General features: G+C 67.5%; 393 protein-coding genes, 3 tRNA genes and 5 pseudogenes. 189 read left to right on the top strand and 212 right to left on the bottom strand.

Annotation, left to right across the window (positions count from 1 at the left end; translation table 11 throughout):
* Window positions 1-109 precede the first annotated feature (109 nt).
* From CHB73_RS06705 to CHB73_RS06720, 5 genes are all read right to left on the bottom strand, one after another.
* Entirely contained in the window at window positions 110-1990 is a 1881-nt protein-coding gene (locus CHB73_RS06705; RefSeq protein WP_089273440.1) for a carbamoyltransferase family protein, read from the bottom strand.
* A gap of 9 nt (window positions 1991-1999) precedes the next feature.
* Complete coding sequence (locus tag CHB73_RS16740; RefSeq protein WP_179216939.1) at window positions 2000-2149, bottom strand: DUF5989 family protein; 150 nt, start codon at window positions 2147-2149, stop codon at window positions 2000-2002.
* A gap of 9 nt (window positions 2150-2158) precedes the next feature.
* A complete protein-coding gene (locus CHB73_RS06710) occupies window positions 2159-2569 on the bottom strand; it encodes an SxtJ family membrane protein (protein WP_089273442.1) in 411 nt (136 codons plus the stop codon).
* Between the two features lie 148 nt (window positions 2570-2717).
* Window positions 2718-3941, bottom strand: a complete 1224-nt coding sequence (locus CHB73_RS06715; RefSeq protein WP_089273444.1) for an alpha/beta hydrolase family esterase — start codon at window positions 3939-3941, stop codon at window positions 2718-2720.
* A 2-nt stretch (window positions 3942-3943) separates the two neighbouring features.
* Complete coding sequence (locus tag CHB73_RS06720) at window positions 3944-4768, bottom strand: protein-L-isoaspartate O-methyltransferase family protein (RefSeq protein WP_218819364.1); 825 nt, start codon at window positions 4766-4768, stop codon at window positions 3944-3946.
* Between the two features lie 257 nt (window positions 4769-5025).
* Between CHB73_RS06720 and CHB73_RS06725 the strand changes: the two genes are divergently transcribed.
* On the top strand, window positions 5026-5538 hold the full coding sequence (locus tag CHB73_RS06725; protein WP_089273448.1) for an acyl-CoA thioesterase: 513 nt from the start codon (window positions 5026-5028) through the stop codon (window positions 5536-5538).
* A gap of 473 nt (window positions 5539-6011) precedes the next feature.
* Here CHB73_RS06725 and CHB73_RS06730 read toward each other — a convergent pair whose 3' ends face one another.
* Window positions 6012-6509, bottom strand: coding sequence for an RlpA-like double-psi beta-barrel domain-containing protein (locus CHB73_RS06730; RefSeq protein WP_089273450.1), 498 nt, complete (start codon window positions 6507-6509; stop codon window positions 6012-6014).
* A 265-nt stretch (window positions 6510-6774) separates the two neighbouring features.
* On the opposite strand from CHB73_RS06730, the gene CHB73_RS06735 reads away from it, so the two are divergent.
* The 4 genes from CHB73_RS06735 to CHB73_RS06750 all read left to right on the top strand — a co-directional run bounded on the left by CHB73_RS06735 (window position 6775) and on the right by CHB73_RS06750 (window position 11139).
* A complete protein-coding gene (locus tag CHB73_RS06735; RefSeq protein WP_235641537.1) occupies window positions 6775-9291 on the top strand; it encodes a heavy metal translocating P-type ATPase in 2517 nt (838 codons plus the stop codon).
* A gap of 10 nt (window positions 9292-9301) precedes the next feature.
* Window positions 9302-9502 carry a heavy-metal-associated domain-containing protein gene (locus CHB73_RS06740; RefSeq protein WP_089273452.1) on the top strand — a complete coding sequence of 67 codons (201 nt, stop codon included), beginning with the start codon at window positions 9302-9304 and terminating at the stop codon, window positions 9500-9502.
* A gap of 78 nt (window positions 9503-9580) precedes the next feature.
* Window positions 9581-10543, top strand: a complete 963-nt coding sequence (locus tag CHB73_RS06745; protein ID WP_089273454.1) for a DNA cytosine methyltransferase — start codon at window positions 9581-9583, stop codon at window positions 10541-10543.
* Entirely contained in the window at window positions 10540-11139 is a 600-nt protein-coding gene (locus tag CHB73_RS06750; protein ID WP_218819366.1) for an HNH endonuclease, read from the top strand. The genes CHB73_RS06745 and CHB73_RS06750 overlap by 4 nt, the downstream gene beginning before the upstream one ends.
* 23 nt (window positions 11140-11162) lie before the next feature.
* Here CHB73_RS06750 and CHB73_RS06755 read toward each other — a convergent pair whose 3' ends face one another.
* Window positions 11163-12041, bottom strand: coding sequence for a tRNA (adenine-N1)-methyltransferase (locus tag CHB73_RS06755; protein ID WP_089273456.1), 879 nt, complete (start codon window positions 12039-12041; stop codon window positions 11163-11165).
* A 120-nt stretch (window positions 12042-12161) separates the two neighbouring features.
* On the opposite strand from CHB73_RS06755, the gene CHB73_RS06760 reads away from it, so the two are divergent.
* The 3 genes from CHB73_RS06760 (at window position 12162) to CHB73_RS06770 (ending at window position 15937) form a co-directional block, all read left to right on the top strand.
* Window positions 12162-13166 (top strand): radical SAM protein, encoded by a 1005-nt coding sequence (locus CHB73_RS06760; protein ID WP_089273458.1) that lies wholly within the window; start codon window positions 12162-12164, stop codon window positions 13164-13166.
* A 660-nt stretch (window positions 13167-13826) separates the two neighbouring features.
* Complete coding sequence (locus CHB73_RS06765; protein ID WP_089274185.1) at window positions 13827-15269, top strand: Rne/Rng family ribonuclease; 1443 nt, start codon at window positions 13827-13829, stop codon at window positions 15267-15269.
* Window positions 15270-15322: 53 nt separating this feature from the next.
* The gene (locus tag CHB73_RS06770) at window positions 15323-15937 is read left to right on the top strand and encodes an epoxyqueuosine reductase QueH (protein WP_235641538.1); all 615 of its coding nucleotides are present in this window, start codon (window positions 15323-15325) and stop codon (window positions 15935-15937) included.
* A 59-nt stretch (window positions 15938-15996) separates the two neighbouring features.
* Here CHB73_RS06770 and CHB73_RS06775 read toward each other — a convergent pair whose 3' ends face one another.
* The 10 genes from CHB73_RS06775 to CHB73_RS06820 form a co-directional block, all read right to left on the bottom strand.
* Window positions 15997-17049 (bottom strand): nucleotidyltransferase family protein, encoded by a 1053-nt coding sequence (locus CHB73_RS06775; protein WP_089273460.1) that lies wholly within the window; start codon window positions 17047-17049, stop codon window positions 15997-15999.
* A gap of 23 nt (window positions 17050-17072) precedes the next feature.
* Window positions 17073-18257: a UDP-N-acetylglucosamine 2-epimerase gene (neuC, locus tag CHB73_RS06780; protein ID WP_089273462.1), complete on the bottom strand. Its 1185-nt coding sequence runs from the start codon at window positions 18255-18257 to the stop codon at window positions 17073-17075.
* 52 nt (window positions 18258-18309) lie between these two features.
* Entirely contained in the window at window positions 18310-19416 is a 1107-nt protein-coding gene (locus CHB73_RS06785) for an NAD-dependent epimerase/dehydratase family protein (protein WP_089273464.1), read from the bottom strand.
* A 12-nt stretch (window positions 19417-19428) separates the two neighbouring features.
* Entirely contained in the window at window positions 19429-20439 is a 1011-nt protein-coding gene (locus CHB73_RS06790) for an NAD-dependent 4,6-dehydratase LegB (RefSeq protein ID WP_089273466.1), read from the bottom strand.
* 1 nt (window position 20440) lies between these two features.
* Window positions 20441-21490, bottom strand: coding sequence for an N-acetylneuraminate synthase family protein (locus CHB73_RS06795; RefSeq protein ID WP_089273468.1), 1050 nt, complete (start codon window positions 21488-21490; stop codon window positions 20441-20443).
* A gap of 91 nt (window positions 21491-21581) precedes the next feature.
* Window positions 21582-22451 carry a DMT family transporter gene (locus CHB73_RS06800; protein WP_089273470.1) on the bottom strand — a complete coding sequence of 290 codons (870 nt, stop codon included), beginning with the start codon at window positions 22449-22451 and terminating at the stop codon, window positions 21582-21584.
* 3 nt (window positions 22452-22454) lie between these two features.
* Window positions 22455-23246, bottom strand: coding sequence for a DNA/RNA nuclease SfsA (sfsA, locus tag CHB73_RS06805; protein WP_089273472.1), 792 nt, complete (start codon window positions 23244-23246; stop codon window positions 22455-22457).
* Window positions 23239-23862, bottom strand: a complete 624-nt coding sequence (locus CHB73_RS06810; RefSeq protein ID WP_089273474.1) for a VOC family protein — start codon at window positions 23860-23862, stop codon at window positions 23239-23241. Before CHB73_RS06810 ends, sfsA begins: the two co-directional genes overlap by 8 nt.
* A 36-nt stretch (window positions 23863-23898) precedes the next feature.
* The gene (locus CHB73_RS06815; protein ID WP_089273476.1) at window positions 23899-24354 is read right to left on the bottom strand and encodes a hypothetical protein; all 456 of its coding nucleotides are present in this window, start codon (window positions 24352-24354) and stop codon (window positions 23899-23901) included.
* A 206-nt stretch (window positions 24355-24560) separates the two neighbouring features.
* Window positions 24561-24911, bottom strand: a complete 351-nt coding sequence (locus tag CHB73_RS06820; RefSeq protein WP_089273478.1) for a DVU0772 family protein — start codon at window positions 24909-24911, stop codon at window positions 24561-24563.
* 230 nt (window positions 24912-25141) lie between these two features.
* Between CHB73_RS06820 and CHB73_RS06825 the strand changes: the two genes are divergently transcribed.
* From CHB73_RS06825 to CHB73_RS06855, 7 genes are all read left to right on the top strand, one after another.
* Window positions 25142-25648, top strand: a complete 507-nt coding sequence (locus CHB73_RS06825) for a PocR ligand-binding domain-containing protein (protein ID WP_179216940.1) — start codon at window positions 25142-25144, stop codon at window positions 25646-25648.
* Between the two features lie 40 nt (window positions 25649-25688).
* The gene (locus tag CHB73_RS06830) at window positions 25689-27413 is read left to right on the top strand and encodes an FAD-dependent oxidoreductase (protein ID WP_089273483.1); all 1725 of its coding nucleotides are present in this window, start codon (window positions 25689-25691) and stop codon (window positions 27411-27413) included.
* A gap of 36 nt (window positions 27414-27449) precedes the next feature.
* Window positions 27450-27893 (top strand): acyl-CoA thioesterase, encoded by a 444-nt coding sequence (locus CHB73_RS06835; RefSeq protein ID WP_089273485.1) that lies wholly within the window; start codon window positions 27450-27452, stop codon window positions 27891-27893.
* A 43-nt stretch (window positions 27894-27936) separates the two neighbouring features.
* Window positions 27937-28683, top strand: coding sequence for a hypothetical protein (locus CHB73_RS06840; protein ID WP_089273487.1), 747 nt, complete (start codon window positions 27937-27939; stop codon window positions 28681-28683).
* 66 nt (window positions 28684-28749) lie between these two features.
* Complete coding sequence (gene murI, locus CHB73_RS06845; RefSeq protein WP_089273489.1) at window positions 28750-29595, top strand: glutamate racemase; 846 nt, start codon at window positions 28750-28752, stop codon at window positions 29593-29595.
* A gap of 82 nt (window positions 29596-29677) precedes the next feature.
* Complete coding sequence (locus tag CHB73_RS06850; protein ID WP_089273491.1) at window positions 29678-30391, top strand: type 1 glutamine amidotransferase; 714 nt, start codon at window positions 29678-29680, stop codon at window positions 30389-30391.
* A 55-nt stretch (window positions 30392-30446) separates the two neighbouring features.
* A complete protein-coding gene (locus CHB73_RS06855; protein WP_089273493.1) occupies window positions 30447-30734 on the top strand; it encodes a hypothetical protein in 288 nt (95 codons plus the stop codon).
* A gap of 301 nt (window positions 30735-31035) precedes the next feature.
* Here CHB73_RS06855 and CHB73_RS06860 read toward each other — a convergent pair whose 3' ends face one another.
* The 5 genes from CHB73_RS06860 to CHB73_RS06880 form a co-directional block, all read right to left on the bottom strand.
* On the bottom strand, window positions 31036-31899 hold the full coding sequence (locus CHB73_RS06860; protein WP_089273495.1) for a tetratricopeptide repeat protein: 864 nt from the start codon (window positions 31897-31899) through the stop codon (window positions 31036-31038).
* A 57-nt stretch (window positions 31900-31956) separates the two neighbouring features.
* The gene (gene gyrA / locus CHB73_RS06865; protein WP_235641565.1) at window positions 31957-34419 is read right to left on the bottom strand and encodes a DNA gyrase subunit A; all 2463 of its coding nucleotides are present in this window, start codon (window positions 34417-34419) and stop codon (window positions 31957-31959) included.
* A gap of 259 nt (window positions 34420-34678) precedes the next feature.
* Window positions 34679-37126 (bottom strand): DNA topoisomerase (ATP-hydrolyzing) subunit B, encoded by a 2448-nt coding sequence (gyrB, locus tag CHB73_RS06870; RefSeq protein ID WP_089273499.1) that lies wholly within the window; start codon window positions 37124-37126, stop codon window positions 34679-34681.
* On the bottom strand, window positions 37127-38290 hold the full coding sequence (gene dnaN / locus CHB73_RS06875) for a DNA polymerase III subunit beta (RefSeq protein ID WP_089273501.1): 1164 nt from the start codon (window positions 38288-38290) through the stop codon (window positions 37127-37129). It lies immediately after the preceding gene.
* A gap of 142 nt (window positions 38291-38432) precedes the next feature.
* Complete coding sequence (locus tag CHB73_RS06880; RefSeq protein ID WP_089274187.1) at window positions 38433-39767, bottom strand: DnaA ATPase domain-containing protein; 1335 nt, start codon at window positions 39765-39767, stop codon at window positions 38433-38435.
* A gap of 299 nt (window positions 39768-40066) precedes the next feature.
* Between CHB73_RS06880 and CHB73_RS16745 the strand changes: the two genes are divergently transcribed.
* The 6 genes from CHB73_RS16745 to CHB73_RS06905 all read left to right on the top strand — a co-directional run bounded on the left by CHB73_RS16745 (window position 40067) and on the right by CHB73_RS06905 (window position 46544).
* The gene (locus CHB73_RS16745; RefSeq protein ID WP_179216941.1) at window positions 40067-40237 is read left to right on the top strand and encodes a hypothetical protein; all 171 of its coding nucleotides are present in this window, start codon (window positions 40067-40069) and stop codon (window positions 40235-40237) included.
* 32 nt (window positions 40238-40269) lie between these two features.
* Window positions 40270-41442: a homocysteine biosynthesis protein gene (locus CHB73_RS06885; RefSeq protein ID WP_089273503.1), complete on the top strand. Its 1173-nt coding sequence runs from the start codon at window positions 40270-40272 to the stop codon at window positions 41440-41442.
* Window positions 41443-41559: 117 nt separating this feature from the next.
* Window positions 41560-42729: an amidohydrolase family protein gene (locus tag CHB73_RS06890; RefSeq protein WP_179216942.1), complete on the top strand. Its 1170-nt coding sequence runs from the start codon at window positions 41560-41562 to the stop codon at window positions 42727-42729.
* A gap of 70 nt (window positions 42730-42799) precedes the next feature.
* Window positions 42800-43768 carry an aspartate carbamoyltransferase catalytic subunit gene (locus CHB73_RS06895; RefSeq protein WP_089273507.1) on the top strand — a complete coding sequence of 323 codons (969 nt, stop codon included), beginning with the start codon at window positions 42800-42802 and terminating at the stop codon, window positions 43766-43768.
* 10 nt (window positions 43769-43778) lie between these two features.
* Window positions 43779-45125 (top strand): dihydroorotase, encoded by a 1347-nt coding sequence (locus tag CHB73_RS06900; RefSeq protein ID WP_407656602.1) that lies wholly within the window; start codon window positions 43779-43781, stop codon window positions 45123-45125.
* Between the two features lie 87 nt (window positions 45126-45212).
* Complete coding sequence (locus CHB73_RS06905; protein ID WP_089273509.1) at window positions 45213-46544, top strand: HD domain-containing protein; 1332 nt, start codon at window positions 45213-45215, stop codon at window positions 46542-46544.
* An 88-nt stretch (window positions 46545-46632) separates the two neighbouring features.
* Here CHB73_RS06905 and CHB73_RS06910 read toward each other — a convergent pair whose 3' ends face one another.
* The gene (locus tag CHB73_RS06910; protein ID WP_089274189.1) at window positions 46633-47862 is read right to left on the bottom strand and encodes a glycosyltransferase family 4 protein; all 1230 of its coding nucleotides are present in this window, start codon (window positions 47860-47862) and stop codon (window positions 46633-46635) included.
* Between the two features lie 226 nt (window positions 47863-48088).
* Between CHB73_RS06910 and CHB73_RS06915 the strand changes: the two genes are divergently transcribed.
* From CHB73_RS06915 to CHB73_RS06950, 8 genes are all read left to right on the top strand, one after another.
* The gene (locus tag CHB73_RS06915) at window positions 48089-48670 is read left to right on the top strand and encodes a flagellar basal body-associated FliL family protein (protein ID WP_089274190.1); all 582 of its coding nucleotides are present in this window, start codon (window positions 48089-48091) and stop codon (window positions 48668-48670) included.
* A 127-nt stretch (window positions 48671-48797) separates the two neighbouring features.
* Window positions 48798-49328, top strand: coding sequence for a flagellar motor switch protein FliN (fliN, locus tag CHB73_RS06920; RefSeq protein ID WP_089273511.1), 531 nt, complete (start codon window positions 48798-48800; stop codon window positions 49326-49328).
* The gene (gene fliO / locus CHB73_RS17105; RefSeq protein WP_089273513.1) at window positions 49321-49872 is read left to right on the top strand and encodes a flagellar biosynthetic protein FliO; all 552 of its coding nucleotides are present in this window, start codon (window positions 49321-49323) and stop codon (window positions 49870-49872) included. Before fliN ends, fliO begins: the two co-directional genes overlap by 8 nt.
* Window positions 49799-50626, top strand: coding sequence for a flagellar type III secretion system pore protein FliP (gene fliP, locus CHB73_RS06930; protein WP_407656603.1), 828 nt, complete (start codon window positions 49799-49801; stop codon window positions 50624-50626). The genes fliO and fliP overlap by 74 nt, the downstream gene beginning before the upstream one ends.
* 17 nt (window positions 50627-50643) lie before the next feature.
* A complete protein-coding gene (gene fliQ, locus CHB73_RS06935) occupies window positions 50644-50913 on the top strand; it encodes a flagellar biosynthesis protein FliQ (protein WP_089274191.1) in 270 nt (89 codons plus the stop codon).
* A 15-nt stretch (window positions 50914-50928) separates the two neighbouring features.
* Window positions 50929-52605, top strand: coding sequence for an ArnT family glycosyltransferase (locus CHB73_RS06940; protein WP_235641541.1), 1677 nt, complete (start codon window positions 50929-50931; stop codon window positions 52603-52605).
* A gap of 119 nt (window positions 52606-52724) precedes the next feature.
* Entirely contained in the window at window positions 52725-52988 is a 264-nt protein-coding gene (locus CHB73_RS06945) for a helix-turn-helix domain-containing protein (RefSeq protein ID WP_089273519.1), read from the top strand.
* Window positions 52989-53010: 22 nt separating this feature from the next.
* Window positions 53011-53409 carry a hypothetical protein gene (locus CHB73_RS06950; protein ID WP_089273521.1) on the top strand — a complete coding sequence of 133 codons (399 nt, stop codon included), beginning with the start codon at window positions 53011-53013 and terminating at the stop codon, window positions 53407-53409.
* A gap of 90 nt (window positions 53410-53499) precedes the next feature.
* Here CHB73_RS06950 and CHB73_RS06955 read toward each other — a convergent pair whose 3' ends face one another.
* From CHB73_RS06955 to CHB73_RS06965, 3 genes are all read right to left on the bottom strand, one after another.
* The gene (locus CHB73_RS06955; RefSeq protein ID WP_089273523.1) at window positions 53500-54819 is read right to left on the bottom strand and encodes an ATP-dependent 6-phosphofructokinase; all 1320 of its coding nucleotides are present in this window, start codon (window positions 54817-54819) and stop codon (window positions 53500-53502) included.
* A gap of 72 nt (window positions 54820-54891) precedes the next feature.
* On the bottom strand, window positions 54892-55953 hold the full coding sequence (rfaE1, locus tag CHB73_RS06960; RefSeq protein ID WP_327438373.1) for a D-glycero-beta-D-manno-heptose-7-phosphate kinase: 1062 nt from the start codon (window positions 55951-55953) through the stop codon (window positions 54892-54894).
* Window positions 55954-56061: 108 nt separating this feature from the next.
* The gene (locus CHB73_RS06965) at window positions 56062-56979 is read right to left on the bottom strand and encodes a ParB/RepB/Spo0J family partition protein (protein ID WP_089273527.1); all 918 of its coding nucleotides are present in this window, start codon (window positions 56977-56979) and stop codon (window positions 56062-56064) included.
* Window positions 56980-57081: 102 nt separating this feature from the next.
* On the opposite strand from CHB73_RS06965, the gene CHB73_RS06970 reads away from it, so the two are divergent.
* Window positions 57082-57513 (top strand): hypothetical protein, encoded by a 432-nt coding sequence (locus tag CHB73_RS06970; RefSeq protein ID WP_089273529.1) that lies wholly within the window; start codon window positions 57082-57084, stop codon window positions 57511-57513.
* Between the two features lie 9 nt (window positions 57514-57522).
* Here CHB73_RS06970 and CHB73_RS06975 read toward each other — a convergent pair whose 3' ends face one another.
* The 6 genes from CHB73_RS06975 to CHB73_RS07000 form a co-directional block, all read right to left on the bottom strand.
* Window positions 57523-58293: a ParA family protein gene (locus CHB73_RS06975; protein ID WP_089273531.1), complete on the bottom strand. Its 771-nt coding sequence runs from the start codon at window positions 58291-58293 to the stop codon at window positions 57523-57525.
* Between the two features lie 144 nt (window positions 58294-58437).
* Window positions 58438-59445 carry an NAD-dependent epimerase gene (locus tag CHB73_RS06980; protein WP_089273533.1) on the bottom strand — a complete coding sequence of 336 codons (1008 nt, stop codon included), beginning with the start codon at window positions 59443-59445 and terminating at the stop codon, window positions 58438-58440.
* A 69-nt stretch (window positions 59446-59514) separates the two neighbouring features.
* Window positions 59515-59895 carry a hypothetical protein gene (locus tag CHB73_RS06985; protein ID WP_089273535.1) on the bottom strand — a complete coding sequence of 127 codons (381 nt, stop codon included), beginning with the start codon at window positions 59893-59895 and terminating at the stop codon, window positions 59515-59517.
* A gap of 236 nt (window positions 59896-60131) precedes the next feature.
* Window positions 60132-61364 (bottom strand): bifunctional phosphopantothenoylcysteine decarboxylase/phosphopantothenate--cysteine ligase CoaBC, encoded by a 1233-nt coding sequence (gene coaBC, locus CHB73_RS06990; RefSeq protein ID WP_089273537.1) that lies wholly within the window; start codon window positions 61362-61364, stop codon window positions 60132-60134.
* Window positions 61361-61909, bottom strand: a complete 549-nt coding sequence (locus tag CHB73_RS06995; protein WP_089273539.1) for a hypothetical protein — start codon at window positions 61907-61909, stop codon at window positions 61361-61363. The genes coaBC and CHB73_RS06995 overlap by 4 nt, the downstream gene beginning before the upstream one ends.
* 145 nt (window positions 61910-62054) lie before the next feature.
* Entirely contained in the window at window positions 62055-62768 is a 714-nt protein-coding gene (locus CHB73_RS07000; protein ID WP_143337331.1) for a hypothetical protein, read from the bottom strand.
* Window positions 62769-62929: 161 nt separating this feature from the next.
* Here CHB73_RS07000 and queA point away from each other — a divergent pair, with 161 nt between their 5' ends.
* The 6 genes and pseudogenes from queA (at window position 62930) to aroE (ending at window position 67778) form a co-directional block, all read left to right on the top strand.
* Window positions 62930-64069, top strand: coding sequence for a tRNA preQ1(34) S-adenosylmethionine ribosyltransferase-isomerase QueA (queA, locus tag CHB73_RS07005; protein ID WP_089273543.1), 1140 nt, complete (start codon window positions 62930-62932; stop codon window positions 64067-64069).
* Window positions 64070-64124: 55 nt separating this feature from the next.
* Window positions 64125-64358 (top strand): 4Fe-4S binding protein, encoded by a 234-nt coding sequence (locus tag CHB73_RS07010; RefSeq protein WP_089273545.1) that lies wholly within the window; start codon window positions 64125-64127, stop codon window positions 64356-64358.
* 10 nt (window positions 64359-64368) lie between these two features.
* A complete protein-coding gene (locus CHB73_RS07015; RefSeq protein ID WP_089273547.1) occupies window positions 64369-65451 on the top strand; it encodes a 3-methyl-2-oxobutanoate dehydrogenase subunit VorB in 1083 nt (360 codons plus the stop codon).
* Between the two features lies 1 nt (window position 65452).
* Window positions 65453-66280 (top strand): thiamine pyrophosphate-dependent enzyme, encoded by an 828-nt coding sequence (locus CHB73_RS07020; protein WP_089273549.1) that lies wholly within the window; start codon window positions 65453-65455, stop codon window positions 66278-66280.
* Window positions 66280-66813 (top strand): annotated as a pseudogene (locus CHB73_RS07025) (2-oxoacid:acceptor oxidoreductase family protein); the annotation flags it as partial. The gene CHB73_RS07020 and the pseudogene CHB73_RS07025, both read left to right, overlap by 1 nt.
* Before the next feature lie 122 nt (window positions 66814-66935).
* Entirely contained in the window at window positions 66936-67778 is an 843-nt protein-coding gene (gene aroE / locus CHB73_RS07030; protein ID WP_089273553.1) for a shikimate dehydrogenase, read from the top strand.
* 94 nt (window positions 67779-67872) lie between these two features.
* On the opposite strand, the gene CHB73_RS07035 is transcribed toward aroE, so the two are convergent.
* Window positions 67873-70968 carry a hypothetical protein gene (locus tag CHB73_RS07035; RefSeq protein ID WP_235641542.1) on the bottom strand — a complete coding sequence of 1032 codons (3096 nt, stop codon included), beginning with the start codon at window positions 70966-70968 and terminating at the stop codon, window positions 67873-67875.
* Between the two features lie 248 nt (window positions 70969-71216).
* On the opposite strand from CHB73_RS07035, the gene CHB73_RS07040 reads away from it, so the two are divergent.
* Window positions 71217-71459 (top strand): Bbp19 family protein, encoded by a 243-nt coding sequence (locus tag CHB73_RS07040; protein WP_089273555.1) that lies wholly within the window; start codon window positions 71217-71219, stop codon window positions 71457-71459.
* A 46-nt stretch (window positions 71460-71505) separates the two neighbouring features.
* Here the strand turns inward: CHB73_RS07040 and CHB73_RS07045 are convergent, their stop codons facing one another.
* Complete coding sequence (locus CHB73_RS07045) at window positions 71506-71730, bottom strand: hypothetical protein (RefSeq protein ID WP_089273557.1); 225 nt, start codon at window positions 71728-71730, stop codon at window positions 71506-71508.
* 316 nt (window positions 71731-72046) lie between these two features.
* Here CHB73_RS07045 and CHB73_RS07050 point away from each other — a divergent pair, with 316 nt between their 5' ends.
* Window positions 72047-72409: a hypothetical protein gene (locus CHB73_RS07050; RefSeq protein ID WP_089273559.1), complete on the top strand. Its 363-nt coding sequence runs from the start codon at window positions 72047-72049 to the stop codon at window positions 72407-72409.
* Between the two features lie 156 nt (window positions 72410-72565).
* Window positions 72566-73444 (top strand): hypothetical protein, encoded by an 879-nt coding sequence (locus CHB73_RS07055; RefSeq protein ID WP_235641543.1) that lies wholly within the window; start codon window positions 72566-72568, stop codon window positions 73442-73444.
* Window positions 73445-73727: 283 nt separating this feature from the next.
* On the opposite strand, the gene CHB73_RS07060 is transcribed toward CHB73_RS07055, so the two are convergent.
* The 4 genes from CHB73_RS07060 to CHB73_RS07075 all read right to left on the bottom strand — a co-directional run bounded on the left by CHB73_RS07060 (window position 73728) and on the right by CHB73_RS07075 (window position 78628).
* Entirely contained in the window at window positions 73728-74414 is a 687-nt protein-coding gene (locus CHB73_RS07060) for a 3'-5' exonuclease (protein ID WP_235641544.1), read from the bottom strand.
* Window positions 74407-76008, bottom strand: a complete 1602-nt coding sequence (locus CHB73_RS07065; protein ID WP_089273563.1) for a peptide chain release factor 3 — start codon at window positions 76006-76008, stop codon at window positions 74407-74409. Before CHB73_RS07065 ends, CHB73_RS07060 begins: the two co-directional genes overlap by 8 nt.
* Window positions 76009-76236: 228 nt before the next feature.
* Window positions 76237-77562 (bottom strand): L-lactate MFS transporter, encoded by a 1326-nt coding sequence (locus CHB73_RS07070; protein WP_218819368.1) that lies wholly within the window; start codon window positions 77560-77562, stop codon window positions 76237-76239.
* Between the two features lie 172 nt (window positions 77563-77734).
* Window positions 77735-78628 carry a hypothetical protein gene (locus CHB73_RS07075; RefSeq protein WP_089273565.1) on the bottom strand — a complete coding sequence of 298 codons (894 nt, stop codon included), beginning with the start codon at window positions 78626-78628 and terminating at the stop codon, window positions 77735-77737.
* A 461-nt stretch (window positions 78629-79089) separates the two neighbouring features.
* Here CHB73_RS07075 and CHB73_RS07080 point away from each other — a divergent pair, with 461 nt between their 5' ends.
* The 3 genes from CHB73_RS07080 (at window position 79090) to CHB73_RS07090 (ending at window position 84322) form a co-directional block, all read left to right on the top strand.
* Window positions 79090-81756, top strand: coding sequence for a glycosyltransferase (locus CHB73_RS07080; protein ID WP_089273567.1), 2667 nt, complete (start codon window positions 79090-79092; stop codon window positions 81754-81756).
* 281 nt (window positions 81757-82037) lie between these two features.
* On the top strand, window positions 82038-83816 hold the full coding sequence (locus CHB73_RS07085; protein ID WP_179216943.1) for a methyl-accepting chemotaxis protein: 1779 nt from the start codon (window positions 82038-82040) through the stop codon (window positions 83814-83816).
* Window positions 83817-83830: 14 nt separating this feature from the next.
* Window positions 83831-84322 (top strand): chemotaxis protein CheW, encoded by a 492-nt coding sequence (locus CHB73_RS07090; protein WP_089273569.1) that lies wholly within the window; start codon window positions 83831-83833, stop codon window positions 84320-84322.
* A 137-nt stretch (window positions 84323-84459) separates the two neighbouring features.
* Here the strand turns inward: CHB73_RS07090 and CHB73_RS07095 are convergent, their stop codons facing one another.
* Window positions 84460-85896 (bottom strand): hypothetical protein, encoded by a 1437-nt coding sequence (locus tag CHB73_RS07095; protein ID WP_089273571.1) that lies wholly within the window; start codon window positions 85894-85896, stop codon window positions 84460-84462.
* Window positions 85897-86057: 161 nt separating this feature from the next.
* Between CHB73_RS07095 and CHB73_RS07100 the strand changes: the two genes are divergently transcribed.
* From CHB73_RS07100 to CHB73_RS17220, 7 genes are all read left to right on the top strand, one after another.
* Window positions 86058-87605, top strand: a complete 1548-nt coding sequence (locus tag CHB73_RS07100) for a sensor histidine kinase (protein WP_235641545.1) — start codon at window positions 86058-86060, stop codon at window positions 87603-87605.
* 69 nt (window positions 87606-87674) lie between these two features.
* On the top strand, window positions 87675-89102 hold the full coding sequence (locus CHB73_RS07105; RefSeq protein ID WP_089273573.1) for a sigma-54-dependent transcriptional regulator: 1428 nt from the start codon (window positions 87675-87677) through the stop codon (window positions 89100-89102).
* Window positions 89103-89234: 132 nt separating this feature from the next.
* A complete protein-coding gene (locus CHB73_RS07110) occupies window positions 89235-90371 on the top strand; it encodes an efflux RND transporter periplasmic adaptor subunit (protein WP_089273575.1) in 1137 nt (378 codons plus the stop codon).
* Entirely contained in the window at window positions 90372-91229 is an 858-nt protein-coding gene (locus CHB73_RS07115) for an ABC transporter ATP-binding protein (protein ID WP_089273577.1), read from the top strand.
* A gap of 8 nt (window positions 91230-91237) precedes the next feature.
* Entirely contained in the window at window positions 91238-92314 is a 1077-nt protein-coding gene (locus CHB73_RS07120) for an elongator complex protein 3 (protein ID WP_235641546.1), read from the top strand.
* Window positions 92315-92396: 82 nt separating this feature from the next.
* Window positions 92397-94097 carry an arginine--tRNA ligase gene (gene argS / locus CHB73_RS07125; RefSeq protein ID WP_089273579.1) on the top strand — a complete coding sequence of 567 codons (1701 nt, stop codon included), beginning with the start codon at window positions 92397-92399 and terminating at the stop codon, window positions 94095-94097.
* A 35-nt stretch (window positions 94098-94132) separates the two neighbouring features.
* Window positions 94133-94945: an SPOR domain-containing protein gene (locus tag CHB73_RS17220; RefSeq protein WP_089273581.1), complete on the top strand. Its 813-nt coding sequence runs from the start codon at window positions 94133-94135 to the stop codon at window positions 94943-94945.
* Window positions 94946-95080: 135 nt separating this feature from the next.
* Here CHB73_RS17220 and CHB73_RS07135 read toward each other — a convergent pair whose 3' ends face one another.
* Both CHB73_RS07135 and CHB73_RS07140 read right to left on the bottom strand, forming a co-directional pair.
* Window positions 95081-95896, bottom strand: coding sequence for an HD-GYP domain-containing protein (locus CHB73_RS07135; protein ID WP_235641547.1), 816 nt, complete (start codon window positions 95894-95896; stop codon window positions 95081-95083).
* A 168-nt stretch (window positions 95897-96064) separates the two neighbouring features.
* A complete protein-coding gene (locus tag CHB73_RS07140) occupies window positions 96065-97438 on the bottom strand; it encodes a phosphomannomutase/phosphoglucomutase (RefSeq protein ID WP_089273584.1) in 1374 nt (457 codons plus the stop codon).
* Between the two features lie 546 nt (window positions 97439-97984).
* On the opposite strand from CHB73_RS07140, the gene CHB73_RS07145 reads away from it, so the two are divergent.
* The 12 genes and pseudogenes from CHB73_RS07145 to CHB73_RS07200 all read left to right on the top strand — a co-directional run bounded on the left by CHB73_RS07145 (window position 97985) and on the right by CHB73_RS07200 (window position 106620).
* Complete coding sequence (locus CHB73_RS07145; RefSeq protein ID WP_089274199.1) at window positions 97985-98653, top strand: LexA family transcriptional regulator; 669 nt, start codon at window positions 97985-97987, stop codon at window positions 98651-98653.
* A gap of 138 nt (window positions 98654-98791) precedes the next feature.
* Window positions 98792-99403, top strand: coding sequence for a hypothetical protein (locus CHB73_RS07150; protein ID WP_089273586.1), 612 nt, complete (start codon window positions 98792-98794; stop codon window positions 99401-99403).
* Between the two features lie 29 nt (window positions 99404-99432).
* Complete coding sequence (locus CHB73_RS07155; RefSeq protein WP_089273588.1) at window positions 99433-100206, top strand: GGDEF domain-containing protein; 774 nt, start codon at window positions 99433-99435, stop codon at window positions 100204-100206.
* A gap of 153 nt (window positions 100207-100359) precedes the next feature.
* The gene (gene ffh / locus CHB73_RS07160; protein ID WP_089273590.1) at window positions 100360-101919 is read left to right on the top strand and encodes a signal recognition particle protein; all 1560 of its coding nucleotides are present in this window, start codon (window positions 100360-100362) and stop codon (window positions 101917-101919) included.
* 98 nt (window positions 101920-102017) lie between these two features.
* Window positions 102018-102257, top strand: a complete 240-nt coding sequence (gene rpsP / locus CHB73_RS07165; protein ID WP_089273592.1) for a 30S ribosomal protein S16 — start codon at window positions 102018-102020, stop codon at window positions 102255-102257.
* 75 nt (window positions 102258-102332) lie between these two features.
* Window positions 102333-102566 carry a KH domain-containing protein gene (locus CHB73_RS07170; RefSeq protein WP_089273594.1) on the top strand — a complete coding sequence of 78 codons (234 nt, stop codon included), beginning with the start codon at window positions 102333-102335 and terminating at the stop codon, window positions 102564-102566.
* A 4-nt stretch (window positions 102567-102570) separates the two neighbouring features.
* Window positions 102571-103353 (top strand): ribosome maturation factor RimM, encoded by a 783-nt coding sequence (gene rimM, locus CHB73_RS17225; protein ID WP_089273596.1) that lies wholly within the window; start codon window positions 102571-102573, stop codon window positions 103351-103353.
* Window positions 103354-103356: 3 nt separating this feature from the next.
* On the top strand, window positions 103357-104673 hold the full coding sequence (gene trmD / locus CHB73_RS07180; protein WP_089273598.1) for a tRNA (guanosine(37)-N1)-methyltransferase TrmD: 1317 nt from the start codon (window positions 103357-103359) through the stop codon (window positions 104671-104673).
* Between the two features lie 36 nt (window positions 104674-104709).
* Window positions 104710-105060, top strand: a complete 351-nt coding sequence (gene rplS, locus CHB73_RS07185; RefSeq protein WP_089273600.1) for a 50S ribosomal protein L19 — start codon at window positions 104710-104712, stop codon at window positions 105058-105060.
* Window positions 105061-105216: 156 nt separating this feature from the next.
* A pseudogene (locus tag CHB73_RS07190) lies at window positions 105217-105536 on the top strand (DsrE family protein).
* Window positions 105537-105556: 20 nt separating this feature from the next.
* A complete protein-coding gene (locus CHB73_RS07195) occupies window positions 105557-106237 on the top strand; it encodes a ribonuclease HII (RefSeq protein WP_089273602.1) in 681 nt (226 codons plus the stop codon).
* A complete protein-coding gene (locus CHB73_RS07200) occupies window positions 106213-106620 on the top strand; it encodes a YraN family protein (RefSeq protein WP_089273604.1) in 408 nt (135 codons plus the stop codon). Before CHB73_RS07195 ends, CHB73_RS07200 begins: the two co-directional genes overlap by 25 nt.
* Before the next feature lie 845 nt (window positions 106621-107465).
* Here CHB73_RS07200 and CHB73_RS07205 read toward each other — a convergent pair.
* Entirely contained in the window at window positions 107466-108809 is a 1344-nt protein-coding gene (locus tag CHB73_RS07205) for a glutamine synthetase family protein (protein ID WP_089273606.1), read from the bottom strand.
* A gap of 264 nt (window positions 108810-109073) precedes the next feature.
* Here CHB73_RS07205 and mtgA point away from each other — a divergent pair, with 264 nt between their 5' ends.
* Genes mtgA through CHB73_RS07225 form a run of 4 tightly spaced genes read left to right on the top strand, consistent with a single transcriptional unit; the run spans window position 109074 to window position 112695 of the window.
* Window positions 109074-109988, top strand: a complete 915-nt coding sequence (mtgA, locus tag CHB73_RS07210) for a monofunctional biosynthetic peptidoglycan transglycosylase (protein WP_235641549.1) — start codon at window positions 109074-109076, stop codon at window positions 109986-109988.
* Window positions 109989-110005: 17 nt separating this feature from the next.
* Window positions 110006-110449 (top strand): DMT family transporter, encoded by a 444-nt coding sequence (locus tag CHB73_RS07215; protein ID WP_089273608.1) that lies wholly within the window; start codon window positions 110006-110008, stop codon window positions 110447-110449.
* Window positions 110450-110459: 10 nt separating this feature from the next.
* Window positions 110460-111359: a UbiA-like polyprenyltransferase gene (locus CHB73_RS07220; protein WP_089273610.1), complete on the top strand. Its 900-nt coding sequence runs from the start codon at window positions 110460-110462 to the stop codon at window positions 111357-111359.
* A 40-nt stretch (window positions 111360-111399) separates the two neighbouring features.
* Window positions 111400-112695, top strand: a complete 1296-nt coding sequence (locus CHB73_RS07225; protein ID WP_089273612.1) for a mechanosensitive ion channel family protein — start codon at window positions 111400-111402, stop codon at window positions 112693-112695.
* Window positions 112696-112704: 9 nt separating this feature from the next.
* Here CHB73_RS07225 and CHB73_RS07230 read toward each other — a convergent pair whose 3' ends face one another.
* The 12 genes from CHB73_RS07230 to selD form a co-directional block, all read right to left on the bottom strand.
* Window positions 112705-115098 (bottom strand): PAS domain S-box protein, encoded by a 2394-nt coding sequence (locus CHB73_RS07230; protein ID WP_089273614.1) that lies wholly within the window; start codon window positions 115096-115098, stop codon window positions 112705-112707.
* 113 nt (window positions 115099-115211) lie between these two features.
* Window positions 115212-117059, bottom strand: a complete 1848-nt coding sequence (gene metX / locus CHB73_RS07235) for a homoserine O-acetyltransferase MetX (RefSeq protein WP_089273616.1) — start codon at window positions 117057-117059, stop codon at window positions 115212-115214.
* 5 nt (window positions 117060-117064) lie between these two features.
* Window positions 117065-118393: an O-acetylhomoserine aminocarboxypropyltransferase/cysteine synthase family protein gene (locus CHB73_RS07240; protein WP_089273618.1), complete on the bottom strand. Its 1329-nt coding sequence runs from the start codon at window positions 118391-118393 to the stop codon at window positions 117065-117067.
* A 163-nt stretch (window positions 118394-118556) separates the two neighbouring features.
* Window positions 118557-119636 (bottom strand): glycosyltransferase family 9 protein, encoded by a 1080-nt coding sequence (locus CHB73_RS07245; RefSeq protein ID WP_089273620.1) that lies wholly within the window; start codon window positions 119634-119636, stop codon window positions 118557-118559.
* Window positions 119637-120866, bottom strand: a complete 1230-nt coding sequence (locus CHB73_RS07250) for a class I SAM-dependent methyltransferase (protein WP_235641550.1) — start codon at window positions 120864-120866, stop codon at window positions 119637-119639.
* Window positions 120863-121423, bottom strand: coding sequence for a dTDP-4-dehydrorhamnose 3,5-epimerase (rfbC, locus tag CHB73_RS07255; RefSeq protein ID WP_089273624.1), 561 nt, complete (start codon window positions 121421-121423; stop codon window positions 120863-120865). The genes CHB73_RS07250 and rfbC overlap by 4 nt, the downstream gene beginning before the upstream one ends.
* Window positions 121424-121426: 3 nt before the next feature.
* Window positions 121427-122542, bottom strand: coding sequence for a CDP-glucose 4,6-dehydratase (rfbG, locus tag CHB73_RS07260; RefSeq protein WP_089273626.1), 1116 nt, complete (start codon window positions 122540-122542; stop codon window positions 121427-121429).
* A 22-nt stretch (window positions 122543-122564) separates the two neighbouring features.
* Window positions 122565-123353, bottom strand: coding sequence for a glucose-1-phosphate cytidylyltransferase (gene rfbF / locus CHB73_RS07265; RefSeq protein ID WP_089273628.1), 789 nt, complete (start codon window positions 123351-123353; stop codon window positions 122565-122567).
* A gap of 36 nt (window positions 123354-123389) precedes the next feature.
* Complete coding sequence (locus tag CHB73_RS07270) at window positions 123390-124127, bottom strand: cephalosporin hydroxylase family protein (RefSeq protein ID WP_089273630.1); 738 nt, start codon at window positions 124125-124127, stop codon at window positions 123390-123392.
* Window positions 124128-124138: 11 nt separating this feature from the next.
* Entirely contained in the window at window positions 124139-125056 is a 918-nt protein-coding gene (locus CHB73_RS07275; RefSeq protein ID WP_089273632.1) for an NAD-dependent epimerase/dehydratase family protein, read from the bottom strand.
* Window positions 125057-125092: 36 nt separating this feature from the next.
* Window positions 125093-126124: a TIGR00180 family glycosyltransferase gene (locus tag CHB73_RS07280; RefSeq protein WP_089273634.1), complete on the bottom strand. Its 1032-nt coding sequence runs from the start codon at window positions 126122-126124 to the stop codon at window positions 125093-125095.
* 106 nt (window positions 126125-126230) lie between these two features.
* Window positions 126231-127304, bottom strand: coding sequence for a selenide, water dikinase SelD (selD, locus tag CHB73_RS07285; protein WP_089274201.1), 1074 nt, complete (start codon window positions 127302-127304; stop codon window positions 126231-126233).
* A gap of 157 nt (window positions 127305-127461) precedes the next feature.
* Between selD and CHB73_RS07290 the strand changes: the two genes are divergently transcribed.
* Window positions 127462-127665, top strand: a complete 204-nt coding sequence (locus tag CHB73_RS07290; protein WP_089273636.1) for a hypothetical protein — start codon at window positions 127462-127464, stop codon at window positions 127663-127665.
* On the opposite strand, the gene CHB73_RS07295 is transcribed toward CHB73_RS07290, so the two are convergent.
* The gene (locus CHB73_RS07295; protein ID WP_089273638.1) at window positions 127662-128153 is read right to left on the bottom strand and encodes a hypothetical protein; all 492 of its coding nucleotides are present in this window, start codon (window positions 128151-128153) and stop codon (window positions 127662-127664) included. The genes CHB73_RS07290 and CHB73_RS07295 overlap by 4 nt on opposite strands.
* 248 nt (window positions 128154-128401) lie before the next feature.
* On the opposite strand from CHB73_RS07295, the gene CHB73_RS07300 reads away from it, so the two are divergent.
* Entirely contained in the window at window positions 128402-128581 is a 180-nt protein-coding gene (locus CHB73_RS07300) for a hypothetical protein (protein ID WP_089273640.1), read from the top strand.
* 12 nt (window positions 128582-128593) lie between these two features.
* Here the strand turns inward: CHB73_RS07300 and CHB73_RS07305 are convergent, their stop codons facing one another.
* Entirely contained in the window at window positions 128594-129688 is a 1095-nt protein-coding gene (locus tag CHB73_RS07305; protein WP_089273642.1) for a lipid A deacylase LpxR family protein, read from the bottom strand.
* A 132-nt stretch (window positions 129689-129820) separates the two neighbouring features.
* Between CHB73_RS07305 and CHB73_RS07310 the strand changes: the two genes are divergently transcribed.
* On the top strand, window positions 129821-130726 hold the full coding sequence (locus tag CHB73_RS07310) for an alpha/beta fold hydrolase (protein WP_179216944.1): 906 nt from the start codon (window positions 129821-129823) through the stop codon (window positions 130724-130726).
* A 207-nt stretch (window positions 130727-130933) separates the two neighbouring features.
* Here CHB73_RS07310 and CHB73_RS07315 read toward each other — a convergent pair whose 3' ends face one another.
* The 9 genes from CHB73_RS07315 to CHB73_RS07355 form a co-directional block, all read right to left on the bottom strand.
* Window positions 130934-131380, bottom strand: a complete 447-nt coding sequence (locus CHB73_RS07315) for a type IV pilin protein (RefSeq protein ID WP_089273646.1) — start codon at window positions 131378-131380, stop codon at window positions 130934-130936.
* 105 nt (window positions 131381-131485) lie between these two features.
* Window positions 131486-131899: a type II secretion system protein gene (locus CHB73_RS17275; protein ID WP_089273648.1), complete on the bottom strand. Its 414-nt coding sequence runs from the start codon at window positions 131897-131899 to the stop codon at window positions 131486-131488.
* Between the two features lie 163 nt (window positions 131900-132062).
* On the bottom strand, window positions 132063-133304 hold the full coding sequence (locus CHB73_RS07325) for a type II secretion system F family protein (protein ID WP_089273650.1): 1242 nt from the start codon (window positions 133302-133304) through the stop codon (window positions 132063-132065).
* 11 nt (window positions 133305-133315) lie between these two features.
* On the bottom strand, window positions 133316-135031 hold the full coding sequence (locus CHB73_RS07330) for a GspE/PulE family protein (protein WP_089273652.1): 1716 nt from the start codon (window positions 135029-135031) through the stop codon (window positions 133316-133318).
* A 16-nt stretch (window positions 135032-135047) separates the two neighbouring features.
* Complete coding sequence (locus CHB73_RS07335) at window positions 135048-136364, bottom strand: ExeA family protein (RefSeq protein ID WP_089273654.1); 1317 nt, start codon at window positions 136362-136364, stop codon at window positions 135048-135050.
* Window positions 136361-138223: a type IV pilus secretin PilQ gene (gene pilQ / locus CHB73_RS07340; RefSeq protein ID WP_089273656.1), complete on the bottom strand. Its 1863-nt coding sequence runs from the start codon at window positions 138221-138223 to the stop codon at window positions 136361-136363. The genes CHB73_RS07335 and pilQ overlap by 4 nt, the downstream gene beginning before the upstream one ends.
* A complete protein-coding gene (locus CHB73_RS07345; RefSeq protein WP_089273658.1) occupies window positions 138220-138750 on the bottom strand; it encodes a hypothetical protein in 531 nt (176 codons plus the stop codon). Before CHB73_RS07345 ends, pilQ begins: the two co-directional genes overlap by 4 nt.
* A 36-nt stretch (window positions 138751-138786) precedes the next feature.
* Window positions 138787-139341 carry a hypothetical protein gene (locus tag CHB73_RS07350; RefSeq protein ID WP_089273660.1) on the bottom strand — a complete coding sequence of 185 codons (555 nt, stop codon included), beginning with the start codon at window positions 139339-139341 and terminating at the stop codon, window positions 138787-138789.
* A complete protein-coding gene (locus CHB73_RS07355) occupies window positions 139341-141539 on the bottom strand; it encodes a type IV pilus biogenesis protein PilM (protein ID WP_089273662.1) in 2199 nt (732 codons plus the stop codon). Before CHB73_RS07355 ends, CHB73_RS07350 begins: the two co-directional genes overlap by 1 nt.
* A gap of 360 nt (window positions 141540-141899) precedes the next feature.
* On the opposite strand from CHB73_RS07355, the gene CHB73_RS07360 reads away from it, so the two are divergent.
* Both CHB73_RS07360 and CHB73_RS07365 read left to right on the top strand, forming a co-directional pair.
* Window positions 141900-142886: a chemotaxis protein gene (locus tag CHB73_RS07360; RefSeq protein ID WP_089273664.1), complete on the top strand. Its 987-nt coding sequence runs from the start codon at window positions 141900-141902 to the stop codon at window positions 142884-142886.
* Window positions 142887-143036: 150 nt separating this feature from the next.
* Window positions 143037-143996, top strand: a complete 960-nt coding sequence (locus CHB73_RS07365; protein WP_089273666.1) for an L-lactate dehydrogenase — start codon at window positions 143037-143039, stop codon at window positions 143994-143996.
* 87 nt (window positions 143997-144083) lie between these two features.
* Here CHB73_RS07365 and CHB73_RS07370 read toward each other — a convergent pair whose 3' ends face one another.
* Both CHB73_RS07370 and topA read right to left on the bottom strand, forming a co-directional pair.
* Window positions 144084-144800 carry a DUF3313 domain-containing protein gene (locus CHB73_RS07370; protein ID WP_089273668.1) on the bottom strand — a complete coding sequence of 239 codons (717 nt, stop codon included), beginning with the start codon at window positions 144798-144800 and terminating at the stop codon, window positions 144084-144086.
* 98 nt (window positions 144801-144898) lie between these two features.
* Entirely contained in the window at window positions 144899-147364 is a 2466-nt protein-coding gene (topA, locus tag CHB73_RS07375; protein WP_089274202.1) for a type I DNA topoisomerase, read from the bottom strand.
* Between the two features lie 112 nt (window positions 147365-147476).
* Here topA and CHB73_RS07380 point away from each other — a divergent pair, with 112 nt between their 5' ends.
* Together CHB73_RS07380 and CHB73_RS07385 are read left to right on the top strand one after the other, a co-directional pair.
* Window positions 147477-147719, top strand: coding sequence for an AbrB/MazE/SpoVT family DNA-binding domain-containing protein (locus CHB73_RS07380; RefSeq protein ID WP_089273670.1), 243 nt, complete (start codon window positions 147477-147479; stop codon window positions 147717-147719).
* An 11-nt stretch (window positions 147720-147730) separates the two neighbouring features.
* Window positions 147731-148150: a type II toxin-antitoxin system death-on-curing family toxin gene (locus CHB73_RS07385; protein ID WP_089273672.1), complete on the top strand. Its 420-nt coding sequence runs from the start codon at window positions 147731-147733 to the stop codon at window positions 148148-148150.
* Window positions 148151-148239: 89 nt separating this feature from the next.
* Here the strand turns inward: CHB73_RS07385 and CHB73_RS16415 are convergent, their stop codons facing one another.
* The 4 genes from CHB73_RS16415 to CHB73_RS07400 all read right to left on the bottom strand — a co-directional run bounded on the left by CHB73_RS16415 (window position 148240) and on the right by CHB73_RS07400 (window position 151554).
* Window positions 148240-149052: a hypothetical protein gene (locus tag CHB73_RS16415; RefSeq protein WP_143337333.1), complete on the bottom strand. Its 813-nt coding sequence runs from the start codon at window positions 149050-149052 to the stop codon at window positions 148240-148242.
* Window positions 149053-149225: 173 nt separating this feature from the next.
* Entirely contained in the window at window positions 149226-149765 is a 540-nt protein-coding gene (locus CHB73_RS07390) for an Ivy family c-type lysozyme inhibitor (protein WP_089273674.1), read from the bottom strand.
* 168 nt (window positions 149766-149933) lie between these two features.
* The gene (gene ald / locus CHB73_RS07395; RefSeq protein WP_089273676.1) at window positions 149934-151040 is read right to left on the bottom strand and encodes an alanine dehydrogenase; all 1107 of its coding nucleotides are present in this window, start codon (window positions 151038-151040) and stop codon (window positions 149934-149936) included.
* A gap of 31 nt (window positions 151041-151071) precedes the next feature.
* Window positions 151072-151554, bottom strand: coding sequence for an Lrp/AsnC family transcriptional regulator (locus tag CHB73_RS07400; protein WP_089273678.1), 483 nt, complete (start codon window positions 151552-151554; stop codon window positions 151072-151074).
* Between the two features lie 254 nt (window positions 151555-151808).
* Here CHB73_RS07400 and CHB73_RS07405 point away from each other — a divergent pair, with 254 nt between their 5' ends.
* The 3 genes from CHB73_RS07405 (at window position 151809) to CHB73_RS07415 (ending at window position 154901) form a co-directional block, all read left to right on the top strand.
* Complete coding sequence (locus CHB73_RS07405) at window positions 151809-152501, top strand: MerR family transcriptional regulator (protein ID WP_089273680.1); 693 nt, start codon at window positions 151809-151811, stop codon at window positions 152499-152501.
* A gap of 154 nt (window positions 152502-152655) precedes the next feature.
* Window positions 152656-154542 carry a molecular chaperone HtpG gene (htpG, locus tag CHB73_RS07410; protein WP_089273682.1) on the top strand — a complete coding sequence of 629 codons (1887 nt, stop codon included), beginning with the start codon at window positions 152656-152658 and terminating at the stop codon, window positions 154540-154542.
* A gap of 56 nt (window positions 154543-154598) precedes the next feature.
* A complete protein-coding gene (locus CHB73_RS07415) occupies window positions 154599-154901 on the top strand; it encodes a putative quinol monooxygenase (RefSeq protein ID WP_089273684.1) in 303 nt (100 codons plus the stop codon).
* A 77-nt stretch (window positions 154902-154978) separates the two neighbouring features.
* Here the strand turns inward: CHB73_RS07415 and CHB73_RS17230 are convergent, their stop codons facing one another.
* From CHB73_RS17230 to queD, 3 genes are read right to left on the bottom strand one after another with little or no spacing between them, the layout of a single operon-like run.
* Window positions 154979-155731, bottom strand: coding sequence for an RHS repeat domain-containing protein (locus tag CHB73_RS17230; protein WP_143337334.1), 753 nt, complete (start codon window positions 155729-155731; stop codon window positions 154979-154981).
* Window positions 155732-155782: 51 nt separating this feature from the next.
* Window positions 155783-156265 (bottom strand): D-aminoacyl-tRNA deacylase, encoded by a 483-nt coding sequence (gene dtd, locus CHB73_RS07425; RefSeq protein ID WP_089273688.1) that lies wholly within the window; start codon window positions 156263-156265, stop codon window positions 155783-155785.
* 4 nt (window positions 156266-156269) lie between these two features.
* Window positions 156270-156659: a 6-carboxytetrahydropterin synthase QueD gene (queD, locus tag CHB73_RS07430; RefSeq protein WP_089273690.1), complete on the bottom strand. Its 390-nt coding sequence runs from the start codon at window positions 156657-156659 to the stop codon at window positions 156270-156272.
* Window positions 156660-156801: 142 nt separating this feature from the next.
* Here queD and msrB point away from each other — a divergent pair, with 142 nt between their 5' ends.
* Both msrB and CHB73_RS07440 read left to right on the top strand, forming a co-directional pair.
* Window positions 156802-157818 carry a peptide-methionine (R)-S-oxide reductase MsrB gene (msrB, locus tag CHB73_RS07435; RefSeq protein WP_089273692.1) on the top strand — a complete coding sequence of 339 codons (1017 nt, stop codon included), beginning with the start codon at window positions 156802-156804 and terminating at the stop codon, window positions 157816-157818.
* Window positions 157819-157914: 96 nt separating this feature from the next.
* The gene (locus CHB73_RS07440; RefSeq protein ID WP_235641551.1) at window positions 157915-158883 is read left to right on the top strand and encodes a sugar phosphate isomerase/epimerase family protein; all 969 of its coding nucleotides are present in this window, start codon (window positions 157915-157917) and stop codon (window positions 158881-158883) included.
* Between the two features lie 314 nt (window positions 158884-159197).
* On the opposite strand, the gene CHB73_RS07445 is transcribed toward CHB73_RS07440, so the two are convergent.
* On the bottom strand, window positions 159198-161963 hold the full coding sequence (locus tag CHB73_RS07445) for a cobyric acid synthase (protein ID WP_089273694.1): 2766 nt from the start codon (window positions 161961-161963) through the stop codon (window positions 159198-159200).
* A 195-nt stretch (window positions 161964-162158) separates the two neighbouring features.
* Between CHB73_RS07445 and CHB73_RS07450 the strand changes: the two genes are divergently transcribed.
* Window positions 162159-163436 (top strand): MFS transporter, encoded by a 1278-nt coding sequence (locus CHB73_RS07450; protein ID WP_089273696.1) that lies wholly within the window; start codon window positions 162159-162161, stop codon window positions 163434-163436.
* A 67-nt stretch (window positions 163437-163503) separates the two neighbouring features.
* Here CHB73_RS07450 and acs read toward each other — a convergent pair whose 3' ends face one another.
* From acs to ftsE, 5 genes are all read right to left on the bottom strand, one after another.
* Entirely contained in the window at window positions 163504-165492 is a 1989-nt protein-coding gene (gene acs, locus CHB73_RS07455) for an acetate--CoA ligase (protein ID WP_089273698.1), read from the bottom strand.
* Between the two features lie 302 nt (window positions 165493-165794).
* A complete protein-coding gene (locus CHB73_RS07460; RefSeq protein WP_089273700.1) occupies window positions 165795-166427 on the bottom strand; it encodes a FlxA-like family protein in 633 nt (210 codons plus the stop codon).
* A 224-nt stretch (window positions 166428-166651) separates the two neighbouring features.
* The gene (gene ilvD, locus CHB73_RS07465; protein ID WP_089274204.1) at window positions 166652-168322 is read right to left on the bottom strand and encodes a dihydroxy-acid dehydratase; all 1671 of its coding nucleotides are present in this window, start codon (window positions 168320-168322) and stop codon (window positions 166652-166654) included.
* A gap of 65 nt (window positions 168323-168387) precedes the next feature.
* Window positions 168388-169416 (bottom strand): cell division protein FtsX, encoded by a 1029-nt coding sequence (locus CHB73_RS07470; protein ID WP_089273702.1) that lies wholly within the window; start codon window positions 169414-169416, stop codon window positions 168388-168390.
* On the bottom strand, window positions 169413-170129 hold the full coding sequence (gene ftsE, locus CHB73_RS07475) for a cell division ATP-binding protein FtsE (RefSeq protein ID WP_089273704.1): 717 nt from the start codon (window positions 170127-170129) through the stop codon (window positions 169413-169415). The genes CHB73_RS07470 and ftsE overlap by 4 nt, the downstream gene beginning before the upstream one ends.
* 136 nt (window positions 170130-170265) lie before the next feature.
* On the opposite strand from ftsE, the gene CHB73_RS16420 reads away from it, so the two are divergent.
* Window positions 170266-171678 carry a hypothetical protein gene (locus CHB73_RS16420; RefSeq protein ID WP_143337335.1) on the top strand — a complete coding sequence of 471 codons (1413 nt, stop codon included), beginning with the start codon at window positions 170266-170268 and terminating at the stop codon, window positions 171676-171678.
* 137 nt (window positions 171679-171815) lie between these two features.
* Here CHB73_RS16420 and CHB73_RS07485 read toward each other — a convergent pair whose 3' ends face one another.
* The 3 genes from CHB73_RS07485 to CHB73_RS07495 all read right to left on the bottom strand — a co-directional run bounded on the left by CHB73_RS07485 (window position 171816) and on the right by CHB73_RS07495 (window position 177588).
* Complete coding sequence (locus CHB73_RS07485; protein WP_089273708.1) at window positions 171816-172982, bottom strand: BON domain-containing protein; 1167 nt, start codon at window positions 172980-172982, stop codon at window positions 171816-171818.
* Between the two features lie 137 nt (window positions 172983-173119).
* Window positions 173120-176125 (bottom strand): insulinase family protein, encoded by a 3006-nt coding sequence (locus tag CHB73_RS07490; RefSeq protein WP_089273710.1) that lies wholly within the window; start codon window positions 176123-176125, stop codon window positions 173120-173122.
* 110 nt (window positions 176126-176235) lie between these two features.
* Window positions 176236-177588 (bottom strand): sensor domain-containing diguanylate cyclase, encoded by a 1353-nt coding sequence (locus CHB73_RS07495; RefSeq protein ID WP_089273712.1) that lies wholly within the window; start codon window positions 177586-177588, stop codon window positions 176236-176238.
* 240 nt (window positions 177589-177828) lie between these two features.
* On the opposite strand from CHB73_RS07495, the gene CHB73_RS07500 reads away from it, so the two are divergent.
* From CHB73_RS07500 to CHB73_RS07530, 7 genes are all read left to right on the top strand, one after another.
* On the top strand, window positions 177829-178470 hold the full coding sequence (locus tag CHB73_RS07500; protein WP_089273714.1) for a peroxiredoxin: 642 nt from the start codon (window positions 177829-177831) through the stop codon (window positions 178468-178470).
* Between the two features lie 87 nt (window positions 178471-178557).
* A complete protein-coding gene (locus CHB73_RS07505; RefSeq protein ID WP_089273716.1) occupies window positions 178558-179286 on the top strand; it encodes a class I SAM-dependent methyltransferase in 729 nt (242 codons plus the stop codon).
* 110 nt (window positions 179287-179396) lie between these two features.
* Window positions 179397-179693, top strand: coding sequence for a DUF883 family protein (locus CHB73_RS07510; protein WP_089273718.1), 297 nt, complete (start codon window positions 179397-179399; stop codon window positions 179691-179693).
* A gap of 5 nt (window positions 179694-179698) precedes the next feature.
* Window positions 179699-180085 carry a phage holin family protein gene (locus CHB73_RS07515; RefSeq protein WP_089273720.1) on the top strand — a complete coding sequence of 129 codons (387 nt, stop codon included), beginning with the start codon at window positions 179699-179701 and terminating at the stop codon, window positions 180083-180085.
* Window positions 180064-180273 (top strand): hypothetical protein, encoded by a 210-nt coding sequence (locus tag CHB73_RS07520; RefSeq protein ID WP_089273722.1) that lies wholly within the window; start codon window positions 180064-180066, stop codon window positions 180271-180273. Before CHB73_RS07515 ends, CHB73_RS07520 begins: the two co-directional genes overlap by 22 nt.
* Before the next feature lie 159 nt (window positions 180274-180432).
* On the top strand, window positions 180433-180930 hold the full coding sequence (gene greA / locus CHB73_RS07525; protein ID WP_089273724.1) for a transcription elongation factor GreA: 498 nt from the start codon (window positions 180433-180435) through the stop codon (window positions 180928-180930).
* 22 nt (window positions 180931-180952) lie between these two features.
* Complete coding sequence (locus CHB73_RS07530; RefSeq protein WP_089273726.1) at window positions 180953-181993, top strand: polysaccharide deacetylase family protein; 1041 nt, start codon at window positions 180953-180955, stop codon at window positions 181991-181993.
* A gap of 3 nt (window positions 181994-181996) precedes the next feature.
* Here the strand turns inward: CHB73_RS07530 and CHB73_RS07535 are convergent, their stop codons facing one another.
* The 11 genes from CHB73_RS07535 to CHB73_RS07585 all read right to left on the bottom strand — a co-directional run bounded on the left by CHB73_RS07535 (window position 181997) and on the right by CHB73_RS07585 (window position 190641).
* Window positions 181997-182467, bottom strand: coding sequence for a DUF3795 domain-containing protein (locus CHB73_RS07535; RefSeq protein ID WP_089273728.1), 471 nt, complete (start codon window positions 182465-182467; stop codon window positions 181997-181999).
* Window positions 182468-182572: 105 nt separating this feature from the next.
* Complete coding sequence (locus tag CHB73_RS07540) at window positions 182573-183715, bottom strand: sensor histidine kinase (protein ID WP_089273730.1); 1143 nt, start codon at window positions 183713-183715, stop codon at window positions 182573-182575.
* 9 nt (window positions 183716-183724) lie between these two features.
* Window positions 183725-184186, bottom strand: a complete 462-nt coding sequence (locus CHB73_RS07545; RefSeq protein ID WP_089273732.1) for a response regulator — start codon at window positions 184184-184186, stop codon at window positions 183725-183727.
* Window positions 184187-184265: 79 nt separating this feature from the next.
* A complete protein-coding gene (locus CHB73_RS07550; RefSeq protein ID WP_089273734.1) occupies window positions 184266-184553 on the bottom strand; it encodes a hypothetical protein in 288 nt (95 codons plus the stop codon).
* 108 nt (window positions 184554-184661) lie between these two features.
* Window positions 184662-185288, bottom strand: a complete 627-nt coding sequence (locus tag CHB73_RS07555) for a hypothetical protein (RefSeq protein WP_089273736.1) — start codon at window positions 185286-185288, stop codon at window positions 184662-184664.
* A 13-nt stretch (window positions 185289-185301) separates the two neighbouring features.
* A complete protein-coding gene (locus CHB73_RS07560) occupies window positions 185302-185700 on the bottom strand; it encodes a response regulator (protein WP_089273738.1) in 399 nt (132 codons plus the stop codon).
* Window positions 185697-187421, bottom strand: a complete 1725-nt coding sequence (locus tag CHB73_RS07565; protein ID WP_089273740.1) for a sensor histidine kinase — start codon at window positions 187419-187421, stop codon at window positions 185697-185699. The genes CHB73_RS07560 and CHB73_RS07565 overlap by 4 nt, the downstream gene beginning before the upstream one ends.
* Window positions 187414-187800 (bottom strand): NifB/NifX family molybdenum-iron cluster-binding protein, encoded by a 387-nt coding sequence (locus tag CHB73_RS07570; RefSeq protein ID WP_089273742.1) that lies wholly within the window; start codon window positions 187798-187800, stop codon window positions 187414-187416. The genes CHB73_RS07565 and CHB73_RS07570 overlap by 8 nt, the downstream gene beginning before the upstream one ends.
* A gap of 11 nt (window positions 187801-187811) precedes the next feature.
* Window positions 187812-189098 carry a sigma-54 interaction domain-containing protein gene (locus CHB73_RS07575; protein WP_089273744.1) on the bottom strand — a complete coding sequence of 429 codons (1287 nt, stop codon included), beginning with the start codon at window positions 189096-189098 and terminating at the stop codon, window positions 187812-187814.
* 60 nt (window positions 189099-189158) lie between these two features.
* Window positions 189159-189587 (bottom strand): DUF1634 domain-containing protein, encoded by a 429-nt coding sequence (locus CHB73_RS07580; RefSeq protein WP_089273746.1) that lies wholly within the window; start codon window positions 189585-189587, stop codon window positions 189159-189161.
* A gap of 40 nt (window positions 189588-189627) precedes the next feature.
* Entirely contained in the window at window positions 189628-190641 is a 1014-nt protein-coding gene (locus CHB73_RS07585) for a sulfite exporter TauE/SafE family protein (protein ID WP_089273748.1), read from the bottom strand.
* 328 nt (window positions 190642-190969) lie between these two features.
* Between CHB73_RS07585 and CHB73_RS07590 the strand changes: the two genes are divergently transcribed.
* From CHB73_RS07590 to CHB73_RS07655, 14 genes are all read left to right on the top strand, one after another.
* Entirely contained in the window at window positions 190970-192034 is a 1065-nt protein-coding gene (locus CHB73_RS07590) for a sigma-54 interaction domain-containing protein (protein WP_089273750.1), read from the top strand.
* 69 nt (window positions 192035-192103) lie between these two features.
* Complete coding sequence (locus tag CHB73_RS07595) at window positions 192104-192838, top strand: (Fe-S)-binding protein (RefSeq protein WP_089273752.1); 735 nt, start codon at window positions 192104-192106, stop codon at window positions 192836-192838.
* Window positions 192839-194224, top strand: a complete 1386-nt coding sequence (locus CHB73_RS07600) for a LutB/LldF family L-lactate oxidation iron-sulfur protein (RefSeq protein ID WP_235641552.1) — start codon at window positions 192839-192841, stop codon at window positions 194222-194224. It abuts the gene before it with no gap.
* Window positions 194221-194931: a LutC/YkgG family protein gene (locus CHB73_RS07605; RefSeq protein WP_089273754.1), complete on the top strand. Its 711-nt coding sequence runs from the start codon at window positions 194221-194223 to the stop codon at window positions 194929-194931. Before CHB73_RS07600 ends, CHB73_RS07605 begins: the two co-directional genes overlap by 4 nt.
* Before the next feature lie 532 nt (window positions 194932-195463).
* Complete coding sequence (locus CHB73_RS07610; RefSeq protein WP_089273756.1) at window positions 195464-196801, top strand: lipid II flippase MurJ; 1338 nt, start codon at window positions 195464-195466, stop codon at window positions 196799-196801.
* Window positions 196802-196968: 167 nt separating this feature from the next.
* Window positions 196969-198921 carry an asparagine synthase (glutamine-hydrolyzing) gene (gene asnB / locus CHB73_RS07615; protein WP_089273758.1) on the top strand — a complete coding sequence of 651 codons (1953 nt, stop codon included), beginning with the start codon at window positions 196969-196971 and terminating at the stop codon, window positions 198919-198921.
* Window positions 198909-200054, top strand: a complete 1146-nt coding sequence (locus CHB73_RS07620) for a glycosyltransferase (protein ID WP_089273760.1) — start codon at window positions 198909-198911, stop codon at window positions 200052-200054. Before asnB ends, CHB73_RS07620 begins: the two co-directional genes overlap by 13 nt.
* A 276-nt stretch (window positions 200055-200330) precedes the next feature.
* On the top strand, window positions 200331-201749 hold the full coding sequence (locus CHB73_RS07625) for a sigma-54-dependent transcriptional regulator (protein WP_089273762.1): 1419 nt from the start codon (window positions 200331-200333) through the stop codon (window positions 201747-201749).
* A gap of 173 nt (window positions 201750-201922) precedes the next feature.
* Entirely contained in the window at window positions 201923-202288 is a 366-nt protein-coding gene (locus CHB73_RS07630) for a response regulator (protein WP_089273764.1), read from the top strand.
* 22 nt (window positions 202289-202310) lie between these two features.
* A complete protein-coding gene (locus CHB73_RS07635) occupies window positions 202311-205679 on the top strand; it encodes a PAS domain S-box protein (protein WP_089273766.1) in 3369 nt (1122 codons plus the stop codon).
* Complete coding sequence (locus tag CHB73_RS07640) at window positions 205654-206058, top strand: response regulator (RefSeq protein WP_089274206.1); 405 nt, start codon at window positions 205654-205656, stop codon at window positions 206056-206058. Before CHB73_RS07635 ends, CHB73_RS07640 begins: the two co-directional genes overlap by 26 nt.
* 2 nt (window positions 206059-206060) lie before the next feature.
* The gene (locus tag CHB73_RS07645) at window positions 206061-206534 is read left to right on the top strand and encodes a rubredoxin-like domain-containing protein (protein WP_089273768.1); all 474 of its coding nucleotides are present in this window, start codon (window positions 206061-206063) and stop codon (window positions 206532-206534) included.
* 18 nt (window positions 206535-206552) lie between these two features.
* Complete coding sequence (locus tag CHB73_RS07650) at window positions 206553-207371, top strand: hypothetical protein (RefSeq protein ID WP_089273770.1); 819 nt, start codon at window positions 206553-206555, stop codon at window positions 207369-207371.
* Window positions 207364-208806 (top strand): sensor histidine kinase, encoded by a 1443-nt coding sequence (locus CHB73_RS07655; RefSeq protein ID WP_089273772.1) that lies wholly within the window; start codon window positions 207364-207366, stop codon window positions 208804-208806. Before CHB73_RS07650 ends, CHB73_RS07655 begins: the two co-directional genes overlap by 8 nt.
* Window positions 208807-208901: 95 nt before the next feature.
* On the opposite strand, the gene CHB73_RS07660 is transcribed toward CHB73_RS07655, so the two are convergent.
* From CHB73_RS07660 to CHB73_RS07670, 3 genes are read right to left on the bottom strand one after another with little or no spacing between them, the layout of a single operon-like run.
* Entirely contained in the window at window positions 208902-210653 is a 1752-nt protein-coding gene (locus CHB73_RS07660; protein WP_089273774.1) for an aldehyde ferredoxin oxidoreductase N-terminal domain-containing protein, read from the bottom strand.
* Complete coding sequence (locus tag CHB73_RS07665) at window positions 210650-211084, bottom strand: 4Fe-4S binding protein (RefSeq protein ID WP_089273776.1); 435 nt, start codon at window positions 211082-211084, stop codon at window positions 210650-210652. Before CHB73_RS07665 ends, CHB73_RS07660 begins: the two co-directional genes overlap by 4 nt.
* Window positions 211084-213822 carry a bifunctional acetate--CoA ligase family protein/GNAT family N-acetyltransferase gene (locus tag CHB73_RS07670; protein WP_089273778.1) on the bottom strand — a complete coding sequence of 913 codons (2739 nt, stop codon included), beginning with the start codon at window positions 213820-213822 and terminating at the stop codon, window positions 211084-211086. Before CHB73_RS07670 ends, CHB73_RS07665 begins: the two co-directional genes overlap by 1 nt.
* 260 nt (window positions 213823-214082) lie before the next feature.
* On the opposite strand from CHB73_RS07670, the gene CHB73_RS07680 reads away from it, so the two are divergent.
* On the top strand, window positions 214083-214601 hold the full coding sequence (locus tag CHB73_RS07680) for a FlxA-like family protein (RefSeq protein ID WP_179216946.1): 519 nt from the start codon (window positions 214083-214085) through the stop codon (window positions 214599-214601).
* 328 nt (window positions 214602-214929) lie between these two features.
* Here the strand turns inward: CHB73_RS07680 and gltA are convergent, their stop codons facing one another.
* Both gltA and CHB73_RS07690 read right to left on the bottom strand, forming a co-directional pair.
* On the bottom strand, window positions 214930-216387 hold the full coding sequence (gene gltA, locus CHB73_RS07685) for an NADPH-dependent glutamate synthase (protein ID WP_089273784.1): 1458 nt from the start codon (window positions 216385-216387) through the stop codon (window positions 214930-214932).
* Window position 216388: 1 nt separating this feature from the next.
* A complete protein-coding gene (locus CHB73_RS07690; protein WP_089273786.1) occupies window positions 216389-217240 on the bottom strand; it encodes a sulfide/dihydroorotate dehydrogenase-like FAD/NAD-binding protein in 852 nt (283 codons plus the stop codon).
* Between the two features lie 185 nt (window positions 217241-217425).
* Here CHB73_RS07690 and CHB73_RS07695 point away from each other — a divergent pair, with 185 nt between their 5' ends.
* On the top strand, window positions 217426-218607 hold the full coding sequence (locus CHB73_RS07695; protein WP_089273788.1) for a glycosyltransferase: 1182 nt from the start codon (window positions 217426-217428) through the stop codon (window positions 218605-218607).
* Window positions 218608-218676: 69 nt separating this feature from the next.
* On the opposite strand, the gene CHB73_RS07700 is transcribed toward CHB73_RS07695, so the two are convergent.
* Window positions 218677-219387 carry a response regulator gene (locus CHB73_RS07700; protein ID WP_089274207.1) on the bottom strand — a complete coding sequence of 237 codons (711 nt, stop codon included), beginning with the start codon at window positions 219385-219387 and terminating at the stop codon, window positions 218677-218679.
* Between the two features lie 192 nt (window positions 219388-219579).
* Between CHB73_RS07700 and CHB73_RS07705 the strand changes: the two genes are divergently transcribed.
* Window positions 219580-219789 (top strand): hypothetical protein, encoded by a 210-nt coding sequence (locus tag CHB73_RS07705; protein ID WP_089273790.1) that lies wholly within the window; start codon window positions 219580-219582, stop codon window positions 219787-219789.
* A 4-nt stretch (window positions 219790-219793) separates the two neighbouring features.
* Here the strand turns inward: CHB73_RS07705 and CHB73_RS07710 are convergent, their stop codons facing one another.
* The gene (locus tag CHB73_RS07710) at window positions 219794-220483 is read right to left on the bottom strand and encodes a hypothetical protein (RefSeq protein WP_089273792.1); all 690 of its coding nucleotides are present in this window, start codon (window positions 220481-220483) and stop codon (window positions 219794-219796) included.
* A 660-nt stretch (window positions 220484-221143) separates the two neighbouring features.
* On the opposite strand from CHB73_RS07710, the gene CHB73_RS07715 reads away from it, so the two are divergent.
* From CHB73_RS07715 to CHB73_RS07730, 4 genes are all read left to right on the top strand, one after another.
* The gene (locus CHB73_RS07715) at window positions 221144-222616 is read left to right on the top strand and encodes a GNAT family N-acetyltransferase (protein WP_179216947.1); all 1473 of its coding nucleotides are present in this window, start codon (window positions 221144-221146) and stop codon (window positions 222614-222616) included.
* Window positions 222617-223389: 773 nt separating this feature from the next.
* Window positions 223390-223806, top strand: coding sequence for a hypothetical protein (locus tag CHB73_RS07720; RefSeq protein WP_089273796.1), 417 nt, complete (start codon window positions 223390-223392; stop codon window positions 223804-223806).
* Between the two features lie 179 nt (window positions 223807-223985).
* Window positions 223986-224687, top strand: a complete 702-nt coding sequence (locus CHB73_RS07725; protein ID WP_179216948.1) for a nitrite/sulfite reductase domain-containing protein — start codon at window positions 223986-223988, stop codon at window positions 224685-224687.
* A 124-nt stretch (window positions 224688-224811) separates the two neighbouring features.
* Entirely contained in the window at window positions 224812-225213 is a 402-nt protein-coding gene (locus CHB73_RS07730) for a PEGA domain-containing protein (RefSeq protein WP_089273800.1), read from the top strand.
* Window positions 225214-225280: 67 nt separating this feature from the next.
* Here CHB73_RS07730 and CHB73_RS07735 read toward each other — a convergent pair whose 3' ends face one another.
* The 5 genes from CHB73_RS07735 to CHB73_RS07755 all read right to left on the bottom strand — a co-directional run bounded on the left by CHB73_RS07735 (window position 225281) and on the right by CHB73_RS07755 (window position 230321).
* Window positions 225281-225964: a molybdate ABC transporter permease subunit gene (locus tag CHB73_RS07735; RefSeq protein WP_089273802.1), complete on the bottom strand. Its 684-nt coding sequence runs from the start codon at window positions 225962-225964 to the stop codon at window positions 225281-225283.
* Window positions 225965-225968: 4 nt separating this feature from the next.
* Window positions 225969-226685, bottom strand: a complete 717-nt coding sequence (gene modA, locus CHB73_RS07740; RefSeq protein ID WP_089273804.1) for a molybdate ABC transporter substrate-binding protein — start codon at window positions 226683-226685, stop codon at window positions 225969-225971.
* Window positions 226682-227416 carry an ATP-binding cassette domain-containing protein gene (locus CHB73_RS07745; protein ID WP_089273806.1) on the bottom strand — a complete coding sequence of 245 codons (735 nt, stop codon included), beginning with the start codon at window positions 227414-227416 and terminating at the stop codon, window positions 226682-226684. Before CHB73_RS07745 ends, modA (CHB73_RS07740) begins: the two co-directional genes overlap by 4 nt.
* Window positions 227417-227422: 6 nt before the next feature.
* Entirely contained in the window at window positions 227423-228151 is a 729-nt protein-coding gene (locus CHB73_RS07750) for a Rossmann-like domain-containing protein (protein ID WP_089273808.1), read from the bottom strand.
* 379 nt (window positions 228152-228530) lie between these two features.
* The gene (locus CHB73_RS07755) at window positions 228531-230321 is read right to left on the bottom strand and encodes a bifunctional metallophosphatase/5'-nucleotidase (protein WP_179216949.1); all 1791 of its coding nucleotides are present in this window, start codon (window positions 230319-230321) and stop codon (window positions 228531-228533) included.
* 141 nt (window positions 230322-230462) lie between these two features.
* On the opposite strand from CHB73_RS07755, the gene CHB73_RS07760 reads away from it, so the two are divergent.
* Window positions 230463-231968 carry an L-serine ammonia-lyase gene (locus tag CHB73_RS07760; protein WP_089273812.1) on the top strand — a complete coding sequence of 502 codons (1506 nt, stop codon included), beginning with the start codon at window positions 230463-230465 and terminating at the stop codon, window positions 231966-231968.
* A gap of 54 nt (window positions 231969-232022) precedes the next feature.
* On the opposite strand, the gene CHB73_RS07765 is transcribed toward CHB73_RS07760, so the two are convergent.
* The gene (locus CHB73_RS07765; RefSeq protein WP_089273814.1) at window positions 232023-232988 is read right to left on the bottom strand and encodes an alpha/beta fold hydrolase; all 966 of its coding nucleotides are present in this window, start codon (window positions 232986-232988) and stop codon (window positions 232023-232025) included.
* A 291-nt stretch (window positions 232989-233279) separates the two neighbouring features.
* Here CHB73_RS07765 and CHB73_RS07770 point away from each other — a divergent pair, with 291 nt between their 5' ends.
* On the top strand, window positions 233280-233573 hold the full coding sequence (locus CHB73_RS07770; RefSeq protein ID WP_089273816.1) for a hypothetical protein: 294 nt from the start codon (window positions 233280-233282) through the stop codon (window positions 233571-233573).
* A gap of 62 nt (window positions 233574-233635) precedes the next feature.
* Here the strand turns inward: CHB73_RS07770 and CHB73_RS07775 are convergent, their stop codons facing one another.
* Together CHB73_RS07775 and CHB73_RS07780 are read right to left on the bottom strand one after the other, a co-directional pair.
* Window positions 233636-236710 (bottom strand): AAA family ATPase, encoded by a 3075-nt coding sequence (locus CHB73_RS07775; protein WP_089273818.1) that lies wholly within the window; start codon window positions 236708-236710, stop codon window positions 233636-233638.
* Window positions 236707-237912: an exonuclease SbcCD subunit D gene (locus CHB73_RS07780; protein WP_089273820.1), complete on the bottom strand. Its 1206-nt coding sequence runs from the start codon at window positions 237910-237912 to the stop codon at window positions 236707-236709. Before CHB73_RS07780 ends, CHB73_RS07775 begins: the two co-directional genes overlap by 4 nt.
* Window positions 237913-238181: 269 nt before the next feature.
* Here CHB73_RS07780 and yedF point away from each other — a divergent pair, with 269 nt between their 5' ends.
* Together yedF and CHB73_RS07790 are read left to right on the top strand one after the other, a co-directional pair.
* Entirely contained in the window at window positions 238182-238811 is a 630-nt protein-coding gene (gene yedF / locus CHB73_RS07785; RefSeq protein WP_089273822.1) for a sulfurtransferase-like selenium metabolism protein YedF, read from the top strand.
* Window positions 238812-238900: 89 nt separating this feature from the next.
* Window positions 238901-239578 carry a hypothetical protein gene (locus CHB73_RS07790; RefSeq protein ID WP_089273824.1) on the top strand — a complete coding sequence of 226 codons (678 nt, stop codon included), beginning with the start codon at window positions 238901-238903 and terminating at the stop codon, window positions 239576-239578.
* 18 nt (window positions 239579-239596) lie between these two features.
* Here the strand turns inward: CHB73_RS07790 and CHB73_RS07795 are convergent, their stop codons facing one another.
* From CHB73_RS07795 to aroL, 27 genes are all read right to left on the bottom strand, one after another.
* Entirely contained in the window at window positions 239597-239998 is a 402-nt protein-coding gene (locus CHB73_RS07795) for a DUF4150 domain-containing protein (RefSeq protein ID WP_089273826.1), read from the bottom strand.
* A 20-nt stretch (window positions 239999-240018) separates the two neighbouring features.
* Complete coding sequence (locus CHB73_RS07800; protein WP_179216950.1) at window positions 240019-240702, bottom strand: DUF3540 domain-containing protein; 684 nt, start codon at window positions 240700-240702, stop codon at window positions 240019-240021.
* Between the two features lie 22 nt (window positions 240703-240724).
* Complete coding sequence (locus CHB73_RS07805; protein WP_089273830.1) at window positions 240725-241801, bottom strand: pentapeptide repeat-containing protein; 1077 nt, start codon at window positions 241799-241801, stop codon at window positions 240725-240727.
* Complete coding sequence (locus tag CHB73_RS07810; protein ID WP_089273832.1) at window positions 241798-245529, bottom strand: DUF2169 family type VI secretion system accessory protein; 3732 nt, start codon at window positions 245527-245529, stop codon at window positions 241798-241800. The genes CHB73_RS07805 and CHB73_RS07810 overlap by 4 nt, the downstream gene beginning before the upstream one ends.
* Window positions 245529-247862, bottom strand: a complete 2334-nt coding sequence (locus CHB73_RS07815) for a type VI secretion system Vgr family protein (protein ID WP_089273834.1) — start codon at window positions 247860-247862, stop codon at window positions 245529-245531. The genes CHB73_RS07810 and CHB73_RS07815 overlap by 1 nt, the downstream gene beginning before the upstream one ends.
* Window positions 247863-247923: 61 nt before the next feature.
* Window positions 247924-248592 (bottom strand): hypothetical protein, encoded by a 669-nt coding sequence (locus CHB73_RS07820; RefSeq protein WP_089273836.1) that lies wholly within the window; start codon window positions 248590-248592, stop codon window positions 247924-247926.
* Window positions 248589-252158 (bottom strand): type VI secretion protein IcmF/TssM N-terminal domain-containing protein, encoded by a 3570-nt coding sequence (locus CHB73_RS07825; RefSeq protein ID WP_089273838.1) that lies wholly within the window; start codon window positions 252156-252158, stop codon window positions 248589-248591. The genes CHB73_RS07820 and CHB73_RS07825 overlap by 4 nt, the downstream gene beginning before the upstream one ends.
* Window positions 252159-252202: 44 nt before the next feature.
* Entirely contained in the window at window positions 252203-252916 is a 714-nt protein-coding gene (locus CHB73_RS07830; RefSeq protein WP_089273840.1) for a DotU family type IV/VI secretion system protein, read from the bottom strand.
* A gap of 3 nt (window positions 252917-252919) precedes the next feature.
* Complete coding sequence (tssK, locus tag CHB73_RS07835) at window positions 252920-254311, bottom strand: type VI secretion system baseplate subunit TssK (RefSeq protein ID WP_179216951.1); 1392 nt, start codon at window positions 254309-254311, stop codon at window positions 252920-252922.
* Window positions 254311-254865, bottom strand: coding sequence for a type VI secretion lipoprotein TssJ (locus CHB73_RS07840; protein ID WP_179216952.1), 555 nt, complete (start codon window positions 254863-254865; stop codon window positions 254311-254313). Before CHB73_RS07840 ends, tssK begins: the two co-directional genes overlap by 1 nt.
* 129 nt (window positions 254866-254994) lie before the next feature.
* Window positions 254995-255762 carry a hypothetical protein gene (locus CHB73_RS07845; protein ID WP_089273846.1) on the bottom strand — a complete coding sequence of 256 codons (768 nt, stop codon included), beginning with the start codon at window positions 255760-255762 and terminating at the stop codon, window positions 254995-254997.
* Window positions 255759-258413: a type VI secretion system ATPase TssH gene (gene tssH, locus CHB73_RS07850; RefSeq protein WP_089273848.1), complete on the bottom strand. Its 2655-nt coding sequence runs from the start codon at window positions 258411-258413 to the stop codon at window positions 255759-255761. Before tssH ends, CHB73_RS07845 begins: the two co-directional genes overlap by 4 nt.
* On the bottom strand, window positions 258410-259519 hold the full coding sequence (tssG, locus tag CHB73_RS07855) for a type VI secretion system baseplate subunit TssG (protein ID WP_089273850.1): 1110 nt from the start codon (window positions 259517-259519) through the stop codon (window positions 258410-258412). Before tssG ends, tssH begins: the two co-directional genes overlap by 4 nt.
* Window positions 259483-261216, bottom strand: a complete 1734-nt coding sequence (tssF, locus tag CHB73_RS07860; RefSeq protein ID WP_089273852.1) for a type VI secretion system baseplate subunit TssF — start codon at window positions 261214-261216, stop codon at window positions 259483-259485. The genes tssG and tssF overlap by 37 nt, the downstream gene beginning before the upstream one ends.
* A gap of 13 nt (window positions 261217-261229) precedes the next feature.
* Complete coding sequence (gene tssE / locus CHB73_RS07865) at window positions 261230-261646, bottom strand: type VI secretion system baseplate subunit TssE (protein ID WP_089273854.1); 417 nt, start codon at window positions 261644-261646, stop codon at window positions 261230-261232.
* Between the two features lie 70 nt (window positions 261647-261716).
* Entirely contained in the window at window positions 261717-262196 is a 480-nt protein-coding gene (locus CHB73_RS07870) for an Hcp family type VI secretion system effector (protein WP_089273856.1), read from the bottom strand.
* 40 nt (window positions 262197-262236) lie between these two features.
* Window positions 262237-263718: a type VI secretion system contractile sheath large subunit gene (gene tssC / locus CHB73_RS07875; protein ID WP_089273858.1), complete on the bottom strand. Its 1482-nt coding sequence runs from the start codon at window positions 263716-263718 to the stop codon at window positions 262237-262239.
* Between the two features lie 13 nt (window positions 263719-263731).
* On the bottom strand, window positions 263732-264220 hold the full coding sequence (gene tssB, locus CHB73_RS07880; protein WP_089273860.1) for a type VI secretion system contractile sheath small subunit: 489 nt from the start codon (window positions 264218-264220) through the stop codon (window positions 263732-263734).
* 79 nt (window positions 264221-264299) lie between these two features.
* A complete protein-coding gene (tssA, locus tag CHB73_RS07885) occupies window positions 264300-265817 on the bottom strand; it encodes a type VI secretion system protein TssA (protein ID WP_089273862.1) in 1518 nt (505 codons plus the stop codon).
* Window positions 265818-266388: 571 nt separating this feature from the next.
* Window positions 266389-267447, bottom strand: coding sequence for a chorismate synthase (aroC, locus tag CHB73_RS07890; RefSeq protein ID WP_089273864.1), 1059 nt, complete (start codon window positions 267445-267447; stop codon window positions 266389-266391).
* A 14-nt stretch (window positions 267448-267461) separates the two neighbouring features.
* Window positions 267462-268658: an HprK-related kinase B gene (locus CHB73_RS07895; protein WP_089273867.1), complete on the bottom strand. Its 1197-nt coding sequence runs from the start codon at window positions 268656-268658 to the stop codon at window positions 267462-267464.
* The gene (locus tag CHB73_RS07900; RefSeq protein WP_089273869.1) at window positions 268655-269575 is read right to left on the bottom strand and encodes a GAK system ATP-grasp enzyme; all 921 of its coding nucleotides are present in this window, start codon (window positions 269573-269575) and stop codon (window positions 268655-268657) included. Before CHB73_RS07900 ends, CHB73_RS07895 begins: the two co-directional genes overlap by 4 nt.
* An 11-nt stretch (window positions 269576-269586) precedes the next feature.
* A complete protein-coding gene (locus tag CHB73_RS07905; protein ID WP_089273871.1) occupies window positions 269587-271230 on the bottom strand; it encodes a PhoU domain-containing protein in 1644 nt (547 codons plus the stop codon).
* 1 nt (window position 271231) lies between these two features.
* Complete coding sequence (locus CHB73_RS07910; RefSeq protein WP_179216953.1) at window positions 271232-271504, bottom strand: amphi-Trp domain-containing protein; 273 nt, start codon at window positions 271502-271504, stop codon at window positions 271232-271234.
* Window positions 271505-271521: 17 nt separating this feature from the next.
* Window positions 271522-272661: a hypothetical protein gene (locus CHB73_RS07915; RefSeq protein ID WP_089273875.1), complete on the bottom strand. Its 1140-nt coding sequence runs from the start codon at window positions 272659-272661 to the stop codon at window positions 271522-271524.
* A 50-nt stretch (window positions 272662-272711) separates the two neighbouring features.
* Window positions 272712-273356, bottom strand: coding sequence for a GAK system XXXCH domain-containing protein (locus CHB73_RS07920; RefSeq protein WP_089273877.1), 645 nt, complete (start codon window positions 273354-273356; stop codon window positions 272712-272714).
* Between the two features lie 40 nt (window positions 273357-273396).
* Complete coding sequence (gene aroL, locus CHB73_RS07925; protein WP_089273879.1) at window positions 273397-273960, bottom strand: shikimate kinase AroL; 564 nt, start codon at window positions 273958-273960, stop codon at window positions 273397-273399.
* A 180-nt stretch (window positions 273961-274140) separates the two neighbouring features.
* Between aroL and CHB73_RS07930 the strand changes: the two genes are divergently transcribed.
* Both CHB73_RS07930 and CHB73_RS07935 read left to right on the top strand, forming a co-directional pair.
* Entirely contained in the window at window positions 274141-275154 is a 1014-nt protein-coding gene (locus CHB73_RS07930) for a DUF933 domain-containing protein (RefSeq protein WP_089273881.1), read from the top strand.
* A gap of 28 nt (window positions 275155-275182) precedes the next feature.
* On the top strand, window positions 275183-275404 hold the full coding sequence (locus CHB73_RS07935; RefSeq protein ID WP_089273883.1) for a ferredoxin: 222 nt from the start codon (window positions 275183-275185) through the stop codon (window positions 275402-275404).
* Window positions 275405-275453: 49 nt separating this feature from the next.
* Here the strand turns inward: CHB73_RS07935 and CHB73_RS07940 are convergent, their stop codons facing one another.
* Window positions 275454-277196 (bottom strand): glycosyltransferase, encoded by a 1743-nt coding sequence (locus CHB73_RS07940; RefSeq protein ID WP_179216954.1) that lies wholly within the window; start codon window positions 277194-277196, stop codon window positions 275454-275456.
* A 232-nt stretch (window positions 277197-277428) separates the two neighbouring features.
* On the opposite strand from CHB73_RS07940, the gene CHB73_RS07945 reads away from it, so the two are divergent.
* Together CHB73_RS07945 and CHB73_RS07950 are read left to right on the top strand one after the other, a co-directional pair.
* Window positions 277429-277620: a hypothetical protein gene (locus CHB73_RS07945; protein ID WP_089273887.1), complete on the top strand. Its 192-nt coding sequence runs from the start codon at window positions 277429-277431 to the stop codon at window positions 277618-277620.
* 81 nt (window positions 277621-277701) lie between these two features.
* Window positions 277702-277777 (top strand) — tRNA-Phe (locus tag CHB73_RS07950).
* Between the two features lie 94 nt (window positions 277778-277871).
* Here CHB73_RS07950 and CHB73_RS16425 read toward each other — a convergent pair.
* The 5 genes from CHB73_RS16425 to CHB73_RS07970 all read right to left on the bottom strand — a co-directional run bounded on the left by CHB73_RS16425 (window position 277872) and on the right by CHB73_RS07970 (window position 285758).
* Window positions 277872-279935: an ATP-binding protein gene (locus tag CHB73_RS16425; protein WP_143337336.1), complete on the bottom strand. Its 2064-nt coding sequence runs from the start codon at window positions 279933-279935 to the stop codon at window positions 277872-277874.
* A 70-nt stretch (window positions 279936-280005) separates the two neighbouring features.
* The gene (gene hsdR, locus CHB73_RS07955) at window positions 280006-282324 is read right to left on the bottom strand and encodes an EcoAI/FtnUII family type I restriction enzme subunit R (RefSeq protein ID WP_089273889.1); all 2319 of its coding nucleotides are present in this window, start codon (window positions 282322-282324) and stop codon (window positions 280006-280008) included.
* Window positions 282321-283172: a BRO family protein gene (locus tag CHB73_RS07960; RefSeq protein WP_089273891.1), complete on the bottom strand. Its 852-nt coding sequence runs from the start codon at window positions 283170-283172 to the stop codon at window positions 282321-282323. The genes hsdR and CHB73_RS07960 overlap by 4 nt, the downstream gene beginning before the upstream one ends.
* A 10-nt stretch (window positions 283173-283182) precedes the next feature.
* Complete coding sequence (locus tag CHB73_RS07965; RefSeq protein WP_218819371.1) at window positions 283183-284199, bottom strand: restriction endonuclease subunit S; 1017 nt, start codon at window positions 284197-284199, stop codon at window positions 283183-283185.
* Between the two features lie 104 nt (window positions 284200-284303).
* Complete coding sequence (locus tag CHB73_RS07970) at window positions 284304-285758, bottom strand: class I SAM-dependent DNA methyltransferase (protein ID WP_089273895.1); 1455 nt, start codon at window positions 285756-285758, stop codon at window positions 284304-284306.
* A 307-nt stretch (window positions 285759-286065) separates the two neighbouring features.
* Here CHB73_RS07970 and CHB73_RS07975 point away from each other — a divergent pair.
* A pseudogene (locus CHB73_RS07975) lies at window positions 286066-286811 on the top strand (transposase); the annotation flags it as partial.
* A gap of 66 nt (window positions 286812-286877) precedes the next feature.
* Here the strand turns inward: CHB73_RS07975 and CHB73_RS07980 are convergent.
* Together CHB73_RS07980 and CHB73_RS07985 are read right to left on the bottom strand one after the other, a co-directional pair.
* Window positions 286878-287618, bottom strand: a complete 741-nt coding sequence (locus CHB73_RS07980) for an ABC transporter permease (RefSeq protein ID WP_089273897.1) — start codon at window positions 287616-287618, stop codon at window positions 286878-286880.
* Window positions 287615-288466 carry an ABC transporter ATP-binding protein gene (locus tag CHB73_RS07985; RefSeq protein WP_089273899.1) on the bottom strand — a complete coding sequence of 284 codons (852 nt, stop codon included), beginning with the start codon at window positions 288464-288466 and terminating at the stop codon, window positions 287615-287617. The genes CHB73_RS07980 and CHB73_RS07985 overlap by 4 nt, the downstream gene beginning before the upstream one ends.
* 126 nt (window positions 288467-288592) lie before the next feature.
* Here CHB73_RS07985 and CHB73_RS07990 point away from each other — a divergent pair, with 126 nt between their 5' ends.
* From CHB73_RS07990 to CHB73_RS08020, 7 genes are read left to right on the top strand one after another with little or no spacing between them, the layout of a single operon-like run.
* Complete coding sequence (locus tag CHB73_RS07990) at window positions 288593-289663, top strand: ABC transporter substrate-binding protein (RefSeq protein ID WP_089273901.1); 1071 nt, start codon at window positions 288593-288595, stop codon at window positions 289661-289663.
* 2 nt (window positions 289664-289665) lie between these two features.
* Window positions 289666-290685: a FecCD family ABC transporter permease gene (locus CHB73_RS07995; protein WP_235641553.1), complete on the top strand. Its 1020-nt coding sequence runs from the start codon at window positions 289666-289668 to the stop codon at window positions 290683-290685.
* Window positions 290685-291458, top strand: a complete 774-nt coding sequence (locus tag CHB73_RS08000; RefSeq protein ID WP_089273903.1) for an ABC transporter ATP-binding protein — start codon at window positions 290685-290687, stop codon at window positions 291456-291458. Before CHB73_RS07995 ends, CHB73_RS08000 begins: the two co-directional genes overlap by 1 nt.
* 29 nt (window positions 291459-291487) lie before the next feature.
* Window positions 291488-293527 (top strand): TonB-dependent receptor plug domain-containing protein, encoded by a 2040-nt coding sequence (locus CHB73_RS08005; RefSeq protein WP_089273905.1) that lies wholly within the window; start codon window positions 291488-291490, stop codon window positions 293525-293527.
* Between the two features lie 26 nt (window positions 293528-293553).
* Window positions 293554-297495 (top strand): cobaltochelatase subunit CobN, encoded by a 3942-nt coding sequence (gene cobN, locus CHB73_RS08010; RefSeq protein WP_089273907.1) that lies wholly within the window; start codon window positions 293554-293556, stop codon window positions 297493-297495.
* Between the two features lie 19 nt (window positions 297496-297514).
* A complete protein-coding gene (locus CHB73_RS08015) occupies window positions 297515-298549 on the top strand; it encodes an ATP-binding protein (RefSeq protein WP_235641554.1) in 1035 nt (344 codons plus the stop codon).
* Window positions 298539-300653 carry a putative cobaltochelatase gene (locus CHB73_RS08020; RefSeq protein WP_089273909.1) on the top strand — a complete coding sequence of 705 codons (2115 nt, stop codon included), beginning with the start codon at window positions 298539-298541 and terminating at the stop codon, window positions 300651-300653. The genes CHB73_RS08015 and CHB73_RS08020 overlap by 11 nt, the downstream gene beginning before the upstream one ends.
* Before the next feature lie 542 nt (window positions 300654-301195).
* Here CHB73_RS08020 and CHB73_RS08025 read toward each other — a convergent pair.
* The 3 genes from CHB73_RS08025 to CHB73_RS08035 form a co-directional block, all read right to left on the bottom strand.
* Window positions 301196-301272 (bottom strand) — tRNA-Asp (locus CHB73_RS08025).
* Between the two features lie 15 nt (window positions 301273-301287).
* Window positions 301288-301363, bottom strand: a tRNA-Val gene (locus CHB73_RS08030).
* 148 nt (window positions 301364-301511) lie between these two features.
* Window positions 301512-302843: an RsmB/NOP family class I SAM-dependent RNA methyltransferase gene (locus CHB73_RS08035; RefSeq protein ID WP_089273911.1), complete on the bottom strand. Its 1332-nt coding sequence runs from the start codon at window positions 302841-302843 to the stop codon at window positions 301512-301514.
* A 196-nt stretch (window positions 302844-303039) separates the two neighbouring features.
* Here CHB73_RS08035 and CHB73_RS08040 point away from each other — a divergent pair, with 196 nt between their 5' ends.
* The 4 genes from CHB73_RS08040 to CHB73_RS08055 all read left to right on the top strand — a co-directional run bounded on the left by CHB73_RS08040 (window position 303040) and on the right by CHB73_RS08055 (window position 306983).
* Window positions 303040-304734: an FG-GAP repeat domain-containing protein gene (locus CHB73_RS08040; RefSeq protein ID WP_089273913.1), complete on the top strand. Its 1695-nt coding sequence runs from the start codon at window positions 303040-303042 to the stop codon at window positions 304732-304734.
* A gap of 75 nt (window positions 304735-304809) precedes the next feature.
* Window positions 304810-305814 carry a pseudouridine synthase family protein gene (locus CHB73_RS08045; protein WP_089273915.1) on the top strand — a complete coding sequence of 335 codons (1005 nt, stop codon included), beginning with the start codon at window positions 304810-304812 and terminating at the stop codon, window positions 305812-305814.
* Between the two features lie 102 nt (window positions 305815-305916).
* Window positions 305917-306471, top strand: coding sequence for a BON domain-containing protein (locus CHB73_RS08050; RefSeq protein WP_089273918.1), 555 nt, complete (start codon window positions 305917-305919; stop codon window positions 306469-306471).
* 2 nt (window positions 306472-306473) lie between these two features.
* Window positions 306474-306983: a C40 family peptidase gene (locus CHB73_RS08055; RefSeq protein WP_089273920.1), complete on the top strand. Its 510-nt coding sequence runs from the start codon at window positions 306474-306476 to the stop codon at window positions 306981-306983.
* Window positions 306984-307048: 65 nt separating this feature from the next.
* Here CHB73_RS08055 and modA (CHB73_RS08060) read toward each other — a convergent pair whose 3' ends face one another.
* A complete protein-coding gene (gene modA / locus CHB73_RS08060; protein WP_089273922.1) occupies window positions 307049-307810 on the bottom strand; it encodes a molybdate ABC transporter substrate-binding protein in 762 nt (253 codons plus the stop codon).
* Between the two features lie 317 nt (window positions 307811-308127).
* Here modA (CHB73_RS08060) and tsaA point away from each other — a divergent pair, with 317 nt between their 5' ends.
* The 3 genes from tsaA to CHB73_RS08075 all read left to right on the top strand — a co-directional run bounded on the left by tsaA (window position 308128) and on the right by CHB73_RS08075 (window position 309815).
* Window positions 308128-308643: a tRNA (N6-threonylcarbamoyladenosine(37)-N6)-methyltransferase TrmO gene (gene tsaA / locus CHB73_RS08065; protein ID WP_089273924.1), complete on the top strand. Its 516-nt coding sequence runs from the start codon at window positions 308128-308130 to the stop codon at window positions 308641-308643.
* Between the two features lie 9 nt (window positions 308644-308652).
* The gene (locus CHB73_RS08070; protein WP_089273926.1) at window positions 308653-309366 is read left to right on the top strand and encodes an alpha/beta fold hydrolase; all 714 of its coding nucleotides are present in this window, start codon (window positions 308653-308655) and stop codon (window positions 309364-309366) included.
* A gap of 239 nt (window positions 309367-309605) precedes the next feature.
* Complete coding sequence (locus tag CHB73_RS08075) at window positions 309606-309815, top strand: TOBE domain-containing protein (protein ID WP_089273928.1); 210 nt, start codon at window positions 309606-309608, stop codon at window positions 309813-309815.
* Between the two features lie 102 nt (window positions 309816-309917).
* On the opposite strand, the gene CHB73_RS08080 is transcribed toward CHB73_RS08075, so the two are convergent.
* From CHB73_RS08080 to CHB73_RS17235, 10 genes are all read right to left on the bottom strand, one after another.
* A complete protein-coding gene (locus CHB73_RS08080) occupies window positions 309918-310913 on the bottom strand; it encodes an electron transfer flavoprotein subunit alpha/FixB family protein (protein WP_089273930.1) in 996 nt (331 codons plus the stop codon).
* Between the two features lie 22 nt (window positions 310914-310935).
* On the bottom strand, window positions 310936-311739 hold the full coding sequence (locus tag CHB73_RS08085) for an electron transfer flavoprotein subunit beta (protein WP_089273932.1): 804 nt from the start codon (window positions 311737-311739) through the stop codon (window positions 310936-310938).
* A 255-nt stretch (window positions 311740-311994) separates the two neighbouring features.
* Window positions 311995-313881 carry a 4Fe-4S ferredoxin gene (locus CHB73_RS08090; RefSeq protein WP_089273934.1) on the bottom strand — a complete coding sequence of 629 codons (1887 nt, stop codon included), beginning with the start codon at window positions 313879-313881 and terminating at the stop codon, window positions 311995-311997.
* A gap of 113 nt (window positions 313882-313994) precedes the next feature.
* Window positions 313995-314567: a cupin domain-containing protein gene (locus tag CHB73_RS08095; RefSeq protein ID WP_089273936.1), complete on the bottom strand. Its 573-nt coding sequence runs from the start codon at window positions 314565-314567 to the stop codon at window positions 313995-313997.
* Window positions 314564-320134, bottom strand: coding sequence for a PAS domain S-box protein (locus tag CHB73_RS08100; RefSeq protein WP_089273938.1), 5571 nt, complete (start codon window positions 320132-320134; stop codon window positions 314564-314566). Before CHB73_RS08100 ends, CHB73_RS08095 begins: the two co-directional genes overlap by 4 nt.
* Before the next feature lie 107 nt (window positions 320135-320241).
* Window positions 320242-321237: a signal peptide peptidase SppA gene (sppA, locus tag CHB73_RS08105; protein ID WP_179216955.1), complete on the bottom strand. Its 996-nt coding sequence runs from the start codon at window positions 321235-321237 to the stop codon at window positions 320242-320244.
* 29 nt (window positions 321238-321266) lie between these two features.
* Window positions 321267-322049 (bottom strand): adenosylcobinamide-GDP ribazoletransferase, encoded by a 783-nt coding sequence (locus CHB73_RS08110; protein WP_089274210.1) that lies wholly within the window; start codon window positions 322047-322049, stop codon window positions 321267-321269.
* 5 nt (window positions 322050-322054) lie between these two features.
* Window positions 322055-322858, bottom strand: a complete 804-nt coding sequence (locus CHB73_RS08115) for an SAM hydrolase/SAM-dependent halogenase family protein (RefSeq protein ID WP_089273942.1) — start codon at window positions 322856-322858, stop codon at window positions 322055-322057.
* Window positions 322858-323742 (bottom strand): YitT family protein, encoded by an 885-nt coding sequence (locus CHB73_RS08120; protein WP_089273944.1) that lies wholly within the window; start codon window positions 323740-323742, stop codon window positions 322858-322860. Before CHB73_RS08120 ends, CHB73_RS08115 begins: the two co-directional genes overlap by 1 nt.
* 151 nt (window positions 323743-323893) lie before the next feature.
* Complete coding sequence (locus tag CHB73_RS17235) at window positions 323894-324292, bottom strand: hypothetical protein (protein WP_089273946.1); 399 nt, start codon at window positions 324290-324292, stop codon at window positions 323894-323896.
* A 202-nt stretch (window positions 324293-324494) separates the two neighbouring features.
* Here CHB73_RS17235 and purD point away from each other — a divergent pair, with 202 nt between their 5' ends.
* From purD to CHB73_RS08145, 4 genes are all read left to right on the top strand, one after another.
* Window positions 324495-325784: a phosphoribosylamine--glycine ligase gene (gene purD, locus CHB73_RS08130; RefSeq protein ID WP_089273948.1), complete on the top strand. Its 1290-nt coding sequence runs from the start codon at window positions 324495-324497 to the stop codon at window positions 325782-325784.
* Window position 325785: 1 nt separating this feature from the next.
* Window positions 325786-326313 carry a 5-(carboxyamino)imidazole ribonucleotide mutase gene (gene purE / locus CHB73_RS08135; protein ID WP_089273950.1) on the top strand — a complete coding sequence of 176 codons (528 nt, stop codon included), beginning with the start codon at window positions 325786-325788 and terminating at the stop codon, window positions 326311-326313.
* On the top strand, window positions 326310-327320 hold the full coding sequence (moaA, locus tag CHB73_RS08140) for a GTP 3',8-cyclase MoaA (protein ID WP_235641555.1): 1011 nt from the start codon (window positions 326310-326312) through the stop codon (window positions 327318-327320). Before purE ends, moaA begins: the two co-directional genes overlap by 4 nt.
* A 63-nt stretch (window positions 327321-327383) precedes the next feature.
* A complete protein-coding gene (locus tag CHB73_RS08145; RefSeq protein WP_089273952.1) occupies window positions 327384-329003 on the top strand; it encodes a sensor domain-containing diguanylate cyclase in 1620 nt (539 codons plus the stop codon).
* On the opposite strand, the gene CHB73_RS08150 is transcribed toward CHB73_RS08145, so the two are convergent.
* The gene (locus CHB73_RS08150) at window positions 329000-329260 is read right to left on the bottom strand and encodes a hypothetical protein (RefSeq protein WP_089273954.1); all 261 of its coding nucleotides are present in this window, start codon (window positions 329258-329260) and stop codon (window positions 329000-329002) included. The genes CHB73_RS08145 and CHB73_RS08150 overlap by 4 nt on opposite strands.
* Before the next feature lie 290 nt (window positions 329261-329550).
* Here CHB73_RS08150 and CHB73_RS08155 point away from each other — a divergent pair, with 290 nt between their 5' ends.
* Entirely contained in the window at window positions 329551-329946 is a 396-nt protein-coding gene (locus CHB73_RS08155) for a MucR family transcriptional regulator (RefSeq protein WP_089273956.1), read from the top strand.
* 79 nt (window positions 329947-330025) lie between these two features.
* Here CHB73_RS08155 and pstA read toward each other — a convergent pair whose 3' ends face one another.
* From pstA to CHB73_RS08170, 3 genes are all read right to left on the bottom strand, one after another.
* The gene (gene pstA / locus CHB73_RS08160; protein WP_407656608.1) at window positions 330026-330862 is read right to left on the bottom strand and encodes a phosphate ABC transporter permease PstA; all 837 of its coding nucleotides are present in this window, start codon (window positions 330860-330862) and stop codon (window positions 330026-330028) included.
* 118 nt (window positions 330863-330980) lie between these two features.
* Entirely contained in the window at window positions 330981-331871 is an 891-nt protein-coding gene (gene pstC, locus CHB73_RS08165; protein WP_089273958.1) for a phosphate ABC transporter permease subunit PstC, read from the bottom strand.
* A gap of 111 nt (window positions 331872-331982) precedes the next feature.
* Window positions 331983-332822, bottom strand: coding sequence for a PstS family phosphate ABC transporter substrate-binding protein (locus CHB73_RS08170; RefSeq protein ID WP_089273961.1), 840 nt, complete (start codon window positions 332820-332822; stop codon window positions 331983-331985).
* A 160-nt stretch (window positions 332823-332982) separates the two neighbouring features.
* Between CHB73_RS08170 and CHB73_RS08175 the strand changes: the two genes are divergently transcribed.
* From CHB73_RS08175 to era, 3 genes are read left to right on the top strand one after another with little or no spacing between them, the layout of a single operon-like run.
* Window positions 332983-334347, top strand: a complete 1365-nt coding sequence (locus tag CHB73_RS08175) for a protoporphyrinogen/coproporphyrinogen oxidase (protein WP_089273963.1) — start codon at window positions 332983-332985, stop codon at window positions 334345-334347.
* Window positions 334338-335417, top strand: coding sequence for a M24 family metallopeptidase (locus CHB73_RS08180; RefSeq protein WP_235641556.1), 1080 nt, complete (start codon window positions 334338-334340; stop codon window positions 335415-335417). Before CHB73_RS08175 ends, CHB73_RS08180 begins: the two co-directional genes overlap by 10 nt.
* A 12-nt stretch (window positions 335418-335429) precedes the next feature.
* Window positions 335430-336341 (top strand): GTPase Era, encoded by a 912-nt coding sequence (gene era / locus CHB73_RS08185; protein ID WP_089273965.1) that lies wholly within the window; start codon window positions 335430-335432, stop codon window positions 336339-336341.
* 179 nt (window positions 336342-336520) lie between these two features.
* Here the strand turns inward: era and CHB73_RS16755 are convergent, their stop codons facing one another.
* The 5 genes from CHB73_RS16755 to CHB73_RS17375 all read right to left on the bottom strand — a co-directional run bounded on the left by CHB73_RS16755 (window position 336521) and on the right by CHB73_RS17375 (window position 340911).
* Complete coding sequence (locus CHB73_RS16755) at window positions 336521-336715, bottom strand: hypothetical protein (protein ID WP_089273967.1); 195 nt, start codon at window positions 336713-336715, stop codon at window positions 336521-336523.
* 190 nt (window positions 336716-336905) lie between these two features.
* On the bottom strand, window positions 336906-337670 hold the full coding sequence (locus CHB73_RS08195) for an ABC transporter ATP-binding protein (RefSeq protein ID WP_179216956.1): 765 nt from the start codon (window positions 337668-337670) through the stop codon (window positions 336906-336908).
* Complete coding sequence (locus CHB73_RS08200; RefSeq protein WP_089273971.1) at window positions 337667-338482, bottom strand: ABC transporter permease; 816 nt, start codon at window positions 338480-338482, stop codon at window positions 337667-337669. The genes CHB73_RS08195 and CHB73_RS08200 overlap by 4 nt, the downstream gene beginning before the upstream one ends.
* Before the next feature lie 19 nt (window positions 338483-338501).
* The gene (wtpA, locus tag CHB73_RS08205) at window positions 338502-339488 is read right to left on the bottom strand and encodes a tungstate ABC transporter substrate-binding protein WtpA (protein WP_089273973.1); all 987 of its coding nucleotides are present in this window, start codon (window positions 339486-339488) and stop codon (window positions 338502-338504) included.
* An 823-nt stretch (window positions 339489-340311) separates the two neighbouring features.
* Complete coding sequence (locus tag CHB73_RS17375; RefSeq protein ID WP_089273975.1) at window positions 340312-340911, bottom strand: AAA-type ATPase lid domain-containing protein; 600 nt, start codon at window positions 340909-340911, stop codon at window positions 340312-340314.
* Window positions 340912-341395: 484 nt separating this feature from the next.
* Here CHB73_RS17375 and CHB73_RS08215 point away from each other — a divergent pair, with 484 nt between their 5' ends.
* The 9 genes from CHB73_RS08215 (at window position 341396) to CHB73_RS08255 (ending at window position 351100) form a co-directional block, all read left to right on the top strand.
* The gene (locus CHB73_RS08215) at window positions 341396-343642 is read left to right on the top strand and encodes a TonB-dependent receptor (protein ID WP_179216957.1); all 2247 of its coding nucleotides are present in this window, start codon (window positions 341396-341398) and stop codon (window positions 343640-343642) included.
* Between the two features lie 42 nt (window positions 343643-343684).
* A complete protein-coding gene (locus CHB73_RS08220) occupies window positions 343685-344515 on the top strand; it encodes an SAM-dependent methyltransferase (RefSeq protein ID WP_089273980.1) in 831 nt (276 codons plus the stop codon).
* Complete coding sequence (locus tag CHB73_RS08225; protein WP_089273982.1) at window positions 344512-345948, top strand: APC family permease; 1437 nt, start codon at window positions 344512-344514, stop codon at window positions 345946-345948. Before CHB73_RS08220 ends, CHB73_RS08225 begins: the two co-directional genes overlap by 4 nt.
* A 190-nt stretch (window positions 345949-346138) precedes the next feature.
* Window positions 346139-346696 carry a MotA/TolQ/ExbB proton channel family protein gene (locus CHB73_RS08230; RefSeq protein ID WP_179216958.1) on the top strand — a complete coding sequence of 186 codons (558 nt, stop codon included), beginning with the start codon at window positions 346139-346141 and terminating at the stop codon, window positions 346694-346696.
* On the top strand, window positions 346683-347162 hold the full coding sequence (locus tag CHB73_RS08235; RefSeq protein WP_089273986.1) for an ExbD/TolR family protein: 480 nt from the start codon (window positions 346683-346685) through the stop codon (window positions 347160-347162). The genes CHB73_RS08230 and CHB73_RS08235 overlap by 14 nt, the downstream gene beginning before the upstream one ends.
* Window positions 347152-347934, top strand: a complete 783-nt coding sequence (locus tag CHB73_RS08240) for an energy transducer TonB (RefSeq protein ID WP_179216959.1) — start codon at window positions 347152-347154, stop codon at window positions 347932-347934. The genes CHB73_RS08235 and CHB73_RS08240 overlap by 11 nt, the downstream gene beginning before the upstream one ends.
* A 138-nt stretch (window positions 347935-348072) precedes the next feature.
* Entirely contained in the window at window positions 348073-348297 is a 225-nt protein-coding gene (locus CHB73_RS08245; RefSeq protein ID WP_089273990.1) for a FeoA family protein, read from the top strand.
* Window positions 348294-350783, top strand: a complete 2490-nt coding sequence (gene feoB / locus CHB73_RS08250) for a ferrous iron transport protein B (protein WP_089273992.1) — start codon at window positions 348294-348296, stop codon at window positions 350781-350783. Before CHB73_RS08245 ends, feoB begins: the two co-directional genes overlap by 4 nt.
* Complete coding sequence (locus tag CHB73_RS08255) at window positions 350780-351100, top strand: hypothetical protein (protein WP_327438374.1); 321 nt, start codon at window positions 350780-350782, stop codon at window positions 351098-351100. Before feoB ends, CHB73_RS08255 begins: the two co-directional genes overlap by 4 nt.
* Window positions 351101-351484: 384 nt before the next feature.
* Here CHB73_RS08255 and CHB73_RS08260 read toward each other — a convergent pair whose 3' ends face one another.
* The 4 genes from CHB73_RS08260 to CHB73_RS08275 all read right to left on the bottom strand — a co-directional run bounded on the left by CHB73_RS08260 (window position 351485) and on the right by CHB73_RS08275 (window position 359533).
* The gene (locus CHB73_RS08260) at window positions 351485-352381 is read right to left on the bottom strand and encodes a radical SAM protein (protein WP_089273994.1); all 897 of its coding nucleotides are present in this window, start codon (window positions 352379-352381) and stop codon (window positions 351485-351487) included.
* 70 nt (window positions 352382-352451) lie between these two features.
* Window positions 352452-355025, bottom strand: coding sequence for a hypothetical protein (locus tag CHB73_RS08265; RefSeq protein WP_089273996.1), 2574 nt, complete (start codon window positions 355023-355025; stop codon window positions 352452-352454).
* A gap of 109 nt (window positions 355026-355134) precedes the next feature.
* Entirely contained in the window at window positions 355135-357384 is a 2250-nt protein-coding gene (locus CHB73_RS08270; protein WP_179216960.1) for an ATP-binding protein, read from the bottom strand.
* On the bottom strand, window positions 357368-359533 hold the full coding sequence (locus CHB73_RS08275) for an EAL domain-containing response regulator (RefSeq protein WP_089274000.1): 2166 nt from the start codon (window positions 359531-359533) through the stop codon (window positions 357368-357370). The genes CHB73_RS08270 and CHB73_RS08275 overlap by 17 nt, the downstream gene beginning before the upstream one ends.
* 222 nt (window positions 359534-359755) lie before the next feature.
* Between CHB73_RS08275 and CHB73_RS08280 the strand changes: the two genes are divergently transcribed.
* The gene (locus CHB73_RS08280) at window positions 359756-361000 is read left to right on the top strand and encodes an EAL domain-containing protein (protein ID WP_089274002.1); all 1245 of its coding nucleotides are present in this window, start codon (window positions 359756-359758) and stop codon (window positions 360998-361000) included.
* Between the two features lie 336 nt (window positions 361001-361336).
* Here the strand turns inward: CHB73_RS08280 and CHB73_RS08285 are convergent, their stop codons facing one another.
* The 4 genes from CHB73_RS08285 to CHB73_RS08300 form a co-directional block, all read right to left on the bottom strand.
* Window positions 361337-363379: an acyl-CoA dehydrogenase family protein gene (locus CHB73_RS08285; protein ID WP_089274004.1), complete on the bottom strand. Its 2043-nt coding sequence runs from the start codon at window positions 363377-363379 to the stop codon at window positions 361337-361339.
* A gap of 238 nt (window positions 363380-363617) precedes the next feature.
* Window positions 363618-365228, bottom strand: coding sequence for a DNA methyltransferase (locus CHB73_RS17280; RefSeq protein ID WP_089274006.1), 1611 nt, complete (start codon window positions 365226-365228; stop codon window positions 363618-363620).
* A 148-nt stretch (window positions 365229-365376) separates the two neighbouring features.
* Window positions 365377-366531, bottom strand: coding sequence for a glycosyltransferase (locus CHB73_RS08295; RefSeq protein WP_089274008.1), 1155 nt, complete (start codon window positions 366529-366531; stop codon window positions 365377-365379).
* The gene (locus tag CHB73_RS08300) at window positions 366528-368192 is read right to left on the bottom strand and encodes a glycosyltransferase family 4 protein (RefSeq protein WP_089274215.1); all 1665 of its coding nucleotides are present in this window, start codon (window positions 368190-368192) and stop codon (window positions 366528-366530) included. The genes CHB73_RS08295 and CHB73_RS08300 overlap by 4 nt, the downstream gene beginning before the upstream one ends.
* Before the next feature lie 140 nt (window positions 368193-368332).
* Between CHB73_RS08300 and CHB73_RS08305 the strand changes: the two genes are divergently transcribed.
* Complete coding sequence (locus CHB73_RS08305) at window positions 368333-369880, top strand: GGDEF domain-containing protein (protein ID WP_179216961.1); 1548 nt, start codon at window positions 368333-368335, stop codon at window positions 369878-369880.
* Between the two features lie 13 nt (window positions 369881-369893).
* Here the strand turns inward: CHB73_RS08305 and CHB73_RS08310 are convergent, their stop codons facing one another.
* Window positions 369894-370421: a hypothetical protein gene (locus CHB73_RS08310; protein WP_143337338.1), complete on the bottom strand. Its 528-nt coding sequence runs from the start codon at window positions 370419-370421 to the stop codon at window positions 369894-369896.
* A gap of 11 nt (window positions 370422-370432) precedes the next feature.
* Window positions 370433-370822 carry a response regulator gene (locus tag CHB73_RS08315; RefSeq protein ID WP_089274014.1) on the bottom strand — a complete coding sequence of 130 codons (390 nt, stop codon included), beginning with the start codon at window positions 370820-370822 and terminating at the stop codon, window positions 370433-370435.
* A gap of 281 nt (window positions 370823-371103) precedes the next feature.
* On the opposite strand from CHB73_RS08315, the gene CHB73_RS16760 reads away from it, so the two are divergent.
* The 9 genes from CHB73_RS16760 to CHB73_RS08360 all read left to right on the top strand — a co-directional run bounded on the left by CHB73_RS16760 (window position 371104) and on the right by CHB73_RS08360 (window position 379236).
* Complete coding sequence (locus tag CHB73_RS16760) at window positions 371104-372396, top strand: D-alanyl-D-alanine carboxypeptidase (protein ID WP_235641558.1); 1293 nt, start codon at window positions 371104-371106, stop codon at window positions 372394-372396.
* 325 nt (window positions 372397-372721) lie between these two features.
* Complete coding sequence (locus CHB73_RS08325; RefSeq protein WP_143337339.1) at window positions 372722-373186, top strand: hypothetical protein; 465 nt, start codon at window positions 372722-372724, stop codon at window positions 373184-373186.
* Window positions 373174-373647 (top strand): hypothetical protein, encoded by a 474-nt coding sequence (locus CHB73_RS08330; RefSeq protein WP_143337340.1) that lies wholly within the window; start codon window positions 373174-373176, stop codon window positions 373645-373647. The genes CHB73_RS08325 and CHB73_RS08330 overlap by 13 nt, the downstream gene beginning before the upstream one ends.
* A 9-nt stretch (window positions 373648-373656) precedes the next feature.
* Window positions 373657-375783, top strand: coding sequence for a hypothetical protein (locus CHB73_RS08335; RefSeq protein ID WP_089274020.1), 2127 nt, complete (start codon window positions 373657-373659; stop codon window positions 375781-375783).
* A gap of 24 nt (window positions 375784-375807) precedes the next feature.
* Window positions 375808-377646, top strand: a complete 1839-nt coding sequence (locus tag CHB73_RS08340) for a hypothetical protein (RefSeq protein ID WP_089274022.1) — start codon at window positions 375808-375810, stop codon at window positions 377644-377646.
* Window positions 377647-377656: 10 nt separating this feature from the next.
* Complete coding sequence (locus CHB73_RS08345) at window positions 377657-377995, top strand: hypothetical protein (protein WP_089274024.1); 339 nt, start codon at window positions 377657-377659, stop codon at window positions 377993-377995.
* A 16-nt stretch (window positions 377996-378011) separates the two neighbouring features.
* On the top strand, window positions 378012-378395 hold the full coding sequence (locus tag CHB73_RS08350; RefSeq protein ID WP_089274026.1) for a hypothetical protein: 384 nt from the start codon (window positions 378012-378014) through the stop codon (window positions 378393-378395).
* An 11-nt stretch (window positions 378396-378406) separates the two neighbouring features.
* Window positions 378407-378811: a 3TM-type holin gene (locus CHB73_RS08355; RefSeq protein ID WP_089274028.1), complete on the top strand. Its 405-nt coding sequence runs from the start codon at window positions 378407-378409 to the stop codon at window positions 378809-378811.
* A complete protein-coding gene (locus tag CHB73_RS08360) occupies window positions 378808-379236 on the top strand; it encodes a glycoside hydrolase family protein (protein ID WP_089274030.1) in 429 nt (142 codons plus the stop codon). The genes CHB73_RS08355 and CHB73_RS08360 overlap by 4 nt, the downstream gene beginning before the upstream one ends.
* On the opposite strand, the gene CHB73_RS08365 is transcribed toward CHB73_RS08360, so the two are convergent.
* Window positions 379226-380113 (bottom strand): DMT family transporter, encoded by an 888-nt coding sequence (locus CHB73_RS08365; RefSeq protein ID WP_089274032.1) that lies wholly within the window; start codon window positions 380111-380113, stop codon window positions 379226-379228. The two genes, CHB73_RS08360 and CHB73_RS08365, sit on opposite strands and share 11 nt — an antisense overlap.
* A 130-nt stretch (window positions 380114-380243) precedes the next feature.
* Window positions 380244-383141, bottom strand: coding sequence for a DEAD/DEAH box helicase (locus CHB73_RS08370; protein WP_089274034.1), 2898 nt, complete (start codon window positions 383139-383141; stop codon window positions 380244-380246).
* A gap of 211 nt (window positions 383142-383352) precedes the next feature.
* Here CHB73_RS08370 and CHB73_RS08375 point away from each other — a divergent pair, with 211 nt between their 5' ends.
* Entirely contained in the window at window positions 383353-384609 is a 1257-nt protein-coding gene (locus tag CHB73_RS08375) for a [FeFe] hydrogenase, group A (protein WP_089274036.1), read from the top strand.
* Window positions 384610-384637: 28 nt separating this feature from the next.
* The gene (locus tag CHB73_RS08380) at window positions 384638-384994 is read left to right on the top strand and encodes an iron hydrogenase small subunit (RefSeq protein WP_235641559.1); all 357 of its coding nucleotides are present in this window, start codon (window positions 384638-384640) and stop codon (window positions 384992-384994) included.
* Between the two features lie 169 nt (window positions 384995-385163).
* On the opposite strand, the gene CHB73_RS08385 is transcribed toward CHB73_RS08380, so the two are convergent.
* On the bottom strand, window positions 385164-385670 hold the full coding sequence (locus CHB73_RS08385) for a tetratricopeptide repeat protein (protein ID WP_089274038.1): 507 nt from the start codon (window positions 385668-385670) through the stop codon (window positions 385164-385166).
* Between the two features lie 189 nt (window positions 385671-385859).
* On the opposite strand from CHB73_RS08385, the gene CHB73_RS16765 reads away from it, so the two are divergent.
* The 4 genes from CHB73_RS16765 (at window position 385860) to CHB73_RS08400 (ending at window position 391068) form a co-directional block, all read left to right on the top strand.
* A complete protein-coding gene (locus tag CHB73_RS16765) occupies window positions 385860-386138 on the top strand; it encodes a CopG family transcriptional regulator (protein WP_179216963.1) in 279 nt (92 codons plus the stop codon).
* A complete protein-coding gene (locus CHB73_RS08390; protein ID WP_179216964.1) occupies window positions 386135-388189 on the top strand; it encodes a TonB-dependent receptor plug domain-containing protein in 2055 nt (684 codons plus the stop codon). Before CHB73_RS16765 ends, CHB73_RS08390 begins: the two co-directional genes overlap by 4 nt.
* A 31-nt stretch (window positions 388190-388220) precedes the next feature.
* Window positions 388221-389192: a deoxyhypusine synthase family protein gene (locus CHB73_RS08395; RefSeq protein ID WP_089274042.1), complete on the top strand. Its 972-nt coding sequence runs from the start codon at window positions 388221-388223 to the stop codon at window positions 389190-389192.
* Window positions 389193-389370: 178 nt separating this feature from the next.
* Window positions 389371-391068 carry a potassium channel family protein gene (locus CHB73_RS08400; RefSeq protein ID WP_089274044.1) on the top strand — a complete coding sequence of 566 codons (1698 nt, stop codon included), beginning with the start codon at window positions 389371-389373 and terminating at the stop codon, window positions 391066-391068.
* Window positions 391069-391114: 46 nt separating this feature from the next.
* On the opposite strand, the gene CHB73_RS08405 is transcribed toward CHB73_RS08400, so the two are convergent.
* From CHB73_RS08405 to CHB73_RS17335, 6 genes and pseudogenes are all read right to left on the bottom strand, one after another.
* Entirely contained in the window at window positions 391115-392113 is a 999-nt protein-coding gene (locus CHB73_RS08405) for a hypothetical protein (RefSeq protein ID WP_089274046.1), read from the bottom strand.
* A gap of 37 nt (window positions 392114-392150) precedes the next feature.
* Window positions 392151-393149 (bottom strand): tetratricopeptide repeat protein, encoded by a 999-nt coding sequence (locus CHB73_RS08410; RefSeq protein WP_089274047.1) that lies wholly within the window; start codon window positions 393147-393149, stop codon window positions 392151-392153.
* 35 nt (window positions 393150-393184) lie between these two features.
* On the bottom strand, window positions 393185-393559 hold the full coding sequence (locus tag CHB73_RS08415; protein WP_143337342.1) for a zinc-ribbon domain-containing protein: 375 nt from the start codon (window positions 393557-393559) through the stop codon (window positions 393185-393187).
* A gap of 12 nt (window positions 393560-393571) precedes the next feature.
* Window positions 393572-394771: a zinc ribbon domain-containing protein gene (locus CHB73_RS16770; protein WP_179216965.1), complete on the bottom strand. Its 1200-nt coding sequence runs from the start codon at window positions 394769-394771 to the stop codon at window positions 393572-393574.
* 78 nt (window positions 394772-394849) lie between these two features.
* Window positions 394850-395392, bottom strand: coding sequence for a hypothetical protein (locus CHB73_RS17150; protein WP_235641560.1), 543 nt, complete (start codon window positions 395390-395392; stop codon window positions 394850-394852).
* A gap of 3 nt (window positions 395393-395395) precedes the next feature.
* Window positions 395396-395710 (bottom strand): annotated as a pseudogene (locus CHB73_RS17335) (zinc-ribbon domain-containing protein); the annotation flags it as partial.
* Here CHB73_RS17335 and CHB73_RS17155 point away from each other — a divergent pair.
* Window positions 395637-395825 (top strand): hypothetical protein, encoded by a 189-nt coding sequence (locus tag CHB73_RS17155; protein ID WP_235641561.1) that lies wholly within the window; start codon window positions 395637-395639, stop codon window positions 395823-395825. The pseudogene CHB73_RS17335 and the gene CHB73_RS17155 overlap by 74 nt on opposite strands.
* Window positions 395826-395905: 80 nt before the next feature.
* Here CHB73_RS17155 and CHB73_RS17340 read toward each other — a convergent pair.
* A pseudogene (locus CHB73_RS17340) lies at window positions 395906-396070 on the bottom strand (zinc-ribbon domain-containing protein); the annotation flags it as partial.
* A 36-nt stretch (window positions 396071-396106) separates the two neighbouring features.
* Complete coding sequence (locus tag CHB73_RS08430) at window positions 396107-396619, bottom strand: OmpA family protein (protein ID WP_089274055.1); 513 nt, start codon at window positions 396617-396619, stop codon at window positions 396107-396109.
* Window positions 396620-397038: 419 nt separating this feature from the next.
* Here CHB73_RS08430 and mobB point away from each other — a divergent pair, with 419 nt between their 5' ends.
* The 4 genes from mobB (at window position 397039) to CHB73_RS08450 (ending at window position 401021) form a co-directional block, all read left to right on the top strand.
* The gene (gene mobB / locus CHB73_RS08435; RefSeq protein ID WP_089274057.1) at window positions 397039-397740 is read left to right on the top strand and encodes a molybdopterin-guanine dinucleotide biosynthesis protein B; all 702 of its coding nucleotides are present in this window, start codon (window positions 397039-397041) and stop codon (window positions 397738-397740) included.
* Window positions 397733-399019 carry a molybdopterin molybdotransferase MoeA gene (locus CHB73_RS08440; protein WP_235641562.1) on the top strand — a complete coding sequence of 429 codons (1287 nt, stop codon included), beginning with the start codon at window positions 397733-397735 and terminating at the stop codon, window positions 399017-399019. Before mobB ends, CHB73_RS08440 begins: the two co-directional genes overlap by 8 nt.
* A gap of 158 nt (window positions 399020-399177) precedes the next feature.
* Window positions 399178-400035: a 3-methyl-2-oxobutanoate hydroxymethyltransferase gene (gene panB / locus CHB73_RS08445; protein WP_089274059.1), complete on the top strand. Its 858-nt coding sequence runs from the start codon at window positions 399178-399180 to the stop codon at window positions 400033-400035.
* Window positions 400036-400043: 8 nt separating this feature from the next.
* Window positions 400044-401021: a hypothetical protein gene (locus CHB73_RS08450; protein WP_089274061.1), complete on the top strand. Its 978-nt coding sequence runs from the start codon at window positions 400044-400046 to the stop codon at window positions 401019-401021.
* A gap of 24 nt (window positions 401022-401045) precedes the next feature.
* Here CHB73_RS08450 and CHB73_RS08455 read toward each other — a convergent pair whose 3' ends face one another.
* The gene (locus CHB73_RS08455; protein ID WP_089274063.1) at window positions 401046-401615 is read right to left on the bottom strand and encodes a manganese efflux pump MntP; all 570 of its coding nucleotides are present in this window, start codon (window positions 401613-401615) and stop codon (window positions 401046-401048) included.
* 617 nt (window positions 401616-402232) lie between these two features.
* Here CHB73_RS08455 and CHB73_RS16775 point away from each other — a divergent pair.
* The 4 genes from CHB73_RS16775 to CHB73_RS08475 all read left to right on the top strand — a co-directional run bounded on the left by CHB73_RS16775 (window position 402233) and on the right by CHB73_RS08475 (window position 405383).
* Complete coding sequence (locus CHB73_RS16775) at window positions 402233-402463, top strand: hypothetical protein (RefSeq protein WP_179216967.1); 231 nt, start codon at window positions 402233-402235, stop codon at window positions 402461-402463.
* 133 nt (window positions 402464-402596) lie between these two features.
* Window positions 402597-403079 (top strand): hypothetical protein, encoded by a 483-nt coding sequence (locus tag CHB73_RS08465; RefSeq protein ID WP_089274067.1) that lies wholly within the window; start codon window positions 402597-402599, stop codon window positions 403077-403079.
* A 142-nt stretch (window positions 403080-403221) separates the two neighbouring features.
* Window positions 403222-404565, top strand: coding sequence for an alpha/beta fold hydrolase family protein (locus tag CHB73_RS08470; RefSeq protein ID WP_143337343.1), 1344 nt, complete (start codon window positions 403222-403224; stop codon window positions 404563-404565).
* Window positions 404562-405383, top strand: a complete 822-nt coding sequence (locus CHB73_RS08475; RefSeq protein WP_089274071.1) for an MlaA family lipoprotein — start codon at window positions 404562-404564, stop codon at window positions 405381-405383. The genes CHB73_RS08470 and CHB73_RS08475 overlap by 4 nt, the downstream gene beginning before the upstream one ends.
* Here CHB73_RS08475 and CHB73_RS08480 read toward each other — a convergent pair.
* Window positions 405380-406453, bottom strand: coding sequence for a hypothetical protein (locus CHB73_RS08480; protein WP_089274073.1), 1074 nt, complete (start codon window positions 406451-406453; stop codon window positions 405380-405382). The two genes, CHB73_RS08475 and CHB73_RS08480, sit on opposite strands and share 4 nt — an antisense overlap.
* A gap of 149 nt (window positions 406454-406602) precedes the next feature.
* Between CHB73_RS08480 and CHB73_RS08485 the strand changes: the two genes are divergently transcribed.
* Complete coding sequence (locus CHB73_RS08485; RefSeq protein ID WP_179216968.1) at window positions 406603-407619, top strand: PEGA domain-containing protein; 1017 nt, start codon at window positions 406603-406605, stop codon at window positions 407617-407619.
* Window positions 407620-407640: 21 nt separating this feature from the next.
* Here the strand turns inward: CHB73_RS08485 and CHB73_RS08490 are convergent, their stop codons facing one another.
* Entirely contained in the window at window positions 407641-408705 is a 1065-nt protein-coding gene (locus CHB73_RS08490) for a methyltransferase (protein WP_089274077.1), read from the bottom strand.
* Between the two features lie 183 nt (window positions 408706-408888).
* Here CHB73_RS08490 and CHB73_RS08495 point away from each other — a divergent pair, with 183 nt between their 5' ends.
* Together CHB73_RS08495 and CHB73_RS08500 are read left to right on the top strand one after the other, a co-directional pair.
* A complete protein-coding gene (locus CHB73_RS08495; RefSeq protein ID WP_089274079.1) occupies window positions 408889-410814 on the top strand; it encodes a methyl-accepting chemotaxis protein in 1926 nt (641 codons plus the stop codon).
* 143 nt (window positions 410815-410957) lie between these two features.
* On the top strand, window positions 410958-411902 hold the full coding sequence (locus tag CHB73_RS08500; RefSeq protein WP_089274081.1) for a class I SAM-dependent methyltransferase: 945 nt from the start codon (window positions 410958-410960) through the stop codon (window positions 411900-411902).
* Between the two features lie 86 nt (window positions 411903-411988).
* Here the strand turns inward: CHB73_RS08500 and argB are convergent, their stop codons facing one another.
* The 3 genes from argB to CHB73_RS08510 form a co-directional block, all read right to left on the bottom strand.
* Window positions 411989-412840, bottom strand: a complete 852-nt coding sequence (argB, locus tag CHB73_RS08505; protein ID WP_407656609.1) for an acetylglutamate kinase — start codon at window positions 412838-412840, stop codon at window positions 411989-411991.
* Between the two features lie 219 nt (window positions 412841-413059).
* Entirely contained in the window at window positions 413060-413209 is a 150-nt protein-coding gene (locus CHB73_RS16780) for a hypothetical protein (protein WP_179216969.1), read from the bottom strand.
* A gap of 231 nt (window positions 413210-413440) precedes the next feature.
* Entirely contained in the window at window positions 413441-414403 is a 963-nt protein-coding gene (locus tag CHB73_RS08510) for a magnesium transporter CorA family protein (protein WP_179216970.1), read from the bottom strand.
* Between the two features lie 256 nt (window positions 414404-414659).
* On the opposite strand from CHB73_RS08510, the gene CHB73_RS08515 reads away from it, so the two are divergent.
* The 6 genes from CHB73_RS08515 (at window position 414660) to CHB73_RS08545 (ending at window position 425080) form a co-directional block, all read left to right on the top strand.
* Entirely contained in the window at window positions 414660-415151 is a 492-nt protein-coding gene (locus CHB73_RS08515) for an NfeD family protein (RefSeq protein WP_089274085.1), read from the top strand.
* On the top strand, window positions 415151-416158 hold the full coding sequence (locus CHB73_RS08520; RefSeq protein WP_089274087.1) for an SPFH domain-containing protein: 1008 nt from the start codon (window positions 415151-415153) through the stop codon (window positions 416156-416158). Before CHB73_RS08515 ends, CHB73_RS08520 begins: the two co-directional genes overlap by 1 nt.
* 6 nt (window positions 416159-416164) lie before the next feature.
* Window positions 416165-417793 (top strand): DEAD/DEAH box helicase, encoded by a 1629-nt coding sequence (locus CHB73_RS08525; protein ID WP_089274089.1) that lies wholly within the window; start codon window positions 416165-416167, stop codon window positions 417791-417793.
* Window positions 417794-417805: 12 nt separating this feature from the next.
* A complete protein-coding gene (locus CHB73_RS08530) occupies window positions 417806-419131 on the top strand; it encodes a transcription antitermination factor NusB (RefSeq protein ID WP_235641563.1) in 1326 nt (441 codons plus the stop codon).
* Between the two features lie 90 nt (window positions 419132-419221).
* On the top strand, window positions 419222-421462 hold the full coding sequence (locus CHB73_RS08535) for a PAS domain-containing protein (protein ID WP_089274093.1): 2241 nt from the start codon (window positions 419222-419224) through the stop codon (window positions 421460-421462).
* 1359 nt (window positions 421463-422821) lie between these two features.
* Complete coding sequence (locus tag CHB73_RS08545) at window positions 422822-425080, top strand: autotransporter domain-containing protein (protein ID WP_179216971.1); 2259 nt, start codon at window positions 422822-422824, stop codon at window positions 425078-425080.
* 151 nt (window positions 425081-425231) lie between these two features.
* On the opposite strand, the gene CHB73_RS08550 is transcribed toward CHB73_RS08545, so the two are convergent.
* The 8 genes from CHB73_RS08550 to CHB73_RS08585 all read right to left on the bottom strand — a co-directional run bounded on the left by CHB73_RS08550 (window position 425232) and on the right by CHB73_RS08585 (window position 434196).
* Window positions 425232-426011: an NADH-quinone oxidoreductase subunit B family protein gene (locus CHB73_RS08550; RefSeq protein ID WP_089274097.1), complete on the bottom strand. Its 780-nt coding sequence runs from the start codon at window positions 426009-426011 to the stop codon at window positions 425232-425234.
* A 10-nt stretch (window positions 426012-426021) separates the two neighbouring features.
* Entirely contained in the window at window positions 426022-427512 is a 1491-nt protein-coding gene (locus CHB73_RS08555; RefSeq protein WP_089274099.1) for a hydrogenase large subunit, read from the bottom strand.
* A 2-nt stretch (window positions 427513-427514) separates the two neighbouring features.
* Window positions 427515-428966, bottom strand: a complete 1452-nt coding sequence (locus CHB73_RS08560; RefSeq protein WP_089274101.1) for a proton-conducting transporter transmembrane domain-containing protein — start codon at window positions 428964-428966, stop codon at window positions 427515-427517.
* Between the two features lie 6 nt (window positions 428967-428972).
* Window positions 428973-429611, bottom strand: coding sequence for an NADH-quinone oxidoreductase subunit K (locus CHB73_RS08565; protein ID WP_089274103.1), 639 nt, complete (start codon window positions 429609-429611; stop codon window positions 428973-428975).
* Between the two features lie 7 nt (window positions 429612-429618).
* On the bottom strand, window positions 429619-430545 hold the full coding sequence (locus CHB73_RS08570) for a respiratory chain complex I subunit 1 family protein (protein WP_089274105.1): 927 nt from the start codon (window positions 430543-430545) through the stop codon (window positions 429619-429621).
* Window positions 430545-432527, bottom strand: coding sequence for a proton-conducting transporter transmembrane domain-containing protein (locus CHB73_RS08575; RefSeq protein ID WP_089274107.1), 1983 nt, complete (start codon window positions 432525-432527; stop codon window positions 430545-430547). Before CHB73_RS08575 ends, CHB73_RS08570 begins: the two co-directional genes overlap by 1 nt.
* The gene (locus CHB73_RS08580) at window positions 432524-433249 is read right to left on the bottom strand and encodes a PTS sugar transporter subunit IIA (protein ID WP_089274109.1); all 726 of its coding nucleotides are present in this window, start codon (window positions 433247-433249) and stop codon (window positions 432524-432526) included. Before CHB73_RS08580 ends, CHB73_RS08575 begins: the two co-directional genes overlap by 4 nt.
* 212 nt (window positions 433250-433461) lie before the next feature.
* Window positions 433462-434196, bottom strand: coding sequence for a tetratricopeptide repeat protein (locus CHB73_RS08585; protein ID WP_179216972.1), 735 nt, complete (start codon window positions 434194-434196; stop codon window positions 433462-433464).
* Window positions 434197-434320: 124 nt separating this feature from the next.
* Here CHB73_RS08585 and CHB73_RS08590 point away from each other — a divergent pair, with 124 nt between their 5' ends.
* On the top strand, window positions 434321-434680 hold the full coding sequence (locus CHB73_RS08590) for a hypothetical protein (RefSeq protein ID WP_089274113.1): 360 nt from the start codon (window positions 434321-434323) through the stop codon (window positions 434678-434680).
* On the opposite strand, the gene CHB73_RS08595 is transcribed toward CHB73_RS08590, so the two are convergent.
* The gene (locus CHB73_RS08595; protein WP_089274115.1) at window positions 434677-436017 is read right to left on the bottom strand and encodes a response regulator; all 1341 of its coding nucleotides are present in this window, start codon (window positions 436015-436017) and stop codon (window positions 434677-434679) included. The two genes, CHB73_RS08590 and CHB73_RS08595, sit on opposite strands and share 4 nt — an antisense overlap.
* A gap of 288 nt (window positions 436018-436305) precedes the next feature.
* On the opposite strand from CHB73_RS08595, the gene CHB73_RS08600 reads away from it, so the two are divergent.
* Window positions 436306-437277: a flagellin N-terminal helical domain-containing protein gene (locus CHB73_RS08600; RefSeq protein ID WP_089274117.1), complete on the top strand. Its 972-nt coding sequence runs from the start codon at window positions 436306-436308 to the stop codon at window positions 437275-437277.
* A gap of 84 nt (window positions 437278-437361) precedes the next feature.
* Here CHB73_RS08600 and rnc read toward each other — a convergent pair whose 3' ends face one another.
* A complete protein-coding gene (rnc, locus tag CHB73_RS08605; RefSeq protein ID WP_089274220.1) occupies window positions 437362-438081 on the bottom strand; it encodes a ribonuclease III in 720 nt (239 codons plus the stop codon).
* A 13-nt stretch (window positions 438082-438094) separates the two neighbouring features.
* Here rnc and CHB73_RS08610 point away from each other — a divergent pair, with 13 nt between their 5' ends.
* Genes CHB73_RS08610 through CHB73_RS08620 form a run of 3 tightly spaced genes read left to right on the top strand, consistent with a single transcriptional unit; the run spans window position 438095 to window position 441970 of the window.
* Complete coding sequence (locus tag CHB73_RS08610) at window positions 438095-440248, top strand: acetate--CoA ligase family protein (RefSeq protein ID WP_089274119.1); 2154 nt, start codon at window positions 438095-438097, stop codon at window positions 440246-440248.
* A gap of 46 nt (window positions 440249-440294) precedes the next feature.
* Complete coding sequence (locus tag CHB73_RS08615) at window positions 440295-441398, top strand: phosphotransacetylase family protein (protein ID WP_089274121.1); 1104 nt, start codon at window positions 440295-440297, stop codon at window positions 441396-441398.
* Window positions 441399-441436: 38 nt separating this feature from the next.
* Complete coding sequence (locus CHB73_RS08620) at window positions 441437-441970, top strand: DUF3859 domain-containing protein (protein ID WP_089274123.1); 534 nt, start codon at window positions 441437-441439, stop codon at window positions 441968-441970.
* A gap of 14 nt (window positions 441971-441984) precedes the next feature.
* Here CHB73_RS08620 and CHB73_RS08625 read toward each other — a convergent pair whose 3' ends face one another.
* Together CHB73_RS08625 and CHB73_RS08630 are read right to left on the bottom strand one after the other, a co-directional pair.
* Window positions 441985-442263, bottom strand: coding sequence for a hypothetical protein (locus CHB73_RS08625; protein ID WP_235641564.1), 279 nt, complete (start codon window positions 442261-442263; stop codon window positions 441985-441987).
* A gap of 43 nt (window positions 442264-442306) precedes the next feature.
* Complete coding sequence (locus tag CHB73_RS08630; RefSeq protein WP_089274125.1) at window positions 442307-442870, bottom strand: hypothetical protein; 564 nt, start codon at window positions 442868-442870, stop codon at window positions 442307-442309.
* A gap of 243 nt (window positions 442871-443113) precedes the next feature.
* Between CHB73_RS08630 and CHB73_RS08635 the strand changes: the two genes are divergently transcribed.
* Together CHB73_RS08635 and CHB73_RS08640 are read left to right on the top strand one after the other, a co-directional pair.
* Window positions 443114-444196 (top strand): GGDEF domain-containing protein, encoded by a 1083-nt coding sequence (locus CHB73_RS08635; protein WP_179216973.1) that lies wholly within the window; start codon window positions 443114-443116, stop codon window positions 444194-444196.
* Window positions 444197-444275: 79 nt separating this feature from the next.
* A complete protein-coding gene (locus CHB73_RS08640) occupies window positions 444276-446066 on the top strand; it encodes a HAMP domain-containing sensor histidine kinase (protein ID WP_089274129.1) in 1791 nt (596 codons plus the stop codon).
* Window positions 446067-446141: 75 nt separating this feature from the next.
* On the opposite strand, the gene CHB73_RS08645 is transcribed toward CHB73_RS08640, so the two are convergent.
* The 6 genes from CHB73_RS08645 to CHB73_RS08670 form a co-directional block, all read right to left on the bottom strand.
* Window positions 446142-446447 (bottom strand): AzlD family protein, encoded by a 306-nt coding sequence (locus tag CHB73_RS08645; RefSeq protein ID WP_089274131.1) that lies wholly within the window; start codon window positions 446445-446447, stop codon window positions 446142-446144.
* A complete protein-coding gene (locus tag CHB73_RS08650; RefSeq protein ID WP_089274133.1) occupies window positions 446447-447196 on the bottom strand; it encodes an AzlC family ABC transporter permease in 750 nt (249 codons plus the stop codon). Before CHB73_RS08650 ends, CHB73_RS08645 begins: the two co-directional genes overlap by 1 nt.
* A gap of 63 nt (window positions 447197-447259) precedes the next feature.
* Window positions 447260-448096: an AraC family transcriptional regulator gene (locus tag CHB73_RS08655; RefSeq protein ID WP_089274135.1), complete on the bottom strand. Its 837-nt coding sequence runs from the start codon at window positions 448094-448096 to the stop codon at window positions 447260-447262.
* Window positions 448097-448116: 20 nt separating this feature from the next.
* Entirely contained in the window at window positions 448117-449055 is a 939-nt protein-coding gene (sppA, locus tag CHB73_RS08660; protein ID WP_089274137.1) for a signal peptide peptidase SppA, read from the bottom strand.
* Window positions 449033-450766, bottom strand: a complete 1734-nt coding sequence (locus tag CHB73_RS08665) for a 30S ribosomal protein S1 (RefSeq protein WP_089274139.1) — start codon at window positions 450764-450766, stop codon at window positions 449033-449035. Before CHB73_RS08665 ends, sppA (CHB73_RS08660) begins: the two co-directional genes overlap by 23 nt.
* A 307-nt stretch (window positions 450767-451073) precedes the next feature.
* A complete protein-coding gene (locus CHB73_RS08670; RefSeq protein ID WP_179216974.1) occupies window positions 451074-451640 on the bottom strand; it encodes a BON domain-containing protein in 567 nt (188 codons plus the stop codon).
* Window positions 451641-451761: the final 121 nt, after the last annotated feature.

Consider the following 451761-nt stretch of genomic DNA (forward strand, 5'->3'; position numbering starts at 1 on the left):
CCCCCCCTATCCGGGGTTCCAAGGGGCCGGGTAGGCCCCTTGGCCGCCGGAGGCATAAACGAGCACGACATGTTGGCCGCCAGGAGCGTCAACAGGCGCGACGCCAAGGCTAATCCAGTTCGAATTGTCCGCGCCAGTCGGCGGTTTCGCGCCAGGTTGGCTGTTCGGGCTTGAGCAGCAGCCAGTCGCCCAGCACGAGGGCGTCCATTTCGGTACGCATGAAGCAGGCGTAGGCGTCGGCCGGGGTGCAGACGATGGGTTCGCCGCGCACGTTGAAGCTGGTGTTGACGACGACGGGGCAGCCCTGTTCGCGGCGGAAGGTGTCGATGAGGGTCCAGTAGCGCGGGTTTGTCTCGCGCGAGACGGTCTGGATGCGCGCGGAGAAGTCGACGTGTGTGATGGCGGGCAGGCTGGAGCGTTCCACGTACAGGCGCTCGTACATGGGCCGGGTCCAGTAGCCTTCGGGCAGGGGCTTGCGGTGTGCTTCGGCCACCGGGGCCACAAGGAGCATGTAGGGTGAGGCCCCGTCGAGCTCGAAGCATTCGGCGGCGTGTTCGGCGAGGACGGAGGGGGCGAAGGGCCGGAAGCCTTCGCGGTATTTGATTTTGAGGTTGAGCTTCTTCTGCATGTCGCCGTGGCGCGGGTCGCCCAGGATGCTGCGGCCGCCCAGTGCGCGCGGGCCGTATTCCATGCGGCCTTGCAGCCAGCCCACGGCCGCGCCCCCGGCCAGCAGGCGCGAGACCTCGGAGCACAGGGCGTCGAAGTCGTCGAAGCGGTGCGCGGGCGCGCCGAAGCGGCGGCAGCAGCGCGCGATGTCGGAATCGGAGAACTCCGGGCCAAGGTAGGCCCCTTGCATCATGTCGCCGCCGGGTTTGGCGCTGTGGTCCTCGCGCGGCTGGGAAAGGCCGATGTGCCAGGCGGCAAGCGCCGCGCCCAGCGCCCCGCCCGCATCGCCTGCGGCGGGCTGTATCCAGATGTTCTCGAAGGTCTTGCGGCCGAGCAGCTTGCCGTTGGCCACGCAGTTGAGGGCCACGCCCCCGGCCATGACCAGGTTGGCGCAGCCGGTGAGGCCGCGCGCGGTTTCGGCCATGCGGAACACGGCCTCCTCGGTGATCTGCTGTATGGCCAGTGCCAAGTCCATGTATTCCTGGGTGATGTCGGACTCTCCGGCGCGCTGGGGCAAACCCAGGGCGGCCTCGAAGCGGTCGGCCCGGCACATGGTGAGCCCGGTGGCGTAGTCGAAGCAGTCCATGTTCAACAACAGCGAGCCGTCGGGCCTGAGGTCCACCATCTGGTCCAGGATGGCCCGCCTGTAGCGCTCCACGCGCTCGGAGCCCTCTATGCCGTAGGGCGCCAGGCCCATGAGCTTGTACTCGCCGGAGTTGACCTTGAAGCCGCACCAGGCCGTGAGGGCGGAATACAGCAGGCCCAGGGAGTGCGGGAAGTGCAGCTCGCGCAGGATTTCCAACCCGGCCCCGGAGCCCTTGCCAATGGTGGTGGTGGCCCACTCGCCCACGCCGTCGATGGTGAGCACGGCGGCCTCGGCGAAGGGGGAGGGGTAGAAGGCGCTGGCCGCGTGGGACAGGTGGTGCTCCGGGAACAGAAGCTGCGGCGCGCCGGGGCCGAGTTTGGCGAGCTCGTCCTTGAGCATCCTGCGCATGAAGAGCTTCTCGCGGATCCACACGGGCATGGCCGTGAGGAAGCTCCGCAAGCCGCGCGGGGCGAAGGCGTGGTAGGTCTCCAGCAGGCGCTCGAACTTGAGGTAGGGCTTATCGTAGAAGGCCACGGCCTCCAGGTCGGCTATGCCCACCCCGCCTTCGGCCAGGCAGTACTTGGCGGCGTTGTGCGGAAAGGCCGGGTCGTGCTTCTTGCGGGTGAAGCGCTCCTCCTGGGCGGCGGCCACAATGCGCCCGTCCACCAGCAGCACCGCGGCGGAGTCGTGGTAATAGGCGCTGATGCCCAGAATGGCCCGGCGTTGCTGATCTGCCATGGGCTCCGCCTAGAACAGGGTGTAGATGAAGGGCGCGATGGCCGAGCCCGAAGTAAGCACGATGAGCGCGCCGAAGAGCAGCAGCACCAGGATGATTGGGGCCAGCCAGAACTTCTTGCGGACTTTCAGAAAGTCCCAGAGATCGCGGAGAAAATCCATTGAATGCTCCTAGAACGGGGTCTTGAGGTCCGCCGGGGCGAAGGGGCCGCTGCGCGTGTGGAACACCGAACCCTGGCCCTTCTTGAAGTCCCGCAGGCGCAGGGTGTCTTTGCCCATGGCGCGCCGCAGCAATCCCACGGGCGTCAGGACCAGGAAATAGACGAGGCTCAGGATGAGCGTGCTCATGACCGTGCCCAGCACGGCCGAGAGTCCGAACCAGAGCCTGGATGCCGGGCCGAAGGCCATGGGCGCGGTCATGTTGAGCACGAGCAGGGCGGCGGCCAGGGCGAACCAGCCCTGGGTTCCGCGCACCAGGCCGATGATGAGGCAGATGAGGACAAGGGCCATGCCGGTGTCCACGGCGCGGCTTCTGGCGCTGCCTGCGGGCGCGTGGGCGGCGTGCTTCACAAGGTCGATCATGGCGGCTCCGCAAGTGGGTTGCCCGCTTTGGGGCCTTCGCGCTTCGGGCGCGGCTGCGGCGCACAGTGCCAGAGTTCCGGCCCAAGGGCAAGGCCGCCCGGGGACCGCCGGGCTGCGGGGGCGGGCGCCGCCATGCGCCCTTGGCGCCCTACCTGCCTGCGCCTGTGCGTGCGGCTGCGGGCCGGGCCTCACCCGCCCGCTCCTGCCGGGCCGCCGGGTCCGCACGGCGGATGAAATCCAGCAGCACGCCCGTGGCGTCCACCCCGGCAACAGGCAGATCGCAATGGGGGTAGCGCTCGCGCGCGCCTCCGGGCCAGGCATGGCCGCCCCCCTTCACCACCACGAAGCGCACATGGCCGCGCCCGTCGCGTGCGGCGAAGTCCTCCACGCGGAGCCGGGCGCCCTCGCGCACAGCAGGCGAAGCGGTCAAATCCATGCCCTTGGCCCAGAACTCGGCCTGGGCGCGGGCCGGGGAGTCCTCGCACAGGCGGCCCGTGGCCGGACGCCCCGCCGCAAGGCCGAAGCGGGCCACCTGGTCCTGGTCGCCATGGATGACGAGCACGGGCAGGTCGCGCGTCGGGCGCGGCAGGTCGCAGGGCAGCCCCCCGGCCACGGAGCACAGGGACGCGGCCAGGCCGGGGCGCTCCAGCACGAAGCGGCTGGCCAGCATGGCCCCGTTGGAAAACCCGGCAAGGTGGATCCGTGCGGGATCAACGCGAAAGTCCGCCCGCAGGCGCGAGATGAGCGCGGCCACAAAGCCCACGTCGTCCACGCGCCTGTCGCGCGAGTCCCCGCAGCAGGTCCAGGCGTTCCAGGCCTGGCCGCCGCTGCCGCCCAGGCCCTCCGGGAACACCGCCAGAAAGCCCGCCGCCGCCGCGCGCCCGGCAAGGCCCGTCTGGCGCATGGCCTGGGCTGCGGAGCCCCCCGCCCCGTGCAGAAAGATGATCGCCGGGACCAGCCCCCCTGCGCCCGCCTGCCACCCGGCGGGAACCGCCACAACGGCCGCGCGCCGCACGCCCCCGTGCTCCAAGGTCAGCGTGCGCAGGGCGATGCGGCCAGCCCCCTGCCGCCGCGCCACCCGCTCGCGCAGGCTTTCGCCGCTTTCGGCTTCGGCACCCGGCGCACCGGGGACGGCCGGGGCCTGCGGGGCCGTCGGCCCGCGAGACGAACCATCCGCCGCGCCGGACCATGCGCCCGATGTCCTGGACGCGGCCGCGTTCTTGCGCGCGTCCGGCGACTTCGTCACGGACTCGAACACATCCACGGCCATGCCGCCCGGCGAGGCGGACAGGCCAGGGGCGGCAGGCAAAAACGACAGCAAAGCGGCCAGAAGCAGCGCGGCCGCCGCACGGCGCCCTGCCCGGCCAGCCACGGCTAGCCCTTCCCCTGCGCAATGCGCCCGGTCATGGGGATGAAGAACACGCCCATGTCCTTGCGGGAATGCACCCGGCCCGAAGCGTCCTTGGTGAACACGTACAGCACCTGCCCGCGCTTGAAAGGCTGGCCGATGGGCACGATGAGCCGTCCGCCGGGCTTGAGCTGCCGCAAGAGCTCCGGCGAGACATAGCGCGCCACGCAGGTGACCATGATGATGTCGAAACCGCCCTTGACCTCGGGCCAGCCGTAATACCCATCGCCCACGCGGGTATGCACGTTGCCCAGCCCAAGGGGAGAATAGATGCGCGCCACGGCGCTCCCCAGCGGCTTGATGATCTCGATGGAATACACGTCTTGCACGATGCGCGAGAGCAGCGCGCTCTGGAAGCCGGAGCCGGTGCCGATCTCCAGCACCGTCTCCCCCGCCTTGGGCAGCGCCAACTGCGTCATGTACGCCTGGCCCAGATAGTCCGACAGGGCCGAGCCGTAGCCAATGGCCCAGGGTTTGGGATTGGCTTCGTAGGCGTTGGAGGCGAAAGCGCGTCCGGACTGGTAGTTGTAATGGAAGTACTCGCGCGGCAACTCCCGGAAGGCGCGCAACACCTCCGCATCGGCCTTGCCGAAACGGCGCTTCAAATACTGCTCGATGTCCAGCAGGGCCTGGGCCCGCCTGGCCTGCACCTGGGCAAAGCCGCCCTCGTCCAGCCCGGAGGCCCTGCCCGACTGGCGCATGGCCTCCCGATAGGTCCCGAAGCTCCAGGACGTGCCGGGCTTCCAGGCCGATTGCGGCGCGGATGAAGCCTGGGCAAGGCTTCCCGCCATGCCCCCTCCGGCGGCGAAGGCCAAAGCACAACAGGCTACAACAAACACCAATACCATGCGGCGCGGCGTCATCTTCTGCATCAGGCGGCGTTCCTCCCCTTCCGTGTTGCCGCTCCCCCTACCACGGTCACGGCCGAAGTGAAAGCCGCGCCACTTCCCCGCCGCTTGACCACCCGACCCATCCGGCCTACAGCCCACACTGCGAAACCATGACAAGACCATGCCCCGGACCACCCGCACAGCCAAGGAGAATCCCCATGCCGCACGATGCCCTGCCCGGCAAGACCGCCGCCGAGTCCGCCGTCACCATGACCATCCAGGTGCTGCCACACGATGCCAACCCCGCGGGGAACGTCCACGGCGGCGTCATCCTCAAGCACATCGACACCGCCGCAGGCGTCGTCGCCATGCGCCACACGCGCGGGCCCGCCGTCACCGCAAGCATCGACCGCATGGACTTCCTCAAACCCGTCTACGTGGGCGAACTGGTGGTCATCAAGGCCAGCTTGAACCTGGTGGGACGCACCAGCATGGAAATCGGCGTGCGCGTCGAAGCCGAAAACCTGCAAACCGGCGAAATTCGACATACCAACTCAGCCTACCTCACCTTCGTGGCCCTGGACCACGCCGGCAAACCCCGCTCCGCACCACCGCTCATCATCCAAAACGAAACTTCCGAACGCCGACACCGCGAAGCACAACGCCGACGCGAACTGCGCTGGCAGGCCATCCGCGAAGAACGCGAAGCAGAAAACGTCAGGCCTGTGTAGGCCTCCGCCGGGCAGAACGTCGTGCCGGTTGATGCCTCCGGCGGCCAATGTGTTTGTGTTGTGCCTGTTGATGCCTCCGGCGGCCAAGGGGCCTCCCCGGCCCCTTGGAACCCCGGATAAGGTGGGCAATGGCTGTGCGATTCCCGGCCGCCCTTCACGCGGGTCCAGGGGCGCGCAGCCCCTGGCCTGCGGAGCATGAACCGGGCAGATCGTGGTGCCTGTGGATGCCTCCGGCGGCCAAGGGGCCTCCCCGGCCCCTTGGAACCCCGGATAGGGGGGGGACAAGGGATGCGCGGCGCCAAGTGTGCGCCGCCCTGCCCTTTCATCCACGCGGGTCCAGGGGCGCGCAGCCCCTGGCCTGCGGAGCATGAAACAGGCACAGCGTTCAGGCTTGGCCTGCGGAGCATGAAACAGGCACTCCGTTCAGGCTTGACCTGCGGAGCACGAAACAGGCACTGCGCTCAGGCTTAGTTTCAGATGCTCAGCAGCGCGGCGCGGGCGCGGCGCTTGCCGAAGGCTTGCGCCTTCTGGTTGTCGCCGAGGAAGATGTCGACGGCCCTGTCGTGGCGTGCGGCCATGAGGTCGTTGACCTCGAAGATGCCGAGTCCTTCGATGCGCACCTTTTTGCCGAACACCCAGCCCTTGTTGAAGAGGTCGCGGGACACGGCGATGGTGCCGGGGCGCACGTGGCGCATGGATGCGGCGATGTGCGGATCGTCATCGGTTTGCGCCGGGTCGGCGTTGTAGGCTGTGACGGTGACGTGAGACACGGGCAGGGACTGGCTTTCCAGGCGGCGCAGGTATTCCTGGTCCGTAACGATCATTCTGGCGACCTCTGCGCGGTATTCAAAGGGCGCGGAGAGGCTTTTAAGCTCGTTGATTTCGCTGGCCTGTGCGGCCAGGGCGGCCAGGGTGCAGACCAGGGCGGCGGCCAGGGCCGTAAGCACGGCGAGGGTAAGGTGCCGGGTCATGGGTGCCTCCTTTGGAGCCGCCGGGAGCTTGCGCGCTGCGCAGGAGCGGCCCGCAAGGGGCATAGCAAGTATCGGTCCATTTGTCAGCGTTTCTTGACGGGCGGTTCTTGCGGGCTTTGTAGGGGGAGTGTTCTTGGAGCGTGCGCCGTTTTTTTGACGCCGCCGGGGCTTGCGGGCCGTGTCCTGCCGGGGTAGGACTGGAGGTCAGCGGCCGCAAGGCCGCCGATATCCGCAGGTGGGCCGGGGAGGAAACGCGGGAGGTTCAATGGCCCAGGATATCTTGGCTCGGGCGCGCATCAAGGGAATGCACTGCGCGGCCTGTTCGGCGCGTATCGAGCGCCTGCTGCGCGCGCGCGACGGCGTTTCGCGCGCGGACGTGAACCTTGCGGCCGAGAGCCTTGAGGTGGTCTTCGACCCTGAGCGCGACAGCCTTGAATCCATGGGGCAGGCCGTGGCCGATGCCGGATTCGAGGCGCTTTTCGAGCCTGTCTCCGGCGCTGGCGGCCTCGCCACCCTGCACCTGGCCATCACCGGTATGCATTGCGCGGCCTGTTCCGCGCGCATAGAGCGCGTGTTGCGCGCGGCCGACGGCGTCACCGAGGCCACGGTGAACCTGGCCGCGGAGACGGCCACCATCCTGTACGACCCAGGGCTTGCGCGGCCCTCGCAGTTGATGGACCTGGTGCGCGACGCGGGGTTCGGGGCGCAGGCGGCCTCGCGATCGGCCCTGCTCTTCGAGGAGCGCCGCCGCGAGGCCGAGGAGCGTTTGCGTCGGCAAAAACGCGAGCTCATACCCGCCTTCGCCTTCGCCCTGCCGCTTTTGGTCATCTCCATGGGCCACATGATGGGCCTGCATTTGCCCGCCTTTTTGCATCCGGAGACGGCCCCGACGACCTTCGCGCTGGCGCAGCTGTTCCTCACGCTGCCGGTGCTGTTCGCGGGGCGCGGCTTTTATCTCCGCGGGATTCCCGCGTTCTTGCGCAAGGCCCCGAGCATGGACACCCTGGTGGCGGTGGGCACAGGCGCGGCCTTCCTGCACAGCCTGTGGAGCACCGTGCTCATCCTCGCGGGGGACATGCCCGTCCAGCGCGCCCACGACCTCTATTACGAATCCGCGGCGGTGCTTTTGGCCATGATCTCGCTGGGCAAGTACCTGGAGGCCCGCAGCAAGTTCAAGACCACAGGGGCGGTGCGGGCGCTGCTTTCGCTTGCCCCGGACACGGCCACGGTCATCCGCCAGGGGCAGCTTGGCCCGGAGGAGGCGAGGGTGCCCGCAGCCGAGGTGGTTCCCGGCGACACCGTGCTGGTGCGCCCGGGCGAGCGCGTGTCCGTGGACGGGGTTGTGCTCTCCGGCACGGGCGGCGTGGATGAGAGTATGCTCACCGGCGAAAGCCTTCCCGTGTCCAAGGCCCCCGGCGACCGCGTGGCGGCGGGCACGCTCAACGGCGCGGGCGCGCTCACCATCCGGGCGGACAAGACCGGCGAGGACACCATGCTCTCACGCATCGTGGACATGGTGCAGCAGGCGCAGGGCTCCAAGGCGCCCATCGCCAGCCTGGCCGATCGCATCAGCGCGGTGTTCGTGCCCACGGTCATGGCCATTGCCATGGTCTCCGGCCTGGCCTGGCTGCTGGCCGGGGCGGGCTGGGCCTTCTCCCTTAAGATCTTCACGGCGGTGCTGGTCATCGCCTGTCCCTGCGCCATGGGCTTGGCCACGCCCATGTCCATCATGGTGGCCACCGGGCGCGGCGCGCAGCTGGGCGTGCTGGTCAAAAGCGGCGAGGCCCTGCAAGCCGCCAGCCGCGCTGGGGTGGTGGTGTTCGACAAGACCGGCACCCTCACCCACGGCAAGCCGGAACTCGTCGAACTTGCGGTTGCGCCGGGGATGTCGCTGCCGGAGGAACGCCTGCTCACCCTGGCCGCCGCGGCGGAGAGCCGCTCCGAACATCCGCTGGCCCAGGCCGTGCTGCACGCGGCCAGCGAACGCGGCCTCGCCGCGCCCGCGCCGGAGGCCTTCACGGCCCAGCCCGGCCAGGGCATCGAGGCCACGGTGGGCGGCCGCGTGGTGCGCATCGGCAACGCGGGCTTCGGCGGCGCGGCCTTCGCCTCAGGGGAGCTGGGCGAGGCCGTGGCGCGCATGGCGGACCAGGGCGTCACCCCTCTGTGCATGGAGGTGGACGGCCAGCCCGCCGCCATTCTTGGCGTGGCCGATCAGTTGCGGCCCGAGACGCCGGAGGTGCTGGCGCGGCTCAGGCGCCTGGGCCTTCGGCTGATCATGCTCACGGGGGACAACCAGCGCACGGCCCGGGCCATAGCCGCGCGAGCCGGCGTGTCCGAGGTGGTGGCCGGGGTGCTGCCCGACGGCAAGGCCCAGGCCGTGCAGGAGCTGAAGGACGCCGTTTCCGGCACGGGCCGGGCGGTCGTCATGGTGGGCGACGGCATCAACGACGCGCCCGCCCTGGCCGGAGCCGACGTGGGCATGGCCATGGGCTCGGGCATCGACGCGGCCGTGGAAAGCGGCGACATGGTGCTGCTCTCCGGGGGCATCGGCGGGGTGCTCACGGCGCTTGCCCTGTCGCGGGCGGCCATGGCCAACATCCGCGAGAACCTGTTCTGGGCCTTCGCCTTCAACGCCATCGGCATTCCGGTGGCGGCGGGCGTGCTGCACGCCTTTGGCGGGCCGACCCTGAACCCCATGCTCGCAGGCACGGCCATGGGCCTAAGCTCCGTCACCGTGGTGAGCAACGCCCTGCGCCTGCGCTTCTTCAACCCCAAGCACTAGGAGACCCCACATGCCCGCAGTCATCGTCAAAGGCATGAGCTGCCAGCACTGCAGCGCATCCGTGACCAAGGCCCTGGAAGCCCTTCCCGGCGTAAGCAACGTGAACGTGGACCTGCTCTCCGGCACGGCCAGCTACGAGGAGGCCAGCCCCGTGGACCCGGCAGTGGTCAAAAAGGCCATCGAGAAGCTCGGCTTCGAGGTCGTGGGCTAGCGCCGGGGCGCCTTGCCCGCCGGATGTCTTTCCTGTAAGTGGGGTGTAGAACACCCCCCGCTTCTTTTTCGAGGGAACATGCTGCTCACCTCTTTGGAAATCTGCGCCGGCGCCGGCGGCCAAGCCCTTGGACTGGAGCAGGCCGGCTTCGCTCACACGTGCCTTGTGGAAATCGACAAGGCCGCCTGCTCCACGCTGCTGCTCAACAGACCATCGTGGAACGTTTTGGAACAGGATGTGCGCGACTTTTCCGCCACCGGGCTGGATGGCCTGGATCTGCTCGCCGGCGGCGTTCCCTGCCCTCCCTTTTCCAAAGCCGGAAAGCAATTGGGCCACGCGGATGAACGCGACCTGTTCCCGGAAGCTATCCGCCTTGTCCGTGAGTGCCGCCCAAAGGCTGTGATGCTGGAAAACGTGCGCGGACTTCTCGACACCTGCTTCGATGACTACCGCACGGGCCTCATCCGCTCCCTTGCTTCGCTCGGATACACTGCGGATTGGCGGCTTCTGAACGCCTCCGATTTCGGGGTCCCGCAACTGCGGCCACGAGTGGTGTTCGTCGCCTTGCGCAGCGATTTGGCCAGCCATTTCCAGTGGCCCATGCCGACACACGCTCAGGCTCCGAGCGTTGGCGAGGCGCTGCACGACCTTATGGCCGCCAAGGGCTGGCTCGGCGTTGCACGGTGGAGGCAAGCCGCGTGCGACATCGCCCCGACCCTTGTCGGCGGAAGCAAAAAGCATGGAGGCCCGGACCTTGGCCCCACCCGTGCAAAACGCGCCTGGGCGGCCCTCGGCGTCGATGGACACGGCATTGTCGATACGCCTCCCGACTATGACTTTGTCGGAATGCCGAGGCTCACCGTGCGCATGGCCGCACGCATCCAGGGTTTTCCCGACGACTGGCTGTTTTCCGGGAAAAAGACCTCGGCCTACAGACAGGTTGGCAACGCCTTCCCCCCCCCAGTGGCTTGCGCGGTTGGCAAGCGAATCGCCGCAGCCTTGCGCCAGGCCGGGAAAACCACGTTCCGCAAGGCCGGATGATGACCAAACAACACAAGCTCAAAGGCGGCGCACGGGCCCTGCTGCGCGCCCACTTCCTCGCCAACGTCGGCAAGATCATGGATTCCCATGAATTGCGCGCCGTTTCGGGCGACATCTCCGAGTGGGCGCGCAGAGTGCGGGAACTGCGCACGGAGGAAGGCTACCGTATCCTTACGCACAATGACCGCAGCGACCTGAAACCCGGTCAGTACCTGCTGGAAACAGCCAAGCCGCAACCGGCGTTCGAGCGCGCAATATCCAAGGAAACGCGGGCCCTTGTCCTGGACCGCAACGGGTTCACCTGTCAAATGTGCGGGGCCGTGGCCGGAGAGCCGCACCCCTACGATCCGACCCGCAAAACCAGGCTGCACCTAGGCCATATCATAGACAAAAGCATGGGAGGAACAGACGACGCCACGAATCTCCGCGCCATCTGTTCCGTGTGCAACGAAGGTGCGGCCAACCTGACCCTTCCGCGACCCGATTTGCTGAAACTCCTCACGCAGATCAGGCGGGCGACGAGCGCGGATCAACTCGAAGCGCTCAGGTGGCTCATCACCAAATTCCCCAAGCAGACGAGAGAATTCCTCCCGTAAAGCAAAGCCCCGCCCCTGGCGCGCTATTCCACGGCGTCGCCGGGTTCTTCGGCGCTGGCGTCGCCGTCGGTTTCCGGGCCGAACTCCGGGTCGTCCTCCGCGGCCTGGACCTTGGCCGGCCGGGTGAAGGGCGCGGGCTTCTCCATGCACCGGGCAAAGACCAGAAAGCCCGTGTGGGCCACCATGCGGTCCTCGGGGCGCAGGCGGTCGGGAACGGTCTTGTAGCGCCGCACCAAAATCTCCAGGGCCTCAATCTCGGTGAAGGGGCCGTCTTCCAGTCCGCGCAGCAAATCGCTCACCTGGTTGCAGGTGGGAAGCAGGAAGCCGCACATGGCCCCAGGCCGCACGGCGGGCGGGATGTGGTGCAGCACGTCCTGGGGCACGCGCACGTCCAGAAACAGCGCGTCGGCCTCGGTCTGCTCAAACCCGGTTTCCTCGATGTCGGCCAGGTGCTGGGTGACGCGGTGGGAGAGCCCCACGCGGGCCAGGTTCTTGGCGGCGTTCTTGTAGAATTCCTCGCGGCGCTCGTAGGTGTAGACCATGCCGCTATCGCCCACGTAGGTGGCCAGGGCCAGGGTGAGCCCGCCGGAGCCGGTGCCGGTCTCGATGACGCGGCAGCCCGGCGTGATGCCCAATTTGAGCAGCAGGTAGCCGATCTCCTTGGGGTACATGATCTGGGTCTGCCGCTTGACGCCCTTGATGAGTTCGTACACCGTGGGCTTGAGCACGCGGTACGGGTGCCCCAGGTGCGAGCGCACGATGCCGCCAAAGCCCGCCTCCGCGATGTCGCTCATGAGGATGCGGCCGTCGTGGGTGTGGATTTCCTTTGCCGGGTCCAGCACCTGCATGAAGCGCTTGCCCGTGGGGCTGATGACCAGCACGAGCTGTCCGGGTTCGATCATGGATCCTCCGGGCGGTCGCGCGTGGTGGCGCGCCGCCGAAAACGTCGATGCAAGGGGCCTACAGGGCGGGCTGGCCCGCGTCAAGCCGGGAATGCGGCAACCGAGACAAGGGGGTGGAAGATGGAACAGGGCGCCAAGCGGTATGTTTTCGGTCCGGTCATGTCCGGCAGGCTGGGCCGGTCCCTGGGACTGGACCTGCTCGGCTCGCGCATCTGCTCCATGAACTGCGCCTATTGCGAGGCCGGGCCGCTCAAGCGGCTGACGGTCACGCGTGAGCCCTATGTCCCGGCCGAGGCTGTTCTGGACGAACTGCGCGCCTGGGATGAGGAGCGCCGCGACCGGGGCGAGCCCCTGCCGGACGCCGTGACCCTGGGCGGCCTGGGCGAGCCCACCCTCAACTCGGACATGCCGCGCATCATCGCGGGGGCGCGGGCCATTTTGCCCGGTGTGCCCGTGGCCGTGCTGACCAACGCCAGCCTCATGCCCGACCCGGCCGTCCGCGCTGAGCTGGCCCTGGCCGACGCCGTGCTGCCGAGCCTGGACTCCCTTGTGCCGGAGGAGTTCGCCCGAGTGAACCGGGGGCACCGCTCCCTGGATTGCGCGGCCATCGCCGAGGGCATCCTGGCCTTCCGGCGCGAGAGCGCGGCCAGGGTGTATCTGGAGGTGCTGCTGGTGGCGGGCGTCAACGATTCGGACCGCAACCTTGCGCTGCTCAAGGAATTCTGCACGCGCCTGGCCCCGCACCGGGTGGATGTGACGACCCTTTCCCGGCCGGGAACCGAGGACTGGGCCAGGCCCGTGGACCCGGCCACGCTGGCGCGCTGGCGGTCGGAACTGACGCCGCTGGCCGCGAGATCCGGCGAAGCGTCGCCCGGCATCGGCGCGGGGCTTGCGGACACGGCGGAAAAGGGGCAAGAACAGTGCGGGGCCATGTCCATGGTCGAGGCGCGCGCGCGCATCCAGGCATCCCTGGCGCGCAGGCCGCAGACAGCGGCGCAACTTTCCCGCGCGCTTCTTGCCGACCCGGCCCTTGTGGCCCGCGCCCTGGCCGGGCTTGTGGCCGATGGCTTGGCCGTGGAGTCCCGCCGCGAAGGCGCGGAGGTGTACTTCCAGACGCGAGGCTAGGCCCCGCCCGGCGATCACGGCGCGAGCGTTTTGCGCCCCGGACCTGCTGCCGCAGCGTGCGCGCAGGCCGTTTTTCCACACTTTTCCTGCGACCGAGGTTCTTTCATGACCGACTCCCACGACGAGAGCTCTTCCGCCCCGGCGGAAGCGCCCCAGGCCCCTGCGGCCACGGCTTTGTCCGCTTCTCCTTCCCCGACCGACCAGAATGCCGCTCCGCCGCATGGCGAGAACGGCGCGCAGGACGCCGCCGCCGACGGCCAGCCCGCGCCCAAAAAACGTTCGCGCGGCAGGCGCGGCGGCCGTGGCCGCAAGCGCAAGCCCGCCGCTCCGGGCGCAGATGCCGCCCCATCCCCGACGCAGCCCGAAGAAGCGGCCGCGCCCGGCGCACCCCAGAACGCCGCGCCCCGGTCCGAGGCCCAGGCCATAGACGCGGCCTACGGTCTTGCGCCGGAAGCAGGAAGCCCGGTCCAAACGCAACAGCCCGGCCCCGAAGCCGAACCCGCACTGGCCAAGAAACGCTCACGCGGTCGGCGCTCGGGCAAGGCCAAGGCCGAGGCCGAGGCCGAACCGCGCGGAGCCGCCGCCCAGGACGCGGCCGAGGCTGCCGACGAGGCCGCGCCCCCGCAAAAGGGGGCGGAAGGCAAGAAAAAGCCCAAGAAGATGTTCATCGGCGTGCTGCCCGGCGAGCTGGTGGAGGTGGTCCTCACCGAGGACGGGGCCGTGCAGGAATATTACGTGGAGATGCTGCACCAGGCCAAGACCAAGGGCAACATCTACAAGGGCTACATCCACAACGTCGACTCCGCCCTGCAGGCCGCCTTCATCAACTACGGGGCCGAGCGCAACGGGTTTCTGCAAATCGACGAGGTGCACCCGGAGTACTACCAGGGCTCCTATCCGCTCAAAAAGGGCCAGCGCTTCCCCCTCATCCAGAAGGTGCTCCGGCCCGGGCAGGAGGTGCTTGTCCAGGTGGTGAAGGAGCCCACGGGCAAGAAGGGCGCCTTTGTCACCAGCTATCTTTCCTTGCCGGGGCGCTACTTCGTCTACACCCTTGGCCGCGACCAGCAGGGCGTTTCCCGCAAGATCGAGGACGAGAAGGAACGCGAACGCCTCAAGGGCTGCATCGACCAGATCTCCCCGCCAGAGGGCGTGGGACTCATCGTGCGCACGGCGGGCATAGGCCGCGCCAAGACCGAGCTCACCCGCGACTACAAGTACCTGCACCGCCTCTGGGGCGACATCCGGAAAAAGGCCCAGACCGAAAAGGCCCCGGCCCTGGTGTACAAGGAGATGGAGCTCTCCGTGCGGGCCGCGCGCGACTACCTCACCCAGGAGGTCAGCGAGATCTGGGTGGACGACCCCGACACCGCCCAGCAGATACGCGAGTACGTGGCCCTGGCCTTCCCCAAAAGCCCGGACATGGTCAAGGTCCACACCGACCACGACCGCACCCTGTGGGAGCGCTTCGGCCTCACCCGGCAGGTGGAGCAGATCTACTCCCGCGAGGTCACCCTGCCCTCCGGCGGGCGGCTGGTGTTCGACCACACCGAGGCCCTCACCAGCGTGGACATCAACTCCGGCAAGATCGGCGGGGAACAGAGCTTCGCCAAAATGGCCCTGAAGACCAACGCCGAGGCCGCCCAAGAGATCGCCCGGCAGCTGCGCTTGCGCGACATCGGCGGCCAGATCGTCATCGACTTCATCGAAATGAAGGACAACAAGCACCTGCGCGAGGTGGAGAAGATCATGCGCCAGGCCCTCAAGAGCGACCGCGCCCGCACCGACGTGTCCGGCATCTCGCCCTTCGGGCTCATGGAGCTGGTGCGCCAGCGCCTGGGCTCCTCGGCCATCAGCGTCTCCACGGAGCCCTGCCCCTGCTGCGGCGGCACGGGCATCCGCCGCAACCTGGAATGGCAGGCCATGCAGACCATGAAGACCATCCACAGGCTTTTGGGCAAGCCCGGCTGCCCCAGCCCGCTGCAGGTGCATGTGGGCCAGGAGCTGGCCCTCTACATGCTGAACAACAAGCGCGAGCTGCTGACCGCCATGGGCGCCCGCGTGGACGTGCGCGTGGAGATCGTGGTGGACCCCAGACAGCCGTAAGCGCCAAGACCTTGCAGGGGGCGGAAAGGCCCGCCCCTCGCGGAGCCCTTTTCATGCCCGAAAACGCCATGCCCGGCCCATCCGTGGCCGAAAACGCCATTCTGCTGCACGCCTGCTGCGGCCCGTGCAGCATCACCTGCATTCTGCGCCTGCGCGACATGGGCTTTGCGCCCACGCTGTATTCCCACAATCCCAACATCCACCCGCTCATGGAGTATCTGCGCCGCCGCGACGGCCTGCTGGCCGTGGCCCAGCGCCTGGATGTTCCGGTCATCCTGCCGGACCAGGACGACCCGACGCAGGCCGCGCCGGACTCCTGGCTGGCGGCCATGAGCCCCCTTGGCCCGGCCGTGGCCGACATGGCCCGACGCTGCCCCGTGTGCTACGATCTGCGCCTGGCCCACACCGCGCAGGCGGCCAGGGCGCTGGGCTTCCCGCGCTTCAGCTCCACCCTGCTCTACAGCAAGTACCAGAACCACGAGGCCATCATCGCGGCCGGAGAACGCCACGCCGGGCCAGGCCTGGACTTCGTGCCCGAGGACTTCCGCCCCGGCTGGGACGAGGGCATACGCCTGTCGAAGGAATGGGAGATCTACCGCCAGCCCTATTGCGGCTGCCTGCTCTCGGAGCACGACCGCTACCGCAAGAAGGTTCGGCTGCGGGCTTGACCCCTTGAGGCCGACCACCCTGCGGACGCAGGGGACGGCGGCCGACGCCGGGCGGCCAGCTAGCCGAAATGCCGGGAGTAGTCGGTTTGCGCCTGCTCGTAGTCGCCCACGCGGCCGATGTCGATCCAGTACTCGCGCACAGGAAAGGCCAAGGTGGGCGCGCCCTCGGCCACAAGCGTCTCGAAGAGCGCGGGCATGTCAAAGGCCTGGCCGGACGGAATGCGCGCCAAGGCGTCGGGCGAAAGGGCGTAAATGCCCGCGTTGACGAACACCGTCTGGGTGGGCTTCTCCTCTATGCGCACCAGCTTGTGGTCCTCCACATGCACCACCCCGTAGGGAATCTGCGTGGTGTAGGGCCGCACGCACATGGTGGCGGCCGCCCCCTGCGACTCATGGAAGTCCAGCAAATGGGCGAAGTTCACCTTGGTCAAGAGGTCGCCGTTCATCACCAGAAAGGGCCGCTCCATGGGCGGCAGCAGGGTCAGCGCCCCGGCGGTGCCCATGGGCTGGTCCTCGCGCAGGTAGCTGATGGACGCTCCGAAGCGGGAGCCGTCGCCGAAGTGCTCGACCACCTTCTCGGCCATGTAGTTGATGGAGATGTAGAAGGTGCGGAAGCCCTGGGCCACGAAGGTCTCCAGGATGATCTCCAGGATGGGCTTGTCGCCGATGCGCAACAGCGGCTTGGGGCACAGGTCGGTTAGCGGCCGCAGGCGCTGGCCCCTGCCCCCGGCCATGAGCACCACGGCATTGGGCAGCACCTCGCGGGAGAGCAGGTCCATCATGGATTCCAGCCCCACCACCCGGCCCGCCGCGTCCACGATGGGGATCTGCCGCAGCACCTTGGTCTGCATCAAGGAGAGCAGGGCCTCGTGATCGGCCTCGGGCGGGGCCGTGGTGGGCGTGCGGAACATGATGTCCGCCACCGGCCCGGTGAGGGGAACGCCGGAGATGATGGCCCGGCGCACGTCGCCATCGGTGACGGTGCCCAGAAGCCGCCCGGAGGCGTCCACCACCAGGGCGATCTGCATCCGGGTGGAGTCGATGAGGCGCACGGCGTCCATGGCCGGGGTCTCCGGCGCAACGAGCACCTGCTTCCACTTGTCCTTGGGCATGGGCGTCCCTCCGGCCTGGCGCGCTAGTAGGTCATCTTCTTCTGCACCAGGGCGGGGCCGAGCGCAACCGTGGCCAGCACCTGGGCGATGCGCGGCCCGGCGTCGCCGGAGCCGTAGGGGTTCTGCACCGTGGCGCAGTGGGCGCGCCAGGCGTCGTCGTGGATGCCCTTCAGGCAGGCGGCGTAAATCTGGTCCTGGTCGTACTGGGTGTCGATGACGTTGTCCGCGCGCAGGCGGCCCTGCTGGCGCGAGCCGATGTTCACCACCGGGCAGCCGAAGATGGCCGTCTCCTTGATGCCGCTGGAGGAGTTGCCCACGTACACGCCGCGCCCGGCCTTGCCGCAGATGTTCAGCATACCGTGATAGTTGCGCCGCCCCAGGCTCTTGTGGGCCTGCAGGTTGGGCAGGCCCCGGGCCATAAGCGCCTCGATCTCGGCGATGATGGCCTTTCCGCCCGCGTCGTTGTTGGGATAGGTGAGGATGACCTGCACGCCCTCCTCCGCAAGCCTGCGCATGGCCTCCAGGGCCGGGCGCACCTGGGCCGCCGCGGCCTCGAACTCCGTGGTCACGGAGTGCTGGGTGAACACGGCCACCGGCCGCGAAAGGTCCAGGCCGTAGCGGTCGGCCAGCTCCTGCGGCGCGGCGTAGTTGCCCTGGGCGATCAGATCCAGCGCCGGGAAGCCCACGTTGAACACGCGCCAGGGCTCCTCGCCCAGCTTGCGCACGCGCTCGGCGGCCTCCTCGTTGGTGGTGAAGTGCAGGTGCGACAGCTTGGTCATGGCGTGGCGCACACTGTCGTCCAGGGCGCCGCCCTCGGTGATGTCGCCGCCCTCGATGTGCGCGGTGGGAATGCCCATCTGCGTGCCCGCGATGACCGCGGCCAGGCCCTCGAAGCGGTCGGCGTAGACCACCAGGAAATCCGGCTTGAGGGCGTCCAGCCCCTCGGAAAGGCTGACGATGCCCGTGCCGATGGCCTGGGCCGTGGCGGCCAGCGTGTCGTGGCGCATGGTCATCTTCACCTCGGCGTGGATGGCGAAGCCGTCGCGCTCGATCTCGCTCTTGGTGGCCCCGAAGTCCTCGTCCAGGTGCGCCCCGCCAACGAACAGATAGCCGTCCAGGTCCGGGTGGGCGTTGATGGCCTTGATGATGGGGTATTGCAGGCCGTATTCGGCCCGGTTTCCCGTAAAGATGGCGATTGTGCGCTTCATGCTTGTCCTGTGTGGAAGGTGCTGTGGGTGGACCGGCCGCGAGGCCGGGGCGCTACAGGCAGCCGCGCAGGCCCTGGGCCAGCCCGATGCCCGGCCGCCAGCCCGTGAGCGCGGTCAGGCGCGCGTTGTCCAGCACCAGGCTGGAGACCCGCGCCGCCGGGTCCGGCTCCCGCTCCTGCGGAAGGCGGGAAGTATGAAAAAGTTCCGCCGCAAGGTCAAGGAGCGCGCCGATGCGCGTGCCCGCGCCCGTGGACAGGTTGGCCGTAAGGCAGCCGCCTTCCGCCAGGGGGCCGGAAGCCAGGGAGCCGGGAACCAGGGAGCCGGGAACCAGGGCGTTGGCCGCCAGCCCCAGGCACAACAGCCCTTCCGCGGCATCGGCCACGTGCAGAAAATCGCGCACCGGGCTCTCGTCCCACACGCGCAGGGGCTCGCCGCGCCGCACCTGGGCCAGCACGCGGCCCAGCACCGTGTTCTCGCCGCCGCCGGGACCGTAGAGATTAGACAGCCGGGCGATGGCCCCGCGCAGAGGACCGCTGGCGCAGGCCGCGCGGATGAGCCCCTCGGCCTCGATCTTGCCGCGCGCGTACTGCGCCGCGGGCAACAGGGGGTCGTCCTCCCGCGCCGGACGGCCCAGGGCGTCGCCGTACACGATGCCCGTGGACGGGAACACGAAGGCGCAGGCCACGCCGGAAAGCGCTGCGAGCGCCTCGGCCACAAGGTCCACGTTGAGCCGCCGGGCAAGCTCCGGGTTTTTCTGGCAGGCCCCGGCATCGGCCAGGCCCGCCATGTGGAAGAACGCCGCCAGCCCGGCCCGGCCCGCATCCTGCGCCGCCCCAGCGCAATCATAGCCTTCTTCACCCAACGGGGGTCCAGGGGGGAGCCCCCCCTGGCCTGCGGAGCACGATCCCGAGCACCCAGCCAGCCCGGCCCGGCCCTGGCGCAAAAACGCCGCAGCCTGGCCTAGCGCGGCCTCGCCGCCCGCCTCATGCGCATACCCTTCCGGCAGCGCGCCGGGCCAGGGGCGCGTGTCCACGCCCAGCACGCGCGCGCCGGAGTCCAGCAGCAGGCGCACCAGCTCGCGGCCCAGGAACCCGCAGGCACCGAAGACCACGGCGCGGCCGAAGGCGGCGCTTTGGGGCGGGGTGGGGCAGCCGGGCACGCGCTTTTGTCCCTAGATGTTGTAGATGTCGGCCTTGTAGGCCTTGCGGTTCTCGGGATCGGCGAACCACGCGGCCGTCTCGGCCAGGCCCCGGTCGAAGCCGTCCAGCCCGCCGTAGGCCGGGTGCCAGGCGCAAAAGCGCGCGGCCTTGGCGTTGCCCGCGAACAGGCGCTCCACCTCGCTTTTCTCGGGGCGCAGGCGGGCCTCGTCGCACTCGATCTCGATGTCGGCGCCCATGACGTGGGCGATGCGCTTGGCCGTGTCCCCGATGCTGACCTCGAAGCCGCTGCCCACGTTGACGACCTCGCCCACGGCGGCGTCGCTTTGCGCCACGGCGACAAAGCCGCGCGCGGTGTCGGTGACGAAGTTGAAGTCCCGCGTGGGGGTGAGCGCGCCCAGCTTGATGCGCCGCTTGCCCGCCGCGATCTGCGTGATGATGGTGGGGATGACGGCGCGGGCGCTTTGCCTGGGGCCATAGGTGTTGAAGGGCCGGATGACGGCCACGGGCGTGCCGAAGGCGGCGTGGAAGGACAGGGCGATCTGGTCGGCGCCGATCTTGGTGGCCGAATAGGGCGACTGGCCTTGCAGGGGGTGCTCCTCGGTGATGGGCACGAAGCGCGCGGTGCCGTACACCTCGCTGGTGGAGGTGTGGACCACCTTCTGCACATCGAGGTCGCGGGCGGCCTGCACGATGTTCAGGGTGCCGGTGACGTTGGTCTGCACGTAGGTGTCGGGCGAGTGGTAGGAATAGGGGATGGCGATGAGGGCGGCCAGGTGCAGCACCACGTCGCAGCCGCGCATGGCCGTGCGCACGCCGTTCGGGTCGCGGATGTCGCCGGGGAACACGTCCAGGCTCTTTTTCAGCTCCGGCTCGAAGCTGTCCAGCCAGCCCCAGGAGGAGAAGGCGTTGTAGTGCACGAAGGCGCGCACATCCACGCCCTGGCGCAGGAGCATTTCCGTGAGGTGCGAGCCGATGAAGCCGCCCGCGCCGGTGACGAGGATCTTCTTGCCTGTGAGTTCCATGCTAGTCCTTTCCGCCTTCCACCATGTCCCAGGCGAGCTGCGTGTTCGTGTCGATGTCGCGGGCGGCCGCGCGGCCAAGGAGCCCCTCGAAGTGCTCGGCCAGGATCTGCCCGGTGCCGGGCCGCTTGACCCAGAGGTTGGCCTTGGACAAGGCCTCGCCCTTCTTGACGGGCGCGATGGTGACGCAGCTTGCGTAGGCGAAGTCGATGGTCACCTGTTCCTCTGGCAGCACGCCCTTTTCCCCGCCGCGCGCCTTGTGGATGATGGCGCTGCCCTGGATGAGCTGGCGCATCTCCTCCGGGTCCATGGACAGGAACACGTCCGGTCCGGGCCAGCTTTTGTCCGAGGTGAAGTGCCGCTCCAGCATGGAGGCCCCCAGCGCCGCCGCGCCCAGGCAGGGGTAGATGGTCAGGGTGTGGTCGGAGAGGCCCGCCACTGCGTCGGGGAAGGCCTCCATGAGCTGCACCATGGCCCCCAGGCGCACCTTTTCCGGCGGGGTGGGGTACATGCTGGTGGTGTGCATGAGCCCGAAGGGAACCTTGTGCCGCCTCAGGATCTCCACGCTCTTGCGCACGCTGTCCATGCCGTTCATGCCGGTCGAAAGGATGACCGGCTTGCCGAAGCCGGCGATGTGGTCGATGAGCGGGTAATTGTTGCACTCGCCGGAGCCGATCTTGTAGCCGGGCACGCCCATGGACTCCAGGCGGTCGGCCGCGGCGCGGGAAAAGGGCGTGGACAGGTAGATCATGCCCAGGCTCCGCACCAGGTCCATCAGGCGGCGCTCCTCGGCCTCGGAAAGCTGGCAGCGCTCCATGATCTCGTAGATGGATTCCTTGGCGTTGCCCGGAATGACCGTTTTGGCCTGCGGGCTCATCTCGTCCTCCACCACGTGGCACTGGAACTTCACGCACTCGCAGCCCACGGCGTGCGCGTCGCGCACCATGCGTTCGGCCTTGGCGTAGTCGCCCTCGTGGTTGATGCCGATCTCGGCGATGACAAGCGGGGCGTGGTCCGGTCCGATTGCGCGTCCGGCCAGGGTGATTTCGGGCATGGGCTTGCTCCTTTCCTGACTCGCGTCAGCGTGGGCGGACGATAGAGAAAAGGGGGCGAAGAATCAAGACGGAGGCGGTCCTCCGCCGGGGCTACCGCCGCCGCGCGCCCAGGCCGATGCCGACCAGCGTGGCGGCCACGCCCAGAAGCTCGGCCAGTCCGGCGGGCCGGGCGAAGAAGGCCAGGTCCCACACGTAGGCCAGGGCGGGCTGCAACAGCAAAATAAGCCCGGCCAGCGACATGCGCGTATCGCGCAGCCCGCGCGAGATGAGCGCCCAGCCCATGAGCTGAGAGGTGATGCCGTAGCCAGCCATGAGCAGCAGGGGCATTCCGAGGGGCAGCAGCGGGCTTTCCCCGCGCACCAGCAGCACGGGCAGCAGCAGGGCCGCGGTCATCAGCGAGTTGGCCGTCATGACGGCCAGCTGCGAGCCGTCGCCGCACAGGGCCATGCTGCGGCCCAGGGCCAGGATGAACCCGGCATAAAAGAGGCCGGAGAACAGGCCGAAGAGCACGCCCCAATGATAGTCGGCCCCGGCGCTGGCCCAGGCGGGCGCGACGATGGCCAGAAGCCCGCCCATGGCCAGGGCCAGGCCCGCGAAGAAGCGCAGCCCAGGCCGCTCCCCAAGGAACACGATGCCCCAGGCCGCCAGCACGAAGACCTGGAAGTTGCCGAACAGCGTGGACAGCCCAGGCCCGATGTACAGAATGGACAGGTGCCAGCACACCAGATCTCCGGCGAAGAAGCCCGCGCACGCAAGGGACCACCACCAGCCCGCGCGCGGCATGGCCGAAAGCCTGGAGCGCGGCTCGCGGCTGGCAAGGCTGGCCAGATAGAGCCCGACCCCGCCGATGAGCACCCGGTGGAAGGCGGCCGCATCGCCGCCCACGCCGTAGGGCGCGGCCAGCTTCACGAACAGGGGCGAAAAGCTGATGAGCACCGCTCCGAGAACAAGACGCCACATGGCTCAGCCCCCTTCTTCCCGCACGCGCGCGGCCCAGCAGGGGGCCAGGGGCAGGCGTTCGGCCAGATGGACGCCCGCTTGCGTCACCCGCGCGCGCCAGGCCCACAGCTCCACCCCGGCGCGCAGGGCGCGCACCAGCCCGGCGGCGTACTGCGGGTCTATGGCCTCGGCCGGGGCGAAGCAGTCGCCGTCCGGCCGCTGCGTCAGAAAGAACAGCGCTGCCCGGCAGCCCTCGCTCCGCAAACGCACAAGCTCGTCCAGGTGCTTGCGGCCGCGCTCGCTGGCCGCGTCCGGGAACTGGGCCTGGCCGTCCTCCACAAGCGTCACGTTCTTGCACTCCACATAGAGCGGCGGCAGGCCGGGGCCTGTCAAAAGGGCGTCCAGGCGGCTGGCGCCGGTTTTGGCTTCAGGCGCAAAGCCCGTGTAGGCGAGGGCCTCGGGCAGCAGGCGCGCGCGCCAGGCCGCGGCCAGCAGACGGTTGGGGCTCAAGGTGTTCACGCCCACCCAGGCGGGGGGTTCCCCCCTGTGCCCGCCGGGCAGGGCCAGGGCCTCCAGGGTCCATTGGAGCGCGCGCTGCGGCCCTGTTGCCCGCTGCGGCGCAGGCGAGAGCAGGGCCTGGGTTCCGGGGCGCAAAAGCCCCAGCATGGAGCCGGTGTTGTTGGTGTGCGCGCGCAGCTCCGCGCCGGTGTGCGGGTCCACGGTCACGGCGGTGAAGCGTTTTTCGCGGCGCACAAAGGCGGCAACGCGGCAGCCGGGCGGGTAAGGGAGCAGCAGCGCGCCCGAAGCGCTACACATGCCTGGGGCCTTTGCCGCCGCCTGCCCTGCCCTCGGCGGCGGGGTCGCGGCCCACGAGCAGAAGCCCCTCGCCGGGATAGGCGCGGCGGTCTTCCGGCCGGGTGGGTGCGACGGGCTCGGGCCACGCTCCGGGCACGGGCTCGGCCCCCTGCCGGGCCAAGGGCGTGGGCGCGCTGTCGGCCATGACGGGCTGCGCGCGCAGATCCACGCCGGGCGCGGGCACGCTGAACTCCACAGCAATGTTGTTGGGGTCGAAGGAGTACAGCGAGCGGATGAAACCGTGGTCCACCACCTCGGACACCCAGAACCCGGCGGCGTCCAGGCGGTCGCGCAGCTCCCACAGGGCGTTTTCGTCCTCCAGGCCGAAGGAGATGTGGTCGAAGGTGAAGGGGCCGCGCACGGGCGCGCCGTGGTCCTTGTCCGGCCCTGGCTCCACGCCGGGCCATTCGAAGAAGGCGATCATGTCCTGGGCGCTGATCTCGAAAAAGTAGTGCCGCGAGCCGGGGTGGCCCAACCCGGCCACCAGGCGCATCCCCAGCAGGTCGCGCCAGTAGCGGATGGTGGCGTCCATGTCGCCGGTGGCCATGGCCAGGTGATTGATGCCGGTGAAGCGCATGGTGGCCTCCAGGCCGCAGGGGGCGGGCTGCGGCGGCTATTTCGTGACCGTGACCTTGACCTGCTTGAAGATGTCGGGCCTGAGGTTCGGCTCGGGCTTGCGGATCTTGATGACGACATCGCACTCGCCCTCGGCCAGGGCGGTGAAGGTGTACCGCACGCGCCGTCCGTCCTCAAAGGGCTCGATGCCGTCCAGGCGCAGCAGGACGGGATCAAAGGACGTGCCCGCGAACACGTAACCGGAAAGGCCGGGATCGCGCATGTCGAGCGCAAGCAGGCTGCCTGCGGGCACGCGGGCCTCGTGCTGCTGCTCGCCGTCCAGCCGCATCTCCACATTTCCGCTGCCGCCAAGCATCCTGGGCATGTGCGCACAGCCCGCCGCCACAAGCGCCAACGCCAGCGCCGCCAGGGCCAACACGGCGAAACGCCGGGCCAGCGCGCTGACCGGGAATGAACGGAAGGGACGCATCAGAGCGAGGGGGGACGGCGTCATGGCGGCTCCTGAGGGGGTTGGTGTGGTCGCACCGCCTGTGTAGCGCGCGCCGCCCACGGGGGCAAGCCGTGCCCTGGCCCGGGAAAAGAGGTGGGGCCGGTTGCCCGGCCCCGTCTGGCGAGTGGGAGAGGAGGATGCGTTTCGGGGAAGGAAGAGGAGGATAGGGAAAGCGCTGTCCGGGTGTTCGTCTCGGAATGCGCGGAGTCCTACTGTTGGGGGCGCAACTGGGATTCCAGCCAGTGGCGGACGTTCTGGTCGGGCGGATACACGCCCTTAAGCCCGCCGACCGACTGCATGAACTCCCGGGCCAGATCGTCGGGCAGCTCCACTTCGGCCAGTTCCCTGGCTTCCTCGGAATTGCGCCGCACCAGAATGGCCCTGGGCTTGCTGTCCCAGGTGTAGACCACGAAGTAGTTGCTGTAGTCGGCCTTGGACCGCACGGGCTGGTGGTCCGCCCGCCAGGAGTTGTTGCCCCATTCCAGGTACAGGGTCACGGCATCCCAGGGAGTCATGCTCCAGTCGATCTCAAGGTCGCGGTAGGTGTGCAGGCTGGCCATGGTTTCCTCCTTGCGTCTTGATGTGAACAGTAATCTTTCCTGATAAGATGTCAAGGCTTTCACGAGCCATTTTTTTGGGTGCCTCCGCCCGGTTTTTGGAGTAGGCAACGTGCTGCGAAGAAACGCATTGCCGTGTCGCGGCAGAGGTTTGACGCAGGCGTGCGCCTGTGCCAGAACCGGTTCGCGTCCGAGCGCAACACCTGAAACACATCTGCGAGGTTGCCATGGAGATGACGGACATCTTGCCTGCGAAAGAGTGGGCAAAGCTCGAACAAGACATTTACGACCGTTATGGCGTGAGCGCGCACGCACACAACAAGGACGGCGCGCCCTTCACCGGACGCGAGCTGTGGGGCAACCGGCTCTGCCCGGCCCTGCGCAAGATTCCCGGCGCGGGCACGGGCATATGCGCCGTGGTGAACCAGGCCGTCCGCGCCGAGGCCCGGCAGACCGGCAAGAGCGTCATCACCGAGTGTGACGCCGGGTTGATGCTGATCGCCGTGCCGGTGATCGTCGATGGCGAATTTCTCGGAATGCTGGGCGGCTGCGGCGGCCTGTGCGACGGCGCCGAACCCGAGAGCTTCCTTGTGGAGAAGCTTACCGGCATGAGCGAAGAGCAGGTGGCGGAACTCGCCTCGGACATGCGCCGGTATTCCGAAGAGGATGCCCAGGCCATCGCCCGCGACATCGAGGAGCGCGTGGCCGAAGCGGTGCGCGCGTACACTGCCGGGCACTAGCAACCCGCGCCCTCGGCGCGGCACAGGCGGGAGGATACCCATGGGCGGAAACATCGTGGTCATTGGCGGGGTGGCTCTGGGGCCGAAGGCGGCCTGCCGCGCCAAACGGCTCGATCCCGAGGCGCGCGTGGTCATGGTCGACCGCGGCGCACGCATCTCCTACGGAGGCTGCGGCATCCCCTATTTTGTGTCCGGCGATGTGAGCGACGTGGACGAATTGCAGTCCACATCCTTCCACATGCTGCGCGATGTGGCCTTTTTCCGCGACGTAAAGGGCGTGGAGGCCCGGCCGCGCACCGAGGCCCTTTCCATCGACCGCGAAGCCAAAACCGTGCGCGTGCGCAGCCTGGACACCGGGGTCGAGAAAGATCTGCCCTACGACAGGCTGGTGCTGGCCACGGGCAGCAGCCCGCGCATACTGCCCATTCCCGGCGCGGAACTGCCTGGCGTGCGGGCCGTGGCCGACCTGGAGGCCGCCATGGCCATCCGCGAGGGCCTCTCGTCCGGACGCGTGGGCAGCGCGGTTGTGGTGGGCGCGGGCTTCATCGGCCTGGAAATGGCCGTGGCCCTGGCCGACATGTGGGGCATTGAGACCACGGTGGTGGAATACGCGCCCACGGTGCTGCCCACGGTGCTCTCCCCCGTGCTTGCGGCCATGGCCCAGCGCCACATGGAGGAAAAGGGCGTGGCCTTCCGCCTGGGCGCGCAGGCGGCGCGCATTGAGGGCGAAGGCAAGGCCGAGCGCGTGGTGCTGCGGACCGCCGTGGGCGAGGAAACCATCGCAGCCGACCTGGTCATCATGGCCGTGGGCGTTGCCCCAAATTCGGAGCTGGCCCGCGCGGCCGGGCTCGACGTCTCGCCGCGCGGCGGCGTGGTGGTGGACGAGACCCTGCGCACCAGCGACCCGGACATCTTCGCCGGGGGCGACTGCGCGGAGATCAAGAACCTTGTCACCGGGCAGGACTTCTTTTTGCCGCTCGGCTCCCTGGCCAACAGGCAGGGCCGGGTGATCGGCGACAACCTCTGCGGGGGCGATTCACGCTTCCCCGGAGCGGCCGGGGCCTGGTGCGTCAAGCTCTTCGAGCTTTCGGCCTCCGGCGTGGGGCTTACCCTGGACGCCGCGCGCCGCGCCGGGCTCGACGCCGTGGCCGTGCAGGTGAGCCAATTCGACCGGGCGCACTTCTACCCGGACAAGGACTTCATGTTCCTTGAGCTTGTCGCCGAACGCGGCACCCGGCGCGTGCTGGGCGTGCAGGGCGTGTGCTCCCTGGGCGACGCCCTTGTGGGGCGCATCGGCGCGGTGAGCGCGCTTATGCCGCACCGGCCCACGGTGACAGACCTGTCGCTGCTGGAACTGCCCTACTCGCCTCCCTTCAGCTCGGCCATGGACATCGTCAACGTGCTGGGCAACGTGGGCGACAACATCCTCTCCGGCCGCAACGAAAGCATCGACGCCCTGGCCTTCGCGGAGCTCTTCGCCGAGCGGGAAAGCGGCAAGGCGTTCTTCCTGGACTGCCGTGAACAGCCCAACGCCGCGCCGTACCTGGCCAGGTATTTCGGCGAGTGGCACAACATCCCGCAGGGGCAGCTGGCGGGCAGGCTGGACGAGGTGCCGCGCGACCGCACGGTGGTGCTGGTGTGCAACTCCGGCGCGCGCTCCTACGAAGCCTTTGTCACCCTGGCCAAGGCCGGGTTCGACCGCGTGGTCAACGTGGCTGGCGGCATGGCCACAGTGGCCAAGGCCGGGCTCGCCCCGGAAGTGTAAGCAGGCCGCGCCGCGCGGCCGCAAGGAGCATCCCCCGTGCCCAGAATCTTCTCGCAGGACATCGTCGTCGCCAAAACGGACATCGACGTGCAAGGCCATGTGAACAACACCCGCTACGTGGCCTGGATGCAGGACGTCGCCGTGGCCCACAGCGCGGCCCAGGGCTGGCCCATGGACCGTTACGTGCGGGAGGGCGCGGGCTGGGTGGTGCGCCAGCACACCATCACCTATCGCCGCCCCTCGTTTTTGGACGAAACCGTCACGGCCTGCACGTGGATCTCCAGCTTCTCGCCCCGGCAGAGCGCGCGGCGCTACCTGTTCTGGCGCGCGGCCGACCGCGTTGTGCTGGCCGAGGCCGAAACCCAGTGGGTGTTCATCGACCTCGCGACCGGCCGCCCGGCCAAGGTGCCGCAAACCCTGCGCGAGGCCTTCGAGATCGTGGAGGACGAGGCGGAAGTGAAGCGGATGCTGGAGGGGTAGGGGGACAATGGCTTGACCGCATAGCCAAAGGGTGGTGGCTAACGTGACGAATCAGAGGCAAGCTACTGATGAGTTGGAAGAGTTGTATGCGGAACTTAAGGCCTTCATCGACTCCAAGAAGCCGCAGATAATCGCGTCGCCACACTTCGCTCATGTCAACCATGAGGGGAAAAGAATACGGGTGGAAGTAAGCGACGGGGCATTTCTCTCTATTCTCACGTCATCGGTTGAGGTCTACCCTTCTTCATATATTGGGAATGGAGAGGACTTGCCAGGAGAAGGGGAAGTATGGGGCCGACTCTTTGGATTCGTCACGGAAGATCAGGAAGACATCACCTATATAGTCACAGGCGCTTCTGTGATGCAAAATTACGAGTACCGGACGCACAATTCCTGCTGCCCATCTGAGGGTCATGACTTCAAAGTCACCTCCATAACAAATGCAATACCGGGACTTATCTGCCTTGGTAGCTTTCACAGCCATCCGTATCGCTACTCTGACTTCACCACAGACTTTTGTTCTCACTGGTCGCAGACGGATTACGAAAGCACCCTTGCGACGGCGGAACACTACGTTGTCCCTCCTCTGGAATTGATTTTCGCATTGTCTCACCTGAACTCTGCCAAAAAGTACAGACCCAAGACTATGCCCTCCTACCTCGTCAACTATTGCAGAAACTTCAAGTTCGTGCTCAGGGCGTTTGTTCTTAACATGCTTGAGGAGAGTCTAGACGATGTAGATATGCTGCGTTGCACGTTGGCGGGCAAGATTGTGAACCGCTCGGATTGACTCCCGCGCCCTCCCGGTGCACAAATCCCCTCGCGGCCACAGCCGCAAAGGGAGCATGGGTCCGACATGAGTTCCGATTCCTCCGCCAGCACCGCCTCCCTGCCCATCGGGGTCTTCGACTCCGGCGTGGGCGGGCTCACGGTCTTGCGCGCCCTGAAAAACGCCCTGCCCGGCGAGGACTTCCTCTACCTGGGCGACACCGCCCGGCTGCCCTACGGCACCAAGAGCGGCGCAACCGTGGCCCGGTACGCCCTGCAGACCACAAAGGTCCTGGTGGACCAGGGCGTCAAGCTGCTCGTCATCGCCTGCAACACCGCCTCGGCCGTGGCCCTGCCCGGCTTGGCCCAGGCCTACCCGCACATCCCCGTGGTGGGCGTCATAGAGCCCGGCGCCCGCGCCTGCGCCGCACAGGCCCCGCACGGCCGCATCGCCGTCATCGCCACGCGCGGCACCGTGCGCGGCGCGGCCTACCAGACCGCCATCCTGCGCCTGCGGCCGGAGGCCACCATCGCCACCCGCCCGGCCCAGGTCTTCGTGGCCCTGGCCGAGGAAGGCTGGACCGAAGGCCCGGAGGTGGAAGCCGTGGCCGCGCGCTACCTCACCCCGCTCATGGCCGAATTCCCCGGCGGCAAGCCCGATTGCCTGGTGCTTGGCTGCACCCACTTTCCCGTGCTGGCCCAGGCCATCCGCAAAACCCTGCCCGAGGGCGTGTGCCTGGTGGACAGCGCCGAAACCACGGCCGAAAGCGTGGCCGCCGAATTGACGGAGCGGGGCCTGCGCAAGCCCGGCGCGCGCGCGGGCGGCAGCGTGCGCTTCTTCGCCACAGACGACCCCCAGCGCTTCGCCAAGGTGGGCGAAATCTTCCTGGGCGAGCCCCTGGCGCCGGAAGACGTGACCCTCGTGGACCTGTAGGGGGCGCGCAAAGCCTGGACAAGCATCGCGTTCCTGGGGCATTTTCCCGTTGGGCACCCAACCAGAACCCCCAGGAGGGACCATGCTTCGCCTGCATAGCCTTCGCCATGCACGTTTTGAAACAGAAGCCGAAATAGCCGCCTGGGCGCAAGAACGCGGCCACAGCCTCAGCCATACGGACCTCTGGAACGGCGAAACCCCGCCGCATCCGGACAGCTTCGACTTCCTCATCGTCATGGGCGGCCCCATGAACATCTACGAGGAGGACGCCCACCCCTGGCTGGCCATGGAGAAGCGCTTCCTCAAAAGCAGCATCGAGGCCGGAAAGCTGGTACTGGGCGTGTGCCTGGGCGCACAGCTCCTGGCCGAGGCCCTGGGCGGCGCGGTGACGAAAAACGCGCACCGGGAAATCGGCTGGCACACGGTGAGCGCAGGGCCGGACGCTTCAAAAAGCCGTGCGTTCGCCTCGCTGCCGCAAGAATACGCGGCCTTCCACTGGCACGGCGACACCTTCTCCATCCCCCCCGGCGCACAGTGGACCGCCAGAAGCGAGGCCTGCGCCCACCAGGCCTTCAGCGCGCGCAACGACCGCGTGGTGGCCCTGCAGTTCCACCTGGAAACCAACGCCCAAAGCATGGCGGAACTTGCGCGCAACTGCGCCGACGAAATCACCCTGGACCCTGTGAAATGGCCCTATGTGCAGTCCGCAGCGGACATGGCCGCCCGGCCCGAGCGCCTGGCTTCCTTGCGCGGGCTGCTGTTCCGCCTGCTGGACAACATGGCCGCGCCGGTATAGACCCCGGCACCGCGCCGAAGGGGCGCAGACACGCAACACCAAACAAGGGGGAGGCATGGCCGAAACCGTCGAAGAACTCACCATCAGCTACGAAGAGGACGGCGTCGTCGTCACCGAGGAACTGGACAAGGTGGTCCTGTCCAAGGGCGCATGGGCCACCGTGCTTTTCAAGTACCGCTCCTGGGACAAGGCCAAGAACGGGTACGGCCCCGTGGCCTTCACCATCCGCCGCTACCGCAAGCAGAACGGCGAATACAAGCAGCAGAGCAAGTTCACCATCTCCAGCGAAGACCAGGCCCGCAAGATCATCGACGCCCTGAACGGCTGGCTGGACGGCAAATAGCAGCACGCCAGGGGCGCCGCCCCTGGAACCCCGCCGGGTGGCTACGCGCCCCCCGGAGCCCCTGCGCACGCGGCGCGATTCCTGCGGGCAAAACCCCGCAGGAATCGCGCCGTGAGCATGGTCCCTGAACAAAAACCTCGTCGGCGCACCGTCCAGAATCCCCGGCTTTCCCCAGACCGCATTGTCTCCCCTTCACAAAGGGATTCCAAAGGGCTCGCGGCCCTTTTGCGGGGGTGCCGGGGGCAGCGCCCCCTGATTCAGATCAAAAATGGTTTGCTTCGCCCCGGACGTGCGGAGGCGGCTATTTGGCGCTCACGCGGCGGCGCTTCACGTTTGCGCTGCCGGCGTTCTGCATGTCGGCGTCGCCGGGTTGCAGCTTGGCCACGGATGGGCTCTCGTTGTGCTGTCCCAGCCCGGACAGCCGCATGACGATGACTTCCGGATTGGGGTAGCTGTCCTTGATGGACAGAAGCAGTTCCCTGGCCTTGGGCAGGTTGTGCTCCACCTCATACGCCTCGGCCAGCAGGAATGCGCTCATGACCTTGGTTTCCGCCGGGGTTGTTTCCTCGGAGAGCACCTTTTGCAGAATTTCTTTTGCCTTGGCCCAATTCCAGGACAGCGCGTAGGTTTGCGCCAGTTCGTAGCGGGCGCGGGCCCGCACCTCCTGGTCCTCCGCCTGCGCGATGCTCTGGGTCAGCAGGTCCACGGCGAGATCGCTTTTGCCGATGGCCCGGTTGGCCACGGCCATGCGCATCTGCACGTGCACGATTTTTTCGGCGTCGCCGTCCGCCGTATCCAGGCACCGCCCCCAGGCCTCGATCGCTTTTTGCCGCTGGCCGCGCACTTCGTACAGCTCGCCCAGGCGGAACAGCAGCGCCCAATTTTCCTTGGGCCGCGAGCCGTACTCCAGGGTCGCCGTCTCCAGCAGGCTTACCGCCTTGTCCGGATCACCCTTGACCCCGGAGCAGATCTCCACCAGCCGGGTCCAGGCCTCCAGCCTGTGACGGCCGTGCGGGTCGGCTTGCAAATAGCGCTCGTAGGCGGTCTCGGCCTCCAGGAAATAGCCGGAGGCATAGGCCTCGCGCGCAAGGCGCAGGTCCAGGTCCGAGCCGGTGGCCTGCGTGCCCCCGCAGCCCAAGCACAGAGCGGCGAACGCCGCCAGCATCACTGCCGGAAGCGCCGCCGCCCATGATTTCGCAGCTGTGCGCGCCGCGCGCAAGGCTTACTCCTCTGCGCCGGGAGCGTCCTCCACTCCCTCCACGCCTTCGGCCTCCAGGCCGTCCATGGGGTCCAGGCCCTGGCGCTGCACCAGGTCGAACCCGGCCACCACGGTGCCCTCGTCAAGATTGATGAGCTTCACGCCCTGGGTGGCGCGGCCCAGGTTCAGGCTTACCTGGCGCACGGGGAAGCGCACGATCTTGTTGGCCGAGGACAAAATGACCATCTGGTCGGTCTCGGCCACCATCACCGCGCCCACCACCTTGCCGGTCTTGTCGGTCACGCGCATGTTGATGATGCCCATGCCCGAACGCGACTGCGCGCGGTACTGGTCCAGCGGGGTGCGCTTGCCGTAGCCGTTCTCGCTCACGGTAAGGATCTGCTCGCGCTCGGGATCGCCGGTGACCACGCCCGCCACCACACGGTCGCGACCGCGCAGGGCGATGCCCTTGACCCCTTCCGTGGCGCGGCCTGTGGGCCGGACCTCGCCGACCGCGAAACGAATGGCGGTGCCCTGCTCGGTGATGAGCAGAATCTCCGCATCGCCATGCACCCCGCAGACCATCATCAATTCATCCTCTGGCTTGAGGCTGACGGCGCGGATGCCTGTGGAGCGGCTGTTGGCGTACAGCGCCGCGCTGGTGCGCTTGACCATGCCCCGGCGCGTGACGAAGAGGAACTGACGGTCCTCGGCGAACTCGCGCAGGGTCAGCGCCGTGGCGATATTCTCGTCCTTCTCCAGGGGCACCAGGTTGGCGATGTGCGCGCCCTTGGCGTAGCGACCGGCCTCGGGCACCTGGTGGGTTTTAAGCTGGTACATGCGGCCCTGGTTGGTGAAGAGCAGCAGATACTGGTGGTTGCTGGTCAAGAGGAAGGTGTGCACGAAGTCGCCGTCGCTGGTGGACACTCCGGCGATGCCCTTTCCGCCGCGCTTCTGCTGCTGGTAGTGCGAAAGGCTGGTGCGCTTGATGTACCCCCGCCGCGACAGGGTGATGACGCACTCGTCGTCCGGAATGAGGTCCTCGATGGCGATGTCCGCGGCCTCTTCGGTCATGATCTGCGTCTTGCGCGGTGTGGCGTAGCCCTGCTTCATCTCGTTCAATTCGTCGCGGATGACGCCCTTGAGCACGTTTTCGTCGGCCAGCACGCTTTTGAGCCAGGTGATGAGCTTCTCCAGCTCCTTGAGCTCGTCCAGGAGCTTTTCGCGCTCCATGTTGGTGAGCCGCTGCAGGCGCATGTCCAGAATGGCCTGGGCCTGCACTTCCGTAAGGCTGAAACGCTCCATGAGGCCGCTTCTGGCGTCCAGTGCGGTCTTGCTGGCGCGGATGAGGGCCACCACCTCGTCGATGTTGTCCAAGGCGATTTTGAGGCCTTCCAGGATGTGGGCCCGGGCCTCGCTCTTGTCCAGGTCGAAGCGGGTGCGGCGGATGATGACCTCGCGCCGGTGTTCCAGGAAGTGGGCCAGAATCTGCTTGAGGTTCAGCAGCCTGGGCCTGTTGCCCACCACGGCCATCATGTTGATGCCGAAGCTGGTTTCAAGTGGCGTGAACTTGTACAGGGCGTTGATGACGATGTCGGCGATGGCTCCGCGCTTGAGCTCCAGCACGATGCGGATGCCCTTGCGGTCGGATTCGTCGCGCAGGTCGGATACGCCGTCGATCTTCTTGTCGTTGACCAGGGCGGCGATCTTCTCCACCAGGCTCGACTTGTTCAGGGCGTAAGGAATTTCCGTGATGACCACGTTCTCCTTGCCGCCTTTTTTGACCTCTTCCACGTGGACCACGCCGCGCATCCGGATGCTGCCGCGGCCGGTGGTGTAGGCGTCCACAAGGCCCTTGCCCGCGTACACCTGGCCCCCGGTGGGGAAGTCCGGCCCCTTGATGATGGGCAGCAGCTCGCGCGCGGAGCAGTTGGGATTCTCCAGGACGTGGAGCGTGCCGTCGATGAGTTCGCCCAGATTGTGGGGGGGAATGTTGGTGGCCATGCCCACCGCGATGCCCGAACTGCCATTTAAGAGCAGGTTGGGCACCTTGGCCGGCAACACCACGGGTTCTTCGAGCGTGTTGTCGTAGTTGGGGCGGAAGTCCACGGTGTTCTTGTCGATGTCGCCCAAGAACTCGCTGGCCAGCTTGGCCATGCGCACTTCGGTGTAACGCATGGCCGCCGCGGCGTCGCCGTCGATGGAGCCGAAGTTGCCCTGCCCGTCCACCAGCGTGTCGCGCATGGAGAATTCCTGGGCCAGGCGCACCAGGGCGTCGTACACGGCGGAATCGCCGTGCGGGTGGTACTTGCCGATGACGTCGCCGACCACGCGGGCGGACTTCTTGTAGGCGCGGTTGTAGGCGTTGCCGAGCTCGTGCATGGCGAACAGGATGCGCCGGTGCACGGGTTTCAGGCCATCGCGCACATCCGGTATGGCGCGGCCCACGATGACCGAGAGCGAGTACTCCAGGTAGGATTTCTGCATCTCGCGTTCAATGGTGACGTTCTGACTCACGTATGTCCTCCGTCGTATATGGCGGCGGTGCGGGCAGCCGGGGCGAAAACTTCGCCTCTTCCACCGGTTTTCCCCACACCACCAAGGGAGCGCAACGCCCCTGAACCCCCTGCAAGAGGCGGGGGGCATTCACTCCGCAAGTACTTCAACACACTCCAATCATGGCGGGATTCCGAAGAACGCCTGTCCTCCGGCCGCTCAGGGGGCGTCGCCCCCAGGGCTCTACTCCCTAAATATCCAGTTCTTCCACGGTCATGGCGTTGCGTTCAATGAACTCGCGGCGCGGGGTCACGCAGTCGCCCATAAGCTCGCTGAAGATGCGGTCCGCCGCTTCGGCGTCGTCGATCTTGACCTGAAGAAGGGTGCGCTTGTCCGGGTCCATGGTGGTTTCCCACAACTGCTCCGGATTCATTTCGCCCAGACCCTTGTAGCGCTGCACGGTGTAGCCCCTGTGCGACTCCTCGAGCACCGCGTCCAGCAGCGGGAAGAAGCCGTTCACCTTCACGGAAGCGCCTTCGGCGCGGGCAAGGCTGAACTCGTGCCCGCCGCACTGGCTGGACAGGCTTTCGTACATTTCCTGGGCCTTGCGGTAGGTCTTGGAGTTGAAGAACTCCAGCCCCAAGCGCGTGCGGTGCCCGTTGGCGCTGGTGAACACCACGAAACTGCGGCGCTCGGTCTCGTCCTCGCCCTGCTCCACATCCAGATGCACGCCGTACCCCGCATCCACAACGCCGGAAAGCAGTTCCTCCACCGGGGCGGCGGCGAAATCCTCCGGCGCGCGCCGGGGCTGACGCACCAGGGAGATGAACAGCGGTTCCTCGATGCCCATGTGCAGGGCCTCGCGCACGCGGTCCTTGAGCTGCCGGATCTGATCCAGCAAGGCGCGCAATTCCTTGGCGCGGAACACCCTCGGCCCGGCTTCGGCCTCTTGCGCGGTGACGGCAAGATCCCTTTCCGCCTGGGAAAGCAGGAAGGCGTGCAGTTCCTTTTCGTCCTTGATGTACTGCTCGAATTTGCCCTTGTGCGCGCGGAACAGCGGCGGCTGGGCGATGTAAATGAACCCGCGGTCGATGAGCTCGCGGTACTGCCGGAAGAAGAAGGTCAAGAGCAGGGTGCGGATGTGGCTGCCGTCCACGTCGGCGTCGGTCATGATGACGATCTTGTGGTAGCGCAGGCGCTCAAAATCCGGTGTATGCTCGTCATCCAGGCCGTTGCCCGGCACGCCCACGCCCATGGCGGTGATCAGCGCGCGGATTTCCTTGTTGCCAAGCATCTTGTCGTAGCGGGTCTTCTCCACGTTCAGGATCTTGCCGCGCAGGGGCAGAATGGCCTGGATGCGCGGGTTTCGGCCCTGCTTGGCCGAACCGCCTGCGGAATCGCCCTCGACGATGAAGATTTCGGACTCGCCGGGATCCTTGCTCTGACAGTCGGCCAACTTGCCGGGAAGGGCGTTGTCCGAGAGCGCCCCTTTGCGGCGCACCAGGTCGCGGGCCTTTCTGGCGGCCTCTCTCGCGCGCGCCGCGTCCACCACCTTCTCGATGATGGCCTTGGCCTCCTTGGGATTCTCCTCAAGGAAGGTGGTCAGCTTCTCGTACACCAGGCCAGCAACCAGGCCAGCAACTTCGGAGTTGCCGAGCTTGGTCTTGGTCTGGCCCTCGAACTGGGGCATGGGCAGCTTGACGCTGACCACGGCGGTGAGGCCCTCGCGCACGTCGTCGCCCGCCAGCTTCTCCTTGAGCTTCTTGGAAAGCTCGGACTTCTGGATGTAGGTGTTCAGCGCGCGGGTGAGCGCGGTCTTGAAGCCGGCCAGGTGCGTGCCGCCCTCGATGGTGCGGATGTTGTTGGCGAAGGTCTGGACGTTTTCCTTGTAGCCCTGGTTGTACTGCACGGCGATTTCGGTGACCACGGTGCCGTGCTCGCCGGAGTCGCTTTCGCCGATGGCGTAGATCATTTCATGGACAGCGGTCTGCCCCTGGTTCAGATCCTCCACAAAGGAACGGATGCCGCCCTCGAACTTGAAATTATCCTTGTCGCCGGTGCGCTCGTCCAGAAATTCGATCTCGATGCCCCGGTTCAGGTAGGCCAGTTCCTGAAAACGCTTTTTCAGGATGGCGTACTCATACTGATTGGTCTCGAAGATCTCCTCGTCGGGCTTGAAGCGCACCTTTGTGCCGGTGCCGGTGGCCTCGCCAAGCTCGGTCACGGGCCCGGCGGGCACGCCGCGCACGTAGGTCTGCTGGTAGGCGCGGCCGCCGCGCTTCACCGTGGCGGTTAGCGTCTCGGACAGGGCGTTGACCACGCTGACGCCCACACCGTGCAGGCCGCCGGAAACCTTGTAGGCATTGTTGTCGAACTTGCCGCCCGCGTGCAGGATGGTCATGACCACTTCGAGCGCGGTCTTTTTCTCCTTGGGGTGCATGTCCACGGGAATGCCGCGGCCGTTGTCCGACACGGTGACGGAATTGTCCATGTGCAGCGTGACCTTGACCCGGGTGCAGTACCCGGCCATAGCCTCGTCGATGGCGTTGTCCACCACCTCGTACACCAGGTGGTGCAGACCGCGCGCGTCTGTGGAGCCGATGTACATGGCCGGGCGCTTGCGCACGGCGGAAAGGCCTTCAAGGACGGTGATGCTGTCCGCGGTATAGGCGGCGGCGTTCTTTTCCTTCTCGGTCATTTAGGCGTTTTCCTCAGCGTAATAGGTCTCTTCCTGGATCATCATGGGCATGATGATGACGTTGTAATTCTGGTCCTTGTCGCCGGACACGCCGCAGGGCGCCTCGGCGCCGGTCAGAATCAGCGTCACCTCCTGGGAAGCGTAATGCGACAGAATCTCGATGAGGTTCCGTGTGGGGAAGGCGATGCGCTGCAGATCGCCCTGGTAGGTGGCGGCCAGGGGCTCCTGGGCGGTACCCACGTCCTGGCCCTGGCTGTACAGCACAACCTCTCCCGGGCTGAACAGGAAGTAGGTGCAGCGATTGCTGTCGGTGTTGAAGATCAGAATGCGCTCAAGGGTGTCGATGAGCTCCGAGCGGTTCACCGTGAGGCGCGCGGCCGTCGGATCCTTCAGCTTGGAAAGGAAACCCTGATAGTTGGGATACTGGTAGAAGGACAACGGCAGACTAAAGGTCTCGCGCTTGTCCCCGGTGCGCAAAAACAGGCGCTTTTCGCCCATGGCCAACTCAATCTCGTCCGCACCAAGCCATTTCTTCAGCTCGGAAAGATACTTGCGCTGAATGAGCACGCCATCGCGCGGGAGCAGGTTGAAGATGTCGTCGTTGACAAAGGTGAACATGGCGAACTGGTGCCCGTTCAGGCCGCAAACCTCCACGCGCTTGCCCGCAGCGTCCTGCTCCGGCTTGAGGTACAGGCAGGCGATGGCCTCCATGTTGTCCTCTTCGCTGATGCAGAAGCCGATCTTTTCGATGACCTCGTGCAGGAAGTCGCCGCTCCAAAACACGGTCTCGCCTTCGGGGAACGGAGCAAAGGCCTGGAACCACTCCGGTTCGTTGGCGGGCAGCTTGTACTTGCGGCGCCCCTGCTCGATGAGCATGTTCTTGCCTTCTTCATCAACCTTGATCGTGAGCTCTCCCTTGGGCAGATTGCGCACAAGGTCGCAGAAGGCGCGGCCCTGCACCCCAACGCGCCCGGGGGTCATCACCTGGGCGGGATATTCGCCGCAGAATTCGAGACTGGAGTCCGTGGACATGATTTTGAGGCTGCCGTCCTGGGCTTCCAGCCAAATGCTGCGCAGGAAGGCCGCGCCGGTCTTGGCGGGAATGATGCCGGCGGACTTCTGCAGGCCTTCAATGATTTCGTCGCGGTTTACTTTCACAAACATACATATTCTCCTTGATGGCTATTATTAGCCGCGCCCATTTGTTCCAAACCGTGACAACATACTTTTATCTTTACCTTTATTAGGAACATCGGGTGTTGTCTCACAGGAACAGCCTGATGTTTCACGCGTGCTGTGAACGCCCTCATGCCGGTTGCCGACAACGAAGCTTCAAATCTTTCAACAGCTGTTTCATTTCCCTGGTATCTTCTTGCATTTCATGAATTTTCTTTACGCTGTAAATCACTGTGGAGTGGTCTTTGCCGCCAAAGGAGCGCCCCAGCGCCGGGTAGGACAGGCCGAGCATCTGCCGGCACAAGTACATGGCCACCTGCCGGGCCAGGGCGATATTCTGCCGCCTGTCCTCGCCCAGCACATCCTTTTTGCTGACCTGATAATGCTGGCACACCGTGTCGATGACAACATCCACCGTTATTTTGGGTTGGTCGCGTTCCTCGGTGTTGGACAGGATCTGCTCGAAGTCCCTGGCCGAGATGTCGCGCCGGACAAGTTCGCGGAAGGCCAGCAGCTTGATGAGGATGCCGCCCAGTGCACGGAAATTTTGGAAGCGCTGGGCCAGCGTGAGCACCTGTTCTTTGGAGAGCGGCAGCTTCTTGGCCCGCACGCGATCCTGGATGAGGGCCACGCGCACTTCCATGTCCGGCTGCTTGAGGCCGACCACCAAGCCGCCCTCCAGGCGTGAGCGCAGGGCTGGCAGCATGTCCTCCCAGACGCCGATGCGTTCCTGGCAGGTGAAAACCATCTGCTTGCGCGCGTCCTGAAAAATATTGAAGATGACGAGCAGTTCCTGCTGCAGGCGTTCATCTCCGGCCAGCCAGTGGATGTCGTCCACCAGCAGGAAGCGGTGGCGGCACAGGTGCTCGCGCGCGGAGAGCTGGTTCTGCTCCGGGGAAAGCAGGGAGCGCAGTCCTTCCCCCGTGGTCACGAGAATGCTGTCCAAGGGGTGGGTTTTGGCCACCTCGTTGGCGATGGCCTTGAGCAGATGACTTTTCCCCGAGCCCGACTTCCCGCAGATGACGAAGGGATTGAACTGGGCGTTGTCGCTTCTGGCAACCTGCCGGGCGGTCTCCAGCGGAAAGAAATTCTTGGAGTTGGTCAGAAAGCTCTCGAAGCTGTATTGCGCGTCAAAGGGAAAGGCCAGCTTGCGCGGCTGCATGGCGTTGTGCGCCAGGCCAGAGCCGTTGTCGCCGGGCTGGCTGGCGTTCGCCGCCATCTGGCCGCGCCGCGCCGCAGGGGCCAGGTAGCGGATGTCGCAGGGGTGGCCCTGGAAGCGGAACAGTTCGGCCTCGAAACGGTCCTGCATCTTCCCGGCGAACCACTGGGCGAAGTAGCTGTGCGGAAAGGCCACCTGAACCTCGTCTCCGCCCCCGGACATGCGGATGTCCAGGGGATCGAACCAGCGCTTGAGCTCCTGCTCAGTGCAGCTGGCGGACAAATGTTCTCGAAGGGCTTTCTTCACGGCCGGGAACGCCTCGCTTTGGCGGTGCAATTTGTGGATAAACAAAAGGAAAACAGCGGCCCGTGCGGCAGGTCGGGCCGCCTACCCAATCACCCCGCCTCATAGCCCAAAACACAGCCGATGCCAAGTGAATACAAGGCCCCTGCCCCATAAAAAACATTGCCTTCCAATGCGAATTGCGCCATGTTCCCCTGTGCCAAAGCTGTTTTTTTTCCACAGAATGCGGCAAGTTTTCAAGAGTGTTTCAAACGTGTTGGTCCTAGCCGCCCTGGCGGCGGATGACCGGCGGAGACGCAGAAATGGGCGCGGACATTCTTTCCCGTAAAACCGGGCATATCCTGTTCACTGTTGCGGTGGACGGCGAAAGCGTCCGCGGGCGCAAGGCCGTCGCCCTGCCCGCCAGACCCCATGCGGACAAGCGGCGCAAGCCGCCGCGCCACCGCCCGGACCATCTTCTGGACAACGCCTGAAAGTTTCCTGTGGCGCACAGAGCGGAGGAATAATGGCCGGCAAAGCCAGCACAACAAAGACCATCGCCGAGATCAACGAGCGCATCAAGAAGGGCAAGGCCGTGGTGCTTACGGCCGAGGAAATGGTGGAGACCGTTCGGCGTCTGGGCAAGACCAAGGCGGCCAAAGAGGTCGATGTGGTCACCACGGGCACCTTTTCGCCCATGTGCTCCTCGGGTTTGCTGTTCAATTTCGGCCAGGAGCCGCCGCTTATGCGGGCCAGCCAGGTGTGGCTGAACAACGTGCCCTGCCATGGCGGCCTGGCCGCAGTGGACGCCTACCTTGGCGCCACCGAGACCAGCGCCGATGATCCCCTGAACAAGGTGTATCCCGGCCGCTTCGCCTATGGCGGCGGCCATGTCATCGAGGACTTGCTGCGCGGCAAGCCCGTGCGCCTGCGCGCCAGAAGCTACGTCACCGACTGCTACCCCAGGAAGGAGCTGGAAAAGGACGTCACCCTGGCGAGTCTGCCTTTTGCGCAGCTCTTGAATCCCCGCAACTGCTATCAGAATTATAACTGCGCCGTGAATATGAGTGGGCGCACCATCTATACATATATGGGCCCGCTCAAGCCCGGCTGCCGGAACGCCAACTACGCCACAGCGGGCCAGCTTTCGCCCCTGTTCAACGATCCCTACCTGCGCACCATCGGCCTGGGCACGCGAATCTTCATGGGCGGCGGCATCGGCTACGTCATCGGCGCGGGCACCCAGCACAATCCCAAGCCGCCCAGGAACGAGCGCGGTCTGCCGCTCACCGCCGCGGGCACCCTCATGCTCAAGGGCGACCTGAAGCAGATGAACCCGCGCTACGTGCGCGGCCTGTCCCTGGTGGGCTACGGCTGCTCCCTCAACATGGGCGTGGGTATTCCCATTCCCATCCTGGACGAGGACATGGCCTGGTTCACCGGGGTCTCCGACGCCGACATCCAGATGCCCATCAAGGACTACGGCTTCGACTACCCCAACGGCGTGAACCGCGTCATGGGCCACGCCACCTTTGAGGAACTCAAGAGCGGCAGCATCATCGTCAACGAGCGCACGGCCCAGACCGTTCCGGTCACCAGCTACTGCATGTCGCTGGAGATAGCCGAGGAATTGAAGAAATGGATCCAGGAGGGGAAGTTTTTCCTCTCCGAGCCGCAGGACAAGATACCGTCCATGTGATACACGGGGAGGCCGCAAGCCTCCCTTTTTTTGGGCGGCGCGCGCCACGGGTTGCGCAAGACAACCATTGCGCCGCCCGGAAACGCCCGCACACCCCCAGGGATGAGGAACATCGCCATGCCAGAACTGCTCCGCGCCGCGCGCCTGCTGCCCCAATGCCTGGAACTGCCGCCCGTGGTGGACGACGGCGCGGTGGTGGTGGAGGGCCAGGACATTCTTGCGGCGGGGCCTTTTGCGCAGCTTTCGCGCGAGCACGCCGGGCCCGTGCGCGACCTTGGCGACGTAACCCTCGCCCCGGCCACCTTCAACAGCCATGTGCACCTGGAGATGACGCACCTGCTGGGCAAGACCAGCTCCGGCCAGGGCTTCGTGCCCTGGGTGCAAAGCCTGCTGGCCCAGCCGCTGTACGATCTGGACGCGAGCGCCGTGCGCACGGAGCTTATGCGCATGGAGCAGAAGGGCGTGGCCTTCCTGGCGGACATCAGCACCCACAATGCCGCCCGCGTGGGCGACATCCTGTCCGCTTCCGGTTTTGGCTTCGTCTCGTTTGCGGAGGCCATAGGCGCGGCCGTGCCCGGCGATGCGGCGGCGCTTCTGCCCCGCGTGGGCGCGGTGGAGGACTGCGGCCGCGGCGCCATGTCCGTGGCCGGGCACGCCCTGTACAGCACAAGCGGCCCGCTGCTCCAGGCCGCCAAGGGCCTGTGCCGGGAACGCGGCCTGCCCTTCTCCCTGCACCTGGCCGAGCACGCCGACGAGGACCAGATCCTGCTCACGGGCGAGAACGCCTTTCTGGACCTGCTCAAGGCGCGCGGCGTGCTTTCCGGCTACGACGCCCCCGGCGCGCGGCCCGTGCCCCTGGCGCGGGAGCTTGGCCTCATGGATGCGGACACCCTGCTGGTGCACTGCGTCACTGTGGACGGGCAGGACATAGCGGACATCGCGCACAGCGGGGCAACCGTGTGCCTGTGCCCGCGCAGCAACGAACACATCGGCGTTGGACGCGCTCCGGCGCGCGCCCTGCTGGACGCCGGGGTCAACGTGTGCCTGGGCACAGACGGCCTCTGCTCCAACGCCGACCTGGATCCCTACGGCGAAATGGCCTGGCTCATGGAGCGCGATTCCGGTCTGGACCTGCCGGACGCAATGGCGCTCATAACCGTCAACCCCGCCCTGTTTTTCGGGCGGACCATCGCCCAGGCCGCGCGCCTGGGCAGCCTGGCCCCCGGTCGGCTGGCGCGCTTCTCCATAGTGCCCGCCGCCATTCTGGACATCTGGATCCACCGGTAACGACCCGCCCCAGGCCGTTTGCGGCAAGGGGTCACGCCCGGCTTCAGGCCGGGGGAGGAAGGAGCCCCATATGCAATGGAAACACAAGGACCTGCTGGACGTCTCCCAGCTCTCCGAAGGCGAGGTGCGCCACATCCTGGCCACGGCGGCCTATTTTCGGGAGATCAACAGCCGCCCGGTGAAGAAGGTGCCCACCCTCAAGGGCCGCAGCGTGGTGCTGTTCTTCGCCGAGCCCAGCACCCGCACCAAGACCAGTTTCGACATGGCGGGCAAGCGTCTTTCCGCCGACACCTTCGCCCTGGCCAAGAGCGGCTCCAGCCTGGTCAAGGGCGAAACCCTCAAGGACACGGCGCTCACCCTGCAGGCCATGAATCCGGACGGCATCGTCATTCGCCACAGCTCCAGCGGCGCAGCGCAGTTTTTGGCCGAACGCCTGGACTGCAGCGTCATCAACGCGGGCGACGGTCGCCACGCCCACCCCACCCAGGCCCTGCTGGACGCGTTGACCCTTTCCCGGCGCTGGAAGGGCGACTTCGCGGGCAAGACCGTGCTCATCCTGGGCGACATCGCCCACAGCCGCGTGGCGCGCTCCAACGTTCTGCTGCTGACCCTGCTTGGCGCGCGGGTGCGCCTGTGCGGTCCGCGCACCCTGCTCCCGCCCCGGCTCGACGCCTGGCCCGTGGAGGTGTTCAGCGACCTTTCCGCCGCCTGCAAGGGGGCCGACGCCATCATGTGCCTTAGGCTGCAGTTGGAGCGCCAGCAGGCGGGGCTTTTGCCCGGCCTGCGCGAATACGCCCGCACCTTCGGCCTGTCGGAGCGGCACATGGCCGCGGCCGCGCCCGGCTGCTGCGTGCTGCACCCCGGACCCATCAATCGCGGGGTGGAGATCGGCTCCGCCCTGGCGGACAGCGCCGAGAGCCTGATTCTGGAGCAGGTGGAGAACGGCGTGGCCGTGCGCATGGCCCTGCTCTTCCTGTACCTGACACGCAAGAGCCCGGACGCGGCCCAGGTGGCGGCGCAGTCCGGTATGCCCGAATAGGAGGCGCGCCATGTCCGAGAACATGAAGAAGATCGATCTGGCCGTGCGCGGCGCGCTGTGGCTGGGCCCGGTAAAGGCCCAGGGCAAGGCCGGCAAGCCCAGGAAGGGCGGCCAGCTGGTGGATGTGTTTGTGGCCAAGGGCAAAGTTGTGGCCCTGGTTCCGGCGGGCAGCCTGGATCTGCGCGCGGCCAAGGAGATTGACGCGCTGGGCCGCGTGCTGCTGCCAAGCCTCACCGATGCGCACGTGCACCTGCGCGAGCCCGGTCAGGAATACAAGGAGGACATAGCCTCCGGCCTTTGCGCCGCGGCCCATGGCGGCTTCGGCAACATCATGTGCATGGCCAACACCAGCCCGGTGAACGATTCGGCCAGCATCACCGAATTCATGCTGGAGCAGGCCCGGAAAAGCTGGCCCCATGGGCCGCGCCTCTTTCCCATCGGCGCGCTCACCAAGGGCCTCAAGGGCCAGGAACTCGCCCCCATGGCCGAGCTGAAGGACGCGGGCTGCGCCGCCTTTTCCAACGACGGTCGGCCTGTGGAGAGCACGGAGCTGTTTCGCCGCGCCATGGAATACGCCAGCGACCTGGGCCGCGTGGTCATCGACCACTGCGAGGATCCGTACCTGGCCCCGGCGGCGGGCATGAACGAGGGCGAGACCTCCAGCCGCCTGGGGTTGCCCGCCCAGCCCGATGTGGCCGAGGCCGTGCAGGTGGCCCGCGACGTGCTTTTGGCCGAATACCTGGGCGTGCCCGTGCACCTGGCGCACATCTCCTGCGAACGAAGCGTGGCCCTCATCCGCTTCGCGAAGGCGCGCGGGGTGGATGTGACCGCCGAGACCTGCCCCCACTACCTGATCCTTACGGAAACCGAGGCCGAGGGCTTCAGCGCCCTGGCCAAGGTAAGCCCGCCCCTGCGCACCAGGGCGGACGTGGACGCCCTAATTGAGGCCCTGGCCGACGGCGCCGTGGACATGCTGGCCACGGACCACGCCCCCCACGCGGCCCACGAGAAGGAAGTGGAGTTCGACCAGGCCCCCTGCGGCATTTCCGGCCTGGATACGGCCCTTGCCACCACCTGGGAGCTGGTGCGCGCGGGACGGCTGCCCTACGACGCCTTCATCCGCGCCTGGACAACGGCCCCCTGCGCACGCTTCGGCCTGCCCGTGAATGCCTTCAACCCCGGCGACCCGGCGGACTTCCTGCTCTTTGACCAGGACGCGGAGTGGGTTGTGGGACCGGACACCATGAAGAGCCGCAGCGCGAACACCCCGCTTCTGGGCAGGCGGCTGCGGGGCCGCGTGGCGGCCCATTTCCTTGCGGGCAAAATGGTGGTAGGGGGTCTTACGGCGGGCGCGTAGCGCCACGCCCCTGAAACCACGACATAAACGCCCCGGCCCGCGCCGGGGGAGCCGCCCCAGGGGGGGTCGGCCAGGAGCGGAGGAAGAATGCCCCAGCCTTTCAAGGATGCTGTCGGCCTGTGCAAGACCATCATGCGCAACGGCTACGACGCCTACGTCATCAACGCCCGGCTTCAAAAGTCCGTGCTGGCCAAGGGTCCGGCCGAGCTGGCCATGGACATCAGCACCGAGCTGGACTTCGAGGGCCTGAAGCGCCTGTTTCCCAATGTCGAGACCTGCAACGAGACCGGTGTCACGGGGCTCATCCGGCAGGGCGCGGCCACCTTCTATTTCCACCCCGCCTCGGTGGATGATGGCGGCCACCCCGAGGAGTGCGTGGCGCGCCTCACCCCGCGCCTGCTCAAGATATTGCAGGAGCGCGGCGAGATTCCGCTCTCCGCGGCCTGTCCCTACCTGCCCTCGCCGCAGGAACAGGACCACGGCCTGAGCTTCGAGGGCGGCGAAGTGCGCATCTCCGGCTTTCCGGACCAGGCCCTTAAAAAGGACCACCTGCTCGCCGTGCGCGTGCTGCGCTTTGCGGCCAACTACCACCTGCCCATCGAGCCCAACAGTTGGATGGCCATCATCCGGGGCGCGCGCCGCGTGCTGGACTACTGCCCGGCCTCGGACATCATGGACGAGTGGCGCAAGGTGGAGGCCGAGAACATGCACGCCTTCGTGCAGTTGCTCTTCGAGTCCCAGATCCTGCACGGCTTCATTCCCGAAATCGCGGCCCTGGCCCGCGTGAAGCAGATCAAGAATCCCGAGGCCGGGGAAGAGACCGTGCTCGCGCACACCATCGACGTGATGCGCTATTACCCGGAGGTGCTGCCCTACGACTGGTACGGCACCCTGGCCTGCATGTTCCATGATGTGGGCAAGCTGTACACGGCGGAGTATTCGGACGGGCAGTGGAGCTTTTTGCAGCACCACCGCGTGGGCGCCAAGGTTACCCGAAAAATATTGAACCGGCTGCACTTCCCGCCGGAAGACATCGACCTCATCTGCACCCTTGTGCGCGACCACATGCGCCCGCACTTCATGCTTACGGACAAGGGCATCCGCCGCCTCATGGCCATCGACGAGTATCCCCGCATCCTGGAGATGGTCCGCGCGGACATCAAGGCCCGGGACGGCTCCTACCGCGAGTTCAACCACAACCTCAAGATGCTGGAGCGCGGCGACACGCCGGAGGAGGAGCTCGAACCCTTCCTCAACGGCCGCGACATCATGCAGGCCACAGGGCTCAAGCCCGGTCCGGGCGTGGGCATCATCCGCGATGCGCTCTTGAAGGCGCAGATAGCCGGGGACGTGACCAGCGTGGAGGACGCCAAGGCCTTTGTGGTGCGCTACGCCAGGGAGGAACGCCTGGCCAACTAGCCGGGCTTTTTTTCGTCCAGACGTTTTCGGGCGGCCGCGTGTCCTGCGCGGCCGCCTTTTTTTTGCAGATGTTGGAGTCTGTTGTGGTTCAGGGCTTCGGCGACGTTGTGGGCGGCTGGGAAGCGCCGAGCAGCGCCATGTATCCGGCAAGCCCGCGTTCCACGCCATAGCCGTTACGGATGGCGCGTCGGGCGGCCGTGCGCAGGGGGGCGAGTTCCCCGGGCCTCTCCAGGGCTTCGCTGACCCGTTCCACCAGGCCTTGCTGATCGAAGAAGTCGAAGAGCAGGGCGTTGTCCCCGTGGCGCATCACTTCGGCCACCGGTGGCGTGTTCGAGGCCACCAGCAGGCAGCCGCAGCTCATGGCCTCCAGGGCCGACCAGGACAGCACGAAGGGGTAGGTGAGGTACACATGCGCGGCGGACACGCGCAACAGCGCGCGATATGCCGCATAGGGCAGCTGGCCCGTGAAGACTACGCGCGTCATGTCCAGCCGGTCGCCCACCTCGGACAGGAGCTTTTCGCGCCAGTTGGCCGCGCCTTCGGGCTTCCTGCCGTAGCTCACGTTGTCGCCGCCCACGACGACGGTCAGCGCCTGCGGATTTCTCCGCTGGATTTCCGGCAGGGCGCGCAGGAACACGTGGAAGCCGCGATACGGCTCCAGGTGCCTGGCCACGTACGTCACCACAGGGTCGCCGACCTTCAGCACGCGGCCGTCGCGCAGGGTCAGCCGGGCGGCGGGCTCCGGCGACATGGCCGCCGTGTCTATGCCCTCGTGCACCACGCTGATTTTGTCGTGGTAGCGGGCAGGGTGCAGCGATTTCTGCCAGTGTGTGGGCGAAACCCCCGCATCGCAGCGCTCCAGGTTCATCAGGTGCAGCAGATTGCGCGAAGTGAGCGTGGCCAGCGTGTCCAGGCCCACCGCCGCACCCGGCTCAAAGCCCACGTCCGCCCCCTGCGCCCGATAATAGAACTCGAACAGCGACACCAGGCGCGCCTGCGGCAGGGCGTCCTTGACGTACAGCGCCTCGCCCCAGCCGGGATGCGCCAGCACCACATCCGGCCGATATCCCTGTTTCGCCAGCTGCACGAGCCCCTTGGCCACGGCTTCGCCCCGTATGGCCGCGGCGGTGACGGTGTTCAGGTACCTGTGCCCGGCCTTGGGCTCTTTTCGGATTTCGTAGCGTGTCATGGGGATGCCCGGCAGGCCGGGCGCATGGCGCTCCCCCATGGCCCGCACCCGGTGGCCGATGGCGGCCAGCCTGCCGGCCAGGCGCCGGAACTGGCCGGGGAAGTTCTGGTGCAGCATGAGGATGTCCATGTCCGGCTTCGTATACCGCGCCTTGTTTTGTGGCAACAGATCGGGGCGTTCCCCCTGATGCGCCTTTTGATGTTTCTCTTGTCGTTTCTCTTGGCGCGGCCTCTTGGCCTTGCGTTTGGGGCGCTCCAATGGCTATACCTTTCGCGTATGCGGCCGATATGCGTAATGCGACCAAGGCCAACCAGGCCGGAGCGATCCGGCCGCATCGAACAAGGCGGTGATATTCGTGGCGAAGAAGGCAGAAAAGGCTCCGACGGAAGAAGTCGCTCTTGACGACGATGCCCCGAAGAAATCCAAGAAGAAGCTGATCCTCATCATTCTGAGCGTGGTGCTGCTTGGCGTCCTGGGCGCTGGCGGCTTTTTCGGCTACAAGTGGTGGATGGGCAGGCCCGCCGCCCAGGCGGACAACGCCACCGAGCAGAAGACCGAGGACGGGCACGACGCCAAAGCCGCAGAGGGCGGCGAGGGCGGCGCCAAGGAGGAAGGCGCGGCAGGCGGCCATTCCGGCGGCGAGCTGGTGAGCATTCCGCCCCTGCTGGTGAACCTGGCGGAGCCGCAAGGCCGCCGCTACCTCAAGCTTGCGCTGGATATCGAGGTGAAGGACAAGCTGGCTGCGGACGAGTTGAACAAGAACATGTCCAAGGTCAAGGACTCCCTGCTGTTGCTGCTTTCCAGCAAAACCTACGACGATCTTTCCACCCTTGAGAGCAAGATCCTGCTCAAGAAGGAGATCGTGGAGCGGTTGACGCTGGTCATGGGCGAGCAGAAGGTCTTGCGGGTCTACATCACCGAAATCGTCATCCAGTAGCCTTTTGCCAGCGCGCGCAGTTCTGGCCGGTTGCGTCTGCACGGGATTTGCAGTACGTGCCGGAGTGAACCGCGCCCTTGCGTCACCGGGCGCGCGGGACGAACAATCAGCGTGAAGCGAGGTCAGCATGGCGGACGACAAGGACCAGGACAAGCTCGCCGAGGAGTGGGCCAACGCGCTGCTTGAGCAGGAACCCCCGGCCGAAGGCGCGGCGGACGCCGAGCCCAAGAGCTCCGACGAGGCGCTGGCCGACGAATGGGCAAAGGCCCTCGCCACGCAGGAGGCCGACGAAGTCCAGAAGGACAAGGAGCAGACCTTCCTGCGGACCCAGACCCATGAGCCGCAGTTTCCGGACATGACCGCCGAGCACAAGGCCCAGCGTCAGAATCCCGGCACCAAGCGCGACCTGGACTTCATCCTCGACATCCCCCTTGAGGTTTCCGCCGAGCTTGGGCGCACGCGCCTGCTCATCAACGAGCTGCTACAGCTGGGCCAGGGCTCGGTGGTGGAGCTGAACAAGCTGGCCGGCGAGCCCATGGAGATATTCGTCAACGGCAAGCTGGTGGCGCGTGGCGAGGCTGTGGTCATCAACGAGAAATTCGGCATCCGGCTGACGGACATCATCAGCCCCATAGAGAGGGTGAAGCAGCTTGCCTGATCAGCTGTTTTTTGACATCGTGAAGATGGTTGTGGCGCTCGCGTGCATCGTGGGCCTCATCTACGGTGTTGTGTACGTGCTCAAGCGTCTGCTCCCGGGCGCGGGGGCCGCAGGCGGCGAGCGGCTGGGCATACAGGTGCTCACGCAGCTCAATGTCGGGTCCAGGCAGCGCATCGCGGTCATTCGCGTCCAGGACAGGACCCTTGTGGTGGGTGTTACCGAAGGCTCCATCAACACCCTTGCCGAGTTGACCCCGCCCGACGCCGCGGCCAAGAAGGAAGCCGATGATCCCAAAATCTTTTCTGAGCTGCTCTCCTGGCCAAAGGACGGCGCTGGACGCGGCGCGCAGCAGCCTGGAGCTGCGTCCGCCCCTGTCCGGGCCGGCGAGTCAGATGCGGACGCCTTGCGTTTTGACGGGATTTTTGACGAGCATCCGCGCACGGCTACCGCAGGCCGCGACCAGCGGAAGCGTGACAGCGCGGGCGAACCTGACCAAGACGACGGGCCGCCCCTCTTCCCCCCTGGGAAACGCCCTTTGCGCTAGCCTTCCTGTTCTGCTTGCGTTTCTTTTTCTTGCGCTGGCGCCAGCCATTGCCCAGGCCGCTGCACCGTCAGGCCCAAACGCGCCTTCCCTGACCATGAGCCTTTCCGCCGGACAGAGCGAGCCTGAAAAGGTCTCCGTGGCCCTGGAGCTCATGTTCCTGTTCACGGTGCTCGCGGTCGCCCCCAGCATCGTGCTCACCATGACCTCGTACACGCGCATCATCATCGTGTTCCATTTTTTGCGCCAGGCCATGGGAACCCCGCAGATGCCTCCCGCGCAGATCATGGCCTCCCTTGCCCTGTTCATGTCCATCATCATCATGGGGCCGGTGATCAAAAGCGTCAACGAGGAGGCCCTCCAGCCGTACATGGAGGAAAAGATCGGCTTCAAGGAGGCGCTGGACCGCGCCCAGGTGCCCATACGCGCATACCTCTTCAAGCACACGCGCGAGAAGGACCTTTCCATCTTTTATTCCATCTCCAAGGAAGACAGGCCCCTGAACAAGGAGCAGGTGTCCACCATCATGCTGGTGGCCGCCTACACCATCAGCGAGCTCAAAACCGGCTTCTCCATCGGGTTTCTCATCTATATTCCGTTTTTGATCCTGGACATGGTGGTGGCGAGCATCCTGCTCTCCATGGGCATGATGATGCTGCCGCCCGCCACGGTGGCCCTGCCGTTCAAAATCCTGCTGTTCATCCTTGTTGACGGCTGGAGCCTGCTCATCGGCTCGCTGGTCAACTCCTTTGTCTGACGGGGCGCGCCATGGCCATCACACCGGAATTCGTCGTGGGGTTCGCCCGCGAAGCCATGGAGCTGACCCTGGTCATCTGCCTGCCCATGATGGGCGTTGGGCTCGCCGTGGGCATCATCGTGAGCATTTTTCAGGCCGCCACGCAGATTCAGGACTCCACGCTCTCGCTGGTGCCCAAGCTTATCGCCATGTTTGTGGCGCTCATACTCGCCTTTCCCTGGATTATGGACAAGATGATCACCTACACCACAAACCTGTTCCTGAACTTGCCGACCTACATCCGCTGACGATCCGCGCCCGCCTTGCCAAAGTCACCCCCGCGCGCTAGACAGACCCTGCGCAACCCGCGCCAGGATTCCATGATGCAGTGCTCCACCCCCGCAGAACGCCTTTACGACAGCCTCCGCAATGCCCCCGGCCGCTGGATGCTGCTGCTTGTCGCTGTTCCGTTTCTTCTCCGCCTCTGGTTCGTCGGCACCGTCCAGCTGGGCCTTGTGCAGGATGAGGCCCAGTACTGGGACTGGACCCGCCAGTTGCAGCTGACCTATTATTCCAAGGGTCCGCTCATCGCCTGGATCATCAAGGCCTGCACCAGCGTTCTCGGCGACACCGAGCTCGGCGTGCGCATGGGCTCCCTTTTGGGCATGGCGGCCTTCCCCATGCTGGTGTGGTGGCTGGTGGGGCGGGTGTGGCGCCAGCCGGCCATGGCTGTGCTGGCCGTTTTCGTCATCACGGTTTCGCCGTTGTTCCAGGCCTTGGGCATCCTCATGACCACGGACAATCCCTTCGTGCTCTGCTGGATGCTGTCCATGCTGGCCCTGTATGCGGCGTCCTCCCCGGACGATGCGGGCAAGGACCGCGGGCTGTGGCCCTTTGCGCTTTTGGCTTTGGCCTATGGGGTGGGTATTCTCGCCAAATACACCATGCTCGGCCTGGCCGGGCTCGCCGTTGTCCATGGTTTGCTGCTCCAGCGCCGCAACGCCTTGCCGCCGCGCTACTGGCCCCGCCTTTTCCTGGCGCTGGCCTTGGGCGCGTGCCTCGGCTTTTTGCCCACCCTTATCTGGAACATGCAGAACGGCTTTGTCGGCTACAAGCATGTGCTCCACCTTATTGGCGTGTCCGGGCAGGGGGCAAAGACCTTGTTCCGGCTTTCCCGCGTGCCGGAATATGCGGGCGCGCAGTTCGGGTTTGCCCTGCCCTGGTGGTTCTGGCTCATGCTGGTCGCGGGGTGGCGCGCCGGGCGCATCGCCTGGCGAGGCGTCACCGCTTCCGGACAGGGCGGCCTCGATTTCCGGCAGTCGACCTTGCTGGCCGTGTTTTTCTGGCCCATGACGCTGTTTTTTCTGGCCTGGAGCTTCCACACCAAGGTTCTTGCCAACTGGAATACGGTGAGCTTCGTCGCGGGTGCGCTTTTGTGCGCAGCGGAGCTTGACCGGCTGCTGCGCAGCGGCCTTTCCGCGCGCGGCTGGTTCTGGCTCAAGGCAGGTGCTTACGCCAGCGTCGGCTTGATGCTGTTTCTCCACCTGCATCAGCTTTTGCCCATTCCTCCGGGTTTGAACCCGGCCCATCGGCTCAAGGGCTGGGAGGATCTGGGCCGACACATGCGCTCCGTGGCCGACACCCGCTTCGCGGATCCGCAGCGTGTGTTTTTCATGAGCGATGTGTATGACATCACGGCGGAGCTGGCCTTTTATGTGCCCGGACAGCCGCGCGCGTACTGCCTGTGGTGGGACGGGCGGCGCATGAACCAGTACGATCTTTGGGGCGGGCCCAAGGACAAGGAAGGGTGGGACGCCATCCTCGTGCTGCGTGGCGATTCTCCCGGCGTTCCGCCCGTGGCCACGGAAATGTTCGCCGCAGTGGCCGGGCCGTATCGATATGTTGCGTCCTATCGCGGCCAACCCGTGCGGCCGTTCTATTATTACCTCTGCATGGGCTACAAAGGCTTCTGGCCTCGCCGGGACACGGGAGCCTATTAGCCCGCTTTTCTGCCCGTAAACGCCATCCTGGCGAGCTGATTTTTCGACACCGATGTGCATGGATGACATCCGTTGACATTCTTTGACAACGGGTGCATACACATGTACATCAGTGTCCCATGATAGACACTGAAGGTCCCGCGCCGGATGGGGGAGGGTGTCTCCCCAGGCTGCTCACCATACGGGAAGTCGCCGACATCCTTCGCGTCCACAACCGGACTGCCTACAGGCTGGTCAAGGACGGCAGCATAGCCGCAATCCGGGTGGGAACGCAGTGGCGGGTGCCGGAATCGGCCCTGCATGAGTATGTGGCCAGCGGCTGGCGGCACTGGCGGCCGGAACCTGCCCGCAACAAGCCAAGGCAGTGCAAGTTGCCCCTTTGATGTCCACGACCCAGGAGAACGCATGAACCGCACGCCCCAGAACATGTCTCAGCACAACGTTCCTCGCGCCGTCAGCCTGCCCAACGATTTTGGCGCTCCTGTCGGCATTACCGGGATCCTTGTGGCCGAGGACATCCATTTCAGCACAGGAACCGGGCTGTTGACGGTGGAGAAGCTGTACCGCAGCGAGGAAGGCTCGGTCGCCTATGGCGTCATAGCCGCCTCCGGCGAGAGCCGCGAGCGTCGAGCCTATCTGCTGGATGAGCGCGACGGGCATGTCCACGCCGATTGCTGTGGGCGCGCCCTGGAGCTTCCCCTGGACGACATGTACGAGCTGTTGGCCATGGCCCTGCAGGCCGAGGATGCCGCCAGCACCCTGGACGAGCACATGCTGCTGCGTCCCGCGGTGAACGAAGACTAGTCTTTCAGCCCACCTCCAAGAAAACGAAGACGCCCGGCAAAACCGGGCGTCTTTTTTTGCGTGCGCGGCAGGCCTGCGGCAAACGGCTTGTCAGCCCTGCTGTGGCATCTCTTCCTGGCCGGTGGATTCGAGCACGGCGCGCCAGTAGTCGGACGCGGTGTTGAGCTTCTTGCGCTTCATGGTCACCAGTTCCAGGGGCACATGCACGAAGCGCGATTGCAGGCGGCTTACCACCATTCCGGTTCTGCCGGACATGGCCGCGTGCACGGCGTTTTGCCCCAGGAATCCGCAGTACACGCGATCATTGGCGTTGGCGGGCACAGAGCGGATGATGTAGCTCGGGTCGATGAATTTGATGGTGGCTTCCATGGCGCGAGCCTTGAAATGCTCCTTGATGCGCGCGATGAGCAGGGAGCTGATGTCGCAGAGCACCGGGTTGCCCGAGGCGTCTGTGCGGCCGCTGGCTTCGCAGAGGTGCTGGCCTGCGCCTTCGGCCACCACGATGACCGCGTGGTGGCGCGTCGAGAGCCGGTGTTCCAACTGGTCCAGCAGCCCGCCAGGCCCATCCAGGGCAAAGGGGCTTTCCGGAACAAGGACGAAGTTCACTTCCTTGAGGGCGAGCGTGGCCTGGGCTGCGATGAAGCCGGATTCGCGCCCCATGAGCTTGACCACGCCGATGCCGTTGAAGGCGCCGACCGCCTCCACATGGGCGCAGGCGATGGCCTCTGTGGCCTTTTCCACCGCCGTGTCAAAGCCGAAGCTGCGTCCCACGAAGTTGATGTCGTTGTCGATGGTCTTGGGGATGCCGATGACGCTGATGCGCGATTTCCTGGCCTGGATTTCCCGGACGATGTTGGCGGCGGCCTTCATGGTGCCGTCTCCGCCGATCATGAACAGCACGTTGACGTTCATGCGCTCCAGGGCGTCCACGATCTCGTCCGGGGCCTGCGGACCGCGTGAGGAGCCCAGCTCGGTTCCTCCGAACACATGGAAGTTGCTTACGTTCTTAGGCGTAAGCTCAATGATGTCGTGGCCGTACTTCGGGATGAAGCCTTGCAGTCCATAGCGGATGCCGATGACCGAGGCCACGTTGTAGTTGTGGTGCGCGTCCATGACGATGGCGCGGATGACGTCGTTGATGCCGGGGCACAAGCCGCCGCAGGTGACGATGGCGCACTTGACCTTGGAGGAGTCGAAGTACATGGCGCCGCGCGGTCCGGCCTTTTCGAACTTGAAGGGCACGCCCGGCCCGGCGGAAACGTCGGCCTCCTCCTCGGTCAGCCGCAGTTCCAGGGTCTCGTCCTGGCCCACGTAGCGGCCATAGCGCAGGGGAGAGGGGATCTTGGCCGCGCCAAGGGTCTGGATGCTTGTCTCCAACCCTGGAGTTTTTGCGGATGGGGCCTTGGCCATAGGGCGACCTCCATTTCGTTGCAGTTTGTCGAAGTTGCGGCCCCTGGTCCGATGGGGCGCACTCCCATGCAGCTACCCTAAAGAACGCGCTCCGTAAACCGCCCTGGCAGCGAAAGCGGTCTCGTCCATTCCGGGCAGCGTCGCCATCGGCTGTGCCGGGCGCGATTGCACGGCCTGTCGCAGCCCGTCCACGGTGGGCGTGGCCGCGCCCACCTGGCCCACCACGATGCCCGCGGCATGGTTGGCCAGCACGGCCGCGTCCACAAGGGGGGCTCCGGCCGCGAGGGCGAGGGCCAACGTGGCGATCACCGTGTCCCCCGCGCCGGTAACATCGAAGACCGTGCGGGCGAAGGTGGGAATGTGTCGCGCCGAATTCCGGGACTCGAACAGGGCCATGCCCTGGGGGCCAAGGGTGATGAGCAGGTGCTGGCAATCCAGCCGCCGGAACAGGGCCTGACCCACCGTGGCCGGGCCAAGTGGCCAGGAGCAGGGCATGGCCGCTCCCTCGCCCGCTTCCTTGGCGTTGGGGGTCAGAATGTCTACGCCCTGGTAGAGGTCGTAGTTCTGCGGCTTGGGATCCACAAGGATCCGCGGACGCCTGCCATGAGCGCCCTTGAGCGAGCGCAGCGCGTCCATGAGCGGAGCGGTGACAACCCCTTTGCCATAGTCGGAAACGATAATGATGTCGATGTCTTGACTGTGCTCACGCAGGATCTCCAGCAGCTCTCCAACCACGCTCTCCGTGAGCGGATCGGCGTCTTCCCTGTCCACCCTGACGATCTGCTGATTGTTGGCGATGATCCGCGTCTTTCGTGTTGTGCGGCGGCGATCCGCGTGGACAAGCCGGGTTTCGACGGCGCTTTCGCGCAGCAGGGCGTTCAGGCTTTCCCCATCCCGATCGGTGCCGATCACGCCCGCGAGCAGGGCCTGACCACCCATGGCGTTGATGTTGAGCGCCACGTTTCCGGCGCCGCCCAGCACATATTCTTCGCGGATCACCTCAACCACGGGCACCGGGGCCTCTGGCGATATGCGCGACACCTGCCCGAAGGTGTAGTGATCGAGCATCAAATCGCCGATTATCATCACGCGTTTGCCCTGCATCTGGTCCAGCAGTGCATTCATGTCGGTCATGATCATATGCCTTTTACGCAACGGTTATGATGGTGGACGTTCATCCATATTTCCTGGCGCGACAAGCTGTTCTGCCTGATGATGATCTGGTGATTGCCGCGATCACCCTTAAGGCAGGCCAAGGAGCGTGGTGATGCGCTTCAGGTCGGCCTGGGTCTGGTAGTGCAGGGAGAGCACGCCCCGGTCCGGGCCTCCGGAAATCTTGACCGTGCCGCCGAGCACATCGGCCAGTTGGCTTTGCAGGTCGGCCAGGGTCGGGTCTTGGGGCTTCACGCTGCGCTGCCCGCGGGGGGCCTTGCCGCGCGGCTTCTCGGTCCCGTAGAGCTCCTCGGGTTCGGCAAGCCTGCCGTTTTCCTTGTAGAAGCTGGCCTCGGCCTCGGCCTGGCGGACAGAGAGGTTGAAGCCCTTGATGCGGCGGTACACCTCATGCGCTGCTTCCGGATCAACGGACATGATGGCCCGGCCATGCCCGGCCGTGAGCACCCCGGTCTGGATGTCGCCCTGAATATCCTCCGGCAGGTTGAGCAGGCGGAGCGAGTTGGCAAGGGCCGAGCGGCTTTTGCCGACCTGCCGCGCCAGTTCCTCCTGGCTCAGGCCGAAGTCCTTGAGCAACTGCTGGAAGCCTTTGGCCTCTTCAATGGCGTTGAGGTCGGCGCGCTGCAGATTTTCGATGAGCGCGATGGCCAGCGTTTCAAGGTCGGTGAGCACGCGCACCAGCGCGGGGATCTCCGTAAGGCCAGCCATCTTCGAGGCGCGCAGGCGGCGTTCGCCGGCGACCAGCTCATATGGAATGCTTTCCCCGGTCACCGGTCGGACCAGCACCGGTTGGAGCACCCCCTGGGCCTTGATGGAATTGCAGAGATCCTCAAGCGCCTCGGGGTCGAACTCCTTGCGGGGCTGGTGCGGGTTCGGCCTGATGGAGGCGATTGGCAGATGCTTCACCTCGGCCGAATTGACCGATTCCGGCTTGATGCTTCCGAGCAAGGCGTCAAGACCTCGCCCCAACCCACGTTGACCTATGGCCATGGACATCCTCCAGATGCGCGCGCGGCGCCGTGGCCAGACTGGGCTTGCCAGTATGACCGGCGGACACTATAAGGGCTTAACCCGATCAGCGAGGTGCCGCGCATGAGTATACAGTTCGACTCGTTTCAGGAGCTTTACGACGCCGAGGGCCAACCCCTGGGCGCCTTTCTCGGACCCGAGGCCTGGGCCCTTGTGCGGGAAGCCGTGCTTGCCCGCTACGCGCAGCCAGCGCTGCCTCCCGAGGCTTCCGAGCCCCTCCAGGACTGGCGCGACCTTGTCCAGTTCTGGGACTTTAAATACCCTGTGGACCACGATGTGGCCTGCGAGGTTTGCGGCAACAGCACAAGCGCCTGGGAGCTGGACGAGCCCCGCAAGTTCGTGCTCACCGCCGCCAACCTGGGCGGCCTTGTGGCCTTCCGCTGCCTTGGCTGCGGGGCCAAGATACTCAAGCGGCATTTCAAGGACAGCATCAAGGTCGAAACCCGCCCCTTCATCGAGGAGAAGTCTCCCCGGAACCTTGGGCGCGGCAAGTAGCCCGCAACGCTACTCCCGAACCTTGCTCCGCACCACTTCCTGCGCCAGGGCCATGTACGCCTCCGCCCCGCTGGAGCGGATGTCGTAGGTGATCACCGGTTTGCCGAAGCTGGGCGCTTCGGAAAGCCGCACGTTGCGTGGAATGATCACCTCGAACAGGTGCTGGGGCAGGGCTTTGCGCACCTCGTGCTTTACCTGCCAGGACAGCTTGTTCCGCTGGTCGTACATGGTGAGCACCACGCCCAGCACTTTCAACTCCGGGTTCAGGCGCTTCTTGACCAGCTCGTAGGTCATGAGCAGCTGGGAGAGCCCCTCCAGGGCATAATACTCGCACTGCAGCGGCACCAGCAGTTCGCGCGCCGCGCACAGCGCGTTCACGGTCAAGATCCCCAGCGAAGGGGGGCAGTCGATGATGATGAAGTCGTACTCGTCCTCCACCGGGCTCAGCAGGTCGCGCACGTAGTATTCGCGGCCAAGCTTGTCCGCCAGCTCTATCTCCGCGCCGACCAGGTCCTGCGTTCCCGGCAGGAGCGAAAGATAGGGGATGGCCGTGGTGACGATGGACTTGCGGACGTTTTCCGGATCGAACAGCGCCGTATAGATGTTGGCGCGGTCGTCGCCGGGGTAGAACCCCAGCCCGCTGGACGCATTGCCCTGGGGGTCGCAGTCCACCAGGAGCACGCGCTTTTCCATGACGGCAAGCGATGCGCCGAGGTTGACCGCAGTGGTCGTCTTGCCGACACCGCCCTTCTGGTTTGCAACAACAATTCTGCGTGCCACGGGTCCTCCTGGAAAAGCGGGGGATGGGACGTTTCACGTGAAACACTCGCCCGGTGCCGGGTGTTTCACGTGAAACAGGTCACTGAAAGGCAGGATACGGTGCGGGCGAGGCAAAATCAAGGGGCGCAGTGCGCTCGAGATGCGTTAGACCTTGAAATACTCCCTGTACCAGTCCACGAAGCGGGCAATGCCTGTCTCAATGCTGGTGGCGGGCTTGAACCCGACGTCGCGGACCAGGTCATCCACATTGGCTTCCGTTGCGGGAACGTCGCCCATTTGCATGGGTAAAAGTTCCCTGATGGCCTTCTTGCCCAGGCACTCTTCCAGGACCTCGATGTAGCGGGAAAGCTCAACAACGTTGTTGTTGCCGATGTTGTAGAGCCGGTATGGGCCGGGGCTGGTGGCCGGGTCGGGCTTGGCGCCTGACCATTGGGGATTGGGCTCCGCCGTGTGCATGGTCACGCGCACCACGCCTTCGATGATGTCGTCGATGTAGGTGAAGTCCCGGCGCATTTTGCCGTAGTTGAACACCTTGATGGGCTCGCCGGCCAGAATGGCCTTTGTGAACAGGAACAGTGCCATGTCCGGTCGGCCCCAGGGCCCGTACACGGTGAAGAAACGGAGCCCGGTGGTCGGCAGGCCGTACAGGTGGCTGTACGTGTGGGCCATGAGCTCATTGGACTTCTTTGTGGCGGCGTACAGGCTCATGGGGTGGTCCACGTTGTCGTGGACGCTGAGCGGCATGGTGGTGTTCAGCCCGTAGACGGAGCTGGACGAGGCGTAGGCCAGGTGCTCCACTTTGTTGTGGCGGCACCCTTCCAGGATGTTCAGAAACCCGACCACGTTGGAGTCGATGTAGGCGCGCGGGTTTTCGATGCTGTAGCGCACCCCGGCCTGAGCGGCCAGGTTCACCACGTGAGTGAAGCCGTGCTGTGCAAAAAGCTTGGCTACGCCGTCGTTGTCCGCCAAATCCATGCGGACGAACGTGAATTTGGGATCCGGCTTGATCAGTTCCAGGCGGGAGAGCTTGACCTCAACGGAATAGTAGTCGTTCAGATTGTCCAGGCCTACGACCTCGTGCCCCATGGACAGCAGGCGTCGGGACAGGTGAAAGCCGATGAAACCAGCGGCTCCGGTGACAAGTACCTTCATGCGGATGTTCCTTGGTTATGGTTCTGCGCGGTGCGGCGTGTGTATCCGCCCGCGTCGGCGATTGCAAGATCAGGCGAGGCGCAGGGCCTTGGCGCGCGCCAAGGCGATATGCAGCTCGTGAGGCAAAAGCGGGAGCAGGGCGCTTGGATCCGGCAGTTCCAGCAGTTGAACGCGTTTCGCCTCCTCTGGGAACAGGGTGCGCACGCGATCGGCTGGGCCAGGGCCGAAACACAGCACATGGCGAATGCCGAAATGCTCCACCCCTTGGGCAAAGATGTCCGAGGCGAAGCGTGCGCCAGGCTCTGCCCCGCTGGGAAAGCTGATTGGCCAAAACAGCGCCGTGCCAGCGGGCCAGCCGATGTACGCCAACATGGTCTGGAACAGCCTTCGCCGTGCGGGATCTGCCGCGCCGCTCACATCGTCGGCCAGGGCCGCGTACGTGATGATCACGCGGGGGGCGGTGCGGACACGTCCGGCGAGGGTCTTCCACGGTTCCGGCCAGATGGGAGCCTGCGCAAACGGAGCGTGTTCGGTCGTGGCGGCCGGGACGGTCGGGGGGGCGCCAGCATGGCGGTCCTCGGGCTGCGCCGATGGTTGCAGCGGGGCAGACGTCTCGCGCAGGCCACCCGGCACGAGCAAATGCGTCAGCCCGGCATCGGCCCAGGGGCGCAACTGCTCAGGCAGGTCTACAAATGTTGCAAGTGATCCCATATGCGCCAGGCCACTTCTGTTTTGGGAAGTTCGGGCCAATGCTCCACGCGGCCGTTCCTGTCCAAAACCAGCACGGCATTGGTGGGCGCGTCGAAGCCGCTGCCCGGAACGTTCACCTTGTTGGCCACCACGAGGTCCAGCCGCTTTTCCGTCAGCTTGAGGCTCGCCTGTGGCAAAAGGTCGCCTGTTTCTGCGGCAAAGCCGATGAGCGTCTGATGATCGCGCTTGTTCTGGCCAAGGCTGCGCAGGATGTCCGGGTTGGCCTCCAGCTCCATCACCGGGGGGCCGTCCAAGTCGCGCTTTTTGAGCTTGTTGCCAATGCCGCAGGGGGGAGGGACGGGGCGGAAGTCGCAGACCGCCGCGGCGCAGCAGGCCATGTCCGCCTCCGGCCAGAAGTCGTTGGCCGCAGCAAACATTTCGCGCGCGCCGACGACCCGCGTGACGCGTATGGAGGGCGGAAACACAAAGGAACAGGGCCCGGCGACCACATGGACCTGGGCGCCGCGCATCCAGGCGGCCACGGCCAGGCTGGCGCCCATAAGCCCGCTTGACGGGTTGGAAAGATAGCGGATCGCGTCCCAGTATTCGCGCGTGGGGCCAAGGGTGATGAGCACGCGCTTGCCGGCCATGTCCTGTGGCGACAGCGCGCGCAGCGCTTCAGCGAACACCTGCTCCACCGGGGCCATGCGACCCGCGCCGGTATCGCCGCAGGCGACCGAACCGCTGGCCGGGCCGACGCCTATGGCCCCGCGGTCCAGCAGTGTGCGCCAGTTGGCCTGGGTCGCGGGCGCAGCCCACATGGCCGGGTTCATGGCCGGAGCCAAGATCAGCGGGCCGTTGAAGGCCAGCGCCTGGGTGGAAAGCATGTCGTCCGCGATGCCGTTGGCGATTTTGGCCAGGGTGTTGGCCGTGGCCGGGGCGATGACCAACGCCTTTGCGCAGCGGCCGGGGGCGAGGTGTCCGAAGGGATCACGGTCGGGTTCGGCGTGGAACATGTCGGTGTAGACCAGATCGGCCCCTAGGGCGCGGAAGCTTTCCGCCCCGATGAACCGCTGCGCGCTCTGGGTCAGGGTCACGCCTACGCCAAGGTCCGCGGAGGTGAGCAGCCGGAGCAGGTCGAGGCTCTTGTACGCGGCCACGCTGCCTGTGACGCCAAGGTGGACCCTGGCGCCCAGGAAGCAGGGAAAGCGGAGATGGTCAGTGGTCAATTGCTGATGTCCTTTTCGGAAAAGCTGCTCTTTGAGGGGGCGCTTGGGCCGGGAACGCCGCGCGGGTTGCCCGACTTGGCGGAGGTGGAGGCGGAGCCGCTTTTGTATTCAAGGGCAAAAATGGTGGCCTTGGCCTTGAACCCGTCCACGAGCTCGATGATGGCCGCCTTGTTGGTCTTTTCGAAGATCAGGATGCTCTTCTTTGAGCGCACCGCGGACACTTTGCGCCAGCCGTCCTTGATCATGTTGTTCTGGAAGAAGTTCATGAGGTCGTCGAACACGACGCGGCCTTCAAAATTCTGGATGCCGGCCTTGAACTGCTGGGTGTCGAAGGAGAAATCGTCGCCCGCCACGTGTTCCATGGCGTTGGGGACGAGGATGTCGTCAAAAAGATAGTAGTAGTTCGGGGTCTCGTAGGTCTCGGCCTGCGCGCCGCCAGCTGCCGGGCCGGATTCCGTGGTAGCGCGGGCGTTCATGCCGGAGCAGGCCACCAGGCTGGCAGCCAGCGCCACGCCGAGCAGGATGTTCAAGGGTGCGTTCTTCATGGCTGGTTCCTCGGGTGTTGTGAAGTGAGACCGCTGTGGGCCATGTTCGGCATGGTGTATACAATTCCGGCGCAAAGCTCAACGCGGGGCGCTGCGGACGGGCGCGGACACAGGCCCGGGCGGGACTGGAAAGCGGCGCGTCGCCTCAGCCCTGGCGCGCTGCGGCACGGCGCAACAGCGCCTCCAGCCGGTCGCGGTCTTCGCGCAGACGGCGCAGCTCCACCTCCTGGGCAGCCAGCCTGGCCTTGAGGTCGGCGACATCGCTGGTGAGGGTGAGGCTGATTTCTTCGACCACGGCCAGCTTGGGCTCCGTGAGCGACAGGCGTTGCATGACCTTGGCGAGCTGCGCGCTCACATCGGCCTGGTCGCGGCGGGCCATGCGCTTGAGGTTGCGGGCCAGCAGCACAAAGCCGTTTTTGAGCTTGGTGATGTCGGACTGGTGCGTGTCCAGGCTGGTTTTCTGTTCCGCCAGCTTGTCCAGGGCATCGGCAAACTGGGATACGGATTCGGACAGGGCGCGGGACATGGCGTCGGACAGGGCGCTTGAAAGCACGTCGGCCAGATTGCCGGGCAGCTCATGGGCGGCGGCAGGCAGGGCAATGGGGTCCATGGCGGGGCCGACCTCAATGGTGCGCGGGTATTCGCTGCGCAAAATTTCCTCTATTTCCGAGGTGATGCGTCCGTCTGCATACAGGTCGGCGATGCGCTGGAAGATCTGCTCGGAGGCTTCAGGGTAGCGGGTCATGCGGCCCATGCGTCGGCCGGAGAGGAAATCCTTGAACAGCGCCGCGTACCGGCGGGCCGTGGGCGCAGGGATGCCGGTGCGCTTGGCGATATCGCTCAATGCCAGGAGTTCCATGGACCGTGCATACCAGGATCAGGCCGAAGATCAAGGAAAAACAGCCCAGAACCGGCGAATTGGCAGCGATCGCCGCTCGCGCATCATGCAATCACCAGGCAAAAGCCAGCAACAGGGGGGGGGCTTGCCATTGGCACAGGATTGGATACCATCACCACACAATGCGCCATGACACGACCCCCCGCGACGAATCGGACGTTCCCGAGCCCTTTCGCCTGAGCAGCTATGTCTACGAACTGCCCGAGGACAGGATCGCCCGCCGCCCGGCGGAGCGCCGGGACGGATCGCGCCTGCTGTACCTGGACCGCTCTGCCCCGGCGGCGGACCCCAGACAGTTTGCCGAACTGCCGGAGCTCCTTGCCGCCAAGTACCCGCAGGGCGGACTTCTGGTGGCCAACAATTCCCGCGTGTTTCCGGCGCGGGTGTTCGGCCGCAGGGCCACGGGCGGGCGCGTGGAGCTGCTGCTCCTGACCCCTTTGCCGCTGCTTCACGTGAAACCATTGCCGGACGGCCGCCTTTGCGCCGAGGCCGAAGGGCTGGTGCGCACGGCCAAGCGCATGAAAGAGGGCGAGGCGGCGCAGTTTGAAGCGCCGCAAGGCATGGAATTTCAGGTGGTTCTGCTGCAGCGCGGGGAGTATGGGCGCTGCCTGCTGCGCCTGGAGTGGCGCGGCGGAATTGAGGCGATACTCAATGAAATCGGCCACATGCCTTTGCCGCCCTATCTGGAGCGCGAAGACGACGCCGCAGATCGCGAGCGCTACCAGACCACCTACGCCGCAGCGGCCAAGGCGGGCAGCGTGGCCGCGCCCACGGCCGGGCTGCACTTCACGCCAGAGGTGCGCGCGCGCCTGGCGCAGCGGGGCTTCCGCTGGGCCGAGGTGACGCTCTACGTGGGGTACGGCACCTTCAGCCCGGTGCGCGCGGCCGACATCCGCCAGCACAAGATGCACAGCGAATATGTGGAGGTGCCGGACGAGACAGCGGCGACCATCCGCGACGCCAAGGCCTCCGGCCTGCCCGTCATCGCCGTGGGCACCACCAGCGCGCGCAGCCTGGAGGGCATGTTCGCCGCGCGCGGGAGCGTGGAGGCCTTCAGCGGCGAAACGGACATCTACATCCGGCCGGGCGGCGTGTTCAACGTGGTGGACGCGTTGCTGACCAATTTCCATTTGCCAGAATCCAGCCTCCTGATTATGGTTTCGACCCTGGCGGGCCGAGAGCGCATCATGGCCGCCTATGCTGTGGCGCTTGCCCGGGGCTTCCGCTTTTTTTCCTACGGCGACGCCATGCTCATTGTGTGAGCGAGAATCAAAAAAGCCGCGCAGGCCAGGGCTCGCGTGGCGAAAGGGGTGTCCAATGTCCCGCATCACGGTATCCGAGGAGCGCTGCAAGGGTTGCCTGCTGTGCACCCAGGTCTGCCCGGCGGAGATCATCCGGCAGAGCGAGCGCATCAACCAGCACGGCTACAAGGTGGCTGAAGTCCCGGCCGAGGACATGGCCAAATGCACCGGGTGCGCGTCCTGCGCCACCATCTGCCCGGACGTGGCCATAGAGGTCTGGCGCGGCAAGAAGCCGAAAAAGGCAGCCTAGGAGGCGCGGCATGGCAGACAAGAAGGAACGTCTCTTCGTCAAGGGCAACGAGGCCATCGCCATGGGCGCGCTGGCCGCTGGCTGCCGCTGCTTTTTCGGCTATCCCATCACGCCGCAGAACGACATTCCGGAGTTCATGAGCAAGGCCATCGTCGAGGCCGGGGGCGAGTTCGTCCAGGCCGAAAGCGAGGTCGCCGCGGCCAACATGCTCCTTGGCGCTGGCGCCTGCGGCATCCGCGCCATGACCAGCTCCTCCAGCCCGGGCATGAGCCTCAAGCAGGAGGCCATCAGCTACATGGCGGGCAGCGAGGTTCCGGCGGTCATCGTGAACATGAACCGTGGCGGCCCGGGCCTGGGCGACATCGGCCCCAGCCAGGGCGACTACTTCCAGGCCACGCGCGGGGGCGGGCACGGCGACTACCGGCTGCTGGTCCTTGCCCCCTCCAGCGCGCAGGAAGCCTACGACATGACCTTCAATGCCTTTGACCTGGCCTTCGCCTCGCGCAATCCCGTGCTCATCCTGGGCGACGCCATCATCGGCCAGATGAAGGAGCCCATCACCCCGCGCGAGCCCAAGACGGTGGATCCCAACGAGGGCGCGGACTGGCGGCTCATCGGCGCGCCGGTGTCCGGCCCGCAGGCGCGCGACCACCGCATCGTCAAGTCGCTGTTCCTCATGGACGGCGAGTTGGCCGGACAGAACAAAAAGCTGCAGGCCAAGTACGAGGCCTGGAAGAAGCTGGTGGATTTCGAGACCTTCGAGGTCAAGGACGCCGAACTTGTTGTCGTGGCCTACGGGTCCATCGGGCGCATCGCCAAGAACGCCGTGCGCTCCCTGCGGGCCAAGGGCAAGAAGGTGGGGCTGTTCCGCCCCAAGACCGTGTTCCCCTTCCCGGAAAAGGCCCTGGAGAAGCTGGCCAAGGAAGGCAAGCGCTTCCTGACCATCGAGCACAACCTGGGCCAGATGGTGGAGGACGTGCGCCTGTCCGTGCGCAAGTACGCCGACTCCGACCTGTTCTGCGTGTACCCCGGCAACATGCCCAGCCCGGACGACTTCGTGGCGCCCATTCTGCGCGCCCTGGGGAGGAAATAGCATGAAGACCGCACAAGCCCCGGCGCGGACGAACGAGCACGGCGAAGAACTCGTCTTCACCCGGCCCGCGTCCATGGTGGACCGCGCCACCCACTACTGCCCCGGCTGCCACCACGGCATCGCCCACAGGCTGGCGGCAGAGCTCATCGACGAGATGGGCCTGCAGGAGAACACCATCGCGGTGGCCTCCATCGGCTGTTCGGTGTTTTTGTACAACTACATCAACGTCGATTCCGTGGAGGCTCCGCACGGCCGCGCCCCGGCCGTGGCCACCGGCGTCAAGCGCGCCCGGCCCGACAAGTTCGTCTTCACCTACCAGGGCGATGGCGACCTGGCCTCCATCGGCATGGCCGAGATCGTCCACGCGGCCAACCGTGGCGAGCGCATGAGCGTCATCTTCGTCAACAACACGGTGTACGGCATGACCGGCGGGCAGATGGCCCCAACCACGCTCATCGGGCAGAAAACCACCACCTGTCCCGGCGGCCGCTGCAAGGACCGCGAGGGCGCGCCCATCCGCATGAGCGAGATCGTCGCCCAGCTGGGCGGCGTGGCTTTCTGCGCGCGCGGCAGCCTGGATTCGGTCAAGAACATCCGGCAGGCCAAGAAGTTCATGCGCCGCGCCTTCGAGGTGCAGGCCAAGGGCCAGGGCTTCGGCTTCGTGGAGCTTCTCTCCGGCTGCCCCACCAATTGGCGCATGACGCCGCTGGCGGCCAACAAGCGCATCGCCGAGGAAATGATCCCCTACTTCCCGCTGGGCGTGTACCGGGACGTCGAGTCCGACGGCACCTGCGGGCCTATCGCCACCGGCGATGCGGGAGGCAAGTAATGAAGCGCTCCATCGATGTCATCATGGCCGGTTTCGGCGGGCAGGGCGTGCTGTTGATCGGCAACCTGCTGGCCTACGCGGGCATGAAGGAGAAGCTCAACGTCACCTACATCCCGGTCTACGGGGTGGAGATGCGCGGCGGCACCGCCAATTGCACGGTGGTCCTCTCCGAGGAGGAGATCGGCTCGCCCATCATCAACACGCCCAAAAGCCTCATCATCATGAACCGGCCCAGCCTGGACAAGTTCCAGGCCCGGTTGGCCGACGGCGGGCTGCAAGTGGTCAATTCCAGCCTGGTGGACCCGGAGCTTGTGGACACAAGCGGCCGCATCCGCACCGTGCTTGTGCCCGCAAACGAGCTGGCCGAGAAGGTGGGCAACGCCCGGGCCGTGAACACCATCATGCTCGGAGCCTACGTGGCCGCCACCGGCGTGGTGCAGCTGGCCACCGTGGAGCAGAGCCTGGCCGCGGTCATGGCCGCCAAGATCGTGCCGCTCAACGTCACGGCGCTGCGCACCGGGGCGCAGTACGCCCTGGAGCAGCTCAAAGCCCAGGCTCCGAACGGGAAGGCGGCGGCGAAAAAGAGCGCCCCAAAAAAGTCGGCCAAGCCGGTCGCCAAGTCGGCGGCCAAGCCGACAGGGAAGAAGTAGCCCGCGTGAACCCGAACCAGAACACGAAGCCGCAGGGCCAGTACGGCATCATCGGCTGGCCCCTGGGGCACAGCAAGAGCCCGCTCTTGCACAACTGGGGCCTCAAGGAATGCGGCCTGCCCGGCGTGTACGTCCCCTGGCCCACGGAACCGGCCAAGCTCAAAGCCTTTGTGGCCGAGGCCCGCGCCCGCAAGATCCGTGGGGTGAGCGTCACCATTCCGCACAAGCAGGCGGTGATTCCCTTCCTGGACGGGGTCACCGATCGGGCCAAGGCCGTTGGCGCGGTGAATACCCTGTTCTGGCGCGAAGGCAGGCTTTTGGGCGACAACACCGACGTGGCCGGCATCGTGGCCCCGCTGGCCCCGCACAGGGAGGCGCTGGCAAGCGCGCTGGTGTTGGGCGCGGGCGGGGCGGCGCGCGCCGCCTGCTTCGCCTTGAAGGAGCTTGGCGTTGCCGACCTCGCCGTGAGCAACCGCACACAGGCCAAGGCCGAGGCCCTGGCCAGGGACTTCGGCATTGGGGCTGTGCCCTGGGAAGCGCGCACGGCGCGGGCCTGGACGCTTATCGTCAATGCCACGCCCCTTGGCTTGAAGGGCGGCGACGAGGACGCGAGCCCCTGGCCGCAGGACGGCTTCGGCGGGGTCTCGCTGGTGTTCGACATGGTGTACAACCCCGTGCGCACCCGACTCATCCAGGACGCCCAGGCCGCGGGCGTGGCCTGCATCTCTGGCCTGAACATGTTCCTGCACCAGGGTCTGGCGCAGTTTGAGCTGTGGACCGGCAGGAAGCTTGACGAGAAGCGCGCCCGGCAGTTGCTCATGGCCGACATGACCCTGACCGGCGCATAGCGAACCGCAACAGACTCCAACAACAAGGGCGGCCGCGAAATCGGCCGCCCTTGTTTCGAACGCCAGGTCGGCCCTTGAAAAAACGCGTGCGGAACTATGCCGCTTCCGGTGCGGGGGGAGACTCGGGAACCTTGAGTTCAAGCTGCGCGGCCAGGCTCTGGATGTCCTCCAGATACGTGCGGCTGGTGTCCAGGTAGAAGGCCAGGGCCGGGGCGAAGTTCTTGCCCACAAGGCCGTCCAGGAACAGCTGGCTGATCTCGCGTTCGCGCAGCAGCACGTACTGGGAGAGCAGGAAGACCTTGCGCTCCTCCACGCTCATGTCCTGCAGCAAGCCGGTCAAAACCGCGCGCGCGCGCGGTTGGTACATCCAGAAGTACTGCAAGTCCAGTGCGTTGACGATGATGATGTTCTCCAGCCCCTTATGCTCGTAGCTCATGGTGAGCATGAACTGCTTGGGCGACTCAAGCAGGGCCAGCACGTCCTCCTGCGGGAAAAGAAGCTCCAGCTGCTGGAAGGTGTCGAAGAGCTGGTTCAGCTTGGTGCGGTAGTCCCAGGCGCGCAACCGCGCGGCCTGGGCGCGGTCCACAAGTCCCTCTATGAACCCGGCGACGCAGTCGCTGGCGAACTTGGAAATGACGGCGGCCCAGGGCTCCACCATCTGGGCGGCGTCGGCGTGGCCGGATGCGCGCAGCACCAGCACAATGGCGTCGCTGTAGGCCAGGGCCAGTGGAATGGACAACACCGAGCGGAACAGGTTGCCGAAGGCCGAGCCCCTGGGCAGTCCGCGCAGGATGTTGTGGCTCATGATGTAGAGTCCGTTGGCCAGGGCCATGACGGAGTACAGCAGCAGCGGGCTGGTGGCCAGCGTGATGTCCAGGGCGCGGTTCAGCAACAGCGTCTTGATCAGGTAGTCCAGCAGGGGCACCGAGAACCCCGTGTACAAGAGCGAGTCCGCGAGCCTGTCCCAGCTGACCAGGTCGTTCCAGCGCAAGAGCGAGGAGCGCCAGATGCCGCCGGTGGCCAGCACCATTTGGATGATGTTGCGCAGCCCGGTGATGCCGAACCAGATGAAGGCCCCGAAAACGGCCAGCACCCACCAGTCCTTGGTAAGCCCGAAGGTGAGCGCGGCCGGAATGAACCCGGCAAGGATCTTCAGGCCGATCTTGAGGCTGGAGTTGAGGTAGCGCGGATGCGGCCGTTGCTGCGGCCGTGGCGGCGGCGGGGGATCGACGCCGAGGCCGGACTCGGGCCCGTGTTCGCGTTGCACGCCGCCCAGCAGCCAGACGTTGCCGGGCTGGCCCGGGGTCAGCCGATAGGTTTCCGCCAGCCACTCCACCGTGCGCGGGCAGGTGAACCGCTTCACCGGCGGGAAAAGGGCCCCCAGGACGTGCAGCACGCCGCATTCCGGCACGTGGTCGGTGTCCGGAAGTTCGGTGACGCGCTTGTGCGCCGCGGCCTGCACGTCCAGGCGCCGGCTTTGCGGTTCCGTCGTCCGGAGCAGGCGCGTGCGCGTTCGGCCGGGAAGGGTGTCCGCCACCACCATGCCCATGCCGGGGAGACGGCTTGACTGGCCTGTGGAGTCGGTGCCGATGCAGCAGGCCAGCGGCGTCTTGCGGTAGCAGGCGTGCAGGGTGGAGATATCGTAGAGGATTTCGCCGATCTTGTCGCGCACGGATGCGGAAGGAACGGCCTCCATGATTTCCCGGATGAGCTTCTTGAGCTTGATGACGTTGGAGGTGTTGAGCGCGTCCTGCAGGGCGTGGATGCGCTGGCGGTCGATCTCGCGCCCGAGGACGCGGTCCTTCATGTTCACGATCTCCAGGTGGGTGATGGCCCCCCGGCAGTCGTAGAGGATTTCCAGCACCTCCTCCACGCGCAGATTGCCCAGGCTCAAGGTGATGCGCGCTGCGGGGTGGATGTCCTGCAGGCGGCGCGTCAGCTCCGCGGGCGAAAGGCGGAGCATGGCGGGCGCGTCCGGGTCGTCGGTGGGGATGTCCGGGTTGCGCAGGGCGGGGTTGCGCGCGGGCGCAAGATAGCGGTCGATGATTTCGTCCGTATCCAGTTTGCCCAGGCGTTGGATCTGCTGGCGTATTTCGTTTCGTTCCGGCCCGGCGGCGCTGTCCATCTCGTGCCGCAGCTGCGCCGTCTGCCGCTGCAAAAGCGGCAGCAGGGCATCGTGGATGAACTTGCCCAGGTGTTGCAGCGAAGCCTGGCCAGAGCCCACGAAGCGGGTGAAGTCGTCCCGCGACAGGGGGGGCAGGTCCAGGCCGTGCTCCCGGTTCAAGGCCGGGCGGTGCGCCTCGTTGAAGCGGTCGAACACCTTGGACACGTATGCCTGGTGGTACAGCGAGACCTTCCGGGACTCGGCCAGAAAGGCCTGGGTGGCGGGCTGGGCCAGGAAGTCGAGGAACTCCGTGGGTGCATCGAAGCCGCCCGGCGCCCAGATGAGCTTCAGGAAGCGGCTGCGCAGGCGCGGATTGAGCTCGATGCCGATGCGCACCTTGAGTCCCAGGATGCGCGCGGCTTCCAGAAGCTCGGCCGCGGCCTGCCGGGTGACGTGGTTGTAGTAGACCACGGTGAGGCTCTTGATGCCCTTGATCCAGGCGTCGAGCACAAGGTGCGTGGCGGATTTGCGACCCTTGGTGTTGGCGTCGTGCACATGGTCGTCAAAGGCGATCTGGCTTTGGTCTTCCGGCATTTCCAGCAGGTGGTAGCGCGCCAGGTGTCTGCGGATGACGCGCGGCTTGCCGGAGCAGGCCTCGCGAAAGTCGCGGGCGAACATGAGCTGGGTGGGCGTGTCCCCGTGGGCGCGGACCATGTCCTTCATGAGCTGCACCAGCACGCGGCCCGTGTTGGTGCGCAGGCCGTCCTGGGCGGAGCCCAGCACCTCGGCGTGCAGGCCGCGAAGGGCGGACAGGCGGTCCTCGGCCTTGCCCGTTTCCAGCGATCCCAGCAGGTGCACCACGGCATAGGCGATGCGCAGGCCGCGCGTGGCCGCCATTTCCTTGATGCCGTGCGGGTGCATGTAGGGGGCCAGCAGCTTCTTGTGGCTGGGCGCGTCCTCGCGCTCCACCACATCGCACACGATGCGCAGAAGGTCGTAATCCTTGCGGTCGAAATAGGCGCGTCCGGGCCGGGCCTGGTCAAAACCGAAGCCGGGCGAATCGCATGTGTGTTCTTTCAGCCCCATGTGCGCCCCTTGCGGGTTCGCGTGTGTCCAAAGTGGCAAACACAGCGAACGTGAGAGAATTCACAATCTCCGCGGATTATGGAAAAGTCAAGCCGGTAAGGCGGGTTTTGTCATGCGCGGGTCGGCCGAACTGCACCTTGCTCCACTGTGTCAAGTGGGGAAAAACGTCCTTTTCACGGCCAAAAACCGGGAAAAAGCGTCCTGAGCGCGACGACCGTGCTATGCTCGCGCACAAAAGGAGGAGTTCCATGCACCACGAAGGAGAGCTTCTTGCCGCGTGCTATCATGAGGTCTTTGGCGGCCAGGCCGGGCGCAGCGTTCTGGAGGATCTGCAAGCCCGCGCCTTTCACCGGGACAGCAGCTTCAGCCCGGACCCGCAGCGTGCGGCGTTCAACGAAGGACGCCGCAGCCTGCTGCTGCATGTCCTGCGGATGCTCGACGGGCCGCCTTCGGCCCGGGCCCGCGCACAGCAGGGGCTTGGCGAGGCATAAAAAAAGGGGGGCCGAAGCCCCCCCTTCAATCCTGATTCCAGAAGCCTTAGGGCTTCTTCTCCTCGGCCGGGGCGGCCGGGGCGGCGGCGGCGTCAGCGGCCGGGGCGGCAGCGCCGTCAGCGGGCTTGGCCTCGGCGGGAGCGGCCGGAGCGGCGGGAGCCGGGGCGGCGGCGGCGGGCTCGGCGGGCTTCTCTTCGGCCTTCTTCTCACCGCAAGCGGAAACGCCGAAAGCCAGGGCAGCGACGATCATGACAGCAAACAGCTTTTTCATGGACTCTTCCTCTCTATTTGTGGTGGTTCGACACAGAACAGAAATTCCGTCCCCCGTGGACTCCCCCGGGGAGTCCTTGCCCAAGGTCCGCCTGTTGCCGTACGCGGGCCCGAGGTCCGGGAGCGGGGAGACGCAATGCTTCCGTGCACGGCACACCCGCGCACGGCGTCACACCTCTCCCTCACGCCGCACTCATTATACCCGTTGCGTGCGGTTGGCAACAGGAAAAAGGACGTCTTTTCAATCTGGACAGAACGCCATCAGACCAAGTCTGGCGGGGGTTTTGCGTCAATTCAAACAGCATGGAGAGGAGAGCATGGCCATTTGCCTGTCGCAACACGCACATCCTGCGCTGAAAAGCCTTGCGCGACTGCCGCGCCTACGGTTCTTCGAATTGCGCGATCACCATGAAGCCTACGGCGCCGGGGCCTGGGCAGAGCATCCGGACTGCATGGAGCTGCACCTGGAGCTGTTCCGCTTCGGCCCGGCCACGGTGCGGACCATGCGTGCGGATCTCGCAGAGTTCAAGGCCATGGCCCTGGCCTTGGGCAAGCGGCGCATCGTGGGGCTGCGGACCGAGGACGGCATGGCGGTGGACTCCCGCTGGCCCAGGTTCACCAAGCTCTTCGGCTTTACCGGCCAGCGCGTCTTCCAGGCCGCAGAACTCGAGCTGGATTGACGGTCCGTCAAGAGGGAAAAGATGTCTTTTGCGCCGCCAAGAACGGGGCATTTTCATCCAACAGGAAAAGCAGGGCCTATACTTGCGCCAGCCCCACCCGGCGGGCGCTGGGCCGCGCCGGGGCGAAGGCGAAACCACAAGCGCAAGGAGACCATCATGCCTGATGCCCGTATCGAAGAGAGAAGCCGTTCCATGCCGAACCCCGCACTGGCCGCCATGGACGCGGATTGGCGCGAGACCCTGCCCGAGGAGTGGACGGCTCCGGGCCGCGACCTGGCAGGAAAAGAAATCCAGATTCCCCTGCGCAGGCATCCTGCCTTGGCGAAATACGCCAGTAAAAACGAGGCCATCAAGGCGCTGGTGCACGCGCAGCGGCTGCTTGGCAAAAAAGGCGAGGGCGAATCCTCCCTGCTCGGCCTGGCCAAAGACCGGGCGCAGCCTCCCGCCAGCCCGGCCGACTACGACCTGCCCCAATTGGACATGCCCGAGGACTTCCGCATCGACGAGGCCTTGCGCGACGCCTTTCTGGAAAAGGCCCACGAGCTTGGCCTTACCGGCGACCAGGTGGCGGGCCTGTACGCCTGGTTCCTGCCGCTCAACGTCCAGGCCCTGCTGGAACGCCATGAACAAGACAACGACGAGCGCCTGCGCCAGCGCGAAAGCCAGCTCGCCGCCCTGCGCAAGGTGCACGGCGGCGCTGCCCAATCCGTGCTGGGGGCCGCCCGAAAGGCTGTCCTCGCCCTTGGCGGCGGTGAACTCATGGAACGGCTGGAGGCCTGCGGCGCAGCCGACGACGCCCGTGTGGTCCAGGCCTTCGCCCGCGTGGCTCCGCTGGTGAGCGAGACCGGAAAGCGCGCGCGCGACGCCGCCCCCGCGCAGGGCCTTACCCCGCAGCGCCTGCGCGAAATGCTGCGCGACCCGCGCTACCACGATCCCTCGCGCCGCGATCCGGACTTTGTGCGGCAGGTGAGCGAGGGCTTCGACGCCCTGTATCCGGGAACCCGCGGCCAGGAAGGCAGACGCGAAGGCATGTAGGCTCAAGCATCACGCTGGAAAAGAAGGAACCAGGGGCGCCGCCCCTGGAACCCCGCCGGGGGGCTACGCGCCCCCCGGAGCCCCTGCGCATCGTGGCGCGTCCCGCGGGCAAAAGCCCGCGGGACGCGCCACGTGAGCATGGCTCCAAGGACGAGAGCCTCTTCGGCACAGCGTCTAGAGTTCCTGTCTTTTTTGGGCCCCAAACCTCTCCCCGCCGGAACCCTCCACAAAGGGATTTCAGAGGGCCCGCGGCCCTTTGGCGGGGGTGCAGGGGCGGCGCGAGCTACTGCCTGGAGGGGGGATCCCGGTCGATCATGCCCATGTCCGCGAATTTGAGGTACAGTTCGCGGCTGATCCAGGCATCGGTGGCGGCGTAGACGATCTGCTTGGTGGAGAGCGCCTCGCGTGCCCAGTTGGAGCATTGCGCGCCCTTGCTGATGCGCACGCCCAGCAGGTTGGCCGAGAGGTTGCGCAGGCCGTGGGTGGCCATGCCCAGGCGTTTGGCCACCTCGCCCAGGTCCACGAAGCCGCGCTCGGTGAACTCGAAGTGTTCTTTGAGTCCTTTGAGGTCGTCGCGCACGGACACGCCGCTTTTGACGATGTGGCGCGAGGCCAGCAGCTCGGTGAGCACGGCCTTGTCGGCGAGCTTGGGGAGCTGGAAGATGTAGACATCGCGGCTTCCGGCGAGTTGCAGCAGGGCGGGGGGCGGCACCTGCCCCTTCTTGAAGATGGGCCGGGTCTCGGTGTCGAAGCCCAGCAGTTCTTCCTGGTGCAGCACATGCATGGCCTGGTGCAGTTGCCGGTCGCACTCCACCAGGATGATCTTGCCCACGAAGGCGGTAAGGGGGAGCAAGCCGATTTCTTCGGTGGTGAAGGCCCGCTTGTGCTCTTCGGGCATTTCGGCCCCATCGGCGATGGGGGCCAGATGCGAGAGGTCCTGGGGGGGCTTTTTGGGTGCGCGCCTATTCATGTTCGCGGGTGGTGTTGAAGCGTACATCGGGCCATTTCTCCTGGGTGTCCTCCAGCCGCCATTGGCTGGGGGCGAGGTAGGCCAGGTTGTCCTCCGCGTCTTTGGCGAGGGAGGAGTGCATGGCCCGTTCGAAGTCGGCCAGCGTGCGCTTGTCCTCGCAGGAGACGAAGCGCGCGCAGGTGTATTGGACGGGTTCGTACAGGGCGTCCACGCCATACTCGTCCTTGAGCCGGGCCATGATGACATCGAACTGGAGCACGCCCACCGCACCCAGGATGTAGTCATTGCCCATGAGCGGCCGGAACACCTGCACGGCGCCTTCCTCCGCCAGCTGGGCAAGCCCTTTCTGCAGCTGCTTGGCCTTGAGCGGGCTTTTGAGGATGACGCGGCGGAAGTGCTCCGGGGCGAAGCTGGGGATGCCGGTGAACTTCAGCGGCTCCTTTTCGGTGAAGGTGTCGCCGATCTTGATGGTGCCGTGGTTGTGCAGGCCGATGATGTCGCCGGGCCAGGCCTCGTCCACGTTGCTTCTGTCCTGGGCCATGAAGATGGTGGCGTTGGCGATGGTGACGTCTTTGCCGATGCGGTGGTGCCGAAGCTTCATGCCGCGGGTGAAGCGCCCGGAACAGATGCGCAGGAAGGCGATGCGGTCGCGGTGGGCCGGGTCCATGTTCGCCTGGATCTTGAACACCACGCCGGAGAACTCTGGTTCGGTGGGCGCCACCTCTCGGGTGGTGGCGGTGCGGGGCCTGGGGGCCGGGGCCAGGTCAACGAAGGCGTTCAGAAGCTCCTGCACGCCGAAGTTGTTGATGGCGCTTCCGAAGAACACCGGGGTCTGTTTGCCCGCCAGGTAGCGTTCGCGGTCAAAGGGGTAGCCCGCTCCCTCCACCAGCTCCATGTCGCGGCGCAGGTCGTCGGCCTGGGTGCCCAGCAGCTCGTCCAACCTGGGATCGTCCAGGCCCTTGATGACGATGCCTTCCTGGATCTTGCCGCCGTGGGTGGCGGAGAAGAGGTGCAGCTGGTTCTTGAGGATGTTCCAGGTGCCCTTGAAACCCTTGCCCATGCCCACGGGCCAGGTCATGGCCGCGCACTCTATGCCCAGGCTCTCCTCGATGTCGGACAAAAGGTCCAGGGGCTCGCGGCCCTCGCGGTCCATCTTGTTGATGAAGGTGATGATGGGCGTGTCGCGCAGGCGGCACACGTCCATGAGCTTGCGCGTTTGCGTCTCCACGCCCTTGGCCGAGTCGATGACCATGACGGCGGAGTCCACGGCGGTGAGCACGCGGTAGGTGTCCTCGGAGAAGTCCTGGTGGCCCGGGGTGTCCAGCAGGTTCACGGCGAAGTCCTGGTACTCGAACTGCATCACCGAGCTGGTGACGGAGATGCCGCGCTCCCGCTCCATGGCCATCCAGTCGCTGGTGGCGTAGCGGGCGGCCTTGCGCGCCTTCACCGTGCCCGCCATCTGGATGGCGCCGCCGTAGAGGAGCAGCTTTTCGGTCAGTGTCGTCTTGCCCGCGTCCGGGTGGCTGATGATGCCGAAGGTGCGGCGTCGGCCCGCCTCGCGGGCGAGATCCTTGAGAAATTGAGGGTCGGTCACTGGCGCTCCAAAAAAGATGCGGCAAGGCGGGGTGCCAGCCTGGCCGCGTGAAAAATCGGCGCACTTTCCCCCAGATGCGGGCAAAGGTCAAGTGGGCCGGGCGGCCAACCGGAGCTTGGCCCGTCCCAGGCCGCCTCCGGCCCGGTGATCGGGCAGGTCCGGCGGCCATGGGGCGGCCTGTGTTATGGCGTGGCCGATGCGGCCGGGCGGAACGAGTGGTTCGTCACGTCATGCCTTGGTCTGCTCCGGTCGCCTGGTGCAGAGGGTCAGTCCCGCTGCCGCCAGCATCAGCCCGGCGGCGATGTGGCAGGCCAGGGCGTAGCTGCCTGTGGCGTCGGCGATGCGCCCGGCCAGAAGCGGCCCGAACACGCCGCCCACGCCCCAGGCCGTGAACAGGAGGCCGTAGTTCAGCCCGAAGCCGCGCGCGCCCCAGTAGTCGGACACAGTGGCCGGAAACAGCGCCAGGCAGGCCCCGTAGCTGAAGCCCACCACCGCGCTGGCCGCGAAGAACCCGGCCTGGCCCTGCACCGTGGGCAGCACCAGCATGGCCGCCGCTTGGGCCAGGCACACCAGCATGAGGGTGCGCATACGGCCCAGCCTGTCGGAGAGCATTCCCGCCAGCAGGCGGCCCAGAGCGTTGAACACGGCCATGGAGGCCACGAAGAGGAAGCCCGTCTGCACCAGCCCGCCGCTTTGCACGGCCACGATGCGCGCCAGATGCCCGATGACCATGAGCCCGGCCAGGGCGGCGAAAGCGTATTCGGCATAGAGCAGGAAGAAGGCGCGGGAGCGCAGCATGGCGCGCCAGTCGCCGCTTGGGGCGGCCGCCCGGGCGGTTTGGCCCGGGGAACGCCCCGCGGGCGGGTTCACGATGCGGCTGGCCAGGGCCAAGGCCGCCACGGTGAAGGCCGCGCCGAGGATCAGGAAGGAGCGGCCGACCCCGTGGCCTTCCAGCAGGTGCCGGGCCAGGGGCGCGATATACACCGGGGCCAGGCCGAACCCGCTGACCACCAGTCCGGTGATGAGCCCCTTTTTCTCCGGCGGAAACCATTTGATGGCCGCTGGCGTGGCCGCCGCATAGCCCAGGCCGAAACCAGACCCGGCCATGAGCCCGAAGCCGAGCAAGAGCGGCCAGAACACCCCCGGCTGCGCCAGCCCGGCCACCATGAGCCCGGCCCCCGTGAGCAGCGCCCCGGCCATGGCCACCGCGCGCGGCCCGAAGCGGTCCTGCATCCGGCCCGCCGGAACCATCACCAGCGCGAACAGGGCGATGGCCAGCATGTACGGCAGGCTGGCCTCGGTCTTGCTGAGGCCCAGCCCGCCCGCGCCCACCGGTTCGGTGAGCGCCTTGGCGAACACGCTCCAGGCGTACAGCACGCCAAGGGCAAGGTTCAGCCCCAGGCCGCAGAACGCCACCGCCCAGCCCCTGCCCGCGTCCATGGACGCAACGGCCGTCGCATCGGCAAGTACGCCAGCAGGCGTGTTTGCGCAGGCCTCCGCCTCGGCCGTGCAGGCGTGGGGGCGCCCACTCCGGTCCGGTTCCTGATACTCCATCACCATGTCCCTCCTCAGCGTGTCGCGTGTCCCGGCGTGTGGGTGCGCCGCGCGGATGCGGAATCCGTCGCGCGGGCTCCGGGGCTCCTACCCCATGCGTGGGGGGGGGTGGCGGGGGAATCGGTGAAAGGCGCGAAATCGGCTGGCGAGCGGCGGGGGCGTGGGGCGGGGGTCAGCCCGCGCCAAGCAGTCGGCGCATCCCTGGCCCGCGTTCGGCCGGGGGCATACGCAACAAGGCCCGCAGCAGGTCCTGGGCAAAGGCGCACAGGGTGTCCGGGGCGATGGTCCCGGCGTGCTCCGGCTCGGCCAGGGCCTCGAACAGCGCGGCCACCTCGCGCGGGGAGCCGTAGGCGGCCTGAAACTCGGACAGGTTTTCGGCGAACATGTCGGCCAGCGCGGCATCGGTCTTTTCCGGCAATGGCGCGGCCCTGGGCCGCAGGGAGCTTGAGGCCAGCACCAGGGCCAGGGCGCTCTCCAGAGTCTTGCGCGCACCGCCGGGGAGCCGCTCCAGGGCATTGCGGGTAAGCGGACCGCCCGTGGCCGACGCCGGGTGCAAAAGCCCCTGGCAGAGCAGGGCGTCGGTCTCCCGCAGGGTGGTGAGACAGTCCAGCAGGGCCTGGGCCAGCCGTGCGGCGGCCTCGTCGGACGCGTTGGGCAGCCGCGCGAAGGACGCGGCCAGGGCCTCGCCCAGGGCCTCGGCGCGCAGGCGCTGCTCCACCTGGGCGGCCTCGTTGTCCGTCGCGGCGGCAAGCGCCTGGACCAGCCGTGCGCGCAGGGCGTCGGCGCGTTCGGGGTCGGCCTGCGCCAAGGCCCGCAGCAGGCCGTCGGTGCGAAACACGTCAGCGGCGCGCGCGGAGGCTTCTGCCCGGCGCGAGGCCGCGATCCGTTCGGCCAACGGTCCGTGGGCCAGGTAGCCCCCGGCCGCGCCCACAAGCAGAAAGGCGGCCACGGCGAGCAGCGCACGCCGCCCCCGCACGAAGCGCGTGCGCCCCCACCAGGCAACGCCCAGTCCGGCCAGGGCCGCAAGAACCGCCAGCCCCGCCCATGGCAGGAACGAGGAACCCATATCCGCCTCCTGTCAATGCTCTTGCCTTATTTCCGCCAGAGAGGGAAGCGCGCGGGTGCCTGCCCGCCAGGGAGGACGGACGCGCACCGCCGTTTGTGCGCAAAATTTACTCACAAGAAAATGCGTGCTCGTGTAACTTTTTTAAAATCACCTGTGATTCTTTGGTGTTCCAAAGTGGCATGGGCCTTGCTTTAAACGGTGCAGGCGCGTTGCTGCGGGTGCCGAACAGGCTCTTGTGCGCACGGATGGTACACTTTTGCCGTAAGGGGCACGCCGGTTTCGACCGGGCCTGTTGCCTGAAAAAAACGGAAGGCGTAACGGGGTGCCCCGCATCAATTTGGCGCTGTGTGAAGCGGCCGTTGGCCGCTGTTTTTATGGGGTGGGGACAGGGTGTTCTCCGGGCCGCCGCGGCGGCGCAAACGTTCAACTGATGATCGACGCCAACCTGGAGTGGGCGGGCTATGCGCAAGAACGCACTCATCGTGCTCATCGTGTTCGCTGTCAATCTGGGCCTGTGGGCCTGGTTCAACCGTCCCGCGGAGCAGCAGCTTGACTTCACCGGACAGGTGAAGGCCGTGTCCTTCAGCCCCTACCGGGCCGACCAGGACCCGCTGGTCAACAAGTTCCCCACCGCCCAGCAGATCGAGGAGGACATCGTCTTCCTCAAGGGCAAGGCCGGGGCCATCCGCACCTACTCCTCCATGGACGGCATGGAGCAGATCCCCGCACTGGCCGACAAGCACGGAATGCCCGTCATCGCGGGCGCCTGGCTGGACAAGCGCATGAAGCGCAACGAGACCGAAATGGCCGGGCTCATCAAGAACCTGCACGAGCACAAGAACGTCACCCGCGCCATCGTGGGCAACGAATCCATCCTGCGCGGGGACTTCAAGCCCGCGGCGCTGGCAGAATACATCCGCCGCGTGAAGGAGGCCGCCCCCCATGTCCAGGTGAGCACCGCCGAGCCCTGGCACGTGTGGATCAACAATCCCGAGCTGGCCGACAGCGTGGACTTCATCGCCATCCACATCCTGCCCTACTGGGAGCGCGTGCCCGAGGAAAAGGCCATAGAGTGGAGTATGCACCGCTACAACCAGGTGGTGAAGCGCTTCCCGAACAAGCACGTGCTTGTGGCCGAAATCGGCTGGCCGTCGAACGGCGAGCGCTGGGGCAAGGCCAAGGCCTCCATCGCCAACGAGGCCAAGTTCCTGCGCCAGTTCATGAACCTCGCCGTGCAACAGAACATCGACTACTGCGTCATGGAGGCCTTCGACCAGCCCTGGAAGCGCCCGCTTGAGGGCGTGGTGGGCGCGCACTGGGGCATTTGGACCGTGGACCGGGAGAACAAGATCCCCCTTGTCGGCCCCATCCTGGAGGACAGCCTCTGGCCCGTGCAGTGGGGCCTTTCCCTGCTCAGCCTCATTCCCATCGGCTTTTTCCTGTACAAGCGCAAGGACCAGCCCTTCCAGGGCAGGCTCTTCTTCTGCCTGCTCATGCAGACCGTGGTCAGCTCCATGGTCTGGATCGTCTTCACGCCCATCACCGTGGAGTTTCTGCCCGCCGAGACCGCTGCCTGGGCCATTCTGCTGCCCATGCAGATCGGTTTGCTCGCCGTGGTGCTCATCAACGGCTTCGAGATGAGCGAGATGCTGTGGCCTGAAGGCCTGAAGCGCCGCTTCTTCCCCCTGCGCCACGACGCCGACGAGGGCCTGCGCAAGGTGTCCATCCACTTGGCCTGCTGCAAGGAGCCGCCGGCCATGGTCGTGGAGACCCTGAACAGCCTGGCCGCCCTGGACTACCCGGACTTCGAGGTGCTGGTGGTGGACAACAACACCCACGACCCCGCCCTGTGGAAGCCCCTTGAGGAGCACTGCGCCAAGCTCGGTCCCCGCTTCCGCTTCTTCCACCTGGAGGAATGGCCGGGCTACAAGGCGGGCGCGCTCAACTTCGCCCTCAAGAACACCGCCCCGGACGCCCGCATCATCGCCGTGGTGGACTCCGACTACCAGGTGAAGCCCGGCTGGCTCCGGTCCCTCACCCCGTACTTCGACAAGCCGGACGTGGCCATCGTGCAGTCGCCCCAGGACCACCGCGCCTGGGAAGGCGAGCCCTACAAGACCGTGTGCGCCTGGGAGTACGACGGCTTCTTCCGCATCGGCATGGTCCACAGGAACGAGCGCAACGCCATCATCCAGCACGGCACCATGACCATGATCCGCAAGGCCGTCATGGACGAGGTGGGCGGCTGGGGCGAGTGGTGCATCTGCGAGGACGCGGAGCTTGGCCTGCGCGTGTTCGAGCGCGGCTACCAGGCCGTGTACGTGCCCGAAAGCTTCGGCCAGGGCCTCACCCCGGACACCTACGCCGGCTTCAAGAGCCAGCGCTTCCGCTGGGCCTACGGCGCGGTGCAGATCCTCAAGCGCCACTGGCGCCAGCTCATGCCCTGGAACAAGACCACCGGCCTGGACAACGGCCAGAAGTACCACTTCCTCGCGGGCTGGCTGCCCTGGTTCGCCGACGCCACCCAGATCGCCGTGCTCGTGGTGAGCCTGGTCTGGAGCCTGGGGATGCTGGCCCTGCCGCGCTACTTCGGCACGCCGCTCAGCATCTTCCTTCTGCCGCCCCTGGGCGCGTTCCTGTTCAAGCTGTTCCACTTCATGTGGCTCTACAAAACCCGCGTGAAATGCGGCCTGTGGGAGCGCATCGGCGCGGCCGTGGCAGGCCTGGCCCTCACCCATACCATCGCCAAGGCCATTTTCCAGGGCCTTACCACCAAGAACAAGCCCTTCCTGCGCACGCCCAAGTGCGAGGAAAGAAGCGCCGTGGTGCGCGGCCTCATGATGGCCCGCGAGGAACTCTTCGTGCTCGCCGCCCTGTGGGTGGCCGCGGGCGGCGTCATCGCCCGCTACGGCACCGAGAACCCGGACATCGTCACCTGGGCCGTGATCCTTGTGGTGCAGAGCGCGCCCTACCTGGCCGCCCTGTGTCTGTCGCTTTTGTCCGTCATGCCCAACCTCATCCCGGCCATTGCCCGCAAGGCCGCGCCCCAGTGCGGGTGCGAGCTGGCTCCGGCAGCGGCGCAGGCAGCGGGGCTGGCCTCCATCGCCAAGGACCGCGTCAAGAACTGATTCCGGTATCCTCATTCGCAAACACAACACGGGCCAGGGGCGCAACGCCTCTGGCCCGTGTTGTGTTGTGTTTGCACTCCGTGCAAGTGGGCAGTTACCCCTCCCCGGGTTGCGCGCCCCTGTATTCATTTTTTATACATCCCTCTTAAGAGAAGGCGGCATTTCGCCGAATCTGTATTGACAAAGGCTGCAATTTGTAGTCATTACGTTGCTGATATACGTAGTTTTTTTTGCGGTAAAGGCCCCCCCTCTACAACGCTCTACCCCCCATGGAGACGGCAATGAGCAAGCTCAAGACCATGACGAAACTGGTTGGACTCGCATGTATCCTCTCGTTCATGACGGCGGCCCTTGCGCTTTATGCCCTAAGCGGCCTGGGTAAGTTGGCCGATGACGTGGATTTACTGTACTCGAAGGATCTCAAGGGCCTGGACTTGGCCCGCGATATTAATATCAGGGCCTTGCGCCTCATCCGCGACGAAAAGAATCTGATCATCGCCGACAATCAGGAGGATCTGGCCAAGGCCCTGGCTTCCGCAGAGCCCCAGGCCGCCGCCCTCAAGAAGAACCTGGAAGAGATCGACGGCTTTTTCTATCTGCCCGAGGGCAAGGCCCGCCTGATGAAGGCGAAGGCTGCCGTTGAGGACTGGTACAGCGCCCACAATGAGGTCATGAAGTTGGGCAACACCACTGACGCGGCCCAGAGCAGGAAGGCCCAGGAGCTCTCCAACGGCGAGGCCCGTGTCAAGGCGGCAGTGGTGACGAAGCTGCTGGACGATCTGGTGGAGTCGAAGGCCGCCACGGCGAAGTGGACCGCCGAAGAAAGCGCCACGGCGTACGCCAATACGCGGACGGTGGCCATCATCGCCACGCTGGTCTCGATTCTTTTGGGCGTGGGCATAGGTGTTGTCGTTGCGCGCGACACCCTGAAGCAGCTCGGTGACGAGCCCGGCTCCATCTCCACGCTCGCGCTCCGCATCGCCGGGGGCGACCTGGGGGTGCAGTTCGACCCCGGACGGGCGGAAATCGGCGTGTTCGGCGCCATGAAGCAGATGGTCGCCACCCTTAAAGGTAAAATCGCCGAGGCTGAGCAGAAGAGCGCTGAGGCCGCCGAACAGGCCAGACTCGCGGCCATCGCCACTGATGAGGCCCACGAGGCAAAGGCCAAGGCCGAGCGGGCCAAGGCCGAGGGGATGCTCCAGGCCGCCCGGCAGCTTGAGGGCGTAGTCGAGGTGGTGACCTCCGCTTCCGAGGAGCTCTCCGCCCAGATCGAACAATCCAGCCGAGGAGCCGAGGAGCAATCCCAGCGCGTTTCCGAGACCGCCACCGCCATGGAAGAAATGAACGCCACAGTGCTTGAGGTGGCCAAGAACGCCCAGCAGGCGGCGGAGACATCCGACTCGGCGCGCAAGCAGGCGCAGGAAGGGTCCTCCATCGTGGGCAACGTGGTCAGGGGCATCGGCGAGGTGCGCGACCAGTCCCACGCGCTGAAGGCTGATATGGCCAATCTCGGCAAGCAGGCCGAGGCCATCGGGCAGATCATGAACGTCATCTCCGACATCGCCGATCAGACCAACCTGCTTGCGCTCAATGCCGCGATCGAGGCGGCCCGGGCGGGCGACGCGGGCCGAGGCTTCGCCGTGGTGGCCGACGAGGTGCGCAAGCTGGCGGAAAAGACCATGACTGCGACCAAGGAAGTTGGGGAAGCCATCCGCGGCATCCAGGACGGCACCCGCAAGAACATGGAGAACGTTGATCGCTCCGCCGCCACCATAGAGCAGGCCACCGAACTCGCCAGCAGCTCCGGCCAGTCGTTGAAGCAGATTGTGGCCTTGGTGGACAACTCCAGCGACCAGGTGCGCTCCATCGCCACGGCCAGCGAGCAGCAGTCCGCCGCAAGCGAGGAGATCAACCGCAGCGTGGAGCAGGTGGCGACCATCAGCGCGGAGACCGCCCAGGCTATGGGTCAGGCCAACCAGGCAGTGAGCGAGCTGGCCAGGCAGGCCCAGGTGCTGCAGACCCTCATCAACGACATGAAGGCCCAGGGCGCGGCGGCCTAAAGCGGAGGTGCGATATGGAAGAAAAGACCCAAGGTTTCGGGGAAACGCTCCTGCAACTCGTCACGTTCAATATCGGGGACGAGGAGTTCGGCGTCGACATCCTGCGCGTGCAGGAGATCATTCGCTCCATGGATATCACCCGAGTCCCCCAGTCGCCGGCGTTCGTGGACGGGGTCATCAACCTGCGGGGCAAGGTCATTCCCATCATCAGCCTCAGGCGGCGTTTCGGTGTGGATGTCAAAGCCGTGGACAAGCAGACCCGGATTATTGTCGTCGAAATCGTCGGCATGGTGGTGGGCTTCGTGGTGGATGGCGTGTCCGAGGTGCTGCGCATCGACGCCGCCACCGTGGAACCGCCCCCGGCCATCGTGTCGGGCGTTGATGCGGAATACATCAAAGGCGTCGGCAAGCTGGACGACAGGCTGCTTATCCTGCTTGATCTGAACACGCTGCTGTCCGAAGAGGAGCACGGCAGCCTCGGGGCGTCCTGCCAGGCTGCGGCATAGGCGGACCAAGGACGCCGGGACAAAGCCGCCATCGCCAAGGACCGCGTCAAGAACTGATTCCGGTATCCTCATTCGCAACACAACACGGGCCAGGGGCGCAACGCCTCTGGCCCGTTTGCCGTGCCTCGCCCCGCGGCCTAGGGCAGGGCCCTTGCCTGCCGCGGTGCGCCCGGCGCGCAGGGGGTGCGCAGGCGCAGATCCTCCCCCGCGCCAAGAAGCAGGTATTGGGCGGCCTCGCACACGTGGGAGAAGGGGCCTTTTTCCGGCGAATCCTCGTAGCGTTCCTGTCCGGAGACCGCCAGGCGGCGGTAGCGCCAGGCCCCGGCCATGCCCTTGGCGAGCGTGGAACAGCGCGGGGAGAGCGTCAATCCGGGCAGGCCGTCGATGCGGCGCGAAAGCGCGGCGGCCACAACCTCCCGGCGCAGCACGGGGTCGTTGGTGTGCGTCGGCCTGGCGGCAAGGCCGCTGGCGCGCAGGATGTCGTAGGGCGTGCGCTCGTCGGTCTGCGCGCGGGCCATGCCCGCCGGGTCGCCCCATATCTCCGTTGCCAGGCCGGGGTAGCGTGTGCGCAGCAGGTCCAGCAACAGCGCGGCGAAACGGGCGACGCCCATGTTCCGCGTCACCAGTTCGTCCAGGTAGCGCCAGCGGCCGTCGGGCAGGCGCTGGGCCAGGGCGGCGGCCGGGGTCAGGCCGAAGTCCAGGCCGATGAAGAGCGTGAGGCCGGGTGCGGGGTCCAGGACGCGGCGGGCCACGTGCACGGCGTCGTCGAATTCCGGGTACACGGGCATCCCGTCCTCCGCCGAGCCGTAGCGGCCGCAGTAGTACACGCGCACGTGCCGGGGATGCTTGCCCTTCATGCGGCGCAGATAGAAGTCTTTGGGCAGGTGGTCCAGGTTTTCCGCCAGCGGGTTGGGCAGAAAGCGTCCGTTTCGTTCCACGAGGCCGCCGGGCTGGGCGAAGAAGTCCCAGCTGTCGGGGCGCTCCTCCTCGGCCAGGCGGCGCCACCAGTGGTCCGTGTCCGGCGGGTTGGTGTCCAGGATGACGCCCGCCCAGGAGCAGCCGCCCTCGCGGCCGGAGGGAAAACGCTCCACCCGGTCCCCCAGGGCTTCGACGAGGGTGAGGGGCAGCTCCCTCGCCTCGTTGACCCAGGCCCCGGTGAGCTCCAGGGACAGCAGCTTCTTCACGTCGCGCGGCTTGTCCAGGGCGCGGAAGAGGATTTCGGTCCGCAGCCGGGTGCCGTCGGTAAGGGGCAGGTCCAGGCGGTGGGCCATGTCCGAGTGCCCGAACGGTCCGAAGCCGTCTTCCGGAAACCAGGACAGCCAGGTCTTGAGGGTGGTGTCCTTGAGCTCGCGGTAGGTGTTGCGCACAATGGCGAAGCGGGTGCGGCGAAAGCCCGCCGAGTCCGGAGCCTGGGCCACTGCCTTGGCCATCAATTCCACCGAGCAGGCCGAGGACTTGCCCGAGCCCACGGGGCCCATGAGGCCCCGGAACAGCGCGCGGGAGGCCATGAACCGGGCGATTGTGGGCGGCGGCGCGTAACGCAGCCGCAACTGCGGGGGGAGGATGTCGTTCATGGCCGGGAGTGTAGCACGGGCTGCGGCGCGGGGATGAAATGACCCGTCCATTGGCCGCCAAAAGGACGGGATTTGCCGGTTGACACGCTGCGCCGGGGCGCCAGGGTCGCGGCTGACAAGCGCCCGGCCATGGGCTATGGTGCGCGCCGGAGGTGGGAGCATTGAGCACGGCCCTGAAGCGCATCGCCATGAGCGTGCAGCCCTCGCTGCGCGGGCGCGTGTTCGCGCTGCTCGTCGGTCTTACCCTGTGCGCCTGCGCGGGGGCCACGGCCACCTACTGGCTGGCCCAGCACTATCTTTACGCCACGGACGTGCTGCGCCAGGTGAACCTGCGGCAGCAGGTGGCGGCCCTGTCGCTGTCGGAACAGCTTTCCGGCCTGGAGGCCGACGCCCTGGCCGCTCGGCAATCCGACGCCCGCCGGACGGAGTTCGCCGCCCGTGAAACCGCCATCGCCAAGGACGTGCAGCTGCTGCGCGCCAGCGAACCGCTGGAGGCCGGGCTGGAGATCATTGACCGCATGGACGAGGGGGTTCGGCTGCAGTCCGCGGCCCTGCGCGAGCTTGTGGACAGCCAGCCCGGAGAGGGGGCCTTCCTGGTGGCCATTGCGGCCCGGCACAGGCAGACCGCCCAGGACGCGGCGCGCGAATTGTTCGACCTGCACACCCGCGACGCGGATATTGGCGTTTCGGCCATGCGCTCGCTGGCCCGCACGGCGACGACGGCCTCGCTGTTCGTCATACCGGCCGGGGCGGTGCTGGGGATCCTGCTCGGCTGGGTGCTGCTCCGGCAGGTGCTCGGCCCCATCCGCCAGTTGGTGCTGGGCGCGGCCCTTGGCCCCGCACACGCCCACGCGGCCCCCGGCCAGTCCGAACCGTCGGCCGAGCCGGAGGCCCTCCCCCCCGGCCAGTCCGACGAGGTGCGCGCCGTGGGCGAGCTGGTGACCGGCCTCTTGCGCGACGTGGACGAGACCCAGGCCCTGCTCAAGGAATCGCGCGAGCACTTGATGCAGGCCGAGAAGCTGGCCCTGGTGGGCAGGCTGGCGGCCGGTGTGGCCCACAGCGTGCGCAACCCGCTCACCAGCGTCAAGATGCGGCTGTTCTCCCTGGAACGTGGCCTGGACCTCACCCCCGGGCAGAAGGAGGACTTCGAGGTCATCAGCGAGGAGATCCGCCATCTGGACACCATTGTGCGGAACTTCCTGGAGTTTTCGCGTCCGCCCAAGCCCAAGCTCCAGCACATGAGCCCCTCGGACGTGGTGGACATGACGCTGGTGCTCTTGAAGCACCGCCTGGAGACCTACGGCGTGGACGTGCGTCTGAGGCGCGAGCAGCCGCTGCCCGCCCTGGACCTGGATCCGGAGCAGCTCAAGGAGGTGCTGGTGAACCTGGTGCTCAACGCCTGCGACGCCATGGGCGAGAACGGGCGCATCGAGATTTTCGAGCACACGGGCTTCATGGACCCGCTTGGGCGGGTGGCCGTCATCCAGCTTACGGATTCCGGTCCCGGCATCGGTCCGGAGCTGGCGGAGCGCGTGTTTCAGCCCTTTTTCAGCACCAAGGAGGAGGGCACGGGCCTGGGGTTGGCCATCGCCACGCGCATCATGGAGGAGCACGGCGGCTACCTCCACCTGAAGCCTTCCGAGCGCGGCCAGGGCGCGTGCTTCGTCCTGGTGCTGCCCATGCGGGAAAAGGTCTGGCTCAGGTCCTGACCGGCCTCGCCGGGGGGCTTTGAAGCCGCCGCCACGTGAAACCATCGCCGCCGACCGCGGGGAGACGCCATGGCCCAGATCCTGATTGTGGACGACGACGCCCAGCTGCGCCAGAGCTTCGGCAAGATTCTGGAGGGCGAGGGCTTCGAGGTGCGCGCCGCGCCCAGCGGCGAGGCCGGGGTGGACGAAGTGGCCGCCAACCCGCCCGACCTCGTGGTCATGGACGTGCGGATGCCGGGCATGACCGGCATTGAGGCCATGCAGCACATGCGCGCGTCCTGCCCCGGCCTGCCGGTGATCATCATGACCGCCTACGGCGGCACCGAGACCGCCATCGAGGCCACCAAGCTCGGGGCCTTCGACTACATCCTCAAGCCCTTCGACATCCCGGACATCCTCCGGCTCATCGGGCAGGCGCTGAACGCCGGGCGGCTGGCGCGCGCGCGGGTGGCCATAGGGCCGGACGAGGACGGGGACGACGCAAAGGACGACGCGCTGGTGGGGCAAAGCCGCGCCATGCAGGAGGTGTTCAAGGCCATCGGCCGCGCGGCGCCCACGGATGCGCTGGTGCTGGTGCGCGGGGAATCGGGCACGGGCAAGGAGCTGGTGGCCCGCGCGCTCTGGCAGCACAGCGCGCGGGCGGACAAGCCTTTTGTGGTCATCAACTGCGTGGCCATCCCGGAAACCCTGCTTGAAAGCGAGCTTTTCGGCTACGAGAAGGGCGCGTTCACGGGGGCGGGCTCGCGCCGGGTGGGCAAGATCGAACAGGCCCAGCGCGGCACGGTGTTTCTCGACGAGATCGGCGACATGCCCATGAACGTGCAGGCCAAGATGCTGCGCCTGTTGCAGGAAAAGCAGATCGAGCGTCTGGGCGGGCGGGAGACCATTCCCGTGGACGTGCGCATCATCGCCGCCACCAACCGCGACCTGGAGGCCGCCGTGGCCGAGGGCAGGCTGCGCGAGGACCTGTACTACCGGCTCAAGGTGGTGTCCGTGATGCTGCCCCCCCTGCGCGAGCGCACGGGCGATGTGCCGCGCCTGGCCGCGCACTTCCTCTCCCGCCTCTCGCGCGAGATGGACATGCCGAACCCCGGCCTGACCCCGGAGGCCCTGGACGTGCTCTCCGCGCACAGCTGGCCGGGCAACGTGCGCGAGCTGGGCAACGCCGTGCAGAAGGCGCTCATTTTTTCGCGCGGGTGCCCCATAGGGCAGGAGGAAATGCTCCAGGCCATCGGCTCCGGCGCCGCGGCCGTGGCCCCGGAGCGCGGGGACGACCCCCTGCGCGCCTTCATCCGCCGCGCGCTCATGGACAGGGCGGGCGAGAACGCCTTCGAGCACGTGCTCGACGCCGTGGGCCGAAGCGCCATCGCCGAGGCCCTGGAGCTGACCGGCGGCAACCGCACCCGCGCGGCCAAGTTGCTGGGGCTCTCCCGGCCCACGCTCATCGCCAAGATCGAAAAATACGGGCTCAAGGTCGTGACCCAGGTGCGGCGGTAGCGCCGCAACGCCGCGCCCTGCCCTCTTGAACAAGGGTGGGGGATGTGCGTACAAGGGCCGTGGGCTGGGTAACCTGCTCCGTTTCCGGACCAGGGGTGGCCGGAGCGGACCCGCGAGGCGGAAAGAAGGCACATGTCCCGGAAAAAGCTTCTCATCTACGTTGTCGCCGCCCTGGTTGCGGCGGGCGCGGGCTGGTATCTTGTGCACAAGAGCCGCGCCGCCGGGCAGACCAAGGTGCTGGCCACTGCGCACGTGGGCCGCGAGACCGTGAGCCGCGTGCTGGAGGCCACGGGCATCATCAAGGCCCAGGTGGGCGCCAGCGTCAAGATCGGCGCGCGCGCCACGGGAACCATCTCCCGCGTGTACGTGCGCGTGGGCGACGCGGTCAAAAAGGGCCAGGTGGTGGCCGAGATCGACGCCCGCGAGCTGACCGCCCAGCGCGAGGAGGCCGAGGCCCGGCTCAAGCTGGCCGAGGCCAAGGCGAAGTTCACGGGCATCACCCTGCCCCGGCACCAGACCCTCACCCAGCAAGGCCTGCAAGCCCAGAGCGTGCTGGACGAGAGCGAGCAGAACCACCGCGTCGCCAGGGCCGAGGCCGCCGCCGCGCGCGCCGCCCTGCGCACCCTGGACGTGCGCATCTCCTACACCAAGATCGTCAGCCCCATCGACGGTGTGGTCTCCCAGGTCACGGCCCAGGAGGGCGAGACCATCGTGGCCGGGCTGCAGGTGGCCAACCTCGTCACCGTGCTCGACCCCACGCGTCTGGAAATGTGGATCTACGTGGACGAGACCGACGTGGGCCGCGTGCGGCCGGGACTGCCCGTGGAGTTTCGCGTGGACTCGCAGCCGGACAAGGCCTTCACCGGCGCCGTGGACCGCGTGTACCCGGAGCCGGAGATCCGCGACAACATCGTGTACTACAAGGCCCTGGTCACCGTGGACCGCGACCACGCCCTGTCGCTTCGGCCGGAGATGACCACCCAGTGCAGCATCGTGGTGGACACGCGCGAGAACGTGCTCGCCGTGCCCAACCAGGCCCTCAAGTGGGTGGCGGGCAAGCAGACCGTGTTCGTGGTGGACAAGGCCCGGCCCGAGGGCGTGCGCCGCGTGGAGCCCAAGCTGGGCCTGCCCGGTCTGGAGAAGAGCGAGGTGCTTGAAGGCCTTGCCGAAGGCGACGAGGTGGCCACGCAGATTGTGTTGGCCGGGCAGGACAAACCCGCCGAGGCCAAGAAGGCCGCCGATAAGAACGGCGACGGGAAGGCCCGCTAGATGGCCCCTGCCGGGTCTTCCGCCCTTGCCACGGGCCAGCCCGTCGTGGAGCTTTCCGGCATCCGCAAGGTGTTCCGGCAGGTGCTTGCGCCAGAGGCCCGGCCCGGCCTTTTTGCCCGCCTTTGGGGCCGCGCCGCGGGCGGCAGGGACCGGCCGGACGCTCCGGCCGCCGCCGCGCCCGATGTGGCCCAGAACGCCGAGGCCGGAGTGGAGGTGCTCTCCGGCATCGACCTCACCATCCGCGCGGGGGAGTTCGTGGCCCTGCAAGGCACGTCCGGTTCGGGCAAGAGCACGCTTTTGCACCTCATGGGCCTGCTGGATTCGCCCACGTCGGGAACCTACCGCCTGCTGGGGCGCGATGTGTCCCACCTGGCGGACGATGAGCTGTCGCGCCTGCGCAACACCGTGCTCGGCTTCGTGTTCCAGAGCTTCTACCTGGTGCCCTACGCCACGGCCCTGGAGAACGTCATGTTGCCGGGCATGTATTCCGGCCTCTCCCAGGGCGAGCTGCGCTCCCGCGGCCTGGAGCTGCTTGACCGCGTGGGCCTGGCCGACCGTGTGAACTTCAAGCCGGCCAATCTCTCGGGCGGGCAGCAGCAGCGCGTGGCCATGGCGCGCGCCTTGCTCAACAGGCCCCGCCTCATCCTGGCCGACGAGCCCACCGGGCAGTTGGACAGCGCCACCAGCGCCGACATCATGCGCCTGTTCGCCCAGGTGAACGCCACCGGCACCAGCATTGTGCTGGTGACCCACGACGAGGACGTGGCCGCCCAGGCCGGGCGGCTCATCCGCATTGCCGACGGCCGCCTGGTGTCCGACTCCGGCCCTGGCGCGCCTTCGGTTCCGGCCCCGGCGTGAGGCCCGGCGTGCGCTCCTGCCTGAAGGCGCCGGACCAGGAGGGCGGCGGCGGGTGCATCCTGGCCCGCTTTCCCCACCCGGAGCCCCAGCGTCCGCCGAAAAAGGCGCGGCCGCCCGTGCTGCCCGTGTTCCTGCCCTTCGCCGGGTGCCCGGGCCGCTGCGTATTCTGCAACCAGACCGCGCAGACCGGCCAGGCCCCGCGGCCCCTGGACGCGGCCCTGCGCGACCTCGAAGAGGCCCTTTCCCGCCCCGGCCCGCCCGTGGAGCTGGCATTCTACGGCGGCACCTTCACCGCCCTGCCTGAACCGTGGCCCAGGCGCTTTTTGGAGTGCGCCGGGCGGCATCTCGCCACGGGCCGCGTGGCGCGGGTGCGCTGCTCCACCCGTCCGGACGCCGTGGGAGCCGTCACGTTGGCGCAATTGCGGGATTTGGGGCTGTCTTTGGTGGAGTTGGGCGTGCAAAGTTTTGACGACGCGGCCCTTGCGGCCAGCCGACGCGGCTACGATGGGGCCGCGGCTCTGCGCGGCTGCGAGGCTGTGCTCGCCGCCGGGCTTGCCCTTGGCGTGCAGCTGATGCCGGGAATGCCCGGCCAGAGGCCGGAAGCCTTTGCCGCGGACGCGGCGCGCGCTGCCGCGCTGGCCCCGGAGCTGTGCCGTCTGTACCCCTGTCTGGTGCTGGAGGGCACGGAACTGGCCGCGCTGTGGCGCGCCGGGGCCTATGCCCCCTGGCCGCTGGACCGGACCGTGGACGCCCTGGCCGGGGCGCTGGCCGTGTTGTGGCGCGCCGGGGTTCCTGCGGCGCGGGTGGGCCTGGCCGAGGAGCCGGGGCTCCCGGTGCTGGCCGGGCCCAGGCATCCGGCCCTGGGACAGCTGGCGCGCAGCAAGGCCCTTCTGCTCCATGTGCGGGAGCGCCTGGCCGGGCTCTGCGTTCCGGCTCGGACCCTGTGCGCGCCGCGCCGCCTGCAGGGCGAGGTCTTGGGCCACAAGAACGCCCTCGCCGCCGAGTACGCGGCCCTTGGCCTCGACGTGCGCCTGTGGGACGCCGCCGAGCTCGCTCTGCTTGGGCCTGACGCCCCCCTTGCCTGACCCGCCGGGATCCCCCTTGCTCCGGGGCTTTGCGCCGGGGGCGAAATCTGGTAGCGTGCCGCAGCTTTTCGAAGGGGAACACATGAAAGCCAAGCAATATCTCGAAGATGCCCTGCGCGCCGCGCTTACCCGCATGGAACTGCCCTGGCCGGACAAGCTGCTCATCGAGCCCCCGCGCGAGCGCAAGTTCGGCGACTATTCCGCCAACGCCGCCATGCTGCTGGCCGCTGCCGCCAAAAAGAAGCCCCGCGACATCGCCGAGGCCCTGGCCGCGGAACTGCGCGCCGCCGATGCGGACGCCTGTTTCGCACGCATCGAGGTGGCCGGGCCGGGCTTTTTGAACGTCACCTTTGCGCCGGGCTTTTGGCGCACCATTCTGGCCGATGTGCGCGCCGCAGGGCCCGCCTACGGCCAGTCGAACCTGGGCGGCGGCAAGAAGGTGCAGGTGGAATACGTCTCCGCCAACCCCACCGGGCCCCTGCACATCGGCCATGGGCGCGGCGCGGCCTTGGGCGACAGCCTGGCCCGCCTGCTCAGAAAGACCGGGCACCAGGTGTCCTGCGAATACTACATCAATGACGCCGGACGGCAGATGCGCATCCTGGGCGACTCCGTGTGGCTGCGTCTGCGCCAGATAGCCGATCCGTCCATCCCCGACCTGGAGGACTTCTACCGGGGCGACTACATCCGCGACATCGCCGTGCGCGTGCGCCGTGAGAACCCCGGCATCCTCTCCATGCCGGAGAAGGACGCCGTGGACATTTGCTTCCGCGCGGCCGTGGACGAGATTCTGGCCGGAATCAAGAAGGACCTGGCCGACTTCCGCGTGGGGCACGACGTGTGGTTTTCCGAAAAGAGCCTGGTGGACGCCGGGCCCGACGGCGGGCCGAGCAAGGTGGGCGAAGCCTTCGCCGACCTGGCCGCGCGCGGGCTGACCTACGAGAGCGACGGCGCCCTCTGGTTCCGCACCACGGACTTCGGCGACGACAAGGACCGCGTGCTCCGCAAGTCCAGCGGCGAGCTTACCTACTTCGCCTCGGACATCGCCTACCACCATGACAAGTTCAGGCGCGGCTTCGACCGGCTCATCGACATCTGGGGAGCCGACCACCACGGCTACGTGCCGCGGATGCAGGGCGCGGTGACGGCCCTGGGCCGCCAGGGCGCCCTCACCGTGATCCTTGTGCAGTTGGTGAGCCTTTTGAGGGACGGCGAGCAGGTGGCCATGAGCACCCGCGCCGGGCAGTTCGAGACCCTGGCCGACGTGGTGGCCTATGTGGGGGCCGATGCCGCGCGCTTCCTGTTCCTCTCGCGCAAGAGCGATTCGCCCTTGGAGTTCGACCTGGAGCTGGTGCGCAAAAAGAGCATGGACAACCCCGTCTATTATGTGCAGTACGCCCACGCCCGCGTGCACTCCATGCTGGCCAAGGGGCGGGAGGCGGGCATTGTCCCGGCAGCGCCCGGCGAGGAGCGCCTTGCCGCCCTGGACACCGAGGAGGATCTGCAGCTGCTGCGCCTCATGGAGCGTTTCCCCGACGTGGTGGCCCACGCGGCCGAGAACCTGGCCCCCCACGCCGTAAGCGCCTATCTCTCGGAGCTGGCGTCCGCGCTGCATAAGTATTATACGCAGCACCACGTGCTTTCCGCCGGGCCGGATGTGGCCGCCGCGAGGCTCCTGCTGCTTTCCTGCGTGGCGGAGACCCTGGCGGCGGGTCTCGACCTGCTGGGCGTGAGCGCGCCGGAGCGCATGGACCAGGCGGGCGTTGACGAGACCGCCCAGTAGGCGGCGCGTCCAGTCCAGCCCGCAAGGAGACCGGCATGAATGCGCCCATACGCCTGAAGGATCCCAGCGTTTCCGGAAAGCAATACACCATCAGCATGGGGTTTGGCGGGTTCGCCGCCCTGGTGGCCTGTCTGGCCCTGGCCCTGAGCCTTTTCTTCGTGCTTGGGGTGCTGGTGGGCCGGGGCCACAAGCCCGAGACTGCCGTGCCCGTCGTGGCGGACATCATGCCACGAGAGGTCCCGGCCACCGTGCCCGCCCCGCCGCAGGAGGTGCTGAAGGCGGAGGAGCTTTCCTATACCCAGCACCTTGGCCAGGCCCACGACGGCCCCGCCCCCAGCAGGCCGATCGATGCGGAGCGTCCACGGCCGCCGGTCAAGCCTGCGGCCAAGCCCCAGGCCAAAGCCGACGCCAAGCCCCAGGCCAAAGCCGACGCCAAGCCCCAGGCCAGCAAGCCGGATGCGCCGCCCCCGGCCAAGGCCTTGGCCGATGCGTCCGCGCGCAAGCCGACGGACAGCAAGGTGGACAGGCTGGCCGACGCCGTTGTGTCCAAGGCCCAAGGCAAGAAAACGTCCCCCCCGCCGAAGCCCGACGCCGACACCCGCCGCTACGACTACGCCTACCAGACCGCGACTTTCCCCGATGCCGACTCCGCCCGCGCGCACCTCAAGCGCATCAAGGCCCTTGGCATTAAGGGCGATGTGGAATCCGGCCAGACCGACGGCAAGGACTGGCACCGCGTGGTGGTGTTCTTCCAAGGCACCCCCACCGATACCCGCGCCTTGAAGGCCAAGCTCGCCACCATCGGCGTGCAGAAGCTCGTCATGCGCTCCAAGGTCGCCGCCGAGTAGCGCCCTACAGGCGTGGCAAGATGGCTGGAGGCGGCCCGGATGTTCGTCGTCCGGGCCGCCTCTGCGTGAGGAGGGTGGAATGAGGCTGTGGTCTGTGGAGTGTGGAGGTGGGCGGAGATATGTGTCGCCGCGGGCCTAGGCCGTCGCGGCGAGATTCCTTCTTTCCAGAACGGCCCGCGCGGCCTTGGGCCCGGCCCACAAGGGGCTTGGCGGGGCCTTGCGCAGCAGGCCGTGGAGTTCGCGGCGCACGGAGAGTAGGTCGCGCACCACGCAGGGATCGAAATGCGAGCCGGAGCACCGCTCCACCTCCGCCAGGGCCTCGTCCAGGCTCAGGCTGCGGCGGTAGGGGCGCTCCTCGGTCATGGCCGAAAGCGCATCGGCCACGGCGACGATGCGCGCGCCAAGCGGAATGTCGCGACCGCCGATGCCGTAGGGGTAGCCCAGGCCGTCCCAGCGCTCATGGTGGGCAAGCACGATCTCGCACACGCCGGGCTTGCCCCGAAACACCCTCACCGGCCGCAAAATGTCCGCGCCGATCTTGGGGTGCCTGCGCATGATCTCCCACTCCAGAGAGGTGAGGGGACCTGGTTTCTGCAAAATGCTGTCCGGGATGCCGATCTTGCCCACATCGTGCAGGTGGCCGGCCATGTGCACCACATCGGCCTGCAACGCGGTCAAGCCGTGGGCCTGGGCCAGCAGGCTGCACACGTCGGCGACCACGGTGGAGTGCTCGAAGAGTCGGCAGTCGCGGGCGTCCACGGCGCGTCCAAGGCTCTCGGCCAGTTCGTGGGCCGTGCCCACGGCGCATGAGGACATGCCGCCGCATGTGCAGGAGCCGCCGCATGTGCACAAGCCGTCCGGGGAATCGCAGCCCTTCTGGCCGGTGGCCTCGCTGTGCCCGGTTGTCCCCTGGGCGGTGAGGCTCCATGCGTCTGCGCTTTCCCTGAACATGCCGCTCTCCTTTTCCGTTGCTGATCCCGTTGCGCAGTTCGTGTATGCTCTTATTGAAATTGAATGTCAACATCAAAATTGCCGCTTCCCGAATTTTTCCGTCTTTCAAAAAAATGCCCCGCCGATGGGCTCGGCGGGGCATGAAAGCCGGGAAGGGGCGGGGCTGGTTTACGCCGGGTCGCTAAGCTCGCGGATCCAGCGCTCCAAAGGCGCCTCCACAAGCCCGCGTATTTCCGCGAGGCGCTGGGCGCTTTCGGCTTCGAACCGCAGCACCAGCGCGGGCTGGGTGTTGGAGGCCCGCACCAGGGCCCAGCCGTCCGGAAACACCAGGCGCGCGCCATCGTCGCCTTCCAGGGTGTAGGTCTTGGCGAACTCCTGGCGGGCGCGCTCGGCCACGGCGAATTTCACCTGGTCCGGGCAGTCCACGCGCAGCTCCGGGGTCACGAAGGTTTGTGGCCAGTCATCCAGCAGGCGCGACACCGGCGCGGCCTCGCGGGAAACGATCTCCACCAGCCGCAGGGCCGCGTACGGCGCGTCGTCGAAGCCGTAGTAGCGGTCGGCGAAGAACATGTGTCCGCTCATTTCTCCGGCCAGGGCCGCTCCCTCGGAGAGCAGGCGATCCTTGATCAGCGAATGCCCGGTGGCCGACATGATGGGCCGGCCGCCGTGCCGGGCGATGTCCTGGAAGAGCAGGTGCGAGCACTTCACATCCCCGATGACCGCGGCGCCGGGCTTTTCGGCCAGCACCTGCCGGGCGAACACGGCCAGCAGCCGGTCCCCGTGGATCACCTGCGCGCGTTCGTCCACAACGCCGATGCGGTCGCCGTCCCCGTCGAGCCCGATGCCGAGCTCGGCCCCGCACTCCAGCACCTTGGCCTTGAGCGCTACAAGATTCTTTTCCTCGACAGGGTCGGGGTGGTGGTTGGGGAAGCGGCCGTCCGGCTCGCAAAACAGTTCCACCACCTCGGCCCCGGCGCTGCGCAGCAGGTCGCGGGCCACAAGCCCGGCCGCGCCGTTGCCTCCGTCCAGCACCACTTTTACCGGCCGCGACAGCTTCACCAGCGCGGAAACGGTTCCCAGATAGCTTGGCACGATGTCGTGCTGGCAGGCCACGCCGTTGCCTTGCGGAAAGGCGTTCTGCTCCATGAGCCGGGCCAGTTGTTGTATTTCGTTGGAGTGGATGGTGCTTCTGCCCGCCCAGACCTTGAACCCGTTGTACTCCGAAGGGTTGTGGCTGGCCGTGATCATGACCCCGGCCTGATAGCCCAGGTGGCGGATGGCGAAGTAGCACACCGGCGTGGGCACCATGTCCAGGAACAGCACGTCCACGCCCGTGGCGCACAGGCCGCGCACCATGCGCTCCTGGAAGCCCGCGGAGGTGAGGCGGCAGTCGTGCCCCACCACGGCCCGCGAAAACCCGCGCGAGAGGAAGTACGCCCCGCAGGCCCGGCCCAGGCGCTCCACCCAGTCGGCGTCAAAGTCGCGGCCAACGATGCCGCGGATATCGTATGCCCGAAAAATGCGTGCTGTGGCGCTGTCCATGTCTCTCCCGGCCGCGCTGCCTGCGCGTGGATTTAGCCCGTCCCCGTTCGCGCCGGGGGCAGGGGCCGTTGCACGGCCTGTAGCACAACGCGGAGCGGCAGGGAAGCGGTTGTTGTCCACGGCGGGCCTCTGCAGTGGAGCGGGATGCCTCCCCTGGGAAACGCTGTTTAAAAATGTACTGGTGAAGCACATTCCGGCATGCGTTGAATGCATACGGATTCTACTTAATTTTGCAAACAACATATTGACAGCAGCACTGCTCATACTATTATTTTATATGCGACACAAACTGGAATTGTGTAACACGTTCTCCGTGCCGTCTGTTGCGAAAGTTCCTCTCCCCCCGTACCCCCCACCTGTATTTATGCTTGACGGCAGCGTTCCACCGAAACTATAGTACCGTTATAGAATAGCGTGGGCTAAATTTGACAGAAAGAGATTTGCAATTCTCTTTTAGTCGATACAGAAAGATACATACGGAGGATTCCCTTGGCAAAGCTCAAGAAAAAATGCGACGAGCGCCTCGAACGCTGGTTCGAGGAGGCCATGGAGCGCATCAAGAAGGCCACTGGAGCCCGCACGCAAGTCCAGCTGGCGGAGGTCCTGGAGGTCCGGCAGTCCAGCATATCCGACGCGAAGCGCCGGTGTTCCGTGCCGTCTGATTGGTTTTTGAAGCTGTACCGCAGCCACGGCCTGAACCCGAACTGGCTCTCCGACGGTCAGGAACCCGTGTACCTGAACGCCAGCCGGGGCGGCGTTCCGGCGGAGAACCTGCTGCGCGAGACCCCTGCCGCCTACGGCCGCGCCAACGCCCGCAGCCGCGTGGTGCAGGTGAACAGCATGGCCGGGGCCGATGGGGCCGCCGCTTCGTGGACCCCGCAGCCCGTGGAAGACCTGTGCATCCCCGAGTCGTTCCACAGGCCGGAACTGGTGGTGGTGCGCGTGGACACCGCCGCCATGGAGCCGCTGATCCAGCGCGGCGCCTTTGTCGGGGTGGATGCGGCCCAGCGCCAGCACCCGGACGGGGATCTCTGCGCCGTGCATTTCCCGCATCAGGGGCTGCTCGTTCGCCGCGTGTTTTGCCAGGGCGACAGCTTCGTGCTTCGGGCCGAGGACAAAAGCCACGCCGACATCAGCGTTCCCGCCGCCGAGATGGCCGCCCGCACCCTGGGCCGCGTCATCTGGGTCATCCAGAGCCTGGGCCAGCAGGGCTGATAGCAATGGATACGAGCCCTCCGCGCACGCGCGGGGGGCTTTTTCGCATCTTGGGCGTGTTTTGCGCGCCCGCCCCTTGATTTCCCGCCACGCGCAGGGAATACTGTCTACGGCGCATATTCGCGCCGTGGAGGCTCCATGCGTCAGTGTTCTTTTGTCGCGGCCCTCGCCCTTGCGCTTTGCCTCGGCCTCGCCAGCGGCGCTCAGGCCGCCACGGCCGACCCCTCCGCACTGCCGGAGGTCCGGGCCACATCCCCTGGCGCGCCCCCTGCCGTGGAGAGCGAAGCCGATGCCCCGCCGCCATTTGTCCGTCGGCCCAAAAGGCCTGCCCAGCCCCCCCGGCGCGACCTGACCTACGCCAGCCGCCCGGCCCCGGCCTCGTTTCGGGGCTTGGTTTGGGGCGCGCCGCTGGCGGAGGCGGAGCCCAGGGCCGGACTTGTCGCCATCACCAGTCCCAAGCCGCTGCGCGGCGCCTACCATCGCCCGGACGAACTGCTCAAAATCGGCCAGGCCGATGTGCGCAGCATCGCCTACTACTTCCAGAAGGGCGTGTTCATGGGCGCGGGGGTGATGTTCGAGGGCGAGGCCAACTACTTCCTCATCAAGGATCACCTCATGGAGCTGTATGGCCCTGGCAGGCAGGTGGGCGACCGCTATGGCTGGACCTGGGACACGCTCAGCATCGACCTGCGCCTGCGTGACGGGGTGGGGGAACTGCGCTACACCTGCGAGGCGCCTGCAAAGAAGTAGCGCGCAGCGCGCGCAAGGGGGGTGCACCCATGACGCGGCCCGACGGCCCCATTCCCAACCCGCCCCTGTGCCCGCGGAGCGCGAGCTTCGTCCACATGGCCTGCCTGGCCCTTTCGGCGGCCGCGCTGTTCGCGGAATTCCTCATCGCCTACTCCCTCATGGTCGGCGGCGGCGCAACCGCGCCGCTGCGCCCGGCCTGGGCGATACTCGTCGCCGGGTTGCTGTTGCTTGCGCTGCAGGGCGTTCTTGTGCAGACGGCCCTGGTGCGGCCGCTGCGCGAGGCGGGCCTACGCGTGGAGCAGCTCGCCCAGGCCATGGAGCAGCACACCCACCGCGACCTGCTTACGGGACTGCTCAACCGCATTGCCTTTGAGCAGATGGTGGTGCGCGAACTGGAGTCCCTGCGCCGCTATGGCGCGGGGTTCTGCGGCGTCATGCTCGATGCGGAAGGCCTGCGCCGCGTCAACGAGACCCAGGGGTACGAGGCCGGTGACCTGGCCCTGCACGAGCTTGGACAGTTGCTCAAGCGCAACGTGCGCAAGGCCGATCTGCTGTTCCGCTGGCGCAGCGGCACGTTTTTGCTTCTGGCCACGGGCATCGGGCCGGAGCAGGCCCAGCTCTTCGCGGAAAAGCTGCGCCGGGTGGTGGAGGGCCATGAGTTTCGGCCGGGAGTGCGCCTTGGCGCGTGCGTGGCCGTGGCCCAGGCGCGGCCGGAGGACGAGCCGGAGCAATTCGTTGCGCGCATGAAGACCGCGCTTGCCTTGGAGCGGGAGCGCTGCGAGCGCGACGGGCCGGAAGCCTGATCGCCGCGTTGCTTTTGTCCCGCGCGGCGGCCCATGGTCTCCCTTGACTTGACTGGTCCGCTTATGTAACACACAATCTCTTTTTGCGCGCCCCGCGCCGTTCCGCACCCGCGGAAGGGCCGTGCCGCGCCCATTGCGCATGGAGTGACGCCAGTGTTCGACAGCCTTACGGACCGCCTTTCCGAAGCCTTCCGCAATCTGCGCGGCCAGGCCAGACTGGATGAAAAAAACATCCAGGACGGCCTGCGCGAGGTGCGCATGGCCCTGCTCGAAGCCGACGTCAACTTCAAGGTCGTCAAGGACTTCGTCGACCGGGTGAAGGAGAAGGCCCTGGGCGCGGACGTGCTCAAGAGCCTCACCCCCGGCCAGCAGGTGGTCAAGATCGTCCACGACGAGTTGGTTGAGCTGCTTGGCGGCGAGCAGACCGGGCTTTGCCTCAAGCACAAGCCCGTGACCATCATGATGGTTGGCCTGCAGGGCTCCGGCAAGACCACCACCGCCAGCAAGCTGGCCAACCTGCTGCGCGCCAAGCACAAGATGAAGCCGTACCTGGTCCCGGCGGACGTGTACCGCCCGGCGGCCATCGAGCAGCTCCACGTGCTGGCCCGGCAGCTTGACGTGCCCGCCTATCCCAGCACCACGGACATGAACCCGGTGGACATCTGCGCCGATGCCCTCAAGAAGGCTGCGGAGGCCGGGTGCGACGCCGTGCTCTTTGACACCGCCGGTCGCCTGCACGTGGACGAGCCCCTCATGGAGGAGCTCTCGGCCATCAAGGCGCGCTGCAACCCTGCGGAGATCCTCTTCGTGGCCGACGCCATGACCGGCCAGGACGCGGTCACCGTGGCCGAGGCCTTTGACAAGCGCCTGGGCATCAGCGGCGTGGTGCTCACCAAGATGGACGGCGACGCGCGTGGCGGCGCTGCGCTCTCCATCAAGAGCGTCACGGGCAAGCCGCTCAAGTTCGTGGGCGTGGGCGAAAAGCTTTCCGACCTGGAGCCCTTCCACCCGGACCGCGCTGCCCAGCGCATTCTGGGCATGGGCGACGTGATGACGCTCATCGAAAAGGCCCAGGACACCATGGAGGCCGCCGAGGCCGAGAAGCTGGCCGCCAAGATGCAGCAGGCCAAGTTCGACCTGGAGGACTTCCTGACGCAGATGCGCCGGATGCGCAAGATCGGCTCGCTGGAGAGCATTCTCAAGCTCATTCCCGGCATGGGCGGCATGATGAAGAAGCTGGGCGATGTGCAGGTGCCGGAGAAGGAGATCGACCGCGCCGAGGCCATCATCAACTCCATGACCAAGAAGGAGCGCCGCGAGCCGTCCATCATCAACGCCTCCCGGCGGGAGCGCATCGCCAAGGGCTGTGGCCGCACCGTGGCTGATGTCAACGCGCTCATCAAGAATTTCGAGCAAATGAACAAGATGATGCAGAAGATCCTCGGCGGCGGGGGCGCGCCCAAGATGCCCAAGATGCCTAGGATACCCGGAATGCCCGCGGGCTATACTCCGCCGGGAACCAAGCCGCAGCCCAAGCCCAGCCCGGCCATGCTGGGCAACTCCATGGCGCCGGGAATGCCCCTGATGCCCGGCATGGGCGCAATGCCGGACATGCCCGGCGCGCAGGGCGAGGGCAAGAAGCAGCTTTCCAAGAAGACTCTGGCCGAACGCAAAAAGAAGAAGCAGAACAAGAAGCAGCGCAAAAAGCGCTGACGAAACGGCGCATCCCGCGCCCAAAGCCGATTGGCGGCGACCCTGCTTGCCAATTGGACTGAAACCGAATAACAACTCAATTCAGGGGGAAAGACACAATGGCTCTCACTATCCGACTGACCCGCATGGGCTCCAAGAAGCGTCCGTTCTACCGCCTGGTGGTGCTTGAGCGCGCCAGCCGCCGCGACGGCCGTCCGCTGGAGTTCCTGGGCCACTACAATCCCATGGTCAATCCGGTCGAGGTCGTCATCGACACCGCCAACTACGAAAAGTGGATCAAGCAGGGCGCCACCCCCAGCGACACCGTGCGTTCGCTGGTGGCCAAGCAGAGCGCCTAGCGCCTTGCTGGCAGGTTTCGCGGCAGGGGTTCCCGGCACATCTCCCGCGCACACTCTTCACATGGGGGTTCAGCCATGCTCAGGGACATGATCGAGTACATCGCCAAGTCGCTTGTGGATAACCCGGACGAGGTGAAGGTCACGGAGATCGAGGGCGAGCAGACCGCTGTGCTGGAACTCAAAGTGGCGAAAGAGGATTTGGGCAAGGTCATCGGCAAGCAGGGCCGCACCGCCCGGGCCATGCGCACGCTCCTCGGGGCGGCCTCGGCCAAGGCCAAGCGGCGCGCCGTGCTCGAAATCATCGAATAGCGCCATGAACAGCACTGCGGGACGGGGCGGACTTGTCGCCGTGGCCCGCGTGGCCAGGGCGCATGGCATCCGCGGGGAGCTCAGCATGGACATCCATGCCGACTCCCCGCTGCTTTTCGCGCCCGGCGCAACCCTCTTCCTGGAGGCCCAGAGCCAGCGCCCCGGCGCGGGCAGGCCCAGGCCCTACGTCATCGCGTCCGCGCGGGAGAACAACGACCGCTTGCTGCTGCGCCTGGTCGGCGTGGACGACAGGAACGCCGCCGAGGCCCTGCGCGGGGCCGTTGTCTACGCTTCCGAGGCCGACCTGCCCCCGCCCGACGAGGGCGAGGAGTACCTGCACCGCCTCATGGGCGCGCAGGTGCGCTTGGAGGACGGCAGCCCTGTGGGCGTGCTGGAGGCCCTGCTCGATACCCCCGGCCAGCTCACTTTCGTCATCCGCGCGCCCAAGCAGGCTGGCGGGGCGGAGATTCTCTTCCCCGCCGTGCCGGAGTTCCTCCTCGGCCTCGACGCGGACGGCGGCGAGATCGTCATCGACCCGCCGCCGGGGCTGCTGGAGCTGTATCGGGACGAGGCCGCAGCCAAGGCCGAGGCGGCGCGCGAAGCCCAGGCCAATGCCGCGCCGGGTTCCGGCGAGGCCCACCCGCGCACGTCGGCCAAGCCCGCAAAGCCCGCCGAGCCGGGCAAACCGGCCAAGCCGGGCAAACCGGCCAAGCCGGGCAAACCGGCCAAGCGTGCGGGGCAGGCCAGGCGGGGACGCTCCGGCCCGCGCGGCAAGGGGGGGCGCTAGACCGTGCGCTTCACCATCCTCACGCTGTTTCCGGAATTCTTCCAAGGCCCGCTGACCTGCGCGCAGATGGCCCGCGCCCGAGAGGCCGGAATCGTGGATTTCGCACTGGTGAACCCGCGCGACTTTTCCACGGGCCGCTATTGCCATGTGGACGACCGGCCCTACGGCGGCGGCCCCGGCATGGTCATGCAGCCGGAGCCGCTGGAGCGCGCCCTGGCCAGCGTGGAGCGGCCCGGCCGCAAGATCGTGCTTGCGCCCTCGGGACGGCAACTTACGCAGAGCCTTGCCCGCGAACTGGCGCGCGAGGAGGCGCTGACCCTGGTGTGCGGCCGCTACGAGGGCATAGACGAGCGGCTCATCGAGGCCGAGGGCCTGGAGGCCATCGGGGTGGGCGAGGCCGTGCTGAATGGCGGCGAGGCGGCCGCCCTGTGCCTTGTGGAGGCCGTGGCGCGGCTGCTGCCCGGCTTCATGGGCAAGGAGGAAAGCGGCGAGGACGAGAGCTTCTCGCACGGACTGCTGGAGCATCCGCACTATACCCGGCCAGAGGAATATCTCGGCCGCGCCGTGCCCGAAGTCCTGCGCGGCGGCTCCCACGCGGCCATCGCCCGCTGGCGGCGCGAGGCCTCCCTGGCGCGCACCCTGGCCCGCAGGCCGGAGATGCTGCGCGAGGCTCCCCTCGACGGCGCGGACATCAATTTTTTGCGCGGACTTGCGCACCCGGCGGCCCTTGGCCGGGGCCTGTTTCTGTGCCTGCTGCACCATCCCGTGCTGGACAAGGCGGGAAAAACAGCCACAGTCTCTTTGACAAACCTCGACATTCACGATATGTGCCGCGTTTCCCGCACCTATGAACTGGGTGGAGCGTTTTTTGTCACCCCGCTGGACGACCAGCGCGAGCTGGGACAGCGGTTGCTGGACCACTGGACCGAAGGCCCCGGCGGCCAGGCCAACCCGGACAGGGGACAAGCCCTGCGCCTGGGGCGCATGGCGGCCAGCCTGGACGAGGTTCTGGAGCGGGTCGCCGCGCGCACGGGCAGAACGCCCCGGCTTGTGGCCACCAGCGCCCGGGCGGGCTACCGGGTCCGGCGCGGCCGCAAGGAGCGCATGATCGCCTTCACGCCGCCGGGCGTGGTGCGCGGTTGGCTTGAGCGGGAACCCGTGGTCCTGGTGCTGGGCACCGGCCATGGACTTGCCCCGGAGGTGCTGGAGCGCTCCGACGCCGTGCTGACGCCGGTGCGGGGATTTTCACGGTACAACCACCTGCCGGTGCGGGCCGCCGCCGCCATATTGGCGGACAGGCTGCTCGGCGACGCGGGCTGAAACAACAGACAGTTTTTCCAGAAAAGGAGTCGACATATGGACATCATCAAGAAAATCGAACGCGAGCACATGCGCCTCGACATGCCCGACTTCCGCGCGGGCGACACCGTCAAGGTGCACACCCGCATCATCGAGGGCGACAAGGAGCGCATCCAGGTGTTCCAGGGCGTGGTGCTCCGCGTGAACCGCGGCACCACCGACGCCACCTTCACCGTGCGCAAGGTCTCCGACGGCGTGGGCGTGGAGCGCATCTTCCCCATGCACACCCCCTCCATCGACAAGGTGGAAGTGGTGGCCAACGGCAAGGTCCGCCGCGCGCGCATCTACTACCTGCGCAGCCTGGCCGGCAAGGCCGCCCGCGTCAAGTCCCGCCAGGCCTGGGATTAATCCCCCGGTCCATCCGGTCAGTCTGACACGCGCGTCCCCGGCGGAGCCTTTGAGCTTCGCCGGGGACTTGGTGTTTTCTCTGCCCCGCCAGCATTGCCCGCCTTGCCTCTGGGCCCCCTTGCGGGTACCTTGCGGAAAAATCGTGCAGGAGGCGGCATGAACATCCTCATCGTCCTTTCCAGCCAGGACCCGGAAATCAAGTGGAACGCCCTGCGTCTGGGCAACTTCATGCTCAACGAGGGCGACGAGGTCACTTTTTCCTCAACGGCCCGGCAGCTGGCCTGCTGGACGGCGACTCGCCGACCTTCCCCATAGCGGAGCAGGCCAAGCTCTTCACCTTGAGCGAAGGCCGACTTGCCGCCTGAGGCAAGTGCCTGGACCTCCACGGCGTGGAGGCGAGCCCCTTGGCACAGCGTCAAGGCATGAAGGACCTGGCCGGCTCCATCCGCCAGGCCGACCGCATCCTCAACTATTGACCACGGGAGCCCACACCGCCATGCCCAAAGCCCGCATCAAGGCTGCGCAAGCCGCCCTGCCCGACCTGCCGCCCTTTGCGCCGCAGGGGCTTGTGGCGGGCCTGGACGAGGCCGGGCGCGGCTGCCTGGCCGGTCCTGTGGTCTCGGCCGCCTGCGTGCTGCCCGAACGCTACGACCTGCCCGGCCTCACCGACTCCAAGGCCCTCTCCGCCGATCGCCGCCACACCCTGGCCCTGGCCATCCGCCAGCAAGCCGTGGCCTGGGCCCTGGGCCTTGCCTGGCCGCGCGAAATCGACCGCGTCAACATCCTGCAAGCCTCCCTGCGCAGCATGGAGCGCGCCGCAGCCCGCCTGCGCGTGGCTCCGGTCCTGCTCCTGGTGGACGGCAACCAGCGCATCGACTCGCCCCTGCCGCAACACACCGTCATCGGCGGCGACGCCCTGTGTCCGGCCATCTCCGCCGCCAGCATTCTTGCCAAGACCTGGCGCGACCATCTTCTTTGCATCCTGGACCGTCTGCACCCCGGCTATGGACTCAGCATTCACAAGGGCTACGGCACCGCCATGCACCAGGACGCCCTGCGCCGCCTCGGCCCCTCGCCCATCCACCGCCTGAGCTTTCGCGGCGTGCTGCCGGAACAACAACAATCCGCAACGCTGTTGCAGGAAAAGCAGCAATGTCTGCCCGGCATCTGCACGTAGGCCGCCTGGGCGAAGACGCCGCAGCCGCCTTGCTGGAAGCCAAAGGCCTGTGCGTGCTGGAACGCAACGCCGTCTTCGGCCGCCTGGAGCTGGATCTCGTGTGCCAGGACCAGGACACCCTTGTTTTCGTGGAAGTGAAAACCCGCGCCGAAGGCTCGTTGGGCACACCGGCCGACGGGCTCAGCCCCCAGAAGCGCGCCCGGCTGCTGCGCGCCGCACAGGCCTATCTCTCGCACCACCACCGTTGGCATCAGCCCTGCCGCTTCGATCTTGTCAGCGTCCTCGTGCGGCACGACATCATCCAACACATCGAGCACATCGAAAACGCCATGAGCGCCGATGAGCCCCAAGGACGCCGAACCAGCTCCTGGCAACCCTGGTAGCCAGGCATAAGGCTTGGCGTACTGCCTGTTTCATGCTCCGCAGGCCAGGGGCTGCGCGCCCCTGGACCCGCGTGGATGGGGAAAGGGGCGGCGCTTCTTTTGCCTTCCCCTTTATCCGGGGTTCCAAGGGGCCGGAGAGGCCCCTTGGCCGCCGGAGGCATGAACCGGCACAAGCGCTCTGCCTGCATCATGCTCCGCAGGCCAGGGGCTGCGCGCCCCTGGACCCGCGTGGATGGGGAAAGGGGTGGCGCTTCTTTTGCCTTCCCCTTTATCCGGGGTTCCAAGGGGCCGGAGAGGCCCCTTGGCCGCCGGAGGCATGAACCGGCACAAGCGCTCTGCCTGCATCATGCTCCGCAGGCCAGGGGCTGCGCGCCCCTGGACCCGCGTGGATGGGGAAAGGGGCGGCGCTTCTTTTGCCTTCCCCTTTATCCGGGGTTCCAAGGGGCCGGAGAGGCTCCTTGGCCGCCGGAGGCATGAACAGGCACAAGCGCTCTGCTTGCATCATGCTCCGCAGGCCAGGGGCTGCGCGCCCCTGGACTCGCGTGGATGGGGAAAGGGGTGGCGCTTCTCTTGCCTTCCCCTTTATCCGGGTTTCCAAGGGGCCGGAAAGGCCCCTTGGCCGCCGGAGGCATGAACCGGCACAAGCGCTCTGCCTGCATCATGCTCCGCTGGCCCCCCGAAGGGGCGACTGGTACGGCTATTGCCTGGGCGGCCCGGTGAACCGGGTGGATGCGTGGGGGCTGGAGGGGAAATGAAAAGGCGGGAAGCACGAAAGCTCCCCGCCTTTTTGTGTTTGTGGAGGCGTGCTCGGCCGGGTGCGGATGCTCTTGGCGCGAGGCTGCCGCTTAGAGCACCGGCAAATACCGTTCGAGCTCGAACTGCGTGACCTGCGTGCGGTACAGGTCCCATTCCATGATCTTGTTTTCGTAGAGTTTGTTGAAGATGTGGTCGCCAAGGGTCTCGCGCACCAGTTCGCTTTTGCGCATCTCTTCGGCGGCCTCGTACAGGCTGCCGGGCAGCGAGGTGATGCCGTGGCTGTCCAGGGTCTCCTGGTCCATGTGGAAGATGTCGGCCTCGACGGGGTCGGGCAGGGGGTAGTTCTGCTCCATGCCCTTGAGCCCCGCGGCAAGCATGACGGCGAAGGTGAGGTAGGGGTTGGCGGCCGGGTCCGGGCAGCGCAGCTCCATGCGGGTGGCGGCCTCCTTGCCGGGCTTGTACATGGGCACGCGCACCAGGGCGGAACGGTTCCTGCGCGCCCAGGCCACGTAGACCGGGGCCTCGTAGCCGGGCACAAGGCGCTTGTAGGAGTTCACCCACTGGTTGGTGACGCAGGCGAATTCGCGGGCGTGCTTGAGGATGCCTGCGATGTAGCTTTTGCCTTCGCTGGACAGGTGGTACTTGTCCGAGGGATCGAAGAAGAGGTTTTTGCCGTTCTTGAACAGCGACTGGTGCACGTGCATCCCGGAGCCGTTCTGGCCGTAGATGGGTTTGGGCATGAAGGTGGCGTAGGCTCCGTGCTTTCTGGCGACCTCCTTGACCACCACGCGGTAGGTCATGGTGATGTCGGCCATTTTGAGGGCCTCGGCGTAGCGCATGTCGATTTCGTGCTGGCTGGGGGCGACCTCGTGGTGGCTGTACTCGATGGCCACGCCCATCTGCTCCAGGGCGAAGATGATGTCGCGGCGGATGCTGTTGCCCAGGTCCAGGGGCGGGGCGTCGAAGTAGCCGCCGTGGTCCAGCAGCTCGGTGCCGCGGTCGTTGCCGAAGAGGAAGAACTCCAGTTCCGGTCCGCAGTAGTAGGTGTAGCCCTTTTCGGCGCATTTGCGCAGCACGCGGCGCAGGCAGTAGCGCGAGTCCGCGGCGTAGGGCTGGCCGTCCGGGGTGTGGATGTCGCAGAACATGCGGGCCACGGGACGTTCCGCGGGACGCCAGGCCAGCACCTGGAAGGAGGTGGGGTCGGGCATGGCGATCATGTCCGACTCCTCCACGCGGGCGAAGCCCAGGATGGACGAGCCGTCGAAGCCCATGCCCTCCTCGAAGGCGGCTTCCAGTTCGCGCGGGGTGACCTGGAAGCTCTTGAGGGTGCCCAGGATGTCCACGAACCAGAACTGGACAAAGCTGATGTCGTATTCCTTGACGGCCTTGAGCACGTCGTCGGCGTTGCGGCAGTTGAAGATGGGGATGTTCATGGGGCGGTCTCCTGTTCTGCGGTGGTTGGGTGCGCGTCCCTGGGCGCGGAGCGCACGCGGGCTGAAAGCCGGGCCTGCGTTTCGAGGGGTATCCTCAGGCCATGTAGATTCTAGCCGCGCCAGGCGAGTCTGTAAAGCGCGGCTGAAACAGGGTGGGCTCGGCGTTCCTGGGCCGCCCATGGCCTGTTCGGCCGGGAACCTGGACGCCAGACCGCTTTCCGGCTAAACACCTGTGGTTGGCCATGTGGCCACAAAGGAGCAGCGGTGCGCAAGCCGATACTCACAGTCGCGGGGCTCGCCTTGCTGGCGGCCCTGGCCTACCTGGCCTCGTTCTTCGTGTACCCGGACGTGGGGGCGTTGGCGAAGAAGAATCCGGGCAAGACGGCCTTTATGGAATGGCGCGAGGCCCAGTGGGCCGAGAAAGGCGAGAAGAAGAAGATCACTCAGCGCTGGGTGCCGCTCTCCCGCGTTTCCCCCCTGTTGGTGAAGGCCGTGCTCATCGGCGAGGACGACAAGTTCTACCACCATGAGGGGTTTGACTACGAGGCGCTGGAGCAGGCCTTTGAGAAGAACCTCAAGGAAGGGCGCTTTGCCGCCGGGGCCAGCACCATCAGCCAGCAGTTGACCAAGAATCTGTTCCTTTCGCCGGAAAAGAGCCTGACCCGCAAGGCCAAGGAGGCTATCCTCACCTGGCGCATGGAGCGCACGCTCTCCAAACGGCGCATCCTGGAGCTGTACGTCAACGTGGCCGAGTGGGGCGACGGCATTTTCGGCGTGGAGGCCGCCAGCCGCCACTATTTCCAAAAGCCCGCCAGCCAGCTCACCAGCATGGAGGCCGCGCGCCTGGCCGCCGTGCTGCCCAATCCCATCCGCTTCAACCCCGTGGGCTCCCAACGCTACGTCACCTTCCGCGCGAACCTCATCCATTCCATCATGGTGCGCCGGGGCATTGCCGTGGCGGGCTTCCAGGAGGTCATGGAGGGCAAGGATGAGCCTGCCGAACCGGCCGAACCGCTCGGGCCGGGCGAGCCGCACAACGCGACCGGACCGGGCGAGCCCGCTGGCGCGAGCGTGGGCTCCGAGGGCAACCGCGGCGACGCCCCGGCCGCTCCGGACGCCGTGGCTGCGCCGCCCTCCGCAACGGGCCAGCTTCCGGCGGGACCGCCGACCACCCCCTAACGCCACAAGGAGTTCGTATGCGCCCGTTGATCATGCTCACCGCCCTTGTGGCCGGGGCGCTCATGCCGTTGCAGGCCGGGGTCAACGCGCGCCTGCGCGTGCACCTGGGCGATGCGCTCTCGGCCTCGCTGGTGAGTTTTTGCGTGGGCACGGTGGCCCTGTTCGTGTTCATGGTGGTCACGCGCGCCCCGTGGCCGGGCGCGGCGGCGGCCGCCTCAGCGCCGTGGTGGTCTTGGCTGGGCGGCACGCTGGGCGCGTTCTTTGTGGCGGTGACGGTGCTGCTGGCCTTCAAGCTCGGGGCCACGGGCCTCATGGCCTGGATCATCGCCGGGCAGTTGGTGGCCTCGCTGCTGCTGGACCATTACGGCGTCATCGGCTTTCCCGTGCGGGAGGTGACGTGGCAGCGGCTGGCAGGGGTCGGGCTGCTGCTGTGCGGCGCGCTGCTTGTCAACGAGTACTAGGACGGTGTTCATGAGCCTGATGCGCGACACCCTGGCCGTATGCCGCATGATCAAGATCGAGCACTCGGTGTTCGCCCTGCCCTTCGCCTTCACCGGGGCGTTTCTGGCCCAGGGGGCGGGACCTGGCTGGAGCGCCCCGTCCTGGCGCGTGCTTGCGCCGCTGACCCTCGCCATGGTGGCGGTGCGCTCCTTCGCCATGGGCTACAACCGCCTGGCCGACCTGGACATCGACCGGCTGAACCCGCGCACGCAGATGCGCCCGCTGGTGACCGGCGAACTCTCCGTGGCCTTCACCAAGCGTTTTCTGTTCGTGTGCGCGCTGGTGTTCACGGCGGCCTGCGCGGCCATGAACAGTACCTGCCTGCTGCTTTCGCCCGTGGCCCTTGTCTGGAGCGGCTTCTACAGCCACACCAAGCGCTTCACCCCCCTGTGCCACTTCGCCCTGGGCAGCGTGCTGGGCCTGGCCCCTGTGGCCGGCTGGCTGGCGGTGTCGCCGCACAGCCTTGGCTACCCTGCGGTGCTGCTGTTCTTCGCCGTCACCCTTTGGGTGGCGGGCTTCGACATCCTGTACGCCTGCCAGGACGCGGACTTCGACAAAAGCCAGGGGCTGTGCTCCCTGCCCGCGCACCAGGGCGTGGCGCGGGCGCTGTTCACGGCCGCGGCCACCCACGCCTCGGCCGCGCTGCTGTTCCCCATGGCCGGGCTTTCCGCCGGGCTGGGGATGCTGTTCTTGTGCGTCAGCCTGATCATCGGCTGCATCCTTGTGTGGGAGCACCGGCTCATCAGCGCCGAGGACCTTTCGCGGGTCAACGTCGCCTTCTTCACCATGAACGGGGTCATCGCGGTGTTCGTGTTCCTGGGCGCCTGGGCAGATTTGGCCCTGGGTTCTCCCTGGGCGCTGCTGCGCTGATTTCAAGCCGCGGCGCGCCGTTGCGCCGCACGGAGCGCCCATGGCCGAGATCGCGCTGAATGGCGAGGGCATCCTGCAGGCCGAGCACGCCCTGCTGTGGATCGATACCCACCTTTTGAGCCACGCGGCCCTGGTGCAACTGCTGCTGGCCCTGGCCCTGGCCCTGGCGGCCTGGGCCGCGTGCCGGGCGCTGGGGCTGGGCCGCGCCCCCTCCACGCCCGATGCGGGCTGGAAGGCCGATCCGCTTGTGGCGCCCATCCTGCGGGAAGTGCGGCACAGCGCCTGGGCGGGCATGGCCGGGGGCTTGCTGCTGCTGGCCAACGCCACGGCCAAGCATCTGCACCTGCCGCACCATGTGCTGGCCATGACCGCCTCGGCCGCGCTGGCCTGGGTGGTGGCCCACGCGGCCGGCGCGCTCATCAAGAGCCGCTTCTTCGGCAAGCTTGTGGCGCTGGTCATCTGGACGCTGGCTGTGGTGCATTCCCTGGGGCTTTTCGACGAGGCTTTGGAGCTGCTGGACGACCTGGCCCTGACCGTGGGGCACACGCGCATTTCGCTGCTGCTGGTGATGAAGGGCCTGGCGCTGTTCGCCGTGCTGCTGCAGGCCGCGCGGCTTGTCACCGGCGTTCTGGACGACCGCCTGCGCCACGCCGATGGCATTTCCCCCTCGGCCCAGGTGCTGTTCGCCAAGGTTGCGCGCTTCGGAATCTACGCCCTGGCCCTTACCATCACCCTGTCCGCCGTGGGCGTGGATCTCACCAGTCTGACGGTGTTCAGCGGCGCGGTGGGCGTTGGCGTGGGCTTTGGCCTGCAAAAGGTCTTCTCCAACCTCGTGTCCGGCATCATTCTGCTGGTGGACAAATCCCTCAAGCCCGGCGACGTCATCGAGATCAGCGGGGTGCAGGGGCGCATCGCCCAGATCAACGCGCGCTACGCGGCCATCGAGACCCTGGACGGCAAGGCCTATCTCATTCCCAACGAGAACCTCATCAGCAACGAGGTCATCAACCTGAGCTACAGCAGCCCGCGCCAGTTGCTGAAGGCCGAGGTGGGCGTGGCCTACGGCGGCGACCCGCGCCTGGCCATGGGGCTGATGGAGGCGGCGGCCAAAAGCGTGCCCCGCGTGCTGGACGATCCGCCGCCCGTGGCGCGCCTGGCCTCCTACGGGGACTCCAGCGTGAACCTGTTCGTGGGCTTCTGGATCGAGGACCCGCAGAATGGCACGGCCAACGTGCGCAGCGACGTGCTGCTGGCCATTTGGGACGCTTTTCAGCGCGAGGGCGTGTCCATTCCCTTCCCGCAGCGCGAGGTGCGCATCCTCAAGGACGATGCCTAGTCCGGCCGCTCAGGCCCTTGCGGCCTTGACCACGGCCACGTCGCGGGCATGGTCCAGGGCGCGCGCCAGGTCTCCGCTCCGCACGGGCTTGCTGACATAGTCGTCCATTCCCGCGTCGAGGAATTTTTCGCGGTCTCCGGAAAGGGCGTAGGCGGTCATGGCCACGATATGCGTGGGCTCGCGGCCAAGAGCCCGGTCGTCCTCGCGGATGGCCCTGGTGGCCTCCACGCCGTCGAGCACGGGCATTTGCACGTCCATGAGCACGCAGTCGAAATCTTCCTTGCGCAGGGCGCTCACGGCCTCGGCCCCGTTGGAGACGATGTGGGACTCGTGCCCGAGGCGGCGCAGCTGCTGCTCCATGTACATTTGGCTGATGCGGTCGTCCTCGGCCACCAGGATGCGCAGGGGGCGACCGTGGTCGGCGGCCGTAACGGGGGGCGGCGCTTCCGCCTCCGAGGGCTGGGCCAGGGGCAGCGGCAGGTGCAGGCCCACCGTGGTTCCCCCCTTGGGCTCGCTGTCCACCACGATGTGCCCGCCCATGAGGTCCACGATGCGCTTGACGATGGCCAGCCCCAGGCCAGCGCCTTCGTGCTGTCGGGTGAAGGAGCCGTCGGTTTGCGTGAAGCGCTCGAACACCAGCGGAATCTTGTCTTCGGGGATGCCTTCTCCTGTGTCGGAGACGCTCAGGTACAGGCGGCGGAGCCCCGCGGACGCGCCCGGCTCCGGCCGGGTCCAGACCTCCAGCCGCACCTCGCCCGCCTGGGTGAACTTCACCGCGTTGCCCACCAGGTTGAACAGGATCTGCCGCAGGCGGGCCTCGTCGCCCAGCAGGGGCTCCTCCGCGCTGTGGTCCACGCGCAGCCCAAGGGCCAGGCCGCGCTTGCGCGCGTTGGGCTCAAAGACCCGCAGCACGGACTCCGCCAGGACCCGTGGCGAAAACGGGGCCTGCACCAGGGAGAGCTTGCCGGACTCGATGCGCGAGAAGTCCAGGATGTCGTTCAAAAGGTCCAGCAGTCTGCGCGAGGACTGGAAGGCCAGCTCCACGTATTCCATCTGTTCGCCCTTGAGCTCGGAGCCCATCAGCAGCTGGAGCATCCCCAGCACTCCGTTCATGGGCGTGCGGATCTCGTGGCTCATGTTGGCCAGGAATTCGCTTTTGGCCTGGTTCGCGGCCTGGGCCGCGTCACGCGCCCGCGTAAGCTCGTCCTTGGCCGCGTGCAGTTCGCTCAGGTCGACATCCAGGCAATACAGCTCGTGGCGGCTGTCCCCCGCCTTTTGCATCACATGGGAGGAGAACACCGGCACGGGGCTGCCGTCCTTGCGCACAAGGCGCATCTCGCCCGACGGGATGGGCACGCCGTCCTCGATCCAGGCCCGGATGTCGGCGATGACCTGGTCCCGCATCGCTTCGGGGATGATGAGGTCCTCCAGGCGGCGGCCCAGGGCCTCGGCGGCGGAGTAGCCGTACAGGCGCTCGCTTGCGCCGTTCCAGTAGATGACGGTGCGGTTCTGGTCGTAGCCCTGCACCGCGATGGCGGGGACCTCGTCGAACAGCGTGCGGAAGCGGATTTCGCTTTGCCGCAGCGATGCGGCGATGCGCCGCTGGTTGCTGATGTCATGGAAGAAGCCGATGGTTGCCGGGCCGTCTGGCAAGAGCAGGGTGGAGGTTGTGGCCTGCACGGGGATGATGTGGCCGTCGGCGTGGACCACGTCCACCTCGTACTGGCTGGTGGCATCCAGGCCCAGTTCGCGTCTGCGGGCGCGCTCAAGGAATTCTTCCGCATGGTGCGGGGCCACGAATTCCAGCGGGCTTCTGCCTATCAGCGCGGCCGGACCGTCCGCACCAAGGGCTGCGGCCATGCAGGGGTTGGCGTACAGCAGGCGCAGGCTCCGGACGATGGCGATGGGAATCCCGGCGGAGTCGAAGGCGGCGCGATAGAACTGCTCGCGCTGTTCCAGCACGGCCTTGGCGGCCTTCTCGCGGGTGATGTCGCGCAGGATGCAGTGGGTGCGGCGCAGGGAGCCGTCCGCCACTATCTCCGCCAAGCCTTCAATGCTGACGTTCACCCGGCCGCCATTCTTGCGCAGGGCCATGCACTCGAAGCCCGAGGTCCGGCCCGTGCGCTGCATTTGGCGAAAGTTCCCGCGCAGGGCCGCATGGTCGGCCGGGTCCACGAAGGCCTCGAAGGGACGCCCCAGCACGTGCTCCCGCTCCCAGCCCAACAGCTCCAGCCAGCCCCGGCTCACCCGGCGCAACCGCCCCTGTTCGTCCAGGGACTGGTACGCCAGGGCGGCCTCCTCAAGCACCGTGCGGGTGCGGTCGAGTTCCTGGCGCAGGACCAGGTTCTCCCGCTCAAGGGCCGCCAGGCGGTCTGCGGTCGGGTCGGGCTGCGATGCTCTCATGAAAGGGCGCCTCCGGCGATGTGGGGACCGAGTCCCCAGCGGGAGGGGTTTGGGGGGCGAAGACTACGTATAGCAGATTGTCGCGGCGGAAGGCAAGATGCGGCGCGCGGCGGCTAGTCCCACCCGGAGAGCACGCAGATGGCCATGTCCGCGCGGCGGTTGTAGTCGTCGTGCATCTGCCTTCCTGTGGCGGAATCAATGGCGATGCGCGAGAGGATGCGGATGCCCAGCTGCGCGCACAGGGCCTCGAAGTCCCGGATGCTGAAGAAGCGGATTGAGGGCGAGGACCACCAGGGGAAGGGCAGGGCCTCGGTGACGGGCGAGGAGCCGGTCTCCAAAAGCTGGCGCACGGCGGCCTCGTGGGCGAAGTTGGGGAAGCTCACGATGCCGGTTGCGCCCACGCGCAGCATCTCGCGCAGCACCAGGTCGGGTCGGCGCATGGCCTGCAGGGTCTGGCTCAGCACCACCACATCGAACTGCCGGTCCCGGAATACGCCGAGCCCCCGGTCCAGGTCGCGCTGCACCACGCACAGGTCCCGGGCCACGCACTGGGTGATGGCCACGGGGTCCAGCTCAAGGCCCAGCAAGGCCCCGCTGCCACGCGCCCGCAGGCGCGAGAGCAGCTGGCCCGCGCCGCAGCCCAGGTCCAGCACGCTGGCCCCGGCGGGAATCAGCTCCTCGATGCGCTCCAGGTCCAGGCGGTTGGCGTAGAAGATGCTGCGGACGTTGGTGGTGGCGGGTTCGTCCGCGCGCAGGCCGACGTTCGCGGCGGGCTCCGCCTGCGGCGGCGGGGAGCAGGGGTCCGGGCAGGAGCGCGGCCGGTTCAGAAAGCCCTCGATGAGCGGCCCGTACACGGGCAGGTCGTTCTCCAGCAGAAAGGCGTCGTGCCCGCAGTCGCTTTCTATCTCCAGGGCGCTTACCCGTCTGCCCCGGGCAAGGAGCGCATCGGCCATGCGGCGGCTGTGGGCTGGCGGGAACAGCCAGTCCGAGCTGAAGCTGGCCAGGAGCACCGGGCAGCGCACCCTGGCCATGGCCGCCTCCAGCCCGCCGTGGTCGCGGCCGAGGTTGAAGTGGTCCATGGCCAGGGAGAGGGCCACGTAGCTGTTGGCGTCGAAGCGCTCCACGAAGCGTCCGCCCTGGTAGGCCAGGTAGGAGCCCACGCTGAATTCCTTCTCGTAGGCGTAGGCCACATCGCGCGGGTGCTCGCGGTCCGGGTCGAACTTGCGCGACATGGTGCGGTCGGAAAGGTAGGTCACGTGCCCGATCATGCGCGCTATGGCCAGGCCGTGGTCGGGCTTGTGCTCGCGGTCGTAGTACTGGCCGTTGTTGTAGTTGGGATCCTTGAAGATGGCGTTGCGGCCCACGATGTCGAAGCTGAGCGCCTGGCTGGACAGGCAGTGCGTGGTGGCCAGCAGGATGGCGGAATCCACGCGCTCCGGGTGCTCCACGGCCCAGCACAGGGCCATCATGCCGCCCATGGACCCGCCCAGGACCGCGTGCAGGCGTTCCACGCCCAGCTCGTCCAGCAGGCGGGCCTGCGCGGCCACCATGTCGGCGATGGTGATGCGCGGGAAATCGCCCCCATAGGGGCGGCCGGTGCGCGGGTCGATGCTGGCCGGGCCTGTGGTGCCCCGGCAGCCGCCCAGCACGTTGGCGCAGATGACGAAGAAGCGGTCCGTGTCCACGGCCTTGCCCGGCCCAACCAGGATGTCCCACCAGCCCGGCGCGTCGTGCTCGTCGTGCCGGGCCACGTGGGAGTCGCCGGACAGGGCGTGGCACACGTACACGGCGTTGTCCCGGCTGGCGTTGAGCGTCCCGTACGTCTCGTAGCATACGGCCACCTCGGGCAAGGAGCCGCCCAGGCGCAGGGCGAAGGGCCCCGGCAGGGTCAAGGTCCGGGCGTGGGGCAGCCCACCCGCCGCGCGCGCGGCGTCGCTGGAGTCGAAGGCCGCGTCGGCCATGGGCGTCAGGCTCCGGGGCGGGCGCCGCAGTCCACCGCAATGCGCAGGGCCTGGTCCAGGTCGGCCAGAATGTCCTCCACGTCCTCCAGGCCCACGCTCAGGCGGATGAACTCCGGCGTGACCCCGGCGGCGCGCTGCTCGTCCTCGGAGAGCTGCTGGTGCGTGGTGGTGGCGGGTTGGATCACCAGGGTCTTGGCGTCGCCGATGTTGGCCAGGTGCTTGGCCAGCTTGACCGCGCCCACGAAGGCGCGGCCGGAATCGCGCCCGCCCTTGATGCCGAAACCCACGATGGCCCCGGCGCCTTCGGGCAGGTACCTGGCGGCGTTGCCGTGGCAGGGGTGGTCGGGCAGGCCGGGGTAGTTCACCCAGTCCACGGCGGGGTGGGCGCAGAGCCAGCGGGCCACGGCCAGGGCGCTCTGGCAGTGCCGGGGCATCCGCAGGTGCAGGGTCTCCAGCCCCAGCAGGAACAGGAAGGCCGCGAAGGGGCTCATGCAGGCCCCGGTGTCGCGCAGCCAGTGGGTGCGCATGTGCGCAATGTAGGCCAGGTTGCCCAGGGGGCGCAAAGCCTCGGTGAAGACCAGGCCGTGGTAGGCCGGGTCCGGCGCGGCGAAGTCGGCCCAGCGTCCGGGGTCGGCGGACCAGTCGAAGCGGCCGCCGTCCACCACGGCCCCGCCCACATGCGCGCCGTGCCCGCCGATGAATTTGGTGGTGGAGTACACCACGATGTCCGCGCCGTGCTCCATGGGCCGCAGAAGCAGGGGCGTGGCCACGGTGTTGTCCACCACCAGGGGCACGCCCGCGGCGTGGGCCGCGTCGGCCAGGGCGCGGAAGTCGGGTACGTCGTTCTTGGGGTTGCCGATGCTCTCCAGGTAGACGCAGCGGGTGTTCCTGTCGGCAAGCGCGGCCACGCTGCCCGGCAGCAGGGGGTCAAAAAAACGCACCTCCACCCCGTAGCGGCGGAAGGTCTGGGTGAACAGGGTCAGGGTGCCGCCGTACAGGCTGCGGCTGGCCAGGATGTTCTGCCCGGCCTTGGCCAGGGTGAGCACAGCGGCGGTTATGGCCGCCTGCCCGCTGGCGAGGCACAGGGCTCCCACGCCGCCGTCCAGCGCGGCCAGGCGCTTTTCCAGCACCTCGTTGGTGGGGTTGGTGAGCCGGGAATAGATGTTGCCGGGCTCCTTCAGGGCGAAGAGGTCGGCGGCCTGCTCCGCGCTCTGGAAGGTGTACGACGCCGTGGCGTAGATGGGCACGGCGCAGGCGTGTGTGGCGGGGTCGTCGTCCTGGCCCGCGTGCAGGGCCAGGGTGCCCAGCCCCGGTTTCCTGTTCTCGTCTCCCATGTGCGCCTCCTGCATGGCTTGGATGAATCACTACCGGATCGCTCCGACTAATACCCGCATCCGGGCCTGTCAATGCGCGGGGGCCGCTCCTGCTGCGGCGCTCCTGCGGTGGCGTCCTGCTGTGGTGTCCGGCGGCGGAGGCAGGGAACAGCGGCCGGGGGCGCTATGCGTCGAGCAGGGCCAACAAGCGGGGCAGCACCGCCTCGGGCATGAGCTCGTTCAGGCACTTGTAGCCGTGCGGGCAGGGGGCCTCGCTGCAGGGCTGGCAGGGCAGCCCCAGCGCCACATCCTCGTGGCCGGGGCCGGGATAGGTCCAGGCGTTGCTGGTGGAGCCGCGCACCGTGAGGGACTTTGTGCCCACGGCCACGGCGAAGTGCCGGGGCGAGGAGCAGTTGCCCAGGTGCAGGGCGGCCAGGGAGAGCATGGCCGCCATCTCGCGCAGGGTGGTCAGGCGCGGGGGCAGGATGACGCGGTCCTCGGGCAATCCGGCGTCCAGGGCGCAGGCGCGCACCTGGCTGGCCATCTCCAGCTCGCCGGGGCCGTAGAGCAGCAGGAAGCGCAGGTCCGGGCGCGTGTGCGCGGCCAGGGAAAGCAGCTTGCCGTAGTGGCGGGCGGGCCACAGGCGGGCCGGGCGACGGTGCGTGGGATCCACGGTGACAAGCGTCTGGCCGGGGGCCAGGCCCCAGGCGGCCAGCTCCGCGCGGGCGGCGTCCTTCTCCGCCTCGGTGAGGTAGATGCGCGGGGGGGTGTTTTCCCAGGGCAGGTCGAAGGCGTGCATGAGCACCCCGGCCTTGCATTTGGCCGCGTACGGCCCGGAGACCTTGGCCCAGTGGGTGTACACCAGCTGGTTGTACCAGGGCGGCGGGTAGGAGAGCTTCACCGGCGCGTCGGAAAAGGCCATGACCCAGCGGATGCGCGGCAGCTGCTGGAAGTCGATGACCAGGTCGTAGCGTCCCCTGCCGCCGCCCCTGCCGACCGTGCGGTAGTAGCGCAGGGCTTCCAGCACGCCCATGCTGCGGTCCAGGGCCCACACATGGTTGACGTTGGGGTTGTTCTCCAGCACGGGCGCGCACTTCTTTTCGGTAAACACGTCGATCTGCGCGTCCGGCCAGCGTTTTTTCAGCATGTGCAGGCTTGGCGTCAACAGCAGCACGTCGCCGATCTGCCGGAGCTGGCAGCACAGGATGCGCCGGGGCTGCAGGCGTTCCAGCCCTTGGATGCGGCAGGAGGTCGGGTCGGCCATCTACAGGACCTCCGGGCTGGGAATGGGCGTGACGAAGCGCCCGCCCCACTGGCGGATGAACGCCAGCTTTTCCATGATTTCGTTCTTGATGTTCCAGGGCAGGATGAGCACGTAGTCCGGCCGCTCCCGGCCTATGGCCTCCGGGTGCAGCACGGGGATGCGGCTGCCGGGCAAGAAGAGCCCTTGCTTGTGGGGGCTGGCGTCGCACACGAAGGCCACCTGCCCGGCCTTGACCCCACAGAAGTTCAGCAGGGTGTTGCCCTTGGCCGCCGCGCCGTAGGCCGCCACCTTCTTGCGGGCCAGGGTCTGCTCGGCCAGAAAGCCCAAGAGCTCGGCCTTGATGCGCTCCACCCGGTCCTGGAAGCCCTGGTAATAGGCGGGGCCGAGCATTCCGGCCGCGCGCTCCATGTCCAGCAGGGCGCTCAGGCGCGGGGTGTCCTGGGCCTTGGGGTCGTCTTCGGCGCGGGCGTGGATGCGCAAGCTGCCGCCGTGGGTGGGCAGCTCCTCGCAGTCGAACACGCGCAGGCCCTGGGCCGCGAAGATGCGCCGCACGGTGGAAAGCGACAGGTAGGAGAAGTGCTCGTGGTACACGGTGTCGAACTGGGCGCTCTCCACCAGCCGGTACAGGTGCGGGAACTCCATGTTCACCAAGCCGCCGGGCTTGAGGGCGATCCGCAAGCCTCCAACAAAGTCGTTGATGTCTGGCACGTGGGCAAGCACGTTGTTGCCCACGATGAGGTCCGCCTGCCTGCCTTCCGCGGCCAGGCGCTCGGCCAGGGCCACGCCGAAAAACGCTTCGATGGTCTCCACGCCCTTTTCCCGCGCGGCCCTGGCCGTGCAGGCCGTGGGCTCGATGCCCAGGGCGGGGGTTCCGGCCTGGCGCACGTACTGGAGCAGGTAGCCGTCGTTGGAGGCCACTTCCATGACCAGGGAATCCGGCCCCAGGCCCAGGCGCGGCAGCGTGGCCTCCACGTAGGCCTTGGCGTGGGCCAGCCAGGTGCTGGAATAGGACGAAAAGTAGACGTACTCGCTGGAGAAGATGTCCGCGCTGCTTTTGACCTCGTCCACCTGCACCAGGAAGCACTCCGGGCAGACGAAGAGCTTGAGCGGGTAATAGGTTTCCGGGGCGTTCAGGTCGCCGGGCTTGAGGAAGGAATTGGACGCTGGCGCGGCTCCGAGGTCGAGAAAGACCTGGGAGAGCGGGGTGTTGCAGAAACGGCAGTGCATCATGTCTCCAATGGGGCGAAGCCCTCGGCAAGAAGCGGGTGGGTGCGGTCGCGCCCGGAGATGTCGGCCACGGGCAGCGGCCAGGGGATGGCCAGGGCCGGGTCGTCGAAACGCAGGCCGCCCTCGTGCTCCGGGCTGTAGTATTCGGTGTGCAGGTACAGAAGCTCGCAGTCCGGCGTGAGCGTCTGGAAGCCGTGGGCGAAGCCCTGCGGCAGGTAGAAGGCCAGGTGCTCCTCCGGGGACAGCTCCACGGCGTGCCATGTGCCGAATGTGGGCGAGCCCGCGCGCAGGTCCACGGCCACGTCCAGCACGCGGCCCTTGAGGCAGCGCACGAGCTTGGCCTCGGTCTTGGGCGGGCGCTGGAAATGCAGGCCGCGCACCGCGCCCTTGGCCGCGGTGAAGGAGTGGTTGATCTGCACCACCGGGCCGGGCAGGCCAAGGGGGGCGAGCTCCGCCGCGCAGAACAGCCGGGCGAAGCTGCCGCGATGGTCGCCCACGGGCGCGGTCTTGACCAGCTTGAGCCCGGCGATGGGGGTGTCGATGATGGTCAGGCGGCCCATGGGCTACTCGCCGGGAAACCCGTCAAAGAATTCGTCGATGCGGGTGGCGGAAAGCGCGCGCAGATCGACAGCCCCGCCGCGCAGGCCCTCGGCCCAGGCGCGGTACCAGCCCGCGCACCAGATGAGGGCCGCGTCCAGGTCGAGCCGGGGCTTCCAGCCCAGCCCCGCGCGGGCCTTGGCGCAGTCGAGCGTGAGCAGCCCGGCCTCGTGCGGGCCTTCCGGAGCAGGAGCCATGTCCAGCACCGCCCGTGGGCCCCATTGACGGGCGAAGGCCGTCGCCACCTCGCCCACGGTGCGCACATCGCGGCTGGAGGGGCCGAAGTTCCAGGCTCCGGCGAAAGCATGGCCTTCCTCCATCATGCGCCGGGCCAGCAGCAGGTAGCCGCCCACGGGCTCCAGCGCGTGCTGCCAGGGCCGCACAGCCTGCGGACGGCGGATGCGCACGGTCTCGCCCCTGGCAAAGGCGCGCGCCATGTCCGGCACCAGGCGGTCCGTGGCGAAATCGCCCCCGCCGATGACGTTGCCCGCGCGGGCCGTGGCCAGCACGGTGGCGCTTTCCGGCCCGAAGAAGGAACGGGCGTAGGCCTGGGCCGTGATCTCCGCGCAGGCCTTGCTGGCGGAGTACGGATCGTGGCCGCCCAGGCGGTCGTTTTCGCGGTAGCCGTGGACCCATTCGCGGTTTTCGTAGCACTTGTCGCTGGTGACGCAGACGATGGCCCTACGGCCGCCTTTGGGCGGGTTCTTGCGGCAGGCTTCCAGCAGGTGCGCCGTGCCCAGGGCGTTGGCCGCGAAGGTGCCCGTCGGGTCGTCGTAGGAGGGCCGCACCAGGGATTGGGCGGCCATGTGGATGACCACCTCGGGGTCGAAATGGGCCACGGCGCGGCAAAGCTCCGGCAGGTCCAAAATGTCGGCGTGGAGCGACGCCAAGCCCTGCGGCGGTTCGCAGTCCAGCCGCAGCAGGGAGAAGAGCGAGGGCGTGCTGGGGGGATCGAGGGAGTAGCCCAGCACCGTAGCCCCGGCGCGGGCCAGCAAGAGGCACATCCAGGCGCCCTTGAAGCCCGTGTGCCCGGTGATGAGCACCCGGCGGCCGCGATAGAAGCCGTCCATGACGCGCAGCATGGGGGAACCTCCTGTGTCCGCGCTACCAGACCTTCCAGCCGGCGCGGCCTTCGGCCCAGAGCTTGTTCAGGTACTCGGTGTCGCGCAGGGTGTCCATGCAGGCCCAGAAGCCGTGGTGCCGATAGACCATGAGCTGCCCTTCCTCGGCAAGGGCCTCCAGCGGTCCGTACTCCAGGTCGCAGGAGTCGTCCTCAGTCAGCCGGTCAAAAATGGCCCGGTTCATGACCATGTAGCCGCCGTTGATGTAGCCGTCCTTGGAAGCGCCAGGCCCGGCGGGCTTTTCGTTGAAGCGCGCCACGCGGTCGCCTTCGAGCTTGAGCTCGCCGAAGCGCGAGGCCGGGTTCACGCCGGTGAGGGTGACCATCTTGCCGTGGCTCTTGTGGAAGGCCGCCAGCTTTTCCAGGTCCACATCGGCCACGCCGTCGCCATAGGTGAGCAGGAAGGAGTCGCTTTTGACGTACTTCTCCACCTTCTTGAGGCGCGCGCCCTTGAGGGCCTTTTCGCCGGTGCTGGCCAGGGTTATCTTCCAGCCGCACTCCTCGTGGCAGGAATGCAGCTGGGCCTTCTCTGGCTTGCCCAGCTCGATGGTGATGTCGTTGTTCATGGCCTCGTAGTTGAGGAAGTAGTCCTTGATCATCTCGCCCTTGTAGCCCAGGGCCAGCACGAAGTTCCGGTGCCCCTGGGAGGCGAAGACCTTCATGATGTGCCACAGGATGGGCCTGGCGCCGATATTGACCATGGGCTTGGGCCGGAATTCGGTCTCTTCGCGCAGGCGGGTTCCCAGGCCCCCGCAGAGGATGACGACGTCCATGTGCTGCTCCCTATGGGTTTCGGCGTGTGGCGGGCGCTAGTCCTTGACGCAGCGCAGGTAGCCGCGCGGGGCCATGCTGACGCAGAGCTTGGCGTCCATGGCCGTGTCGATGACGAAACGGTCGTTCTTTTCGAGGAAGGCGTCCACGGCGGTCATGGGGTTGTCGCCCACGCCCCAGGGACGGTCGGGATAGAAGTCCGGCGGCATGTTCTCCACCACGGTGTCGAACACCACCAGCCAGCCGCCCTTTTTGACCAGGGGCGAATACAGCTCCAGCTCGCGCAGCACATGCGCGTGGGTGTGGTTGGAATCGAGCAGGACCAGGGGATTCTTGCGCCCGGCAAGTTCCGCGCGCACGGTTTCGGCCATGGCGTCGTCCACGCTCGACCCCTGCAGCATCCGGATGCGCCGGGCCATGGGGTGCGCCTCGATGGCGGCGCGGTTGTGGGCGCGGATGTCGATGTCCAGGCCGAGCACGAAGCCGTCTCCGCCCAGAAGCTCCAGCAGGGAGGCCGAATACACGAGACTGCCGCCGTGGGCGATGCCGGTCTCGAAGATGGCGTCCGGCCGCATGTCCCAGACGATCTCCTGCAGGGCGACCATGTCCTGCGGGTACTGGATGATGGGGCGACCCATCCAGGAGAAGTTGTAGGAGTACCCGGCGCGGGTGGACTCCACGGTGAAGGCCTGGGCGCAGTCCTTCAGGGGCTGGTTGCGGCCCATGGTGTCGATGCGCTCTGCGCGTTCCTTCAGAAATTCGGCGTGCTTGTCCATGTTTGACTACCTCATGCGCGGTCCGGGGCGTCCTGGTCCGCGCGGCTCGCGTCGTACGCCGCCAGGGCGGCGGCGAGTCTTGTCGTGTCGGCCCAGAAACGCATGGGCTCGTAGTCCGGATAGGGATAATGGCCCAGGTTGAGCCGCAAGGCCGCCCCCCGGCGTCGCAGATGTTCCTCCACCAGGGCGCGCACGGTCACCGGTCGGCCGCTGGCGCAGTTCACCACGCCGGTCACGCGGTCCTGCAGGGCCACGCGCACCAGCAGGCGGGCCACCTCGGCCACGGGCAGGTAGTCGCGCTCCTGCTCCCCGCCGGACATGTCAAAGGAGTCCGCGCCCGCCGTGATAGCCCGGTCAAGTTGGGAGAGCAAGGATTTTTCGGCCTGTCCAGGACCGCGCATATAGAAGAGCCGCGCCCAATGGAGCGCCACGTCGTGCGCCGCGCACAGGGGCTCCAGCTCCCGGCGCAGATCGTCCTTGGCGCGGCCGTAGGCGGTCACGGGGTCCGTGGGCAGGTCCTCGGCAAGCGGGCCCTCCTTGAGGCCGTATTCCAGGCAGGTGCCGGTGACCAGCAGATGTCTGGCCCCGGCCTGCACAAGCCGGGTCAAAAACCGCAGGTGCCGGGGCAGTTCCTCGTCCAGGTGGGCCGGGCTCTTGAAGGCGTTCAGCCCGCCCCAGGCCAGGTGCAGGATGCGCCCGTGCCCGGCAAGGTCCGCCATCTGCGCGTCGGAGAGCGTGTCCAGGTCCGCCGCGAGCACGCGCACGCGCTCCGGCGCGCTGCGGGCCCTGGCCCAGGCTTCTGCGCGCCCGGCGTCGCGGCACAGGGCCGTTACGGCGTATCCGCGCGCCAGGAGCTCCTCCGTGACCGGAGTGCCGATGAAGCCCGTGGCCCCGGTGACCAGGGCCTTGCGCCGTGTTTCCAGCGTCATGGGGATGTGCCCTCCTTGGAATGGTGCGTCCGCGCCTCAGCCCGGAGCGGAGCGGAAGCGTTCCAGCATGGCCGCAAGCTCGGCCCGGCCCTCGGGGCCGACAGGGGCGAGGTAGGCGTTGAGCGCGGCTTGGCGCTGACACGCTGCTTGCGCCCTGGCGCGCGCGGCCAGGGGCGGCAGCAGGGCGCGCGCTGCGCGGCGGCAGTACTTGGGCAGTTTCTGGATAAAATTCTTGCGGCCTCCTGGCAGGCAATAGCCGTCCACAAAGGCCTGGACCGAGGCCAGCACCGCGCGTCTGGCCGCGTCCGCGTCCAGCCCGGCCGTGCGCCCAAGCAGGGCCGTCATCCTGTCCACGAAGCGCTGGTAGACGGGGCGGTATTCCGGCGCCGTAGAGACCACAAGCAGGTTGTGGTTCTTGCGGCCGCCCAGGTCCTGGCTGGGCACGATGTCGCGCAGGGTGTGCAGCGTGGGCAGCACGGCCACCTTGCCCAGAATGGCCGTGGCCATGCCCAGGGCCAGCTCGCTGGCCGCGTAGAAGCGTTCGGCCTCGTGCCCGGAGCCGAACGCCTCGCGCAGCACCTGGGCGCGCAGCACGGCATAAAACAGGGGCACGTAGGGTCGGCTCAGCTCCAGCAGGCGACCGGCCGGATCGCCGCTTGCGATGCGCGCCACGTGGGTGTCGGGGTAGCAGGGCTCCACCACGGCCTCGCCGGGTCCCCGCACCACCCGCACATAATGCCCGTGCGCGCCGCTGTGGTCAGGGTTGGCGTCGAGAAACGCCGCGCAGCGCAGGATGCTTGCGGTGGAGGTGAGGTCGTCGTCGGCGCAGAGCACGGCGTAGGGGGTTTGGAGCATGGCGGCCATGCGCTGGAGCTTTTCCTCGAAGGGCGCGCCGGGCAGGTGCAGGTAGCGCACGGCGGCGAACTCTTCGGCCGTGTCCATGGGCTGGGCCGAGGAATCCGCCACCACAACGGGCAGGCCCGCCTGGACGTACTGCCGCAAGGCGCGCGCCAGCAGCTTCGGCCGCTGGTGGCTCGGGATCAGCACGGTGACGCGAGGGTGACGCATGGCACGAAGCTATGACCGATGGAGGCAGGGCGTGTCAAACGGCCATATCCGGGGCCGGAGCGGTTGGGTGGGCATGGCGGCTGGTGCCGGTGGCGCGTCTCGCCCGCTACACCAGCGACAGGGGCTGTCCCGTGGGCAGGGCCTCAACCGCGCGGCCGATGGGCGCGGCCAAGTCGCCCGCCTGGGTGAGGATGGCCTGGGCCTGGACCGCAAGGTGCTCCGGCACGCCCAGGATGAGCCCGCCGGAGGTCTGGGCGTCAAAGGCCAGCGTGACGAGCAGCTCGTCCAGCCCAGGGGCCACAAGGGTGCGCGGCAGGTAGTGGTTCCGGTTCTGGATGCTCCCGGCCGGGATGAGCCCCATTGCGGCGAGGTCCAGGGCTTCGGGCATGAAGGGGATGTCGTCCAGGCGCAGCTCCGCGGTGACGGAGCTTGCCGCGGCCATTTCCAGCAGGTGTCCGCCCAGGCCGAAGCCGGTCACGTCCGTGCTGGCCACAAGGCCCAGGGTGCGGATGGCCTCGGCCCCGGCGCGGTTCAGGCGCGCGGCCCAGCGGTGGATGAGCTCCTCCAGGCGGTCCGAGCCCGGCCGCCCCGCCTTGAGGCCGGTGGCCAGCACGCCGGTGCCGATGGGCTTGGTGAGCAGGAGCACGTCGCCGGGCCTGAGCCCCCGGTTGGTGGCCATGCGCTCCGGGTCCACCAGGCCGGACACGGACAGGCCGTACTTGATCTCCGGGTCTTCCACGCTGTGCCCGCCGCAGAGCACGGCCCCTGCCTCCTCCACCTTGGACAGGCCGCCCTTGAGGATGTCGGCCAGCACGGCGGGGTCGGAACATTTTGCCGGGAAGCAGCAGACATTCATGGCCGCATACGGCTCGCCGCCCACGGCGTACACATCGGACAGGGCGTTGGCCGCGGCGATTTGGCCGAAGCGGAAGGGGTCGTCGACAACGGGAGTCAGGAAATCGACGGTCTGCACCAGGGCCTTGCCCGGCGGCAGACGCAACACCACGGCGTCCTCTCCACCGCCGCGCGGTCCGGAGAGGATTCTGTCGTCCCGGCCCAGGGTCAGGCCGGAGAGGATACGCTCCAGGTCCCCTGGAGCAACTTTAGCCGCTCAGCCCGCGGCGCGCACGCCCTGGGTGAGGCGCGGCGACTGCGAGGCCTGCGGCTTGGAGGTTTCCATTGTCATGGCCTATGCCTAGCATAGGCGACCGCCACGGCCAAGGGGAGATTTGCATTTCGGCCATTAAGTGAATGAATGATCCGCCGATAAGACCAGCGACACAGGCACGCGTCATGCAGGGATCTGTCCCGCACAGCACCCCAACACGGGAGGCATCATGATCAGACGCAGCTGCGCCGCCTGCGGACGGCCCATCAACCGCACCGACCGCTTTTTCGAGGCTTCCGACGGCACCCTGTGCCAGGACTGCCAGGCCCGGCTGGCCAAAGGCGTTTCGCTCCGTTTCGGGGGCTGCGCCCAGGCCGCCATGCCTCCGGTGTTCGCCCAGCTTCCGGAGCTGGCCCTTGGCGGACACCGCTAGGCGTCTTGCTCCGCATCGTCTTCCTCTCCGGGTTCCGGCCAGGGGGCGGCGTTCTGGTCCGCTTCCGCTCCGGACTCGGCGGGCATGTCGATCTCCAGGCTGAACACGCGTTCCGGCACCCCTGCCTGCGCCTCCTTCGCGTCGTCCCTCCCGGCCTTGCCGCCGTAACGCTCCGGCTGCAGGCTTTTGAGCAGGAACATCAAAAGCTGGTCGGAGTGCTTCACCGTGCTGCCGCATTCCCGCCCCTGGTGGAACACCGGTATGCAGACGCCTGAAAGCGCGCGCCGAACGGCCTCGGCCTCCAGTCGGGCGATGGCGGTGTCGGCTGTGTCCGGGCGGTGTGCGCCGCGCAAGGCTGTTGCGGCGTGCACGCGGTTGTGTCGCGGGCAGCGTGTGCGCCCAGGGCAGCGGGCGCGGCGTACGGCCGCGCTGAAGGCCTTTGGCGAGACAAGGGCCAGCCGGTACAGCCGGGAATGGTTGCGGTCCATGGTTCGTCCTCCGGGAATCGTCGTTTGGCGGGCCCTGCTTGCGCACCCGCGTTGCGCAGTATACCCCCCGCTTCGGGCCGATGCCGAAATGGTCCGCAATATGGCCGGGAAAAGGATGATTTTCCCCTGTTGACGGCGCTTTGGCCGCGCGGGCCGTGGCGCGGGCGCAAAGTCGTTGCCAGTGGCCTTCGGAAAGGGTAGAGTTCGAGCCCAAGACACGCAAAGAACCCTTAGACAAAGGAAGGCCCGTGGCGAAACCGAACTATCAATACGAGAAGCGCGCCAAGGAACTGGCAAAGAAGAAGAAGAAGGAAGAGAAGCTCCGCCGCAAGCAGGAGAACGCCAAGCGAGGCGTAGGCGGCGAGGATGAGGCTCCGGCCGAGGGCGAAGAGGCCCCCGCCGAAGGAGAAGCGGCCGCGCAGCCCTAGGCGACGGCCGTCCTAGAACGTCACCGAGAGGCTGACGGACCCGAACATCTGCGGGCTTTTCTGCCCGTCATACTCCTCTGTCCTGTATACGTGCGTATAGGTCAGTTTTGTCACGCCCAGCACCAGCCCTATGCCCGCCGAAAGGTCGGCCACGAAGTTCTTCTTGGTGACGCTGGGGCTGTGCTCCCAGGTGTTGCCGTCCAGAAAGATGTTGCGCGCCACGGCGCGGCCCTCGGCCCCGGCGAACAGATGCAGGCCGAAGGCCGTGTCGCGCCGCAGGCGCGGATCTTCGGGGTCCGCAGGGGCGCTTACCCCGCCGCCCGGCGTGATGAGCGAGGTACCGAAGTCCCAGGGCAGGTTCAGGCCCAGGCGCGTCTCGAAGCCCAGGCTGGCCTGGGTGAGCACGTTGCCCGCCGTGGCCCCGAAGCGCGGGAGGAAATCCCAGGCCACGTCGCGGCCGATGTCCACACGCGCCGCGCGCAGGGTGCGCTGCCACGAGAGCATGAGTCCCGGTTCGTCGTGGATCTGGTGCTCCCAGCCTTGCGCGCGCTTGAAGCCCATCATGGTGTGGTAGTTGTTCTGCGTCTCCCCCGCGCGGGCCGACGGCCCGACAATGCCCAGCGTGGTCTCGAAGCTGTCCAGCTGGCGGGGCGTCTTGGCGTGCAGCGCCAGGGAAAAATACGTCCAGCCCGCGTAGGGCCTGTCGTCCGGCTGGTAGGTGGAAACGCCCGTGTCGCCTGGGGTGTACATATTCTGCCCCAGCGACAAGCCCACATTGTACTGCTGGCCCGCCTCGTTCACAAAGGGCAGCAGCTGCAAATACGGCAGCACGAAGTCCGGCAGGCGCTCGTCCTGCGCGTACGTGAGCAGGTCGCCCGAGACCCAGGACAGCTTGATGCCGTTGGTGTAGTGCTCGTCCGTGCCGGCGAAGAAGTCGTTCTCCTCGATGAGGATCAGCGTGGAGGCCGTGGACGCGTCGGACGCCGCGCCGGACGCCTCCCCGCTCCCCCGCTCCGCCGCCTGGGCCGGACTGGCGGCAAGGGCCAGCAGCGCCGCAAAAAGCAGCAGCAGCGCCCCCGCGCGCAGACATGACGCAATGCCGAACATGCACGGCCTTTGCCCGCCTGCACCCGCGCTGTCAAGGTGCAAGATGTTTTAAACGGAGGACTTGCGTTCCCTAAGCTCCCTGGCGTACCGTCCGCATCTGTTTCCCAATATCCTCTCACCATGGAGCCGCCAATGAGCTCAGCTTCCCTCCTCCGTGCGTCAGCCCGCTTTCTGCTCTTGTCCCTGCTTCTTTCCCTGTGTGTGTGCGGCGCGGCCCTGGCCGCAGGCGACTCGCCGCGCCAGGCCAGCGCCCGCATGGGCGATGCGCGCATCCACTATCTCCACCAGGGCCAAGGCCCGGACGCCGTGGTCTTTGTGCATGGCTGGAGCTGCGACGCCAGCTTCTGGGATGCGCAGATGGCCGCCATTGGCGCTAAACGCCGCGTCATCGCCCTGGACCTGCTGGGCTGCGGCGCAAGCAGCGCGCCCGATGCCCAGTACACCCAGGATCTGCTGGCCCAAAGCCTTGCGGCCGTCATGGACGCGGCCAAGGTGCGCCGCGCCGTGCTCGTGGGCCACAGCATGGGCCTCAGCGTGGCCAAGCGCTATATCGACGCGCACCCCGACCGGGTGGCCGGGCTGTTCATCGTGGACGGGGCCTACATCAAGCTGCCCGACGACCAGAAGCAGGTGGACCAGTTCACGGCCATGCTCCACACCACGGAAAACGCTCCCGATGCGCAGTGGCGCGCCTTCGTGGGCCAGTTCGTCCAGCCCATGCTCGCCCCGCAAACTCCGCCCGCCGCGCGCCGAAAGATCCTCTCCACCATGCAGGGTTCGCCCCGGCAGCCCGCGCACAACGCCTTTCGCCACTTCCTGGAGCCCGGCGCCTGGAGCGCCACGCCAGCACCCCTGCCCGTGCGCGCCGTGTACGCCGCCGACCTCGCCAAAGGGCTCGGCGTGCGCCAATACCTCGCCACAGTCTTCCCGAACCTCGACTATACCGAATGGACCCGCTGCGGACACTTCATCATGTTCGACCACCCGCAACGCCTGAACAGGGACATCGAAGCCTTCGCCGCCCGCGTTCTGCGTTAGCAGATCGTTGTGCCTGTGTATGCCTCCGGCGGCCAAGGGGCCTCCCCGGCCCCTTGGAACCCCGGATAAGGGGGAAGGCGAGGGGGCCGCTGTCCCATTTTCTTTTCACGCGGGTCCAGGGGCGCGTAGCCCCTGGCCTGCGGAGCATGAAGCAAGCACAGCGTTCTGTCCTGGCCTGCGGAGCATGAACCGCGCAGAGTGTCAGGCTCAGGGCCAGGGGACGGTGGTGTCGGTGATGGCGGTGGACTCGCCCTTGTTGAAGGCGGTGACGGTGAGGTCTGAGCCGGTGGAGGTATAGAGCAGGTCGTAGGTGCCGGTGTTCACGCGGCCATCGCCGTCGAGGCCCAGGTATTCCGCCGCGCTCAGGTTGTCTACGCCGGAGGGTCTTTTCCCTGTGGTGGTAAGATACTGCGTGTACGCGCCCTTGAAGCGGCTCAGGCCGTCGTTGATGGCGCTTTCGGCCATGGTGCGCCGGGTGTCCTGCACGAAGTCCACGTAGCGCGGAATCAGCAGCGCGGCGAGGATGCCGATGAGCACCATGACGATGATGAGCTCGACAAGGGTGAAGCCGCGCGCGCGGCGGGAGCCGCGTACGGTGTGCGTTGGCCGCTGCGTGGGCCGCTGCGGCGGCGATGCGGACGGAATTTGCGCCATATATAGGCCGTAGCATGAACTGTTCGTGTCTTGCAACGGGACGGCGCAAAAAAGAAGGGGGCCTTGGCGGCCCCCTGTACGGTGTCGAACTCGATGGTGTGCGAATTAGTTGCTGTTGGGCCAGGCGGTGGTCATGGTGCTCAGAACAGTCGCGCCACCCTTGCTGCGCAGCGTGACCTGCAGTTCGGTGGCGCTCTTGACGTACTGCATGTTGTAGTCGCCGATGTTCACGCCGGTGTCGGTTTCTGCGCCGGTGCCCAGGTAGGACGGGGTGGCGAGGACGCCCGGGATGTCCGTGGGCACGGCGTTGGTATTCATGATGTACTGGGCGTAGGCCATGTTGAAGCGGGCCATGCCCTCGCTCATGGCGCCTTTGTACGCGGCGCTCTGGGCCTTGTCGGTCATGTCGAAGTACTTGGGCACCACCACCGCGGCCAAAATGCCCAGGATGATGATGACCGAGATGAGCTCGATGAGGGTGAAGCCGCCTTCGCGCCTGTTCTGTTTCTTCTGCTCCATGGGGTCCTCCTTGGTGTGCTTCCCGGCAAGGCCGGAAAAAAGGTTCCTGTTTCCCCTCCCGGGGTCCCCCAGGAGTCGACTTGTTACGTATAGCAAATGGCGTTCCACCGCGTCCACCCTTTGCGCCGGGCTTTTTGGGTGGGGATTGAAAAAATGAATGGAATTATTTGATCCCGCTCATGGAATTCTGCATCAGCTCCACCAGCGGCAGGAAAATGGCCAGGGCGAAGAAGCCCACCACCCCGGTCAAGCCTGCCACCAGCACAGGGCCCAGGAGCTCGCTCATCTTGCTCACGGCGTACTCCACCTCGTAGTCGTAGTGCTTGGCCGCCTCCTTGAGCATTTCCTCCAGGTTGCCGGTCTCCTCGCCGATGGTGATCATGGAGACCATCATGGGCGTGAAGGAGGGGCAGCCGCGCAAAGGGGCGGAAAGACCGCGGCCCTGCTCCAGCTTGTCGCGCAGGTTTTTGAAATCGCGGGCGATGTAGGCGTTGCCTATGGTGCCGGTGAGGATGTCCATGGCCTCCAGCACGGTGATGCCGCTGGCCTGCAGTATGGCGAAGATGCTGGCGAAGCGGGCCATGGCGGCCTTCTTGAACACGGGGCCCAGGATGGGCAGGCGCAGGAAGAAGCCGTCGCGGGCGATTTTCCCGGCCTCGGTGCGGAAGTAGGCGGAGAGGCCGAACACGAGGCCGCCCAAGGCGACCAGGCCCAGGTGCCAGAAGTTCGTCAGCAGGTCGTAGAGCCCCAGGCACACGCGTGTGGGCAGCGGCAGGGCGATGCCCGCCTTGGCGAACATCTCCACGAAGTGCGGCAGCACGAAGAGGATGAGGATGAAGAAGGCGGCCACCAGGGCCACCACCACCACCATGGGATAGGTGAGCGCGCTCTTGATGTCCTTTTTGACCTTGAACTCGTGCTCCACGATGTAGATGAGGCGCTCCAGCACCTCGGTGAGCGTGCCGCTGATCTCGCCTGCGCGGATCATGTTGCAGTAGAGCTCGGAGAAGACGCCCCGATGCTTGGCGAAGGCCCGCGAGAGGGTGGCCCCGCTTTTGATGTCCGCGCCGATGCTGATGATGGCGGCCTTGAGGCGCGGGTTTTCGGTCTGGTTCTGCAGCACGTCCATGGATTGCAGCACGGGTATGCCCGCGTTGAGCATGGTCCGAAGCTGCTTGGTGAACAGGATCAGGTCCTGCGGCTTGATCGACTGCATCCGGTTGGAAAGCGCCGTCAAGAAACCGTCGGCCGATGCGCCGTCCTGGCCCTTGGTTTCGGAAACAGCGGTGGGGATGAGCCCGCGCGCGGCCAGCATGTCCTGGGCGGCCTCCGGACTTTGCGCCTCCACAACGCCCTTGGCGTTCTTGCCGTCGCCGTCCAGGGCCGTGTATTTGTAGAAGGGCATGGGTCGGCTCCCTAGATCATCACCGCGCTGGCGGCTTCTTCCAGGGTGGTGAGCCCGCGCGCAACCTTGGCCAGGGCGTCGGCCTTGAGGGTGCGCATGGTGCGCGTCTGTACGCAGGCCTTGGCGATGTCCTTGGCCGTGGCCCCGCGCATGATCATGTCCTGCACCAGTTCGTTCACCGGCAGCACCTCGTAGATGGCCATGCGGCCGGAGAAGCCGGTCTGGTGGCAGGTGCGGCAGCCCGCGCCGCGCTGGAAGCTGAAGCGGGACAGCATTTCCTCGCGGATGCCGAAGGCCGCGAGCAGTTCCTTTTTGGGCGTGTAGGGTTCCGAGCAGTGGGGGCAGTTCTTGCGCAGCAGGCGCTGGCTGATGGAGGCCAGGAGCACCGTGGACACCAGGTAGGGCTGTATGCCCATCTCTATGAGGCGGGTGATGGCGGTGGCCGCGTCGTTGGTGTGCAGGGTGGTGAGCACGCGGTGGCCGGTCAAACCCGCCTGCACGGCGATCTCCGCGGTTTCGGCGTCGCGCACCTCGCCCACCAGGATCACGTCCGGGTCCTGGCGCAAAATGCTGCGCAGGCCCGAGGCGAAGGTCATGCCGGCCTTCCGGTTCAGCTGCACCTGGCGCACCGTGGGCACCCGGTACTCAACGGGGTCTTCCAGGGTCACGATGTTGATGTCGGGCGTATTGATGTGCTTCAAGAGCGCGTAGAGGGTGGTGCTTTTTCCGCTGCCCGTGGGGCCCGCAGCCACAATGAGCCCGTAAGGCTTGGTCGCGGCGGACTCAACCTTGGCGCGGTCCTGGGCGGTGAGGCCCAATTCGCCGAGGCTCAGGCCGTGGGCGTTGCGCTCCAGCAGGCGCAGCACGATGTTTTCGCCGTGCACCGTGGGCAGGGAGGACGCGCGCACGTTGAATTCCCTGCGCTGGGTGACGAAGGTGAAGCGGCCGTCCTGCGGAATCTTGGACACGGAGATGTCCATGTTGGCCATGATCTTGAGGCGCGAGACCAGGGGCAGGAAGCTGGCCTTGGGCGGGGCGGGGATCATGCGCAGCTTGCCGTCCACGCGGAAGCGCAGCTGTATGCTGTCTTTTTCCGGGCTGATGTGCACGTCGCTGGCGTGCTCGCGCACGGCCTGGCCCAGGATGGAGTTGACCATGCGGATGACCGGCGCCTGCGAGGCCTGGTCCTGCAGGGCGTCGATGGCGATGTCTTCCTTTTCCTCGCCGCCCACCTGGGTGGTGATGTCGGAGTCGTCCTCGGCGATGCCGCCGAAGAGGTCCTTGCCCGCCTCGCCCCGGCCATAGATGGCGCTGAACAGCAGCTCGAAGTCGTTTTCCGAGCAGATGACCGGCTCCGCCTCCAGGTTGGTGGCGATCTCCACCGCGTCCAGGGCGTTGATGTCCATGGGGTCGGTCATGGCGATGAGCAGCAGATGCCCGCGCCTGGACAAGGGCGCCAGCCGGTGCTTCTGCGCCAGCTCCTCCGGCAGGAGGGTGTCGATGCGGTCCTCGTAGGGGTGCTTGTCCGGGGTGTAGCGCTCGATGCGCAGCTGCTTGCTCACCGAGTCGATGATGACGTTCTCTTTGAGAATGCCGGACTGCACGAGATACTGCCCGAGCTTCAGTCCGGATTTTTTCTGCCCGGACAGCGCGGTTTGCAGCTGGGCTTCGGTCAGCGCCCCGGTCTCGATGAGCAGCTCGCCCAGACGTTTGCGTTCGCGTTTCATGCCGCGTCCTCGGGGCCTAGGGCCTATCCACGTCGCCGGTCGCGGGCCGGGCCAGGCCGGTAAGCGCCTCCGGGCCGAGGGAGGCCTGCTGCGAGGACCAGTGGGTCACGGGTGCGGGCTCCGGGGCCGTGCGGCGGGCCGGAGCCGGGCGCTCGGCTGCGTTTTCCCGGCCTGCGTCCGCCTGGCCGGCCTCGGGCTGGAAAGGCCGGAATTCCACGGCCTTGCGCATGGAGGGTCCGCTGTCGCGCGGGGGCAGCAGGGACACGCCCGCATTGGGCCGGGCTCCGGGCTCCTGGGCGTTGGTTTCGTCGTCGCCCAGGCGCAGGCCAGCGGTGGAGATGCCCGGCGAGGCGTCCACGGCCGGGGCCAGGGCCGGAGATGTGGCGGGGGCGCTTTCGGTGCGGGCCTGCGCGGCGCGCATCACCGGGCCTTGGGCGTCCAGAGAAAGCCACAGGCCGCCCAGAGCCAGGCACAGGGCGGCCAGCCCGGCCAGGGCCAGGCGGCGGCGCGGCGTCGGGGACGGCCCGGAGCGCAGGGCGTGCAGGACCTCGGCCAGGCCCACGCGCGCCCGTCCGCGCACAAGGGTCTCCAGCATGGCCAGGTGGCACAGGCGCAGGGTCTTGCGCGGGGAGCCCCCGGAGGCCAGGTGCACGGCCAGCCCGGCCATGGGGGTGAAGCGCACCGCCGGGGCCGCGTCTCCGGCGGCCACGGCCAGTCGGTGCTCGATCATGGCCACGGTCTCGCGGGCGGACAGGGGCTTGAGCCTGCGGCGCACGTTGATGCGGTCGGCCAGGTTGGGCATGGCGTCGATGACGGGCTCCAGCTCGCGCTGGCCGAACAGGACGATTTGCAGCAGCTTGGCGGTGTTCGTTTCATAGTTCAGCATCTCGCGCAGGATCTCCAGGTTTTCCGGCGCGATTTTCTGTCCTTCGTCGATGATGAGCACCACCAGGCGCTTTTCCACCAGCCCCAGGCGGAACAATTGCTGCTTGAGGGTCTCCTTGAGGGCCCACAGGCCCATGCCCGTGTCCGGGCTGCGGCCCGTCACGCTGGCCAGAATCACCTGAAGGAACTCCTCGCTGGAGTCGAAGTGCGGGTCCAGCAGCAGGTGGACATCGGCGTCCTGGTCCTCGGCAAAGGCGCGCAAGAGGCTGCGGCACAGGGTGGTCTTGCCGGTGCCGATGTCGCCGGTGACGAGGTTGAGGCCCCGGCGCAGGCGCAGGGAGATTTCCAGCTCCTGCAGGCAGGTGGCGTGCTGGCGCGTGCCCAGCAGAAAGCCGGGGTCCGGCGAGTTGGAGAAGGGCTCGCGCTCGAAGCCGGCGTAGTGGCTCATGCTGGGCCTCCGTTGCGCAGGCGTTGCGGCAGCGCGCAGGGCTGCGCCGGGAGGGCGAAGCACCGCTGCGCTGCTGTATGCTTCGCCGCGGCGGCCAGGGCCGTTTTGGGCGGCGCGGCCGCCAGGGCTGGCGCGGTCGGCTCGGGGGCGCAGGAGCGCTCCAAGGTTTGGCCATCCCTGGTCGGGGCGGACGGGCCGCCGCCGTCCTCCTTGGCCTTCTTCGCGTCCTTCAGCTCCCGCTCCAGTTCTTCGTAGCTCTTCTGCCGCTCGTTCTCCTTCCAGTCGGCCAGCACCGTGGGGGTGATGAAGATCATGAACTCGTCCTTGAGGTCGTCCTTGTACTGGCTCTTTGCGGCCCAGCCCAGTCCGGGAATGTCCATGACGCCGGGGATGCCCGCCTCGTTGAGCTGCTTGCGCAGCTTGGACAGGCCGGAGATGACCACGGTCTCGCCGTTTCTGGCGATGAGGGTGGTCTCGGTCTTCTTTTTGACGATGTACGGGTTGCCCGACACGGTGCGCGAGGTGTCCACCTCGTCCTTCTGCACCAGGATGGTGAGCTTGATGAACTCGTCGTCGATGATGTGCGGGGTGATCTCCAGGCGCAGCACGGCGTCCTGGAAGCTTACGGAATAGGTGATGTCCGTGCCGGTGCCGGTGGAGGTCTGGTAGGGCACGCGCTCGCCGGACTCGGTGTAGGCCTTCTGGTTGTCCATGGTGGAGATGGACGGGCTTGAAATGATGTTCAGCTTGTTCTCCGTGGCCAGGGCCTGCAGCTGGGCCTCCAGGATGCTGCCGCCCACCTTGCCGAAGGTCATGTCCAGGGCCATGCCCGTGCCGCTGCTTTTCACCGTGCTGGCGGGGAAGTTGAGGCCCCACGGCCCCTGGGTGCCGGTGCCGATGATGGGCGTTGTGGTGGTGCTGGTGCTGCCCCCTGTGGTGCTGGTGCTGGTGAGGGAGCTGCCGCCGGATATGCCGAGGCTGTTGCCCGAGCGCACGCGGCCGGAGTAGTTGCCGCCCCACATGATGCCCAGGTCGCGTGCCACTTCCTTGGTGGTCTCCACGATGTGCGCCTTGAGCTTGATCTGGGCGCGGGGGGAGTCGAGCCTGGAAAGCAGGCGGGTGACCTTGCGGATGTCCTCGTCCACGCTCTGGATGATCAGGGAGTTGGTGAGCTCGTCCACCTCCACGCTGCCCAGGGGCTTGCCGTCCTTGTCCTTGGTGAGGGTCTTCTCCAGGGTGGGCTTGAGGAGCTTGGCGTCGGCGAAACGCACCTTGGCCACGGTGGTGGAGAGCGGCTCCTCCTTGAAGCGCATGTTGCGCTGCAGGTGGGCGCTTTTCCTCGCGGCTTCCAGCTCGATGTTGGTCTTGAGGTCGGCGAGGGACATGACGCGGATGGTGGCGCCGTCGAAGGTGTAGGTGAGGTTGTTGGAGCTGAGGATGCCGGTGAAGACCTCGTCCCAGGGCCGGTCCACGATGTTCAGGTTCACCGTGCCGGTGACCCCGGGCGAGAGCACGATGCTTGTGCCCGCCGCGCGCGAGAGCGCCTGGAGCACGGCCATGATGTCGGCGTTGTGCATCCGCAGGCTGATGTGCGAGGCGGGCAGTTTTTTTCCGGCGGTCAGGAGGGCAGGGTCGGCCGGGGCCTTGTCGATGACCTGGGGCGGTTCGGTCACGGAGAAGTGTCCGCGCGGGGAATGCCCCTGGGATTGCTTCTCCATGGCCTTCCAGGTCTCGGCCATGTCCTCCACGGGGGTGGCTTCGGGCTGGGCCTTGGCGGCGCAGCCAGCGGCGCAGACGGCCAGCAGCAGGGCGAGAAGCGCTGCCGACAGCCGGAAGCGTGCGGTAGGCGTTCGTTTCATCGTCTTTTGACCACCCGTATGCGGATCTTGTCCGTGTCGTCCTCCACCAGGGGAACGCGCCGCGTAAATTTGCGCCCCGAGGAGCCATCCGTTCGCTCCAGAAGCACGCTGGCCTTGTCTATGGCCTGGACACGGTAGCCGCCCTCGGCCAGTTCGTCGCCCTGGGCGTATTCCACGCCGTTGATGACGGCCAGCAGTTTTTGGCCGATCTTGATATACCCGGAGTACACGAACTCCGTTCCGCCTCCGGCCTCGGCCTCGTCCTGCGAGAGGGAGTCCTGCCCGCCGTAGAAGGGGTCCAGGGCGGCGGCGTCGGTCAGCAGGGCGATGCGATAGGCCTGGGGAGGCGCAAGCTTGGCCTTTTCCAGCTTGGCCAGTATTTCGTCGGGCCGTGGGGCGGCGGCCTGTTCCTGGCCGACAGCGCCAGCTGGCGCATCGGGCGTGTCCGGGCCGGAGAAGTGCAGTGCCCCGGCCACGGCCATAGTGGCCGCAAGGACGCCCAGCATCAGTTTTTCGCGTTTCTCCATACCCTGGCCAAGCCGCTCCCTGTAACAGTTCCGGCGCTAGGCCCCAAGGGCCACGCGCAGCTGCACAAACATTTCGATCCGTCCGTCAACCGCGCGCAACTCCACCTTTTCGACGCGCGAAAGGCTCGCCATGCGGCCAAGCTCCACAAGAAAGGCCCGTGCCTGCGCCAGCTCGCCGCTGAACACCCCCTGGGCCTGGATGCTGCCGGGATCCTGGGCCATGCTGGAGGCGTCCAGGCTCACGTCCAGGGGCTCCAGGCCGACGGCCCGGGCCATGTGGCCCAGCTGCTCGGTGACGAGATAGGCCTCGGCCCTGGCGATGGGTTCGGCCTTCAACGGCAGGAGCGCCTCCACCGTGGCGTTGTGCGCCTCCGCCCCCAGCCCGGCCAGTATCGGGGCCAGCTTTTGCTGCCGCTCCAGCCGGGCCTTCTGCTCCGCGACCTCGCGGTCCAGCCTGCGGCCTTCCACATAGGGCTGCACGGCGAGCAGATACGCCGCGGCGGCCAGCAGAAGCACGCCCACGCCCACGCGCAGGCCCAACTGGCGCATTTGCGGGGTGAGCTTCAGTTCCGTTTTCAGCGACAGGGGCATCAGCGCACCCCCATGTGCATGACGAAGAACAGCACGGTTTCGCCCGAGCCCAGCTCGCGCAGGCCGGATTCCTTGACCACGGGCATGTGCAGCATGGGCGAGCCCTGCAACCCGATGACGAAGCGCGAGAGGGCGGCGTCGAGGTCCTGGCGTTCGCCCATGACCACGCCCTCAATGGCCAGGGCGCCTTGCGCGGAAGGCTGACCCGGCTGTTGGCCCGCTTGCGGGGCGGCCCCGGGTTTCGCCGCCGCGCCGGGTTGGCCGCCCCCCCCCGTGGCGGGATAGTCCACCGTGAGGGAGAGCAGGCGGACGTTTTCCGGCACGCGGCGGCCCATTTCGGCCACGGCTGAGAGGGCCAGCAGGCGCTGGTCCACCAGGCGCAGGCCCTCCTGCCGGAGCATGAACGTCGCGGCGCGCTGGCTTACGGCGCTGTCGTCGGCCAGCGGCCCCAAGGCGGCGGACTGGGTCTTGAGCTCCTCAAGCTGGGCGCGCCGGGAGGCGTTGGCCCGTTCCAGCATGGCCCCCCCCGCGCCGATGAGGATCATGATTCCGGCCAGCCCCAGGATGATGCAGCGCGTGACGAAATTTTTGGCATCCTGCGCCGTGCGGACCGTGTAGTTGGCGATGAGGTTGATGCCCCGTCCGGGTTGGGCAAGGGCGGCGGCCAGGGCAGGGGCCATGGCCATGCGGTCTCCTGGGGAGGACCTCGCTCCCTCGGCGCGGAGGATGGCCAAGGGGTCGAAAACCTGGGGCTGGAAGCCCAGCTGCCCGGCCAGGGCCTCGGCCAGCGCGGGGCAGGCGAAAATCTCGCCGCTCAAGTGCAGGGCGTCGCAGCGCCGCTGCTGGCTGCCCGCATAGTATTCCAGGGTGCGCTCCACCTGCCGGGCCAGCCGCTCTATGGCCGGTGCTATGGCGTCGAGCATGGCCTTGGGCGCAAGCAGGTGCTCCGGACCGGCCCATGCGGGCTTGGGCGCGCCCAGCAGCACATGGCGCAGCAAATCCAGGGCCTGGGCGGGGTCGATGGGCTGGGGCGGCTCTTCCCGCGCGGAGTCCTTGGCTGCGGCGGTCCCGGCGGCGGCCAGCGCCTCGGGCAGTTGCAGCTCCAGCTCCGCCAGGGGGGCGGGCTTGGGCTTGGCCAGGGCCTGAAAGTGTTCGGCCAGCGCCTCGGCCATGCTTCCCGCCCCGGAACGGATGAAACGGCTGAACACGAGCCTGTCCGTGGTGTACAGGCCGATGGCGGAGAAATCCGGCTCCACGTGGATGTTGGCCGCGAGCTGATGCCCGGCGGGTGCTCCGGGCGCGCGGTACAGGGCCATGAAAGCGTTGGGGATGGCGGTTATCCCGGCCAGCGGCAACCCTGCCTGCTCGAAGGCTTCGCGCAGACGGTCCACATCGGCCTTGCGGGCCAGGCAGGTGAGCGCCTCCAGGCGCGCACCGCCCTGCGACGGCCCAAGGGGCGCATAATCAAGGGCATAGTCCGTATCGGCGAACTTCTTTTCTTTTTGCAGGGTCCAGTATACGGCGGCGTCCAGCTTGGCCCCGGAGAGCTTGGGCACGGCCAGCACGTTCAGGTCCTGGTCCGAGGAGCGCAGCACGGTCCAGATGTCCGCGCTGGAGGGGGCGACGCCCAGGGCCTCCAGCCCGGAGCGCAGCAGGAGCCCGAAGCCTTTTTCGCCGGGGGCCTGGTCCGGGCCCATGGGCAGGCGCACCGTGGCCAGCACGTCGCCGCCCGGTCGGCGCACCGCCGCCATGCACAGGCTTGTGCCGTTGATGCTGACCCCGACGCCGTGAGGCTTGCCGCCGCTTAAGCGCAACTGGCGGCTCCAGAGTGGGGTGCGCCTGCGTTCGGGTGGCGCGGCGGGCGGGACAGGAGCGGCCGCACCCTTGGCCGATGGGGCCTCCGGGGCGGAAGGGGCCGCGGTTTCGGAGACGGCGCGTTCGGTCCGCGTCTGGGGCGACGGCGCGTCGGTCTGGGCAGGGGCGGGGCCTTCTTGGGCGGAAGGCGCTGGCGCGCTCTTGGCGGCGTTGGCGCGGCGGGCCAGGCCGGGAACAAGCTCGCGCACGGAAATGGGGCGGGTCCAGATGGAACCGGTGCGCGCGGGCGGGGCCTCCCCGCCGGGAACGGACGGCGGGGTTTCTCCACTACGTATGGAGCGCAGCAGCTTATCCGTGGAGGTCAGGCGTTCCTTGAAATTCACGTTGGCCCCGGAGCGTTGGTTTATCTTGCTTTGTAGACAGAGCTTTTTATTTTGCTGCTGTGGCGCGTGGTGCAGGCCCGCACCGTTGGCCCGTGCGGCTGTTGAGCGTGCTGCGAGAATTTCTAAACTATTTATAAATTCTTGTTAAGAACTAGTTCTACTCTGTGAGCCGTGTCAAGTCGAAACTGCCCCGGACACGCGTCCGGCCAAGAATAGGGCGGCTTGCGAAGGGCGGTCGGCCACCCTCCCGGCAGGGTGGAGCGGCTGCGCGCGGACCGGCGCTTCCAGTTTACACCAGACCTGGAATGATATAAGTAGTAGTCGGATGAGAAGTCCCGGAAGACGTATTGCGGAGGAAACATGAGCCAGACGAACATCTTGCTTGAGTCCGGCACCAATGAGCTTGAGCTCGTAGAGTTCTTCATCGACGAGAAGGACGAGGCCACGGGCCAGGTGTACCGGGGATTCTACGGGGTCAACGTGGCCAAGGTGCTGGAAATCATCCGGATGCCCTCCGTGACGCAGTTGCCGGAAATACCGCATCCCTCGGTGCTCGGGGCGTTCAACCTGCGCACGCGCATCATCCCCCTGGTGGATTTGGCCCAATGGCTGGGCAAGCACATGGACACCTCGCAGAAGGACACCAAGGTCATTGTCAGCGAATTCAACCGCATGACTTCCGCCTTCATGGTCTCCGGGGTGACGCGCATCCACCGCCTGAGCTGGACCCAGGTGGAGCCGCCGGGCAGCCACCTGAACGAGTACTCGGGCTCCAGCGTCACCGGCGTGGTGCGCTTCGAGGACCGCATCCTGCTCATTCTGGACATGGAGAAGATTCTGGCCGACCTGAACCCCGGTCTGGCCATGAAAATCGAGGAACAGGCGCTCGCGGAGATCAAGGAGCACAGCCACCCGCCCAAGAAGGAGCATTTCCGCGCGCTCATTTCCGACGATTCCACCAGCATCCGCAAGATGATCGGCACCATGCTGGAAAAGGCCGGGTTCGAGGTCACCCAGACCGTAAACGGCCAGGAGGCCTGGGACGCCCTTGTGCAGATGAAGAACACGGCCGCCGGCGAGAACAAGCCCCTCACCGACTACGTGGACATTCTCGTGTCCGACATCGAGATGCCGGTAATGGACGGCCACAACCTGACCAAGCGCGTGAAGGACGACCCCGTCCTCAAGGAACTGCCCGTCATCCTCTTTTCCTCGCTCATCACCGACCGGCTGCGCCACAAGGGCGAAAGCGTGGGCGCCGACGACCAGGTGAGCAAGCCCAACATCACCGAGCTCACCAAACGGGCCTACGAGCTCATCGCCGAGCGCCAGGGCATCACCCTGTAGCCGCGCCGTTTTCGGCCAGGCTCCCCGCCTTCTTGCGCGTCCCGGCTCGCCCGGGCGCGGTCGCTTGCCGCCCGATGGCGGAGCCGATATGGTGCGGCCGTTGTCGCCGGAATCCCTCGGCCGCATCCCCCCAACGCCTGGAGGTCCGACATGCAGGAACGCCCCCACTCGAAGAAGATCGCCATCGTCGGCATGGGCAACGTGGGCGCCGCCTTCGCCTACGCCCTCATGCTGCGCAGGCTCGCCACGGACATCGTGCTCATCGACCTGGACCGCAAGCGCGCCGAGGGCGAGGCCCTGGACCTGCGCCACGGCCTGCCCCTGGTGGGCCCCATGAACGTCTTTGCCGGAGACTATGCCGATTGCGCCGACGCCGCCATGGTGGTCATCACCGCCGGGGCCAACCAGAAGCCCGGCCAGACCCGCCTGGAGCTGCTCAAACAGAACGCGGGCATCACTGCGGACATCGTGCGCCGCGTGCTGGAGCAGGGGGGCAAGCCCATCCTGCTCATGACCACCAACCCCGTGGACGTGCTGACCCGCGCCGCCCTGGACGTGGCCGGGTCCATGGGCCTGCCGCCGGGACGCGTGTTCGGCTCGGGCACCGTGCTCGACAGCTCGCGCCTGCGGCACCTGCTGGCCGAGGCCGCGGGCGTTGACCCGCGCGGGGTTCACGCCGCGGTCCTGGGCGAGCATGGCGACTCCGAGGTGTGCGTGTGGAGCCGGGCCAACGTTTCCGGCATTCCCCTGGCCGAGGCCTTGGCCCTGCGCGGGGTGGTGCTGGATAACGGCTTCCGCGAACGCGCCGCCACCGATGTGCGCCGCGCGGCCTACGAGATCATCAACCGCAAGGGCTACACCAACACCGCCATCGGCGTGGCCCTGTGCCGCATCGTGGAGGCCGTGCTGGGCGACCAGAAGTCCGTGCTCACCGTGTCCACCGACGCCGAGGGCCGCTATGGCCTGCCCAGGGTGTGCATGTCCCTGCCCTGCGTGGTGGGGGCGGGCGGCGTGGAGAAGGTCATCGACGCGCCCCTGGCCCCGGAGGAGGAGGCCGCCCTGCGCGCCAGCGGCGAGGTGCTGTTCGCCTCCTGCCGGTCGCTGCTGTAGCGCAAAGACGACGCCCACTAGCCGCACAGGGCCGGAAGGGATGCGCAATCCCCTCCGGCCCTGTCGTTCTTCGCGTTCGCCAAGCGGCTACTCTTTGCGCACGCCCCAGTTTTTGAGGATGCCCTCGCGCAGCGCCTCGGCCCACTGGTCCATGGCCTTTTCGGCCTGGCCCAGGGCCTGGAAGTTGGCGGAGTCGTACTTGTCGCCGTCCTTGTGGTCGGCGAAGAGGGCGATGCTCTCGCCGGTCTGCGCATCGGAGAAGCGGAACTCCATGGTGCAGGAGCCCACGTTGGGGTCGCTTGACCCCGCGGCCTTGCGCCCCAGGGTGATGAGGATGCCCACGGGCAGCACGCTGGAGATGGTGTTCCTTGTGGGATTGCTGGCCTTGACCTGGGTGACCGCCGCGGAGATGCGCAGCACGCGGGGCTGCGGGTATGCCGCCAACGGGAAGTCGATGCTCTGCATGGTCTTTACGAGCACGCCGTCGAAGTGCTGGGCCAGGGCGGTCAGCTCCTCGGGTTTGACCCCGCTTTCCTTGGCCAGTTCGTCCATGCGCCAGATGACGGTCTTGTCAAGAAGCACGGCGTTGTAGTGCTTGGGGTCGATGCCGGGCTTGCGCCAGGCGAAGCGCTCCGGGTGGCCGGGCACCTGGGTCATCTTGGCGTACTCCGCCCCCAGGAAGTGCTGTGCGGCGGCGGCCTGTTCGGGCGTCTGGTTCGGGTCCGCCGGGGCCGGGTCCTTGGCGGCGCAGGCGCAGAGCAAAAGCAGCAGGGCTGGCAGGGCAAGGCGGGCCATGGTGCGCATGGGGCGTGTCTCCTGAGGGTTGCGGCGTTCCCGGCGGCGGAATTGCCCCCGGCCTGCCTCCCCTGTACAGGATTCGCGAAGCGCGCGCTACTCCCCGGCTATTTTTCGCCCTCGCCTTCGTCCTTCACCCAGTCGCAGTCCTTGTTGCCGCAGGCGATGAAGTCGCCCTTGGCCTTGCTGTGCTTTTCCACCAGCAGGGGGAAGCCGCACTTGGGGCAGGGGCCGGGCACGGGCCGGTCCCACAGGGAAAAGGTGCAGTCCGGGTAGCGGGAGCAGGAATAGAACACCTTGCCCCGGCGCGAGGTCTTTTCGACCATTTCCCCGGTGCAGCCCGGCTGCGGGCAGGCCACGCCCGTGGGCAGGGGCTCCGTGTGCTTGCAGGCCGGGTAGCCCGTGCAGGCGATGAATTTGCTGCCGCGCCGCGCAGTCTTGATGACCATGGGCTTGCCGCACTCCGGGCAGGTTCCGGCGGGAATCTCCTCCGGGGCCTCCAGCACGATGATTGCCCCGAATTCGTCGCGCTTGAAATTCTTTATGTTCTTGCACTTCGGGTAGCCGGTGCAGCCCAGGAAGGGGTCGCTTGCGCGGCCCTTGCGCGGAACTTTGACGGCAAAGGGTTTGCCGCACAGCTCGCAGAGGATGTCCGTGATCTCCTCCTTGGGCCGGTCCACGGGGATGATGGTTCCCTGCTCGTCGCGGGTGAACTCGCGGATGGCCTTGCACTCCGGATAGCCGGAGCAGCCCAGGAACTCGCCGTTCTTGCCGAATTTCACGTGCATGGGCCGACCGCATTCCGGGCAGGCCACGCCGGAGTCGATGGTGGCGCGGCTCATTTCGGTCCCGGCCTTTTCCAGCGCCGGGATGAATTCGGCCATGAATTCCTCGATGACCTCTTCCCAGGCGCGGCCGCCCGCGGCGATCTCGTCCAGCTTGGTCTCCATGCCCGCGGTGAAGCCGATGTCCATGAGCGTGGCGAAGTGCGCCACCAGCTTGTCGCTTACCGTCGCGCCAAGCTCCGTGGGGGCGAAGCGCTTGTCCTCCATGGCCACGTACTCGCGGTCTTGCAGGGTGCTGATGATGGCGGCGTACGTGCTGGGACGGCCGATGCCCTCCTCCTCCAGCGCCTTGACCAGCGTGGCTTCGCTGTAGCGCGGGGGCGGCTGCGTGAACTTCTGCTCGCTGGTCAGGTCCAGGAGCTGCAAGGCTTCGCCAACGGCCACCTTGGGCAGCTGGGCCGACTGTCCGTCCTGCGGCTCGGCGTCCGCATCGGCCTCGGTGGGGGCTTCCAGGCCCTGCACCTTCAAGAAGCCGGGGAACAGCAGGCGCTCGCCCTTGGCGCGCCACAGGGTCGTGCCGTTTTTCGCGCTCACGGTGGTGTCGTGGAACCTGGCCGGAGACATCTGCGAGGCCACAAAACGCCGCCAGATGAGCTGGTAGAGCTTGAACTGGTCGGCGGGCAGAAACTGCTTCACGCTTTCGGGCGTCAGGGTCACGTCCACCGGGCGGCAGGCCTCGTGGGCGTCCTGCGCGCCGTCCTTGGTCTTGTAGACGCGGGCCTTGGCCGGGGCGTAGTCCTTGCCGTAGGCGGAGAGAATGAACTCGTGCGCGGCCTTTTTGGCCTCGTCGGCGATGCGCACGGAGTCGGTACGCATGTAGGTGATGAGCGCCACCGTGCCGCGTTCGCCCAGGTCCACGCCCTCGTACAGCTTTTGGGCCGCGCCCATGGTCTTCTTGGCCGGGTAGCCAAGGGCCCGGTTGGCCACCTGCTGCAGGCTGGAGGTGGTGAAGGGCGGCGGCGCGCTTTTGCTGCGCTCCTTTTCTTCCACCGCGTCCACCACAAAGGTTCCGGCGCGCACATTCTGGACCAGCGCCCCGGCGGCCTCCGCGCTGCCGATGTCCTTCATGCCCGGAGCCACGGTCTTGGTCCCGATCTTCCACAGATCGGCGCGGAAGGGCGGCGGGTTTTCCCCGGCCAGCTTCGCCTTGAGCGCCCAGTGCTCCACGGGCTGGAACGCCCGGCGCTCGCGCTCGCGGTCCACAATCAGCCTGAGCGCCACGCTTTGCACGCGTCCGGCCGAAATGCCGCGCTTCACGTGCTTCCAGAGGATGGGGGAAATCTTGTAGCCGACCAACCGGTCCAGCACCCTGCGCGCCTGCTGCGCGCCCACCAGATCGGCGTTGATGGGGCGCGGGTTCTCCAGCGCCTCCTTCACCGCGCGGGCGGTGATCTCGTTGAACTGGATGCGCGAGACGTTCTTGTTCTGCGTGCGGATGAGCTCGGCCACGTGCCAGCCGATGGCCTCTCCTTCGCGGTCGGGGTCGGGCGCGAGGTAGACGTGCTTCGCAGCCTTGGCCGCCTTGCGCAGACGGCCCACCACATCCTCTTTGCCCTTTATGATCTCGTAGCGCGGCGCGTATCCATGCTCCTCGTCGAGGCCCATGTCGCCCTTGGGCAGGTCGCGCACGTGGCCCACGGAGGCCTCCACGGCGTAGTCCTTGCCCAGGAATTTGCCGATGGTCTTCACCTTGGCGGGAGACTCGACGATGATGAGGTCTTTTGTCATGCGGCAGGCTATAGCCACCATGCGGAGCCTTGGCAAGGGGCGGGGTTGACGGGGCAGCGGTGAAGTTATAACTTTTGTATGCACGAAAAGCGTTCGGCGCGAGGAGGTCGCAATGCAGGCGGTGAAGGTTCGGAAAATCGGCAACTCCCTGGGCGTGGTCATCCCCAAGGAGGTGCTCTCGCGCATGAAGGTTGCCGAGGGCGAGACGCTCTATTTCACGGAGTCCCAAGACGGAGGGGTGCGCCTGACCCCCATGAACGAGGCTTTCGCGCAGGAGTTCGCCCAGCAGATGGAGGCGGCGGAGAAGCTTATGCGCCAAGACCGGCACATCCTGCGCGAGCTGGCCAAGCGCTGAGCGGAGGCTCCATGAACCCCGTGTCCAAACCGCCGGACCCTTGGCGCTGGATTCTGCCCGCCACCGTGCTGGCCATCCACGACGCCCAGCAGGCCGAGCACGGCGGTTTGCCCGGCCTGCGCGACCTGGGCCTTCTGGAAAGCGCCCTGGCGCGGCCGAAAAATTTGCTGGCCCACGCCCCGCACGAACCCGGCTCGCCCGCCCCGGACGCCTTTGATCTGGCGGCGGCCTATGCTTACGGCTTGGCCCGCAACCATGCGTTCATCGACGGCAACAAGCGCACGGCCTATGTGACCGCGCGGCTGTTCCTCGTGCTGCACGGCCTCGATCTCGCCGCGCCGGACGTGGAGCGCGTGCTGGTGTTCGAGCGCCTGGGCAAGGGCGAGGTGGGCGAGCAGGAGTTGGCGGGGTGGATGCGGAGCAAAAGCTAAACCTTGCTGGTAAGGCTAGGAGCGAGGCAGAGGAGTGGCGTACCACCTAACCTCGGGTTTTTCTGGCTTATCTTTGGACAAGCACAATATTAGCTAAGCAGTGTGTTTTTTAGGTAGAACATTGCTATGTTGTATATGCGATTTGCCTTCGCATCCGCAGACAAGAAGCCGTCAAAGAATGTAGCATATGCGGCGAAGTGCATATCTATAAGATCATTCCTGATTTTTTTAGGTCGCGCTTGTTGTGCTCCTCCCTTAACTCCCCACTCAAGTGCTAGCAGATACGTGCAAAGCGACACTCTGAAAATAAATGTGTTTGCGAGCTCATTAATATTGGGAAGCGTCACAACTCTCGGATGCTTTGAAAATAAGGTGACAGCAATCTCCATGATATGACGCATGGATTTATCTAGCATACTTTGTGTAAAAGCTTGGTCTGTGCGCAAAATATTTCTTTCTTCAGCTGAGTATGTTTTCGCAAAAATGTCAAAAGCTGGGGCCATTGATTCTGCATCCCTAAGAATTCTTTTTATGTTTTCACAAGCTTTTTTACTGAGAAGAAATAACTCTTGTTGTAATAGTCTATCCCCACTTTGCGCCTGTTGAATTTGTTTTGCGAATTTTTGAAAATCCCTAGTCTGCCTAGTGTCAATTAGACGTCGCTGAAGACCCGCCGCTTTTCCATTAAAACCGCATACATTAATTGTATTGTTTAGAACGAGAACTTGTTTCGGAAATTCAGAAATGATTTTCATCGACTTATAAATGCCAGTAATACTGTCGCAGCAATAGGCTTCCATCGCAGCGTATTCGCTAATTAAAACATAATTATTATGCGACCCCTGGAAGAAATGCCGTAAGGCTGGTGATGTTAGCATATTACTGTCAACAACTTTGCGCATCGTTGCCTCCTTGAAATGGCGCAGGCTATGCGTCCCAGTTTACGCCTAAGCTCTCTTCGCAGCATAATATACAATAGACATTATAACAGCAACTCTCGCACCAAATATGCCCCGCGCAAAAGCCCCCCAGCACATTCCTGCACCGGGGGCTTGTCTTTCCCTTCCTTCGTCGCCTACTTCGGCGCTTCCGCCGTGCCCAGTTGCGCAAAGGCCTCTTTCAGCGCGTCCGGCGGGTCGCCCAGCCAGAGGCTTTCGCCGTTCTGCTTCAGCAGGGCGTAGGTGGCCTTTTCCTTTTCGCAATACAGCACCACCACGCTGCCCGCCGCGCAGGCGTTGGCCTTGCACCCCTCCACGCGCAGGTACTCCGCGCCGCCAATGCTCACCAGGCGCACGGGCACCTGCGGCCCGTCAAAGCGGATGAGCCAGGTCTCCCTGCTCTTGCCGCTGCGCCGCAAAAGCGCGCGCCAGGCCGTGCTGAAGGGCGGCGTGTTGCGGATGTCGTGCCCGGTGAGCGGCTGGCCGTGCTTGCCTGTAAGGGTGCCGAGGACGCTGACGCTGCGCTGGGGCGCGGCCTGCACCGCTGGCGGCGCGGGCTGGGCAGGCTGTTGCGGCGCGCAGCCGCTGGCGCAAAGGCCGAGCAGGGCAAGTATCACGACAAGAAAGCGAGCGGCGCGGCGGGCCGCTGTGGTGAGGCTTCGCATGGGCTGATCCATTCGTATTATTCTGTATTGCGGCGGCCTTATGACGCGCCGGGGCGTTCCTTACGCCCACGCGCACCGCATCGGCAAGCACCGATTGCCGCCAGACGCAAAAAAGCCCCCGCCTCAACGCCGGAAAGGGCGTGAGACGGGGGCTGAAGCAAAGGCCCTGGCGGAGGGGGATTACGCCAAAGCCTGGGCGGGGGTAATGGCCGGAATGCCCAGGGCCTCGCCCACGGCGGGGCAGGTCAGCTTGCCCTTGTAGGTGTTGAGGCCGGCCAGCAGGGCGGGATCTTCGCGCAGGGCGTCCACGCCCTTTGCGGCCAGCTTGAGGGCGTAGGGCAGGGTCTGGTTGACCAGGGCGAAGGTGCTGGTGCGGGGCACGGCACCCGGCATGTTGGCCACGCCGTAGTGCACCACGCCGTCCACAACGTAGGTCGGCTTGTCGTGGGTGGTTGCCTTGGTGGTCTCGATGCAGCCGCCCTGGTCCACGGCCACGTCCACGATGACCGAGCCTTCGCGCATGGTGCCGATCATTTCGCGGGTGACGAGCTTCGGGGCCTTGGCGCCGGGCACCAGCACCGCGCCGATGACCAGGTCGGCCTCCTTGACGGCGGCGCGGATGTTGGGTTCGGTGGAGCTCATGGTGATGATGCGCGAGCCGAAGATGTCGTCCAGGTACTGCAGGCGCGCGTGGGAAAGGTCGAGCACGGTGACGCGGGCGCCCATGCCCACGGCGATCTTGACGGCGTTGGTGCCCACCACGCCGCCGCCGATGACCACGACGTTGGCCGGGGCCACGCCCGGCACGCCGCCCAGCAGCATTCCGCGCCCGCCCTGGGTCTTTTCCAGATAGTGAGCGCCCACCTGTGTGGCCATGCGTCCGGCCACTTCGCTCATGGGCAGCAACAGCGGCAGGGAGCGGTCGGCCAGCTGCACGGTCTCGTAGGCCACGCCGGTGGTGCCGCCGGCAAGCAGCGCCTTGGTCTGGGCCTCGTCGGCGGCCAAGTGCAGGTAGGTGAAGAGCAAAAGGTCGTTGCGCAGGTACTGGTACTCCGCGGCCATGGGCTCCTTGACCTTGATGACCATCTCCGCGCCCCAGGCCTCTGCGGCGGAAACCATTGCGGCCCCGGCGGCGACGTATTCTTCGTCCATGAGGCCGGAGCCGACGCCCGCGCCCTTCTCCACCAGCACGCTGTGGCCGCGCCGGACAAGGGTCTCCACGCCGCCGGGAGTCATGGACACGCGGTTCTCCAAGGTCTTGATCTCTTTGGGGATGCCGATGATCATGTGCTGCTCCTTGAAAGGTTGTTGTTGCAAACTATTCACTGAACCAGGTGCGAGCGCCCTTGGGAAGGGGAATCCACTTGCGCCTGGCCTTCATGACCACGAAGGATTCGCTGGAGGCGATGCCGCCGACTCCGGAAAGCGCCTTGTCGAGGAAGTTGTACAAATCGGCGATGTCCTCGCTGGTGACCAGCTCCACCAGGATGTCGTAGCGGCCGGTGACGGCGGCCGCCCAGTTGACGTCCGGCAACGCGGAGATTTCCTCCAGCTTCTGGTCCAGCTGCATCTGGCTGTGCAGCTTTATGCCCACCAGCGCCACGGAAAGCCCCTTGACCGCGGAGGGGTCCACCAGCCCGGCGACGCGCAGCAGCCCTTGCGCCACCATGTTTTTCATGCGCGCGCGGATGGTGGGGGCGGTGACGCCCAAGGTCTCGGCGAGCACTGCGGCCGAAGCCTGGCCGTCTTCCGCCAGGGCGGCGACCAAACGGCGGTCTGCGGCGTCCATGGTTTTTTTCATCTTGGCGTTTCCCCTGCTGTCGTTTTTCGTTTCCGAAAAAATGTGATGACAAAATATTTCAAAAACAAAATTCTTGTCAAGAAAAACCGGAGAATTTCCCCCTCTGCGCTGCGACTTTTTCCCGCTAGGTTTGTGCCAATGTCCCGCCTGCTGCGCAGGTCCCTTGTGGCCGCGCCGTCCTTGATGTAGGCTTGGCGGCGAAGCTCGCCCCCCGCCAGAGCTTGTCCCCGCGCATCAGATTCGAGGAGGCTGCCGTGTCGCCGGAAGAACGCTTGCTCTCCGTGGCCGAGATCGCCCGCAGGCTCTCCGTGCCGGAGTCCACCGTGCATTATTGGAAGAACCGCTTCGCCCAGCACCTGCCCAGTTCGGGCACGGGCAGGCAGAAGCGCTTCCGGCCGGAGGCCGTGGAGGTGTTCCGCGTCATCGCGGAGATGTTCAGCCTGGGGCACAGCGCACAGGACGTGATGGAGGCCTTGGGCAAGAACTTCCCCCTTACCGCCGCCTTGGACGACGCCCCCGGCGCGCAGGGGCAGGACGCCCCCTTCTCGCGCAAGCGCCCGCAGCAGCGCGAGGCGGAGAGCGCCGAGACCGCCGTGCGCATGGCCGCGGCCATTGCCAAGGAAATGGGCCAGGAGATCGCGCGCAGCATTGGCGAGGGGTTGCGCCAGCACCTTTCCGGGCTCCCGGCCGCCCTTGCCGCCGGGGAGGTCCGCGAGGCGCTGCCCCCGGCCCTGGACGCCGAGGAGATCAGCGCCATCAAGAACGCCGTGGAAGAGACCTGCGGCAAGCTGGACGCCAGCGCCGGGGAAATGGCCCGCCTGAACGCCGAGAACACCCAGCTCAAGGCCAAGCTCTCTGTGCTGGAGGCGGAACTGGTGCGCCTGCGCAAAGACCGCCGCGAGATGGAAAAGTTCCTTCTTGACAAGATAAAAGCCGTGACTACTTAACCCTTCGACGAAGGCGCCACACCTTTCGTCGCGTTCCGGGGGGCATCCTCCGGAAGCCGGAACCAAATCCTCCATGTCCTGCCAAGGCCCCGCCTCACCGCGGGGCCTTGTGCGATTGACGACACGAAAGCCCTGCACCAAGGAGAAACCGACCATGTCCACGCACGCAACCTATGAGTTCAAGGCCGAAATCAAGCAGTTGCTCGAAATCCTCGTGCATTCCCTGTACACGGATCGGGAAATATTCCTGCGCGAGCTGGTCTCCAACGCCTCCGACGCCCTGGACAAGCTGCGCATCACCGCGGCCGAGGCCACGGACGAGGCCCCGCTCGAAATCCGCATCGAGGCCGACAAGGACAAGAAGACCCTCGCCATCAGCGACAACGGCATCGGCATGACCGAGGCCGAACTGGTGGAGAACATCGGCACCATCGCCCACTCCGGCTCCGCCGCCTTCCTGAAGGCCATGAAGGAGGCCGGAAACAGCGCCGACGGCATCATCGGCCGTTTTGGCGTGGGCTTCTATTCCGTGTACATGGTGGCGCAGAGCGTGCGCATCCTCACCCGCAGCCATCGCGAAGGCGCCACCCCGGTGGAATGGATCTCCGAAGGCCAGGGCGCCTACTCCATCCGCGAGCTTTCCGGCGAGGAGGCCCAGGCCGTTGGACGCGGCACGCGCATCGAAATCAGCCTGAAGGACGATCTGGCCGAGCAGTTCACCGAGGCCGACACCCTGCGGCACATTATTCGCAAACACTCGAACTTCCTAAGCTTCCCCATAATCGTCGACGGCGAGCGGGTGAACACCGTGCCCGCCTTGTGGCGCGAGCCCAAGTTCCAGATCACCAAGGAACAGTACAAGGAGTTCTACTCCTTCCTGACCTACGACCTGGACGAGCCCATGGATACTCTGCACGTTTCGGTGGATGCGCCGGTGCAGTTCAACGCGCTCTGCTTCATCCCGAAGAAGAGCAAGGACTTCATGGGCTTCGACCGCGAGGACTGGGGGCTTGACCTCTACGTGCGCCGGGTGCTCATCCAGCGCCAGAACAAGGATCTCATTCCGCAGTACCTCATGTTCGCGCGCGGCGTGGTGGACACCGAGGACCTGCCCCTGAACATCAGCCGCGAGACCCTGCAGGACAACCGCCTCATCCGAAAGATCAACACCACCCTGACCAAGCAGATCCTCTCGCAGCTTGCCAAAATGGCCGAGGACAAGGACGCCTACGCCACGTTCTGGCGCGAGCACTCCCGCGTGTTCAAGGCCGGGTACATGGACTTCGCCAACCGCGAGGCCTTCGCCGCGCTCCTGCGCTTCAACTCCAGCTCCTGCGAGGCCGCGGACGAGCTTGTCAGCCTGGACGAGTACATCTCCCGCGCCAAGCCGGACCAGAAGCAGGTGTACTTCGCCTTCGGCCCCAGCCGCGAGGCCCTGAAGCTGAACCCGCACCTGGAGCTGTTCCGCAAGAAGGGCGTGGAGGTGCTGTACCTGTACGAACCCATCGACGAGTTCGTCATGGACGCCTTGCACACCTACAAGGAGTTCACCCTGACCCCGGCCGAGCTGGCCAAGCCGGACGATTTGGCCAAGCTGCCCGATGTGGAGCAGGCGCCCGAGGAGGCCGCAGCGGCCCCGGAGAAGGACTCTCTGGAGGCCCTGCTCGTGCGCTTCAAGGACATCCTGGGCGACGGCGTGGCCGATGTGCGCGCCACCTCGCGCCTCACCGGCAGCCCCTGCTGCCTGGTGAACCCCGACGGCCACACCACCTCCAGCATGGACAAGATCATGCGCGCCATGAACCACGACGCCTCGGTGCCCAAGAAGGTCATGGAGCTCAATCCCACCCATCCGCTGGTGCGCAACCTGGCCGACCTGCACCAGGCGGACCCGCAGGATCCTTTCGTGGAGCAGGCCGCGCGCCAGCTGTTTGAGTCCGCCCTGCTGCTGGAAGGCTACCTCTCCGACCCCCACGCCCTTGTGGGACGCGTGCAGGACCTGCTTTCCAAGGCCAGCGGCTGGTACGCCAAGTCGAAATAACCGCGTCCGGGGGGACTGTTTTGGCAGTCTCCCCGCGCCCCCTGCGAGGCCGCCCCATGACCGATGTCGCTGAAACCGTTCTGCTTGCCGAAATGCGGCTGGCGCAGCCAGCCGACCCCGAGACCCGCGAGCGCCTGGCGCAGCTTGTGCTGGCCGTGCGCCAGGAACCGGGCTGCCTGGAATACGCTGCCCACCTCGATGCCGACGACCCCGCGCGCATCGTCTTCTACGAGCGCTGGCAAAGCCGCGAGGCCTTGGAAACCCACGCCGAGGCTCCGGCCCTGTCCGCTTGGCGGGCCTTCGCCATGCCGCGCGCCCTGGGCCTGCCGAAGCTCACGTTTCTGCACAGGCTCGCTTAGCGCAGAGGAGCGCGGCGACTCAGGGGCGCCGCCGTCGGCCCGCTCAAGGGAAGAAAGGAAACACCCGGTCGCGCGTTTCAAGAGTGCCGACGGGGCGAGGAGAGTGTAGCTCCCCGCCCCGTTTTCTTTCCCTCCAGCCCCCACACGTCCACCCGGTTTACCGGGTCATCCACGCAATAGCCGTACCAGTCGCTGTCGCCGCCTTTGTCGCCCAGCGGGTCCAGGGCGGTAAAGCGCCCGGTGTCCGCGTCGTAGTCGCGCCAGACGAAGCGCGTCAGGCCGGTGTCGGCGTCAAAGAGCCCGCCCGCGAAGCCGATGGGCAGGCGCACCGCTCTGCCGTGCGTTTCCAGCAGATTCCCGAAGGCATCGTACCGCATTGCCTGTACAATGTTTCCGTCAAGGTCGACAAGGGCAATCGGCGTGCCCAACTGGTCGGCAACAATGAGAAAAGAGCTTGAGCCGTCAGTGAGGCCAACAGGCGTACGACTCGGGCGCTCGGGGTCGTACGCCAGCCGCCACCAGCGCTCACCGTCGAAGAACTCCTCCACCCGCAGCGGGTCCCGCCACTGGTATGCCTCGACGAGTCGGCCGTTTGCACGCTTCTCGCGTCGCAATGAGAGAAATGAGGAGGGCCTGGGGGGCTGCATGGGGGCTCCTGGCGTTTGCGCGCCAGACGAAATGCCCGGCGCAAATGTCGCAAGGATACCACTGGGTTTTGGGGTCGGGCACAAACGGAATGCTCTTGGACGGGAAAGGGTCGAAAAGTGTGGATTGACAGAGCGTTGGATGGGGTCACGGGCTGTCGTCCCCCCGCCAACGGGCCGCGGCATTTGGCGGGAGAGGGTGAAGCTGGGGACGATGGTTGCACTCGGCAACCGTTGTCAATCGTAGTCCGCGGAGTCGAGCAGGATGGTCACCGGACCCCAGTTGACGAAGTCCAGGCGCATTTCGGCCCCGAAGACGCCGGTGGCGAAGGGGCCGGGACACCGGGCCGAAAGGTCGGCGGCCAGGCGGTCGTAGAGGCTGCGGGCCAGCTCCGGCGGCGCGGCGTTGCTGAAGGAGGGCCGCCTGCCCCGGCGCGCGTCCGCGTACAGGGTGAACTGGGACACCAGCAGCAGCCCCCCGCCCAGGCCCGTTGCCGCCGTGTCGCGCAGGCTCAGGTTCAGCTTGCCCTCCGCATCCGGGAAGATGCGCAGGTCCAGCACCTTGTCGCACAGCGTGCGCCAGATTTTGCCACCGGGCAGATCCGGGCCGTCGCTTTGGCCGAACCCCGCCAGGACCAGCAGGCCCTGGCCGATCTCTCCCACCGTGCGGGCGTCCACCTCCACGTGGGCGCGCTCCACGCGTTGCAGCAGCAGGCGCACAGGGTCAATCCTCCAGGTAGGTGGCGCGGGAGGTGCCTTTTTCCGACACGCTGACGCTCACGAGCCGGGCCTGCGGAGCCAGGGCCGCCAGCTTCTCCCTGATGCCCTGGTACAGGTGCCGGGCGATGTTCTCGCTGGACGGGTTGCGCTCGGCAAAGGCGGGCAGGTCGTTCAGATGCGCGTGGTCCAGGGCGTCCACGGCCTCGCGGGCAAGCCGCTTGAGCTCGCCGAAGTCCACCAGGATCTCCACGGCCGGGTCCAGCTCGCTGCCCTCCACCTCCACGCTGACGCCGAAGTTGTGCCCGTGCAGGTGCTCGCACTTGCCGTTGTAGTTGCGCAACTGGTGCGATGCGCAGAAGCCTTCGTCGATGGTGAGCCGCCATTTTCCGGCCATGGGACGCTCCTTTGTTGTGGGCAGGGATATGGGGCCTGGGCGGCGGTTGTCAACCACAGGGGCGCGGCCGGGGCGTTGACAATCCCGCAGACCTGGCTACAGTTTTCCGATGCTCCGGACTCCCAGCCACGAGGAGAGCGTCATGGCCGTCGATCCCTTTCCCGCCGCCACCTTTGCGGGCGGCTGCTTCTGGTGCCTGGAGGCCGACCTCCGGCATGTGCCGGGCGTGTTCGCGGCCATGCCCGGCTACACGGGCGGTCAGACCCCGAACCCCGGCTACGAGGAGGTCTGCCAGGGCCATACGGGCCACTATGAAGCCGTGCAGTTCCGCTTCGATCCGGGCCTTGTGGACTACCGGGCGCTGGTGGACTGGTTCTGGCGGCGCATCGACCCCTGCAACGCCCACGGCCAGTTCTGCGACCATGGCCCGCAATACCTCCCGGCCATCTTCTTCCACGATGCGGCCCAGCGGCGCGACGCGCGCGACTCCATGGCCGCCCTGACCGCCCTGGGCCTGCTGCCTGGTCCCAACGTCACCGCATTGTTGCCCGCCGGACCGTTCCACCCGGCCGAGGCGTTTCATCAGGAGTACAGCCGCAAAGAGCCGCGCCGCTACCAGCAGTACCGCCTGGGCTGCGGCCGCGATGCCACCCTGGAGCGGCTGTGGGGGCCGGAAGCTGCGGACCCGCTCTTGGGCTACGTTCCGCGCCTGCCCAAGGGCGCGCCCCCGGACGATGTGCTGCGCGCCCGGCTCTCGCCCCTGGCCTATCGCGTGACGCGGGAGCAGGGCACGGAGCCGCCCTTTGACAACGCCTACTGGAATGAGCACCGGGACGGCCTCTATGTGGATCCGGTGAGCGGCGCGCCGCTGTTCTCAAGCCGGGACAAGTTCGACTCCGGCACGGGCTGGCCCAGCTTCGCCAGGCCCCTCATGCCCGGCAACCTCGTCACCCGCCGGGACACGAGCCTGCTGTCCCCGCGTACCGAGGTGCTGGCCTGGCATTCGGGCAGCCACCTTGGGCACGTGTTCCCGGACGGCCCCCGTGAGCTGGGCGGAATGCGCTATTGCATGAATTCCGTCAGCCTGCGTTTCATTCCCCTGGCGGAGCTGGAGCAGGAGGGCTACGGCCGCTACGCCGGGCTCTTCTCCCCCCGGTAGAACGCCCGTGGGGCAAAGCACGCCGTTCACCAGCGGCGGGCGTCCGTTCCCCGGTTTTGCGTTGCGCCTGGACAAGGCAAGGCGCATTCCGGCTTTATGGACAGCCATCCCCAGCCAGCGCGCCAGTCAGCGCGTCAGTCGGCATCGGTCGCCGACGCCGCACAGCCCCCGCCCGCCATGTCGGCGGCCGGACGCGCCGCGCCCCTGCCCTTGCTGTCCACGGGCTCGCTGTTCCATCTGCCCCTGCCGCACATCGCCCGCATCGCGCGGGCAGCGGGCTTCCAAGGGCTCGATCTGGTCATGGGCTCGCCGAAAATCGGCCCCGGCCCGGACCTGGACGCCGCCCACGCCCTGTGCCCGGTGCATGTGATCCACGCGCCCTTCCGCAACTGGAGCGCCTGGGGCGGGCACATGGACGCCTGGCGCGCCGCCGTGGCCCTGGCAGGGAGGCTGCGCTGCGAGGCCAACGGCCGCGCCGTGCACGTGACCCTGCACCCGCCCGCGGGCACCCTGCGCGACGCCATCCAGACCCGTTGGTTCGCCAGGGCCGTGGGCCTGCCCCGGCTGCTGGACGCGGAGCCCGGCGTGGACCTCTCCCTGGAAAATCTGCCCTGGGCCGCAGGCGCGCTCTTTGGCCGCGACAACCTGGCCGCCCTGGTGGAGCAGTGCCGCGAAAAACAGCTGGGCCTGACCCTGGACTGTTGCCACCTGGGGGTGTCCGGCCGCGACATCCTGGCGGATCTGGAACGCATTCCGGCCGGGCTGGTGCGGCATGTGCACTGCTCGGACGCGGCGGGCTACATGGAGCACCTGCCGCCAGGGGCTGGGGAGCTGCCCGTGGGGCCGTTTTTGGCGCGGCTGGGCAGCCTGTGCGCGGGCCATGCCCCCACCGTGAGCCTGGAGCTGGACCCTGCGCATCTGCCTGAGGACGAGGACGGCCAGACGCGCAGCCTGGACGCCCTGCGCAGGGGCGTGGAGGCGGCCCTGTCCGGGCGGCCTCCGGAGGCCTGGGCGGGCCGCTCCGGGGGGCGCGAGGCCGGGACTGCCCTGGCCGCTCTGGGCTGACGGGCTTCCGAAGCCTTCCGCCGCAGACGGCCCGTCCGGCGCGCCGTTTGCCGGGCCTGAGGCGTTTCCGGTTTGAGGCGCAACCGCACCTGCCCGAACACGCCGTTGGCCAACGGCAAGGCCATGGGGAGACGGCGCTTCGACGTTCGGCGGAAACAGCCAGCCCCGCCAGTTCAAGGGAAAGAGCTGACGAGCCGCCCCGCCGCCCCGCTGGCCCGCCGTGCTCGATGTCTCTCGCAATCACAGAGCGGCACAAGCCGACCCCCGGTCGGCCGGATCCGGCAGGCCGGGGACCATGGCTTGCCGCGCCGCACCTAGCTCAGCAGGCCGCCGGGCTTCTGCAGGCCCATGATTTGATACACCCGCGCCATGTCCAGGTGCTGGCGCAGGGCGTCGGCCAGGCGCTCCAGGGCGGGCTCCAGGCCGAAGCGCGTCTGCGGTGCGCCCAGGGGCGCAAGACCCTTGCGCGCACGCACTCCGTCCAGCACGTAGCGGCGGAAGCCGTCGTCGTCGAACACCCCGTGTACATAGGTGCCCCAGACGCGCGGCAGGCCGAAGGCCTCTGGCCGGGCCTCGGCGAGGCCGAAGGCCAGGGCCCGGCCAGACGCGTCCGCGAGCAGCGGTTCTGCGGCCTGGCCAACCGCCAGGCTGGCGATGTCGGCGTCCAACACCGTGTCGCCGTGGTGGATCTCGTAGCCGCGCACCGCGCAGCCAGAGGCCGCGTGCACGAGGCCGACGCGGGTGAGGGTCTTGCCGGGCTTGAGCTCCGTGCGCAGGGGCAGCAGGCCGAAGCCTTCGGCCTCGCGCTGGCTGGACTCCAGGCCATGGGGATCGGCCACGCCCAGGCCGAGCATTTGCAGTCCCGCGCAGATGCCCACAACGCTGGCCGTGGGCGGCAGGGCGCGCAGGGCCGCGGCCAGGCCCGCGCCGCGCAGAGCCCGCATGTCGTCGATGGTGTTCTTGCTGCCGGGCAGGATGACCAGGTCCGGCGCGCCCAGCTCGCGGGGATCCTGCACCAGGCGCAGGCGCACATCCGGCTCGGCCGCCAGGGGGTCCAGGTCGTTGAAGTTGGCGATGCGCGCGGGAACCACAACGGCTACGTCCAACGCATCCGCATGTTTGCCGGAGTTGTCTCCAACAACGTTGCGGACGCCCAGGGAGTCCTCCTCGGGCAGGGCCCCGCCGGAGAGCTCCGGCAGCCAGGGGACGACGCCCAGCACGGGCCGCCCGGTGCGGCGGTACAAAAAGTCCAGGGCCGGGCCGAGGATGCTTGCGTCGCCCCGGAATTTGTTCAGCACATGCCCGGCCACCAGGGCGCGCTCGGCCTCGTCCAGGATGTCGAAGGTGCCGGAGAGCGCGGCGAACACCCCGCCCCGGTCGATGTCGCCCACCAGCAGCACCTTGGCCTGGGCGTGCAGGGCCATCTTCATGTTCACGATGTCCTGGTCCTTGAGATTCACCTCCGCCGGGCTGCCCGCGCCCTCCAGCACCATGACCTGATGCTCGGCGCTGAGACTGTCGTAGGCGCTGGTCACGGCCTCCCAGGCCTTGGGCTTGAAGGCGTGGTACTCGCGCACGTTCATCACGCCCACGGCGTGGCCGTGCAGCAGCACCTGCGATCCGGTTTCGCCCGTGGGCTTGAGCAGCACCGGGTTCATGCGGGCGTCCGGGGTCAGGCGGCAGGCCTGGGCCTGGGTGGCCTGGGCGCGGCCGATCTCGCGGCCGTCCGGCGTGACGGCGGAATTGTTGGACATATTCTGGGCCTTGAACGGGGCCACGTCGAAGCCGTCCTCCAGCAGGATGCGGCAGAGCCCGGCGGCCAGCACGCTTTTGCCCGCATTGGAGCAGGTGCCCTGAACCATGAGGGCCGGAATCTTGCGCCGCACGATGGCGGCCGGGGCCTTGGCCACGCCGGAGAAGCGGGCCAGGGCCTCCACCAGCCGGGCGTTTTCCTCCTTGGGGCGCACCGCGATGCGGAAGGAGCTGTCGTCCAGGCCCTCGAAGTTGGCGCACAGGCGGATGGCCAGCCCCTCGGAAAGCAGGCGCTCGAAGAGCGGGGCCGCGCTCATTCCCACGCGGTCCAGACGGCAGAGCAGGAAGTTGGCCTGGGAGGGGAACACGCGTAGGCCGGGGATCTCGCGCAGTTCCGCCGCAAGGGCCTCGCGCAGGGCCGCTGTCTCGCGGATGCTGCGTTGGCGGTATTCCAGGTCGCGCAGGCAGCGCGCGCCCACCTTTTGCGCCAGGGTGCCCACGTTCCAGGGCGGCAGCCGCCTGCGCAGGGCCTGGGCGTTGTCTGGCGAGGCGAAGCAGAGCCCCAGGCGCAGGCCGGGCACGGCGTAGAACTTGGTGAGCGACACCAGGACGATGACGTTGTCCGGCCGCTGGCGCACCAGCCTGCCCGCCCCGCCCGCGGCCTCGTCGTCGATGCCGGGCACGAAGTCGGCGAAGCTCTCGTCCACCACGAACAGGCATTTAGGGAAGGCGCGGGCCAGGTCGCGCACGTGGCGGGCCGGTATGCACACGCCCGTGGGGTTGCCGGGACTGGTCAGGAGCACCAATGCGGGCGTTTCCAGCCGGGCGGCGAGCCCCTCCATATCCGGGGCGAAGCCCTTTTGCGCGGTGCAGGGCAGGGTTTCCACGGCAAGGCCCGCCTGGCGGCAGCAGCGGTCCTGGTCCACGTAGGCGGGCACGGGGATGATGGCCCGCGAGAGGCCTTGGCGCGCGGCCAGGCGGCAGATCTCGGGCAACAGCTCCGAGGCGCCGCTGCCCGCAACGGCCTGGGTGGGCCAGACCTTGTACAGCTCGCAGGCGGCCAGGGTCAGGTCGCTCGCCTCGGGGTCCGGGTAGTGGCGCACCTGGGCCAGCGCGTCGGACACGGCCTCTGGCAGCCAGGGGGGCGGGCCAAGGGGGTTCAGGCTGGCCGAGAAGTCGATGAGCTCTTCGGGCCGCACGCCCGCGCGCTCGGCCAGCTTCCAGACGTTGCCGCCGTGGGCGTAGCGGTCGGCCGCGTGGACCGGGGAAGCGATGGTTCCCAGCAGTCCGGACGCTCCCGTGTCTCCGCCAAGCAGACTCTGTCGCATGGGACGCTCCTTGCTTGAATGGGCTCGCACTTGAGCACCTGTAGCCCCATTGGCCGCCTTGGGCAACAGGAGGGCGGGAGAATGGGCGAGCGGGGCATTGCGCCGTCGCAACGCGCGGGCAAGGGCTCACGCCTTGACCTGAGGCCCTGTGCGGGGCTAGCGCAGGCCACCGGGCACGACGCCCGAGGAGACGCGATGCCCAGCCCCCGCCCCCCGCTGTTCACCTTCCGTTTTCTGGCCCTGTGCCTGCTCATGCTCTTGGCCTATTGCAACATATCGGTCTTCTACAACCTGTACCCATACATGGAGCAGCTTGGCGTGCCCCAGGCCTGGCGAGGAACCATCATCTCCGCCTCGTCCGTGGCCACCATAGCGGGCTTTCTGCTCATCACGCCGCGTATCGGCGTGCACAGCGCGCCCTGGGTCATTCTCGCGGGCATAGGGCTGCTTGTGGCCTGTGGGGTGGGCTATCTGCACGTGACGGGCGTTCCCGGTTTGTTCGCCTTGCGCATCATGAACGGCGCGGGCATCGCCCTGGTGACGGCCTCGGCCACCACGCTGCTGGTGGCGCACATCGCCCCGGAGCGCAGCGGCCAGGCCTTTGGCGTATACTCCATCGCCGCATTGCTGCCGTATTCCATCGTGCCCTTCGTGTTCGACCACCTGCCCGTGCCGCTCTCCTCCCCGGCGGAAGGCTACGCGGCCATGTCTCTTGCCCTTGCGCCCGCCGCCTTGCTGGCCCTTGCCCTGGCGCGCGGCCGCTGCGGGCGTGACGCCGGGCCGGAGCGCGCCGGGGCCGCCACGATGCTCAAGAGCCTGCGCACCCCGCAAACCGCGTTGCTGCTGCTCATGAACATCGTCTACTACCTCAATTTCTCTTCCTTGTTCTTCTTGTCCAAGACGCTGTTCGCGGCCCGGGGCCTGGGCGGCGTGGGCGTGTTCTTCAGCATCCAGACCATGGTGATGCTGGCCATCCGCGTGCTGGGCTCGCGCCTGTTCGACGAAATCCAGAAGCCGTTGCTGGTCCTGTGGTGCTATGGGCTCACCGCGCTGGGCTTCGGCATGTTGGGGGCCACGCGGGGCGAGGGCATGGCCGTGGCCACGGCGCTGGTGCTGGGGCTGGGCATGGGGGTGGGGCCGCCGTCCATGAACGCGTTGATGTTCGCGCTTTCCGAGCGCCGGGTGCAGGCGGTGAACTCCAACCTCATGGTCATGGCCCTGCAGGCGGGCAATTTCCTGGGCCCGATTCTGGGCGGCGCGGCCGTTGGGCTGCTTGGGCATGACGGTTTTTTGGGCGTGGGCGGCCTGAGTTGCCTGGTCGGCATGTGGCTGGCGCTGCTGTTTTTGCGCCGGGGCTGGACCGGCGGGGCCGGGCGCGAAGGGAAGGGGCTGCTGGACGGCGGGCCGGGGCGAAAAAAAGACCCGGCGAACACGCCGGGCGCTCTGCAAGGCCGGGAAAAGCGTACGATTTGAGACTCCGGGGGGTCAAGCGGGGGCGGCCGATCCGCCCCCGCAACCCCGGATGATTCCTGGGTCGGCGCTACTGACCCAGGAGGTCCTTCTTTCCTTCCACCAGGCTGGTGATCACGGTGGGATCCGCCAGCGTGGAGGTGTCGCCGAAATCCTCGATCTGCCCTTCGGCGATCTTGCGCAGGATGCGGCGCATGATTTTGCCGGAGCGGGTCTTGGGCAGCCCGTCCGTGAACTGGATGACCTCCGGCGTGGCGATGGGGCCGATCTCCTTGCGCACGTGGCCCACAAGCTCCTTGCGCAGGCCGTCGGACTCCTCGATGCCGCTCTTCAAGGTGACGTAGGCATAAATGCCCTGGCCCTTGATGTGGTGCGGCATTCCCACCACGGCGGCCTCGGCCACGCTCGGATGCGCCACCAGGGCGGATTCAATCTCCGCCGTGCCCAGGCGGTGGCCGGAGACGTTGATGACGTCATCCAGGCGTCCCATTATCCAAAAGTAGCCGTCCTTGTCCACCCTGGCGCCGTCCCCGGCCTCGTACATGCCGGGGAAGCGGTCGAAGTAGGTCTTGCGGTAGCGTTCGGGGTCGCCGAACACGCCGCGCAGCATTCCCGGCCACGGCTTCTTGACGACCAGGTGCCCGCCTTCGTCGGGTCCGGCGTCGGAGCCGTCGGCCCGGACGATGGCCGCGGCCACGCCCGGCAGGGGGCGGGTGGCGCTGCCCGGCTTGAGCGGCGTCGCGCCCGGCAGGGCGGAGATCATGATGCCGCCGGTCTCGGTCTGCCACCAGGTGTCCACGATGGGCGTGCGTTTGCCGCCCACGTTCTCATAATACCACATCCAGGCCTCGGGGTTGATGGGCTCGCCCACGCTGCCCAGGATGCGCAGGCTCGTGAGGTCGTGCTTTTTCGGCCAGTCGGTTCCCTCGCGCATGAGCGCGCGGATGGCCGTGGGCGCGGTGTAGAAGATGTTGACCTTGAATTTTTCCACGATCTTCCAGAAACGGTCCGGCTTGGGGAAGCTGGGCACGCCCTCGAACATGATGCTGGTGGCCCCGAGCGCCAGCGGGCCATACACGATGTAGCTGTGCCCGGTGATCCAGCCCACGTCGGCGGTGCACATGTAGACATCGTCGTCCTTGACATCGAACACCCACTGGGTGGTGTGGGCCGCGTAGGTGAGGTAGCCGCCTGTGGTGTGGACCACGCCCTTGGGCTTGCCCGTGGAGCCGGAGGTGTAGAGGATGAACAGCGGGTCCTCGGCGTCCATCTTCTCGTAGGGGCACTCGCCGCTGATGTCCTCGGCGGCCATGGCCTCGTGCCACCAGATGTCGCGGCCTTCGACCATGCGGATATCAATGCCCGCGCGCTTGACCACCACGCACTGCTCCACGCTGGGGCAGGTCTTGAGGGCCTCGTCCACGTTGCCCTTGAGGGGAATGGCGCGGCCGCCGCGCAGCACGGCGTCGGCGGTCAAAAGCACCTTGGCCTGGCAGTCGTCGATGCGGTTTTGCAGGCTGACGGCGGAAAATCCCGCGAAGACGATGGAGTGCGTGGCGCCGATGCGCGTGCAGGCCAGCATGGCGATGGCCAGTTCCGGGATCATGGGCAGGTACAGGGCCACGCGGTCGCCGCGGCCCACGCCCAGCTTGCGCAGCAGGTTGGCGCAGCGGCACACCTCGGTGTACAGCATCTGATAGGTGAAGACCTTCACGTCGTCCTCGGGCTCGCCCTGCCAGATGATGGCGGCCTTGTTGCGGCGGCCGTCGGTGAGGTGGCGGTCCAGGCAGTTGGCCGAGACGTTCAGCTTGCCGTCGCCGAACCACTTGATGCAGGGCGTGGTCATGTCCGCCTCAAGCACCTTGGTGAAGGGCTTGTCCCAGTGCAGGAGCTCGCGGGAGCGTTCCGCCCAGAATCCTTCGGGGTCCTGGTCGGCGCGCGCGTACAGCGCCTCGTAGTCGGCCATGGACGCGACGTAGGCGTTCTGCTGCACGCCCTTGGGCGGGTCGAAGGTGCGGCCCTCGTGCTGCATGGTCTCGATGGTGTTTTCTTCGCTCATATCCCTCACTCCTGCCTTGTCGTTGGGGTGCGCCAGCGCCAGTGCGCAGCGGAATCCGCAGCGGTCCTCGCCGATGTGTTCTTGACCTGCCCCGGTCCTACGTCAGGAAGCAAGGCCTTGGCCCGTGTTCTTCGGTGAACGGCGAAAAAGCCAAAGTGAACGGCGATGGAGGGGGCAAGGCCGGATATGTGCGGATTTTCACGAAAAGAAACGGCCGCCCGCCGTGGTTCTGGCGTGCGGCCGCAGGTTCTTCGGCGCGGGGCGGCAACATGGAAGGGCAGAAGAGGCGTTGGCGTATCGCTTTATTTGGCGTCGCCCCCGCCCGTATCGGTGGGGAGCATGTGCGATGTCATCTGGAAGGACGCCCCTTCCGCCCGCGTGCCGCCCATGTAGGTCAGCGGGTCTCCTGCGCTCATGGCCTTGGCCTTCACCAGCTGGTTTTGCAGGGACAGCAGTTGCTGTTGCAGCTCCTGCACTCTGACCCGCTTCTGCTCCTCGGTCAGGCTGGAGTCGTTCTGCACCTCCTTGATCTGTTCCTGAAGCTTTTGGATTTCCTTGAGGATTTTCTCGTATGTGCTGTTGGCCGTCTCGTTGCCGTCATAGGCGCTGACAGCGGCTTGGGCCTCGCGCGCCGAAGCGCTTAGGCTGAGCGCCCCGCCCTGGCCTGAGGCGTCGCCGGACCCGGAAGCGTCGGCGGATTCTTCTCCCTGCGTGACCGCGGCGGTCTCGTCCGTGGCCTGCGCGCCGTCTTCTCCGGTCGCTGCCAGGGCGGCCAGGGCGCGCCCCTGCTCGGAGATATCCACGGTGTCGGCCTCGGCCACGCCGCCGCGCTGCTCGGTGAGGACGGAGGTTTTCGTTTTCTTGCTCAAGGCCGAAATGGTCAGGCCGTCCGCTCCCTCCGCCTGGACGCCATCATTGATGCCAGTGATGCGCATGATCGCCTCCTCGTGCATGTGTATGGGTTACGCCATGCACTGCATATCGGCGAACGCGTACCAAATCTTGACCCCCCCCCATAAAAAAAACGGTTGGATGGGGTGCTTGTGCTGTTGGCGAGGATGCGGTTTTGCGGGCAGACGCGCGCCTCTGGCGGACGCGGGGAGGCTGTCCGGCAGGCGGGGAGAAGGGGGGCCGCCCGAGCGACGGCCCCCGCGTGGACTTATTCCAGCACTGCGCCCTGGGCGGCGCTGGTGACGTGTTTGACGTAGCGCTTGAGGAAGGGCGATTTGACGCTCTTGCGCTTGGGCCGGTGCGACGCCTTGCGCTGGGCCAGGGTGTCCTCGTCCACCAGCAGGTTCAGCGTGCGGCCGGGGATGTCGATCTCGATGGCATCGCCGTCCTGCACAAGCCCAATGAGCCCGCCGCTCGCAGCCTCGGGCGAGACGTGGCCGATGGCGGCCCCGCGCGAGCCGCCGGAGAAGCGGCCGTCGGTGATGAGCGCCACGGATTCGCCCAGGCCCATGCCCATGATGGAGCTGGTGGGGGTGAGCATCTCGCGCATTCCGGGGCCGCCCTTGGGGCCTTCGTAGCGGATGACCACGGCGTCGCCGGGCTTGATCTCCCCGGCCAGGATGGCGGCCACTGCGGCCTCCTCGGAGTCGAAGGGCCGGGCCTTGGCGGTGCGCTTCATCATTTCCGGGGCCACGGCGCTTTGCTTCACCACTGCGCCCAGCGGGGCCAGGTTGCCGGTCAGCACGGCGATGCCGCCCTGCTTGGCGTAGGGCGCGTCGATGGGGCGCACCACCTCGTGGTTGCGCACGGCGGCCTTGAGCTCGGCGAGGTTCTCGCCCACGGTCTTGCCCGTGCAGGTAAGCGCCCCGGTCTCGATGAGCCCGGCCTTGGAGAGTTCGGCCATGACGGCGGGGATGCCGCCCGCGGCGTTGAGGTCCTGGATGTAGTCCGGTCCTGCGGGGGACAGGCGGCAGAGGTTCGGGGTGCTGCGGCTCAGCTCGTCGAAGATGGCCAGGGTGAGGTCGAGCCCGGCCTCGCGGAAGATGGCGGGCAGGTGCAGCACGGTGTTGGTGGAGCAGCCCAGCGCCATGTCCAGGCGCACGGCGTTTTTGACGCTTTTTTCGGTCACGATGTCGCGCGGGCGGATGTTGCGCTTCAAAAGCTCCATCACCTGCATTCCGGCGCGCTTGGCCAGGCGGATGCGCGCGGCGTCGATGGCCGGAATGGTGCCGTTGCCGGGCAGGGCCAGGCCGATGGTCTCGGAGAGGCAGTTCATGGAGTTGGCGGTGAACATGCCCGCGCAGGAGCCGCAGCCCGGACAGGCGCACTCCTCCAGCTCGGCCAGCTCGCTCTCGTCCATCTTGCCCAGCTTCACGCGGCCCACGGCCTCGAACACGTTGATGAGGTCCACGCGCTTGCCGCGCACCTCGCCCGCGAGCATCGGCCCGCCGGAGACCACGATGGTGGGGATGTTGAGCCGCAGCGCGGCCATGAGCATTCCGGGCACCACCTTGTCGCAGTTGGGCACCAGCACCAGGGCGTCGAAGGGGTGGCCGGAAGCCATGATCTCGATGGAGTCGGCGATGAGTTCGCGGCTGGGCAGCGAGAAGTGCATCCCCTCGTGGTTCATGGCCAGGCCGTCGCACACGCCGATGGTCGGAAACTCCATGGGCGTGCCGCCGGCCATGCGCACCCCGTCCTTCACGGCCTGGACGATCTTGTCCAGGTGGATGTGGCCGGGGATGATCTCGTTGGCCGAGTTGGCGACGCCGATGAGCGGACGGCGCATCTCCTCGCGCGTCATGCCCAGGGCGGCCAGAAGCGAACGGTGGGGCGCCTTTTCCAGGCCCCCGGTCATCTTGGCGCTGCGGGCGGTCATTCTTTTTGTTGCGGCGGGCATGGGCTACTCCTTGTGCAAATGGGTAAACATGCGGGGGATGGGGATCACCTGCGCGCGGCGATGAACGCGGCCAGTCCGGCCACGGCCGTGGTTGCGGCCACAAGGGCCGCGCATTGCCAGACGGGCAGGAAATGCACCTTGAGGAACAGCGGCGGCACGTCGAGCAGGCTGGCGAGCCACAGCTGCAGAAATTTCAGGCAGACAAGGGACAGCGCGCCGCCCACAAAGCCCTGCACCAGCCCGTTGGCGAAGAGCGGGGCGCGGATGTACCAGGGCTTGGCGCCCACCAGGGACAAAATTTCCACCTCGTCGCGGCGGGCCATCATCATGAGCTTGAGGGTGTTGCCCACCACAAGCCCCACCACCAGGGCGAAAAAGCCGAGCGCCGGCCAGGCCGCCTGCTGCACCAGGGCTATCCAGCCCGTGGCCAGGTTCAGGTGCGTGGCGTTGTAGGTCACCTTTTCCACGCCGGGCAGGTTGCGCAGCCGCGCGTACATGCGGCCCATCCAGGGCTCCGGCGCCTCGCCGGAGGGGATGTCGAAGCTCACCAGCGCAGTGGGCGGCAGAATGTCCTGCCCCTCCAGCCAGGAGAAGTCGTCCAGGGCCGGATCGGGCGCGGGAGTGGCGCTTGCGGTGGCGTTGGCCGCCGTTGCGGGGCTTGTTGGGGTGTTGTTGGTGGCGTTGTCGGTGGCGTTGTCCGCCTCCGTGGCGTTCTGCGCCGCCGTGTTCAGGGTGACCTTGGGCGGCGCGGGAATGGCCTCGGAAAGCCCGCGCATGAGCTCGGCCATGGCCGCGCGCGGGGTGAAGGTGGACAGCTCCGCCAGACCAGCGGCCCCGCGCAGATCGGCCCACTGGGCCTCCACCTCGGTCATGTTGGAGCTGGCGCTCCAGTAGACCTGGAAGCGCGCCTGGCCCTGGGCCTTGAGCACCTCGGTCTGCACGGTGTGCAGGATGAGCAGGCCCACGCCCGCAAGAAGCGCCACCATGCACACGGTGACAAGGGTCAACAGCTGCGGCAGCGGGTGGCGGGCCATGTCGGCCACGCCGCGCCGCATCAGCTTGCCTGTGCTCATGCGCCCCTCCTGGCGGCCCGGATGGGCGAAACGGGGTCGGCGTCCAGCACCTCGGCCTCGGGCAGGCTCATGCGGCCGCGCTCGATGTGCGCCTGCCGGGCCTCCGGCGCCCAGGCAAGCACCTCGCGGTTGTGGGTGGCCATGATGATGGTGGTGCCGTACGTGTTGAACTGCTTGAACAGCTCGATGAGATGCCGGGCCAGGTCGGCGTCGAGGTTGCCGGTGGGCTCGTCGGCCAAAATCAGCTCCGGGTTGACCACCATGCTGCGGGCGATGGCCACACGCTGCTGCTCGCCGCCGGAAAGCTCGCGGCAGGGCGCGTAGGAGCGTTCTTCGAGGTCCAGGGCGCGGATGACCGCGCGCACGCGGCGGTCGATGCTGGCCTTGGGCACGCCGCGCACCTCCAGGGCCAGGGCGATGTTGTCGAACACGCTGCGCTCGGGCAGGACCTTGAAGTCCTGGAACACCACGGCCACCTTGCGCCGCAGCCCCGGCAGGCCGGAGGCCTTCAGGCGCATGAGGTCCACCCCGGCCACGGTTGCCGCGCCGCTGGTGGGCTTGAGGTCGCCGTACAGCACGCGCAAGAGCGTGGTCTTGCCTGCGCCGGAAGGGCCGGTCAAGAACACGAACTCGCCGCGCGCAACGTGCAGCGAAACGTCGACAAGGGCCTGGGACCCGCCGAGCGTGCAGTTCACATGGTCGAGATGCACCATAACGCCGAAGGTTCTACGCCAAAGATTGGCGGGAGGGAAGGGGCGGAACGCCTCCCCGCCCCGGCGAGGGTTTGGGCTTTGCAGGCCGGGGCGTATCGGGTAGTGGATAGGGTGAGGTTGGGAGAAGGAGGGGGAGATGGAAGGGAAGTGCTGCAAGTGCGAAGAGTACAATTGGCCGGACCCGCAGGAAGTGGTGTGGGAGGACCCGGTGGATGGCAAAGGGTATTGTGTTTTTCATGCGCAAAAGGCGGAGACGAAGCTGGCGTCGGCTGATTCAGCGAAGCCTTTGACGAGCCAAGCCTTCAATAAATTAGTCCTTGACCGAATGAATAATGCTGTTTTGTCAAACGAGATTACTTGCCTCAAAGGGGTGGTGTTCCCTTGGAAGTTTGAAATTATAGGTAAAAATACCAATAAGAGAATAGTGCGAGCGGATTTCTCATGTGCTTTATTCTGTTCTAGTGTACGGTTTTACGGAGTAAAATTTTCTGACAGTGAATTTAAAAACGCCATTTTTAAAGATGCAACCTTTGACTATTCAGAATTTGAAAGTGGTTGTCCGAAGTCAGAAAGCAACGGTGAATTTCTATTTCATGGCTCGAAGTTTGTAATAGGAGTTTTTTATAACTGCATCTTTCAAAAGGTAAACTTTTGTGAAATCAATGTTGAGGAACGAATTCATTTTAAAGAATGTTCTTTTAATGCTGAAGCACTTTTCCATGGCTGTAGTGGCAAGGATAAGTCGATACTCTTTTCCAGGGTAGGCGCTCCGACAGTTCCTGGCCACGGCTCTCGCAACGGCGGAGGCAATGAAGTATTTATGAAGAATGTAATATTCAGAAGCCATGACGTTCACTGGATGAGTTTCTCTGTGTTCACATGGCCAATGAGGCTTGGCTATGAGACGTACGCATCAACGGTGCAAGGTGATACTGTTAGCCCAGAAGAGCAAGTTAGAAAAAATAAGATCCATATGAAAGAATGCGAAGAACTCTACCGCGCCATGAAGCAACGCGCCTTGGAGCTGCACGACCAACCTCAAGCCTCCCGCTGGCACTTCCGCGAAAAGCTCATGCAGCTCAAGCTGCAGCTGCTACCAGCAAAATCAAATGCACTCGTTGATGCTTTCGAGGATGAATCCCTATGTGTCAAGAATCGGATGTCGGCATTGTGGGAGTTATTTCGTGCTCTCCCTTGGCGGATGCGCCGCTCCTTGCTGTTCCTATACTGGATATCTAGCGGTTTTGGAGAGCGTTCAGGGCGCGCAGCCATTAGCTTACTGGCTCTCATCGTGTTGTCATTATTAACGCTTGTCGTCCTCAAACTATTTGAGACCGGCTTGAGTCTCCGGTTTGACGCGCTGAAGGTCGGTGAAGTGCTGTACGAGTGGGTGCGTTGTATGCCTTTGGTCAAAATTGATGCAACCATAAACACTTCCGCCCCTATTGTGTCGGGAATTCGTACCATATTCTCCGGCTTAGCCCAAGTTGCAACCGCCCTCCAGGCCACCCTCTTCGCCCTGGCCGTGCGCAACCGCTTCCGCCGCTAGGGGGGGGGGCGCGCGGGGCGCAAAAAAGCCCTCCGGCCATGTTGCGGGAGGGCGGCGCGTGGCAGATGTCGGGAGCGAAGTCGGGAACGAAGTCGGGAATGGCGTTGGGTGTGGCGGCGGCCGCGGCGGCGATCGCGCTAATACAGCTCCAGAATCTTTTCGATCTGCGCCTTGGATTGCGTTTGCGTGGCCTGCTCGGCCGCCACGGACAGCCGGTCCGAGATGGACACGTCGCGGTCCTGGGCCACCTGGTCGGCCAGGGCCAGCAGTTCCGCCCGGGCCAGCTGGTTGTGCTCGCGCTTGGCCAGGGTGATGAGCTTCTGCTGCATGTGCGCGCGCACCTTGTTCACGGCGGGCGCTGCGGCGTGCGTATGCGCGGGGGCGATGCGCGGCCGCGCGGGCAGAACATGGGTGGCGGCGGCCACGACGGGCGCTGTGCGCAGGGCGTGTTCCAGAGTCTGGCCCACGGCGGGCGCGGCGGCCTGGAGCACCACCGGGGCGTCGGGCAGGGGCAGGTAATCCGCGTCGTGCGCGCTGTCCTGGGCGGCCGCACCGGCCGGGCCCGCGTCCAGGGGCGCGGCTGTCGGCGGGGAGAGCAGGTACAGGCCGTTGGTCTCCACGCGGCCGCTGGCGTATTCGTTGCGGATGGCCAAAAGCGAGATGGCGCGCGCGCCGGTCATGGACTCCACATATTGGATGAGGTCCAGGGCCTCGGCATGGGAACCCACCACGCCCATGAGGCACAGGTCGCCTCCAACGGCCTCCACGGCCACGCCGGCGTTCTTGTGCAGCAAATGGCGCGAGAGCGCGAGCCGCGTCCTGTTTTCCAGCAGCGTATCCGCGCCGCTTGGCGCGACGGCGTCGGGGTCGCGCAGGGGCAGGTGTCCCTTCACCTCGTCCACACCGTCCACGGTCTGCAGGGCGGCGATGATGCGCCCGCGCTCTTCGGTGCTGGCCACGGTGCCCACCACGAAGATGTCGCCGTTCAGTGCCAGCGCCTCCACGTCGTCCGGGGCCTTGGCCTCGGCCAGCGCGCTTTGCGCCTTGAGGGTCAGCACGTTGTCGCGCAGGATGGTGTTCATGTCGCGCTCGTCGCTGGCGATGACCGCGCCGTTGTACGCGCTTTTGACGCCGCTCATGGCGAGCGACGCCGCCTGCGGCATGGCGAAGGAGGCCGTGGTGGTGATGGCGAAGGGCACCAGGGCGCAACCGCCCGCGCAGAACAGCCACAGACCAAGCAGCGCCAGCATGGCCGGTCTGGCCAAGCGGCGTGCGCGGGTGCTGCGGGCGGAATCTGCGTTCATGCCGTTTCCTTATGCAATATCGGGGCCACTATTTTCAATTCCAAGGGCCGCAGGGACGTGAAATCGATCTAGAAAAAATCTAGATCTACTCTTCGTGCCAGGGCGTCAGCGTCTCGACGCCCTGGCACGAAGAAATGTTACAAAGCCTTGGTCAGGGTCAGGCCCAGGCCGGAGCGTTCCAGCGCATCGCGCCCGCCGACAACAACCACTGGGCCGTCCTTGAGCACGGCTGCCACGGCTTCGCCAAAGGCGGCGAAGTCAGCCTGGCTGGCGGAAAGCACCGCTTCGCGCACGGCCTGCCGGTACCCCTCGTCCTCGCCGGTCAGCTCGCGCGCAAGGGCGGTAAAGCCCTTGGTGTCGGGCAGCATGTAATGGTCCATGTCGCCGATGCTGCCGATGATGTTCTTCTCCAACTCCGAAGGGTCTAGAGAAAGTCCCGACAAGTATGGACCAATACCGCCATAGGCGTCAAGGGTGCGGGCCACGTTGGGATCGCGGTACGAGGCCAGCACGATGTTGCCCGAAAGGCGGCTGTACGCGCAGGAGGCCCCGTAGGCGCCGCCCTGCACGCGCACGCGTTCCCACAGGTAGCCCGCGCGCAGGAACTTGGCGGCCACGGCCGCGGCCGCGCCGGGCTCGAAGCCCAGGGCGCGCGCGTTGCCGCCGGCGGCCACGTAATTCACCTGGGCGGGCAGGGTCAGGCCCTCGCGCAGGGGCAGGGCCGGAATGGCGCGCGAGGCCGGGGCCAGGGCGCTGTCGGGCAGGCTGGCGGCCAGCGCCCCGATGCGCGGCAAAGCCGCGCCGATGGCCGCGCCGTCGGCCGTGAGGTTGACCACCAGCCCCCGCTTCGAGAGCAGCAGCGACAGAAGCCGATGCAGGTCGGCGCTCACGCTTTCGGGCGCGGTCTCCATGCGTGCGGAAAGCTCGCGCACGGCGTTCAGCCCGGAAAGGCCGTTCATGGCCTCGCCCATGGCCTGGGCCACGCCGAAGCGCGCCTTGAGCCGCATGGCGGCCAGGGTGTGCCCGGCCGGGATGAGCCGCTGCTCGCGTCGGGCCTTGGACTCCAGGATGATTTTGCCCAGGCGCTCGGCATCGCCGAAGTCGGCCTCGCAGAGCACCTCGGCCATGATCTCCAGCAGGGCCGGCAGCTTGTCGGCTGTGGCCTTGCCGCGCAGGAACAGCCGCTGCGACGTGGCCTCCGGCCCCTGTCCCCGCACCGAGGACAGGAAGGTCTGCGCCCACACGCCGCCCGTATGCATGGCCATGGCGCGGGAAAGGTCCACGAAGCCGCGCTTTTTCGTGCCCATTTCCAGAAGCGTCCGGCCCAGAATGGGCACCAGGGGCACAAGCTCGTCGGGCACGGCCGCGAGGTCGAAGCCCAGGTCCAGGTACACCACGCCGCTGGTGGGCAGCTCGTGCACGAAGCCCGCCGCCCCGGCCACGTCCACCCGCTCGTGCGGGATGCGCGCGTTCTCCTTGGGCAGGTCGGCCAGGGTCAGGCGCGGGATCTTGGCCAGGTCCTCGGGCGCGTCCGGGGCCTCCTGCAGGGCGTGCAGCTCGTGGGTCTCGGCCACAAGCCGCTCCAGATCGACCGGGGAAAGGGCGTCCTTCACCGCTTGCAGGCGCGCGGCCTCGGCGGCCTCGCGGCGCTGCCCCAGGGCGGCGTCGGGCTTCAAAATCACCAGGACGCGGTGAGGATTGTCCAGGAAGTGCGCGCGGATGAGGTCCTGGAACACGGGCTCGCCCGCGTCCAGCCTGGCCTTGAGCCGGGCCAGCGGCCCCTCGAAGGGCAGATGCGCCAGCGGGTCGCCCCCGTACAGCCAGGTGGACAGGGCCTCGAAGAAGATCACCAGGCCGCGCGGGTAGCTGCCTGTGTTGTTTTCGCGCAGGTCGAACTCCACGCTGTTCAGCCCGGCGCGGATGTCGTCCGGGTGCAGGCCGTCCGCAGCGCCGGGCACGGCCAGCCGCGCCAGGGTGTCCAGCACCAGGCGCTCCACCTGCCCGGCCGCGGCCTCGGCGTCACGGCCTTTCTCCGTCACCAGCCCCTTGAGCCCCACGGAAAACGACATCTGCCGCAGGTCGGTCTCCAGGCCGCCGCCGGCCAGGTCCTCGCCAAGGCCGGAATCCACCAGGGCCTTGCGCAGCGGCGAGGACGGCAGCCCGATGAGCACGTGCTCCAGCACCTCCAAGGTCAGGCTCAGGTCCGGATTCTGCGTGTCCGGCAGGCCGAAGTTCACCGTGCACATGGCCCCTTCGTCCCCTTCGCCCCCTTCGGGGGTTTCGGGGGCGTTGGCGGCGTCTTCGGCGTCGCGTTCCTTGGCGTAGACGTGCACAAAGCGCCGGGGCGCGTCGAAGGCGGGCTGCAGGCCCACCTCGGAGGCGGGCTCGCCGGGGGCGGGGGCGTCGAATTGCGAGAAATACTCGTCCACAATGGCCAGCCTGCGCTCGGGGTCGTCGTCGCCGGAGAAGAAGGCGTAGGCGTTGGACGGGTGGTACAGCCGCCGGTGGAAGTCCATGAACTGCGCGAAGGTCAGGTCCGGAATGCGCTCCGGGTCGCCGCCGGAGTCCAGGCCGTAGCAGGTGTCCGGGTAGAGCGCGCGCTGGGAGTACTCGGCCAGCAGGCTGTCGGGCGAGGAGTACACGCCCTTCATCTCGTTGAACACCACGCCCTTGAAGGCCAGCGGGTCGCCGGGCTTCTCCACGTCGTAGTGCCAGCCTTCCTGCTTCAGCGTGTTCTCCGTGAGCCGGGGGAAGAACACCGCGTCCAGGTAGACATCAACAAGATTGTAGAAGTCCTGCAGGTTGGCGCTGGCCACGGGGTAGCAGGTCTTGTCCGGAAAGGTCAGCGCGTTCAGGAAGGTGTTCAGCGAGCCTTTGATGAGCTCCACGAAGGGCTCTTTGACCGGGTACTTTCGCGATCCGCAGAGCACGCTGTGCTCCAGGATGTGCGGCAGGCCGGTGGAATCGGCCGGAGGCGTGCGCAACGCCACGCCGAAGACCTTGTTCTCGTCCGGGCTGATGAGGGACAAGAGCCGCCCGCCGGTTTTGGCGTGGCGGTAAATGCGCGCGGTGGCGGAGAGTTCGGGGATGGCCTGCTCGCGCTCAAGGATGAAGCCGTGGGTTGTCTGGGAAGGCTGGGTCATGGCGCCTCTTGGGTTTTGTGGGTGGGAAGGGCGCGGGAAATCGTCCGCCGCCGTGGGGGCATAGATATAGCACGATTGGCCGGGAGGGAAGGGGGAGGCGGAAGGGGGGCTCAGGCGCGTCCGGGTTCCACGCGGTCCTTGCCCGCCGCCTTGGCGCGGTAGAGGGCCAGGTCGGCGCGCTTGAGCAGTTCGTCCACCGAGGGCGCTTGCGGGGAGTTCTCCGGCGGGGGGCAGCATTCCGCCAGGCCGCAGCTCAAGGTCTGCCGCAGCTCGCCAGCAGGCGTCCGCAACGGGGTGGAGCGCACGCGCTCCAGAATGCGCCGAATGGCCTCCATCCCGGCGTCGAGGCCGGTTTGCGGCAGCAGCACGCAGAACTCTTCTCCCCCCAGGCGGCCCAGGGCGTCCACGCTGCGCAGCGATGCCTTGACCAGCGTCGTCACGTGCCGCAGCATGGCGTCGCCCACATCGTGCCCGTGGACATCGTTCACCCGCTTGAAGTCGTCCAGGTCCAGCATGGCCACGCACAAGGGCTGGCCGTAGCGCAGGGCCCGTTCGCGCTCCTCGTGCAGGATCTCCAGCAATCGCCGTCTGTTGGCCACTCCGGTCAGGGGATCGGCGTTGGCCAGCAGCTTGAGCTGCTCCTCGGCGGCGTGGTGTTCGGTCATGTCCAGCAGTGCGCCGTGCCGCCGCGTCGGGCGGCCCAATGGGGTCAGGTCGTAGTCGCAGATCAGGGAAACAAACCGCTCTCCGCCGCCCAGAGGCAGAATCCGGAACTCCGCGTGGAAGCTGCGGCCGTCCCTGTCCCCCTGGGCGAAAAGGGCCGCCACCGCGTCCCGGTCGTCCGGGTGCACATGGCGCAGGAAGTCGGCGGCGGTCGGCCCCTCCACGCTCCTGGGCTCGTGGCCGAAGATGCGGTGCAGCTCTTCGGACCATTCGCCCTTGCCGCTCTCCAGGTCGCGCTCAAAGCTGCCCACATGGGCCAGGCGCTGGGCGGTCTTGAGCCGGGCTTCGCTTTCGCATTGGCGCTTTTCGGCCAGCACGCGGTCGGTGATGAGCAGATGCGAGACCACGCCCCCGGCAATGGCTCCGTCGTCATTGCGCAAGGGGGTCGCGTACATGAGGAACCAGCGCTGCTCCGATGGCGAGTGGCAGGGGTATTCCATACGGAATTCCGCTATCTTTCCGGCCAGCACCCGCCGTATCCCCTCGGCCGCGGGAAGCGCCTCCTTGGCGCATTCGCCGTTCGCGCTGTCGCAGGTGCGCAGGTAGTTCAGGCCGAAGTTCTCCGGCTGCGCGGGCGCGCCGTTGTCCTCGGCAAAGCGCCGCCAGCTCCGGTTCACGGCGATGATGTCTCCGTTCAGGTCCAGCACGGCGATCTGTTCCGCAAGGCTGTCCAGTGCGCTGCACATGAGGGGGGCATGGCCTGTCCGCTTCTCTGCGCCATTGGCTGCGATGCTGTTCATGCGTCCTCCTTCCGAGCGGGGATCGGCACTGCACAGGCGGGGCGGCTGCGGCCCTGCGGCCCAGTTCGCCTTCTACGTAGGACATACGCCCCGTCATGTGAAGCGTCAATGCGGGCTGCGGTGCGCGCATCGTCTTGACGCGCACCGGCGGAGCACCTATCGTTGCAAAAGTTGGGCAACCCCGCTGCGGGACGTTTTCGGCGTTCCCCCCCCTACACTGAAACACATGGAGTCGGACATATGGACTGCTGCGACCACGACCACGACGAGATGGACTACCTGGAATGCGCCAAGGTGGGCCAGAAGATCCGCCACTTCAGCATGGAGGCCTATGACCCCGCCGAGGGCGGCTTCGCCGTGGTGGATTCCGAAAAGATTTTGAAAAAGAAGAAATGGCTGGTGCTGGTGTTCTACCCGGCGGACTTCACCTTCGTCTGTCCCACGGAGCTGGCCGACCTGGCCGCCCAGCACGCAAGGCTCAAGAAGCTCGGAGCCGAGGTGGTCAGCGTGTCCACGGACACCAAGTACGCCCACCTGGCCTGGCGGACCAGCGAGCGCCTGCTGCAGGACGTGAAGTTTCTCATGGCCGCAGACCCCGCGGGCCATGTGTCGCGCTTTTTCGATGTCTGGGACGGGGAGTCCGGCCTGGCCCTGCGCGGCACCTTCATCATCAATCCCGAGGGCGTGCTGGTGTCCAGCGAGGTGAATTTCTACAATGTGGGCAGGAACGCCGACGAACTGGTGCGCAAGTTGGAGGCCAACGTGCATCTTATGAAGCACCCGAACGAGGCCTGCCCGGCCAAGTGGACCCCCGGCGCCAAGACCCTGGCCCCCTCCGAGGCCCTGGTGGGCAAGGTGTACGAGGCCCTGAACGAGAACTAGCGGCGTGCCGCGACGCCCCTCGGGTCCAGGCGGGCCCGGGGGGCCTTCCCCCACAGCCCCCCCCGCACCACGGGAAGAAGGCCGCGCATGGACTGGGACGCCAAACGCTACGAGCAGTGGTTTGCCACCCCGGAGGGCCGTTTCGCCCTCGGGGCGGAACGTCGCCTGCTGGACAGCATGGTGGCCGAGTGGCCGCGCCGCAACCAGCGTGTGCTGGAGATCGGCTGCGGCACGGGGCTGTTCCAGCAGATTCTCTTCGACGACGGTTTTGCCGTGGCCGGGCTGGACAAAAGCCCGCAAATGATCGCCGGGGCGCGCCGCCGCCTTGGGTCCGCCGCCGAACTCTACGTGGGCGACGGCTCGTGCCTGCCCTTCGCGGACAACGAATTCGACTTCTGCGTGCTGTGGACCGTGCTGGAGTTCTGCGAGTATCCGGGCGCCGTGCTGGCCGAGGCCACGCGCGTGGCCTCCAAGGGGCTGCTCATCGGCTTTTTGAACCGCAGCTCCGCCTACTGGCTGGCGCGCGGCCGCCCCTGGCCCTGGAACCACGGCCGCACGCTGGCTAAGGCCCGCTGGTACACCTGGGCCGAAATGCGCGCTCTGGCCCTGGTCCACACGGACAAGACCCCCGCGCGCACGCGCTCCGTGCTGCTGGGGCCGCCGTGCACCTGGCGCGCGGCGCAGCCCTGGAAGGCGCTGAACACCCTGCTGCTGCCGCCCATGTTCGGGGCCATCTGCGCCATGCGCATCGACCTGGTTGGCTACCAGCCGCTCACGCCCATCTATTCTTGGACCACCGAACCCGGCATCGGATAAGGCCTTACCGCCCCTTGACAGACAGCCGCAGGCGGGCGATTATCACAATGACGCATTTTCTGGACCGCACAAAACGGCGCTGCAGCCAGACACAGCCCAAGGAGGCTCCCATGTTCAATGATTCCGCCCACGGCGAGGAAATGGCCAGCGAACTGCGCGAGGTCATCAGCCACGCCCAGAAGCTCATCGAGGCCACGGCAGGGGAGATCGACGACCGCACCCGCGCGGCGCGCGCCGTGCTGGAGGAACGCTTGGCCGTGGCCAAGGTCAAGTGCGGCGAGCTTGAGGGCCACCTCAAGAACCGCCTGCAGGACACGGACAAGCTCATCCGCGAGAAGCCCTACTACGCCATCGGCGGCTCCTTCGTCATCGGGCTTTTGCTCGGCTGGCTCATGGGGCGGAAGTAGCCGCCATGTCTCAGCTTCTGGAGGAGCTGGACCTCGGCGGAGCTTCGGGCCGCGTGGCCGAGGCCCTGGTCCAGACCGCCAAGGACCGCGTGGAGCTCCTTGGCATAGAATTGCGCGAGGACAAGATCCGCCTGGTGCAGGCGCTCATCCTGGCCTGCGCGGGGGTGGTGCTGGGGCTTATGGCCCTGGTGCTTGGGGTGCTGGCGCTTTTGGCCGTGTTGCCCGAGTTCTGGCGCGCCCCGGCCATGGGGTTTGTGGCCTTGGTCTGCGCCGTTGCGGCGGTCTGGGCCTTTGGCGCCCTGCGCAGCAAGATCGCCGGGCGCGGCCGCCTTTTCGCCCAGACCTTGGACGAGCTGGAAAAGGACAAGACATGTTTCTCGACGCGGAACTGAAGGAATTGGCTCAGGCCAAGGCCCGGCTGGCCGTCCAGGCGGACCTGCGCCGACAGGTCATCCAGCTGGAGCTGCTGGCCCTGCGTTCGCGCGCCCGGCGCAGCCTTACGTCGTTGAGTTTGGGCTTCGGCCTGGCGGGCAAGGTGCTGGACTTTCTGGCCGCGCGTCGCAGGCGGCGCGGGGCGTAGGCGGCGCCGGGCGGGCGCGGCCTTGACCGCGCCGTGTCGATGCTCTATCGTTCCCTCAACACTGGCAGGCGGCCTGCGGGAAGGTCCCCGCAGGCTTCCTTTTTGTTTTGCCCGGACCCCGGCGGCGGCCCCCGCCGCGCACATGAGAGGCGTTGAGACATGACGAGCATTCCCATTTCCCAGGAAGGCTACAAGCTCATGAAGAAGGAGCTGGACAGCCTGAAAAAGCAGCGCCCGGAGGTTTCCGAGGCCATCCGCCTGGCCCGCGAGGAAGGCGACCTGCGCGAGAACGGCGGCTACCACGCCGCGCGCGAACGCCAAGGCATGATGGAGGCGCGCATCAACTTCATCGAATCGCGCATGGCCCGGTACAACGTCATCGACATGAAGACCCTGGGCGGGGAGAAGATCAGCTTCGGCGCCACTGTGGAGCTGGAGGACGTGGAGAGCGGCGAGAAGAAGCGCTACACCCTGCTCGGCCCGGACGAGACCGGCTTCTGCAAGGGCAGCGTGTCCATCCAGTCCCCGGTGGGCCTGGCCCTGCTGGGTAAGAGCGTGGGCGACGAGGTGGTCATCCAGGTGCCGCGCGGCCGCGTGGAATACGAGGTCCTGTCCATTGCATTCAACGGGCCGGCCATCACCCTCGACGAGGAGTAGCTCCGGTTTTTGGAGGACGGCCATGATCCTGCGCGCCCTGTGCCGCATTGCCGTGTTGCTGGCGGTCCTGGGCGTGGCTCCCGGCGTCGCCGGGCAGCCTGCCGCAACGCCTTCGGGCGCACGGCCCGGCTCCCTTTCCCTGTGGACCGCCGCACAACTGCGCGAGCCCTCCCTTCGGCCGCAGGCCGGGGCCGAACGCGCCATCCGCCAACTGCCCCGGCCCGACACCACCCCGCCCGCCCGCACCGAGCCTCTTGCCGCGCCGCAAGCCCCGGCCCTGCCCGGCGTCATCCGCCGCGTGGCCCTGCCCGAGGCCGACCGCCGCGTGGCCCTCACCTTCGACCTCTGCGAGCGCAGCGTCCATGTCACGGGCTACGATGCCCGGCTGGTGGACGTGCTGCGCGCGGGCAACGCCAAGGCCACCTTTTTCGCCGGGGGCAAGTGGCTGCGCTCCCACCCGGAGCGCGCCCTGCAGCTCATGGCCGATCCCCGCTTCGAGCTGGGCAACCACGCCTGGACCCACGCCAACATGGCCGTGGCCGCGCCGGACGAGCGGCGCAGGCAGACCCTGTGGACCAGCGCCCAGTACGAGCTGCTGCGGGAGGAGCTGGACCGCAGGCTTCTGGCGCGGGGCCTTCCCGCCTCTGGCTTGCCGCCGCTGGCGCTGTTCCGCCTGCCCTATGGCCGCGGCGGGCCGGAGGTCTGGCGCGAACTCAATGCCTTGGGCCTGTCGGTTATCCAGTGGGATGTGGTGGGCGAAGGCGGGGGCGGAACCCCGCGCGCCCGCGCCGAGGCCGTGGCCAGGGCGCTGCGTCCGGGGTCGATTGTGCTGTTTCATGCCAACTGCGTGCCGCGCGACACGGCGCTGCTGCTGCGCGAACTCTTGCCGCTGCTGGCCCGGCGCGGCTTCGCCACGGCTACGGTTTCCGAATTGTTGCGCGCAGGCGCGCCCGAGGCCGTGGATCAGGGCTGGTTCACCACTCCGGACGACAACGCCGTCTATGACCACATGTTCGAGGCGGCGGGCACGGGCGCTCGATACAAAAAGAGCCAGGGGCGATAGGGGTCACGGGTAGCGGGGCCGCGAGCGCGCCAGCTCCAGAAAGGCGGCCGGACCCTTTTCGTGCAGGATCTCCCCGTTTTTGCGCCAGCGCTCCACAAGGGGCTTGGGCAGTTTGGGCGACGCGCAGGGGAACTCCGGGCACTGGCCGCAGAAATCCACCTCATGGGCGGCGGCGCAGGCGCGCACGCCGCAGCCTTCCAGCAGACAGCCGCCCTCGCGGCAGCCCGTGCACGCGCCTTTGGCCAGGTACTCCAGCAGCGCCGAAAAGTCCGCGTAGCCTTCCAGGGCCGGGCTCATGGGGGCCAAGCGTTTTGCGTACGCCGCGAAGCTTGGGCCGAGCAGGTCGCGCAGGGCGCGCGCATGGTTGCGGATGGCGCCTCCGGCGAAGGCCAGGCAGCCGCCGCAATACAGCCCGCACGGCGCGATGAGCCGCCTGAGTTCCGAGCGCGAGGGGGGTATGGAGGGGATGGACATGGGCGTCTCCGCTTGAGGGATGCCTCATGCTAGCCGAGTCCGGCCCATGGGCCAAGGGGACGGACTACGCAGTTTCGGCCTTGCGGCAATGTTTTGCCGCAGGCGTCAGCAGGGCAGGCTCACCACAACCCGCGTGCCGCTGCCCACGGTGCTGGAGATGTCGATGTCTCCGCCCATGGCTTTGACCGTGCCATAGGCCACGGAGAGCCCCAGCCCGGTGCCCTGTCCCACCTGTTTGGTGGAGAAGAAGGGTTCGAATACGCGCGGCAGGTGCGCGGGCAGGATGCCTTGCCCCGTGTCCTCGATCTCGATGCGCACATGATGCTCTGCGCGGCTGGCGCTGATGCGCAGCTCCCCCCCCGTGGGCATGGCGTCCAGGGCGTTGTCCAGGATGTTTCCCAGCGCCGTGGCCAGGTCGGCCCCGGGCAGGTCGGCGTTCATGGCGGCGGGGGGCAGGGCCAGCGCGGGCAAATCTCCGGGCAGGCGGGACACGGTGCGCACGCCGCTTGCTTCGGCGCGCGCGCGGCGGGCCGCAAGCTGTCCGTCGAGCAGGCCGCCAAGGTCGATCTGGGCGGAGGCCCGGTCAGCCGGGCGCTGCTGCTGTTCCGGGTGGCAGAGGCACAGCAGCTGGGCGGTGATGTCCTTTACCCGGCGGCCGTGTTCGCGCATCTTGGCGGCGGCGTCGAGCATTTCGCGCAGAACCGCGGCGTCCGGGCCATCCTTGGGGCGCGTCCCGGCCAGTTCGTTGGCCAAGTCCTCCAGCCAGCCGGTAAGGCTGAGCATGGTGTTGACGGGATTGTTGATCTCGTGGGCGACGCCCTCGGCCATGCGGCCCAGCGCGGCCATTTTGGCCGTTTCGGCCATGCGCTGGCCTTCAAGCCGCTCCTCGCGCCGTTCCTGCGCGCGCAGGATGGCCTCGGTGAGCCGCTCTATGGGCACGGGCTTCACAAGGTAGTCCGTGGCACCAAGCTTCATGCCCTGGATGGCCGTGGCCAGATCGCGCTGCCCGGTGAGCATGAGGGCCTCGGCCTGGGGCTTGACCTTTTTGAGTTCCCGCAGGACCTCAAGCCCGTCCATGCCGGGCAGGTTGACGTCGAGCACGGCCACGTCGATCTCGCCGTCCGCGGCCAGGCGCAGGGCCTCCTCGCCATCGTAGGCGGTCTTGACCTGGAAGCCCCGCGCCGTGAGCCGTTCGGCGAGAAGATCGGCGAAGTCGCGCTCGTCGTCCACGAGCAGCACGGCGTTCATGCTGCGCCCTTACTTTTTCTCTTCACCCTCTTTGAGCACGGAGTTGGCGTCGTCGAAGTCGCCGGCCTGGGCGAAGGTGGCCGCCACCATGGCGTCTTCCATCTTCTGGCGGTAGGCGCCCTTGATGCTCTTGACCAAGTGGTCGATGTCCACCGGCTTCTTGTGGTACTCGTACGCGCCCAGCTGCATGCAGATTTCCTGATCCTGCTCGGAGCCGTGGCCGGTGAGCACGATGACCTGCACCTCGGGGTGGGTCTTCTTGACCTTGCGCAGCACCTCGACGCCGTCGATGCCGGGCATCCGCAGGTCGAGGACCATGACATCGGGCGTGCCGTCCTTGATCATCTCCAGGGCGGTTTCGCCGTCATGGGCCACATCGGAGCCCAGGTCGCGCATCTTCATGCGCTCGGCCAGGGTGTTGACGAAATTTTCCTCGTCGTCGACCAGCAGCAGCTTGATCTTCTTGCTCATGTGCACTCCTTGTTTGGCGCTTGCGCGCCTTGTTCCGGGGGCCTTGGCCGCGTGCCGCGGCCCCCGGTCGGCGTTTGGTCTAGGCTTCCGCCAGGCCGTAGGCCACGCGCACGCCCGTAAGCCCGACGGACTCCAGGAATCCGCAAGCCTGAGGCGGCGGTGCAAGGCGCTTGGGCGTAATCCCCATCAGCTCCCTGGCTTCGTCGAAGCACCCGACCTCGGCAAAGGCGACGGCTGCGTAGACATCAGCCACGCTGGCCGCGCTCTCCGTCACACCGGCCATTCGCATGGCCTCCTCCCGCTCCCCGGCCTCGGCAAAAGCCAAGCCGGCGAAGGTGTCCTCGATCCTCTTGAGCATTCCAAGCATAGAGTCCTCCTTGGGTCGGCGTCAGCGGCGTGCACTCCCCTGGCGCGACATGTGAAGTCAAGCTGCTATGATTGAATGCTACTCCTCTTGAACCAGAAATCAAGTGCCCTAGGCCACGGGTTTGGGCAGCGAAAGCGCCACCCCCTGCCCACCCGGCCCGGCGCACAGCCCGGCGTGGCAGGCCTTGGCCGCGCGCTCCAGCCCGGCATGGCCCGGCAGGCTGCGCAAGGCCTCGTAACTTGGCCCGTCCAGCCGCACCACGGCCAGACCGCCGTGCTCCTCGACCGAGAGCATGAGCTGCCCGTTTCGGGGCAGCAGGGGCAGGGCCAGGTCCAGCGCCTGTCCCACCAGGGCCATCGTCTCCAGGGCGCGCAGCTCCGTGCGCAGCCCGGAACGCCCCGGCGCCAGCACCAGGGCCACGCGCTGACGCGCGGCCTCGCGCCGGTAGAGGCCCACCAGCGAGCGCATGGCCTCGTTGACCTCGGCGCCGGTGGGGCTCGGCTCGGGCGCATGGGCGCAGTAGTTCAGCTGCTCGGAAAGGGCCATGCCGCGCTCCACCTGCTCGGAGAGCACCCCCAGGCCCTTCTTGAAGCGCTCGGCGTGCGCAAACCCCTCGCCGCCAAGGGCCAGAAGATCCTCCATGAGGCCCGCGGACTCGCGGATGGTGGCCAGGATGTTCTGCATCTCGTGGGTGGCCCCGGCGGTGAGCCTGCCCATGAATATGGCGTCGCACATGGCTGGCGGCCTCCTATCGTCCCAGGCTGGCGGCCTTGCCCGCGTAGTCGATGGCCGATTCCATCTTTTCGATGAGCGTGTCGATGTTCAGCGGCTTCATCATGTAGTCGAAGGCGCCCAGGCGCATTCCCTCGATGCCGTCGCGCGTGCTGCCGTGCCCGGTGAGCAGCAGCACCTGCACCTTGGGGTTGCTGCGCTTCACGCGCTCCAGCACTTCCAGGCCCTTAATGCCGGGCATGAGCACGTCGAGCACGATGACCTGCGGCTCGTCCTCGGCCACGGCGGAAAGCGCGGATTCGCCGTCAAAGGCCACACGGGCGTTGATGCCCCTGAGCTCCAGGCGTTCGGCGAGGGTGGTGATGAATTCGTGTTCGTCGTCCACCAAAAGAATCTTCCAGTCCTGCTTGTTCATGCCAATGCCTCGCGCTGCCCCTTGGGCAGGGTGATGGTGAGCGTTGTGCCCACTCCTTGCGTGCTCTCGACGGAGATGTCGCCGCCGAGGCGCTTGATGATGCCGTAGGTGATGGACAGGCCCAGGCCGGTGCCCTTCCCCTTCTTGGTGGTGAAGAACGGCTCGAAGATGTGCTTCATGGTCTCTTCGGACATGCCGCAGCCGTTGTCGGTCACGGTCACGCGCACGCCGCCGCCCTCCTCCTTGGCGAACACGCTGATGACCCCGCCATCGGCCACGGCGGCCAGGGCGTTGTTCAAGAGATTGAGGAACACCTGCTGCAACTGGCTGCGGTCGGAGACGATCCTGGGCAGTTCGGGGTCCAGGTCGAGCTGGACGTTCACCTTGCGGTGCATGGCCTCGTTGGCCAGGAACCCGGCGGTCTCGCGGATGAGTTCCGCGAGGTCCAGCTCCTCGATGCTCACGTCCATGCGCCGGGCGAAGCCGAGCATCCGGTGGGTGATGCCCCGGCAGCGTTCCACGGCGCGCAGCACGCTGTCCACCTGGGCCAGCAGCTTTTCCTTGGTGGGAAAGTCCGGCTGCATGGAGAGGATGTCCTTCATGAGCCCGGTCTTTTCGTTGATGATGGCCAGCGGGTTGTTGACCTCGTGGGCCACGCCCGCGGCCAGCCGCCCGATGGAGGAAAGCTTCTGGGAGTGCTCCACCTCGCGCAGGGCCAGTTCGCGCCGATCCTCGGCCTCCTTCATACGCTGGATCAGGGCGTCGGTGACGCGCATGGCGGCGATGAGCACCACCACCACCCCGGCGACGAAGATGAACAGCAGGTCCCCGCGCACGGTGTACCAGGTCTTGAGGGAGCTGGACCGGGGCTTTACGGCCATGAGCACGAAGTCCGCGTCCGCGAAGTAGGCGTAGGACAAGAACACCTCGCGGCCACGGGGGTCGCGCATGGTGAGCACGTTTGGCTCGAAGGTCTGCGGCGGCAGGGGCAGGGTCATGCTCTCCAGTACCTTGCCGTAGTTGTTGGAGTTGGTTTGCAGAAGGCCGCGCGTGTTCACCAGAAAGGCGTCGGCGTCCGGCTCCAGGCCCATGCCGGCGATGATGCGCTCGAACTGCTTGGTGTCCAGGGTGGCGCGCAGAATCCAGACCCGCCCGTCCTCGGCCATGTGCTGCACGGCCACAATGACGTGCGGGAACTGCCGGAAGCCCAGGAACACGTCGCTGACGTACTTGCCCTTGAGGCGCACCTCCTGGAACCAGCGCTGTTCGGAGAAGTCGATGCCCTTGAGGTTGTACGGACCCACGTAGTTCACCTGCACGCCGTTCTCGTCGATGAGCCCCAGGTCCACGAAGCCCTCGAATTCGCGCTTCATGACGCTGAAGATGCGCGCGAGTTTGTGCTGGTCCGCCAACTCCTGATAGGTGTAGGCGCTGGCGATGAGGCTCATGGTGCTGGTGCGCTCGGCCAGGAAGAGCTCGAAGGAGTTTTTGGTCTTGTTCACCAGCACGCGCAGGGGGTTCTGGATCTCCCGCGTCATGGCCTTCTGGTGCTCGTAGTAGTTGAGCACGGCCATGACGGTGAGCGGGATGAGGGTGGCCGCCACCATGAGCGCCACGATCTTGCGCTGGAGCAGGGTGTAGCGCTCCGGCGAGACCGCCTCGTCCACCTCTCCGGTGAGTTCGCGCAGGGGGTGCTTGAGGAGCCGCGCAAGTTTACGCATGGTCCTGCTCCGCCGCCGCCTGCGCGGCCTCCCCGCCGGGGCCGCGGGGGAAAAGGATGGCGCCGCTTTCCAGGCGGTCCTCCAGGTAGAGGCGCAGGGCCTCCTCCGCCGGTCCGGCGATGCCGTCCAGCACGGCCAGGCGCTTCCAGCGCAGGTAGTGGTAGTGCTCCTCCTCCATGCCGCCGGTGATGACCACCGAGACCTCGCGGTCCAGGATCAGGTCGCAGAGGTCGTCGGCGCTGGAATGGGCCAGCACCAGTTCCTGGCGCTTGGCTTCGCGGCCTTCGGCGTTGACGGTGACGAGCAGCACTTCCGTGGTCAGGTCGAAACGCGGAGCCACTTCGTCCCGGTACAGGGTGACGAGGATTTTCTTGCCCATGGCGCGCCCCCCTAGGCCTTTTTCCTGTGGCGCGGCCGTGGCGTCGCGTCGTTCAGGGCTTCTGGCGCCTGCTCCGGGGATTCGGGGCGGAAGCGCACGTGCGGGGGCAAATGCTCTGGCAGCACCAGCTCGTCTGCGCACACCATGACCGCGTACTCCACCATGTTGCGCAGCTCGCGCACGTTGCCGGGGTAGTCGTAGGAGGACAGCAGCCGGAGGGCCTCCTCGGAAAAGCCGAGCACCTGCTTGCGAAGCTTGGTGGCGAACAGGCCCAGAAAATGCGTCAGCAAAAACTGCACGTCTTCGCCGCGTTCGCGCAGCGGGGGCAGGTGCAGGCGCACGGCGTTCAGCCGGTGGAACAGATCCTGCCGCAGCAGCCCGGCCTTGACCAGCGCCTCGGGATCGCGGCCGGTGGCGGCCACCACGCGCACGTTCAGGCGCATGGGACGTTCGCCCCCGGCGGGCACCACGGCCTTCTCGTCCAGCAGGCGCAACAGCCGCCCCTGCTGGGCCAGCGGCATGTCGGCGATCTCGGAAAGATAAAGCGTGCCGTTTTGGGCCAGCTGGAACTTGCCCGGCCGGGGCGGGGCGCCGTCCTCCGACGCGGCTTGGCCAAAGAGTTCCACGTCGAGCAGGGCCTCGGGCATGGGGGTGGCGTTCACCCGCACGAAACTTTCCCGCGCGCGGGAGCTGGCCCGGTGCAGGGCCTCGGCCAGAAGATCCTTGCCCGTGCCGGATTCTCCGGTGAGCAGCACGGCGGCGTCGCTTTGGGCCACGGCGGGCAGAATGCGCAGCAGATGCTCCATGGGCGCGCTGCGGCCCACGATGGCGCCGGGACCGGCCGTGCGCGTCAGGCGGCCTTCCAGCTCCTTCAGGGCGGAGAGGTCCTCCACCACGTCCAGGGTGCACAGCAGCGCGCCGTCCGCGTCCTGCACGGGCACGCTGGTAAGGCGCACCGGAACCTTTCTGCGGTGGCGGTTGATGAGGGTGCCCTCGCGGCTTTCGGAGCAGCGGGCGGCGCAGCCTTCGCCCTGGCGCGGCAGGGCCGGGCACTGGTGCAGGCAGAAGCTGCCGCGCAGCACATGGCGGCAGGGCACGCCCGCCACTTCCTGGCTGCTGAACCCGGTAAGCCGTTCCAGCGCGGTGTTCAGAAACAGGGTGCGGCGCTCGCAGTCCAGCACGGCCACCCCGAAGGGCAGGTCGCGCAGGACGCGCGGCAGATCGGCCCGTTCAAGCCCTGCCGCCGCCAGCCCGGCAAATGGTTTCTGCTTTTCGCGCGTCGCCATGGTGTCGTCCATCGGTGTGTGTCCTCCAGGTGGGGGGGGCGGAGGCCCGCCCCCCGAACCCGGAGAGGGGTTCTAGTGCGCTCCGGCGCCCACGATGCCGGACGCCGCCACCAGCAGGACGAGGATCTCCGCAACGGCCAGAACCGCGAAGGTCTTTTCGCCCCGCTTCAGGTAGGCCGGGATGAGCGGAATGTAGCAAAGAATGGTCATGCCCGCCAGGAGCACGATGCCCACGAAGTTGAGGAAGTCGCCCTGGCCGACAAGGGACACCCAGTTCCAACCAGTTGGCACGTTGCCAAGTTCAAGGTAGGTGCCCACGGGCTCCGACCAGAGGCGGGGAACCAGCTCCAGGGGCACGTGCGGGGCCACCAGGCCGCTGATGTAGAGGAGATAGGTGACGGCCATGATGCCCAGGCCGCTCCAGCAGCCATAGAAGAGCATGTTGGCGTACTTGACCTGCTCGGGCGCGGCCTTGCCGGTGTGCTGTTCGGTATTGCTCATTGTGCTTCTCCTTGTGCTCGTAATGCGCCGTGGGGCCCTGTTAAATGCCCAGGCCCTTCAGAAGGGCCTTGCCGCCCGCGAAGAGCAGCACGCCGATGACCATGTAGCGGATGAAGGTGGGCTTGGCCTTGGCCAGCAGGCGCACGCCCACGAAAGAGCCAAGCATCAGGCCGACGATGGAGGGAATGGCCATCAGCGGGATGACGCAGCCCTTGTTCAGGTACACCCACGCGGCGGAGGTGTCGGTGATGGAGAGCAGGAACTTGCTGGTGCCCACGGCCACCTTGAGGGGCGCGCCCATGAGCAGGTTGAGCACCGGGACGTTGGCCCAGCCCGCGCCCAGGCCGAACATGCCGGCCATGATGCCGATGATGATGAACAGCAGAAGCCCCGGCAGGGTGCGGTGCGTCTTCCATTCCACCAGTTCGTTGGTGGAGGGGTCGCGGTAGGCGCCGTTCATGCCCAGCGCCAGGCCGATGGCGTCCTGCTTCTCCACATGGGGGTGGGCTGTGTTCTTGCTCATCAGCAGCAGGATGGCGATGCCCATGATGGTGATGCCCAGGCAGAGCTGCACCACGTTGGTGGGCAGGGCCATGCCCAAAAATGCGCCCACGATGGCGCAGCTGGAGGCGATGAGCGCCACGGGCAGGGCCAGCCGCAAGGATGCGAAATTGCGCTTGAGCAGGCCTGGGCCGGCGGCCAGGGCGCCGGCAAGCGCCACCATGAGGCCCGCGCCGCGCACGAAGTCGAGGTGGAAGGGGAAGAAGCCGCTCACCAGCGGCACGTACAGCACGCCGCCGCCCACGCCCGCGAGCACGGCGATGATGCCCAGCACGAAGCAGAAAAAGAGCAGCACTGTCGGCCATACCCACCAGGCAACCCCGGTGTCGGGTCCGAGCTGGGCGGCGGCGTGGGCCACCTCGGCCCCGGCGCTGGCGGCAGCATTTGTGGCGGCCTCGGTCCCGGAGGCAAGGGCGGCCACGGCAAACAGCAGCACGCCGGACACTACGAACAAGGCGATTTTCGCCGGGAGACTCAGTCGATCCATCTTCATTCCCGCTCCTCTGAATCATCTCTGGATTGCCCAGCCTGCCTCGCCAGCCCCTCGGCCCGCGCAGTGGACTTTGCCCCACTAATCAAGAAGCGGGCCAAGATGTAACTGCTTGATTTTACATGCTTGACCTCCACGTTGGAAGCAGGTAAACGGCAAGAACTTGCCGCTTGTGCGGCAAGGACCGGCCGACCGGCGGCGTCTTGCCGTTGCGAGCCGGGGGCGCGGCAGGGTTTTGCCTCTCCCCCCGGTGTGCGCCAGGGCGTCGCCACCCCATGTCGCTGAGTGCCGACCGCGTCCGCAAGGGTGTTTTTTCGTTCGGGAGTTCAAGATGATGGACCCACGCGCCTATGGCGGCAAATTCTTGCCGCAAGGACTGGAGGCCGACCCCGAGGCCCGCGCCGCGATGCACGAGGCCGGGCTGCTGTTCCGGTCGAGCGCCATGCGCGCCCTCTACCGCGTGGCCATCCAGGTGGCCGGAAGCGACGCCCCGGTGCTGCTTACGGGGGAGTCCGGCACGGGCAAGGAGATCTTCGCCCGGCTGCTGCACACGCTGAGCAACCGCAGCGGCAGGCCCTTCGTGCCGGTCAATTGCGGGGTGCTCTCCGGCGAGCTGTTCGCCGACAAGTTTTTCGGGCACGAGCCCGGCGCCTTCACCGGGGCCACGCGCTTGCAGAAGGGCAGCTTCGAGCTCGCCGCCGACGGCACCCTGTTTCTTGACGAGGTGGGCGAGATCCCGCTGGCCAACCAGGTGGACTTCCTGCGCGTGCTCGAAGAGCGAACCTTCAAGCGCCTGGGGGGCGACAAGGATCTCGGCTTCCGCGCGCGCATCGTGGCGGCCACAAACCGCGCCCTGCCCGACATGGTCCGCGCCGGGCGTTTTCGCGCCGACCTCTTCTACCGGCTCAACGTCATCCCCATCGCCCTGCCCTCCCTGCGCGAGCGCAGCGACGACATTGCCCCCCTGGCGGAGTACTTTCTCTGGCTTTTCGGGCACCACTACCACCGTCCAAACCTGCGCCTCTCCCCCGAGGCCATGGCCGTGCTCACCCGGCACCGCTGGCCGGGCAACGTGCGCGAACTCAAGAACCTCATGGAGCGCGTGGCCCTGTTGCACACCAGCGAGAGCCCGGTCATGGCCGACGACCTGCCTCTGGAAATGCGGCTGGAGTTCGCCCCAGACCTGCCCCACGAGTTCGGGACCCCGCATTCCGGCGAAGCCCTGGCCGACTTCAACCTCGACGCCGCCGTGCGCCGGGCCGAGACAGCCGCCATGCTTCGCGCCTACAAGGCGGCCCACGGCTCCAAGCAGCGCACGGCCGAGCTGCTCGGCATCAGCCCGCGCACCCTGCGGCACAAGCTCGCGCAGTATGGACTGCGCCTCGAAGACGGCTGAGCCGGGCGCGGGGAATCCTGCGGACAGGGGGGCTTGCCAGTGGCCGGGGCCGGGCGTAAGGGGCAGCCCATGCACGCACAGTTGTTCATTCCCTGCCTGGTTGAGGACTGCCAGCCCGAGGCCGCCGTTGCCGCGACCCGGGTGCTGGAGCGCCTGGGGGTGGCCCTTCGGCATCCCTCCGGCCAGACCTGCTGCGGCCAGCTGGCCTACAAGGCCGGCGACGTGGCGGGCGCGCGGAGCCTGGCTTTGCGCTACCTGGACATTTTCGACGCGCCGGAGCCGGTGGTGTGCCCTTCGGGCTCCTGCACCAAGATGCTGCGCACCTACCCTGAACTGTTCGCCTTGGGCACGCCCGAGCGTGCGAGGGCCGAGGGCCTGGCCGCGCGGACCTTCGAGTTCTGCGAGTTCGTGGCCGGGCTGCCCGGCGCGGCGGAGCTGCCCCTGAATCTTGATGCGCGGGCCTGCTACCACGGCTCCTGCCAGATGCCGGGGGTTCCCGGCGACCCTGCCGACGCGCCGCGCAGGCTCCTTGGCCTGGTGCGCGGGCTGACCGTGGTGGAGGCCGAGCGCGCGGACCGCTGCTGCGGCTTCGGCGGGCTGTTCAGCCTGCAGTTCGCCTCCGTGTCCGAGGCGCTTACCGACGACAAATGCAGGGAGATTCTGGCCCTTGCGCCGGACATGCTGGTAAGCGCCGAGCCCAGCTGCCTCATGAGCCTGAGCGGCCGCCTGGCCAAGATGGGCCGCCCGCTGCCCGCCCTGCATGTGGCCCAGGTGCTGGACGCCGGGCTGCGGGGAGGGCTCTAGATGGACGCCATGACTCCTGCGCGCTTCCGCGAGCAGAGCCGCGCGGCCTGCCGCGACGCCAACCTGCGCGCCGTGCTGGACCACGCCACGCGGTATTTCATCGGCAAGCGTTCGGCCTCCCTGGAGGCCTTTCCAGGCCGCGAGGAGCATTTCGCCAGGGCGCGGGCGGCGCGGCTGCGTTCGCTTGCGCGCCTGCCGGACCTGCTGGAGGAACTTGAGGCCAGCGCCACGGCGGCCGGGACCGTGGTCCATTGGGCGGCGGACGCGGCCGAGGCGCGGGCCATCGTCGTCGGCATCGCCAGGCAGGCGCAGGCCAAGGTCATCGTCAAAGGCAAGAGCATGGTCACCGAGGAGATCGCGCTCAATCCGGCCCTGGAGGCCGCCGGGGCCGAGGTCTGGGAGACGGATCTGGGCGAGTTCATCGTGCAGCTGGCGGGCGAGCCGCCCTCGCACATCATCGCCCCGGCTGTGCACAAGTCCCGGCAGGACGTGGCCGAGCTCTTCGCCGAAAAGCTGGGTCTGCACGGCCAGAGCATCCCGGAGCTGACCCTGCTGGCGCGCCGCGCCCTGCGCGAGAAGTTCCTGGCCGCGGACATGGGCGTCACCGGGGCCAACATGGCCGTGGCCGAGACCGGCAGCGTCATCCTGGTGGAGAACGAGGGCAACATCCGCATGAGCACCACCTGCCCGCGCGTGCATGTGGCCCTCATGAGCCTGGAGAAGGTGGCGGCCACCATGGAGGACGCGGCGGACCTGCTGCGCGTGCTGCCCAGAAGCGCCACCGGCCAGAAGATGAGCTCCTACGTGTCCGTGCTGACCGGCCCGCGCCGCGAGGGCGAGACCGACGGCGCGCAGGAGATGCACCTTGTGATTCTGGACAACGGCCGCTCGCAGGTCCTGGCCGATCCCGCCCTGCGCGAGGCTCTGGCCTGCATCCGCTGCGGGGCCTGCCTGAACGTCTGCCCGGTGTACCAGACCATCGGCGGCCACGCCTACGGCTCGGTGTATTCCGGACCCATCGGCGCGCTGCTGTCCTCGCTGCTGCTGCCCCAGGACCAGACCCGCGACCTGCCCTTCGGCTGCACCCTGTGCGGGGCCTGCGCGCGCACCTGCCCGCTTTCCATCAACCATCCCAAGCTGATGCTGGCCCTGCGCCAGCGCGTGGCTTCGGGGCGCGCCAATCCCTTCTCCGCCGCGCACTCCATGCTGGCGCGGCACCCGCTGGCCTACCGCGCCGCCGTGGCCGCCGCCCGCGCGGTGGACCCGCATCTGGACCTGCTGCCGCGCCTGCCCGGCCTGCCCGGCCTGGCGGAGTTCGCGGCCGCGCGCAAACCGCCGGAGCTCAAAGCGCCCTTCCGCGCCCGGCGCAACAAGGAGCGGCAATGATTCCGGCCAGCACACGCTCACGCGCGGCCATCCTGAACACCCTGCGCCAGGGCCTGGCCCGGACGCCGTTGTTCGTGGACGAGCCGCCCGCCCGGCCCGCCTCCCTGCCCGTGCCGCCGCCCGGTCCGCAACCTGCGGGAGCCCCCGGCGGCCAGGACGCCTGGGAGCGCCTGGCCGAGGCGCTGGCCCCGCTGGAGGTGCGGCCGCGTCTGGCCCGCACGGCCGGGGAGGCCGTCCGGCATCTGGCCGACATCGCCCGCGAGTGCGGGGCCAAGAGCTACACCCGCTGGGACGAGGCCCTGGACGCCCTGGACCTGCCCGGCGGCTTCGACGCCGCGCTGGCCGGACTGGCGCGGTTGCCCGCCGGACCCTGCCCCGGCTTGGCCCAGGCGGACCTGGGCGTTGTGCTGGCCCACGCCGCGCTGCTGGAGTCCGGCAGCATCGCCGTGGTGGCCGCGCCGGGACGGCACCGGGCCGCGTCGCTGCTGCCGCCGTGCTCGGTGGTCCTGGTGCCAAGAAGCAGCCTGCTGCCCGATGTCTCGCACCTGCCGGGGCTCTTTGCGCGCCACGCCGATCCGGATGGGCGGCTGCCGAGCTGCCTGAACCTCATCACCGGGCCCAGCAGCACGGCGGACATCGAGCTGGTGCTGGTGCGCGGGGTCCATGGCCCGGCCCGCCTGGAGCTGGTCTGCCTGGACTGGCTGTAGGGCGCGGACGCTCCGGCTTCGGGGCGGCCCCTCGGGGGGGGGCCCTGGACTCTCGGGGCGGGGCTCACAACCTGTCCGAGCCGACTGGGTGATGTTCTCATGTTTTGTTGGCGCAGCGGAACCTGTGCTTGTGGAGCCGGCGATGACACTCGTCGGCTCTTTCATTTGCGTTGGCGGAGCTGGCCGTTTTGGCCCACTCGCGCAGCGCCGTCTGCGTGAGCGCTCGACATTGCCGTTGCTGCGCGCGCGTGCGCACGGACGCCGGGCACGTCTTGTGGGACAAACTGGAGACATGGCCGCTTCCGTAGTTTGGCGCGGCCTGCCGGTGTTGGACGCCGAGCCCTCGATGACGTCGGGGGGGCCGCCGAACGGAACGTCGCGCCGCCCACGGTGCGCGCATCGGCCGGGTTTTCGGGGAACGCGATGCGGCGTGAAGAGTCGATTGCCACATGCGCCAAATCCCACCTGGGGCGGACAGGCCGCCCGCGCCGCCCTCGTTGAAGTCCGGCGCGATTTCCCGTAGGCACGGGGCATGTGGCGGCATGGGGACACGGCGGGGCTTTTCGCCCGGTTGCGCGCGGAGTGCTCCTCGCGCCTGGGTCGCGCCTCGCTTTTGGTGCTGGGCTGCGCCGGGCTTGGCCGTGGCGCGGCCCTGTGCAAGGAGGCGTTGGTGGCCGCGCTCTTCGGCGTGGGCGGCGCGCTGGACGCCTACCTGCTGGCCCTGCTCGCCCCGTCCTTTCTGACCAACCTGCTGGGCTCCATTTTTTCCTCGGCCCTGATTCCGGCCCTGGGCCGGGCGGAACGCGAAGGCGGCGGCGCACATCTGCGCGGCCGTGCCCTGCTGGCCCAGGCGCTGCTGGTGTTTTGCGCCTGCCTGCTGCTGGCCCTGGTCCCGGCCGGGGCTTGGCGAGCCCTGGCCCCGACGGCAACGCCGGAGCGCCTGGCGCTGCTGCGGGAGCTGCAACTGCTGCTGCTGCCCGCCATGGCCCTGGCCAGCCTGAACAACACCTTGGGGGCCCTGGCCAACGCGCAGGGACGCTTTGCGGGCCCGGCCTTGGCCGGGCTGGGCAACGCCCTGGCCGTGCTGGCGGGCGTGGCCGTGCTGGCGGGCGGCCTTGGGGTGCGGGCCCTGGCCTTGGCCGTGGACATGGGCGCGGCGTGCGAATTCGCGCTCCTGGCTTGGATGTGCCGGGGGCTTTTCGGGTGGCGGCGCGCCGGACCGGGCGCGGACATCCGGCCGCTGCTGCGGGGCTGGGGCGTGCTGGCCCTTGGAGCGGCCCTCTTCGGTCTCGCCCCCTTCATCGACAACGCCATCGCGGGCGCCCTGGGCGAGGGCGCGGTGTCGGCCCTGGGCTTTGGCGCGCGGCTGCCCCTGGGCATCGCCGGGCTGCTGGGCCTGGCCCTGTCCACGGTGCTGCTGCCGCACTTCTCGCATCTGGCCGCCACGGCCGAGCCCCAGGCCCTGCGCGCCGCCTGCCGGGGCATGGCCCTGCGGGTGGCCCTGCTGGCCGGGCCGCTGGCCCTGGCCGGGGTGCTGGCTTCGCCCCTGGTCACGGAACTGCTGTTCCAGCGCGGCCGTTTCGACGCCCAGGCCGTCCAGGCGGTGAGCGCGGTCCAGGCCTGGTATTTCGTCCAGATTCCCTTCTACCTCCTGGCCATCGGGGCCATGCGGCTGCTCCAGGCCCAGGAGCGGCGGCGTCTGCTGCTTGTGGTGCAGGCCGGACTGCTGGCCTTGGGCGCGCTGGCCAGTCTGGGCTTCAGCCGGGTGCTGGGCGTGGCGGGCATCGCGGCCAGCTCGGCGCTGGTCCAGGCGTTGCTGGCCGGGGCATGTCTGCTGGCCGTGTTGCGGCCGCGCGGGGCGCGGTCGTGAGGCGGTTGCGCGCCGTTGGGGCCGACTGGGCGTGGGCTGTTGGCGCTGTCGGCCCGAAGGGCGGCTTGGCTGGCCTTTCGGCCAGGCGCTGCCCCAGGCGCGGCGGAGCGCACCCCGCGGGCCGCGGGCCCTGCGCATCGTTCACACGACAGGGAGGGGCATAGGGCATGTGCGGTATTTGCGGCGTGTACGCGCCGGCTCGCGCGGGGGACGGCTCCCTGCTGGCCCCGCTGGCGGCCATGACCGCCAGCCTTGCGCATCGCGGGCCGGACGGGGCGGGGCTGTGGACCGACCCCGGCGCGGGCCTGGGCCTGGGGCACCGGCGGCTGGCCGTGCAGGACCTTTCGCCCCTGGGCGCGCAGCCCATGGCCTCGGCCACGGGGCGCTACGTGGCGTGCTTCAATGGGGAGCTCTACAATTTCCGGCTGTTGCGCGCGCAGTTGCAGGCCCTGGGCCACGGCTTCCGGGGCGGCTCGGACACCGAGGTCCTGCTGGCGGCCATTGAGCAGTGGGGGCTTGAGGACGCCCTGCCGCGCCTGAACGGCATGTTCGCCCTGGCCCTGTGGGATGCGCGCGCGCGCCGCCTGACCCTGCTGCGCGACCGCCTGGGCGAGAAGCCGCTCCTCGTGGGCCGCCTGGGCGGCGATGGCGGGGCGGGGCTGGTTTTCGCCTCGGAGCTGCGCGCCCTGCGCGTCCACCCGGAGTTCGACCGCGCCCTGGACCGTGAGGCCCTGGCCCTGTTCTTTCGCCACGGCTGCATTCCGGCCCCGCACAGCGCATACGTCCGCGCGGACAAGCTCCTTCCCGGCGAGGCCCTGTCCCTGGGGCCGGAGGGCGAGCGCCGCTGGCGCTACTGGGACGCGGAGGAGGTCTGGCGGCATGGCCTGGCCGAGTCCCTGGCCGAACCCCTGGCCAAGTCGGCAGGCGATGCAGAGGACGAACTGGAGCGGCTGCTGGCGGACTCCGTGGGCTTGCGCGCCATTTCCGACGCGCCCTTGGGCCTGTTCCTGTCCGGCGGGGTGGATTCGAGCCTGGTGGCGGCGCTGCTGGCGCGGCAAGGCGGGCCGGTGCGCAGCTTCTGCATCGGCTTCGAGGATCCCGGCCTGGACGAGTCGCCCCACGCCGAGGCCGTGGCCCGGCACCTGGGCCTGCGGCACACCACCCTCACCGCCACGGCGCGCGACATGCTGGACCTAGCCCCGCGCATGGGGGACATCTACGACGAGCCCTTTGCCGACGCCTCGCAGCTGCCCACGGCCCTGCTGTGCCGCCTGGCGCGCGGGCATGTGACCGTGGCGCTTTCCGGCGACGGCGGGGACGAGCTTTTCGGCGGCTACGCCCGCTACCCCTGGACCCTGCGCGCCCACCGGCTGCTGCGCGCTGTGCCCCTGCCCCTGCGCCGGGGCCTGGTCGCCCTGCTGGGGCTGCCGCCCGCCGGGCTGTGGAACGCCCTGCCGCGCGGCCGCGCCCTGCGCTGGCGGCTGGACGCCCTGGGCGTCGAAGGCTTCGAGGCCCTGTACCTGCGCCTGCTCTCCCAGCACAAGGACCCGGCCCGGCTGGTGCCGGGCGCGCGCGCCCCCGGCTCGCCGGGGTACCGGCCCGCACGTTGGCCAGCCGACCTGGGGGACGGCGACGATGCCCGCCTGGCCTGGATGCGCCTGGCCGATCTGCTCTGCTACCTGCCCGACGACATTCTGGCCAAGGTGGACCGGGCCAGCATGGCCGTGGGCCTGGAGGTCCGCGCCCCGCTGCTGGACCACCGGCTGGTGGCGTTCGCCGCGCGGCTGCCCGCGTCGCTGCTGCTTCAGGGCGGCGTGGGCAAGGGGCTGCTGCGCCGGGTGCTGCACCGCCATGTGCCGCCCGCGCTGGTGGAGCGGCCCAAGATGGGCTTCGGCCCGCCACTGGCCGCTTGGCTGCGCGGGGAGCTGCGGCCCTGGGCCTCGGACCTGCTTTCCCCCTCGCGGCTGGCGCGCCAGGGCCTGCTGGACGCGGAGGAAATCGCGCGTTTGTGGGCGGAGTTCCTGGCCGGGGAGGACAACTGGCGGCACCTGGTCTGGGACGCGTTGATGCTCCAGGCCTGGCTGGAAGCGGAGCAGGGGGCCGGGCCGTGCGCATCCTGATGAGCATTCCCAGCCTGGAGCGCGGCGGAGCGGAGCGGCAGTTCGCGGCCCTGGCCGCTGGCCTTGCCGCGCGCGGGCACGAGGTGCTGGCCGTGACCCTGGACCGCGCCGGACCGCTGGCCGGGGAGCTTGGCCGGGCGCGGCTGGTGGAGCTCATGCGGGGCGCTGGCCGGAACGGCCTCGGCGCTCTGGCGGCCCTGGCCGGGCTCCTGCGGCGCGAGGCCCCGCAGGTCCACTACGCTTTTCTTCCCACCTGCACCGTGCGCGCGGCGATGCTCGCCCCGCTTGTCCCGGCGACGCGGCTGGTCCTGGGCATCCGCGCCGCAGACAGCGCACGGGGGCCCAACGCCCCGAGACGGCTGGCCGGACGGCTGCTGCTGGAGCTGGAGGCCCGGCTCTCGCCCCTGGCCGATCTGGTCGTCGCCAACTCCGAGGCCGCGCGAAAGGCCTGCGTGGGGCGCGGCTTTGCGCCGGGCCGCCTGCATGTGGTGGCCAACAGCGTGGACACGGCCCGCTTCCTCCCGGACAGGGAGAGGGGCGCGGCCCTGCGCCGCCAATGGGGGGTGGTGGCGGGCCAGACGCTGGTGGGCGTGGCCGCCCGGCTGGACCCGCACAAGGGCCATGCCGTATTTCTTGAGGCTGCGGCCCTGGCCTCGGCGGCCCGGCCGGACCTGCGCTTCGTCTGTCTGGGTGGCGGGCCGCAAACCTTGGCCGCCGGGCTGCGGGAGCGGGCGCTGGCGCTGGGAGTGGCGGACCGCGTGGCTTGGACCGGGGAGCACGCGGACATGCCCGCGGCGTACAACGCCCTGGATATGCTGTGCCTGCCGTCGGAACGGGAGTCCGCGCCCAACGTGCTGGCCGAGGGCCTGGCCTGCGGCCTGCCCTGCCTGGCCAGCCGCGTGGGCGACTGCGAGGGGATGCTGGGGGAATGCGGGCTGACGGTTGCGCCCGGAGACGCCGTCGCCCTGGCCGGGGGGATGCTGGCCCTGCTGGCCCGGCGCGAGGCCGAGGGCGCAGGCCTGGCCGTGCGCTGCCGGGCGCGGGCCGAGGGTCTGTTTTCCGTGGAGCGCATGGTGGAGGAGACCGAGGCGTTGTTTTTGAAGACGCGAGGCGCGGGCGGCCGCCAGGGCTGACGGGTATAACCGAGCGGAAAAGAACAAAAAAAGCCGGGCAGGCCCCCCACCTGCCCGGCAGACACGATGGTCCAACCATCGCGGCCGCCGGGAACGTTGCCGCCCGGCGCACGATCTGCTTAAAACAATATCCGTGCCATCATTTTTTTGTGTAGCCATTGCCGCTTGTTGCCTTTTTTTTGCCACTGCAGGCCGGAGAAAAGGTAGCGAAAAATACGGCTTCGTAGTACGTTTTTCCCGGAATCATTCCGAGATTTCCGGAAAGCGGAGGGAGCCATGGCCAATATCCTTGTGGTGGACGACGACGAGCTGTTCCGGGAGCTCTTGTGCACCTCCGTGGAGCGGCACGGGCACAAGGCCCTGGCCGCCGGAACCCTGGCCCAGGCCCGGCGCATCGCCGCGCGGAATGCCGTGGACGTGGTGTACCTGGACGTGCGCCTGCCCGATGGCTCCGGCGCCTTGGCCATAGAGGAGCTGCGGGCGGGCAAGGACCCTCCGGAGGTCATCATCGTCACCGGGCAGGGCGACCCGGACGGCGCGGAGCTGGCCCTGCGCTGCGGGGCTTGGGACTACATAGAAAAACCCGCCAGCGTGGACCGCATGACCCTGCCCATGCTGCGCGCCCTGTCCTACCGGGCCGAAAAGCGCCGCCAGCGCATCCCCGCCCTGCCCGAGACCTCCGGCATCGTGGGCAAGAGCCCCAGGCTGGCCGCCTGCCTGGCCCAGGCGGGCATGGCCGCGGCCAGCGGGGTGGACGTGTTCATCACCGGCGAGACCGGCACCGGCAAGGAAATCTTCGCCAGGGCCATCCACGCCAGCGGCGGCCGCGCCCAGGGGCCTTTCGTGGTGGTGGACTGCACCACGCTGCCCGGAACCCTGGCCGAGAGCGTGCTCTTCGGTCACGAGCGGGGCTCCTTCACCGGGGCGGACCGCAAGCAGACCGGGCTCATCGAGCAGGCCGACGGCGGCACCCTGTTCCTGGACGAAATAGGCGAATTGCCATTGCTCATGCAGGCCAAATTTCTGCGCGTGCTGCAGGAGCGGAGCTTCCGGCCCGTGGGCGGCGGCCAATTGCACAAAAGCGAGTTCCGGCTGGTGGCGGCCACCAACCGGGACTTGGCCGCCATGGCCGAACGCGGCGAGTTCCGCCAGGACCTGTTGTTCCGCCTGGGGGCCTTCTGCCTGGAACTGCCCCCCCTGCGCGAACGCGAGGGCGACATCAAGGAATTGCTGGACTGGCGCATGGCCCAGCACGCCGCCCGCGCGGGCAACCCCGCCCCGGAGCCCAGCCCGGAGTATCTGGAGCTGCTGCTGTCGCACCATTGGCCGGGCAATGTGCGCGAGTTTTTGCAAACCGTGGACATGAGCCTGGTTTCGGCCATGGGCGAGGCCATGCTGCTGCCGCAGCACCTGCCCCTGGACCTGCGCGTCCGCCTCATGCGGGGGCGGGTGGCCTCGCGCGGGCTTTCTCCTGTGGAGGGCGGCCAGGAGCGCGCAGCCGGAACCCTGGGGACCTGGAGGGAACACCGCGCCCGCCTGCTGGACAGGGCCGAGGCCGAGTACTTTTCCGCGCTCATGGACCGCGCCGGGGGAGACGCGGCGTTGGCGGCCGAACTCTCCGGCCTCAAGAGCGCCCGGCTGTACGAACTGTTGGGAAAGCACGGGCTTGTGAAGGGGCGTCGGGGACCGGCCTGAATATTCCGGAAAAACCGGAAAATCAGTCGCGTCGGCCCAGGGGCACTGGCCAAGGAGCAGGACCAGGCCCATGCGAGAACCGTCAAATATCGTTTGGAACGGTTTTTGATTATCTGTCTTGCCCGCCGCTGCGCGCCCCGACGCAGCACGGCGGCGTACCGGAGGGCATTTCCATGGCTAAAATCCTCATCGCCGAAGACGATCCCATCTCCCAGCGCTTTGTGTCCGCCATCCTGGAACGAATGGGCCACAGCGCAATGGTGAGCCCCAACGGACGCCACGCCTGGGAGGCCTTGAGCGCCGAGAACAGCTTCGCCCTGCTCATCACGGACATCATGATGCCCGGCATGGACGGCACCACGCTCATCCGCACCCTGCGCGCCGACGAACGCTTCAAGGACCTGCCCGTCATCGTCATGAGCGCCTTCATCGGCGTCAGCGAGATCTCGGGCCTGCTCGCCGTTGGGGCCACGTGGTTCATGCCCAAGCCCGTGGAGCGTTCCGTGCTGGAGGAATACGTCAAGCGTGCCCTGGACTAGGGCCACGCCCGCAGGAGACCCCATGCCGCACACCCCGGCGACCCTTGCGGGGAAGACCCGCGCAAAGGCCGCGCTTTTGAGCGTCCTGGCGGCAGCGCTGTGGGTCGGGGCCACGGTGTGCGCCGCGGCCGCCGCCGGGGAGCCCCGGTCCATCGTCGCCGCCGTTCCGGCCAACCTGCCGCCGCTGTACACCCTGGGCTCCAATGGGCGGCCCACGGGGTTCGCCGCCGAGGTGCTGCGGCAGGTGGCCCTGCGCGCGGGCTATTCCCTGCGTTTTGTCGCCGTGGCGGACCAGGTGGAGGCCATGCGCCTGGTGGAGACGGGCCAGGCCGACATGGTGCCTGGGCTGGGTGCCGATTCGGAGCGCGCCACGCGCCTGCTCTTCAGCCGCCCCTTCGAGACCCAGGCCGTGCACATCTACACCCGTGCGGAAAGCCCGCGCCGGGAGGATTTGGCCTCCCTTGCGGGGCTGCGCGTGTCCGTGGTGGCGGGCAGCATTCCCTTGGAGCGGCTGGCGCGTGCAGGAAGCGTCCCCCATGTGGCGCAATCCCTGCCGCAGGCGCTTTTCGACCTGTTCTCGGGGCAGACGGACGCGCTGGTCTTTCAGGCTCCCCTGGTGGAGCACGCGTCCAAGGCCGCCGGGCTTGAGGACAGGCTTGTCCGCAGCAAGGCGCCCCTGCTGGAGGTGAACCGCGCCCTGGCCGTGAGCCCCAGGCGACCGGAGTTGCTGGCCGATCTGGACCGCGTCCTGGGCCAATACCGCGAAACCCCGGAGTTCCGGCTGCTGTATCGGCAATGGCACGCCGCCGCCGCTCCCCCGGTGCTGACCCCCATGGCCATGGGCATCATGGCCGCCATAGTGGTGGTGGTGGGCGCGGTGCTGCTCACCTGGCGGTACGTGTCCCTGCTGCGCGTGAACCGCAGGCTGCTGGCGGCCCTGACCGAGCGGGACCAGGCCCTGGCCGCGCTGCGCCTGGGGCAGGACCGCATGGAGGCCCTGCTGACCCTCATCCACATGGACAGCGCCGACACCAGAGGGCTGGTGGGCTTCGCCCTGGACCAGGGCGTGGCCCTCACCGGCAGCGGCATGGGCTTTCTGTTTTTTGTCGAGGGGGATCGCATCGACCCGGAGCAGGTCCATTGGCGTCTGCCGGACGGGGCAACGTCTCCTCCGGAGGGGCTCACCCCCTCCTACACCCCGGCCAGGGGCGGCCTTTGGGCCGATTGCCTGCGCACCAAGGCCCCGGTGCTGGTCAACGACTACCCCGCCTATGCCGCGGAACGGCCACTGCCCCAGGGGCACCCGGATTTGGCGCGGTTCATGGCCGTGCCCCTGCTGGAGACCGAGCAGGTGGTGGCCGTGCTGGGCGTGGCCAACAAGCAGACCCCCTACGATGACAACGACACCCGCCAGCTCCAGCTCTTTCTGGCCGGGCTGTGGCGCGTGCTTCAGGCCCGCCGCGACGCCGAGTCCATCCGCAAGTCGCGCGACTACGCCGAAAGCCTCATCGAAGGCGCCAACGCCATGCTGGTGCGTCTGGATACCGAGGGCCGCACCACCCTGTTCAACGCCGCGGCCGAGCGCATCACCGGCTACAGCCGCTCCGAGGTGCTGGGCCGCGAATGGAACGCCCAGATGCTGCCGGGGCACCTTTCCAACGTAAGCGCCGCGCTGTACGGCGACTTCATGGCCGGGCGCACCGCCCTGCCGCGCCAGCACGAGGGCGTGCTGCTGACAAAAAATGGCCTGCTCCGGCACATTTCCTGGCAGAACAGCCTGCTCCGCGAGGGGGAGCGGGTCGCCGGAATCATCGCCTTCGGCATCGACATCACCGAGCAGAAGGAGGCGCAAGCGGAACTGACGCGCCTGCACCGCGCCATCGAGCAGGCGGCGGAAGGCGTGGTCATCGCCGCTGAACCGGGGGTCATCCTCTACGCCAATCCGGCCTTCGAGCGCATGACCGGCCGGGAGCCCGGCGGCCACGGCCTGAAGGGCAAGGGCGTGTTCGATCTGGACCTTGCCGTGCTGGAGCACCACAGCTGCGTCACCCCGGCCGAGGGCCAGGAGGGCACCTGGCGCGGCACCTGCTCCTTCGCCCGGCCGGACGGGGTCGCCATGGAGGTGGAGTTTACCGTTTCCGCCATACGCAGCCGCGCGGACAGGCTGGTAAGCTACGTGGCTGTGTGCCGCGACGTGACCGAGAAGCGCCTGCTGGAGCATCAACTGTGGCAGGCCCAGAAGATGGAGGCCCTGGGCACCCTGGCCGGCGGCATCGCCCACGACTTCAACAACCTGCTGGCGTCCATCATGGGCTTCACCGAGCTGGCGCTCGACGATCTGCCCGCCCAGTCCCGCGCGCGCGCCTGCCTGGACCGGGTGCTCGGCGCCAGCCTGCGCGCCCGCGAAATGGTCCGGCAGATCCTTTCCTTCAGCCGCCGCGGCGAACACAAGCTGCGCCACCTGCGCGCGGATTCCGTGGTGGGCGAGGCCCTGAAGCTCATGGAGGCCTCCCTGGCCAAGAACATTGAAATCCGCGCGGTGCTCGCCTCCCATTCGTTCATCCTGGCCGACCCCTCCCAGGTCCATCAGATCGTCATGAACCTGTGCACCAACGCGGCCCAGGCCATGCGCGAATGCGGCGGCAGGCTGGAAGTGCGGACCGGGCGCGGCCTGTTGCCTCCGGAGATCGCCGCCAGGCGGCGGCTGTCCCCGGGGGAATATGTGCGCCTTGACGTGGAGGACCAGGGGCCGGGCATTGCGCCGGAACTGCTGGGCCGTATTTTTGACCCCTTCTTCACCACCAAGGGCCCGGGCGAGGGCACTGGCCTGGGCCTGGCCGTGGTGCACGGCATTGTGACCAGCCTGGGCGGCGACGTGTGGGCGGAGAGCGAGCCCGGAAGCGGGGCGCGCTTCAGCGTGCTGCTGCCCGCCCAACTGCCGCCGCCGGAGGCTCCGGCCGAAAAAAGCCCCGAGGACTTGCGCGGCAGCGAACGCATTCTTGTGGTGGATGATGAGCCAGACTTGCTGGACTTTTGCCGCGAGGCGCTGGCCCCGCTGGGCTACCAGGTGACCACCACAAGCGATCCCCAGGCCGCACTGGAGGCCCTGCGCCAGGCCCCGCAGGATTGCGACCTGCTCGTCACCGATCTCAACATGCCCCGAATCAGCGGTTTGGCGCTTGCCGAGGAGCTGCGGCCGCTGGCCCCCCGTTTGCCCATCGTGCTCATCACCGGCTTCAGCAGGACCATACCCCCGGACCGCCTGGAATCCCTCGGCGCGGTGCGGATTCTGCCCAAGCCCTTTTCCACAAGCGAGCTGGCCCTGGCCGTGCGCCAGGCCTTTGCCGGCCCCACGGGAGGGAGCAATGCCCCATCGCATTCTAGTGGTTGACGACGACACCGACGTGCGCGACCTTGTGTGCCGAATGCTTGAACAGGACGGCTACGAGGCCGTGCCCGCCAAGGATGGCCGGCAGGCCCTGGAACGCCTGAGCCTGCTGCCACCGGACCTGGTCATCACCGACGTGGTGATGCCGGACGTGGACGGGTTCGAGGTGCTTTTGAAGCTGCGCCATCTCGCCCCCGGCGTGGAGACCATGGTCATGTCCGGAGGCGGGCGCGTGGCTCCGGATTTCTATCTGGAGACCGCGCGCAGGCTGGGCGCGCGCGCCGTGCTGCGCAAGCCCTTCACCAAGGCCGAAATTCTCGCCGCTGTCCGGGACATCCTTGGGCCGGGGCAGGGCCAACAACCGCCAAGTCAGGAGTCGTAATCATGCAGCCGGAAACCGAGCCTCTTGCCAAAGCCTTCGTGCGGCAGTCCATGGCCGCGGCAAAGAACCGCGTGCGCGCCCAGAAGGCCGCGCAGGAGGAGGACCCCGCCCAGGCCCTGTTCCTGGCCCTGGCCCAGGCCCAGGAGGTGCAGGCCAAAAAGGCCCTGCTGCTGCTGCGCGGCCGCATCGGCCCCACGCGGGAAAACGTGGCCGAGGCGCTGCAGGAATCGCGCGAGATGGCCGTGGAGACCCTGCCCTGGACCGTGCTGGCCCAGGCCGAGGGCGACCGCGCCGCCGGGGCGCTTCTGGTGCAGATGGCCCGGGCCCTGGCCAGCCATCTGGTCCTGGACGCGGGGGGCGCGGAACAGGAGTTCCATGTGTGCTCCATTTGCGGATACATCCACGCGGGGGGCGCGCCTGGCCGTTGTCCCGTGTGCCAGGCCCTGCCGGAAAAGTTCGCCGGCGTGCGGGCGTAGGCGGGAAAGGCGCGCGCCATGTTGGCCGAGGCCCTGTTGTACGCCCGTGCGCGCCTGGCCGGGCAGCACGACCGGCACGGGCATCTCACCGAGCTGGTGGGCATTTGGGCGCGCTACCGGCGGCAACGCAACGCCTGGGCCGAACACCTGGCCCGTGCGCGGATGCTGTGCCTGCGCGCGGCCGAGGCCTGCCCCGGCCACCGCACGGCGCTGGTCCTGGGGGCCGGGCTGCTGCACGATGTGCCCCTGGAGGTCCTGGCCCGGTTGTTCCGCCGCGTGGTCCTGGCGGACCTGGCCTTTCTGCCCCCCACCATCTCCCTGGCGCGCGGCCTGGGCAATGTGGAGCTTGTGCTGCAGGACCTTACCGGCTGCATGGACGACCTGCCCAGTCCCGACGAACTGGCCGCCCGCGCCCCCGCGCCCGTCCCTGATCTCGCCCTGGGACTGCCGGAGCTGGATTTCGTCTATTCGGCCAACCTGCTGTCGCAGCTGCCGCTCTACGCCATGGCCGTTCTGCGCCGTCGCGTTTCCCCGCCGGGGGAGGAAGACCTGGAGGCCTATGCCGCCTCCCTGATCCGCGCCCACCTGGCAGGCCTTGCGCGGCTGCCATGCCCGGCCTGCCTCGTCACCGATCTGCGCGAGCACGGCGCCGAGGATGGGGAGCCGTGCTACGAGTCGGATGTGCTTTTCGGTGCGCAGCACTCCCTGCGGGGCGAAACCTGGACCTGGCGGCTGGCCCCGCGCGGCGAGCTGCGACCCGGCCTGGAGGCCGTGCGCACGGTGCTGGGCGTGGACAACGTGAACCGGGCCGCCGCCCGTGGGAGGGATCATGGCTGACAGCCCCGTGCGCTGTCCCGGCGCGCCGCGCCCGCGGCCCGACAGCGGGCTTTTCGCCGGGCCGCCGACCGCGCCGCTTCCGCCCGACCCGGCCCTGTGCCTGGAGAACGATGTCCCGCGGCGGCGCGCCCTGGAAGCCCGCGCCCTGGTCAAAATGGACGAGGCCGAGAGCCATGGCTTCGGCCTTGACGAACAGCGGATGCTCAGCGCCTTTTTCGATCTCGCCCAGGAGTACGACTCGCGGCGTGATTTGCTGACCATAAGCGTGCTTTTGCCCATGATCTTTTTCGATCAGGACATGCGCGTGTACCTGCGCTGCGGCCCGCGCTCCTGGCGGCTGGCCCGCTGCCTGCGCATTCCGCCCAAGTTGCCGTACTTCGAGCCGCCGCCGCGGCCGTGCGTGCGCGGGTGCGACTATTACGCGCCCATCACCGCCCGCAAGGACACCGCAGATCTGCTCGGCTACCCGCTGGAGCACGGCGTCATGGGGTGGATCGAGATCGCCGGGGGCGCGGCCCTGTCCCAGGCGCGGCAGAATTTTTTCGAGCGGTACGCCGGGCGCATCGGCGTGCAGTTGCACAACCGGCTCGCCAGCGCCAAGAACCGCGAGCACCTCTCTTTCATCCAGAACCTGGTGGCCGACATCGGGCACAACGTCATTGTGCCCAACATGACCTTCAAGCTTTTTTTTAATCGTCTGCGCGGCGCGATAGGCCAGCTGGAGGCTCTTGTGGACGCCGCCCCGGCCCAGACCCCGGGCGACTTCCTGCGCGAACTGGACCTGGTGCAGTCCACCCTGCGCACGCAGTACGAGGAGATCAGCCGCCACTACGAGCAGACCAGTCTGTTTTTGGAGACGCTTTTGCGGCGCAGGCATTTCGAGGAAGGGCGCTACGTGCTGGAAAAGCGCTTGGTGAACCTGCGCAAGCAGGTGGTGGAGCCGCAGGTGGAGCGCTTCCGCCCCAGGCTGGTGGACCGGGGCATCGGCATCGACCTTTCCATGGGCGGCATCCCCGATGTCCCCGTGCAGATCATGGCCGATCTGGGGCTTATGGCCCAGGTGTACGCCAACCTGTTTTCCAACGCCGTGAAATACACCAGCGCGGTCGCCACCCCGGACGGCCGCAGCGCCAAGTTCATGGCCTACGGCTGGGATGTCCTGCCCGAGGCCTTCGGCCCCGGACGCCCCGGCGTCAAGCTCAACGTGTTCACCACAGGCCCCAACGTGCCGGAGGAGGAGCGCGGCGGATTGTTTCAGCCCGGGTTCCGGGCCAGCACCATGGGCGGCGAGCACGGCACCGGACACGGCCTGGCCTTTGTGCGCCAGGTGGTGGACCTGCACGGCGGGCAGGTCGGCTACGAGGCCGCGCCCCTGGGCAACAACTTCTTCATCATCCTGCCCATAGAGCCGGAGGCCGCACAGCCCACGGAATAGGCGGAAGACCTTGCCTCCACAGGGCCGCCAAGGGCCCCCGGGCGTTTTGCCGGGGCCGGGCGCTTGGGGCCGGGCGCGGGGACGGCCGTCCCCGGTCAGCCTGGCTGGGATTCGCTGCCCAACTCCACAAGCTTTGCGGCATAGGTTTGCCGCAGGGTCTCCATGTACTCGGCGTCTATGGGGCCTTTCCAGGTCACGACCTCGGTGTAGCGCTTGGGGATTTTGGCGTGAACGGGGTCGTAGCCGGAGCGCATCCGCAGCCGCCAGCGCAGGCGCTGGATGGCTTGGCCCGCGGGCTCAAGGTTGGCGGCCGCATCCTCGTAGCCCAGGGAGCCAAGGGCCTGCTGCAGACGCTCCGTGGTGTACACCCCGCGCGCGAACAGGCAGCCCACCATGCTGGTGAGCACGATGCGGCTGGCCTCGTCCTTGACGAAGCCCGAGGCGACCTTTTCGGCGTCCTTGTCCTGCGGCTTCTGGTCGGCGGAGTAGGCGCTGGAGTCCAGGTGCGAGTGCCGGAAGCTCAGGGACTCGGACACGAAGAAGGTCTCGCCCGTGGCGTAGCCGGCCATTTCCTGCCCCAGCACGCAGGCGTAGTCCTGGCCGTTGTAGTGGCTGGCGGCCTTCATGGTGCCCTGGGCCAGCCTGCGGTAGAATTCGTTTGTTCCGCGCCCCAGGTGGCCTATGGCGGCCTTGTAGCCTTCCGCATCCCCGAATTGCAGCGGCGTCAGGGTTTCGGCAAGGGATATGTGGCCTTTCTGCAAGGCCTCGGTGGCCCAGGCCAGGGCCACGCCGCCGCTCATGCAGTCCAGCCCCTCGCGCTCCACCGCGTCCATGAGGCCCAGCACCGCGAAGCCGTCGGTCATGCCGAGCATGGAGCCCAGGGAGAAGATGGGCTCGTAGTCGTAGGCCACCTGCCGGTACAGGTAGCGGTTGTCGGCCATGAACTTCTCTCGCAGGAAGCCGATGTGGATGCAGCCCACGGGGCAGCCCGCGCAGGCGGTGTTCCTGAGCAGCATGTCCTTGGCGAAGCGCTCGCCGCTGATGCCCTCGATGCCGGGGTCCGTGGTGGCCTGCAGATTGCGCCAGGGCAGACTCTTGAGTTCGTTGAGCGCGGCCATGTTCCCGGCGGTGCCCAGGTCATGGTACTTGCTCATCATGCTGGTTTCGGTGAGCAGGGCGTAGATGTCCTTGAAGGCCTGGGCGTAGGCCTTGCCCTCGGGCAGGGGGAAGGAGGCGTCGCCCTGGATGGCGATGGCCTTGAGGTTCTTTGCGCCCATTACCGCGCCCGCGCCCAGGCGGCCGAAGTGGCGGTACGTGTCCACGTTGATGCAGGCGTAGGCGCAGCCGTTTTCCCCGGCCGGGCCGATGCGCAGGATGCTGCGCGTGCCGGAGCCGGAAAGCATGTTGCGCAGCATCTTGCCGGTGGTGAACACGTCTTTGCCCCAGAGAAAGGGCGCGTCCTTGATCTCCATGTGCTTGTGGCCGATGGACAGCACGCAGGGGCGCTCCGCCCGGCCGACGACCACCAGCGCGTCCATGTCGGCGAAGCGCAGGGCCAGGGCGCTGCGGCCCCCGGCGTGGCTTTCGGCGTACTGGCCGTGATAGGGCGAGAGGAACGCGCACACGGTCTTGCTCATGAGCGGGAAGTAGCCGGTGAGCGGGCCGATGGCGAAAATGAGCGGCTGCGCGGGGTCGTTCCAGGGCAGGGCCGGGTCGCCGTACTTTTCGAAGCACAGGGCGGCCAGGCCGGAGCCGCCGAGCCACTGCTCGCGGCCGGGCAGGTTCTCCACGCGGGTCTTGCGCGCGGAGAGGTCCACGATGACGACGCGGAAGTGCGGGCGGATCATTCGGCCACCTCCTGGACGATGTTGGCCTGGCCCTTTTCGGCCAGCTCCAGGCAGTCGTGGGGGCAGAAGGGCACGCAGCGGCCGCAGTGGATGCACACGTAAGGGTTGTCCAGCTCGTCCTGCACGATGGCGCCCACCGGGCAGGCGGCCACGCACTTGCCGCAGCGGATGCACAGGCTTTTGTCCTGTTTCACGCCGCCGTCGCTTTTGCGGGGGGTAAGGGACCCTGTGGGGCAGGCGGCCGCGCAGGGAGGCGGGTCGCAGGCCAGGCACACGCGGGCCTCGAAACCCGTGGAGATGCCGCCGGAGGACGCGATGCGGATGCCCGCGGTGAACCAGGACAAGCGTTTGTGAACCAGCCTTGCGCAGGCGAGCGAACAACTCTGGCAGCCGATGCAGCGCTCCATGCGCGCGGCGATGAGGGTCTTCATCAGGACTCCTTGGGGCGTTGTTCCGGTGCGGGGGACTGGCGCAGATCCAACACCATGTCCACCAGTTCCTCGTCCGGGTTGAGCTTGATCTCGAAGCCGAACTTGCGGGCAAGGCCCTGCATGGCCTTGTTCTCCACCAGGGTCTGGCCCGTTATCTGGTGCGTGCCCCGGCCGCGGGTGTAGTCGATCATTTTGCGGAAGAGGATGCTGCCCAGCCCCGTGCCCTTCTGGTCGGAGCGCACCACGATGGCGAACTCCGCGTCGGTGTTGTCGGGTTTGGTGGCCGTGCGCACCACGCCGAGGGTTTCGGGCATTCCGCCCTCGGTCATGGCGCTGGCGATGAAGGCCATCTCGCGGTCGTAGTCGATCTGGGTGAAGCGCGCCATGTCCTTGTGGTCGAAGTCGCGCCTGACCGAACCGAAGAAGCGCATCCGCAAGTCGTCGTCCGAAAGCTGGCGGATGAAGGCGCGGTGGGCGGCCTCGTCCTCGGGCCGGATGGGCCGGAGCGTGATCTTGCGGCCGTTCTTCATCACCGTGCATTCTTCCAGCTCGCGCGGGTAGGGGCGTATGGCCAGGCGCTCGGCGCCGGGGCGGGTCTCCGGCGCGACGGTGATGCGCGCTCCAAGCGAGAGCACGCCCATGTCGTCGGCGTAGAGCGGGTTGATGTCCAGGCTCACGATCTGCGGCACGTCGATGATCAGCTGGGCGATCTGGATGACGGTGAGGCAGATGTCGTCGATGTCGGCCGCCGGGTGCTGCGGCGTGCCGGAAAGCAGGCCGTTGATGCGCGTGCGCGAGATGAGCTCCCGGGCCAGGCTCATGTTCAGCGGCGGCAGGGTCACCGCGCGGTCGCGGATCATTTCCCTGGCCACGCCGCCGTGGCCGAAGGAGACCACCGGCCCGAACACCGGGTCCAGGTGCGCGGAAATGAACAGCTCGTGCGCTCCGGCGCGGCGGCCCATCTTCTGCACCACGAAGCCGTCGATGTAGGCGTCGGGCCGCTGGCGCGACACGCGGGCCAGCACGCTGGCGCAGGCCTCCCAGACCTTGTCCGGGCCGTCCAGGTCCAGCACCACGCCGCCCACCTCCTGCGGCTGGCTGATCTGCGGGCTTTTGAGCTTCACCGCCACGGGATAGCCCAGCTGGTCCGCGGCGATGACGGCCTCCCGGGCGCTGGTGGCCTGCACGGTCTCCACCACGGGGATGCCGTAGGCCGTGAGCACCTCCTTGGCCTCCGCGCCGGTGAGGCGGCTTCTGCCTTCGGCCAGGGCGCGTTCGCAGGTGTCGCGCGCGGCGCGCGTGTCCGGGAAGAAATCCGAGGGCAGGGAGTCCGGCGTCTGGATGAGCAGCTCCTGGTTCTTTTGGAACTGCACCATGTACAAGAAGGCGCGGATGGCTTGCTCCGGCGTGTCGTAGGTGGGCACGCCCGCATCGGCGAACACGGCGCGCGCGCGCAGGGCGGAGTCCGAGCCCATCCAGGAGGTGAGGACCATGCGCTTGGCGCGCTTGGCCTGGGCGGCCACGGCCTGCGCCACCTCGACCTCGGAGAGTCCGGCGAAGGGCACATGCAGCAACAGCGCCGCGTCCACGCCGGGATCGGTAAGCAGGATTTTGAGGGCCTCCACCCAGTCGCCCGCCGGGGTGTCGAAGCGCAAGGCCACGGGGTTGCCGCCGTCCCACGCGCCGCCAAGCAGCTTGTCCAGGGCCAGGGTGGCGCTGTCGCTGAACTGCGCCAGCCGCCCGCCGCCGGAGAGCAGGGCGTCGGCCGCCATGATGCCCGCGCTTGCCCCGTTGACCAGGATGGCCAGGCGGTCGCCGCGCACGGGCCGCCCGCCAGAAAGGGTCTGGGCCGCGTCGAACAGGCCGTCGATGCTGCCCACGCGCAGCATTCCCGCGCGGCGGAAGGCCACGTCGTAGACCTCGTCCGTAGAGGCAAGGGCCGCGAACGCCTCGCCCTGGCCCGTGGCCTTGGCCAGCTCCGCCAGGGCGGCGTGCAGGGCCTGGCCGGGGCGCAGCGCCAGCACCGGCTTGTTGCGGCTGGCCGCCCGCGCGGCCGAGACGAAGTCGCGCGCGTCGTGGACGCCCTCAACGTAGAGCAGGATGGAGCGCACCAACGGGTCCGCGCCCAGGTGGTCCAGAACGTCTGCGAAGGTGATGTCCATCTGCGCGCCCAGGGAGATCATGTGCGAAAAGCCGATGCCGTGGCTGCCCGCCCAGTCCAGAACCGTGGTGAACAGGCTGTCGGACTGCGACAGGAACGCGGTCTTGCCGGGCAGGCTTCTGGTGTGCGCAAGGCTGGCGTTGAGGTTCAGCGATGGCACGATGAATCCCATGCTCTTGGGGCCGAGCACGCGCAGGGCGGGCGGACGCGCCGCTTCCAGAATCTCCGCGCGCAGGCGGTCCCTGCTTTTTTCGTCCAGCCGCGCGAACCCCGGCCCCATGAGGGCCACGGAGCGCGTGCCGCGCGCGCGCAGCGCGTCGATGATGGCCGGAGCCTCGGCAAGCGGTCGGCAGACGATGGCCAGGTCCGGGGTCTTGGGCAGATCGGCCACGGTGGGGTAGGTCAGCACCCCGGCCACGGCTTCGGCCTCTGCGCTCACGGGCATCACCGCGCCGTGGAAGCCGCCGTCCATGAGGTTGCGCATGACCAGATGCCCGATGTTGGCCGGGGCGTTGGCCGCGCCGATGACCGCCACCGTCCTGGGATTGAAGAGGGAATCGAGATTGGTCAGGCTCATGGGCTCCCCGTGATGCGCAAGAAGGTCGCGGCCTGGGCCGGGCAGGAGGCCGGGCCTGCCTCCTGATAGCCCGAACTGGCCTGCCGTGGCAACTGCGGGCGGACCTGCCCGCGCAACGGCTCCCTCTCCCCCCCAAAAAAATGCATCAGCTCCCTAAAGCGTTCCATCGCCACGGCCGATGAGCATGTCAAAATGAACGTCATCTCCTGTGCTCCGAAGAAATAAAGGCATCCCCAAACCCTTTGCATCAGGAGATGAACATGGATATTTCCGGCTACACCAATCTTGCCCAGGCAGCAAACGAGGGCGCGTCCTCCCTGACCATCAACTCCCTGTCCAAAAGCGCCAAGACCAGTCTCAACACCTCCGATTCGGATTCGGACAGTTCCTCCGGCTCCGGCGATACCGTCAGCATTTCCGACGAGGCCAAGGCCCTGTCCGCCTCCTCCGCGGGCGCTTCCGACACCTCCGGGGCCACGGCGGCCACCCTTTCGGCCAGCTCCTCCGACTCCTCCTCGTCCGATGACGACGACTCGGAAACCGAGGTTGAAAAGCTTCAGCAGCAGATCCAGGAAATCCAGCAGCAGATCAAAGAGGCCCAGCAGGACAGCAGCCTGAGTTCCGAGCAGCAGGACCAGAAGGTTCAGCTGCTCCAGTCCCAGCTCATGATGCTGCAAACCCAGCTCCTGCAGGCCCAGGCCGAAAGCGCCGGCACCACCTCCAGCTCCAATGGAGGCACCAGCGCCGAGGGCATGGCCAGCAGCCTCACCGAAGCCTAGACGAGAAGGGCAGGGGGCGCCGCCCCCTGCACCCCCGCCAAAGGGCCGCGGGCCCTTTGGAATCCCTTTGCCGAGCATGATGGCCCGGACGGCGCACGCGCCGTCCGGGCCATCATGCTCGGGAAGGGTTCTGGCGGGAGAGTATACGGTCTGGGGAGCGGCCGGGGATTCTGAACGCTGTGCCGAAGAGGCTTCCGTTCTGGGGGCCATGCTCACGGCGCGATTCCCGCGGGCTCTGGCCCGCTGGAATCGCGCCGCGTGCGCAGGGGCTCCGGGGGGCGCGCAGCCCCCCGGCGGGGTTCCAGGGGCGGCGCCCCTGGTTCTCTCCCTACAGCTCCGTGCCGAGCAAGCGGCGGGCGATTTCCTTGGCGGCCTTTCGTCCCGCGCCCATGGCGCTGATGACGGTGGCGGCCCCGGTGACGATGTCGCCTCCGGCGAAGACGTTGTGGATGCTGGTTTCGCCGGTTTCGGGGTTGGCGTCGATGTAGCCGCGCTTGTTGAGGGCGAGGCCCTTTGTGGCGTCGAGCAGGATGGGGTTGGGCCGGGTGCCCACGGCGATGATGGCCAGCTGGCAGGGGATGTCGGCGGTCTGGCCCTCAATGGCTTCGGGGCGGCGGCGGCCGGAGGCGTCGGCCTCGCCCAGGCGCATCTTCTGCACGGTCATGCTGGTAAGGCGCTTGTTCTCGTCGGCGTTGAGCGAGAGCGGCGCTGACAGCAGTTCGAGCTGGACGCCCTCCTCGATGGCGTGTTCCAGTTCTTCCAGACGCGCGGGCATTTCGGCCTTGGTGCGGCGGTAGACGATGGAGACCTTTTTCGCCCCCAGGCGCAGGGCGGTGCGCGCGGCGTCCATGGCCACGTTGCCGCCGCCGATGACGCAGACCTCGTCGGCCTTGAAGATGGGCGTGTCGTGGTTGGGGAAGTCGTAGGCGCGGCCGAGGTTCACGCGGGTCAGGTATTCGTTGGCGGAGAACACGCCGATGCTGTTCTCGCCGGGGATCTTCATGAACTGGGGCAGGCCCGCGCCCACGCCGATGAACACGGCCTTGTAGCCCTCGTCGAAGAGCTCCTGCACGGTTATGGCCTTGCCGCCCACCCAGTTGGTCTTGAACTCGGCGCCCAGCGCCTTCATGGCGTCCACCTCGCGCCGCACGATGTCCTTGGGCAGGCGGAATTCCGGGATGCCGTAGACGAGCACGCCGCCCACCTCGTGCAGGGCCTCGAACACGGTGACCTTGACGCCCAGCGCGGCCAGATAGCCCGCCACGGTGAGCGAGGCCGGGCCCGCGCCGATGCAGGCCACGCGCAGGTCGTCGCGGGTCATGCGGCAGGCGGCCTCGCCGGTGATTTGCAGGCAGGCGGCGTCGCCCGCGGCCAGGCGCGCGGCGAAGGTGTCGGCGACGTAGCGCTCAAGCCGACCGATGGCCACGGCCCCGCCGGTCTTGACCGGGTTCTTGGACAGGATGCACATGCCCTCGCACTGGTTTTCCTGGGGGCACACGCGGCCGCACACGGCAGGCAGGGAGTTATATTCGCGCAGCACCTTGTATGCGCCGGGCAGGTCTCCCTTCTGCAGCTGGCCGATGAAGCCCTTGATGTCGATCTCCACGGGGCAGCCTTGGCGGCACAGGGGCGTCTTGCACTGCAGACAGCGGCTGGCCTCGACCATGGCCTCGGCTTCGCCGTAGCCGAGCGCCACTTCAAGGTAGTTTTGGATGCGCGCGAAAGGGGCCTGGGTGGGCATTTCGGTGCGCGGCGTGCGCGCGGGTTTGGCGGTCTTTTCAGCCATGCTATTTGCCCTCCGCGCACTGGCACTTGTGCTGGAACAGCCGCATGGACTCCTGCTCCTGTTCGCGGAACTGGGAGAGGCGCAGGCGCAGTTCGCCGAAGTCCACCTGGTGCCCGTCGAACTCCGGACCGTCCACGCAGGCGAATTTCGTCTCCCCGCCCACGCTGCAGCGGCAGGCCCCGCACATGCCGATGCCGTCCACCATGATGGAGTTGAGGCTGACCGTGGTCTTGACGCCGAAGGGCTTGGTGACCTTGCTCACGGCCTCCATCATGGGCACCGGGCCGATGGCCACCACTTCGCTCACGTCCTTGTCCTCTTCCAGGCGGTTTTTGAGCACCTCGGTGACAAAGCCCTTGTGGCCCTGGGAGCCGTCGTCCGTGGCCACCAGCACCTCGGGGCAGAAGCTGCCGAGTTCGGAGCAGAAGAGCAGCAGGTCCTTGTTGCGCGCGCCGATGATGGCCACCACGCGGTTGCCCGCGCCCGCGTGGCCCTTGGCGATGTGGTGCATGGCGGCCACGCCGGTGCCGCCGCCCACGCAGATCACGGTGCCCTGCTTCTCAATGTGCGTGGGCTTGCCCAGCGGTCCGCAGAAGTCGGGCAGGCTCATGCCTTCCTCGAAGGTGTTCAACTCGGCCGTGCTCTTGCCCACCACCAGGAACACGATGGTCACGGTTCCGGCCTGCGGGTCGCAGTCGGCGATGGTGAGCGGGATGCGCTCGCCGTTTTCGGACGTGCGCAGGATGACGAAGTTGCCGGGCTTGGCGTGCTTGGCCACGTGCGGCGCATCGATGACGAGCAGCGTGGTCTGGCCCGGTATCAGGACCTTTTTTTGCAAAATGCGGTAGCTCATGAGGGGCACCTTCCGGATGGTATGGGATGGATTCCTGTACGCTGCACGCGGCGTGATTGCAACACGCGCGGCCCACGGATGGCTGTCGGCAGGCTGGAACGGGGACGGCAGGAATCCGGCAGGCGGTCCGCAAACGTCCGTCGGACGCCCTTCCCACGGGACGCAAGCTGCGCTAGGGCACAGCCATGACCACCGTGCGCGTGCTGCATCTCATCACCGGCCTGGGCTTGGGCGGGGCCGAAACCTGGCTGGCGCGGCTCTTGCCGGGCCTTGCCGCGCGCGGGTTCTCCTGCCAGGTGGCGAGCCTGCTCGACCTCTCCGGCCCGGGCGGCGCGCTGGCCCAGGGCATCCGGGCCGAAGGCGTCCCCGTGCACAGCCTGGGCCTTGCGCGCGGGCTGCCCCTGGCCTCCGGCGGGGCGGCGCTGCTGCGCCTGGCGGGCCTGCTGCGCCGCACGCGTCCAGCTGTGGTGCAGACCTGGCTCTACCACGCGGATCTGCTGGGGCTCCTGGCTGCGCGTCTGAGCGGGACCGGCGCGGCGGTGAGCTGGGGGCTGCGCTGCGGGCACATGGACTTTTCGCGCTCCGGCGTGGGCACGCGGCTTGCGGTGCGGGCCTGTTCGGCGCTTTCGGCCTGGCCGGAGGCGGTGACGGCCAACAGCGAGGCCGGGGCGCGCTGGCATGTGGAGCGCCTGGGCTACCGGCCGCGCAGGCTGGTGCTGCTGGAGAACGGCGTTGACACCGCCCTGTTCCAGCCAAACGCCCAGGCGCGTGAGGAACTGCGAAGCATGTGGGGCGTGGGCCCGGATGAATTGCTGGTCGGCCTGGCCGCGCGCCTGGACCCCATGAAGGGCCACGACGTGTTCTGCGCGGCCCTGGCGCGCCTGCGGGCGCGCTTCCCCAATGTCCGGCCCCTGTTCTGCGGACCGGGCACGGAACCCGGCGGCGGCCTGGACGCCCTGCTGGCGCGGCACGGGCTGGCGGAGCGCGCCCTGCGTCTTGGCCCGCGCCAGGACATGCCGCGGGTGCTGGCGGCACTGGACGCCCTGGCCCTGCCCTCCCTGGGCGAGGGCTTCCCCAACGCCCTGGCCGAGGGGCTTGCCTGCGGGGTTCCGGCCGCCTGCCTGGACGTGGGCGCGGCGCGGGAGCTCGCCGGACCGGGCGGCGTGGTGGCCAGCGTGGAGGTCGCGGATGCCGGGGCCCGGGCCGAGGCCCTGGTCGGGGCGCTTGGGCGGGTGTTGGAGCTGGGGCCGGAGGGCCGGGCCGCCATGGGCCTGGCCGGGCGTCGGCATGTGGCGGAGCGCTACGGTCTGGGCGCGGCCGCAGACCGCTGGGCCGCACATTTGCGCGGCTTGGCGGAAGGCGCTTAGCCGCTTGCCGATTACTTCTTTATTGTTTGAAATCTAATGATAATGCGGTGTCGATAGGCGTACGATATCCTAGGCGTCGCCGCTGCTGGGCTCCACGGGCTTGAAGCGGTAGCCCACGCCGCGCACGGTCTCGATCCAGTCCGCGTAGACCCCAAGCTTGCCGCGCAGGCGGCGCATGTGCGTGTCCACCGTGCGCGAGGTGCCGTCGAAGTCCGTATCCCATACCGTGTCCAGCAAACGCTCGCGCGGCAGCACCCGGCCCTTGGCCGCCACCAGTTCGCGAAGGATCTTGTGCTCCGTGGCCGTAAGGCCCGCGTCTTGCCCGTCAACGCTCACGCTGTGCGCCTCGAAGTCGATGCACAGCCCGGCCTTGCTGAAGCCGGAGGACTGGGGCTCGGGCGGGGCCGCGCGGCGCAACAGCGCCTTCACCCGCAGCAGAAGCTCGCGCGGGCTGAAGGGCTTGGACACGTAGTCCTCGGCTCCAAGCTCCAGCCCGACGATGCGGTCCACCTCGTCGCCCAGCGCCGTGAGCATGATCACCGGCACCATGCGGGTGCGCTCGTCCTGCTTGAGCCTGCGGCAGATCTCCAGGCCGTCCATGCCGCCGGGCAGCATCACATCCAGCAGCACCAGGTCCGGGCGGATGCGCTGCGCCAGCTCCAGGGCCTGCTGTCCGGCTCCGGCCGAGCGCGCGACGTATCCCGCCGAGGTCAGGTGATAGCACAACAACTCGCGGGTTTCCGGGTGGTCCTCGACCACAAGAACGGTCTTCTGGGACACATCGGCCTCCATCTGTACGGGGCTGGTGGACAGGACGCGCTCCGGCGTGCGGCCGGTGTAAAGTTGTCGGCCAACCGGGCCGATAGCGCATATGACGCAGGAACATAGCCCCGGACGGCACGGCGCGCAACATCCACCGGCCGAATCCGCACGCGCCCCTGCGCACACGCCGAACGACCACCGGGAGAGCGCATGTACTACCACGGATTCCAGAAGAAATTCCCCTCCAGCTCAGCGCCGTGGACCCAGGGCGACGACCAGCTCGTGGGACTGCTGTTTTCCAAGATCATCACCCGCACCGCCGGGGCCGCGCCGGTGGAACCCCCGGCCCTGGCCGACGAGATGGCCCACAACCTCTTCGATCTCATGCTCTACATCAGCAAGGACTTCCACTCCTGCTGAGGCGTCAGGCCGTGACTTGCAACATGGGGCGTGTGGCGGCGAATCCTTCCGCGCAGGCGACATAGGCGGCCAGGGCCTGGCGCAGCCGCCATGCCGCGACGCCTTGACCCGCATGTTCCGGGGACCGCGCACCGCCACCTGGCGTCGGTCCGTCCGGGCCGGCCACTTCCGCGCCAGAGAGAGCCGCCTCGACCTGCGCCGCCGGGGCTTCCTGCCCGGCGCGTTCCGCTGCCGTTGGGCTTTCTGCCTCCTCGGCCTGCGGAGAGGCGCGTAAAGCGCCTGTCCCGTCGCAGACGCTGGAGGCCGCGCGTCCGGCGTCGAGCGCGCTCCAAGCCTGGGCCAGCGCGGAATCGAAATCACCCCCGAAACGGATGGGGCCGGAACCCTGCGCGGCGTCGGCCCCAGTCGCCCAGGACCCAACGCGCGCAACGGAGTCCACGGGTGGGGCCTCGATTCCGCCGGTCCCGGCGAACGGGCTGGCCGCGGCAAGAGGATTGGCCGACGCCTCCGGATTCGAGGGGGCTTTCGCCTGCGCCGCTCCGGTCCGGCCCCACACCACCTGGTCCGTGGAATAGCTGATGCCCAGCGGGCCGAGCTTCACCGAAACGCGGCGCGTCTGCACCTGCGGGCGTGAAACAAGAGCGGCCTGACGGGCCGCGCTGTTTGCGCCGCTGCTGCCGATGCCTGGGGTCATGGCCGTCTCCGGGGCTGGCCCGGGCGTCCGGTCAAATCAAAAAAAGACCGGAAGCCGCTTGTGCCGCCCCTGGTCCAGCGTTTCCCGACACCTCTTGCGAGTATCGGGGAAATCGCCACCCTCTCTCCTGTGGAGGACCGGGGCAAAAGCGTCTTCCGTCCGTGGAAGCAGGGCGCGGGCCAAAGCCTAGTCTGGGCCGACTGCGCGCCGTGTTTGAAATGTAACCCCTGCGCGTCATCTTTGCAAGGGCCTTGCTCGCCATTTGGCGGCCAAGGGGGAGTGCCTTGTGTATGCCTCCGGCGGCCAAGGGGCCTTCCCGGCCCCTTGGAGTCCCGGATAAGGGGGAAGGCGAGGGAGCCGCTGTCCCTTCTCCCTTCACGCGGGTCCAGGGGCGCGTAAGCCCCTGGCCTGCGGAGCATGAACCGGGCGGAGCGTTGTGCCCGTTTATGCCTCCGGCGGCCAAGGGGCCTTCCCGGCCCCTTGGAACCCCGGATAGGGGAAGGCAAGGGAGCCGCTGTCCCTTTTTCCTTCACGCGGGTCCAGGGGCGCGTAAGCCCCTGGCCTGCGGAGCATGAACCGGGCACGACACCTGCCCCCGCTCTGTCGGGCGCAACGCCGGGCCATGTGGACACAGGGACATGTTTACGGCACTGTCACAGCATGAAAAAGAAAACCCATACGCAGTTGCGGCTTCCTGCGGATACCCGGTTTTTGCCTTTGGCCCAGGAGCATGTGCGTGGCCTGGCGCGCATCTTGGGGCTGCCGGAGCGGGACATGTTGGCCCTGGAGCTGGCGGCGGAGGAGGCCTTTGAGAACATCTGCGTTCATGCCTATGCCGACGGCACGCCGGGCGACGTGCTTGTGGATGGCGAGTTGCTGGCGGGCGAGCTGCGTCTGGCCTTCCATGACGAGGGGTTGCCCTTTGATCCCAGCCTGCTTGAGCGCCGCGATCGCCGATCGGATGGCGAAACGCGCGGCATCGGGCTCAAGCTCATCCACAACGCTGTGGACGAAGTGGTCTGGGAAAATCGGGGCCGCCTGGGCAAGGCGTTGCGGCTGGTGAAGCGTCTGCCGCCTTCGCTGTGCGCCCTTGATCTGGAGGAGGGGCAGCAGCAAGGAGAGGCGAGGCCGCCCCGCGCCCCGGAGCAGGAATACCTCGTGCGCCCCCTTTGCCCGGAGGACGCCTTGCAGGTGACCCGGCTGTTCTGGCTGACGTATGGCTTTTCGTACAAGAACGAGGCGTTCTACCGCCCGGAAGGCGTGCTGGACATGGTGGCGCGCGGGGTGCTCCGCAGCCATGTGGCGGTCACGGCCGCGGGAGAGGTGGTGGCCCACGCGGGGCTGCTGCGCCCGCAGCCGGTGCCCATGGCCGAAATGGCGCTGCTTGTGGTCTCGCCCGCGCACAGGGGGCGCGGCCTCATGGAGCGGCTCGCCGTCGCGCTGACCGCCTGCGCCGAGGAGATGGGCCTGTCCGGCGTGTCCATCAATCCGGTAACGAGCCACCCCGTCAGCCAGCGCGAGTCCATCAAGCTTGGGGGCAGACCCTGCGGCCTGGACCTTGCCGCCTGCCCTCCCAGGCAGTTCAAGGCCATGCGCCTTGAGGACGGCCCGCCGCAGCGCGAATCCTATCTGCACTGCTTCAAGCATCTCTCGGTTCCGCCCCCAACCGTGGCGTTCGCACCGAAACGGAACCACGATATTGTCGCGCGTATCTACGCGACCATGGAGCGGCCCTTCGTGTTCGGCGCGCCAGATGCCGCCGCAGCAGGATCTTACAGCGTGTCCTTTGACCGAAGCCTCGCCAAAGGCATCGTGCGGGTGGGTCGCGCCGACGTGCGCCAGTGGCCGGAAATCCGTCGCGCTACGGTCGACTTGCTGGATATCGCCGGAGCCGAGGTGCTGCATATCGAACTGCCCCTGGCGCAGCCGGGCACGCCGACGCTGTGGGAACTGGCCGAGGCCGAGGGCTTCTTCTTCACAGGAGTTTGGCCCCACGCCGCGGAGGACGGCGACATAGCGCGGCTGACCAGGCTGGCGGCCCCGCTGGATATGGGACGGTTGCGCCTGTACTCGGATTTTGCGTGCGAACTCGGCCGATATGTGGAGGCAGAAATGCAGCGCGCCGTGCGCTGAGGGACACGGCGCCAGCCAGGTTGTTGCGCCCGTCTATGCCTCCGGCGGCCCAGGGGGAGTGCCTTGTGTATGCCTCCGGCGGCCAAGGGGCCTTCCCGGCCCCTTGGAACCCCTGATAGGGGAAGGCAAGGGAGCCGCTGTCCCTTTTTCCTTCACGCGGGTCCAGGGGCGCGTAGCCCCTGGCCTGCGGAGCATGAACCGTGCAGAGCGTGGTGCCCGTTTATGCCTCCGGCGGCCAAGGGGCCTTCCCGGCCCCTTGGAACCCCGGGTAGGGGGGAAGGCAAGGGAGCCGCTGTCCCTTTTCCCTTCACGCGGGTCCAGGGGCGCGTAAGCCCCTGGCCTGCGGAGCATGAACCGTGCAGAGCGTGGTGCCTGTGTATGCCTCCGGCGGCCAAGGGGCCTTCCCGGCCCCTTGGAACCCCGGATAGGGGAAGGCAAGGGAGCCGCTGTCCCTTTTCCCTTCACGTGGGTCCAGGGGCGCGTAGCCCCTGGCCTGCGGAGCATGAACCGTGCAGAGCGTGGTGCCTTGTGTATGCCTCCGGCGGCCAAGGGGCCTTCCCGGCCCCTTGGAATCCCGGATAGGGGGAAGGCAAGGGATCCGCTGTCCCTTCTCCCTTCACGCGGGTCCAGGGGCGCGTAAGCCCCTGGCCTGCGGAGCATGAGCCGGGCACGACATCGGCCCCGTCGCCCGGATCGTGTGCCGGGTATACCTCTCGCGTTGGCATGGGACGTGCTAGCGTTTACGGGGAAATCCCCCCTGGCGGAGGTGCTGGATGCGGAAGAGGATGCGCGCGGTGTTGTGCGCTGTGCTGGCCTTGGCGGCGTTTGTCCTTGCGGGCTGTGGCGATGCGGGCCTTGACCGCGTGGACGTGACTTGGCGGACGGACCCTCCGCCGCGCTGGGGGCTGTACCCAGGCTATCGGCAGGAAATTCCCTGTCCGGTCGGCGCGGAGTACCATGTGGATGTGTTTCGCAAGGGCGCGCCGTTCACGGGCGGCACGCTCACTGCGGCGTACGCCTTGTCGTTTGTGCCCGATCCCGGAGCAAGGGGCATTGCTGCCGTCCGGGACGGCCGAGACCGCATGACCGTGACGGTGACCCTGCGCGACGACAAGGGCGGATCGCAAGCCCTGACGGCCCTGCGCATTGAACGCGTGGCGGGCAAGATATATTTCGAATTCCCGAAGTAGCCCTCCCAGCCCGGAACCTTGAGGGTGGGATGCGGCAATTGGTTGTCAACGGCAACTATCTGCGTTCCGCAGAATTGTGTCCCCTTGCGCGGACCGCGCACCGTGCCTGACGCAAGTCAAGGCGCGCGCTTCGGCATTGTGGCATGGTCGCTCCAAGACGATCCGCAGAGGAGCCTTTCATGTCCGCTTCCGGCCACGCGCAATCACGATCAGGTACGCCGACGGCCAGCGCGCTGACGCCGCGCCTGATCCTTGGCCGCGTCAGCGCAGAGCAATTGGAGACCATCGCCGCGGCCATGCGTCGTTTCGGCATTCCCTTGGCCAGGCTCACCGCCGGACAGCGCATCGCCTTGCCGGGCGTGCGCCCGGAGGACCGCGAAGGTTTGCTTGCGCTGCTTGGCCTGCCGGAGGACGGCGACGGCGGGCACGGCGGCGGGTTGGTGCAGGCCTGCCCAGGCGCTCCGGATTGCCCAAACGCCCAGCGCGAGACCGGGCCAATGGCCCTGCGCCTGGAGGAGGTCTTGCGCGGCCTTGCCCTGCCCGCCAAGGTGCGGGTCGGGGTGTCGGGCTGTCCTCGCTGCTGCGCGGAATCCCGCGTGCGCGATCTGGGGCTAATCGGCGGGCCTTCGGGCTGGACCCTGGTGTTTGGAGGCAACGCCGGGGCCAGGCCGCGCGTTGCGGACGAACTGGCGCGGGGGCTCTCCGACGAGGCGGCGTTGGAGCTGGCCCGGCGGGCGCTTGCGGCCTATGGCGCACGCGCGGCCAAGCGTCAGCGGACCGCGCGCTTCGTGGAGGCCGTTGGGCTGGAGGCCCTGCGACAGGCTTTGGACCTCGGCATGGATGGCCTGAGCGGAGCCTCCGGCGCGCCGGAAGCCCCGTAGCCGCTCGGCGTATGATGCGCAACTTTCAGTAAGAGATTGGAGGGGTGTGCGCCTTCCACGGGCCATTGTCCGCGTGCGCGCTTTGCGCTACCATGCGCGCATAACCCTATTTGGAGGCCCTGCCATGCGCCGTGCTTTTGCCCCGCTTGCCATCGCGTTCCTTGCCGCCCTGTGCGGCTGCGTCACCACGCAAAAAATCCCCGTCAGCACCGATCCCGGCGGAGCGGCCGTGTTTCTGGATGGGGTCAAGGTCTGCGAGGCCACCCCGTGCGGCGTGGAAGCCAAGACCGATCAGAACCATCTGCTCACCATAGTCAAGGACGGCTACCGCCAGAAGGACGTGACCCTGCGCCTGGCCCAGACCCCCGGCGGCAAGACCGTGCTGACGCCCGACATCGTGACCCTCAAGCTGCGCACGCCCGACCAGCCGGACCTGACCGACAAGGACAGCGCCGTGGGCACGGCCATAGACATCGGCACGGAACTGCTGCAACGCGTGCTCAAGGACGCCACCGCGCCAAAGTAGCGGCGGGCCGTTCCCGACCGGCTTGGCTGCGTCGCCCTTGCTGAACTGCGGCGGTTTGCCCGGGGCATCATTCCCTGCCCATTCTTTTGAGCAGCACGGTGAGGGCGACGGACACCAGCGCCAAGAGCGTCGCCAGCACGCCTGCCCGGGCGAAGTCGCCCGTGAACACGGCGTTGTAGATCTCAAGCGAGACGGTGTTGGTGCGGCCGATGATGTCGCCGCCCAAGAGCAGGCTTACGCCCACTTCCCCCAGTGCGCGGCCCGTGGCCAGAAAAAGCCCCGCCGCTATGCCGCGCCGACAGTGCGGCAAAACCACCCGTACGAAGGTGGTGGGCCAGCCCTTGCCCAGGACGGCCGAAAGCTCCATGAGCCGTGTCAGCTCGCCACGCATGGCCGCCTGCACCGGCCGCACCATAAGCGGAATGCCTGCGGTAAGGGCGGCCAGCACCAGCCCCGGCGTGCTGAACACCAGCTCCAGGCCGACCCAGCGCTCCAGGGGCGCGCCAAGGAGCCCCTGGCGGCCCAGGAGCAACAGCAGGCCGAAGCCCACGGCCATGGGCGGCAGGATGAGCGGCAGGGACACGAGCATGTCGAGCAGGGCCACCAGACGGCCGCGCCCCAGCCCAAGCAGACAGCCCAGCGGCACCCCGATGACGAACAGCAGGGGCACGGTCCAGGCCATCACCCGGAGCGTCAGGACAATGGAAAAGGCGGCCCCCGGATCGAGGGCCGCGGCCAAGGCCCCGGTCATGCCCCTACAGCCCGTGCTTGCGGGCCAGCTCCCGGCCCTTGGCCGAGTTCAGGAAGGCCACAAACGCCGCAACCTCTGCGGACTCCTGTCCGGCCAGCACTCCGGCGCCGATGCTGATGGGCGAATACTGCGAGCGGTCCACCACGAAATACCCGCCGATCTTGTCGGACTGGCCCTGGACATCGGTGAGGTTGGCCAGCCCGGCGTCCACCTCGCCCGAAACCACGTAGGTCATCACCTGCGGCACGGTTGCCACGACAAGCAGCTTGCCCTTGATCGCGTCCGAAAGGCCCGCGCGTTCCAGGGCCTCCATGCCGGCGACGCCGTAAATGGCCTTGGCCGCGTCGGGCATGGCCACGCGCTTTACCTCAGGCTTGGCCAGGTCGCCCAGCCCGGACATGCTCTTGCCCTTGGGCCACGCCACCACCAGCGCGCCCTTGCCCAGCTCCGTGAAGGAGGCCAGGGGGACGCCGGACTTCTTCAGGAAGGACTGCTCGCCGATGATCATGCTGACTTTCCCGCTGGCCTTGGCCTGAGCGATGACCTGGCCCATGTTGCCGAAAATCAGCTCCAGCTTTTTGCCGCTCTTGGCTTCGTAGGCGGTGGCGAGATCGGTGACCAGGCGTTTGTAGCCCGCGCCCGAGGCCACGGTGAGGGTTTCCGCCCGGACGAGGGCCGCGGCGCACAGGACGAACAGCAAAGCCAGGGCCAGTCGTTTCATAAGAGCGCTCCTTGGGGTTGATGTGGTTGCGAAAAGATCGGGTCCCCGGCGCGCGCCAGAAGCACGGCTTCCTCGTCCAGGCGCTGCGCCACCTGGAGGGGGAACCAGTCCGGGTTCAGGCGGCCGTCCACCATGGCCAGCACCGCATCGCCCAACTGGGCGGCCTCGGCCAGGTCATGGGTTATGTGAATGATGGGCAGGCGGAAGCGGTCGCGCACGCGCAGCAGTTCCAGCCGGAGCGCCCGGCGCGTGGCGGCGTCCAGGGCGGAGAAGGGTTCGTCCAGGAGCAGGAGCTTGGGCCTGCGGGCAAGCGCCTGGCAGAGCGCGCCGCGCTGGCGCTCTCCGCCGGACATGCGGCCCGGCCTGGCTCCGGCCAGATGCGCGATGCCGAAGGATTCCAGCAGTTCGCGGGCCCAGGCGCGGTCGTGCGTGGCGTAGGCGATGTTCTGCGCCAGGGTCATGTGCGGGAAGAGGGAATACTCCTGGAACACCAGGCCGATGGTGCGCTGCCTGGGCTTGTGGAAAATCCCTGCGCCCGTGTCCAGCCAGGCTTCGCCGTCCAGTTCGATGCGTCCGGCATCGGGCCTGTCCAGCCCGGCCAGCAGGCGCAGCAGGGTGGTCTTGCCCGAGCCGGAAGGCCCGGTGAGGGCCAGGATGCTGCCTGCCGGGCAGGCAATCTCCAGGTCCAGGGCGAATCGGTCCAGGCGCTTGGTCAGGCGTGCGCGGAGCATGACGGCTCAGTCCGACTTGGCGCAGAAGCGGTCCCAGCCCATGAGCGCGTCCGCTCCCGCGGCGGTGACGCCGAAAATGGTGGCCGGAGGTCCGCCCAGGAAGTTGCCCAGGGTCCCGTTGGTCAGGGTGGAGCCGGTGACCACAAGCTGCTGCGCCCAGGACACGGCATCGCGCTCCTGCTCCGGCCCCTCGATGCACACCCCTGACACCTGTTTGCCGATGTTGTCCGGGTCCAGGTCGAGCACGCGCAGTTCGAAGTCTTTCGCCAGCGCCGCGACGAACTTCGGCTGCAGGCCCACAAGGGTGATGCGCGCCTTGGGGCCGATCCGTGTCAGCAGGTGCTCGCGCAGGTGCTCGGCGCACTCGGACGGACCCTGGTCGCGGCAGTGGACGGTGCGGTCGCACAGGCCCAGGCTGCGCATGGTGGCGTTGAGCGTGGCCACGAACACGGCCCGGCGGTAATTGTTCGAAAGCGGCATGTCCGCGATGTCCGCAAGCGTGCCGACGAAGTCGCCGAACTGGTCGGTGAAGGCCTGGCCGCGCGCGCCGTGGAACTCCGCCTCCATCATGCGTTCGCGTCCCGTCTGGAGCTTGAATCCTTCGCCGGGGTTCCCGATGGCCTCCTCGGCCGAAAGCACGCGCGCGGCAATGCGCACAGGCTCCTGCAGCAGCCCCGCCTTGCGCCATTGCTCCACCGCCCGGGACCGGACCTGTTCAAACAAGCTTCTTTCCATGGCTCCTCCGTGTTGGAAAATGTTCAGAACGCATCATATGCAGCAGTCTTGGGCAGGCTGTCTACATATTAACCCTCAACAACACGGAATAAAGAATTTGAGTGATTCTCGCGGCGGCGACGCTTGCCGCTTGGGGGGGGCAATGCAGGCGCGAAGAGACAATTTTGTAGGTGCTTGTCCGCGCTTGGAGTTGGAGTGCGATTCGTGGCCCAGGCGCTACAATGGGTTGCAATTTGTTTTACGGAAAGCTGGTCCCCGCCTCGCCATCCGCTTCGCCGAGCCGTGGGGGGAGAGGCATCCCGGCGGGCAGCGCCCGCAACCCCGAGCTGGCGCGGTCACGGCACTCGCCACGGTCCGTGTAAGGAGCAGCGCGCCAGGCCTACCGCGCCAGGCTGACGCGCGGCCCGGCGGGCGGGGCCACGGGGCCGGAGGCCCCCAGGCGCGCGAGGTGCGCGGCAAAGGCGTCGCTGTCCACAGTGCCCGTGTCCGTGCGGTCGCCGATCTTCCGCAGGGTGTCCATGCCGTCGCCGCCGCCCGCCAGGAAACTGATGGTGACTAGGCGCAGGGCGTCGCCCGGCAGGATGGGCGCAGATCCGCCACCTGGCGTCATGCGGGCCAGCGCGGTGATGCGCCGTCCCTTGGGCCGTGCCGCGTCCACGGCGTAGGTGAAGCCCGCCGGATGCGGCGGGCGCAGGGCCTCGCCGTGCCGTGCAGCAATCTGGGAGGCCAGGGCGTCCTCCAGGGCGTCCTTGAGCTGTTGGCCGGAGACTTCAAGCACCACCAGGGTGTTGGCGAAGGGCAGCAGGCCCATGACCTGGCCCTGGGTCACGGGGCCTGCGGGCAGGTCGCGGCGCAGGCCGCCCTGGTTCATGAGGGCGATGTCCGCCTCGGGCACGGCGGCCAGGCAGGAGTCGGCCACGAGCGGGCCTGGGTCGCTGGCCGCGCCGCGCACCAGATCCTGGGACAGGGTCGCGCCCACGGGCGCGTTCTGGAAGGCCTTGATGCGCTGCGTGTAGGGCGCAAGCGCCGTGAGCATGGCTGGATCCTCGGCCGGGAAGGCGGCGGCGCCGGAGGCCCTGGCCGCGGCGGCAAGGGCCGCGCCTTGGGCCGAGGCCGGGTCCACCGGGCGGCCGTCCTGCGAGAAGGCCTTGTCCATGACCAGGGCCGGGGCGGCGCTGTGGCCGGTGATGCGGCCCTGGGCGTCGAAGTCCACGCTCAGGCGTCCCAGGACCTCGCCCCATTTCCAGGCCTGGGCCACCAGGGTCGCGCCGCCGTCCGGCCCGGAGACCACGGTGGGGTATGGCCCGGCAGGGGAGAGGCCAAGGGCGGCGAGGGCGCGGCGGTCGCCCAGCAGCGTATGGCTGTGCCCGCCGATGACCACGTCGAGCCCGGCCACGCTTTTGGCCAGGCGCAGGTCGTCCTCGTAGCCGTTGTGGGAAAGCAGCACGATCTTGTTCACGCCCTGGGACGAAAGCTCGGCCACGGCGCGGCGGATGGCCGGAGCAGGGTCGGAGAAGCGGACGCGGCCCACGTCCGCGGTGATGCGCGGGGTGGTGGGCGTGGTGGCCCCGATGACGCCCACGGGCTCGGTGCCGCCTTTTGTCGGCACGCGCAGGATGGCGTAGGGCCGCCAGCGTCCGGCCAGGGCGGGCTCTTTTGAGGCGTCCACGTTGGCCGCCAGCACCGGGAAGCGCGCCAGGGCGAGCATCCTGCCCAGGGCCTGCGGCCCCTTGTCGAACTCGTGGTTGCCCAGACACATGGCGTCTACGCCCAGGGCGTTCAGGAGTTCGAATTCCGGGCGGCCGTGGAAGACGTTGAAGTAGAGGGTGCCCTGCACGGCGTCGCCCGCGTGCAGCAGCACAAGGCCGGGGGTCTGGGACCGGGCGGCGTCCAGGGCGGTTTTGAGCCGCGCCATTCCGCCGATTTTGGCCCGCACTGCCTGCGGTTGGCCGTCCACCTGCAAAACGAGCCGTTCGTCCACGGGCTCCAGGTTGGAGTGGGTGTCGTTCAGGTGCGCCAGCTCCAGGCGCAGGGGCTGCGGCCGGGCGCAGGCGCATAGGGCCAGCAGCAGGGCCAGCAGCAGCATCGGCAGCGGGCGAGCCAGCGGGCGAGCCAGCGGGCGAGGCGAAAGAATGGAGCTGGCGACGGTGCGGGCGTGGCTGTGGCGCATGACGGCTCCTTGGGGCGGACGTTGGGGAATCCTGCCATGATGCGCCGGAAGAGAAAAGAGGGCGAGCGTTGCATCGCCGCGTGAACTGACATATTGCTCCACCATATCCCGAAATGACTGCAACATGCTGTGGAGGTGCTGATGGATAGGCGCGATTTTTTGAAGGTTGCCGCGTTTTCCACCCTTGGCCTCGGCCTGACCTGCACCGGGACCCCGGCCTTGGCGCGCGGCATTCCGGCCAAGGCGTTCCCCGGCGGCGGCCCTGGCCGCTGCTTTGTGCTGCCCAAGAACCAGGTGGTGGTGCCGCTGCTGGACCTGTTCAAGATCGGCCCAGGCCCGTCCAGCTCGCACACCCTGGCGCCCTTGCGCATCGCCAGCAACTTTCGCGAGACCGTGGCCGCCCTGCCCAAGGATGTGCTGGCCAGGGCCGAACGCTTCGAGGCGCATCTGTACGGCAGCCTGAGCGCCACCGGGCGCGGCCACCGCACCGACCGCGCCGTGCTGGCCGGGCTGCTGGGCCAGAAGCCAGAGACCTGCGACCCCAAGGTCATGGACGCCCTGGCCGACGAGAAGGCCGTGTTCCCCACGGTCATCGGCGGCAAGGCGTTCCGCATCGCCCATTCCGTGGTCGTGTGGGACGCTGTGGAGCACTCCTACCCCTTCAGCAACACGCTGGTCATGCGCCTGGTGGACGCGAAGGGTGCGGCGCTGTTCGAGCGCGAGTATTACTCCCCCGGCGGCGGCTTCTTCGCCTGGAAAGGCCAGCCCCCGGCCAAGCGCGGCACGCCTCGGCACGTGTTCGGCAACATGGCGGAGTTCCGCAAGCTGGCCAAGGACACGGGCAAGCCCCTGCACCAGCTGATGCTTGAGAACGAGATGGACATTCTGGGCGTGGGCGAGGCCGAGGTTTTCAAACACCTGGACATGGTCCTGAAGACCATGGCCGACGGCGTGGACCTGGGCCTGTCCGAAACCGGGCTTCTGCCCGGCCCCTTCGAGATGCACCGCAAGGCCAGGGTGCTCTTCGACAAGGCCCGGGCCATGGGCGAGGCCGACGGCTTCATGCAGCGGGTCAGCAGCTACGCCATCGCGGTGAGCGAGGGCAACGCGGCGGGCCGTCTGGCGGTCACCGCGCCCACCTTGGGCTCGGCGGGCACCATGCCCGCGCTGGTGTACGTGATGCAGAACGAGCTGAAACTTCCGCGGGACGCCATGCGCAAGGGCATGCTGGCGGCCGGGCTGGTGGGCCTTTTGTGCAAGACCAACGCCAGCGTGGCCGGGGCCGAGGTGGGCTGCCAGGGCGAGATCGGCGTGGCCTCGGCCATGGCCGCGGCCATGATGGCCTATGCCACCGGGGCCGACCTTGCCGCCACGGAGCTTGCCGCCACCATCGCCCTGGAGCACCACCTGGGCATGAGCTGCGACCCCGTGGGCGGTTTCGTGCTCATTCCCTGCATCGAGCGCAACGCCTTTGGCGCGCTCAAGGCGTACAACGCCGCGCTTATGGCCAAGAGCGAGATTGTGGAGCAGCACTGGGAGGACCTGGACCGTGTGGTGGCCGCCATGCTGGAGACAGGCAAGGCCCTGCCGCCGCAGTTCCGCGAGATGGGCACCGCCGGACTCGGCGTGACCATGGTGGACTGCTAGGGACGGCCGCGTCCCATCGGATTCAGGGAGGGCTTCGGCCCTCCTTTTTTTCGGTTAGGGCTGGGCGTTCAGAAAGTCGTCCACCAGCCGCGCCAGCGTACGCGGCTCCTGGTGCATCATCCAGTGCCCGCCCTGGGGCACCAGCTCCAGGCGCGCGCCGTGCGCGGCCTGCGCCTGGACGCGCACGTCCTCGGCCGGGCACACCCAGTCCGCCTCGCCCGCCAGGAACAGGGCCGGAACGCGCAGGTCCGGCAGACGTTCGGCAACGCCGGGCCAGGCGCAAAGAGCCGCGTACTGCCGGACGGCCATGCCTTCGGGCAGGGGCGCGGGGCGCGGCAGCTCGGCCCAGACCTCCGGATGCGCGGCGGCCCAGTCCTGCGGGAACAGTGCGGCCTTGAGCTCCTGGGGCGACATGGCGAACATGCGGTCCAGCACGGGTTTCACCGCCGCTCCGGAAAGCGGCGGGGCGTAGAGGGCCAGCGCGGCCACGCGCTCGGGTCGGGCCAGGGCCAGCTCCAAAGCCACGCCGCCGCCCATGGACCAGCCCAGCACATCGGCCTTTGCGATGCCCAGATGCTCCAGAAGACGCGCCGCGTCCCGGGCCATTGTGGGCAGGTCCACGGGCGCGCCTGGGGGCAGCCCGGCGGCCGCGCCCATGCCCCGGTTCTCCATGACCACGACCCTGCGCCCGGCGTTCAGGCCGCGCAGGAACTGGCGGTCCCAGCCCTCGCCCGTCATGGCGAAGCCGGTGAGCAGCAGCAGGGGCCGGGCGGTCTCCTCGCCCGGCGGCGCGGGCAGGTCGCGCCAGGCCAGGAGCACGCCGTCCAGGCGCGCTGTGGCGGCCTGGGGCAGGGTGTCTTGGCCCGGCGTGAGGTCAGCGCCGCTGCGGCCGTTTGGCGCGGCGCACCCGGCCGCCAGCCCGGCCAGGCCGACCAGCAGAACCAGCAGCAGGGCCATGTACCGCAGGGGCGACAGCAGGGCTGGCGGGACGCGGGGCGAACAGGGTATTGCTGCGGGCATGAAACCTCCGGGTTGGGCGGGCGCGCGACCGTGCGGACGCCTGCCCCCAGCCTAATCCCGAAGCCGCCGCGTCGCAAGGCTGCCGCACGCGGTCAGGGGTGCGGCGGGGGGTTTTTGCGCAGGCCGTGCGCAAAAAATACCCATCGTAGTGCATGGCCAGGCCAGCCTCGCCTCTGCCTGCGAACGTTTTCCGTGGCTTGCGTCCTGGCATGGGCCTTGCTTTGTGATAGCGTATGCTGATGCTGTATTGATCGTTCCTGCCAACCGCCAACCTCCGGGAGGGGAAAGACCATGAAGAAGTTCGCGCTGAGCATGATTGTCGTCCTGGCCAGCACTGCCTTCGCCTTTGCCGCCGCCAAAACCGGCGACATCACCGTGGACAGCCAGGTGGGCCGGGTGACCAACGTGGCCTCGGGCCAGAACGTGGAGGCCAAGACCAACGTGCATTCCGTTGATGTGAAGGACGGCGCCAAGACCGGCGACATCACCATCAAGGGCAAGGCCGGGACCGTGACCAACGTGGGCAGCGGGCACAACGTCAAGGCCGAAACCAACGTCGGCAGCGTCAAGGTCGGCGGCAAGTAGCCAGCCTTGGAATTCGGCTTTCAGGGGGGGCGGCGGGCGCGGGCCTGCCGCCCTTTTTTGTTTTAGCAGTTCACCTGCCGCACGGTGCTGCCGCCCTTGCCCGGCCTCCCCGGCAGCACGTCGATGCGTGCGTCGATGCGCTCCTTGAGCTCGGCCACGTGGGAGATGACGCCGATGAGCCTGCCCGCGCCGTGCAGCTCGGCCAGGGTGCGCAGGGCGTCCTCCAGGGTGTCGCCGTCCAGCGCGCCAAAGCCCTCGTCGATGAAGATGCAGTCCAGCCTGCGGCCGCCCTGCTGGGCCATGACCACATCGGACAGGCCCAGGGCCAGGGCCAGGGAGGCCAGGAAGGACTCCCCGCCGGACAGGGTGGAGGCGGGCCGCGCCTCGCCGCTGTGGGCGTCCACCACGTCCAGGTCCAGGCCGCCTGTGCTGCGGGCGTCGCGCGTGGCCTCGGAGCGCACCAGCCGGTACCTGCCCCGGCTCATGCGGCCCAGCCGCTGCGAGGCCGCGCGGGCCACCTCCTCGAACAGCGCGGCCAGCACGTAGCGCTGCAGGGTCATCCTGCGGGGATTGTCCCCGGCGGCGATGTCCGCCAGCCTGCCCACCACGCGGTAATTTTCCTCCAGTTCGCGGGTTCGCGCGGCCTTTTCGCCGATGGCGTTGAGCGCCTCGCCCAGGTCCTGGACCTGGGTGGACAGCTCGCCCAGTTCGCGGTTCAGGGCGTCCAGCTCCGCAGCGGCGCGCTCCTGCGCGGCGTTCAGGGCGGCCATGTCCGGCCGGGTCTTGCCCTGGCAGGCGGCCGTGGCCCGGTCCAGACGGTCGCGGGCGGCGGCCAGGGCCTGGCCGTGCCGCGCGGCGGCCTCTTGCAGGGCCTCGGCCTGCTGGCGGGGCAGCTTGGCCTCCTCATATTCCCGGCGGGTGTAGAAGCCGGATTCCAGCAGCCGCCGCTCGAAATCCTGGCGCTGTCCGGCCAACAGGGCCAAGGCCTCCTCGTGGCCTTGCCAGAGCCCGCCGCGTTGGCCCCGGCTTGTGCCGAGCCGCGTGTCCAGAGCGTTCAGGGCGTCCTGGGCCGTGCGGAAGTCCGCCTCGGCCTTGGGGATGGCCCGCGCCAGCTCGTCCAGGCGGGCCTGGACCGCCGCGGCGTCGCCGTCAGCTCCCTGTGCGTCCGCTTCGGAACGCAGGCGTTCCAGCAGGGCGCGCGCCCCGGCCAGGGCCTGGGCGGACCCGGCGTGGGCGGCCTGGGCCGCGTCCCGGCGTGCAAGGGCCTCCGGACGCCTGGCCGCAAGTTCCTCGCGCGCGGCGCGGCAGCGCTCCAGGCGCTCCTGCCCCACGTTGAGGGCGGAGGCGCGTTCCCTGGCCTGCGCCAGCCGCCGGGACAGCTCTTCGGCCGGCATTGCGGCGGCCTCGCCCAGGGACTCTCGGCAGTGGGCCAGGCCGCTCTCCAGCCGGGCGGCCAGGGTGCGGGCCGCATCCACCGCCGCGCGGGCGGACTCAAGGGCCTTTTCGGCGCGGGCCTCTGCGGCCTCGGCCTTCTCCAGGGCGGCGCGGTCCGGCAGAGCCCCCGCCCCGGCGGCCGGGCCCGGATGCTCGGTGGATCCGCACACCGGGCAGGGCTGGCCCTGGACCAGGGTGGCGGCCAGCAGCGCCGCGCGGCCGTGCAGCAGGGCCTGCTGGGCCTCCTGCCGGGCGCGCCTGGCCTGCCCCAGGGCGGCTTCGGCCTCGGCGTGACCGGCCTGGGCCTGGGCCAGCCCGGCTTCGGCGCGGGACTGCTTGCGGGTCAGCTCGTCCAGCTGCGCGCGCTGCCCGGTCTGGGCCTCCAGGCGCGAAATCTCCATGTCCAGGCGCGCGGCCTCGGCCCCGAGCCCGGAAAGCCCCTCGGCCTCGCGCCGCAGTTCCTCCAGCCGCTGGTCCAGGGCGGACAGCTCCTGCTCCGCCTTGGCGGCGGCCGTGGACGCGGCGGCCTCCCCGGACTCGGCCTGGCGCACCCGCCCGGCGGCGGCGTTGCGCTCGCGCAGGCGCGCCAGCCCTGCGGCCAGGCGCTCGCGCTCGGCCGCCAGCTCCGGCACGCGCAGGCGCGCGGCCTCGGCCCGGGTCAGCGCCTCCTGGGCCTGGGCGCGGCGCGCCTCCAGCTCCGCAAGCTCCCGGTCCAGGCGCGCCAGCTCCGCCAGCCGTCCGGATGCGGCGCGCTCCCCCTGGGCGATGGCCGCCTCAAGGTCCGCGTGCTCCAGGGCTTTCACAGCGCGTTCCGCCCGTCGCGCCTGGGCCTGGGCCTCGGTCTGGCGCGCGGCCAGAGCGTCCAGGGCCTCGCCGGCCTGGGCGCGCTCCAGGAATTCGCGCTCCACGGCCTGCCCCCGGGCCAGGGCCGCCTGGGCCTCGGCCTGGGCCAGGCGCAGGCCGTCGCGCCCGGCTTCGCGCTCTCCGCGTCGGGCCAGGGCTGCGGCCAGACGCTCCTCCAGCTCCCCGACCCCGTGCGCGCCCTTGGCCGAGAGGATGGCCTCCATGCCCGCGCCAAGCTCGGACAGCTGCCGCTCCAGCGCGTTGCGGCGGGCCTTGAGGGCCTCCTCCACCAGGCGGTAGCGCCCGGCCCCGAAGAGCTTGCGCAGGATCTTCTCCTTTTCGTCACTTTTGGCCAGCAGCAGGCGGCGGAACTCGCCCTGGGGCAGCACCATCACCTGCCGGAACTGCTCGCTGGTGAAGCCGATGAGCTCCTCCACGCGCTGGTTCACGTCCGTCACCTTGCCCAGGCGCTCGCCCAGCACCGCGCCATCGGCATCGAGCTCCCAGAGCCCCGCGCTGTGCTTGCGCTCCACGTCCTTCCCGCGCGAGCGCACCAGCTGCGTGGGTTTGCGCTCCACCAGGAAGCGCCGTCCGGCCACCTCGAAGACGAGGGACACTACGCACTCGTCCTCTGGCCGGGCCTGCTGCGAGCGCAGGAAACGGTCGCTCTGCTTCTCGCGCGCCTCGCCGCTGGCCTTGCCGTAGAGGGCGAAGCACAGGCCGTCGAGCAGCGAGGTCTTGCCCGCGCCCGTGGGGCCGTTGATGAGCAGGAACTGCGCGTCGCCGCCGCGCGCGAAGTCCACGCGCACCTCCCCGGCAAAGGGGCCGAAGGCCCGCAAGGTCAGGTGCAGGGGCCTCATGGCCGCACCTCGCCTTCCGTGTCGGCCCCGTCTGCCGGATGCTCCGCGCCGCCTGCGTCCGCCGCGTCGGCCTCGGCCATGTCCTGGCGCAGCATTTCGTCCACCACGGCGCGCAGCACGCGCTCCTCGCCGGGTTCCGGCTCCTGGCCGGACACGTGCAGGTAGAACCCGCGCACGATCTCCCACTCCGTCTTGCCCGTGAGGTCGATGCCGCCCTGCTCTCCCGCGTCCTCGCCGTAGGCCGCGCGGGTGATGGTGAGCGCGTTGGGATAGGCCTCGCGCAGCCTGGGCGCGTAGTCGAAGAGCGCCCCCCGGTCCGTGAGGTGGATCCACAGGTAGTCGTCGCGGCCGGGGTCGGCCGGGGCGGCCTTCAGCAGGGCGTGCAGGGAGCCCTCCAGCCTGCGCAGCTCGCGCCGGGGAGTGAGGGGCGCAAGCTCGCGGGTGAAGGAGCCGTCCGCGCCCAGGTCATACAGGGCGGCGCATTTTGCGTGGTCGGTCTCGGAAAAGGAGTACTTGAGCGGGCTGCCCGCGTAGAAGATCGTGGGGGCCACCTGCTGCGGCCGGTGCAGATGCCCCAGCAGGGTGAGGGAGTACGGAGCAAAGCGCGCGGGGTTCACCTGGCAGGCCCCGCCGATGGACAGCGGCCGTTCGGAGTCCGAGGGCGCGCCGCCCAGGGCGAAGCAGTGGGCCAGGCACACGCTGCGGCCGGGCGCGGGGGGCAGGGCGGCCAGCACGCGGCCCAGGGCCTCGTCGAAGTCGCCCGTGGGCAGGTCGTCCTCGCGCTCCTTGAGCAGCACGGGCGAGACGTAGGGCAGGGGCAGGAAGCGCACCGGGCCGTGGGCGTCGTTGAGGACCACGGGCCGCACGGGCTCGGGCAGGCCCGGCGCGATGTGGATGCCGCCCGCCTGGAGCAGCCTGCCGCCAAAGGCCAGGCGTTCGGCGCTGTCGTGGTTGCCGGGAGTGATGATGACGGGCAGGCGCAGGTCCAGGGCCAGGCGCGAAAGAAACTCGTCCATGAGCTGCGTGGCCGCCACGGGCGGGATGGCTCGGTCATACACGTCGCCGGTGATGACCACCACGTCGGCGCGGCCCTCGCGGGCCAGAAGCAGGGCTTGCTCCAGCACGTGGGCCTGGTCGTCGGTCATGGAGACCTCGTGGACCAGCTTGCCCAGGTGCAGATCGGCCAGATGCAGGATGCGCATTGCGGGAACTCCTTGCGCGTCCGCGCCGGACGCCGCGTTGCGGGATGCCGTGGCCCGGAGCGGGCCAGGGGGGAGAGTATCCGAGCCCCTTTGTGGTGGCAACCGCCTGGGCCGGGCAGGCTGTGGTCCAAGGCGGGGCGAGGCGGATTGCGATATCGACGCCGCCTATTTGACCTATCGAACCCCGTCTGTGTATTGTGCGGCCCGAAGCGCGTGGGCCAAGGCCCGGCGCGCCGTCATCACCACCGTCATTACCAATGGAGGCGACAATGGGCGCACCCCTTGCCGTGGACTGTCGCGGGCTGGCCTGCCCCGGCCCGGTGCTCCGGGTCATGGATGTTCTGGACACAAGCGCCCCGGGGGCACAGGAGGTCGAGGCGCTGGAGGTCCTGGTGGACGACCCGGCCGCCCAGGAGAACGTGACGCGGCTGCTCGTCGGCAAGGGTTTCGCCGTCAGCGCCGCCGTCGCCCCGGACCGCGTGACCCTTTCGGCCCGCCGCGAGGGCGGAGCGCCTCCGGCCGCCGCGCCCTGCCCCGTGGCCCAGCCAGGCGTGAGGGAAGCCGAAACGATCACGGTGTTCATCACCGCCGACGGCATGGGCCGGGGCAGCGACGAACTGGGCGGCAAGCTGATGCTGAATTTTGTGGCCACCCTGCCGGAGCTTGGCCCGGGCCTGTGGCGTGTGGTGCTGGTGAACGGCGGCGTGCGCCTGGCCTGCGAGGGTCACCCCTGCCTGGAAAAGCTGGCCGCGCTGGCCGAGGGCGGGGTTTCCGTGCTGGTGTGCGGCACCTGCCTGGGCTTCTTCGGCCTCATGGAAAAAAAGCGCGTGGGCGAGACCACCAACATGCTGGACGTGGTGACCAGCCTGGGCCTGGCGGGCAAGGTCATCCAGGTGTAGCGGGGGCGCGTGGATGCGGGAAACCTGTTGACTTGGTGCGGAGAATTCGCAACATAGCCAAGCAAATATCCGTATCCTGGGGGGCGCTGATGAAGAAGGGGCTTGAGGTTGTCGCCGCTATATTGAGCATCGTGGCTGCGCTGGCGACGGTAGCTTCGTCGTATTATGCGTACAAGACCAGCGAGGCCGACGGGCAGGAAAAGACGTTCTTGGCGAAGATGGTGTATGACTACGGGGCATTTGTGAACAAGTCGGTGGGGCTTGCGCCGACCCCTGTTGTCGCGGAGGCGCCTGCTCCGGCCCCGCCCGCCCCACAGCCGCCTCAAGCCGCCCCGGTGCAGCAGGCTCCAGCAGCCATAACCCAGGAGACCCCGTACGCCCAGGGGGATCTGTACGTGAGCGGCTTTGCCGCTGCGCGGCGCGATGATGACGTGTTTTTGTCCTTTTCCATCCGGAACGTGTCGAAGGCGTCAATATTTGTTGCGATCAACAAAAATGAAAGCCTGGTCGCGAACACGGCAACAGGCCATGGGCGGCCCCATGACGTGAAAGGCGTGCGTGATGCTTGGCAGGACAAGAACGATCCTGCCGAGTACACGGAACTCGCGCCGGATTCCGAAGCGTTTGTTTCCGCAGAGTTCAACGGCCGACAGCTTTCGGAAAAAGATGCGCGCTTCAACATCAATCTTCTTCAGCTCGTGGGGGACAAGCCTGTTCGCCATTCTTTTGGCCGCCCTGTGACCATTGTCGAAAAAACGATGCAGTGAGGCGTCCGGCCTCCTCCACTAGCCCAGGGTGAGCACCGTGAACTGGCTGGGCACGGCGCACATGCCCGGCGCGTTGGGCAAGAGGCCCATGGCGTTCTGCCCGGTGATGGACGTGAGCCGCTGGGCCGGGGGGCCATCCACGAAGATGGTGAAGCAGCCCAGCATGTACATGGCCTCGCCCGCCTCCAGGTGCGACACCACGCCCAAAAGCACGCCCGGCTGGTCGCCCACGCTCACCAGCCCCTCGGAGAGCTGGTTCAGGGAGGGCAGGCAGTCCACCAGGATGTTGTAGGCCGCCGGGGCCGAAGTGACCGAGAAGGCCATGTCCGGGTAGGGCACGGGCACCGGCACCACCACCGGCGTCAGGCACACGTCCGGGAAGCCCAGGTCCATGCCGCAGCCCATGTTCAACTGAAACATGCCAGTCGCCTCCTCCGCACCTAGCCCAGGTGCACTTCCTGGCCGTCGGCCTTCACGAATTCCTCGGCCTGCACGTAGGTCACCCGGCCGTGCAGCAGGGCCGTGTCGCGCGCAAGGGTGCGCACCGCGCCCGCCTGGGTCTCGTCCAGCTCCTCCACGCGGCGGAAGCTGTCGCCCAGGCGCTGGGTCCAGGTTCCGGCCTGGGTGTCGCGCTCCTGGGCGGTCTCGGTGAAGCGCGTGGCGATGAGTTCCAGCGTCTTGCCTACATAGGAGAAGGCGTCCGCCAGCCAGCGTACGCTTCCGGCGGCGAAGCTCATGCGCGCGGCCTGGGCGGCCAGCTCCCCTGGCGTGGACAGGGCGATGCCCTCTGCCGCCTCGATGTGCACACTGCCCTGCGGGGCTGAGACGCGCGCCCCGGAAGGCAGGTCGAGCACGGCCTGGCTGTCGGGTTCCGCGCGTTCCAGCACGGAGAGCACATAGGGCGCGGCCCCGGATTCCGGCAGCGCGGCAAGCACCAGGTCGCCCGGCTCCGGCCGCAGCAGGCAGCTGGCCGCCAGCCTGCACGACAGCGCGCCCAGCGGCGCATCCACCACGGCAAAACCCTCGCCTCCGGCCAGCACGCGGCAGGGTTCCAGACGCATGGCCCCTTTGGCCTGCTCGCGCTGTGCGCATTCCTCGCGTTTCATCTCGATGACGGCGCCCATGGCGTCCTCCTTGTTCGTGTCGTTATTGCGGGGCCTTGAAATTTTCGGCCTCGGCCATGTCCTTGTCCGGGCCGCGCAGCCAGGCCGTGTTGGCGCCCTGGAACCGGGCGTCCGTGTCCGTGATTCCATGCAGCAGCGCCAGCATCAGGTTGGCCCGGCTGAAGTCCGAGCCGGTGAGGTCGGCGTGGCTCAGGTCGCAGTTGTAGCAGTCGCTGTCCATGAAGGCGGCGCTGCGGATGATGGCCTTTTCCAGGCGCGCGCCCTGGAGCTTGGCCGTGCGGAAGTCCGCTTCCGAGAGGTCTGCCTGGCCGAAGTAGGCCAGGGCGAAGTCGGCCCCGCGCGCCTTGACGCGCCGCATGACCGCCCCTGCGAACATGCACTTCTGGGCCGTGGCTCGCTCCAGCACGGCCCCTTCCAGCACCGCGCCCTGGAACACGCAGGTGGACACGTCCGCCCCGGTGAAGTCCGCCCCGGAGAGCTCCGCCCCGGAGAAGTTCACCGAGCGGAACTTCTGGCCCCGGAAATCGTGCCCGGCGAGCTTGGCCGCGGAGAGGTTCACGTGGTCGAATGCGGCCCCGCGCAGGATGGAGCCCTCCATGGTCGCCTTGCGGAAGGTCACGCGCTCCAGCCGGGCCCCGGTGAAGTCCGCCCCCGTGCACACGGCCTCCAGACACACGCTTTTGAGGACGTCCGCCTGGTGGAGACGCGCCTCGGTGAGGTCGGCCTTGTCCAGGAAGCTCCAGTGCACTCGCGCCCCGGTGAGGTCCGCCCCGGCGAGGCTTGAGCCCGACAGGTGCGTGCGCAAAAACAGCGCCCCCTGGAAATCCGCGCCGGAGAAGTCGAGCTTGCGCAGGAACATGTCCGTGAAGGAGCAGCCGCGAAAGCGCGCGCCCTTGAGGGAGCAGTCGCGCAGGCCGGTCTTCTCCAGCTTTTGGCCCGAGAAGTCGGCCCGGTCCAGCACGCAGCCGTGGAAGCGCCCCAGGTGCAGGTTCGCGCCGGTCAGGTCCAGGCCGGAGAGGTCCGCGTTTTCGATGGTGGCGCCCTGGCGGATGGCGTCCTCCACCTCGCGCGCGCCCATGCGGGTCAGCTCCGCGCTCATACGATCAACCCCTTGTCGCGCATGGCCGCCTCGTGTCCGGCGAGGAGGCTCTTCTTGAGGTTGGCCCCCTCCATGCGCGTCTGGCCGAACACGGCCTTGAAGAAGTCCACGGCGAAGCAGTTGGCCCCGCGCATGTCGGCCCCCACAAGCCGCGCCTTGCGCATGGAGGCCATGAACAGGTCCGCGAAGTGCAGCACGGCGGCCTCCAGGTTCGTTTTGAGGAAGCGGCAGCGCCTGAGGCGCACTCGGCCCAGGTTGGCGGCCGTCATGTCGCAGGAGTCGAAGATGGTGCGCTCCAGCTCCGAGCCCTGAAGGTCCGCCCCGGCCAGGTTGGCCTTGCGGCAGTAGCCCTGCTTCCAGGTCACCCCGCGCAGCACTAGGCCGGGGAAGCTGGAGTCGTGGGAGATGCGGAACTTGAACAGTTCGGAGCCCGCGAAGCTGGCGCCCTGGCCTTCGCAGCCGTGCAGCAGCATGGCGTCCGTGGCGATGCCACGGAAGGAGGCCTGGTCCAACCGGGTCTTCTTGAACACGCACTTCTCGAAGCGCGCGCCCTCAGCCACCAGGCCCGTGGCGTCGCCGTCGGAGATGATGGACAGGGCGAGCCGCGCGTTTGTCAGCCTGAGTCCGGCGAGGGCGCTGTGCTGCACCATGGCCTGCTTGAGGTCGCATTCCGAAAGGTCGGCCTGCTTGAGGCTGGACTTCTGGATGATGGGCATTTCGCCCCTGGCCCCGCGCAGGCAGGCCTTGTCCAGGATGCATTCCTGCAGCACGGCCCGGTCCAGCACCGCGCCGGAGAGGTCCGCGCCGGTGAAGTCGCAGCCCTTGATCATGGCCTGGTCCAGGCGCGCCCCTGCGAGCTTCGTGCCCTTGAACAGGCATGTGCTGATGCGCGTCTTGGAGAGGTCCAGGCCGGAAAGGTCCTGACCGGAGAAGTCCAGCCCCTTGAGGGTGGTCCCGCGCATGTCCGCCCCGGCCTCGCCCCTGGCCGCGGCCAGCACCAGCTCCGGCTTCTGGGGCTTCAGCTTGGCGGGGTCCAGCCCGGCCTTGGCCAGGGCCTGGGCGGCTTGCGGCGGTGGCTGAAAGGCCTTGAGCTTGGCCAGGCCGTCGGCGCGCTGGGCGTCGAGCTTGGGCCCGGTCTCGCGCAGCTTGGCCACCAGCCGGTCGAGCTCGGCCTCTTTGTCCGGCGGGAGTTCGCCCATGGACTTGAGCCGGTCCCGCCCCGCGGCCACCTGGTCGGCCCGGGCGTTCAGCTCGCGGGTCATGTCCAGGGGCTTGGACGGCGGGGGCGGGGCCTCGGGCACGTCAAAGCCCATCAGGGTCACGCGGTCCTTGGCGTTCTCCATCTTGGCGGCCATCTCCGCCCTGCGCGCGCCGAAGACGGCCTCCTTGGCGGCGCGGGTGTCGGCCACCCCGCCCTTGATGAGATCGGCGATGCCCTTGGCGGAAATGATGTCCGCGAGATTCTTGGCTCCCGGCGTCTTGGGCGCTCCGGGCGCATTGAAGAGCAGGCTGTGCTCCAGGGCCTTGTCCGGCGGCAGCTGCTCCACGATGGCCTGGCGCACGTCCTGGCCTTTTTTGTGCGCGGCGAAGACGTCCTTGGCCTCCGGCAGGCGGGCGAAGCGGCAGCCCGGCAACGCGGCCTCGAAGGCGGCCTCCTTCCCGGCCCCAGGTCCGGCCCAGGGCCCGGCCTCGGGCCAGAGGACCACGGCCCGCGCGCCGTTCTTGAGGGCCTCGGCCGCGGCCTTGGGCAGGGACGCGCCGGGCGCGGCGCACACGGCCACGTGGGCGAAGTCGCCCGCCTCCTGCTCGATGAATGCTGCGGAAAGCTCGTCGGGCACGAGGGCCACCACGCCCTGCTCGCTGGCGGCCTCCAGGAACAGGGGGGCGTCGCGCGAGCCGAGTACGAGGATGTCCGAGGCCGGGTCGTCCAGCGCGCCCGTGCGCACCAGCAGGCGGTCCAGCTTGGGTCCGGCAAAGCCCGGCAGCACCAGCCCGGCCGGGATGGTGAAGGTCTCCTGCCCGGGCGCGGGCTTCACGCCCCAGGCCTCGGCGCGCTCCTTGCGCGGCTCCGGGTTCCAGGCCAGCCAGCGGCGCTTGACCGTGCCGCGCTCCAGGCCAAGGCCAGCCAGGGCGGCCTGACGCTCCGGGTCCAGGTCGAGCCCCACCCGCCAGGAGACCAGCAGGGGAAATCCCTGGGCGTGGAAGGGCGGTTCCTGCGGGCCTTCCAGCAGCCGCTCCAGGTCGTGTTTGCCCTTCTTGTCTGCCATGTACTGCACCTGCGGCCGCTTGAGCATCTCCTTCGCGCGGTCCATGAGCTCGGCCTTGCGCTGCTCCATGACCTGGGCCTTCTGGAGCACGTCGTGCAGCTTGGCCTCCATGGCGTCGGCCTGGGCCCGGGCGCGGGGAATGGCCCCAAGGTTCACCGGGGCCATGTGGCCGAAGCGCTGGTGCAGCCCGTTGGCCGTGGTCTCCACGGTGTCGATGGTGGCGCGTATCTTCGCCAGCGTGGCCGTAAGCGTCCGGCCCACGTCCTTGGGGCTCATGGACAGGACCGGGGCCTGGCCCTGCTGGCGGGCCAGCCGCTCCTTCAGCTCCTTGGGCAGGTTCAGCACGCGCCTGGCCCCTGCGGCCATCTTGCGCCGGTAGTCCTGCTGCATGGCCGGGTCGAAGGGCACGGTGAGGTCGGCCTTTTTCAGCTGGATGTCGCGATAGTGCTCGATGGCCTTGGGCTCGGAGTCCCTGGGCTCGTCGGCCACGAAAAGCCGCCCCAGGTCCGAGTATTCGTCGTCCGCGCAAGGCGCCATGCCGCGCCACAGGATCACCCCGCGCAAGATCTCCGGAAAGAGCCAAAGGGTCTCCGGCTTGAGGCCGACTTCTTCGAAGCTCGCTTTGGTCAGGTCCTCCGGGGCTTGCGCGTCCCGCCGGGTGACGAAGGCGCGCACGCGCACGCGCGGCAGGTGCGAGGCGATGCGCGGCAGATCCGTGTTCATGCCCTCCAGCTCGATGACCTCGTCGCCCTGGAAGTGGCCGGGCAGGTACTGGTCCTCCTGGGCCATGCAGAAGAATTCATAGTTCATGTCGTCGGGCAGGGCGGGCCAGCGGGTCTTGACCCAGGCGTCGTCGTAGGTGCCGTTCTTCTTCGCGCGCGCGGGCCACATGAGGTCCACCGGGCCGAAAGAGGCCGGGGCCGGGCGGTCGGTGGGCGCGCCCACCAGGGGCGAGCCCTCCACGTTGGGCAGGGGGATGGCCTGGCCGCCGTCTGGCCGCGTCACGGCCTGGACGCCCTTGCCGAGCGGATTGTCCTTGAAGTCCGGCCCACCGAAGGCGTGGGCCCAGGTAAGCGGCATGGCGGCGAAGGGCGCGGCCTCGGAGAGCCGCCAGGCGCCGTCGTCGCCGCGCAGCCACTGGCGATCGCCGAAGACGCTGAGGGTCTTGTCCACGGGGCCGCAGCGCAGGCGCACCTTCACGGCCGGTGTCGGCTGGCCGCCCGGAGCGCAGGCGTGGCCCGCCAGCAGCACCTCGCCGTGGGGTTTGGGCCAGCCCTGGTCCAGTTGCATTTCCGGCCCCAGAAGCGCCACCAGCTCCTTCCACAGCGCCTGCTCGGTGCCGAGCTCGTCCGGCGCGGTGAGGTCGAAGTAGAGCATGACGCCCAGGGAGAGATAGTGCCTCCCCGCGATCTCCACCGGCCTGTTGAACAGGGCGTGGCGGCGCTCCTTGAAGATCTTCATCAGATGACTTCCTCGACGGCCACCACGCGGGTGGCGTCGGCCAGGGCCTTCAACTCCGTGGTGCAGGTTTTTGTGCTGGCCACGGCCATATCCAGGCGCTCGCTGGCCGCATCCATGGCGAATTCGAACATCTCGGTCCTCTCCCCGCCCATGTTGTACATGGCCGCGCCCAGCTGCCCCACCGAGGCGGACATGCTGTACACCGAGCCGTTCACCTTCTCCACCTCGCCCACCAGCTCGTTCACCGATCCCTTGAGGGCGGTGGCATCGCCGGTGAGCCGCTCCAGCACGCCCTCGCAGTGGGTCTTGAAGCCCTCGAAGGTGTTCTCCTCCGGAATGAAGCGCTCGTGCATCTCGCAGTAGGTGTACTTGAGCCCCGCGGCGACCTCGCCCTTGATGGGGGTGGTGAGCTCGAACACGGGGCCGATGCTGATCTCCGCCATGCCGGCCAGCTTGAACTCCTCGGACAGGCCGATGACCGCGCCGAACTCGTTGCCGCCGACGATCTCCGTGGAGGCCCCGCTCACGAACTCCTCGGTCTGGCCCTGGATGATGTAGCGCTCGTCGCCGTCCACGCGGATGAATTCGTTGCCGCGCACGATGGTGCAGGAGTCGCCGCTCTCCACCTTCAGGGTGTGCTCGGTCTCCAGCGAAAGGCCCTTGGTCTGGTCGGCCGTGCAGTCGGCCAGGGCGTCATCGTCCTCGGTTTCGTTGTTGAGCTTGTCCAGGGCCTCCTTGAGCTTCTTGCGCTCCTCGTCATCGCCTTCGCCGCCTTCGCCGGAACCGACGGACTGGCCCAGGCGGATGGAGGTACTGGACGTGGGCGATTGGAGCAGGATGCGCTGGCCGCCGTCCTGGTCCTCCATGTGGAACACGTTGCCGCCGCCGCTTTTCAGCACCACCATGGTCTGGTTGCCGTCGTTCACGGGGCCGGGGGTCTCGGGGTTGGGCACCGCCCCGGCGATGACCGGGCGGTCCGGGTCGCCGTCGATGAAGGAGAGCAGCACCTCCGCGCCCTTGTGCAGGGGCGCGTGCAGGCCCATGTCGGCCCCGGCGTAAGGCTGCATCATGCGCACGAAGGCCGAGGCCTTGCCCCCGCTGCGGCCGGAGAGGTCGAAGGGCAGGATGACCTTGTAGCGGCCCTGCCCGTCCAGTTCGGCGTACTGGCCGGAGCCCGCGGCGTCCACCTTGGCGGAGATGGAGCCGTGGATCTTCGGCTTCTCAGTGGCGCGGGCCGGGCGGAACTGCACGCTTGCGGGAATGGCCTCGAAGTGGTTGCGGTAGAAAAGGTTGTCCTGCTCGGCCAGGTCGCGCACCCCAAGGCCGGAAAGCAGGTAGCGCTCCTGGCTGCCCTCGTGGCGGATGCTGGTGGTGAGGTAGCTCTGGTTGAAGTCGCCCCGGTAGTGGCGGTCCAGGGAGAACAGGTAGCCGGGCCGCACGGCGGGCACGTTGGACATGCCGTGGAAGGTCTGCTCCCGGCATTTCCATTCTTCGGCGCGCACCTGGGCCAGGCGGTTGCCTTCGGCGATGTCCAGGAAGTTCTCGCCGTAGATGTAGATCTCGCCCCGGCCCTTTTCCGCCACCATGGCCCGGCCGGTCAGGTCCAGGCTGGGCTTTTCGTAGTTGTAGTCCTTGAGCAGGAGGCTTTTGGGCATGGGCGTGCGCCGAAGCGAGAAGGCCTTGACCACTTCGTCGGCGTGGGCGGCGTCCAGCCCGGTGGGCGGCGCGTAGTGGAAGCTCTCGTAGCCGGGCATGGGCGTGTGGGCGATGGCCGTGTCCGAGGCGAGCATCTTCTCGCCCTGCGCGCCCTGCTCGAACCAGTAGTACGCGCCTTCGCGCTCCAGCCAGCGGGACAGAAAGTCGAAGTGCGATTCCGCGTACTGGCAGAGATAGTCGCGCACGGGGTACTGGCCCTTCAGCCGGAACTCGAAGTCCAGCCCGGCGGAAAGTCCGCCGTCCACCAGCACGTCCGTAAGGAACTGGTCGAGCTTCTTGTTCAGGAACACCTGGTTGTGGTGGGTGAGGGTGAGCCACCAGAGCTTGGGCCGCAGCACCGCGCGGTAGAACACCCAGGAATCCGCCTGGTGCAGCTGCTCGAAGGAGGCCAGAATGCCGTGGAAGGGCAGCTCGCGGTCCTTGCCTTTGATGGTGAAGGTGGCCGGGCTTTGCAAAATGGCTTCCAGGTCCAGGTCGGCCTTTTCCGACACCAGCAGGACCTCGAAGCTGTAGAGCTGGGAAAGCCCCTCCTCGCCCTGGAAGCGGGCCACGGCGAAGGTGTTTTTGTCCACCGCCTGGCTTTGGAACTGGAACACGTATTCGGAGAGCTGGGGCATGGCGTCCTCCTTGGCGGAGCATTCCGCCAGGCTTGAGCCCGGGAGCGCGCCGGGCGGGAAGTCAGTGCGGCCGCTTGATGCTGACGGTGAAGCCCGTCGGGCCGCGTTCCAGGTCGAGGCGCGAGTGCTCTGGACCGGCGTTCGCGTCCGTCAGGTGAAAGACGACTCGCAAAAAGGTTTCGTGTGCGTCGATGATCACCCGGCTGACCAGGTGGCCGCGCAGGGAGTTGAGCCTGGGCGCGTCGTTCTGCCACAGGCCGTGCAGCTCCACCACGTGGCGCGCGGGCCCGCGCAGGAAGTAGACCCTTGCCTGGCCGGGCTCGCGGTCGGTGGCGAAAACGGCGGCAAAGCCCTTGGCCGTTTCGGAGAACTGGTGGGAGCGCAGGCGGAAGGGGGCGTCGTCGTCGGGCTGGTCCTCTTCGCCCGCGCCGCCAGCCAGGCCTTCCAGGCGCTTGCCCTGGGTCTGCAGCCGGGCGGCCTCGGTTTCCAGCGCCTTGCCCGCGTGGTCCAGCAGCCAATGCCCGGCCTCCTGCTCGGCCAGGCGCAGACGGCTTACGGCCCGGCGGATTTCGCCCTTGGCCGGACGCTCGGCCCACAGGCTGGACAGGCTGAGCACGCCGGGCAGGTGCAGGGCGTCCGTTCCTGCTGCCAGGGAAAAGAGCGTGAAGGCGGCGCAGAGGAACCCGCACAAGAGGGCCCAGGGGATGAGGCGTGCCGGGAGCCGGTTCATTGCTGGCCTCCCGCGCCGTTGGGGGCTTCGGCGGCAACGCCGGAGGCGTCGCCCCCCAGGCCCCGCCCGCAGGCGGCCACGGTCTGCGGCAGGCGCAAGACCGGGTAGTCGCCCAGGTTCAGCACGGCCTTGGCCCCGGTGAGCTTGTAGGACACCTGGATGCTGGTGACGCCCAGGCCCTCCAGGATGGTGCGCTTGTCCGGGAAATCGCGGGGCACGAAGACCTCCCGGCCGTCGCGGAAATCGCGCACGAAGTCGCGGAAGCCGAAGGCTCCGGGCCAGGTCTTCTTGAGCACGCCCTCCCGGAAGGCGATCTCCAGGGTCACGTCTCCGCAGGTCGCGGGCTCCCACACGAAATCGCGGGAGTCCGGGTAGTTGTAGTTGTCCAGCTGCTGTTGCCCCGCCGCGCACTGCAGGCGCAGGGTGGCGGAGTAGGGTTCGCTTTGCGCTTCCTGGTTCACGTTCACGGGCAGGGCCTCCACGCGCACGGTGTACTTGGGCTGCACCTGCTGCCTGCGCAGGGAGCCCGCGTCGAGCACGTCCAGGAAGGACGCTTCGAAGGGGAAGGGCACGCCAAGCCAGCTGCCGCTGAACCACCCGCGCGAGTGGCGGCGCAGGAAGGGCTTGGCCGGACCCTGGGCGAAGGCGTTCACCAGCCCTTTTTCGCCGAAAAGCGCCTCCCATTGGCCGGACTCGGGCACGTTGCGCGCCTCGGCCAGCACCTGCGCCTCCCACAAATCGTTCAGAGCGCAGGCGGATTCGTCCGTCGTCAAGATGACCAGGAAGGTGAGCGGCCCGCCCATGATTTGCCACATGGGCTCTTCCTCGGGCTTGCCGTCGCCCGCCAGCAGACGCAGGCGGTGCAGGGCGGCCACGGCAAGGTCCACGGCTGTGGGTTGGCCTCCAGCCGGGGCGGTCTGGGCCTGGACGTTTTTGCCGGAGGGCTGCGGCGCCGCGCCCCCCGCGCCGCCGTAATGCTGCGAGGCGAAGCGGAACGCGGCCTCCTTGGAGGCGGTCACGGGCTGGAAGGCCTCAAGTTGCTTCATGTATTCGTCAAAGGCGGCCGTGGCCTGGACGATCTTGTCCGTGCGGTTGCGCACGTGCTCGCTGAAGGCGCCCAGCATCTTGCCCAGGCCCACCTTGACCTCTCCCTCCACCTTGGCCTCCAGCGAGGCGCTTTGCTCCTTGGAGCGCTGGTATTCCAGCAGCACCGTCGCCCGCTCGGGAATGTGCGTCCAGGCAGGCTGTGGTCCGAGCTTGGCCACGGAGGCGAACTCCGTGCGCATCCGCTGCAGCAGGCGGAAATAGGGGTTGTCCAGGGTGGACATGGCGGCGCCGGCCGAAAGCCAGTCCGCGCGCACGGCCAGTTTGTCCTGGCCCATTTGGAAGTCCGTGGCGAAAAGCCTCCATTCTTCGTAGAACCGCTGCTGGTACCACAGCCAGAAGGCCGCAATGCGGCCCTGGAAGTGTTTGGGATCCTCCACGGTCTGCTCCAGCCCTGCCAGCAGGCTGACGATGGCCTCCCTGCCCTTGGCGGTGAAGGCCGCGCCCACCTGGGGACCGGCGGGCGCCTGCCCCAGGCCGGGCCAGAAGTCGTCCAGGGTCACCTCGGCCAGTTCCGGGCGCGATCCGGCCCATTGGGCCAGCCAGTGCAGGTTCACGCCTTCGGCGTCGATGAGCCGCGCGGCCCAGGCCTGCAGCTCCTTTCGCTCGCGTTCCAGCATTGGGGCGTCTTCTTCCCAGGCCGCGTAGGAGCGGTACATGTCCGGGAAGAAGGCGGCCACCTCCGGCAGCCTGCCGCCGAAGGCCAGGGCCAGTCCGTCCACAGGGTCGCGGCCGTCCAGCCTCGGCTGCGACTTCGTCTCCCGCGCGGTGAGCACATCGATGCGCCAGACCAGATACTCCAGGCCCTTGGCCATGGAATCGTCGGTTCGGCTTGCGTCCATTGCCGCCAACTGCGCGTTCATGGCCTTGTCCATGTGGTTCAGGGTGTGCTGGCGGAACCATGTGCAATAGCGCCGCTTGAGCTCCGCCAGGGTCTGCTCGCCCTCTTCGAAGCCCATGAGCGGCCAGAAGCCGCCGTGCAGGTCGCGCTCCATGTCCACGATGCGGTCGCGCAAAAGCCCCAGCTGCACCATGTCCGCGTCCAGGCCAAGGCCCAGGGCCGGGGCCTTGGGAAAGGCCGCGTACACGGGGTCCATGGCGCGGCGGGTCTTCACGTAGGCCATGGAGGACAGGCCCACCACGGCCAGCATGGCCAGCAGCCAGGCCAAAAGCCCAAGGCCGCGCGTGGCCGTGCGCCAGGTGATGTATTCGTCGATGTGGCGGAAGAGCCCGCGCTCCCTGGGCAGGATGGTGGAGAAGAAATCGTGCAGGAACAACCCGCGCCCGGTGTCGGGCAGCCGCCACTCCTTGCCTTTGAGGGACTCCAGGGCGCCCAGCACGCCGGAGCGCGTCATGCCCGATTGCCGCCCGCTGGAGACGAACAGGCCGCGCAAAAACGGCGTCTCCTGGTAGGGGTTCTCGCAAAAAGCCCCCTCGATGAAGGCGTCGATGAGCGGGATGAGGCGTTCGAACTCGTCCGGGAACAGGGCCGCCTTGCCGTCGGCCGCGCCGTTTTCCGCCGCCAGCAGCAGGCGCATGTCCTTGAGCCGACGCGACACGTGGGCCAGGGCCGCATCGGCGAACTGGCGCGGGGCGCGGCGCTCCTCAGCGTTTAGAAGGCCCACGGCCTGGCCGCGCTCCTCCTTGGGCAGAAGGTCGCACAGGGCGGTCATGCCCAGCACCAGGTCCAGCTTGGTGATGAGCACATACACCGGGAACTTGGCCCCCAGCCCGCGCATGAGCTGGTCCAGCCGCAGGCGGATGGAGCGCCCGTACTCGGAGAGCGCATCCGCGTCGTCCGAGAGCAGGCGGTTCATGGGCAGGGTCACCACCACGCCGGAGAGGGGTTCGCGGCGGCGGTAGCGGGAAAGCAGGGAGAGGAAGCGCTCCCATTCCTCGCGGTCGGCCTCCTGGTCCAGGGGGATGGCGTAGCGCCCCGTGGTGTCCAGCACCACGGCCTCCTCGAAGAACCACCAGTCGCAGTTGCGCGTGCCCGCGATGCCCTTGGCCGGACCCGCGTCGCTGAGGATGGTGGTGAGGCGCGCGTGGGACACCGCGGTGGATTTGCCCGAGGCGGTTTCGCCGAAGACCATGAACCAGGGCAGGGTGTAGAGCGGGTCGCCGCGCTGCCGCAGTTTGGAGGAGCGCAGCAGGCGCACGGCGGCGGTCCAGCGGTCCTGCAGCTCCTGCAGCTGCCTGCGCTCACGCGCCGGGGCCGCTGCCACGGACTGGCTGTCCTGGGCCACCACGCGCTTGATGAACTGGGCCTCGCGGCGGCGGTAGTAGACCCTGCGCAGGAACAGCGTCAGGAAGACCACGGCCAAGAGCCCGGCCACCATCACCGCGGCGGTCCAATCCGGCCACCCCTCGTGCCGCGCCAGCAGCACGGCCCCCACGGCGGCGGCGCCGAGCAGGGCCAGCAGCAAAACGATCTTCAGCGCGGTGATGAGCATTCGAGCCATTGTCCAGCGTATCCTTGCGGCGGGGGCTCAGGCCCCGCTGTCTTTCAATTCAGGTGGCCGAGCCACTGGCGCGCCCAGGCCGCCAGAAGCGAGGCGTAGGCCGCGTGCAGGTAAACGGCCGTGGCCAGGGGCACGCCCAGCAGCGCCAGCAGCTTCAGGGCCGGAACCAGCCGTCGGGGCGGCTCGGCCGCGCCGCGCCGGGCATAGGCCTCGGGAAACAGGCGGCCATCCAGGTCCGGGCCGCGCACCAGCAGGCGGTCCAGGCTCTCGCGCGTCAGGCTCGACAGCTCCTCGCGCCCGCCCTGGCCGTAGTAGCGCCCGGTAAAGCCCATGGTCAGGCAGGCGGCGTAGATCTCCAGCACCCCGCGCACGCGTCCGGTCGCGTCCTCTTCCTCGAAGAGCGCCCCTTGGGCCCCCTGGCCCGCCTGGACCCTGGCCTTGAGGGCGGCCAGACGCTCGTAGAATTCCTCGCCCGCGTTCACCGTGCCGAAGCGTTCGCGTTGCAGGCTTTTTTTGAGCCATTCGTGCCGCCCCGGCCATTGGGAGCTGAGCACGGCCTCGTCGGCGAAGGCGCACACGGCGAACAGGGCGTCCTCGACATCCTCGGCCCGTTGCGCGCGCGAAGCCGCAACGGCCTGGTCCAGCAAACGGTCCATGTCCGCCCTGGCCGTGGCGAAGGGCACGTCGGCCAGCTGCGGCTCGCGGGCCAGCAGGGCGGCGAAGGCCGCCGGAGGGAGGAACCTGTCCACAAGCGCCATGGGCTATCTCCCGATGACCGCGAGCTGGGCGTCCAGATCGGCCGGGGCCTCGTCCCAGTATATGGACAGGCTGCGGCTGGCCGCCACATCGGCCCATTGCGGGCTTTCCACGCCGATGCGGAAATAGAGGGCTCCCGGCCTGCGGGGCAGCCCGGCGGGCGGATGTTCGCTGAAGCCCAGGGGAATGCCCGGCACGGCCCGCACCAGAAGCGAGGCCATGCCGCCCGTGGCCGAGAGCTTGAGCAGCCGCTGGGCCGAGGCGCGCATGGACTCCGGATCTGCGGAATCCGAAGCCAGGGCCAGCCAGAATTCGCCGCCCTCGGCGAGCACGGGTTGCGGTATCTCCAGGCTCCAGTACGGATCTTTGAAGGCGAAGCGCGCGGCCCAGCGCGGCCCGGCGGAGATGGCGTCCACCAGCTTGACCACAACGTCGCGCGCGGTGCGGAAGCAGCGGCCCAGGTCCTCGTGGTCGTATTCGGGCAGGAGCTTGCCGCCCTCCCAGGTCTCGCCCAGGGCGCCCACCTCAAGGGAGAACACCGAAAGTTCGGCCACCAGCTCGCGCACGATGCCGTACGCCTCCCACGGGGAGAGGGCCGGGGAGCGCAGGGCGTGGTCCAGGCGCGCGGCGAAGCGCGACAGGCTGCGCAGGGCCATGAGCAGCACGGCCAGCTCGCCCACGGCCCCGCCGCGGCCGGAGAGGTTCTTGTAGCCCTCCAGCTGGCGCGCCTTGCCCACCACGCGGTCGCGCATCTCGTTGACCAGGGCGGCCAGGCAGGGCGCGGCGCGCACCGTGAGGCTGGCCGGGGCGAAGCCGGGATCCAGGCGCAGGGTCTCGCCTTCGCGGGTCAGCCGGGCCAGGGGCACCAGGGAGTGGCCGCCCAGGTCCGTCACTTCCGGCTCGAAGACGATGCGCAGCACGCTTTTCAGGCGGCTCACGCCTGCATCCGGCCCGTCGCCGTACTGGTCGCGCAGGGTCTCGGGCTCGGCCAGCACGGCCCAGCGGGTGGGGGCTTCGGCCAGGGCGTCCGGCGTGTCGACCTCGGTGACGTTGGGCTCGTCCGGGCGGATGGAGCGCAGGGCCACGTAGACGGTCATGCCGCCATCGGCGGGTATGGACTCCAGCGGCACGCGGCGCGGTGCGCACACGGCGTCGCCGGGGAAATTGGCCAGCAGCAGGCCGCAGCCGGCCGGGAACAGCACCGAGAGCTTTGCGAACTCCATGCGCCCGGCGGCCAGCGCCCCGGCGTCCGGCTCCATCTCGGCCACGCCCCACAGCCAGGGGCGCACGGTGGAAAGCAACGATTCCAGGGACTCCGCCAGCCGCCTGTCGGTGAGCTGGAGGTGCTGGGGCTGCAGGAACAGCCCGTGGTGCCAGTAGACGGGGCCTTCGGACACTAGTCGCCTCCCATGCGCTGAATGGAGCGGGGCCCGAGCAGCAGGTCCATCTGCAGGCTTCCGGGGCTGTACACGTCGGACTTCCAGAAAAGCATTCCCTCCTGGTCCACCTTGAGGGGGAACTGCCAGGAGCGCGTCACCATTCCGGGGTCAAGGTCGTAATACCCGGCCGCCACGGCCAGAAACTGCGCGCCCTCGGCCCGGTCCAGCACCAGCGTGGTCTGGCTGCCGGGGCTTATGTAGCGCCGCTCGAAATGCACCACGGACTTGTCGAAGCGGTCGCAGGCCAACAGCTTGCGGATGCCGCCCTGGTTGGCCGCCAGCTCCTCGAAGGCCGCGGTGTCGCTCAGCTGAAAGATGCACAACAGCACGTTGTGCGAGTAACCGTCGTAGCTGTTCAGCTCCGGGTCGGCGTTGAGTTCAAGGGTCAAGGCGTGCGGCGCGTAGCCCCATTTGACCGCCTGCGGGCTGTCGGCCTTCTGCGGCACTTCGTAGGGCTTGGGCGGCGGCAGCGGCGGTTTGCTGGAGCACCCGCCCGCAAGCGCGGAAGCCATGGCCAGCGCGCAGGCGAGCAAGAGCGCGGCAGACCGCGAACGGGCTGTCCGGCCTGGGCGCGGCCTTTCGGTTTTTTGCGCAGCGGCGCTTGGCATCAGCGTATTCCTCCAGCCATTCTTCTCGCTACCTCATGCCAAATCAACAGTAAAGACGCTGGCGTCGTCGGCGTCGGGGAAGGCCCCGAACACCAGGGACTCTGGGGTCTCGTTCAGGCGCACGAAATAGGACTCCGCGGCTGTGAGTTCGTTCTGCACGCCCCAGGCCGTGAATTCCCGCCCGCCCAGGTCCAGGCGCATTCCGCGCACGGGGTAGTGCAGGGTGCTGGTCTGCGGAATGCTTCCGGCCTGGCCCACGCCGTGGGCGTCGGGCTCCGCGCCGGTTGCGCCCAGCATGGCCCCGCGCCAGGGGTCGCGGCCCGGCCCCACCTCCAGCCAGAAGCCCAGCCCCGGCAGCGGGTGCGGCGCAAGGCGGTATTCCTGCGCGTTGTTCTGCCTGGGCGCGTTGGCGCGGGCCACGGCTTTGACCCCCAGGCCCTGCGGGGCCACCTCCGCGCCCTTGAGGGGCGTGGGCAGCTCCGCCGCCGCCACCTTGCCGCCCGAGGGCGACAGCAGGATGGGAAAGCCGTGGCCGTGGGCCGCCTGGGCGGCCAGGGCCAGGCAGGAGAGCCCCTGCCTGGTGGTCTTCTCCGCGAAGCGCGCGGCCTGGCCCACGATGATCCAGCAGCCGCACTGGGGGGCGCACAGTTCTGGCGCGGCCGCGGCCCAGGCCATGTTCGGCAGGTCGTCGGCCCAGAAGTGGCCGCCGGGCGCAAGGCCGTAGCGGGCTATCTCCTGGTAGAGCAGCCGGGCCAGGCCCTCGTCCTTGTCCAGCATGGTGATGAAGGCGCTCTTTTTCATTGCTCCCCCTGGGCGAAGGTCATGGTGAAGCCGCCGTCCTCGCCCACGTCCAGGGCGACGGAGGCGGGCATTCCGGCCCCGGACATGTGCGCCAGGATCTCCTGGGACATGCGCGGCAGGATGGTGCCGGAGAGGATGTATTCGATGTTGCGCGCGCCGGTCTCCACCTCGGTGCAGCGGGCGGCGATGGTCTCGGGCACGGCGTCGGTCCAGCTCAGGCGCATCTTGTTGTTGGCCATGAGCCGACGCTTGAGGGCGTCGAGCTTGAGCAGGGCGATGCGGCCCAAGGCCTCGGCCGAAAGGCTGCGGTAGGGCACCACGCTCATGCGGGCCAGCAGCGCGGGCTTGAAGTGCTCGGAGAGGATGGGCCGCACGGCGGCGAGCAGGGTGTCCAGGTCCAGCTCCGCGCCGCTTGCGGTCATCTCCTGGATCACGTCGGAGGCGAGGTTGGAGGTGAGCATGATCACCGTGTTGCGGAAGTTGATCTCCTTGCCCTCGCCATCGGTGAGGCTGCCCTTGTCGAAGACCTGGTAGAACAGGTTCAGCACGTCCAGGTGCGCCTTCTCCACCTCGTCCAGCAGCACCACGGAGTACGGGCGCTGGCGCACGGCCTCGGTGAGCATCCCGCCCTCGCCGTAGCCCACGTAGCCCGGCGGGGAGCCGATGAGGCGGCTCACGGTGTGCTTTTCCTGAAACTCGCTCATGTTGATGGTGACCACGCTCTTCTCGTCGCCGAAGAGCAGATCCGCCAGGGCCAGCCCGGTCTCGGTCTTGCCCACGCCGGAAGGCCCCACCAGCAGGAACACCCCGGCGGGCTGGTCCGGGGAGCGCAGCCCGGCCTTGCTGGCCTTGATGGCCTGGGTCACCGCGGCGATGGCCGCCTCCTGGCCCTTGATGCGCTCGGAAAGGCGATGCTCCAGGTCGGCCACCAGGGCGGCCTGCTCGCGGGCCACCTTGCCCAGGGGGATGCCGGTCCAGTCGCTGACCACGCGGGCCACCACGTCCGGCGTCACCTCGATGCTGACCAGCCCGTCGCCCCAGCGCGCGGCCTCGAAGGCGGCGCGGGCCTCGGCCAGGGCGCGCCGGGCGTCTTCCGGAGCCTGGCCGTCCGATGCGTCTTTCGTGGCCTCGGCCTGGGCCGTGCGCGCGTCGACGAGGACGGTGGCCGCGGCCAGTTCGCGCTGCCAGCCCGCGAGGATCTCCTGGGCCTGTGTTTGCGCGTCGGCGATGATCCCGGCCAGCTCCGCAATGCGCGCGGGGTCCACGGGCGCGCCGTTGGCCTGGTCGCGCAGCAGGGCCTTGCGCTCGCGCTCTGCCGCCTGCCCGGCGCGTTCCCTGTCCTCCAGCTCGGCGGGCTTGGAGGAGAGGCTCACCTTCACCCGGGCGCAGGCGGTGTCCAGCAGGTCTATGGCCTTGTCCGGCAGGAAGCGGCCGGTGATGTAGCGGTGGGCGTATTCGGCCGCCGCGGCGATGGCGTCGTCGCGGATGACCACGCGGTGCGCCTTCTCGTAGGAGTCGCGGATGCCGCGCAGGATGAGGGCGGCGGTCTGCGGGCTGGGCTCGTCCAGCTTCACCAGCTGGAAGCGCCGGGCCAGCGCCGGATCCTTTTCGAAGTACTTCTTGTATTCCTTCCAGGTGGTGGCCGCGCAGGTCTTGATCTCGCCGCGCGCCAGGGCGGGCTTGAGCAGGTTGGCCGCGTCGCTTCCGCCGGACTGGCCGCCCGCGCCCACCAGCATGTGGGCCTCGTCGATGAACAGCACGATGGGCTTTTCCGAGGCCTTGATCTCGTCCAGCACGCCCTTCAGGCGGCGCTCGAACTCGCCCTTCATGCCCGCCCCGGCCTCCAAGAGGCCCATGTCCAGGCCGAGCAGGGTCACGCCCGCGAGCACCTCGGGCACGTCGTTCTCCACGATGCGCAGGGCCAGGCCCTCGATGACGGCGGTCTTGCCCACGCCGGGCTCGCCCACCAGGATGGGGTTGTTCTTGCGCCTGCGCGCCAGGATGTCCACCATCTGCCGAATCTCGGCGTCGCGGCCGAACACGGGGTCGATCTTGCCCTTTTGCGCCTTGGCGGTGAAGTCCTCGCAGAACTTGGCGATGAAACTTTCGCCCCCGGCTTGGGCCGCGCCGCCCCCGGCCGCGTCTCTGCCCGTTTCACCGCCGGTTTCGCCCCCTGTCTCGGAAGACGCCTTCATGAGCTCCCAGAAGCCCTTTTGCAGATCCTCCCGGTTCACGGGGCCGAAGAGTTCGGCGTAGCCGCCCTGGGCGTAGAAGCCGGGCTTGCGCAGAAAGGCCAGCAGCGCCGCGCCCGAGCGCACCCGCGAAAGCCCCAGGTCCACGGAGCTGACCAGCCAGGCGGCTTCCAAGAGCTCCACCAGGATGGGCGAGAACACCGGGCGGCCGGAATTGCCCGCGCGGAAGTCCTCCAAGGCGTCGTTCAGCGCCTTTTTGACCCTGCCCGCGTCCACGCCGAAGCGCGCCAGGGCCAGGGAGGCGTCGCAGGCGGGGTCCTCCAGGCAGCAGAGCAGGAAGTGCTCCACCGCGACCTCGTAATGGGTGCGGTTGACGGTCTGCCCGGCGGCCGCGTGCAGGGCCTGGGTGCAGAAGCCGTTCATCTTCTCCAGCAGCGCCTTCATGTCCACGCCGATCATTGCGCACTCCTTTGCTCGTTGCGGTCAGTGTGCCGTCGCAAATCCCGGAACAAGGCCCGGGGGGTCTCCTGTTCCCGCACGCCCAGCCAGGCGTCGCAGCCCAGCCGCGACCAGTGGCCCTGGCCCAGGCGCGCGCCCTTGGCCTCGGCAGGGTCCAGCAGGAACAGCACGTCGAATTCCAGCGGCTCGGTGCAGTAGAAGCGCACCAGCCGCACGATGGCCGCGTGCCAGTCTCCGCCGGGGATGACCCTGCGGTAGTTCTCCACGCACAGGGGGCCGACCTCGAGGCGGATCTTGCCGGTGTCGTCGCGGGCCTGCTGGCCCAGCCAGGCGGTTTCGCCCAGAGTGGCGGTGTCCTGGCCCAGGCGACAGCGTTGGTCCGTCGGAATGGTCGCCTGGCGCGACACGCACTGCACCACAGTCACCGGCGCGCCGGAGCGTTCCGCCAAAAGGCCCCGGAGCCCCGCTGCCGAGCGCGGGAACTGCGTGAGCAGGCCCATGGAGCGCAAAAGCAGCCCGGGCTGCGAAAACAGGGAGCGCACCTCCGGGTCGCCCAGGCCCACCAGGCTGTAGAGCCGCTCCATGGTGTCCGGGTCGCGCTCCTCGCAGGCCTTGAGGGACAGCCGGTGCCGCGTCCAGGCGAGGAAGAACAGGGTGAAGAAGCCGTCGCCCACCACGTCCAGGAAGTCGCGGCTCACGGAGCGGTCCTCGGACTGCTCGTCCAGCAGTTCCTCGGTGTAGAAGGTGGGCAGCGGCGAGGACGGACCGTAGAGCCCCAGGAAGGTGGCGGTCAGCCGGACCCGGCCGGCCTCCCCTGCGGGGTCGTCCTCGGCTGCGGGCAGTTCCTCCAGCGCGGCCAGGTCCGTGGCGGGGAAGCCCAGGGAAAGCAGGGCGCGCACGCGCAGCCGCTCGCGCAGGAAATGCTCGGAGCGGGTTTTGTCCGCCCCGCCGTGGGCCTGGCGCAAGAGCCGCACGGCCTGCGCAAAGGAGAAGGAGCGCGGGCTCCGGCGCAGCTCGTCCAGGGGCGAGGGGGCGCTTTTCGCCGCCGCCGCACCGGCGTCTGGCGCGCCTAGAGCAGGGGCCTGTCGCCCAGCCTTTCCGGCCATGTGAAGCGCTCCTTGCGCAGGTTGTCCTCGGCGGTGAGCCGCGTGAAAGAGTTGATGGCCGCGTAGTTGCCCAGAAACACGTCCAGCACCGAGCCGAAGAGGTACATGTCGCCCTCTCCGGCAAAGCCCTGCCTGTCCAGGGTCAGGCTGATGTCCTGGCCCCGGGCGATCTTGCCGCGCACGAAGCGCTCCGTGGCGCGCACCTGCAGACCCGTTATGGCGTCCGCCCGGCGGGTGTTGGCCAGCACGGCCATGCGGTCGCGGGTTTCGGGAAAGATGTAGAGCTTGAGCATGGAGCGCAGATTCTCCGCCGTGGCCACGGAGAGATAGTTCAGGTACATGTGCGACAAGAGCCGCCAGAGCATGTTGCGGCCCAGCGGCGGCTGCACCGGCGCGGTGGGCGGCCGGATGCTGGTGAAGTCGGCCAGCTCGGGCGAGGTCTCGGTGGGCATCCGCACGTCGCCCGCGCGCAGGGTTTCCGGCAGGGAGGCGTTGGTGCACAGAATGTCCACGGACAGGGTCTCCTGCCGGGGCATGTCGCCGGAACCGGGGTAGGCCACGGAGAGGTGCAGCTCGGCCTTGCCGCCAAGGGGCGACAGCCTGTGGTGCAGCGAATACACCGGCGTGGCCTCCACCTGCGGATTGAACATCTCGAAGGGCAGGTAGTCGCGCTCCGTGACCGAACCCTGGGCGAAGCCGGTGACCGCGTTCACCGTGAAGACCTGGTAATGCTCCGGGTTCTGGGTGGAGGGGCGGACGGGGTATTCCGGCTTCTTGTGGTCCAGCAGGATGGGGTCCGCGTGGTAGGGGAAAAGGTTCAGCGCCGGGGTGACGTAAAGCTGGAAATGCTCGGCGCGCATGGACGGCATGTCCTGGGGCAGCCGCTCAAAGAGGAACTCCACCGAGAAGCGGCCGCCCTGTCCGCGCGTGCGCCAGGCCTCAAGCCCGGTGAGGTCGAAGAACAGGAATTTTTCCGGGAGGGTGAAGTATTCCTGCAGCACGCGGTAGCCCGGAAACGAGCGGGCCGGAAAGGGGATGAGGGCCTCCTCCTCGGTGAAGCCCACGGGGCGGATGCGCGAGGGCTTGAGGCTTAGGGGCGCGCCGCCCTCGCCGGGGACCAGCCGAACCTCTTTGAGCCGCGTGAACAACAGCCAGTAGCGGCGCGTGGCCTCGGCGTAATCCCCCCCCAGGTGGAAGCGCAGACTTTTGGCCGCAAACGCCTCCAGCCGCACCTTGGAGAGCTCCAGGCCGAGGGTGAACCTGCCGCCGTCCGCGCCCAGGGTCTCGAATGTCCCGCCGGTCACGGCCAGGGGGTGCAGGTCCACGTCGTAGCCGGTGGTGAAGGTGCAGCGCGTGCCTTCGCTCTCCACCGAGTCGATGGCGCAGCCGGCCTTCACGCGCACGGTCTCCATGAGGCTTTTCTTGGGCGTGAAGCGGATGAGCGTGGAGGACGGGATGGGCCGCAGATAGTGCGGAAAGAGCAGTTGGATGAGCCCGTGGACGATCTCCGGGAAGTCGTCGTCGAGCTTTTCGTATACCAGGCCGGAGAGGAAGGCCGTGCCTTCCAGAATGCGCTCCACGTCCGGGTCGGCAGAAGGGCCGGACAGAAGCGGCGCAACGGCGGGATGCGCCTTGGCGAATTCCGCCGCCAGGTCGCGCAGGTGCGAGAGTTCGCGCTGGTAGTACTTGTCGATCACGCTGCTGTTCCGGTTATTCCATGACCGTGATGCGGCCGTCGGGGTTCAGGATGGTTTCGAACACCACCGGGGTTTGTCTGCCCTCGCCCGTGAGCCGCGCCGAGAGGCGGAAGGCCAGCGAGAAGGGCCGGTCGGCCTGGGGCTCGAAGCTCACCTTCACCCCGCTCAGACGGGGTTCGTAGCGCAGGATGACGGCGGTGATGGCTTCCTCCACCTGGCCGACGCTTTCCGCGCCAAAGGTGCTGGCGATGGAGGTGAAGTCCGGCACGCCGTAGTCCTGGGCGATGGGCGCGCTGCCCTGCCGGGTGTTGAGCATCTTGGCGATGTGCTCCAGCACCGAGCGCACGCCAGCCGCCGGGTCCGCGCCGCCGCGCCAGTCGGGGTTGAGCTCCACCGCCCGCAGGCGCTCAAGAAGCCTTTTTTCGCGCATCGAGCCAGGATCTCCCCGTGTTCACGCAGGCGCGGGCGCGCCGTTTCCAGCGCGCCCGCGCATGTCTCGGTTAGCCTTTCCAGTTGTCCACGTACTCGATGTTGCCGTCGGTGTAGGTCCACGTGATCTTGGAGTAGGTGAAGGAGACGTCCTCCATGTCGTGGTAGGGCTTGTTCTCCGGCAGGAAGGTGAGCGGGCTGTATTCGCGCAGGCTCACCACGATGGCCTCCTCCATCTTGACCGTGTAGTACTTCTGCTCCCGGCCGGTGGGGTCGATGCGGTAGTAATCCAGGGTGATGGTGCACTGTTCGCCGGTGCAGCAGGCCTTGAACAGCTTGGGGCTGGCCTGGTCCTTGTGCTTGGTCACGGTGAAGGGGTGGTGCACGCGCTGGCCCGTGGGCAGGCCGGTGTGCGTGTCCTTCGGGATTTCCACGGTGTGGTCTGAGCCGTAGACGAGGATCTTGTCCTTTTTGTCGCCGCTTTGCGAGCCGTCGCCCTTGATGTCTCCCTGGGTGTTGCCCTTCACTGCCATGTACGCGATCAGAGCCATGGGAAATCCTCCTTGATGCGGGGGTTGCGGTTATGGGACGTTATTCCTTGTCCAGCTTGCCGACGAGGGAAAGGGTGAAGCTTGCGCCCATGTACTTGAAATGCGGCCGGGCCTTGAGCGTTACCGAATACCAGCCCGGATCGCCCGCCACATCGTTGACCTCGATCTTGGCCAGGCGCAGGGGCCGCTTGCTGCGGGTGGTGGGGTCGGGATTGTCCATCTCGGTCACGTACTGGCTCACCCACTTGTTCAACTCGCTTTCCAGGTCGGTGCGCTCCTTCCAGGTGCCGATGTTCTCGCGCTGGATGACCTTCACGTAGTGGGCCAGGCGGTTCATGATCATCATGTAGGGCAGTTGGGTGCTGAGCTTGAAGTTGAGCTCTGCCTCCTTGCCCTCGGGCGTGTTGGCGAAGACCTTGCCCTTCTGGGCGGAGTTGGCGGAGAAGAAGGCCGCGTTGTCCGAACCCTTGCGCATGGTCAGCGCGATGAAGCCCTCTTCGGCCAGTTCGTATTCGCGCCGTTCGCTGATGAGCACCTGCGTGGGGATCTTGGTCTGGGTCTGGCCCATGGCCTCGAACTGGTACAGGGGCAGGTTCTCCACCGCGCCGCCGCCCTGCGGGCCGATGATGTTGGCGCACCAGCGGTATTTTGCGAAGCTGTCCGTAAGGCGCGAGGCGAAAGCGAAGGCCGTGTTGCCCCAGCAGAAGTCCTCGTTGTCCTCGGCGGTCTCCTGGAAGTTGAAGCTCTTGGCCGGCACGGTGTTGGCCCCGTAGGGCAGCCGGAGCAGGAACTTGGGCAGGGTCAGCCCCACGTAGCGGGCATCCTCGCTCTCCCGGAAGCTTCTCCACTTGGCGTACTGGGGCATCTCGAAGATGGAGTGCAGGTCCTTCAGGTTGGGCAGCTCCTCCCAGGACTCGACGCCGAAGAACTCCTTGCCCGCCGCGGCGATGAAGGGCGCGTGGGCCATGGCCGAGGCCGAGGCCACGTACTGCAGAAGCTCCACGTCCTGGGGGCCGGGGCCGAAGTCGTAGTTGGCCACCATGGCCCCTATGGGCTGGCCGCCGAACTGGCCGTATTCGGCCGTGTAGATCTGCTTGTACAGGCCGCTTTTCACCACCTCCATGGAGTCCTGGAAGTCGGCCAGCAGGTCCTCCTTGGACACGTTCATGAACTCCACCTTCACGTTCTGGCGAAAGTCCGTGCGGTCCACCAGGAACTTCAGCGAGCGCCATGCGCCCTCCAGTTTCTGGAACTGCTCGTCGTGCATGATGGCGTTGACCTGGGAGGAGAGCTTGCGGTCGATCTCGGCCAGCATGTCGTCCACCTGCGCGCCGGAGACCTTGGCCTCGCCGCCGGTCTGCACCAGCTGGGCCAGGAAGGCCTGCAAACCCGCCTTGGTGGCGGCGAAGCCCTCGTCCGTGGGTTTGAGCTTGGAGGCCTCCACGATCTCGTCGAGGAGGCTTGGGCCTTCCCCGGTCTGGGCGGCCTGTGCTGCCGATGTCTGGAGCTGTTCGTCTGCCATGTCGCGTCTCCTCCTACTCGCCCTTTATGCCCAGTTCCTGGAGCAGCCGTTCGCGCGCGCCGGGGTCCTTCACCAGCTCCTGCACCTTTTTGCGGAACTCCGGCACGTTGGCCAGAGGGCCTTTCAAGGCCTTCAGGGCCTCGCGCAGCTCCATGAGCTTGGCCAGCTCCGGCACGTTGCGCACAATGGCGTCCGGGTCGAAGTCCTTGAGGCTCTCGAACTTCATGTGCATGGCCAACTGGTCGTCCTCCTTGCCGGAGAGGCGATTGGGCACGTTGAGCGAAAGCTCCAGCCCCTGGCCCTTGAGCACGTCGTTGAAGTTGTCCTTGTCCACGGACACGGGGTCGCGGTTTTCCACCATGCGGTCATCGGGCTTGAGGGTGAAGTCCCCCAGCACCATGAGCTTGAGGGGCAGCTCGACCTCTTCCTTGGCGTCGCCGGTGGCCGGCCTGTACACGATGTTCACCCGCTCCTTGGGGGCGACGGAACCTTCCTGCGCCATGATGCTCCTCCTTGCCAAACGTGCGGATTCTGCGTGAGCCGGAGCGCATTGGCCCCGGCGGTCCAATTCGTTGCGGGCCTTAGCCCGAAAGGTGCAGCGCGGCCGAGGGCCGGATGCGCGCCGCCCGTGACGCGTAGGCCCCTGCCCTGGCCGGGGCGTCGTCGCCGCCCTGGCCCAGCACGGCCTCCCGCGCGGCGAGAAAGGTCTCCACCGCCAATTCCGGGTCCCAGTCCTCCAGGCCTCGGCGCTCCACCTCGGCCACGGCCTCCTCGGCCAGGCTTGTGGCCAGCGGCCAGTGCCCGGCCCGGCACAAAAGCGACATCTGCGCCAGGGACAGCCGGAGCCGGGTGGGGCCGTCGTCAGCCTGGCGCGAGGCCTGCCCCAGCAAATCCAGTGCTCCGGCCACGTCCTGCCGTTCGAAAAGCGCCTCGGCCTCGGCCCTGGCCTTGGCGGCCTCGCCGCGCGCCGGGCGCGTTGCCGCGTCCGGGCGGGGGGGCGCGCCTTGGATCCCGGCGAGCCAGTCCAGGGTCTCGGCATCGGCAAAGGGCGTGCCGTCGGCGAAGCTCAGGCGCTCCAGGCCGGGCAGATGCGCAAGCAGGAGCCCCAGTTCGGCCAGCACGGCCTCGCGGGCGGCGGCGTAGTCCGACCCCAGGGCTTCCAGGGCCTGGACCGCCACCCGGTGCGGGTCGAGCCAGAACAGATGCTCGGGGATCTGCTCCTCGGCGGTCTGGGCGGCCAGCAGAAAGTTGCCCTGGTCCAGCAGGCTCAGCAGGGCGGCCTTCACCGCCGGGTCCGGCGGGGGCAGCAGGGTGCGGCCGTTTTCCTCGGGCGGCAGGCCGCCGATGCGCAACCAGGCGGCGATGCGCGTGGCCCGCCAGGCCCAGGGGTCGGCTGGGGTCTCGCGTCCGGCCAGGGCGGCGAAGGTGCGCGCGGCCTCGGCCAGGACGGCGCGCGCGTCCTCGGCGTTTGCGGGGGCGGTGTTCTGGGGCTGGGCGGCCTGCCGGGGCGTGGTCTGGCCGCTTTCACCGGCCGGGGGCTGCGGCGCTGGAGCCGCCTCGGCCTGGACAGGAACCCGCGAGAGGACCTCCAGCAGGTCGCGCAGGGGCGGCAGGTCGGGCAAGAGCCCGCTCAGGGTCTGGTCCAGGGCGCGCACGGCCTCCATGAGGGTAAGGTGGGCCTGGGCGGGCAGAGGGGGGAGATCCTGGGCGTTCTTGAGCCAGGCGAGACATTTTTCCTGCCACCAGGAGAATGCGGCCATGCGTCCGCGCAGGCGGTTTTTGGGCGGCGTGCAGGAGTCCCAGAAGGTTGCGGCCATGTCGCGCAGGATGCGCGCGCCGGTGCCCAATCCTTCCAGGCCGCGAGTTTGGGTGAGGCCAACGCCCAGGTAGGCCGCGGCCGTGAGGTCCTTTGCCGTGGTGGAGAGCACCTCCGCAGCCAGGTCCACCACGCGGGCCCAGTCCACCGCGCCTGCGGCGGTGATGGAGGAGAGTTTGTCGATCTCGGCCTTGAGCTGGACGAAGGCTGGCTCGAACTGCGCGGTCTGCCAATCCCTGGCAGGGCCGGGAAGAGGCGCGCGTCCGATGTCGTCCAGATTCATTCGCTCTCCGTTGGGTTGGGGGCGTCCGCCGCCAGCGTTTCGCTCCACCGCACTGCCATGGCCTTGGGAAGTATGCGTAAGGCGTGCGGGAGTCTCTCCCGACGGTTGCTTGGGGGGGTCCCCGGCATGGACTGGCGGGGACGCTGGGCCGGTCTCCTCATCCAATGCATTGTCACCATGCCTTGAACCGCGTCAAAAGCCAAGAGGTTTTCTCTAGCGGATGCGTAATGTGCGGGGTTCGCGCGTCCCGTTGTCTATCCCTGTGCGCAGAGGGAAAGAATCCCGTCGGCGCGATCATTTCCCCGCCAAGCCGAACGATGCGCATTCTGGTGCGCGGCGGTCGCAGCACGGGTGCGCACGGGGGGCGCCACGCTTCCCCGCCGCGTCTTTCGGGGCGTTGTCACACGTTCGCCGTGCTGAGGCCGCTGTTTCGTATCGGCATTGTGCACGGTCCAGGACCACGGGACGCGCTCCCAGGACGCCGCCGGGCATGTGTCGCCAGAACCCGCGGCCATCTCTTGGCGGGATGGCTGCTTGTCGGTGGGCTGGGCCAGCGGTCGCGGGCTTCGGGCTATCGGCCCAGCCTGCGCTGCAAGAGGACGAAGTCCGCCAGGACCAGGGCGGCCATGGCCCCCAGCACTGGCACGATACGGGGAATGGCGCAGATGTCGTGCCGACCGCCGATGGTGATGCTGCGCGCCTCGCCGTCGCGGCTCACGGTCCGCTGGGGCAGGGCGATGGACGGGATGGGCTTCACCGCTGCGCGGACCACGATCTCCTGCCCGCTGGACATGCCGCCCAGGATGCCGCCCGCGTTGTTGGACAGGAAGCCCTGCGGGGTGATGGGGTCGTTGTTGGCGCTGCCGGTTGCGCGCGCGCTGGCGAAGCCCGCGCCCACCTCCACGCCCTTCACCGCGCCCACGCCCATCAGCGCGCAGGCCAGGCGCGCGTCGAGCTTGTCGAACACAGGCTCGCCCAGACCGGCGGGCACGCCGCTGGCGCGGAGCTCCACCACGCCGCCCAGGGTGTCGCCCTGCGCCTTCACGGCCTGCACGCGCTCGGTCCAGGCGTCCACGGCCTCGGGGTCGGCGCTGAAAAAGGGCCGGTCCTGCGCGCCGTCGAAGTCCCTTGCCTGGGCCGGAATGCCGCCGAGTTCGATGGTGGCGGCCCGAACGACGATGCCCAGGCTGTGCAGGAAGGCCCGCGCCACGGCCCCGCCCGCCACGCGCGACACGGTTTCCCGGCCGGAGGAGCGTCCGCCGCCCCGGTAGTCGCGCAGGCCGAACTTGGCCTCGAAGCCCAGGTCCGCGTGGCCGGGGCGGAACACGTCCTTGATGGCCGAGTAGTCGCGGGAGCGTTGGTCCTCGTTCATGATGACGAAGCCGATGGGCGTGCCGGTGGTCAGCCCCTCGAACACGCCGGAGAGCAGGCGCACGGTGTCGGATTCCTTGCGGGCGGTGGCCGCGGGGCCGCCCTGGCCGGGCTTGCGGCGGTCAAGCTCGCGCTGGATGGCCTCCTCGCTTACGGCCAGGCCCGGCGGGCAGCCGTCCACCACGCCGCCCAGGCCCACGCCGTGGGACTCGCCAAAGGTGGTGAGGCGAAACAGGGTGCCGAAGGTGTTGCCGCTCATGGTGGTGCTCCTGGTCAGGGCTTGGGGTGCAGAAGGTCGAGACAGGCCTCCGTCGCCGCGGAGAAGATCGAGCCGCCCGAGAGCTCCAGGGTGGGCACGCCGGAAAGGGCGGCCAGACAGTCCGTTTTGGAGAGCCGCGCGCGGGCGAGGGCGTGGGGCAGGTAGAACACGCCGGGGGGCTTGCGCAGGGCCGGAAGCAGGTCCGGCCGCTCGGCGAGCGCCACCCGCCGCGCCCGCATGGGGCCGCCGCCGTGCTTCCAGTTGAGCACGGCCAAGCCGGCCAGGGGCGCGGACAGGCGGAAGCGCCCCGGCGCGCCCCTGGCGGTGCTGCGGGCTGCGGGCTTGTGGGCGCTGAAGCACTCGTCGATGATGGCGTCGAACTTGTCCTCGATGCCGTACAGGGCCTGGGGCGGCAGGTTTGCGTAAGCCGCGCGCAGCGACCGGGGCAGGGCGCGGGAGAGGAAGGGCGCCAGCTCCGGATTGCCCAGCGCGGTGCCGGGGTTCAGCCGGGGATGCTTGGGGATGCCGTGCAGCACGGGGCCGTGTCCGGGGCTTGCCGGTTCGATGAGCACGCGGTCGTTGCTCAGGAAGTCCAGTCCGCGCGCGGCCAGGTGCAGGGCCAGGGTGCTTTTGCCCATGCCCGCGAAGCCGCACAGGGCCAGTCCGGCGCCGCCCCGGTCCAGCGGCAGGGCCACGCCCGCGGCATGGCCAAGCAGCCAGCCCTGGGCCACGCGGCGCTCCATGTAGCGCGCGCAGATGAAGTTCACCAGCTGGTTGCGGTTGGCCGCGCAGGGCCCTATGGCGATGTTCCGGGCGAGCCCGGAGGCGCTGGCCGGGCCTCCGGGGCCGAACAGAAAGAGCATCCCGGTGGCCTGCTTGCGCACCAGGCGGCCCAGCACGGCGCCGTCCGCGCCGGGGAAGTCGGCGAAACGCTCCTTGTCCGGCCGCTTGCCCGGCAGGTGCGGACGCACGGCCAGGGGCACCGGCGGCTCCTGCGCCGGGGCGTCCAGCAGCAGCACGGAGATGTCCGCCTCGGCCGCGCCGGGGCTCGCGAAGGGAGCGAAATAGGCGCGCAGATCGTCCATGACGGCCTGGGAGTTGCCCCGCACGCAGACGCTCAGCTCCTCCAGCCGCAGATGGAAGCCGAAGGAAGCGGGGAAGCGCGCGGTCCAGTCCCCGGCCAGGGCGTCGAAGCCCGGGGCGGCGCTCACCCGGCGAGCTCCTTGAGGGCGTAGGCGACGAAGGCCTCGGCCACGTCGATGCCGTGGGCGGCCTTGAGGCCCCGGAACCCGCCGAAGGCCGAGACCTCGAAGACGTAGGGGCCGTCGGCGGTAAGGGCCACGTCGACGCAGGTGAAGTCCAGGCCGAAGGGCGCGCCAGCGCGCCAGGCCAGATCGATGATGTCCTGCGGGGGCTCGAAGGGGGCGTAGCGGCCGCCGCTGGCGGTGCTGGTGTTCCAGGCCGCGGGGCCGTCGTCCTGGGCGTCGGGCTCCTTGCGGCGGGCGTAGGTGCCCAGATACTGGCCGCCCAGGAAGCACACGCCCAGGTCCTGGCCGCGCAGGTCCAGGGCCTTCTGGATGTAGAGCACGGGGTTGCGCGCCTGGAAGCCCGCCACGGCCCGGACCAGCTCCGCCGCGTCCAGGGCCTCGGCGTCCACAAGGGCCATGCCGCGCGCCTTGGAGGTGAACAGGGGCTTCAGGATGGCGCGGCCGTATGCGCGCAGGGCGTCCAGGGCCTGCTCCGGGTCCTCGGTGATGGTGGTGGGCGGCAGGGGCACGCCGACGGAGGCCAGGGTGACGGTGCAGGCCAGCCGATCCACCAGCCGCAGGATGCGCGCCGGATCGGAAAACACGCGCACGCCGCGCGCCGCGGGAATCCGCAGCATCTCCAGGCGGTCGAGCATCTCCGGAGAGTAGCTCCGGGCGACTTTCTTCACGCACAGGGCGTCCAGGGCGCACAGGTCCACCGGCCGCCCCAGCTGGTCCGGGCACAGAAGCCGTCCGCCGGGCAGGTCCAGCCGGGCGCGGTCCAGGTCCACCAGAATGCGTTCCCCGGTGGCCCGGCCAACGGCGTCGGCCAGAACTTCCGAGGACCAGGCCCCGTGGATGCCCACCACTGCGATGCGCATGGCCGCCTCCCCTAGTAGAACAGGATGGGCCTGGGCAGGCGGTAGTCCTCCCAGGGCTTGCCCTGATGCGCGGCCAGGCCTTCCATCAGGTAGTGCGCGCGCTGGAACATCTCCCGCGCGAAGTCGTAGTTGAGCTCGAAACGCGTGCTGGTGGCGAAGGAGCGCGCCAGCCCCATGGCCAACCGCGCCTGCCAGGTCGCGTCGCCGATGTCGTCGGCGAAGTCCGCCGCGTAGTCGTAAAACGAGGCGATCATGTGGTTGATGCGCCGCCGCATGGCCGACTCGAACACCGGGATGCGGAAGAAGGACACCAGGAACACGGAAACGTCCTGCACGAAGTCGCCCCGGCGGGTGCGGTGCAGGTCCACGTAGTGCACGCGCGGCGCGCCCTGGTCGAAGACGATGTTGTTGGCGTTGAAGTCGCCGTGCAGCAGCACGGTCATGGGCGCGCGCAGGGCGCCCTCGATGTCGCGGCAGCGGGCCACCAGCTCCTCCGTGCCGGGTATCGCCGCCGCGCCCAGCTGCGCGGCCTGGCGGAAAAAGTCCGGATGCACGTGGCGCACCGCGGCCATGCGCTCGGAGAGCTGGCCCATGGCGTCCAGCGGGGCCTCGCCCTTCTCCAGCGTGGAGCGCCAAATGTCGCCCACGGTCTGCTCGAAGATGAAGATGGCGTCCTCCAGCACATCCTCGGCCGCGGTGAGCACCACTTCCGTCCAGGTGCAGCCGGGCAGGAACTCCACCAGCATGGAGGCGCTGTCGCCCTCCTCGTGATAGCTGAAGATGCGCGGCCCGGTGCCCGGCGACACGCGCGCCCAGAACTCCAGGTTTTCGCGTTCGCGGCGGATCTTCTTGAGGTTGCCCTCCTTGAAGATACCGCCCTGGGCCACGTCGGACGGGGCGGCCTTGGGGCTCACCCGGCCGATGCGGCAGCCCGAGCGCGTGCCCCAGATGGAGCGGAAGTCGATGTCGCCCAGGTCGCCCTCGAAGCCGGTCTTGGAGAGGGTCTGCTGCAGGGCCTGGAACTGCTCGATCTTGATCTTCTCCCCGATGACGGAGAAGAGCAGGGCCTCGCCGATGTTCAAAAGCGAGTCGCCGATGCGCTCCAGGTAGCGGAAGATGAAGATGGCCGTGACGCCGTTCTGCACGTCGCGGCCCAGGCGCATCTCCTCCATCAGGGCGTCGAAGGCGTCCTTGTACAGGCTGTCCAGGTCGAATTCGGCCCGGCAGATGCTGAGCGCGCCCGCAACCTCGGCCCTGGAGCGCACCTCAAGGATGCGCGAAAGGCCGTCCTCGATGATGTCGAAGAGCGGGCCGGGCTTGTGCCGCGACAGCACGGAAAGATCCTTGAGGTAGCGCATCTGCCCGGCGATGTTCACGCAGTAGTCGGCGATGCGCTCCAGGTTGGCGGAGATGATCTGCACGCCGCGGATGCGGTCGATGTCGCGCTTGGAGAGGCCGCGCGCGCCATGGATGCGCGAGTAGCACTTGTCCTCCACGATGTTCTTGAGGTTGTCGATGTAGTCGTCGCGCGAGACGACCTTGTCGTACAGCTCGTGGCTGGGCGCGGCCACAAAGGCGCGCGTGTCGCTCATCTGCCCGGTGACTTCAAGCACCAGGAAGCGGAAGTTTTCCTCCAAGCCCTCCAGGGAGTTCATCTCAGGCCTCTATTTTGAGGGTGTTCCCCTGCTTGGGGGTTTCCTCCTCCGGGCAGCGCCAGGAGATGGTCAGCGAAAGCCGCCCCGCGCCGCCGCGCTTGCGCGCCTTGACGGCGAAGGTCAGCAGCTCACGCGGCTGGAGCACGAATTCCTCCTGCCCGGCGCTCACCACCAGCCGCCCCTTGTGCAGCCCCTCCATCACCGCCTCCAGGTACTGCCGAATGCTCTCGGCGTCCTGTATGGATTCGAACACGAATTTCTGGTCGTAGCCCATGCGCCCTCCCCCGGTGCCTAGCCGTCCAGCCGGGCGGCGTATTCCTCGATGACGCGCGCGCGGTCCATGTCGGCCACGATGAGTTTCTTGCCGATGGCGAGGTCGTCCCATGCGGGCTGCAGACCGATCTCGCGCCGGGCCTTGGCCGGATCGCTGACGGCCAAGGTCTTTTCGCCCATGTGGGTGTCGTCGCCCATGAACACCAGCATTCGCCGCTCGCCGTCGCGGCGCAGGCGGTTCTTCTCGCACAAGACGGAGATGAGGAACTCCGTGTAGCGCTGGGACTGCGGGTTCCAGACCTCGTAGCCGTCCACGTCGTAGTTGGCCAGCAGAATGGGCCAGAACTGCTCCGGGTGGGGAATGACCACTCCGCCGCCAAGGCCCCGGACTTCCTCGATGAATTCCGATGTGCGGTAGAAATAGGTGAGGGGGAAGCGCGCCTTGACCACGGCCTTGACCTCTTTCAGGAACACCTGCACGCGGTTGGCCAGGGCGTTGCCCAAGACCGGGCGCTGGCCCTCCACGAAGTTGCGCACCAGCTTGTTTTTGATGGCGTCCACCGGGATGCTGCCCTCGTGCTTTTCCAGCAGGGCGGCAAGCTTCAGGCAGCAGGCCCGCGCGCAGGCCACCACGGCCTCGTCCGAGCCGGACTCCCGCGCGGCCAGGGCCAAGCGCTCTTCGTCGGGTTTGGTCACGGTGAACAGATAGTCGAACAGCTGGCCCGAGCGGTAGGCGTGGGTGTGGGCCAACATGCTTTTGAGCACATGGGCATCGCCCATGCGTTCGGTGCGGAAGTGCAGCAAAAGCTGCACCTTCTGGTTGAAGCCACGGGAGTAGCAGTCCACCTCCACCCCGGAATAGGGTCCGTACTCCAGCAGTTGGTTATGCTGGGTGGGAATGATGAGGCTTGTGCGCATGGCCGGGTAGCTGGCCTCGATGCGCTGGCGGAGCAGGTCCATGGGCACGTGCTCCGGGTGCCAGTGCACGGCCAGCACGGACTGCTGCGCGGGCATGACCACGCCCGGCGTGCGGATGCGTTCGCGCATGGCCGCATCGAGCGTGGTGTCCACCAGGACGGCGAAGAGCCGCTCGTCCGCCTCGGTGACCTCCGCCGTCAACCCGGCCGCCAGACCGTCGAGATCGAAATCTGCCGTCATGCATGGCTCCTTGTCCCGCGTGGCGGGGCGTTCTGTATCGGCCGGCCGTTTCAACGATACTGCGCGTGGCAGGCGCTTCTGCGCCGTGCAAGGCGCGCCAGAACCTGGGCACAGGCCGACACGTCGCGCGCGTCGAACGCCCGGCGCAGGGACTGCGCGTCCTCCAGAAAAGCGGTGTTGCCCCGGGCCAGCTCCCCTGCCTCCGGCCCGTGCGCGTCCTTCACCGGCTGCGGCAGCGCGGCCATGCCCTCGGCCAGGGCCAGGAAGGACTCCAGCGTGTCGCGCTGCGGCACAGCCCCGGCTTCGACGGCGCGCGACAGGGCCGAAAAGTCCGCCTGCAGGGCCTTTTTGAGCTGGCGGTACTTCTCGCGCGCCAGGGCCTGGGCCTCGCCGGGCCGGGGGCTGGCGGCTTTCCCCGGCGCTCTCGCGGCCATCTGGCTCCCGGCCGGAACAGGATTCTTGCCCTGCGTGCGCGCCTGCCCGGCCGTGATCCGCACGGCAAACCCGCCGTCCTCCCGCGCCTCGGCCACCAGTTCCAGCCGCTGCGCGGACCCCTGGCCACAAAAGGGCTGCACTCCGGCGAAGTCGCCGCCAGCGCGCCGATCCCCCGCGCCCTCCAGGGCGTCGGCCAGGTCGCGCAGCACACGCGGCAATCCGCCCGCGTCCACGTTCTTTTCATACATCCACGGGCACATGGGGCCTCCGCGTCGTCACGGCCGGGGCCGCGCCGCCATGCTACGAGATTCGGCCCCGCCCGGCAACCGCGGCCTTGTCGCCGCCGATGCGCGCCACCTCGGCCAAGGCCAGGTCCAGCAGGTCGTCCAGGGGGGCCTCCGCCGGGAGCACCGCGTGGGCGCAGGAGAGATACACGGCCCCGCGCTCCGCGAGCACCCGCGCGATCTCCTCCGCCACGCCGCCGCCCGTGAGCGATGGCCGCTGGGCCTCCAGGGGGTTGCGCAAAAGCCGCTCGGCCAGCGCCTCGGGCGAGGCTTTCAAATAGAGCACGATGCCGCCGGAGAGCCTATGGCGGTTCTCCTCGCGCAGCACAATGCCCCCCCCGCAGGACACCACCTGGCCGGAGAACATGGCCACTTCGGCCAGCGCCACGCTCTCGGCGTCGCGGAAGGCCTCCCAGCCGCCCGCGTCCACCAGTTCGGCCACGCTTTTGCCCGTGCGCAGGCGCACCCGCGCATCCGTGTCCACAAAGGGCCGCCGGAGCCTGGCCGCCAATTTCCTGCCTAGCGTGGTCTTGCCGCTTGCGCGCGCGCCGATGAGATAGATGTTCCGCTCGCCCGACATGCCTTGCGCCTCCCCATGCGGGCAAAGGCCCGCGCAAGGCCCTCTTACGGCAAATCCGGTCCGGAGACAAACGGCCGTCCTCCCGCGCGGGGCATCACGCCTTGCATACGGCCGCGCTTGCGCCTAGGATGTTCCACTTCCGGGCGCTTGCCGCCCGCATCCCACACGCAAGGAACTGCAATGAAAACCGCTATTTTTGGCTTCTCCGGCTCCGGCAAGACCGACATGTTCGCCGCCCTGGCGGGCGAAAAGGCCGCAGGCGCGGGCAACCGCGCCATGGTCAAGGTGCCCGAGCCCCGCCTGGACCCGCTCATCAAGCTGTTCACCCCCAAGAAGATCACCTTGAGCGAAATCGAATACCTGGACGTGCCCGGCGGCGGCGGCAAGGGCCATGGCCTGGGCGAGCGCGTGTTGAACGACATCCGCCCGTACGACTGCCTGCTGTGCGTGCTGGACGCCTTTACCGGCCTTTCCGACCCCAGGCAGCAATTCGGCGCGGTTGAGGCCGACCTGCTGGTGAGCGACCTGGCCGTGGTGGAGAAGCGCCAGGAGCGCATGGCCCTGGACAAGCGCAAGAACGCCAGCCTGGTGGACGCCAAGGAGGAGGAGTGCCTGGCCAAGGCCCGCGCCCTGCTGGAGGACGAGAAGCCTCTGCGCCTGGACCCGGCCCTGTGCGCCGAGCCCGCCATGCGCGGCTTCCGTTTCCTGTCCGCCAAGCCCATTCTCTACGCGTGGAACGTGGCCGAAACCGCCATGGACTCCTTCGAGGTCCCGGCCGATGCGCCGGGCCAGATGCACATGAGCGTGTCCGCCCGGCTTGAACGCGAGCTGGCCGCCATCATCGACCCCGAGGAGCGCGCCATGTTCCTGACCGACCTGGGCCTTACGGAGAGCGCGCTCGACAAGGTCATTTCGCGCACCTACAAGCTGCTCGGCCTCATGAGCTTCCTCACCGCCGGGGACAAGGAGGTGCGCTCCTGGCCGGTGCGCGTGGGCGCAACCGCCCCGGAGGCCGCGGGCGTCATCCACACCGACTTCCAGAAGGGCTTCATCCGCGCGGAGGTCATCGGCTACCAGGACTTCCTCAGGGCCGGGGACTTCAAGAAGGCCAAGGAGCTCGGCCTTGCCCGCCTGGAAGGCAAGGAGTACGTCGTGCAGGATGGCGACATCATCGAATTCCGTTTCAACGTCTAGGACGCCGCGCTAAACCGGGAGGGACGCCATGCCGGGCCAGGATCTGCACGAAGTGTTGCTCGACCTCTCTCGCTGCAACGCCTGCTCCGGCTGCTCCGGGGTCTGCCCCGAGATCTTCGGCTGGGACGAGGACATGGAGCGGCCCTACCTCAGGCGGCACTTCGCCACGCATGACGAGGTGCGCGAGGCCATCGCCCTGTGCCCCAAGCGCTGCATCAGCGCCGAAGGCTGGCCCGAGGAAGACTACTAGCCACGGCTGCGGCGCGGCGCGCCTCCCTGGCGCCATGTCGCGGCAGGCCTTACGCCCGCGCCGCTCCATCGGGCCTGAAGCACTCCCCGCTGAGCGCCCGGCGGATGCGTCCCTGCGGGTCGGCCTGGGCCAAGGCCTGCTCGCAGACCGCGCCATGTCCCGCCTGAGCCGCCGTGTGCAGGGCCAGGCGCAGCTCCTCAAGCCCCGGACCGGGGCGGAAGCACCGCAGCGAGGCAAGCCCCAGCGCAAGGTTCACGCGCCAGTCTTGGGGCTCGCGCAGGCTCAAATCGGAAAGCAGGCCCACGCGCAGGGCCTCGGCGCCGGGTTCGGCGGACAGCAGGGCGTCCAGGGCGCGCAGTGCCTCGGTGTTGCCCGGCGCACGATGCAGGACGGCGTACAGGCATTCGGCGGCGCTTGCGGGCACATGCCGGGCCGGGTCGAAGCCGAAGCCGCCGCGCGGGGGAACGCCCAGAGCCTGGAGGCGCGCGGCCCAGTCTAGAAGCGCCCGAATGCGCCCGGCTTCCGGATCGCCCGGCGCGGGCTCCGAGGAGGGGATTCCCGCAAGCCGGCCGAACCGCAGGGCGCGTTCCGTGTCGGGCTGGCCGGGAGCCGCCGCGCCGAGCCCCAGGCACAGCATGGAGCATGTGCAGGCCAAACGCGGAGCACCGGCCGACATGGGCTGAAAGAGCCGCTCCTGGTCGGCCTCGATACGTCGCAAGAGCGCGCCGACGCCTTCCTCGTCGTCGTGCAGCCTGGCCAGACGCAGCCGGGCGTCAAGGACAAGGGCCTGCGCATCGCAGGCGTCCAGGGCCTCCGGGGCCATGTCCGCAAGGCCTGCGGCGGCTCCGGCGTCCATGCGGCCGGCCTCGCACAGCCGGGCGGCGGCGAGCGCCAGCCAAAGCCCCGCGTCCCGCGCGGTCGCCCCCCGGCGTGTGGCGGCGCGGGCGGCGTTCAGCACGGCCTGCGCGCGCGCGGTCGGCATATGGTCGGCCTGGGCGCGCTCCCATGCCGCGCGGCCCATGGCCTCGGCCAGGCGCGGACGGGCGGCCAGCAGCCGCAGGGCGTCCGCAAGCTCCAGGGCGTCGCCGCACACGAGCATTTCGCGTCCTGGCGCGAACAGCGCCTCCTGCTCCGGCCCCAGGTCCTGGGCCAAAACAACGCATCCGCAGCCTGCGGCCTCGAAAAGCCGAAGATTCACCTCGCCGGTGATGGATTCATTGGGCACGACCCTGGTCTGGCAATAGAAATCAAGCATGGCGTCCACGTCCAGACCGTCGGCCAGCTCGAAATCATCGGGCGCCACCTGGCGCATGAGCGCAGCCAGCCAGGTGCGGGCGGAGCGCGTGGGGCCCAGGCGGCCGACGAACCCGGAAAGGCGCGGGCGCTGGTCGAACGGAACGAAGGGCCTGTTCTGCGCGTGCCAGGGAAGGTGCAGGGGGGGCGGCGCTCCGCAGTCGGCCAGCTGCCGCGCCCAGCGCGACTGGGTGGAGAAGGCCACGTCGAACAGCCGGACATAGGGCGCCTGCCAGAACGCGTTCAGGTGCGGGTCAAGCGCCCAAAACATGCGCACGGCCGTGACCTCCTCCAGTCCGGCCAGCAGCAGACGCGGCCCCAGGCGCTCGAACTGGAGCAGGATGTCCGGTTCAAAGCCCCGGCGCGACAGCTCCTCGGACACGTCGAACACTCCGGACAGCTCCGGCGCAAGCACAAGCACCTCGCAGCCGAGTTCGCGCAAGGCTTGGGGAAGCGGGCCGGAAGGATGGACGAGGCAGACGCGCAGCGGCTGATTCATATGTCGCATCTACACGAGTTTTTTGGAAATGACTACGAAAAATGAAATGTGCGTAGCAGGGGTAATCCCTCACTCAAGCAGGGTCGATAAGACGCCAACGAAGGACATCGCAGGGGGCATCCTGTCCGGGTGACGCTTCTTGACCAAAGCGCTGCACAGTCCTTCGGCACCGCGCGCACGGGGCATGACCAGCAATCGGCGCGCGGGGTCTTGAGCCGAACGGGAGGGGCACATGAACAATGGTGACAGCCGGTCGCTTGGGCCGAGAGAAGGTCCGCCGAGCGTCGTGGAAGATGAGGACGCGCACACGGAGCGCCTGGCATATCTCGACGACCTGAAAAGCCAGATACGCAGCGGTGTGTACCGGCCGGAGGTGCGCGACCTTGCGCGCTCGCTAGCGAGCATGTTGGTGCGGGATCTGTAAGAGAAGAGGAAAGGGCTCGGGCCGTGCATTTTTTTCTTGCCAAGATGCGGGCACTTCGGGTAGTTGACCTTTCTCACGCACGCCGAGGTAGCTCAGTTGGTAGAGCAGGGGACTGAAAATCCCCGTGTGGGGAGTTCAATTCTCTCCCTCGGCACCAGAGAATACAGGCCCTTACGAGGAAACTCGTGAGGGCTTTTTCGTTGTGGGGGTGATTTGTCCCACTCCTGTCCCACTTTTGTCAAAAAAATGGGTTACTTCAACCGCGAATCTTCGAACTGAATCGCTCTAAAGAGTTCGTCGAGAACCCTCTGAAATAGAACCCAGAACTTATCTGGTATCTCTTCACCCGTCCCCGCGAGATCTTCCGCGAGAAATTCATCAAGCTGGTCGTTGACTACTTTTTTGATATTCAAATGATTAGAATTAATCCTGTACATTCGTACGCGGACCAAAGCCTTATGCAGCACAGGGTATGCTGATTTGATTGTTGTCCAAAAATAATTGTTATCTCCTATACTCTTCCCGTATGCATCTATGGACTCAACAAATGCAAGGTGAAGTGGATCGATGTTTTTATCGAAATCGTCCCACGAGACAGGCGGAGCAATTTTAGTTAATCTATCAGCATAAGGAAAAGAATTTGGGCCAAAAAGCAATGGGGCGCAATCTTTATTTTTTATTCTCTTTTCGAACCCACGCAAATCGGCAATGATCTCTTCAACGCGCGTTTGGACAAAACTGGTGCGCTCATCAGCAGGTACGACAGGATAAAAAGTCGGGCGATCATGCTTTCTTGCATCTTCAATTGCAAGATACTCAGCAACTACATCTACGGTGATATAGGGCGAATCGCCCTCGTTGCTAACTATACCATAGAGATATAAGTATCGCCCAGCAGACGACGACTTCGTTGTTTTAACAAAGTAGACATATTCGCCAAGGGCTAAAGATTCTAGCAGTTTGTACTCTTCCGGATAGTAATCAGAAAGCTCACTGATGACGTGATTGATATAAAAAACTAGCTCACGATCACGAGTACTAGCGTGGCCCTGGATCGCGTTCGCGGTAATCTTCGAAGGAAAAGATGTTGTGAATTTTCTTGAGTGCTCTAGCTCATAGGCACATGCTAAGCGTGTCAGTAATGGGTGTCCGCCATAGCTCCGGTAAAGAAATGTGATCGCCGAGTTATCGAATACAGACCCCGAGACTTTTGATAGCTTTTTAATCATATTTGATGTTTCAGATTCTGAAAATCCCTTAAGGTAAATTTGGTTTATTATACCAAAGAGAGGATTTTGCTGCCCCTCAAAGCGGTCTATGTCCGAGCACAATGAACTTAATCCTGCAACCATAATGCTTAAGTTGCGGTTGCTTGTTTGAAAAGACCGAATAGTTTGGAAAAATCGCCTATAATCTTCAGCCCAGTGCTTTTCTGCTGCTGTTGGCGGCGTAATTTGCTCAATCTCGTCAAACATGATGACAATGCGCTCTATCCCTGAGCGTTCACATTCGCCAACCACCTTAGCGAAAGAGGCTCCAGCTTCTGTTTCCGAGAACGAATGGCGATTTTTTTGAAGTTGTTGTGCAATTTTCTCAATAAGACCGTTCCAGCGAAGCATGTTGTTTGCAGTATCTTGTAGCTGAACAAGCAAAAATTTAACCTGCGCGGACTCCAACTGCCGTTGCAATTTCAATAGAAGTGAAGTTTTCCCAGTTTTTCGCAACCCAAAAACACCGGTATTCTCTTTCTTTTGATATGATTCAACGGCCTTGTTAATTTCTTTTTCTCTTCCAAAAAAGTACACATCTGATTCAATTGGAAGATTGTCTTTGAACTTGTTAACCGCGAAGTAGTTTTTCTCAATTTCTTTAAGCACATGCGAGACTGGCTGGTCGAGGACTGCTTGGGCTCTGAGTGGGATTACAACTTTTTCATCTTTGTGCTCAAGCATATATGATGCAACCCAGCTCTCAGGGTCTTTATTTTCGGATACCAGGAGATACAGCGTTGATTCAACGCGCCCCTTTGCTGGCAAAGAGCTCATGTATCTGTCTATTGCCTGAAATGTGCGTGGCTCTAATGTCTCAAACTTGTTGTAGACCATTAATAGCTCATATTCTAAGCTGAATAATTCTTTTATGTGATCACTTGGTGACAAAAATGCCACAGTAATCTCAGTCCGATGTGATATTATTTTCGTCGCCCTTGTTATCCTGAATCCAGATGAAGAAACCTTCTCGATAACACTTTTGGCCCTTGGATGCAGTGATGCAAGATCAACTTCGCTATGCACATCATCGCATGTCTTAGACATTTGATTCTCCAACGAGTGTTATTGTTTGTACAGAGATGGTCTTCAACCGACCGTCTGTTCCCTCTTTGCCCTACCCCTCATACAAATATCTCTGAAACCCCACAAACATCCCCCGGATTTCCTCCGGCTGCCCAAGCTCTGCCGCAGCGTCGGCGATGGCGCTGTACTTGAGCCGGAGCAACGGTGAGAGCTTCTCCTGGTCCAGCTCGTCCACGCCCTCCCGCACGTACTGCGAGAGCACGAACTCCAGGAACGCCTGCTGCTTGTCGTTAAAGCGAGTATGCACGGCCTGGCGGGCCTTGTCCGCCCGTTCTGCGCGGGTGAACGGGTGCAGCGCAAAGGCCACATACGCGAGCACATCGAACAGGTCGCTGTTCTCGGCCTCGATGATCTTCTGGATCTCGGCCATGGGCTCCCTGCCGAAGCCCTTTTCCGCCAGGCCGAGCAGGAACGCCTTGCGCGTGCTTGGATCGCTCCAGATTTCTCGCAGCTCCTCTTCGTCCTTGAAGAAGTCGGGCAGCACGCCGTAGAGGCTTTCCAGGAACTGCGCGGCGGACATGGGCCGCCCGTCGGCGCTCCAGAAGCTCGTGGCGGCCATGAACTGAATCGAGCGCTCCTTGCCGTCGGCCAGCCGGACTTTGATCCTCTGGGGCCGCTCTGGCGGCTTTGGTGACTCTCCAGGCCTGGGCTTCGGCTCGCCTGGGGCAGGCCTTGGCGTTGGCGCTTCGGGCTCGATGGGCTCGCCGTCCCATTCCGGGTCGCTGAAGTGGTGGTGCGCCTTCACGAAGTCGTAGATTGTGAAGTAGTCCTTTCCGTCGAACAGCCGCGTGCCGCGCCCGATGATCTGCTTGAACTCGATCATGGAGTTGATGGGCCGCATGAGCACGATGTTGCGCACGTTGCGGGCGTCCACCCCGGTGGAGAGCTTCTGCGAAGTGGTCAGGACGGTCGGAATGGTCTTGTCGTTGTCCTGGAACTCGCGCAGGAACTGCTCGCCCGCCGCGCCGTCGTTGGCGGTCACGCGCACGCAGTAGTTCGGGTCGCGGCAGGTCTTCATCTGGTTGACCAGGTCGCGCACGGCCAGGGCGTGGTCCTGGGTGGCGCAGAACACCAGGGTCTTCTCGCGCTGGTCGATCATGTCCATGAACAGCTTTACGCGGAACTTCTCGCGCTCCCGGATCTCGATGACGCGGTTGAAGTCGGTCTCGACATACCGCCGTCCCTCCTCCACCTCGCCCTCGATGAGCTGGTCGTCCGGCGTGTACACGTACTCGTCCAGGGTGGTGGCGATCTGTTTGACCTTGAACGGGGTCAGGAAGCCGTCGTTGATGCCCTCCTTGAGCGAGTAGATGTACACCGGCTCGCCGAAATAGGCGTAGGTGTCGGCGTTGTCCGTGCGCTTGGGCGTGGCGGTAAGGCCCAGCTGCACGGCGGGCGCGAAGTAGTCCATGATGCCGCGCCAGTTGCCCTCGTTGTTGGCCCCGCCCCGGTGGCACTCGTCGATGACGATGCAGTCGAAGAAGTCCGGCGGATAGTCGCCGAAGGAGGGGCTGCCGTCCGGGCCGCACATGAAGGTCTGGAAGATGGTGAAGAAGATGCTGCCGTTCTTGGGCACCTTCCCCTTCTTCCTTATGCTCTCCGGGTCGATGCGCACCAGGGAGCCGGGGCTTGTGTCCTCAAAGGCGGAAAAGGCGTTGTAGGCCTGATCCGCAAGTATGTTGCGGTCGGCCAGGAACAGGATGCGCGGACGCCGCGTGGGCGCATTGCCGCTTTTCCAGTCCAGCAGGTTCCAGCGGCTGTGGAACAGCTTCCAGGCGATCTGGAAGGCTATGAAGGTCTTGCCCGTGCCGGTGGCCAGGGTGAGCAGCACGCGCGATTTGCCCTCCGCGATGGCCTCCATGACGCGGTTGACCGCAATGTCCTGGTAGTAGCGCCCGCCGAAGGTGCCGCCCCTGTCCTCGAAGGGCACGGCTGCGAAGCGGTCGCGCCAGGCGTTTTGCGTGGCAAAGGTGCGGCTCCACAACTCTTCCGGGCTGGGGAACGCGGGCGCGTCGCCCTCGGCCCCGGTGTCCATGTCGATGCCATAGATGGCCTGGCCGTTGGTGGAGTAGGTGAAGCGGGTCGCCAGCTTCTGCGCGTAGCGCTTGGCCTGGGCTGCGCCCTCGGTGTGCGGCAGGTCCCACTTCTTGGCCTCGACCACTGCCAGTTTGCGGTTGCGGAACACCAGCACATAGTCGGCGATTTCCGGCCTTGTGCGCGTGCCTGCGCCCTGCAAGCGGCCTTGGGTGATTTGGAATTCGCGCAGAATGCGGCTGCCTTCCACCACGCCCCAGCCCGCCGCTTTCAGGGCGGGGTCGATGTGCTCGGCGCGGGTTTCGGCTTCGTTCATGATTTCTTGGGGGTTAGCGGCTTCTTGGCGCTTTTGCTTGGCGGCAGCATGTTGTCCCCGGTCACGACTTTGGTTCCAGTCCGTTCTTCCAGCTCTTGCCGCGCCTTGCGGGCGATGGCTCCCCCGGTCTTGGCCGCCTGCTGGTTTTCCCCCATGCCTGTCGCCTCGACGCTCTCGGCTATCTGCCGGGTCGAAAGCTCGGCCAGTGCCGTGAAGATCAGTTCCGCCTCGGTCATGTGGTCGCGCAGGTTCTGGGTGCTCAGGCCCTTTAGCCCCTTGTGCGACTTCACGCTGACGCCGGACCACTCCTGGTGGATGATGTTGGTGAGGATGGCGTATTCCTCGCCCTTCTTGATGTCGTGTTCGGACCAGTAGTCGGTGAGCTTGTTGCGCGTCTGCTGCCCGAGCATGCGCTGCTGAATCCACTTCTCGCTGCGCCCGTGCTGTTGCCAGGTTTCGCGGGCGCGGTTCAGCGAAAGCGCGGGGTCGGCCATTTCCTGCATCCGCTCGTACCCCACCTTGGCCAGCCAAAGCTTGATGGGCTCGGCCCTGGGGCTCGGCACGGACTGCACAAGGCGCAGCAGCGTCTCGGCGGTGGCGACGTCGGTGAGATATTTTTTGCCGTCGGCTGCGGTCAATTTCAGTCGGTTACATTTTGTAACCAACTCGCTTCCTTCCTTCCCAAGACGGTTTTTCAAGACCTTCCAGTAGTTTCTGGCCGCTTGGTAGTCCGGCTGCTGGGTCAGCACCTGCACAATGTCGACCACGGAAAACCACCAGATTTCAGCCGCTTCGTCGTAGACGCGGCGAATCTGGTGCTCGTCGAAAAGGGCGGTCTGCGTTTCCATATGCCTGCCCCTATAACTCGCCGCTGAAGGCTTTGTGAAGCAGGGATTTCTTGAGTTCGTCCAGGGCGGCCTGCTTTTGCTGGTAGATGGATTCGAGGCGCTGAACCTCAGTGCTGAGGTCGTCCAATTGCTTCGTGATCTCCTCTTGGACCGAGAGGCTTGGGAAAAAGAAAAGTTCGTTTTCAAACGTGCCAAGGTTGATATTGTCTTGAGCGCTTCCTTTTCCCTTAGCCTTCAAGGCTGCTTTCACGGCTTGGAGCAGGTATTCAAGGAAGTGGTTGCTGGTATGCTTATCGTCGACGACTATGCCAATCACACTATCTGGGAAGCAGGCATCAAAGTTCAAAATGCCTGTCTCTGCAATGTTCGCAGCAATGGTTATACAGAGCGTTCCTTTCGGCCAAAGCTTGCTTTGCGCAAGCCCAGCTTCGCTGTAGGTCTGCGTGTACTCGGTAATCAGGTGCTCTGAATTTCGGACATCCCCGGTCTGGATGAAGGGATACGGCCCTCCGTAGAGTTTGGGGGCATTGCGTGGCCGGTGCTTGGATTTGCCCCGCCCAAAGTCTACGGCGACTTGGCGTAGTGTTTTGCCTTCCCACCCCTCGCCCCGCTGCGTGAACACCGCCTGCAAATGGCTCTCGAACAACTCCCGCGCGTTTTTGAGGTTCTGCTCGGCGTTGGCCTTGGCAGTGGCGATGCCGTCGAAGGCGTCGTCGAGGAGGGCGACGATGCGCTGTTGTTCGGGGAATTGTGTGTATCTTATATTAATAGATTTCAATAGTTTGTAGTGCCGCGCATACCCGAGAGAATCAAGGTTAACACTCTGGAGTTGATAGTAGAAAAATTTAGTAGAAAGGAACTCCTTTGGCAGGAGAATTTTCACACCGTCTGCACCAATCACAAAGTCAAAGTCCACGTATTTTAGAACTTTTGTGTGGTCGCCAAAAATTATGACAGGCCTGTCTACTCGGTAAAGTGCTGTGTCATCATCCCAGTAACCATTAATAAAGGCGACTTCCTGCGACACTATCGGGTGTTGGCCCTTTTCCAGAAAATCCTTTCGCTGAACCTTGGGCGTGTAGACTACATGCAGGATGCAGTCTTCGAAAGGACGAGTCTTCCACCCCTCCTTCACAACAGCCCCCTCACCCTCGCCAGCACTTCCGCGCTCTCGGCGTCGAGCCGGGCGATCTCGTCCATGATGTCTTCCGGGCTGCGGAGAGAGACCTCCTCACCGCCCTTCGGGTTCTTCACCGAGAGATCGAAGGTGCCCTGGTCGATGCTGGCCGCATCCACGGACCAGGACTGCGGCGAGTCGGCAAAGGTCTTCTGCTGGGCCAGGAAGTCGGCCAGGTCGTCGTCGTTCAGCGGGTTGGTCTTGCCCATGTTCCGGCCAGGGTTCAGCTGGTAGTACCAAACCTTGCGCGTGGGCGCGCCCTTCTCGAAGAAGAGCACCACGGTTTTTACGCCCGCGCCCTGGAAGGTGCCGCCCGGCAAATCGAGCACCGTATGCAGGTTGCAACTCTCCAACAAGAGCTTGCGCAGGCTCACGGAGGCGTTGTCCGTGTTGGACAGGAAGGTGTTCTTGATGACGATGCCGGCCCGGCCCCCGGCTTTGAGAATCTTGATGAAGTGCTGCAGGAACAGGAACGCGGTTTCCCCGGACTTGATGGGGAAGTTCTGCTGCACCTCCTTGCGCTCCTTGCCGCCAAAGGGCGGATTGGCCAGCACCACGTCGTAGCGGTCGCGCTCCTGGATGTCGGCCAGGTTCTCGGCCAGCGTGTTGGTGCGGATGATGTTCGGCGCCTCGATGCCGTGCAGGATCATGTTCATGATGGCGATGACGTAGGCGAGGCTCTTCTTCTCCTTGCCGTAGAAGGTGCGCGTTTGCAGCGTGTCCAGGTCGCTGGTGGTCAGGCCCGGCGTGCGGGTCAAGGAGTCATAGGCCTCGCACAAAAAGCCCGCGGAACCCACTGCGCCGTCGTAGATGCGCTCGCCAATCTTGGGTTGCACCACCTGGATGATGGCGCGGATGAGCGGGCGCGGGGTGTAGTACTCGCCGCCGTTGCGCCCGGCGTTGCCCATGTTCTTGATCTTGGCCTCGTAGAGGTGCGAGAGTTCGTGCTTCTCCACCTGCGACCGGAAGCGCAGCTCGTCGATGTGCTCGATGATCTCGCGCAGGTTGTAGCCGCTATGGATCTTGTTCTTGATCTCGCTGAAGATCTCGCCGACCTTGTACTCGATGGTGTTGGGGCTGCTGGCGCGCTGCTTGAACCCGCGCAGATAGGGGAACAGCTTGTGGTCCACGAACTCGGTCAGGTCAGGCCCGCCCAGCGCAGTGTTGTGGTCGAGTTTGCCGTCCGGCCCTTTGGGCGCGGCCCAGCTTTCCCAGCGATAGGGCGCGTCGAGGATGAATTCGTAAGTCTTGCCGGAAAGCACGGCCTCCATGGCCTTTTCGCGCTCCAGGTCGTCCAGGTACTTGAGGAAGAGCAGCCAGGAAGTCTGCTCGGTGTAGTCCAGTTCGGTGGCGCAGCCAGCCTCTTTCCAGAGGATGTCGTCAACGTTCTTGAAGGCTTGTTCGAACATGGGGCGCGGGTTCCTTGCAGGGGGCGTTTGCCGGACGCGGGCCAGGGCGGGCGAGCGCGAGGCTGGAGAAGTCACTAGCGGCTAGGCCAGGGTATGTCAAAACGGGGAGGAGAGGTGCGTGATACTCGGCCCATGCTACCCTACCTTTGGCCCATGCTACCCCGAAAAACCGCCATGCTCCCCCGCAAGGGAAATGCGCAAGCAACGTGACCCGTCTGCCCCTTTTCGGACCAGTTGAAACTTGCGAGAGCGGCCCCCAGAGAAGCAAGGGGGAGCCATGAGGAAGGGATGATTTTCCGAGGAGCAGATGGTGGGCATCCTGCGCGAAGCCGACTGCGATCCGGTGGCCCAGGTGGCCAGGAAGCACGGCATCAGCGAGCAGACGATTTACACCTGGCGCCAGCGCTTCAGCGGCATGAACGCTGACGAAGTGAAGCGTCTGCGGCAGCTGGAGCACGAGAATTCGCGCCTGAAAAAGCTTCTGGCCGAGCGCGACCTCGAAATCGAGGTGATGAAGGAGAGAGCCGCAAAAAAATGGTGAGCGTACCCGCCAGACGCCAGCAGGCGGCCTTTGCGCTTCGGCGCGGGGTGTCCCAGCGCAAGGAGTGTGCGCTGTTCTCCTAGGCCCGTTCAGCGCTCTGCTACGAGTCGCGCATGGCGCTTCGGGACGCCACGCTCGTGGCGTTGCTGATGGTGCGGCCGGCCCAATACCCCCGATACGGCTACCGCCGGATTGCGGTGTTCATGGAGCGCGAAGGCCATAAAATGGGGCCGGACAAGGCCTACCGACTCTGGTGCGCGGCAGGCCTGCAAGTGCCGAGGAAGCGTCCTCGCAAGCGGGTTGCAGCCTTCCGGCCCAGGCCAAGCGCGCCGAGTGTCGCCAACGGGGGCCGGGCATACGACTTCGTATTCGACGCCTGCGCCAACGGCCAGCAGGTGAAGTGCCTGACCGTCGTCGATGAGTTCATCCGCGAGAGCCTGGCCATCGACGTTGCCGGGAGCATCCGTTCGGGCCGTGTGATTGGAGTGCTTGCGCGCCTTGTCAGCGAGCGCCCTCGGGCAGGGCGTTGGGGGACGGGTGCAGACCGCCTGAATCCAATGCGCACCCGTGGTCCAGGGCTAGTCCCTCGCATCGGCGACGCTTTTTACCGCAAAGGCGTAGGCGGCCAGAGAGCAGGCCGCCAGCACCAGCAGCGAGACCATGGGCGGCTCCGTGCCCGTTGCGGCGGCCCTGGCCGCGCGCGAGGCATGGGTCAGAGGCAGGCAGAGCAGGATGGTCTGCGCCCAGTCCGGCAGACGCTCCACGGGAAAGAACGTGCCGCCCAGGAAGGCCATGGGCGTGATGACAAAGCTGGTGAGCATGGCCTGGTCCGCGTGGGACTTGATGCGCATGGCCAGCCCCACGGCCAGCGAGGCGAAGAAGAAGGCGTTGAGCCCAAGGGCAAGCCAGAGGCCAGGCCCCAGACCGGGCCGGATGCCGAAGGCCAGCCCCAGGCCCAGCACGGCGAGCACCGCCAGAAAAGCCCTGGTCATGCCCGCCAGCACCTCGCCCAGCACGTATCCTCCGGGCGACACCGGCGCGGCCTGGATTTCCTCGAAGATGCGCCAGTAGAAGCGGGCGATGTTGATCTCTCCGGCGATGGCCCAGGACTGGGTCATGCTGCTCATGGCCGCAAGGCCGGGCAGCAGGAAACGCAGGTACTCGCGGCCAAGTCCGCCGCCCTCGTGCTGCCCCATGGCCCAGCCAAAGGCCAGCAGGTACAAGAGCGGCGACACGCTCATGGTGGCCAGGGTCTTCCACAGCCTGCGCCGCAGAAGCAGCGCCTCGCGGTAGTATACGGCGCTCCAGCCCCGGATCATGCGGAGGCCCCGTTGGTGAGCTTGCGCCCGGTGGTGGCGTGGAACACGTCCTCCAGGTTCACCCGCCGCAGGGTGAAACTGCCCGGCCCGGCTGCGCCAAAAGCCTGCGCTTCCTCGCGCCCGCGGAAGCAGGAGGTGCGCATGTCCGCGCCGTTCAGCACGTCCACGGCCCAGGCGCCCAGGCCGTCCATGAGCTCGGACGGGGGGCCCAGGGCCACCACGCGCCCCCGGTCCAGGAAGGCCACGCGGTCGGCCAGGAACTCGGCCTCCTCAATGTAGTGCGTGGTGAGCAGGATGGTGGTGCCGGACTCGCGGATGCGCTTCATCACGGCCCAAAGCTTGCGGCGGATGGAGGGGTCAAGCCCCACGGTGGGTTCGTCCAGGAACAGCACGCGCGGCTCGTGCATGAGGGCGCGGGCGATCATCACCCGACGCCGCTGCCCGCCTGAGAGTTCGCGCACCAGCGATCTCCGCCGCTCGGCGATCTCCAGCTTTTCCAACGCCTCGGCGGCGCGGCTTCGGCGCATCGCGGCGGACATGCCGAACAACCGGCCATGCACGTCCAGATTCTCGGCCACCGACAGGTCCTGATCCAGGTTGACGGCCTGCGCCACCACCCCGCACAGCGCTTTGACCCGCGTTGGCTCGGCAACAACATCGACCCCGTCGATCAGCGCACGCCCTCCATCGGGCAGGGACAGGCCGGTGAGGATGCGGATGGTCGTGGTCTTTCCCGCGCCGTTGGGGCCCAGGTAGGCAAAGAGCTCACCGGGCCGCACGCGCAGGTCCACCCCGGCAAGGGCTTTCCTGGGGCCGTAGTTCTTGGCGAGACCTTCTAGAACTATCACACAGAATTCTCCAGAATCTCATTTTCGAGGGCGTTGTTAGCATACGATGCCGACATTGAAAAGTGCCTTGTGCTACGTTTTGTTATTGGGTATGCACCACTGCGAGCAATCTGTTCAGGGGGGGCCATGCTGGGGAAGAGAACCGCCAAGAGGGCTGCCGGACGGGCCTGCCTGGCGCGCGCCGTCGCGTTCGTGTGTCTGCTTGCGCTGTGCGCTTGCGGCCGCGGGAGCGGAAACGACGGCACGGGCGAGGCCGTGCGTGTCGCCGACGCCACGGGCCGCGAGGTGCTGGTCAAGCGCAACCCCATGCGCGTGGTGACGCTGAACAAGAACGCCGCCGAGCTGCTGCGGCTCATGGGGGTCATCGACCGCGTGGTGGGCGTGTCCGACTGGATTCCCAAGAACCCGGACTACTGGCCGGAGCTTGTCGGCGCCCGCAACGTGGGCAAGTTCAACGCGCCCGACGAGGAGGCCATCGCCGCCCTTAAGCCGGACCTCGTGCTGTGCTACCAGAACTCGCCCGGACCGGGCTTTGACGAGAAGATGCGTGCCGCAGGCATCCAGGTGCTGCGCCTGGAACTCTACCGTATCAGCGCCCTGCCCCGTGACGTGGAGGGGCTGGGGCGCATCTTCGGGCGCGAGGACACGGCCCGCGAGTACCTGGACTGGCTCAAGGTCCGCATGGACGAGGTGGCCCGACGCGTTGCCGCCAGCAAAAACAGGCCCGACGTGTACATCGAGGGCTATTCCGACTTTGCGGCCTGCGGCTCCAGTTCCGGTATGCACGAGCGCCTGGAGTTCGCTGGCGGACGCAACATTTCGGAGACCGTGCAGGCCGCCAACACCCCCGTGTCGCCGGAGTGGGTGCTGGAGCGCCAGCCCTGGGCCGTGATCAAGATGAGTTCCCAGAACGGCTGCTACACCCACGACGGCCCCGAGGGCATGGTGGCGCACCGCGAGGCCCTGCTGGCCCGCACGGGCTGGGACAAGACCCCGGCGGGCAAGGCCGGGCGCGTGTTCCTCATGACAACGGACGTCACCAGCGGGGCGGCCAGCGTGGTGGGCGTCGCCTGGATAGCCAAGTGGCTGCACCCGGACACCTGCGCCGATTTGGACCCCAACCAGTGGCATCGCGAGTTCATCGAGCGCTTCCAAGGCAGGCCCTGGCGCGGCGTGTACGTGTACCCGGAGCGCTAGCCGTGCGGGCCGTTGCGGAAAAAACAGGCGTGGAGGCCTACGGCGCGCTCACGGGCAGGCGCACGGCGCGCATCGCGGTCCTTGCGGCCCTGCTGGCTGCCTCGGTTCTGGTCTCCCTGGCCGTGGGCAGCAGTTCTGCTGGTGTGTTCGATACGCTGCGCGCCGGGCTGGACGGGGTCATCTTCTGGGAACTGCGCGTGCCTCGCGTGCTCATGGGGCTGCTGGTGGGCTCCGGCTTGGCCGTGGGCGGGGCCGTGACCCAGGCCGTGCTGCGCAATCCGCTGGCCTCGCCCTTCACCCTGGGCGTGGCTTCCGGCGCGGGCTTCGGCGCGGCGCTGGGCATCGTGCTGGCCGGGGCCATCGCCAAGTGGGCCGTGGCGGGCGGGGCGTTCGCCTGTGCGCTTTTGACCGCGCTGTTCATTCTGGGCGTGGCGCGCATGAAGAGCTCCACCCCGGAAACCCTCGTGCTGGCTGGCGTGGCCATCATGTTCCTGTTCTCAGCCGGAACCTCGCTTTTGCAGTTCCTGGGCACCGAGCAGCAGATCCAGGCCATCGTGTTCTGGAGCTTCGGCAACCTCTCGCGCGCCTCCTGGACCGACATCGTCATCGCCGCAGGCATGATTCTGCCCGCTCTGCCCCTGCTCTTCCTGCGCGCCTGGGACCTGAATCTGCTGCTGGCGGGCGACGAGATGGCCGCCAGCCTGGGCGTCAACGTGGACCGGCTGCGCCTGACGGCGCTCTTGCTGGCCGCGCTCATGACCGCCGGGGCCATCTGCTTCACCGGCGTCATCGGCTTCATCGGTTTGGTTGGGCCGCACCTGGCGCGAATGCTGGTGGGAGGCGACCACCGCTTCCTGCTCCCGGCCTCGGCCCTGTCCGGCGCGCTTCTGGTGCTGGTGTCCGACTGCCTGGGCCGCACGCTGTTCGCCCCGCACATGATTCCCATCGGCATCGTCACGGCCTTCCTGGGCGTGCCGTTCTTCTTCGCGCTGCTCATTCGCCGCAAGCGGGAGTTTTGGTGATGCTCACGGCCCGCAACATCTTTTATGACTATCCGGACCGGCCTGTGCTTCACGGGGTTTCGCTCACCCTCTCCCCCGGCGAGGTGTTGGCCGTGCTCGGCCCCAACGGCGCGGGGAAGTCCACCCTGCTGCGCTGCCTGGCCGGGGCGCTGTCGCCCAGAGGGCAGATTGAGTTGGACGGGCGCCCGCTTTTGTCTGTGCCGCCCGGCGAGCGCGCCCGGCTGCTGGCGTTCGTGCCGCAGCACATCCCCCCGCGCCTGCCCATGACCGTGTTCGAGGCCGTGCTGCTCGGGCGCAGGCCCTACTTGTCCTGGCGGCCAAGGCCGCAGGACCTGGAGGCGGTCTGGGAGGGCTTGTCGCTCTTGGGGTTGGAGGATCTGGCGCAGCGCGAGTTCTCCGAGATATCCGGCGGCCAGCGCCAGAAGGCCGCCCTGGCCCGCGCCCTGGCCCAGGAGAGTCGCCTGCTGGTCATGGACGAACCCACCAGCAGCCTGGACCTGCGGCACCAGCTTGAGGTGATGACCCTGCTTTGCGCCCAGGCGGAGAGGCGCGACACCGGAGTCATCCTGGCGGTGCACGACCTGAACCTGGCCGCGCGCTTCGCGCACCGGGCCATTCTGCTGCACGAAGGACGCGTGGAGGCAGATGGCCCTCCCTCCGAGGTGCTCACCGAGGAGAGCATCCGCCGGGTGTACGGCGTGGAGGTGCTGCGCCTGAAGGCCGGAGCCGAAACCATGTTTTTCCCCCTGTCCGCCGCAAGCGGCACAGCCTGAGCAAGAACACCCCCTGGAGGAGATACGAAATGAAATGGAGCGCCCCGTTTGCCGCCCTCGGCCTGACCCTTGCTTTGGTCCTTCCTGTCCAGGCGGACGAGAGCTCGATCAAACAAGCCCCCAAGGCCGACCGCCTGGACGAGGTGCTCGTCACCGCCACCAGCCACGAGTCCAGGGTGGACATGGTTCCCGAGGCGGTGACGGTCATCACCCGCGAACAAATCGACCAGATGGTGGCCCCCACCACCATCGACATCCTGAAGGACGCCGCAGGCGTCGAGGTCTACAACGCCCGGGGACCGCTTTCGTCCAGCTCAAACAACCGCGTCATCATGCGCGGACAGGGCTCCGTTGCGGCGCGCGTCCTGGTGCTGTTGAACGGCGTGCCGCAGTCTGGCGGTCAGTCCGGGGAATTCGAATGGAGCTTCGTCAACCCGCGCGACATCGAACGCATCGAGGTGGTGCGTGGTCCCGGTTCCGCGCTGTACGGCTCGCAGGCCATGGGCGGCGTCATCAACATCATCACCAGAAAACCGACAAGCGAGAAGGGCGAGACCACGCTGGAAGCGAAGTACGGCACCATGAACACCACCTCGCTTGGGGCCGCGCATTCGCAGAAATACGGCGACTGGGGCTTCTACGGTTCCGGCACCGTCGGCGGCACCCAGGGCTACAGGGTTGCGCCACAGGTCAGCAAGTCCGGCGGCCAGCCGACGAACTCCCGCAACATGCGGCAACGCAATGACTGGGAACGTGGCGTCGTCACCTACGACATCGACCCCAGTTCCAGCCTGAGCATGAACCTCATGCACGGCCACTATAGCAATCGTGGCACCTACGACTACATGCCCGACTTCCAGCTTTTCGATAACCAGCGGGAGCAGGGCGACCTGAGCTACGTCAAGCGTTTCAAGGGCGGCGAAATCAGCGCCTACGGCTCGGTGAGCTACCAGTCCTCCACCTATGACAACGCGGCTGCCTCCAAGACCATAAGCGGCACCTCGCCGGCCAAGCAGATGGACTACCAGGGCGGAATGAAGACGCATTACGACCTTGGGGACTACAATACGGTGAGTTTCGGCGTGGACCTCAAACGCACCGCCTATGACCGCCGCAACAACAACTACGCCACCGGGACCGACGCCTACGGTTCGAGCGGTGGCGATTCCCTGACCTACGGGGCTTTCCTGCAGGATGAACTGAAGCTGTTCGACGGGCGCGTGGTCATCGTTCCCGGAATGCGCTACGAGTACACCAGCCTGTTCGACGGCTACAATGAACTGCGCGCCGTGGGCATTGCGCGGCAAGACATCTCGAAGAAGATTCTGCGCTCCCTCACCAGCCGGATTGGCGCCCGCTATACCGCGACGGACTGGATATCCTTCCGCGCCGCCTACGGCGAAGCCTTCCGCGCGCCCACGCTGCACGAACTGTACGGAGTGAGCAACATCGGCACGAGCCGGTACTACGGCAACGAGGCCTTGAAGCCGGAGCGCCTCAAATCCATCGAGGGCGGGGTGGACATCACACCGCTGGACGACCTGCGCCTGTCCGTCACGGTCTATAAGAACCACGCCACGGACTACATCGACAACGTGCTGACGGCTGCCGGCCCCCCGAAAGTCTACAACAGGCAAAACATCGGCACGGTGGACACCGGCGGCATCGAGACCGAGCTTGAATACCGTTTCCTCGAACACTGGCGCAGCTTCGTCAACTATCAGCGCTGCGATCCCAAGCTCATGACGGGCGCCTACAGGGGCCAGCGCATCACGGGCACGCCGCTGTCCACCACCTCTGTCGGCTTGACCTTCAACGACCCAAAGTTGTTCAGCGTTTCCGTGGTCAACCGCTGGGTGGGCAAGATCTTCAACGACGCCAACAACACCACGGCCTATGGCAAGTATGACGTGCTGAACGTCAAGCTGGCCAAGGCCTTTGAACTGGACGCCTCCAAGCTTGAGGTCTCTTTGGACGTATCCAACGCCCTTGACGTGACCGTACAGGAAACCTCCACCTCGGAAGCTCCGGGCAGGCTCATCACCCTGGGCCTGGCCTGGCTCTTCTAGCCTGGCGGCAGCCAAGGAGCCAGCGCATGAAAATCACCGCCATCGTCTGGAACAGCCATGCCGAGATTCTGTGCCGGGCCGCAGAAACCCTGCCCTGGCTCACCCTGCGCCTGTATCCGGCCAAGAGCCTGGAGGACAGCCCGGAGCGCCAGGCCCAGGCAATGGCCGACCTGCGCGGCTCGGACGCCGCTTTCCTGTATCGCGCCACGGAGCCGTTCTGGGACGATCTGGAGGCGGATCTGAAGGATGCGGGGAAAAGCGTGCCCACGGTCTGCCTGAGCTACGACCCCTCGCTCTGGGGCCTCTCAACGGCCCGGCCCGAGTTGGTGCAGGATGCGCACCGCTATGTGACCTTCGGCGGCATCCAGAACGTGGCGGCCATGCTCAAGGCGTTGGCTCGCGAGTTCGGCGGGCCGGAGTTTACGGAGCTGGATGTGCCCCCCCCGGCCCCGGTGCCTTGGGAAGGCCTCTGGCACCCGTGTATGCCGACCTCCGGCGGGGCGCGGCGGCACTTCGCCAGCCTGCCGGAATACCTGGCCTGGTACACTGACCACTGCGCCGGACGTCCCATGGCCGACGGCCCCTGGGTGGGGCTGGTGCTGGGGCGCCACTACTGGGTGGGCGAAACCCTGGAAGTGGAGCAGCTGCTCATCAGCGACCTGGAAGAGCAGGGCCTGCGCGTCGTCCCCATCTTCACCAACACCATCAAGGACGACGGCCTGGGCAACAAGGGCGCGCTGGGCTGGCTGCGCGAAGTGTTCCTGGCCCCGGATGCGCCCAGGCCCTCGGCCGTCATCAAGCTGGTGAGCTTCTTTTTGGGCCATGCGCGCAGCGCAGCGGGAAATCAGGAGGACGCGGCGGCAAGCGGCGTGGCGGCGCTCAAGGAGCTGGGCGTGCCGGTGTTCCAGCCCGTGTTCTCGTCCTCCAAGTCCGTGGAAGAATGGCAAAACGACCCCCAGGGCCTGGGGAGTGAGGTGGCCTGGAGCGTGGCCATGCCGGAGTTCGAAGGCGTTATCGAACCCGTCTACCTGGGCGGCGGCAGCAAGTACGAGAGCGCTGCCACCGGGGCTGCCCTGGAACGCCGCGTTCCCGTGGCCGAGCGCAGCCTGCGCCTGGCGCGGCGCGTGGCGGCCTACATCCGGCTTGCGCAAAAGCCCGTGGGCGAGCGCAAGGTGGCCTTCATCCTGCATAACGACCCCTGCGCCTCGGTGGAGGCCACGGTGGGCGGCGCGGCCAAGCTGGACAGCCTGGAGAGCGTGGCGCGCATCCTGGCGGCCATGAAGGGGCACGGCTACAGCGTGGACCCGCCCGCCACCGGCGCGGCACTCATCGAGACCATCATGGGCCGCAAGGCCATCAGCGAGTTCCGTTGGACCACGGTGGACGAAATCGTGCAGAAGGGCGGCGCCCTGGCCCAATTGCCAGAGGAGACCTACCTGCGCTGGTGGGCCGGGTACCCCCAGGCCGTGCGCCAGCGCATCGCCGCAGCCTGGGGCGACCCGCCGGGCCGCGAGGTGAACGGCGTGCCCCCGGCCATGATCCATGACGGAAAGATCGTCATCACCGGCGTGGCCTACGGCAACGCTGCGGTGTGCGTGCAGCCCAAGCGCGGCTGCGCGGGTTCGCGTTGCGACGGCCAGGTGTGCAAGATTCTCCACGACCCGGACATTCCGCCGCCGCACCAGTACATCGCCACATACAGGTGGCTGCAGGACGAGGCCGACGGCTTCGGGGCGGACGTGCTCATCCACGTGGGCACCCACGGCAACCTGGAGTTCCTGCCCGGCAAGGGCGTGGGCCTGTCCGGCTCCTGCCTGCCGGACCTCTGCCTGCACGAGGTCCCGCACCTGTACATCTACAACGCGGACAACCCTCCCGAGGGCACCATCGCCAAGCGCCGCAGCTACGCGGCCCTTGTGGACCACATGACCACGGCGCTGACGCACACCGAGCTCTACGAGGACCTGGAGGAGCTGGGCCGCCTGCTGGGCGAGTGGGAGCAGGCCAGGGACGCGGACAAGACCCGCGCCCACATGCTGGAGCACCTGGTGCGCGACGTGGCCGAGAAGGCCAACCTGCTGTCCGGCATCAAGGGTGGGGCGGACATGGACTTCCCCCGGCTGGCCACTGCCCTGCACGAGTCCCTGGACCTTGTGCGCGGAACGCAGCACGACGACGGAATGCACATCTTTGGCGGCGCGCCGGAGGGCGAGCGCCTGAACGCCTTTCTTTGGTCCATTTTGCGCTACGACGCGGACGACCCGCGCTCCCTGCGCCGCAGCCTGTGCCGCATGACGGGGCTGGACTTGGACCGGCTGCTGGAGGAGCCCGGCGCGGTGGACGCCCGGCTCAGGGCCAGCCACTCGGAGCTGCTGGCAGACATCGAGGCCATGGGCCGCGAGGCCTGCGGCCTGGCCTTTGCCTGCGCGGACGCGGACGCCTTCGCCCAGGGCGTGCGGGAGCTTGTCGGCGTGCGGCTGGCGAAGGACGCCATGACCGAGGAGCTTGTCCGCGACCTCGCCGACTCCTGGCGGCGCCTCCTGGACGTGAAGCGCCGCGTGGACGATTCGAAGGAAATCGACGCGCTGCTCACCGGCATGGCGGGGGGCTACATCGAGCCGGGGCCGTCGGGCATCATCACCAGGGGGCGCGAGGACATCCTGCCCACGGGCAGGAACTTCTACTCCCTGGACCCGCGCCGCCTGCCCACACGGGCCGCGCACATGGTGGGCATGCGTCTGGCAGACGCCATCATCGCCAAGCACATGCAGGAGGAGGGGCGCACGCCGGAGAACGTAGCCATGTTCTGGATGTGCAACGACATGATGTGGGCCGACGGCGAAGGCATGGCGCAGATTTTCCACCTCATCGGGGTGCGGCCCGTCTGGAAGAAGGGCGGCCATGTGAAGGGCTTCGAGGTCATCCCCCTGGCCGAGCTGGGACGGCCCCGAGTGGACGTGACCATCCGCGTGTCCGGCCTTCTGCGCGACAGCTTCCCCGAGCAGATGGAGCTTGTGGACGAGGCCATCCACGCCGTGGCCTGCCTGGACGAGGCCGACGAGGACAACTTCGTGCGCAAACACGCGCGGGCGACACTTGAGAAATCCGGCGAGACGGGCGGCGAGGCGTGGCGGAAGTCCACCCTGCGGCTGTTCTCCTCCAAGCCCGGCACCTACCAGGCCGGGGTCAACTTGGCGGTGTACGCCTCGGCCTGGCAGACCGAAGCCGACCTGGCGGACATCTTCGTGTACTGGAATTCCTACGCCTATGGCCGGGGGGTTTACGGCGAGCAGCGACCCCGGCAGCTGGAGGCCGCGCTGTCCACCGTGGACGTGAGCTACAACAAGGTGGTGTCGGACGAGCACGACCTGTTCAACTGCTGCGGCTACTACGGCACCCACGGCGGGCTCACGGCCGCGGCCCGGCAGCTCAAAGGCGGCGAGGTGAAGGGCTACTACGGCGACACCCGCGAGCCCGGCCGCGTGCAGGTGCGCGACCTGGCCGACGAGATACGCCGCGTGGTGCGAACCCGCCTGCTCAACCCCGCCTGGATAGAGGGCATGAAACGCCACGGCTACAAGGGCGCTGGCGACATGGCCAAACGCGTGGGCCGCGTGTACGGCTGGGAGGCCACCACCCGCGAGGTGGACGACTGGATCTTTGACGACATCGCCAGGACCTTCGTCATGGACGGGGAGAACCGCGAGTTCTTCCGCAAGCACAACCCCTGGGCGCTGGAGGAGATCGGCCGCAGGCTCCTGGAGGCCCAGTCGCGCGGGCTCTGGCAGGCGGACCCGGAAGTGCTGGACGCCCTCAAGGAATCCTACCTGGAGATGGAGGGCTGGCTCGAAGAGGACATGGGCGACGTCACGGGCGACTTCCAGGGCGGCGGCGTGGACATCATGCGGCCAGAGGACGTGGAGCAGTGGCAGGAGATGATGCGGGCCATGAAAGAAAAGCCCGCCTAAGCATACGGAGCGAGACATCGTGAAGAACCATACCTTCGCCTATCCCTTTTCGGCCATCGTGGGCCAGGAGGAAATGAAGCTGGCCCTGCTTCTGAACGTGGTGAACCCGGCCTTGGGCGGGGTGCTCATCCGGGGCGAGAAGGGCACGGCAAAGTCCACCGCCGTGCGCGCCCTGGCCGGGCTGCTGCCGGAGATCGACGTGGCCGAGGGCTGCCCCTTCGCCTGTAATCCCCTCGGAGACGACCTGTGCGAAGCCTGCGCTGTGAAAGCCCAGGCTGGAACATTCGTCCCGGCGCGCCGCCGCATCCGGGTGGTGGACCTGCCCGTGGGCGCTACCGAGGACCGGGTGCTGGGCACCCTGGACATGGAGGCGGCCATCAAGAAGGGCGAGCGCCGCTTCGAGCCGGGCATCCTGGCCGAGGCGCACCGGGGCATCCTCTATGTGGACGAGGTGAACCTGCTGGACGACCACATCGTGGACGTGCTGCTCGACGCCGCGGCCATGGGGGTCAACACCGTGGAGCGCGAGGGAGTGAGCTTCAGCCACCCGTCGCGCTTCGTGCTGGTGGGCACCATGAACCCGGAGGAAGGCGAACTGCGGCCCCAGCTGCTGGACCGCTTCGGCCTGTGCGTGCAGGTGGAGGGCATCGCGGACATCGACGCCCGCGTGGAGGTGGTGCGCCGCCGCGCGGCCTTTGAGGAGAATCCGCAGGGCTTCGCCGAGGCCTGGGCCGCGCAGGAGGCAGAGGTGGCGCGAAAGGTGGAGGCCGCCCGCGCCCTTTTGCCGCGCGTGGGCTTCCCGGACGCGCTCTTGCGCCTGGTGGCGCGCATCGCCGTGGACATGGCGGTGGACGGCCACCGCGCCGACCTGGTGATGATGAAGACCGCGCGCGCCATGGCCGCCCTGGACGGCCGCGACATTCCCGGCCGCGACGACGTGGAGCGCGCGGCGCGGCTGGCCCTGCCGCACAGGATGCGCAGAAAGCCTTTCCAGGACGTGGGCCTGGACCAGGCGGCCCTTGGGGCCAGCGTGGAGAAGGGTCTTGCCCGCTAGGCGGCCCGCGTACCCCTTCACGGCCATTGTGGGCCAGGAGCGCCTGAAGCGGGCGCTCCTGGCCTGCGCCGTGTGCCCACAGATCGGCGGGGTGCTGGCGCGTGGGCAAAAGGGGACCGCCAAGTCCACGGCCGTGCGCGCCCTGGCGGCGCTGCTGCCCCATGTGGAGGTGGTGCGTGCGTGCCCCTTCTCCTGCGCGCCCGAAGGCCCCCACTGCCCGGACTGCGCGGCGCGCTTCCATGCTGGTCAGGCCTTGCCCACGGACTGGCGGCCCGCCCGTCTAGTGGAACTGCCCCTTGGCGCCACCGAGGACCGCGTGTGCGGGGCCCTGGACCTGGAGGCCGCCATACGCCACGGCCGCGCCCGGCTGGAGCCGGGGCTGCTGGCACGCGCCAACCGGGGCCTGCTCTACGTGGATGAGGTGAACCTCCTGGCCGACCATCTGGTGGACGCGCTGCTGGACGCCGCCAGCCTGGGCGAGAACGTGGTGGAGCGCGAGGGCGTGAGCCTGCGCCACCCGGCGCGCTTTGTGCTGGTGGGGACCATGAATCCTGAGGAGGGCGAAATCCGCCCGCAGCTTCTGGACCGCTTCGGCCTGTGCGTGGAGCTCTCCGCTCCGGAGGACATCGACGCCCGCGTGGAGGTGCTGCGCCGCCGCGCGGCCTTCGAGGCCGACCCGAAGGCATTCGCCGAAGCCTGGGCCGGGGAGGAGCGCGCCTGCGCACGGGCCATTGTTGAGGCCCGGCACGCCCTGCCCCTGGTGCGCTTCCCGGCGGCGCTCATGCGCCGCGCATCGGAGCTTTGCCGCGAGGCATTCGTGGCCGGTCACCGGGCGGACATCGCCCTGCGGCTCACTGCGCGCGCCCTGGCCGCGTTGGCCGGGCGCGAGGACGTGCGCGACGGCGACCTGGACGAGGCCGCGGAGCTGGCCCTTGTGCACCGCCGCCGCATGGCCCCGCCCCCACCGCCCGAGCAGCCTGAGCAGAGCGATCAGCCCGACCAAAAGGACCAGCAGGAAGACCAGCATCGGCACGAGTCCGAACAGGAGCAGCAGGAACGGCAAACAGGGCCGCAGCAGGCCGAGCCCAGGCCGATGGACGCCAGCGCGAACGAAGACGAGGGCGACCTGGACCAGCCCGACGAATCCGAGTCCGACGAATCCGAGTCCGAAGGCGCATCCGCCTCCGCCGTGCTGGAGACCATCTTTCCCGTGGGCGCGGCCTTCCGCGTGGCGCCCTTGGACTATCGCAAGGACCGCGTGCAGCGCACGGGCTCCGGCAGGCGCACCCGCTCGCGCACCAGCCAGAAGGCCGGGCGCACGGTGAAGGCCCGGCCGCACCCTGAGCCCACGGACTTGGCCTTGGACGCCACCTTGCGCGCCGCCGCGCCGCACCAACTGCGGCGCAGGGCGGCCATGGCCGCCGCGGCGGATGTTGCGGAGCTGGCGGCAGACGTGGCCCTGCTTGTGCGCGGGGCAGACCTGCGCCAGCGTGTGCGCGAAAGGCGCATGGGGCACTTCGTGGTCTTCGTGGTGGACGCCAGCGGCAGCATGGGCGCGGGCCGCCGCATGGTGGAAGTGAAGGGCGCGGTGCTCTCCCTTTTGCTCGACGCCTACCAGAAGCGCGACAAGGTGGCCCTGGCGGCTTTCCGGGGCCAGGGCGCGGAGCTGCTTTTGCCGCCCACCTCCAGCGTGGACCTGGCCTACAGGCTCTTGGAAGAACTGCCCACCGGCGGCAAGACGCCCCTGGTGCACGGCCTGTCCCTGGGGCACGAACTCCTGGCGCGCCAGCTGCGGCGCGATCCCACCTGCCTGCCGCTGCTGGTGGTCATCTCCGACGGCAGGGCCAATGTGTCCGCGGCGGGCGGCAAGCCTCTGGAAGAGGTCCGCCTGGCCGCCCGCGCCATCGCCGGGGACGCGCGCATCCGCTCCCTGGTGGTGGATGTGGAGCGCGCGGGGCTGGTGCGCTTCGGCCTGGCCCGCGACCTGGCCCAGGAACTGGGCGCGCAGTACCGCCGCATCGAGGACTTGAAGGCCCGCGACCTGGTGGACGCCGTGCGCGGCGCGAGGCGCTGGGGAGACCCGCAGCATGGTGGAGTCGGCTGACCGTCGCAGAGACGGAATTGGGGCGGTTTTTGTCGGGCCACACGCGGATGCTCGTGCCCTGCCGAGGTTCTTCGGACCACTCAATTCTTGAGGGTGCCCGTGCTTTCAAATTTCAACTGGTCCGAAAGAGCCGGGCAGGTCGTGCGCATCCTTCCTCGTCGGGCCATGATGAATGCCGTCCCCGTTATGGGTCTGCTCCGTCGCTGTGTGTGATGCTCTCGCTGAGGATCTCGCCGACCGTGCACTCGATGGCGTTGGGATTGCTGGCGCAGGGCGAGAATCCAAGCCGACGGGGAAGGGCGCGTGGTCCACAAACAAGCGCAGGTTGTCGCCGGAGGGCGTGATGGTGGGGTCGGTCTTGCCGTCCGGCCCTTTGGACGCGGCCCAGCTTTGCCAGCTGTCGCGCGGGTCGGGCATATGGCGGCGGCGGCCGGGGGATGCCCCTTAGGGCCCTGGTGGGCAGGGACTGGGAAGCCTGTCGAATCGGCGTTTATTCCAACGAAAAAGGGCTGAACCCTTCCGAGTTCAGCCCTTGGCAGTGCTGGCGGAGCGGACGAGACTTGAACTCGCGCCCTCCGACGTGACAGGCCGGCGTTATAACCAACTTAACTACCGCTCCGCACTGTATGAATCGTGGTAGGCGGAACAGGGCTCGAACCTGTGACCTCCGGCTTGTAAGGCCGATGCTCTGCCAGCTGAGCTATCCGCCCGGAGTTCCTCGAGCGCCCTGTTCTGAAGCGTTGTCAGGGTGTTTTCCCAACCCGCTTCGTTTGGCTGCCCGCCACGGAGGAAAACCTTTGCCACCTTCGGCCTTGGCTGTCAAAGGTTTTTTGTGGCCGGGGCCATTTTTTTTCGATCCTAGCGGTCGGACCACAGCAGACGACGGCCTTTGCGCGTCAGCCACCCGAGTCCAAGGCCACGAAAATATAAGGGAACAAGCCCGTGCTCCGGGTTCTTGCCCCGCCCGGCGCCAGGGGCGGGCGCGCATTCCAGGCTTCGGCCCGCCAGCAGGTCCAGAATGGGGGCGGGCTCGTCCAGGTCCAGGCGGGCCGAGGCGGGCAGGGCGGTCGGCTCGGGCAGTAGCACGCGCGCGCGCGGCGCGGGCATGAAGCGGCCGTCCCGCGTCTGCCCGATCAGAAACCCCTGCCAGCGCTGGCCGCCGGTGCCCAGGCCGCTGTCGCGCACCAGGCGCAGGGCGTGCGCGTGCAGGAAATAGGTCTTGCCGCCGAATTCGCGCAGTTCGCCAGGGGGCAGGGCGTCCAGGTCCGCGCCCAGATCCTGCGCGGGGGCAAGCTCCCGGCGTCCCAGGGGACGGCCGGGCAGGGGCGGGAAGTCGCCATCGGCGGGAGCATCCGCCTCGCCGGTCTTGCGGAAGCGCGCCAGGAAGAAGCCCTGGCCGCCCGCATCGCGGGCCGCTTCCTGGTCGCCGCCCACGCGCAGCACCCCGGAAAGGCCCGGCAGCTCCAGCGGCACCGGCGCGAAGCCGGGCGGAGCGGGCAGGGGATCCAGGGCCAAGGGCAGGGTCTTGAGCGTCCAGGCGGCCTGCTCCTCGTTTTCGCGCACGTTGGTGGTGCAGGTGGAGAACATGAGCCTGCCCCCGGGCCTGAGGAGTTCCGCCGCGCGGGCCAGGAGTTCGCGCTGCAGGCGCACCAGCGTTTCCGCCTTTTCCGGGGTCCACAACTCCAGCACGTTGGGGTTTTTGCCCACCGTCCCCCAGCCGCTGCAGGGCGGGTCCAGCAGAATGGCGTCGAAGCTTGCCGGGGCGAGCGCAAGGCGTTGGCTTTCCACGCCGATGGTGGCGGTGTTGGCGGCGTTTGTGCGGCGCAGGTTCTGGCGCAGGGTGGCCAGGCGGTCGCGGGAGGCCTCCGCCGCCAGCACGAAGCCTTCCGGGCCGGTTTCTCCCGCCAGGAGGCCGGTCTTGCCGCCAGGGCTGGCGCACATGTCCAGGCACAGATCGCCGGGGGCCGCCCCGAGCATGGCCGGGGGCAGCATGGATGAGCGGTCCTGAATGTAGATGAGGCCGAAGGCCGCGGCCAGCGACGACCCAAGGGGGAAGGGCTCGGTCAGCAGGCGGCGCGCGGCGGGGTGGTACGGCTCGGCCTCGCAGGAAAACCCCTGGGCGGCGAGCAGGTCCTCCACAAGGGAGCGCTGTCCTGGTCGGGCTGTGATGCGGAAGGTGCGCGGGTGCATCCGGCGGCAATAGCGCGGGCGCGGCGCCTTGGCAATGTGCGGGAAAGAGAGCCGTGCGCACGGCGGACGCGTCAAGGTTTCTTTTGCAAGCCGGGTGCGATGATGCTAATTGCCGGGTTTGGCGGCGCTGCCAGGCGCGTGCGCCGCCGCAATGAGGAGCCAACCCGCGCCCCCCGAATGGAGGAGGTTTTTCCGTATGTCGTTCAAGCGTTTTTCCGTCGCGCTGCTTCTGTGCGCCGCGCTGACGTTGCCCGCGTTGCTGCTGGCGCAGAGCCAGGGCGTGCGCACCTATGCCGTGCTGCCCTTCCAGGTCAACAGCGCAAAATTCCAGTACCTGAGCAAGGGCGCGCAGTCGCCCGTGTCCAACCGACTGACCTGGCTGGGCTACTTCGAGCCCGTGGAGGCCGACAAGCTGTCCCGCGCGGCAGGGCGCTTCCCGAGCAGCCCCGCCGAGGCCCAGTCCATCATGAGCGCCATCGGCAGCGATTTCCTGGTGGCGGGCGTGCTGAATTTTCAGGACGGCGACAAGCAGATCGACATCACCATGAACGTGTACGAGCGCACGGGCAAGTCTTGGAGCAAGAACGCCCGCGTGCCCCTGGAGGGCCTGCTGCCCGCCTTGGAGCGCCTGAGCGGCGATGTCCGTTCCGAGGTGTTCCGTCGCCCCGGCGAGGAAGGCAAGGCTGCGGAGCAGCGCAAGGAGGCCCCCAAGGCCGCCTCGGACGCAAAGGCCGCCGCCCCGCGCAACGCCGACTTCCTGGTGGGCGACACCGGCGAGGCCCCCGTGGGTCCGGCCGGCGGCCCGGTGATGAACCCGCAGTTCCGCTACGAGGGCGGCGCCGAGACGCCCGGCCGCTGGCAGAGCCAGAGCCTGCGCTACGCCTCCACCAATATGGTCGTGGGCGACATCGTGGGCGACAAGAAGAACCGAGTGGTCGTCTGCGGCACCAATACCGTCTACGCCTACGAATATTTCCAGAAGACGCTCAAGCCTTTGGGCGACCTGAACCTGGGGATGCGCGTGCAGGTGCTCCGCGCCAGCCTCTACGACTTCGATCGCGACGGCAAGTCCGAGATCATTGTCTCCTGCATCGAGGACCGGGACGGCAACGCCTTCCCGCGTACCTACGTGTTGAGCTACGCCGACGGCAAGTTCACCAACTTCATGCCGCCGCAGAAGATGTACCTTTCCGTGGTGCGGGTGCCCCCCTCCTACCAGCCCACCCTGCTTGGCCAGAAAAAGGGTTCCCACCAGCCCTTTGACGAGGACGGCGTGAGCGAGATGATGTACCAGGACGGCGGCGTGCAACATGTGCGCAAGCTGCGCCTGCCCCACAATGCGAATCTCTTCAATTTCTCCTATCTGCCGGAAGGCAACAGCTTCAAGATCGTTCTGCTGAACGAATACAACTATATGAAGGTGTTCACCTCGGACCTGGAGCCCCAGTTCAGCCAGGAAGACGGCTACAACAGCTCCAACAACTACGTCATCGTGGACGAGCGCCTGCCCGGCATGGACATGGGCACCCGCGACACCGCCACCGAGGAATTCTACTATGTGCCCATCCGTATGCTGCCGGTGAGCTTCGGCGCCAACGCCAAGTACGAGCTGCTGGCCAACAAGGACATCTCCGTCGCGGTCCAGGTATTCAAGAAGTTCCGCCGCTTCTCCCAGGGCGAGGTGCACTCCCTGTTCTGGGACGGCGTGGGCATGAGCCTGGCCTGGAAGACCCGGCGCATCAAGGGCACCGTGGTGGACTTGGCCATGGCGGACATCCGCAACGACGGAAGCAAGCAGCTCATCGTCTGCGTGAACACCTACTCTGGCGCCATCGGCGCAAGCAGCGAGAAGACCGTGGTCGTGAGCTACGACCTGAATACCGACCAGTAGCCGCCCGGCGGCCCCGGACCGGAGGCCCTTGCCTTCTGTCCGGGGCCGCTTCGCCTTGGCCAAGGCGGTTCCGCCATGAGCAGCGCTCCACATCACGACGCCCAGCCCGAAGACGGCGGCCCCGCTTTCGCGCGCGCCCCGCTTGTGGTGACGCCGGAAGAGGCAGGGCAGAAGCTGCTGCAATTCCTGCAGCGCCGTCTGGGGCGCAGCGTTCCCGGCTCGGCTCTCCTGCGCGTCATCCGCACCGGCCAGGTGCGGGTGGATGGCGGCCGAAAGAAGCCGTTCTTCCGTCTGGCCGCCGGGCAGCAGGTGCGCGTGCCGCCCCTGACCGACGCAGCGCCTTCCGCTGACGCGCCCGCGGCGGCCGGACCGGCCGGGTCGGACCAGTCCTTGCCGGGGCTCGACATTTTGCTGGAAACGCCCGGCCTGCTGGCCGTGCGCAAGCCCGCGGGCCTGTGCTCCCATGCGGGCACCCGCCACAGGGATTCCGTTGCCGACAGGCTCAAGGCCATGTACGCGGGCGCGCCGTTTCTGCCCGTGCTGGCCCATCGGCTGGACAAGGACACCTCCGGCATTTTGCTTGCGGCCAAAAGCTATGCCGAGCTGCGCCGCCTGAACGACCTGTTCGCTGGCCGCGGCGTGGTCAAGACGTATGTGGCCTGGGTGGACGGGGTTTGGGAGGCGGACGGCCCGCAACTGCTGGAGGACCGCCTGGACCGCCTGGAGCTGGAGGCGGGGCGCGTAGCGGGCCGCAAGAAGGTGCAGCCCGCGGCCGGAGACGGCGGCAAGTCCGCGCGCTGCGAGGCGCGTCCCCTGCTGCGCAAGCGGCAGGCCACGCTGCTTCTGGTGCGCCTCTTGACCGGCCGCACCCACCAGATTCGCGTGCAGCTTTCCTTGCGCGGGCATCCGGTCATCAGCGACGCGGTGTACGGCCGCAAGGTGCGCGGACTGCCCATGCTGCTGCACGCGCTGTGTCTGCGCCTGCCGGAAACCTCCGTCTTCTCCCCCCCGTCGTGGCAGGGGCCCTTCAGTCTGCCCGTCGGGCTTCTGGAAGCGCTTCGGGCCGAGCTTTCCGCCTAGACCCCTGGCGCCTCCCTCTGGCCCCTTGGCCCTTTTTTTGCTAATTCCCCTCCGAGACCGTCGGTTTTCCGGCGCAGCCACAGCAACAAAGGAGCCCTGACCATGCCCCGCACCCTTCTGCTCATCGCCTGCCTCTGCCTGCTGCCCAGCCTTGCAGGCTGCGGCACGGCCTACAAGGCCGCCGTGGACCAGCGCGACGTGGGCACTTTCGTGGACGACGGCCGCATCGAGTCCTCTGTGCGCGCCCTGTACATCAACGACGACCTGGTCAAGCTGCGTGACATCTCCGTGAACTCCTACCTGGGCACGGTGTACGTGGTGGGCGAGTTCGAGAGCGACAAGCAGAAGATGCGCTCGGTCAAGCTGGCGCGCCAGGTGGACGGCGTGCGCAAGGTCACCATCGTGCCCTTTCCCAAGCGCGACGACCCCACTTGCGGCACCTCCGACGATCTGGCCCTGTACGCCAAGATCAAGACCAAGCTGGTGGAGGACACCGACATATGGTCCACCCAGGTGGACGTGAAGCTGGTGCAGTGCAACGCCGTGGTCCTGGGGCTTGTGGGCAGCCAGCGCGACGCCAACGCCATCATCCGCCACGTGAACAGCGTGGAAGGGGTGCGCACCGTCCAGAATCTGGTGCGCATCGTCAAGAGGTAGCCATGGGGGCCCTGCGAAAGAAGCGTCCGGTCCGGGCGGCCCTGCTGTTGCTGCTGGGAGCCGTGTGGCTTGGCGGCTGCGCCCCGGCGCACATTCCCGTGGAGCCGCCGCCGCCCATGCCCGAATCCGGCAAGAACGCCGTGGTGGCCGCCGCGCGCTCCCTCATGGGGGTGCGCTACACGCCGGGCGGCGAATCCCCGAGGACAGGCTTCGATTGCTCCGGCCTCACCTGGTGGACCTACCGGCAGGTTGGGGTGACCCTGCCGCGCGTTTCCTATGAGCAGTACGAGGTGGGCCAAGCCGTGGGCCGTCGCGACATCCGCCCTGGCGACCTGGTGTTTTTCCGCCTGTCCGGAAGCCGCAAGAACATGCACGTGGGCATCGCCACCGAGCGCGGGGCGTTCATCCACAGCCCCAGCAAGGGCGGCCGCGTGCGCGAGGAGTCCCTGGACATGCCGTATTGGCGGGAACGCTATGTCGGCGCACGGCGCATCGTGCGCTCCGACGGGTAGCGCGCGGCCGACGGGCAAAACAAACGGGCGGAAGCAGCGCTTCCGCCCGTTTGCGTTTTTCTGGCCTAGGGTTTCTTGAAGCCGAATTCCTGCAGGATCTTTTGCCCTTCCGGCCCGGCGACGAAGTCCACGAACGCCTTGGCCTTGGGGTTCTTGCTGGCGGCCACCACGGCGATGGGATAGCGGACGGCCGTGGTTGTGGGCGCTTCGGCCACCACGCGCACCTTGGCCCCGGCGACCTTGGCGTCGGTGGCGAACACGAAGCCCGCGTCCGCCTCGCCGCGCGCCACGTAGTCCAGGGTCTGGCGCACGGACTCGCCCAGCACGAGCTTGGGCGTCACGGCCTCCCACAGCTTGGCCGTCGTGAGGGACTCTTTGGTGTAGCGGCCTGCGGGCACGGTCTCCGGATTGCCGATGGCGATGCGCTTCACGCTTGGCTGTGTCAGTTGGGACATGCTTTTCAAGCTGGCTTTGGCCCCGGCGGGCTCGATGAGCACAAGGGCGTTCCGCACGAAATCGATGCGCGTGGCGGGAACGATGAGATTCTTCTGCGCGGCCTGGTCCATGGTTTTCTGGTCCGCGGAGGCGAACACGTCCACGGGCGCGCCGCTTTCGATCTGGCGCAGCAGCGGGCTGGAAGCCGCGAAGTTGGTCACCACGGTCACGCCGGGATTGGCCTTCTCGAATTGCGTCTTGATGACCTTGAAGGCGTCGGTGAGGCTGGCCGCTGCAGAGACGGTGAGGTCTGCGGCGAAAAGCTGCGCCGGGGCGAGGAACAGGGCCAAGGCCAGGACAAGTGCCTTGGCGGACGAAAGGGAATTGCGCATGATGAGCCTCCTGGGGGTTGCGGGTTTCGTACCGCGCCACCATGCGCGGCTGTACGCCATCTCTTGCCCTGTGCTTGAGCAATATGCATTCCAGACACGAGAGCAGCATTTTTCGTGTCTGCACGCGCTGCACAGGCGCGGGTGTTGCAAGACGCGGCGATATGCGCGACACAGAACACGACGCAGGGCCTGCGCGCATGTTTTGCGGAGCGTTTTCGTGATTGTGGCGCCCGTGTGCGGCACAATCAGCGTGACAGAATTGCAGGCCTTCTGCAAAATTGTAGATGCGCCGGGCGTGCACCCGGCGAGGAGGCATCATGCCAGACAAGTCCCCCCGCAGCCTTTTGCAGGCCGTGTCCTGCGTTCCCATCGGCGTGCTGCGCTCGCCCCATGTCGATTTGGCCGGGATGCCCATCCAGCCCGTGGGGGCCCGCGGCGTGGCCGGACACATCGAACTTGAGCTGCAGTACGCTCCGGGTCTCAAGGACCTGGACGGCTTCTCCCATGTCATCGTGCTGTACCATTTGCATGGCAGCACGGGCTTCGATCTCGTGGTGACGCCGTTTCTGGATGACGAGCAGCGCGGCGTGTTCGCCACGCGTGCGCCCCGGCGGCCCAACCCCATCGGCCTTTCCGTGCTGGAGCTGACCTGCGTGGACGTGGAGCGCGGCGTTGTGGAGCTCATGAACGTGGACATTCTGGACGGCACGCCTGTGCTGGACATCAAGCCGTATGTTCCGGCCTTCGACGTGTGGCAGCCCGCGCGCACGGGCTGGATCGGCCGCAATGGCACGGATGCGAGCGTTTGCCGCTCCGACGAACGCTTCCGCTAGGAGGGGCCCATGACGACATTCGTATTGGTGCATGGCGCGTTTCAGGGACCGTGGGTCTGGGCCGAAACAGCACGCGGACTGGCTCTTTCCGGGCACGAGGCCCTGCGGCCCGCGCTTTCCGGCTGCGGGCACCTGCGTGGCCGCCCCGACGCCGGGGCCGGACTTCTGGCGCACATCGAAGACTTGGTGCGCTTCATCGAGGACGAGGGGCTTACGGACGTGACGCTTACGGCCAACAGCTACGCCGGGCTTGCCGCCTGCGGCGCGGCCGAGCGCCTGCCCGGCGCGGTGTCGCGGCTGGTGCTGGCGGACGGCATTGTGCCCATGCGGGGCAAGAGTTTTGCGGACATGGGCGGCGAGAACTTCCGCAACATGTTGGCCCAGCACGCCCAGCCAGCTCCGGACGGACAGGCCGGGTCGCTGGTGCGGCCCTGGCCCCTGGGCATGTTCGGCGTGCCCGCCGAGCGCGCCGAGTGGTTCCAGAGCCGTCTGGGGCCCATGGCCCTGGCCGCGTTCACCGATGTCTACCCCGGCAGCGGCAAGCCGCCCCAGGCATCGCGCACGTTCATCCGCTGCACGCCCGCGGGCACTCCCATGCTGGCCGCCATGGCCGATCGCGTCAAGGCCGAGGGCTGGGCCATGCAGGAACTGGCCAGCGGGCACTGCGCCCCTGCCTGCGCGCCACTGGAGCTGGCGCGGATGCTGGCGGCCCTGGCCGAGTGATCCGAGAGGGCGTTCGGGCGTGATCCCTGCCTCCGGGCGGCTGTGCCCCATGGCCGCCTTTGCCGCCGTGCGCGGAAACTGACTGGCTTGACGCCGGTTCTGTCCTCCGCCATATGCTGGTCCTGATCTCAGGCAGAATCCCGCCAACCAGCAACGACAGGAGCAACACATGAAGGTCAGCGCCCGCAATCTCATCCTCAAACCACGTCAGACAGGCGCGGGCGTGCTGGGAGCAACACATGAAGGTCAGCGCCCGCAATCTCATCCCCGGCAAGGTGAAGGGAATCACCATGGGCCCCGTGAACGCGGAAGTCATCATCGAGGTGGCCCCTGGCATCGAGGTGGTGTCGGTGATTACCGCCCATTCGGTGAAGTCCATGGGCTTGCGGGTCGGCTCCGAGGTCAAGGCCATGATCAAGGCCTCCAACGTCATGCTCGTCACGGACTAGCCGAGCGGGCACGGCCCCCTGCAGGCCGATGCGCAAAAAAACAGCCGGGATGGGGGCGATCCCCCTGTCCCGGCCGTGCTTTTTGCGTGAGACTTGCCCGGACTACTTCAGCAGCTCCGCCAGCTTCTTGGCCACGGCGAAGGCGTCGGCCACGTAGAGCACGTCAGCCTTGCCCTGGGCCCAGCCGCAGTTCGCGTCCAGGTTCACCGCCCGGCGCTCGCCGATGAAGCGCCAGCCCACCACGTGGGGCTCCTCGCCGTGGCAGCAGGTGGCCAGCCCCTTCTGGTGGCGGGGGGTGGCGCCGGTCTGCCCCACCTGGTGCATGTGCGTCAAAAACGGCAGGGCCGCGCCCTCGCCGCTCTGGTCCACCAGGGACTTGGAGCTGCCCAGCGACGCCTGGGTGGCGGAAAGCAGGCCCAGAATGATCTGGCTGGCCTCGTCCAGGTGCTTCTGGCCGTCGGCCTGGGTCTTGCCCCAGCCCGCGCCCGCCACCAGCAGCAGCTTGGCGTCCGGGCGAATGGTCTGGGCGTCTGCCGCCGGGGCGATGACCCCGGTGACCGTGGTGCGGCTTTGCCCGCTGGCGGCCACGGCTTCCACCTGGGCCGTTCCCGCGCCCTCGAAGGCCGCGAAGCAGCCCGAGTCCACGGTGACCAGCCAGGGCCGCGTGTCGCGTGCGACCTTGCCGAGGATGCGCTGGCGGTAGAACCAGCGGGTGCCCACGACCTTGCCGCCAGCCGCCTCCAGGGCGGTGAGGCGGGTGTCCACCGCCGCGCCCAGGCGCGCGGCCACGCCGGGGGCCACGCGGCTGGCCCGGCTGGTGGAGGGCATGACGATGAGCTCGGCCGCGGCCGCCTTGGCCAGGGCCTCGCAGGCCGCCGCGTCCGAGGCGTAGCGCGCGGTGGCGAAGTCCGCCCCGGCCACGCCCAGGAACTTCACCGCCCCGCATCCGGCGATCTGGTCCGCAGCCTTCTGCACCTCGGCCCCGTAGAGGCCCACAACGAGTTCGCCGCCAAGGCCCTTGGCCGCGGAGAGCGCCTCGCACGCGGCCTTGGAGAGGCCTCCATCGGCCTCGGTATGCGCAAGGAAAAGCACGTTCATATCTGTCGCTCCTTCCCGGCCTCTAGGCGCGGATCCAATCCGCCAGCTCGCGGGCGATGTCGTCCACCGAGGCGTCCTTGACGATGCGGGTGTCGCGGCGCTGGCTGGGCACCTCGACGCTCGCGTACGTGAGCCCCTCGCCCTTGAGCGGAGCGGGCGCGGCCTTGGCCAGGGCGGGCATGATGAGACGCATGTTGGCCATGCCCACCTGCGGGTTGTTGGGAGGCTCCGGCAGGCTGCCGGTGGCCCAGCCGATGAGCGCGGGCAGGCTCTGGCAGGAGGATTTCTGGTAGCAGCCGCCTTCAACGCGCTCCAGCACGGTGAAGCCGCCGTCCTCGGCCAGGACGAGTTCGTCCACGCCCTGGAACTGCTCGGTGACGCCCAAGAGCTCGCCCACCATGGAGAGCACTGCGCCCGTGCTGCGCGAGGCCGACTGCCAGCCCCCGAAGAGGAGCAGCTTGCCCTTGTCCAGGCCGGGAATCTTCTCCACCCCGGCCGCCAGCGCCTTGGCCGTTTCCGCCGCGTCGGCGAAGCCGCCCGCGGGGCCGTCCAGCACCACGATCTCGAAGGGCACCTTCTGGGCCACGTTCATCATCACCTGCTGCAGCTTGGCCTTTGGCCCCAGCGCCACCAGGTACACCTTGCCCCCGGTCTTCTTGGCCAGGCTGGCGGCTTCGTACAGGGCGCAGGCGGCCCAGGGATCCAGCACCGCGGGCAGCATCAGCTCGTTCTTGAGCGCCGGACCGGCCGGGCCGGTGACGGGCTCCAGGGTCTGCAAGGGGTCGGGCACGATGCTCCCGAGCACCACGATCTGCAATCCGTTCATGGAGACTCCTTGGGAAGAATGGATGTTCGCCGGGGGAGGCGGGAAACTTTTTTCAAAAAGTTTCCCGCCTCCCCCGGACCCCCTCCACCCTTCAAAAACTTTTATATGTGGGGAAGGGGGCTTGTGTTCGTTTCAGCGTGATCGTCCGGGTCGATATATCAAAACCCTCCCCCCATGAAAAGTTTTCGGGGGGTTGGGGGGTGCGGGGGGAAGGGGACCCTTTTGAAAAAAGGGTCCCCTTCCCCCCGTGTTCGCCTAATTCTCCGCCGAGTGCAGGCCGCCCGCGCCCGCGCTGAAGCGGACGTTGGCGCCTTCGCCGCCGTCTGGCGAGGGCTTGCTGCAGTTCCAGATGCAGGCGCCGCAGTGCACGCATTTCTCGCGGTCGAAGAGCGGCGCGCCGCCTTCCGGATTGGTGCTGATGGCCTGGCCGGAGCAGGCCTCCACGCAGACCTTTTCGTCGCAGGTCTTGCACAGCTGCGTGCTTTTGAAGGTCACATGGTCGCGATAGCCGGGCGCGGCCTGCACCTTTCCGCCCATAAGCAGGGCGTCCTGGTGCGAGACGAGCAACTGCCCGTCGTGCTGGATGGCGGGCCAGCCCGCGCGGTCCATGAGCGCGCCGGAGAGCGGCAGGCCCTTGGCCGTGCAGTCGCGCCGGATGGCGTCGATCTCCTCCGGGCTGATGCGGCCGCGGAAGAACTCCTCGATGCTGGGGATGCGCTCGTGGGGCTTTTTGCTGGCCCCTGGCCAGAACAGCTTGCCGCCGGAGAAGCCGGTGAGGGCCATGCCCATGAGCCCCTGCACCACGCCCACCTGGAAGCCGTCGCGGGCCTTCTCCGCGGCCTGGGCCTCGCGGTCCAGCCAGGAGTCGCGGCGGCGGCGCACGTAGCTGGCCTCAAGGTTCTCGCGGGTGAAGGGCTTGTCGGCCTTGAGCAGTTCCAGCACGCTGACGCCCAGCAGCACGCCGCTGGTCCAGGCCTCGTCGAAGCCGGAGCCGGTGAGCACGTTGGTGGTGCCGGAGCCCTCGCCGATGCGCGCATAGCCGTCGCCCGCGAGGTGCGGCTCGCCCTTGCGGCCGGATTCCTGGAGGCTTTTGGCCCCCCAGGAGCGCATCCGCCCGCCCTTGAGGTGCTTCCACAGGGCCGGGTGCTGCATCCAGTGCTGCAGGTAGCGGTAGCCGGTGCGCACGGGGTTGTCGAACCAGGAGGGCACGAAAATGCCGAGGGAGGCCACGTTGCCGGGATACACGTAGAGGAAGCCGAAAATCTCGGGCTCCGGGAAGCCCAGCGTGTGCAGCACCGTGCCTTCCTTGAGCTGGCAGTCCTCGGGCAGGTCCACCACCATCTTCATGCCCACGGCCCACTCGCGCGCGTGGTTGCCCACGGGCAGGCCGAGCTTCTCGTCCAGCGCGCGGCCCACCGCGCCCACCGGGCCGTCGCCCACCACCGTCAGCGCGGCGCGGATGTCCATGCCGGGCATGAACCCGGCCTCGGGCGCGCCCTGCTTGTCCACGCCCTGGTCCTGCAGGCGTACGCCCGCCACCACGCGGTCGAAGAGGATGGGCTCGGCCACGGGGGTGCCGGGCCAGATCTGCGCCACGCCCTGGCCCATGATCTGCGCGCCCGCCCACTGGTTGAACTGGCCCATGGAAAGCAGCAGCCCCGGCTCCTTGCGCAGAAAGCCCGGCACGTAGGGCAGGGCGTAGGCGTGGTCCTTGGCCAGGCCAAGGGCGCGCAAGGCCTTGTCGGCCAGGCGCAGCAGAAGCGGCTTGCGGCTCGCGCCGATGGGGTCGAGGAGGTAGAGCACTTCTTCGTGGGCCACCTCGGTGGCGAAGGGAATCTGCGAAAGGTCGAGGTCCGGGAAGCTGGCGTGCAGCCCGCGTCCCTTGGTCACCACGCCGGACACGCCGAAGCCGATGTCGTCGGCGCGTTCGTAGCAGATGACCTGCGGCGGCATTCCGGGCATGGCCTTGCTTTCCACGGCGGGCGTGCCATCCTCGTCCATCAGGCCCTGGGACAGGGTGTGCAGGAAGCCGCCCATTGCCGGGCCGAAGCCCACGCAGGCGATGTCCACGTCCATGCGCTGGCGCTCAATGCCTTCGGGCAAGCCAGTGTCGGCCTGAGGGGCGGCGGTCTCGTCGGTCATTGCTGTTCCTCGTGCTGGGCGGATGCCGCCGGAAAGCGGAGATGGCGCGGAGGCGGCGGCCTGTCGCGCCGGGTCGGCGGTTTGGCGTTCTTTACCCGCCGGGGGAATGGGAGTCAACCGCGCGCGGGGAGGTCTGCCTGCCGCTCCCCCTCAGGCGTCAGGGCGGCGATGTCGGCCTCCCAGGCCGGGTACTGGCGGGTGAGCCGCGCGCGGTCGCCGTGCTCATAGTCGGCGAAGTCGAAGCCCGGGCTCACGGTGCAGCCAAGCAGGGCGAAGCGCCCGCCAGGCGCAAGGCGGGTTCCTTGCCACACCCCGCGCGGCACCACCACCTGCGGGCGCTCTCCGGCGGCAAGGTTGGCGCCGATGACGAGGCTTTTTCCCTGGCCGTCCGGACCGAGCTGCAGCATGTGCACGGAGTCGCCCAGGTAGAAGTGGAAGATTTCCGTGCTGGCCACCCGGTGCAGGGCCGAAAAGCGCGTGGGCGTGACCAGGTAGTAGATGGCCGTGGCGCAAGCGCGCGGGCCGGTCTGCTGCGGCCCGGCGGAAAACGCGGGCAGGATGCGCGCCGAACGGTAGGTTTCGGCGTAGAGGCCGCCCTCCTGCGGCAGGGGGACGAGGCCGAGGGCCTTGACGATGGCCAGGACTTCCGGGTCTTCGGGCAGGGGGCCGCGATGGGGGGAGGTCATGGGGCGTGCTCCTTTTTGGGTGATGAATCCTGGTGTGCGGCGCGCTGGCGCGCCACGTCCAGGGCGCGGCGCATGGCCGCCATGAGCGCCTCTTCCTCCGCGGGCTTGGCCACGGCCTCGTCCATGCCCGCGTCCAGGAACTGCTGCTTGTCTTCGCTGGAGGCGTATGCCGTGAGGGCCACCACGGCGATGCCCGCGTTGCGTTCCCCGGCCGCGCCCTGGCGTATCTGCCGGGTGGCGGCCAGGCCGTCCATGCGGGGCATCTGCACATCCATGAGCACAAGGTCGAAGTCCTTGTCCTTGAGGGCGGCGAGGACCTCCAGGCCATCGCCCACGCAGACCGCCTCATGGCCGAGGCTGGTGAGCAGGTGCTCCATGAGCACGCGGCCGATGGCGTTGTCTTCGGCCAGGAGCACGCGCAGCGCTCCCGCAGTGCTTGGCGTTGTCGAGAGGGCGTCGCCGGAGCCGCGCGCGTCGGCGTGTTCCAGCGGGGCTTGTCGCGGCGCCGCATTCGGCTCGCCGGGGGGCGGCGTGGCCGTGCGGGGATGCGGGCCGGAGGGGGATGCTTCGGCCTGGCCGCTCGGCCGGGCGGGGATGTCCTGGGGCCGCGCCAGGCGGAAGGGGATGCGGGCGTAGACCGTGGCGCCTTGCCCCGGCGCGCTGTCGATGGAGATGCTTCCGCCCATGCGCTCCACCAGGCTTTTGCATATGGCCAGGCCAAGGCCCGTGCCGCCATGCTCCTTGGCGTAGGAGCTGTCGGCCTGGCTGAAGCTGTCGAAGATGTGCGGCAGGTAGCCGGGGTCTATGCCCACGCCGGTATCCGTGACGCTGAAGCGCAGCCGGGGGCCTTCCGGCGCGGCCTCGTCCAGCGTGACGCAGAGGTCCACCCCGCCGGAATGGGTGAACTTCAGGGCGTTGCTCAGGAAGTTTCGCAGCACCTGGCCCAGGCGGTCGGCATCGCCCAGCAGGGCGTCGGGAACAAGGGGGTCCACGGCGCAGGTGAAGTCCAGCCCGCGCTCTTTGGCCAGCAGGGCGCAGGGGGCGCAGAGCTCGTCCAGGCAGGCGCGCAGGGAGAAGGGCGCGGGGCGCAAGGTCAGCCGTCCGGCCTCGATCTTGGAGAAGTCCAGGATGTCGTTGACCACGGCGAGCAACGCCCGGGCCGATTCCTGGGCCATGCGCGCCAGGCGGTGCTGCTCCTCGTCCAGGCAGGTGTGGACGAGCTGCCGAATGGCCCCGACGGCCCCGGCCAGCGGGGTGCGTATCTCGTGGCTCATGTTGGCCAGGAACTGGGCTTTGGCGCGCGTGGCCTCCTCTGCCTGGGCCTTGGCCCTGCGCAGGGCGTCCTCTGTGGCCTTGCGGTCGGTGATGTCGGTGAGGGCGCCCACGAATCCCCTGGGGGCTGCGTCTGCCGAGCGCAGCACAGCGGCGCGCACCAGCACCCAGCGCCGCCTTGCGCCGGGCGAGCGCATCAGGAATTCCGCAGTGAAGTCCGCCCCGGTCCGCAGCATTTCGCGGAAACCGTCCAGCATGGCGCGCCGATCCTGGGGATCCAGGGTCTTGAGCCAGCCAAGCGCCAGGGGGAAGTCCGGCGGGAAGCCGCTGATGGCCGACCAGGTATCGTTGACGTAGGTGCAGCGGCCGTCGATTCCGGCCTGGAAAATGCCCACCGGCGACACCTGCGCCAGGGTGCGGAAGCGCTCCTCGCTTCCGGCCAGGGCATCCTCCGCGGCCTTGCGCTCGGTGATGCTGCGCGCCGCTCCCACGGAGCCGATGACCGAGCCCTGGTCGTTGACGAAGGGCGCGGTGCGCACCTCGTAGGTTTCGAAGCGGCCACGGTTGGTCCCGTCTTGCTCGAAGCGTGCGGGCGTCATGTCCGGGTCGTGCCCGCCGCCGCCCAGGCGCAGGGTGTTCCAGGCCGGGTCGTCGGGACGCTGGGCTCGCAGACGCCGCAGGAAGTGTTCGTCGGTGCGGCCAAGGACGGCTTGAGGGTCCGCCGCGTCCAGGTACTGCTCGCAGGTGGCCTTGTTGGCGAACAGGTAGCGGCCGTCCATGTCCTTGGCCCAGATGAGGTCGGGCACGTTGTCGCACATGAGCCTGAGCATCACCGCCAGTTCGCGGTAGCGCAGCTCGCTTAAGCGCAGGGCCATTTCCGCGCTTTTGCGCTGGGTCACGTCCACGGCGTAGATGTTCACATAGCCCTTGTCCATGAAGGGGGTGAGCGTGAAGCTGTAGATGCCGCTGACATAGGAGCGCTCGGAGTGGCGCACCTGTCCCGTCTCCAGGGCCAGCGCCAGCTCGCGCTGCAGCTCCTGGGGCAGCGCGCCGCCCACTCGCTGGCCCCAGTTGTCCAGCAGCGGCCCGGCGGCCGGATTGGCGAAAAGCAGGGCGCCGTCCTTGTCGGCTCGCAGCACCGGATTGGGATTTTCCACCGGGAAGCGCGCCACCAGGGCAAGGCGTTCTTCGGCCAGCTTGCGGGCGCTGATGTCGCTGTGCGTGCCGGACATGACCAGCGGCGCGCCATCGGCCCCGCGCTGGAACACACGGCCGCGGGTATGCACCCAGACCCAGTGGCCGTCCTTGTGCCGCATCCTGAGTTCGCAGTCATAATAGGGCGTTGTGCCGGAAAAATGCGCGGCCAGCTCGGCCTCGGCCCTGGGCATGTCATCCGGATGCACGCGGCAGCGCCAGGAGTCGATGTGCTGGGGGATTTCCGCCAGACTGTGCCCGAGGATTTCGGCCCAGCGTTCGTTGTAGGCGCTTTCCCCGGTGGCCACGTTCCACTCCCAGGTTCCGGCGTTGGTCCCCAGGATCACGTCCGAAAGCCTGCGGCGTTCCTCGCGCAGGGCGTCCTCGGCCAGCTTGCGGCTGGTGTCGTCCACGTTGAAGCCCACGATGCCGAGGCTCTCGTCGTGCAGGCGCAGCAGGCTCTTGTACACCATGCGGTGTTCCAGGCCTCCGCCCGGTCCCAGGCGGGAGTACCCGTAGCTCATGGTGGAGCCGGGCTCGGCCGCAAGCAGGCGCTGGTCCCAGTCGTGGTGCAGGGCGGCCAGTTCCGGCGGCTCGAAGTTGTGAACCGTCTTGCCGATGTAGTCCGCCTTGTGCGCGCCGCCGTGCATCCGCGCGAAGGCCTGGTTCACCAGCAGGTAGCGGCCTTCCGCATCCTTGCAGAAGAAGGTGTGGGGCAGTGTGTCCACCATGGACTGCACGAAGCGCTGTCCATGGGCCAGGCGGTATTCGGCCTCGCGCAGGCTGGTGGCGTCGATGTTCACGCCCACCAGACGCGCCGGTCGGCCCTGGGAGTCCATGAGCATGAGGGCCGAGGCCTCCACATGGCGCACCGAGCCATCGGCCCGGAGCACCCTGAAGGCGGCCTCGAAGCGGCCGCCGCAGGCCAGGGTGGCGTCCACGGCCTTGCCCACGGCCTCGCGGTCCTCCGGGTGCACGAACAAGAGCCATTGGTCGTTGGATGTCGGCAGCTCCCGTTCCTTCAGGCCGTAAGTCTCCCGCATCACCTCATCCACATGGACCTGGCCGGTCTGCATGTCCCATTCCCAGAGGCCGATGCGCCCGGCCCGAACCGCGAGCTGGAAGCGTTCGGTGAGCTCGCGCAGTCCGCGTTCGGCCTCCTGGCGCTCCAGAATGCTCCACAATCCGTCGGAGAACAGCCTCAGCTGGGCCTCGTCCTCCTCGACATAGGGCTCCGGCTTGTTGGCCACGCCAACCACGGCCATTACGCGTCCGTCGCCGAAGATCGGGACGCTCAGGAAACGCCGGATCTCCACATGCCCCGGGGGCAGGCCGCGCCTGCCGGGATGTGGAGCGGAGAAATCGTTCAGCAGCACGCTGCGCCGCAAGCGCACGGCTTCGCCCCACAGCCCGGCCGCGTCCAGGGGAAAGGCGGTGCCGGTCATGCTTACGGCGCACATTTCCATTACCAAAGGGGTGCAGGCGGCGAGCGTCAGCTCCCGGGCGTCCCCGTTGCAGGTGCAGACGAAGCCGAACTCGCTGCCGGTGATGGCCAGCATCTGCTCCAGGGCGAAGTCCAGCAGCTCCTGGCGGCTGGACTGGCGCATCTCGTGCAGGCGCAGCAGCGCGGCGCGGCGGGTTTGCCTGCGGCGTTCGGCCTGCTCCGCGGCGCGCAATTCGGAGATGTCCTTGACCCCGGCGATGAACATGCGCACGCCGCCGTCCTCCCAGCGGGAGACGCCGACGCTCACCTGGGCCTGGAACACGCCGCCGTCCTTGCGCACGTAGCGTTTCTCCAGCTGATAGCTGTCGTGCAGGCCCCGTGCGGCCTCCTCCTGCAGGCGGGCGTTCTCCTCCAGATCCTCCGGGTGGGTCAGTTCGCGCCAGCTCATACCCAGCAGTTCGTGGCGCGGATAGCCCAGAAGCTCCACAAGGGCCGGGTTGGCGTCCAGAAGGCGTCCGTCCGGTCCGGCCACGCCCACGGGCAGGCTGGAGTGCTGGAACAGGGCGCGGTTGTAGGCGTCGCTTTGGCGCAGGGCGCTGGTCATGCGGTCGGCCAGGGCAACGGCCCGGGCGCGGGTGGCGTCCAGGTTGCGGGTGATGAGCAACACCGCTCCGGCCAGCACGGCCCCCAGCGCCAGCAGCATCAGCGGCTCGCGTTGGGACGGCGCGGTGAGGGGCGCCTCCGGCCAGGAGAAGCTCAAAATCCACCTGCGGCCGTAAAGGTCGAGCACGGTGTTGCGCGTGTACCGGACATCCCCCGCCGGGGGAGCGTGGTGCAGAAACGCTCCAGGGCCGCCCTGGCCCGCATCGTCGCGGATGGTGAGGCCCATGCGCGATGCGGCGGGGCCCAGCGCTTCCGAGACGAGGGCCTCCACCAGCAGCGGGCTGGACACGAAGCCCAGCAAGGCGGCGCGGCGTTCGGCCACGGAGCGCGCGGGAGCTCCGGGAAGATAGACCGGAACGAAGAGCAGACAGCCCGGCTTGGGGCGATCCTGGTCCAGGCAGGTGAGGCTTGTCCTGCCCGAGAGGACGGTCTCCCCGGTGTCGCGCGCGCGGTCCAGGGCCTCCCGGCGCACGGGGTCGGTGTAGAGGTCGAAGCCGATGACGCCCTGGTTGCGCTGGCTCAGGGGATCAAGGAACACCAGCGGGCAGTATTCGTCGCGCCGCCCGGCCGGGTGTATGGCGTAGCCGGGCCGTACGCCGCGCTCCCGGGCGAGGTGCCGTGCAAGGCCGCTGGCGGGAACATGGGGCGCAAAACCAAGGCCCCAGGCGCCTGTTCCGGCATCGGCGCGGCGCAGCCCGGCGGCGTAGGCGGCCCACTGCTCGCTGGTGATGGCTGTGTTGTTGTTCAACAGGCCCAGCCCGCCGCGCAGCAGCAGCTCGTACTGGAGAACCCGGTCGCGCAGGCGCGCGTGCGCCAGCCCGGATTCGCGTTCGAATTCCTGGCGTTCCGCGCGGGAGTTGTCGCGATGCGAGGCCAGGGCCAGGGCCACGGCCGCGGCGAGGATGAGCAGGGGCGTGAGCCAGACCTTCCAGAACGGCAGCGCCCGCCGTGAGGCGGCCAGGTCGTGGGAGGAGGGCGTTGTGCGTGCGGACATGCGGCCCCTGGGCGCGCGGCGTGCGCCGCGCTCGCGCTCGGTTCAGACGGTTGCGGGCTGTCCGGCTGCGTACCAGAGCCCAGCGTTCGGGGCAAGCTGTCCGGGCGTTATCGCGCCAGTCCGGGAGTCCACAGGGCGTAGAGTCCGGCCCGCATGGGCAGCAGGTCCTCAAGCCCGACATGCAGCAGCGCCGGGCGCGGGTCAGCCGCCTCGACCCCGGTCTGGTGCCAGGTGGGGTTGGGGCCGGGGCGGCGGCGGTAGCACACCACGCGGGCGTCCGCGGGCAGCCCGGCAAGGGCCGCAGCCTCGGCCACGGCGTCCTCCATGTAGCCCACGCCGTCGATGAGCCCCAGGTCCTTGGCCTCTGCGGCGGTGAACACGCGCGCCGTGGCGGCCGTGGCCAGGGCTTGGGGCGCAAGCCTTCGGCTGGCCTGGACAAGATCGAGGAAGCGCGCGGCCTGAGCCGCCACCAGGGCGTCGGTGAGGCGCCGCTCCTCGTCCGTCGGCTCCCGGAAGGGCGAGCCCATGTCCTTGAGCGCGCCGGACTTGCTCACGTCCACGCCCACGCCGATCTTGTCCAGCAGCCCGGCCACGCGCGGCTGCAGAAAGACCACGCCCACGCTGCCGGTGATGGTCGTCGGGTGCGCCAGGATGCGGTCCGAGGGCAGGGAGACGTAGTACCCGCCGCTGGTGGCCAGGCCCATCATCATGGTCACCACTTTGACGCCGGTTTCGCGCCGGTAGGCGGCAAGCTCGTGGTGGATGACATCGCTGGCCGTCACCGTGCCGCCGGGGGAGTTCACCTTGAGCAGCAGCGCCTTGATGTTCGTGTCCTTCCTGGCCAGCTTGAGCTGCGCGCTCACCTGCTCCAGCACGCTGGGCTTGGGCCGCAGCAGGCCCTCGCCGCCGTATTCGCTGATGAGCCCGTCGATGGAGAGCAGCAGGATCTTGCCGTCGCCTTGGCCGCTTACGGTCTGCTCGGCGTAGGGGGCGTCCGGCGCGCCCAGCAGGTTGAAGGTGGGCGCGCAGGCGCTGGCGGCCAGACAAACCGCCAGCAGGGCGGCGAGAAGGACCGGCGGCGTGGTGACGGCGAGGTGGCGCATGGCGTGCTCCTTTTGCGGCCCGGAGGCGGTCAGGGATGGGGCAAGGGAAACTGCGCGGCCAGGGCCAGCCCGGCGGCGGCGGCGGTTTCTCCCAGCACGATGGCCGCGCCCAGGAAGTCGCCGTTCAGGCCGCCCACGGCGCGAGCCAGGCGCAGCAGTGCGCATAGCGCGGCCAGGGCCATCCCGGCGGCCAGGACCGTTGCAAGCGGCCAGAAGGCCAGGGCGGGCCCCAGGGCCAGAACAAGGGCCCAGGCCGCCGCGCCGTTGGTGGCGCCGGAGAGGAACAATCCGCCCAGGCCGGGGCGGGCCAGTCCGCGCCCCGCACGGCCCAGCAGCACGGCGCAGGACCGGCCGAAGACCAGGCACCAGGGCAGGGCCAGCAAATCCAGTCCCTTGGCCGTGCGCAGCGCCTCGGCCAGCAGGGCGGCCTGCCCAAGAGTGGCCAGAGCCACGGCCATGACGCCGAAGGCTCCGCTGCGGCTGTCCTTGATGATGGTCCAGAAGCGCTCCGGGTCCAGGTGCTGCCCGGCGGCGTCCATGATGTCGGCCAAACCGTCCAGGTGCAGCCCCCGCGTGAGCCACGCGGCGAGCAGCACGCAGAGCCAGGCCGGGATGAGCGGGCTTGCGGCGAACAGGCCAAAGGAGGCCGAGAGCATGGCCGGGGCGCAGGCGGCCAGGCCGATGACCAGGCCGCACAGGGGCAGGTGGAACATGAGGCGGCGCATGTCGGCCTCTGGGACGACGCGGGCCGGGGCCAGGCGCGACAGAAAGGCCAGGGCGGCCAGAAAGCGGGCCGGAGCGTGTGCCGCCACGGGCGTCAGCCCCACAGCAGGCGCACGGAGTCGCCCCGGCGCAGGCCGAGCGCCTCCGCCGCGGGGGCCTGGTTGGCCGCCAGTTCCAGAAATCCCTGGCTGCCGGAGAGCAGGCCGATTTCGCCGGGGCCGATGTCGGCGTAGGCGTTCACGGGGCGCACGCCGCGGCGCTGCCCCCAGGACATGCGCAGCCAGGACACGGGGCCTGGGGCCTCGAAGCCCGCGCGCAGGGAGAGCAGGCAGTTGCCGTACCGGTCCACGTGCAGCACGCGCGCGTCCACGCCGCAGGGTCCGCAGGAGGTATCGGCCCAGTCCGGTCGCTCGATGTCCGCGCGGTCCATGGGCTCGCCCATTTGGGCCAGGCTTTCGCCGAGCGCCAGCCGCGCCGCCAGCGGGGCGAACACGTCGCGGCCGTGGAAGGTGGCCGAGGCCGCGTATTGGGCAGACGCGCCGGACAGGTCGAACACGCGGGCCGGGGCCAGTCCCGGCGTGAAGAGCAGCAGTCCCAGCAGGCCGTTGTCCGGGGCCAGGAAGTCCTGGCCGCCCTCCGGCGTCTGCACATGCGCGCCCACAATGCGCCGGGTGGAGCCCACGCCGGGGTCCACCACGCAGACGAACACCGCGTCGGGGGGGTAGTGGGGGGCGCTGGCCGCCAGAAAGAAGGCCGCCTGGTCCACGGCGAAGGGCTCCACCTGGTGGGTGATGTCCAGTATGGCCGCGCCGGGGGCGTGCCTGGCCAGGGCGGCGCGCAACTGGCCCGCGTAGGGGTCGGAGAGGCCGAAGTCGGAAAGCAGGGCGATGGGCCGCATCAGTACTCCTTCCTGCCGGAAAAGCCTTGGCCGGTCACGTTGAACCCGGATCCCATGATCAGGAACGCGCCGGGATCGATCTCGTACACCAGCTCTTCCAGGCGCTTCATTTCCAGGTTGTTCAGCATGATGAGCACCACGGGCCGGTCCTCGCCGCTCCAGCCGCCGCGGGCCGGCAATATCGTGGCCCCGCGTCCCAGCCGGTGCAGCACGGCCTGGACCAGGGCGTCCGGCCGGGTGGTGATGACCAGGGCCATGCGCCGCTCGCTGAACATGTTCAGGCAGGCGTCGGTGACCCAGCCGGCCAGGAAGTTCATGGCCACGGAGTAGAGCACGGCTTCCAGCTTCAGGGTGGCGAAGCCCAGGGCGAACACGCAGACGTTGAACAGGAACTCGAAGCGGCCGATGGGCATCCCCAGGCGTTCGCGCACGGCCACGGCCAAAATGTCCGCGCCGCCGGTGGAGCCCATGGAGCGCAGCGCCACGCCGATGCCCGCGCCCAGGGCCACGCCGCAGGCGATGACCGCCAGCCACGGGTCGGAGACGGGCAGCACGTAGGTCAGGCGCTCTATGAAGACGCTGGTGGCGGCCATGCCGTACAGGCTGTAGAGCACGAAGCGGCGGCTGACCAGGAACCAGCCGAGCGCCATGATGGGCACGTTGAGCAGGAAATACCAGGCCCCGGTGTCCAGCGCGGGCATGACGTAGAAGCCCAGCAGCGCCAGGCCCGACACCCCGCCCGCAAGCAGGCCGTGGGGCGCGGCCACGCACTTGATGGCGAAGGCCACCATGAGAGACCCCGCCGTGAGCAACAGCAGGTTCCAGGGCACGGTGAAGGCGTAGCGGCGCAGCCGCCGGAGCAACGCTGGAGCGTCAGTGGTCATGGGGCACCTGGGGCGGGACTCTACAGCATTCTCCACGGCAGGGAAAGAGCCGCCGCGTGGGGAGCGCCGGGCCCCGGGCGCGCGCCAAGGCCACGCCCGGCGTGTCCGAAGGCGCACAACCCTGGCGGTGAAGCGCGGCGAATCCGAACGGCTACAGGCTGTGCAGCAGCCGCGAGACGCTCAGGCATTCCGCGTGGTAGGCGCACTCGCCCTGGTCGCAAAATCCCTGTTCCGCACGGCCGAAGCAGTCGAAATTGCCTTCCTCGCGCTGCTTCATGCGCACCTGCTCCACGCGGGCCAGCATGGCCTCGCGGCTGTTCCGGCGCGCCTTGGCGGGGGCCTCCTTGGCAGGGGCCTTTGCCTGTGGCTTTGCCGGTGACGTGGCCGCCGACTTGGCCATCGGTTTGGCTGGAGGCTTGGCCTGGGGCTTCACGGCAGGCGGCCTGGCCGTCGGCTTCACGGCAGGCGTCGCGGCCGTTTTCCCGGCTGCGCCGACCTTTCTGGCGTCGGCCTTGGCGGGTGTTTTCGTGGTCTTGGCGCTTGGGTTCATGGCGAATCCTCCCCGTGAGGGTTTTTCAATCATGGGTTTTACGATACGCTATTACTCGAAAGCGAAAGTTGCGCAAGAGCGCATTTGCCGAATTCCGTGTTTCAAACCTCTTGACGCGCGCGCGTGGATCAGATGCCCCGCCTTGCCAAAGCCGGGCGTTTTCTCTATCCAGGGGCACGAAACCGCAAAGTGGAGCGAACGCATGAAGGTGCTTGTCATCGGTTCCGGAGGCAGGGAACACGCCCTGTGCTGGAAGCTTTCATACAATCCCGGCGTCGATGCGGTCATCGCCGCGCCGGGCAACGGGGGCACCGCGCAGGTGGCCCGCAACGTGGCCGTGAAGGATTCGGACATTCAGGGGCTTATGGCCCTGGCCAAGGCCGAAGGCGTGGGGCTTGTGGTGGCCGGGCCGGAGGCCCCGCTGGTGGCGGGCATCGCCGATGCCTGCGCCGCCGCGGGCATTCCCTGCTTCGGGCCGGACGCTTTCGCCGCCCGGCTTGAAGGCAGCAAGGCCTTCGCCAAGACCGTCATGCGCGAGGCCGGGGTGCCCACGGCCCCCTTCGGGGTGTTTGCCGATGTCGGGGAGGCGAGGGCCTATGTCCGGGCCCATGGCGCGCCGCTTGTGGTCAAGGCCGACGGCCTGGCCGCGGGCAAGGGCGTGGTGGTGGCCAGAACCGTGGACGAGGCCCTTGAGGCCCTCGACGACATGATGGTCAAAAAGAGCTTTGGCGAGGCCGGGGCCGCCGTGGTGGTGGAGGACGCGCTCCAGGGCGAGGAGGCCAGCTTCTTGGCCTTTTGCGACGGCGAACAGTTCGCCTTGCTGCCCTCTGCCCAGGACCACAAGGCCGCCTGGGAGGGCGACACCGGCCCCAACACCGGCGGCATGGGCGCGTACAGCCCGGCCCCCGTCCTGCCCCAGGACAAATACGCCGAGACCGCCGAACTGTGCATCCGCCCCATCCTGCGGCGCATGGCGGAGTTGGGGCACCCGTTCAAGGGCGTGCTGTACGCCGGGCTCATGTTCACCAAGGACGGCCCCATGGTGCTGGAGTATAACGTGCGCTTCGGCGATCCCGAATGCCAGCCGCTGCTCATGCGCCTGGACGGGGATCTGCTCCAGATCATGCTGGCCTGCGCCGAGGGCCGCCTGGCCCCGGACATGGTGCGCGTGCGGCAGCAGACCGCCCTTTGCGTGGTGGTGGCCGCGCCGGGCTACCCCGGAAGCTATCCCAAGGGCATGGCGATCCATGGGCTGGCCGAGGCCGACGCCCTGCCGGGCGTGAAGGTATTTCAGGCGGGCACGGCCGTGAAAGACGGCGGGATCGTCACCAGCGGCGGGCGGGTGCTGGGCGTCACGGCCCTGGGCGACACCCTGGCCGAGGCCAAGGCGCGCGCCTACGAGGCCGTGGGCAAGGTCGGGTTCGAGGGGGCGTTCTTCCGCCGCGACATCGGCGACAAGGGCATTGCCCGCAGCAGGGCGAAAGGAGTCTAGCATGACCAAGGTGGCCGTGTTCATGGGCAGCGCCTCGGACGAGGACTTGATGAAGCCCTGCGCCGAGATTCTGGACAGCCTGGGCGTTTCCTACCTGTTTACCGTGACGAGCGCGCACCGCACGCCGGAGCGCACCGAGGCCCTGGTCTCCGAGCTGGAGGCCGGGGGCTGCCAGGTGTTCATCTGCGCGGCGGGCATGGCCGCGCACCTGGCCGGAGCCGTTGCCGCGCGCACCACCAGGCCCGTGTTGGGCGTGCCGCTGGCCGCCTCGCCCCTGGGCGGCATGGACGCGCTTTTGGCCACGGTGCAGATGCCGCCGGGCTTTCCCGTGGGCACCCTGGCCCTGGACAAGGCCGGGGCGAAGAACGCCGCTTGGCTTGCCGCGCAGATCTTGGCGCTTTCGGACCCCGCGCTGGCCCAACGCCTGAAGGACGAGCGCGCCGGGTTCCTCGCCTCGGTGGAAAAGGCCGCCGCCAAGGTGGAACGGGCCGATGCGGAACGCCGCGCCGGAAAGAAGGGCACGTCGTGAACACGCTTTCCGGCCTGCCATTGGCGGATGCCCACGGCCGCAGCGTGAGCTACCTGCGGCTCTCGGTGACCGACCGCTGCAATTTGCGTTGTGTCTACTGCGACAACCAGATGAGCAACCGGCTTTCGCACTTCGACGTGCTGCGCTACGAGGAGATGCTGGACCTTATGGGGCTGGCGCGGGGCCTGGGCATCGGCAAGGTGCGCCTGACCGGGGGCGAACCGTTCGCCCGCAAGGATTTTATGGAGTTTCTGGAGCGCGCGCGCACGCGCTATCCGGACCTGCGCCTGCGCATCACCACCAACGGCACCATGCTGGCGCCCTTCGCCCCGCGATTGGCCGCAGCCGGGGTGGACCGCGTGAACATTTCGCTGGACACCCTGGACCCCGCCACCTTCGCGCGCGTCACCGGGCGCGACCTGTACCATGCGGTGCGCCGCGCCATTGACGCCTGCCTGGAGGCGGGGCTGGGGGTGAAGATCAACGCCGTGGCCATGCGCGGGGTCAACGACCAGGAACTGCCCGGCTTCCTGGCCCTGGCCAGGGAACTGCCGGTGGACGTGCGCTTCATCGAGTACATGCCCATGGGCGGAAGCGAGTGGCACGCGGAACAGGTGTGGCGCGCCTCGGACATTCTGGCCGAAGCCCAGGCCCTGGCCCGGATCACCCTTCTGCCCCGCGACGCAGGAGACGCCGGACCCGCCCAGATGTATGCCATCGAGGGCGGCAAGGGGCGACTGGGACTCATCACCCCCCTGTCCAACCACTTTTGCGCCAGTTGCAACCGTCTGCGCATCACCAGCGGCGGCGTGCTGCGCACCTGCCTGTTCAGCGACAAGGTGTACCGTCTGCGCCCGGCCTTGCGCCATCCCAAGCTCGGTCTGCCCGCCGTGGAGCGCATTCTGCGGCTGGCCCTGCGCAACAAGCCCGTTGGGGCGGACCTGTTGGCCGCGCGGCGCTCGGGCCAGGGCGTGTCGCACACGGCCATGTCCTCCATCGGCGGATAGCGTCGGCGCACAACCGCCGCCCTTCACTTGCGTTTTTGTGGACCGGGCGCTACGGTGCGTACCATGATGGCCTCTCCACGATCCTACAGTCTTGTTCGCAGGCTGCGCGCCATGCTTTGGGCCATGTTGCTGCTGCCTGTGGCTGCGGGCATCGGGTTTTTCACCGTCCACTCCAGCCGCGCCCTGCAGCGCGAGGCCTTGGACGATTTGACGGCGATCCTGCGGCTGCAGCAGCAATTCGTTGAGCACTGGACGCTGGAGCGCTCCGCGGACATCGGCCTGCTGGCTTCGGACCCACGCATCCTCACCCTGCCCGAGCCCCGGTTGCGCGCGATGTTCCGGACGGTGCTGGATGAGAGCCCGGCCTTCAATATCATCGTCTATGTGGATCAGGACGGGCGCACCCGCGGCGACCCGAAAGGGCCGTCGGGCGTGGACGTTTCGGACCGCGACTATTTCAAGGCCGCTCGGGACGGCCGTGAATTCGTTTCGGACGTGATCACCAGCCGACTGACCGGCAAGCGTGAGTTCATCGTCTCCAGCCCCGTGCGCGATGGGCAAGGCCGTTTCCGGGGGCTGATCATGGGCGGGGTGAGCACAGAGGCCCTGTCCACACTAATGCGCACCGTGCAGGACGAAACCTCCGGCAATGCCGTTTTGCTGCGGGCCTCGGGCGAACTCCTGGCTCCGCTTGACGCAGACGGCGGGCTCAAACCCGGCGATGTGCTGCTGGACCGCGCCACGGCGCGGGAGCCGTCCAGTGGCGTGTACCGGAACGCCCAGGGCGAACGCGTGGTGGGAACATATTTGTGGTGTCTCGACGGCAGGTGGCTTCTGGCGGCCGAACGCCTGGAGACCGACGTCATCCGCGTCCATGCCGGTGTGCTGGCCGTTCCGCTTGCGGGAGCGGCGCTGGTGTTTCTGGTTTTCGGCCCGGCGCTTCTGCGCCTGGCGCGCAGCTTGGACGCTCCGCTCAAGCAGTTGGAGGAACACGCCCGGCAGATCGAGCAGGGGAACTTCGAGGTGGCGTGCCCGCCCCTGCCCGTGGCCGATGCGCCCGAGGAAGTGCTGCGTCTGGACCAGGCCTATCGGCTTATGGTGGCGCGCGTGCGCAGCGCCCTGGATGCCCTGCGCGAGGCGTCCTTGACAGACGCCCTCACCGGGGTGGGCAACCGCAAGCGCCTGTTCAGCGAAGGTCCGCGCCTGCTGGACGCCTCCCTGCGGGGCGGGCGGCCGACGAGTGTGCTTATGCTGGACCTGGACCATTTCAAGCTGGTGAACGACGCCCATGGCCACGCCGCCGGAGACGCTGTGCTCGCGGCCTTTGCCGGGCTTCTGCGCGGCCTGTTGCGGCAGAGCGATCTGTTCGCGCGGTATGGCGGGGAGGAGTTCGCCGTGCTGGCCCCCAACGCCGGTGCCCGCCAGGCCGTGGAGCTTGCCGAGCGCATCCGCCAGGCCGTGGAGCGGCTGGAGGTGCCGGTGAACGGGGAGACGCTGCGGTTCACGGTGAGCATCGGCGCGGCCAGCCTGGAGCCTCCCGCCACGGTCCATGCGCAGGGGGCCGTCGCGATCCTTGAGGCCTTGCTGGGCCGTGCCGACGAGGCGCTGTACGCTGCCAAGGCGACAGGAAGAAACCGGGTGGAGTGCCGCAGCATGGCCTCCGGCTCCGCGCCCGTCCTCTAGTTCGCCGGGGCCGCGCTTTTTGCGGCCTTTTGTTCCGGCGACTTGCGCAACCGCACCACCTGGGTGCTGAAGCTCTTTTGTCCCGGCTGGCAGGCCGGACACCCCTCGGACACGATCATGCACTTTTCGTCCAGGGTGCTCGCGTCTATGCCCGCCCAGGCCAGTATCCGGGTGGTGTCTCCGGGACTCCAAAGCACCGGCTGGCCGCACTTCGCGCATTCCACGTACAGCAGTTCCGGATCAAACGGGGTGCGCATTTCGTGCCTCCTTGCCGCGATTGTCCGCTTCGGAACCTGCCCGGTTACGAAGCTGGCCTTGCCACTTCCACAACATAAGCTCTTGACGGCAAAGCGCAAGGGGGCGCGCGGTGTGGCCGCCCGGCGTTTCGGTAAGGTGCTTCTACGTATATTTTTATGTATATTTCCCTTCGCAGCGTCTTTACTTCCCGGCTGCAGTTCTGTACTTCATCCGTGTAGCGTTGTTGCCAGTTGCAAGACGACTGCAGCAGCCGTCGCGATGATTGAACCCCCCCATTGAGGAGACCACGATGGATGATTTTCTGAAAGAGGCGCTGGATATAGTCAAGGCCCAAGCCACGGTGAGAACCATGACCGAGGAGGAAATTCTCTCCATGGTCCGGTCATTGTGCAACGGCATTCGCTCCATCGGGGAAGCGGCGGTTGACGAAGAGGATTCCCCGGCGGCCCCTTCCACGGATCCCAAGAAGGCCATCCGTGAAAAGAGCATCGTCTGCCTCGAATCCGGAAAGACGTTCAAGGTGTTGACCAAGCGGCATCTGGCCAAATTCGGTCTCACCCCGGACGAGTACCGCGAGAAGTGGGGCTACCCCAGGAAGACGCCGCTGGTGTGCAAGGAACTGCAGCGCCAGCGCCGAAAGAAGATGAAGGACATGAAGCTTTGGGAGAAGCGCATCAAGAAATAGAGTGGTCCGCCGGGTTGCAAGGACCAACGAAAAAGGGGGCTGCAAAGCCCCCTTTTTCGTTGCGGCGCGCGCCGTATTCCTAGTGCGCGTGGCGCTTTTGCAACCAGGCGCGCAGCAGTATGGCCGCCAGGTTCATGCCCAGCACAAGGGCGATGAGCACCAGGGCCGTGCCGTATTGGATGGGCCGCGTGAGTTCGATCTCCGTTCCCGCGGTGGCCAGCACGTAGATGTGGTAGGGCAGGGCCATGACGTCCGAGAAGATGCTTGTGGGCATCTTTGGCGTGTAGAACACCGCCGCCGTGAACATGATGGCCGCGGTCTCGCCGGCCGCGCGGCCCACGCCCAGGATGCTCCCGGTGAGGATGCCCGGAAGCGCGCAGGGCAGCACCACCTTCCAGATGGTCTGCCATTTGGTGCCCCCAAGGGCCAGGCTGGCCTCGCGATAGGTGCTGGGCACGTTGCGCAGGGCTTCCTCCGCCGTGCCGATGACCACAGGCAGGCACAGCACGCCAAGGGTCAGCCAGCCCGCGATGAGCGACACCCCGAGTTTCATGGCCGTGACGAAGAGCCCCAGCCCGAACAGGCCGAACACCACCGAGGGCACGCCCGCCAGGTTGTTCACCCCCAGGCGGATGATGCGCATGAGGGTGCCGGGCCTGGCGTACTCGTGCAGGTAGATGGCGCTGGCCACGCCCAGGGGCAGGGCCACGGCCATGGCCCCCAGGGACAGGAGCAGCGTGCCCACGATGCACGGCCACACGCCGCCCTCGGTCATGTAGTTCTTGGGGGGCTGGGTCAAGAACTCCCAGCTGATGGCCGAGATGCCGTTTTTGACCAAGAAGCCCACGATGATGGCCAGGGCCGCGGCCACGACGAGAATGGCTCCGCGCAGAAGCATGAACACCAGCCACTCCATGGCTCTGCGGCGCGCGTCGCGGCTGCGGGTGGCGTTCAAGGCCAGGGGCTGCGGTGCCATGACCGGGGAAGGCATTGCGGTGGCCGCCTCTTGTGTCATGTCTTTTCCCTTCATTGGGTTACAGCGATGCGCTGCCGGCCTGCCGGTGCTTGTGGGAGATGTAGTCGGCCAGGACGTTGAAGGCCAGGGTGACGAGGAACAGCACCATGGCGATGGCGAAAAGCGCGTGGTAGTGGTGGCTGCGGAAGGGGGCCTCGGCCATCTCCGCCGCTATGCTGGCGGGCATGGGCCGCACAGGGCCGAAGAGCGAGTCCGGCAGGATGGCCGCGCCGCCCGCCACCATGAGCACCACCATGGTCTCGCCGATGGCCCGGCTCATGCCCAGGATCACCGCCGTGCCGATGCCCGAGAGCGCGGCCGGGATGGTGACGCGCGCCAGGGTCTCCAGATGCGTGGCCCCAAGGGCCAGGCTGGCCTCTTTCAGTTCGCGCGGCACGGCGTAGATGGCGTCCTCGGACACGCTGGCGATGGTGGGCACGCTCATGAAGGCCAGCATCAGCGCGGCGTTGAACAGGTTGAGCCCGATGTCGATGCCGAGGAAGTCCTGAAGGAACGGGGCCATGACCACCATGCCGAAGAAGCCGATGACCACCGAGGGCAGGCTGGCCAGCATCTCGATGACCGGCTTGGCCACGGCTCGCACGCGGGGGCTGGCGATCTCGGCCAGGTACACGGCGCTCATGACGCCCAGGGGAATGGCCACCAGGGAGGAGAGGGCCGTCACCGCGGCGCTGGCCGCCACCAGCGGCAGAATGCCGTAGTCGGGCCGCAGCTCGTCGGTGGGGTACCAGTCCAGCCCGGTCAAAAAGGCCTTCACGTTGACGAAGCCGAAGGTGGGCAGTCCCTCCATGAACAGAAAGACCATGATCAGGCCGAGCACGGCCAGGGAAGTGACTGCCGTGGCCAGGAAAGCCTGCTTGATGAGCGTTTCTCTTGTGCGGCGGTGCATGGTGTCCCCTCATGTGCCCCTTGCGGGAACCCGTCCCCCGCGCCAGGCTTGCCGGGCGAAGGGGACGGGGCGCAAAGGAAGGTGTTCTTGGCGCTTTGGGGAGTGTGGGGGCTACTTCTTGCCCTTCTTTGCGGCGGAGCCCTTGACGGGCACGTAGTCCACGCTGGCCACGATCTTCTGGCCGGCGTCGGAGAGAATGAAGTTCACGAGCTTGGCCACGTCGCCGCTGGGCTCGCCGTTGGTGTACAGGTACAGGCCGCGGGAAACCGGGTAGGTGCCGTTCAGGGTGTTCTCCACGCTGCCGGCCACGCTTTCCACGGTGAGGGCCTTGAGGCCGGGGGCGTGCGCGTAGGCAAGGCCCACGTAGCCGATGGCGCCCTTCTGCTTGCCCACGACCTGGGCCACGGCGCCGTTGGAGGCCTGCATCTGGGCGCGGGCGTACACGCGCTCCTTTTTCAGCACATGCTCGTTCCAGAATTCGAAGGTGCCGGAGGACGAGTCGCGGGAGACCACGCTGATGGCCATGTCAGCGCCACCCACTTCCTTCCAGTTGGTCACCTTGCCGGTGTAGATGTCCTTCAGCTGGGCCATGGTGAGGTTCTTGACGCCGTTGGCGCTGTTCACCACCGGGGTGATGCAGTCGTAGGCCACCACGATCTGCTTGGGATTGACGCCCTTCTCCTGGGCCAGCTTGATTTCGGAGGCCTTCATCTCGCGGCTCAGCATGGCCAGCGGGGTGCTGCCGTCGATGAGGGCCTTGGCGCCATCGCCGGAGCCGGAGGCGGAAATGGAGATCGCGATGCCCTTGTTATGGGCCATGAAGGCTTCCACGGCCTTCTGCATGATGGGCTGAACAGTGGTGGAGCCCTTGACGGCGATGTCGGCGGCCATCGAGGTGGCGGCCAGGCCCAGAACGAGCAGGGCGGCGAGCGCGAGGCTAAAGCGTTTCATGCATTCCTCCGAATTGGGTTGAAGTTCATGTTCGGTACGGGCATCATATAGCTGCGCCATGTGACGGTTGTGTGACGGCGGGGAGAAAGGTGGGTGACGCGACGCCCCTTGCCGCCCACACCTGCCGCAAGCGGCGCGGCCAGCCAGGGAGGAAGCGCGGATGCGGGTCGACTACGCCATCATCGGGGCCGGGCCAACGGGCCTGGGCGCTGCGCGGCGCTTGAAGGAACTGGGCTGCGAGTCCTTCGTGGTGCTGGAGAAGAACCCTTACGCGGGCGGGCTTTCCGCCAGCTTCACCGATGCAATGGGCTACACCTGGGACATCGGCGGCCATGTCACCTTCTCCCACTATGGGTACTTCGACCGTCTGCTGGACGAGTTGCTGGGCCAGGAGCAGTTGCGCCACCAGCGCAAGGCCTGGGTGCGCTCTTGCGGGGCCTGGGTGCCCTACCCGTTCCAGAACAACATCCGCCACCTGCCCAAGGAGGCGCGGTGGGAGTGCGTGCGCGGCTTGCTGCCCGGCAACCGGCCGGAAAAGACCCCGGAGAACTTCCGCGAGTGGATCCACTGCGTCTTTGGCGAGGGCATCGCCAAAACGTTCCTCTGGCCTTACAACTTCAAGGTCTGGGCCATAGACCCCGCGCGCATGAACAGCACCTGGGTGGGCGAGCGCGTAAGCGTGGTGGGGCTCGAATCCGTGCTCAAGAACATCATCCTGGAGCTGGACGAGCACGGCTGGGGGCCGAACAACACCTTCGCCTTTCCGGCGCGCGGCGGCACGGGCGAGCTGTTCCGCCGCATGGCCGCGCCCCTGGCCGCGCACATCCGCTACGGCTGCGGCGCGGCGAAAATCGACGCCGCCAAAAAGACGCTCGCCACAGCGGCTGGCGACGAGATTTCCTATGGCGCGCTGCTCAATACCGCTCCGCTGGACCTGCTGGTTGCGAACCAGTTGGTCGGCGCGCCGGACGCCTTGGTGGACGCGGCGGGGCGCCTCAAGCACAACGGGGTGTATGTGGCGGGCGTGGGCGCGCGGGGCCGGGCGCGCTTCCAGGGCGGCCCGGACGACCGCTGCTGGATGTACTTTCCGGACGACGACTGCCCCTTCTACCGCGCCACCAACTTCCACAACTACTCGCCCGCCAACGTGCCGGAAAGCGACCCCGGCCGCGCGGCCCTCATGTGCGAGACCAGTTTTTCCGCGCACAAGCCCGAGGAACTCTCAGGGCTCATGGACCGCACCATAAAGGGGCTGGACAGCGTGGGGCTTCTGGCGAAGAATGCGGAGGTGGAGAGCCGCTTCGAACTCACCGTGGACTATGGCTACCCCGTGCCCTGCCTTGAGCGCGACCTGGCCCTGCGCGTCCTGCATCCCTGGCTGGAGCGGCAGGCCATTTTCTCGCGCGGCCGCTTCGGCGGCTGGAAGTACGAGGTGGGCAACATGGACCACAGCGTCATGCAGGGCGTGGAGTGGGCCGAGCGCATGATCACCAAAGAACCGGAGAAGACCTACCAGTGGAACTGACCGATCCCGCCGTTTTCGCCGCCCGGCGCGAGCGCCTGCGCGCCCGCATGGCCGAGGCGGACATCCCCGCGCTGCTTGTCACCCACGCCGCCAACCGCTACTACCTTTCGGGCTTCGAGCTCTTCGACTCCCAGTGCAACGAGTCCGTGGGCTGGCTGGCCATCCTGAAGGACGGCCGCGACCTGCTCATGACCGATGCGCGCTTCACCGACGCGGCCAAGCGTCTGTGGCCCCAGGAGGACACCCTCATCTACGGCGCGGGCAAGCACAAGGCCATGGCCGAGGTGCTGCACGGCCGGGGCGTGCGCGCCCTGGCCTACGACCCCAAGGCCGTCACTGTTTTCGACTACGACGCCTTGCGCGAGCATTTCGAGCTTGCGCCCGCAAGCGGCCTGGTGGAGGAGCTGCGCCGCGTGAAGGAGCCCGCCGAGATCGAGCTGCTGCGCGCGGCCTGCGGCCTGAACCACCGCATCATGCGCGCCCTGCCCGATGCCATGGCCCCCGGCATGAGCGAGGCCGAGGTGGCCTGGATCATCGAACGCATGTTCCGCGAGGCCGGGGCCGAGGGGCTTTCCTTTCCCTCCATCGTGGGCGTGGACCAGAACGCCGCGCTGCCCCACGCCATCCCCGGCGAGGCCAAGGTTCCGCGCGAGGGCTTGGTGCTTGTGGACATCGGCTGCCGCCTGGCCGCCTACTGTTCGGACCAGACCCGCACCTTCTGGGTGGGCCGCGACCCCGGCGAACGCTTCCAGGAAACCAAGCGCCTGGTCATGACCGCGCAGAAGGCGGGCATGGCCGCCGTGCGGCCCGGAGCGCCCATCGCCAGCGCCTATCACGCCGCGCGCAGGGTCTTCGAGGACGCGGGCTGCGCGCACCAGTTCACGCATTCCCTGGGCCACGGCATCGGGCTTGAGACCCACGAAGGGCCCAGCCTCGGCCCCAACGCGGAAGGCGCGTTCGTCCCCGGCATGGTCGTCACCGTGGAGCCCGGCCTCTACGACCCCGCCTGGGGCGGCGTGCGCTGGGAATATATGGTCGTCGTCACCCCGGACGGCTGCGTCCCACTGTAACCAAAGGACCGTATGAGCACCCATCGATTCGGACACGCGGCCCTCATGGGCCCGCCCAATGCGGGCAAAAGCACCCTCATGAACCATATTCTGGGGCAGAAGCTGGCCATCGTCTCCCCCAAGCCGCAAACCACCCGCAACGCCATCAGCGGCATCCACACCACGCCAGACACCCAGATCGTGTTTCTGGACACCCCGGGCGTGCACCGCATGGCAGGGCGCATGAACCGCCTGCTGCTGGAGGCCGCCTGGGGCGCGCTGCACCAGGCCGACTGCGTGGTGCTCATCCTGGACCTCGCCCTCTACGCCAAGAAGCCGCAGCTTTTCGACCGCGAGATCCGCCCCCTCACCGATCCCGTGGCCCGCGTGGGCCGCCCCGTGTTCATCGCCGCCAACAAGGTGGACCAGATACGGCCCAAGGAAAAAATGCTGCCCCTGCTCCTGCGCATCGGCCAGGCCTTTCCCCAGGCTGAAATTTTTCCTGTTTCGGCCCAGACCGGCGACGGCGTTCCCGAACTGCTGGCCGCCATCACCAAGACCCTGCCAGAAGGTCCGGCCCAGTACCCGGAAGACCAGCTCTCCACGGCCTCCGTGCGCTTCCTCGCCGCGGAGACCATTCGCGAAAAGCTCTTCCTCGAACTCGAAGAAGAGCTGCCGTACAATACCCTGGTGGAAATTGAGCTCTGGGAGGAGCCCGAAACCGGCCCCGTGCGCATCAACGCCTGCATCCACGTGGCGCGCAGCAGCCACAAGGGCATGGTCATCGGCAAGGGCGGGCAGATGCTCAAGAAGATCGGCTCCGCCGCGCGGCTGGAGCTGGAAATCATGCTCGAACGCCCCGTGCACCTTGAACTGTGGGTCAAGGTGCGCGAGGACTGGACCGAAGACCCCGCCTTCCTGCGCGAAATGGGCCTGGGCGAATAGCCGGGGCGAGCGAAACCCAGGGGCTCCGCCCCTTCGACCCCGCCGGGGGGTTCTACTAAAAAGTCAGTAATTCCCCGCAGAAGTAGCCTCTGTATGCCCTGAAATTTTCGAGCACCCCAGGCGTCTCATTTTGGGTCGCCTGGGGTGTTCGTCATGCCGTTTCCAGAAGCAGCCTGTCTCTACTCATCGAACTCCATAACCGTGAACCGAAGCACGCTGCGATTCTCCTTGACCAAGCGGTGCAGTTCATCCTCAAAACCCGCGGCAGAACTCGCTCTGATTTCGACGGTGATAGCAACGGCGACGCCGGATCGTGCTGTGAACTGACGAACGACCTCATCCACCAAGTCGGCAAACTGCTTCTTGGCTTGCACCGGGTCAATGTCGGCACTGCCGGAGAATTGCTTTTTCGCCGCCCGCAGAGCCAGTGGGTGTGTGTGTTCCGGGTCGGGGGTGGGGCTTTGTCCCGTCCTGTTCGTTCGGGCAAGCTGTGTCGATTGGCGGCGGCGAAGGGCGATCGCGGGCGGGCCCCCCCTGCGGCAAAGGCTAGGCCTTGGGCTCGCGTCAGGACGCCGCCTGTTCCGTGAACAGGCTTTGGTTTTCCTGGAAGGTGGCGAACAATATTTTTGCCATGCCCACGAATTCTGCGACAAAGGGCGTTGCGGGCCGACGGAAGATCTCCTTCACCGTGCCCACCTGCTCCAGCCTTCCATTGTGCATGACGCCCGCCCGGTCCGCCAAGGTGAACGCGTCCAGGAAGTCGTGGGTGACCATGAGCACAGTGAGCCCGGTGTCGCGATGCAGGGCCTTGAGCTCCTGCCGGAGGCCGGCCTTGAATTGCGGGTCCAGCGCGGACAGGGGCTCGTCCAGCAAAAGCAGCTTCGGGTGGCAGGCCAGCGCCCGGGCGATGGAAACCCGCTGCTTTTCCCCGCCGGAGAGTGTGAGCGGCTTGCGGTGGGCATGCTGGACCAGCCCGAGCCTGTCCAGCAGCTGGAAGGCTTCCTTTCTGCCTGTTTCAGCGTCGATGTCTTGATAGCGCTGCCCGTAAGCCACGTTCTCCAGCACCGTGAGGTGCGGGAACAGGGAATGGTCCTGATAGACCAGGCTCACCGCGCGCTTCTCCGGCGGCAGGGCGGTCACGTCCCGCCCACTGATGCGGATTCGGCCACGCGTCGCCGGGACAAGCCCGGCCAGGTTCTCCAGGAGCACTGTCTTGCCGGAGCCGGTGGGGCCGATGAGGGTGAAGAACTCCCCGGGCTGGATATGCAGATTCACGTCCTGCACGCAAAAGCCGGGCAGCTCAACGCACACGTCTTGAATATGGATCACGAGAGGCTCCCCTTGGGCAGCGAGAACAGGCGCAACAAGAAAAACAACAGCATGCTCGCAAGAATCAGGAGCACGGCCACGGGCTGCGACCAGGCGAGCCCGTACGCCGTGAAGCGTTCATACATGAGCACCGGCGCGGTCATGGGGTGATAGGCCACGATGATGATGGCGCCGAACTCGCTGATGGCCCGGGCGATGCACATGATCATGCCGACCAGCATATGCCGCCAGGACAGGGGCAGGGTGATGCGGAAAAAGGTCTGGGCCCAGCCCGCGCCAAGGGAGCGTGAGACGTTTTCCAGCCGGGGCGGCACGGACTCGATGCCGGCCTTCACCGTGTTCACGTAGAAGGGCAGGCCCACAAAGAGCAGCACCGCGACAATTCCCGTCGTGGTGCCCATGATCTCCACGCCAAGGTCGGCGATGACGCCGCCGAACCAAGTGTCGCGTCCTGTCAGGGTCAACAGGGAGATGCCCACCACCGGGTGGGGGATCATGATGGGCAGGTCGATGAGGCTCTCCACGAACCTCTTGCCGGGAAAATCATAGCGGGCCAGGACATAGGCCAGGGGCGTGCCGAAAAACAGCGCCAAGCCGGCGGCCATGCCCGCCGTGGACAGGGACAGCCAGACCGATTGCAGCACTTCCGGGTCCGCCAGCGTCTTGGTGAAGCCCTCCCAGGTGGGCGCGGCGATGGTGCTGACCAGGGGCGAGGTGATGTAGAGCAGCACCAGGACGAGGGAACTGACGAACCAGAACCGGAAAACGGATGCGGAGAGGCCCCCGAGGACCGCAGGGCCTCTCCGTTTCATGATGCGTTTCATTTTGGGATTAGTTGCCAACCTTCACGAGGGGCTTGAGCGCGGCGGGAAGCTTGTCTATGCCTTCCTTGTTGATGCTGACCGGGATGAAGGGCGGCTGCCCCATTTCCTTCAAGATCTTGAGGCCGCCATCGGGGGAGAAGAGATAGGCCAGAAACGCCTGGGCGGCCTCCTTGTTCGGTGCCGTGTCAAGCATGGTGACGCCATAGGTGATGGAGTCGCCCGTGAGCTCCATGAACGTGCCCGGCTCCTTGCCGGTCACCTTGACCTTGGCCTGCGCATAGAACGGGTCCATCTGGAAGTTGCCCAGGTTCAAATGGTCGTCCAGGGTGACGTACTTGAGCCCGTGCTGCACGGCCACGGACATGTACTCCCAGGCATAGTCCATGTGCCCGGCCTGGAGCAGCGAGACGAGCTCGACCGACTTCGGGCGTACGTTCTTGATGGGCCGGTTGGCGAGCAGAGCCTCGTTCAACCCAGGCTTTTTGTGAAATTTTTCGGCCAGCTGGAGGACCATGAGCGCGCGATAGCCGCACGGGTCCAGGTTGGGGTCCGAGTGTCCCCAGGACACGTCCTTTTTTTGCAGTATCTCGTACCAGTTCTTGCTGGAAATATCCTTGGCGAAGCGGGACTTGTCCGTGTAGCAAAGGACCATCTGGTTCGAGGCGAAGCGGGCGTTCCACGAGGCGAACTTGGGGATCAGGATCTTGTTGATGACCGCAAAATCAGCGGAGGCCATGATGTCTGCGGGCTTGCCGACCTCGGAGATGAGGCGGGCAAGCTTGGTGGAGCCGCCGGACTCCCGCTGGATGTCCACGCCTGGGTATTTCGCTTCAAAGGCCTTTTCCATGGCGGCAAAGGGCACGGAGAGGCTCCCGGCGTGGAAAATGATGAGCTTGCCGGAAGGGGAGGCGGCGAGGGCGGAACCGCCTGCGGCCACCACCAAAGCGATGGTCAAGCAAAATGTTGTTGCGGTGATCGCGCACGCATGTCTCATGAGTTCCTCCTGTGATAAGAACGTGTTCTTGATTTGCTATGCCAAGATTGACATGTGGTCAATGCCTGACTTTCCGCCAGACCACATCTCTTGATCTGTTCCCTGCATGTGGCGTTCTCTGCCGACCCCCAATATAGGCGACAATTCACTTTCCGGACTGTTTCTGTGTCCTATCCATCAAGCACCCCTTCCTTGTTGATTCGCTTTATTATGTCGTAATTGACATAATGGTGGCGGGGCAACATCCATTGCTCCTCATGGCGTGCATTACAGCATGCGCCAAGAAGACTCCTCCATCTCGCATCCGCGGCCGGGCACGGTGCAGACACCTCTCATGTCGCCCGGAAGAGGGGGCTGCGGCCCCTCCCCCGTCTCGCGCGTCGAACTGCGGTGCGCCAGCCAAAGCAAGATCGGGACCAGCCCACGCTGCCGTATGAAAGCCTGGCGCGTTAGGCGAATGAGACGAATTTTTATATTGTATTTCGTTGTGTTGCCTGACTTGCCGACCTGGCTTGGCGCTGCTTCGCCTCGGGTGCGAGCCGAGCCCCTGGGCCACGCGGGTCGGAGTGACTCAACCGGCTGCGCCGCGCGGGTCACAATGACATTTCAAGCGCCGCCGGCAGAGTCGACGTGGGCTGACGGTCCGACCGAATCTACCCGCCGATGGCGGGGCCGTAGCCGAGACGTTCAGCCCGGCCCCCCTGGCGGCCAGCAATTCCGCGCCCACGGGCTTGCCGCCGCAGGGCCAGGCGGATGATGCGCTCCGGCGATTCATGGCGTCGGGGCTTCGGGCCGCGCCCGTGTCACCATGACACGGGCGTTGTCAGCCTGGAATGCCGTATTCGAGGAGCTTGCGGTACAGGGTCTTGCGGCCGATGCCGAGCATCCTGGCCGCCAGGGTGCGGTTGCCGTCCAGATGGTCGAGCGCCCGCAGGATGAGCCGCTTCTCGCTCTGGGCGATGGTGGGGAACGGGCTGCCGTTCTCCGTGCCTTCGCTGTTTTTGGCGATGTCTTGGGGCAGGCATTGCACGGTGATGAGGCGGTTCTCCGACAGGATGATGGCCCGTTCGAGGACGTTGCGCAGTTCGCGCACGTTGCCCGGCCAATGATAGGCCAGCATGCGCTCCGCCGCGCGGGGCGAGATGTTGTAGGGCGGCTTTTCGGGGTACAGCTGCCCCAGAAAGTACTCCACCAGGCCGGGAATGTCCTCCTTGCGCTCGCGAAGTGGGGGGAGGTCACAAGCGCCCCTGGTTTTAGGACCTGGGCGTTTGGTTCGCCTATGCGGTTTCGGGCCATGCGCGCGCCGAAGAGGGGGAGCGACGTATCGTTCGGCCTCAGGGGGGCCAGCGAAGGCCATCCACTGAAGCCGTGTCTCCACTCGAACGAAGGCCAAACAATCGTTCGTCACCATTTTCCGAAACATAAGTCTTTACCCCCCCCAGGTAATATGCTGGACGCCTTGGAGATTTCATTTTGAGGCGCAATTTTCACATACGATGTGAATTTTTTTCGGCGGCATTTGTTGACAATGGAATTCATTTTCAATAGAGGTCTGCCACATTCTTCTTTGAAATTGAATGGTTATCTGTGCAGCGGGTTGCACAAAATACCTACATGGTGATCCGGGTATGAGGACGATCCACTTTTGAAAGAGCACGGGAAACGCCGACTTCAGATCGGGAATTTCGCCAGCCGTACCATTCCAGGTGTGGGGCGGCTGCCCCTCTCCGGGGCGGCCATGCAGGCGCGAGGAAGGAAGATGACAGGCAATACGGCACAGGTGGGCAAGGCGCGAAACGGTCGTCCACCTATGCAAACAGTATAAAAGGAAGGAGATCCCCCCAATGAAATTGTTGCTACGAAAACGGAAAGCGTCTCGAAACAGGACACACAAACGGGCGTCCGCCGTGCTCACCTTTTCGGGAGGAGGCAGGGCGTTGGCGCGCGTGGGCGGTGCGCTGTTCGTCGCTTTCGTGGTGCTCGCCGGGGGGGGAGTTGCAGTCCCCTCCCCGGCTTTTGCCCAAGCCGTCCAGGCAGCCAAGGCGTCTGTTCGGACGTACGCCATTCCGGCGGGTCCTCTCGATACGGCTTTGCCGCTTTTGGGCAAGCAATCCGGATTGCGCCTGTCTTTCGACAAGAGTGTCACGGCAGGGAAAACCACCCGTGGTCTCTCTGGAAGCCACACGCCTCATGATGCCCTGACCACGTTGCTGTCCGGCACGGGCCTGTCGTTCCACGTTGCGGAGAATGGAGTTGTGGTGCTGGGGCCCGCCGCCGCAAGCGTCGAGACTCTGCCAACCCTCAACGTGGACGCGACGAACACGCGGCCTGACGTTCGCGAAGTATCGACTGAAGTCATTCAGCGCACACAGGCCAAGACCCTCGCGGAAGTATTCGTCAACGAACCCTCGGTGGTGGTCAGCGGCGGCGGTCGCAACGCGCAACGGCTCTATCTGCGCGGCATTGAGTCCTCGAACCTGAACATCACCATCGACGGTGCGCGTCAGGGGGGCAACCTGCACCAGCATAAGAGCGGGCTTTCCACTCTAGATCCGGAACTGCTGAAGCGTGTCGAGGTGCAGACCGGCCCCGGAGCGGACCGCGGCCCCGGAGCGCTTGGCGGCGCCATCAGCATGGAGACCGTGGACGCCCAGGATCTGCTCGCCCCTGGCAAGGAGGTGGGCGCAACCGTGCGGACCGGATACGCCAGCAGCGACCAGTCTTGGAGTGGCGGCAGCACTGTGTACGGGATGCTTAGCGAGAATTCCGGCCTCTATGCGCATTTCTCCGCAACGGACAAGAGGGACTACAAGACCGGCAGCGGAGCAACAGCTCCAAACACTGCAGGAGAAGATCTCGACTACTTCGCCAAGTACAGTCTGCTTGATCTTGACGGACATAGTTTACGTGTCAGCGCAGAGCGCAAAAGCGACTCAGGACTGTATGTCTGGGGCAGCAATGGTAGCGATATGGGCTTTTCAAATACTCCACCGGTGTATGTCTTCACGACGCGCGAGTCATATACTCTCGACCATCGTTACGCTCCGGGAAACCCCTGGATCGATATGAAAATGAACGTCTACTACAACGCCGACACAGTAGAAAACAGAGACGGCGGGAGCCGGTATTCAAGTGACGGCGTTGGTGGTGCGCTTCGTAACGTCATGGCCTTCAACATCGGCCCCACGTCACACCGCCTCACAGTGGGCACAGATGTCACTTCAGAAGACCTCAGGAGCGTGGCTTCCGGCGTTATACACGCCCACAACGGCTCAAAGAATCTCGCCCTGTTCGCACAAAACAAGATGAACATAGGGCCGCTCGGCGTGAGCTTTGGCGGACGCATCGACGATTATGACGCCACATATGGGGCTAACGAGCTCAGCGGCTCGCGCGGAAGCACGAACTTCGGCCTTGAATACGAACTGGTCAAGGGGCTCACGGCCTTTTCCAACTATGGCGAAGCCGTACGCGCCAGCGGCATCATCCCTGCTGGCTGGATGTCCAACATCACCTCCGCCACGAAACTCAACATCACCAAGCCGGAACTCTCTAAGCAGATCGACGGGGGCTTGCGCTACCGCACCGAGGGCCTGTTTCTCGAGGACGACCATCTTCGCCTTGAGGGCAGCGTGTTCGACACGCGCATGAAGAACAGCATCACTGCGACGGGCGGCCCCGGCGGGGTGATCGGCAGCGTCTACAATGCCGGGCCGTATTCCTCCAAGGGCTGGGAGGCCAAAGCGGGCTGGGGGATGCCCGAATTTGAGACCACTCTTGGCTACACGCATGTGAGCACCAAGGACGAATTCGGCAATCCGGTGTCCGTGATCCGCCGCCTGGCGGCCTCCACCGGTGACCGCCTTGTGTGGGACAACCGCTGGCAAGCCCTGGACACCCTGAGCCTGGGCTACACGTTCACCTACGTGGCCAGACTTACGGACGTGAGCGGCCAGCCGGAACGGCCGGGGTATAGCCTGCACGCCATCCAGTCCGAATGGAGGCCTTCGTGGACTCCTGGCCTGACCCTCAACCTCGTGGTCAACAACCTCCTCGACACCAGCTACTGCGACCAGACCACCATCTACAGCTCCACCGGCGTGGTGGAAGAACCGGGACGCGATATCCGCCTTGGCGTCTCGTACAAGTTCTAGCTTCGCATCAAGCCATAGCAACCCAAAAAAGGAGACACATCAATGCAACGCAAACGCTCCCGGTTCACCTTCCTCGCAATGACCATGGCTGCGCTTATCGCTTTCGCGGCCGTGTCGGCCTGGGCTTCTGCCCCGGCCAAAGGCGAGTTGTTCCTTGTCGGGCTTGGCGCGGGCGACCCCGACAACATGACCCTGCGTGCGCACAAGACGATAGCGAAAGCGAGCGTCATTTTCGCCATGAAGGGGACAGCGGAAAAGTACGCCGAATACCTGAAGGGCAAAGACGTGCACGACGCCGGGCACGGCATGTTCGGCGGCCCAACGCGCGGCGGCAAGAATCCGGCCGAGTTGGAAGCCCAGCGCGAAAAGACCCGCCGCATCATTCGTGAGGCCGTGGCCGCAGGCAAAACCGTGGCCGTGCTGGATAACGGCGACCCCATGATTTTTGGCCCACAGACCTGCTATCTGCGGGAGTTCGCGGACCTGAATCCGACTGTCGTGCCGGGACTTTCGAGCTTCAATGCGGCGAACGCGGCGCTCCGTACGGGCGTTACCAATGGCAAGGCCAGCCACTCCGTGGTGCTTACCGCCGCCAGGGGCGGTAGGGGCGGCGGCGGCGGCGACAGCCTGGCGAAGCTCGCGGAGTCCCAGTCAACCATGGTGTTCTTCACCATGGGTCTGGACCTGCCCGAGGTGGTGCGCCAGCTGAAGCAGAGCTACCCCGGCGACACCCCCATCGCCATTGTCTCCAACGCGGGAACGGCTGGAAAGGAGGCTGTGCTCAAATCCACACTGGATGAAATCGTCGCGAAACTGGGGAACGCTCCCTTGCCCTTCGAGCATTTGATCTATGTCGGGGACTTTCTGAAATGAAAACGCGGCTGGCAGGATCGGGCGGGCTGAAGCGCGAGTTGGGCCTTTGTTCGGCCACAGTGCTTGTGGTGGCCAACATGGTGGGCACCGGCGTCTTCACCACCTCGGGCTTCATTATGGCGGAATTGGGCGATGCGCGCTCCATGCTCGCATGCTGGATCGTCGGTGGCCTGTTCGCCCTGACCGGGGCCCTGTGCTATGGGGAACTGGGGGCCATGCTGCCGCGCGCCGGAGGCGAATATGCGTACCTCCGCCGCAGCTTCGGGCCGCTGCCCGCCTTCCTGTCCGGCTGGATCTCGCTCATCGTCGGTTTTTCCGCTCCTATAGCCGCCGCGGCCATAGCTTTCGCCACCTACTTTCTGGGTGGCGAAAGCAGGCCCTGGTTCGTGCTGGAGTTCGGCGGCCGTCAATGGGCCACGGTCTCTTTGTCCACGGTATTGGCCATTGGCGTGGTGGTGGCGCTTTCGCTGGTGCACTACCACAGCCTGCGCCTGGGCCAGCGGGTGCAAAATCTGCTGACGGCCTTCAAGGTCGTCTTCATCCTGGGCCTCGGCGTGGGGGGGCTGTGCTTTGGCGCGGGCGACGCCACCCGTCTGAGCTCGCTGTTTCAAGGCGGTTCGCTGTCCCTGAATGGCGGTTTCGCCGTGGCGCTGATCTTTGTGTCGTTCGCCTTCAGCGGGTGGAACGCGGCGGCCTACCTGGGCGGAGAGATACGCAACCCGGAGCGCAACCTGCCGCGCGCGCTGGTCCTGGGCACGGTGTTCGTCACCGGCCTCTACCTGCTGCTGAACCTGGTGTATGTGTACGCCCTGCCGGTGGAGCGCATGCGCGGGACAATAGAACTCGGCACGAGCGCGGCAGTGGCGCTCTTCGGCCCTGTCGCGGGCGCCTTCGTCGGAGTGGCCATCGCCTTGGGCCTTTTGTCCGTGGTCAGCGCCATGATAATGGCCGGGCCGCGCGTGTATTACGCAATGGCCAGCGATGGCCTGTTTTTCCGTTGCTTCGGCTGCGTAAACGAGCGGCGCAGCACGCCTGCTCAGGCCATCATGTTTCAGGCGGGAATCGCCATCGTGATGATTCTGAGCGCGTCCTTCGACGGCTTGCTTGTGTACATCGGCTTTACCTTGTCGCTTTCGTCCATGCTCACCGTTGCCGGTTTGCTGCGCCTGCGGTTCACGGAGCCGGGCTTGCCCCGTCCGTACAGGACCTTGGGCTACCCCATCACACCTCTGGTGTTCATCTGCGGCAACCTTTGGATTGTGGCGCATTCGTTGTTCAGTCGGCCTGTGATCGCACTCTATGGGGTGGGTACTATCCTGGTGGGCGTTGGCCTGTACCGCGTGTTCCGGCCCAGCATGGCCGAGCGCAAAGAGTGGGAGCAGGGGCACGAAGCGCTGCAGGTGGTGACGGTGGACAAGGGGCCGTCTGCGTAGCGCATTGGGCCGCCCCAAGGGGCGGGGGGAGTAGATTGGTGCGGGGAACCGTAAACATCGACAGAAGGGGTTGTTTGGAATGCCTCCGATTGAATTGTCTTTAGGATGGATTTTTTCTCAAGCCACGGGTGTCGTCCAGGGGGTGCTGGTCGTCTTGATCCTCTGTTCCGCTGTCTGCTGGGGGATCATCGTGGAAAAGGTCTCCTTGCTGCTGCGTTACAGGCGGCAGGTTCGCGAATTCAACGCCCGCATCAAAAGCGGCGCTTTCGTCCTCAGCGAGCTGAAGGGCGAAGGACTGCCGGGACTGGTGCTGGCTCAGGGCCGGGCGGAGTGGGACGCTCCACGCGCGGGGGAGAGCGACATTGATCGCCGTGACCGTACCGAACGGGCCATGCGCGATGCCCTGTCCGAGGAGCTGATGCGTGTCGAGGCGCGTCTGCCCTATCTTGCCACCATCGGCTCGGCTGCGCCCTTCATCGGTCTGTTCGGCACAGTGTGGGGCATCATGCATTCCTTCATCAGCATAGCCCAAACCAACGACACGAGCTTGGCCGTTGTGGCTCCAGGCATAGCCGAGTCGCTGTTCACCACAGCTGCGGGTTTGGCGGCGGCCATTCCCGCTTCGGTGGCGTACAACAAGATCGCTTCTGACTTTCGCGGCCTGTCCAGGCGCTTGTCCCTGACCATCGCCACGGTCGTTCGGCGCGCTCCCGCAGCGCCTTCGGAGGATTCTCATGAAGCCTCATGACGGCGCGATGACGGATGGTGGCGATGACTCGGGCCTTATCGCGGAAATCAACGTCACGCCCTTCATCGATGTCATGCTGGTGCTGCTCATCGTGTTCATGGTGGCCGCACCGCTTATGATGGCCGGGGTGCCGCTCAGTCTGCCCAAGTCATCCGCCGCGGCCCTTGCGCCACCCAAGGAGCCTCTGGTGGTGAGCATGGATAAGGACGGGCGCATCTTCATTGGGGACGAAGCCGCAGACAGCGCCACGCTGCCGGAGAAGCTCACGCGCATGACTGCGGAGGACCCGGGGCGCACGGTGCATGTACGTTGCGATAAGGAGCTGGATTATGGACGCATCATGGAATTGCTCGGAGTCATTGGACAGGGAGGAGTCGCCAGCATCTCGCTCGTTGCTGAAGGCGCACAGGCCGTCGGCGCGGAGCGGGGAGGCGGGCCCTCGGCTTCAGGCGGCAGTGAGCGCTGAATGTCTTGCCCCTCCCCCGACGCATGGGGGACGGGCGCTGTGCATCTCGGTGCTGGCCCACGCGCTGGTTCTCGTGCTGGCCACGGCCATGACCTACGCTCCTGCCGCCGAAGAGAGCATCATCATGCCGAAGGTCAACCTGACGTCGGTGATGTTGCCCGGTGGAGCCGGAAGCACGCGCGCCGCCGCAAGCAAACCACAGGCAAAGGCCGCTCCCGCCGCGCGCAAACCCCAGCAGCGCGTTGCAACTTCGCACGCCCTGCCGCAGCAGGCAAAGCCGTTGGTGGAGAGCGTGAGCCCAGCCGCCGCCAGCGAACAGCTGCAGGCGAACCTGCCCACGGCGGAGAACAGCGCAAATGCGGACAAGCGGGAGCACCCCGGCGGCGGGGCTGGCGGTTCCGCTGGGGGCAGCGCCTCCGGCACTGGCCCGGGGGGGCACTACGGTGCTGGGGGCGATGCGACCTTCGGTTCCGGGCGTGGCGCGGGCAATTACTTTGGCCAGATCGTCGCCCGGCTGGAACGGGTGAAGCGTTACCCGGAGCAGGAGCGACGGCGCGGCAGGGAGGGCACTGTGCTGGTGCGTTTCGTGCTCGCGCGGGAAGGTGCCGTGTTGGCGTGCCACATCGAACGGGGCTCCGGCCTGGAGGCGCTGGATCAAGAAGTGCTGCGCATGGTCAAGAAGGCCGCGCCCTTCCCTCCCTTTCCGGAAACCATCCAGCGCGACCAACTGGTGCTGGTCATCCCGGTGGCCTTTAATCTGCGGCAGGGGTGACCCCAAGCCGCTTGCGGTTCCGGCGCGCCTCCAAGAAGGGGGCGCTCCCACCAGAAATGGCATGCGCCTGGCGATTGCTGATGGCGTTGCCGGGCGACGCTTGGCCCGCCGTGTGCTGACACATGCAAGGAGAATACAGTGACGCTTTGCGATATTGAACCCGGCGCGCGGTGCGTCATCCGGCGCATGACCGCCGAAGGGCCGCTGGGCCAGCGTTTGACCGACCTTGGGTTCTGCCCTGGCTCCGCAGTGGTGATGCTGCGCCATGCCCCGCTGACAGATCCCGTGGAGATCGAACTTGATGGCTGCTGCGTGAGCATCCGCCGCGCCGAGGCGCGCCTGGTTGAGGTCCGTCCGGCATGAGCTGCCAACGCGTTCTCGTCGCCTTGGCCGGGCAGCCCAACTGCGGCAAGTCGACCATATTCAACATGCTCACCGGGGCGCGCCAGCATGTGGCCAACTACCCCGGCGTCACCGTGGAGAAAAAGACGGGCCGGTTCCGGACGGGCGACCTGCAAGTGGAGCTGGTGGACCTGCCCGGCACGTACAGTCTGAGTTCGTACTCCCTTGAGGAGCGGGTTTCACGGGACTTTCTGCTGCACGACGGGCCTGGAGTGGTTCTCGACGTTGCCGACGCCTCGAACCTTAAGCGCAGCCTCTACCTGACGCTCCAATTGCTGGAGATGGGCAGGCCTCTTGTGCTGGTGCTGAACATGATGGACGTGGCCGGACGCCGGGGCGTCCGCCTGGACGTGGACGGCCTTTCGAGGCGTCTTGGGGTTCCGGCCATTGCGGCCGTGGGCAAGAAGGGCAAGGGAGCGGAGGAGATCGGCGCCGCCCTGGACGGCTTGGCCGGGCAAACCCCAGGGCCGGAAGTTTTTCAGGCCGGGTACGGCTCCCTTGAGCCGTGCATCGGCGCGCTTGCGGAGCGGCTGTCCGGCGACCCTGTCCTGGCCTCGCGCTGCCCGCCGCGCTGGCTGGCCATCAAGCTGTTGGAAGGGGATGCCGAGGCTGAGAAGCTGTTGCGCACGCTGAGTCCCGAGGCGTCCGGCCTTTTGGCCGAGGCGCAAACGCTGCGCCACAATTTTCAGGTCCGGCACGGCCAGACAGCGGCGGACCATATCGCCCGGTCACGGCACCGGGCCGCAGGGGAACTGGCGCGGCTGACGACGAGTTCATCACCCGCCTCCGGCCGCACCCTCACCGAGCGCGTGGACGCCGTAGTGTGCCAGCGCTACCTCGGTCCGGTGGTGCTTCTGGCCATTTTGTTTCTGCTGTACCAGGCGTCCATCGTGTTCGGCGGTTGGGTGTCCGCCCAGGTCTGGCCGTTCTGGGGCGCGCTGGAGTCCCTGGCCGCTCGCCTGCTGCCAGCGCCCGGCTTTTTGGACGATCCGCTTCTGCGCGAGCTGGGCCTGTGGTGCGTGAAGAGCGTCACCTCCATTCTCAACTACCTTCCCATTTTCTTCATCCTCTTCGCGCTTATCGCCGTGCTGGAGGACAGCGGCTACATGCCGCGCATGGCCTTCATTCTGGATCGGGTGTTCCGCCGCTTTGGGCTGCACGGCCAGTCCACGCTGCCGCTGATTCTGGGCGGGGTCTATGTCGGCGGCTGCGCCGTGCCCGCAGTCATGGCCACCAAGGCCATCCCGGACGAACGCGCCCGCCTGGCCACCATCCTCATCACACCGATGATGAACTGCCTGGCCAAGGTCCCGCTCTACCTCCTGCTCATCGACGCCTGTTTCGCCGAGCGCGCAGGCTTGGCCCTGTTCTTCATCGCCACGGTGACGCTGTTCATGGCCCTGCCTGTGGCCAAAGTCTTGTCCCTCACCGTGTTGCGCAAGAAGCAAAGCGCCCCCTTCATCATGGAGATGCCGCCCTACCACCTGCCCACGGTCAAGGGCGTGCTGCTGCGCGCCGTGGAGCGCGTGCTGCTCTTCGTCAAGAAGATCGTCACCGTGGTGCTGGCGGTGGCCGTGGTGGTCTTTGCGCTCATCAGCTATCCGGGCATCGGGACGGAAGCAAGGGCGCGCTTCGAAGCCGAAGCCGACACGGCTGTGCGGTCCTTTTTGGCCAAGGCCGAGGCAACCGCCTACGCTGGCAGGCTGGGCGCGCAGGACGTGCCGGAGCTGCTGCTCTTTCGGGAGGCCCTGCGCGAGGCCGGGCGCGGAGCGGGCCAGGTCCGGGCCGATGCGGCGGATGCAGCCTTCCTGAAGCGCAACCCGCTCTACTTCGAGATCCTGCGCGGCACGTCCGCTGACTCGCGGCAGTTGTCCCGCGCGCTGCGCACGGTGGACGCCACCCGCAAGCGCCTGCGCCGGGAACTGCGCACCCAAGGCTTCGAGGCCAGCTTTCTCGGCATGGCCGGGCGCGCCCTGGAACCGGTGACGCGCTTTGCGGGTTTCGACTGGCGGGTGAACATCGCGCTGCTTTCGGCCTTTGCGGCCAAGGAGAACAGCGCCGCCACCCTGGGGGCCATCTATGGTCTGGACGGCGAGGGAGGGCTTGCCCAGGGGATGACGCCCCTGCACGCCTTGGCCTTGATGTTGTTCATGGCCCTGTACCCGCCCTGCATTCCGGCGTCGGTCATGGTGCGTCTGCAGGCGAACTCCACGGGGTGGATGCTCTTTTCCCTGGGCTACCAGACGCTGCTGGGCCTGGTCGTAGCCACGCTGGTCTTCGCCGGAGGAACGTTGCTTGGCCTCACGGGTTGGCAGGCCATGTGGACCTTCTACGGGGTGTGCGTCCTCGCCACGGCGGCCATGGCCCTGGTGCCGGAAAGCGGATGCACGCGCGCACATATTTCTCAAACCCCCATCCCTTCAACATCCAGAGGAGGCTTCTCATGATGAAGAAAATCTTTACGGGCGCAACCATGACCGCATTGCTTTTGGTCTCGGCCCTGGCTTGGGCCCATGCGCCCCAGTGCGCTTGCTCCGACAACGGCGACGGCACGATTACGTGTCAGGGTGGTTTTTCCAATGGTGCTTCTGCCGCTGGCGTGAAGATGAGCGTGGCGGACGCATCTGGCAAGATCGTGGCGGAAGGAAAGATGAACCAGGACAGCGAGTTCAGCTTCAAGAAACCTGACGGGGCCTATGTCGTGAAATTCGAGGCCGGCCGTGGGCACGGTCTGGAGGTCAAAAGTTCGGCAATCGGAAAATAGCCCCCCATCAACGAGAGACTGCCGTCCGGTCCTGCAAGGATTGTGCGGGACCGGGCGGCAGTGGGAAGAACCAATGGTTTTCGTCGGGCGACAAAACATGAAGGCGGAGCTTGCCCTCGGCTAAAGCCGGACACGCAAGCGCCGCTCTGGGTTGGCGGAGAAGGCGGCGCTTTTATGGATGCACTGAACGTTTGCAACGTTGCAACCAGCCAACCTCACCTTTGCCGCCATGCTGGAAGACTCTCGGCCGTTCCGGGCCTGTGATGCCTGTCAACCATCCACAGCGGCTGGGGACAATTCTGCGGTAAGCATCCAGGCGAATCGTCATGGGGGGCATTTCTCCCCTTGAGACCGGGTGCTGGGGGCGGCGCCCCCTCATTTCGTTTACAGCCTCCGGTACGCGCGCGGCGTCAGGGCCGTTTTGCCTGCCAGGGCCTGGCGCACGGCGTCGAGTCCGGCCTGCTTGTCGCGCGGGAGCCGCAGCCGCAGCCGAAGGGGATTGGAGGCGTGGTTGGAGAAGAAGAGCCCGCCCGTAAGGCTGGTTTCTTCGAGAAGCCAGAGCAGCTCATGGAGCAGCCCCGCATCGTCTTGCGGGGTGAAGCCGCCCTGGCGCGCGCGCTCGAAGAGGGGCGTGCCGGGCGCGACCATGAGGGCCAGGGCGGACGCCTGTTCCGGATCCATGCGCGAGAGCACCTGGCCTGTGGCGCGGGCGTGTTTCTCGGCCGGGGAGCCGTGTTTGCCCAGGCCCGCCAGCCCAAGCAGCACAGTGACGGAGAGGCGCAGTCCGGCGTTCTTGGCGCGATTGGCCTGGCGCAGGTGTTCGGCCACGTCGCCCCATTTGTTCATGTCGGCGAGCACGGCGTCCGAGCCGGATTCCAGGCCCAGGTACACGGTGGAAAGGCCCAGCTCGCGCAGGCGGCGCAGGTCGGCGTCGGATTTGCGGGCCAGGGCCTTGGCGTTGGCATATGCGTTCACGCGCGCCACCTGGGGCAAGCGCTGGCGGATGTCGGTCAACAGGGTTTCAAGGCGTTTTTGCGGCAGGATGAGGGCGTCGCCGTCGCAGAGGAACACACGCCGCAGCATGGGCATGTGGGCGGCGGCGTGGTCCATGGCCTGGCGCAGGCGTTCGGGAGCCTTGAAACCGAAGCGTTTGCCCTTGTAGGCCGGGCAGAAGGCGCACCGGTTGTGCGAACAGCCGAGGGTCGCCTGCAGCAGCAGGCTTTCGGCCTCGGCCGGGGGGCGGATGACCTGCCCTTCGAGGTCGAAGCCCAAAAGCGTCATGTGGCGAGTGTGCCCTGGCTGCGCTGTGGCGTCAATGCCGGGGGCCGGGCGCGTTCGGGTGCGAAAGGGGCTACGTCTCTGTCCTGTCCGGCGCCAGCAGCGCGGCCAGGGCGTACAGCCCTACGGAGGCGGCGAACACCACGGTGTAGCCCAGGCTCACGGCCAGCAGGGTGGCCAGCGGGGTGGCCACGACGGAAAGCGCGCCGTTGACGCTCCAGGCCCAGGGGATGAAGGGGCTTGCGGTTCCCCTGTAGGTGGACAAACCCAGGGGGAAGGGCATTCCCATGCAGAAGCCAAGGGGCGCGGCCAGGCCCACGGTAAGGGCGGCCTTTGCCGCTGCGGGCCAGGTGAGGGCGGCGTTGAGGAGCCCAGGCAGCAGCAGGGCGAGCATCGCGGCCAGGGCGGCGGTGGCCCCGCAGGCCAGCCGGATGCCTGTCCTTGGGCGGGCGACGAAGCGTCCGCAAAAGGCGCTGCCCAGGCCGGAGGCCACGAGCATGGCCGAAAGCACCAGGGCGAAGGCCTGTGCCGGGTCGCTCAGGAAGAAGGTGAACCGCTCGATGAGCACGATTTCCACAAACAGAAAGCCCAGGCCCAGGCAGAGGAAATAGCCGAACCCGGAGAACAGGCGCCCCGTGCCGATGGAGCCCATGCCCCGCCTGCGCGTAAGCGGCAGCAGGAACACCACGGCGGCGAAAAGGGCGGCCTGGGCCAGCACGGCCAGGTTGACCAGGGAGCCCACTTCCTGCCGGGGCAGGAGGTCAATGCGCGCCAGCACCGGGCCGATGTTTTGCAGGCGCAGGATCTCATGGAAAAACGGCCGGTCCTGGGTGCTGGGGGAAAGGTCGAAGAACCGGAAGCTTGAGGATTCGACCCGGCCGTTCATGAGCTCGGCGAGGTCGTCCATGAGGGCGTCGCGCGGGCGGAAGCCGTCCGATCCGGGCTGTTCGGCGTTGCTGGTGGCGGTATCGAAGGACACGGGCGGCAGGTCGTTGAACACTTCGGCCGTGGCCGGATCGATGCCGGGGTAGTGGGGCGTGTCGAAGCTGCGTGCGGCGGCGAAGGCCCGTGCGGCGGCGATGTCCGACGGGGAAAAGGGCATGGGCGAGGCCAGGATGCGGGCGGTGAAGGCGCTGCGCACCACCAGCATGTGCCGGGCCGGGTCGGCGACGCCCGTGCGCATAAGCCCTGCGCGCACCGTGGCCGCGGCCTTGATGGCGTAGACCGGCAGTTCGCCGATGCCCATGGGCAGCGAAAGCACGCCCGTTGGCGTGAGGGCCGTCAGCAGCCGGGAAACGCCCTCGGTGGTCAGCAGGTACTTGTTGGCCTGGCCCTGGTCCAGAAACTCGGGGGAAACGTCGATGACGGCGTAGGACGCGCCGTTTTCCAGGGCCAGGGGCGACCCCAGTCGCGGGGGCGCGGCGCGGCCTGCTGGGGCGCTGCTGCCCAGGGGCTCCTGGTCCTCTGGGACGGGAACGTATTCGTCGGCGTCCTGGGCCGCCATGGGCGGCGCGGCGTCCTCCTCGGAAACCGCGGGAGGGCCTTCCTGCAGGGGCAGGCGCAGTTCGCTGCCGCGCGGCGGCGCGCTGGGACCGTGGGCGAGCAGAAGCGAGAGCAGCACCGGATCGCTTTCCAGGCTGTCCACCCGGCTGGCTCCCAGCTCCACGGCCTCGCGCAGGCGGAAGCCGCCCCGGCAGCCCGCCAGCAGCACCCTGGAACCGGGACGCAGCAGGTACGGCAGGCTGTCCAGGCTGGCGGAGAGGTAGCCCGTGTCCCAGGCCCCTGTGCGCGGCAGGGCGGCCAGGCGCTCGCCATCGCGGTACAGGCCCAGGGCCGCAGGCGGTCCGCCAGCGCCCAGCAGCTCGTAATTGTTGGAAAGGTCCGTGTCGTGGCGCTCCAGGTAGCTGTCCAGCAGCAGGTAGTGCCCGCGCGGGCTGCGCAGTTCGGCCAGCACGCGGTTGTCTTCCACGTTCAAGGCCATGGAGACCGGCTTGTACTGACTGTATGCCGCGCCGTTGTGGACCGCCACGATCCAGGCGGAAACGCCGCCAGCGCAGAGGACCAGCGCCGCCACGCCCAGGCGGGACGCGCCTTTTCCCGGCAGGCTTGTGAGCGCGGCGAGCAGCAGCGGCGGCAGCAGCAGCAGGGGGGTCAGGAAGGGCGGCATCCAGGCCAGACAGCACAGCAGGGTCGCCGCGCCAAGGCCAGCTCCCACCAAATCGGCGGTGTAGACCTTGGGAATGCTGTCCTGGCGGGCCAGGAAGGTGAGCCCCACGTACAGCCCGGAGAGGAAAAAGAAGGGAAACAGCGCCAGGTAGTACAGGCCGATGTTGGCCATCTGCCCGGCCACCAGCACCTGGTTCTGCAGCTCCAGCGGGTTGAAGGGAATGCGGCCCAGGGCCGCGTAGCCCAGGGCGCAGCACAGGGCCATGGCCGCGGGAAGGGCGCAAAAGAGCGCTTGCTGCCTGCGCTGGAAGGCCGGACCAAAAAGGCAGAGCAGCACCCCGCTCATGGAGTATCCGGCCATGGCCATGGAGATGACCCAGTAGCCGTACTCGCTCCAGCTGGTGATGGCGAAGTGGCGCACGAGGAAGATCTCGAACGCGATGGAGGCGAGGCAGACGAGGAAGATGCCGAGGTAGCGCATTGACCCCCAGCCGCTGGCGGGCCGCCGGGGCGGACCGTGCGGGAGCATGGTCGAAGGTGTGCGCCTGCCTACCGCATCCCGCCGGGCAAGGCAAGGCCGAGAACGTCCGCTACCGGGGCGTTGCCGGCTGGAAGCTCAGGCACAGGACGAACGTGCTGCCCTGCCCCGGCGTGCTTATGGCTTCCAAGGTGGCCCCCATGCCCGTGGCCAGCTCCTTGGCGATGGCCAGCCCCAGGCCTGTGCCCGCATAGCGTTTGGTGAGCGGGGCTTCAGCCTGCACAAAGGGTTTGAACAGCTTAGGCAAAAATTCCGGGGCGATGCCGATGCCGGTGTCCGTGACCTCCACCCGCAGGGTGCAGGTGTCCTCGTCGCGGCAGCTTACCTGGGCGTCCAGGCGCACCCCGCCCGTTGCCGTGAATTTCACGGCGTTGTCCAGCAGGTGGCGCAGCAGTTGGCCAAGGCGTTCGGGGTCGCCAACCAGCCGCAGCGCGTCCAGATCCCTGGGCGCGACAAGGGCGAAGGACAGCCCCTTGGTTTCGGCCCTTGGGCCGAACTCCGCCGCCAGGGGCGACAGCACCTCTTCCAGGCGGAAGGGCTTGAGTTCAAAGCGGGTCTCTCCGCTTCCCAGGGCCGCGTAATCCAGAATGTCGTTCACCAGATCGGTGATGTGCCGGGCCGAGCGGGTGGCCCAGGCGAGATATTCGGCGCGTTCTGCGGGGTCGGCCGCATCGCCCATGAGCTGGAGCATTCCCAGAAGCCCGTTCAACGGCGTGCGCAGTTCGTGGCTCATGTTGGCCAGAAAGGCGCTTTTGGCCTGGCTGGCGGCCTCCGCTTCCTCCTTGGCGGCCAGCAGGGCGCGTTCGGAAAGCTTGCGCTCGGTGATGTCGCGGGAGAAGCTGGCGATCTGGACGATTTCGCCCGCTGCGTTGCGCACAGGGTGCAGCCGGATGGCGTAGGTCCTTCCCTCGCGGTCTTCCTCGAAGCGCAGGGGTTTGCCCGTGCGCACAACCTCCTCCATGTGGGTCTTGCGGCCATTGCGCACGTATATGGGGATCATGTCCAGAATGCTCTTGCCGGTAAGCTCCCCAACGGTCTTGCCGCGCCGCATGGCGGCGGATTCGTTCATGGCCAGCACCTGGCCGTCGGGCACCAGCAGCAGCACCCCGTCGCTGGAGGCGTTGAACACCGCGCGCAGGCGCTCCTCGCTTTCGAACAGGGCCAGACGCGCGGCCTCCCGTTCCCTGGCGTGGCGCTCCATGGCCTCGGCCATGTGGTCCAGGGCGCGGCCCAGCTCGCCGATTTCTCCATCCTGGGTTGAAAGCCCGCTGCGGGCGGAGGCGTCGCCCGCGTGCAGCGCGCGCACGGTGTCCATGAGCCGGGCCGTCGGCTCCAGAATGTTGCGCCGGGCCCACAGGCGCGCCAGGAGCAGGATCGCCGCGGTCATGGCCGCCAGGGCGAGCAGATTGCGGGTAAGCTTGCCGCCGCTGGCCGCGTACACCGCCGCCTTGGGGATGCCCACCCGCACGTAGCAGGCCTCGCCCCGGCAGATGTTCAGGCGCTTGATGACGTAGTAGCGCTCCGCGCCGTCCAGGCCCATGCCCCAGCCTGTGGTCCCCGCTGCGTCGGCGCGGACGATATCGGCCTGCTCCCCGGGCAGTTCGGCGCCGGAATAGGGCGCGGCCTCTGGCAGACGGTACAGCACGCGGCCCGCGTTGCTGGCGAGCACCAGCGTGGTGTTTTCCGGCAATGCCGCTTCGTCGAATGTCTTGGCCGCCTGCGCCATGGTGAGGTGCGCCACCAGAAGCATGTCCACACGGCCCTCTGGGCCGAACAGGGGCGTGGCGTAGCTGATGACCGTGTGCGGCCGGGCTTGCGTCGCGTCCTGGGGGGAAAGGCCCACAGTGAAGCTCCGTCCCTTCAGGGCGGTGGCGAAGGCCTGGTCGTTGGCAAAGGTGAGGCCAGAGGCCACGGGGTGCGCCGCTAGGGCAACCGAGCCGTCTGGCCTGGCCAAAATGAGGTTTTCGTAGTGCGTGGCCCCCTGGGCCGCCAGGCGCAGCAAGCGCTGGCCCTGCGCCGACCTTCCGGCGCGCAGCAGCGGATTGGTGGCCAGGACCTCCAAGAGGGCCTGGGCGTTGGCGGTCTCGCGGCCCAGGGAATGCGCCACCAGGCCCGCGGCGCGCGCGGCCTCGGCCACGGCGGCTTCGCGCTCCTGGGCGCGGTCGCGCATGTGGCTGTAGAGAGAAAGCCCCAGCATGGGCAGAAGGGCAAGCGCCACCAGGGACACCAGCAAGGCGTGCAGGCTGGCGGCGCGTCGTCGCAGGCGCTCGTTCAGTCCGGGCACGTCACGCCTCGCCCGCATGGGCCGGGCCGCAGACATCCAGAAGGTCCTGGGCCTGGTCGCCGGAAACGGCCTTGGAGAACAGGAACCCCTGCCCGAACTCGCAGTTCAGCCCGGCCAGGAAATCGCGCTGGCGTTCGGTCTCTATGCCCTCGGCGACCACGTCGAAACCCAGGTTGTGGGCCAGGCTGACGATTGTGCGCACGATGACCAGGTTCTCGAAGGCGTCGAGATCGGACACGAAGCTGCGGTCCACCTTGAGCGTATTGATGGGGAAGCGCCGCAGGTAGGACAGGGACGAATACCCGGTGCCGAAGTCGTCGATGCCCACCTTGACGCCCATTTCTCGCAGGCCGCGCAGCTTGTGCACCACGCTTTCGGGGTTTTGCATCATCATGGTCTCGGTGATTTCGAGCTTGAGCAGCTGCGGGTCGAGGCCGGTCTCCTCCAGGATGCGCGCCAGCTGGCGCACCAGGTCCGGCTGGGCGAATTGCCGGGCCGAAAGGTTCACCGCCACGGTGAAGCCCTCCGGCAGGGCGAAACGCGAACGCCACAAGCTGGTGGTGCGGCAGGCCTCGGCCAGGGCCCATTGGCCGATGGGCACGATGAGCCCGGTCTGCTCCGCGTGGGGGATGAAGTCGCCAGGGGGCACAAGCCGCCCGTCCGTCTGCCAGCGGATGAGCGCCTCGAACCCGCACAGGGCCATGGTCTTGAGGTCGACAATGGGCTGGTAGTGCAGCCGGAACTCGTCCCTGTCCAGGGCCTGGTGCAGGTGCTGGTTCACGTTGAGCGCGTACTGGGCGCGGGTGCGCATGGCCCATTTGAACACCTTCACCTTGCCGCCGCCAAGGGTGCGGGCGTGCTCCATGGCGATGCCCGCATCGCGCAACAGGTCCTCGGGCTGGGCGTAGTCCGCCGGGCCAAGCACCACGCCCACGCTGGCCGTGAACCGCAGCGTGTGGCCGTCGATCTCCATGGGACGGGCCATTTCCCGGCAGACGCGCCGCGCCACCTGCATGGCCTCGGCCGGGTTCTTCAGTTCCTCCAGGATGAGGGCGAACTCGTCCGCGCCGCAGCGGGCCACGGTGTCCAGACCGCGCGCCGCGGCCTTGATCCTCTCGGCCACGATGCACAGGACCTTGTCGCCTGCGGCCGGGCCAAGGCTGCTGTTGATGGGCTTGAAGCGGTCCAGGTCCAGAAACAGCACCGCGTACAGATAGTTCAGCCTGCGGCGCGAACGCTCCATGGATTGCTCCAGGCGGTTCAGCAAAAGCGCCCGGTTGGCCAGTCCGGTCAGCGGATCCTGGAAGGTGCGCTCCTGGACCGTTTCCTCAGCCTTGCGCCGCGCCGTGGTGTCCTCGGCCACCAGGGCCAGCAGGCCCGGACCGGGCACGTAGGCCTGGATGCGCAGCCACCTCCGAAGGTCCGCAACGTAGGTCTCCACCAGCCCGCTGCGGCCGCTTCTGGCCACCTCGGCGGTGAAGTCCCGAAGGTGTCCCTCCAGATTGGGCAACAACTCGGAAACGGTCCTGTCCACAAGCATCTCGCGCGGGCGGTCCATCATCCGCTCCATGGCGGGGTTCACCTCCAGCACGCGGGCCTGGGGCAGGGCTGCCCCTTCCTCCATGGAGAGCAGGACGAATCCGTTGAGCATGGAGTTGAAGAGGCTTTGGTAGCGGGCGCGGCTGTCGGAAAGCGCCCTGGAGGAACTGCGCAGCTCGGCGACGGTGCGGGCCAGGGCCTCGCCTGCGCGCTGCACGGCCAGACGCTGGCGGTGCATGTCCACGAATACGCGCACCTTGTTCTTGAGGATGTCGTGATCGAAGGGCTTGATGAGATAGTCCACCGCGCCGGCTTCGTAGCCCCTGAAGACATGGCGCTGCTCTTTGCTGATGGCGGTGATGAAGATGATGGGGATGTGGCGCGTGGCCTCGCCCGCGCGGATGCGCTCCGCCGTGTCGAAACCGTCCAGACCCGGCATCATCACGTCCAGCAGGATGAGGGCGAAGTCGTGCTTGGACAAAAGCGCCAAGGCCTCATAGCCGCTCTTGGCGCACACGACATTAATCCCCTCCCGGCGCAACAGCCCGGAAAGCAGCAGCAGATTCACCTGCTCGTCATCCACGGCCAGGATGTCGATGGCCTCCGGGCCGTTTTCGGATCGGCACATGGCCCCGCTTTCCCCCTTGCTGCAAAAGGCTGGCGTTGCTGGGAATCTGAGTCGGCAGGACTCCCATCAATGCCTGATGTTATCCGAGCTATATAGAAATGTACAGGCCGTTGGCGTGTGTGAGTCTTTGCGCGCATTGGTTTTTCTTGTCCGACCCGGCATTTTGAAATATACTTATTTTTGAGAATACGAAACGAACCGCCCGCCGGAGGCGCTCCACACATGCCAGCATCCACAGCATCCCCGCTTTCCGGACTCGATACGAGCGGCATTCAGGCCGTCCTTGAAAGCGAAAACATTTCCGTGTTCTTTCAGCCGGTCGTCTCGGTACGGTCCAAGAGCATCCTCGGTTTCGAGGCCTTTTCGCGCTCCCTGTCGGAAAGCGGACCGCGCCTGGACGCGCACGACCTCTTCGGCCAAAACTGGGGGGCCAAGACCCGCCTGGAACTGTGCCGACTGTGCCGACGCAAGGCGTTGGAGGCCTTTCGGCCCATATTCGAACGCCACCCGCAGATGCTGCTCTTTCTCAACACCGATGGCGGCGGCTTGGCCGCGGCACACAAGAACGGCCACCTGGAGGCCGTGAGCCAGGCCCTGCGCATCCCCGGCAAGCGCATCGTGGTGGAGCTGGAACGCCCTTGGCTCAACCTGCCCGAGGTCGCCCGCTTCGTGCTGTACTATCGCGAAAGGGGCATGGGGCTTTCCGTTGACCTGTGCGGCGGCATGGGACTGCCCGTGGAGGAGCTCTTCGCCCTCAAGCCCGATTTCATCAAGTTCGATAGGCCGCTGTTCACCGATGTCCAGGGCCAGGAATTCAAGCGCGACATGGTGCAGTCGCTCATGCGCCTGTCCGACAAGCTGGGGAGCGTGCTCATCGCCAAGAACGTGGAGGCCGAAGACGAGGCCTTGCTGCTGCTCCAATGGGGGGTGAACCACCAGCAGGGATTCTATTACACAAAAGACAAGGATTCCACCGAACGCGACCCCATCCGCGCCTTCCAGCAGAAAGTGGAGGAAATCAACCGCCGCTACCGCGAAAGCGCCCACGCCTGTGTGGCCGACAAGCGCAAACGCTACGAGGACTATCACAAGACGCTCAAGAAGGTGGCCTACAAGATGGCCGACTGCCGCGAACACGAATTCGCCGCCGCCTGCGAACGCATCGTCTCGACCGAGCCGACCTTGGTGTGCGCCTCCGTCCTCACCGACGACGGCGTGCAATTGACCCCGCTCGCCTTCCGCCGCGACCTCGCCGTGGATTCCCCCTTGCTCGGGCCGGAACGCGGGCGCGGCACGGACCACGGTATCCGCGAGGATGTGCTGCACCTGAAGAGCGGCTTTGACAAGTACGTGCTGCCACAACACATCTCGCCCTTTGCCAAGGTCACCGTCAGCGCTATTTCCGCCCGCTTCTACAACGCCGAGGGCGCTCCCTACATCCTTTGCCTGGAGTTTTTGGTACAGTAGGCGCTTCGCCCGAATCGAATCAGGGGGCTCCGCCCCCTGCACCCCCGCCAAAGGGCCGCGGGCCCTTTGGAATCCCTTTGCCGAGCATGATGGCCCGGACGGCGCATGCGCCGTCCGGGCCATCATGCTCGGGAAGGGTTCTGGCGGGAAAGGATACGGTCTGGGGAGCGGCCGGGATTCTGAACGCTGTGCCGAAGAGGCTCCCGTCCTGGGGCCATGCTCACGTGGCGAGTCCCGCGGGCTTTCGCCCGCGGGACTCGCCACGATGCGCAGGGGCTCCGGGGGGCGCGAAGCCCCCCGGCGGGGTCCCAGGGGCGGCGCCCCTGGGTTTTCTCGCTACAGCGGGTAGTCCAGCGCCTCGGGGATCATGACCTGGGCGATGGCTTCGCCTGCGCGGTCGCGGGCCAGGCGCGCGCCGGAAAGGGCGGCGTCGGTTTGCGCGCGCAGGGCCTGGAACTCGGCCAGGTCGGCATCCACGCCGTAGCCGTAGGCCAGTTCGGCGCAGATGCGCGCCACTTCGCCTGCGGTGCGGGCGTTCTGCAGGCAGCAGAGGTCGGCGAAGAAGCCCAGGGTGTCGTCCAGGCTGTCGGCCAGGATGGGGTTCTCCGGGCCTTTGCGCTTGAGTTCGAGCACATCGTCCAGGAAGCAGCGCGCGGCCATGAGCCAGGACACGGCGTCGGCCATGGGGAAGGTGACGCCCTGCCGGTTGCCGGAGAAGAGTTTTTTGCCGTCGGCGTCCTTGGCGTTTTGCAGGTGGGCCAGGGTCCACAGCCACAGGCGCATGGCGCCTGCCAGGGCCTTGGCACCGGTCTGCGGCCAGGATTCGGCCAGGGCGTCCAGTTCCTTGATCCAGTGGCCCATGAGGGCGAGGAACACGGGGTTGCCCATTGTGGCGGTAAGGTGGCGGCGCTGGACGACTTCCGGGCCTTCGTAGGTGGCCTCAAGCTGGCAGTCGGTCCATTTCTGGAACAGGAAGCCGGGGCAGTCCTCGGTGACGCCGTAGCCGCCCACCAGGGCCACGGCCTCGCGCATCATGTTCGCGCCCACGCCGGGGCACCACAGCTTGCAGGCCGGGATGAGCACGTTTGTTTCGGCGTCCAGGAAGATGCTCTGCACGAACACGTCGTTTGCAAGCTCCTCGAAGCGGGCGGCGTCGCGTTGCGCTTCCGGGGTGAAGAGCAGGTTCAGGTATTCGAGGACCGTGGGCTCCATCTTTTTGAGGGCGCTCATCTGCGCGCGCGGGCCGGTGATGCCCTGCTCGCGGAACAGGGCCTCCTTGCGTTTTTCCAGCGGGTCCAGCAGGTCGGCCTTGCGGGCGGCGTCGAAGCCGAGCGAGCAGCCCGCCTCGCCGCAGGCCCAGAGGTCGGCCAAACGCTGGCAGGCGTCCTCCTTCATCTGCAGGCCCTGGTCGTAGCGCGGGGTGCCGGGCTGGGCGTCGCCGCCGCGGAAGCGCGAGCGGTGGTAGCGGATGATGGGCTCCACCGCCGAGAGCAGCTTGGCCGAGGTCATGACGCCCACGGGGATGCGCGTTCTGTGGAACACGCTGCCGATGATCTCCGCATGGGAGTAGTTGGGCACGATGACGCCGTCCTTCACCGTGTAGCCGCCGATGATGCGGCTGGCGGGCACGGTGAGGCTCAAAATGGGGTCGCGCGTGCTGGAAAGCTGGTGGACCATCTTGAGGGTGGGCGCGCCACGGTCGAACACGCCGGGGTCGTCCTTTTCCAGGATGACCATGCAGGAGCCCTTGATGCGCGGGTCGTCGCTGACCACGGCGGCGGTGACGAAGTCGGCGAAGTCCATGCCGGTGATGAAGCGGCCGCGCTTGTCCACCTGGAGCATGGGCTCCTGGCCCTCGTTCCATTCGGCCACGCGGACCTTGCTGGTGAGGATGCCGGTGTCCACGCCCACGAAGGGCAGCGGTTCGGTGAGGGCGAAGGCCCCGCGCATGGTCGCGCGGCCCTCGGTTGGGCAGGCCATGGCCATGTAGTGGTCGCGCTGTTCCGGGGTGCCCTTTTCGTGGATGGGGGCCAGGGCCAGGTTGGTGGCCAGGCCGCAGGTGGCGGCCCCGGCGTCCACCCAGGAGAGCTCGAAGGTGGTGAGGCTGAGGGCGAAGTTCTTGGGGCCGTCGATGTAGCCGCCCTGGGCGGTGTCCATGTAGAGCGCGGTCAGGCCGGAGGCGTCGAAGGCCTCAAGCAAAGTGTTCTTGCGCTCGGTCCATTCGTGGGTGTTGCGCTGGCCATCGGCCACCAGGCGGGCCACGTGGCCGCGGGCCACGCCGCGGGAGGACTGGACCACCATCTGGAGGTCGTAGCGGTCAGTGTAGCGCCACATGATCTGGCGGATGTCGTCACCGGGCAGGGTCGCGAGTTTGCTCATGAATCCCTCGAAAGTTGCGTTTCGTGAGTGGGCGCGCACAGGCGCGGGCGTGTGATTTTGAGCCGTCAAATACGGCATTCGGCGCGGGGTGTCAAAGGCGGAGGCCAGAATCGGCGCGGGCTTTGGCGGGGGCAAGGCTTCGGCGGGGGGCAGGGGCGCGGGCCGAGTGGGAAAGGCGCGCGCGGGCAAGCGCCGGGGCAGCGCCGATTGCTTCGCACGCTGCCGCCAAAGCCCGCGGCTACTCGCCCAGCGTGAACTGCTTCTGCTTCGGCCCCTTTTCGCGCGGGGCCTGCTTGAAGGTGCGCGTGCCGCCGGATATGTCCGGGTAGTCCGCACGCTCGGTTTCGGCCAGCAGCCCTTCGATGGTGAGGATCTGGATTTTTTGAAAGGGCCTGTTGGCGCGCTCGCACTCGAAATACCCGGTTTTCACGGCCTCGGTGGTCATGGGGCCGGTGGGCGGGGCAAGGGTGACGAACAGGCCGATGGCCGCCTTTTCGCGGTCCACCACGTGGGCCAGGTCTCGGATCATGGCCACGTTGACATTCTCGCCGCCCTTGACCGAGACCACGATTTTCTGGTCCGTCCCGCTGCCGTCCTGGAAATAGATGATGCCGTCGATGCCGCCGTCGGCCCCCTTCTTCTTGCCCTTGAAGGGCTGCGCGCCCACCAGGGAGCACGCCCACCACTGGAACTGGTACTTGTCGCGCCGGGCCAGGTCGGCCGCGCCGCCCAGGTCTTTGGGCGTGCCGTGGGTTTCGTAGCGCAGTTCGTCCTTGAAGGCGTCCTTGAGACGCTTTTCGATGAGGCTGATGGCCAGATGCGTGATGTCGATGCCTATCCATTTGCGGCCCAGCTTCTGCGCGGCGTGCAGGGCGGTGCCGCAGCCGCAGAAGGGGTCCAGCACCACGTCGCCGGGGTTGCTGGATGTGTTGATGATGCGCTCCAGAAGCGCCAGAGGCTTCTGTGTGGGGTAGCCCAGTGTCTCTTTACTTGAGCCATGAAGATGCTCAATGTCGTCCCAGTCGTCTGTTATCGGTTGCCCTTCCATATCATCTAGATAGCGCTTGCATTGTGGGACGGCACCTGGTTTTGATTGGAAAATCAAGCCAGATTCGTAAGCCTTGTTCATTCTATCTTTTGTCCACCTCCATACACGTGTAACACCTAAGAATTCGTATGTTAAGTTGGGACGATCTTTATTCGGGTTCGTGAGGTCGCCAAGCCTGTAGCGGCGTCCATTGTCATCTGTGTAACGGTAGAAAGTTTCTATATATTTTGGATCATGTACACCATAAACTTTGTTGAATATTGCAATGCAGCCTTTTGAATATCTAAGTATTACGTCACGGCAATTTGGAAAGTTGATTTTTGCGTGGCTTTTTGGTTGTGAGCGCCGCCATGAAATTTCATTCCTGTAGTTTTCTTTTCCAAACACCCCATCCAACACCACCTTCAAGTAGTGGCTGGCGGTTGGGTCGCAGTGCAGGTACAGGCTGCCCGTTGGCTTGAGCACGTAATGCAGCTTCAAAAGCCGATTGGCCATCATGGTCAGGTAGGCCATCATGTCGTTTTCGCCCAAAAATCTGCGCAGGGCCTGCATCATCTCCGCTACATCGGTATTCTCCTGCCGCAGCAGCTCCCGGTATTCGTCCTCTGCTTGCTGCCCCCAATGCCACGTGTCCTCGAAGGCTTCTATCTGCGCCTGGCTGTCTTTGCCTTGCTGGCTCTTGAAGAGCACATTGTAGTTGGCGTTGGAGTTGAACGGCGGGTCCAGGTACACGAGGTCCACGCATTCGGGCGGAAACCCGCGCAGCACGTCAAGGTTGTCGCCATAGTGCAGAGCGTTCATGCTGTCCTCGCTTTGGGCAGGGGGTTCACTATCCGGCACTGTCTATCCGCGCTGTCTGGTCGCGTCAATGGCGGCGCAACGGGCGCGGGCTTTGGCGGGGCGGCGCTGCGGAGAGGGCCAGTGCCGAGCTTGGCGCAAGCACCGCCTCCTACCCTTCCAGAAGCGCGGCATAGTCCGCCGCCATGCGTTCGGCGCGGAAGCGGCCCTCGCCGTGGCTGCGCGCGGCGCGGCCCATTCTGCGCGCCAGGCCGGGCTCGGCGAGCAGGGAATGCGCGGCGTCGAGCAGCGCGCCGCCATCGCCGGGCCGACACAGGAGACCGGTCTCGCCGTGGGCCACGATTTCCGTCACCCCGCCCACGGCGAAGCTGGCCACGGGAAGCTCCTGGCTTGCGGCTTCCAGCAGCACAAGAGGGTGGTTGTCGGCCATGGTGGGGTAGACGAGGGCATCGGCCGCGCGCATGAGCAGCGCCAGCTTGGCCCGGTCCACGTAAGGCCAGAGGGTGAGGCCGTGCTCTTTGGCCATGTCGTCGCCGCCAACGGCGAACCCCAGGGCGCGGGGAAGCCGCTGGCGCAGGGCGGCCCAGAGGGTTCGCCACTGCGGCCCGGCCTTGTAGGCGGCCTTTGCCCCGCCGTGCGCGGCGAACAGGGCCACGGGCGCATCCGGCGGCAGGCCGAGCAGGGCGCGCGCCCGTGCGCGGGGGATGAGCCCGGCGGCCGGGGGCCAGGGCACGCCATTGGGGACGACGCGCACCACATGCCCGGGCAGGGCGCTGCGGGCCAAGCGCGCCAGCCAGGCCGAGGGGCTGACGATGCCGGGCCGCAGGCGGTCGAGCAGGGCGAGGGTGCTGGCCTGCCGTGCGCGGGCGTCGGCGTAGTCGCGCGGGCAGGGGTCGGCGCAGGCGGGGAAGTGCGGGCAGTCCAGCGGGTAGGCGCAGCCCCCGGTGAGGGGCGTGGCGTCGTGCAGGGTGAGCAGCACGCGCCGTTGCGCGGCATTGTCCGGCAGGCTGGAGAACAGTTCCGGCCAGTGGTGGCTGGTGTGCAGGTGCAGGGTGGTCCCACGCGGCAGGGCGTCCCAGGCGCGGCCCAGTTCCGTCGGGGCCAGCGGGCCCACAAGGGGCACGCCCGCGCCTTCCGGGTCCGGGTGCCCGCCAAGGGCTTCGGGGTCGGTTTCGTCCAGTTCGAAGCCCAGGCGCGCATCCAGTCCGGCCTTGCGCTGGGCGGCGATGAGCAGACGGGCCACGCGCACGGCTCCGCCCCGGTGCGGCAGGGTGGCGTGGTGCAGCACGGCCGCGGGCGCTGTCATGGCTCCGGCTCCAGCAGATCGTGCTTCATGGCCCAAAGCACGTGATAGGCCGCGCGTTCGGCGTCCATGCCGGGGCACAGCTCGCGGAAGCGCTCGGCCAGGGGGCCGGCGGCTTCGCCCTTGCGGGCCAGGAACACCAGCTTGCGCACGGCGTCGGCCTCCAGCAGGCCGTCCAGTCCGGCGTAAAGCACGGGGAACTCCTTGCCGGAGAGCAGGGCCTGTCCGGTTCTGCCCGGCCTGAGGCGGTCCTGCGGGAGCAGGGTGCGCGCGGGATAGGGCGCGAATACGCGGGAATAGGGCAGCTCCAGCGGGTGCGGCACGGTGCGCAGCTGTTCGATGTCCGGCGCGGGCAGGGCGGAAAGCTCGTCCCACAGGTCGATGTGCCGGTCGATGACCGCGTTCCACAGGAAACTGTCGCGTACGCGCTGGCGTCCGGCCTGGCCCATGCTGCGCCGCAGGGCCGGATTTTCCAGAAGCTTCGCCAGGGCCAGGGCCAGGGCCGGGGTGTGGACCACGGTGCGTTGGGCCAGCAGCAGGTGGTACTGGTTGTCGAACAGCACCGGGGCCAGCCGGTCCACGAAGTCGTCGGCCTCGGCCGGGGCCGGGCCGGTGGTGGGCACAAGCACCCCGGTCTCGCCGTGGGCGACCAGATCGCGGTAGCCGTCGTAGTCGCTTGCGACCACGGGCAGCCCGGCGGCCTGGGCTTCGAGCAGGGTCAGGCCGAAGGTCTCCTGCGGGTTGTCGGCTATGGAGCAGAAGATGTCGCAGGCGGCGAGAAGCTCGGCCTTCCTGCGCTCGCCGGGGCGCAGATCGAGGATCATGTCCACGCCCGCGCGGGCGGAAAGCTCGGCCAGGCTTTGGGGGAAGGGGTCGTCCGCCTCGGCCCAGCCAGCAACCAGCAGGGAGGCCGGGCCAAGGTCCGGGCGCTCCGCCGCCAGGCGGGCCATGGCGCGGATGAGCGGCAGCAAGTCCATCTTGGAGGCGTGGGACACGCGGCCCAGCACCAGCACCAGGCCGCGCCCTTGCGGCAGCCCCAGGCGCTGGCGCAGGTCGGCCTTGTCCTCCGGGCCGGGCAGGGGGCGCTCCAGGGCGTCCGCGTCCACGCCAAGGGGGATGCGGCGCACGCTGGGGCCGGGCATGTGCGCAAGGCCGTAGCCCTGGCGCAGCCGCTCGAAGAAGCCGTGCACGGCCAGCTCGCCCGCGCGGGAAGTGGCGATGATGCAGTCGCGCGCGGTGGCGCCGGGCCACAGGTGCCGCAGGAAGGCGGCGGGGTAGTCCGGGTAGGACAGGGAATGCACCGGCCCGGTGATGGGGAAGAGGCTCCTGGCGTGGGCGTTGCGCAGGCGCGCCAGGGCGGCCGGGTGGCTGATGCAGTCGGACTGGTGGAAGCAGGCATAGGGCGTGGCGGCCAGCCTGGCTGGCAGCTCCCGGCGGTCCATGAAGGCGAGGCGCCCCTCCTGGGCGATGTCCGGGGCCAGGGTGGCCAGGTGCCCGGACAGGCTCTCGCGCCGGGGCTTGTCCGCGATGAAGAAGTGGTAGGCCTCGAAGGGATCCGCGGCGAGCAGGGCGCGCAGAAAGCCCAGGTTGGCCACCCTGCGGCCAAGGATGGGGCCGTCCTCCAAAAAGGGGTCCAGGGTGCCGAAGATGCCGGATTTCTTCATGGCACCCACAAAGCCACAGTCGCGGGCTTTTGTCAAAGCGCATCCCTTGGACCGGGGATGCGCAACGGCACCCTTTGCCGACGGTTCGCTTCTTGCAGATGAGTATGCGCTACGCATTCCGAACGCAGGAGGCACGGGCCATGCTCAGAGCTGAACATCCTGAAATCATGTGGGGTCTTGGACTCGATCCAGACACCGTCGCGCTCATAGAAAAAAGCGCCGGACCGGGCTTCGCCCTGCGGAACCTGCCGCCCGACGCCCTGCCCTGGATGCGTGGGCAGGAGGGCTGCGGCCAGGCGGCCTGGATTCCTCTTGAGGTCTGGCGGGGACTGTCAAAGGTCCGTCGCAAGGCCTGCCGCGAGGTGGACACCGTGCGCCGCATCCTCATCGTGCCTGAGGAGGCCGAGCCCCTGGAGACCGAAGAAGTGCTCTCCGAAGGGTTTTTGAGCGCCGTGCGCGCGCCGTTGACGCGCTACAAGGTGCGCGACGCCCTTTTGCGCCTGCGTGAGCTGGATTCCCTTTCCGCCGACCTGCGCCGCAAGACCGAGGAGGTCATGCTGGAGCGCGAACTGCTGGCCCGCAAGAGCAGCCATCTGAGCTTTCTGAACCGCGTGCTTTCCCGCGCCTCGGCCTCGCTGGACGTGGGCACGATTCTTTCCAAGGTGCGCGGCGATTTGCGTCATCTGCTGCCGGTGGAGGCCCTGTGCGCGGTGTTCTGGACCAGGATCGAGGGCGGCGCGGGCCTGGACGCCGAAATGTACCTGCATTGCCGCATGGCCCCGCCAGAGCACGAGGCCTGGGGCGAGGTGCTGCGGAGCGGAGCGGAGCGCCTGGCCGGGGTGCGCGTGCGCGAGTGCCGCCAGTTCTGTCTGACCGGCGGCGGCAGGCACATGGCCAAGGCCCCGGCCCCGGATTCCGGGCGGCTTTTGATGCTGCCGCTTTCCGCCGGAGGCGAGAGCTTCGGCTGTCTGGCCCTGCTGACAAGCAAGGGGTTGCGCCTGGCGAAGGACCAGGTGGAGACGCTGAACGCGGCGGTGAACCACCTTGCCCTGGCCTTGCGCAACGCGCTGTTGTACCGGCAGGTGAAGAGCATGGCCGACCACGACGGGCTTACGGGCATCGCCAACCGCCGCCGCTTCGAGGAGCGGCTGGAGGAGGAGGCCCGCCGCCATGGCCGCTACGATCTGCCTTTGTCGCTCATTTTGTTGGATATCGACCATTTCAAGCGCATCAACGACACCCACGGCCACCAGACCGGCGACGCCGTGCTGCGCGGGGTGGCCGGATTGCTGGCCGAGAGCCTGCGCGGCACGGATTTTCCGGCCCGGTACGGCGGGGAGGAATTTGCCGTTATTCTGCCGCACACCAGCCGCGAACAGGCTCTGCTTCTTGCCGAGCGCATTCGCCAGCGCGTGTCGCAGCGGGAATTCGGCCAAGGCGAAACGCTGGTGCGGTTGACTGTGAGCGCGGGAGTTTCCGCTCTGGGCTCTGGAGAGGGCGGGCCGGAGCTTGTGTCCCTGGCCGACCAGGCCTTGTACCTGGCCAAGGACGGCGGCCGCAACCGGGTCGTGGTGGCCGCGCCGGCGGAAGGCGCGGCGGGTCTGGGCTGCGCGAATGTTTCGGCCCCGGTTGTTCCGGCCGAGGCCAAAGCCCCGGAGGAGCGCCTGCGCGCAGGCGGGGGCATGTAGGGCGTTTTCGGGCCTAGCGCCAGCCTTCGCGGCGCTCGAATATCCTCCACTGCCCCATTTCGGGCAGCAGCACGAACAGCGCGTCCTCTTCGATGGTCTCGACCACCGGCGGCACCCCCACGGTGTAGCTGCCGGTGACGTGGATGCGCGCCAGATCCGGGTCGCCGGTCACCCGGCGGAACTTCAGTCCGCTCACGTCCACCTTGGCCATGCGGAAGCGCTCCAACTGGCCCCTCCGGTCCACTGTTTCGCGCATGGTCAGAAAGGCCATGGTCTCCTCGTGCCGCACGCGCCGGGAAAACAGCTCCGGCAGGCGGTCGTCAAGGGTCGCCTGGCGCTCGAAATATTCCCGCAGCACCTGGTACTGCGCAAGGGCCGCGGCGTCGTCCGGCACGGAACGCTCGGCCTCGGCGGTGTGTTCCGTGGCGTTGTCCGGCCTGTGCTGCGGTTTGGCTCCGGCCGCACAGGCCGGGCCGGGAAGCAGGCAGCAGAGGAGGCCCAGCAGCGCCGGAAGCGCCGCGCGGGCAAAGCACGTTTTCATGCGGTCTCCGGTCATTGCAGGGTGTCGATGAGTTCCTTGAGGGCGCCGTAATCAAGCGGCTTGCCCATGAAGGCGTGGGGCTTGGTGCGCGAGGCCTGCACCCGCGTGGCCGGGTCGGTGTAGGCGGTGCAGTAGATTATGGGCAGGTCGGGAAGGCTCTCGCGGATGCGCGAGGCGGCCTCAATGCCGTCCATGCCGCCTTCGAGCATGATGTCCATGAGCACCACGTCCGGGCGCTTTCTGGTGGCGTAGTCCACGGCCTGCAGGCCCGTGGCGGCGGTGGCCACCACCTCGCAGCCCATGCGTTTCAGGCTGGCCTTGGTGGCCAGCGCGATGATGCTCTCATCCTCCACGATGAGCACCCGTGGCGGCCATTGCAGGGCGGAACAGGACAGCAGCATGGTTTCCCTCCGGGGCAATTCTCGCGGTGATTTTTTTCAACATAAGAATAATATCCCTTCCGGCCGGGCTTGTCCAGAAACAGGCCGTCTTGATTTTCTTCATATTCTTTCTTCCCCAGTGGTTGACAGAAGGGGAAAATTCCGACTAGACTTTTCTTAAAGAATCACTATAACAAATTCACCGCGCGGAGCCGGGCTTGCCATGCGGTTTGTCCATGGGCTACGGTTTTGCTGCCGCAACCCTGTCGCACCGAAACCTCAACCCCCCCATGTGGAGCATCATGCGAGAGAAACGCAGAGTCTTCTTCCTCACCGCGCTGCTCATCATGCTGGCGGCACAGCCTGTCCATGCGGCCGCGAATTCCGGCACATTCGGAGCGAAATCCGTCATCGCCATGGATTTCGCCTCCGGCAAGATCCTCTATGAAGAGAACGCCGACCAGCAGATTCCCCCCGCTTCCCTTACCAAAGTGCTCACCCTGTACCTGGCCTTCGAGGCCATCCAGCAGCACCGGCTTTCCCTGACCGACACCGTGTTGGTGACGCCTGAGGCCACCCATGCCGGGGGCTCGCGCATGAACATCCGTCCGGGCGAACGCGTCATCGTGCGGGAGATCATGAAGGGCATCGCCGTGGCCAGCGGCAACGACGCCTGCGTGGCCCTGGCCCAGCATCTTTCCGGCACCGCCGACTACCAGCCCTTTGTCAACGCCATGAACGCCAAGGCCCGCGAATTGGGCATGGCCAGCACCGTGTTCAAAAATCCCAACGGGATGCCCGCCGAGGGACAGGTCACCACTGCGCGCGACATGCTCAGGCTTTCGGCGCAGTACCTGCGGCGGTTCCCGCAAGCGCTGACCTTCCACTCCATGACCACCTACGTGCACAACAACCACAACCACCGCAACGCCAATCGGCTGCTCAACACCTACGAGGGCGTGGACGGCCTCAAGACGGGCTATGTGTGCGCCTCCGGCTACAACAATGTGGTCACGGCAAAGCGCGGCGACACGCGCATCGTGGCCGTTGTGCTGGGTGCGCGCAGCGCCGGAGCCCGCGCCCTGGCCTCGCGCCGTCTTCTGGACATCGCCTTCGAGCGCCAGCATCAGGGCCAGTATTTGGCCGTGCTGGACGGTCCAAAGGGGCGCGTCTCCGCTGCCCCGGCCGCTGCTCCGGCCCCGGCCGTGGCGCAGGCGCCTGCCCAGGCGGCGGACCCGGACCTGCACGCCGCCCGTCAGCTGGCCGACCTGCGCGCCAGCCAAGTGCGGCCCTCAGCCGATAAGGAAGCGGCGCTGCGCGAGGCCCCCGCGGCCGCGGACGAGAGCCCCTTCAAACTGTTGCAGCGCAAGAATGGCCGCCGCGAATACGCCATTCAGGTGAATTCCTTCCAGTCGCGTCAGAAGGCCCAGCGTCGGGCCCAGCATCTGGAAAAGAAGGGCCTGCCCGTGAAGGTGGTGGCCACAAGGCTTGGCGGCAGCAAGTGGTATCGCGTGCTGGTGGGCCCCTACGCCGACATCGACGCGGCCAAGAAGACCCGCGACAAGCTTGCACGGGGCGCGGTGAGCGAACAGTAGCCCCATTCCCTGTGTTCCGGCAGCGCTGCTGCCGCCCACGGCCCGGATGCCCTCAGGAGCGTCCGGGCCGTTGTGCTTTTGGCGTTTGACAGCATCGACCGCTGTCAACGCGCCATGTCCCTTCTTCTCCCCTCTTTTGCCGATGTCTCCACCCGCCTCGCTGCGTCGCATTTTCGAACCTTTCGGCGCGGCTTCGGCCATCCCTGTCAAGCTGGAAAATGTGTCCTTTTACCGACCAAAATTTGTTTCGTTTTGTCCGATGGCAAAACAAGCGCTATACTGTGCGCCATGCACGGGGCCGAGCTTCGGGCGGGAGGAAACCATCATGACAGGACAATTGCGGCTTGCACCGTTGCGGCCGGAGCATGTGTCGGCCTTGCGGCTGCGGCCCCGGGCGGATTCCGTGCTCGCGCGGCTTGGGCGGCCGGAAGCGCTGGCCGCGCGATACGCCGAGGGCGGCCCGGCCTGGACGCTTTTGGCCCATGACTGGCCGCTTGCCTGCGGCGGGGCTGTGCGGTTTTGGCCTGGCGTGGGCGAACTGTGGTGCTGGGCGGGTGAGGGCGTGGAGCGCTTCGGCGTGGGCTTCGCCCGTCAGGCGCGGGCTGTGGTGGCCCTCCTGGGCGCGACCCACGGTTTCCACCGCCTGCAGGCCCATGTGCTGGAAACGGACCAGCGCGCCAGGAGCTTCGCCCTGTTTCTGGGGCTTATGCCCGAAGGGCGCTGCCCTGGTTTCGGGCCGGATGGAACAACGTACATGCAGTATGGGAGGTATGCGCCATGGAAGGAGTGAACACCCTGATGCCCATCGCGGTGAAGACCGGAATGGGCGTGTTGTCGTCGGCCATCAAGGAGGGGGTGGCCGGGGGGAACGACGCGGTGGAGGACCGGGCCAAGGCCGCCGAGGCCCAGGCGCGCCGACAGGCCGAGGCCGAGGCCCGCAGCGCGCGTCAGCAGGTGCGCGAGCTGCGCGAGGACGGCCAGCGCAAAAGCGCGCGCGCGCGGGTGGCCGCGGCCAACTCCGGGCTCACCTTGAGCGGCAGTTCGTTGTTGAACTTGGAGGCCCTGGAGCACGACAGCCTGGAGCAGGTAGGCCGGGTCGCAGACGAGAGCGCCCTGCGCGTGCAGGGCCTGCTGGACGCGGGGGCCGAGCAGGCGCGCAGCATCAGGCTGTCCGGGCGTTCCGCCTCCAGCCGCGATGGCGGTCTCGGCTCCCTGCTGCGCATGGGCTCCCAGTCCGTGCGCGCCTGGTAGGGGGCGGCCATGTCTCTTGTGCCGGTTCTGCTCACAAACTTCACTTCCGGAGAGCTGTCCCCGCGTCTGGCCGGGCGCGTGGATGTGTCCAAGTACTTCAATGGCTGCCAAAGTCTGGTGAACTTTCTGGCCCAGCCCCATGGCGGGGTGGTGCGCAGGGGGGGGATGCGCTTCGTGGCGCGTTCGGCAAGTGGGGCGGGCAAGAGTCTGCTCGTGCCCTATGAGGACGCCTCGGGCTCGGCCTGGGTGCTGGAATTCAGCCAGGACGCCCAGGGGGAGGGGACTGTGCGCTTCTTCACCGGAGGCGGCCTGGCCCTGGGGGCCGATGGCGCTGCGCTGGGCCTGGCCACGCCCTACACTGCGGCCCGGCTGGACGGTATGCGCTGGACCCAGGACGGCGGCGATCTGCTGCTGTGCCACCCGGAGGTGGCCCCGCGCGTGCTTTCGCGGACGGAAGCGGGCTTCGCCCTGGCGGAGATGTCTTTCACCAGCCGCCCGGAGGTTTGGGGCGAGGGGAATTGGCCCGCCCTTTGCTGCCTGCACGAGGACCGTCTGGTCCTGGCCGCCACGCCCAAGCAACCGTACTCCCTGTGGTTCTCGCGTACGGGCGCGCACAGGGACTTCCGTCTGGCCACCCGCGAGGTTCCCCTGGAGGACTGGGACGACTTCGAGATCACCGACGGCAACGGCGACACCCTGTCCGACGGCAGGCCCGGCGACACCGTGCTGCTGCTCGCGGGCGACGGCTTCAGCAAGGGCGACGCCGTGAGCGGCGTCATGCCCGATGGGACCCTGTGCTACTACCGCTACACCGGCGCGCGCACGGTCAAGGCCAGCCTGTCCTCCAGCCTGCGCATGGCCCTTGCCGCAACGCCTTCCGCCAGCGGCGAGATCGAATCCGTGCGCGACGCGGCGGGCGCGCTGCGCGCCGACTGCTGGGAGCAGTTCAGCATCGGCCAACGCATCGAGGCCGACGCGGGCGACGACCCGCTGGACGACGATGCCGTGGAGATCACCCTTTCGGCCCCGCGCGGCGGGCGCATCCGCTTTCTGGCCCCGCGCGACAGGCTGTGGATCGGCGCCAGCGGCGGCGAGTGGACGGTGTCCGGCAGCTCGCTCAACACCCCGGTCACCCCGGGCGGGGTCAAGGCCAATCGCGAGGGCACGGTGGGCGCGGCCCAGGGCGACCCCTGCCAGGCCGGACCGGCCATCCTCTTTGTGCAGCGTTCCGGCAAGAAGGTGCGCGAAATGGCCTACCGCCTGGATTCCGACGCCTACGCCTCCCGCGATCTGACCCTGCTCGCCGCGCACCTGGGCGAACCGGGCATCATCCAGCTGGCCTACGTGCAGGAGCCCGACCCCGTGCTCTACTGCGTGCGCGCGGATGGCGTGCTGCTGGCCATGAGCTACCTGCCGGAGCAGGAGGTCTGCGCCTTTTCGCGCATCGAGACCGACGGCGCGGTGGAGGCCGCCTGTGCGGTGTTCAACCAGGATCGTTGCCGCGATGAACTGTGGCTTGTGGTGCGCCGCACGGCCATGGTGGACGGCCAGAGCGTGGCGCGGCGCTGCATAGAGACCCTGGAGCAGCCCCTGGGCGAGGGCGATGTGGGGGTGGGCGAGGCGTTTTATGTGGACTGCGGCTTGAGCTACACCGGCGATCCCGTGACGCAGGTGGCGGGGCTTGACCATCTGGCCGGGCGCCGCGTGCAGGTGCTGGCCGACGGCGCGCCCCAGCCGGAGCGCGTGGTGGGCCCGGACGGCTCCATACGCCTGGAGCGCGCGGCCTCCCGCGTGCACGCGGGCCTGGGGTACGTGTCCGTGCTGCGGCCCATGCGGCTGGAGTTCTCCGGCAGCAGGGGCAGCGCCCAGACGCGCACCAAGCGTGTCACCGAAGTCTCCGTGCGGCTGTTCCGTTCCCTTGGCGGCAAGGTCGGGCCGGACTGCACGCGCCTGGAGCCGCTGCTTTTCCGCAGCAGCGCCGACCCCATGGACGGCCCGCCCGCGCTGTTTACCGGAGACAAGAGCGTGCGCTTTCCCCAGGGCTGGAGCACCGAGGGCGTGCTGACCCTGGTCCAGGACCAACCCCTGCCCATGACCGTGTTGTTGATGGCGGCCACCATGGCCATGAACGAATAGAACCCGCACACAACGGAGCCGAACATGACGATCGCCACACGGACATCCAAGGCCGCCTTCAGCGGCAACGGCGTCACCACGGACTTTCCCCTGCCGTTCCCCTTCAGGCGCGATGCGGACATCAAGGCCGTGCTGCGCGAAGGCGGAGCCGAAACCCTCTTGCAGCCCGGCTCGCACTTCGTCCTTGTCGGCGCGGGCAGTTCCGAAGGCGGGCAGCTGACCATGGCCGCCGCCCCGGCCCAGGGGCAGACTCTGGTGGTCTGGCGCGCGCCGGACATCGTGCAGGAGGTGGACTACGTGGAGAACGCGGCCTTTCCGGCCGAGACCCACGAGGGCGCGCTGGACCTGCTGACCATGGTCTGCCAGTCCCTGCAGGAGCAGATGGACCGCGCCGTGCTCTACCCCGTGAGCACTCCGGACGGCGAGGTGCTGGACTCCCCGGCCTTCCTCGGCAGCGCCGCAGCCAGTCGCGATGCCGCCCAGCAGTCGGCGCGGGAATCGGCGGCGAGCGCGGAACAGGCGGGCCAGTCCGCGGCGCAGTCCGCCGCAAGCGCCGGGCAGGCTGCGCAGAGCGCCGCACAGGCGGAATCCGTGGCCGCCACCCTGGACGGCGCGGTGAAGGTCTCGGCCTCGGACGCCGTGGCCCGCAGCCTTTCGGCCAAGCTCGCCGTGGCCGACGGCCTGGCAGAAAGCGTGCTGGCCCCCGGCGGCGACGAGACCTTGCGCCTTTCCGTGGCCCTGGCCGCCACGCCCGGCTTGGAATTCACCTCGGGTCTTCTGCGGGTGAAGGCGGGCCAGGGCTTGACCCTGTCGGCATCGGGCCTGGCCGCCGACGCGGGAACCGGGGCGGGCCAGCTGGTCCGGCTCGACGCTGCGGGGCGGCTGCCCGCTCTGGACGCCCGCAACCTTACCCGTGTGGCGGACCAGCTCCCGCGCGACCTCGCGGCCATGAACGCGCTTGTGTCCTGGTTGGCCGCCGGACGCGCCAGCGGCCCCGTGCCCGGCGGCTACCTGTGGACCTTCTTGTCCGACGAGTGGAATCGCTCGGGGGCAAGCTACAACGCGGAAAGCGACTGCTACGCCGCATCGGTCGCCATCGGCGCGAACTTCCTGCCCACGTTCACCACATACACCATGAGCGGCTATACGCTTTCGGCCAACCAGGAAGTGAGCGGGTATCCAGCGTACTACGCGGCGGGAACCGGAAGCGGCACGTGGCTGACCAGCACCCCTTCCGGGACCAACTGGCTCAAAATAGTCTTCCCGTCCGCACAGCACATCCAAAGCTACGACATCAAGGCGGGAACGGCCTGGGCGCCGAAGGACTGGCAGCTTGAAGGCTCCAACACCGGGGCCTTTGCCGGAGAGCAGGTCGTTCTCGACGCGAGGAGCGCCATCACGGCCTGGGCCTCAAGCGTGCAGACCCTCGCATTCGAGTGCGCCAATCCGGGGACGTATTCGCATGTGCGTCTGGTCATCACCGCCAACAACGGCCACGGCTCGCACGGCGGCGGCATGAACGGCTTGCTGCTGCGCGGAGCCGGGGCCGTTTCGAACATGACCATCGTAAGCCCGCCGGTCTCGCTGGGGTTCATCCCCGCCAAGGCCACCGCATACGTGCTGCACAGGGCCGTGGACGCCGTGGCCCTGAACACGGACATCACGGTCGGGGCCTCGCGCGGGAGCGGCTGGGCCTACGCCACGGACCTGGTCGATCTTGGGGCCTACAGCGCCAGCTACAAGCTGCTGCGCGCCTCGGCCTCGCTGTCGGCCCTGTCGTCCGGGCAGAGCGGGTACGCGCGGATCGAAACGGCGAACCACAAACGTCAGCACATCCGCGCCGTCCTGGCGTGGTTCGAATAGGAGGCGCGCAATGCTTGCCCGAATCATCGAGAACCGCGTGGCCGAAGTGTTTGCCCAAACGCCGGAACTGGGCGCTGGCGAGTGCGCCCTTGTGGTGGAGGTCGCCCCGGACGTGCAACCCGGCTGGCTGTGGACGCCGGAGGGTTGCACCGCGCCGCCCGCGCCGTCCGCGCCGGACCCCAACGCCGCCATTGACGCTGAAATACTGGCCATTGAGGCCACCGTGACGCAGCGCCGTCTGCGCGAGGCGCTCCTTACAGACGAAGGCAAGACGTGGTTGGCGGACGTGGAGGCGCGCATCGAGATGCTGCGGGCGTTGCGTTCGCCCGCCGGCGAAGACCCGGCCTAGGCCGGAGGAGGTGGCCATGAACCAGCCTTGCGCCTTTCACGACCAGAGCATGGAGCAACTGCGCGCCGTGGTGCTCGACCTGAAGGATCAGATGCGCCAGGCCATCGAGGGTGTGGCGGAGCAGTCGCGGGCCAACGGCGAGGCCCTTGCGCGGCTGTCGGAGTCCCAGAGCGCCCGGCGCGAGCTGTGCGCCAGGCAGGAGACGCGGCTTGGCGCGCTGGAGCAGGGTGGCGCGCGCCACCGCGAGACCCATGCCGCCCAGCGCGAGGAGTACCTGGCCGAGCGCGCCGACCTGTGGGCCGCGGTGAACAAGCTGCGCTTCCATGTCTACGTGGGCCTGGGCGCGGGGCTGGTGTTGCAGATTCTGGCCCCGCTGGCCCTGCGTCTGGCGGTGAAATAAGGAGGTCCCCCATGTCCCTGCTCAGCTTCATTCCCATCATCGGCGCTGCGGCGCAGAAGCTCATCGACCTGATCCCCGACCCCAACGCGCGGGCCAAGGCGGCGGAGGAGTACCAGCGCGAGGTGCTGGCCATCGCCGCCAAGGCCGAGGCCGACCAGCGCGACATCAACAAGGCCGAGGCGCAGCACGCCTCCATCTTCGTTTCGGGCTGGCGCCCGGCCATTGGCTGGGTGTGCGCGGCGGCCCTGGGGTTCCAGTACCTGTTGCGCCCGCTTTTGTGCTGGGCGGGCGGCGTGTGGTGGCCCGATCTGCCGCCCCTGCCGGGGTTGGACGCCAACCTTTGGGAGCTGATGTTCGGAATGCTCGGCCTGGGCTCCCTGCGCACCTTCGAGAAATCCAAGGGCGTGGCCAAATGAACCGGCTGCGGCTGGAAGAACAGCTTCTGGTGGACGAAGGCCTGCGCCTGAAGCCCTACCGCTGCACCGCGGGCAGGCTGACCATCGGCGTGGGCCGGAACCTGGACGACCGGGGCATCAGCCGGGCCGAGGCCCTCATGCTGCTTGGAAACGACATTACGGACTGCTGGGGGCGGCTTGTGCGCCAGGCGCCCTGGGTGGCGGCCGCGCCGGAGCCCGTGCAGGAGGCCTTGGTGAATATGGCCTTCAATATGGGCGTGGAGGGGCTGATGGGCTTCCGGCGCACCCTTGCCCTGCTGGAGGAGGGCCGCTACGCCGAGGCCGCGCAGGAGATGTTGCGCTCCCGCTGGGCCGGGCAGGTGGGCGCGCGGGCCGAGCGTCTGGCCGCCCGGGTGCGCGGGGCGGCTGGCCCGCCTACGGCCTGAGCTGCGAAAGCACCATGCCGCCGAGCATGAGCCCGCAGCCGATGAGGGCGCGCAGGGCCAGCACCTCGCCCAGCAGGAAGTACCCGGCCACGGCCGCGAACACGGCCTCCAGGCTCAGGATGATGGCCGCGTGGGCCGGGTCGGCGTCGCGCTGGGCCACCACCTGCAGGGTGTAGGCCACGCCAACGCTCATGAGGCCGCCGTAGAGGATGGGCACCGTCGCCGCCGAGATTCCGGCCAGGCTCACGGGCTCGAAGGCCAGGGCCGCGCCCAGGCTGAAAAGGGAGCAGACCACGAACTGCGTCGCCGCCAGGCGCACCGCGTCCACGCCGTCCATGCCCGGGGAAAGCCTGCCGATAAGCAGCACGTGCCCGGCCCAGAACACCGCGCCGATGAGCTCCAGCACGTCGCCGTAGGCGATGGTGAAGTCCTCGTTGACGCTCAAGAGATACAGGCCCACGGCGGCGCCCAGCGCGCCGATCCAGGTGCCCAGCCCGGCGCGGTTGCCCAGGGCCAGGCCGAAGAGCGGCACCATCACCACGTACAGGCCCGTGATGAACCCGGCCTTGCCCGCCGTGGTGTGCACGATGCCGACCTGCTGCAGGGCCGCCCCGGCGAAGAGCACGCAGCCCGCCAGCGCGCCGCAGCGCACGATGCGCCCTGTGGACACGCCCTCGCCGCCGCCCTCGCGTCGGCGCGCGTTCTTCATCCACCAGATGAGCGGGGCCAGGGCCAGCGCGCCCAGGGCGAAGCGCACGGCGTTGAAGGTGAAGGGGCCCACATGGTCCATGCCCATGCGCTGGGCCACGAAGGCCGCGCCCCAGATGAGGGCCGTGAGCATGAGCAGGCCGTCGGCCCGAAGCTTGTGTGCGAGCATGGCTGTCCTTTCTGGGGGGGAATCCGGGCAAGGCGCAGCCTCCTCCGGTTCCCCTTCGCCAAGGGGGATGGTTCCCCCTGGAGCCCCCAAACGGGGGCTTGCGCCGGTGCGTGACGGCGGGCGTGTTCTCTTACCAGTCCACCGGAAGGCGCGCCTTTTGCCCGGCCTTGTTCTGGAACAGCACGTAGCGGTGTTCCCGGCCGAAAAGATACAGGTCGCGCGTCACGGCCACGTCCTGGCGGCAGTAGCGGGCGATCTCGTCCACGCGCCCTTCCTTCCACCATTGCAGGGCTTGCAGGCCATCGGCGCTTTTGCCCACGTTCAGGGTGGCCTGGGCCAGGTTGTCCAGCTTCAGCCGGTAGCCCAGGCGTTCGTGCACATGGGCCAGCATGTCCAGGGTGGGCAGCCGCCGGTAGGCGAAGGGGTGTACCCCGGCCAGCACGCCGTAGTCAAACCGGATGATGTTGAAGCCCACCACAAGGTCGAAGGATTTCAGGCGCTCGGCCAGGGCCGGGATGTCCTCCTGCGCATAATCGATGAACTCGTCAGGGCCGGAGTCGTACAGCACGGCCACGCTCACGCCCATGAGGTCGGGCCGGGTCCAGCCTCCGGCCTCGGCGGCGCTTCTGCGGGTCTCCACATCCAGCACGCCGTAGCGCCTGGGGGTGACGACGGCGGGCGCGCCGGGCTGCGTTGCTTGTTCAGGCATGGCGTCCTCCTCCTTTGGGGTCGGGGTGATGCTGGGCGGGCGGTCCTCTCCGGGTGCGCCACAGCACAGTTCCTGCAGCAGAAAGCGCGCAGCGGCCTTGTCGATGGGCCGGTTGCCGCTGCCGCACTTGGGCGAGTGCACGCAGGACGGGCAGCCCAGCTCGCAGGGGCAGTCCGTCACCACGGCCAGGGTGCGCGCAAGCAGCTCCTCCGCGCGATTGAAAGCCTCCCGCGCCAGCCCCGCGCCGCCGGGCATGGCATCGTAGATGAATACGGCCGCGCCGCCGGTTTGCGGATGCATGGGGGTGCTTATGCCGCCCAGGTCGTTCCGGTCGGTCAGCACCAGCAGCGGCAGAATGCCGATGGCCGCGTGCTCCACGGCGTGGATGCCGCCCATGAAATGCAGGTACTCGGCCTCGGCTGCGCGCCGGGCCTCGTCGGGCACGTCGAACCAGATGCCTTCCGTCTCGAACACGCTGGGCGGCATGTCCAGCGCAACCATGCCCAGCAGCTCGCCGCCGCGCGTGGAGCGCTTTTCGTATCCGGTGATGTGCTCGGTGACCTTGAGCCGGGCCAGGCTGACGCGCGTGCCCAACAGTTCGCGTCGGCCCAGTATTTCGAGGATCTCCGTATCCTTGCTGGAGCGCACGCGGGTGGAGAAGCCTACCCTGGCGGCGCGCGCCTTCACCGTTGCGCCGGGGATGTCCAGGCTGTGCACCAGGTAGCTGCGGCCCCGGTGCAGGTACACCGCGCCGGGATGCGTCTCGCGCCGGGCGCGCAGGGAGTCCACCGCGCCGATGACCTCGCCCGTGTCCGCGTCCTCGATGCTGATCTGGCTGCCCGCGCCGCGCAGGTCCACGTTGTGGTGCGGCCGCTTGCGCGGGGAGAGAACCTCGCGGCCGTCTGCGCTTTCCAGCAGTTCGCCGCTGGCAAGCAGGGAAGCGAGCGCCTGGCGCGCGCCGGGGCCGTCCAGGTAGCTTTCCCCCCCGCGCGAGAGGTCCAGGGGCAGCTCCGCCGCGGCGCACACCATGTGCCGGGGGAGTATGACCGGGTTGGCCGGGTTCAGCACGGCGTTTTCCGGCGGCCGGGCGAAGAAGTCCTCCGGGTGGCGCATGAAGTGCTGGTCCAGGGCGTCCTCCTGGGCCACCAGCACCACGGCGCTTTCGCGCATGGCGCGCCCCACGCGGCCGCCGCGCTGCAGGGTGGCCATGACGCTTCCCGGGTAGCCCACCAGGATGCACAGGTCCAGCCCGCCGATGTCGATGCCGAGTTCCAGGGCGCTGGTGCTGATGACGGCGAGCAGGTCTCCCGAGGCCATGCGCGCCTCGATCTCGCGGCGCTCTTCCGGCAGAAAACCTGCGCGGTACGCGCTGATCCGGTCCTTGAAGCGGCCGCTTTTGTCCCCGGCCCACAGGGCGATGAGCTCGGTCATGCGGCGGCTTTTGGCGTACACGATGGTCTTGAGCCCGCGCGACAGCGCGGCCTGCAGCAGCTGGATGGCGGCGGAAGCGGGCGAATCCTCCGGGTTCAGGAAGATCATGTGCCTGGCCCCGGAAGGGGCGGCGCTTTCGGTGACGGGCATGGCGTCGAGCCCGGTGAGCTGGCGGCAAAGCTCCGCCGGGTTGCCCACCGTGGCCGAGCAGAACACGAAGCAGGGATCGGAGCCGTAATGGCGGCACAGGCGCATGAGCCGCCGCAGCACCTGGCTCATGTGCGCGCCCAGCACGCCGCGGTAGGTGTGGACTTCGTCCAGCACCACGTGGGTGAGGTTGGCCAGGACCTGCGCCCAGGCCCCATGGTGCGGCAGCAGGGACAGGTGCAGCATTTCCGGGTTGGTCAGAAGCAGGTTGGGCGGCCGCTTGCGTATCTTGGCCCGTTGCGAGGGCTTTGTGTCGCCGTCGTAGATGGCGGCGCTGGGGCGCGATGGCTCCGGCAGGCCGCCGGTCAGCTCCGTGAAGCCGCGCAGCTGGTCCTGGGCCAGGGCTTTCAGCGGGTACACGGCCAGGGCGCGGCTGTCCGGGTTCTGCAGCGCGGCCTCGATGACGGGCAGCTGGAAGCAGAAGGTCTTGCCGCTGGCGGTGGGCGTGGCCACCACCACGTGCCTGCCCGCGCGCAGCAAATCGGCGGCCAGGGCCTGGTGGGCGTACAGGGCCTCCACCCCGCGCGCGGCCAGCAGTTCGCCAATGGCCGAGGCCCAGGGCCGTCGGGGCGCGGCGAAGGCGGCCTCGCGGCCGGGCAGCAGGCGGTGGTGGCGCACCTGCCTTCCCAGGCGCTCGCTGGCGAGCAGGGCTTCGACGTATTCGGCGACCGGCGAATTCATGCTCCGCAGTGTAGGGCAGAAGCGCTTCGGGCGGAAGGGGGCGGCCCCATGGCCGGGCCGCAAGTGTCCGCCATATTTTGCTCCCTGTATTGACATATTACGAATTGCGTGATTAAGGGCAATGCATGTTATTTTTTCACGCTTCGTAACACTGTGCGGTGTGGTCCGCGCAGTGCGAGGAGAGGTGTGTCCCAAAATCTGGAGGTGCAAGATGCAAGAAATGGAAAAGGTGATGATGAAGGGGAGCGCCCCGAAAAACGTCGACCCGAACAGGTTTTCGTTCGTCCAGGTTGACGCGGCCAAGTGCGAGGCCTGCGGCACCTGCGACGAGGTGTGCAAGACCGGAGCCATCCAGCCCGTGGGCAAGGACGAGAAGCGCCAGGTCGTCGACCCGGCCGCGTGCATCAACTGCGGCCAGTGCCTGGTGAACTGCCCCTACGGCGCCATTTATGAGGAAGTGTCCTTCGTGGACGAGGTGTTCAAGGCCCTCAAGGATCCCGACACCATCGTGGTTTCCATGCCTGCCCCGGCCGTGCGCTATTCCCTGGGCGAAGCCTTCGGGATGCCTCCGGGAACGCATGTGGGCGGCAAGATGCACGCGGCCCTGCGCAAGTTGGGCTTCAAGTACGTCTGGGACAACGAGTACACCGCCGACCTCACCATCATGGAAGAGGGCACGGAGCTGCTCAACCGCGTGAAGCATCCGAGCCACCACGCGCCCCTGCCGCAGTTCACGTCCTGCTGCCCGGGCTGGGTGAAGTTCGTGGAGTCCTTCTACCCCGAACTGCTGCCGCACGTGTCCAGCGCGCGTTCGCCCATCGCCATGCTCGGCCCCCTGGCCAAGACCTACGGCGCCAAGGAGACCAAGACCAATCCGGCGAAGATCTTCACCGTGTCCATCATGCCCTGCATCGCCAAGAAGTACGAGGGGCTGCGGCCGGAGATGTCCGCCAGCGGCTACCGCGACATCGACGCCACCATCACCACCCGCGAACTGGCCTACATGATCAAGAAGGCCGGCATCGACTTCAACAAGCTGAAGGACGAGGAAGCCGATCCGGTGCTGGGCATGGCCACCGGCGCGGCCACCATCTTCGGCACCAGCGGCGGCGTCATGGAAGCCGCCCTGCGCCTGGCCTACGAGGTGCTTTCCGGCGACAAGCTGGCCAATGTGGACCTGAAGGCCGTGCGTGCCCACGAGGGCATCAAGACCGCCAGCATCGACGTGCCCAAGTTCGGCAAGGTGAACGTGGCCGTGGCCAGCGGCCTGGACAACGCCAAGAAGCTCTGCGACGAGGTCAAGGCCGGAAAGAGCCCGCACCACTTCATCGAGATCATGACCTGCCCCGGCGGCTGCGTGAACGGCGGCGGCCAGATCCTGAACCCCAGCGTGCGGACCGCGGATTCCGGCTGTTCCAAGGTCTTCGCCGAGATCAACAAGCGCCTGGCCATGCGGGCCAAGGCCTAGCCCACAGGTTGACAAGGAGGAAACGACAATGAGTGAACACATGGACTGCACCCGCCGCCAGTTCCTGAAGATCGCGGGCACCGCCGCCGCCGTGGCCGCCGTGGCCACAACCCTTCCCGGCATCGCCACCGAGGCCCAGGCCGCGGAGCTTGACCTGCTGACCAAGCGCCAGACCGGGGTCTACGCCGCGGACGCCAATCCCAAGCTGTACAAGCTGCGCAAGTCCCAGGACAATCCCATGATCAAGAAAATCTACGCCAAGGACGGCTTTTTGTCCGAAGGCCCCTGCGGGCACAAGTCCCACGAGCTGCTGCACACCCACTATGTGGACCGCAGCGCGAGCATCAAGGCCCTCAAGGCCAAGGGCATCAAGCTGAAGGCCTAGCCCAGCCGGAACAACGCCTGTCGAATCCAGCGGCCTGAGGAGAGGATGCGTCCGAATCCGAGGGCTGCCCTGCACAAGGCTTCATGCGCGACCGCGCGCGGCACCGGCGCTGTCGCCCAGGGTCGCGCAAGCCCTTCGCGGTGACGCGAACGTACCGGGAATCCGTGAATCAGCGCAGCCGCTTGAGCGCGGCGTCCAGCTCGGCGCGCACCTCGGCCAGGGAATGCACGAGGATGGGCGGCTTGGGCGCGTCGCTGTCCAGGTAGCGGGAGAAGGCCTGGAAATGCGAACGCGCGGCGTTTCGCAGCGCCGGGTCGTTGTCGATTGTCGGCGTGCGCAGCAGGGCCTGGCCCATGTTGAAGTGCGCCAGTTGGTAGCCGCCTGCAATGGCCTTGGCGTATTGGGCCATGGCCAATTCGTCGTCGCCCTGGCGTGCGGCGATGACGCCCAGGTCGCCGTGGGCCTCCGCCGCCTCCGGCGTGCCTTCGTACAGCGCGATGAGCTTGTCGTAGTTGGCCTTGGCGAAGCCCAGGTTGCCGATGCGCAGGAAGCGCTCTCCCTGGTGCAGCAGCACTGGGGCGGGCTCGGCCGCGCGGGCCGCCGTCGGCGGCGCGGCGAGTGGCGCGGCAAGGGCCGTAAAAACGGCGAGACACAGAATGCGGGCGGTGCGGGGCATGATTCCTCCAGAATGCTGCATGGACGATAGTGACACGAATTTTCATATCATGCAATATTTCGGCTATTGGCGACGCGCGCTTCAACGCCAAGGACAGATGGGGCGACATAAATGCTTTCGGCATGGCTTGAAATCGCGGGCCATGGGTGCTACGAAATACAAATAAATAGCACAAAAGGAGCATGTGCCGTGACTCAACCTCAGCCCGGCGTCGGCCTGGTGGGTGTCCGTTTCGAGGATGCCCGCGAGGCCCTTGGGAGCATCGAAGACGTTTTGGCCGCCTTTCCGGATGTGGTGCTGGCCCGCATGAACATACCGCATCTGGATGCAAGCCCGGAGGTGGCATCCGGCCTGCTTACCCTGGTGGTCCGCGCCAGCACCGACCAGATGGGCGCGCTGGCCGGGCGGCTGGGGATGCTCAAGAACGTGCGCGTCAAGTCCGTGTTCCTGGAGGAGGCCCCCCTGTGAACCGTTCCGGGCACGCCGCGCGCTGCCGATTCCGCATCAGGATTCCCTTGGGCCTTGGGCTTGCCGCCGCCCTCTCGCTTGCCCCGCTTGCAGCCTTTGCGGCTGAGGACGGAGGTGCAACGGTGACCCTTGATCCCGTTGTGGTCACCGCGCGCGGCATCCCGGTCCCGGCGTCCAAGACCCCTGGCGGCGTGGGCGTGGTCACCGAGGAGGAGATCAGGCGGAGCGGCGCGGTGTCCCTGCCGGAGGTTTTGGCCAGGATCCCCGGCGTGGCCAAGAGCGGCGACTCGCCCTGGAGCTCGGACGTGAGCATACGCGGCCTGGGGCGCGACTCCGTGGTCATTCTGGTGGACGGCGTGCGTCTGAACATGACCACGGACATCAACGGCAGGCTCGCCGCCGTGAACCAGAACGACATCGAGCGCGTGGAGGTTCTGAAAGGCCCCATCAGCGCGCTTTACGGTTCCGGCTCCATCGGCGGCGTGGTGAACATCATCACCAAAAAAGGCCGCTTCACGAAGCAGCAGGAGGTCCATGGACAGGCCTCGCTTGCGGCCTCCACCAATCCCCAGGGCCCGGACACCTACGGCAACCTTTCTGTTTCCGGCGAGCGATACTGGCTCATGGGCTCCGGCGGCTGGCGCGAAGGCAAAAGCTATTACGACGGCCGTGGCGACAAGCAGCAGAATTCCCAGTTTGAGGATTGGCAGGGCAAGCTGGCCGGGGCCTTCAAGTGGACCGGCGAGCACGAGACCATGCTCCAGTACCAGTCCGTGGACGGCAGCCAGATCGGCGTGCCCGGCGGCAACTCCGGCGGCCTGCCGGCGAACGCGGACTTGACCCTGCGCGAGAACGACCGCCGCTTCGTGCAGCTGGTGCATACCTGGACGCCCAGGAATATGGCCCTCACCGAGTCCAGCCTGGACCTGTCCTGGCAGCTCATCGGCCGTTATCCCCGGCTGGACAACTACAGCTCCGGGGCCATCGCCTGGCAGCAGCCCAGCGCCACCCACGAGACCCTCACCGGCCGCTGGAAGAATGTGCTGCGCCTCAATGACCACACGGTGGTGGCCGGGGCCGAGGTATCCAATTGGGACATGCGCTCCCGCGCGCAGGTGATGACCAAGGCGGGCGTGACCAGCAACGCCATGCCCGTGCCGGACTCGAGCCAGATGGTTTCCGGAGCCTTTGCCGAGGACGACTGGAAGCTTGCGCCGGACTGGACCCTGAACCTGGGCGGCCGGGTGGACGCGGTGCACATCACCAACGGCGGCGGCACGGTGATCTCGCGCTCCGGCGGGGAGAAGAACGACACCAACTGGGGCGGGCACGCGGGCCTCACCTACGTCGTGAGCGACCCCTGGTCCGTAAGCGCCATCGCCGCGGCCAGCTACCGCACGCCCAACATCCTGGAGCTCTACAAGCGCATCAACCTGGCCGGGGGCATGGTGGAGCAGGGCGACCCGAACCTGAAGCCCGAGGAGAACCGCTTCTTTGAGCTGGCCCTGGACCGCGCGGGCGAGACCCTGCGGCTGCATACCAGCCTCTACGCAAACTTCCTGCACAACTACATCACCCGCGAGCAGACCGGGGCCAGCACCTACACCATGACCAACGTGAACACGGCGGAGATCTACGGGGCGGAGCAGTCCGTGGAATGGGACTTCGCCGCGGGCTGGACGGCCTACGCCAACGCCGCCTACACGCAAGGCCGCGATGAAACCCACGGCACCTGGCTGCCGTTCATTGCGCCGTTTTCCGGCCTTGTTGGCGTGAAGCAGAGCATCGGGGCCTGGTGGTGGAGCGTGGAAAGCCAGTGGGCGGCGGAGCAGAACAACACCACGCCCACAGGGACCAAGGGCGACTCCTGGGCGGTTGTGAACGCGCGCACCGGGTACAGCCTCATGTCCGGCGAGTACCGGCACGAGTTCACGCTGGGCGTGAACAACCTGACCAACGCCTCCTACCAGAACTACATGGCCAGCTCGCGCGGGGTCAGCTACCGCGAGCCCGGAATCAACGCCTACGCCAACTGGAAGGTCAGCTTCTAGGGCGCGGGCACAGGGAACATCGGAGCAACATATGACCAGCGTATCCGCATTCATGGACACGAATTTCCGCCACTTCAACGCCCGCGAGACCCTGGACGCGGCCCGTGCCTGGCGCGCGCTGCTCGACCGGGGCGGGGCCATGTTCCTGACCATGGCCGGGGCCATGAGCACCGCCGAGATCGGCGTGAGCCTGGCGGAGATGATCCGCCAGGGCAAGGTGAGCGCCATCTGCTGCACGGCGGCAAACCTGGAGGAGGACCTCTTCAACCTCTTCAATCACGACGAGTACAAGATGGTGCCCGGCTACCGCGACCTTTCGCCCCAGGACGAGCACGCCTTGTACGAACAGGGCTTCAACCGCGTCACCGATACCTGCATCCCCGAGGGCGTGTTCCGGCAGGTGCAGGCCCGCATGACCGCCCTGTGGCGCGAGGCCGCCGAAAAGAACGAGCCGCGCTTCCCCTTTGAGTTCATCTACGCACTGTTGGACGAGCCCGGCGTCCCGGAGCTGTTCCAGGTTCCGGCGGAGCATTCCTGGGTGCTGGCGGCCAAGAACAAGGGCCTGCCCATCTACACCCCCGGCTGGGAGGACTGCACCCTGGGCAACATCTTCGTGTCCGAGGTCATGCGCGGCAACCTGGCGCACCACGGGGCCGTGCGCCACGGCACGGAGCAGATGCAGCACCTGGCGCGCTGGTACACGGACATGGCCGCGCGCAAGGTTCCGGTGGGCTTCTTCCAGATCGGCGGCGGCATCGCCGGGGATTTCCCCATCTGCGTGGTGCCCATGCTCATTCAGGACATGGAGTTGGAGCAGACGCCCTTTTGGGCCTATTTCGCCCAGATCGGCGACAGCACCACCAGCTACGGCTCCTATTCCGGGGCCGTGCCCAACGAGAAGATCACCTGGGGCAAGCTCGATGCGGACACCCCACGCTTCATGATCAATTCCGACGCGGCCATCGTGGCGCCGCTCATCTTCTCCTACGTGCTGGGAGAGTAGCGGTCCTGGCCGGCCCTGGGGGCGCGGCCGCCTCCGGGTCCGGGCCGCACGGGGCCTGGCGCTGCCCGCTTGGAAAACGTCCGCCGCTTGTGTATGGAGTCCGAAAGGACGGCCCGGCCACCCGGCCGGGAGCACCACGCACCCAAGCAGGCAGGCCCCCGCCGCAGCAGGACTCCGCATGAAGTTCATCCCGGCCCAGCTCGCCACTCTGTTCCAGGACGGGGCCTCCCACCGCAACATCCGCTTCCTGCTCAAGTTCTTGGGGATGCTGGTGGGCGTCATCGTCTTCTACAGCCTGCTCTTCCACTTCATCATGCAGTGGGAGGGGCGCGAGTTCTCCTGGGTCACGGGCTTCTACTGGACGCTTACGGTGATGAGCACCCTGGGCTTCGGGGACATCACCTTCACCAGCGACCTGGGGCGGCTGTTCTCCATCGTGGTGCTTCTGACCGGCATCATCTTCCTCCTGGTGATGCTGCCCTTCACCTTCATCCAGTTCTTCTACGCACCCTGGCTGGAGGCGCACTCCCGCTCCCTGGCCCCGCGCGAGCTGCCCCCGGCCACCAGCGGCCACGTGCTGATCATCGGCGCGGACCCCACGGCCCTGAACCTGGCGCGGAAGATGCGCCAGTACGGCCACGCCTACGCCCTGCTCTGCCCGGACGTGCAGAGCGCCTTGGCCCTGCACGACCAGGGCTACGCCGTGGTGGTGGGCGAGCACGACGACGCCGAAACCTACCGCAGGCTCAGGGCCGAAAGCGCGGCCCTGGTGGTGGCCCTCGACAGCGACGTGCGCAATACCAGCATCGCCTTCACCGTGCGCGAGGTGAGCCAGCACACGCCCATCCTCGGCAAGGTGGACCAGGACGAGTCCCAGGACATTCTGACCCTGGCGGGCTGCACCCACGTGTTCCCGTTCACCTCCATGCTGGGGCAGGCCATCGCCAGGCGCAGTCTGGGCGGCGAGCGGCGCTCGGGCGTCATCGGGCGTTTTTCCAGCCTCGTGGTGGCCGAAAGCCCGGTCATGGGCTCGCGGCTGGAGGGCAAGACCCTGCGCCAGTGCGGCCTGCGCAAGGCGGTGGGGGTGAACGTGGTGGGCTTTTGGGAGCGCGGGCGTTTTTCCCTGCCCGAGCCGGACCTGCCCCTGCACTCGGGCATGGTGCTGGTCATCGCGGGCGACGAGGAGCAGATCCGCTCCTACGACGCCTTTGCCGGGGCCCCTGCCAAAAACGACGCTCCGGTGATCATCCTGGGCGGGGGCAGGGTGGGCAGGGCCGCGGCCGAGCAGCTGCTCCAGCAGGGCCAGGACTACCGCGTGGTGGAGAAAAGCCCCAGGCAGACGGGGCCGCAGGAGCGCCTGGTGGCGGGCAACGCCGCCGACCTGGAGGTGCTGGAGCGGGCGGGCATCCGCCAGGCCCCGGCCGTGCTCATCACCACCCACGACAACGACATGAACATGTACCTGACCATCTACTGCCGCCGCCTGCGGCCGGACATGCAGATCATCAGCCGGGCCACCCTGGACCGCAACATCGGCGCGCTGCACAACGCCGGGGCCGACCTGGTCATCTCCCACGCCTCGCTGGTGGCCAACACCGTGGTCAATCTGCTGAGCCCGGGCAAGGTGCTCATGCTGAGCGAGGGCATCAACATCTTCCGCACGCCTGTGCCCGAGGGCCTGGCCGACAAGACCCTGCTTGAGAGCAACATCCGCGACGAGACGGGGTGCAGCGTGGTGGCGGTGGACTCCGGCCAGGGCCTGCGCATCAACCCCGACCCCGGCCTGCCCCTGCGCAGGGGCGCGGAACTGCTGCTGGTGGGCGACAGCGCTTCCGAGCAGCGCTACCTGGAGCGCTTCGGCGGGGGCGAAGGGTAGGCCGACCCAGGCCGCGCGGCCAGCGCCCGGCAGCCTGCGGCGGCGACTACTCCACCTTGCGCAGGGGCTCGCACAATTCGCCCTCGTGGCGGGGATATGCTGCTCGCTCGCGGACGAGGACGCCATTGTCATACGTGTATTTCAGCGGCGGGACGTCGCCGCATTGCGGTTCGGTCATGCTTTTTGGGGAGAAGACGGCGACACCGTCGTACACGTTGGCGACGCCCTCGAACGTCCGCGAGAGCGTGGAGGATCTGTTGCAGGTGAAAATGCCCTGCGAGGTTTCCATGAGTTCCACCTGTTTGTACCGGAGGCCGTTGATCTTGGTCGGGTCTCCCGTCACGGTGATGGTGCGCGTGGTATGAATGCGCGTACGGCTTGCCCGTGTGTAAAACGTTCCTGACCATACGCCCAGGAACTTGGCCTGCTCGCCCTCCAGGTACGCCGCGTACTGCTTTTCACTGGCCAAGCGGGAGTGCTCCAGTCCGCTGCGCACCTGCGCCAAGTCGACCGGGAAGTGCTCGCCCGTGTGCAGGAACATCTCCGCGCGCGCATCTTGGCCGGGATTCCCTTCGTTCCAGACGGCGTCTATGAACCCCTCTTCCGGGTCCATGAAAATAACGGCCACGAAGGGCTGCGTGTCGGTGAAGCTCATGACGTCATAGCGCAGCACCCGCCCATCCCGCTCGACAGACATGCCGAAGAAGATGGAGCCCGGCTTGGCTTCCTTGACAAATCGCCGGTACCGTTCCTCGCCAAGGGTTTCCTTGAAGGCCGCAGTGAAGCCGGAGTGATCGAAGAGCATCTGCCCGTTGATTTCCTCATGCGGGGGTTTCCCTTCCCAAGCCTTCAAGCCGGAGAGGTCGAAGCGCTTGCTCCGGTCGAAGAGCCTGGCAAAAAAACCGCGCGTAGGCGCTTGCGATTCCTGGGCCGCGGAATGTGCGGCGGGAGGCCCGGCGATCTTGGCCGCCACCCAGCCCAGGGCGATCATGCAGAGGCAGGCCGCAAGGCCCAACAGAATGTTTTTCACGGTTTTTCCGCCCATGGCCTGCTCCTTCTGTGTGTGCGCCCGAACCGGCTTCCTAGTTGAGCTGATCTTCTAGAAGCTGGCTGTTGGCCAGCGCCTTTTCCACGCGCGCAAGCCCGTCCGCGATGTCCTGGCTGGGCTCTGGGCAGCGCTGCTCCGCCAGCTTGTAGGCCAGCCGCGCTTGCTGGAAGTCTCCGGCGTGCTCCGCGCAGACCCCGCGCAGATAGGGCAGGGCATGGCCTTGCGGGTGCGCGGCCTCGGTTTTGCTCCATATGGCGCAGGCCTGGTCCATGTTCCCGGCCTGGGCGAAATCGACGCCTTTGGCGATGGCCTGCTTGGTGGCCTCATCCATGGCGGAATCGTCCTCGGTGATGAGCGACACCCGGACATGCTCCACATGCGGGGCCACGGTCTGCAAAAAGGCGGCGATGGCCCGCTTGCGCGCGGTGTCCACCAGCCCGTCGCCGGAGGGCTGCGCATCGCTGGTGCCGCGGCAGAACTCCGCCTTCTGGCTCTCGGCGAACTCCTGCGCGAAGACGATCCTTCCGGAGGCGATGTTCACCACCTTGGGGGTGAAGGCGAAGCTTCCGGTGCGCCTGGTGCAGGGAATTTCGTGCACCTCGTACTTGGTGCAGGAGTCGTTCTTGCCGCGCCGGACGCAGATGCTGCGCTTTTTGAGGATGCGCTCGTCGCGCCAGTCGGAGAAGCTCACCGTGCCGAGCACCAGGCCGCTGGCCTTGGGCCCCTTGGTGCGCTTGCGGTATTCCTGGGTGTCAAAGGTCATGGCCACGCCGTTGGTGTCCTGGGCGTTGCGCAGGGCGCCCGCGTCCATAAGGGTGAAGTAGGGGCTCGGCCCAAGGGAAAAGGCCCCAAGCGCCTGCTCCACGGCGGCGGTGGTCACGTTGCCCTCGTCGTTGTGGAAGCGGGCCACGGCGATGCGGCGCAGTTGCGTCACTTCGTGCGCCTTCGCGGGCTCCAGCACGTTCATGGTCACCTGCGGGGCGCAGCCGCACAGGGCGAGGACAAGCAGCAGGGCGGGAACGGTAGGTCTCATCGTCACTCCGGAAAAAGGCGTTCGCAACGCCTGGGTCAGTTGGCCTTGCGTCCGCAGCCCCCGCAAAACAGGTCGTCCTCGGCCAGGGGAGCGCCGCAGTCGGGGCAGAAGCGCTTGCGCAGGGCCTGGCGCGCCGCTTCATGCGTCTGCGCCAGCCGCGCCGGGAACTGGGAGTCCGGATTCGCCGCCAGCCAGGAATCGGCGTCGTTGGCGGGGGCGGTGTTCTTCGGAAGCGCTGGCGACAAGCCGACCATGAGCGTGGCCATGGGCCCGAAGAGCAGTCCCGCGCAAAACCAGGGCACCATGTCCCTGCCCTTTTGCCCGGCGATGTACGCGGCGGGCCAGCAGAACAAGAACATCCAAATCAAGAGAGGAATGAGCCCTGCGAGTGGGCTAGAGCTATAGAACATGCAACGCCTCCTTTATGCCCCGGTTTTGCGCCCGCAGCCCCCGCAAAACAGGTCGTCCTCGGCCAGGGGAGCGCCGCAGTCGGGGCAGAAGCGCGCGGCCGGGGTCTGGGCCTGCTGCACAGGAGGCTGGGTTTGCTGCTGCTGAGCATTATGCTGGGCGTTCTGCCGGGCGGCCTGGGCGGCGGCCTGGGCGGCGCGCTGGGCGTTTTCGAATTTGCCCTTGACTTGGGAAATGCCACCCTGGAGCGCGGAAGCGGCGTTCTTCAGGTCCAGCCCTTCGATGGCGGAAAGATAGATCAGGCACATGCCCTGGATGATGATGAGGCCGGGCAGGACGAGCACCAGGGCGAAGGCCAGGGCCAGGCCGGAGCCACCTGCGGCCAGGCTTGGCAGCGAGCCTCCCATGAGCAGACCAAGGAGGCCTATGCCGCCCATGCCGCCTATGCCGCCCATGCCGCCCATGCCGCCCATGCTACCCATGCCGCCCATGCTACCCATGCTACCCATGCCGCCCATGCCACCCATGCCGCCCATGCCGCGGCTCATGCCGCCGCCGGACAGGTCCAGCATGGAGGGGGCCACCGCCAGCGTGAACCCAGTGCCGACCAGCAGGATGCCCACCAGCATGAAGCCGACTGCCCCGGCCATGAACCACAGCAATAACTGCTGCAGCACCACTGGAAAGAGGCGCTGCCGGGCGATGGCGAACAGGTTCGCAATGGAGGACATGACGGTCTCGCCGCTCCATACGGCCACGGAGGCGAAGGGCAGGAGCACGTTGGCCAGCATGAAGAACAGCAGTCCCAGAACCACCGCCGAGAGCGGAGTGAAGAAGAATGAAAATGCCGGTCCGACGCCGGGAATCTTGCCGGTTTGCAGCAGCAGGGCCATGGCCAGCAAGGTGGCAAGAAAGATCAGCCCGGCGATGAGCAGCACCCCCAGCAGTCTGTGGCTGGTGCACAGGGAGCGAACCACAGCGTTCATGGCGCTGGTGCGTAGGCCGCTGTTGGCGAAATCGAAGAGCATGATGCCTACGGCGTTGAAACCGTAAAAGACAATGGCCCAGCCCAGCAGTACGCCCATGATGATCAGGCCGAGGCTTCCGGACGAGCCGAAGACGTAGACGCAGAGCCCGGCGCAGAGCACCGTGCCGAACAGCAGCAAAAGCGCGCGCCAGTTTTTGACCGCTTCGATAGCGTCGAGCAGGGACATTGAAGACTTGGCGACATTGGAAAACGTCATGGGCATTCCCCCCTGGTTCATGTGGTGGTGTGTTCCGCCGAGAAACGCCTACTGGATGCCGAGCGCTTCCTTCTTTTTGCGCAACTGCTCGTAGATGTCGTTTTCCATTTTGCCGGGCGCGCTCGCTGCGCTCCCGCCGACCTTGTCGCCGTTGGAGTCCTTCTTGGCTTTGCCCTTCGCTCCCTCTGTCGTTTTCGCCGCCGCCTTCGCTGGCTGCGCCTTGTGCGCTGGCGTCGCGGCCTTGGCTTGCGCGCTGTCTCCATCTTCCGGCTTGTCAGACTGTGGCTTGGCTGCGTCCGTCGGGACGGGAGCCGGGGCGGCAGTTGCGGTCGGTGCCGGTTCGGCCGGTGTCGGTTCGGCTGCGGCATCCGTTTGGGCGGGCGTCTGCTGGCTGCGGAAGAAGAAGAAGGAGCCCACGGCGATGCCCGCCAGGGCGAGTGCGATGCACAGCCATTTGATGACCCGCAAGGCGCTTGAGGAGCCGCGCGGCGCGTCTTTGGCCGGTGCGCCGCCGCTTTCGGCGGATTGTGGGGCGGCGTTGCGCGACGCATCGCCGGGGTCCGTCTCTACCGTTTCCGCCGCCGGGGGCATGGGCGCTCCGCAGGCCTTGCAGAAGCGCGCGCCCGGCTGGACCTCTTTGCCGCAACCGGGGCAGGGGTTCAGGGCCTGGGGCGCTGGCTGGGGCGTCGGCTCTGGCGCGGGCGTCGGCTCTAGCTGGGGCATCGGCTCTGACTGGGGCGTCGGAGCCGGTTCCGCCTGAGGCTGGGGCTGGACCTCCGGTTCCGGCCCCGGGGCGACGGGGGGTGGCGTCTCTACAGTTTCCGCCGCCGGGGCCATGGGCGCTCCGCAGGCCTTGCAGAAGCGCGCGCCCGGCTGGACCTCCTTGCCGCAACCGGGGCAGGGGTTCACGGCCTGGGGCTCTGGCTGGGGCGTCGGCTCTGGCTGGGGCATCGGCTCTGGCTGGGGCATCGGCTCTGACTGGGGCATCGGCTCTGACTGGGGCGTCGGAGCCGGTTCCGCCTGAGGCTGGGGCTGGACTTCCGGTTCCGGCGTCGGGGTGACGGGGGGTGGCGTCTCTACCGTTTCCGCCGCCGGGGCCATGGGCGCTCCGCAGGCCTTGCAGAAGCGCGCGCCCGGCTGGACCTCTTTGCCGCAACCGGGGCAGGGGTTCACGGCCTGGGGCTCTGGCGCGGGTGCCGGGGCGCCGCAGTGGCGGCAGAACTTCATGTGCGGTGCGAGGGGCTGTCCACAGTTCGAGCAGGTCGACATGGCGCGTCCTTGTCCGGCTTTGGTGCGGCCGTGCGGTTAGTTGAAAAGGCCTCGGAGAAAGGCGTCGAATCCGTTCCGCTTGATGTTCTCTTCCTTCTCGCCGAGCAGGATGATCTCCGTGCGGCGGTTGAGCTGGCGTCCGGCCTCGGTGTCGTTCACGGCCACGGGGCGCGTCATGCCGAAGCCGCTGGCCTTGATGCGGCCCTTGTCCACGCCGCGCTCAATGAGCTCCTCCATGACGGTGAGCGCCCGCAGCTCGGAGAGCGCCTGGTTCATCTCCGCCTTGCCGACGTTGTCGGTGTGGCCTTCGATGACGACGCTGCTTTTGCTCTTGGTGTTCAGGATGGTGGCGACCTGGTCGAGGAAGGGCTTTGCCGTGGGCTTGATGTCGGCTTTGCCGGTGTCGAAGAGGATTCTGTCGCTGGACTGGATGACCACACCGCGATCGGTTTGGGTCATGCTGATGTCGTTTTGTGCGTTCTTGCCCGTGGTGGCGCAGGCGCACAGCAGAAGCGGCATGGCGAGCAGCAGGATGCGAAGTGGCGGCATTGCGGGTACCTCCTGATGCCGTGGCGGATGGTGTGGAAACAGGGCGTCGCCGGAGGCGGAGCGCGGCGCGCATCGGGTGCGCACACGGCGGCTACGGCACAGCCGCGTTCCCGAATATAAGTATTTTTTGGGGAAGGCAAGACTGTATGCGCGAATGGAACGGAGAATGCGCGAGACGGTCCACGCGTCCACGCCCAGGCGGCAAGCAGCGCTGGCGCCGATTGGCGCACTGTTGACCCCAGTGGCGTTTGTGGCCTATTTTCCTGTCTTGCGCCCCATGCCGCGCACGGCCCCGGCCACCAGGCCGGACAATGCCCTGTCTGTGTCGCCCTGCGTCCGCGTTGGGGCTGGCAAAGGGCGTTTCGGTGTCCGCCGTCCCCACGGCCTAGCCACGGAACGTTTCAACACAAGGAGCGCCCATGCGTGCCATCGCCGTCGTCGGCTTCAAGAAGTCCGGCAAGACCACCCTGGCCATGGAGCTGGCCGAGGCCCTCAGAAAGCAGGGCCTGAGCGTCACCCTGGTCAAGCATTCGCACCACGGCTTTGACGAGAAGGCCGACACGGACACTGCGCGTTTCCGCCAGCGGGCGGACATGGTGGTGGGGTTTTCGCCCGGCGGCAGCTTCGTCTCCTGGCCGAAGGAGCGGTCCCTGACCGAGCTCATGCCGCTCATCACCACCGATTTTGTGGTCATGGAGGGCGGCAAGACGCTGGGGGTCATGCCGCGCATCATCATCGCGGGCGATGAGGCCACGGCGGCGGAACTGGACCCGGAACTGGCGCTGGCCGCCTACGGCGATCAGGCGTTGGACGAGCTTATGGCCACGCGCGACGTGGCGGGCCTGGCGCGCATTGCGGTCAAGGCGGGCTTCCTGCTGCCCGGGCTGGACTGCGGGGGCTGCGGCCGCGAGAACTGCCGGGGCCTGGCCGTGGACATCGTGGCCGGAACGGCCACCGTGGCCGACTGCAAGGCCATGAACGCCAGCATCCGCATCACCGTGGGCGGGCAGCCCATGCCGTTGAACCCCTTTGTGGCGGGCATCTTCCGTAGCGGCATTCTGGGGATGCTCTCGGAACTCAAAGGCTTCACCTCCGGCACGGTGGATATCCGCATTGCGTGACGCCGCAGCCAAGCCACTGGACGCACACGGTTTTCTTGATGTGGTGAGCCGGGCCGAGGCCCTGGCGCTGCTTGTTGGATTTGCCGTGCTGCCAGCAGAGCGCGTGCCCTTGGGCCAAGCCCTGGGCCGCGCGCTGGCCGCGGAACTGCCCGCGCCGGAAGACCTGCCCCAAAGCGCCCGCGCCAGCATGGACGGCTACGCCCTGGCCGCGCGCGACGCGTTCGGCGCCACCGAAACCAATCCGGCTTACCTGGACTGCGTGGCCGATCTGCGCATCGACTGGCGCGCGGACGACGGCCAGGTGCGCCTGGGCCCCGGCCAATGCGCGCGCATCCCCACCGGCGGCAGCCTGCCGGAAGGGGCCGACGCGGTGGTCATGGTGGAGCACACCGGCCTTCTGGACGCGGCGGGCGACGCGGGCACCGTGGAGGTGCGCAAGAGCGCGGCTCCGGGCGAGAACATCATGCTTCCCGGCGAGGACGTGCGCCGGGGCGAGGCCGCCCTGCCCGCCGGGCGCGTGCTGCGCGCCCAGGACGTGGGCCTGCTGGCCGCCCTTGGCATCGTGCAGGTCCTGGTGGGAGGGCGGCCGCGCGTGGGCATTCTTTCCACGGGCGACGAACTGACGCCCGTAAGCCACACCCCGCGCCCCGGCCAGATACGCGATGTGAACAGCCACGCCCTGGCCTGCCTCGCCGCAGAGGCCGGGGCGATCCCCGCGCCCCTGGGCATCGTGCCCGACGACCTGCCCCGCCTCACCTCCGCCCTGGCCGAGGGGGTGCGATCCTGCGACGTGGTCCTTATGTCCGGCGGCAGCTCGCTGGGTGCGCGCGACCATACCGTGGCCGCCATTCTGGCCCAGCCGGACGCGCGCATCCTGGCCCACGGCGTGGCCATCAGCCCGGGCAAGCCCACCATCATCGCCAGCGTGGAAGGCAAGGCGGTCATCGGCCTGCCTGGCCAGGTCACCTCGGCCCAGGTGGTCCACGCCATGCTGGTGAAGCCTTTGCTGCGCAGCCTGGCGGGCGCGGCCAAGGCCCTTTCCCTGGACCCGCCGCCCTTTGTGGCCGAGCTGGCGCGCAACGTGGCCGGGCGGCCCGGCCGCGAGGACTTCGTGCGCGTGTGTCTGGAGGCCCGGCCCGGCCTGCCGCCCCTGGCGCATCCTGTGCTGGGCAAGAGCGGGCTCTTGAAGACCCTGCTCGCCGCGGACGGCCTTTTGGCCGTGCCCGCCGAGGCCGAGGGCCTGTACAAGGGCGCGCTGGCCCCGGTCTGGACGTTGTAGCGGCGCGGTCTCCCCGGCTTTCCGCCCGATCCCTTGTGCAAAAAGGCGCGCTGCTTGACGCCGCGGCGCGGCGGGTTCTAATGAGCGCCACGGCCCGGCCCGCACGCGGACGTTCTTCCGTCGGAAGGCGGCCAGGCCAAGCAGCAAGGAGAATTCTCATGCCCTCGAAGCAGCGCACCGCGCCGGACATCCTCGCCATGAAGGGCGGCGGCAGGATCGCCATGCTCACCGCCTACGACTTTCCCACCGCCCGCCTGGCCGACGAGGCCGGGGCCGACGCCATCCTTGTGGGCGACAGCCTGGGCATGGTGTGCCTGGGCCTGCCCGACACCCTGGGCGTGACCATGGACCACATGCTGCACCACACCGCCGCAGTGGTCCGGGGCGTTGCGCGCGCCCTTGTGGTGGCCGACATGCCGTTTCTTTCCTACCACACCGGGGTCGGCGAGGCCGTGGCCAACGCCGGGCGCTTTCTGCAGCAGGCCGGAGCCCGCGCGGTGAAGCTGGAGGGCGGGGCGGAGTTCGTGCCGCACATTCAGGCCATGCTGGCCGCAGGCATCCCGGTCATGGGGCACATCGGCCTCACCCCGCAGCAGGTGGCGCGTTTCGGCGGGTTCAAGGCGCAAGGCAAGACCGCGCGCGCGGCCAAGGCCCTGCTGGCCGACGCCCGCGCCCTGGCCCAGGCGGGCTGCTTCGCCCTGGTGCTGGAGGCCGTGCCCGCCGAAGTGGCCGAGCGCATCACGGCGGAGATTCCCATCCCGACCATCGGCATCGGGGCCGGGCCGCGCTGCGACGGCCAGGTGCTGGTGTTCCACGACGTGCTGGGCCTGTGCCCCGGTCTGCGGCCCAGTTTCGTCAAGCAGTACACAGATCTGTGGACGCCCGCGCGCGAGGCGCTTGCCGCCTATTGCCGCGAGGTGCGCGAGGGCGCGTTTCCGGCCGAGGCCAACACCCGCCGCATGGCCCCGGACGAGCTGGACGCCTTCCAGGCTGACGACGGGACCGGCCAAGCCTAGCCGCGCGCATGTCCGTCGCCGCCCCGGAAGCCCTCACCGCCGCCGTCCTGTGGCACGGCTTGGCCCTGCCCCTTGCGCGTCTGCTCGTGTCCGTCAGCGTGGGGCTGTTCGTCGGCACGCTCATCGAGGCCCTGCACTGGACGCGGGCCGTGGCCAAGGTGGCGCAGCCGCTGGTGCGCCTGGGGCGGCTCAAGGACGTGGCCGGGGCCAGCTTTTCCCTGGCCTTCTTCTCGGGCGCGGCGGCCAACGCCATGCTGGCCGAGGCCCACGACAAGGGCGAGATGTCCCGGCGCGAGGTGGTGCTGGCCAACCTCTTCAACAGCCTGCCCACCTACTTTCTGCACCTGCCCACGCTGTTCTTCATCGCCGCGCCCTTCATCGGCCGGGCCGCCGTGCTCTACGTCAGCCTCACCGTGGCCGCGGCCCTCTTGCGCACGCTCGGCATCGTGGTCCTGGGCCGCCTGACCCTGCCGCCCCTGCCCGAGGGCTGCGTGGTCTGCCGCCTGGCCGACGACCCCAAATGGGACTGGCGCGCGGCCCTGGGCAAGACCTGGCGGCGCTTCACCAAGCGGCTGCCGCGCATGGTCTTCTACACCGTGCCCATCTATGTGGCCTTTTTCTTCCTCAAGCGCTGGGGGGCCTTCGACGCCCTGGAGGGCTGGATGGCCGAACATGTGGCCTTCCTGGCCTGGCTGCCCCCGCAGGCCATGAGCATCGTGGTGTTCCACATGGCCGCGGAGACCACTGCGGGCTATGCCGCTGCCGGGGCGCTGGTGCAGACCGGCGGGCTCACCGTGAAGGAGCTGGTGCTGGCCCTGCTCGTGGGGAACATCCTGTCCTCGCCGGTGCGCGCCGTGCGGCACCAGTTTCCGTACTACGCGGGCATTTTCAAGCCCGCCCTGGCCTTGCACCTCATTGTGAGCAACCAGACCCTGCGCGCCGCGAGCATCGCCCTGGTGACCCTGGCCTACGCCCTGTGGGGCTAGGGCGCGGCCGGAGCCGACGGCGGTTCACGCGGGGAGCGCCCCGTGCTCCCAGAGTATCCGCAGGCCGATGAGGATGAGCACCGCGCCGCCCAGGACTTCCGCGTACGTGCCGAGGCGCTTGGCCTTTACGGCCGTCTTGCCCAAGTGCAGGCCGCCCGCGGTGAAGAGCATGGCGGTGAGGCCGATGACCAGGGCGGGCGTCCACACGGACACGCCGAGCACGGACAGGCTGAGGCCCACGGCCAGGGCGTCCACGCTGGTGGCGATGGACAACATGACCAGGGTCGCGCCGCGCGTGGGGTCTCCGCGCGCCGCGTCCTCCTCCCCGAAGGCCTCGCGGATCATCTTGGCCCCGATGTAGCCCAGCAGCGCGAAGGCGATCCAGTGGTCGTAGGCCTCTATGTGGTGGCGCACCGCGCCGCCCAGCAGCCAGCCCGCCACGGGCATGAGGGCCTGGAACAGCCCGAAATGCCAGGCCAGGCGGAAGGTTTGCCGGGCCGTGACCTGGCGCGTGGCCGCACCCGTGGCTATGGCCACGGCGAAGGCGTCCATGGCCAAGGCCACGGCCAGGGTGAGCAGTTCGGTGTTGTCCATCGTGTTCCCTTTCTCTGGCGTTTTGGCGTGGCGCCGCGCACCGCGCATGGCGCGGCCCAGCTTCCCATGGCCGTGAAAAAACTTCGCATTCGAGCGTCCCCAGATTCTAGCGTCTCCTGGTTGGCGGGGATACCCGAAACCGGACGATTGATGCCCCAAAGTCGGAACCGCGGCCGCGCAGCCGGAATTCGCGCCGTGCCAGGCCACGCAGGCTGCTTGCGTCCGGCCCGGGATGCCTGCGCGGGGAAAGGGGGCAATCCTTGCGCCCGTGTGCGCAATCTTTGCCCTGGCGCAGTGACGGCCGCGCAGTGCGTTGTTGAAGAGGCGAATGATAACAGGATGTTCGTGTTGGCACGGCCTGTGCTTTTAGGGAGACTGAGAGGCTCAGCCGCAGTCCTGCGATCCGCCGACCACGGGCTTGACAATGGCGGACGCAACAGGGACAAGCATAGGCAAGCTGACAAGGAGCGCGCCCATGGTCCTCTTCGGTGTGCAAGGGCCTGTCCCCGCCGCCGCGAAACGTCGCCCGCCGTTGTCGCATGGGGAGTATCCCCGAGGATGACGCGGCCGTCTCTGGAATGGAAACGACCTTCAACCCCGCAAAGGAGAATCGCGCCATGCTGAAGAAACTCGCCACCGCCGCCCTGGTCCTCGCCCTGGCTGTCCCCGCCTTCGCCGACAGCGCCAAGGTCCCGGCCTCCGAGCCCATTCCGACCACCGCCCGTCCGGTGTCCACTCCGGCGGCCAAGAAGGTCGAGAAGAAGGCCGACAAGGCCGAAAAGAAGGCCGTGAAGGCCGAGCAGAAGGCCGAGAAGAAGGCCGACAAGGCCGAAAAGAAGGCCGAGTAGTCCACATTCCCCTGTCTCCCTCCCTCGGCGGCGCGGCCTTTTGCAGCATGGGCCGCGCCGCCTGTTCGCATCCTGTTGCCTGTACGGGCGTTCTGTGGCATCACACCGCAAACGTTTCGCAAAGGACGCGGCCATGCCCAATCCCCTGCTTGTCAGGCTCACCGGACGCAACGCCATCAACATTGTCAATGTCCTGCTCATCCTTCTTCTCGTCCACGGCGTGTGGGTCGTTGCCACCAACTTCGCCCGCGTGCACGAGCTCATGAACGAAATGGAAGAGCTCCTGGAGGGCATGGGCACCATCCTGGTGGCCCTGGGCGTGGCCCTGGAGGAACGCGAGACCCTGCTGAAGTTCCTCGGCGTGTACCCGCAGGGCCTCACCCCCCTGCAGGAGGCCGTGGACCATCACTGCCACGGCTACGGGCTGTTGCTGCTGTTGTTGGGCCTGTTCGTGGAGGTGGCGGTGTATGTCATCCGTATGCCCAACCTGGACACCATCGACTTCGATCCCCTGCTTATCGCCGCGGGGGCGGTCTTGAGCGCCCTTGGAGCCCTCGCATTGGCACGGCTTGCCTGGCTTTTGTGGCGCCTGCGCGAGACGCGGGCAGCCGCCTGAACAGCCTTGGTTTCCGAGGAACGTCCCGGCGGCGGATCGTGCCGGATTCTTCCCTTATGTTTCCGCGCAACACGCCGATGAGCGTGAGAAGCGGGAAGTGGTCCCGAGGCCATGAACTTTCAGACGCCGAGGAGGGCGGGTGGTGCAGCAGCCTGTCCTGACAGAATCCCGCACCGGGCGGTGCGGCCGGGGCTTTGGAGCCGCCTGCGCGCTTTTGGCGCTGCTGGTCGTGGCGGCGTTTGCCCCGGCGGCCTTGGCCTCTCCGGCGGATGCCGCGGGCATTCCCCCGTACCCCTTCGGCAACCGCTACAAGGCCACGGTGTTCGGCACCCCGCCGGATGTCCGCCACAAGATTCCCGGCGCGGACGGCCTTTCGCCAGAGACCCGCTCCATCAGGATTTCCGGGCGGCGCGTGCCGGAGCTGTTCTGGTACTGCGAATCCGTGGAGTACTCCGTGCTGGCGCAGAAGGGCGAGGCCCCGCTGGTGTTCGTCATAGCGGGAACCGGCGGCCGCTTCAACTCCACCAAGGTCCGCTATCTCCAGCAGCTTTTCCACCAGGCCGGGTACCACGCCGTGGGCCTGTCCTCGCCCACGCACTTCAACAGCATCGTCAGCCTGTCGCGGCACGGTATCTCCGGCTACGTGCCCTTTGACGTGGACGACCTGTACACCCTCATGGGCTGGGTGAAGCAGGACGTGGAAAAGCGGCTCAAGGTGCGCGGCTACGCCGTGGCGGGCTACAGCCTGGGCGGCCTGCACGCGGCCTTCCTGGCCAGGAAGGACGCCCGGGACAAGGTTTTCGGTTTTCAGAAGGTGCTGGCCATCAACCCGGCCGTGGACCTCTACAACTCCGCGCTGGTGTTCGACTCCTGGCTCAAGTCCGAAGCCCCCTCCGCAGGTGGGCCGGAACAGGCCGTGACCAAGTTCATCGACCGCTTTTCCGAGTTCTACCGCACCAACCACATCGGGCGGCTGGACTCCGAGGTGCTGTACCGCTTCTTCGACACCCTGGACGCCAGCGACGAGGAATTGAAGCAGATCATCGCCGTGGGCTTCCGCATCACCGCGTCCTCCATGGTGTTCACCTCCGACGTGTGCCTGGGCGCGGGCTACGTGACGCCCAGGGACCGCGCCATCGCCACCAGCGAGCCCTTGCTCCCGTATTTCCAGGCCGCCAGCCGCGTGAGCTTCGAGCAGTATTTCGAGGAGTTCCTGCTGCCCTATCTGCGCCACCGCGACCCCGCCATGACCAAGGAGAAGGCCCTGGCCGACTGCACCCTTGTGGGCATGGCCCGGTTCCTGCGGGAAAGCCCCAACATCTATGTGGTGGGCAACGAGGACGATCCCATCTTGAACGAGCGCGAGCTGGCCTACCTGAAGGACACCTTCGGCCCGCGCGCCTTTTTCTTCCCGCGCGGCGGACACTGCGGCAACATGCAGTACGCTGGGTTCGCCCAAAAGCTGCTGGAGGTCATGAAGCCGTGAGCAGGGCGGGCAGCATCCATTCCGCAGCCGCCCTGGGGCGCCTTGTGGCCCTGGCGGCCCTAAGCCTGTTGTTGGCCGCCTGTGCGGCCACGCGCCGCGATCCGGAACGCACCCTGCCGGACACGGGTTTTCGCACGGCCGTCTCGCGCCAGATGGACCCGGAGGAGGCCCGTCGCCTGGGCGAGCAGTCCATGCTCTACGTCTACGACCCGGCCGAGAAGGCCAACCGGCTCGTGTACAACTTCAACGCCCGCTTCGACCGCGCCGTGCTGCTGCCCGTGGTTGCGGCCTATGAGGGGGCCTTTCCCGCGCCTGTGCGCAAAGGCGTGTCCAACTTCATCAGCAATTTGAACGAAATGCCGCGCCTGGCCAACTGCGGCCTGCAGGGCGATTTGAACAAGGTCAACGCCACCCTGGTGCGCTTCATGGCCAACACCACCTTTGGCCTGGGCGGCCTGTTCGACGTGGCCACGGACATGGGCATCGACAAGGAGGACGAGGACTTCGGCCAGACCCTGAAGGTCTGGGGCGTGCCGGACGGCGCGTACATCGTGCTGCCGTTCTACGGGCCCTCCAACGCGCGCGACACCGTGGGCACGGCCGGGGACATGGTCTTTTCCTACTACCAGATGGAATATCTCTACGACCTGGCCGGGTTCTCGGACCACGCCCTGGCCGGCTACGTCAACACCGCCGTGCGGGCCGTGAACACCCGCGCCGGGGTGCCCTTCCGCTACTACAGCACGGACACCCCCTTCGAGTACGACATCCTGCGCTTCGCCTACACCAAGGCGCGCATTCTGCAGGCCCTGGACTAGCCTCCCGGTTCGCCGACAGGTCCGGCGACAGGCCCGGCCAGCAGGCGCAGCAACGCTTCCGCGTCCTCAGCGCCGCCCAAGTCGAGATGCTGGACCCGGCCCGCAATCCCGTCTCCGTCCGCCCCGTCTTCTTTCGGCAGCCCGCCCACGGTGAGCCGCGCCGCGCGCGCGCACAACGCCAGTTCCGCCCGCAGGCTTGGCGCGTGCAGATGCCCTTGCCGCAGGCCCTGCGCGGCCAGCACCTCGAAGCTGGCGCGCTCGCGCGCCTCGTCCTGGGCCTCGGCCCGGCGCAGCAGACCGTCCAGAACCGCCGCACGTTCGGCCAGGGCCTGGCGCGGCTCGAACGCCTCCCCGGCCAGGTCAAGGAAGCCCAGCATCCAGGCGGCCAACGCCGGAAGCTCGTCCTCCGGCTCGGCGCGTTCCAAGAGCGTGGCCATGAGGAATTCCCGGCAGGGCGTCCAGTTGAGCCGCCCGTGTCGCAGCAGGGCCCCCAGTTGGTCCGCCTGCGCCCGCTCCCGCCCGGCCAGGGCCCGCAGCAGCGTGGCCGGGGCCGTGGCCCAGGGCCGCAGCCGCCGCACGAAGTCCGCCACGCATCCGGCCAGGGCCTCGCCCAGGGGCAGGGGGGCCAGCGGCTGTTTGCCGGGGAGGACTTCGGGCAGCAGCAGCAGGACGGGCAGGGGGGTTTTCGCATCGGGCAGGCAGCGCGCGGCCAGCCTGTCGGCCAGGGCGCTCGCGGTCGCCTGGTCCAGCCGTGCCCTGGCCAGGGCTGGCTCCAGCTCTTGCCGGGTTTCTTCGCCTGGGGAAAAGGCCAGGGCCAAAAGCGGCGCGTGCTCGGCGCTGTCCGGGTCCGCCGCCAGCAGGGCGAAGGCGCGCGCGGGGTCGTCCACGCCAAGGGTGCGCAGGATGCACTCCAGGCTTTGGGCGTCCAGGGGCAGACCCTGTGCGAGACGCTCGGCCAGGGCGTGCTCAAGGGCAGGGACGGCGCAGGCCGCTTCGTCCGTCCGGGGGGCGGTGTCGCCGGGCGCGGCCTGCGGCCCTGGCGGCGCGGCATCATGGCGGTGTGGGGGCATGGCCTTCTCCATAGCTTTCGCGATACCCCGGCCGGGGCGGCTAGGCAAGGCTTCGCCCTGGCGCGCGGCAGGGATTCGTGCTATGCCCCGCGCAAAGAACCGTAGCGTGCGGGCCTGCGCGCCCCCGGCCACAAGGAGTCGCCATGATCATGAGTTTGAAACGCCTCGCCCCCCTCGCCTGCCTGGCCGCCCTGTTGAGCGGCTGCGCGCCCACCGTGCTCACCCAGCCCGTGCCCGTGTCCACCGACCCGCCGGGAGCCAGCGTGACCGTGGACGGCAAGCCCGGCTGCACCTCGCCCTGCCAGCTGGCCCTCACCCGCAACCAGGACCACATCGTCAGCGTCGCCAAGGAGGGCTACCGCCAGCAGGATGTGATCATCAAACGCCAGTACCAGAGCAACAAGGTGCTCCTGAACGCCATCAACCAGGGCGCGCAGTCGGCCCAGTTCTTCAAGGACGGCTGGATGGGCCTGAACCAGGGCGTCATGTCCATGAACAGCCAGGAGGAGACCGGCGAGGCCTACGTGCTCTCGCCCTCCACCCTGAGCCTGCGCCTGGTGCCCGTGGCGGGCTTTGCCCGGCGCACCGGCCCGGACGAGCTGGCCCAGGCCGCGCAGGCCGCGGCTTCCGGCCTTTCGCCCCTGGACATCATGGACCAGGGCGACCAGCAGATGCTGGAGAACGCGCTGGAGACCAGCAAAAGCGGCGAAGTGAAGGTGTGGCGGAACGCCCAGAGCGGCGCGTCCTTCTCCGTGTCCCCGGAGGCGGCCCAGGAGCAAAGCGGGCAGGTGCTGCGCTGGTTCGCCCTGGGGGCCAAACAGAACGGCGTAAGCGCCAGCGGCCGCTACCCGGCGCATCGCGTGGGGCGCGGGGAATGGGTGGTGGGCCTGCCCCCGGCCCAGGCCGCGACCGGTGCGGACACTGGCATGGACAAGGGCGCGCAAGACCTCTCCCGGCGCGAGACCCTCCGCGTCCTGGGCCAGGCCCCGCTGCCGGAGGCCAAGAAGAGCTGGGATCTGGGCTCGTCGAGCTCCACCAAGACCAGCACCAGCTCCACCCCTGGCGGCTCCACCACCACCACCACGACCACCAAGACCTCGGCCAAGGCCAGCGTGGGCTTCAACCCCGCGGGCTTGGTCAACGTGCTCGACGCCCTGCAGCAGTAGTCCCGGCGGTGGGGGCGGGCCTTACGGCCTGGCCCCCGCCACCACGCCTGCGTGATTGGGGCCGCTTGTCCCCAGCCGCGCCACCGGGGCAAGCCCGGCCGCGTGCAGCATGTCCTCGATCATGGCCGCGGAATACGCCTGGCCGCCCTCCGTGCCCAGCAGCATGTTCAGGGAGAACAGGGCCGGGAACTCCGGGCCGTCCAGGCTGTCGTTCAGCAGAAACTCCTGCACCATGAGCACCCCGCCGGGGTTCAGCGTCTCGGCCGCCTTGCGCACGATGCGCGCGGCCATGTCCGGCGCTTCACCGTGCAGGATGTGCGACAGCCAGGCCGCGTCGAAGCCCTGGGGCAGACGGTCCTGGGTGTAGTCGCCGGGGATGAAGGCCAGTCGCCGCCCATCGCCCTCCACGCCGTATCCCAGCCCGAAGCGCTCTGCCGTGGCCTCGGCGAAGGGGTGCGTGGCGGGCAGGTCGAACACCGTGGCGAAGAGTTCCGGGTGCGCCAGGCAGAAGTGGATGGAGTAGGTGCCGGGGCCGCCGCCCAGGTCGAGCAGACGCTTCTTGCCCGCCAGGCCGGGCAGGCCCGCGGCCTTGAGCCGGGCGTCCAGCTCCGGGGCCAGCCGCGGGGCGATGGCCATGGCCATGTTGAACATGCCCAGCAGAAAATCCTCCCGGTCGGCCTCGGCCCATTGGGGGCCGCCGCGCACGGATCTGCCCGTGCGCACCGCCTGCGCCATGTCGCCGAAGGATTTCACCAGGTTTCTGTGGTGCCGGATGATGTGCCCCTGGTAGCCCGGCGCGCCGCGCACCAGATAGGCCCTGGAGGTTTCCGTAAGTGCGAAGGCCTTGCCCGAGCGCGCCAGCAGGCCCAGGGCGCACATGGCCGTGAGCAGCATGTCCAGGGCGCGGGCGTCGCAGTCCAGCTGTCGGCCCAGCTCCCGTGCGGTGGCCGGACCGGCGGCCAGCGGGGTGAACAGGTCCAGGGTCACGGCGGCGTGCAGGGCGCAGGATTTCCAGTACGCGGCGGACATGGCCAAAAGCGGGCCGGGCGTGGTCTCGGGGCGGGATGGACCGGAGAGGCGTTGCATGGGGGGCCTCCTTCCGAGGGGTTTGGCGTGACGATAGCGCCCTGCGCCGGTTGGCGCAAGGCCGACGTTGTCGCCAAAACGTCACCTTCCGGTTACGGCCGCAGCACCAATGCTCCGGCCCGGCGCGGTAGGGCGGGGCCAAGGGCCGCCAGGCCCGAAACCCTCCAAGCAGGAGCATCCCCCATGCGCAACATCCCGGTTTGGGGCAAGGTGGCCCTCGGGCTCGCCGTCTCGGCCCTCATCACCCTTGTCGTGGCCGCCGTGGGCAGCCTGGGCATAACCCACACCGGCGACGCCCTTTCCGAGACCGTGTCCCGGCACATGCCCGCCCAGGCGCACCTTGCGGCCCTGCGCACCGCGCTTACCGCCATCCAGCGCGCCGAGCGCACCCTGCTCATCCCGGAGACCATGGAGAACCCGGCCCTGCTGGAGCAGCAGCGGACCGGCCTGGCCAAGAGCTGGGCCGATGCCGGGCAGGCCATGGCCGCCTTCGAGGCCTTGCCCTCCGCCAGCGCGCTTGCCGCCCCCGCCGCGGCGGACAACGCCACCGCTCCGGCGGATGCCCCCGCGACCGCCACTCCCGTCCAGCAGGCGGGCGATACGGCCGCTGGCCCGGCTTCCGGTTCGGGCGACCCGCTTTGGACGGCGTTCAAGGAGGCCTGGGAAGAGTGGGGCGGCAGGCACCACAAGGTGTTGGAGCTGCTGGAGAACGATATGCGCTTCGGGGCCATGGCCCTGTCCATGCGCGAAGCCCGCGCCTCACTGGAGCGCGTGGAGGCGGCCCTGAACGCCCTGGAACTGCGCGAACGCGAGCAGGCCCAGGCCTTCGCGGCCAAGGCCCTGCCCCAGGCGCAGCACGAGCGCCTGGCCCTCATGGGCGCGGCCCTGCTGGCCGTGTTGAGCTCGCTTGGCTTCGGGGCCTATGTCACCAGCGACATCAATCGCCCCCTCAAGAAGACTCTGGCCTTTGCCCAGCGCGTGGCCCAGGGCGACCTTTCGGCCGAGCTGGCCGTGAACCGGCGCGACGAGCTGGGCAAGATGGCCTTTGCCCTGCGCGCCATGGTCGCGGAGCTGCAGAAGGAGATCGCCCTGGCCGACGAGCGCGGCCAGGAGGCGGCCAGCGAGGCCGAGCGCGCGCGTTTGGCCGTGGAGGAGGCCAGGGAGGCTGGCCTGCGTGCCGAACTGTCGCGCCGGGAGGGGATGCGCCAGGCGGCCGGAAGCGTTTCCGAGGCCGTGGACCGGCTGGCGGCCTCGTCCCAGCAGCTTTCCGCGCAGGTGGAGCAGTCCTCGCACGGGGCGGGCGAGCAGTCGCGGCTTGCGGACGAGTCCGCCGCCTCCGTGGAGCGGCTGCTGGCGGGCGTGGCCGAGGCCGGGGCCGGGGCGTCGCGCGCGGCCGATACGGCCGAGACCGCCCGTGACATGGCCGGGCAGGGGGCCAAGGCCGTGGGCCAGGTGGCCCGGGTGGTGGCCGCCGTGCAGGACCGCGCCGAAGCCCTGCGCCACAGCATGGACGCCCTGCGCGCCAAGAGCGAGGACATCGGCCGCATCATCACCGTCATCGACGACATCGCCGACCAGACCAACCTGCTGGCGCTGAACGCCGCCATCGAGGCCGCGCGCGCGGGCGACGCCGGGCGCGGTTTCGCCGTGGTGGCAGACGAGGTGCGCAAGCTGGCGGAAAAGACCCAGGCCGCCACCCGGCAGGTGGGCGAGGCCGTGCGCGGCATCCAGGGCGAAACCAGAGCCAGCCTGGAGCAGGTGGACCAGGCCGGAAGCGCCGTGGCCGAGGCCACGAGCCAGGCCGACGCTTCGGCCCGCACCCTGGAGGACATCGTGGCCCTGTCCGAGCGCACCTCGCGGGAGATACGCGCCATGGCCGAGGCCAGCGGCCAGCAGGAGCAGGCCGGGCGCGAGGTGGGCGAGGGCGTTGGGCACATGCGCGCCATCAGTTCCCAGACCAGCAGGGCCATGGAGGAGTCCGCCCGCGCCGTGGCCGAGCTGGCGCGGCTGGCCAGGGGACTTGGAGAGGTGGTGGAGCGGATCCGCGCCGATGCGGACGACGCTGGGCCTGGTGACGGGATTCTGGCGGGCTCCATGCTGGCGGCCTAAATGCGCATTGGCGTAACAGGCTGTATTTAGGCGGCCTTTCTTGTTTGCTAGACTGTACGCATTGCTGGCACTTCCCTTGCACGTTTAGCGCTGAGCCACGGCCTTCCGGCCGGTGCCGCATCGCCAACCACAGGGGGGAGCACATGGAAGACATCGCCCAGGTCCGGGCCAAGCGCGCCCGCATCGACGCCATTGTTGACGCCCGCCTGCGGGCGGGGAACTTCCGGCACGAGGTGGCCGGATTCGTGCCGCGCGGGGCGAAGAACATTTTGGACTACGGTTTCGGCGACGGCTCGTTGCTGTTGTGGCTGCGCCGCGAGAAGCACTGCACCGGCCTCTATGGCGTGGAGGTGGACCCTGGCGCCATACAGGCGGTGGACGGGCTGTACGACAGGACTTGGCTTGTCGACCTGAACCGCGAGGACGCGCACCTGGGGCCGGAATACGAGGGTTTCTTCAGCCACATCCTTATGCCCATGTCGCTGGAGCACACCTACGACCCTTGGTTCGTGCTCAAGAAGATGAACCGCTATCTGGCCCCGGGCGGCAGCATCATTGTGGAAGTGCCCAACGCCCAGTCCTGGGAATGCGCCTACCGCCTGCTCACCGGCGATTTCCCGTATGTTTCCGGCGGCACCTGGGATTTCTCGCACATCCGCTGGTACACCCTGAAGAGCCTGGCCGACCTGGGCCATGTATGCGGGTTCCGGCTCACCAGCTACGATCTGCTCTTCCCCGGACAGGTGGATCTGGAGGCCGTGCGCGCACGGGAATCCATCACCAGCCTGGAACTGCCGCCAAGGGAGCTGCAAAGCTCCTGCCCGCGCATCCGGCTGGAGTTTCCCGTGGACATCAAGGAGGTGTATCCGCTGCTGCTGGCCCATGTGCTTATCGCGCGGCTTGAGAAGGTCCGCGAGCCCGAGGACCACGAGCCAACTGCCAGGCAAGGCTATCTGGAGTCCTACCGGGTGAGCTTCCGCAACCCTGCGGAGGGGGTGTCCGGGCTCATTCCCCACCCCATATGCCCGCCCCTGGCGGAGGCCGTGCGCGGCAAGGCCCAGGATCTGCTGGCGCGCGGCGTGTCGTAGGCCGCTGTCTGATTTTCCGGTGCAAAAAAGCGGGCGGCCTCTCCACGCCGGAGGGGCCGCCCGCTTGATTGTTCTTGGCCCGCGCGTCAGCGGGTGATCTCGGTGCCGATGCCGCAGGCGGTGAAGAGCTCCAGCAGCACGCAGTTCTCCACGCGGCCGTCGATGATGTTGGCCTTCTCCACCCCGGCCATGATGGCCTCCAGCACGCAGTGCAGCTTGGGGATCATGCCGCCCACCACCACCCCGTCCTCTATGGCCTGGAAGGCTTGGGTGCTGGTCATGGTCGCAATGAGCTTCTTGTCGCGGTCCAGCACGCCGGGCACGTCGGTCAAGAGGTGCAGGCGCTTGGCCCGCATGGCCCCGGCCACGGCTCCGGCCACGGAATCGGCGTTGATGTTGTAGGTGCGGCCCTCGTCGTCCACGCCCACGGGCGCGATGACCGGGATGATGCCCGAGCCCATGAGCGAGGTGAGCACCCCGGTCTCGATGGCCGTGACTTCGCCCACCATGCCCAGGTCGATGATCTCGGGCGGGGCGGATTCGCGGCTGACGGCCAATTCCTTCTTTTCCGCGCGGATGAGCATTCCGTCCTTGCCGGACAGGCCCACGGCGCGTCCGCCCGCAAGGTTGATGAGATTCACGATCTCTTTGTTCACCTTGCCCACCAGCACCATCTCCACCACGTCCATGGTGGCGTCGTCGGTGACGCGCAGGCCCTGGCGAAAATGGCTTTCGATGTTCAGGGCCTTGAGCATTTTGCCGATCTGCGGGCCGCCGCCATGCACGATGATGGGGTTGACCCCCACGTACTTGAGCAGCACCACGCTGCGGGCGAAGCTCTGTTTGAGCGTCTCGTCGATCATGGCGTTGCCGCCGTACTTGATGACCACGGTCCGCCCGGCGAATTCGCGGATGTAGGGCAGCATCTCGATGATCATGCGGGCGCGCTCGGCATCGCGCGAGATGTCGCGCTCCGGGCAGGCCGCGGCGGCAAACGCGGCCTTGGATTCGTCGGGCTGGGTCATGGAGCACCTCCGGCGGGCGAATGCGCGGAAAGGAGGCGTTTTCCAGGCCTTCCGCGTGTGGCGGACAATGGCCCCAAGGGGCGCGGCTGTCAAGAATCGGCGTGGGCGGGCCGCGCTGCGGCCAGGGGAGGGTTATCCCGCCAGCGGGCGGTAGATGGCGCGCTCGTAGCCGCGGCACAGGCTGCGGGCCAGCGCGCTGGAAAGGCCCAGGCCGCACAGGCGGCAGTACACGTGCAGCGGGTTCAGTCGGTGGGTGATGGCTTCGCGGATGCGGCGGCTCATGGTTTTCGCTCCTGCTTGCACGCCTTATCGGCGCATAAGCCAGGGCGCATTACTCCGGCTTGTCCGTGTTTGGCAAGACAATGGACTACGTATATTGGGCGCGCAGGGCCTGTTTACCGGAATGTCGAGTTGGCGCGCACGGTTGGCCCGTGTTTACGCCAGCCGGTCGGCGTGTTCCCGTCCGCCGTCGCTTTGGCCTGATCCCCGGTTGCCTGGACGCGAAAGATCCGTTTAGAGCAGTCGGCTGCGTTTCAGGAGGAGCACGATGGCCGTGGTCACGGCGGCCGTGCCGCCGGCCACAAAGGCGAAGGCGCTCTCATGCCCTTGCAGGGGCAGGTCCACGTTCATGCCGTACATGCTGGTGATGAGGGTGGGAATCATGAGCACCACGGTGATGGAGGTGAGCACCTTCATGATGTGGTTGACGCTGTTGGAGATGATGGAGGAGTAGACCCCGGAGATGGAGCCCAGGACCTCGTTGAAGATCTTGCACATGTAGATGCCCTGCCGGATGTCCGTGAGGGCGTCGTCCAGCACGTCGGCCTCGTCCTCGGTGAAGGCCAGCCTGCCCGCGGCGCCCACGGCCAGCCCCTTGCGCTCCAGCCGGTCGATGATGAAGTCGTTGGTCTTGAGGGCCGAGTGGAAGTAGGTGACGCTTTTCTGCAGGGACAGAAGCACCATGAGGTCGTCGTTGGAGCGCGAGCGGGCCAGGTCCTGCTCCACCTCCTGGATGCGCGCGCTGATGTCCTTCAGATAGAGCATGAACAGCATGGCCGCGCCCTTGATGAGCGCGCAGATGAGCTGCTCGGGCCTTACGGCGGCGTCTTTGGCGCGGATGCGCTCCAGGATGTCGGCCAGGGGCGCGTCGTGGCGGCAGCGGATGGTGACCAGCGCCCGGCGCGAGAGCACCACGCCCACGGGCATGGTGGAATGGCGCGGGCTCGCCTGGTCGTGATCCTCGCGGTCCGGTCCGCCGCGTGTCTCGATGAAGGGCGCGCGCAGGATGAGCAGGGTGGCCTCGTCGTCCACCTCGATGCGCGGGCATTCGTGCTGGTCCAAGGCGTGCTCAATGAGCCGGGCGTCCACCCCGGCCAGCTGCGCGGCGCGGGCCAGTTCGTCCGGCCCCGGCTCGCAGAGGTCGATCCACAGGGCTTGATGCCCGCAGCCGGGATGCTTTTCGTGGATGTGCAGCATGGGCGTCTCTCCGGAAATGGCGGTGGGTGCACGGCCCGGCGCAATGCGGGCAGGGCAAGTCCTAGCGCGGCGCGGGCGCGCCCGCGCGGCGGTTGGGTGACGATTGCGTGACGGCGCGCACGGGCGGCGTGCGTGCCGAGGGGCTAAGACCACGCCCCGCCCCGGTTTGTCAATCCCGAAAGGGCATGGTCCGGGCGGGCCTTGCCGCCAGGCCCGCATTGGCGTATTGGTGGCAAGAGAGCGTGGAGGGCTTCTTATGGACGGCATCTGGTCGGCGCAGGTCATCTGGTTCCTGGCGGGGGCCGTGTTTTTGGTGGCGGAGCTTGCGCTGCCGGGCTTTGTGCTGCTGTTTTTCGCCGTGGGAGCCTTCGCCGCCTCGCTGGCCGCGCTGGCGGGCCTTGGGCTGGGCGCGCAGCTTTCCGTATTCATCGCGGCCACCCTGGCCGGGGTGGCGCTTTTGCGGCGGCTGTTCTTGCGCGTGTTCCGGGGGCGCACCCATTCCCCCGGCGGCGAGGAGGAAGCGCCCGGCCTCGACGACGTGGGGGCGGGACAGTCCGCCGTGGCCACGCGGGCCATCGCGCCGGGGCGGCCGGGCGAGATCAAGTTCCGCGGCAGCTTCTGGCGCGCGGAGAGCCATGCCCCCATCGCCGAGGGCGAGGGCGTGGTCATTGTGGGCCGCGCGGCGGGCGACGCCGGGGCCTACCTGGTGCGCCCGGCCGCGGGCGACGAACGCAAAGGAGGCGCATGATGGAAGGCGGCGTGGTCATCCTGGTTCTTCTGGCCATTCTGGTTGTCATTGTCTTCGCCAAGACGGCGCTGGTGGTGCCCCAGAAGTCCGAGTTCATCGTGGAGCGCCTGGGCAAGTACCACAACACCCTGGGCGCGGGCTTCCACATCCTCATTCCCTTCATCGACCGCGTTGCCTACAAGCGCAGCATGAAGGAGGAGGTGCTGGAGATTCCGCCCCAGGTCTGCATCACCCGCGACAACGTGTCCGTCAGCATCGACGGCGTCATCTACCTTGAGGTGCGCGACGCCAAGCTCTCCTGCTACGGCATAGAGAACTACTACCAGGCCGCCATCCAGCTGGCCCAGACAAGCCTGCGCTCGGCCATCGGCAAGATCGACCTGGACAAGACCTTCGAGACCCGCGAGACCATCAACCACCAGGTCATCACCGCCGTGGACGAGGCCGCCCTCAACTGGGGCATCAAGGTGCTGCGCTACGAGATCAGGGACATCAATCCTCCGGCCAGCATCATGGCCGCCATGGAGCTGCAGGTGAAGGCCGAGCGCGAAAAGCGCGCCGAGATCGCCCGCAGCGAAGGCGAGCGCCAGGCCCGCATCAACATGGCCGAGGGCCAGCGCCAGCAGGCCATCAACGTGAGCGAGGGCGAGAAGCAGAAGCGCATCAACGAAGCCGCGGGCCGCGCCAGCGAGATTGAGATCGTGGCCCAGGCCACGGCCGAGGGCATCCGCCGCGTGGCCCAGGCCTTGGACGGCCCCAGCGGCATGGACTCCGCCCGGGTGCGCCTGGCGGAGAAGTACATCGCCGAGTTCGGCAACCTGGCGCGCACCAACAACACCCTCATCCTTCCGGCCAGCGTGGCCGATGTCTCGGGCCTCGTGGCCACGGCGCTGTCCGTGGTGGACGGGATGCGCGGGACGCATGGCAGTTCATCAACCGATCACGGCGCGGACGCCGACGAGGCGAGCCCGCTGGGCTTCGGCCCAGGCGGACCGCGCAGGAGCTAACGATTCATGGATCACGACGACAAAGAGACCACACGGACCACCGACACGACCACCGACACGACCAGCGGCCAGCCCGAGGCCGCCCCGACCCGCCAGTACGTGCAGGCCCCCGGCCTGACCCAGGTGCAGAAGGCCCTGCTTTTTGCCGAGGAACAGGCCAAGGCCCCCCGGCCCGAGGCCGTGGGCGAGATCGCCCCGGAGGACGCCCTGCCAGAGGCCAGCCTCGACACCCTGCCCCAGACCCTGCGCGAAGCGTGCACCCGCGCTGGCTGGAACCAGCTCATGCCCGTGCAGGAGAAAGCCCTGCCCTACATGCTGCAAGGTCGCGACATCATGGTCCAGGCGCGCACGGGCTCCGGCAAGACCGGAGCCTTCCTGCTGCCGCTTCTGGGGCGGCTCAAGCCCGCACAGACCAACTGCCAGGCCCTTATCCTGGTGCCCACGCGCGAACTGGCCCAGCAGGTGGCGGCCGAGGCCGCAACCCTCTTCGCCGGAACCGGCGTGGAATGCGTGGCCGTGTACGGCGGCGTGGGCTACGGCGCGCAGCTCGACGCCTTCAAGCGCGGCGCGCAGATCGTGGTGGGCACGCCGGGGCGCGTGCTGGACCACCTGCTCAAACGCTCGCTGTCCCTGGCGGACTTGAGCACGCTCATCTTTGACGAGGCCGACCGGATGCTTTCCATCGGCTTCTACCCGGACATGAAGGACATCCAGCGCTACCTGCCCCGGCGCCGCGTCCACTCCGCCATGTTCAGCGCCACCTTCCCCCAGCAGGTGCTGCGCCTGGCCCAGGAATTCCTGACCGATCCGGGCAGGCTGTCGCTCTCCGAGGGCCAGGTCCATATAGCGGACATGACCCACGCCTATTACGAGGTCCCCAGCATGGGCAAGGACCGCTGTCTCATGCGCATCATCGAGATGGAGAGCCCGGAGAGCGCCATCATCTTCTGCAACACCAAGGCCGACGTGCACTACCTTACGGCCGTGCTTTCGCGCTTCGGCTACAACGCCGACGAGCTCTCCGCCGACCTCACCCAGTCGCGCCGCGACCAGGTGCTCTCAAGCGTGCGCGAGGGCCGTCTGCGCTTCTTGATCGCCACGGACGTGGCCGGGCGCGGCATCGACATCCCCGGCCTGTCCCACGTGATCCTCTACTCCCCGCCGGAGAACCCGGAGAGCTACATCCACCGCGCGGGCCGCACCGGCCGCGCCGGGGCAGCAGGCACGGTGATCTCGCTGGTGGACGTGATGCAGAAGATGGAGCTCATGCGCATCTCCCGGCAGTACGGCATCAAGCTGGAGGAGCGGGCGCTGCCCACCGAGGCCGACCTGGCCGCCCACGTGGCCCAGCGCCTGTCCACCGTGCTGGAGGCCAAGTGGCGCGCCAAGGACAGCCTGGAGCAGGAGCGCGCGCGCCGCTACGCCGACGTGGTGCGCGAAATGGCCGCGGACGAGCACCAGGCGCTGCTGCTGGCCATGCTTCTGGACGGCGTCTACCAGAACTCCATGCACGTGCCGCCGCCGCGGCCGGAGGGCAGGAAGCCCGAGCCCCAGCCCCAGCGTCAGGACGAGGGGGCCGGTTCCGGGGACGCCCGGCCCGGAGGCGCTGGCCGTCGCCGCCGCCGCAAACGCTAGGTGGCCGCGCCCGTGGCCACCCTGCCGCCGGCCCGCGCCGCCGCCCTGGACTGTCTGACCGCCTGCCTGCTGGAAGGCCGCGATCTGCAGGCCGCCCTGGACACCGCTCTGCGCTCCGATCCGCTCTCGGACCGGGACGCCGGGTTGGTGACCGAGCTTGTCTACGGCTTCTGCCGCCTGAAGGGCCGGGTGGACGCTGTGTTGGACCGCTTTCTGGACCCCAACCGGCCCCTGCGCGCGGAGGCCCGGCTGGCCCTTGGCCTTGCCGCGCACGAGATCGTGCACCTGGACCGCGTGCCCGCCTACGCCAGCGTCAACTGGGCCGTGGACTGGGCCAAGGGCTACCCCAAGGCGCAGCTTTCGGGCCTGTTCAACGCCGTGCTGCGCCGCGTGGCCGACATGGCCGAGGCCGCCCGCACCCTGGCACCCTACAAGGAGGGCGCGCGCGACGAGGCGGAGGCCCTTTCGCGCTATTATTCCTGCCCGGAATGGATCGTGCGGCTGTGGCTCAAGGAGTATTCCCGCGAGGACGCCGCGCGCTATTTGAAGGCCCAGGCGCGGCCGCCGGCCCTTGGCCTGGCCGTGGACGCCCAGGCCCTTGGCGAGGGGGCCGCGCTGGCTCTTTCGCGCAGGTTGGGCGCGCACCCCTCGTGCCTGGCCCGGCAGGGCCTTGGCCTGGCCTTGCGTCCGGGCAGCTCCCTGGACGAGGTGGTCGACGGGCTGGAGCTTTCTCCGTCCGAGCGCGCCGCCGTGTACCGGCAGGGCTTTGCCGCGCGCCAGGCCCTGGCCGCCCTGTCCCCCGGCCAGTGGGAGGCCCCGGTGTGGGACACCTGCTGCGGCCGCGGCGGCAAGACCCGCCTTGTGCTGGAGGCGGGCGCAGGCCCCGTGCTGGCCAGCGACCCGCACATGGGCCGTCTGCGCGCCTTGGCGCGCGAGCAGGCCCAGGCCGTGGCCGAGGGACGGCTTGTGGTGTTCCGGGCCAGCGCCCTTGACGCGCCGCCGCTTTCCGTCCAGCCGCGCACCATCCTGCTGGATGCGCCCTGCACGGGACTGGGCACCCTGTCGCGCCGTCCGGACATCAAGTGGAAGCGCACCCCCCAGGATGTGGACGCCCTGGCCGACATCCAGGCCCGGATGCTGGACGCGGCCTTCCTCGCCTTGCCGCCGGGCGGGCGTCTCTGCTACCTCACCTGCACCCTTTCCCCCCAGGAAAACCAGCGCCAGACCGCGCGCCTGCTGGAAAACCAGCCCGGGGCCCGCCTGGCCGCGACCTGGACCACGCCCCCCGGCGCGGACACGGGCGAGTTCTTCTATGCCGCCACCATCGTCAAGGCGTGAGAGAAGAGACGTCGCGTTCGCCCAGTTTTTGTTTTACACGTCCGCCGAAGCGAGGTATGCGTTGGTCTAATCCTTCCATCCGGGACGGTTATGGGCGCGAACAGGAAGACGAAGCTGCCGGACGACTTGCTGCACGACCTGCCGGACGGCAGCGTGTTCCGCGCCGCCTTTGAATCCAGCAGCACCATCATGTTCCTCATCGACCCCGAGAGCGGGCGCATCATCGGGGCCAACCCCGCCGCCTGCGAGTTCTACGGCTACCACCCGGAGGAAGTGGACAGCATCGCTGCCACCCAGGTGAGCCTGCTCTCCGACGAGCAGCTCATTGCTCTGCTGCGCAGCCTGAGCGCCAAGGGCGGCACGCGCTTCGCCACCCGCCACCGGCTCAAGGACGGCCAGGTGCGCGACATGGAGCTCGACGCCGCGCCCATCATCCTGAAAAGCGGCCGTTCCTGCCTGTTCTTCGTCGGCCACGACATCACCGAGCAGAAGCTGGCCGAGCGTTCCCTCAGGCGCAGCGAGACGCTTTTGCGCGCCATTCTGGATTCCGCCGGGGACGGGGTGGCCTTCCGCGACGCCCAGGGCGTGTACCGCGAGGCGAACCCGGCCTTTTGCCGCATGGCGGGCCTGCCCTGCGGCGAGATCATCGGCCAGCGGCCCGACGGCCTGTTCGACCGGCGCGAGGTGGCGCAAAGCGTGGAGCGCGACCGCCGCGACGCGGACCGGGCCGATCTGCCTGTCTCCTACGAGCTGGATTGGACCGGCCCGGAAGGCGAGCGGCACATCAGCGTGCAGCGCTCCCCGGTGCACGACCCCACGGGCGAGCGCCTGGGCGAGGTGTCCATCAGCCGCGACATTACCGAACGGCGTTTGGCCGAGGCCTCCCTGGCCAAGAGCGAGGGGCTTTTGCGGGCCATGCTCCAGTCCGCCCAGGACTGCATCTTCGTCACCGACGAGAACGACGTGCTGCGCGAGCTGAACCAGAGCTTTTGCACCCATGTGGGCCTTGCGCGCGAAGCGCTTGTGGGACGGCACCTTTCCGCCGCCTTCGAGGGCGAGGTGCTGCGCATCCAGCTTTCCACCAGCGCCCTGGCGCGCAAGACGCGCGAGCCCGTGAGCTTCACCCAGCGTCTGCGCCCCGCCGGGCAGGAGTACTGGATCAGCGTGGTCAAGAGCGCCGTGGTGGACCCCCAGGGCAATTGTCTGGGCGTGGTGGCCATGGGCCGCGACATGACCGCCCAGCGCCAGACGGAAATGGCCCTGCGCTCAAGCGAGCGCCGCCTGGCCGGGCTCATCCGGCAGGCCCCGGTGGGCGTGTTCGAGACCGATGCGCGCGGCAGGCTGGTTTTCGCCAACGAGCGGATGCAGCGGCAGACCGGCCGCACGCTGGAGGCGCTCTCCGGTCTGCGCTGGCTGGACTGCATCATACCCGAGGACCGCGAGGAGTTTCTGGCCCTGTGGAGCGACGCCCTGGCCAACAAGCGCGAGGTGGACCGCGAGGTGCGCATGACCAACGCCCGGGGCAAGGCCCAGTGGCTGTCCTGCCGCATCCGGCCCATGACCGACGGCGCCAGCCGCTTCAGCGGCTACATGGGCGTGCTGGGCGACATCTCCGAGCGCAAGAAGGCCGAGGGGATGCGGTCGGACGTGGAAAGCGTGGTGCGCCACGACCTCAAAAGCCCGCTGGCTTCTGTGCAGAACGCCATGGAGCTGCTGGAGCTGCTGGGGCCGCTTACCCCGGAGCAGGGTCAGGTGGTGGCCGAGGTGCGCACGCTCACCCGCCGACTGCAGGATCTGATTCTGCTGTCCATAGACCTGCACGCCATGGAGGCCGGTGTGTTCAAGCCCGCGCTCACCCCGGTGGATCTCTGCGCCGTGGTGGACGCCCTGCGCGTGGAGCTGCGTCCGCTGGTGGAAGGCAAGGCCCTGCGCATCACCGTGCATTCCGATTGTCCGGGCACGGCGTTTTTCGTGTTTGGGGAGCGGCGGCTGCTGGATGCCGTGTTCTCCAATCTGCTCAAAAACGCGGCCGAGGCCTCGTCCGAGGGCGGGGAGATCACCGTGCGCCTGTCCCAGGAAGGCCCGCTTGCCGAGGTGTTCCTGCGCAACCAGGGCGAGGTGCCCGCAAGCGTGCGCGAGCGGTTTTTCGAGAAGTACGCCACGGCCGGAAAGGCCACGGGCACGGGCTTGGGCACCTATTCGGCGCGTCTCATGGTGCGTGTCATGGGCGGCACCCTCTCCCTCAACACCGAAGAACCCGGCCACACCACGCTGATTGTGCGCCTGCCCGCGGCCACGGGCGCCGCGCAGGACGGCCCGCCTGCCGCCTAGCCGTGGAGCTGCACGACGGTGTGCCGTACCGCCTCAACCCGGTTGATTGGCTGTTTGTGGCGCTGCGGAGCGTGATTGCTGTAGACGGCATATTCATGGAGCCGGCGGGGCAACTCGCTGGCTGTTTCGTTTGCGCCTGCGCAGCTGGGGCGCAGGCCCCCTTGCGCGCCCGATTTGGGTGAAGCGTCCGGCCTTGGCGTTGGTCTCTCTCGCCGGGGCAAGCCGGTTCACGAACCGCGGCGGCCCCCTGTTTCAGGATGAACAGGCGGCGGACTTCCACCCGGCCGGTTCCGCACGGGAAGGCGACACCCCGGTTTGTCGGATGTTCGCCATGAGCGCGCCTGACACTTCTCTTCAAGCTGCTTCCTGACGGCCACATTCCCCTTTGCCGGTTTCGGGCTGGGGCGGGGCTTCCGGTTCCCTGCGCCGCCGGTCCTGTCCGCATGGCTCGGCCATGTCGCCGAAGCCTTTGCCCTTGTGGTGCGTGCGCATTTGCCTCTTCTTCGTCAACCGTCCGTCGCTCGGACGGACTCTGAACGTGTGCGCCATTTGTTGCGACACATCGCTCCATCTCAGTGATGCACGGTTTTCCTATCGATGTTTTGCTGTCGAATGGTCAAGAAAATCTATGAAACCATCAGCCGTCATGAAATGCCTTGACAGCGGATGCATTTTTTTTGCACTCCATTTCTGGAAGTACGTATCATTGCTCAGTTGAAAATCGGTTGTTCTTTCACAGAGTCTATGGTGCGAATGAAGACCAAACCAATGGGAAATGACCACGGCAATGTCCTTTTCCAGCAGGAGCCATGACGCACTGGCGCAGTTGCACAGTCATGCTGTTGCATAGCGACGCATGCAAATCGTGGCGCAGTGACGCGGTGGCGCAGACAAAGCAGCGGGTTGCGTCGAGGTTTCGCTGTGAAAGGACAGGCCCGCCGCGCCCGTTGCCCCAGGGGGGCAAGGCTCTCTGGCTGGGCGATGCAAAACGCGGCCTACAGCGCACGAGCCGGATGTGCGGTGCGTTGGCGGAACAAGGAACGCAAAAGGGACGAGTTTGGACGCAGGACCTCTCTCGCCGTCACCACATCGGCGTGATCGTTGGGTTCTTGTCTTGCAATAAGAAAGCTCGATGGGCATGGGCTGCCCAACGTCTTGGAGCAGACATGGCTGCTTTTGGAGATTCTTTTTTTGTTGTCCCTCTTGGGGACTCATAGGGGACGCAGACTGGGGGCTGAGCACGCCAGAGTAAAGGCTTTTCAAGCCCGGTGGGAATGGCTTCAGCGGCGTGCATACACGGTGCACCGCGTGTCCCTGGAAGAGCGGCAGAGAGAATAAAGCATCTATTGGGAGTGGAACATGCTGTTTTTGAAAGGTTCGACTGGTTCTGTGCACAGCGCAAGGTTGTCTTCATTTCCTCGCGCTGCCCTGCGGTATGCCGCAGCGCTTTCTCTTGGTCTCGCCCTTCTGCTGCCTCAGCATGGCGTTGCCGCTTCCGTTGATTATAGTTCAGATTTTCATGATGTGATAGGCAACGGGTCTGCTCTTGACTCCCTTTTTAGTATTGGGGGATCAAATAATCTTGCGTCACATGCCGAGAACATCTATGCATCCGGCAACACCGTGAACATACTTGGCGGTGCTGTCGTCGATTACGGCATATACGGCGGATATCATGACGGAACAACGACCAGCGCCGACCTTGCGGCCAGCAATAATAGTGTGACGATCGCCTCTGGCTTTGTGGGGCACGGGACTCTGGATATCTTTGGCGGATATGCGAAAACCGCGAATGCGTTTTCCATGACCGCCTCCGATAACACCGTGACCATCAACGGCGGAACTGCGCGTTACGTATACGGCGGCTACGCTTACATCAACACCTTTGGCGCCATCACCGCAACGGCCTCCGGCAATAGCGTCACCTTCAACGCAGGTACACTTGGAAGCATTTATGGTGGCTCGGCATACTCTCACACAGGCGGGACAACACACGCTGTTGCCAACGGCAATACCGTTGCTCTCAGCGGTGGCACAGTTTCGTCTGTTTACGGCGGGAAAGCCTATGCACATGACGGCAATGCTGAGGCCAAAAACAATAGTGTGACAATCAGCGGGGGTACTGTCCTCTGGTCTGTTTACGGCGGGTATGCCTATGCAGGGAACGACCCAGCACAGGCAACAGGCAATACCGTGACCATCAGCGGTTCGCCGAATTTGACGGCCGCAAGCCTCTACGGGGGAGGAACGGGGTTCGGTAATGCTGAGATTTTCACCGGCAATACGCTGAATGTGAAGACCTCTGGCCTGACGGCGGCTCAGCTAAAGAATTTTCAGTATCTCAACTTCTACCTGCCCACCACCTTGGCGGCGGGCGATACGGTGCTGACCGTGACGGGCACGGCGGATTTGACAGGCAGCGCAGGCCGGTCCTCCACCGTCAATGTGGGCATCGACGGTGGCTCTTCGTCCCTGCTGGCAGGGGACACCATCACGCTCATCAACGCCGGAACTCTGGTCACGAACAGCGGGCTGAACACCAGCGCGAGCGGCACGGGAATGCAGGGCGTGACCCTGCTCTACAACTTCGACATCTCAACCGTCGGCAACACGCTGTTGGCCACGGTGGCAGCCAACGCGGGGCTTACGGTCAACGAACAGACCAAGGCGCTTTCGGAAGGGTTTGTTTCCGGCCTGGGCATGGTGACGCAAGGCGCGGACGTGGCCGCCGGGCAGGGCATGGATTCCGCCGTTGCCGCGGCCAAGGCCGGGGCTGCGGCCGGCGGCGGCGCGCCTGTCGGGTTCGGCGCGGTTTCCGGCGGTTCCGTGCGGTACAATACCGGCTCGCATGTGAATGTGAACAGCGCCTCCCTGATGGCCGGTCTGGCCTGGGGAGCCAAGAATCCGCTCGGCCGCCTGACCTTCGGGCCGTTTGTCGAATACGGCTACGGCTCGTACAGCACCTATAATTCGTTCAGCAACGCCGCTTCGGTCAAAGGAGACGGCACCACCAGCTACTATGGCGGCGGTGTTCTTGGCCGCCTGGATTTGCCCGACAGCGGCCCCGGCCACGCCTATGTTGAAGCCTCGACCCGGGCTGGCGGCCTGCAGAACGACTACAAGTCATCCGACCTGCGCGACGCCTCCGGGCGCAGCGCGGAATACGATTCGTCGTCCATGTATTTGGGTTTTCATTTGGGCACCGGCTATGTCTGGAACATCATGGAGAATGCGTCCCTTGACCTCTACGGCAAATACTTCTGGACGCGGCAGCTGGGCGACCGCGTCACGCTGTCTACCGGCGACCCCATCGACTTTAAGGATGTGGACTCCAACCGGCTGCGCATCGGCTCGCGCTTCAGCTACACGATGCATGAGGGGCTCGCCCCCTACGTCGGCGCGGCCTATGAGCATGAGTTTGACGGCAAGGCCCGCGCCACCACAAACGGGTATAGCATGAAGGCCCCGTCCATGGGCGGCGATACCGGCGTCTGTGAGCTTGGTCTTGTGTACGCGCCGCTGGAATCGTTGCCGTTTTCTTTCGATCTTGGCGTGCAGGGCTATGTGGGCAAACGCGAGGGCGTGACCGGCAGCTTGCAGGCCAAGTACGAATTCTAGCCGCGGGAATGCCCTGCGGGCCAGTCGAAGGCCAGCGGCTCTCGTGGCCCATGGTGTGCCAGGATTGCGTAAGATTCGCCCAGGATTTCGCTAAAGCGCCCACAGGCGCTGCAAGAAGGGGGGCCAACGCTTTCGTGGAGCGCTGGCCTCGCTAGCCCGTTTCGCCGCGGCCCAAAAGCCGCAAGAGCCCGTCCAGAATGGTCCAGGGGTGCGGCGCGCAGCCCGGCACCAAAAGATCCACCGGAAGCATGGCCCCGCAGCCGTCGTGGGCCTCCGCATGGCCCGCGAACGGTCCGCCGGAAATGGCGCAGGACCCGACCGCGATGGCCACGCGCGGCTCGGGCGTGGCGGCCCAGGTCTTCTCCAGGCCCAGGCGCATGTTCTCGGTCACCGGCCCGGTGACCAGCACCCCGTCGGCGTGGCGCGGCGAGGCCACGAACTGGATGCCGAAGCGCCCCAGGTCGAAGACCAGGGTGTTCAAGACGTTGGTGTCCAGTTCGCAGGCGTTGCAGCCGCCCGCGCTCACCTGCCGCAGCTTGAGGGAGCGCTTGAACAGGGCCAGGCGTTCCGGCGGCAGGGCCTCTGCGTGCACAAACGGCCCGCCGCGCAGGATGAGCGCCTCGCGCCTGCTTGCGGACATGCGGAAGTCGCCCGTGAAGCGTATGGCCCCCTGCGGGCAGGCGGCCGCGCAGTCGGTGCAGAACAGGCAGCGGCCCAGGTCCAGGGACAGCCCGCCGCTCACGGGGTCGTCCAGGCGGATGGCCCCGGCCGGGCAGGCGGCCGCGCAGGCTCCGGGCGTGGGGCAGCCCGTGCAGGCGGCGGGGTCTATCTCCGGCCGTCCGGGATAGCGGTCCGGCAGAACGGGCTGCTTGTGCGGGTAGGGCAGGGTGCGGTGGCCTTGGCGCAGGCGGGCGATGACGTGTTGGATCATGTCCGCCTCCCTAAAGGTCGTGTCCGCAGTAGGACAGGCTGAAGCTTTTGTTGCATATGGGGAAGTCCGAAATCTGCTGGTTGCGCAGGGCCATGGACAGCCCGGCCCAGTTGTGGAAGCTGGGATCCACCACCTTGTAGGCGCAGAAGCGCCCGGTCGCGTCGGTCAGGGCCACGTGGCAGATCTCGCCCCGCCAGCCCTCCACCAGGGACACGGCCAGGCTTTCCGGGGCCAGGGCGCCCATGGGCGTGGCGAAGCCGCAACGCGACGGGCATTGGGGCAGGTGGGTCAGGCGCTCGCGCAGGAACTTGTCCGAGTGCAGAAGCTCAATGTGCCGCACAAAGGCGCGCCCGGCCACGTCGCCGGTCTGGGCCACGGCCACGGGAATATGGGAGAAGGCGTAGGCCCCGACGGGATAGTCCTGGCGCACGTCGATCTCCACGTCGCAGGCCCGCGCGGCCACGCCCACAAGCCCCAGGGCCAGGGCGTCCACGCGGGAGACCGGCCCGGTGCGCTCAAGGCGCGACACCACCGAAGGCGTGCTCCACAGAAGCTCCACCGCCTCCACGCACTGCGGGAACACCTCGGAGAGGTGCGCCAGCACCGCCTCGGCCCTGGCGCGGTCCAGGTCGAAGCGGGTGCCGCCGGGGGTGAGCAGCCCGCGCCCGAAGCGGCTGCCGCACAGGGCGGCCGTCATGTTCAGAAAATCGCCGCGGATGCGTCCCAAGAACGACGAGGTTGGCAGAAAGCCCAGGTCCATGGCCAGCGCGCCCAGGTCGCCCGCGTGGTTGGCCAGGCGCTCCAGCTCAAGGGCGATGGCCCGGAACACCTGCGCCCCGGCGGGAACCGGGCAACCGGCCAGGGCCTCCAGGGCCTGGCAGGCCGCCGTGGCGTGGCCGATGGTCGTGTCGCCGCAGAGGGTCTGCATGTGCTGCAGGAACAGGGGGCCGGGCCCTCCGACAAGCGCGCGCTCCACGCCCCGGTGCTGGTAGCCTAGGGATATCTCCAGGTTCAGCACGTCCTCGCCGTGGCACAAGAAGCGGAAGTGCCCGGGCTCGATGATGCCCGCGTGCACCGGGCCCACGGCCACCTCGTGCCCGCCCTCGCCCTGCGCCTCCATGAAGCGCGCCAGGCCGATCTCCGGACCGTTGGCCGAAGCGTTGTCCGGGGCGCGCTGGGGAAAGCGCACCGGCTTCAGCCAGGGGTGTCCCAGGGGGGTGACGCCCCAGGTCTCCCATATCTCGCGCTCGAAAAGATGGGCCTGCGGGCAGTCGGGCGTCAGCGCCGGATAGGCCGACCCGGCAGGGGCGGAAATGACATGCAGCACACCCAGGCGGTCTTCGGCCAGCACGGCCAGAAGCCGAAGCTCGTCGGCCACGGGAGCGCAGAACAGCGCCGCCAGCCGGGCCTCGTGCAGCACCGCCTCCAGCACCTCGGTGCAGAACTCCTCGGCCGGAAGGCGCGGCACCGCGCGCAGGGGAATGGCCTGGGCGTTGCGCATGGCTAGAACCCTCCCGTTATGCGCGCGGACGCGGCCAGCATGTCGGCCAGGGGCTCCGGGTGCCACAGGCCCAGCAGCAAAACGCAGAGCATGAGCACAAGCGGCGGCCAGCAGGCGCTCATGCGCTCGGCCTGGCGCGGTTGCGCCCCGTGCCCCTGCGCCATGCGGAAGGCGGCGGTGGTGATGCCGATGAACGCCATGGCGATGAGCAGCAGGTAAGCCCCGGCCAACAGGGGGCGCGGCCCGGCAAGCGCCGCGCGCAGGATGGCCAGCTCGCTCACGAAGGTTCCGAAGGGCGGCATTCCGGTGAGGGCCAGCACTCCCGCCACCCACAGGGGGCCGGACCAGGGCAGGGCGCGCACCGCGCCGCGCACCCCGGAGACCTCCTTGGTCAGGTACAGGGCCAGGACGTTGCCCGCCAGCAGGAACATGGCGCCCTTGGCCGCGCCGTGGGCCAGCATGTGCAGCAGGCTGCCGTGCATTCCCGCCCCGCCGATGCCCGCGCCAAAGGCCAGAATGCCCATGTGCTCCACGCTGGAATACGCCAGCAGGCGCTTGTAGTCCGTCTGCCGGAGCAGGAACACAGCGGCCCAGGCCATGCTCGCCAGGCCCAGGGCCACCAGCAGGTCGCCCGCGAACTGGGCCTGCCCGGCGGCGGAAAGCACCTGCCGCACGCGCAGAATGGCCAAGAACGACACGTTCAGCAGGCAGGTGCTCATGAGGGCAACAAGCGAGGGCGACTCGCTGTACACGTCGGGCAGCCAGGTGTGCATGGGGGCCAGGCCCATCTTGGTGCCGTAGCCCACCAGCAGGAACACGAAGGCCGCCTTGAGCAGCATGGGGTCCAGGCTCGGGCCCGCGGCCATGAGCGCGGAAAGGTGCAGCGACACCTCGCCGCCCCCGGCCAGGGCCAGCATGTACGTGCCGAACAGGGCCAGGGCGATGCCCACGGAGCAGAGCAGCAGGTACTTCCAGGTGGCCTCAAGCGAGCGGTGATGGCGGTGGAAGTAGATGAGCGGGGCCGAGGCCAGGGTGGTGGCCTCCACGCCGACCCACAGAAGCCCCAGGTTGGCCGCCATGCACACAAAGCTCATGGCGCCCAGGAACAGCAGCAGGCAGCCGGTGAAGCGCGCTTCCGGCGAGTTGGAGAACAGCCCGCCCTCCACCATGTCCGGCCGCTGGCCGCGCGTCTCGCGGTCCAGGTAGCCCACGGCGTACAGGGCTGCGGCGAAGAACAGCACGCTTGTGGCCAGCAGGAAAATCCTGCCCGGCGCGTCCAGCAGCAGCGCGCCGTCGAACATGGGCCGCGAGCGCCCGGCAAAGGTGGCCAGGGTGAGGGCCAGGTGCGCCACGGCGGCCGCCACAAGCATGATGCGCCGGGGCCTGTTCCGGGGAATCACGAAGGCGGCCAGCCCGGCCAGCCCCGGCACGACTATGGTCAGCGCGTCCAGCATCGTCCGCTACTCCTTGAGCGACGCCAGTCTGTCGGCGTCGATGTGGTCGAATTCGCGGTTGATGCGGAAGATGGCGATGCCCATGACGAACACCGCCACGAACACGTCCAGAAGAATGCCCATCTCCACCAGCAGTTGGGCCTTGCGCAGGGCCACGGCCCCGAAGGCGAAGATGCCGTTTTCCAGCACCAGGTAGGCCACCACCTGGCTTACGGCCTTGCGCCGGGCCACGATGCCGAAAAGCCCCACCAGGATGGTGAAGAAGGCCACCGGGGTAAGCAGCTGCGGCAGGCCCACGGGCATGGGCATCCGGCCGCCCAGCCACACCGAGGCGGCCAGGGCCGCCACCCCGAAGAGCAGCGAGGCTGAGTAGCCCACGTAGGGCTCCACCTCCGCGCGCACGTGCGCGCTCTCAAGGGAGCGGAACAGCAGCCAGGGGAACACGCCCCCCTTGAGCACGGCCGTGGCTGCGGAGACGGCAAGCGAGGAGAGCGCCAGCTCCCCGTGGCCCAGCAGCGGCAGAAAGGCCAGCCCCACGCCCTGGAAGGCCACCATGCGGATGCACAGGCCGATGCGGCTGGTGCCCAGAAGCACCAGATTCGTGAGCACCAGGCCCACCAGGATCAGTTCCACCAGCGAGTGCATTCGTGCATCACCTCAAAAGCAGTATCAGCGCCAGCCCGGAGAGCGCCGTGGCGCCCACCAGCAGGCGCGGCACCATGAGCAGCCGCAGCCGCGCCATGCTCGACTCCACCACGCCCACCACCAGCGCCAGGGCGAGGATTGCGCCGGTCCCCGCCGCCACGGCGGCCAGGGCCTCCCCGCGCACCGGGACGAGCACCCCGGTCAACACCGCGGCCAGGGTCCACAGCTTCACGCCCTGGCCGTACAGAATGAAGGCGAAGTCCGGCCCGGAATGGTCCAGCACCATGACCTCGTGGATCATGGTCAGCTCCAGGTGGGTGTTGGGGTCGTCCACCGGGATGCGGCAGGTCTCGGCCAGCAGCACCAGGAACAGCGCCGAGGCCGTGAGCGCCAGCACCGGGGCGGCGGCCTCCCAGCGCGCGGCGTCGATGCGGGCGAGCATCTCCGCCAGGGAGTAGGCGCCGGTGGCCTGGGCCAGGGCGGCCAGGCCCAGCACCTGGGCCAGTTCCGCGGGCACGGCGAACTGCATCTCGCGGCTGGCGCCCATGCCCTCGAAGCTGGAGCCCGTGTCCAGGGCGGCGGCGGCGGTGGCGAAGCGCGACAGGGACAGAAGCCCGGCGAAGAGGAACAGGTCGCCCTCGAAGGAGATGAGCCCCGGCTGTCCGCCCAGGGGGGCCAGGGCCAGGGCGCACAGGGCGCAGGCCAGACCCAGGGTCGGGCCCAGGGCGAAGGCCCAGCTGGTGCTGCGGCTTATCACCGCGCCCTTGCGCAGCAGCTTGGCCAGGTCGAAGTAGCTCTGCAGCAGGGGCTGGCCCGTGCGCCCGGCGAACTTGGCCTTCACGCGGTTGATGATCCCGAAGAGCAGCGGGCACAACAACAGGCCAAGGACCATGCGCGGCAAGGCGTCCAGGTGGAGCGCGGTCTGGGCGGGCATCAGGAAAGCCCCCATGCGAGCAGCGCCACAAGCGTGGCGGCGATGTAGAGCACGTACACGTGCACCTGCCCCTGCTGGAGCCGGTGCAGGGCCTTCAACCGGTCGTCCAGATAGCCGAAGAGCGCCAGAAAGCCCGTGAGGATGCGGTCTTGCGCCTCGGCAAAGTAGCCCGCGCGCGCGGGGAAAAGCCCCCAGGGCCGCGTGGCCTGGCCGAAGGAGCCGGTGAGCGCCCGGAACATGTCCGCCAGGGGCTGGGCGAAGGACGAATAGGTGTACTGGATGCGCGCGGTGGGCGCGATGTACCCGCAGTCCCAGGTGGGGCCGTGGCGCAGGTCGCGGCCGCGCAAAAGTCCCCGGCGCAGCAGCAGGATGCCGCCCAGCAGCGCCAGCAGCAGGGTGAAGGCCATGCTTGCGCTCAAAAGGCCCTCCACAAGGCTTGCGCCCTGTTCCGGCGCGCCGGGCAGATGCGGGGCCAGGGCGCGCAGGGCGGTTTCCAGCAGCAGGGGCGCGCCCAGGCCGAGGAACAGGCCGAATGTGGCCAGGGCCGCCATGGGCAGGCGCATGGCAACGGGGGATTCGTGGGCCGCTGCCGCCGTTTGGCTGCGGGGTTCGCCCAGGAACACCACGCCAAAGGCCCCCACGAAGACCGCCGCGGCCAGCCCGGCGCACAGCACCAGCACGGAGAGCACCGCCAGGCTGGGGATGTCCAGGCTGGGAGTGGGGAGCAAGAGGCCCTTCACGGCGGCCAGGCCAAGGGTCAGCTCCGAGGCGAAGCCGCCCAGGGGCGGCAGTCCGCAGATGCCCAGCGCCCCCACCAGAAAGGCCGCGCCCGTGGCCGGCATCCGCCGCATGACGCCGCCCAGGCGGTCCATGCGGGGCTCGCCCGTGCCGTGCAGCACGCTGCCCGCGCAGAAAAAGAGCAGGGATTTGAATACCCCGTGGTTCACCACATGGAGGAGCGCGGCGGAAAAGCCCAGGGCGGCGATAAGCGGAGCGTCGCAGGCGCGGCCCAGCGCCCCGAGCCCAAGGCCCAGGAGCATCAGCCCGGCGTTCTCCATGCTGGACCAGGCCAGCAGGCGCTTGAGCTCCGCCTGGCCCAGGGCCCCGCACACGCCCAGCACCGCCGTGGCCCCGCCCAGGGCGATGAGGGTCCAGCCCCACCAGGGCTCCGGGGGCAAGGCCAGCAGCACGCGCAGGATGCCGTACACGCCGGTCTTGATCATCACGCCGGAGAGCACGGCGGACACATGGCTCGGCGCGGCGGGGTGCGCCTCGGGCAGCCATACGCCAAGCGGGGCCAGGCCCGCCTTGGAGCCGAAGCCGACGAGGGCCAGCAGAAAGGCCAGCCCGGCCGCGACGCCCGCGCCCGGCAGGGCCGTCAATTCCGCGCCGGGGCCGCTGGCAAGGCCGGGGGTCGGCGGCCAGGCCGCGCCCGGCAGCAGGCACAGGGCCAGCAGGAAGGCCGCGCCCAGGTGCGAGGCGATGAGGTAGATGCGTCCGGCACGGCGCACCTGGGCCTCGGCGTCCTCCATGCACACCAGGAAATAGGACGAGAGCGCCATGCCCTCCCAGAACAGCAGCAGGAGCAGCGGATCGCGCGCGGTGAACACCCCGGCGATGCACGCGGCGAGGATGTTGTAGAAGAACCAGGGCGGCCCGATGCGCTTGCGGCCCTCCAGATTGGCCAGGTAGCCCCGGCCGTACACCGCGCCCAGGGCGACGAGGACCAGCGCCGGGACCAGGAACATGGCGGAGATTCCGTCAATGGCGAGCGAGCCCAGGCCCCAGGGAGGCGGCCAGGCCAGGCGGAGCTCCCAGTCCTGCGGGGCGACCAGGGCCTGCGCGGCGGGGACAAGGCCCAACAGGCAGCCCAGCACGGCGCTGCCCGCGCCCACGGCGTTGGCGGCGCGGAAGGAGCGCGGCAGCAGTGCGGCCAGCGCGCCAAGCAGGAAGGTCAGCAGGCAGGCGGCGAAGAGGGTCATTGGCGTCTCCCCCGGCGGGCGGCGGCGCTGTCGTGCGCGTGTTCCGCGGCGGCCGCGGCGGTGAGCAGGGCGGCCTCGGACGCGCGGGAAAGCACGGCCTGCCGGAAATCGGCGTCGCGCAGGGCCGCGGCCAGAAGGGCGAGCAGCGTCAGGTGCGCGCGCACCGTGGGCGAGGCCAGCACGAACACGGCCTCGATGGGCGCGTTGTCCGGGGTGGGCACGGCGGAAAGCGGCAGGGGCCGGGCCGGATAGACCAGCACGATGCGCGGGGTTTCGCCCAGGATGAGCGGGGCGCGCACGTGCGGGGCCAGCACGCCGCCGCCAACGGCCGTGATGCCCGTGGCCTCGCGGGCCAGCAGCATGGCAAGGACCAGTTCGCGCTGGTGCTCGGGCGCATCGGGGATCATGTGCCCCACCACCGGGCAGAGCAGTTCCGGCAGGGTGTTGGCGCAGATGCCCCGCATCACCCCACCGGCGCGCATGGCCCCGGCAAGGGCCGAGACCGTTTCGCGGGCCTGGCCATCGGCTTCGGGCTCCAGTTCGCGGGCCAGGGCCGTGGGGCCCATGCCGTGGTGCAGGGCCCACTCCAGCAGTTCCGCGCGGTTGAAGTGGTACAGCCCGCCCAGGCGCACGGTGGGCAGGCCCGCGTGGGCGATCCAGCGCAGCACCGTCTTTTCCGTGCAATCCAGGGAAGCCGCGGCCTCCCGCAGGGTGAGCCTCATGCCGCATCCTCGTCGTCCGCTTGTGACCAAGCGGTCAAATCGTGGCCGAAAGGCTATGGCGCAGAAGCACGCCTCGCCACGGAGAACGGCTGCGCCACCAGCATGACCGAGCGGTCAAATGCTGGGCGTCACCTATTTCCGGCCACTGGTTGCGAAAACCGACACACAAAATGCTTTTGCGTGGCGTTTGTCAACCAGGAAAATGCGGGGGGTCAGGGTTCTCGGCAGTAGTCCATGGCCCGCGCATCCTTCAGGCGTTGGCATTGCCCCAGGGCGCAGGCCCGTCCATAGTCCTCGCACATGCCACGCACATCGCCCATTTGCGAGCGTGCCACGCCCCGGTTCGCGTAGGCCGTGGCCTGCCCGGCGTCCAGGGCGATGGCGCGGGTGAAGTCCGCCTCGGCTTCCTGGTGTCGGCCCTGTTCGTCCCGCGCCACGCCCCGGTTGATCCAGGCCACGGGGTCGTCCGGGGCAAGCTGGATGGCGCGGGTGAAGCTGGCCTCTGCGGCGCGGGGCTGGTCCAGAAGGAAGAAGGCGTCGCCTTGCGCCAGCAGGGCGGGCGCGTGGCGTGGGTCGAGCATGAGCGCGGTCCGGTAGTCCTCCAGGGCGCGCTCCATGTGCCCCAGCAGGGCGAGGCTCAGGCCACGCTCCACAAAGGGTTGGGGCTGGCGGGGGGTGCGCAGGATGAGCCGGTTGGCCTCGGCCACGGCGTCTTCGGGCCTTCCGGCCTGGCGCAGGGCGCGCACGGCTTCCAGGTCGGCAGCTGCAGGGGCGCTGCGCAGGGCCGGGGCGGCGTCGAGTTGGCCCTGCCCGGAGGGCGGCGCAGGGGCCTGCGCGCAGCCCGCCAGCAGCGCCGCCAGCAGCGCCGCCAGCAGTCTGGCCAAAACAAGGCGTGCGCAGGCGCGTGCGGCCTTGGGGCCATGGGGCAGAGCGGGACGCGGGGCCATATGGTCCTCCTGCCCGCGCGGACGGGTCCGGACCGCTGGTCGGGCGCGGTACGCCCGGGGGGGTTGACGGCGGCGGTGAAAACGCGTCATGCACGGCTGTTCTCCCACGCTAGCGAGGTTTCCCATGTCCCGCAATACAATAGTGACCGTTCTCGTGTTCGCCCTCACCTACGTGGGGAGTTTTTATTTTCGCATCCATGTGGTGGACACCCCGGTGGGTGTGGATGGGGGAGGCGTCTTGTTTGGGGCCGCTCGCCAGGCCATGCTCTGGGGGCAGCTTTCCGGGGCCTGGGGAGTTGGCAGCCTCGTCGCCGGCCTTGCGGCGCTGTTCTTCGGGGGGCTTGGACCTGTGCTGGCCTGGAGCGTTTTGACCGCCATGGCCCTGTGCAACTACAATGTCGATCTTGGGGCCATCGGCTTTGTGCTGGGCTTTTTGCGCCTTGTCCGCTTCCAGCGTCCGGCGCGGGAGCGGTCGGCGGTCTAGACGCCCAGCTGTTCCAGGCGGGAGAGCAGCCGCTTGCTGGCAGCGTGCTCCGGGTCCTGCTCCAGGGCCGCGTTCAGGTAGAAGCGGGCGTTGCCGATGTCCTTGACCATGGCGAAGGCGCTGCCCATGTTGTAGGCCACGATGGGCGCCGTCTTGTGGAAGTCCGGGGCGATGCGCCGAACCTGCTCGTAGGCGCCTACGGCCATGCGGTGCAGTTGGCCGTCGGCGTAGGCCAGGCCCATGTTGTAGATGACGCGCTCATCGGACGGGGACACGGTGAGGGCCTTTTTGTAGTTCTCCACGGCCTCGCGCCACTTGCCCTGCCGCCGCAGGGCGATGCCCAGCCGGTTGAAGGTGACCATGTCGTCCACGGTGAGGTTGTCGCCCTTCATGTCCAGCAATTGCACATAGTATTTCTCGGCCAAGTCCGGGGAGGCCTCGGCCACGGATTCGGCGATCTCCTGCACCACGCGGTCCACGTGGTTCAGCGCCTCGCGCTGGGCGTTGGCGATGGCGGCGCTGAAATACTTGTCGGCGTGCTCCATGTCGTTCTTGCGCACATACACCTTGCCGATCTCGCATTTGCGCTCGGTGTTCAGCGGGCTGATGACGTCGAGCTTGCGCAGGTAGCGCAGGTAGGCGTCCTCGTCGAGTTCCTTGTGGGCATCGGCCAGCTTTTTGAGCGGCTCCAGGTACAGGCGCGCGCCCACGTGCGCGGTCTCGTAGGCGCGAATGGCCTCGTCGCGGCGGCCTTCGGCCAGAAAGGCGTCGCCCAGAAGCATGTAGGCCACGGGGCTTTTTTCCTTGAGCCGCAGGATCTCGGCGCTGATCTGCTTGGCCTTGGCCGTGTCGCCAGCCTCCAGGCTGGCGCGGGCCTCCTGCACCAGTTGGCTGATGCGCCCCTGCGGTTTGATGGCCCCGGCCATTTTCTCCACCAGGGTGTCGATGCTCACGGGCTTGGTGAGGATGCTGTCCACGCCGATCTCGTAGAGCTGCGAGAGGTCCGCCTTGCTGGTTTCCTGGGTCATGACCAGCAGGCGCGCCTCGGGGAAGGTGGTCTTGATTGCGCGCATGAACTCCAGGTTCGGTTGGCCGCGCAGCATCCTGTCCGCCAGCACAAGCACGGGCAGCTTGCGCGAAAGGCGGTCGCGCACGGCCTTCATGGTCTGGTTGGGCTCCGCGTACACCAAAAGGCAGTCGGTCTTGACGGCCAGGGTCTTGAACACCGCGGTGCGCATGGCGCGCACGAAAAGCTGGTCGTCGGAAAGCATGATCAGCATTCCGGCCTGGTTTTCAAGAAAATCGCGTAGATCCTGGTCGAGTTTCGGGGCGGCCATGGCGTCTCGTGCTGCTTGAGTGGCGGGGGGATGTGCGAACCGTGGACATACTGTTTTTGTCTGAAATACACACGTGGTTTGAAACTGTCGAGTGCGCAGGAGGAAAAATGGGTATGACAAGGCGCTGACGCCCGGCAGCTTTTTCTTGGCCGGAGTTGGCGACTTGAAATAGTTTAGAGTTTTTTATGATGGATAACCTACTGCGATTATAAATATTCATCTTGTTGGCACTGTCCGTGCATACCGCAGGGCCAAAGGGAATGTTTTTCGAACAAGGAGGTTTCCATCATGTCTTTGGTGATCAATCACAACCTGATGGCCATGAACGCGTCCCGCAACCTGGGTACCGCGTATGGCGCATTGTCCACCTCGACCCAGCGCCTGTCCTCTGGCCTGCGCGTGAACACCGCGGCCGACGACGCCGCGGGCCTGGCCATCCGCGAGCTCATGCGCGCGGACATCAAGAGCATGAACCAGGGCGTGCGCAACGCCAACGACGCCATTTCCATGATCCAGACCGCCGACGGCGCGCTCGGCGTCATCGACGAGAAGCTCATCCGCCTGAAGGAACTGGCCATGCAGGCCTCCACCGGCACCTACAGTTCCGACCAGCGCATGATGATCGACTCCGAGTATCAGGCCATGTGCTCGGAAATCACGCGAATCGCCAACGCCACCGACTTCAACGGCATCCACCTGTTGAACGGCAAGCTTTCGGGCGAGGCCACCAGCCACAACGGCACCGGCGTCGAGTCCGTTGGCGCGCTGAAGATCCACTTCGGCTCCGGCAACGACTCCTCCGAGGACTACTACTACATCAACGTGGGCTGCGCCACGGCCTCGGCCCTGGGCCTGGGCACGCTGACCGGCAGCAAGAACAAGTACACCGCCGACCAGATCGCCAACGCGGCCACCGAACTTGAGCGCGCCCAGATGCTCGCCGAGAACAACGCGGGCAAGAGCATCTCCACCCAGGAGCTGGCCCAGCAGACCCTGGAGGCCATCAACCAGGCCATCATTTCCAAGGACAAGATCCGCGCCGCCCTGGGCGCCATGCAGAACCGCCTGGAGAACACCATCACCAACCTCTCCATCCAGGCGGAGAACCTGCAGGCCTCCGAGTCGCGCATCTCCGACGTGGACGTGGCCACGGAGATGACCGAGTTCACCCGCCAGCAGATCCTGGCGCAGTCGGCCGTGGCCATGCTGGCCCAGGCCAACAGTCTGCCCAAGATGGCCCTGCAGCTCATCCAGGGTTAGCCGGGCCGCGGCCCTGGCGCCGTAGACCAAGCGCTTTCGCGGGCCGGATGGGGACGACGCTCCCCGTCCGGCCTTTTGCGTGCGCTATTTGTCCTGGCTGCGGGTGGAGGAGAGGGCGTGGATGGCAACCTGCGCGGCGGCCTGCTCGGCCTTTTTCAGGCTTGGGCCGCTGGCGCGGAAGCGCTGCCCGTCGGGAAGCTGCGCCTCCACCTCGAAGGTCTTGTGGTGCTCCGGCCCGCTGGACTCCACCAGGGCGTACACGGGCCGCTGGCGAAAGTGCTCCTGGGTCAGCTCCTGCAGGCGGCTTTTGCAGTCCTTGCCGCCGGGCAGGGCGGGGGTTTCGGGCCACAGGGGATCGAGCAGGCGCAGCACCAGCTCTTGCGCGGCGGCAAAGCCCCCGTCCAAAAACACCGCGCCGAAGAGCGCCTCCAGGGCGTCGGCCAGCAGGCTGTCGCGCTCGCGGCCGCCCTGGGCCTCCTCGCCTTTGCCCAGCAGCATTCTGCGGTCCAGCCCAAGGCCGCGCGCGACGCAGGCCAGGGTGCTGGTCTTCACCAGGCGCGAGCGCAGCTTGGTCAAGAGCCCTTCCGCCGAGTCGGGGAAGCGGCGGTAGGCCTCCTCGCTTACGCACAGTTCGAGCACCGCATCGCCCAGGAACTCCAGGCGTTCGTTGGAAAGCTCCGGGCAGCCCTGTTCGTTGGCCCAGGAACTGTGCGCCAGCGCCAGTTCGAGCAGCTTGACTTGCTTGAAGCGATAGTGGATGTCATCCTGAACCGAGGCGAGAATCTGGTTCACCAAGTCCTCCATGAAGGCCGCCCGCATGTCCGAATCCCAATCCCTGTCCGCGCTGTTCGCCCCGGCCTCCGTGGCCGTGGTGGGCGCCTCGCGCAGCCGGTCCAAGGTGGGCGGCATGGTGCTGGCGAATCTCTTGGCCGCAGGGTACAGGGGCGTCGTCCATGCCGTCAATCCCGCGGCGGCGGCGGCCGGGCAAAGTCTCGCCGGGCTCGCCCCCCTGGCTTCCTCCTCGGAGCTGCCCCACGGGGTCGACCTGGCGGTGCTCTGCCTCCCGCGCGCGGCCGCCCTGCCCGAACTGGCGCTCCTGGCCTCGCGCGGGGTGCGCGCGGCCATTGTGCTGGCGGCGGGCTTTCGCGAGACGGGCAGGCAGGGCTTTCTCGCCGAGCAGGAGCTGACGCGCATCGCCCGCGAGGCCGGGATGCTGCTGCTCGGGCCGAATTCCCTCGGGCTCATCAATACCGCCTGTTCCCTCAACGTCAGCTTCGCCGCCGGGCATCCCGCGCCGGGCGGGGTGTCGTTCTTTTCCCAGTCCGGGGCCATGTGCGTCTCCGTGCTGGACTGGGCCATGGGCCTTGGGCTCGGCTTTTCCAAGTTCGTCAGCCTGGGCAACAAGGCCTGCCTCAACGAGGCCGCCGCCCTGCGCGCCCTTGGCGACGACCCGGAGACCAGGGTCATCCTCGGCTATTGCGAGAGCGTTGAGGACGGCCGGGAATTTCTTGCCGCCGCGCGCGAGGTTGCGGCGCGCAAGCCCGTGCTGCTGCTCAAGGCGGGCATCACCCCGGCCGGAGCGCGGGCGGTTTCGGCGCACACGGGCTCGGCCTCGGGCTCGCCCGCGGCCTACCACGCGGCCTTTCGCCAAGCGGGCGTGATCCATGTGGGCGAAATGTCTGAGCTCTTCAGTCTGGCCCAGACCTTCGCCCTGCTGCTGCCGCCCGCCGGAGGCGGTCTGGCCGTGGTCACCAATGCGGGCGGGCCGGGCATTCTGGCCGCCGACGCCTGCGCCCGCACCCAGCTTTCCCTGCCCCGGCCTGCCGCCGCCACCCTGGAGCGCCTCTTGGCCGAACTGCCGGGCTTCGCCTCTTTGTACAATCCGGTGGACTTGCTGGGCGATGCCGGGCCGGACCGCTACCGGACCGCCCTGGCCTACCTGCTGGCCGATCCGAACATCCACGCCGCGCTGGCCATGCTCACCCCAACAGCCCGCTCCGAGCCCCTCCAGACGGCACGCGCCGTCATCGAGGCCGCGCACGGGCCGGACAACCCGCAGACCAAGCCCGTGGCGGCGTGCCTTCTGGGCGGCGCGGCCGTGCGCCCCGCGCGTGAGGCGCTGCACGCGGCCGGGATTCCCTGCTTCGACTATCCCGAAACCGCCGTGGCGGCCCTGGCCGCCCTGCACGGCCGCGCCGCGCGCGTGCGCCGGGACGAACACGCCCCCCCCGCCGATGCCGAGGAGTTCCTGCCCTGGGACGACGAAGCCCTGTCCATCATCGAGGCTGCGCAAACCCAGGGGTTGCGGGAGCTGGGCGGGGTCACCGCGCTGGAGGCCGCCCACGCGGCCGGGCTGCCCGTGCTCACCACCGGCCTTGCCCGCAGCAGCGCCGAGGCCGTGCGCCTGGCCGGGGAGATCGGTCTGCCCGTGACCCTGCGTCTGGCCTTGCGCGGCGGCGAGACTTCGGGCGACGAGTGCTTTGGGGCCGGGGTTTCGCCTCCGCTGGCGGACCCGGAGGCCGTGCGCCGGGCGTTCGGGGCCATCACCAGCAGCGCCGCGCGCCTGCGGCCCGAGGCCGGCGTGAGCGGTTGCCTGGTGCAGGCGGCCGCGGGCATCCCCCGCGAGGGCTTCCGCCTGGAGGCGGGCTTTGCCCGCGATCCCCAGTTCGGGCCCCTTGTGTCCTTCGGCATGGCGGGGGTGGGGTCCGATTTGCTTGGCGATGTTTCCCACCGTCTTGCCCCCTTGACCCGTGAGGACGCACGCGAGATGCTGCGGGAGGTGCGCTTCTACCCGCTGCTGCGCGGCGTGGGCGGAGGGCAGGTGGTTTCGCTTGCCGCCCTGGAGCGCCTGCTGCTGGGCGTCTCCCGGCTGGCGTGGCGCGCACCCGCCCTGGCCGGGGCCAGTTTCACCCCTGTGCTGGCCGGAACCGAGGGCGTGTTCGTGGCCGGGGCTAGGCTGGCCCTGGTCTAGCGCGCCAACAGCGCACCACAACCGCGCCCTGCGCGAAGGAGGGCCAATGCCCGGACTCTACATCGGCTCCACCTCGGGCTACTCGGGGAAAAACACCGTCAGCGTGGGCCTGGGGCTTGCGTTCCAGCAGGCCGGGCTTGCCGTGGGCTACATGAAGCCCGTGGGCGCCATGCCCATGGAGACGGAAGCGGGCCTGGGCGACGAGGACGCGCTTTTCGTGCGCGACGCCCTGGGCCTTGCGGCCGACCCTGCCCACACGCCTTCGGCCATGACGCCTGTGGTGGTGACCCACGATTTCAAGGTCGACGCCTTTGAGGGGCGGCTTGCGGGCGTGGCCGACGGCGGACTGGTGAAGCGCGTGGTGGAGGCGTACCAGGGCCTGGCCCGGGGCCGCGATGTGATGCTTGTGGCGGGCAGCGGCAGCATGTATTCGGGCAAGTACTCCGGGGTGGACGCCGTGAGCCTGGTGGCCGCCCTGGGCGGAGCGGACCCGCGCTTCGGGGCCCTGGTCATCGACCGCTTCGAGAAGGAGCTGAACTACGACCTGTTGCTGATGCTCAAGGAGCAGCTGGGACGGAGCCTGTTCGGCGTGATCCTGAACGACGTGCCCCCGGCCTATCTGGATGAGGTCTCCGGGCACCTGGCCCCCTTCCTGGAGGCGCGCGGCATCCCGGTCATGGGCATCCTCCCGCGCGACCCGCTCATGGGCTCCATCACCGTGGGCGACCTGGCCCAGCGTCTGGGCGGCAAGATCATCAGCGCCCACCACCGGACCGATCGCGTGGTCTCCCAGTTCTTGATCGGCACCATGCAGGTGGAGAATTTCATGCTGCACTTCCGCAAGAAGAAGAACGCGGCGGTCATCGTGGGCGGCGACCGCGCCGACGTGCAGCTGGTGGCCCTGGAGGGCGACTGCCCCTGTCTGGTGCTCACCGGGAACCTGTACCCCAACGATGTGATCCTCACCCGATCCGAGGTGCTGGAGACCAGCATCATCATCGTGCGCGAGGACACCTTCACCGTGGCCAAGAAGATGGAGAACCTGCTCACCCGCCACAAGATGCGCGACGCCGTGAAGGTGCGCCAGGGCGCGGAGCTGGTGGCGCGGCACCTGCGCATGGACCTGCTGCGGCAGAGCCTGGGGCTGTAGGCCGAAGCGCGCGCGCGGTCCCCCGGCCGGAGGAAAGCATGTTGAAACATTTTGTGGTGTTGATTGCGGCCGCAGCCCTGGTGCTGCTTTCTGCGGCGGGGCAGGCCGCACCCCAGGCGGCTGCGGCCAAGGCCCCGCAGGTGACCGGCGCCAAGGTGCTGGCCACGGGCGTGTTCTCCTCGCTGGTGGCCACCCGCGAATACGCCCCCTCCGTGGCCGACGGCATTCGCGACAGCGCGCGGGCCTTTGTGCTGCTGCGGCGCGGAACCATCGTGGAGGCGGGGCTTGAGACCGGCATCGGCCTGCGCTACCAGCTGCTCGGCCACCCCAAGGGCGCGCGGGTGCTGGTGGATGTGGTGGTGCGGCATCCGGCCATCGTCAACCCGGATACGCAAATGCCCATGACCATGTCCACCGCCCGCTACGAGCGGGTCATCGGCGAGGTGGAGCACAGCGTGTGGAGCTTCGACACTCCGGGCGACCTGGTGCCCGGCGAGTACGTCATCGAGATCCAGCACAAGGGCCGGGTGCTGGCCCGCGAGGTGTTCCGCGTCAGCGTGCGCGAGGACTAGGTGGGGCTTGCCCCTCAGTCCCGTTTGCGCACGTCCCGCCGCCAGGCGTTGTGCCGGGCGCAGCAGCCCTGCCCCACGAAAAGCGGGGTCAAATCCACGCCCGCCACGGGGTGCGCCACCAGATCGCACACATAGCGCGCGCCGGTCCATACAAGGGCCGGGCAGCGCGGCACGTAGCCGTAGACCTGCTGCGACACCTCGCAGGGGTTGTCCAGGCAGCACCAACCGCACCCCACGCAGGGCAGGGGCGGCAGTCCCGGGTCCTTGGGGCTGAAGAAATCGTCGTCCATCATGGTTTTGGCAGCATAGGGCAGGGCGCGCGCACTGGCAACCGGCTCAGCGCGGGGTCGTGGAGGCCTTGGGCATCTGGCCGGGAGTGGGGCCGGGCGGCCGGCCGGGCAGAAACGTGGCCCGCAGGAACGCCGGGTCGAAGAACCGCAGGGGATTGTCTGTCGTGCCATCGGGCAGCAGGTGCCACCAGCGGTAGCCCAGGGCGCGGAAATGCGCCCGCGCCCGCGCCAAGTGGCCCAGTTCGCGCGCGGCGGCAAGGGCCGCGTCGCGCTGGCAACGCGACGCGCTGACCGGGGCGAGCAGGCGCGGATGGAAGCCCCGGCGGGCCAGGGCGCATTTGAGCCGCTGGTATTCGCGGTGGCGGCAGAAACCGTCCGCCGCGCACAGCACCGCCAGTCCCATCCAGCCGGAGGCGGGCAGCGCCAGCAGCGCCGCGGCCGCAAGCGCGCCCTCGGCCAGGAATTCCAGACTGTGCTTGGTCAGCGCCGCGCCCAGCAGGGCCGCGGCCGAGCCCGTGGCGTGGGGCAGGGGCGCCACGCGGAACAGATATTTGTGGGCCGCGCGGAGCAGGGCGAACAGGCCGCGCCGGGCTGTGTGCTGGGCGTGCATGGGCGCAAGCCTACCCGTCCTGGGCTTCTGGCGCAAGGGGTGTGGCTGGCGTGCGGCATGTCCTGGGGGACAGCGGGAGTTGCGTTTTCCCCGTCCACGGGAGAGACTGGCCGTTGACGCCCCCCGTCCCGGCGCGGTAGACATTTTCGTCGCGTCGCAACAAGAGGGGGCGAGCCTCCCTTGGATATGTCCTTCCGTTGATTTTCGCGGAAAATGGGGTACAGTTTGCGTACCGAGGTGAGCATGGCCCCTTCGCAGGACCACAAAAACCAGAACGGGCTCGAGACCGTCCAGGAAACCCTGGCGCGGCTTGGAGTCGCCGACGACGCCGACTGGATGGCCGTGGTGCTCTTTGCGCGCAACCTGGTCTCGGCCATGGACATGTTCACCGAGGACCAGAAGGGCCAACTGCAGGCCCGCATTTTCGAGCACATGGCCAAGCGGCCGTTGGACCGCCCCCGCTTCGAACGCATCGTGCAGCTCATCCAGCGCGCGTTGCTGGACAACCCCGTGGTGCGCGACCTGAAGGCCCAGCTGGCCTCGGAACGCCAGGTCTTTGATTCCCTGTATTCGGAGATGAGCGGGGTATTTCTGGAAATCCGCGAGAGCGTTACGGCGCGCGAGAACACCATGAAGCGCATGGGCGAGGACGCCGACCGGGACATGGCCGCCGCCGCCCCTCCGGGGGAGGTCTTGCGCCGTCTGCGCGGCATGATCACCGAAATGGTTTCCCAGGCCAGGGAGGAGGCGCGCGCCTGGCAGGAGCGCGCCCGGCAACTGGAGCACACGGCCAATTTCGATCCCCTGCTCTCCGAGCTCTACAGCCGCCGCGCCCTGGACGCCCAGCTCGCGGCGGCCCTGGAGCGCTGCCGCCGGGCGAACACGCCCCTGGCCCTCATGTTTCTCGATGTGGACAACTTCAAGAACATCAACGATACCCATGGCCACCAGGTGGGCGATGGCGTGCTGCGCGTGCTGGCGGCCATCGTCTCGGCGCACGCCACGCAGTTTTCCGGCTATCCGGCTCGGTTCGGCGGCGAGGAACTGGTGGTGCTGTGCGAGGGGCTCGACGAATCCCACGCTTCGGCCCGGGCCGAGGAGATCCGCCAGGATGTGGCCCGCTGCCCCTTTGTGCCGCACCTCACCACCCCGGACGCCGTGCCCCCGCTGCACGTCACCGTGAGCATCGGCGTGGCGCAGATCGGACCGGGGCAGAACGGCTCGGATCTGGTGCTCGCCGCGGATCGCGCCATGTACGCGGCCAAATCCCAGGGGCGCAACCGCGTGGTGGGGCACAGCCAACTGGCCCCCTACCGGGCGCCCTAGGCATTGTCGCGCCTCAGGCCGCGCGGTTTCATCACACACAAACAGCCCATGCGGGTGAAAGACTCCCAAGGAACGGTACATGCCCAGAGTGCGATCCATTCAGATGCGTGTTTTGTTGTGGGGCTGGGGCGTGCTTATCGCCGGACTGGCCCTTGCCTTCTGGCGCTACAGTTCCACCCTGGACCAGGAAACCGCGCGGGATTTTGAGCGCGACACCCAGGCCAAACTGGCTACGGTGCAATGGCTGCTGGAACGCGGCGGCCCCTTCGCCGACCCCCGCGACCGCCAGGACTTTCTCCATTCCCTGGGCGGCAGCATGGGGATGCGCATTTCCCTTATCGAAGGCGGCCGCGTGGTGGCCGACACCAACGTCCCGTTCGACGAGATCGGCAGGCTCGACGACCACTCCACCCGGCCAGAGGTGCTGGCCGCCCTGGGCGGAGAGGTGGGCCAGGCCACCCGCCACAGCGTCACCCTGGACCGCGACATGATCTACATGGCCCGAAAGCTGGCCGGGCAGGAGGGCGCCCCGGACGCCGTGCTGCGCCTGGCCGCGCCCGTGAGCCTGGTGCGCCTGCACCTGCAGCGAATGCGCTGGGCGCTTCTGGCCGCCGTGGTGCCCCTGCTGGTGGGGTCCGGCGTGCTTTTGTGGCTGTTGTCGCGCACCATCACCAGCGGCATCGCCCAGTTCACCGAGGCCGCCCAGGCCATCGGCGACGGCGACTACCGCCGCAAGATCCTCTTCTACCCGGCGGCCGAGTTCCAGCCCCTGGCCGAGGCCATCAACCGCATGGCCAAGAAGATCAAGAAGAACGTCAAAATCATCGAGAACCAGCGCGGCGAGCTCTGGGCCATGTTCGAGGGCATGAGCGAGGGCGTCATGGTCCTCGACTCCGCCGGGCTCATCCTGCACGTGAATCCGGCCCTGTCGAGCATCTTCCCGCGCGCGCACGAATTCATCGGCCGCGCCCCGCTTGAGGCCACCATGAGCCTGGACATCCAGAACATCGTGGACTCCGTCATGGCCGGACACACCAGCGAACGCGTCAACCGGCAGATCGAGCTCAAGGACCGCCACTGCGCGGAGATGACCGTGGTGCCCTTCCGCGACCACAAGTTCCGCCCGCGCGTCATTCTGGTTTTCCACGACACCAGCGAACAGAAGCGCGTGGAGCGCGTGCTGCGCGATTTCGTGGCCAACGCCTCGCACCAGCTGCGCACGCCGCTCACCAGCATTCGCGGCTACGCCGAGACCCTGCTCGACGCTCCCCCGGCCGAGGACGAGAAGCGCCGCGAGTTCCTGGAGATCATCCACGCCAACGCCGTGCATATGGCCAAGGTCATCGGCGGCATGTTCGCCCTGGCCAAGAGCGAGCGCGACGGCAAGCGTCCCAGCGACCTGCACGCCAGCATCCCGCAGGCCCTGGACCACGCCCTCAAAAATGCCTCCTTCGCCGCGGGGGACAAGGACATCGCCCTCGACCTGGCCGCCCTGCCGGAGAATCTGCCCGCCGCCGCCGCCGACCCGGACGGCCTGCTGCAGATTGTGGAGAGCATACTGGACAACGCCATCAAGTATTCGCCCGAGGGAACCACCGTGAGCGTGAGCGCGGAAGCCGACGGCGGCAGCGTGGTGCTGCGTTTCGCCGACCAGGGGCCGGGCATCTCCGAGGAAAATCAGGCGCGCATCTTCGAGCGCTTCTTCCGGGCCGATGGCAACGGCGTGGACGGTGCGGGCAGCGCGGGCCTGGGCCTGGCCATCTGCCGCCACATCGCCCGCAACTACGGGGGCGAGGTCACGGTGCAGTCGCCCATGGACCCGCAGGCCGGCACGGGCAGCGTCTTCACCGTGCGCCTCCCTGTGGCCTAGACCTTCGCTAACGACCAGACGGCACGGCCGGCGGGGGCGACCCCGTCGGCCTTTTTCGTGCGCGCGTTGCGCGGGCTAGGGCATGAAGGGGCGCAGAACCAGCACGGCGGCCACGCCCACGCACATGGCCAACGGCAGGTTGCCGAAGCGCCAGGCGGCCAGCGCCGTCACCGCGGTCGCCGCGGCCTCGGCCGGGCCTGCGGCCAGCGCGCTGGGCGCGATGATGGAAGCGAGAATGGCTCCGGGCATGGCGCGCATGAAGCGGGTGAGCCTGGGGCCGGGCGTGACGCGGCGCATGAGCGCGAGGCCTGCGGCGCGGCTGACGTAGGTGGCGGCGGCCATGCCCAGAATGGTGCAGAGCGGGAGGGCGAGGGCGTCCATCAGCGGTCGTCTCCCGCGTTTTGCGGCTCGGGGAGGAAGGCGGCGGTAAGCCCGCCGGCCATGGCCCCGGCCAGGATGTACCACTTGCCGGGGCAGAAGCGGGCCACGGCGAGCGCGGCGGCCACGGCCGCCGCAAGGGGGAGCACATCGGCCCGCCTGGGCTTGAGGCCCACCAGCAGCGCCGTGAACACGGCCGTGAAGGCGAAGTCCAGCCCGTAGCGCGCCGGGTCGTCCAGGCCGCGCACCAGCAGGTGCCCCAGCGCTGTGGAGGCGTTCCAGAAGCAATACACCGCTAGGCCCGCGCCCAGCAGGAAGGCGCCGTCGCTCCCGGCGGCGCGGCGGCGGTCCTCGGCCCAGCGGGCCAGGGCCACGGCCCAGGACTCGTCGGTCATGAAGAACAGCGAACCATATGCTTGTCTTCCGGACAGGCGCATCAGCTGCGGGGAGAGCGCCGCGCCCATGAGCACATGGCGCAGGTTCACGATGAAGGTGGTGGCGATGAGCGAGAGGACCGGCAGCTCCGGTCCCCACAGATCCAGGGAAATGAGCTGGCTGGCCCCGGCGAAGATGAGCAGGCTCATGGACTGGGCCTCCAGCCAGCTTAATCCTTTTTGCCGCGCCAGCAGGCCGAAGAGCACCCCGTACACGCCCACGCCGAGCGCCACGGGCGCGCAGGCCCGGAAGCCCGCCAGCAGGCCGGGGACGGTGAAGGGGAGGCGATCGGGCAGGGAGGGGGAGGCGTGCTTCATGGGGGAGCTGTATCCGTGGGGGGGGGCTGCGGCTTGTACGTTCTTGCGCTTGGGACGGAGTTTTCAGGCGCGCCAGCGGCCCGGCGCAACGCCGAAGACCCGGCGGAAATGGCGGGTGAAGTGGCTTTGGTCCGCAAAGCCGCAGGCGCTCGCCGCCTGGGCCACGCTTGCGCCTGCGCGCAGCAGGGGCAGCGAGCGGTTGACGCGCAGGGCGTTTCTCCACGCGTGGGGCGGCATTCCCGACTCCCTGGCGAAGATGCGCGCGGCGTGGAAGGCGGAAAGGCCCACGCACCCGCCCAGTTCCTCCAGGGTCAGCGGCTCGGAAAGGTCCGCGGCCAGACGCTCGCGCATGGTCGCCACGTGGCGGCTGGCCGTTGTGGGCGCGGCGGCCTCCGGCTCGCCTCCATGCCGCGCAAGCAGGGCGCACAGGGCGTCCATGGCGGCGGCCTGGGCCTCCAGCCTGTCGGTGTCGGCCTCCAGCAGCAGATGCGCCCGCACCAAGGCCTGCGCAAGCTCCGCATCGCGCACCACCTGCTGCGGCAGCCGGGGCAGGCCCGCGCCACAGGAGCCCGGGCGCATCTGCCGCGCCAGATCAGCCAGCGTCCGGGCGTCCGGGTAGAACACTCGGTAGGCCCAGCCCTGTTCGGCCGCGCGCTCGCCGGTGTGGATCTCGCCGGGGTTGATGCAGGCCAGGGTCCAGGGTTCGGCCACATGGCGCGCGCCCTTGCAGCGGTATCCTTCCGCCCCGGCGGTGATCACCGCGACGACGTAGCCCTCGTGCCAGTGTGGCGCGAAACTGTGGCGGAAGAAGCGTGCGGCGAGCAGCTCCGTGCCCGGCAGGGCCGGGGAACGGAAGAAGCGCGCCTCGTCGGCGAAGTGGGGTCGGGTGGCGTGGGGCATGGCCGCGCGCGGCCTCCTGGCTACTGGCGGTACTCGATGAGCAGGCCGCCAGGCGTCGCGGAGCTGCGGGCGGCGTCCTGGCCAAGCATGGCCTGGGCCATGGCGGAAAGGCTTGCGCCCAAGAGCCTGGGCAGAAGCGGCAGGTCCTTTTCCGGGCCTTCGATGATCGAAGCCTTGGCGTCCAGCTTGACCATGTCGCGCAGGGTTTCCATGGCCAGCTCCTGGCCGCCCAGCTTGTCCACAAGCTTCAGCTCCAGGGCTTGCCGCCCGGTCATGGCGCGGCCATCGGCCAGCTTGGCCACTGCGTCCTCGGACATGCCGCGCGCGGCCGCGATGTCGGACACGAACTGCTTGTGCAGGTCCATGATGAGCGCCATGAGGTAGGCGCGCTGCTCCGGCGTCAACGGCTGCGTGGGGCTTCCAGCGGCCTTCAGCCTGCCGCTGGCCAGCAGGTCCGTCTTGAGGCCCAGCTTGTCCAACAGCCCTTGCAGGTTCACGTATTCCGCGCGCACGCCGATGGAGCCGGTGATGGAGCCGGGGTTGGCCACGATGAGCGTGGCCGGAGCGGCCGCGTAGTAGCCGCCGCTGGCGGCCGCCGTGCCCATGCTCACCACCACGGGCTTGACCTTGGAGAGCGCGCGCACGGCCTGGTACAGCTCCTGGGAGGGCGCCACGGACCCGCCGGGGGAGTCGATGCGCAGCAGCACGCCCTTCACCGATTCGTCGTGCCTGAGTTCGGCCAGGAAATCCGTCACCTCGCGGGCATCGGTGATCATGCCTTCGATCTTGCACAGGCCGATCTTGTCGCCGGAGAGCGGCTTGGACTTGCCGCCAAGCCCACGGAAAAAGGCCATGGCCCCCGTAAAGAGGGCCACGGCCAGAATGATGAGAAAGACTCCGAACAGCAGCGGGTGCTGTTCGGAGAATTTCGTGCTGCTAGTTTCCGGATTCCTCGCCATTGGCGGCGTCCTCGATCTTGGCGCGGAGCAGGTCGCCCAGGTTGCTGCCGGTCTCGGGGCCGGCGGTGCGGAATTCCTTGGGCTTCTTGCGCTCCTCTTCTTCCTTGATCTGCTTGATGGACAGGCCCAGGCGGCGTTCGTCGGCGCTCACGTGGATGACCTTGGCCTCGATGCTGACACCTTCCTTGAACAGCTCGCTGGGGCTCTTGATCTTCTTGCGGCTGATTTCGGAGACGTGCACGAGACCCTCGATGCCTTCCTCGACCTCGACGAAGAGGCCGAAGTCGGTGATGTTGGTCACCAGGCCGGTGATCAGCGTGCCCACGGGGTACTTTCCGGGCACGTTGATCCAGGGATCCTCGGAGAGCTGCTTGATGCCCAGGGTGAACTTCTCGTTCTCCTTGTCCACGGTGAGCACCTTGGCCTGCACGATGTCGCCGATCTTGAAGACCTCGCTCGGATGGCGGATCTTCTTGGTCCAGCTGATGTCGGACACGTGGATGAGGCCGTCGATGCCTTCCTCGATGCCGATGAACACGCCGAACTCGGTGATGTTCTTGATGGCGCCCTCAAGGATGGTGCCCTCAGGGTACTTCTCGGCCACCACGTCCCAGGGATTGGGCTTGATCTGCTTCATGCCCAGGCTGATGCGCTTCTTGTCGGGATCGACGCCGAGCACGATGACTTCGACCTCGTCTCCGGCGCGCACCATCTGCGAGGGGTGGCGGAGCTTGCGGGTCCAGCTCATCTCGGAGATGTGCACCAGGCCTTCGACGCCGGGCTCAAGCTCCACAAAGGCGCCGTAGTCGGCCAGGTTGGTGACCTTGCCCTGGAAGCGGGAGCCCTGCGGGTACTTGGCGGCGATGTTCTCCCACGGGTCGGCCACAAGCTGCTTCAGGCCCAGGGAGACCTTCTGGCCCTCGCGGTCGAAGTGCAGGACCTTCAGATCCAGCTCGTCGCCCAGCTGGACCATTTCCTTCGGGTGGCGGATGCGCTTCCAGCTCATGTCGGTGATGTGCAACAGGCCGTCCAGGCCGCCCAGGTCGATGAACACGCCGTATTCGGTGATGTTCTTGACCTTGCCCTTGACCACCTGGCCCTCGGCCAGGGTCTCCAGCAGGGCGCCGCGCTGTTCGCTGCGCAGCTCCTCAAGCAGCACGCGGCGGCTCACGATGACATTGCTGCGGCGGCGGTTGATCTTGAGGATCTTGAAGTCGAAGTCCTGGCCAACCAGGGCGTCCATGTCGGGCACGGGGCGCAGGTCCACGTGGGAGCCGGGGAGGAAGGCCTCCACGCCGCCCAGATCGACGGTGTAACCGCCCTTGATGCGGCGGACGATGCGGCCGGTGACGGTGCCGTTGTTTTCTTGGGAATCTTCGAGGCGGTCGAAGAGCTGCATCCGCTTGGCTTTGTCGCGCGAGAGGTGGATGGTGCCCTCGTTCTCGTCCTTGTTGGACACGAACACGTCCACCTTGTCGCCCACGGCCACGGTGAGATTGCCCTCGGGATCGAGGAATTCCGTAACCGGAATCTGGCCCTCGGACTTGAAGTTCACGTCGACCAGCACATGGTCCTTGCCGATCTTGACCACGGTGCCGGGGACAATGGTGCCTTCGTCGAGATCACCAAAGTCTTCCTTGAGGTAGTTCTCAAGGGCGGCCTCGAAGTTGAGGTCCATTTCCTGTTCAGCGACTTTCTTGTTTTTTTCCATCGTTGCCTCCAACGACACACCCTCGGACAGATGTATTTGCGTATTTTGTAGGCCTTTGGCCGCCTGCCGCAGCCGCCCGGTTCCGAGGCGTCCGGGCGTAACTGCGACCGCGGTCGAACCCTGTCGGTTCGGTTCCACAGGCCGTGACGCCGTCTTCGGGGCGGGCGCATCCCGCGGGGGAGCACCCTGAAACTTCGCTGCTTACTCCAATCCGCCGGGGGTGTAAACACATTTCGGATGCCCCCCTGCGTTGGCGAAAGGTGGAGCGATATCTGGCGGACGCACGCCGTCCGGTCGCCAACGCGCCCTAGCGGCCAGCGCCTGGGATCAGCAGGGACACCACGTTCAGCACCCCCGGCACCACGCTGGCCTGGGCAATGGCGCGATCCGCGTCCTGCTGGCTGCGCACCATGCCCAGCAAATACACCTTGCCCGCAAACACCTCGAACTCGATCTGCGTGGAGCTGAGGGTCTCGTCCGCCACCAGGGCCGTGCGCAGCCGCGCCACAATTTCAAGGTCTTGCGCCAGGGTGTTCTCGTCCGTGGGCGGCTCCCAGTGGGCCTCCACGCTCTTCACGTGGTCGGCCTGCCGCGCAATGGCCAGCGCGAACTCCTGGAACTCCGCATCGTCCACCTGGCCCAGCAGGATGGCGTGTCCAACGAAGCAGTACACCTTCACCGCCAGCCCCTTCATGCGGTCCCGGTCCATGATCTTGGCCTTGATTTCGGTGGCCGCGGCCTTGTCCTTGGCCATGTCCAGCAGGCTGCGCTCGTCGCGAGCCGCGCCGTAGATGGCGCCCCAGGGCGTCGGGAAGGCCAGCGCGGCGGCGGGCGCAAGGAGCAGGGCACAGAACAGCACTCCGGTCTTGAACATGCGCGCCTCCATACTCGTCAATGTTTCCGGGCTTCTGTCCCATGCCCCGGCCAGGCCGGAGCTGTCAACGCCCCCCGCCGGTGGAAGTTGACCGGCGGCCCATTAGCCCGTACTGTGCGCG

Origin of the sequence: Humidesulfovibrio mexicanus (assembly GCF_900188225.1) — a bacterium.
Classification (GTDB): Bacteria; Desulfobacterota; Desulfovibrionia; order Desulfovibrionales; family Desulfovibrionaceae; genus Humidesulfovibrio; species Humidesulfovibrio mexicanus.

Excerpts from the sequence above, each read along its gene's own strand:
- CHB73_RS08085 (WP_089273932.1), bottom strand. The coding sequence starts at position 311,739 with ATGAACGGATTGCAGATCGTGGTGCTCGGGAGCATCGTGCCCGACCCC.
- CHB73_RS07000 (WP_143337331.1), bottom strand. The coding sequence starts at position 62,768 with ATGGAACTCCTGGCATTGAGCGATATCGCCAAGCGCACCGGCATCCCT.
- argS (WP_089273579.1), top strand. The coding sequence starts at position 92,397 with ATGAAAGCCAAGCAATATCTCGAAGATGCCCTGCGCGCCGCGCTTACC.
- CHB73_RS07415 (WP_089273684.1), top strand. The coding sequence starts at position 154,599 with ATGACCGATGTCGCTGAAACCGTTCTGCTTGCCGAAATGCGGCTGGCG.
- CHB73_RS07845 (WP_089273846.1), bottom strand. The coding sequence starts at position 255,762 with ATGAAAAAGAGCGCCTTCATCACCATGCTGGACAAGGACGAGGGCCTG.
- CHB73_RS08075 (WP_089273928.1), top strand. The coding sequence starts at position 309,606 with ATGAAGGTCAGCGCCCGCAATCTCATCCCCGGCAAGGTGAAGGGAATC.
- CHB73_RS08645 (WP_089274131.1), bottom strand. The coding sequence starts at position 446,447 with ATGGACGCCCTCGCCCTCCCGCTCTGCACCATTCTGGGCATGGCCGCC.
- CHB73_RS08665 (WP_089274139.1), bottom strand. The coding sequence starts at position 450,766 with ATGGAAAAAAACAAGAAAGTCGCTGAACAGGAAATGGACCTCAACTTC.
- CHB73_RS08080 (WP_089273930.1), bottom strand. The coding sequence starts at position 310,913 with ATGAACGTGCTTTTCCTTGCGCATACCGAGGCCGATGGAGGCCTCTCC.
- wtpA (WP_089273973.1), bottom strand. The coding sequence starts at position 339,488 with ATGAGACATGCGTGCGCGATCACCGCAACAACATTTTGCTTGACCATC.
- CHB73_RS08415 (WP_143337342.1), bottom strand. The coding sequence starts at position 393,559 with ATGTTCTATAGCTCTAGCCCACTCGCAGGGCTCATTCCTCTCTTGATT.
- asnB (WP_089273758.1), top strand. The coding sequence starts at position 196,969 with ATGTGCGGTATTTGCGGCGTGTACGCGCCGGCTCGCGCGGGGGACGGC.
- CHB73_RS08340 (WP_089274022.1), top strand. The coding sequence starts at position 375,808 with ATGACGATCGCCACACGGACATCCAAGGCCGCCTTCAGCGGCAACGGC.
- hsdR (WP_089273889.1), bottom strand. The coding sequence starts at position 282,324 with ATGAACGAAGCCGAAACCCGCGCCGAGCACATCGACCCCGCCCTGAAA.
- CHB73_RS07530 (WP_089273726.1), top strand. The coding sequence starts at position 180,953 with ATGATCCTGCGCGCCCTGTGCCGCATTGCCGTGTTGCTGGCGGTCCTG.
- CHB73_RS07380 (WP_089273670.1), top strand. The coding sequence starts at position 147,477 with ATGCAGGCGGTGAAGGTTCGGAAAATCGGCAACTCCCTGGGCGTGGTC.
- CHB73_RS07270 (WP_089273630.1), bottom strand. The coding sequence starts at position 124,127 with ATGGACAAGCACGCCGAATTTCTGAAGGAACGCGCAGAGCGCATCGAC.
- rfaE1 (WP_327438373.1), bottom strand. The coding sequence starts at position 55,953 with ATGACCGACATGAATGCACTGCTGGACCAGATGCAGGGCAAACGCGTG.
- CHB73_RS08625 (WP_235641564.1), bottom strand. The coding sequence starts at position 442,263 with ATGATGGACGACGATTTCTTCAGCCCCAAGGACCCGGGACTGCCGCCC.
- CHB73_RS07625 (WP_089273762.1), top strand. The coding sequence starts at position 200,331 with ATGGCCAATATCCTTGTGGTGGACGACGACGAGCTGTTCCGGGAGCTC.
- CHB73_RS08615 (WP_089274121.1), top strand. The coding sequence starts at position 440,295 with ATGCCCGGACTCTACATCGGCTCCACCTCGGGCTACTCGGGGAAAAAC.
- CHB73_RS07810 (WP_089273832.1), bottom strand. The coding sequence starts at position 245,529 with ATGAAGATCTTCAAGGAGCGCCGCCACGCCCTGTTCAACAGGCCGGTG.
- CHB73_RS06850 (WP_089273491.1), top strand. The coding sequence starts at position 29,678 with ATGCTTCGCCTGCATAGCCTTCGCCATGCACGTTTTGAAACAGAAGCC.
- tssB (WP_089273860.1), bottom strand. The coding sequence starts at position 264,220 with ATGGCGCAGGAAGGTTCCGTCGCCCCCAAGGAGCGGGTGAACATCGTG.
- CHB73_RS07015 (WP_089273547.1), top strand. The coding sequence starts at position 64,369 with ATGGCAGACAAGAAGGAACGTCTCTTCGTCAAGGGCAACGAGGCCATC.
- CHB73_RS16425 (WP_143337336.1), bottom strand. The coding sequence starts at position 279,935 with ATGTCTAAGACATGCGATGATGTGCATAGCGAAGTTGATCTTGCATCA.
- pilQ (WP_089273656.1), bottom strand. The coding sequence starts at position 138,223 with ATGAAACGAACGCCTACCGCACGCTTCCGGCTGTCGGCAGCGCTTCTC.
- CHB73_RS08225 (WP_089273982.1), top strand. The coding sequence starts at position 344,512 with ATGAAAACGCGGCTGGCAGGATCGGGCGGGCTGAAGCGCGAGTTGGGC.
- CHB73_RS17375 (WP_089273975.1), bottom strand. The coding sequence starts at position 340,911 with ATGTTTCGGAAAATGGTGACGAACGATTGTTTGGCCTTCGTTCGAGTG.
- CHB73_RS07825 (WP_089273838.1), bottom strand. The coding sequence starts at position 252,158 with ATGGCTCGAATGCTCATCACCGCGCTGAAGATCGTTTTGCTGCTGGCC.
- CHB73_RS06705 (WP_089273440.1), bottom strand. The coding sequence starts at position 1,990 with ATGGCAGATCAGCAACGCCGGGCCATTCTGGGCATCAGCGCCTATTAC.
- CHB73_RS07325 (WP_089273650.1), bottom strand. The coding sequence starts at position 133,304 with ATGCCCTTCTACAAATACACGGCCCTGGACGGCGACGGCAAGAACGCC.
- CHB73_RS06790 (WP_089273466.1), bottom strand. The coding sequence starts at position 20,439 with ATGGAACTCACAGGCAAGAAGATCCTCGTCACCGGCGCGGGCGGCTTC.
- CHB73_RS08410 (WP_089274047.1), bottom strand. The coding sequence starts at position 393,149 with ATGAGACCTACCGTTCCCGCCCTGCTGCTTGTCCTCGCCCTGTGCGGC.
- CHB73_RS07050 (WP_089273559.1), top strand. The coding sequence starts at position 72,047 with ATGGCCATTTGCCTGTCGCAACACGCACATCCTGCGCTGAAAAGCCTT.
- CHB73_RS07970 (WP_089273895.1), bottom strand. The coding sequence starts at position 285,758 with ATGTTCGAACAAGCCTTCAAGAACGTTGACGACATCCTCTGGAAAGAG.
- CHB73_RS08655 (WP_089274135.1), bottom strand. The coding sequence starts at position 448,096 with ATGCCCCACGCCACCCGACCCCACTTCGCCGACGAGGCGCGCTTCTTC.
- CHB73_RS07310 (WP_179216944.1), top strand. The coding sequence starts at position 129,821 with ATGAGCTCAGCTTCCCTCCTCCGTGCGTCAGCCCGCTTTCTGCTCTTG.
- CHB73_RS07870 (WP_089273856.1), bottom strand. The coding sequence starts at position 262,196 with ATGGCTCTGATCGCGTACATGGCAGTGAAGGGCAACACCCAGGGAGAC.
- CHB73_RS07765 (WP_089273814.1), bottom strand. The coding sequence starts at position 232,988 with ATGCCCGCAGCAATACCCTGTTCGCCCCGCGTCCCGCCAGCCCTGCTG.
- CHB73_RS06885 (WP_089273503.1), top strand. The coding sequence starts at position 40,270 with ATGGCCGGCAAAGCCAGCACAACAAAGACCATCGCCGAGATCAACGAG.
- CHB73_RS08490 (WP_089274077.1), bottom strand. The coding sequence starts at position 408,705 with ATGCAACGCCTCTCCGGTCCATCCCGCCCCGAGACCACGCCCGGCCCG.
- CHB73_RS07795 (WP_089273826.1), bottom strand. The coding sequence starts at position 239,998 with ATGTTTCAGTTGAACATGGGCTGCGGCATGGACCTGGGCTTCCCGGAC.
- gltA (WP_089273784.1), bottom strand. The coding sequence starts at position 216,387 with ATGGCTGAAAAGACCGCCAAACCCGCGCGCACGCCGCGCACCGAAATG.
- CHB73_RS16775 (WP_179216967.1), top strand. The coding sequence starts at position 402,233 with ATGCTGAAGAAACTCGCCACCGCCGCCCTGGTCCTCGCCCTGGCTGTC.
- tsaA (WP_089273924.1), top strand. The coding sequence starts at position 308,128 with ATGCCAGACAAGTCCCCCCGCAGCCTTTTGCAGGCCGTGTCCTGCGTT.
- CHB73_RS07580 (WP_089273746.1), bottom strand. The coding sequence starts at position 189,587 with ATGAGCAATACCGAACAGCACACCGGCAAGGCCGCGCCCGAGCAGGTC.
- CHB73_RS08175 (WP_089273963.1), top strand. The coding sequence starts at position 332,983 with ATGCGGGTCGACTACGCCATCATCGGGGCCGGGCCAACGGGCCTGGGC.
- CHB73_RS08555 (WP_089274099.1), bottom strand. The coding sequence starts at position 427,512 with ATGCGCAACGCCCAGGCCATTCCCCTGCGCGCGGTGCCGCGCCTTCCG.
- CHB73_RS08585 (WP_179216972.1), bottom strand. The coding sequence starts at position 434,196 with ATGGCCCCGCGTCCCGCTCTGCCCCATGGCCCCAAGGCCGCACGCGCC.
- CHB73_RS07240 (WP_089273618.1), bottom strand. The coding sequence starts at position 118,393 with ATGGGAGACGAGAACAGGAAACCGGGGCTGGGCACCCTGGCCCTGCAC.
- CHB73_RS08650 (WP_089274133.1), bottom strand. The coding sequence starts at position 447,196 with ATGAAGCACGCCTCCCCCTCCCTGCCCGATCGCCTCCCCTTCACCGTC.
- CHB73_RS08090 (WP_089273934.1), bottom strand. The coding sequence starts at position 313,881 with ATGACCGACGAGACCGCCGCCCCTCAGGCCGACACTGGCTTGCCCGAA.
- CHB73_RS17230 (WP_143337334.1), bottom strand. The coding sequence starts at position 155,731 with ATGCCGCGGCCCGTTGGCGGGGGGACGACAGCCCGTGACCCCATCCAA.
- CHB73_RS08000 (WP_089273903.1), top strand. The coding sequence starts at position 290,685 with ATGCTCACGGCCCGCAACATCTTTTATGACTATCCGGACCGGCCTGTG.
- CHB73_RS08670 (WP_179216974.1), bottom strand. The coding sequence starts at position 451,640 with ATGTTCAAGACCGGAGTGCTGTTCTGTGCCCTGCTCCTTGCGCCCGCC.
- CHB73_RS06800 (WP_089273470.1), bottom strand. The coding sequence starts at position 22,451 with ATGTGGCGTCTTGTTCTCGGAGCGGTGCTCATCAGCTTTTCGCCCCTG.
- CHB73_RS08115 (WP_089273942.1), bottom strand. The coding sequence starts at position 322,858 with ATGCGGCCCATCGCCCTGCTTTCCGACTTCGGCCTCTCCGACCCCTAC.
- CHB73_RS07670 (WP_089273778.1), bottom strand. The coding sequence starts at position 213,822 with ATGAGCCTGACCAATCTCGATTCCCTCTTCAATCCCAGGACGGTGGCG.
- CHB73_RS08315 (WP_089274014.1), bottom strand. The coding sequence starts at position 370,822 with ATGCTGCTGTCCTGTTCCGCCCTGCAATGGCCGCCACGGGTGCTCATC.
- CHB73_RS07145 (WP_089274199.1), top strand. The coding sequence starts at position 97,985 with ATGGAGCGCATCAAGAAGGCCACTGGAGCCCGCACGCAAGTCCAGCTG.
- CHB73_RS07110 (WP_089273575.1), top strand. The coding sequence starts at position 89,235 with ATGTCCCGGAAAAAGCTTCTCATCTACGTTGTCGCCGCCCTGGTTGCG.
- CHB73_RS07650 (WP_089273770.1), top strand. The coding sequence starts at position 206,553 with ATGTTGGCCGAGGCCCTGTTGTACGCCCGTGCGCGCCTGGCCGGGCAG.
- CHB73_RS08640 (WP_089274129.1), top strand. The coding sequence starts at position 444,276 with ATGCCCAGAGTGCGATCCATTCAGATGCGTGTTTTGTTGTGGGGCTGG.
- CHB73_RS07575 (WP_089273744.1), bottom strand. The coding sequence starts at position 189,098 with ATGGACGACACCATGGCGACGCGCGAAAAGCAGAAACCATTTGCCGGG.
- CHB73_RS08270 (WP_179216960.1), bottom strand. The coding sequence starts at position 357,384 with ATGCGGGCGAGGCGTGACGTGCCCGGACTGAACGAGCGCCTGCGACGA.
- CHB73_RS06900 (WP_407656602.1), top strand. The coding sequence starts at position 43,779 with ATGTCCGAGAACATGAAGAAGATCGATCTGGCCGTGCGCGGCGCGCTG.
- CHB73_RS16740 (WP_179216939.1), bottom strand. The coding sequence starts at position 2,149 with ATGGATTTTCTCCGCGATCTCTGGGACTTTCTGAAAGTCCGCAAGAAG.
- CHB73_RS07920 (WP_089273877.1), bottom strand. The coding sequence starts at position 273,356 with ATGTGCCCGTGGATGTATGAAAAGAACGTGGACGCGGGCGGATTGCCG.
- CHB73_RS07020 (WP_089273549.1), top strand. The coding sequence starts at position 65,453 with ATGAAGACCGCACAAGCCCCGGCGCGGACGAACGAGCACGGCGAAGAA.
- CHB73_RS06905 (WP_089273509.1), top strand. The coding sequence starts at position 45,213 with ATGCCCCAGCCTTTCAAGGATGCTGTCGGCCTGTGCAAGACCATCATG.
- sfsA (WP_089273472.1), bottom strand. The coding sequence starts at position 23,246 with ATGTGTAGCGCTTCGGGCGCGCTGCTGCTCCCTTACCCGCCCGGCTGC.
- feoB (WP_089273992.1), top strand. The coding sequence starts at position 348,294 with ATGAGCTGCCAACGCGTTCTCGTCGCCTTGGCCGGGCAGCCCAACTGC.
- CHB73_RS07790 (WP_089273824.1), top strand. The coding sequence starts at position 238,901 with ATGAAGAAGGGGCTTGAGGTTGTCGCCGCTATATTGAGCATCGTGGCT.
- CHB73_RS07250 (WP_235641550.1), bottom strand. The coding sequence starts at position 120,866 with ATGATGCACTGCCGTTTCTGCAACACCCCGCTCTCCCAGGTCTTTCTC.
- CHB73_RS07545 (WP_089273732.1), bottom strand. The coding sequence starts at position 184,186 with ATGAGCAAGAAGATCAAGCTGCTGCTGGTCGACGACGAGGAAAATTTC.
- greA (WP_089273724.1), top strand. The coding sequence starts at position 180,433 with ATGACGAGCATTCCCATTTCCCAGGAAGGCTACAAGCTCATGAAGAAG.
- CHB73_RS06860 (WP_089273495.1), bottom strand. The coding sequence starts at position 31,899 with ATGCTGGCGGCGTTCGCCGCTCTGTGCTTGGGCTGCGGGGGCACGCAG.
- CHB73_RS06810 (WP_089273474.1), bottom strand. The coding sequence starts at position 23,862 with ATGCGCTTCACCGGCATCAATCACCTGGCCATGGCCACCGGCGACATG.
- CHB73_RS06725 (WP_089273448.1), top strand. The coding sequence starts at position 5,026 with ATGCCGCACGATGCCCTGCCCGGCAAGACCGCCGCCGAGTCCGCCGTC.
- modA (WP_089273804.1), bottom strand. The coding sequence starts at position 226,685 with ATGAAACGACTGGCCCTGGCTTTGCTGTTCGTCCTGTGCGCCGCGGCC.
- CHB73_RS07660 (WP_089273774.1), bottom strand. The coding sequence starts at position 210,653 with ATGATCCGCCCGCACTTCCGCGTCGTCATCGTGGACCTCTCCGCGCGC.
- cobN (WP_089273907.1), top strand. The coding sequence starts at position 293,554 with ATGAAAATCACCGCCATCGTCTGGAACAGCCATGCCGAGATTCTGTGC.
- CHB73_RS08070 (WP_089273926.1), top strand. The coding sequence starts at position 308,653 with ATGACGACATTCGTATTGGTGCATGGCGCGTTTCAGGGACCGTGGGTC.
- CHB73_RS08360 (WP_089274030.1), top strand. The coding sequence starts at position 378,808 with ATGAACCGGCTGCGGCTGGAAGAACAGCTTCTGGTGGACGAAGGCCTG.
- CHB73_RS06745 (WP_089273454.1), top strand. The coding sequence starts at position 9,581 with ATGCTGCTCACCTCTTTGGAAATCTGCGCCGGCGCCGGCGGCCAAGCC.
- rfbC (WP_089273624.1), bottom strand. The coding sequence starts at position 121,423 with ATGGGCCGCCTGACCATCATCGACACCCCCATCGCCGGGCTCAAGCTG.
- CHB73_RS16780 (WP_179216969.1), bottom strand. The coding sequence starts at position 413,209 with ATGAGCCGCCGCATCCGCGAAGCCATCACCCACCGACTGAACCCGCTG.
- rplS (WP_089273600.1), top strand. The coding sequence starts at position 104,710 with ATGGACATCATCAAGAAAATCGAACGCGAGCACATGCGCCTCGACATG.
- CHB73_RS08600 (WP_089274117.1), top strand. The coding sequence starts at position 436,306 with ATGTCTTTGGTGATCAATCACAACCTGATGGCCATGAACGCGTCCCGC.
- CHB73_RS16760 (WP_235641558.1), top strand. The coding sequence starts at position 371,104 with ATGCGAGAGAAACGCAGAGTCTTCTTCCTCACCGCGCTGCTCATCATG.
- CHB73_RS08235 (WP_089273986.1), top strand. The coding sequence starts at position 346,683 with ATGAAGCCTCATGACGGCGCGATGACGGATGGTGGCGATGACTCGGGC.
- dnaN (WP_089273501.1), bottom strand. The coding sequence starts at position 38,290 with ATGTTTGTGAAAGTAAACCGCGACGAAATCATTGAAGGCCTGCAGAAG.
- CHB73_RS07350 (WP_089273660.1), bottom strand. The coding sequence starts at position 139,341 with ATGCCCCTGTCGCTGAAAACGGAACTGAAGCTCACCCCGCAAATGCGC.
- CHB73_RS07725 (WP_179216948.1), top strand. The coding sequence starts at position 223,986 with ATGTCCGCTTCCGGCCACGCGCAATCACGATCAGGTACGCCGACGGCC.
- CHB73_RS07550 (WP_089273734.1), bottom strand. The coding sequence starts at position 184,553 with ATGCTTGGAATGCTCAAGAGGATCGAGGACACCTTCGCCGGCTTGGCT.
- CHB73_RS07330 (WP_089273652.1), bottom strand. The coding sequence starts at position 135,031 with ATGAAACGCGAACGCAAACGTCTGGGCGAGCTGCTCATCGAGACCGGG.
- CHB73_RS08370 (WP_089274034.1), bottom strand. The coding sequence starts at position 383,141 with ATGAATTCGCCGGTCGCCGAATACGTCGAAGCCCTGCTCGCCAGCGAG.
- CHB73_RS08355 (WP_089274028.1), top strand. The coding sequence starts at position 378,407 with ATGTCCCTGCTCAGCTTCATTCCCATCATCGGCGCTGCGGCGCAGAAG.
- CHB73_RS08500 (WP_089274081.1), top strand. The coding sequence starts at position 410,958 with ATGGAAGACATCGCCCAGGTCCGGGCCAAGCGCGCCCGCATCGACGCC.
- CHB73_RS07105 (WP_089273573.1), top strand. The coding sequence starts at position 87,675 with ATGGCCCAGATCCTGATTGTGGACGACGACGCCCAGCTGCGCCAGAGC.
- neuC (WP_089273462.1), bottom strand. The coding sequence starts at position 18,257 with ATGAAGCGCACAATCGCCATCTTTACGGGAAACCGGGCCGAATACGGC.
- CHB73_RS06770 (WP_235641538.1), top strand. The coding sequence starts at position 15,323 with ATGCCCGAAAACGCCATGCCCGGCCCATCCGTGGCCGAAAACGCCATT.
- rnc (WP_089274220.1), bottom strand. The coding sequence starts at position 438,081 with ATGGAGGACTTGGTGAACCAGATTCTCGCCTCGGTTCAGGATGACATC.
- CHB73_RS07915 (WP_089273875.1), bottom strand. The coding sequence starts at position 272,661 with ATGACGGCAGATTTCGATCTCGACGGTCTGGCGGCCGGGTTGACGGCG.
- ald (WP_089273676.1), bottom strand. The coding sequence starts at position 151,040 with ATGATCATCGGCATCCCCAAAGAGATCAAGACCTTGGAGAACCGCGTG.
- argB (WP_407656609.1), bottom strand. The coding sequence starts at position 412,840 with ATGATCATCGAGATGCTGCCCTACATCCGCGAATTCGCCGGGCGGACC.
- CHB73_RS08630 (WP_089274125.1), bottom strand. The coding sequence starts at position 442,870 with ATGCACGCCCAGCACACAGCCCGGCGCGGCCTGTTCGCCCTGCTCCGC.
- CHB73_RS06765 (WP_089274185.1), top strand. The coding sequence starts at position 13,827 with ATGTTCATCGGCGTGCTGCCCGGCGAGCTGGTGGAGGTGGTCCTCACC.
- CHB73_RS07635 (WP_089273766.1), top strand. The coding sequence starts at position 202,311 with ATGCCGCACACCCCGGCGACCCTTGCGGGGAAGACCCGCGCAAAGGCC.
- CHB73_RS08260 (WP_089273994.1), bottom strand. The coding sequence starts at position 352,381 with ATGACGCTTTTGGGCTTCGACCTCGAAGGGCAGGTCATCCGCCCCCCG.
- CHB73_RS07220 (WP_089273610.1), top strand. The coding sequence starts at position 110,460 with ATGAGCCTGATGCGCGACACCCTGGCCGTATGCCGCATGATCAAGATC.
- CHB73_RS07245 (WP_089273620.1), bottom strand. The coding sequence starts at position 119,636 with ATGGCCGACCCGACCTCCTGCCGCATCCAAGGGCTGGAACGCCTGCAG.
- CHB73_RS06815 (WP_089273476.1), bottom strand. The coding sequence starts at position 24,354 with ATGACGCCGTCCCCCCTCGCTCTGATGCGTCCCTTCCGTTCATTCCCG.
- CHB73_RS07630 (WP_089273764.1), top strand. The coding sequence starts at position 201,923 with ATGGCTAAAATCCTCATCGCCGAAGACGATCCCATCTCCCAGCGCTTT.
- CHB73_RS08535 (WP_089274093.1), top strand. The coding sequence starts at position 419,222 with ATGGGCGCGAACAGGAAGACGAAGCTGCCGGACGACTTGCTGCACGAC.
- CHB73_RS07930 (WP_089273881.1), top strand. The coding sequence starts at position 274,141 with ATGAAAACCGCTATTTTTGGCTTCTCCGGCTCCGGCAAGACCGACATG.
- CHB73_RS08310 (WP_143337338.1), bottom strand. The coding sequence starts at position 370,421 with ATGAAAACGTGCTTTGCCCGCGCGGCGCTTCCGGCGCTGCTGGGCCTC.
- CHB73_RS07035 (WP_235641542.1), bottom strand. The coding sequence starts at position 70,968 with ATGGGGCTGAAAGAACACACATGCGATTCGCCCGGCTTCGGTTTTGAC.
- CHB73_RS06970 (WP_089273529.1), top strand. The coding sequence starts at position 57,082 with ATGAGTATACAGTTCGACTCGTTTCAGGAGCTTTACGACGCCGAGGGC.
- CHB73_RS08035 (WP_089273911.1), bottom strand. The coding sequence starts at position 302,843 with ATGCACCCGCGCACCTTCCGCATCACAGCCCGACCAGGACAGCGCTCC.
- CHB73_RS07710 (WP_089273792.1), bottom strand. The coding sequence starts at position 220,483 with ATGACCCCAGGCATCGGCAGCAGCGGCGCAAACAGCGCGGCCCGTCAG.
- CHB73_RS07155 (WP_089273588.1), top strand. The coding sequence starts at position 99,433 with ATGACGCGGCCCGACGGCCCCATTCCCAACCCGCCCCTGTGCCCGCGG.
- CHB73_RS06965 (WP_089273527.1), bottom strand. The coding sequence starts at position 56,979 with ATGGCCATAGGTCAACGTGGGTTGGGGCGAGGTCTTGACGCCTTGCTC.
- rpsP (WP_089273592.1), top strand. The coding sequence starts at position 102,018 with ATGGCTCTCACTATCCGACTGACCCGCATGGGCTCCAAGAAGCGTCCG.
- CHB73_RS08095 (WP_089273936.1), bottom strand. The coding sequence starts at position 314,567 with ATGACCTCCCCCCATCGCGGCCCCCTGCCCGAAGACCCGGAAGTCCTG.
- CHB73_RS07745 (WP_089273806.1), bottom strand. The coding sequence starts at position 227,416 with ATGCTCCGCGCACGCCTGACCAAGCGCCTGGACCGATTCGCCCTGGAC.
- gyrA (WP_235641565.1), bottom strand. The coding sequence starts at position 34,419 with ATGCAGAAATCCTACCTGGAGTACTCGCTCTCGGTCATCGTGGGCCGC.
- CHB73_RS07760 (WP_089273812.1), top strand. The coding sequence starts at position 230,463 with ATGGATAGGCGCGATTTTTTGAAGGTTGCCGCGTTTTCCACCCTTGGC.
- CHB73_RS07815 (WP_089273834.1), bottom strand. The coding sequence starts at position 247,862 with ATGCCCCAGCTCTCCGAATACGTGTTCCAGTTCCAAAGCCAGGCGGTG.
- CHB73_RS07645 (WP_089273768.1), top strand. The coding sequence starts at position 206,061 with ATGCAGCCGGAAACCGAGCCTCTTGCCAAAGCCTTCGTGCGGCAGTCC.
- CHB73_RS07830 (WP_089273840.1), bottom strand. The coding sequence starts at position 252,916 with ATGGCGCTTGTGGACAGGTTCCTCCCTCCGGCGGCCTTCGCCGCCCTG.
- CHB73_RS06830 (WP_089273483.1), top strand. The coding sequence starts at position 25,689 with ATGGGCGGAAACATCGTGGTCATTGGCGGGGTGGCTCTGGGGCCGAAG.
- CHB73_RS07215 (WP_089273608.1), top strand. The coding sequence starts at position 110,006 with ATGCGCCCGTTGATCATGCTCACCGCCCTTGTGGCCGGGGCGCTCATG.
- CHB73_RS07080 (WP_089273567.1), top strand. The coding sequence starts at position 79,090 with ATGCGCAAGAACGCACTCATCGTGCTCATCGTGTTCGCTGTCAATCTG.
- CHB73_RS07535 (WP_089273728.1), bottom strand. The coding sequence starts at position 182,467 with ATGTCCATCCCCTCCATACCCCCCTCGCGCTCGGAACTCAGGCGGCTC.
- tssH (WP_089273848.1), bottom strand. The coding sequence starts at position 258,413 with ATGATCGGCGTGGACATGAAGGCGCTGCTGGAGAAGATGAACGGCTTC.
- CHB73_RS08570 (WP_089274105.1), bottom strand. The coding sequence starts at position 430,545 with ATGCCCGCCCAGACCGCGCTCCACCTGGACGCCTTGCCGCGCATGGTC.
- rimM (WP_089273596.1), top strand. The coding sequence starts at position 102,571 with ATGAACAGCACTGCGGGACGGGGCGGACTTGTCGCCGTGGCCCGCGTG.
- CHB73_RS07055 (WP_235641543.1), top strand. The coding sequence starts at position 72,566 with ATGCCTGATGCCCGTATCGAAGAGAGAAGCCGTTCCATGCCGAACCCC.
- CHB73_RS08345 (WP_089274024.1), top strand. The coding sequence starts at position 377,657 with ATGCTTGCCCGAATCATCGAGAACCGCGTGGCCGAAGTGTTTGCCCAA.
- CHB73_RS07200 (WP_089273604.1), top strand. The coding sequence starts at position 106,213 with ATGTCTGCCCGGCATCTGCACGTAGGCCGCCTGGGCGAAGACGCCGCA.
- CHB73_RS07590 (WP_089273750.1), top strand. The coding sequence starts at position 190,970 with ATGATGGACCCACGCGCCTATGGCGGCAAATTCTTGCCGCAAGGACTG.
- CHB73_RS07295 (WP_089273638.1), bottom strand. The coding sequence starts at position 128,153 with ATGGACCGCAACCATTCCCGGCTGTACCGGCTGGCCCTTGTCTCGCCA.
- CHB73_RS08200 (WP_089273971.1), bottom strand. The coding sequence starts at position 338,482 with ATGAAACGGAGAGGCCCTGCGGTCCTCGGGGGCCTCTCCGCATCCGTT.
- CHB73_RS06890 (WP_179216942.1), top strand. The coding sequence starts at position 41,560 with ATGCCAGAACTGCTCCGCGCCGCGCGCCTGCTGCCCCAATGCCTGGAA.
- CHB73_RS07280 (WP_089273634.1), bottom strand. The coding sequence starts at position 126,124 with ATGCGTCACCCTCGCGTCACCGTGCTGATCCCGAGCCACCAGCGGCCG.
- CHB73_RS07275 (WP_089273632.1), bottom strand. The coding sequence starts at position 125,056 with ATGACGCTGGAAACACGGCGCAAGGCCCTGGTCACCGGGGCCACGGGC.
- CHB73_RS07800 (WP_179216950.1), bottom strand. The coding sequence starts at position 240,702 with ATGGGCGCCGTCATCGAGATGAAACGCGAGGAATGCGCACAGCGCGAG.
- CHB73_RS08285 (WP_089274004.1), bottom strand. The coding sequence starts at position 363,379 with ATGAGCAAACTCGCGACCCTGCCCGGTGACGACATCCGCCAGATCATG.
- CHB73_RS07170 (WP_089273594.1), top strand. The coding sequence starts at position 102,333 with ATGCTCAGGGACATGATCGAGTACATCGCCAAGTCGCTTGTGGATAAC.
- CHB73_RS07495 (WP_089273712.1), bottom strand. The coding sequence starts at position 177,588 with ATGAACAGCATCGCAGCCAATGGCGCAGAGAAGCGGACAGGCCATGCC.
- CHB73_RS08400 (WP_089274044.1), top strand. The coding sequence starts at position 389,371 with ATGAAGTTCATCCCGGCCCAGCTCGCCACTCTGTTCCAGGACGGGGCC.
- panB (WP_089274059.1), top strand. The coding sequence starts at position 399,178 with ATGCCCTCGAAGCAGCGCACCGCGCCGGACATCCTCGCCATGAAGGGC.
- CHB73_RS07780 (WP_089273820.1), bottom strand. The coding sequence starts at position 237,912 with ATGCGCATCCTGCATCTGGCCGATCTGCACCTGGGCAAGCTGGTCCAC.
- CHB73_RS08560 (WP_089274101.1), bottom strand. The coding sequence starts at position 428,966 with ATGCTGGACGCGCTGACCATAGTCGTGCCGGGGCTGGCCGGGCTGGCC.
- CHB73_RS06950 (WP_089273521.1), top strand. The coding sequence starts at position 53,011 with ATGAACCGCACGCCCCAGAACATGTCTCAGCACAACGTTCCTCGCGCC.
- CHB73_RS07150 (WP_089273586.1), top strand. The coding sequence starts at position 98,792 with ATGCGTCAGTGTTCTTTTGTCGCGGCCCTCGCCCTTGCGCTTTGCCTC.
- CHB73_RS07805 (WP_089273830.1), bottom strand. The coding sequence starts at position 241,801 with ATGAGCGCGGAGCTGACCCGCATGGGCGCGCGCGAGGTGGAGGACGCC.
- tssG (WP_089273850.1), bottom strand. The coding sequence starts at position 259,519 with ATGGCCGGAAAGGCTGGGCGACAGGCCCCTGCTCTAGGCGCGCCAGAC.
- CHB73_RS07370 (WP_089273668.1), bottom strand. The coding sequence starts at position 144,800 with ATGCGCACCATGGCCCGCCTTGCCCTGCCAGCCCTGCTGCTTTTGCTC.
- CHB73_RS07140 (WP_089273584.1), bottom strand. The coding sequence starts at position 97,438 with ATGGACAGCGCCACAGCACGCATTTTTCGGGCATACGATATCCGCGGC.
- CHB73_RS07610 (WP_089273756.1), top strand. The coding sequence starts at position 195,464 with ATGTGGCGGCATGGGGACACGGCGGGGCTTTTCGCCCGGTTGCGCGCG.
- CHB73_RS08620 (WP_089274123.1), top strand. The coding sequence starts at position 441,437 with ATGTTGAAACATTTTGTGGTGTTGATTGCGGCCGCAGCCCTGGTGCTG.
- CHB73_RS07600 (WP_235641552.1), top strand. The coding sequence starts at position 192,839 with ATGGACGCCATGACTCCTGCGCGCTTCCGCGAGCAGAGCCGCGCGGCC.
- CHB73_RS08365 (WP_089274032.1), bottom strand. The coding sequence starts at position 380,113 with ATGCTCGCACACAAGCTTCGGGCCGACGGCCTGCTCATGCTCACGGCC.
- CHB73_RS08385 (WP_089274038.1), bottom strand. The coding sequence starts at position 385,670 with ATGCCCCGCACCGCCCGCATTCTGTGTCTCGCCGTTTTTACGGCCCTT.
- CHB73_RS07665 (WP_089273776.1), bottom strand. The coding sequence starts at position 211,084 with ATGAAGACCCTCATCGCCGCGCGCATGGAGCGCTGCATCGGCTGCCAG.
- CHB73_RS17155 (WP_235641561.1), top strand. The coding sequence starts at position 395,637 with ATGGGCGCTCCGCAGGCCTTGCAGAAGCGCGCGCCCGGCTGGACCTCC.
- CHB73_RS17220 (WP_089273581.1), top strand. The coding sequence starts at position 94,133 with ATGAATGCGCCCATACGCCTGAAGGATCCCAGCGTTTCCGGAAAGCAA.
- CHB73_RS07960 (WP_089273891.1), bottom strand. The coding sequence starts at position 283,172 with ATGGAAACGCAGACCGCCCTTTTCGACGAGCACCAGATTCGCCGCGTC.
- CHB73_RS16415 (WP_143337333.1), bottom strand. The coding sequence starts at position 149,052 with ATGCGCAAAGTTGTTGACAGTAATATGCTAACATCACCAGCCTTACGG.
- era (WP_089273965.1), top strand. The coding sequence starts at position 335,430 with ATGAGCACCCATCGATTCGGACACGCGGCCCTCATGGGCCCGCCCAAT.
- pstC (WP_089273958.1), bottom strand. The coding sequence starts at position 331,871 with ATGCACCGCCGCACAAGAGAAACGCTCATCAAGCAGGCTTTCCTGGCC.
- ilvD (WP_089274204.1), bottom strand. The coding sequence starts at position 168,322 with ATGACCGCCCGCAGCGCCAAGATGACCGGGGGCCTGGAAAAGGCGCCC.
- CHB73_RS08450 (WP_089274061.1), top strand. The coding sequence starts at position 400,044 with ATGTCCGTCGCCGCCCCGGAAGCCCTCACCGCCGCCGTCCTGTGGCAC.
- CHB73_RS08335 (WP_089274020.1), top strand. The coding sequence starts at position 373,657 with ATGTCTCTTGTGCCGGTTCTGCTCACAAACTTCACTTCCGGAGAGCTG.
- CHB73_RS07750 (WP_089273808.1), bottom strand. The coding sequence starts at position 228,151 with ATGGAAAGAAGCTTGTTTGAACAGGTCCGGTCCCGGGCGGTGGAGCAA.
- CHB73_RS07565 (WP_089273740.1), bottom strand. The coding sequence starts at position 187,421 with ATGCGTAAACTTGCGCGGCTCCTCAAGCACCCCCTGCGCGAACTCACC.
- CHB73_RS08040 (WP_089273913.1), top strand. The coding sequence starts at position 303,040 with ATGTCGTTCAAGCGTTTTTCCGTCGCGCTGCTTCTGTGCGCCGCGCTG.
- CHB73_RS07775 (WP_089273818.1), bottom strand. The coding sequence starts at position 236,710 with ATGAGGCCCCTGCACCTGACCTTGCGGGCCTTCGGCCCCTTTGCCGGG.
- CHB73_RS07335 (WP_089273654.1), bottom strand. The coding sequence starts at position 136,364 with ATGAGCCACTACGCCGGCTTCGAGCGCGAGCCCTTCTCCAACTCGCCG.
- CHB73_RS06720 (WP_218819364.1), bottom strand. The coding sequence starts at position 4,768 with ATGGCGGGAAGCCTTGCCCAGGCTTCATCCGCGCCGCAATCGGCCTGG.
- CHB73_RS07090 (WP_089273569.1), top strand. The coding sequence starts at position 83,831 with ATGGAAGAAAAGACCCAAGGTTTCGGGGAAACGCTCCTGCAACTCGTC.
- CHB73_RS07510 (WP_089273718.1), top strand. The coding sequence starts at position 179,397 with ATGTTCAATGATTCCGCCCACGGCGAGGAAATGGCCAGCGAACTGCGC.
- CHB73_RS06710 (WP_089273442.1), bottom strand. The coding sequence starts at position 2,569 with ATGATCGACCTTGTGAAGCACGCCGCCCACGCGCCCGCAGGCAGCGCC.
- CHB73_RS07385 (WP_089273672.1), top strand. The coding sequence starts at position 147,731 with ATGAACCCCGTGTCCAAACCGCCGGACCCTTGGCGCTGGATTCTGCCC.
- CHB73_RS07695 (WP_089273788.1), top strand. The coding sequence starts at position 217,426 with ATGACCACCGTGCGCGTGCTGCATCTCATCACCGGCCTGGGCTTGGGC.
- CHB73_RS07990 (WP_089273901.1), top strand. The coding sequence starts at position 288,593 with ATGCTGGGGAAGAGAACCGCCAAGAGGGCTGCCGGACGGGCCTGCCTG.
- CHB73_RS07365 (WP_089273666.1), top strand. The coding sequence starts at position 143,037 with ATGCAGGAACGCCCCCACTCGAAGAAGATCGCCATCGTCGGCATGGGC.
- CHB73_RS07605 (WP_089273754.1), top strand. The coding sequence starts at position 194,221 with ATGATTCCGGCCAGCACACGCTCACGCGCGGCCATCCTGAACACCCTG.
- CHB73_RS08595 (WP_089274115.1), bottom strand. The coding sequence starts at position 436,017 with ATGGCCGCCCCGAAACTCGACCAGGATCTACGCGATTTTCTTGAAAAC.
- CHB73_RS08170 (WP_089273961.1), bottom strand. The coding sequence starts at position 332,822 with ATGAAACGCTTTAGCCTCGCGCTCGCCGCCCTGCTCGTTCTGGGCCTG.
- CHB73_RS16745 (WP_179216941.1), top strand. The coding sequence starts at position 40,067 with ATGGGCGCGGACATTCTTTCCCGTAAAACCGGGCATATCCTGTTCACT.
- sppA (WP_179216955.1), bottom strand. The coding sequence starts at position 321,237 with ATGCGCCACCTCGCCGTCACCACGCCGCCGGTCCTTCTCGCCGCCCTG.
- CHB73_RS07515 (WP_089273720.1), top strand. The coding sequence starts at position 179,699 with ATGTCTCAGCTTCTGGAGGAGCTGGACCTCGGCGGAGCTTCGGGCCGC.
- CHB73_RS17150 (WP_235641560.1), bottom strand. The coding sequence starts at position 395,392 with ATGCCCCCGGCGGCGGAAACGGTAGAGACGGACCCCGGCGATGCGTCG.
- CHB73_RS07770 (WP_089273816.1), top strand. The coding sequence starts at position 233,280 with ATGAAGAAGTTCGCGCTGAGCATGATTGTCGTCCTGGCCAGCACTGCC.
- CHB73_RS07115 (WP_089273577.1), top strand. The coding sequence starts at position 90,372 with ATGGCCCCTGCCGGGTCTTCCGCCCTTGCCACGGGCCAGCCCGTCGTG.
- CHB73_RS07570 (WP_089273742.1), bottom strand. The coding sequence starts at position 187,800 with ATGGGCAAGAAAATCCTCGTCACCCTGTACCGGGACGAAGTGGCTCCG.
- CHB73_RS17275 (WP_089273648.1), bottom strand. The coding sequence starts at position 131,899 with ATGGAGCAGAAGAAACAGAACAGGCGCGAAGGCGGCTTCACCCTCATC.
- CHB73_RS07640 (WP_089274206.1), top strand. The coding sequence starts at position 205,654 with ATGCCCCATCGCATTCTAGTGGTTGACGACGACACCGACGTGCGCGAC.
- queD (WP_089273690.1), bottom strand. The coding sequence starts at position 156,659 with ATGGCCGGAAAATGGCGGCTCACCATCGACGAAGGCTTCTGCGCATCG.
- queA (WP_089273543.1), top strand. The coding sequence starts at position 62,930 with ATGCGCCATGACACGACCCCCCGCGACGAATCGGACGTTCCCGAGCCC.
- CHB73_RS07205 (WP_089273606.1), bottom strand. The coding sequence starts at position 108,809 with ATGAACATCCCCATCTTCAACTGCCGCAACGCCGACGACGTGCTCAAG.
- CHB73_RS06730 (WP_089273450.1), bottom strand. The coding sequence starts at position 6,509 with ATGACCCGGCACCTTACCCTCGCCGTGCTTACGGCCCTGGCCGCCGCC.
- CHB73_RS08580 (WP_089274109.1), bottom strand. The coding sequence starts at position 433,249 with ATGAGGCTCACCCTGCGGGAGGCCGCGGCTTCCCTGGATTGCACGGAA.
- CHB73_RS07520 (WP_089273722.1), top strand. The coding sequence starts at position 180,064 with ATGTTTCTCGACGCGGAACTGAAGGAATTGGCTCAGGCCAAGGCCCGG.
- pstA (WP_407656608.1), bottom strand. The coding sequence starts at position 330,862 with ATGGAGTGGCTGGTGTTCATGCTTCTGCGCGGAGCCATTCTCGTCGTG.
- CHB73_RS06760 (WP_089273458.1), top strand. The coding sequence starts at position 12,162 with ATGGAACAGGGCGCCAAGCGGTATGTTTTCGGTCCGGTCATGTCCGGC.
- CHB73_RS08565 (WP_089274103.1), bottom strand. The coding sequence starts at position 429,611 with ATGCACTCGCTGGTGGAACTGATCCTGGTGGGCCTGGTGCTCACGAAT.
- CHB73_RS07505 (WP_089273716.1), top strand. The coding sequence starts at position 178,558 with ATGGACTGGGACGCCAAACGCTACGAGCAGTGGTTTGCCACCCCGGAG.
- CHB73_RS08350 (WP_089274026.1), top strand. The coding sequence starts at position 378,012 with ATGAACCAGCCTTGCGCCTTTCACGACCAGAGCATGGAGCAACTGCGC.
- CHB73_RS07715 (WP_179216947.1), top strand. The coding sequence starts at position 221,144 with ATGAAAAAGAAAACCCATACGCAGTTGCGGCTTCCTGCGGATACCCGG.
- CHB73_RS06795 (WP_089273468.1), bottom strand. The coding sequence starts at position 21,490 with ATGCCCGAAATCACCCTGGCCGGACGCGCAATCGGACCGGACCACGCC.
- CHB73_RS06895 (WP_089273507.1), top strand. The coding sequence starts at position 42,800 with ATGCAATGGAAACACAAGGACCTGCTGGACGTCTCCCAGCTCTCCGAA.
- CHB73_RS06820 (WP_089273478.1), bottom strand. The coding sequence starts at position 24,911 with ATGGCCAGCCTGCACACCTACCGCGACCTTGAGATCGACTGGAGCATG.
- CHB73_RS07555 (WP_089273736.1), bottom strand. The coding sequence starts at position 185,288 with ATGTGCGACGCCATATTCATGGGCAGGCTCACCGCCGGGGCCACCCAC.
- CHB73_RS07085 (WP_179216943.1), top strand. The coding sequence starts at position 82,038 with ATGAGCAAGCTCAAGACCATGACGAAACTGGTTGGACTCGCATGTATC.
- CHB73_RS07345 (WP_089273658.1), bottom strand. The coding sequence starts at position 138,750 with ATGGAGAAACGCGAAAAACTGATGCTGGGCGTCCTTGCGGCCACTATG.
- CHB73_RS07730 (WP_089273800.1), top strand. The coding sequence starts at position 224,812 with ATGCGCCGTGCTTTTGCCCCGCTTGCCATCGCGTTCCTTGCCGCCCTG.
- CHB73_RS07840 (WP_179216952.1), bottom strand. The coding sequence starts at position 254,865 with ATGGCTTCCGCGCTTGCGGGCGGGTGCTCCAGCAAACCGCCGCTGCCG.
- CHB73_RS07905 (WP_089273871.1), bottom strand. The coding sequence starts at position 271,230 with ATGAACTCCCTGGAGGGCTTGGAGGAAAACTTCCGCTTCCTGGTGCTT.
- CHB73_RS08380 (WP_235641559.1), top strand. The coding sequence starts at position 384,638 with ATGAGTGAACACATGGACTGCACCCGCCGCCAGTTCCTGAAGATCGCG.
- CHB73_RS06945 (WP_089273519.1), top strand. The coding sequence starts at position 52,725 with ATGATAGACACTGAAGGTCCCGCGCCGGATGGGGGAGGGTGTCTCCCC.
- CHB73_RS08005 (WP_089273905.1), top strand. The coding sequence starts at position 291,488 with ATGAAATGGAGCGCCCCGTTTGCCGCCCTCGGCCTGACCCTTGCTTTG.
- CHB73_RS08275 (WP_089274000.1), bottom strand. The coding sequence starts at position 359,533 with ATGTGCCGATCCGAAAACGGCCCGGAGGCCATCGACATCCTGGCCGTG.
- CHB73_RS07470 (WP_089273702.1), bottom strand. The coding sequence starts at position 169,416 with ATGAGCACAGGCAAGCTGATGCGGCGCGGCGTGGCCGACATGGCCCGC.
- CHB73_RS07655 (WP_089273772.1), top strand. The coding sequence starts at position 207,364 with ATGGCTGACAGCCCCGTGCGCTGTCCCGGCGCGCCGCGCCCGCGGCCC.
- CHB73_RS07900 (WP_089273869.1), bottom strand. The coding sequence starts at position 269,575 with ATGCGCATCGCAGTGGTGGGCATCCACGGGGCCTGGTCCTCGGAAGTT.
- CHB73_RS06740 (WP_089273452.1), top strand. The coding sequence starts at position 9,302 with ATGCCCGCAGTCATCGTCAAAGGCATGAGCTGCCAGCACTGCAGCGCA.
- acs (WP_089273698.1), bottom strand. The coding sequence starts at position 165,492 with ATGAGCGAAGAAAACACCATCGAGACCATGCAGCACGAGGGCCGCACC.
- CHB73_RS08330 (WP_143337340.1), top strand. The coding sequence starts at position 373,174 with ATGGAAGGAGTGAACACCCTGATGCCCATCGCGGTGAAGACCGGAATG.
- topA (WP_089274202.1), bottom strand. The coding sequence starts at position 147,364 with ATGACAAAAGACCTCATCATCGTCGAGTCTCCCGCCAAGGTGAAGACC.
- CHB73_RS07940 (WP_179216954.1), bottom strand. The coding sequence starts at position 277,196 with ATGAATCAGCCGCTGCGCGTCTGCCTCGTCCATCCTTCCGGCCCGCTT.
- CHB73_RS08300 (WP_089274215.1), bottom strand. The coding sequence starts at position 368,192 with ATGAAGAAATCCGGCATCTTCGGCACCCTGGACCCCTTTTTGGAGGAC.
- CHB73_RS07305 (WP_089273642.1), bottom strand. The coding sequence starts at position 129,688 with ATGTTCGGCATTGCGTCATGTCTGCGCGCGGGGGCGCTGCTGCTGCTT.
- CHB73_RS08575 (WP_089274107.1), bottom strand. The coding sequence starts at position 432,527 with ATGACCCTCTTCGCCGCCTGCCTGCTGACCTTCCTGCTTGGCGCGCTG.
- CHB73_RS07230 (WP_089273614.1), bottom strand. The coding sequence starts at position 115,098 with ATGAGAGCATCGCAGCCCGACCCGACCGCAGACCGCCTGGCGGCCCTT.
- CHB73_RS06825 (WP_179216940.1), top strand. The coding sequence starts at position 25,142 with ATGACGGACATCTTGCCTGCGAAAGAGTGGGCAAAGCTCGAACAAGAC.
- CHB73_RS08295 (WP_089274008.1), bottom strand. The coding sequence starts at position 366,531 with ATGACAGCGCCCGCGGCCGTGCTGCACCACGCCACCCTGCCGCACCGG.
- purD (WP_089273948.1), top strand. The coding sequence starts at position 324,495 with ATGAAGGTGCTTGTCATCGGTTCCGGAGGCAGGGAACACGCCCTGTGC.
- CHB73_RS07460 (WP_089273700.1), bottom strand. The coding sequence starts at position 166,427 with ATGCGCATCACTGGCATCAATGATGGCGTCCAGGCGGAGGGAGCGGAC.
- CHB73_RS08525 (WP_089274089.1), top strand. The coding sequence starts at position 416,165 with ATGGATCACGACGACAAAGAGACCACACGGACCACCGACACGACCACC.
- CHB73_RS08430 (WP_089274055.1), bottom strand. The coding sequence starts at position 396,619 with ATGCCGCCACTTCGCATCCTGCTGCTCGCCATGCCGCTTCTGCTGTGC.
- CHB73_RS07290 (WP_089273636.1), top strand. The coding sequence starts at position 127,462 with ATGATCAGACGCAGCTGCGCCGCCTGCGGACGGCCCATCAACCGCACC.
- htpG (WP_089273682.1), top strand. The coding sequence starts at position 152,656 with ATGTCCACGCACGCAACCTATGAGTTCAAGGCCGAAATCAAGCAGTTG.
- CHB73_RS07585 (WP_089273748.1), bottom strand. The coding sequence starts at position 190,641 with ATGAAGATGGATCGACTGAGTCTCCCGGCGAAAATCGCCTTGTTCGTA.
- CHB73_RS07135 (WP_235641547.1), bottom strand. The coding sequence starts at position 95,896 with ATGTTCAGGGAAAGCGCAGACGCATGGAGCCTCACCGCCCAGGGGACA.
- CHB73_RS07680 (WP_179216946.1), top strand. The coding sequence starts at position 214,083 with ATGGATATTTCCGGCTACACCAATCTTGCCCAGGCAGCAAACGAGGGC.
- CHB73_RS08610 (WP_089274119.1), top strand. The coding sequence starts at position 438,095 with ATGTCCGAATCCCAATCCCTGTCCGCGCTGTTCGCCCCGGCCTCCGTG.
- CHB73_RS07910 (WP_179216953.1), bottom strand. The coding sequence starts at position 271,504 with ATGGGCTACGACCAGAAATTCGTGTTCGAATCCATACAGGACGCCGAG.
- CHB73_RS07820 (WP_089273836.1), bottom strand. The coding sequence starts at position 248,592 with ATGAACCGGCTCCCGGCACGCCTCATCCCCTGGGCCCTCTTGTGCGGG.
- CHB73_RS06775 (WP_089273460.1), bottom strand. The coding sequence starts at position 17,049 with ATGCCCAAGGACAAGTGGAAGCAGGTGCTCGTTGCGCCGGAGACCCCG.
- modA (WP_089273922.1), bottom strand. The coding sequence starts at position 307,810 with ATGCGCAATTCCCTTTCGTCCGCCAAGGCACTTGTCCTGGCCTTGGCC.
- CHB73_RS06855 (WP_089273493.1), top strand. The coding sequence starts at position 30,447 with ATGGCCGAAACCGTCGAAGAACTCACCATCAGCTACGAAGAGGACGGC.
- CHB73_RS08550 (WP_089274097.1), bottom strand. The coding sequence starts at position 426,011 with ATGATCCAACACGTCATCGCCCGCCTGCGCCAAGGCCACCGCACCCTG.
- CHB73_RS16770 (WP_179216965.1), bottom strand. The coding sequence starts at position 394,771 with ATGTCCCTGCTCGACGCTATCGAAGCGGTCAAAAACTGGCGCGCGCTT.
- rfbF (WP_089273628.1), bottom strand. The coding sequence starts at position 123,353 with ATGGACGTCGTCATCCTCTGCGGGGGCCTGGGAACCCGCCTGCGCGAA.
- fliN (WP_089273511.1), top strand. The coding sequence starts at position 48,798 with ATGGCGGACGACAAGGACCAGGACAAGCTCGCCGAGGAGTGGGCCAAC.
- gyrB (WP_089273499.1), bottom strand. The coding sequence starts at position 37,126 with ATGACCGAGAAGGAAAAGAACGCCGCCGCCTATACCGCGGACAGCATC.
- CHB73_RS07045 (WP_089273557.1), bottom strand. The coding sequence starts at position 71,730 with ATGAAAAAGCTGTTTGCTGTCATGATCGTCGCTGCCCTGGCTTTCGGC.
- tssE (WP_089273854.1), bottom strand. The coding sequence starts at position 261,646 with ATGCGCGAAAAAAGGCTTCTTGAGCGCCTGCGGGCGGTGGAGCTCAAC.
- CHB73_RS16420 (WP_143337335.1), top strand. The coding sequence starts at position 170,266 with ATGGAAGGGAAGTGCTGCAAGTGCGAAGAGTACAATTGGCCGGACCCG.
- CHB73_RS08220 (WP_089273980.1), top strand. The coding sequence starts at position 343,685 with ATGCAACGCAAACGCTCCCGGTTCACCTTCCTCGCAATGACCATGGCT.
- CHB73_RS06755 (WP_089273456.1), bottom strand. The coding sequence starts at position 12,041 with ATGATCGAACCCGGACAGCTCGTGCTGGTCATCAGCCCCACGGGCAAG.
- CHB73_RS08395 (WP_089274042.1), top strand. The coding sequence starts at position 388,221 with ATGACCAGCGTATCCGCATTCATGGACACGAATTTCCGCCACTTCAAC.
- ftsE (WP_089273704.1), bottom strand. The coding sequence starts at position 170,129 with ATGGTGCATCTCGACCATGTGAACTGCACGCTCGGCGGGTCCCAGGCC.
- sppA (WP_089274137.1), bottom strand. The coding sequence starts at position 449,055 with ATGGCGAGGAATCCGGAAACTAGCAGCACGAAATTCTCCGAACAGCAC.
- CHB73_RS08465 (WP_089274067.1), top strand. The coding sequence starts at position 402,597 with ATGCCCAATCCCCTGCTTGTCAGGCTCACCGGACGCAACGCCATCAAC.
- CHB73_RS06980 (WP_089273533.1), bottom strand. The coding sequence starts at position 59,445 with ATGAAGGTACTTGTCACCGGAGCCGCTGGTTTCATCGGCTTTCACCTG.
- CHB73_RS07445 (WP_089273694.1), bottom strand. The coding sequence starts at position 161,963 with ATGCGACAGAGTCTGCTTGGCGGAGACACGGGAGCGTCCGGACTGCTG.
- CHB73_RS08325 (WP_143337339.1), top strand. The coding sequence starts at position 372,722 with ATGACAGGACAATTGCGGCTTGCACCGTTGCGGCCGGAGCATGTGTCG.
- CHB73_RS07070 (WP_218819368.1), bottom strand. The coding sequence starts at position 77,562 with ATGGAGTATCAGGAACCGGACCGGAGTGGGCGCCCCCACGCCTGCACG.
- CHB73_RS08515 (WP_089274085.1), top strand. The coding sequence starts at position 414,660 with ATGGACGGCATCTGGTCGGCGCAGGTCATCTGGTTCCTGGCGGGGGCC.
- CHB73_RS07595 (WP_089273752.1), top strand. The coding sequence starts at position 192,104 with ATGCACGCACAGTTGTTCATTCCCTGCCTGGTTGAGGACTGCCAGCCC.
- CHB73_RS08155 (WP_089273956.1), top strand. The coding sequence starts at position 329,551 with ATGGATGATTTTCTGAAAGAGGCGCTGGATATAGTCAAGGCCCAAGCC.
- CHB73_RS06955 (WP_089273523.1), bottom strand. The coding sequence starts at position 54,819 with ATGGCCAAGGCCCCATCCGCAAAAACTCCAGGGTTGGAGACAAGCATC.
- CHB73_RS08520 (WP_089274087.1), top strand. The coding sequence starts at position 415,151 with ATGGAAGGCGGCGTGGTCATCCTGGTTCTTCTGGCCATTCTGGTTGTC.
- CHB73_RS08635 (WP_179216973.1), top strand. The coding sequence starts at position 443,114 with ATGGCCCCTTCGCAGGACCACAAAAACCAGAACGGGCTCGAGACCGTC.
- tssA (WP_089273862.1), bottom strand. The coding sequence starts at position 265,817 with ATGAATCTGGACGACATCGGACGCGCGCCTCTTCCCGGCCCTGCCAGG.
- CHB73_RS07225 (WP_089273612.1), top strand. The coding sequence starts at position 111,400 with ATGGCCGAGATCGCGCTGAATGGCGAGGGCATCCTGCAGGCCGAGCAC.
- CHB73_RS17235 (WP_089273946.1), bottom strand. The coding sequence starts at position 324,292 with ATGAACCCAAGCGCCAAGACCACGAAAACACCCGCCAAGGCCGACGCC.
- CHB73_RS08510 (WP_179216970.1), bottom strand. The coding sequence starts at position 414,403 with ATGCTGCACATCCACGAAAAGCATCCCGGCTGCGGGCATCAAGCCCTG.
- CHB73_RS08280 (WP_089274002.1), top strand. The coding sequence starts at position 359,756 with ATGCCAGCATCCACAGCATCCCCGCTTTCCGGACTCGATACGAGCGGC.
- aroC (WP_089273864.1), bottom strand. The coding sequence starts at position 267,447 with ATGAGCGGCAACACCTTCGGCACCCTGTTTCGCCTCACCACCTTTGGC.
- CHB73_RS07490 (WP_089273710.1), bottom strand. The coding sequence starts at position 176,125 with ATGACCCAGCCTTCCCAGACAACCCACGGCTTCATCCTTGAGCGCGAG.
- CHB73_RS06910 (WP_089274189.1), bottom strand. The coding sequence starts at position 47,862 with ATGGACATCCTCATGCTGCACCAGAACTTCCCCGGCCAGTTCCGGCGC.
- CHB73_RS08545 (WP_179216971.1), top strand. The coding sequence starts at position 422,822 with ATGCTGTTTTTGAAAGGTTCGACTGGTTCTGTGCACAGCGCAAGGTTG.
- CHB73_RS07755 (WP_179216949.1), bottom strand. The coding sequence starts at position 230,321 with ATGCGCCACAGCCACGCCCGCACCGTCGCCAGCTCCATTCTTTCGCCT.
- CHB73_RS07315 (WP_089273646.1), bottom strand. The coding sequence starts at position 131,380 with ATGGCGCAAATTCCGTCCGCATCGCCGCCGCAGCGGCCCACGCAGCGG.
- CHB73_RS07075 (WP_089273565.1), bottom strand. The coding sequence starts at position 78,628 with ATGGGTTCCTCGTTCCTGCCATGGGCGGGGCTGGCGGTTCTTGCGGCC.
- purE (WP_089273950.1), top strand. The coding sequence starts at position 325,786 with ATGACCAAGGTGGCCGTGTTCATGGGCAGCGCCTCGGACGAGGACTTG.
- CHB73_RS08055 (WP_089273920.1), top strand. The coding sequence starts at position 306,474 with ATGGGGGCCCTGCGAAAGAAGCGTCCGGTCCGGGCGGCCCTGCTGTTG.
- CHB73_RS07735 (WP_089273802.1), bottom strand. The coding sequence starts at position 225,964 with ATGACCGGGGCCTTGGCCGCGGCCCTCGATCCGGGGGCCGCCTTTTCC.
- CHB73_RS06735 (WP_235641537.1), top strand. The coding sequence starts at position 6,775 with ATGGCCCAGGATATCTTGGCTCGGGCGCGCATCAAGGGAATGCACTGC.
- CHB73_RS07400 (WP_089273678.1), bottom strand. The coding sequence starts at position 151,554 with ATGAAAAAAACCATGGACGCCGCAGACCGCCGTTTGGTCGCCGCCCTG.
- CHB73_RS08495 (WP_089274079.1), top strand. The coding sequence starts at position 408,889 with ATGCGCAACATCCCGGTTTGGGGCAAGGTGGCCCTCGGGCTCGCCGTC.
- CHB73_RS07945 (WP_089273887.1), top strand. The coding sequence starts at position 277,429 with ATGAACAATGGTGACAGCCGGTCGCTTGGGCCGAGAGAAGGTCCGCCG.
- CHB73_RS08100 (WP_089273938.1), bottom strand. The coding sequence starts at position 320,134 with ATGTCCGCACGCACAACGCCCTCCTCCCACGACCTGGCCGCCTCACGG.
- metX (WP_089273616.1), bottom strand. The coding sequence starts at position 117,059 with ATGGCCGACGCGGCCTTCGACTCCAGCGACGCCGCGCGCGCGGCGGGT.
- CHB73_RS07450 (WP_089273696.1), top strand. The coding sequence starts at position 162,159 with ATGCCCAGCCCCCGCCCCCCGCTGTTCACCTTCCGTTTTCTGGCCCTG.
- CHB73_RS08485 (WP_179216968.1), top strand. The coding sequence starts at position 406,603 with ATGAGTTTGAAACGCCTCGCCCCCCTCGCCTGCCTGGCCGCCCTGTTG.
- CHB73_RS08045 (WP_089273915.1), top strand. The coding sequence starts at position 304,810 with ATGAGCAGCGCTCCACATCACGACGCCCAGCCCGAAGACGGCGGCCCC.
- CHB73_RS07690 (WP_089273786.1), bottom strand. The coding sequence starts at position 217,240 with ATGAGCTACCGCATTTTGCAAAAAAAGGTCCTGATACCGGGCCAGACC.
- CHB73_RS06750 (WP_218819366.1), top strand. The coding sequence starts at position 10,540 with ATGATGACCAAACAACACAAGCTCAAAGGCGGCGCACGGGCCCTGCTG.
- CHB73_RS07935 (WP_089273883.1), top strand. The coding sequence starts at position 275,183 with ATGCCGGGCCAGGATCTGCACGAAGTGTTGCTCGACCTCTCTCGCTGC.
- tssC (WP_089273858.1), bottom strand. The coding sequence starts at position 263,718 with ATGGCAGACGAACAGCTCCAGACATCGGCAGCACAGGCCGCCCAGACC.
- CHB73_RS08305 (WP_179216961.1), top strand. The coding sequence starts at position 368,333 with ATGCTCAGAGCTGAACATCCTGAAATCATGTGGGGTCTTGGACTCGAT.
- CHB73_RS08145 (WP_089273952.1), top strand. The coding sequence starts at position 327,384 with ATGATGGCCTCTCCACGATCCTACAGTCTTGTTCGCAGGCTGCGCGCC.
- CHB73_RS08050 (WP_089273918.1), top strand. The coding sequence starts at position 305,917 with ATGCCCCGCACCCTTCTGCTCATCGCCTGCCTCTGCCTGCTGCCCAGC.
- CHB73_RS07195 (WP_089273602.1), top strand. The coding sequence starts at position 105,557 with ATGCCCAAAGCCCGCATCAAGGCTGCGCAAGCCGCCCTGCCCGACCTG.
- CHB73_RS08265 (WP_089273996.1), bottom strand. The coding sequence starts at position 355,025 with ATGCGCTACCTCGGCATCTTCCTCGTCTGCCTCGCCTCCATCGCGTTC.
- CHB73_RS07040 (WP_089273555.1), top strand. The coding sequence starts at position 71,217 with ATGCACCACGAAGGAGAGCTTCTTGCCGCGTGCTATCATGAGGTCTTT.
- CHB73_RS17280 (WP_089274006.1), bottom strand. The coding sequence starts at position 365,228 with ATGAACGCTCTGCACTATGGCGACAACCTTGACGTGCTGCGCGGGTTT.
- CHB73_RS07560 (WP_089273738.1), bottom strand. The coding sequence starts at position 185,700 with ATGAACAAGCAGGACTGGAAGATTCTTTTGGTGGACGACGAACACGAA.
- CHB73_RS07390 (WP_089273674.1), bottom strand. The coding sequence starts at position 149,765 with ATGGATCAGCCCATGCGAAGCCTCACCACAGCGGCCCGCCGCGCCGCT.
- CHB73_RS07540 (WP_089273730.1), bottom strand. The coding sequence starts at position 183,715 with ATGAACGCCGTGCTGCTCGTGGACGACGAGCGCGACTTCGCCGATCTT.
- murI (WP_089273489.1), top strand. The coding sequence starts at position 28,750 with ATGAGTTCCGATTCCTCCGCCAGCACCGCCTCCCTGCCCATCGGGGTC.
- CHB73_RS06995 (WP_089273539.1), bottom strand. The coding sequence starts at position 61,909 with ATGAAGAACGCACCCTTGAACATCCTGCTCGGCGTGGCGCTGGCTGCC.
- CHB73_RS07060 (WP_235641544.1), bottom strand. The coding sequence starts at position 74,414 with ATGAATAGGCGCGCACCCAAAAAGCCCCCCCAGGACCTCTCGCATCTG.
- CHB73_RS08480 (WP_089274073.1), bottom strand. The coding sequence starts at position 406,453 with ATGCCCCCACACCGCCATGATGCCGCGCCGCCAGGGCCGCAGGCCGCG.
- CHB73_RS08405 (WP_089274046.1), bottom strand. The coding sequence starts at position 392,113 with ATGGGCGGAAAAACCGTGAAAAACATTCTGTTGGGCCTTGCGGCCTGC.
- CHB73_RS07360 (WP_089273664.1), top strand. The coding sequence starts at position 141,900 with ATGAGCCAGACGAACATCTTGCTTGAGTCCGGCACCAATGAGCTTGAG.
- CHB73_RS07980 (WP_089273897.1), bottom strand. The coding sequence starts at position 287,618 with ATGATCCGGGGCTGGAGCGCCGTATACTACCGCGAGGCGCTGCTTCTG.
- msrB (WP_089273692.1), top strand. The coding sequence starts at position 156,802 with ATGGCCGTCGATCCCTTTCCCGCCGCCACCTTTGCGGGCGGCTGCTTC.
- CHB73_RS07705 (WP_089273790.1), top strand. The coding sequence starts at position 219,580 with ATGTACTACCACGGATTCCAGAAGAAATTCCCCTCCAGCTCAGCGCCG.
- CHB73_RS07010 (WP_089273545.1), top strand. The coding sequence starts at position 64,125 with ATGTCCCGCATCACGGTATCCGAGGAGCGCTGCAAGGGTTGCCTGCTG.
- CHB73_RS08255 (WP_327438374.1), top strand. The coding sequence starts at position 350,780 with ATGATGAAGAAAATCTTTACGGGCGCAACCATGACCGCATTGCTTTTG.
- CHB73_RS07485 (WP_089273708.1), bottom strand. The coding sequence starts at position 172,982 with ATGAACGCAGATTCCGCCCGCAGCACCCGCGCACGCCGCTTGGCCAGA.
- CHB73_RS08150 (WP_089273954.1), bottom strand. The coding sequence starts at position 329,260 with ATGCGCACCCCGTTTGATCCGGAACTGCTGTACGTGGAATGCGCGAAG.
- CHB73_RS08375 (WP_089274036.1), top strand. The coding sequence starts at position 383,353 with ATGCAAGAAATGGAAAAGGTGATGATGAAGGGGAGCGCCCCGAAAAAC.
- CHB73_RS07440 (WP_235641551.1), top strand. The coding sequence starts at position 157,915 with ATGGACAGCCATCCCCAGCCAGCGCGCCAGTCAGCGCGTCAGTCGGCA.
- mobB (WP_089274057.1), top strand. The coding sequence starts at position 397,039 with ATGCGTGCCATCGCCGTCGTCGGCTTCAAGAAGTCCGGCAAGACCACC.
- CHB73_RS08120 (WP_089273944.1), bottom strand. The coding sequence starts at position 323,742 with ATGACCACTGACGCTCCAGCGTTGCTCCGGCGGCTGCGCCGCTACGCC.
- CHB73_RS08590 (WP_089274113.1), top strand. The coding sequence starts at position 434,321 with ATGTCCCGCAATACAATAGTGACCGTTCTCGTGTTCGCCCTCACCTAC.
- CHB73_RS08455 (WP_089274063.1), bottom strand. The coding sequence starts at position 401,615 with ATGGACAACACCGAACTGCTCACCCTGGCCGTGGCCTTGGCCATGGAC.
- CHB73_RS07500 (WP_089273714.1), top strand. The coding sequence starts at position 177,829 with ATGGACTGCTGCGACCACGACCACGACGAGATGGACTACCTGGAATGC.
- CHB73_RS07095 (WP_089273571.1), bottom strand. The coding sequence starts at position 85,896 with ATGAACGACATCCTCCCCCCGCAGTTGCGGCTGCGTTACGCGCCGCCG.
- CHB73_RS07720 (WP_089273796.1), top strand. The coding sequence starts at position 223,390 with ATGCGGAAGAGGATGCGCGCGGTGTTGTGCGCTGTGCTGGCCTTGGCG.
- yedF (WP_089273822.1), top strand. The coding sequence starts at position 238,182 with ATGGGCGCACCCCTTGCCGTGGACTGTCGCGGGCTGGCCTGCCCCGGC.
- rfbG (WP_089273626.1), bottom strand. The coding sequence starts at position 122,542 with ATGCTGCGCGTCATGGACGGCTTCTATCGCGGCCGCCGGGTGCTCATC.
- aroL (WP_089273879.1), bottom strand. The coding sequence starts at position 273,960 with ATGTCGGGCGAGCGGAACATCTATCTCATCGGCGCGCGCGCAAGCGGC.